This window comes from Nostoc sp. DSM 114160, assembly GCF_053470305.1.
In genome coordinates this window covers 979,527-1,440,899 of record NZ_JBPFGO010000002.1, presented here as the reverse complement: position 1 = coordinate 1,440,899, position 461,373 = coordinate 979,527, and the positions used below count along the sequence as shown (strand labels likewise).

The following is a 461,373-nucleotide window of genomic DNA, read 5'->3' as shown; positions in this document are numbered from 1 at the left end:
GGGTATCGCAGAGGGACATCAGGCGATCGCACTTCTCTACAATGCGTTTTTGTTCAGTGAGGGGTGGGAGAGGAATTACAAACATTCTGAGAAGATTAAGGTTTAACCCCTTGTATGCAATTCCTCTTAAATTCTGCATAGTCTTTATCTGAATAAAGGGGGATGAAATGACATCAAGTATATATAAGCTGGAAATATGACGGCTAATAGGAATCATTGCAACTTCTCTAGCAATATTGCATCCTTTGTATTCCTCTGTGGCTATAGCGCATCCCCCCAACGTTCCTCGAATATTCATTAAAAGTTCGCCACCTTGTATAATAGTCCTACTGTATTGCTCTGATAAATCTCTAGCTACGCTCCTTATATTTGAATTATTGATCCTTCGATAAAGAATATCGCTACATCTTAAAGTCTTTACTCCGTTTTCTGTTGGCTCTAAACCTAGTTTGATAATTCCGTAAGTAATATCTCTAGAAGGTTCTATAAGATTGCCAAGTCTTGCAAAAATCCATCCATTAGGCAAATCAAATGGAATTTCTTCAGAGCTAATCGGAGGAAATGATTTGCTTTGATCGCTCTTGATTTTATTAAGTAATTCTCGTGCTGGCTCATCATTTGGATCTTGACGCACAAGTTTACCTTGCACTGCTAATTGCAAAATCACCTGACGCAGTTTAGGAATCGTTTCAGGAACGCTGTAGAGTAGGTCAAAATTATTGCAAATGCGCTGCCAGTGTTGGCGAAATTCTTCGGGATTTTGAGAGGAGAGGAGTTGAGCGATCGCACTCTCATTCATCCTCAAAATGCTTTCTTGCCTTTGCTGCTGACGTTTTTCGATTTCGTCGCAGATAGAAAGCAGGCGATCGCACTTCTCTACAATGCGTTTTTGTTCTGCCAGTGGTGGAACTGGCATCAAAATCACCTTCAATTTTGCTGACTTTATACCTTGAGCAGTCATTCCCGTCGCTTTCTCATTGAGAATATTTTGTAGGAAAGGACTCATGAATGCTGTTAGCAAATATCGCCCGAATAAATCTGAAAAAGGCTGAAGGTCAATAATTCTCTGGGCTAAAGCAACCTTTTCTTCAGTTAGTAGTTGTGCAACATTCCCAAGAGGAGCTTCAGTTGTAAAAAGTATATCTCCATATTTTGGAAAACCTCGTGTCATCCATTCAAGATAAGTATCTTTTGATATGTACTCTTTTGGCTCATCTTGTAGGAATCCCATTCGTACATTTTTAGCAGTAATTAACCTAATTCCACTCTCTGTTTTTGGTGGTGTTTTTCCTCGGTAATCTATAAATCTTGCAAGATTACCAAGCCTTTCCCACTGCCATCCTTGAGGAAGTTCAAACAGAATTTCATTTTGATTAATTGATGGTAATTCAGTATCCCTAACAATTATTTTATTTAAAACTAATTGTTGTTTATGCGTTTTTACTCTTTGTAATAATTTTTGGCTACTTTCGTCACTTGGATTTTGACAAACTAGCTTTCCCTTTACAGCCAATTGCAAAATTATTTTTCGTAAATTGGCAACTGCATTTGGCGCATCAGTTAACAATTGAAAATTATCAAAAAAACTTTCAAGCTTCATTTCGTTCCAACGCTTCTATTAATTCAAACTTCAACTTACTCCGCACCTGACCCAACTCTGCCATGAGTTTTTGATGCTCCGCTAACATCTCATCTAAATCAGCGTGTTCTACATCAACTTTGTGAGGATTTTTAATATCTAGGTTGTAGTTATTCGCCTTCAAATCTGCAATGGAAACTTGCCAAGCGAATTCATTTTCCTCGCGGTTATCCCACCATTCTTGCTCTGGTGCAAACTCCTCAAAGCGAATCGGCTTAGTTTTCGAGTATGACTTATACCCTGCTGGATAAGGGTGTTCATAATACCAAATCGTTTCTGTTGGTTCGCCTTTGGTGAAAAATAGCAGATTAGTTTTAATACCTGTGTAGGGATTAAATACGCCATTTGGTAAACGAACAATTGTATGCAGATTGCAATCTTGCAGCAGCTTTTCTTTAATCCGCGTCTTTACACCTTCCCCAAACAGCGTACCATCTGGCAAAACTATTGCCCCTCTACCCCCTTCTTTAAGTAAATGAGCAATCAGCACCAGAAATAAATCTGCCGTTTCTCGTGTGCGGAAGGTAGTAGGAAAATTGTCCTCAATGCCATCTTCTTCCATCCCACCAAAAGGCGGATTAGTGATAATTACATCTACCCGTTCTTGAGGACTGTAATCGCGCAATGGTCGTGCCAAAGTGTTATCATGTTCAGCTTCAGGCACATCAATACCATGTAAAATCAAATTCGTCACACAAAGGTTATAAGGTAACGGCTTTTTCTCAGTCCCGCGAATCGCCCGTTGCAGAATTTCTGGAACATCAGCACTTTGAAAATGTTGGCGAATATAATCAATAGCTGCTGTTAAAAAGCCACCTGTACCGCAAGCAGGGTCAAATACTATTTCGCCTAATTGCGGCTTGATTCTATCTACAATAAACTTTGTCACCGCACGCGGAGTATAATATTCTCCGGCATTACCCGCACTCTGCAAATCTTTGAGAATCTTCTCGTAAATTTCGCTGAACTGCTTTTTCTGATCTTTTTTATTAAAATCAACTTCGTTGAGCTTATTAATTACTTGGCGGATGAGAGTGCCATTTTTCATATAGTTGTAGGCATCCTCAAACACCTTACCAATCATCTGCCCACGCGAATCAGTTGCGGTAGTTCTCAGTTCTTTGAGAGTTTTAAATAAAGCATTATCTACAAAATCTAGTAAACCATCTCCAGTAATCCCTTCTGCATCTGCTGCCCAGTTACGCCAACGCAACCCTTCAGGAATCGGAGATTTATAATTATCTTCTAACAGTTCATATTCTTCTTCACGGGCATCAAAAACCTTAAGGAATATCATCCAAACTAACTGGTTAATGCGTTGCGCGTCACCATCAACGCCCGCATCCTTCCGCATGATATCTTGAATAGTCTTAATTGTAGTGCTGATTGACATAATATGAGACTGCGATCGCCGATTGGCGCGATTAACTTAGAACAGAGATCATATCCTATTCAAGGATGTCAAGATACTCGATATAGTTCTGACTTGAGAACGGACAAAGCTTGTAAATAAGCTTGCTTACCACCGAAAATACTAATTATCTCTAGCGGAGTGCCTAAATCACTGATGGGTTTAACCTTTAACACATCCAGACTTTCAATATCTTCAATCCCCTCATCAGCATATTTATCCAACAAAGCATTTAAAACCGTTCTGGCTTGTTCGCCATACCTGCTAAAGTAGTTACGCTTACGGACATTGTTCGCCCTTTCTTTGCGAGTTAGTGGCGGTTGGTCAAAAACAACATGACAAATCAAGTCTAAGGGGTCAAAATCCTTACCAACCTCATTTTCCAAAGCTTCCAAAGGCACTCCCAACACTTGTAACTCTTGGATAATAGCCTGCTTCTGCTCTGTAGAGTGCCATTTCTTCAAGAAAGCATCTAACGAGGCATACTCCTGACTAACTGTTTTGCGAGTATAGTCCTTAACCGATTCCGTAATTAGCTTACCGTCTTTGCCGTAGTATTGCTCTCGGATAAAAGCAACAGACACCTCTTCGTCTGCAATTACATACCTATCCCGCGTTTGCTTGCGGCTAATCTCGCCATCATCTATAACTACTTCATCATCTCCAGGATCAGGTGGGACAATTGGATCAACTGGCTTAGGTTGATAAATTTGTACAGGATCGCCATCAAAGTCAGGGTCAGCAAATAACTCAGTCGCTTTTTTAAAATCCATAATTGTGAAGAACATTTTGCCATAGTCTTCATCAATGCGAGTCCCGCGACCAATAATTTGCTTAAATTTAGTCATTGACAGGATACGTTGATCCAAAACAATCAATTTACAGGTTTTAGCATCAACACCCGTCGTCAGCAATTCAGATGTAGTAACAATGGTGGGATATTTACTTTCCGGGTCAATGAAATTATCTAGTTCTGCCTTTCCTTGAGTATCATCTCCAGTAATTCGCATAACGTAGCGGCTATTCTCCGCCACCAAATCAGTATTTTCGTTCACCAATGCTACCCGCATCCGTTCTGCGTGGTCAGTAGTCTCACAAAAAATGATCGTTTTGGCAAAGCGATCGCTTGATTTGAGATAATCAGAAATAATCCGTGCAACTAACTCCGTGCGCTTCTCTAAAACCAGAGTTCTATCAAAATCTCGCTGATTAAATACTTGGTCAGGAATTTCTTTACCATATTTATCTCGTTGTCCTGGCTTCGGTTTCCATCCACTCAAGTCTTTATCTAAGTCAATGCGAATCACTTTGTAGGGAGCTAAAAAACCATCTTCAATCCCTTGTTTGAGCGAATAGGTAAAAACTGACTCACCAAAATAATTGATATTAGAAACTTCTTCTGTTTCCCTTGGGGTAGCTGTCAAGCCAATCTGCGTAGCATTTCTAAAATATTGTAAAATCTCTCGCCATGCCGAATCCTCAGCCGCGCTTCCCCGATGGCACTCATCTATAATAATTAGGTCAAAAAAATCTGGCGAGAATTGGCGATAAATGTTTTTCGCCTCTTCATTTCCCGTTACTGCCTGATACAGACATAGATAAATTTCGTAAGATTTATCTATCTGTCGCTGCTTAATTTTGGTCATTCTTGAGCCAAAGGGTTTAAAGTCATTGACTCTAGTTTGATCGACCAAAATATTCCGATCTGCCAAAAACAGGATACGCTTTTTCGCCCCCGACTTCCACAACCGCCAGATAATCTGAAAAGCTGTAAAAGTCTTACCTGTACCCGTCGCCATCACTAACAGGATGCGGTTTTCTCCTTTTGCGATCGCTTCAATTGTCCGGTTAATAGCAATCTGTTGATAATAGCGTGGCTGTTTTTTGTCAGGACTGGGATAGTAATCTTGAGCAACAATCGGCTGAATCTCCGAGTCAATTTCCTTCCAATCACAGTATTTTTGCCAAAGTTCCTGCGGTGTCGGGAACTTATCGAGGTGTATTTCTCGTTCTCGCTGTCCCTGAGTAATTGTGCGATCGCACATCATAAAAGCGTCGCCATTGGAGCTAAAGATGAATGGTACATCAATTAATTCACCAGTTGCGATCGCCTGTTGCATTCCCGCACTGACACTGTGATTATTATCTTTAGCTTCAATTACAGCCAGTGGTACACCGGGTTTGTGATACAGCACATAATCAGCGCGTTTCTGCTCACCTCGACTAGCAAGCTTACCCCTAACAATTACCCTACCTTTTGTCAGAGTCACTTCCTCACGAATCTGAGTGTTAATGTCCCATCCCCGATTAATCAGAGCAGGTGTAATGTATTTCGTACAAATGTCACGTTCACTCAGAGATTTCTTGTCAATTTCTTCTGGCATAAAAGGTCGGCTTGAGGTGGAGCATACGCAGTATAATTATAGACTCACTTTTATGAGTTGTTAAGTATGAGACTTGTGTTGCGCTATTTTGCGACCACCGAACTTATATATCCAACGTCAAATTAGCTACTAAAGCTTTTAAGATTGTCCCTTAATTGTTGATGCACGCGATCGCACCAAAAGGGAATCACAGTTTGTCCTTGACAAAGTGCTTCTAGGGCAGCTTGTTTATCAAACTCTGCCATTTGCAAAGGTTGTTCATGCGATCGCGTGGCTAATAACATTAGCCGCTTCATCTTGCAAGATTGAGCAACGCCTAACGGCATAAAGCCACGACTCACCTGGAGGAAAAACCCATAGATGATAAATATTAGCCTTTGAGCAACGCCTAACGGCATAAAGCCACGACTCACTTCTTCGCACTTCCAGTTGGCTGCAACCTTTACTTCTTGAGCAACGCCTAACGGCATAAAGCCACGACTCACAGCAAAGGCTAAAACCCTTGGGTGATGAAGGCTCACTCACAATTTTACAAGTACCCCTCAGCCGGAGATCCCAAAAAGACAAAACTTATCAATTTCTTGTATTTCTTCAACCTCTAAAACTCAATCCCTCTAACTCTTTCAAGGATTTGCAAGCACCTTTTTCTTTATCTAAATTGCTATATCCCTTAACCCTGTAATCCTTTCTGTCATTTTTTACCCTCAATTCCCCTCGCCAGCAGGGGTACTTGTCAAATTGAAGATTGAATCATCGTCCACGCTAAATCAGGAGGTGGTGAGCTTGGCATTTCCTCAATCCGATACCTCAAAAATCGGGTATTTCTTGACCCCACATGGTCAACCCAATAAGGTAAAGTTAACCTGCCTTGATTATCCCTAATTACCCACTGTCTCACCCCCTCTAGATAATCTTCCGAGACAAGTTTGATCGTTTTAATCAACTGGTCACTTTCTCCCAAAAATAAACAACCAAACCGTCTTACTAGCTCAGGATGGTCAAACGCTACCTGTATCCTCTCCCTTAAACTTGGTTGTATCTTCTCCCCGTCAGAACGAACCCAAATCAAACACTTCAGATGAGACAAAATTTCTTGATAACAGGGAATAACATTCTCTGGATGGCTAAAATCAGCATTCTTAAACCGTCTCATTTGACGCAAAATTCGTGACTTTTTGGGGCTAGATAACATCGCGATCGCCAATTCTACCCCACAGTGGCGATAGACATTCGTTTCCCCTACCAAAGACAACAACATTCCATACACTGTCGCTGGAGGAGGAACAGGATAGGTTTTTCCCATTTCCCTTGCATGGGACTCCCGAAAAGTTGCAAATGGAACATCCAAATAGAGAATTAATGGTGCAATCATTTTGATTCTCCTAAGCCCAAATCTCTTTTAATGACTGTTTTCAAAACTTCAATCAGTTCATTTCGATTACGATAAATATGCGCCTTATTAAAAGGGGAATTATCAAAATTCTCTAATTGCTGTACCTCCTTAACAATTGTTCCCCCAATCCACAATTGACTAGGGTCAATCTGTCCACATTCCACTTCATCTATAAACTCTTTTGTAAGTTTTGCTTCCTTACTCTTAGGATCGCAATATTCAAAACAATAAGAAATATAGGAAGCAAAATGATTTGTCCATTGAAATACCAAACTATCTGGACAGAAAGGATAATTAAAAATATTACTACTCCCTCCTACCTTGGGCAGGTTCATAATCCCATCTATCAGAGGTAAAATCCGCGAAAAATCTTTGAGATGAGTGGCATTAATTCCAAAATAATATTGATATCGAGTTGCATGATATTCTGTAAAGTGAAGCGATGTGCTATCCTTTTCTCTGCCACTTTTTGCCCCTAACTTGACTGCACCATCATAAGGCGTTAGCGACACAGCCATATTCATCCCTAAAGCACCCATTCGCTGATTAGGAGTACTAACTTTTGTTTGTTTCTTTTTTTTCGTTGTTGAAGCCTCCTCCTCTGTTTCAGCAGACTCTAATAAAGCAAACCCAAAAATATCATCATCATAAAATTGTTCTGGATCGAAATCTTCACTTGTTAACCGATTAATATTTTCGTCTTCATCCCAAACTCGATTAACCAAATAACCTTGCTTTTGAAGATAAAAACGTAACGCCCAACGAATTGCACTTGAACCTACAAAAGAATGAATCTTACCATCATTCCAATAACCTTTTTGCAGAGTAGTCTTATTTCCTCGTCTAATGTCATGATTTAAGGACGCTAAACCATAACGAGTGAGGACTGTTCCGTAAAGATAATAATTGGGGATATTATTGTCATTCTTCTTCTGAGTCATCATTCACTTCTTCTAGTTTTTGATTGTTTGGCAATGAACTATCATCCCTATTAGTGGCTTTATCTTTGGGTTTATAACTGGCGATCGCTAACAATGACCAAATTCTTATTTCTTGCCAAGGTGATTTTTTAATTAGTAGTGCAATCTCTTCCTGATGCTCATTAAAATACTTATTTAATCCCCCTCTTACTAAAAAGTCAGACAAATATTCCTTAAACGACAATTCATCATAACAATAGTTTAGCTCTGCCCTTAATCGTTCAACTTTCTTCTTAATTGGAGGATCTTTACCTTCCTCTGTTTTGGCATAAATTTTAGCAAAGTTGCCCTTCATAGCTTGCTGAAATACCTTAATAAAAATAAGATACTGCTTGTCTTCTTCACTATTCTCTGCCATTATGATGAATCCTTCTCGATTGGAAAATAACTGGTTAAATAAATATTCTTTTGAGTCCTCTATCACCAATTTTTCCCAAAAATTAGACCACCAATGGATTCCTTTCACTAAATTATCAGCAATTAGGGAGCGAATCGGATTGACCTTAATAAAAATTTGCTTATATTTAATTATCTGATAATTAGTTTTAAAGTATTTTTGCACTTGTTGATAAGTGATTAAAATATTCTTATCAATTTTAATTTCTTCTATACTCATCAATGTCCGTTGACGAGAAGCTTTATTTGTTTTTTCATATAACCAAACTTGACAAGCTTGATAGTAGGCCACTTCAGGCTGAATATCGTCTAAGCTGTAATAAAGTAATCCTGCTTCCCCAAGACTACTAACATGAAACTGTTTATTTTCTAATTGCTGTAATCGCCATCTCCTTTGAGAAGCGTCTTCAAAATCCTTTATTTCTGGAATTACCACCAAGTAGCGATGGGGTTTCCTTTCTTTTAAGTCTTCTGATGGTATATGAAGTAAGCAATAATGACAAACTACTGGTACAAATAATAGTGCTAAGGCGTATTCAGGTTTCTCTTCTAGTTTTGTAGTATTCTGCGTCCTAGCATGGCGAACAATTCCCCCTAAATATAACCAACTGGTTATTTGAACATAATCATGTCTAAGTTGTTGGGTATCTGCCTCCCATAACTTCTCTGCAAAGGTTTGATGTGCGTACCAAGTTAGGGATTTGTATTGATACTCGACTTTTTTTTCTTCAACCTCTAGTTCATTGTTAACTAGCTCTCCCGCTTGATAAAACTGATTATGACGTAGAAAAACAGCACACATTCCCTTATGAATGTGGACTTTCTGACTTAAATCTATTGTATTATTCTCTAATCCTGCTAAATGAATTAAACCTGTATCATCTAATTGAAAAGACTCATTAATTAACCAAGATAGGGCGACGAAATCACTTCCTTCCCAGAATAATTCAATAGTATCAGCAGTCAAAAACCATGATATATGTCCTCCCCGTTGACGAGATAAGGGATATTGCTTTTCTAACCGCTTTAAAGTCATGTAAAGCCCCGTCATTCCGACGCGGTGCATTATTGTCGTATCCGCAGCATCGAGAGATAGGGAAATTTTGGGTTGGGTAGCAACCATAATCAGGTTTCCTCTTCTTCCTTGCTGCGAGTCGCTGGGACAAATATTCCACACATCATCTTTCGTTTCCCGCCAATTCCCTGTTCTTGCAAGGTTAAGGAATCTTCTGGGTTGAGTTCGCTGATTTTTATGCCAAATCCTCTAACTTTAAACTGTTTTCCTTGTTTATTGATGGTTAATTGTCTTCGTTGAGGCATTCCATCTTGTCGGGTAAGAAGTTCAATTTTCCCTTGTATTCCTAAGTTATCCAGTTGCCGTTGCACAGCTTCAATAAAATTATTAGAGTCTTGGAACCCTTTAATTATCACTAATCTGGAATAGACACTTTCTGAAGAAATTAACGGTTTATAATCGGGAATATCTAGTTGATAAAAATTTTGAACTATATGAAAAGCTTGACCTGCTAAATAAGGATAAACTAAAGGAATTTGTTGATGATAAATCCGAATTTTTAGACGAGATTGAGCAGTGAGTTCAAGCAAATTGTTCCTGTTCGGTATTCCAGCAATCGGATGAATACCAATAGACTTTAGTTCGTGAAGGCTAGGACAAATCCTGGACAAAGCACTATAGATAGCATAACCATTATCAAGAGGAATCGGTGCGCCTCTCAGCTTAAACGTTAAGTCTACATATTCCTCACTATGAAGTAATATGGCTACCATAAATGGAAATTTCCAGAAAAATTTAAAATAAAAATATCAGAGTTTGTTTAATACATCAACATCCTCTTGTGCAAAATTGCCTTCATTGTCATAGCCAACTATTTTGGTTAGAGTGGCAGCTTAGGGTATTGTTCGCAATGTTCTTACTGATTAGGAGGAGCTTCTAATACTCCAGTAATTACTCAGAACAGAGGGATAGCCGAAAGTTTCTATCCCATACCAGCATGAACCGCTTCTGCTCTATTCTAGAAAAATTCGGTGCTTTCCTGCTTTCTATGCTTGATTGGACTCACGGCAAGCTTATCCTTCCAATTCGGACTAGCGGCAAAGTTATGGTTCCAAACCGTCAATTTCATCCAAAATTAGCTGACGCAAGAATGAGGGTTATAGTGTTGCTGACGGCAAAGTTATGGTTCCAGTAGCGGCAAAGTTATGGGTAAAGTCACATCTCTATTTGCTTTCTTAACCTGCTTCACAAAGGATGTTTGTCTTGCTAAAGACCTTGGATAATTTATTTCTTGATAATCTTTAACGTGACTTCGACTCCGATTCAACCTTGGCTTGATTCGCCAACTTTTTTGCTTTCGCCTGGGAATCAAACTTTAATTTATTATCCCACTGCTGCGCTTTGCCAAACTTATTAACAGCGCCATTAATATCATTATTTCGCGCTAAATTCTCACCTTGGATGAGTAACGCTTTCGCCCCTTGCACCAAACGCGATGGAGTTTGGCATGATTGCAACTCTTCTAACACTTCTGGATGGGCAATGAGGTAATTATTTAGCAAACTGCAACCACTGTGTAATAAATTGTCGAAATCCAAATCCCATAAAATTATTGTTTTGTCATAACTAGCAGAAGCTAACTGTTGTCCATTGGGGCTGTAGGCGACGCTAGTGACCACACTGCTATGACCAGTCAGGGATTTGAGGAGTTGGCCACTGCTGACATTCCAGATTTTGATCGTCTTGTCAGTACTAGCAGAAGCTAACTGTTGTCCATTGGGGCTGTAGGCGACGCTAGTGACCACACTGCTATGACCAGTCAGGGTTTTCAGGAGTTGACCACTGCTGACATCCCAGATTTTGAGCGTCTTGTCAGAACTTGCAGAAGCTAACTGTTGTCCATTGGGGCTATAGGCGACGCTATAAACATAACTGCTATGACCAGTCAGGGTTTTTAGGAGTTGACCACTGCTGACATCCCAGATTTTGATGGTGTTGTCACCACTTGCAGAAGCTAACTGTTGTCCATTGGGGCTGTAGGCGACGCTAATGACCTGACTGCCATGACCAGTCAGGGTTTTCAGGAGTTGACCACTGCTGACATCCCAGATTTTGAGCGTCTTGTCATAACTAGCAGAAGCTAACTGTTGTCCATTGGGGCTGTAGGCGATGCTATAAACATAACTGCTATGACCAGTCAGGGTTTTCAGGAGTTGACCACTGCTGACATCCCAGATTTTGAGCGTCTTGTCAACACTTGCAGAAGCTAACTGTTGTCCATTGGGGCTGTAGGCGACGCTAAAGACCGAATTGCTATGACCAGTCAGGGTTTTCAGGAGTTGACCACTGCTGACATCCCAGATTTTGATCGTCTTGTCATCACTTGCAGAAGCTAACTGTTGTCCATTGGGGCTGTAGGCGACGCTAAAAACATAACTGCTATGACCAGTCAGGGTTTTCAGGAGTTGACCACTGCTGACATCCCAGATTTTGATGGTGTTGTCACCATTAGCAGAAGTTAACTGTTGTCCATTGGGGCTGTAGGCGACGCTAATGATCCCATTGCTATGACCAGTCAGGGTTTTCAGGAGTTGACCACTGCTGACATCCCAGATTTTGAGCGTGTTGTCAAAACTAGCAGAAGCTAACTGTTGTCCATTGGGGCTGTAGGCGACGCTAATGATCCCATTGCTATGACCAGTCAGGGTTTTCAGGAGTTGACCACTGCTGACATCCCAGATTTTGAGCGTGTTGTCAAAACTAGCAGAAGCTAACTGTTGTCCATTGGGGCTGTAGGCGACGCTAGTGACCACATTGCTATGACCAGTCAGGGATTTGAGGAGTTGACCACTGCTGACATCCCAGATTTTGAGCGTGTTGTCAAAACTAGCAGAAGCTAACTGTTGTCCATTGGGGCTGTAGGCGACGCTAGTGACCACACTGCTATGACCAGTCAGGGATTTGAGGAGTTGGCCACTGCTGACATTCCAGATTTTGAGCGTCTTGTCAGTACTAGCAGAAGCTAACTGTTGTCCATTGGGGCTGTAAGCGACGCTAGTGACCTCTTTGCTATGACCAGTCAGGGTTTTCAGGAGTTGACCACTGCTGACATCCCAGATTTTGAGCGTCTTGTCAGAACTTGCAGAAGCTAACTGTTGTCCATTGGGGCTGTAGGCGACGCTAATGACCTCTTTGCTATGACCAGTCAGGGTTTTCAGGAGTTGACCACTGCTGACATCCCAGATTTTGATCGTCTTGTCACCACTAGCAGAAGCTAACTGTTGTCCATTGGGGCTGTAGGCGACGCTATTGACCGAATTGCTATGACCTTCTAAAGTATTCACCTCGATCGCACGGTTTTCTTTCTTCTCCTTTGGCTTTAAATAAACCGCTTGCTGTAAAGTTGCCACAGTTTGCATTAAGATATCGCTTCTGTGCTGCGCCCAAATTGTATGCTTGAGTTTGCTACCTGCTTTTAAGGCTGCTATTAAAGCATCTGGATGTTTTCCAGAGACAAGATAGGCTTCAGAAGAATTATTGATGGCGCTAATTTGATTAACATTTGCCTCTAGTGACCACTGGAATGTTGCTGCTGCTAAAGCAGCAAATCCTAAACCTGCGGCCACAGTACCAAAAAGGGCGCGTTTGAGAAAGCTATTTAGTTTCGCCTCACTCAGTTTTCTTTCTTTTCGTTCCTTTTCCAGTTCCGCCATCACCTGCTTTAACTTCGGTTCCTGTTGCTGGCGGATAAAAGCGGCGATGTAGTCATGTACCAGTTGATAACGGTCGGCGGGGTTTTCTGGTAACAAAACCACTAAGCCGGATTGGACAAAAATTTCTAACACTAAATCTAATTTACTGATTTCAGACGCTTGTTTTGCCCTAGCTTCCGATCCCCCCGCCTGCGGCGACCCCCCCTTAAAAAGGGGGTTGAAAGAATAAAGCCCCCCTTTTTAAGGGGGGTTGGGGGGAGCTCCGAGAAGTACGGCTCAAAATCTGCTTTCAATTCAGCGCGAGTCTTTAAAGGGCGCGTTCCTTTTTCATCCGTCAGCAAATACAGTAATATGTCTGCTGCTTGGTGATTTTCTTCACCACAATCATTAACAACTTCATGCAAATAACGTTTAACCAATTCGTCCTTAGTGCCACGCTGCCGATATTCTGCCAGAGTTGTAATATTCTCCGTTTGCAGTTGCGCCCCTACAACCTGCAACTCAATAGGACGAACTTCGCCCAATTCCCCAGCTAAATCTTGTACCAGTTGTTCAACTAAAGCAGGTTCTAAATGAAAACTAGTATTTTCAGTTAAACGCTGAATAATTGACTTGGTATCAGCAGGTGAAAAGTTCCCCAACTTGTAAAGCACATTATTACTGAGAATGTCATTGCCAATAATCTTCAGACTGGACAAATCATTGCACTCCAGCAAGTAATGAATGTAATCTACCCGCAGCGATAAGATAACTTTCACCGATAGAACATTCAGACACTCTCCCAGAAACTCAAAGAATTGCTTTCTTTGTGCAGGTTCGGTGTAAACAAAGAAAAATTCCTCAAATTGATCGAAAATTAGCACCGTCCGCAGGTTACGCTGTTCGTTTTTGCGTAGTTGAGTGATTAAGGACTTTGTAGAGACGCGATTCATCGCGTCTGCACTAGGGCGTGAAGAAGACGAGAGAAGTAAAGAGTGGGTATTTTGAATATCAAAGGTCGGAGTTCCGAGTTCAGAGGTCGGAGTTTCGAGTTCAGAGGTCGAAGTTTCGAGTTCAGAGGTCGGAGTTTCGAGTTCAGAGGTCGGAGTTTCGAGTTCAGAGGTCGGAGTTCCGAGTTCAGAGGTCGGAGTTCCGAGTTCAAAGGTCGGAGTTTCGAGTTCAAAGGTCGGAGTTTTGAGTTCAGAGGTCGAACGTTGAGGTTCTAACTCTCCCGACTCAGGATAGACGCGATTCATCGCGTCTCTACAAACTCCCCATTCTTCATCTTTCCCCAAAAGCTTCCCCAACTCTTCCATCCAGTTGGTGTAAACACGCATTACCACCGGCATATAATCTTGAACACCGATCGCTTTATCCTTTAAAGCCGGCACTAGTCCCGCATTCACCAGAGAACTTTTGCCTACACCTGATTGCCCATGAATTACTATCAACTTATAATCAGGGCGACCCATGCGTTCGATTAAACGTTCTACATCCAACAGACGACCAGATGCAGCAATTTCTGGGGCAATGTTTCCTTGAGGATAGTTTGAGCGCAATGTCTCTACAAATGCCTGCTTTGTCGCTTCTAACCTACCCGCACCAATAAAAGCCCGCAAGCCAAATTGCTGTTCAATGGAACGCTGTTGCTGTTTGATTTTGTATGCTTTGAGATATTCTTTCTGCTCAAAATAAAGCTGCTGCAAAAATCTGATAATATCCAAGTAAAGTCTGACATCTTCTAAAGGATTACCCACATTTATAGCAGTTTCTAAGCTGAGAGTTGCCTGTTGAAGTTGACCTAAATGGTATTGAGAACGACCTAAAATAAATCGATATAAACTCAAATCTTTTGATTTTAAATCTCTTTCGGAAATCTCAGATCCAACCCCTGATATACTCGCTAATTCCACATTGGGAATTGTAGTAAAAACTTTCAAGGCTTGCTTAACTAGGCGATTTGCTTCAACCCAATTTTCTTTAGCCAAAGCCACCTCAGCTAAAAAGCCGTAATCTTTGGCTAATTCACTTGGCTGGTTGTTAGTTTGATGTACTACTAAAGCTTTTTCTGTAAGACTCTGCAAAGTTTCCCACTTTTGCAAGTCTCGCAAGATATCGCCGAATTTAACTACTGCATTAGCAATTAAATCTGACTGAGAATATGGAAAACCTCTCTCCAAACCTCTCTCCTTGCAGGAGAGAGGCTTTGAATTCTCCCCATTCCCTAGTAGGGAAGGGGGACGGGGGGTTAGGTTTCGCGTTAACTTTTCTAGATTAGGTGAAAACTCAGTTAAATCTGGACTTCGGGACTGATTAATAAAATTTATATACTCTTGAAGATAATGCCAAGTCACTTGCCAATCGGGATGATTGATGTCTTGATGTTTAAAAGCTTTGAGATAATAACAAAAGCTAATTTCACCAAGGATTTTTATCTGAGGTTCTATATTATTACTTTGCTGCCATAGCTCAAAAGCTTTGTGATAATGCTGTAGCGCCAAATCTTTTTGATTATTTATTTGTTTTATAAAACCTAATAAAGATTCTAAATTAGCTTGAATTTCTAAATTATAAACATCTGGGTTTTTAAGTAATTCTTTTTGTGCTGCTTCTAACTCATCTTCCAATTTAAGATATACATTAACGCTAAAATTTAATTGATTGCTAAACCATTGATTAGCCGTTTGGATAACAAAATCTACTAATTGTTGTGTTGATATATCAAAATTTTTCGTAGTTGCCCAACTTTCCAAATCTGGCGCAAGCTGTATTAGTTGCTTGTAGATTTCATCGTCAATCCAGAATACTAAGGGAAAAGAAAAATTCTTGCGAAACTCTTCCCGCACCTGATTTGCAGAAGTTAACATTACAGACAAATTCTGCACTGATTCTAAACCCACAACCATTACACAGGCTGGTATTTGTTCGCCGAATTCTTCCTGAATCGCAGTATAAAGAGTCCTGTTAGATTGCTGTACTGTCAAGACACAAATTTCGACTTGACAAATCTCTCGCAGTCTGGAGATTAAGCGATCGCGCAAGCTAACATAATTACACCGGGCCAAAATCAGCTTAAACTGTCCCGCCGAGGACTCAATCGCCCAAGCTAATTGTTGCAGTCCCTTTTCATTTTCAGGTTGCTGTGAATCTGTCATACCAATTGGGAATTTGGGATTTTGGATTAAAAGAGCCAGGGCGAATAGTAGATGTGGGGTGTGTAACGCGAAGCATAACGTACCGAAAACCGGAGATGGTGCTTAGGGAAGCCGTAACACACCCTACCGTTAAGAAAGGTTCAACTCTCTGGCTTCTGCCAAAACGGGATTAACATCAAACCAAGACTCGCCACTATCGCGATATTCAAAGACAAACCGACTGCGGATCAGTTTTTGATATCCCTGGTCGTCACTCACCTTTTTCCTTTCCTTGACATGACGTAACAATTGCCACTCATCCTCAGAAATCGGCAACATGATCTCATTCCGCCGAGAACGAATAACTTGCTCTAAGGTTTCACGGGTTAGGGGAAGACTCATTTCTTCCATAATCCAAGTATTCAGCAGCCTCAGCACGTCGCGCACATGACCACCGCTCATTTGACATAAACGCTCTAAGCTAGCAGCACTATCAAAAATCTCAGTAACTTGATTTAAACGCTCCTCTGGTGCCAAATCAGGAAAAGCTCTCGCTAGTACCATCTGCTGCATGAGTGCCATTCCCTGCGGATGAACACTGCCATTCGACCATTGGATAGGAACCATTGGTAACACCTTGGGGTCTTCTGGGAAACGCTGAGTCAGCATTCCGTAATCATTGGAAAACTTCAGAGATAAGGGCATGGTGTAGATGAGATGACAATTCAGCTTCGTCAAAAACTCACCTTGATCGACAAATAAATATTCTTGCTGCGGACGACCCCAAGGTTTGGCACGATTATCTATGCGGTCAAGATTATCGACAATTACCACCAGACCATTTTTACCCTGCTGTTTGAGTTTAGCGATCGCAGGTTCCAATAATTCTTGATTAATCGCTTCCAGCAGTTTAGTTTTTTGCGGTGCTAAATACTGATTGAGTTTTTCTCGCAGTGCTGGGTCATTTTTCATCTTCGCGGTGATTTCACCAATACCCACAGACAGAGAAAACTTATCTTTATCTGCCGATAAACCGACATCACCAACCCCCGGAAGCTTAACTTTTCCCGCCGTCACCTCAGCGTTTAAGACCTTCCAAGCACCTTGCAGCAACTCATTAAACTTGTTGGGTGACTCCAGTATAATTTTATCCAAACTTTGACTTACACGCCGAGCGATCGCTAGCAGCACATCAGCAATATCGACATCAGTCATTTCCAAGTCATCACTAGACTCAAAATAAACCACATGGAAACCTAACTTTTCCAGTTCGGCCTGCAACCGTAATAGTTCCGTCGATTTTCCACAACCAATATGCCCAGTAAATAAAGTGCAGGTGGGTTCATTTGGCTTAAAAAAAGTAATCTTCTGCTTCAGCTTGCCAAGAATATCACCACCCCGGACTGAGGAAAAATCTATATAATACTTGCCATCAGAGCTATTGCTGACAAACAGAGTTCTGCTGGGATCGCTAGCCTGATAAAATTCCCGTAAATCTATGGGCATAATCTGGTAGTGCAATTATCTCGTATTGTCTTAACATATCCTTGTGAAAAAGGATAAAGTTATTTACATCTTTGCACCTCAATATTTCGGATTTACTGCGTCAAAAGTGATATCTTCTCTCTGACTCTGTGTTCTCTGCGCCTCTGCGGTTCGTTAAAAAAGAATAAAACCACAGAGGCACAAAGGGCACAGAGAAATAAGATGTAACTATATGAAGCAATCTGCAAAAATCCAGACTATTTTTTGATACTATTTAAGACCGGACTCTTTAAATACTGATTGACGTATGAGCAAAGGTACCCTGTTTGATAAAGTTTGGGACTTACACACCGTCGGTACACTTCCCTCAGGGCTGACGCAACTATTTATCGGGCTTCATTTAATTCATGAAGTCACCAGTCCCCAAGCCTTTGCTATGTTACGCGAGAGAAGTCTAAAAGTACTATTTCCAGAGCGTACCGTCGCCACAGTCGATCATATTGTGCCCACAGAAAACCAGGCGCGTCCCTTTGTGGATAGCTTGGCAGAAGAAATGATTCAGGCGCTCGAACAAAATTGTCAAGAAAATAACATAACTTTTTACAATATTGGTTCTGGTAGCCAGGGTATAGTTCATGTGATCGCTCCCGAACTCGGACTGACTCAACCCGGAATGACGATCGCTTGTGGAGATAGCCATACTTCCAGTCATGGTGCATTTGGTGCGATCGCATTTGGTATCGGTACTAGCCAAGTTCGGGATGTTCTCGCTTCCCAAACCCTCGCTCTCTCAAAACTGAAAGTCCGCAGAATCGAAGTTAACGGCACTCTCAACCCTGGTGTTTACGCCAAAGATGTAATTTTACATATTATCCGCACCCTTGGCGTGAAAGGTGGTGTGGGCTATGCCTACGAATTTGCAGGTACGACATTTGAGCAAATGAATATGGAAGAGAGGATGACTGTCTGCAATATGGCGATCGAAGGCGGTGCTAGATGCGGCTACGTCAATCCCGATCGAGTCACCTACGATTACCTCAAAGGCAGAGATTTTGCACCCAAAGATGCAGATTGGGATAAAGCAGTAGGTTGGTGGGATTCCATCAAGAGCGATGCTGATGCCCAGTACGATGATGTGGTGATATTCGACGCTGCCGAAATTCCCCCTACCGTCACCTGGGGGATTACTCCCGGTCAAGGTATCGGTGTCCACCAGTCAGTGCCTCAGCCAGAAGAACTGCTAGAAGAAGACCGATTTATTGCCGAAGAAGCTTACCGCTACATGGATTTATATCCCGGTCAACCGATCAAGGGTACTAAAATCGATGTCTGCTTTATTGGTAGTTGCACCAACGGCAGAATTAGCGATCTGCGAGAAGCGGCGAAAATTGCCAAAGGTCGCCACGTTGCAGAAGGAATTAAAGCCTTTGTTGTCCCTGGTTCGGAAAGGGTGAAAGAAGAGGCGGAAGCTGAAGGACTGGATAAAATCTTTCAAGAAGCCGGATTTGAGTGGCGCGAACCGGGATGTTCTATGTGCTTGGCGATGAACCCCGATAAGCTACAAGGAAGACAAATCAGTGCTTCTTCTTCCAACCGCAACTTTAAAGGCAGACAAGGTTCCTCCTCCGGTCGAACATTGTTAATGAGTCCGGCGATGGTCGCCACAGCTGCGATTAAAGGCGAAGTTTCTGATGTGCGCGAGTTGCTGTAATTTTGGGCATGGGGCATTGGGCATTGGGCATGGGGCATGGAGAAGAGACAAGGTAGACAAGGAAGAGGGGGAAGACTTGGGAGAGATTTATTTAATAATCCCCCTTGTCCCCTTGTCCCCCTTGTCCCCCTTGTCCCCCTTGTCCCCTTGTCCCCCTTGTCCCCCTTGTCCCCTTGTCCCCTTGTCCCCCTTGTCCCCTTGTCCCCTTGTCCCCTTGTCCCCTTGTCCCCTTGTCCCCTTGTCCCCTTGTCCCCTTGTCCCCAATCCCTTTGTCAAGTTTATGGTGAGTGAAGTTAAAACAGTTTCAGGGCGCGGTATACCTTTAGTAGGCAATGATATAGATACCGATCGCATCATTCCCGCGCGATATTTGAAAGCCGTTACCTTCGATGGATTAGGCGAAGGCGCATTTATCGATGACCGCACAGCACTCAAAGGCGAACATCCCTTTGACCAACCCCAATACAAAGGCGCAAATATTTTAATAGTCAACCGTAACTTTGGCTGTGGTTCATCACGAGAACATGCACCCCAAGCGATCGCAAAATGGGGAATCCAAGCTTTAATCGGTGAAAGCTTCGCAGAAATCTTTTTCGGTAACTGTGTGGCAATGGGCATACCTTGTCTGACAGCCGATGCTGCTGATGTTAAACAACTACAAGAGTTAGTTGCTGCCAATCCTCAAGCCGCCGTGACAGTGAATCTGGAAACCTTGCAAGTGGAAATTGGTGATTATATTGTTTCAGTTGCGATCGGTGAAGGTACAAGAAGCACATTTATTTCTGGGACTTGGGATGCTTGCGGTCAGTTAGTAGCTAACGCTGACCAAGTTCGAGCAACAGCTACAAAATTACCCTACGTCAGTTGGGGTAATTTAGCCGCGAGTTAGTATTTTCTCATTCCCTGACTGACAGGCAGGGAATGATATCATCTTCGATAAATTACTTGTGATTCCTGTGTAGATTCTAAATATTATTTGGTTAAGGCAAGAGACGCGATGAATCGCCTTCTCTACAATAATCAGTCGGTCTTTAACCAAATCGTATTGCGTGGACTTTCTCTTAGTAGGCTTACGGTGTACACACAAGTAATCTGATTACCCAAAAGTCCTAAGCCTCACCCTGTCCTATGGTACATCCCTCTGCTCAAGGAGAGGGACAGGCTTTGCCTAGCAAAACCAGGGTGAGGTTCTTTTATTATGGGCAATTTTGCGGACACGATATAAGCCGTCGAATTTACGTAAATCTAGAACCAAAATATTGAATCAGATTAAAGTATTACATTTTACTCACTGGATAAATAATTGTTTGAGAGTAAATGTAAAAAAAATGCTCAAACTTCAACAAAAATCGAGGTCGATCGCTAAATGAATTGATTTTTATTAGATACTTTAAAATCACTAATACCTACAAATATTTGAATAAAAACTTACCATGTTTTACATATCAACACCCACTTATTAATGCTAGCCACCGAATTAAGCAGTTGTCAGCAAAGTCACAATATGAATACGGATTAGTATTTAATCTTGTCATTTGTTCAACGTTACTTACATTTGTTTGAACTTTAGCGAAAATCGTTCAATCAGTTGAAAGCTAGTTTGCAAAAGGCATTCACGAGTTAATCTTTCTTTTTGAAATGACGTGAAAAGTCAGGATACAGTCAGGTATGTCTCTAAAATTCATAGTGAAGAAGTTTTACAAAAACTAATTTCTGCATAAAAGAAGAAAATATCTCTGATTAATACTTAGCAGCTAAAAACTATAAGTTTTCTAGTTCATAGAGAGAAACTAGTACTTCTATACTTTTCCTATAAATGAAGTATTAGTAACTCATTGTTCACTTAAATAAATTAAGAATTAGGAGTATTAATCATGGCAGTAACTTGGATTCCAGACCCAGGCCCGACTAATGGTGCAGATGTAGGTATTAGTAATGGCGCTTCTGATAACTTCAATGGTTTGGATGGAAATGACAGCCTTTTCGGAAATGCTGGTAATGACCTGTTACGAGGTGGGAATGGTATCGACTTTCTATCCGGTGGGAACGGGAATGATACCCTAATCGGAGATCGTGGTAACGACACCTTCATCGGTGGAAACGGCAACGATCGCCTGATCTGGAACAATGGTGACGGTAGCGATAGAATGAGCGGTAATACTGGCTTTGACGTGGTTGAGGTCAACGGCGCAGGTGTGGGAGACAACTTCCGCCTAGAACAAGATGCTCAAGGCAGAGCAATCTTCGATCGCCTGAACCTGGTTCCCTTCACTCTGACTGTAGACAGTGCAGAGAGGTTTGAAATTAATGGTGGGGGTGGTGATGACACCCTCGATGTCAACAACCTGTCAGGAACTTCTGTAAATGCAGTCTGGTTCACAGGCGGGGCTGGAAATGACTTGCTTGATGGTAGTGGTACAGCGACACCGTTAAGAGCCTTGGGTGGTGAGGATAATGACAGCCTGACAGGTGGTACTGGCAATGATAACCTCTATGGTGATACAGGTAATGACCTGTTACGAGGTGGGGATGGTATCGACTTTCTATCTGGTGGGGACGGCAACGATACTATACTCGGAAATCGTGGCAACGACACCTTTACTGGCGGAAACGGCAACGACAGGCTCATCTGGAACAATGGTGACGGTAGCGATAGAATCAGTGGCAATGCTGGCTTTGACGTGGTTGAGGTCAACGGCGCAGGTGTAGGAGACAACTTCCGCCTAGAACAAGATGCTCAAGGCAGAGCAATCTTCGATCGCCTGAACCTGGTTCCCTTCACTCTGACTGTAGACAGTGCAGAGAGGTTTGAAATCAATGGTGGTGGAGGTGATGACATCCTCGATGTCAACAACCTGTCAGGAACTTCTGTAAATGCAGTCTGGTTCACAGGCGGGGCTGGCAATGACTTCCTTGATGGTAGTGGCACAACGACACCGTTGAGAGCTTTCGGTGGTGAGGGGAATGACGTTCTTTATGGTGGTGCTGGCAATGACTTACTCTATGGAGATGCTGGTAATGATATTTTACGAGGTGGTAAAGGTAATGACATTCTGACTGGTGGTGCTGGTAGCGATCGCTTTGTATTCAACTCAGGTGCTGGGTACAATGGTGCCGATCTCGGTGTAGATAAAATTACTGACTTCAGCTACTTTAGCGATAAAATTGTCCTTGATAAGACAACTTTTACCGGACTCAATAATCTGTCCCAAATTAAGATAGTAGCTAATGATGCAGCAGCTGCAACTAGCTCTGGACTCATTACTTACAGTCTTGGAACTGGCAACTTGTTCTTCAACCAAAACTTGACATCACCAGGCTATGGGACAGGTAGTTTGTTTGCCAACATTGATAACGATAACAATCAATTCACAGCCCCACCATTATTATCAGCGACAAACTTTGAGATTGTTGCGTAAACATCTCTCAAAATCCATAGAAGCTAAGGTATGTCTGCAAGCTGACAGCGAAATTCTAATTAGCAACATTGATGATTGCTAATTAAAAATAATTGAATCCTCCTCATACTTCAAGGATGAGGAGGATTATACAGCAGTTTTCTTTGCATGAAGTACGAGGCTGCAAAGGCGTAGTCAGCCGTAGACATTAGACCTCTTGCAAAAATATGTTTTTGCACTTTTAGGGAAAAGGTTTTGGTTAAAGGGAAAGGATTTTGAGTTTCTTTACCCTTTTCCCCTTGCCCTTTATCCTGACAAATGCCAACCAAGAAGTCTATTGCTTTGGAAAATGAGGCAATTTTGGGCGATCTAAAATATTCCAAAAAAGTTCCTAATTTATGTATTGAAAGTTAGATTATAAATGGATATTCTTCAAAATACAGCTTTATTTATCTACATAAAAAGTTAATTCTAAGATAAAGTTTATTCAAATATCATCTTTGTAAATAAGTTAAAATTTGCTGTAACATAATAATAGGAAGATTTTGTAACCTAATAAATCGATTAATATGCGTTTACCTACCATCATCAGTGCAACCCTATTGCTTTCTTTAAGTATGAACCTACCAGCTATATCCGAAACTAGCGTAGAGAAAGCACAATATCAAACGCAAGCGAATAATAGCTTGAATTCAAGACGATTGAAATTTAATAAGCGTTTGTGGGAGCGGGCAAATATTTATAACTATAGTATTACGGTTAGCAACAGTTGCTTCTGCATACCAGATGCTAGAGGGCCAGTAGTTATTCGAGTACGTAATGGTCAACCAATTTCAGTCACTTCTGTAGCAACTGGTAAACCAGTTAATCCAGAATTCTTTCAAAAATACGATACAATTCCCGAACTCTTTAATGTGATTCAAGATGCTATCAACCGTAAGGCATTCAACCTGGATGTAGAATACAATGCTAAACTTGGCTATCCCACTAAAATTAATATCGATTACAATAGTCAAATAGCTGATGAAGAAATCTTTTTGACAATTGAGAATTTTCAAGAACTGAAAACTACACGCTAAACTGATTACTTGCGCTTAATGTCGACCGGAAATAGGGGTAAATTAGCAACTCCAAAGCGAGATTTAATACTTCAATTTACCCCAAAAAGCTGATAGCGATCCAATACACTTGAGTTAAAGGTCATTTGTGTAGATAATTGGTTTTTCAAGACGCGAGAAATCGCGTCTCTACATCTGGATTTTGTTGCTCATTCTGAACTGTATTGGATAGCTATTAGCTTTTCACAAAAATTAACACTTTGATTAAGTTATATTGATTTTGTGCGACTAATTCCCAATTATTCAACGAATTTATTGTGTTTGAGGGCTTGACTAAAAACAGTTACTTCTGCTAGTCTCAAATTACTCGATAAGATTAGGGTTTGCTGTAGGTTTATACACTAGTTGCGAACGAAGTAACTTTTTACTAATACCAGACTAGAATTTAACTTTTTACAGATGGCTTAAATTCGTACACCCATTTGTGAAAATCATCATTCATACTCATTTGCCGCTCTTGCGTCTGCCCAGTAGATGCCACGGTGTTAATGTCGTAGTACCGCATTTCACCCAAGGCACTACGAGCTTGAATGAGTTTTGTCCGCTCGATGCGACACTGTTCGTAGCTAGTCAGAGCTTCTTGCAGATTAGCTGAATCAGAAAAACACTCTCGTAGTTGGTATGCATCTTCAAAAGTGGTATTGGCTCCTTGTCCCATTGCAGGTGCCATTGGGTGAGCAGCATCGCCTAAGAGAGTGACTCTGCCTTGACTCCATTGAGTTAACGGTGGGCGATCGCAAATCGGCCCTTCCCAAATTTCCTCGGCGGGTGTCGCTTCTACCACTTCCCGGAAGGATTTATCCCAGTCGGCTAATTCATGGAGAATACGAGATTTCACTTCATCAGCGCTGTGCGAAAGGGAATACTCAGGCGAGAACTTGCGACTAATCCAACTGGTATAGCCGCCACCCACATTCAAAAGGTACATAAACTGTTGATTGCCTTTGGCAAAAACTAGGTCATAGTCATTAAATAGCTCGTGGCGATACTCAATGACAGCACGCCAACACATACTACCGATATAATTAGGCTTACCCTCGCCAAATAAAGTTTCTCTGATGACAGAGTTAACGCCATCAGCCCCAATCAGCAAATCTGCATCTACCGATTTTTTGCCATCAAAATGAATTTTCACACCGTTTGCATCTTGGTCAAAGCCGATGCAGCGATGATTGAGATGAATGATATCAGACGGCAATCTCGACGCTAAGACTTGCTGTAGACGATACCACCAAACAGTCAATAATGGTTGTCCGTATTGCTCTAAATATTTAGTGGCGCTAGTCCGAATTGTCTCAGACTGAATACTCTTTAAAACCGTGTGGTGAACTTCGCATCCCGAACTTTTGAGAGTTTCGACAATTCCCGGCGCGATCGCATCTAGAGAATTCAAGCCATTGGGAGCTAGTCCGAGTCCAGTTCCCGCCGGACGAAATTCTTGGGCTTTTTCGTATACTTGCACCTCTATCCCTTGGCTTCTCAGTGCGATCGCCGCAGCTAAACCGCCTGGGCCAGCACCGACAATAGCAACTTTCTCTACTATGGGTTTAGAGAATTTCTGAGTGTTTGTGTTCATATTATTAAGTCAGAATTCTGAATATTCCCGTGAATATATACACTTATTCCATGCCTGAAGGCAACTCTATCTTTCAGCTAGATCCACAGTTATTACTTTGACTCCTAAATAGTTTTTTAGTCAATCTTCCTTAAGAATCAACCTGAATTCGTATTCTAATGGATTGCGATCGATTTTGCGGTTGCTGGTAGTAACAAAAACTGCACGCTTCAGCATTTTTTCCTAATTAGACAAACGCAAATAAATACCATTACGCCGATTTGAGCGATAAATTCATTAAATTTGACGTAATAATTCAGCACCCAGGTAGTCGCCGAGCGTTGGTCATTGAATTTCGACTACGCTCAATTACCGCGTAGCCGAAATGAGCCGAAGTTAGTCAGAAGTCAGAATTTATCAGGAGTTTAGTATAACTAGAGGAATCCGGTTTTATTTCTGAAAAAAATCCGTACACTTATAATCCTCTTCTTCCCTATTGCCTATTGCCTATTGCCTGTTCCCTGTTCCCTGCCTCTACGAGTAATTTCAAAAATCAAATACTAGTCCTATAGGAGATTCATTTACCAAATCTGACTTTATGCCTTTTGCCATCCGTTATTGCCGTTACCTTGGATTCTAAATGTCAGGAAGTAACGCTAGAACCACCGCAGACTTTTATCGCTAGTATAGTAAATGATGTAATTATTATCTACATGAGATATGAAAGAAAATTCTTTAGCTTCAAGAACTTCAGACTCACTTACCCAGGAAGTGAAAATATTCGCTTCAGAAGAAGTAGAATTATCATTGAATGTTAATAATACATCTTACTCCTTGAAAATAGAACCTCGTGTTACATTACTAGATGCACTTCGAGAAAAGCTGGGTTTGATGGGCACTAAAAAAGCTTGCGATCGCGGTGAATGTGGTGCATGTACTGTATTAGTTAATCATCGGCGAATTAACTCTTGTATGACTTTGGCAATCATGCATATCGGTACTGAAATTACCACAATTGAAGGATTAGCACAAGATGGTCAACTCCATCCTATGCAAACAGCCTTTATTACCCATGATGCTTTTCAATGTGGCTACTGTACATCAGGTCAAATTATCTCAGCCGTAGGGATGATATTAGAAGAATTACCAAAATCTGAAGCAGAAATTCGAGAAAATATGAGTGGAAACCTTTGCCGTTGTGGAGCATATCCAAATATTATTGCGGCTATTCGGGATGTGCTAGAGGAAAAGCAAGATGCAGCCATTTAGTTATGCTAAAGTTACCTCAGAAGAAGTGGCGATCGCCACAGTTGAGCAAGACAAAACTGCTGCATTTATTGCTGGTGGCACAGATTTACTGGGGTTAATGAAGGATGGAGTCCAAACAGCGAATATATTAATTGATATTAATAGTTTGCCCTTAGCAGATATTGAATCTCAACCTCAGGGAATCCGCATTGGTGCGATTTCTCGAATGAGCGATGTGGCTTTTCATCCCCAAATTCAGGAATGTTATCCGGTAATTAGCCAAGCTTTATTACAAAGCGCTTCACCGCAACTGCGAAATATGGCAACAGTAGGCGGTAATTTACTGCAACGAGTCCGCTGCGCTTACTTTCGCGATCCGGTTTTTCCTTGTAATAAACGCACTCCCGGTATAGGTTGTTCGGCAATTACAGGTTACAATCGAATGCATTCCATTTTCGGAGCTAGCGAACATTGCATAGCCGTTCATCCTTCCGATTTAGCTGTAGCTTTGACGGCATTAGATGCAGTGATTTGCATCCAAGGAATAGAAACATCACGGCGAATTTCAATTCATGATTTTTATCTCTTACCAGGCGACACACCAGCAAAAGAAACTCTATTACAGCCTGGAGAATTAATTGTGGCGATTGAAGTTCCAGATTTTGCCTATAAATCCCATTATTTAAAAGTAAGAGATCGAGCTTCCTACGAATTTGCTCTCGTTTCCGTAGCTGTTGCTTTAGATATAGAACAAGACACGATCAAATCAGCACGTATCGCTTTTGGAGGAGTAGCACCCAAACCTTGGCGTGCAAGGGAAGCTGAGGAATTTCTCAAAGAAAAAGCAATTAACGAAGATATCTTTACAGCCGCAGCAGTAGCAGCCGTCAAAGCAGCAAAACCGCAAACGCACAATCAATTTAAAATTGAGTTAGTCAAACGCGCTTTGGTACGCGCACTTTCAGTTGTAGCAGAAGGGGAGTAGGGGACTAGGGGGACAAGGGGACAAGGGGACAAGGGGGACAAGGAGACAAGGGAGACAAGGGGGACTAGGGGGACTAGGGAGACAAGGGAGACAAGGAAGAGGAGTAATAATTAATTGATATGAATAAAATTATTGGGAAACCACTCGATCGCGTTGATGGTAAGCTGAAAGTAACGGGAGAAGCGCCTTACACAGCCGATGTGCCAATCGAGAATTTAACTTATGGAGTGATTTTTCAAAGCGCGATCGCCAGCGGTAAAATTATCCAAATAGACACATCCGCAGCCGCAGTCTCTCCTGGTGTACTAGATGTCGTTACTTACCAACAAACCCCATCTCTGGTAAAAATACCTTTCTTTGGGCCTCCACAACCTCAGTCAACTGAAAAAGACCATAATATCTACTACGATGGCCAACATCTGGGGGTTGTAATTGCCCAAACTTTAGAAGAAGCCGAAACTGCTGCCTCTATGATAAAAATTATCTACGAAGAAGCCATTCCGACAGTCACAATGGCACATACAGAGATATTTGAACCCGAATCAATATTTTTTGGCATGATGCCAGCTAAAACCACCAGAGGCGATATTGAATCGGGGAAAGCCCAAGCTGATGTCTTAGTAGAGCAAGTTTATACCACGCCAGTAGAACATCATAATCCCCTAGAACCTTCTGCAACGATCGCAATTTGGTCAGGGGATAACTTGACGCTGTATGAAACTACTCAAGGCGTTTCTGCAACCCAAGGCCGAATCGCATCTATTCTGAATATTCCCGAAGAAAATGTCCGCGTCATCTCCAAATATTTAGGCGGCGGATTTGGTTGTAAAGCGCTGCTGCGATCGCATACGATTTTAGCAGCGATCGCCGCTCGGCAAGTAAAACGCCCTGTAAAAATTGTGCTAACGCGATCGCAAATGTACACTGCTTGCGGCCACCGTTCTGAAACTCAGCAGCAGCTAACATTAGGTGCAACTAAAGAAGGTAAACTAACTGTAATCGAGCAAATTGGGACATCTTTAACTTCCACATTTGATGACTTTGCCGAACCAGTGGGTGCAGCAACAACCATGATGTACGCCTGTGCCAATTTAAAAATTAAATACCGTTTGGGACGGATCGACGCCGGCACACCAACCTTTATGCGGGGGCCAGGAGAAGCGCCGGGAATGTTTGCCTTAGAATCGGCAATGGATGAATTGGCACATACCTTAAATATTGACCCAATTGAACTAAGACTGAGAAATCATGCAGATATCGACCCGCACAAAGGATTACCTTGGTCAAGTAAATCCCTGAAAGAATGTTACCAGAAAGGAGCAGAAATTTTTGGATGGGCACAACGCCATCCAGTTCCTCGTTCCATGCGAGACAATCATTTCCTGATTGGTTGGGGAATGGCAAGTGCGACATTTCCCACCAATGCTAGAACTGCATCAGTCAAGGTAGAAATTTTTGCCACTGGAGAAGTGAAAGTACAAAGTGGTACTCAAGACATCGGTACTGGTACTTACACAGTGATGACGCAGGTAGCTGCTGAAGTCTTGGGATTACCAGTGCAGTTTGAATTAGGTGATACTAATCTTCCCAAAGCCCCGATTACAGGGAACTCAGTTACCGTTGCGAGTGTTTCGCCGGCGGTGCATCAAACTGCGATCGCCGCACGGGATAAGATAATTAAAATGGCGATCGCAGATGCAAATTCTTTGCTTTACGGTTCGCAACCAGAAGATATTGCCGTTGAGTCAGGGCAAATATTTTTAAAACAAGATCCATCGAAGCGAGACAGCTACACCGATATTCTGTGCCGTCATGGATTAGAAAGTTTAGAAGTTACAGAGGAATCGTCACTCAACCCAGAGAGCCAACAATATGCCAAACATTCTTTTGGGGCGATATTTGTGGAAGTTGCAGTTGATGAATTGTTAGGAGAAATCAAAGTTAGACGTTGCGTAGGCGTTTATGATGCAGGGCGAATTCTCAACTTCAAGACAGCACGCAGTCAAGTTATCGGCGGAATTACCTGGGGAATCGGTATGGCGCTGATGGAGAAAACTGTAATAGATGCTAATCAGGGCAGAATAGTTGGTGCTAACCTTTCCGATTACCTGATTCCGGTTCATGCAGATATCCCCAATATGGAAGTGCAATTTATTGAAGAACGCGATCCTTATGTGAATGCACTAGGAACCAAAAGCTTGGGGGAACTGCCGATTGTGGGGGTAGCGGCTGCCGTATCTAATGCAGTTTATCATGCCACAGGTAAGCGGATTCGCGATCTGCCAATTACACCAGATAAGTTGTTGTGAATGAATCGGTTGGTAATTACAGCAGAAATCATCTATTTGAACCACATCTGTTGTAGGGGTGCAAGCCCTTGCGCCCCTACCGCGCGGGTCTATTTAGCTGAAAATAGCTGTAATATCATGTCCGCCTAATTAGTTATGTTGCAATATTTCGTATTAATATCGTGATGTTTGTCAGGAATATTGCAATGTTTGCCAGGAATATTGCAATGTTTGCCAGAAATATTGCAATGTTTGCCAGGAATATTGCAATGTTTGCCAGGAATATTGCAATGTTTGTCATGAATATTGCAATGTTTGCCAGGAATATTCCAATGTTTCTTATTGATATTAACGTGAGTTCGATGAACCTCTCCCCAACCCCTCTCCGAGGCGGCTACCGTGTATACACAACTCCTAAAAACCTAGCTTGATAAGACTTTCCTCGTTCCCAGTCTTCGACTGGGAATGCATTTCATTGAGTCTCTGACTCAATGCTAAATTGGAGGCAGAGCCTCAACGAAGAGCATTCCCATGCAGAGCATGAGAACGAGACAAAACCCTAATTTTTTCGTTGTCAACTAAGAATATTTCTGCCCCTCTCCGCCTCGGAGCTACGGTGTATACACAAATCTGAAATAGCTGATAAATCACGGTTTTACCCCACCCTAACCCTCCTTTCAAGGGCAGGCTTTTAGGCTTTCGATAAATAGTTGAGAATGTTCTCAATTATTGAACGTAGTTTTAAGTTCTCAGACAATGGTTTTGGTTTTAAAATTCCAAAAATTTGTCTAATCAAAAAAACCTGCCCCAGAAAGCCCTAACCCTCCCCTTATAAAGGGGAGGGAACTAGATTTCTTTTTCCCCCCTTTATAAGGGGGGATTAAGCAGGGTGGTTTCATACAAAGAAAGAAAAAACTTTGTGTAGTTGATTGGATAAGGCACGTTGTGCTTGAGGAATAGTTCGGAAACCAAAAAATCTGGCGATCGTAATGAAAAAGGTGTGCAAAATTGCCCAATTGACAGGAGCATTGCCACCACGACGCAGTGGAAAATCTTCGGAAAATGTAACATCTTTGACCCAGTGTAGCCGATTTTCAATTCCCCAGTGTCCTTGAGTATCAGCAAGCAATTGTTGAGCTTCGAGATGTTGACTACAAATGTAAAACTGACATTCGTGAAATGGTTGGCGATCGCGTTCACCCTGACGCTCGACAACAACAAACGTTTTGAGTCCAGCCCATTGATTTTGAAGTGATTCTGGAACTGCAAATACTTGGCAAGTGCGTTTGACAATTCTTGAATGCCGCGAATCAATAGCTGTGGCACAACTGAGTGGAGATGATTGAAGGAATTGAGTTTGAGCCATTTTGTAGAGTTTAGGCTGGTTTTCCTTCAATCCAATCAAATAATTATTATCAGCATTGATAATCAACGATACTGTTTTTTTTGACAGTGCAGAGCATCAAGGGTAAACATGACGCTAGAAGCTGTAAACTCAGATATTAACTGTTGCACAACCGCGACTTCACTGACTTGTTTATTAGCAAATGCTTGCATTTGGACAACAACACCACGTTGGTGACTAAATACTGACACAACCGAGATAAAGTTCTGATATGACTGGCTATAATCTGTCAGTGTGCAACGAATGCTCTTAGCATCAACTGCCAATCGTTCCTCTGGTTTTGGTGAGGCGATCGCCAATGCCCAAGTAAAAAATTAAGTCTGTTAATGGCTGAAAATCGATGGTTTTTAGTACCCGTCGGAATGTCGAGTATGAAGGAAACTTGATATCAGGTGTCAGTTGTAACATTTGAATCAAGCTTTGCCGATGTACGTTAGTAAAGTCCTCCAGTGGTCGATAACCCCAGTATCCCGTCATTGCTCCTAGTAATATCAGCAACAAAACTAACCATAGTTCGTGTCTTCGTCCTCGGATATGCCGATAGTCTGGCACTTGTTGTAACTGCTCGATCAGATTCATACTTCGCCTGTTGTAAATGTTTCATTACCCCCTATAAATCATTATTATTTTTCTCTGTTTGTATGAAACCACCCTGCCTCTTTATAAGGGGGGATTAAGGGGGGTAATTTGACTTGTGTATACACGGTAGCCAATACATTAGGAGGATTAAGGGGGGTCTATTCGACTTATGCAAGAGGCTCCCAAGTTTGACAGAGTAACTTTGAAATTCGCTCCCCTTCTGCCAAAATTGGGAGAAGGGGTTGGGGGATGAGGGCAAATTTTACATTTGTGCAAGAAGTCTAATCAAGTTGAGTATTTACCATTAATTTCTATATAACCCTCTGAAAGATCGCAACCCCATACAGTTGCAGAGGCATCGCCAATATTAAGGCTAACATGAATATCTACTTTATCTTGAGACATAATTTGCCGTAACTGTTCTAGATTTTCTTCAGTTAAGCTACTAGGATAAACTTTTATCTTATCAAAACTAATCACAACTTTATCTTGATTTATCTGCTGTTCGTTTTCACATTTGCCTATAGCCATAGCAACTCTTCCCCAATTCGGATCTGCTCCATAAACAGCAGTTTTTACTAATGGGGAATTTACAATTGCCTTCGCTACTGTTTTAGCTTGTGCATAGTTAATCGCTGAATCTACAGTTACCTCAATTATCTTAGTAGCACCTTCTGCATCTCTTGCAATTTTCAGCACTAATTCCTGTGCAACTTCTTGCAATGCCCTAGCGAAATCTGGTTCTGAAACTTCACCAGCTATTCCATTAGCTAAAATCACGGCAGAGTCACTAGTAGAAGTATCCGTATCTACGCTCAAACAATTAAAAGTTTTATCTATAGTAGAACGAAAAATAGAACGAAGGCTATTTGCAGAAATTGCAGCGTCAGTAAAAAAGAAAGTTAAAAGGGTAGCCATATTCGGCTCAATCATGCCAACACCTTTGGCAATTCCTACTAGCTTGGCATTTCCTATTTGCCGTGTAGCTAGTTTCGCTACTGTATCGGTGGTCATAATACCACGAGCGGCGGCATGAAAATCAGCATCAGTCAATTTTTTGCCCAATCCCAATAAACCAGCCCGGATTTTTTCAATGGGGTAACGTCTGCCAATTACACCTGTAGAAGCGATCGCGATATTATGTGCAGCAATTCCAGTTTCAGTCGCGACTAATTGTAGAACTTCTTGGGCGTCAGCGATGCCAACAGAACCATTAGCTACATTTGCATTTTTAGATATAACGACAATTGCTTGTGCTTGTGAATCTTTTAAATTATCGCGGCTAATAGTAACACTTGGCCCAGCAAAAAGACTTTGAGTGAAAACTCCATCTGCAACACAAGGAACTGATGATTTAATCAATACAAAATCATCAGTTGTATCTCGTATTCCTAAATTCGTGATGAATGCACTAAAACCTTGAGGTGTAGAAGATATAGTTAATGACATTTTTCGATATTTAATAATTTGGTTTAATTATCTCATATCAAGTTCAGTCATTAGTCATTTGTCACTTGTACTGAGCGACTTGCCCTGACTTGTGCCGAGCGGAGTCGAGGTAGCGTAGTCGTAAAGCCTGCGGCATAGCTACGCTTCGGGCGCAGCCTCTCCAAGAGTTGGGAGTCGAAGTATTTGTCATTTGTCCTTTGTAATGACAAATGACCAAGGACAACCATAACAAAAATTTTCACAATCTCATTTAGGATTGTTATAGCAATTTCTGGATTATTGAGTACTATAAATCAATTAATGTAAGAGTGAATGTAGTCCATCCATTGCCGCTTTCTACTTGAATGTTTCCTTGCAATTGTTCCACTAATTTCTGGACTATAGATAAACCTAAACCCGAACCACCTTGATTCCAGATATCTGCATTGGGTATACGATAAAATTTATCAAATATCCGTGGTAACTCTATTATCGGAATTTCTGTTGAATTACTAACAGTAATAATTGTTTTTGCAGGTGTTTCCGAGGAATTGTGACTTACACTTAAGACAATTTCACCACCTGGCGGTGTGTATTTACAGGCATTATTGAGCAATTCTACTATAATGCGTTCCAAGCTAATGCTATCTGACAATAGCGGCGGGAGATTTGCAGGGAGATTCGTCTGTAGAGTTTGCTGATGTTGTTGAACACGAATTTGAAACGGCTCGATAACCCAAAGTAACCACTGTTGTAAGAGCAACGCATCAGGTGTAATAACTGGATAGGATGAGCTTTCTAGCCGTTGTAAGTCTAGTAGATCGTTAACTAATTCTAGTTCGCGATCGCACTCGCTTTCGATTAATTTTAGATAGCGTTGAGTATCCTCAGTACTATTAGATAGTTGTATCATTTGAATCATCATCTTGATATTACTCAGAGGCGATCGCAGTTCGTGAGAAACTAAATTCAAAAAGTCATTTTTGAGTTGATTTATCTCCTCCCATTGCACCACAAGTTGCTCTTGCTCGATTTGCTTTTGACGCGCCTCAATCGCTCGTTTGCGCTCAGTAATATCTCGAAACACTAATACAGCACCTGTAATATTATCTTTGTCATCTTTAATTGGTGCAGCGCTGTCATCAATTGGTATTTCGACACCATCTTTATTAATCAGAATTGTTTCTGGGGGGAGATGAAAGATAGTACGATCTTGAAGAACTTTTATAATCGGACTTTCAATAGAGTTATGAGTTTCGCCATTAGCAATATTAAATATCTCTGAGGAATTTCTGCCACAAGCTTCTTCTTGTTTCCATCCAGTCAGATTTTCCGCAACCGGATTCATAAAAGTGATTAAATCTTGTAAATCGCTAGCAATTACACCATCGCTGATACTTTTTAACAGTGCATCCAGCCATTTTTTATTAACTTTTAATTGCTTTTCTAAACCATGCTTAGTCAAAGTTATTTCAATATTTGTTTGTAGTTCTCTTTCTTTAAAAGGTTTCAAGAGGTAGGCAAACGGCTCAGTTATCTTAGCTCGTTCCAATGTGTTCTCATCTGCATAAGCAGTCAAATAAATTACTGGAATATCCAAACGCTTATAGATTTCTTCAGCAGCTTCTATCCCGTCAATTGAGCCTTTAAGCTTGATATCCATCAGTACTAAATCTGGAGATATTTCTATTGCTATATTAATCGCTTCTTCTCCTGAAGAAGCAATCGCAGGCACTGTGTATCCAAATTTTTTAAGCCGATATTGTAAGTCTTTAGCAACAATAGCTTCATCTTCGACAACTAAAATTTTTGCCTTTGTCATCTTTGATTAATTGTGTATTTATGGTAAAGGAAATGTCACCTGACACTCTACTCCAGTGGAGCCTGTAATATTTATATTTCCTGCTAACTGATGGGTTAAAGCATCTACCAACTCCCATCCTAATGATGCGAGTTTTTGAAAATCAAAGTTTGGTGGTAAGCCAATCCCATTATCACGAACTATGAGCATTAAATGATGATTAATTATTTTTTTTATTTCAATATCGATCGCACCACTCCTACCTTTGGTAAATGCGTATTTTAAAGAATTAGATACAAGTTCATGGATAATTAAGCTACAAGGAATTGCTGTATCTAAACCGAGAAAAATACAATCTTCCGTATTTATTGTCAAAGCGATCGCATCTTCATTGACTTCATAAGCAGTAAATAAACTTGTTACCAAATCTCGAATATATTCACCAAAATTAATCCTTGCTAAGTCTTGAGATTGATACAATTTTTCGTGAACGAGAGCCATTGATGCAATCCGCTGCTGGCTTTGTTGAAATATTGTCAAATCGTCTTTGTCTTTGATATAAGCAGATTGCAGGTTTAACAGACTAGAAATAACCTGTAAATTGTTTTTGACCCGATGGTAAATTTCTTTTAATAACACCTCTTTTTCTAATAGTGATGCTTGAATTTGCTCCTCCCACTGCTTGCGTTCGCGCTGCGCGGCTTTCCGTTCGTTAATGTCTTCGATTACAGAAATAAAATATTTTGGCTCCCCATTAGATTCGCGCATTAAAGACACACTGAGATTAACCCAAACTATGGAATTATCTTTGCGGAAATAGCGCTTTTCCATCGAGTAAGTTTGAATATTATCTGCTAAAATTTGCTCAACATATTTTAGGTTAGTGTTAAGATCGTCCGGGTGAGTAATATCTTGGAAAGTTAACAACTGTAGTTCTTCGAGTGTGTAACCAAGAATATCGCAAAGCTTCTGATTAACTAACAACCAGCTGCCATCGATTGCCACATGGGCAATGCCAACAGCAGCTTGATGGAATGCAGCCCGAAATCGCTGTTCGCTCTCTCGCAATGCTTCTTCTATTCGCTGGCGTTCAGTAATTTCTGTCTGTAGCGATTCGTTGATTTTTGTTAACTCTGCTGTCCTTTCCTCAACCTTGCTTTCTAATTGGTTAAGTAGGCTATTTAGTCTCTCCTCTGCTTGCTTGCGATCGGTAATGTCAGTATGTGAGCCTGCCATTCGTACTACATTACCATTTTCATCCCACTGTGCTTGCCCTCGATCTAAAATCCATTTATAAGTGCCGTCTTTACATAAAGCTCGATACTCGCTAATGTAAAACGGTGTTTTCTGAGCAAAGTGATCTTGAACTGCCTGTTTCACCCGCTCAATATCATTGGGATGCACTCGTGTCACGCATTCATCTAAATGGTTAGAAATTTCGTGGTTTTCGTAACCGAGCATTTCTTTCCAGCGAGCCGAGAAGAAAACTTCATTGGTTTTAACATTCCAGTCCCAAATTCCATCATTATTGCCTCGCAAAGCTAATTGCCAGCGTTGTTCGCTTTCCCTCAACACTTCCTCAGTCCGTATGCGTTCAGCAATTTCTTTTGCTAGTTGGTAGTTTGCAGCCTCTAGTTGGGCAGGACTCGGTAAAGCTAGCACCTGTGGCAGTAATGGCACAAGTTCTATAGCGGTTAATACGGATACAAAAGCAGTGATAGCTTTGATTAACCCTGATAGCCAATAGGTAGGATACCAAAGCGTCCATATATCCATTAAATGAGTTGTGCCACAAGCAACGATGAATGTGCCAAACATTAGGAATATCCAGCCGAAAGGCATATCTCGCCGTTTACGAACAAAATAAACCAACATCACTGGAATTGAATAATAAGCAAGTCCAGTTAATACATCTGAAATCAGATGCAACCACACCAATTCTGGTTTCCAGAGATAGCAATGTCCGTGGGGAATAAACTGGCTAGTAGAGAAAAAATTATTTAAAATTTCCATCATAAAAACCTACATATTGCACGAGTCTTCACCAAAGCCTGAAGTGCGAAAGAAGAGGTTTTTAGCCTCAGACCTTTTGTAGATGCGTATACACCTAGAGAGTGGTTCTCATATTCTCAAGGAGAACTACGTTTGGCATTTATCAAAGTTTTACCGTACTAATTTTATGCTATAATTGATTACTAGCTTGAGCTTCTACATTCTGTTTTCGTCATCTTTTCTGAGTTTTTTAATCTGAATAATATAAGATTTATTAAAATTAAAGTACCGCGATCGCTTTGGTTATCGTTACCGTATATCCTCTGAAACCAACCATTTACATATATAAAAACCTTCAAAAATTACAGTAATATTTCGGTTATATACTAATCTAATTTTAATCTAGCTGCATACGTGTATTTGCGGGTTAACTCAAATCAGTTTGAGTAGGTCAGCACTATTAATCTGTCATCTAGTGTCCAGTTAAAGATTTATCCTTAACACCGCACAGAACAATTGGAAAAGCTCACTCTCAAGGTTTGGAGACAGAGCAACTGGCATTAGATGAGGCTGAGGGAGCAAATCACAGACTCTGTGCTGTAAGTAAAAAGACTAAGAAATCAATGTTATTTTAGCTACAAAATTATCAACCCAAAAAGTATAAACCCACTTTAAAAAACGTTGATGGCTAGATTCTCTTCGATCGGGAAGAAGCCCATACATCAGCAGAACTGTTGGCATTGCTGATGGTGAGGGTATCTGGGCAAGTGTAAATCTGCGTTAACAATGATAGCAGGTGTGCGATTGACTGGCGGTGGTTAACTGAAATCACACTTTCAACCACTGTATTGATAAAACCGACTGCTACTATTACTCAGATGGCTTATTACTTATCTTGGAGTGAGACATTGGGTATTGGGCGCGATCGCTCCTACTACACACCCCACAATTCCCTACAGCGATCGAGGCACAAGGGACAGAGGGGCGATTTCACTTGAGTGCCAAAAAAACTTTGCTGATTGTTTCTACTTTTCCGAAAAAGAAGAATCGTAATGTGATTACCATTATAGAAAACTTCCAATGCTTATTTTATTAAATAAAAAGGATGCACTAACTATGAGTACAGAGAATGGAAAAAACTCTTTAGTCGAAACACAGTCTTTAGTTGAGGAAAGTAAACAACCATCAACTCTCAATGATTCAAAAGGTCAGCAAGGTGTACAACAAAATGCTGAGGCAGTAAATAATACTTTTAATCTGCCACAAACCTATATACAAACAGACCCCTGGATTTACCGCATAATTGTTGGTACACTTACCTCTACAGTATTAATTTGCCTTATAGGTGCAATTGGTCTACAAGCAAAGGACAACAAGCAACCAATTCCTGACCTTCTAACCGCTCTTGGAACCGGTTCTTTGGGTGCTTTATCAGGATTACTAGCACCATCCCCTATAAAAAAATAGTGTTTTTTTACAGCGACGAATTATTTGACCACAGCGACAAATAACTTATCAAGTTCTTCAAGCTTGTAAGCTTCGCTCTAAAGGAATCTGATTTGAGTGCGTTTCTGATCTAAAGCTATAGAAATTGCTTGAACATGCAAGAAGAATTTGGATTTTTGACAAAAAATCTGTCGTTTTGGTCAAATAATTTGTCCCTCTACACTGACTACCCCTGCTACAATAGCCTACATACCGCTTTGGGCGATCGCATAGGCAATTATTAAGTTTTGTGAGGATATAGAGAGTTTTGCATAAAACTTGTATTTTTTAAGCCGAGTCATAGGTAGAAGTTAGATTGAGTGTCATTAACTTCAAACAAAAATTAGACCAAAATAGGTGTAATTAGAGCATTGCTAAATTCAGGTATGAAAATGATTTTGCGTGATTTAAAAGCCTTTGTAGACAATAGTAATTGCTAGTCTCGGCACCTAGATTAAGACATTTAATCAGCAACTCAGATTTTAGTTGACTCAATGCAAAGTATAACTCAATCAAAAAGGAAGTCTCTAATGGTTAATACTTTGAATGCTCGTCAAATTAGAAAGACAACAAACCGTTTTGTTATTGCTACTGCTGCAATGGCTATTGCTTGCAGTAGCATTGCTTTAACTCCAGCTAATGCTGATGCCGTTATTCGTGACTATTCATGTAGTAAAGGAGGTTTTACAGGCACAATTAAAATCGATTACAATCAAGGCTTAGGAGGAAGAATAGGCTCAATAATTAGAATCAACTACAAAATTAACAAGGGAAGTAATCGCGGCGGTAATAAAGCAAATGTTACGTATGTTGACAACGGAAATCTACCCGCTACAGTATTTAAAACCGGAGATGCAGGCATCCAAGATAATAAATGGCGTTACTTGGGTGGCAGCTATTCACGAGGTGGTGGGAATATCTATGTTAAGTTCATTTTTGATAAAAGCTTCGCTGCCGATCCTAGCTGTAGAGTAGACATCTCCAAATATTAAATATGCATTATCCAGAACCTTTGTAGAAACGTAGCACTGTTACGTTTCTACATTTTTTTTCAGCAGATAATTAGTGAAAATTACATCATCAAGGAAAGATTGAAGTCATCGAAAAAATCTCTTGCATTTATGTAAATGTCACCCTAACAAAACCCAACGGATGCTCCCTTACCTGACGCATCAACTCTTAAGAAAATATAGAACGAAATATTGAGCGATGGCGTTTTGCCCAGCGTAGCTAATCGCAAGATTAATTGCTTTGTAGCAAACTGGAAGGGAAACTTAATTGCCTTTTGTATTTTGGCGCTTGTCCCTATGGGCTACTGAGAATGTAATTACTCATCTTGATTATCGTCGCCAAGGTGTAGGAAAGCGCCTGATACATCATGCGTTCCAATCTGCATGGAGTCATAATTGTTACAAAGTAATGCTCCGAAGTGGAAGGCAAACCAAGGAAGTACTCCAGTTTTACGAAAAAACTGGGTTTAAGAAGGGTATCAAAACTGGTTTTGTGGCTACACCAATATCTGACTGAGGTGGTATTAAGCTTTTTCGTAGCTAAATATATATAGTGCTTGACTTATGTTTTCACAAGATGTAATTTATCAATATTAGATAAAACATCGGTAACTTAATCGGTTTTTAGTATTTTGGGAAAAAATGAATATCTTTGTTATCAATTAGCCGAAGTTTAGAGCTAACAGTTTCTGCATAGGATCGAACATTGAAAATCTTCTGAAAATATGGATTTTTTCACCACAACTAATGCCATGCAAAAAATAGATTACTGATAACTACAACGAAAAGGGAATTTTTCATCTAAAACCAAAATGATATAAGTTTGAAGCAAAGTTGAATCTTATTGATGAACTACAGGCATTCAATTAGAACTAGCAAAATTGAGAATATTAGAGATGTAAAAAAATATTACTTTCTCACACTAATATTCATTCAAGGAATAGCGATCGCACTCTTATTCATTAATACAACCGCATTGGCAGCCACAGTCAATCACTGTCCCCAAGGTATGGCGATGATTTCAGGAGGAACGTTCAAAATGGGGTCTGATAATTCCGGTTTTGTGGAAGAGCGATCGCCTGGAGACGTAACGGTGACTAACTTCTGTATTGATAAATTTGAGGTAACAAATGCACAATTTGGTGAATTTGTCAAAGCTACAGGATATCTGACAATTGCAGAGCGTCCCTTATCTGAAGAACAGTTTCCCGATTTACCCGATGAGCAGCGATTACCGGGTTCTTTAGTGTTTGAGATGGCAAAACCGGGTGTCAAACAAGTTTCCTTTTTGAGTTGGTGGCATTGGACTACTGGCGCGAATTGGCAACATCCTTTTGGCCCAGACAGTGCGATTGCTAGCAAATCCAACTATCCAGTTGTTCACATAGCTTACGAAGATGCCCTAGCCTACGCCAAATGGTCAGGAAAATCCTTACCTACCGAAGCGCAATGGGAATATGCCGCCCGTGGTGGCTTGGATGGTGCAATTTATGCTTGGGGTAATGAATATTCTGAACATAGAGCCAACACTTGGCAAGGAATTTTTCCCTTTTTCAATACCAAAGCCGATGGGTCACTTGGGCATTGCTCCCGTGGGTTCTTTTGCGCCCAATGGTTATGGACTCTATGACATGACCGGCAATGTATGGGAATGGACTACTGATTTCTTTCAAGTTGGACGCGATGCCTACGGCGGGCTACGCCTACGCAAATCTCATCAAATTAATCTTATTGCCTTAAATCAAAGCTTTGATCCCAAAAAGCCCGATGAACCATTACACGTAATCAAGGGGGGATCGTATCTCTGCGCTCCCAATTACTGTAGCCGCTTCCGTCCGGCGGCGCGGGAGTCAGAATCACCCGATACGGGAGCTACTCATATCGGGTTTCGGCTAGTTAAAAACTTGCCTGACAGCACACTAGCCATAAATCCAAAATCGTTCGACTGAGCGTAGCCGAAGTCCCAAATCTAAAATCCAAAATTGTATGACTGATCCTCACAAAAGAGATCCTTTGTATAGACCTCTTGCAAAAGTAAGAGAGCGTAAGATAGGGAAAGAAAAAAGGTTAAAGCCTCTGGGTATTTCTTACCCTTTCCCCTTTCCCCTTTCCCCTTTCCCCCACTTCTGCAAGAAATCTTATGCATCTCTGAAGTTAACTTCTGGTGCGATCGCCTTTTTGAGTGCCCTAACGCTAATATTTTCCAGTCTCTTACCTCTACCTGCTTGGGCGGACTATGGCGACAAATTGCCATTACCCCAACCATCTTTTCAAGGCAAAATTGGCATTACTTATAAAGAATCCGAACCAGACTTCCCCAAACCCATTAAGGCTCCAGAAAATGCACCAAACGTATTGCTGGTGTTGCTTGATGATGTCGGTTTTGGACAACCCAGCACCTTTGGCGGCCCGATCGATACGCCTAATTTAGACCGTCTAGCAGCAAGGGGATTGCGTTATAACCAATTCCACACTACAGCACTCTGCTCTCCTACCAGAGCTGCATTGCTCACGGGACGCAATCACCATTCTGTGAATACAGGTGTAGTTGAGGAGTTAGCCACAGGCTATCCAGGTTATACTGCGATTTTACCTAGAAGTGCGGCAACGATCGCTGAAGTATTGCGAAATTATGGATATAACACCGCAGCCTTTGGCAAATGGCACAATACCCCAGACTATGAAACCAGTGCAGCCGGCCCATTCGATCGCTGGCCGACAGGTTTAGGTTTTGAGTACTTTTATGGATTTCTGGGCGGTGATACCAATCAATGGAGTCCAGCCTTGGTGGAAAATACCCAACATATTCAAAAACCAAATCGCCCTGATTATCACCTCACCCCCGATTTAGCAGATCATGCAATTAAGTGGATTCGTACTCAACAAGCGATCGCTCCTGATAAACCCTTCTTTACCTACTTTGCCACTGGCGCAACCCATGCCCCACACCATGCGCCCAAGGAATGGATCGATAAGTACAAGGGTAAATTCGATCGAGGTTGGGATAAATTACGCGAAGACATCTTTGCTCGTCAGCTAGCCTTGGGTGTAATTCCCGCCGATACTAAGCTCACTCCTCGCCCAGCGGAACTCCCGGCTTGGGATTCCCTCACTCCCACCGAGCAGAAAGTTTATGCGCGTCAGGCAGAAGTATTTGCAGGTTTCCTCAGCCATACCGATGCACAAATTGGTAGAGTCATTGATGCGATCGATCAACTGGGTGAATTGGATAATACCATTATCTTTTTCATCGCCGGCGATAATGGTGCGAGTGCTGAAGGCGGCTTAACAGGTAGTATCAATGAATTAAAAGTCTTTAATGGCGTAGCAGAAAGTCCTCAAGAAGTTCTCGCGGCTTTAGATGATTTAGGTGGGCCAAAAACCTTCAATCATTTTCATGCAGCTTGGGCTTGGGCAGTGGATAGCCCCTTCCAATGGACAAAACAAATTGCTTCTCACTTCGGCGGAACTCGCAATGGTTTAGTTGTGGCTTGGGGGGAACGCATCAAAAATCGTGGTGAACTGCGGAGCCAATTTCATCATGTAATTGATATTGCGCCTACAATTCTAGAAGCTGTGGGGATTGAAGAACCAGAGGTAGTCAACGGTGTAAAACAACAACCCATCGAAGGTACTAGCCTTGTTTATAGCTTTGACGATCCGGCTGTACCATCCCATCACAAAACCCAGTATTTTGAAATGTTGGGCAATCGTGGCATTTACGATCGAGGTTGGGTAGCAGCCGCCCGTCATGGACGCTTACCTTGGGAGCGTGTCTCCAAAACCACCTTCGATGAAGATAATTGGGAACTATACGATATTACCAAAGACTTCAGTGAAGCCAACGATTTAGCCAAGCAGAACCCTGACAAGTTAGCGCAACTACAAAATCTATTTCTGAAGGAAGCAAAGAAATATAAAGTTCTACCTTTGGACGATCGCTTACTTCAACGGTTTGATGTCAAAATCCGTTCCAACCTAATCACAGGACGCAATAGCTTTACTTATTACACATCTGTTGCAGGGATTCCCGAAGGTAGCGCTCCCAATATCAAGAATCGCTCCTTTAGCATCACTGCCGATGTGGATGCTGCCAAAGATGGTACTGAAGGCGTTTTAGTTACCCAAGGTGGACGTTTTGCAGGTTGGAGTTTCTTCTTGCAAGAAGGTAAACCCACCTTTGCTTACAACTTGTTCAATAGCGATCGCAGAATCATTCAATCTTCTCAACCAATTGCGATCGGTAAATCCCAAATCAAATTTGACTTTACTTATGATGGCGGCGCTCCGGGAGCAGGCGGTACTGGTAAGCTCTCAATCAACGATCGACAGGTTGCCGAAGGCCACATTGATAAAACTGTAGGCTACCGATTTGGTTTAGATGAAACCTTTGATGTTGGTCAAGATACTGGCACACCTGCGGTAGATACTTACCAAACACCCTTTGCATTCACCGGCAACTTACAGCAAGTCACCCTGGAATTGAAGTAATAGGAATTGGGCATGGAGAAGAGACAAGGTAGACAAGGAAGAGGGGGGAGACAAGGGAGAGACTTGTCCCCCTTGTCCCCCTTGTCCCCTTGTCCCCCCTGCGCCCCCGCTCCCCTGCCCCTCCGCCTTCTGCGTGAAAAAAAATCATGAACGAAATCTTGTCACTAATTGATAAACTCGCACTTTTCACATTTATCGTGTTCACCATGCTGGGTGCAGGGTTAAGTCTCACCGTACAACAGATTTGGGAACCACTTCGCAACCTTCGCTTAGTTATCTCATCGCTGCTAACAAATTTTGTGCTAGTGCCACTTTTTGTATATTTACTATTGCAAGTAGTACATTTAAGTGAACCACTCAGAGATGGCTTACTGATTATGGCAGTAGCATCAGGGCCTCCAGCATTACCAAAACTTGCCTACATAGTCAAAGGCAATATAGCTTTCTCAGTGGGATTAATGATGTTGCTAATGCTGGGCACAATTTTTTATATGCCGATTGTACTGCCCTTAGTAGTGGAAGGCGTGCAAATTAACTCCTGGGACATTGCCAAACCCTTATTGTTAATGATGGTTAGCCCATTGTTAGTTGGGTTATTCATCAAAGCAAAATTGAGTGCGATCGCCCCCATTATCCAGCCGATTTTGTTCAAATTATCTAATGCTGGATTGCTTTTAGGTTTAGTAGTCAGGCTGATAGTTCACACTAACGATATCATTGGCTTATTACAAACAGGTGCAATCTTAGTTTGTGCCGTTTTCATAGTCTTCTCTTTTAGCGTCGGTTATCTTTTGGGCGGCCCTGGTATCGATACCCAACGAGTGCTAGGAGTAGGAACCGCTCAACGTAATTTTGCCGCAGCATTATTAGTAGCTACAAGCAATTTTGAAGATCCCAGCGTCGTGAGCATCATCATGGTGACGAGTATTTTAATGATGATTGTAGTTCTGATCGGCGGGCCAAAGTTCATAGAACTAGACCAAGGAACGGGTGTAGAGATAGAGCAGGTAGAGGTTTGAAATTCTCCCTAAGAACTGTGCTTGGCAAATACGCTAAGTCAATAGCTTTACCGTATTATGTATTAGATACACAATTAGATCAGATAAAAAACTATATGTGAGGTAGCAGATGGTTCAATCACAAGCAAGCTATTTTGATGCAATTAGTCCAACAGCTTTGATGGTAGCTTATACTAGGCAGTTTACTGATATCCCTTATGGCAAGGAATTAGCTCAATTAGTTAATGCCGAAAGCTTCATGGAACAACTGCAACAAAAAAAATTAACTCAGCCTGCTGAAGTGTCTGTTCTTGTTGAGGCTCGTTACAAAGCTGTTAATCAAGTAATATCTCAACACTTGCAATTTGAAACTACGCAAATTATCGAGTTAGCATCTGGATTATTGCCTCGTGGTATAGCAATGTCTCAAAATAAAAATATCACTTTTGTTGAAAGTGATTTACCTGCAATGATTAGTCAGAAGCAGCAACTCGTAAAACGATTGATTGGAGAACGGCATAATTTGTATTTTGAAGCAATTGATGCTACTAATCAACCTAGTCAGTTTCCTTTGAACGTAAATTATTTACATCAAAAGCAACCTGTAGTTGTTTTATGCGAAGGATTGTTAACATACCTAACCTTAGCAGAAAAGCAAAAAGTGTTTGCTAATGTTCGTGAGATACTGCGAGTTTACGGCGGTGTATGGATTACACCTGACCTAACCACTTTTGATGGCTTGAATCAACTACGGCAAATTAGTCCTGGGTTGCAAAGACTCAATCAAACTGCAAGTAATGTCTCAGGTCGAGCTATTAATAATTATCACTTTGAAAACATCGACCATGTGAAACAGTTCGCTTATGAACAAGGGTTTGATATTAAAGAATATAGTATGCTCGAAGTGATGAATCAAATTACTTGTTTAAAGCCTTTAGGGATTGAGCCAAAGGTTGTTAAATCAATGTTGGCTATTGGCTCTACTTTTGTTTTAACCCTTTGCAATTCTTGATGTCTTTACAAGTTTTTTGTATGTACCCTCGAAAAGGGGGAATGTCCTAACTGCTTTTGAAGTATTTCGCGACCGTTTGGTCAAATTATGGTTCAAATCACAAGGGAGAACTTGAGGATATGGCAAATATTGCATTAATTGTTGGGGCTGGTAGTGGACTCAGTGCCTCATTAGCCCGTTTATTGGCAAAAGAAGGCTTTACTATTGCTTTAGCAGCAAGGCAAATTGATAAGCTCAAAGCATTATCTGATGAAATTGGAGCCGTCAGTTTTACTGCTGATGCTTCTCAACTAGATGAAGTTGAACAACTATTTACAGATGTCGAACAAAAACTAGGAGTACCAACATTAGTTGTGTATAATCCTAGCTGGCGCGTTCGGGGTTCTTTTGTGGAACTTGACCCAGCCGATGTTGCCAAAACACTAGAAATTACTGCCTATGGTGGCTTTTTAGTAGCACAAGCGGCGGCAAAACGTCAGTTAGCTGCGGGTGGAGGAGCGATCTTTTTTACAGGTGCTTCCGCCAGTGTTAAGGGTTATCCTCAGTCTGCACCGTTTGCAATGGGTAAATTTGCTTTACGGGGTTTGGCTCAAAGCATTGCCCGTGAATTGGCTCCTCAGAATATCCATGTGGCGCATTTCGTGATTGATGGAGCAATTCGTTCTGCCACCCGGATAGAACCAGATAATCAACCAGATAGTTTACTCGATCCAGATGCGATCGCTCAAACCTATCTCAGCATTCTCCGCCAACCTCGCAATGCTTGGACTTGGGAAGTTGAATTGCGACCTTGGGTAGAAAAAATTTTGATTTTCACTCTGCTCTAGATATACATAGCATAGTAATCATTGTAAATTTCTGTATTAGTCATGACTGTGAGTTCTATTTGTTTCTGTTCTTCATCTGTTGCCGAACTCGTAGCCTGGTCTAAGCTTTCTTGAGGAATAAAATCACCACAGTATTCATTCGCAGGTACAGCTGCATCCATCTTTTGGGGATAACTCAATTTGAGATTATTCATGATGGTAATGAATTGACTGCGGCTGCGATACTCGTTCCGAGTCGCTCCGCGAACGCTAAATCTGGGATTAAGCCGCTTTTCTTCGCCAATGGTGGAAACAGTACGCGCTTTATGTATAACTACTAGTTGCAGGGTCAAAAAATTGCCGAAATAGGAAAGTTGACTGCGGTATCTCTACACTGTCATCGCTGAACAAAGGCTTCGTCGGAATAGTCCGCACCCGCACTGGTAGCGACTGCAACAACGCCTTAGATAATTCCTGCGCCTGTCCCCGTAATTCTGGAACGGCGATAGTTTCCCACAAGTCACCCTTGCGCGGGGTTCCCAAGGTATAAAACAGCGTCGAAATGTTACCCTCTGCTGCATATAAAGCACCGTGGGTATCTGTATCTAATCCTAAACCGATGGTATTGGGGCGAATTAATTTCTGCGATCGCAAATCAGTAATCAGAGGATGAGGCGATCGCCCAAACTTGGCGTATGGGTGTATCTCCTGAAGAAATTCCTCATAATTATAACAAGTGATAAGGCTGGATCAGACATTAAACTAGTACATCTGTGAGAGCGATCGCTAATTAATAAATTGTCTAATTGCAATATGAAACTCAGAAATCGTTGAAGCTGCTAGAAATGCCGACTGCTTATAATTTTGTGAACTGGTTACATACAATATTGAATATCTGTCTTAATTCTATGAGGCTCCAAGAGAGTAATGATACTGAGAAGGTTAACCTTACTGAGTTTAGCCACAGTTTCCCCTGAGACAGATTATTCTTCAAAACGATACTGGCTTCCGATCAAGTATTCTTCGTTTAACTCAAAAGCTATCCATCGTCTCTGTAAATTTTCTGCAACAAACCCTGTTGTGTTTGAACCTGCAAACGGGTCTAGTACAAGATCATTCTCATCAGTTAAGAAATTAATAAAGAAATCGGCAAAAGATGCGGGAAAACGTGCCGGATGAGGTTTCATCCCTGTTTCTTTGCATTTACGCAGATAAGAACTGTTTGATTCTGTGTTAGCAGCCTCAATAAGATTAGGTGGAATTGCTCCTGAATTATCTTTTTGAAATTTTGTAGAAATATCGTGACCGCTAGGACGCAACTTAGCCTTATAGCCATTTTTGATTAACTGTTTCATGCTTTCACTGTAAGGCTTTAAGACTTTCCTATTGTCAGCTTTTGGATTTTCAATTTTTGACAACCACCAAACTACGTTAACTGAATCTTTAACTCGAATACGCCTAACAGTAACCCATTCTGCCGGAGTTGGCAGTCTTGCTGGATTGTAATGATAAAACTCTTGCGCTAAGAAAAAACCGACTTCTTTACAAAGGCGAACCAATAATTCGTATTGATATATGCTACGAACTGGATTACCAGGAAGATAAGCACCTCCTAAATCAATAACAAATGAACCATTTTGAGTAAGTATTCTTTTAAATTCGTATGCAAATGGAAGAAACCAGTTAACATATTTCTCTGCACTTTCGTTTCCATATTCCTTTTTACGGGTAAGTGCAAATGGAGGAGATGTCAAAATGAGATTTACACTACAATCTTTAATATTTTTTATAAGCTCAAGACTATCTCCTAAGTACGCTGCTCCATAAGTCTGAGTGTAATAGGGTTGAATGTTTACCTCTGATTGTCTAGTTATTTTTTGCTTCTGAAATAACCCTAATTGCTTGGAGCCTGCTTGAGCCATGCTTTTAAATAGTAATTATGTACTGTTATAATATCTCGATAGTAAAGATAGCACAACTTCAAACTCTTTTTTCATTTCTAACAGTCCAAAGGTAATCATGCAGAATAAGACTTGATTTTATGCAAACGTCTATGATAATCTTTCATTCATCCTTAAACTACAGTTATTTGATATACTAACCGTAGTTTTGAGTTTACAGTGTGCATCAAACAGGAATCACGCATTATGCCAAAAGATTGGTATGAATGGCACGACCTCTACGACACTGAGCCAAAATTGCAGCAGCGTCTAGAAATCGTGCAGGAATATATTGCTAGGACTTACGCACTGTACAAAATAACTATCTTATGTATCAACGTAAATACGTTGTTTCAGGCTTTTGTCAATCACCTTTGATTGGGTGCGATCGCTAAAATTTTATTGAAAAATCTAGCTATAAGCCTTGAAAAGTATACTTGTCATTTTGGCTTTTCTGTCAATGCGTAAGTCCTAATTGCTTACAGCTTGAATGCGTCGCCATCTGGAACTATCCGTGTCGTAAGTGTTTGCGCGGGTGATGGACGAGATTTACTAGGAACTTTAAAAAATCACCCTCGAAGAAATGACGTATATGCACGACTTGTTGAACTCAGCCCCCAGTTAGTTGAGCGTGGACGAGCAACTATAGAGTCTTTGGGTTTAGCCAAGCAAATTGAGATTATCAATGGTGATGCAACTCTTGCCACTAACTATGTAGGAGCAGTACCGGCAGATATCGTGATTGTGTGTGGTGTCTTTGGCAATCTTGAGGAAGCTGAACTCAATCGCTTACTAGATAACTTGAGTTTTCTGAGTAAACCGGATGCTTTTGTTATTTGGACTCGTGGACACTCCAACGGTATTACTTACTCTGACAATGTGCGGAAAATTTTAAGTGCATCTGGATTTGAAGAAGTAAACTTCAAGCTTACGGCTACAGGAGATATGGGTGTTGGTCTTCATCGATACCTTGGTGAGAATTTACCTCAACCCAAAGAACAACAGTTATTTGTGTTTTCCGGCGTTCCTAGTAAAGCGAGGTAAAAAATGTCAATTCAAAACACAGTGTCAACTTGGGAAGAAGTTTTAGAAACTGCTAGAAAAAATACCTCTGCGCGTAGGGTAAAGAGGACAGGGGACAATCTCCTTCTACTGCACCAATACCCAGCAGTTTACATAAACTTCCTCCAAATGCAGAACCGCCAGTCTTGCTTTATCGAGATACTAATTCCTGGTGTCCTTTCTGCGAGAGAGTTTGGTTTGCTCTGGAAGAAAAGGAAATTCCCTTTGCAACGGAGTTTATTGATTTAAGTAATAAACCCAAATGGTACACTGACTTAGTTCCCACAACTCTTGTCCCAGCAGCCAAAATTGAGGGAAAGTTAGTATATGAATCCAAGGATATTCTCTTAGCTTTAGAAGAAAGGTTTCCACATCCAGCATTATTGCCTGAGAATTCAGAGGAAAACGCTGTTGCTAGGCAGTTGGTTGAAGAAGCTGAGACTAACGGTTTTAGAGAGATTGCGTACAAATTCCTGAGAGAAACACTTGTAGATGCTGATGAATTGGCATTACAAGCAGCATTTGAGGCGAAGTTAGATGAACTTGAGCAAGCTTTAGCTAAATACCCCGGCCCCTACTTTGTCAGTACATTTAGCTTAGTAGACATTCTGTATAGCCCCCATCTAGATAGATTGGCGGCTAATTTACCTGTATATCGGGGATATCACCTCAAAGGAAATCCTCGCTTTCCTCGAATTAATGCTTGGTTTGACGCACTTAATCAGCGTCCTGCTTATCATAGAGTTAAATCGGATAATATTACCAATAATTTATTGTTGCGTCGCAGATGGGGTGTTGAACCGATTGGAAATCCTTTACCTCTGGATGTGGCAGATAGTGAGCAAATTCAATATCGAGCCGAAGCAGCTGAGAGATTGAGTGATAATCGGGAAGTTGCGATCGCAGATATTATCAAAAATTCTGGAGTCCAAGCAATAGCCGCAGACGGTGATTTTACCACAATTAAGGACGCTGTTGATTTTCACCTGCGACAACTAGCTGATTATCTCATTCATGGCAATGGTGCAACTTTACCGGGTGGAAGGACTGGTGGTAAAAATAGCAGCGTTGATCCCATCTTCGCTGCTGTGGGTGCTATTACTTTCGCATATTTGAGAAATCGCATCTGCGCTCCTCGTGATATGAGTGCAGGTGCAGCAACGGCGTTTCGCGCTGCGATCGATAAATTGTTGACTTCTGTTTATTAATTTTGTGGGCGTTGCTGAAGGCAAGATGCGATCGCGCTCACTTGCTCCTATAGCAATGAAATCGAACAGAGTTTGCAATTTTGATGAGTTAGCTATGACAGGAGCCGAAAACTGAATATCCTACTCAAGGGGTTTAAAATCTCATACACAACGGGTGTTTGTGTTGGGGTAACAGTCCCCCTTACAAAAGGTAACTGTTTAATCATATCTGCAAAATGATTTAGATCAGATTACAATCGGTGGGCTACGTATAAAGTAGTTAAGTAACCTTTAGTAATTTGACCATTGAACTTGGTATTAATTAATTCAGCGATCGCATCAAAAAAACGCGCTTTTGTAATGCGATCTAAATTTATATGACCGGAGTAAGTATTTAAGAGATTGAGATAACTTGCACTGTTGTATGTTGTATCCCATCGATAAGAGCGATAAATTACTTCACCAAACAAACCTGTTTGCTCAATCTCACCTGTTTTATTAGGGACTTTCTGCTCGCGCAAAGGAGGCTCATCGTCTTTAACCAGTTGAGGAGCTAAACTTTGATATAGCTCCTGTACTTCTTCAAAGAAGCCATTACTAGCATCACTATATACATGTTCATTCCAAAATAGCGCGATCGCTCCTTTAGATGTGAGGGCAAGATCCATTTTTTTGTAAGCAATACTTGGGTCAAGCCAGTGGAAAGCAATCGCCGAAATCACTAAATCAAAAGCATTTTCTTGGATCGCCCAATCCTCAAAAGCGATGTTACGCACTTCTACTTGCGGATAAGCAGCCAGATTTTTTTGGGCAACTGTAGCAAGATTCTCACCCAATTCAATGCAGAGTATACGATAACCCCGGCGGGCAAAGGGTACAGTTGCCTGACCAGTACCACAACCAATCTCTAATATCCTTCCGTTTGGAGTGATTTCTGAAAGAGACACCACATCGTCAAAAAGCGCTTCTGGATATCCTGGTCGAACTTGGTCATACAACAGTGCTACTCGATCGAAAGTGGTTCTTAACTGACTTCTTTCATCTGTCATCGAATTTTAGATTTTGATATTGATTCATAGTTTAGTAGGATGCGGTTATATAAATTAGCTCTAGACACCATTAAGATTTGCGGTGCATAACGAGAACAGCGATAATACACCCTACGAAACTGTTCCTCGTTCCCTTTTCCCCAATTACAAATTAGGGTAAATATTCCAGCCATCAAGAACATTAAAAAGTTGCGTTTTCTAGATACTGTTAGCATAATGTATTGTCAATTTTTTCTGGCTTAATGTTCACCAAGCCCCTTCGGGGCGGGAACAGGGAACAGGGAACAGAACAAGAATTAGCCCCGAAGGATATGGGTCTGAAGCCCCTAAATTTTAACGTGAGTTCGACAAGCCCTTTTTTGACCTCTCCCCCAACCCCTCTCCGACACGGAGAGGGGAGCCAAAACCCTAATCTTTCGTTGCTCCTCCCTTTGCCTGTGGGAGAGGGAGGTTGTCCGGGAGAAGTTCATCGAACTCACGTTAAATTTTATGAAAAGAGGTAAAAAAATTTTTTCGAGACACGTAGTGTAAGAAAAAATACGTTCTTATACAAATCCCTTTATTTTAATTATGGGGATTTCTCTGTTTCCTGTTCCCTTTTAATGCAAATGCTCAAGGTTTGATTTCTGCCGGGAGTATAGCAGCATATTCTTCAGGAGTAAGTGTTACATCCTTGACATTAATCTTTTTAGTGATGAATTTTTGCTTATAGAACAAATCAGATATCTCTTGCTGTCCTGCTATAACCTTATCGGTAATCGGTCTGATGCCAAAACCCCGACGCTTGACTATTGTTTCTAAGGTTGGTAAATCAAGCTTGGTATCACGCCCAACAATTTCGGCAACTTCTCGCGTATTTGCTTTAGACCATTGGCCTAATTTGTAGACTTCTTCAAGGACAATTTTTATTAGCTCAGGGTTCTCTTTTACGAAGCTACGTGCAGCTATCCAATAGCCTCCTTGGGTTGAAAGCCCTTTAGCATTACGAAGAATCCGAACTTTTTCCGTTCTCTGAAATATAGCCAGGTGGGGGTCACTTAGCACAGCTGCATCAATACTCTTACGCGATAATGCTGCACGAGTTTCTGGTGCTATCAGATTGAGATGTTTGACATCTTTTAGCTCTAGTCCTCCTTCTTGTAAAGCTTTAACCACAAAGTATTGACTAGCAGTAGCTCTTTGAAAGGCAATTCCCTTACCTTTTAAATCAGCTATAGTTTTGATGGGGGAGTCTTCCGGTACTACGATCGCCGAACCTTCACCAGTACCCGGTATAGTATTAGCAAGAAGAACAAAGGGAATACCAGTTGCTTGGGCAAATATGGGTGGAGTTTCACCAACAGCACCGACATCCAAACTGCCCACATTTATTGCTTCTAAAAGCTGTGGCCCAGCTGTAAATTGCGCCCACTGCACTTGAATACCCAAGGGATTCAAGCGTTTCTCTAAAACTTGTCTACTTTTGGTGATATCCGCAGCAGTAAAATAGCCAATTCTTAACACTTTTGTCTTAATGCCATTAGAAGCTGCAACTGCTGCCTTTTCTCGTGTATCTGGTGCTTTACAACTTACTAAAGTTGTGGATAGAGTAAAAACTCCAGCTACTAATAAAATTAGAAAGTTGCGTTTTCTAGATATTGCTACCATAATGTATTACCAATTTTCTGGGGTTTAAAATACAGGCTTTAATTAAAAAACTGATTTTGGAATGATGTATAAAGTTGAAGATGAAAATTTTTTATTTTGCGGTTAGACTCTGTTTGCTAACTCTCTTATATAAAAAATCTACTGTAAGTTTATCTACTTACAGTAGATTATGGTTGCACGAACTTTACCACAAGCTAATTTAAACAGGACTTACGCAACTGGCACAAAAAGGGGGTAAGGTGCAGCCCTAGCCAGCGACAATTCAACTCAAACCAAGCACATAAGAATACTTGGGCGTTTTAGTTGCTGAATTAAATAATTAGAAAGCAAATTATGCTTGATTTGATAAATAGTTTGACCAGTTTGATAGGCTAAATTCTTTAATCTAATCCAAACCAACATTGCACAAGCAATATGATTTCTTTGAAGCCTAGCTTTACGACATTGACAAGATTCAATGCCTGTTAGTTGTTTAATCTCTCGGTGAAACTCCTCGATTTTCCAACGAATTTTACACACCTCTTGTACAACATCCGTGGAGCTTTGAGATAAATCGTTAGTGGCGATATAATCCGTTCTGTTGGTAGAAACAGTAACCCGGAATAGTTTCACTTTTTTCTTAGCTGGGAACCCTTTAATTTTAATTATCTTACCACAGTCTAGTTCTTCAGGACTCCATTCTAATAATTCAATACGTTTATATTTGTCTTGTCCAAATGTATCATCAACTAACCGATTATTTTTTAAAGGGCAATAATATATTTTCTCGATTGCATCAATATAAAGCATTAAACTATGTACGGCATACCATGTGTCCATCAAAACAGTATCGAATGGTAAAAGCTTATGATATACAAGGTTTTGCAGCATGTCTTTCACATGGTCTATCTTGGTTTTACCATCGACATCAGGATTAAAAATGCGGTAATCGATTACCCAAAATTTTTGAAGAGTAGGGTTGACATACACACAGCTAACTACACCAATACCTTTGAGGACACCATGTTCATTACCACTATATTGTTTTCTGACTGTTTCTATTTCTTTAGAATACCTTTTATCTAAAACGCTATCATCAAATATTATGTAACCATTAGCATCAGGTTCAATTACCTCTTTCACGTTATCCCATAATAACCGAGGTGTTAATTTTTCTCTGTTTAAATAATAGTTAATTGCATCATGGCTAATACTTTCTAAATGCTCTGCCAAATTAGTCATTGTATAATTAATCTGACTACTTAATAAGTATTGGCAGTAATCAAGCTTAGTAAATTTCATTACCGTAAGCAACATTTATCTAATACAACCTCTACCTATTTTCTCATGAATCTTTCATGCTTTGCCTCCAATACACCTGCCTCTATTACGAATACAAGGCTTTCGGAATTAAATTCAAATAATACTCATGTACTAGCTAGCGGCGATCGCTCTGTGCCAGTTGCGTAAGTCCTGTTAAAAATCAAGCAGCGAGGATGACGGTGCTATTGATGCAAGTGGTAAAAAGAAAGAAACAATAGGTGTGATAGTAGCGATCGCAGCTTACACCAGACTAGTCTGGAAGAAGCGATTAGCAGGGCGCGCCAGACCGAGATTTTCGCGCAGGGTTGTACCCTCATACTCTTGACGAAAAATCCCACGGCGTTGGAGTTCTGGCACAACCTTATCTACAAAATCGTTCAACCCTTCAGGAAGATAAGGGAACATGATGTTGAAACCGTCAGAACCTTCCTCAAACAGCCATTTTTCCATCTCATCGGCGATGGTTTGGGGTGTGCCGACGAAAGCCAACCCGCCATAACTGCCAACGCGTTGCGCCAGTTGTCGAATAGTCAAATTCTCACGTTGCGCTAAGGCTATTACTCTTTCTCGTGAAGAGTGACCAGCGTTAGTCGGTGGGATTTCTGGCAAGGGGCCGTCTGGATCAAAACCTGAAACATCGTAGCCAAGCGCACTATTTAAGCTAGAAATTCCACTGTCATAATGTACGAGGCTATCTAAATAAACACGCTTGGCTTGTGCCTCGGCAACGGTTTCTCCTACAACGACTAAAGCACCTGGAAGGATTTTTATACTGTTTGGGTCGCGTCCAATTGCCCGCGCCCGTCCCTTAATATCTGCAAATAAAGCCTTGCCAGCCTCCAGATTACCAGCAGGTGCAAACACAGCCTCGGCGGTTTCGGCGGCTAATTGCCGTCCGGCTTCGGATGCGCCAGCCTGAACGATTACTGGCCAGCCTTGGACAGGTCTGGCGATGTTCAATGGCCCCCGCACCGAGAGATATTTTCCTTGATGATTCAGAACGTGAAGCTTGTCGGGGTCAAAATAAATCCCGGCTTCCACATCTCGAATAAAGGCATCGTCAGCAAAGGAATCCCAAAGACCCTGTGACCACATCATAAAATTCTCTAGCTCGTCGATAGCGTTCATCATGCTCTATCTCTTCTTCTAAACCAAAGTTGAGCGCTGCGTCTGGATTGGCTGTGGTGACGATGTTCCAGCCAGCGCGACCGCCACTAATATGGTCGAGAGACGCGAAGCGGCGAGCAATGTGGTAAGGCGCGTCATAAGTTGTGGAAGCAGTGGCTACTAGACCGATGTGTTCGGTGACGCTAGCGAGGGCAGAAAGCAGGGTAAAAGGTTCAAAGGATGTGACAGTATGGCTGCGCTTGAGTGCGTTGATTGGCATATTCAGCACCGCTAAGTGGTCAGCCATAAAGAATGCGTCAAACTTGCCTTGTTCTAATTTCTGGATGAATCGTTTCAGTGCTGGAAAGTTAAAATTAGCGTCAGGCAAAGCCCCAGGATAGCGCCAAGCGCCTGTATGTATGCTTACCGGGCGCATAAAAGCACCTAGTTTTAATTGCTTCGATTTACTCATTAGCCCTCCGGATGTGTAATTCGTAATTCGTAATGGGCTATACCCCGTTACGCTAACGTAATTCCTAATTAAAATGCGGGCGCGATCGCCCCTTTGTGATAGTTATTAATGTAGTCTTTCAACTTGGGATCGATAACCAACTGATTCAGTTTTTGGATATTAGGATCGTTTGCTTTTGATTGTACAGTTGCTAAACCGACCGCATAATTTTTGTTAGTTATGCCAATCTCATCTAACACAATGGGGTTTTGAGATACCTTTGCTTGCACAAGGAAGAATGCAGATGTCACAGCTAAATCTAGATCGTCTAAGGCTCTAACAATAGCGTGATTATCTAACTCCTTAATTTGGATATTTTTGAGATGCTGTAATACTCCCCTGGCTTTTCTTTTCAATTGATAAATTCGATGTGTTTCAGGTTAGGGTTTTGGCACTGATTTTGCCTTTTTACCTTTGTTTTCAAGATTATTTTTGATATTTAACTAAGAATTGGCATAACAGGTACTGAAGAACCTTTTTTAATACCTTCTAGGAAGTTGCGTAATTGATTGTTAACACGTCGGGATGAAACAGTAATAGCTTAATATTTGCAATCATCTCGATAGAGTTTGGGGTTCCTGCCATCTATTTTTGCACCTAGAATTAATGTACTGCAAGTCGGTAAATTTATAGTAGTATACTATGAGATTTGCATAGGTGAGGATAAAAAACAAGGTGTATCTTCCCCGTCCTTAAAAAAAGGAGGCAGTTACTAACCACCTCCTGACAAATTAAAGCTTGGATGGACTGAGAAATGCTTTGACAGCAGGCTAGAAACTCAGCTAGCTGCGGCTCAAAAACATAGTCAAGACCACTCCCAGGATAATCGATCCACCGCCAAGGATGAATGACCAGAAGCGATGGTAACTGTTGACGATAGTGCCATTTTCGCTCTGGAGTTGAATTAAATCCATCCAAGGCGCAACACCTCGACGGAACCAACCCACAGCTCCAACTTGTTCGCCTATCAAGCTTTGGACTCGCTTCATCCCAAACAGGAAATTGCCGATAGGGCCAAAGCGTGAGGCGTAATGCAGATAAAGCATTCCGCTACGATCTTGAATTTTTAAATCGGAACCAAATTTATAACCAGCGTCGCCACGACCAATAAGTTGACCTTCCAGTTTTGCCGGTTGTCCGCGTAACGGACTGGCATAAGGGTCTGACATCAGAGTGAGAATATCGGTTTCTGGTGCTTGCTTGTAGTCGGGGAACATCACCAAAGCTTTGATGAGAATTCCGATTCCTAAGCCAATTAGTGGCGCACCCAATACTAAACCTGTGTTTGGCGAACTTGACAACAAAATCACGCCTATTATCAAGCCAACTAAGAAACCAATTGTTTCAGCACCGTAGAGTATAACATCTAAAAAGAAGTTGCCGTAAAGTCTACTTTTATTAAGACTTTTACCTTCTCCAATAACTCGCCCCATATCAAACTCAGTCGGTAAACCCAATTGTTCCGCATAGGTACTTAATGCACGAACTCGTTTACCTGTCAAGGGATGAGTAGAATTTAACTCCATCCACCAGCCCCAAGGGTTAAACATATCCCACAGAAAGACGCGACCAATTTTTTGAGTATCGGATGCAATGCGGTAGGCGGTTCCTGTGGAAGCGGCGGCTTTATGGTCATATATACCCAAGGCGCGAGTTCCTTCAATTAAACGGCTGGGTTCTTGTGTGCGCGAACCTTCTTCTAAAATTCCGTAGGCAATCTTCACTAAAGCGCGAGACAGTCCATTGGGATTACCCGTACTTTCGGCTGCAAAGTGGTCGGCAAAATATTCTCGTGTGCGGGAGAGGTACAGCACTAGATAAGTACCGACGACATAAAACACGTAAGCAACTAGGGCAGCAGTTTGCATTGCATCTTTAATTTTGCTATCGCCACCACCGCGCCCAAATCTTCTGGCTGTGCTGTAAACCAAGTAACAAATTTGCACTAAGGTAGAAGCTACTGTCATCACTGCAAAGTCCCAGTGGACGATGTGCCCCAGTTCGTGAGCGTAAACGGTAGCAATTTCATCGTCATCGAGGTATGTGAAAAGTCCCTGACTGACGACTAAACGGGCACTGTTCGGCAATGAACCATAAGTAAAAGCCGTAGGGTTTTGGTCGTTAATGATTCCCAAACGCGGCGTTTTTAGCTTTTTCTGCTCGCAGACTTGGCGAATAAGTTTAGCTGTCTCTGGACTGAGGGTTGCAACTTCTGCTAACTCTACCCAACGAGTTTGGTAAAGCCAGCCTTGGGTTAAGTCCATGATGAATGGAGATATGAAAAAGGCGGCAATATTAAAAACTAGAGTAATACCAATAGCGATCGCTAATCCTTGGAGTGGATTATCGCTACCCAAAATAAATACTAAGCTTAAACCTAAAGCTAACACCATGCCAAACAGCAAGGTCATGGTGACACCAGAAGCTAACGCCAAACTACCACCCACTCCCCCCATCGCTAATTTCATCCCAGTCGTAGCGGCACGACCAGCTTTTTGGCTAACGTTAGATGGTGTTTGGCGGAAGGATTGATTGGCTTGTTCTGCCCAACTGCGAACCTGTGGGTTTTCGCTCATCATTAGCTTTTGACACAGAACCTTGGCTTTTTCGGTTTCGCCTGTGGCTTGATAAGCTTTCATCAGCCACATCTGTGCTGAAAGATAATCTGAGGAATTGTGTTCAGCGCAATCGCGGCAGAATTGTTCGAGTAATTCGACCGCTTCTTGATAACGTTTTTGGTTTAAGGCATTTAACGCAGATTGCAATGACATAGGATCTCCCTACTAAGGAGTGGTATTTGATCTATCAATACTCAATACATTCAGCGATCGTCACTGCAATTTCGTAAAAATTTAAATAATGAGAGTATAAAATATCTACTTAAGTAAAAGACTAGAGAAACATATATTACTATGTCTCTCTAGCCTGGGGAACGCATAAATCATGTTTAAGACTTTCAAATCAAACCTGTAATAATACTTATAATATTTTTGCTGCGGTAAACTTACTACCTCTTTGTCCGTGTTTGATATTTAGAGAATAAATGTTTTCAACCCAGCCTTGCTTCACCCGATTAGAGTAATTATTGATTACCCAAATGGTTCACCCGATTGGAGGAAGACGAATGATGAACAGAACCTAATACTTTTGGGTTAATGGGGAAAGTGGGGTCCCCTCTGGGGATAAGGGGCGAGGGGAAAGGGGAAAGGGAAAAGGTTTGAATTTATCTTTCCCCAGACTAAAAGAGAGATTATTGGGTTTATCCGACAACTATTGGAACATAACCTGAGATTGATAAGATGAGGAAAAGGTAAAGATTTGTACTATGACTATTTTTGATATTGCTTCTCCCCTAACTGCGATCGCCGGACAAACTCGCCAAGCTGCAAGTAAGCTAGCGATTCTCTCCACGGAGGCAAAAAATCAGGCACTTGTGGCGATCGCCCAAGCTTTAGAATCAGCTAAAGATGAAATTTTACAAGCAAATGTTGCTGATTGTAAAGCTGCTAGCGCCGAAGGAATTCCTCAACCACTTTATAAGCGCTTGCAGTTGGATGAACATAAATTAAGAGATGCGATCGCTGGGGTACGAGATGTTGGTAAGCTAGCCGATCCAATTGGTAAAGTGCAGATTCACCGCGAACTTGACACTGGCTTAATTCTCAAGCGCATCACCTGTCCTTTAGGTGTTTTGGGAATTATTTTTGAAGCCCGTCCAGAAGCAGCGATTCAAATTGTTTCTTTAGCAATCAAATCGGGAAATGGTGTAATTCTCAAATGTGGAAAGGAAGCAGTACGTTCTTGTGAAGCGATAGTGAAAGCTGTTAAACAAGGATTATCGCAAACTGCTGTTAATCCAGATGCGGTACAGTTGCTCACAACTAGAGAAGAAACTCTAGAACTTTTGAAATTAGATAAATATGTAGATTTAATTATTCCTAGAGGTTCTAATTCTTTTGTTAGATTTGTGCAGGAAAATACACGCATTCCGGTACTAGGTCACGCCGACGGAATTTGTCATCTTTATATAGATAAAGCCGCCGATATTTCTAAAGCAGTTCCGATTACCGTCGATGCTAAAGCACAATATCCTGCTGTTTGTAATGCAATTGAAACTTTGCTAGTTCACCAATCAATTGCTACAGAATTTTTACCAAAAGTTGCTGAGGCTTTGGAAGAACGCCATGTAGAATTAAGAGGCGATCGACACACCTTGAAAATTTTACCTAACATCGTACCTGCAACAGAAATAGACTGGGAAACAGAATACAGCGATTTTATTTTGTCGATCAAGATTGTAGACTCTATAGAAGATGCGATCGCACATATCAACAAATATGGTTCTCGTCATACCGATGCGATTATCTCTGAAGATTCAACATCTGTGGAAACTTTCTTTGGACTAGTCAATTCAGCCAATATATTCCACAATTGTTCTACCCGATTTGCTGATGGCTTCCGCTATGGTTTCGGTGCAGAAGTAGGAATTAGTACGCAACAAATGCCTCCCCGCGGCCCCGTTGGTTTAGAAGGATTAGTTACATATAAATATCAAATGACTGGCGATGGACATATTGTAGCTAGTTACACCGGGGCGAATGCTAAAGCTTTTACTCATCAGGATTTAGTATAAAATATCCTCAAAAGTATATGCTTTAGTAACGCTAGAAATACACCGATTTATCCGGTGTTTTTTTATGTTAATAGTTTATTTGATTTATCAAAAGTTTTAATTAGGACATGCCATTGATCGTCATTTAAAAAAACTCATGACTGAACCATTGCTTTTAGATTTTTCAATCGGATTACTGCTTTGTATAAGTTTATGCATATTTTACGAATTTACGATTATATTCTATGTAATGATGCATATTCACTTAATATTTTTAGCCTCTTTTATCAGGATATTTACTAATTTATGGGGAACAGTTAGTGAATTATTAATCAATCCTTGGTCTATTGTTGGTTATCTTATTCCTTTTATCGTACAAATTTCATTTGCAGCTATTTGCGTCATTCTCAGAGCTAATTTAAACAAAGTTACAGTTTTCCAGGATGTAATTATAGTTTGTGTTACTCCCACTGTAATTGTATCTTTAGGATTTGTTTTTCCAAATTTACAAAAATTAGTCTCATCAACAGCTAAGTTCAATGTTTATAACGGCTTTAATATTTTGGGGTTGATTAGTAATACATTTATTTTGATATTGGGTGGCTTACTTGGATTTTCTATACAGAATATGATGAGGCAATCGCATCAATGAGTCTCACTATAAATAGACTAGATAAATCGGTATATATTTTATGTTAATAGTTTATCTAATTTGTCAAAATTTTTAATTGGGAAGCTTTGGAATTGAAGTCAGATGACGACATTGATTATTCTGAATATTCCATTATTAAACGATGAGTTTTTGGAGAAAGTAATGTTGAGATTGCCAGCAATTCAAGCATATAACTTAATTCAGATTATTCCAGATATGATAGCTTGGTTTTAATTTCAGAGTGTCGAACACAAAACACTCATCAATTCTGTCTTGCGTCAAACATCGAAAATAGTAGTGACAAATGAGTAAAAATGTGGAAATTGCCCGACAATCTCCGCATTTTAGTTACTTTATTTAAACTAATGCTTTTAGTAATGCCTGAAGTTTCAGCTGCACCTCTGCAAATTCCCTATCAGGATCGGAACCAGCCACGATACCAGCACCAGCATACAATCTCGCGCGATCGCCATCAATCAATGCTGAACGAATTCCCACAATAAACTCACAGTTTCCCTGAGAATCTATCCAACCTAAAGGTGCAGCATATAAACCTCTCTCGAAGCTTTCATAACGACGAATTTCGGCACAAGCAACATCTCGTGCTGCACCTGCAACGGCTGGTGTAGGATGCAATTGTCCGACAATCTTTAATGGGTGTATGTCAGCAGGAACTATTGCACTGATTGGTGTCCATAAATGCTGGATATTCGATAATTGTCGCAGTCGAGGTGCTAATATTTGCGGTAATAAACCTAGTTGGCATAGTCGTTGTGTAATGAAATCAAGCACTAGTGAATGTTCATGCTTTTCTTTTTCACTATTTAGTAAGCTATTGGCATTAGCTGCATCTTCAGCAGGGGTTTTGCCTCGTGGTGCAGAACCAGCTAAAGCATCAGTAATTAACTGTTGATTATTAATACTAATTAATCTTTCTGGACTTGCGCCAATAAAATTTTGTCCTTTGCCATTACTTGTAGAAAAAATATAACAGTTAGGATGATTTTGTCTAAGATTATTTAATGATTTAACTAAGCTAAAGTGGTTGTTTGATTTTACATCTAATATATCTGCTAGCACAATCTTACTTAAATGAGTAGACCGAATTTTTTCCAAAACAGATACTACTGAACGTTTAAATTGGGCAGAATTTGTGACAGATTTTTTATATAATTTTGTAGGAAAATAATCAATATGAGCAGAGTAATTTTCTAAAGATTGGATAAATTCCATTTTATTTTGAATTTTCTCCAACAATCTTTCAATATTTACATTTGGATTGATAATTATATTTGTTACTAATATGCAACGTTGATTTTTTACAGCTACTTGCCAACGTGGAAGAAAAATGGTAGCGGATGGAAATGGATAATCTACTTGGGCGTTTTTATCAAAAAAGCTGAAATAGCAAAAAAAGTGAGGCCCAGAAAAAGGTTGGTTTGCGTTACCAAAATTAATTATATTTTTTAGACAAGATTTGATAAAATATTCTGCCTGACTAAAACGGTCTGAGCCATCGATCTGTAATTTTGCTACAGCATCAATTGCCGCGATCGCTTCTCCTTTACCTCTATCCTCAAAGTAAAAATTTATTTCATTTGCTTGTGTAAGTTTATCCAATACAAGTAAAGGGTCAACTAAATCAATTTCTTGGGAGACACTGACAATTTGTCTGCAATTATTTTTGACGCACTTTTCTTGCACTGCTACCAGAAATTGATATAAATCTTTGTGCTTTACAAAGAAGTTGCTACGACATGGTAAAACTGTCATGGATTTAACGATAGTAAATTTTTTTTAAGTTCACTTCCTAAAGTGTAATTAATCGTGGTCGTATTTTTACAGGTAACATATTAAGTTACTATTTCACCAGCGTAGAGTTTGCTTTATTTGTGGTGTTCTCAGACTATGATAAGACAGTTTCAGCCTAAGACTGCAACGTGAGGGTGAGTGTTAACAACACAAGGTTAAGAAGCCATAGTAAAAGTGACAGTTGTTTGTATATCACCCATATCTAGCGTCTCTTGAAATCATAAAATCTCAAGTGTGAGTAATATTCCGGTAATTTAATTAATCACAACTAATGACTACCAAGCAAATTTTATATCCCGACACTAAGTTATGGATGGCAGCGATTAAACCGCCAATGTATAGCGTTGCCATTATGCCCATTTGGGTGGGAACAGCAGTAGCATTTGCCGAAACGAAAATTTTCAATGGTGTAGTATTTTCTACTTTTGTAGCTGCGGCAATCTTAATTCTTGCTTGGGAAAATATCAGTAATGATGTGTTTGATTCCGAAACAGGTATCGATCAAAATAAACACCATTCTCTGGTGAATTTAACAGGCAATAAACCATTAATATTTTGGATAGGAAATTTGTGTTTAGGTTTGGGATTGCTGGGCATACTAGCGATCGCCTTTTGGCAACATGACCTAACTGTTATCGGTATAATACTGCTGTGCTGCGGTTTAGGCTACACCTACCAAGGGCCTCCCTTTCGCTTAGGATATCAGGGTTTAGGCGAGATTATTTGCTTTTTTGCCTTTGGTCCCTTAGCAGTGGAGGCAGCCTACTACAGCCAAACCCAAACTTGGTCAATGACAAGTTTAGCAGCTTCAGTAATTGTCGGAATTGCCACAACCTTAATTTTATTCTGCTCACACTTTCACCAAGTTAAGGATGACATAGCCGCAGGTAAGCGATCGCCTATCGTCCGTCTGGGAACCCAAAAAGGGGCCCAACTGCTTGTTTGGTTTACAGCTAGCATTTATCCCCTCACCTTGCTGTTTGTGCTACTGGGGATTTCTCCAGCTTGGGGACATTGCTGAGTTGGGTAAGTTTACCCTTTGCCGTCAAATTATGCCGCCACGTTCAAGAAAATCACAACCAGCCGGACAAAGTTAGTAACTGTAAATTCATCGCCGTAGCCGTGCATTTCTGGGCTTGCTTGCTTTTCGGCTTAGGATTTATGCTTTAGCAATTACTAATTGATGCGTTATCAATTTAAATTTCGTCCATATCAGCGAAGATTTTTGCGATCGCTTACCACTAATCATGGTAAGTGGGATATTCGTGAGGGAATTATCCTCCGTCTCACCGATGAATCACGTAAAGTCGGCTGGGGAGAAATTGCCCCCATTAACTGGTTCGGTTCTGAAACTTTAGAGGAAGCCTTAGATTTTTGTCGTCAACTCCCAGAAGAAATCACAGACGAGATAATTTTCTCGATTCCAGATGAGTTACCTGCTTGTCAATTTGGCTTTGAGTCAGCGTGGGAGATGGGGAGCAGGGGAGCAGGGGAGCAGGGGAGCAAGGGAGCAGAGCAGAAGAATTTAAATTCATCCTCGGCGCTTCACTCCTTTTCCTATAGCGGCTTATTACCATCTGGGGAAGCGGCTTTAAATCAATGGGAAATTTTATGGCAGCAGGGATATCGCACATTTAAGTGGAAAATTGGTGTGGATGCGATCGCTGATGAACTAAAAATTTTTGAATCGCTGATACACACCTTACCAGCCTTTACCAAACTGCGATTAGATGCCAACGGTGGACTCAGCTATGAAGAAGCTAACTTATGGCTGCGGACTTGCGATAATCTCAAAGCAAATCCAGAACTAGCCCTAGAAATTGAATTTATCGAACAACCGCTCCCCGTTGAACAATTTCAGCAGATGTTGGAATTGAGTACAAGTTATGAAACTGCGATCGCTTTAGATGAATCTGTCGCCACACTTGGACAACTCGCCGCTTGTCATCAACAAGGTTGGCGAGGAATTTTTGTTATCAAACCTGGGATCGTTGGATCGCCATCTCGTCTGAGAAAGTTTTGCCACCAGCATCAAATTGATACTGTATTTTCATCAGTATTTGAAACTGCGATCGCTAGACTTGCAGCACTCAAGCTAGCAGCCGAATTGTCCCCAAACAACAGAGCGATTGGTTTTGGCATCGACCATTTTTTTGAACAAGAAGAAACGTGGTTTCAAAGTTTATGGAACGACCTTTAGACTATCTTAATAAGCTAGCTCAAAATGATTGGCTAATCGGTTATGATCGCCATCAATTTAATCAAATAGCTCAACAATTATATTTAGAATTAACACAACTATCAGCATCTGGAACACCACCAAAAATCATCTTAGCTGAACGCGAACCAGTACGATTTTTAGCAAGTTTTATTGCCGCTTGTGCAGCTAATTGTCCAGTTTTTCTTTGTAACCCAGACTGGGGAACACAAGAATGGCAACAAGTCTTTGATTTAGTACAGCCAGATATTATTTGGGGAATGGGGCATGGGGCATGGAACATAGGGAATGAGAATAATATCCAATGCCCAATTCCCAATAGCATCATGATTCCTACGGGTGGTTCATCAGGACAAATTAAATTTGCCATCCACACTTGGGAAACTCTCACAGCATCGATACAAGGATTTACAGAATACTTTCAACTAAAGCAAGTCAATTCATTTTGTGTGTTACCGCTATATCACGTTAGCGGTTTAATGCAATTTATGCGTTCTTTTACCACAGGAGGTAAACTAAATATTCAACCATTTAAAGCTGTAGAATCTAGTCAAATATTAAATATTAAACAATCAGAATTTTTCATATCTTTAGTACCCACTCAATTACAACGCCTCCTGCAAAATCCAGAATTAACTAAATGGCTATCCCAATTTAATACAGTACTTTTGGGAGGTGCGCCAGCATGGAACGAACTATTAGAAAAAGCCAGATTTCATCGCATTCGGTTAGCACCTACTTATGGTATGACAGAAACCGCCTCTCAAATTGCTACCCTCAAACCAGATGATTTTCTCGACGGTAAAATTAGCAGTGGTCAAATTCTCCCCCATGCAAAAGTAACTATTCGCAATCAGCAAGGCGAAATTTTAGATTCCAATCAAATAGGAAATATCACTATTCATGCTCAATCTTTAGCCCTTGGTTACTATCCGATAACCAAAGAAAATCAAACTGATTTCCAAGTAGATGATTTAGGCTTTTTAGACGAACAAGGACATTTAAATATAGTCGGACGTAACAGCGATAAAATTATTACAGGTGGCGAAAATATTTACCCAGTAGAGATTGAATCAGCTATACAAGCCACTCAAATGGTTGCTGATATTTGTGTAATTGGCATTCCAGATAAACACTGGGGACAAGCCTTAACAGCGATTTACATTCCCAATAAATCAGATACCTCTGCCTTAAAAATCCAAACCCTACTCAAAGACAAACTGAGTAGATTTAAAATCCCTAAATATTGGATTCCCCAGCAAAACTTACCCCGTAACTCCCAAGGTAAAATTAACCGCCAACAATTACAACAAATAGCCACAGAATTCCTTCAAAATCCCATCACATAATCTCCCTCGACCTTCTTCTCTCTGCGTCCTCTGCGTCTCTACGGTTCGTCTCCAACCACTGAACTATCTCATCAGATAATTCCTGTTTACTTCTACTAGTGGCATCAATACAAACATGGCGAGTAATAGCTTTAGCAACTACCACCTCAGCCACAGTAATCTCGTAACTAATTTCAAATTTATCACTACCTATTTTTTGGGGAATTAAACTAATCAGTAACTTGTCCCCACCAAACATAGGACGCATAAAATCGACACTAGCATGAACGATGGGGAAAGCTACAGAAGGATTAGTAAAAAAATCTTTGAGATTAATACTTGATGCTTCTAGAGATTCTTCATAAGCTTCATGGCAAATACTCAAAACGTTAGCAAAATAAACTACCCCAGCAGCATCAGTATCTTGAAAGCGAACCGTGCGGTTATAAGTAAAAGGCATTTTTGATAATTAAATTACGAATTACGAATTATGTTGACTCCAACGGCGGAACCTCGAAGTCATTAAACGAGGAAACATTGTAAGACGAAGCCTCTAAAGCCTTCACCAGCTTACCGTCAAGAGTCAGCAAAGTAGCACCTACCTGCTGTGAAAGTGCGACATAAGAGCCATCGTAGGCGGAGATTCCATAATTTAATGCGATCGCCACTGCATCCGCCATCAAATCAGCCGTAGACACAACACGCAAAGGGAAAGCTTTGAGACTAGCTAAATTCCCTTGAATCAAAGAAACATTGTAACGACTTGCACGAGCATACTTCCACAAAACGTTTGCACACTCAATGTAAAACAGGTCAGGTACAAAGATTTCTGTCTGGGGATAGGTAAGGTGAGCAAATAATTGATTAACCTTGGCTGTTAACGGATCGGGAATAAATTGCTTAACCGACACACTCGCATCCACAAGGCATCTAAAAGAAATTGTCATCTGTCCCGATCTTCTCTAATCATGGCAGTGCTGTCAGGCCATTCGATATCAGTTGGTAGCTGTTCACGGCGAAGACGAATTTCCTCTAAAAGTTTTGGGACATTTTTTCGCTTTTCGTCTTCCGTTTGCTGTGTTTTTACCTGCAAGGCATTCTGCAAGATTGTAATAACTTGAGCATCAACTGAGCTATTTTCAGCTTTAGCTAACTGTTGCAGCCGTTCGTATAACTCATCGGGAATATCTAGCGCATGAAGGCTAGCCATTGATTGACCTCCCAAAAGAATTTATTGGTAATGGTAACATGACGGCAGTAGAGGGCGATCGCCTTTGCTTTGTGGGTGCGATCGCTTTATTATCTCTACTACCCACCTGTTTCTTCATCTTTGTCTTCTGATTCCTCTGACAGAGATTTTAGTGATGTTTTTCGTAAAACCCAATCAAGATAAAGTACAAGAATCTGCATTTTCAGAAAGTTGTTGGCACTTTTGATATTGGCATCACTTAGCACCCATTTACAAAACTTTTCCAGCAGTATTCCAACAACAACTTCAACAGACTTATTTACAACCAAAGGGATTAGTGTTTCTAGCATTGCGATCGCCTCAGTAGCTTGACTGAGTACAATGTCGCAATTTTCTTTTGTAGTTATTTATCTGACTTACCTTGACTTAGCCTGACTTAAACTGATTTAACTCAACATTTTGATAAAAACTTTGGCTACACTGGCTTATAAGTAATTGTGAGAGTGGTCAATGTCTATACCAGAGGACTTTCTTAAGCAACTGGAGCAATACAGTGAATTGTCGCACCGAGAGAAAGAAGTCTTTCTGGAAATATTTGGTCGTAGTAAGAATCGAGTCCAGGTAGCTCAAGAATTAAACATTTCTGAAAGTAACCTCAGCACTTGCCTCACAGGTATTTACAAAAAATTTTGTATCGCTGGTAATGGCCCTGTTAAAGAAAGTCGCTTACGGGAGTATCTGAGCAAAAGATACTCACAGCAAAAACCCTCTGGTCATTTAACTACAGATGATATAGATGATTCTATTGATACTTTAGTGCAAGAAATCCGTAAACAAATCAAACCCTACATCAAAGAAAAGTGCGGAACTATGCGGGTATTAGATATGCCTAAGCCGATTAAGTTAACAGGCAAACAAGGTATTTACACAAATGTCAATATTTTGGAGGAAATAACAGGACGAAAACGACTTAAAATTGCGGAACTAATACAAGACTGTGGCCATGATAACTTTGATCGGATTGGACTTAGCCGGGTAAAACAGGAGCGAGTATCGGGATTGGAGGCTGTGGAACGTCATAGTAAGCTAATGGTATTAGGTAAACCAGGAGCAGGAAAAAGCACCTTTTTAAAATATTTAGCAATGCAGTGCATTGAGGGGAAGTTTCAAGCAAGCAGATTTCCCTTATTTATCACCTTAAAAGATTTTGCAGAAGCACATACAAAACTAGATATTTTGGAATTTAATGCTCAACAATTATCAAGCTATGGGGTAACTCATACCAGCATGACACTAGAGAATCTATTTAGACAGGGTAAGGTATTGGTATTGCTAGATGGCTTAGATGAAGTACGAGAAGAAGATACAAAGCGTGTTTTACGAGAGATTCGGGAATTTTCTGAGCATTTTCATACCAATCAGTTTGTAATTACCTGTCGTATTGCCGCTAAAGAGTACACTTTTGAAAGTTTCACAGAAGTAGAAATGGCAGATTTTGACGAAAAACAAATAGCCATTTTTGCTCAAAACTGGTTTCAGCTAGCCGATCCAGTTAAATGTAAAAGATTCATTAAAAAACTAAAGGAGAATAAACCAATCCAAGAACTAGCAAGTAGTCCTTTACTTCTGACATTATTGTGTTTGGTGTTTGGAGATAGTGGAGATTTCCCAGCAAACCGTTCTGAACTTTATCAAGAAGGATTAGATGTATTACTGAAAAAATGGGATGCCAAACGCAACATTGAGAGAGAACAGGGTCTATAAAAACCTGTCTTTGCGGCGTAAGGAAGACTTGCTGAGTCAAATAGGCTTAACTACGTTTGAGCAGAAAGACTATTTCTTTAAACAAAAAACAACCGAAGTATATATTGCTGATTTTATCCGTAACTTACGTGATACTGATACAGATCCAGAAGTCTTGAAACTCGATAGCGAAGCCATTTTAAAATCTATTGAAGCACAGCATGGGTTATTAGTAGAAAGGGCAAAGGGTATCTATTCATTTTCTCACTTAACGTTTCACGAATATTTTGCTGCAAGAGAAATAGTTGCCAACTCTGCCTATGAAACTTTGGTTGAACATCTCACAGAGAAACGCTGGCGGGAAGTTTTTTTGCTTACAACAGGAATGATGCGAAATGCCGATGATTTGATGCAGTTAATCAAGTCTGAAATTGATGGACTAATCAGGATGGATGAACAGTTACAACATTTAGAGCTAATTTGTAAACTAGAGTAAAGTATTTGTCTGGTAAGGGTTTCAGGAATTTGAGTCAATTAAGGGTTAATTCTCTGAAAGTCATGCCCAGCAATAAATTGGGTATCCTTAAGATTTTCTTTACGAATCAGCTCTTAATGAGGTGGGTAGCTAAAAAATCTTCTTTAGCTAGAGTGCCATATCAGCCAGCAGAAGTTAGAGGTGTCTACTTACATTTGATGGATTATCTTATTCAGTGTAACTATTCAGACTTTGAAAGTCTTCCTCGTATTCTAGCCTTTGATCTAGCTCTTACTGGTGCTTCAGACGGCGATTTTTATAAAACTTGCGTTTCTGAAACTGGTGGAATAGGTACTCCTGGCTTGAGTTTTGAAGTTATTATATTTTTTGAATATAAAAAAATTTATGCAGTTAGACAAGGCTCAAATACCATCCTTCATAATCGCTTTGATTTAAATTTTGATCTTGCTCTAGAACGTAACCCAAGCCCTGAGTTACAAATTTTACTTGACAATCTCAAAAGCCAATTTCCACCTTCAAAAAACGACAGCGAAGCATTTAAGCACTGGTGGAAAACTGATGGTCAAGTTTGGAATGAACAGCTTAGAACTGTCATGATTGAGCATTGCAATATTGGACATGACTGGCAGATAAACGAAGCACAAAAAACACTACTTCAAGAGTATTTATATGCCAATAAGTTGCTAGTAGAGTGCCTAAATAGTGAATGTTATGTAAGCTGGGAAGTTAGGCAAGAAATTGAAAACACTTTGCTGTTACCAAATAAAAATTAAACATTTAATAGAAGTTGGATCAGACAGCTAAAAAAAGATAAATTAGCCAAAATATAGTTAAATTCAACCTGTGAAAAAAGATATTTGCGATCGCACTTTTACTTTTTCAGTTCGCATAGTCAAATTGTGCCAGTTTTTAGATGACAAACCAGGAGTAGCACGAACCCTTGCTCAACAGTTGTTAAGGTCAGGAACATCGATTGGAGCTAATGTAGAAGAAGCACAAGCTGCTCAAAGCAAAGCAGATTTTATCAGCAAGCTCATGATTGCACTAAAAGAATCCCGTGAAACTCGGTATTGGTTAAGGTTACTCATTGCTACCGAAATAGTACCTCAAGAAAGAATTAGTCAACTCCAAACCGAAGCCGAAGAACTAACCAAAATTCTTGGTGCCATAATTATCTCCACCAAAAGCACCACCTAACCTCATCCTCCTCAATTTTTAATTTTTAATTTTCAATTTTTAATTCCTCAACGGAGAGGGGGAGATTCGAACTCCCGGAGGTTTTAGCCTCATCCGATTTCAAGTCGGACGCAATCGACCACTCTGCCACCTCTCCAGTAAATCTGTCAAACTTGTGCTTATCCTAGTTTCAGACGCTATTCAGGCGCTTTTGTTGGTTAGCACTAAACTTGACAGATCATACTATACCCTATTCTCTACGCAGATTGCACTACTGGATGCGAATGTCTACGACACAATCCGCGATCGCTCGTACAAAATTTCCCCCTTAGCCACCTGAAAGTCATTCCCCACCCAAACTAGGGAAACTTGCGAAACCACACCTGCCTCTAGGGTGACAATGGAAAAATTACGCAACTTCTCGCCATCATTTTCCACAATCCTGGGGACACTAGCCGCATTTAAGTAAATTGTCCCCTCTGGACTTCTAAAGATGGGTTTGCGTTGCACCTTCTTGGTATGGCGTAAATCTCGGTGCATGTGACCAAATGTCACCAGAGGAATGGTTTTACCAGCAGTCAAGGCTTGAGAAATCGCCTCGCCCAAATCTGGATCGCCAAAATCGCCGCCAATTGGATGCCAGTCTTTGCCGCAGGGGTCTTCGGGGCGATCGCCTAACCCACTAGGCCCGTTGTGACCCAAAAATATAATTGTCTCGTAAGCGGCGCTTTTAACAGCTTTCACGATGCGATCGGCTGATTCTTCTAAACTCGTCACACCGTAACGTTCTTTACAGATTTCCGCGAATTTCCACTCCGGGCCACCCCAGGTAAAGGGACGACCCCCCCCACTACAGTTAAATTCCAAGCGGGAAAATCCAATTTACCGTAACCAACATGGGACGAGCCTAATAAATCGAGTTGTTCTTGTACCCAGTCTTCCTTAGAGCGGTCATAAGGAGCTTTTTTGCGTCCCCATTCGGTGGCGGTGTACCAGGCATCGTGGTTGCCCATAACGGCTGCTTTGGGAATATTGAGAGAAGCGATCGCTCTGACCACTTCCACCGATTCATTGCCAAAATCCCCAACAAACAACACTAAGTCAACACCCAAATGCTTGAGTGCAACGCCATCTTCCACTTCCCATTGGTCGTGAATATCTCCAACTACAGCAATTTTGAGGTTTATCGATTGAGTTTTTTGACTGGTCATGCCACTTTCCTTGCCGTCTATCTCCAGGATATGAAACTCAGCCCGATTTGGACACACCACTATTTTTGGTAAAAACTACTATAATTGAATCCACAGGACATACATTTGCAACATAAAGCACCCCTAAACTGTGTTTACCACTGCACTAGCTCAACGAAAAAACACCCAACTGGGTGAATTACCACTAGATTTGTTTGCCGCGATTCAGAGTCTCAAAAAAGAACTCAACGCCGTTATTCTGGCGCATTATTATCAAGAGCCAGATATTCAGGATATTGCCGACTTTATTGGGGATTCATTACAACTGGCAAGAGCCGCCGAAAAAACCAATGCAGATGCGATCGTCTTTGCTGGCGTTCACTTCATGGCAGAAACAGCAAAGATACTTAATCCCGATAAATTAGTACTTTTACCAGATTTGGATGCTGGTTGTTCTTTAGCAGATAGTTGTCCAGCAGATGAGTTTGCAGCTTTTAAAGCAGCGCATCCGAATCATTTGGTGGTGTCTTACATCAACTGTTCTGCTGATATTAAGGCGATGAGCGATATTATTTGTACTAGTTCCAACGCTGTGAAAATTGTGCAGCAGATACCAAAGGAACAGCCGATTATTTTTGCCCCCGATCGCAATTTGGGGCGCTATGTGATGCAACAGACCGGACGAGATTTGGTGCTATGGCAAGGTAGCTGTGTTGTCCATGAAACCTTCTCGGAAAAGAAAATTGTTCAGTTAAAAATTGCCCACCCAGAAGCAGAGGCGATCGCACACCCAGAATGTGAAAGTAGTGTATTGCGCCACGCCAGTTTTATTGGCTCCACAGCCGCCTTACTCAAGTATTGTCAAAACAGCCCCACCAAAGAATTTATCGTTGCGACAGAGCCGGGAATCATTCACCAAATGCAAAAATTAGCTCCTGACAAGCATTTTATTCCTGCACCGCCGATGAATAACTGTGCTTGTAACGAATGTCCGTTTATGCGGTTAAACACCCTAGAAAAGCTCTACTGGGCAATGAAAAATCGCACTCCCGAAATTACCATGTCAGAAGATATTCGCCTTGCTGCACTGCGACCAATGCAACGAATGCTGGAGATGAGCGTGTAACCAGTATTTTTTATCTAGATGGTAGAGACGCAGTTTTATTGCGATCTCTACCCACAAGTTATTTTTTCCAGTCACTTGCAATTTCTAAAACATAGTGCTAAGATTTTAAATCGTGAGACAAATCGGGTCGGTGTCCGAGTGGTTAATGGAGACGGACTGTAAATCCGTTGGCTAGCGCCTACGCTGGTTCAAATCCAGCCCGGCCCACCACTTACGAAGTTATAAGTTATAATGACTGGGTTAAGAGCAAAGCTCCCAGCATTGTAACTTAAAACTAAAAAACCCAAATTATATTTTGCCCGTGTGGCTCAGTGGTAGAGCACACCCTTGGTAAGGGTGAGGTCACGAGTTCAATCCTCGTCACGGGCTTTTTAAATTGATACGTCATGGATTGTTAACTCTCCTTCTACTTTTGCATAAGCTTTCTTCACCCAATACCCTCTAGGTGGCTTTTCTATCCCATAAGCCTTACACCACTTTTCTACAGCCTTATCAGACACGCCAAAATCTCTGCCAATTTGTGCAGTTGGCTTTTCCCAAACTAGTTTTTCTAGTTCTTCTTTTGATGGTCTTTCTACTTTTCTAGTATGAATTCTAGAATCTGGGTTAACCTTTCTAGTTGTTAAATCAACGCCAAACTCCTTGTAGGTTCGCTTAGATGCTAGTTCAGTTAAGTCTGTAAAATCCTCCCACCAGTAAAACGGTGTAGCTGAATTAGGTATCTGGGTACTTATATAGCAACCATTAAAGTTAATTGATGGATAAACAACTTTATCTATATCAGGCAGATAAACAGCATAAAAGTCAAAGTCATTTACTTTATACTTCTTCTGATGAGTCCCATTTTTATCTACCCAAATAGTTTTATTGACTACTCTATTATCTCCTGCGTATTTAGCTTGTATTTTGTAAAATTTACTGTCTTTGTAGGCAACAAAATCAAAAGGTAAATGTTCACAAACAAGTGGCGTGAGGACTAAATAACCTTTAAGGGTTAGATCGGCGATCGCTTTCGTCGCAGCAATATCGCCCTTATTCTTGGTATGATGCAGCAATAACGAACCCTCAAATGTGGAAATCATCATATCACTTCACGGTGCTTGAGGGTTCATATTGAGTTGAAACGAGCGCGGCAGGGTTCGAACCTGCGGCCGATTGCTTAGAAGGCAATTGCTCTATCCACTGAGCTACGCGCCCAAAACAAAATAATGGCTCCCGAAAGAGTCATCTTAACTATTATATCGTTTCGACGTAACAAGAAGCAATCGAAAATTGCAGATTTACCACTAGCAAGGCTAAGATGCTAGTCGCTAGTTAGTGCAATCTACACCGAAAACGAAACAGATGGGGTATTGGTTTAGATATATTGTGTTGTCAAGGGATTATTTGCCCGTTAGCGCTAACGTCCTCTGGGCGGCTACCTTCGGGAAGAATCTGGCGATCGCGAGGCTCATTCCTACAGTATGCTAGGTAATTTCAGCCTTGGCGATACTGCCAAATGCCATTATATATTCCATATTAAGAGTGCCCCTGTGAGGAGTTATTTGCTAGTGCCATGTTTATTCTCAAACGGCAGGATGTTGAAATATCAAGCATTCAGCACCCAAAAAAGGATCAGCAGGTGCCGATCCTCAGTTATCAAGGGCAGACTTTTCGCTTGATTAGCGTATTCAAAGCTAGTCAAGAGGAAGAAGCTAGAGCCTTATGGAGAGAATTAACGGATAACCGAGGTAAAGCCTGTGTTTTGCTGGAGGAACCGGAACGCTTTAGTGTTTGGGGTAAAATCCGTTTAGAGCAACTAGATAGTGACACAGGTAATCATGGCAAAACGGCGATTTTAATCCAAGCCGGTATTTTGCTGTTGCAGGGTGTTTCTATCGACATTGAAGAGTTTTTAGGTGCTAGACAAGCTGCATTATTTGAAAAAGATATTGCGGAGGTGTTCAAGCAAAAACAATTTCCCCAAGCATCTTCCTTAGAAGCAGTGAAATATCTGGTATCTACTAATCCTTTGCCAACAGCCAAAATACCTGATTGGCAAGAAAATCATGTAGTTATCCTGTTACAAGAACTGCATCGATTAGGAAAGGCCTATTTTGGCAATGCTAATTTTACCAAACAAGTAATTTATAAGCTAGAAGATATGCCAGAAGCCGAGCGATCGCTGTTTATCACTTGGCTAAATCAATCGCCACTGGGTAAACTATGGCAGTAGCATGGAAATTTTTTCACAAAAATCCTGCCACTGGCACTTGCTTTTGGTGTCCGATTGTGTATTACCTGATAGACACACTGCTAGATATACAGTCCTTTAACTCAAAATACTGCCAGAGTGCATCTACATAGTCAAGTCCTATGAGTAACTCTTACGAGAATTCGTTCCTTTCTAAATCAATTTTCACTACTCAGAACATTGTCTTAGCTAATATTGGCTGGGCCGTACTGGCACTGCTATACTTTTTGTTATTTAGTGCCAAAGTTCCTGGAGCCGATGGCATAGAAAGCCGAGCTGAGTGGTATGTGATTGGCACAAATATTTTTGAAGCTTTAGCTTATTTGGGTGCCAGTATCTTATGCTTGAGGAACTGGCTGAGTCCGCAAATCGTCAGTGGCCGGAATGTTTGGCTCTTAATTGGGCTAGGTATGCTTTCTTATTTCGTTGGAGGGATAATTTTCGGCTATACCGAAATAGTTTTAAAAGATGAACCGGATGTGTCTGTGGGCGATATATTTTTTGTACTGACTTATCTATTACTTGGCGCAGGCATGATTTTAGCTGTGGCTTCCAGGCGAATCAATCTGGAAAAATGGCAGTGGCTAATTGTATTAGCAATTGCAGTGTTCGGTAGTTTATTGGCATGGTGGATTTCTATGCAACAAGAAACACCCTCAGAACTGCTAGTCGCTATTTTGAATTGGTTTTACGTAGTTAGCGATGTAGTTTTGTTAATTATTGCTACCACTCTGCTACTAGCCTTTTGGGGGGGAAGAGTTTCCCAGTCTTGGCGAATGATTGCAGCGGCGGCCTTTTCGCTCTACATTGCAGATATGTGGTTTAAATATGCCCAAGGCCCCAATTATCAAAGTGGAGAAATATTAGAAGTGTTTTGGGTGTTTAGTGGAGTGTTATTTGGTATGGGCGCTGCCTTAGAATATGACGCATCACTAAGACGAACGCGGCGTACCAGCGGACGTAAACGAGCTTAGTAAGGATTTTTGGTATCTACCGTGAGAAAACTAACAGACTCTGACAAGCAAGAAATTCTGAAGTTATATCGAGAGACTGCTGAAACAACCTCAACTTTGGCAGACCGCTATGGTGTGAGTAATTCGACAATTAGTCGCCTGCTCAAAAGCACTTTGCCAGAAGATGAGTATGAATACTTAGTCTCCTTAAAGCGGGCTGCGAGAACTCCTGAAGGAAGGGCACAGGTTAGCTACGAGCAGTTACCACTGCTGAGTCAACCAGAACCAGAGCCGGAGATAGAAGTTCCAGCCAGCGAAAGCCAACCCTTGGAAGTGCCAAAGGTTGAGCCACTACCACGTAAGATAATTCGTGTAGAGGAGCAACTTAACTCAGAGGAAACGGCGGAGTCAATTGCTGCTAGCAGACGGGTGCGGCGACGCCCCTCGGCTGCGGAAAAACCGAAACTCCGAGTCACAGCAGATAAATTAGAAACTCCAGAGCCAAAGCCGCCGGAAATAGTCAGCATCCCCATCCCACCGCTAAAGAATGAACATCCAGGAGCGGCTGTTATCGCGCATATGCTGGGCGAAGATTTGCTCGACGAATCCGAAGACTTGGATGATTTAGATGATGATGATTTAGAGGATGACGACTTTGAGGAAGAAGACTTTGATGATGATGACCTGGATGAGCAAAGACCTTTAGTTACAAGAAGAAGACCAGGTGAAGCATCAGTTGAAGTTTTACCACTGTCGATAGCCAATTTGCCCAAAACTTGCTATTTGGTAATTGACCGTTCCTCAGAATTAATTACGCGACCTCTGAAGGACTTTGGTGATTTGGGACAAATTCCCAGCCTGGAAACCCAGCAAAGAACTCTGCCCGTGTTTGATAACCATCGCGTCGCCAAGCGTTTTTCTACTAAACGCGATCGCGTGATTAAAGTTCCTGATAGTAAAATGCTCCATAAGGCTCGGACTCATTTGCAAGCTAAGGGCATCACACGACTGCTGATTGATGGTCAGGTCTATTCTTTGTCTACGGTTTAGGAGTTAGGAGTTAGGAGTTAAGAGTTTCATAATTCTTAACTTTTAACTTTTAACTCCTAACTCTAACTGTAAACAGCCCTAGCAAAACGTTCTGCCAAGTAAATAATGTCCTGTCTGCGAGCAATTTGATTTATCCATTTTTGAGGAATATTTTCCACGCCGTAGTAAATTCCCGCTAACCCACCGGTGACGGCGGCAGTGGTATCGGTATCTCCGCCTAAATTCACAGCTTTCAATACTGCCTCAGAATAAGACGAGCTATTTAACAAACACCACAGGGATGACTCCAAGGTATCAATCACATAGCCACCAGAATTAATCTCTTCCACTGGTATCTTGGCAATCTCACCACTTAAAACTCTGCCAAAATGCGGCTTCTCTAATAAAAATTCTCGGACAGAATAAATTGTTTGGATATCTTGCAGTCCTTGTAAATAAGCTGTTTGCAGGTCAGCCCCTTCTAAAAGCGCCACTGCAATACTAATATAAATGCCGCAGGCCATTTGAGAACGGAGATGACCGTGGGTAATGGAAGAAACTTGATGCACCCGCGCAATCAATTCATCCAGAGTTAAACTTTTGTGACAATAAGCCATCGGCAAGATTCTCATCAACGAACCATTGCCATTACTATTTTCACTACTACCACCGGCTTTTAAGGGTGGAGTTCCTTGTTTCCAGTTGACAATTGCTAAAAATGTGGTGTTACCAATATCAAATACTTCGCCTTGAGGAGTCCAGTAACTTTCGTGATACCAGCGCCAGAAAGAATTAGCAATCGCATCGAGTGAAAATCCCTCACAAAGACATTCTGCCAAGCAAAACGTCAGCGAACTGTCATCTGACCAAGTACCAGCAGGAACATCCCAAGTTCCATAACCCAACATCGTTGTCACTGGAGATTTTACTCGTTCAGCACGGCTGGTGAACTCCACTGGCACACCCAATCCATCACCAACACATAAACCCATCAAACCAGACAACGTTTTTGCAGAAGTTAGCATTGTTCAACCAGCATGAAACTTTTCTACAACTGATTTTACTTGCGATAAGTTGCTGATTAAATAATTGGTATACTTTCTAATTCCAAACTAGCTGTACACAGCCCTAGCAAAACGCTCTGCCAAGTAAATAATGTCTTGTCTACGAACAATTTGGTTTATCCATTTTTGAGGAATATTTTCCACACCGTAGTAAATTCCCGCTAATCCACCAGTGACAGCAGCAGTAGTATCGGTATCTCCGCCTAAGTTGACAGCTTTCAGTACTGCTTCAGAATAAGACGAGCTATTTAACAAACACCATAAGGATGATTCTAAGGTATCAATCACATAGCCTCCAGAATTAATCTCTTCTACTGGTAGCTTGGCAATTTCACCACTGAAAACTCTGCCAAAATGCGGCTTCTCTAACAAAAACTCCCGCACAGAATAAATTGTCTGGATATCTTGTAGTCCTTGTAAATAAGCTGTTTGCAGGTCAGCCCCTTCTAAGAGCGCCACTGCAATACTAATATAAATGCCGCAGGCCATTTGCGATCGCGCATGAGCATGGGTAATTGCGGAAACATCATGCACTCGCGCCAGTAATTCCCCTAAAGTCAAACTTCTGTGACAATAAGCCATCGGCAAGATTCTCATCAACGAACCATTGCCATTACTATTTTCAACCTTACCGCCCGCTTGATGGGGAACAACTCCCTGCTTCAGGCGCATAATTGCTGTGTGGGTAGTTTGACCAATATCAAAGACATCGCCACGGGGAGTCCAATAAGCCTCCTTATACCAGCGCCAGAAGGAATTAGCTATTGCATCCAAAGAATACCCTCTACAAAGGCATTCTGCCAAGCAAAAGCTTAAGGAACTGTCATCTGACCAAGTTCCTGGTGGTTGATTCCATGTGCCATAACCCAACATCGTTGTCACTGGAGATTTTACTCGTTCAGCACGGCTAGTAAACTCCACTGGTACACCCAACGCATCACCGACACATAAACCCATCAAACCAGACAACGTTTTTGCAGCGGTTAGCATTATTCAATCTCCACGAAAATTGCTCAAAATTAACTTTATAGATTCCCTCTATAGCTTGTTGCAACAGATGTTACAGCCTACTTCATCATCTGTGAAAAGCTCGGCAAAAATTATTAATCGGGTATTTTATTTACCATACCCATACTTCATTTTAGTTCCAAATATTGTGACAGTTTTAAAAGCGTCTGTTGGGGGAACAAACAGCCTGAATGGAAAGACATTGAGATGTAATTATAACAGCTTATTTATCAATTTAAAGGATAGTTATTCTCTAAGCGTTATACATTAACAACAACAATTTTTTCATACAAGTTGGGAATCATTTGGAACATTATCACTTTATTTTCGACCTGGAATATACAAGTAAAAAATACAAAGTTTGGTAAAAATTATGAAACGCTTACTCAAGTCTTTCGTGACAATTTCTGCATTGTCTTCCTTAATAGTTGCTCCTTTTGTTCTATCAGCTGGTCAAGCTTCTGCTGAAACTAAAAAGGGTACTGATGCTAGCTATGTTGGTGCTGGTGTTGCAGCTGGCGTTACCAGTGGCGGACAAGGTATCAACGATGATGCCACATTTGGTGGTAATGTTACAGGTCGCGTGAAATTAGGAACTACGCCATTTTCTGCACGCGGTAATGTCCTCTGGAGTGATAAAACAAGTGCCATTATCCCAGAAGTTTCTGTGGATGTGCCTATCGCTAATAGAACTAATGCCTATTTAACTGGTGGTTATTCTTTTGTAGAGAAAGATGGCTCACCAACTCCTATAGGTAACAAAGATTCAGTAGTGGTAGGTGCTGGTGTTGAATCAGAAGTTGCTAATAACTTCCTCGTCTATACTAATGCCAAAGTAGGACTTGGTGCTTACCAAAATAGCGATGCTTCTGCTGTTAGCATCAATGGTGGTATTGGTTATCGTTTCAAATAAAAGATTATTGAGTCCTCAGTCAGTTTATACTTTACTTAGTACTTAGGACTCAGCACTTCTTCACTCACTACTCCAAAAAGCTGGTTTTGTTAAGTATTACATCACTGACAAAGCCAGCTTTTGCCGTGATAAAATTAAAATATTCCTCATTATTCCGGCCGGATTACCGGGGATAAACTAGCTGAAAGGTGCTGATTCGGCGTCTACTAATGCTTTATTGAGAATACTATACAAGTCTAATGGTTAAATCTGCTCCTTCCCCCATCGCAACCCGTAAGCCTTCCAAAGTAGAAGGGATCAAGGAAAATAGTAATTTTTTGCGCGAACCTGTAGCAACTGAGATTCTTCAAGACACTACCCATTTTACTGAAAATGCGGTACAGCTTTTGAAGTATCACGGTTCTTATCAGCAGGATAACCGCGACAACCGCACCAAGGGACAGGAAAAAGATTACCAGTTTATGCTGCGGACAAAAAATCCGGGTGGTTTAGTACCGCCGCAGCTGTATTTGGCTTTAGATAAAATAGCTGATGAGTATGGCAACCACACATTACGAGCAACTACCCGTCAAGGTTTCCAACTGCACGGAATTTTAAAGAAGAATCTTAAATCAGCAATTGCCACCATTGTCAACAACCTGGGTTCGACTTTGGGAGCTTGCGGCGACATCAACCGCAACGTGATGGCACCACCAGCGCCCTTCAAGAATCGCCCAGAGTACCAGTATGCTTGGGAGTATGCCCAGAATATTGCTGACTTGCTAACAGCACAGACAGGCGCTTATTACGAAATTTGGTTAGATGGGGAAAAAGCAATTAGTGCTGAAGAAGCTCCAGAGGTAAAGGCAGCCCGACAGCGCAATGGCAATGGCACAATTATCCATGACAACGAAGAACCGATTTATGGCACTTACTATATGCCCCGCAAGTTTAAAATTTGCGTGACAGTGCCAGGGGATAATTCGATTGATTTGTATTCTCAAGACCTGACGTTGGTAGTGATTACCAATAAGAAGAAGCAATTAGAAGGATTTAATATTTTTGCTGGTGGTGGTTTAGGTAGAACCCACGGTAAAGAAGAAACTTTCGCTAGGTTAGCAGACCCCCATCGGTTATGTGGCGAAGGATGATGTTTACGACATAGTAAAAGCGATTGTTGCGACCCAGAGAGATTATGGCGATCGCACCGACCGTCGTCATGCCAGATTAAAATATTTAATCAACGACTGGGGCCTAGATAAATTCCGCACTCAAGTTGAAGAATATTTCGGTAAATCAATTGAAGCCTTCAAACCACTGCCAGAGTTTAAATTTCACGACTTCCTCGGCTGGAATGAACAAGGTGATGGCAAGCTATTTTTAGGAATTTCCATTGACAATGGTCGAATCAAGGATGAAGGTTCGTTTCAACTAAAAACCGCTTTGCGAGAAATTGTCGAGCAGTTCAACTTACCCATCCGTCTTACACCCAACCACAATCTGATTTTTTACGATATCGAACCAGATAGCAAGCAAGCTATTCAAGACATTCTCAGCCGTCACGGTGTCGTAGACGACCCCAGTCAAATCGAACCTTTAGTGCGGTATGCAATGGCTTGTCCAGCTTTACCCACTTGCGGCTTGGCAATCACAGAATCAGAACGGGCAATACCGGGTATTTTGGAAAGAGTTCGCGCCCTTTTGGATAAAGTTGGTTTACAAAAAGAACATTTTGTGGTAAGGATGACAGGATGCCCCAATGGTTGCGCTCGTCCCTACTTAGCAGAATTGGGCTTTGTCGGTAGCGCTCCAGAATCTTACCAATTATGGTTGGGGGGTTCGCCAAATCAAACTCGACTGGCACAACCTTACATAGAAAAGCTGCACCATAATGACTTGGAAACCTTCTTAGAGCCGATTTTTGTTTACTTTAAGAAATCTCGGAAATCGAAGGAAAAATTTGGTGATTTTTGCGATCGCGTTGGTTTTGATGCCATCCGCGAATTTGCTGCTAGCTACGAACCGCAAACAGCTAATGGTGCAAACAAATCGCGCCATCGAGTCAATTTGAAAGAAGAGGTTTATGGCAAGCTGAAAGAAGTAGCAGAAAGTCAAGGTAAGCCGATGACTCAGTTAGTTACTGAAGCGCTAGAGGCTTACTTCCAGAATCTTTCGTAAGCTGAATAAATAATTAAACCATGAATGGACACAGATGGACTTATCTGTGTCCATATTTGATTTGATATTCTTAAAATTCCCAAATCTCATGTCTCAACTGCAAAGAATTGCGATCGCACCTTCTCAATTCCAACAAGGGCAAATTTTACTCACCAAAGAACAGCAGCATTATTTGGGGCGTGTGTTGCGCTTGCGTGAAGGCGATCGCTTTATTGCAATGGATGGTAAAGGAAAATGGTGGTTGGCGCAGCTAGCAGGGGAACAAGCAGAGGTTTTAGAATCGCTTTTGGTAGAAACAGAATTACCTGTATCAATTACGCTGATGGTGGCGTTGCCCAAAGGCAATGGATTTGATGAAGTGGTGCGGTGTTGTACAGAGTTGGGAGTAACTTGTATTGCACCAGTATTAAGCGATCGCACTTTACTTCATCCTAGTCCTCAAAAGCTCGAACGTTGGCGGCGCATCGCAGCCGAAGCCGCCGAACAATCAGAGCGCTCATTCGTGCCGACAATTTTAGAGCCTGTTGCTTTTAATACAGGTTTGTCATTAATCATCGATCGTCTGTCATTTGCAAACAGTCAGCAATATATCTGTGTGGCGCGTGGTGAGTTTCCCCATTTAAAAGATTGCTTACACCACAAAAGACAAATACTTCTCTACGAGAGGCTGCGCCAACGGCTTCGCTCAGTACAAGTGACAAATGACAATGGACAAATGACAAATGACACAGGACAAGAAACAATTGTTATTGCTACTGGCCCAGAAGGAGGATGGACAACACAAGAAATTGAAAATGCGATCGCAGTTGGATTTCAACCTGTTTCCCTTGGTCGCCGCATCCTGAGAGCAGTTACAGCTCCAGTAGTAGCATTATCCTTGATTACCGCAAGTTGTGAAGTATAAATGATTTATAGCTCACGTAAAATCTTTTTTGCGTGAGACATCACTCCAGCGTGTATTTAAAGTAAGTGATGATTGAGCAAGTTGCGATCGCCTTTGAGCATAAAGACTATCAGACAGCAGCTAAATTACTCAAACAGCTGCAAAAAGAATCACCCGAAAATCCTTGGGTACAATATTATCTCGGTCGGCTAAATGAAGTATCTCAAAAGCGCCAAGATGCAGAAAAAATTTATCGGCAACTGCTGCGAGATACAAGGAATGCCAAAATAGTAACGCTCGCACGTGAAGGTTTGCGACGGCTACAAGAAATTGAACTAGAACAAAGACAAAGAGCTATTTCCCAAGCAAAATCTGAACCAAATAACACTGAACTTGGCGTACTAGTTTTAGAGCCACTCAGTACCGAGATGAAAACAGAAGCATCTCGAAAATTTGCTCAGATTATGCAGCTAGACCCCTATACTGCAAGGCTGGTACTGCCAAGTCGTGGCTGGAGATTGTACCGCACTGGTCAAGTAGGAGAACTAAAATTTTATGGGAAACAGCTACAGCAGGCTGGTATTCCTTGCTTTTGGGCAACAATAGCGCAAATTCAGCAAATTCAAGTTTATCAAGTCAAACATTTCCAAACATCTACCCCACAAGCTACTGTTGTTTGCCGAAACGAAGTCAATCAACTTGGTTCTCTCACTTTTGACTGGTCAGAAGTCACAGCAAGAGTAGTAGGACTTTTGCCCATTTTTGAACAAGTTGTAGATGTTGATGCCCGCCGTAAACTGGAATGGAAAACTCAAACACAAGACTATGCTCAGTTTTGTGATTTACACATACCTGGTAGACGTTCCATTCTCCGACTTTATGATAACGGCTATGAATTTCAACAAGGGTTAAAAATTATTCCTCAAGCTAGCCAAAATACAATCAGAATTAATTGGAATACTTTATCAAGTTGGATTGACCAGCAACTACCTCAAGTCAAAATCTGGTCAGATTTCACGTCTTTTGCAGATACAACATTAGATCAAACAGAAATATTGAGTCATATCAAGTCTCACATCGAGCTGTTTCGTAGGGAACAGACTAATTGGGATTCAGCTTTTCATTTGTATAGTGGTCTGGTGTTTGTTAAATAATTAATTCATAATTCGTAACTCGTAATTCGTAATTAAGTTACTTATTACCTACTTTAAAAAGTAAGTTCACAAATCAAATAGGAGTGTTCTATGAATATAGTAAGTGCTAAAAACCAACAGCTAGGGGGTTTGTACGTTCAATCGCCTCAAGGAGAGCAACTAGTTTTTCCACTCAAGCATACAGAAGTTCTAGCAAAAATTGCAGGTAACTTGTCACGAGTTGATGTCATCCAAAGCTTTGAAAATCCCTTCACGCAGCCTTTAGAAGCAGTCTATATCTTTCCGTTACCTGATGAGGCAGCTGTGGATGACATGGAAATCAAAATAGGCGATCGCATTATCAAAGGTAATATTAAAAAACGTGAAGAAGCACAACAAATCTATGAAAAGGCCAAACAAGAAGGACGCACCGCCGGACTTTTAGAACAGGAACGAGACAACATTTTTACCCAATCTCTAGCTAACATCAAACCTGGCGAACAAATTGATGTCACAATTCGTTACACCGAAAGTTTAAAATTTGAGGCGGGAAACTACGAATTTGTTTTCCCGATGGTAGTAGGGCCAAGATATATTCCCGGAACGCCAATAGATGGTAGCGGGGACACAGACAGGGTTCCTGATGCTTCCCGCATTACACCGCCTGTAGTCTTAGAAGGAACGCGCTCGCGTCACAATATTAATGTCACAGTAGAAATTGATGCGGGTTTACCAATTTCTGAAGTACGTTCTCCTTCCCATCAATTAAAAATTGAACACTCAGGTCAAATTGTACGGATTCAATTAGCTGGAGAAGATACAATTCCCAACAAAGATTTAATTCTCCACTATCAAGTTTCTGGTAAAGAAACTCAATCTACAGTATTAACCCAAGCCGACGATCGCGGCGGACATTTCGCCATATATCTGATTCCAGCTTTGGAATATTCTACTGATGAGATTGTCCCCAAAGATGTCGTATTTTTGATGGATACTTCCGGTTCCCAATCTGGCGATCCGTTGCAAAAGTGTCAAGAGTTAATGCGGCGATTTATCAATGGGTTAAATCCCAACGATACTTTCACAATTATCGATTTTTCCGATAGAGTCAGGCAGTTATCGCCAACACCTCTGCCGAATACACCAGAAAATCGTGCCAAAGCGATCGCTTACATTAACAATTTACAAGCTGATGGCAGCACAGAAATGCTCAGTGGCATTCGTACAGCTATAAATTTCCCTACACCAGTCGGAAGATTACGCAGCGTTGTACTCTTAACAGATGGCTATATCGGTAACGAAAATGAGATTTTAGCAGAAGTACAACAGCATCTCCAACCAGCAAATCGCCTTTATAGTTTCGGTGCTGGTAGTTCAGTCAACCGTTTTTTACTAAATCGCATCGCCGAAATTGGCCGGGGAATATCTAGAATTATCCGTCATGATGAACCCACGGAAGAAGTTGCCGAAAAGTTTTACAGGCAAATTAACAATCCTGTACTCACGAATATTCAAATATTTTGGCAAGGTGACGCAGAATCGCCTGTGATTTATCCAAAGGTAGCGCCTGATTTATTTTGTGAACAACCATTAGTTTTGTTTGGTCGCAAACAAGATAGAAACAGTGGTAATCTGCAAATCTCCGGCATTGCTGCGGGCGGTAAGCATTATGAAAAAACGTTTAACCTCAAATTTGAGGAAACAGGAAATCTTGCTGTGGCGCAGTTGTGGGGACGCGCTCGGATCAAAGATTTGATGAATCAAATGGTGAGTTTTGAAACTAAAGCTAGTGTAGAAGCAGTTACAGAAACAGCCTTAACTTATCAACTGCTTTCTCAATACACCGCGTTTGTAGCTGTCAGCGATGACGTGCGGGTTGAACCAGGAAGCGAATACTTGTCTATGCAAGTACCAGTGGAAATGCCGGAAGCAGTTAGTTACGAAGGAGTGTTTGGCAATGCCCCGGCTGGTGGTTTTGCACCTCAAATGGAATTCTTAACCTTATCAGCACCAGCTCCAGATTTTCTTCGGCAAAAGCGATCGCTACAATCTCCAGCACCCAAAGAAGTCGAGATATCTTTGAGCTTTGATTTCGAGGAGATGGAACAAGATGAAATATTAGACGCAGCCATCAACCATCAGTTAGAGGTCATCAGCATCACTGGCTTGGATAATACAGAAATTACCGATCTAACCCGACACCTTCAGCAACTAAACTTTCCTTCAGGCTTCAGTGGTGAAATCGTCTTTGAGTTCACCGTCAATAAAGGTCGGGTAGAACGGGTAGTTTTGGATGAAGAAATCTCCACCCTAAAAGATCCAGTTGTAGTGGAGAAAATTAAGCGATCGCTCTTACTTTGGAGAGTTTCCTCATCTACAACTGGCAAAGTTATCTTAACCTTGCATCTTCACACTTAATCTATAGAGACCGTAAATTTACGGTCTCTATGAATTATTTAGGTGTTTTAATCTGACGTGCCATATCTAGATAAGCACTCATATTCGCTCCTGGACGACGACGACCATTAGAGCTAGTAGCCGAAGGAGCCAGATATTTTGGTGCAAAGGTTGTTTCTTTTGGCTCCTCTTTCAGAACTTTGGCTGCTGCAGCTTTTTCCTTTTTGCCCGGTTCAACTTTCAGACCCTCAGCAGTCTGAACTAGCGTAACATCAGCTGGTTTGGGATTTTTAGCTGATTTTTCCTTAGTCTTAGCCTTAGTCGCAGCAGTTTTTGTTCCATTCAATGAATCTGGTTTAGATGGAGTTGGTGCTTCTGATGAAATTGTCTCTGCTACTTTCTTAGCATTCGATGCAACTGTCGATGTAACTGTATCTGCTACTTTCTTCGCGTTCGATGCTACCTCTTTAGCAGCATCTTTGGCAGCATCTTTGGCTTCGTCCAATTCTAAGAAATAGCCGTTGCTTTTTTTCCCCGGTAACAATCCAGTAACAAAACCCAGAATCCCACCAAAAAAACCCTGAATACCCGAAATTAACTTTTTGATAAAATCCATTACAATTACTCCTGCCTTTTACCTTTTATATTTTGAACTCGACCGTAATTGTTAAAAATTACGACAAAATGTTACATTATCTATTTGGCATCACCCCGTTCTGGTGACAACCCTTATAGGTTTGTACTTAATTAACATTGTAGTAAAACCACAGGGCAAATGTTCTATTGCAAGCATTTGCAACCTGCACGCACCAAGAACTAATTATTAAATTTTACTGTAGCTAAGAGCAAGATTCTGAAAGCAAGCTTTACAATAATTAACATTTCTTTGTTTGGTAAATACCCAATTGAAGTTAAATAAGCAGTTTGCTCCACCCAGTCGAAAGAGTGTCATAGCCTATTGGCAAACGAACTGATTAATTTGTAAAACTTTATACAAATTCTCTTTGGAAGCATTTTAGTTTTGTTTGCCACAATAACTTTTAAAGAATCCGAAAAACAATAGCTTCAGTTTGTAGAGCAGTATGTGTCTACAAAAGTTAAATACACCCCTGAATCTTAGTTAGATTTTGTAAATGAACATTGAAAATCAACAACGCAATCCCGTTTTGTTAATACATGGCATTGACGACACAGAAGCAGTTTTCCATAAAATGGCGGCTCAATTAAGACTACAGGGCTGGTCTGTATATTCCCTGAATCTCTTACCTAGTAATGGTGATGTGGGTCTTGATGAATTGGCAAAACAAGTAGCAGATTATGTTACAACGACCTTTGCACCAGAACAACGCCTAGATTTAGTAGGCTTCAGTATGGGAGGAATTGTCAGCCGTTACTATGTTCAGCGATTGGGAGGAATTAACCGCGTGCAGCGGTTTATTACCATCTCTTCGCCCCATCATGGAACTGTGGTAGCTTATGGTTCTCGCCGTCCTGGTTGCCTACAAATGCGCCCCGACAGCATTTTTCTCAAAGATTTAAATTCTGATGCTGTAATGTTGGGGCAGCTAGATTTTACATCTATCTGGACACCTTATGATTTAATGATTGTCCCAGCAAATAGTTCACAAATGCCCGTAGGCAGCCAAGTAATAGTACCAGTTACTCTACACCCTTGGATGCTGACAGATCCCAGGAGTTTAAGAGTAGTCACAACAGCTTTAGCAAAGCCTATTCAGTTACCCTTGCTGAATAAAAAATCCAGTCAGTAGCTAGAATGCTTGTTCTACTTGCATCTCTTTGATTTTTAATTTTTAATTTTTAATTTTTAATTCCTAAGCCCTATCCCCAATTTGCGTATGTTCGTAACTCCCAAAAATCGCCTCTGGGTGACGATAATACTTGAACTCCATGAGATTATAAAAGGGATCTTCTAAAAAGAAAGTGCGATGCTCAAGAGGAGAACCCACAAAGCGATTTTTGGTTTCTTCACGAAAAAGCAGCTGTTGTTGTTGTGCCCTTTGTAGTAAGTCTTGCCAGTCACGTTCTTGGGTAAAAATTAACCCAAAATGTCTGGGATAGATAGTTTGTTGCGGTGCCAAAGGTTCTTTTGTGACATGAGCTACTAATTGATGACCGTAGAGATTGAGTATCAGGGCGTGGTGGTTTTCACGACCGGGAATGCAGCCCAAACCATCTACATAATATGCTTTTGTTTGGGCAATGTCAGTTACAGGGAAAGCTAGATGGAATAAAGTTTGGCTCATAACTTAATCTGAAAAATACTAGTAATTTCTGCTATCTACAATTTATGCTATTAAGTTTTGATTGTGGTTAACTTGGACACAGTTTTTATTGACATTAACTTATATTCTTTATCCTTATTACTAAGATTGGGGAATAAGTAATACTTTTGCCACTTTACTCTGCGGCTATGGAGAAGAGTCTACCTAACTCAAAAGAAGTTTTGCATTTTGTTTAATCATTGCAGCGTATATCTAAGACATCATTGATGGTTTGAGACTCAGCTTTCAGAATGATGCCTACGCAATTTAGTGAATAATACAAACATATTACTTTATCTAGAGAGGTTGCAAAAATAAAGTACTAAGCATCACAAATTCGTTATTCTGTTGATATTCAGACAAAATTACTCATGATTAATTGCTGATGTCATCCTCAATAGATTCTGTAAATCCCTGGTTAGTAGCAGTAGTATTAAACACAATTTTATTGGGTTTAGCTTGGATTGCTCCCAAAAAGCTACTTACCCCTGCTGGATTATTCCACGCCTGGTTCCTGGCCATCTTAATTTGGGTAACTCTAGGCTGGCAAGGATATGCAGTAGTAATGTTCTATTTTTTGGTTGGTTCTGGCGTTACCCGCATCGGGATGGCGCAGAAGGAAGCAGAAGGAATTGCCGAAAAGCGTTCTGGGGCAAGAGGCCCAGAAAATGTCTGGGGTTCGGCTTTGACTGGGGCGCTGTGTGCTTTGGGAGTAGGAATAATAAATTCAGGATTCCTCGTACCTACTACCCAGTCGGTAATCCCCAATCCCCTGTCTCTATTATTGCTAGCCTATGTAGCGAGTTTCAGTACCAAGCTAGCTGACACCACTGCCAGCGAAGTCGGTAAAGCTTATGGTAAAAGCACCTTTTTGATTACCACACTCCAACCAGTACCTCGCGGTACAGAAGGAGCGGTAAGCTTGGAGGGAACTTTAGCCGGGATTGTGGCTTCTGTGGCGATCGCACTTGTGGGTTGGGGAGTTGGCTTAATCGATCTATGGGGAGTCGCTTGGTGTGTGCTGGCAGCATTTATTGCTACTAACCTAGAAAGTGTGATTGGCGCAACACTGCAATCTAAGTATACCTGGCTGACCAATGAAGTAGTAAATATTTTTAATACATTAATCGGTGCGATCGCATCTGTGCTACTTGCTTGGACATGGATAACTTTCATTAACTAGACTGGCGAGAATAAACAATTACCATTACTCGTTTAAGTGGGGCATTGAGCAAAACAACTCTGTTAGCTGATAGCGGGGCATTTAGCCCGTTACCAGTCCCAGATTCCCCACTCAGCACTTTTGAAGAGCATTGGTAGAAAATAACTAATTTGCCTTGCTACTGCGCCACCACTAATATTTTCAATCCTGATTTTGTCCCCACTAGACTGTAAAAACGATCGTGGCAAATTATTTTATTTACTAGTTATATAATTTTTTGACCATTTAGATGTAATTAGTTCATGGAATCTTTATCATTTTTATCTATAAATGACTAGATGATTTCTATATGATTGAATTTAAAAGTACTATAAGTGTTTAACAATTTTCACATAATTAGTTCATGGAATCTTTATCATTTTTGACAATTAATGACCAAATAATTTCTATAGAGCAAGCAGTAAAATACTTGCAAGCTTCTGGAAAATTGGGACAATTCATTGGGGATATTCTCCGGCAGTACGTAATTGAGGAAGAAATCCGAACACGAGATGATATTGAAATTGGTACCGCAATAACTGAACAGGCAATTATTGACTTTCGGCTGAAAAATCAACTTACTGACCCCCAAAGTTTTCAAGAATGGTTAAAGACAAATAATACAGATTATGCTAATTTTCACACATCGGTTGCTTTTGGTTACAAGTTAGAAAAACTGAAAGCTGTAGTCACACAAACAAAACTCCCAGAATATTTTATTGAACGCAAGATTTTTTTGGATCGGGTGGTACTTTCCCGGATTGTTGTTGATAATCGAGAATTGGCAGACGAACTCCAAACCCAAATTGAAGAAGGAGGTAGTTTTGAGCAACTAGCTAAAGAGTATTCCCTTTCAGACGATCGAATTGTGAATGGCATGATGGGAATCGTCAGCCGAGGTAGTATGCCGGATATATTACGGGCAGCTATTGATGTGGCCAGTCCTGGACAATTGATCGGACCAATAGAAATCGTTGGCAAAGACTCTCCCCAAGGAGAAGGGCCTTATGGTTTGTTTCGAGTAGAACAATTTCTACCAGCGTCTTTAGAAGATACTCAACTACAGCAAGCACTACAAAATGAGTTGTTTGAAAAATGGCTAGCAGAGAAAATTCAAAAACTGACAGTCAAGTTACAAGTGAGTTAAAAATTCTGGATAATGAATCTTTACGATTAAAAGTGCTAGCTTCTTTGCCTTGGAATCAGCCACCGCTATCCTGGCTGACTCCCGAACAACAATCCCGATTGGAAAATGAGTGCCAAACCCGCCAGTATCGTCTTGGAGAAAAAATCTGGTCAAACGATGTCGGTGGCTATCAATTTTTAATTGTGGCTGGAAAAGTCCGCTTGCGAGAAGAGGGCGTTGGCAAACCAATAGCCGCCCTAGATGTAGGGGATTGGTTTGGCGACTTCCAAAAGCTGTCTGCGGATTTTAAAGCTGTAGCTGCTAGTAAAGAAGTGATAGTAGTTTATTGGGATACTGCGCTGTGGGCAGAATTTTCTCATCCACAAATTCAGGAATTTTGGCAAGCGTTACCAGTAGAGATGGAGGGACAAAGAGAGACATTTTCCTTCTCTAGCACTCCTTCAGTAACTTCAGGCTCAAACGGGACTTCCAGCCCCCACAGCCTCCAACCCCAAAAAGGACTCCCAGCCGCCAATTTAATCACTGCAATTTATCCGTTTGTTGCCAGTTGGAATACCGCTGCTGCGTGTTTAACAATGGTGGCGCAACAGTTAGAAAATTCTGTGCAACTGGAATGGGTGCAGCGTCAACTCAGAGGACAACGCCCAAAACAGGTTGTGGAAGCAGCAGAAAAGTTAGGGTTAGTGTTGCGGCGCTTACAAGTGAGTTGGAGTGAGTTGCGACAGTTGTCATTTCCAGCTTTATTGCTGTGGAATTCTGACTCACCCCAGAGTCCATCCTGGGTGGTGGCTTATGGAGTTAAAGGCGATCGCTTAATTATCGCTAATCCTCTAAATCCCGAACGGACTTGTGAAAGCTTGCCGCAGTCCATAGTTGAGGCGTCTTGGGATGGACAATTGTGGCAAGTAGAACTAATATCCCAGCAAGAAAAATTTAACCTTAGTTGGTTTACCCCAGCAGTTTGGAAGTATAAAGGATTGCTCACAGAAGTATTGTTAGCATCTTTTACCTTGCAGCTTTTGGGGTTAACAACACCGTTAATTACCCAAGTCGTCATTGATAAAGTGATGGTGCAGGGGAGTTTGCCAACTCTCGATGTGATGGCGCTGGCACTTTTATGCGTAGCCATATTTGAATCCGTACTGGGTATTCTGCGCCTATTCATCTTTACCCATACAGCTCGCCGTCTGGATTTGAGTTTATCAGCGCAGCTATTTCGCCATCTGATGCGTCTGCCATTAGCTTATTTTGAGTCGCGCCGCGTCGGAGACACAGTAGCAAGAGTCCAGGAACTCGAACAAATTCGTCAGTTTCTCACAGGTACAGCATTAACTGTAATTCTAGATAGCATCTTTGCTGTGGTCTACCTGGCATTGATGTTTTACTATAATATCCCACTTACCTTTGTTGCCTTAGCAGTACTGCCGTTGTTTGCTACATTGACGATAGTTGCAACACCAATTCTGCGTAACTGGCTCAACGAAACTTTTAACCGGAGTGCTGATAGTCAATCATTTCTAGTGGAGACAGTGACGGGGATTCACTCCGTTAAAGCCCATGCAGCCGAACCAGTAGCCCGCGATCGCTGGGAAGGCTTATTTGCCCGCTTCATTCGCACTGGCTTTAAAGCTTCTACCACCTCCAATATCAGCAGCAACATTGGTGACTTTCTCACGAATTTTTCCACGATGCTGATTCTTTGGTATGGAGCCAAGTTAGTCATCGAACAAAAACTCACAATTGGACAGCTTGTTGCATTTCAAATGCTGTCTGGTAGAGTTACAGGCCCGCTTTTGCGCTTAGTACAGTTGTGGCAAAACCTTCAACAAGTGCTACTTTCTGTAGATCGCATTGGTGATATTCTCAACGTTTCCCCCGAAGCTGAACTGGGAACTGGCTTAGTTTTGCCACCCCTGAAAGGACAAATCACCTTCGAGCAAGTATTTTTCCGCTACCGCCCGAACTTTGACGCAATTCTGCGGGGAATCTCTTTCAGTGCCGAACCAGGGCAGTTTGTTGGCATTGTCGGACGTAGCGGTTCTGGGAAAAGTACCCTGTCTAAACTATTACAACGCCTCTATCAAATTGAATCAGGACGCATCCTGATTGATGGTTTTGATATAAAAAGTGCCGATTTAGCCTCACTCAGGCAACAAGTTAGTGTAGTTCTCCAAGAAGACTTTTTATTTAACGGTTCTATTTTGGAAAATATCACTCTCGGTAGTCCTGACATTACCGCAGAGCAAGTAGTAGAAGCGGCAAGATTAGCCGTGGCACACGACTTCATTAGTCAATTACCATACGGTTACGAAACCAATGTTGGCGAACGCGGTACAGCTTTATCTGGTGGGACAGAGACAACGTATTGCTCTAGCAAGGCTATTTCTTTCCCAAGCGCCGATTTTAGTTTTGGATGAAGCTACTAGCGCCTTGGATAGTGAAACAGAACAACAAGTGCTGCAAAATCTGCAAAAAATTTCCACCAACCGTACCGTGTTTCTGATTGCTCACCGCTTTGCACCCCTTAAACGTGCTGACTTGATTTTGGTATTGGAGCAAGGCGTGATTGCCGAACGTGGTACTCACTCACAATTGTTGCAACAAAAGGGTTTGTACTGGTCACTATATCAACGACAGCAAGCAAATATCTAGTGATGCCAAGTCTAGATTTAACATTACCTTTAGTAGTTCAGCTTTTAAAACACTTCTTGGATAAGCAGCCAACCCATATTTAACCTCAATAATTCAACTAAAAGCGCTCTCAATCCTAGAGAGCGTTTTGCTGTTTGGTAATGGTCTGGCTTTCTTACTTTGCCCAAATCTTATACTATTGACAAAAATCTTTGCAAGACATGAATCGGTTATATGGGCGACATTTATACGCCCCTACTAGCTGTATTCTACACAATCGAAAACAGCTAATACTTAGTCAATTGCTACTTTTTTGTTATTATAATGATATCATTTTAATAGCAAGGAACAAATTACAGAAATAGATAATGAAGCAGCCAATCGAGGAATTTCCAGCGTTTAAAGTCAATGGCTTCATAGCTTTGAGCATAATCCTAGCTTTAGCAATTTTTGGCAGTTGGCAGGTTTGGACAACAATACAGGGATTAATAGAAGTATTAGGCAGAAGTCTTAAAATCGAAGACTTTGGCGATTTAGCAGAAATAGGTGCATGGTTGGGAGCGACACTGATCGTAGTAGTAATTCCTTCACTGTCGGGTTTGTTTACAGTTGAGCCGAATCAAGCAATAGTACTAGTCTTTTTAGGGAGTTATGTTGGTACTGTCAAAGAAGCAGGGTTTTGGTGGACTAACCCTTTAACCAATAAACGCCAGGTATCTTTACGGGTTCGCAACTTTAACAGCAAAATATTGAAAGTAAACGATGCTCAAGGCAGCCCGATAGAGATTGCAGCCGTGGTAGTGTGGCAAGTAGTAGAATCAGCCAAGTCTAGATTTGCGGTTGATGACTACGAGCAATTTGTTGCCATCCAGAGTGAAACAGCAATACGCGCCCTAGCAATCCGCTATCCTTATGACGCGCCTGATGAACAATCAATTCCTTCGTTACGTGCAGTACCTGATGAAATCGCGCTTTTCCTCCAAAAAGAATTGCAAGCGAGACTGGAAGTTGCAGGAGTTGAAGTATTAGAAGCGAAACTTTCTCATCTTGCGTATGCTCCAGAAATTGCTCAAATGATGTTGCGTCGTCAACAAGCCAAAGCAATGATTGATGCACGGCGGCAAATTGTTGATAGTGCAGTAGGAATGGTTGATGAAGCACTAAAACGGATCAGTGAACAACAAATGATTGACTTGGATGATGAACGTAAAGCCGCTATGATTAACAATCTGCTGGTTGTCCTAACCTCAGAACAGAACATCCAACCAGTGATTAACACTGGCAGCCTTTACGCCTAAGACATGAGCCAAAAAAAACGGTTTTTACTGCGTTTAGACCTTGAGTTATACGAAGTGCTGGAAAAATGGTCTTCTGACGAATTAAGGAGCGTTAATGCTCAAATTGAGTATCTCCTGACAGAAGCAGCACGCAAAACAGGAAGATGGAAACAAGATAAGCGCCAAAAAAATATTAAAAAGCACAAGCCGGATACACAGGCGCAAGACACATTAGATGATTAATCCTAAATCCAATACTCGTAAGGTGTGATGGGAATGGTGTGCTTTTAAATCAGGTATTTGTTGTCTTATACCAATTCATAATTCGTAATTCGTAATTAATAAAGTCAAATATGGCAAGGCTTTCGGGGTTTGAATGTGTTGCCTCATTTTAGAGAATTGGTATTATTGGCTCACTGGTAAGGGAACTAGAAACAATTCTTTTTAAGGTATAAAAATAGCTGTATTAACGGAGCGTAACGCACCGTACTGTCATGACACAGTTAAGGTAGTGCATTAAAAATACGTGAGTTCGATGAACCTCTGCCTCCCCCACGGGGAAAGGGAGGAGTAACGAGAAATTAGGGTTTTGGCTCTCCTCTCCGACACGGAGAGGGGTTGGGGGAGAGGTCAAAAAAGGGCTTGTCGAACTCACGTTAAAAATTTCTGGAAACTCTAATTTCAGAAATATAATGCAATTTTTATATTGCACCAATTTCGACTAGTTAACTAGCAATAATTTAAAATCGACTTGATTAATTAACTCTTAAGAAAACCCACTTTTTTTAAAATGTTTTTTGGTAGTAAATTTAGCAATTTGTTATGAAATTCCATAGTAATTTTTGACAATGGAGTTTTTTCACACATTAAAACCTTTTTTTGAAAGGTTTTAACGCTTCAATCTGTCAAAAAAAGATTGCTATCTTTGAGAAAAAAATTTATGAGCATTGATGATGTTAATAACAATGTGTTGTCAAATAAACGGCTCAATGTCACTTCAATCTCCTCATTAGATAGCTTTAATACGAAGGATGACTACAGCCTTAACTTCAGCAGACATAGTAGCTATAACTCAGCCGATGCTGATGTGCGGTTATTAAATAACGGTGACTCCGAAAATAGCAATAACGCTACTGCTAATACTTTTAACGCTCAAAATTATAACTCTACTAATGGCTATGGCTTGATTAATGGAGCAGCAGCAGTGGCTAGAGCTATTGGTCAAAATACCTTTGCTGATGTTCCCGATCTCGGTGGCAATAATTGGGGAGCAGACCTGGTTAAAGCACCGGAAGTTTGGGCACATGGATACACAGGTAAAGGCGTTGTTGTCGCTGTTGTAGATACTGGAGTTGACTACAATCACGAGGATTTAAAAAATAATATCTGGGGACGAATAGCAAGGAAATTGCGGGTAACGGTATAGATGATGATGGCAACGGCTATGTTGATGATACTTATGGCTGGAACTTTGCCGATCAAAACAACAACACCTTAGATGACAACGGTCATGGTACTCATGTTTCCGGCACGATCGCAGGAGAAAATAATAACTACGGTGTCACTGGTATTGCCTACGATGCCAAGATTATGCCTGTCAAAGCTTTAGATAGCTCTGGCTCTGGTTCCTATAGTTCCATATCTAAAGGTATTCGCTACGCTGTGGATAATGGAGCTAATGTGATTAACCTCAGTTTAGGAGGCTCATCTTCTAATCGCACTCTAGAGTCAGCCATTGACTATGCCAGCAGTAAAGGAGTGATTGTTGTCATGGCAGCAGGTAATGATGGTGGCTCATCACCAGAATATCCCGCCCGCTATGCATCCAAGTCGGGAATTGCCGTTGGGGCAGTAGATAAGAATAACAATTTGGCCGATTTCTCTAACCGCTCTGGAACAAATCCAATCGCTTACGTCACAGCTCCCGGAGTCAAGATTTATTCATCAGTTCCGAATAATCAGTATGCAACTTATAGCGGCACATCTATGGCTGCTCCCCACGTTGCTGGTATCGTTGCCCTGATGCTTAGTGCTAACCCTAACCTGACTGATGCCCAAGTACGTCAGATTGTCACAGAAACCGCAGAAAATAGTACACAAACTACAAGCTCTAGTTTTAATATTTCTCATGTCAGTTCTCTAGCAAGTCAAGTAATTGCAGAAACCGCAGGAAGTAACACACAAACGACAAACTCTAGTTTTAATATTTCTCATGTCAGTTCTCTAGCGAGTCAAGTGATTGCAGAAACCGCAGGAAATAACACACAAACGACAAACTCTAGTTTTAATAGTTCCAATTTTGGCTCTCTAATCGGTCAGGGAATTACAGAAACCACAAGATATCTAACACCAGAAAATATCGTTAGTTTTAATAATTCCAATTTTGGCTCTTTAATCGGTCAGGGAATTACAGAATACACAAGATATCTAACACCAGAAAATATCGCTAGTTGGAATAATTCTGATTTTAACCCTGTAATTGGTCAGGCAATTACAGAAACCACAAAATATCTGATATCAACCGAAGGTAATAACATATCAACAAATCCAGAATTATGGTCGCAATTTCAAAATTATGAGAATATTCTGGGCAGTATCAATGTAAATAGCAATCAGGATGAGAATAATCCAGATTTTGTCAAACTACTAGAGGGAATGCAAAAACAAATAGATCAGTATAGAAAATTTTTGGGTATAGCTTGAAAATTATAGCGATTTGCAGTTAAGTTCAATACTTCTCGGTTAAGAGAATTAACTTGCTCATCATTAGTGAATAAATGTAGGGTTTCATTGGTGTCAACTTAACGTGAAAGCCAGCCGAGAACAAGCTTTTAGATATTGTCTCGGTTGTCTCGTTCCCAGTCTCCGACTGGGGATGTTCGTCGTTGAGGCGGAGCCTCAAGACTTGCGGCAGAGCCGCTTTTGAGTTGCATTTCCAGCCAGAGGCTGGAAACGAGGTTATGAAAAGGAGTTTGAGCTTAAGTTGACACTACTGAACAATACTAAACCCTTACTTTTTGCTAATCTAACAGACTTTTCTACCTAACAGAAAATGCCTCGCTGAATCGCCGCGTCACAGGTTCAGTAATGAATGTCAAAATTGACTTTTTACGAGTAACAATTTCACCTGTAGCAGCCATCCCTGGTGTAAATTCTACTTCTTGACCCCGGACGTTTACTGAGTGTTTATTTAGCTTAATTCTCGTCGGAAAAACTAAACCTAATTCTTTATCAGCAATTGCATTTGGACTGACTTGCGTAACTTCACCATCCACAATCCCAAATTCTTGGAAGGGAAAAGTCGCCATTTTCACTTTTGCCTTCATTCCTTGACGAATAAACCCAATATCGCGGTTGAGAACTTTTACTTCTAGAAGCATTTCTTCCCCTTCCGGCAAAATTGACAGCAATTCTTCACCCGATTGTACTGGCCCCTTAGTGGCTTTGACTTTATAGATTGTACCGGCTACAGGAGCCTCAATCGTTTCTAAAGCTTGTTGCTTCCTTGCCTGCTCTAATTGACCTTGTACAGTTGTCAGTTCTTCTTTACGCTTATTAAACTGCGTCAAAATTTCGCTTTGGCGTTCTGATGCTACACGCTGGGCCTGACTGCGTGCAGCGTTGTAAGCTTGTTCTGCTTGGCGAATTTCCTGGACTTGAGCAGCAATATCTTTTTCTAATGATGTGACTTTATCTTGAGCCTCTGTGATTCTATTCTGGGCGTTGATGACTTCATCTTGCGATCTAGTGATTTCTGTCTTTGCACGAGTTAATCTTTCTTGGGCATCCAGGTAATCGACACGAGGCACAGCGCCAGGAGTAATTAGAGTACGTAGGCTTTTTTCCCTTTCTTGAGCAAGGGCTAAATTACTTTCAATTTTAATTCGGATGCTATCTGCATTGACAAGGTTGGTTTGAGCATTCGCAAAGCTGCTTTTAGCATTAACTAAGTTATCTTGTAACCTGCTCAAGCGGACTTTAGCTTGATCGATGAGTGCTATTTGGCGATTTGCTTCTGCTTCTGCTGCTGCTTGACGCGCTTGGAAGTCTTGCAGGCGGGAACTTAAAAGTTCATCTTGCAGTTTCGTCCCAGCAGTTTTGCCTCCAACGCGTTCTGCATCCAAACGTTGTAAATCGTCTTGAATCAATCTGCTAGATTTAGCTAGGCGGGAAACATCGGTTACTTGCAAGTCTGGATCTTTTTGAATCAGAACTTGACCTTTAGTGACGCGATCGCCTTCTTGCACTTTAACAGCAACAATCGAGCCTCCACCCAAAGATGTCACCGGTCTTACCTGTGTAGAAGCAATTAATTCCCCCGGTGCTGTTGCTACTTCATCTATTTGCGAGAAGTACGCCCAAGCGATCGCCCCAAATACGATGGCGCTCATCGTTCCTGCTAATAATCTCGTGTACAGGGGCGGTAATTCCTGTACCGCCTTCCCCAACTCATAAGTAAGTTGTTCCTCCGGTTGGGCGAATCGCTCTTTTGTCTGACGTGCTTGAGCAGCATTTACCATATATTTTTGTCCTTTATCATTTATCATCTGTCATTAGTCATTTGTCCTTTGTTATTCACTAATGACAAATGACTAATGACTAATGTTTAATTCAAACTGCTAAATAGCGCCGCAAAAAAGCTTCTAATGTTTCTAATTGGAAGTCAAAAATTGCCTCTAAATTGGCAATTTCATCTTTTGTACAGAAAAATTCATTTGCTAGCAATGTGCGATAAGTTCCCAAAGCTTTTTGGATTTTGGGATTAAATAAACCCAATGCACCCTGTAACCCATCAATGACAAATAGGGGTGAGTTAATTATTACTGGTTCTTTGGCGAAAATCCGACCAAAAATCCGAGGAATATCTTCTCGCAATAAAATCTCCGGCCCTCCGACGGGTAAAATTTGGTTACGAGCGCCTTCAACTGTCACAGAATCCACTACTATCTTTGCCAAATCATCAGTACTGACAATTGAGGTACGGTTTTTGCGATCGCCAACCAGCAGATACAATCCCGTTTCTCGAAATCTTTCTACTAGTGGCAGCAAGTTAGATGCTAATCCAGATGGGCGCAAAATAGTGTAATTTAAGCCACTAGCTGCCAAATATCGCTCTACTGCTCGTTTAGCTTTAAAAACGGGAGCGTTTTCATAACCGCGATCGGCTCCCAGAACAGAAATGAAGACAAAATGCTCTACGCCATTGGCTTTTGCCTGGTCGATCAGTTCAATATTGGCGCGGTAATCTAAAGATAGGGCATCGCTATCAGAACCGTGGGCGCTGATAATATACCGTACACCCTGACTAGCTTTCTGGATATATTTTTCCTCTAGCAAGTCACCAATGAAAATTTCTGCACCCCGATGTTCTAACTCGCTATAGCGCGAGGTAAGGCGGACAAATGCCCGCACAGACTGTTCTCGTTGTCGTAGGAGTCGCACAACTCTGCGACCAATTCCTCCGGTTGCCCCAGTTACTAGAAACATACAAATACCTAAATTGAATAGTTACAGCGTTTATAGTTGTCAAAATGCTCGATATATGGTCAAAATCCATTGAGCAATACTTAAATAGAGATATGAGCATATTTTTATACTTTGTTACCATGCTCAAGATATTCTCACGCCAATAAGTCACACCTTATTCATTTTAATACTCTGAAAATGATCCCCCATATTTTTGTAGATGTCGGGGATAGATGAATAAGACGATGCAACACGAAAAAGGGGGATGTCGGGGATGCAGAGGAGGCAAAATAATGAATAAAGAAGCAATTAAAGAAAGATCATACGTGCAATCCAAGAAGCATTAGATAAAGATAGAGAAAAGTAATCTTAAAGAAATAGTTGTCATAACTGTGAGAATTACTGGTATCAGTCAGCAATCAAGCATATTGCTTTCTTAATATGCTTGATTGCTTGCGGAAAACACCAAAATGAGAAAGCAAACTGGGGTTTGAATCAGTCAAACGTTATTTTGCTTGCGGAAAACACCAAAATGAGAAAGCAAACACAGCTTTTGAGTAAGTCAAACGTCATTTTGCTTGCGGAAAACACCAAAATGAGAAAGTAAATACAGCTTTTGAGTAAGCAAACTGGGGTTTGAGTAAGTCAAATGCCATTTTGCTTATTAAATTCGACTTTATATATTGTTTCGAGCAAGTAATTAGTTATTGTCAATCGTGACTTTTTCGGCTTATTCCCTGGCTTGGATGTAATCAATATTTATTGCATAACTTAACGTGAATTCGACGAGTACTATTTTGACCTCTCCCCCAGCCCCTCTCCTACCAGGAGACGGGAGCAAAAACCTGTAATCTCGTTACTCCTCCCTCTCCTGACCCAGACGCACTCGCGTTCGCCTTTTAGGAGAGGTCTGTCGAACTAACGTTAACTTAGCAGCGTCGATGCTTGAAACCCCTATTTTTAAATATGGGGTTCCCCTTTCCCACTTCCCCCTTCCCCTTTCCCCCTTCCCCTTCCTTTCTTCATCAGCGTATTCATTTGCAATAAACCTTTTTACTTGTCGCTTGTAGGACAAGGAACAGACTTTTCTCCTGACCAATCTGTAAGAGTATTTTCATCTTTATAATGCCGGGGAGTTTGCAGCAGCGAATTCCAAGCCTCCCCAGCATCCAATAAATTAAAGCGTTCAGAATGGTGAGTTTCTAACAAATCCCTAACTATAACATAATAGTCCGAGTTCATTCCTGGGAAAATATGATGTTCAGTGTGGTGAGAAAAATTTAAATGCAACAAGTCAAATATTTTGTAAACCCGGAGAGACATACTATTAATGAGTGGATCGTTAACGTTGGTCATCGGACAAAGTAAATGATTTGTATAGATATAAAAAATTACTCCAGCATAACCAATCGCAATCGGTAAAAAGTAAGCAAGTATGAGCTTTATAGGGTCAAATTGGAGATAGATGAGGATACTCAGATGAATCACGATCATCATCAATAATTCCCCTGTGATCGCTCGACGATCTTTAGGACTTACTGTAAATGCAGCAGGAACATAATCGACAGATTTATGATTGAAAAACAGCACAGATGTCAGATTGCGAAAAGTATGTACTCCCCAAGCAGAAGTCATTCCCACTATGAACCATACAGGATTGACTTCAGTTGAAGGCACAAATAAGTCCTGAATCCATTTTCCCCAGGTTGAAGATTGTTCATACAAGTAATTACGATCTGGGTCGCTTAAATCATTAGTGTGATTATGATGCACTCGATTATGAACTGCTTTCCATAATGTTGGTGGCATCCACAACATTGTTAGTCCTATAAAGCTAATTATATAGATTAATCGGGGATTTTTAATTACGCTACCATGCATCAAATCGTGGGTGCTAAATAGTAAGACAACGACGCTATTGCCCATAACTATGCTTAAAGGTATATAAAGCCATAAAAGGTATGGCGACCAAGAATCTAACCGCACTGCTATCATCCAACCCAGGATTAAAATTGCCAGATTAATGAACAAGATAATTAACTTATTTGGATCGGGAATGAATGCTTCATGTGGCATCAGGGAACGTAATTCTTTCGCATATATTTTCTGGTGAAGAAGTGTTTGATCTGTACTAACATTCATAAATAATTTTCCAGTTAGATAATTTCACTGAGTAAAGTTTTGCGGTAAATCGTAGCGTTTTTCAACTGGAATAATTAAATTCACAAGTAGGTAAGTATTTAAATCCTAACACAAAATATTTCTGCGGTAGACTTCTTGCATAATTTTGGCATTGCCTACACGTCTTCCTCAGAAGAATTTCTGTGGTTCAAAGTGAAAGTTATCTGAAGCTGACTAAAATTATTGTTTTACCCATATTACTAGCTAGAGGCTATTAGTATGTCAATTTTATCTTAATAAGTAATAATTGTTTTAGTAATAGCTTTAGTCTTGATTTTTTAATCACTAAAGTGCTTACTAAAAACCCTCGATACTAGCTTGAAAAATTATACCAATTGGAAAAAAGAATGCGATAAATAGACCATTTGTAGAGACGCGATTCATCGCGTCTTTACCCAAGAATGTGCTAAGAAAAGTAAATTAAAAGTTTTCCCAATTTTCAATCCCCCCACATCTTTATAGATGCAGGGGGAATAATAAAATAACCCACAATTTGGATTGTCGATCGATTTTTGGGCACTATTCACCGATTAATCCCACATACGGAAGGTGCGATTGCACTATTTATACTTTGTGCAAGCAGCCCATCTCAAAACTATTCAGACGCTTTGTTATTAGCTCTATTAGCACGCGCCTCAGCTGAAGCCATGACCTCATCGAAATTTTCTAGCACTTCACCAGGAAAGTTTTCCAAAACTCTGGTAGAAAGAGCAACCCGCCCTTTACCCTCATCCAAATCAATAATTACAGCTTTAATTGGCTGACCAACTTGAAATACTTTTTCTAAAGAATCAATAAATTTCTGGCTTACTTGCTTGATATGAAGTAAAGCGCTCATCCCATTTAAATCGACAAACACACCAAAAGGTTTGATGCCAGTAACTTTGCCTTCCACCAGTTGACCTAGTTCTAATAAGCTGAAGTTGCTAGAACGAGTTGCTAAACGCTGGGAAAGGATGAGTTTGTTGGTGCTTTTATTAATTTCCAAAAAGCCCACAGTCAGATTTTGACCTTTGAGTGCTTCTAAATTATCACGCTCTGCTAGGTGCGATCGCGGGATAAATCCCCGCAAAGAAAGAATATCGACAGTTACACCACCTTTATTGACACCCATAACTCGTACTTGCACAGTCTGAGCATTTTCCTGCATTTCGGTCAGTCGTTCCCAGATATGCTGAATTTCCAACTGCTTTCGAGAAAGGGTGACTTGACCTTCTGCATCCTGTTCTCGGATAATCAAAAACTGCATTTCCTCTTGCAATGGCAGCACCTCCGATAAATCGGTAACTGCTCTCAAAGAAGCCTCATCGCGCGGCAGAAAAGCTGACGACTTGCCACCAATATCAACGTATGCTCCATCATGGTCAAGTTGGAAAACTTTGCCATTTACAAGCTGTCCCTTTTGAAATTGATAGTCGTGTTTTTCTAATGCTTTGGCAAAATCGTCCATTGTAAAGGACGAATTGGCTGTTTGAGAAAGTTTCGATTCGGAATTCATGACTTTTGAAGATTGGTTGTTATTTGAGATGGTGCAACTGAAGTTTAGATTGTCATTTGTCATTTGTCATTTGTCCTTTGTTATTCACCAATGACCAATGACCAATGACAAACTTGGCTGCGTATGCTTCAGTTTAGTTGACCAAAGAGTTTTTTTACTTGCTCCCAAGCATCGGCCGCAGCTTTAGGATTATAACTGGCACGGTGGTTACAGAAAAATCCGTGATCAGCTCCATCGTAGCGAAACACACGATGAGGAATTTTATATTTTTCTAACTCTGTTGCAATTTCATCTACTTGTTCGGCTGGGATGCTAGCATCTTCTGTGCCAAAGAAGGCATAGAGAGTGCCTGATATTTCTCTGGTGCGGGTAACAGTGGGAGCGCCACCTCCCGGTGTGCGGGTAGTAATTCCAGCACCGTAGAAGGAAGCCGTGGCTTTAATATCTGGCAAGGTGGCTGCAAGATATGCGACATGACCGCCAAAGCAAAAGCCAATACAGCCAAAACTATCTTTTTTTACTTGAGGCAGATTTTTCAGGTAGTCAATTGCTAGTTGAATATCGCTCAATAACTCTGAGGCTTGAGTTTGCATGGCGTAACTTCTGCCTGTTTCAATATCTTCGGGTGTGTATCCAGTTTCAAAACCAGGAGCAGTACGTTGAAAAAGGGCAGGTGCGATCGCTACATACCCAAGTTGGGCAATCCGTTCTGTAACTTCCCGAATGTGAACGTTGACACCAAAAATCTCTTGTAATACTACAACTCCTGGGTAAGAGCCAGGTTCTTTTGGCTCTGCAAGATAAGCAGACACTTGAATATTATCTTGCAAAAGATTAACCGTTGTGGTACTTATTGCTTGCTCTGTCATAATAATTTTTACCAGTGCTATGTGATTAGCCGTGTGTTTATTTGATATAACTATGCCAGTATGCCTAGCTTTTTTCTAATTAAATTATCAATAACCAATAGTGAGCGCATTAGAAATTTGTATCAGAAAAACTTTATATGTAAATAAACGTATTTGAAATGTAGCAAATGTAGCTGGTCACAAAAGGAGGGCTGAGTAAAAAATGTTGAGTATAAAAGCAACACTTAATACTCAAAACTCAGCACTCAGCACTCAGAACTCAGCACTCATTAGCACTTAGTATTCAGGAGGTTTGCTGATGATTCAATTCCGTATTCAGCCAGACAGCGAAATTCCCGCATCAACCCAGCTGTTTAATCAAATCCGATTTGCGATCGCTTCTCGGCAATATCCCCCTGCTTACAAATTACCAAGCACACGCGCGCTGGCAATGCAAACAGGGTTACACCGTAATACCATTAGTAAAGTTTACCGTCAACTGGAGGAAGACGGATTTGTTGAAAGTATGGCTGGTTCGGGTATTTATGTTCGTGCCCAAGGTCATGAGGGCGGTAGTAGGCTGCAATCACCAATTCTCAAACAAAATCCTGATGCATATCAAGTTGTCCAGCAAGCACTTGATGAGTTGCTTTCTCAAGGATGTACGCTGAATCAAGCTAGAGAGCTATTTTTAGCGGAAATCGACTGGCGCTTGCGTTGTAGTGCGCGGGTACTGGTTGCAGTGCCATCTTATGATATGGGTGCTGGTGAGTTAATGGTGTATGAATTAGAGCGATCGCTAAAAATACCAGTCCAGTTGGTAGCAATGGAAGAATTAACCGCAGTGCTAGATAAAACCACCTCTGCGACAGTCGTCACAAGTCGATATTTTATCAGTAATGTGGAAGCGATCGCAGCTCCAAAAGCTGCACGGGTGATTCCTCTCGATATCTACGACTACAGCAAAGAACTCAGCCTATTGAAAACCCTACCAAAAGAAAACTGTGTTGGGATAGTTAGCCTCAGTTCCGGGATTGCGCGAGCCGCAGAAGTCATCCTCCACGGTTTGCGGGGCGATGAACTACTGGTAATGACTTCGCAACCAAAAGATGCCTATAAACTTCAGGCAATGGTTAAACGGGCTGAGGTCATCATCAGCGACCAAGCCAGTTTTGCAGCAGTGCAAGCAGCCGTGCAAGCCTCTGATGAAGATATTATTCGTCCACCAAAGCTGATTAAGGTGGAAAATTATATCGGCGCTAACTCGATTAACTTGCTAAAACGAGAACTGGGTTTAAGTTAATCTCAAGATAATTTTACCAACATCTTTGAGAGCAACCGATACAGGAGGGATAGGATAGTGCAGATTGTGATTGTGGGCGCAGGCCCAACAGGTGTAACCCTTGCCCTGCTTCTTGTAAAACGTGGTATTGCTGTAACGTTAATTGAAGCAGCAAAAGACTTTCATCGTGTATTTCGCGGTGAAGGATTAATGCCCAGTGGCTTAGATGCTCTAGAGCAAATGGGGTCTATTGGCGTTGTTAGAGGATATTCCCCATCGGCGACTCGACGCGTGGGAATTCATTATCGGGGACAAGCAGTTGTTTCGAGTTGATGAACCAATGGGAGCAACCCGACCCTGTACACTGGTTTCACAACCACCACTGCTCAAAGCACTGATTTCGTCAGCTCAAACCAATCATGGGTTTGAATTCATTCAGGGTGTTCCGGTCAAGGATTTACTATGGAGTAATCAACGTGTCGCAGGTGTAGTACTAAGCGATGGGAAAGAACTTACTGCTGACTTAGTGATTGGGGCAGATGGTCGAAATTCTCTTGTGCGACAACGTATAGGATTGGAATTGGTACGTCAGCCTAAAAATATTGATATTCTTTGGTTTAAACTTGCCGCCAGCCCTGAGTTTGCAGCCGATAATGTGTTTCGTACAATTGTAAATGGCGATCGCGTATTTACCATCTTTCACGGAGCAGAATCAGGAAAACTACATCTGGCTTGGGTGATGTCGGCAACCGAAAATACTGACTCCAAACAAGCCAACTGGGCAGAGATTTTTGCCTCACTATCACCCTCATGGCTAGCAGAGCATTTCCGTAATCATGCAGATACCATCGAATCCCCTATTCGGCTTTCTGTTATGGTTGGTTATTGTCGGCAATGGCACGCACCAGGGGTACTGCTTCTAGGTGACGCTGCACACCCAATGTCTCCCGTCCGTGCCCAAGGAATTAATCTAGCATTCCGTGATGTGATTGTCGCTGCTAATCATCTTGTGCCGTTATTGCAAAAAGAAGCTGGACACCAGGATATTGACATGGCACTATCGCACATTCAAGGGGAACGTGAGCCAGAAATTATCCGCGCCCAGCAACTCCAGTTAGCGGAAGCTAAACAAGGCGAACTACTGCGAAAAAATGCCCTGGTGCGATCGCTGCTAATTCAACTTGCTCCCTTGCTCCGTAAAATAATTAAAAAGTCTTGGTTAAAGCGCCAATATAAAATGCGTCAAGGTATCACGCAGGTACACTTAACTGTCTAAAAAACCGCCAGCAGTTATCCGACTTGTGGTTGTGGGGTGTTAATTTGCAAAAACTCTTGTACCTGTTGCATATAACTTGGCGCATCTTCCAACATTGGAAAATGGGCTGTGTTACGAATCATCACAAATTTCACTTTGTCACTCAACGCAGCAGCTTGACGCCCCATCTCGGCTGGAATAATTTTGTCATACTCCCCTGCTACAAGCAGAGTCGGCACTGTTAGCTTGGCAAACTCTTGCGGCATCACTTCAGATTGAGCCTTGCTGACTGAAGTAAAAATTGTTCCTAAAGCCGCATCGTAATCTGCTTCGAGAAAATCTTCTAAAAAAGCTTGCCGCTCAGAATGTGGTATGGAACTATGTAGAAATCTGGCCATAAACATCCGGTCAACAAATGGAATTTTGCTTAACCACTTGGGACGGAATTTCACTACATAGCCACCAAATTTATGAAAAGCACTAAAAGATTTTTCGTCGTACTCGAAAACGCCGCTACAGGTTAAAATTCCTCGTTCTACTCGTTCGGGATAGCGGTTAAAAAATAAAGTGGCAACAGAAGCGCCCATTGAATGAGCATTGATATAAACACGCTGAAGATGTAACCCATCTAGCAAACCTGCCAAATCATCAGCGTATTCCTCTAATTCATAGGTTAGCTCTCTGATTGCCTGTGATTCTTCCTGGGGGGAATCAGATTCGGCAACAGCTTCACTTGCTTGGGTGATGGTTGGCTTCCCACCAGAACGGCCAAATCCCCGCATATCGTAGAGTAAACAATCAAATTGTTCTGATAAAGCATCAGCAGTATTTTGCCAATATCTAGCCGAACCAGCCCAACCATGCATAAAAACCATCACTGGTTTTACCAAAGAACCGGATGGTTTTTTCACCCATTCGTAGTAATGCTCAACGCCACGAACATTAATATAAGGCATTAGTCATTTGTCCTTTGTCAGTTGTCATTAGTCCCTGGTATATGGTTATTATTCCTTATTTTTTGACCAATGACTAATGACCAATACAACTCTTTGAGAGGCTGCGCCAACGACTACGCGGTAGTTGAATCTCGACTTCGCTCGATTACCGCGCAGTCGAAACTCAGTACAAGTGACTAATGACTATTAAGCTGATTCTGGCTTCGGTAGTGAAGACGGATGTATTATCAGTTCAGCAGTCGATCGCTTCTCGACCATTTCCCTTGTAACTGTACAGCGTGTCACATCCTTACGGGATGGTAACTCATACATTACATCCAACATTAATTCTTCGACAATACCACGTAATGCTCTCGCACCAGTTTTACGGCGGTAAGCTTCTTGAGCGATCGCTCGTAAAGCATCTGCTTTAAAATCTAACTGAACATTATCCATCTTCAGCAGCTTTTGGTACTGCTTGACTAAGGCGCTGCGTGGTTGAGTAAGAATCGCCATCAGCGCTTCTTCATCTAGCGGATCTACTACTGCTACCATTGGCATCCGCCCAATAAATTCTGGAATCAGGCCAAATTTTACTAAATCATCCGGTTCTAGATGGCGAAGCGTGTCTGCTGCTCGTTTCTCCTTCGATTGCCCTTCACCGGGTTGTACAAAGCCGATTGCTTTTTTGCCAACTCTCTGATCTACAATTTTTTCTAAACCTACGAAGGCACCACCACAGACGAACAAAATATTACTTGTATCAATCTGGATGCAGTCTTGATAAGGATGCTTCCGCCCTCCTTGGGGTGGTACATTGGCGATCGTTCCCTCTAACATTTTCAGCAAGGCTTGCTGCACGCCTTCGCCAGAAACATCGCGGGTAATTGATGTGTTCTCGCTCTTACGAGCAATTTTGTCAATTTCGTCAATGTAAATAATTCCCCGTTGCGCTTCCTCTATATCCAAATCTGCCACCTGTAACAGTCGCAGCAAGATATTTTCTACATCTTCTCCCACATACCCTGCTTCCGTCAGCGTCGTCGCATCGGCTACGGCAAAGGGTACATCCAGGATTTTCGCTAGAGTTTGCGCTAAGAGAGTTTTGCCGCAACCTGTCGGGCCAATTAACAAGATGTTGGATTTTTGCAATTCTATGGCATCATCCGCCCCAGGTTTGCCACTGGCTTTAGACTGAATGACTGCCAGCCGCTTGTAGTGATTGTAAACAGCTACTGACAACACTTTCTTGGCTTCGTCTTGACCAATGACGTGTTCGTCTAGATACTTTTTAATCTCTCTTGGCTTGGGTATTTGATTAAACGAAATACTAGCAGAGTGGGTACGCCGTTTTTCAGGTGGCTCTGCTCTTGGTGCTGGTTGTGCTGCCGCACCATTAGTATCGAGTAACTCCTCGTCTAGTATTTCATTACACAAGTCAACGCATTCATCGCAGATGTAGACTCCCGGCCCTGCGATTAATTTACGCACCTGCTCTTGAGACTTGCCACAAAATGAACATTTCAAATGGGAGTCGTACTTAGACATACCAGCCTCTTATTTCAGAATGGTGACGTTTTCCCCTGCTACGGGAAGATTTTGCCTGGAAATGACTTGATCGATCAAACCGTAGTTTTTTGCCTCTTCTGCCGACATAAAAAAGTCGCGCTCAGTATCTGCTTCTATTCTTTCTAAGGGTTGACCAGTATGGTGAGCCATTAACTGATTCAACTTAGCCTTAACGTAAAGAATTTCTCTGGCTTGAATTTCAATGTCAATGGCTTGACCCTTGAGCGCCACCAAGTGGTTGGTGAATCATAATCCGGGAGTCGGGCAGAGACATTCGCTTACCGGCAGCCCCTGCTGTCAACAAAAATGCCCCCATGCTCGCGGCTAATCCAAAACAGATGGTAACAACATCAGGGCGAATTTGCTGTATTGTATCATAGATTGCCATCCCTGCGTAGACGGAGCCGCCAGGAGAATTAACATACAATTGGATGTCTTTTTCTGAGTCTTCGGAATCTAGGAATAACAACTGAGCCACAATTGAGTTGGCTACGGCATCGTCTATTGGCGTTCCTAAAAAGATAATCCGCTCTCGCAGCAGGCGGGAGTAGATGTCGAAGGCCCTTTCTCCCATACCTGATTGTTCTACCACCATCGGCACGATGTTGCTAGGGCTGCTCAACTGGGAGTTAATGTTTATTCGACTTAAGTTGCTGATTGGGGAATTTCCCGACTGCGATTCAAGCATACAAGCTTTCTTTGACGATTATTTAGGACAAATGCTTCAGCAGCGGATGCTGAGTGTTCAACGAATGGAATTTTTATAAGCTACGTGTTAACCATTATGCCTCATATAATTTCCTCTCGTGTAACACAGTATCAAGCTCAAGTGATAACAGGTGTCACTATTTGCCGAAAATTCATTAATTCTTTAATTATTTTGACTTCATTTCTGAGTCATTGGGCATTGGGCATTAGGAGTGCTGTTAGCGTCAGCGGGGCGTTGAGCCAGTACTGAGTGCTGAGTTAAGAGTTAAGAGTTTTGTTTACCCCTTGTCCCTTTATCTCCCTCTAATTTCTCATCTCCCTTAGCTTACCCATTTCACCAGAACTTTAACTCAGAACTGGTGAACTCATGGTTGTGGGATTTTTTATTATCCTTCTGTAACTTCTGTAGAAGCTTCGCTGTTTGCTTCCTCTATCTGAGGTGCATCAGCATCAGCGTCTAATTCTGCGTCTTCCGTTTCCTTTGCAGGACTCAATGAACCTTCCGGTACAAGTTCAACTGATGAGTGTTCTAAGAGCCAATCGATGATTTTTTCGGTTAATAGTTCGTTTTCCACGATTGACCGCAGTTTATCTTCATCAACGTCTTGTTCCTCTCGGTACTGTTCCAAAAGTTCTGTGACTCTGGCTGCGATTTCTTCTGGTGTTACCTCGATAGATTCGCGTTTGCCGATTTCTCGTAAGGATAAGGAGCGTTTGATACGTTCAATTGCTTCAGTACGCGATCGCTCCCGCAATTGCGGAATAATATCTTGAGTAAACAGCTTTCTTACATCCAATCCCTGCTGAGACAGCCGGATTGCTGTTTGCGTTAGCATTGCATCCACTTCTTGCTCAATCAAGGTTGCTGGTAAGTCAACTTCTACGTGCTTGAGCAGTTCTGTTAACAAGGCTTCCTGCTTATTGGTTTTTGTTTTGTCGTCCGCCTCTTTTTGATATTGCTCTACCAAAGAAGCGCGTAACTCCTCTAAGGTTTCAAAATCACTGACTTCTTGAGCGAAATCGTCATTTACTTCTGGTAGCTCCTTTTCCTTTAATTCTTTGAGCGTCACGGTAAAAGTTGCCGCTTTTCCAGCTAAATCTTCATTAGCATACGGGTCTGGGAACTGCGCCGCAATTTCTTTCGTTTCTTCCGGATTCATCCCCACTATTCCCGAAATAAAGCCTGGAATAAACTTATCTTCCTGCAACTCAACTTGAAAATCAGTTGCTTCGGCTCCGGGAATCGGTTCTAGTTCAGCTGTTTCGTCTTCGCCCTCAACTCTGGCGAATGAACCTTTAAAATCGACTACAGCAATATCGCCGATTTGGGCTGCACGCCCTTCCACAGGAATCAATGTTGCCAATTCTTGACGTTGCCTATCCAGCGTATTCTCTACTCGTTCTGGATCGAACTTGACTTCTTCGGCTTGGAAAAGCAAATCAGTGTACTGAACTAAATTCACTTCTGGTTCTACATCCACAGCAGCCGAAATGGTTAGGGGTTTTCCAGGTTCATAGTTATTAATCAAATCCTCAAAGGAGGAGCGTAACTGCGGCTGACCGATTGCTGGGATGGCTTCTTGTTTGACTGCTTGCTCAATGCCATCTTGAATTAGTTCTTCTAGGGCCGCTGCCTTGATTCGAGTTGTACCCAGCCGTTGTAGTAATATCGGCCGAGGCACCTTGCCTTTACGAAACCCAGGAATATTGGCAGTACTCGCTAAGTTCTTAATGACCTGTTCGTAAGTTTGCTTGGTAATTTCCGGCGTAATCTCTATTTCCAGGCCAATTTGGCTGGCGGGAAGTTTTTCCTGGGTAACTTTCATGCTTCGTCTCTAGTTTTCTGGTATTTTATACTCCGAGTACATACAAGACGCAATAAAATAATTGTTTGCGTTTATGGCTTGATGTCTCTTAGGGGTAATGGGAGTTTGCCCAAAGGTCTTGTGACATCCAAGGAAGGATGTTTGTCCTGGGGCAAAGATCCAGTTTACTGCCAATGACCAAGGACTTGACATTTTACCTTCATAACAATTTGGTTAATAGGGCATTGGGATTAGGGGGAAGTTCACGAAGAGGGGTAAAGGGGAAGGGGGAAGGGGGAAAGGGAAGAAATTATTGGAAGAGGATTGTGACCCCTCCCAATAATTAACCCCCTTTTAGGGGCGCTTCAAACCCTTATAAGGTGAAAGAAAAGAAAAAAGTTTATGCGTGTTGCGAATAACTTGTTAACCTTTCCCCTTTCCCCCTCCCAGATAGGTGACAGGTGGTAGGTGCTAGAGAATAAATCTGTACCCTGTAACCTGTAGCCTATTCCCTTCTTCACTTCCCTCTCACTCTAAAACTTGGGAATTAATTATTCAGTGGGCTAACGCCGTGATATCCTGGTCTCAAAGAGTGGTTAGTACTCCAATTTAAAGTTATAGTATTGAGTCTAGCTATTATCTAGCTATTATTAAGTTATGTGTTGGTACAACAGTGCATCTGTTACTTAACCGCATAGCTCAGTTTTGAGTTGTGCTGGCTTTTTGCTTTTAGATTCTAATATATTCATCATCTTGGTAAGCAAGTTTGTAGCCAATACATTTGTTTCTTTACAAGAAGGATGCTTGTTAAACCCCTAAATGCAGATATCTCCCTTTTTCTGAGAAATAGCGGTTTATTGTATAATATATAGTTATAGTTAAAATCAATGAAAAAATCGCCGTTATTTTAAAATGCAACATCACTTAACTTATTAAAAAAATGTATTATTAAATATATTAAAGAGATATTAAATTAAATAAAAATCTCAAGCTATTAAAAATCTATTTCCAGACTGCGATCGCTATTTAAATATAACTAAATTGTCAATTGTTCCAAGAAATTGCAGATAAGTCTCTTAAAGGAGGAAACAAGTTTGTCGAAATCCTATCGTTTAGCTATTTTAGGAGCTACTGGTGCAGTAGGCACAGAGTTGCTGGAATTATTAGAAAGTCGTAATTTTCCGGTTGCTGACTTGAAGTTATTGGCATCAGAGCGGAGCGTAGGGCGATCGCTGCGGTTTAAAGGTGAGAATATACCAATAGAAGCAGTGAGCGATCGCGCTTTTGAAAATGTCGATATAGTACTAGCTAGTGCAGGCGGTTCCACATCCAAAACTTGGGCAGCAGTTGCCGTGGAAAAGGGTGCAGTGGTAATTGACAACTCCAGTGCCTTTCGGATGAACCCGGAAGTTCCGTTAGTAGTTCCGGAGGTGAATCCCCAAGCCGCGGCGCATCACCAAGGCATTATCGCTAACCCCAACTGCACAACGATTTTAATGGCTGTGGCAGTTTGGCCGTTGCATAAAGTTAAACCAGTGCAACGCATTGTCGCTGCAACCTACCAATCTGCTAGTGGTGCTGGAGCCAGGGCAATGGCAGAAGTCAAAACCCAAACAAGCGCTATACTACAAGGACAGCCACCAGTTGCCGAAATATTGCCTTACCCATTGGCATTTAATTTATTCCCGCATAACTCCCCATTAAACGATTTGGGTTACTGTGAGGAAGAAATGAAAATGGTCAACGAAACCCGAAAAATATTTGGCACGCAACAAATCAGAATCACTGCGACTTGTATACGGGTTCCCGTACTTCGCGCCCACTCAGAAGCGATTAATTTAGAATTTGAGACTCCCTTTAGTGTGAAGGAAGCCAGAGAAATTTTAAATTCCTCCCCCGGAGTAAAATTGATAGAAGATTGGGGAACGAATCATTTTCCAATGCCCATTGAAGCAACAGGTCGAGATGAAGTTCTAGTGGGAAGAATTCGTCAGGATATTTCCCATCCTTGTGGCTTGGAATTATGGTTGTGTGGCGACCAAATCCGCAAAGGCGCGGCATTAAATGCAGTACAAATCGCTGAATTGTTGGTAGAGAAAAATCTATTAAAACCATTAGCTATTAGTCATTAGTCATTAGTCATTAGTCATTGGGATGACTAATGACTAATGACTAATGACAAAGTAAAAATGACACTTGAAAGCAATTTGCAGATAGGTTATTACAATAGAGAACCACCAAGATATAAAAACATGGGTAATCAGGAGTGAAAAAAGGGTGGGAGATTTTGGCAATGTTTTAACCGCTATGATTACGCCATTTAAAGCAGATGGTAGTGTCAACTATGATGTAGCGGCAGAACTGGCGGCGCATCTAGCTAACAACGGTACAGATACATTAGTGATGTGCGGCACAACCGGAGAATCCCCAACACTAAGTTGGGATGAGGAATACCAGTTGTTTGTCGAGGTATTGCAGTCCGTGTCCGGAAAAGCCAAGGTAATCGCGGGTTGTGGATCGAATTCCACCAAAGAAGCGATCGCAGCTACCCAAAAAGCGTCTAAAATAGGAGTACATGGTTCCTTACAAGTTGTTCCTTATTACAACAAACCGCCGCAAGCGGGATTGGAAGCGCACTTTCAGGCAATAGCACAAGCCTGTCCCGACTTACCGTTGTTGTTATATAATGTCCCCGGTCGTACCGGACAAAACCTTCAGCCAGAAACAGTTGCCCGGTTAGCTGAAGTTAGCAATATTGTCGGGATTAAAGAATCCACTGGTAATATAGATCAGGCAAGCGAAATTCGTCGCTTGACACCAAAAGAATTTCACATCTATTCTGGTGATGATTACATGACTTTGCCCTTGTTAGCGATCGGGGCAAAGGGTGTGGTAAGTGTGGCTTCTCATCTGGTAGGAAACCAACTACAGCAGATGATTCAAGCTTTTAGTGCGGGAAAAATTGAGGTAGCAAGCGACATTCATCTCAAACTGTTCCCGTTGTTTAAAGCTTTATTTCTTACTTCAAATCCCATTCCAGTGAAAAAAGCACTGCAACTTCAAGGTTGGGAGGTGGGTTCAACTCGTCCGCCGCTATGTGAAGCTGATTTAGAAGTAAGTCAAAAGTTAGAAGCGGTTCTGAAAGAACTTAGTTTAATTTAACCACCAACTTATTTAAATGCTGGTAGTCTCCTCCTTGCCAAAGATACATATAAACAACGATGTAATTGTTCATAAATTGCAATTTAAAAATCTGTGCTAGGACTGATAGATATACTATGAATCCTTGAGTTTTACAGTTGATTTTATTGAATAAAAAATTGAAATCTTCAATTAAAACTTGATTGCTTTGGACTGACTTAAGAGACAGATGATGTTGTCTTAAATACAAGGAAAGTTAACTATCAACTTAATTAACCACAAGTAACAATCTAAGGAGAAAATGGCTAAAAACGAAGCTAATAATTCCGCCTTGAAAATTATTCCTTTGGGCGGTTTGCATGAAATTGGTAAAAATACCTGTCTTTTTGAGTATGACGATGAAATTATCCTGTTAGATGCAGGATTAGCTTTTCCCACAGAAATGATGCATGGAGTCAATATTGTTTTACCAGATATGACCTATCTGCGGGAAAATCGGCACAAAATTAAAGGGATGATCGTTACTCACGGTCATGAAGACCATATCGGCGGGATTGCCTTTCATCTCAAGCAATTTGATATCCCGGTGATTTATGGCCCCAGACTAGCAATGGCAATGCTAGAGGGTAAATTAGAAGAAGCAGGAGTCCGCGATCGCACAGAAATCAGAACAGTTCTACCACGTGATGTAGTGCGGATTGGCAAAAACTTTTTAGTTGAATATATCCGTAATACCCACTCCATTGCTGATAGTTTCACTGTTGCTATTCATACTCCCCTGGGTGTTGTCATTCACACAGGGGATTTTAAAATTGACCATACCCCAGTGGATGGTGAAAAGTTTGACTTGCAACGCCTAGCAGAACATGGGGAAAAAGGCGTTCTTTGTTTACTGAGTGATTCCACTAACGCGGAGGTGCCAGGATTTACACCTTCAGAACGGTCAGTTTATCCCAATCTGGAGAGAGTATTTAGTCAAGCACCTGGGCGATTATTTGTCACTACCTTTGCTTCTAGTGTCCATCGCATCAACATGATTTTGGATATTGCCAAGAAGCAGAATCGTGTAGTGACAGTTGTCGGGCGTTCCATGTTGAACTTGATTGCTCATGCCCGCAATTTAGGTTACATCAAGTGTGAAGATAATCTGCTGCAACCATTGCACGCCGTCCGCAATCTACCCGATGAAAGAGTACTGATCTTAACTACAGGTTCTCAAGGAGAATTGATGGCAGCAATGACCCGCATTGCTAACAAAGAACATCCTCACATTAAAATCCGCCAAGGAGATACGGTAGTATTCTCTGCTAACCCAATTCCTGGAAATACGATCGCTGTAGTCAACACCATTGATAAATTGATGATTCAAGGTGCAAAAGTGGTCTATGGACGGGATAAAGGAATTCACGTCTCCGGTCACGGCTGTCAAGAAGAACAAAAACTGATGATTGCCTTAACTCGACCGAAGTTCTTTGTGCCATTTCACGGCGAACATCGGATGCTAGTGAAGCACGCAGAAACGGCTCAGAGTATGGGCATTCCCGCAGAAAATATGATCGTTATTCAGAATGGTGATATTGTCGAACTGACTGAAGATGCAATTCGCGTCGCGGGGAAAGTGCCGTCTGGTATCGAATTGGTGGATACTACTAGTTCGGGTATGGTAAGTGCCAAAGTGCTGCAAGAACGGCAACGTATGGCTTCAGAAGGGATTATCACGATCGCAGCTGCCATTGATTGGAATGGTAAACTGCTAGCAAAACCAGAAATCCACCTCCGGGGTGTAGTAACAAGTGTAGAGCGATCGCTGCTACAAACCTGGGTAAAACAACGCATTGAAGAAATCCTCACCGTGCGCTGGACAGAATTTGCTCCTGAGCAAGGTGAAGCAGCAGATATAGACTGGGGTGGATTGCAAGGAACTTTAGAACGAGAATTGCAACGTTCTATCCGTCGGGAATTGCAATGTCAACCATCTGTGACTTTGTTGATGCAAATTCCTGATGAACCACCTGTAAAAGTTGCTGATGGGAGAAGACGGCGGACTCGGACTGCTGCTCAGGTAGCATCATAGAGAATTTTAGGTAAAAATCTCAGGCAGAAGCGCAAAGACGCAGAGTTTTTCTGAACGTCTTTGCGCTTTGGCGTGAAATACAGTTTTTGAGTATAAGTATAGAAGTCGCAGCAGCTTGTATTTGCTTATAGTTATAGTTATTGGAGGCGATCGCTATGACTAAAACACCAATAAAAATTAGTACTCTTGAGGAATACATCAATTTTGATGATGGTACCGACAAGCGCTATGAAATTGAGGATGAGGTGCTGGTAGAAATGCCTCCTGGTACTGGCAAACATGAGGCGATTATCACCCTACTGTTAGTTCGCTTTTTTTTAGAAATTCAAAAAATGGGACTGCCTTTACAACCGCGCCCTAACGGTACAGAAATACTGACCAATAAACAACTTAGAAGACCTGATGTTTGTGTAATTACCAATGAACAGGCAAAAAGTATTGAGACTACCTCGGCTATCCTCAAAACTGCTCCACCCCTTTTAGTTGAAGTGGTAAGCCTTGAATCTATTGACAGAGACTATAACCAAAAAACCTTTGAGTATGCGGCGATGGGTGTGATCGAGTATTGGATTGTCGATCCTCTGGAAAATAAAATAACTGTGTGTTTGTTAAATCAGAGTAGTTACAAGCAAACTACGTTTATCGAAGACCAACGGATTATTTCTCAAACGTTCCCAGAATTAACCTTGACAGCCCAGCAAGTATTTTCAGCTTAAGTGAAATCAAAAAAATACTGATTGCCTTCGTCGTTCGCGTAGCGTCTCGTAGAAAAGATGTTGCCGTTGGCGTTCGCGTTAGCGTCTCTGGAAGAGAAGCCTCTCGAAGAGAAGGCATCACCTCAATTTTGCAATGTTCAACACGGCATAGGGATCTAACTTGTTAGGTTGCTGTCGCCTCAAGCAACTGCAACCAATATCTCCTCATTTTTTTCGGCTGCTGAAAGATACAAATCTCTCCACCCCTCGAAGTCTTCAAAACACCATTCATTTCTTGCAAACAGTGTTTCAGGATCGATCTGTCGAAAAATGCAGGCTCCTTCACTGACTAGCTCACGAGATATAAGTGCCAATGACTCCTCTGTTGATAACATTGGAGCAAGAATTCGATCTCCAAACATCAGCTTTTCAACAATCTCATCAGCATTCGCAAACTTTCTTCTCGATAGCTCCTGCGACAAACGTTTCTCGATCTCAACAGATGTTTTTTCTAGTGATGCTCTTCTATCTTCAATCCCTGGATAGGCTTGGCGAGTAAGCCTTAACTCAGATTGCAATTGAGCGATTACCCGATCTGCTTCTAGCTTAAATCCAAAAGTCTCTTGGTGTGCTTCGATAACATCTTCAAGGATTTCATTAATCTCTTCAGCCTCAATCTCAAAAAAGCGGAAAATGCCGCAACCATAAGGGAAAAGAGAAACTACAAGGACGCTGAGTGCCTTTTGAGCCTGAAGGCGCGCGTACAGCGTACTGTCAGGAGGAATTGCGCTGTAGAGTACGGAAACACCCATAAGCAAGCTCATCTGAATTTTAACGCTTCAGACTGTATCATTTTCAAATTGCCACTGCTAACCTAAGTTTTGTGAAATGCGATCGATTCTACTTAATCAAAAATCACTACTTCTACGGTATTCAGCCAGCGATGAAAAGGATGCACTTACGTGAGAAAGTGGGAACACGGAGAGGAAAAATGCCTTCTAGAGTATTACTGATGTTTATACTTAGCAAAAATTCTTTTAGAAAGACCTTATATTAAGTTCTGTAAATGTTACACTAAAACCTATCCAATGATGGATGTCTTTATTAAAATTTAAACTGTGTCAAGTTATGAACAAGATCGTAATATTACACTACCGATCCTCAGAAATTTGCGATTAACTTGACGTAGTAATAAATTAGGTTCTGACTTAAGTGGCTAATCAGGTATTACATTATATCGCAGTCAGAACGCGATTTTTCCGGGAAAGTTCGTTGCCACGTTGTATATATTCATCAAAAAGATGAATAGCCTCAATAACACAGAGGGTTAACCATGAAGGTATTCGACAATACCACAAAAAAGATTTTTCTGGCTAGCTGGGTATCAATCAATCAAGCAGAGACTACTGACCATAAAGTAACCCAGTTAAACCATTCTCCTTCCAAGCCTTACTGGGATATTCTCCAACCCTTACGGCAGCGAGTAGAAAACATTCAAGTCCGCGATCGCCAACTAGCTCACCGTTTGTGCAAACTGATTCCATCTCAATGCCCCTTTGAGCGCGATGTCAAATTATTAGGCAAGACCTTGTTTCACATCCCGCCGATGTGCAAGCTCAACCCCTTATATGAGGAAGTGGTTGGTTTACGTTTCCGAGCGATGTGCTATCTAGCCGATGAATGCGGCGAAGATATATCTCAGTACTGTTGAGGGAAAAGTTAGGAGTGAGGAATAACGACTCAGGGATCAATAATATAACTTCTAATTCCTAACTCCTAACCATTTTTTATTATTTTTTTACTATTTCTTTTGCCATTTTTGGATGGCATCTTGAGCATCTTCGTAAGCGCCTGTCTCCTCTGGCACTAAAGCTGCGGTGGCAATTGCGGCGTTACGTTCTCCTTCGGTGGCGCGACGCTTGGCCAGGTCTAAAATTTTCTCACTCCATTTATCGATCGATTTTTGGGCAGCATCGAAGCCTGGTTGTCCGGGTGGTACTTTCTTGGCAACTTCGATCGCCCGATTGTAGGTAGATGCCTGTTCGGGCTTAATTAAGGCATTAGCTGCATCTAAAAGAGTTTTGTTACTCACATACTGCTTACCCTCTAAGCGCCACAGGTTAATTGCTGCTTGTGCCTTCGCGTAGGGGGCTTCATCTTTGGTAATTAATCGAGCCGCAGCAATAGCGCTGGCATACTGTCTTTGTTTAGCACGACCCTCTGCTAAATCTAAAATCATCTGGCTCCAAATCTTAATATTCTCTTGAGCTTGTTCGTACAGTGGTTCGCCGGGTTGAATTTTTCGGGCCGTAGCGATCGCCATGCTCAAATCGCTCGCCTGAGTTTGTCTGAGCGACATTTTCGCCAGGTCTAATACTGCTTGATTTCGCTTTTTTGACTGGGAACTAGAGGTTATTTGAGCGCTAGATTGGTTATTAGGTCTAATTAGTGGAGTGCGCTCGCTTGGTAAATTTTCGACAACCTGGCGATCGCTAACAGTAGCATTGGGTAATGCACTTGATATTTGCTTAATTCTAAAAGTTTCTTGATTACGCAGAAAAACTACGGCGATTAAACCTGCTACCAGCAAGCTGCCTCCGCCCCACAAGATAAACTGTTTCCAAAAAGGGATGCTTGGCTGATTCGCTGGCAATCGAGAGACGTAACCTTTAGAGGAATTGGGGATAAATCTTCCTTTGGTATTCACTCCCAAGGAAGTTTCCGGCATTGGCTGGGCAACTAATCTGCTACCTGACTCTTGGACTTTTTGACCTTTCGCCTGTTGGGAAGAGTTCACACTAGCTTCTCCCCGTCTGCCCTGAGTTGCTGAAGTTTTAGAGGAATCGTCAAGGGGAGGGGCTGCAAGGGCAACAGCAAAAGATTCTTCCGGATAAATTCTCGGTTCCGGCTGAAAATCACTTTCCATTGCCAATTTTGGCAAGATTACTTGCTGCCTTGATGGAATAATAGTGGCAGGATTTTGGATAGGACGCCAGTGGTGGTGACATAACTTTGGCACGATCAGGCTGAGGTAGCTTTCTAAATCTGCCAAGTTGCTGCCATTACCAGAACGTAAAGCTTCTAATAAAGCTGCTGTAAAAAATCCGTGACCTAGTTCGCTACTCTCATGGGAAAATTGCTCTGGTTGGCAAGAAAGAATTGTCGCCAGTTGTAGTTCTTGGGCTAGTTCTATTGTTTCTTCACCAACGGGAGCATCCGCTTGAGTGCCAAAGGCGCGGTTGATATCCAGTAGAAGCAATACATTCAAGTTAGCAAGTTGCAGACTTTGCATTAGCGATCGCAATTCTATGCCAGTCTCTTGCACGAGTTCCGGGTTGCCCTCTGCTGGCATTAAGTAATCTTTCCCCTTGTAGTTGACTCCATAACCGCTAAAAAATAACCACAAATAATCTTCCGGCTGCCAACTTGTTGCTGCCAAATCCTCAAGCAGCAGCAAAATATTTTCCTTCGTCGGGTAAGTCGGTCTATCCCCAATCGGCGGCGAAGTATCTGTCATCACCAGACAGTGCTTGGGGAGAAAACCTGCCTCTGTCACCAAAATATCTTCTAGTGCCTCAGCATCAGCTTGGGCACAACTTAAAGGTTGAAATAACTGATATTGATTGATACCAATCGCGATCGCCCAGTAATTTGCCATCCCGCTCTTTGTCAGTTATTGTTGTTTGCTGGTCTTAAAATTGCGGTTGGCTTTGCCAAAAAAACAAAGCTAACCTATGTCTTATAGTCTAGGTGATTCCGATCGAATCTTAAGTTAGAATGTAATTTTTATTACGTTAATTAGCCGGAAAAATACCTTTACCTAATTTCAATAACAGATCGTTACTAAGGAGATAGAAGGTCATGAGCAAAATTTCTGCTCACCTACCATCATCGCTCGCTCCCTTTTCAGTTATTAGCCAAATTGCCAGAAGAATCCGGATAATTCCTTTAGTAGTTTTGCTCATATCTACTGTTCCTGCGTGGTTTTTGATGGAAGCGATCGCACCGCAGCTTGTGCGAGCTTACACCGCTAGAGTCGATCTAGCTATTGACCGCCTGCCGGAAGAAAACTATGAAACCGTTCTCAGGAGGGCGGAAGCGGTCGCTAGAGCAGCTGCTCAAAGGAGCTTCGACCAAGATATCTTGGTGACAGATGTTTCCATCATTGTGTCCGTACAAAATTATGGAGCGATCGCACCAGTCCTGACATTAGATGTCAGTCGTCCTCAATGGCGATCGCGTCCTGATGCTCAAAACTGGGCCACTTACTTCAAAACTGCGCGATCTTTACTTTTCTTTGAAAATAACTCTAATCAAGTTCCAGCAGCTAGCGCTGTGTCAACGCCAAAATGACGGATTGAACTAGAAGTCCGAGCCAAAGCTTTTTTGGCTCGGAACCTTGCGTCCTTGCGTCAGTCTTAACCCAACTTACTTATTCCTGACTCAACTGTTGTCTTTGGCGTCAGTGGATGGCCTAGAATAAGAAGGTTGTCAAGAATCGCGATATCTGCTGACATGGCTGTTCCTAAGAAGAAAACTTCCAAATCAAAACGAGATAAACGTCGAGCTACCTGGAGGCATAAAGCCGTCGTTGAAGCTCAGAAAGCCCTATCTCTGGGCAAGTCAATTTTGAGTGGACGTTCTACATTTGTTTATCCAGCTGCTGAAGAAGAGGAAGAAGAATCATAATTTCTCAGTCAGGAAAAGCACGAACAGCACCGATAGATTTGATTGCCAAACTCAACAATCAAACTTCCGATCGCTAGATAAATGCTTTTTCTTAGCTTTCCTGATTGCATTATGAATCATAGACACTCTACATCAGCTCATTAGATCGAAAAAAATTGGTAGTGAGTAATTGGAAATATCCATTACCCATTACCTATCATTCAAGAGTTCATATAAAGAGTAAAACATCTGATACTGTTGGCAACTCAGCAAAAAAGCTTGTAAACATTTTGAGAAAACTTATTTTTCTCTAACTATGCTAGGAAAATTTTTTCAGAAACCAGGCAAAGAAGAAAGCGATCGCGTTCCTCCTGGTCAACACTTAGCTAAAGGTTTTCCCGTATTAACTTACGGTGAAACTCCCCAAGTTAGCACTGAGGAATGGGAGTTTCGAGTTTGGGGTTTAGCAAAATCTGCTACCTTTTGTTGGTCAGATTTTATGGCGCTACCTCAACACGAATTCACAGCAGACTTTCACTGTGTAACGCGCTGGTCTAAACTTGATGTCAAATGGACTGGCATTAAAGTTACAGATTTCATGAGTCTGATTGAATTAGACCCGAAAGTAGCCCACGTTATGGAACACTGCTATGGCGGCTACACCACCAATATTTCTGTAGAAGATTTTCTGCGCGAAGAAAACTTCTTTGCTTTTAAAGTCTTTGGTGAAGACCCTTCCATCTGAACACGGTGGGCCGATGCGGCTAGTTGTACCCCACCTCTACGCTTGGAAAAGTGCTAAGTGGATTAATGGTTTGGAATTTTTAGCTGTTGAAGAACTTGGTTTTTGGGAGCGCAATGGCTACCATCGCCGTGGTGAACCTTGGGCTGAGGAGCGTTACAGCAACGCTTTTGGGTTCTAATAATTAATAGTTAAGAGTTAGAAGTTAGGAGTTAGGAATTTAGAGTTAAAAATTCATTACTCATAACTCCTAACTTTTTTTAACCCAGAAGTTTCTTGATTAGCGGCAATTTGCCCTGATATGGAGCATATCGCCATTTTAAATCGAGCCAGAAGGAGTTTTGCAATACACTTTTCTTATGGGAAAAGGTGTCAAAGCTAGCTTTGCCGTGATAGTTGCCAATACCGCTATCTCCCACTCCACCAAATGGTAAAGACGAGACACCAACCTGCATAACTGTGTCGTTAATACAGACTCCACCAGAGGAAGTTTCCTGCAAAACTCGCTTTTGTAGGTTTTTATCTTGAGAAAATAAGTATAACGCCAAGGGTTTGGGTCTAGAGTTAATCAAGGCGATCGCTTCTGTAATGTCAGTATATTCAATGATCGGTAGAATAGGCCCAAAAATTTCTTCTTGCATTACAGAATCTTCTAGCGAGACATTATCAATCAGTGTTGGGGCAATATAACGCTCCGAAGGTTGATTTTCTCCACCGATAACAACTTCACCGTCTTTGAGAAAACTAACCAATCTCTCAAAGTGTTTTTCACTGATAATCCGGGCATAATCAGGACTGCTTGCTGGATTCTCGCCATAAAATTCTTTTAAAGATTTTTCCAGACCATCTATTAAATCTTTTTTGATTTTTTTATTCACTAAAAGATAGTCGGGGGCGATACAAGTTTGTCCAGCATTAATAAATTTGCCCCAAGTAATCCGTCTGACAGTGTGTTCAAGATTAATGTCAGTATCTACAATACAAGGACTTTTACCACCCAATTCTAAAGTTACTGGTGTGAGATATTTTGCTGCTGCTGCCATAATGATTTTGCCGACGGCTGTACCACCAGTAAAAAAGATATGGTCAAACTTTTCTGCAAGTAGTTTTTGACTTACTTCCACGCCTCCTTCAACCACTGCAAGATAAGCAGGGTCAAAATGTTTGGCAATAATCTTAGCAATAACATCAGACGTGTGAGAAGCAATTTCTGAAGGTTTGATAATTGCACAATTCCCGGCTGCGATCGCACCTATTAACGGTGAGATAATTAACTGAAATGGATAGTTCCAAGGGCCGATGATTAAGACAACCCCTAATGGTTCTGGATAAATTTTCGCTGAGTAGGAAAAAAAATCCCAGGAAACCGCTGCTTTTTGGGGTTTAGTCCAGTTTTGAAGATGTTTGATGGCGTAATCAATATCCTTAATTACGCTGATTTCTGTAAGATAAGTTTCTACTTCTGGTTTATGTAAATCCGCTTTTAATGCCTCAACTATTGACTGTTCATGCTCAATGATTGCTTGCTTAAGATTTTTCAGTTGTTCAATGCGAAAATTTACATCTTTAGTTTTGCCCGTTTGAAAAAACTCTCGCTGACTCTGGATAATATTGCCAATGTTAGATAATTCAGTAGTAATCATTGTTTTCTCCTATCAAAAACTATTTAATCCTAATACTATTATCTCAGCATCTTTAATTATTCAATTGTTAGCGTTTGATTTTCTAAGTTAGTTTTTTTAGGTTAAATTATCTTTAGTTAGTAGTAAATTTATAAATCATGAATTACTAGGATAAAAAACTCTATAATTCATAATTTATAATTACTAGTTTTTTCCTGCTTTGGTGGGTAGAAGTACACTAAATATACTACCTTTGCCCAACTCGGAATTAAGCAGAATAATACCTTGATGTGCCTCGACAATTCGACGAGAAAGATACAATCCTAAGCCACTACCAGAACTTTTATGACTGCCTTGGCGAAATCGTTCAAATATAGTGGCTTGTTCTTCAGGGGGAATACCTGGGCCAGTATCCGCTATCTCAATTCTAATGTAGTCAACGGAATTGGATGTTTGAGAGAACTGAGATTGATTACTTTTGTTGAACTGGCGTTGAGAAGTAAAACGAATAGTAATAGACCCGGAGTCGGTAAATTTGATCGCATTTCCGATAAGATTGGTAAATAGACGATGCAGTTCCAAGCGATCGCCCATCACTGTGTTTGTGCTTGATTCTTCAGTAACGTCCAAATTTAGAGAGAGTTTTTTATCTTGAGCTAAGGGTGCCAATTCTCCAGTCACTTCATCTAGCAGTTGTCTTAGATTAACCGGTTGAAACGCCAAACTTTTACGACCCGCTTCAAAACGATAAACTTCCAATAAGGTATTGACCATAGAAAGCAGGTTGATATTGCTACGGGCCATGATGGCGATTACTTCCTGCATTTGCGTTGATAATGTTCCCAACGCGCCTTGCTGAAATAGCATCAACATGCGATCGGCAGCTACTAAGGGAGTGCGTAAGTCGTGGGTGAGGCGGGAGACAAAATCTTCTCGCTGACGAGCAATTTCATCACGTTCATCCATACTATGCTTCAAACGTAGGAGCGATCGCACTCGTGCCAGCAATTCGTCTACTGTTACAGGTTTGCGGATAAAATCATCAGCACCCAAGTCTAGTCCGTGGGCGACGTTGGGCGCATCGTGGGCAGTTATTAACAATATGGGGATGTATTGCGGCAATTTCATCTCTCCACGAATGTGCTTAGTGACTTCGTACCCGTCCATACCTGGCATCATCAGATCCAGCAGAACTAAATCACAAGGAGAAGCTTTCAATTCTGCCAAGGCCGAAATTCCATTTTCAGCGGTGCTAATGGTGTAACCTTCTTCCTCCAAAATAGTTTTAATCAAAAACACGTTATCAGGAGAGTCATCAACAACCAGAATTTTGTCAGAGCGAGAAGATTGTGAAGTCATATAGATGCAAGGTACGGGGTAAAAGTAAATTTTTGATAAGGCTAGCTGTATTTGTAACAATTTGTCTAGCTATATGTGTGTGAATCGTTCTCTTTTGTTGGCTCAGGCAGAGACTTTAGAGATGTTTTGAGCAAAATCCAATCAAGATAGAGTATAAGAATCTGCATTTTCAGAAAGTGGTTGAGACATTGGAAGCTTTCATCCCTCAGCAGCCATGCCCAGATTTTTTTCAGCAATAGCACTAGGATAACTTCAATAGATTTCTTGAGAATCAGAGTAATTAATATTTCTAACATTGCGATCGCCTCAGTTGCTTGACTGAGTTAAATGTCGCAATTTTGTTTTGTAGTTATTTATTTGACTTGTAGTGATTTACATTGACTTGTCTTGACATCTCGTGACTTACCGCAAATCTCTGCAAATGCGAGCTAGACTGAACTTTAAGGCGATTTCACACTAGGTATATGTCGTTACCAAAAGACTTCCTAACACAACTAGAGCAATACAGCGAATTGTCAAACCGAGAAAAGGCAGTCTTTTTGGAAATCTTCAGTAGTGGCAAGAGTCGAGTTCAAGTTACACAAACGTTCAACATCTCTGATAGCAATCTCAGCAGTTGTCTAACGGGGATTTACAAGAAATTCTGTATCAATGGCAGTGGGCCTGTGAAAGAAACCCGCTTGCTGGAGTATCTCCAAAAGCGATATTTGCAGCACAAACCTTCGGGTAGCTCAACTATTGATATTGCAGAGGATGACGTTGATGTTCTAGTTCAAGAAATCCGCGAAAAGGTTAAACCCAGCATTAAAGAAAAATGTGGAACCATGCGCGTGCTGGATATGCCCCAGCCAATTGAATTAACTGGAGAGCGAGGCATCTATACCAACGTCAACATTCTGGAGAAAATCACAGGGGACGCAGGCGACTGGATATTCCTGAACTGTTGCAAAACTGCGATCCAGAACACTTTGATCGCTTTGGACTCAGGCGAATAAAAGAGAAGCGAGTATCGGGACTAGAAGTGGTGCAACGCTACAGTAAGCTGATGGTTTTAGGAAAACCTGGAGCAGGGAAGACCACGTTTTTGAAGTATTTGGCGATGCAGTGCATTGAAGGGCAGTTTTTAACAAACCGAGTTCCTTTATTTATCACCCTCAAGGACTTTGCAGAAGCGCTCAAACAGCCAGATGTATTGAAATATATTGCTCAACAATTATCAAGTTGTGGAGTATTCAATGCCAGCGTTAAGGCAAACCAGCTTTTGAGACAGGGTAAGGTATTGGTTTTATTAGATGGCTTGGATGAAGTCCGAGAAGAAGATACGAAGCGTGTCTTAAGGCAAATTAGAGATATTTCCGATCAGTTTTATACTAATCAGTTTGTCATTACCTGTCGGATAGCTGCCAAAGAATACACCTTTGAAAGGTTTACAGAGGTGGAAGTGGCAGATTTTGACGAGGAGCAAATCGCCATTTTTGCTCAAAACTGGTTCCAGTTAAGCGATCCAGTAAAAGCTGAAAGATTTATGTACAAACTTGAGGATAACGAGCCAATTAAAGAACTGGCTAGCAGTCCATTATTATTGACTTTGCTTTGTTTGGTATTGGGCGAAAGCGCAGATTTCCCAGCAAATCGTTCTGAACCTTATAAAGAAGGTTTAGACATATTGCTGAAAAAATGGGATGCTAAACGCAACATTGAGCGCGATCAAGTTTATAAAAACCTTTCTTTGCAACGTAAGGAAGATTTGCTGAGTCAAATCGCCTTGACTACTTTTGAGCAGAAAGACTATTTCTTTAAGCAAAAAACGGTTGAGATATATATAGCTAACTTTATTAAAGGCTTAGATGAGACTTCTAATGAGCCAAAGAAATTAGAACAAGATAGTCAAGCGGTTTTGAAGTCTATTGCAGCCCAGCATGGGCTACTGGTAGAAAGGGCACAAGGTATCTATGGTTTTTCTAGCAGGACACTTCAGGCATATTTTGCAGCAAGAGAAATTGTTACTAATTCTGCCTTTGAAAAGCTATTACGCTATATCAATGATAAAGATTGGCGTGAAATATTTTTACTTACTATAGGTATGATGAGAAAAGCTGATGAACTATTGTTACTCATGAAGCAGAAAATCAGTTTAATGAAACCGGATGATAATGATATAAAGAATTTTCTGTCTTGGGTAAGTCAAAAATCTTCTACTATTTCTTCTTTTGAACCATTTGCTGTTTGGACTTTCTATCTTACTTTAGATTACGATCTGTTTTCTGTTCTTGTAGTCTCGCAAGGTCATACTGATAGCCTAGATCAGGGAATTTATCATGGCTGTAATCTTGCCACCAATGCAAGCCTTATTTCTGCTTTTCATACTTCTCTTGCAATAAATAAATATCATAATTTTATTTCTATAATTTCTGAATCTAAGGAACTTGCTCTCGATCGTTATCTTGTTTTAGCGTTAAATTTAGCATGTAATCTTGACCGCACTTTTAATCTTGAATTTATACGGCATCGTAGCTCTAATAATATTAATTTATCTTTATCTACAAAATATATAACAACCTTGAATGAAGAACTACTTCAAATTCTTGAATATGCCTATACTTACGCCAAAGATAAGAATTTAAAAAACTCAATCTATCAGCTTAAAAAACAAATATATCAAATATTTGAAAATAGACAAAAAAATCATCTAAACCTAAAAAATAAGAGGCAATCTTGGATTGATAAGTTAAGAAAATTAATGATTGAGTATCGCAATATTGGTCATAATTGGCAATTCAACGATGCACAAATAAAGCTTTTGCAAAGTTATTATGATGCTAATAAGCTGCTTATAGATTGCCTGAATAGCGATTGTTATGTAAGCCGTGAAGTAAAACAGGAAATTGAGAATACTTTGTTATTACTTGTTACCAATGAGTGAATTAGAACAAAAAGTACCTCTGCGCCATTGGTAAAACTGTCGCAGGTTCACAAATCAGCAACTCACCATCTGCCCTGACTTCATAGGTTTCTGGATCAACTTCAATGTGTGGTAGTGCATCATTTAGCTTCATATCCTGCTTACTCAATTGGCGTGTTCCAGAAACTGCAACTGCTGACTTTTTTAAACCTAGCTGATTAGGAATTTCTTTCTCTAAAGCTGCTTGGGAAACAAAAGTTAACGATGTAGCATGACGCGCCCCTGCAAAACTACCAAACATCGATCGCATATACACTGGTTGCGGTGTGGGAATACTGGCGTTAGCATCGCCCATTTGCGCCCATGCAATCATTCCCCCTTTAATCACTATTTCTGGCTTGACGCCAAAAAATGCCGGACGCCACAAACATAAATCTGCTAATTTTCCCTCTTCCACTGAACCGACATATTCAGCAATTCCGTGAGCGATCGCTGGGTTAATCGTATACTTAGCAACATATCTTTTGGCTCTAAAGTTGTCTGCTTGTTGCTCACTTCCTTGTGGGTTAAGAGTTCCCCGTTGCACCTTCATTTTGTGAGATGTTTGCCAGGTGCGAATTATCACTTCGCCCACTCTTCCCATCGCCTGGGAGTCGGAAGAAATCATGCTAAATGCGCCTAAGTCGTGCAAAATGTCTTCAGCAGCAATGGTTTCCCGACGGATGCGAGATTCGGCAAAAGCAACATCTTCAGCGATCGCAGGATCGAGGTGATGGCATACCATCAACATATCCAGATGTTCGTCTAAGGTGTTGAGGGTGTAAGGGCGTGTGGGATTGGTAGAAGATGGCAGAACATTGGCATGGCTGCAAACTTTGATGATATCTGGTGCGTGTCCGCCACCTGCGCCTTCGGTGTGGTAGGTGTGGATGGTACGATTCTTGAAAGCGGCGATCGTATCTTCAACAAATCCGGCTTCGTTCAGGGTATCAGTATGAATAGCTACTTGCACATCATATTCATCGGCAACGCTGAGGCAAGTATCAATTGCCGCGGGTGTAGTTCCCCAGTCTTCATGAAGTTTTAATCCCATTGCACCGGCGGCTACTTGTTCTACAAGTCCTTGGGGTTGACTGGCGTTACCTTTACCCAAAAATCCTAAGTTGACGGGAAAAGCATCAGCAGCTTGCAACATTCGGTAAATATTCCAAGGGCCGGGGGTGCAGGTAGTGGCATTTGTACCCGTAGCCGGGCCAGTACCACCGCCGATCATGGTGGTAATTCCAGAAGCGATCGCAACTTCAATTTGTTGGGGACAAATAAAATGAATATGGGCATCGATACCACCAGCAGTGAGAATCATTCCTTCCCCTGCTAAGGCTTCGGTTCCGGGGCCGATAATAATATCTATATTATTTTGAATATAAGGATTCCCGGCTTTACCAATTTTGAAAATCTTGCCATCTTTAATGCCAATATCTGCTTTGACAATACCCCACCAATCGAGAATTAAGGCATTAGTAATTACTAAATCTACAGCACCATCGGCATTAGAAATGGGGGATTGTCCCCATCCCATCGCGGATGACTTTACCGCCGCCAAATTTCACTTCATCGCCGTAGGTGGTGAAATCTTGTTCAACTTCAATAAATAATTCTGTATCTGCAAGTCGGATGCGATCGCCTATTGTTGGGCCGTAGGTTTCGGCGTAGGCGCGGCGATCCATTCTGTAAGGCATATAAAATCCTTTTTTTTTAACGCAAAGGGACGCAAAGGGAAGCCCAGAGGTACGCAGAGGGTTTTTAGAGGTTTCCGTTAATTTTGGCGTTGAAGCCGTAGACTTGGCGAGTACCAACGAGGGGGATTAGAGTTATTTGTTTTTCGTCGCCTGGTTCAAAGCGAACTGCGGTTCCTGCGGGGATATCGAGGCGCATTCCTCGCGCTTGTTCTCTGTCAAAGTTTAAGGCGGTGTTGACTTCATAAAAGTGATAGTGGGAACCAACTTGTATGGGGCGATCGCCTGTATTTGAAACTTGCAATTTTATAGTTGGACGACCAACATTTAGTTCAATTTCACCTGCTGGTGTGATAATTTCTCCAGGAATCATAATAAATTAAAATTTACAAAATTAACGAATTGGATTATGTACTGTCACTAACTTTGTTCCATCAGGAAAAGTAGCTTCTACTTGCACTTCATGTACCATTTCTGATATTCCTTCTATGACATCATCCCGCGTCAATAGAGTTGTACCATAACTCATCAATTCAGCTACAGTTTGCCCATCCCTTGCACCTTCTAAAATGGCAGCAGAAATATAAGCAACTGCTTCAGGATAATTCAGTTTTAAACCCCTTGCTTTACGTCTTTCTGCTAATAAAGCAGCAGTAAAAATTAATAGCTTATCTTTTTCCTGCGGCGTAAGTTGCATTCTTGCCTTTTCCTTCGCGTCCTTCGCGCCTTCGTGGTTCGTTCAAAGCTGCCACACTCTTGGTATATAATTACCACGATTCAAAAAAGAAACTCGCAGCAATTGCCAAACATCAATAAACCAGTTTCTCACCTCAGATGTAGAAGCACCGCGATATCGACACAATAATCCATGTTGTAATCGACTAACACCCGCTTCACCTTCCCCGCCCCATAAATTTCGCGTTTTTTCGACAATCTCTGCTGAAACTGCACCACCAACCCAAACTAGACTACCTACTATTGGTTTTCCAGCCAAGCCGTGGGGACTGTGAAAAGTTTCTTCACTACCCCATAACCATTGCCGATCGATCCATAAGGGAATACCTTGTTGCCATATTTCCGTGTGCGATCGCCATTCTCCTTGCAAGAATTTTTCTCCTCTAGCACTGCGACCAAATCGGGTAATTTCCCAGCCTAAAAAGCTAGCCCCGGTTGCTAATTCTACCCGTAAATCTTGCCGATAAATCGCGTCGTTAAATAAAATTGTCTCTTGCGGCAACCACTCCAAACAAGCACCAGCATCAACTTCCATTTGGATGATTTGTCTGGCTTGTAAGCCATTGCTGCGATATATCTTGCTTGCAGCAGCTGTAGTGATTAGGGTTTGGGCTTGGGTTTGGAGGTGGATGTTAGAGGATAAGCGATCGCCTCCCACCATTCCCCCAGCTGTGTGTAAAATGACGCTATGACAAACTTTTCCCCCTTCTGGGTAAAATGGGCGCTGTACCTTTAGGGGTGCTTGATGGCGATCGTAAATTAACTGGGTTGTGTCCTGGCGATCGGCATAGACTAAATTAAGTTTGCCATGCCAACCTTCTGCTATTTGTGAGTTGCAGGTCATTTATAAATTCAAGGTTCAAGTTCAGATATCTTATATTTTTTTAATGCATTCTTTACTCTTTACTTGCAATTTATTATGACTTTTCCGCCAAAATTATATAATCATCTAATGTATAGTGTAACTGATGCTTTTGACCCAAATACTTTTTGAGTATTGGACTCATATACAGTTGTTTTGGTAACTTTTCTCGAGCAAATTTACCAAATTCAGCAATGGACAAAGGTGTTCTTAAACCTGTTGAGGTTAGATATCTATACCACACAAACTCTAATCCCAATTCTGCCAGAAATTTATTCACTACGTTTTTTTCTTGCTCTTGGTTTTCAACTTGGTGAACATCGTAAATTTTAAATAACTTTTTATCTTGCACAATTAGTAGAATATAACCTGAACTTTTTAAGCTTGTGGCAAATATTTGCTTGTACGTATTATTAGCCTCAACCCTCTTAGCTGGATCTATAAAGAAGCAGTGGGAAATTACTATAAAGTCGAAAAAGTCTTTGGGTAGATTATTAGATTGAGTTTTCCAATTAAAAATATCAGTAGTAACAAAACGGAAATAAGCATTTACTGCGGTTAGGCGCGACTCTATATATCGTCGCCAAAACTGAAGTCCCCGAAACTGGAAAGCATCTTGTTTTTCTAAAGAGTAGTAAGATATGTGCATTTGTGGTATATCAAAAAAACCACTACTACTTTGAAGAAATAAAGCTAAACCATAAGCAACTGTTCCTGGGCCTGCTGCAATATCAAGGATATTAACCTTACTTAGTAGTAAAGCATCTTGGTAAATGAGAAACCAAGCTAAATATATACAATATACATTTTCTAAAAAATACTTCATAAAGTAGACATGAGGAGTTAGACTAAAACGATAGTCTGGATCTTGTCCATTTTTTAAGTTATTAATATCCTCAAGAGCGTCTTCTAACTTAATAAATAACTGTTTATCAGGAATTTTACTAAATTCTTCTTTGAGATATTCAACTAGCCTTGATTCAAAATCATCAAATATCCGTTCATCAATAGCAGTAGATTGCAGTTTATATTCATCATGCTGAATTAAATTAAAAACTTTATGGATATATTTAACAAATTCTTCATCTGGCATTAAGATGAAATTATCTTTTTGCTGAGACGTTTCTGTTAGTTGTTTAGTTAAAGTTTCTGTTTGTAATTTGTACTCTTGGGAATAACGTTCAAGTTGAAGTTTATCCCTAAATAGTTTTTCTAACCATGAGAATCTTGCACCTGATTTTTGAATCTCTTGTAAGAGTTTGACTGCACGTCGGACATCTCCACGTTTTAAAGATAATTTGAACTGTTGACTTCGCCACCAATTGACGATAGGATTATTCATAACCAAATCCCTGTTTACCTTCCATAATTTCTACACCTTGAAGCTGAGAAACTAACTTTTCCTTAAATTTCATATAGCTTAATTTCTCATTTTCATACCACCAAGCGTATTTTTGCTTAATTTCTTCAGCTTCTTTACGAGTTGAGGCGATGAGAGAACGGCGATCGCTAGAATGAAAAGCTTGAATTACAATCCTATCGGCGATGGCTAGTTTATCAATAAAAGCAGCTTCATCTGTTGGTAAAGTAGGAAGTAGAGGGGTAATTGTGATAGAAATTTTAGGAAGAAAACCTTTATAATAATCAATACTTTGTTTAATTTTAGTGATAGCATTTAGTCTAGCTTTAATACTAGGCGATCGCAATTCAAAATCTTTCCTCACTAATTCGCTACCAGTGAGAATGCTCATATTAATTCGCAATCGTTTAAATCGTTGTAAATAATCAATATCTCTAGTAATAATTGGGCTACGAGTTTGAATCACCAAAGTTGGAGTAGGATAACCGTCAATCCCCACATCAAGCATTACTTCTAACAATCGACGAGTCAATTGATGTTTAGACTCAAGTGGTTGATAAGGATCGGTAACGCTACTCATGTATATACTAGGAGGATTTTGGGGATTTTTTTCATACCACTTTTTTAATTCTTTCGCTAAAACTTCAGCAGAATTTTCCTTAAAAATTACCCATTTACCCCAATCTTCGCGCATTTGAGCATTAGGGGTAAATGCAGCAGCATAGCAATAGCTACAACCGTATTGACATCCCCTGTAAGGATTTAGAGTAAAATCATAATTACCAATAAAACCAGTAGCTTTTGTTAAGAGCGATTTCGCATTTTGTGCAAAAACATTAACATCTCCAAACTTTTCTTTGACTAATTTGGTAGGAATGCATTCACAATAACCTTCATATTTTGGTTGTGCCATATGAATCCTGATATTTATTGAGAGTGAATTAACGCACCCTACTTATTATGATTCCCATTTTTATTTTGAAATTACTTCACCAAGGTGTACGCTAGTACGATAGACCATATAGATAAAACCATCTCGATCGCGAAAGCGCTGATATAATTCTTGAAAATTATCAATAAGCTGTTCATATCCCAAGCCTTCACGCGGAAGGTAAGAAACACTCATTGCTCGGCCAATAAGTCCAGTTAAATCTAACTGTTGTCTATAAGTAAAATTATATTCACGGATGTTAATAAAATAGGGAGTTACTAACAATGGCTCTACCGACTGCATTCGAGATTCTGCTGGATGATTATTAGATGCTTCGCGGACTATTCGGCTATATTCTGTAGTTAATGCATCTTCTTTATCGCGATTATTCCACACCACAGCCAAGCGTGCTGATGGTTTTAAAATGCGGTGGAATTCCAATAAAGTTGGTTCGGGATTGAACCAGTGGAAAGCTTGAAAACAAGTAACTAAATCAACTGAATTATCAGGTAGTTGGGTAAATTCTGCTGTTCCATCACGGAACTCAATCAAAGAATGTGGTTTAGCAGCTTCTCGCATCGCCGCGTTTGGTTCTATGGCGATGACATTAACCCCCCGTTCAGCTAACAATCTTGAAGCAATTCCTGTACCTGCACCAATATCTGCTGCTATGAGTTGTGAATTTTCACCTAATCCTTTCAAGATAATATCAATTGCATCTGCGGGATAGTTTGGTCGATATTTTACATAATCCTCTGCTCTGTCAGAAAATCGATTGAGTGGGTTTAACGTATGTAAGGGGGTTGTTTCAGGATTAATTTGGCTCATAGGTTTTGATGTAAAAGTAAAAATGAACCTGTTAGTTGGGCATATTTTCAGGGAAGCATAGAACTGTAGCTCATAAAATGCGTCAATCTACCAGAAATTATGACAGCTAAAGTGATAAGTATTTGTAACCTCAAGGGTGGAGTTGGCAAAACTACCATCGTCATGGCATTAGCGGAATATTTAGCAGGCGATACAATGTATGGTAAGCGAGTGCTGGTTATTGACCTTGATCCTCAGTGTAATTTAACGAATATTTTAATGTCAGAAGATGTATGGTTTAGCCAATTTGAAAGGAATAAGTTGACTTTACCTTATTTATTTAAACAACCTAAAGATTATTTAGAGAATTTGGATAACGAGAACTTTATAGCTAAACGAGATATTTCTAATATAAAAGCTAAATTTAAATCTTTGCACCTTATACCTAGCAGTCCTATATTATTTGAAATTCAAGAAGAATTACCTGAAGGATTTTATTATAATCTAGGATTAAAACCGATTGATTTACTAAAAGAACTTCTAAAAATTCTATCCAAAAATTATGATTATGTTTTGATTGATTGCCCACCAACAATTAACAAAACAATTAAAAGTGCATTTTTAGCCAGCAATTTTTGTATTTTGCCTTGTACCCCTAACCGTATGTCAATTGGTGGATTAAGATTAATCCTAAGACATATTAAAAAGTTTAATAATGAAAATGGACATAATTTAAAATCTTTAGGAACTTTAATATCTAGATTTAATGTATCTAGAGCTAATGAAAATCAATTGGTTGAGTTGATTATGAATAACTCTGATTTTCCATCAGTATTTAAAACTAAAATTGCTGAAAGAGCGCAATTAGCTAAAAATTTGGATTTTGGAGAGAAGTTGACATATAAGCAAAAATATGGTGATTTGTATGACTCTCTAAAAGATTTCGCTCAAGAAGTGATTCAGAGAGTTAAGTAAACAAATGGACACATCACAAATTAAAAATTTATTAAGGGTGATCGTACAAGTTATAAAATATGCGGCTTTATAAGTAAATTGTTTTTATTAATTTTTCTATTGCTGCTCTAACCAAGCTATCAAATCAGCAATTTCAGAAAAATCAAGCAGTTCCTCTCCCAACTCCTCTAACTGTTCAGCAGATAAATTCCGAACCTGCTCAACTAATGATCCATCAATATCACCAAAGCGCCGTTTAAGTAGACGACTAATCAATTTCAACGCTTCTTTTTGAACAATATCTTGATAAATTACAGACTCTTTCATAATATCCTCCCGCAAAAATTGCCGAACCAAATCCTTATCAAACCGCAAACCCGCCAGAATTTCTATACAACCCGCGATATTTTGTCGCTCCTCTCTATCTGGAATTGTAGCGATTTGTTCAGCTACTTGTGCCAGTAAAGTTTGCGGTGAGTCAGTTCGTGCCAAACTTGCTAATGGTAACAGCGCCGAATTAACTAAAAATAGTGTTGAATCTTGCTCCCAAAGACGAACAACCTGATATTGGTGAATCGTTGTGTTGTCCCGATATTCTTCAGTAAAAGCCATTTCGTTAGTAGTTTCCTGCAAAAAGATTAGCACTTGCACTACAGAACAACGGTATTGACGCTTCAATCTCACAGAATAATCAAGCATTCGGAAATTAAGCGCCGGATTAGATTTTGCCAAAGTTTGAAATTCAATGTGCAAAATTTGGTTAGCCGCCTACAAAAATGTCACCGAATCGGCGCGAATTGGCTCAAGCGTGAGCTCCGTTTTTAAGACTTCAATTTGTTGCACCTCTATCCCAAGCAACCAACGCACAAACTCGGCTGGGTACTGTTCAGCTAAATATTTACAAACGTTGTCGTAACTCACCATCTTCCTCTTCTCTTGACACAAAAAAACAGCCGCCTCCACAAGGGAAGCAGCCGTTTTAACAAATTATCTAACTACGTATTAGTAATCGAAGTCGCCACCACCAGCGCCAGCGCCAGCAGGAGCGGCATCTTTAGGCTCAGGCTTGTCAACGATAATACATTCGGTTGTCAACACCATACCAGCGATGGAAGCAGCGTTTTGCAGAGCAGAACGAGTCACCTTAGCAGGGTCAACAATACCAGCAGCTAACAAATCAACAAACTCGTTGGTTGCAGCGTTGTAGCCAATGCTGAAATCCTTCTCTTTGACGCGTTCAGCAATCACAGCACCATTCTGACCAGCGTTTTCAGCAATCCGCTTCAGAGGTGCGGGTAAGGCGCGAACCACAATCAAAGCACCAATCAACTCTTCATCCTTAAGGTTGCTCTTTGCCCAGTCTTCCAAGTCGGGAGCCAAGTGAGCCAGAGTTGTACCACCACCAGGAACGATACCTTCTTCTACAGCAGCTTTGGTGGCGTTGATAGCGTCTTCTAGGCGCAGTTTCTTGTCTTTCATTTCGGTTTCGGTCGCTGCACCCACTTTCACTACAGCGACACCACCAGAGAGTTTAGCAAGACGCTCTTGCAGTTTCTCTTTGTCGTAAGAAGATTCGGTTTCTTCGATTTGACGACGAATCTGTTCGACACGAGCCTTAACAGCAGCTTCGTTACCTTCAGCAACAATTGTGGTGTTGTCCTTGGTGATGGTGATCCGGCGAGCTTTACCCAGGCTATCCAGCTTGGTGTTATCTAGCTTCAAACCAGCATCTTCGGTAACTAGTTGACCGCCAGTTAAAACAGCGATGTCTTCTAGCATAGCTTTGCGGCGATCGCCAAAGCCAGGAGCCTTAACAGCAGCCACGTTAAGTACACCGCGTAAACGATTTACTACCAAGGTTGCCAAAGCTTCTTTTTCAATATCTTCGGCGATAATTACCAAAGGACGACCAGCACGAGCTACTTGCTCTAACACTGGTACAAGGTCTTGTACCAAAGCGATTTTCTTATCAGTTAGCAGTAGGAAAGGTTCATCAAAAACCGCTTCCATCCGTTCAGCATCGGTAGCGAAATAAGGAGAGATGTAGCCTTTATCAAAGCGCATCCCTTCAGTGATTTCCAACTCGGTGAACATAGATTTCCCTTCTTCTAGGGAAATTACGCCTTCCTTGCCCACCTTGTCCATTGCTTGGGCAATCATCTGACCAACTTCTTCGTCGTTACCAGCCGAGATCGCACCAACTTGGGCAATGGCTTTGGAATCTTCCACTGGACGGGCGTGTTGAGCAATTTTGTCTACAAGGAAGCCAGTAGCTTTGTCAATACCACGCTTGAGGGAAATTGCGTTAGCACCAGCTGCAACGTTCCGCAAGCCTTCTTTGACGATCGCATGAGCTAAAACGGTAGCGGTGGTAGTACCATCGCCCGCTGCATCATTGGTCTTAGAAGCAGCTTGACGAATCAGAGCTACACCAGTGTTTTCAATGTGGTCTTCTAATTCGATTTCTTTGGCGATCGTTACACCATCATTGACGATTTGCGGTGCGCCAAATTTCTTTTCTAAGACTACGTTACGACCTTTAGGGCCAAGGGTAACAGCTACAGACTCAGCCAGGATGTCAATGCCTCGCTCTAGGGCGCGACGGGCGTTTTCGTTGTAGATAATGCGCTTTGCCATATTATTTGTCCTTTGTCATTTGTCCTTTGTCCTTTGTCCTTTGTCTTTTGTCCTTTGTCATTGGCTAATGACTAATGACCAGTGACTAATGACAATTAGATCACAACTGCTAAAATATCTTTTTCAGAAAGCAGTACATATTCTTCAGTGCCGAGCTTGATGTCAGTGCCAGCGTACTTAGAGTACAGCACCTTATCGCCAACTTTAATTTCCAATTCCTGACGGTTTCCATCGTCATTGCGCTTGCCAGGGCCAAGAGCCACTACTTCCCCTACTTGGGGCTTTTCCTTGGCGGTATCGGGCAAATACAGACCACCTGCGGTCTTTTCCTCAGAGGCGCTCACTTTTATAAAAACGCGATCGCCTAAAGGTTTAACTGTAGAAACGCTTAGAGATAAAGCTGCCATAATTATTTTCTCCTCTCCAGAGTTTAGCACTCTCAACTCCTGAGTGCTAATTTACCGAAAACTGGCGTTCAATGGCAAGAATGCCTTGAGTACGGGTTCCCGAACTAGAAGGTCATAGATGTACTTAAGTATAAATGCTTAATTATTTATACCTTGCGGGTTTTGTTCTGTAAGTTACGAAGAGAGTAGGGGGTGGGAAGTTAAGAGTAGAGACGCGATTAATCGCGTCTGTACAAAAGTTAAGAGTTAGGAGTTATAAGAATTTTTCCCCATTCCCCACTCCCCTTCTCAGTCAACTTTATTTGCAAAGCTTGCAAATTGTTATAGAACTGTAATCAGGGAGCCGCTCGATGAGTAACAATACAGTGACAGCGATCCAGTCCAACCATCAAATTCCTAAAAAAACTCAATCTTTAGAACATAAGACCCTAAGTAATTGTGTAGAAAGTTTAGGACTTGCAAAAATTCAGCGAGACATTTTTATTTGCGCTGACCAGGCAATTGCTGCTCAAAACGAGCTAGTCTGGAATTCTGGAATTACTTAAAAAAGCGACTTAAAGATTTAAAACTCGATGAGCCGTACTAAAGTTATTCTATTTGCGTCTATAAAACTAAAGCCAACTGCTTGCGTGTTTCTGGTTCTAGATCCATAATGGTGATTTACCCTGATGGTGTCTGGTATCGCCAAGCAAACCCGGAAGTTACTCTGCGGATCGTCCGAGAACACTGAATAGGTAATAAGGTGGTAGAAGAATATGCGTTTTCAATCCATCTTTTGCCTGAAACTTCCTTAGTTTCTTGTGAACACCTCATAGAGGCTTAACAACGAAAGGATATGGTATAGCAGTAGGCTTTAAGAAAGTGCGGGTTGGTTTTGAGGTAGGGTCATCTTTAAGCCAATACTTACTTGTGAGTCCGAAAGATTATTATTTAATCAGTGTTTTTTACCCCGCCCCTTTCAAAGCGATATATAATAGCGCATTATAGATACTACTGCTATACGTATCCTTGCTGGACTTTTGCTATCGAGCTACTAGTCTATTGAAAGTGCTCGGCATTTTTGAGACTTCGAGACAGCAAAGGCAAGTTAAGTAGGAAAAAGGACAACATCTCGAATAACCCACCATACGAGGATAAATATTCAAGACTTTGATGGACCGAAGCGCGACAAGTGCCACTGCTATGAAAGAGCCCAGCATGAAAGATCACAAACGACTTCTATTGATTGATGATGACCCTAACCTCATCTTGCTGGTGAAGGATTACTTAGAATTCCGGGGATATGAAGTCATCACCGCTGAAAATGGACGTGAAGCTCTGGAAATTTTAGAGCAAGATGTTCCAGACATGATCATCTGCGATGTGATGATGCCGGAAATGGACGGATATACTTTTGTGGAACAAGTCCGGCAAAACGAACGCACCAGCTGGATTCCGGTTCTTTTCCTTTCAGCTAAGGGACAAAGTGCAGACCGAGTTAAAGGTCTGAACAAAGGTGCTGATGTTTATATGGTCAAGCCCTTTGAACCAGAAGAACTCGTAGCGCAAGTTGAGTCCTCGCTGAAACAAACTATCCGTTGGAAAGAACACCAAGCAAAAGGAGGCGAAAACGGTTCCCGCATCCAGGTTCCCTTCGATGTGCAATTAACCCCAACCGAACTGAAAGTAGTTCAGTTTGTTGCTAGGGGTTTAGCTAACCGTGAAATTGCTGAAGAACTCAATGTTAGTCAGCGCACGGTTGAAAGCCATGTGTCCAATATGTTGGGCAAAACCAATCTCCACAATCGCACTGAACTAGCGCGGTGGGCGATTGAAAATCAAATGGCTTAAACAAAGTTAAAAGTTAGGAGTTATAAGTTATTAATTTTTTAACTCCTAACTCCTAACTAAATCTACCAACCATCTTCTTCAGGGCTGGATTGGTACAGAACTTCTAAATCCAGTTCATCCAGGTAAGTCAAGGCACTTTCAATCTGGGAAACAGTGCCCCGTAGTTCCAGCTCAAAGCAGCTATATTGTGGCACGTTTGCGCTTATCTCCGCAGTAGCAATAATGACTGTGATACCATAGTGAGAAACCAGTCGTGAAATGACTGGTTCCTCATGCAAATCTTTAGGAATACGAACCTGGATGCGAGTTTGGGTGCGTCTATTATCTAAAATATCAGTATTAGATTTTACTTGTTTATTTGGAATTGCCATTCTAGCTTCCTATTCGACTTCTGGGATGAGGGTTTGGCTTTGGACGACTTCTTTTAACACTAGCGTTACTCATCCTATGCAGGCAAACGGTAACAAATGATTCATAATTCATCATCAAGATTCGATGAGATGAATTATGGATTACTATAAAAAAGTGCGATCGCGTTTAAGTGAATTATAAACTTACTAACTTATAAGTTAACTTTGTTGAAAAATCAATAAACACCTTGGAGAATAATTCTCCGGTGAAATCTTAATTCAAGTGTTGCTTTTATAATTAACAGGTAATGCTATTGGAATTTCGATCGTAAATTCCGTTCCACGAGCAAGTTCAGACTTTAGCTGGATATTTCCCTGATGTTTCTCAATAATTTGATGGCTAATTGCTAAACCTAGTCCCGTTCCTTTGTTAATAGGTTTAGTTGTAAAAAAAGGATCGAATATCTTGCTTTGAATCTCGGAATCTATTCCATTACCGTTATCTCTAAATGTAATTATGACTGTTTCTAATTTAGTTACTTCAGTTTGAATTACAATTTGTTTTTGCATCTGATTATCCAGATCTAGTAACGCATCAATGCCATTACTAAGGATATTCATGAATACTTGATTTAGTTGTGCTGGATAACATTGAACTGGTGGGAGATTTCCATATTTTTTAATAATCTCAATTTTCGGTTGTAGCCGATGATTTAAAAGTAATAAAGTACTTTCAATTCCTTCATGAATATTAACAGCTTTTTTATCTGACTGGTCGAGTCTAGAAAAGTTTTTTAGGGACAGCACAATATCACGAATCCGGTCGGTTCCTATCCTCATAGATGAAAGAATTTTTGGTAAATCATCGCTGATGAAATCAATATTAAAGTCGCCAAATTTTTCTTCAAATAAAGAATAGGAATCTGGATGTTCTTGTTGATATAGTTGGATTAAATTTAAAAGACAGTTTACATGGTTATTCAGATGATTAAAATTACCGTGAATAAAATTAACAGGATTATTAATTTCGTGGGCTACACCTGCAACCATCCGACCCAAGCTAGACATTTTCTCTGTCTGGATCAATTGAACTTGGGTAGTTTGTAATTCTCGTAAGGTATTTTCTAACTGTTGTGCTTGAAGTTGGGCAGTAGCAGTTGCAGTAGTGAGTGCTTTGAGGTTACTGTAAGCTTTGGAATGATAACGAATGCGGGCAATTAACTCAACTGGATCTGGTAATTTGATTAAATAGTCATTAGCGCCTTCAGTAAAAGCTTCTGCTTTGAGCTTTGCTTCTTCTTTACTGGATAACATGACTATTGGTACATCACGAGTTACTGGATGAGAGCGAAACCAACGCAGCAACATTAATCCATCGATATCTGGCATGATCATATCCAAGAAGATTACCGTTGGTTCTATGGCGATCGCATCTTGAATCGCTTTAGCTGGATTGCTTGTGTAGTGAAGGGAAATATCTGTTTCTGTCGCAACTATCCGACGGAAGGCTTCGCTGATAATTACTTGATCGTCAATTAGCAAAAGCCTGACTGTGGATATTTTAGTATCCAGAATAAATGGCGCAGCTTGTGGAGTTTGTGGTTGACTCCAGTTTGGTGATAATCTTGCTGTCTTTGGAGATATTTCTAAGAGTGCTGTTTCTTGCAGGTTCATTTAGCACCTCTAAATAGGTCTTTGTTTTCAATACTACAAACTACTAAGTTAAATATACTAGTTTGCAATTGTCGCAATTATATCTCAGTAATTAAAAAGGTTGGTATTTTGCAATACTTCGTAAAGGTGTTTTAAGTATCTGCTTTCATATACACATTTTTATAGAAGTATAATAAAGTACTAATTAATTCAGCATTTTGCCGTAAATTTGATGCAGACTGATGCGATCGCCTCAATTGGCAAAACCTCTACCGCAGCTTTTAATTCCACTGCTACTTTCGGCATACCATAAACAACGCAAGTTTTGCAGTCTTGAGCAATAGTATGCCAACCTGCTTCGCGCAATTGTTTTAAGCCTTGAGCGCCATCTCCACCCATCCCCGTCAGCAACGCCCCAATTCCCTTTCCAGTCCAATTTTTAGCCACACTCTTGAAGAAAACATCAATTGATGGACGATAGAAAAAATGTAGTGGTTCTTTGTCATAGCCAAAGGTGAGGGTCGGGACGCATCACTAAATGAAGATTTGTGCCAGCAAGCAGAACTTTACCAGGCTGTGGTGTAGAACCTGCGATCGCTAGTTGCATAGGCAGAGGAATTTGCTCATTCAACCAGGCGGCAAAACCTTGGACAAATTGGGCATCTATATGTTGAACAATAACCACAGCCGCAGGAAAGTCTTGGGGAAATTGGCAGAGAATAGTTTTCAATGCCTGGGGACCACCCGTGGAAGCCCCGATAACGATTAGAGGTGGAAGTGATTTTGAGTGATGGACAGGCGGCGATCGCCGATATGAAGATTTACCAATTAAGCGGGCGATCGTGGCAATTTTATTTAGTAGCCCATCATCACCTAAAATAGGCGTATTGATGGCATCCAAGGCTCCATAGCCCATTGCTTCAAAAATCTTGGCTGCATAGCGATTAACACTAGCAGTTACCATCACAATCGCGCAGGGAGATTGCCTCATAATGTGCCGTGTAGCTTCTACTCCATCCATACTGGGCATCAGCACATCCATCAAAATCAAGTCAGGAGTATCAGCCGCACATTTACTCACAGCTTCCGCACCATCGTAAGCAACCCACGCCAGCTTGTAACCTGGGATTTTTACCACAGCTCGCCGCAGTACCTCTACAGCCATGAACATATCGTTAGCGATCGCAATTCTCACAAATTATGGCATTTCTCCAAAATAACGCGACAAATACAACAGATAGAAACCCAGATTAAATCTAGGATCGGCCCTTTCAAGGTGGTGAAATTTAAAACGAAAATTGCTAATTTCAACATTCAAAAAGCCCAAAATCTGAGCGGAGGATTCAAAATGGTAGCACTGAAACAACGTATCTTTGTTCGTCACCTTGAAAGGGCTAGTCTTATATAATTTAGATGCCTTTGCCATATAGTCTAAACTCCAGTTTATAAAGCATAAAGAGTAACCAATGAAGCACTTTACCCTATTTACTTTTCTGTATCTAGCAGCGGGAGCTTGCCTAACAGCGATCTTCTTTGGAAATTCTGACATCGCTCCAAACCTTAAAACAATTCTGCTAATTAATGCTGGACTGTTATACCTTACCTCTGTCCTAAGTACTTTTCCATTTTGGCGTAATCGCGTACTACGAAGCGAAGCCAGACTGCGCGATCAACCTGCTTGGGATCGGAATATTGTGATGATTCTACCAATATTCATCATTGCATTGATGCTTGTTATAACCATCCCCGACCTGGTGAATCACAACTGGGCAGCTCCGGCAATCGCCAGAGCATCTGTAGGGCTACTAATCATCCTACTTAATGCAGAACAACTTTTTATCAGAAACCAAATTCGGCAAGAATCCTGATTACTAGACAGACAGTACAGGGAGATGGATGAAATTTTTTGTCAATGCCTAAGTCCTAGATTCAGCCCTTTCAAGGTGGTGAAATTTAAAACGAAAATTGCTAATTTCAACATTCAAAAAGCCCAAAATCTGAGCGGAGGATTCAAAATGGCAGCACTGAAACAACGTATCTTCGTTCGTCATCTTGAAAGTGCTAGTCCTAAAATCTTACTTTCTTAATTACGAATTACAAATTATTATCAAGCCTCTCCAATTAAATCAATCACCGCCTTTAATAGAGTGTCATCATGAAAGCTGCTCTTAGTTAAATAGTAGTCTGCACCTGCTTCTAACCCTTGCAGTCGGTCTTCTTCTCGGTCTTTGTAAGAAACGATAATCACAGGTGTTTGCTTCAACTTGGCATGAGTTTTGATCTGGCTAGTGAGTTCAAAGCCGTTCATTCGGGGCATATCAATATCTGTCACTACCAAGTCATAATCGCCGCTGCGGATTGCATTCCAACCATCAATGCCATTAACCGCCACTTCAGCTTTGTAACCATTGTTTTCCAAAAGTTTGCGCTCCATTTCGCGCACAGTGATCGAATCATCTACTACTAAGACTCGCTTGTAAGTTTTGGTAATTGCCTGATGAGCAGACTGATTTACCTGAGAAAGTTGTCCGCTAGAAAACACCTTAGCAATGGAACGTACCAAATCTTCAACATCGACAATCAACACCGGGGAACCATCATCCATCAAGGCGGCGGCACTAATGTTGGCGACTTTACCAAGGCGGGGATCTAGGGGGCGGACAACCAAATTGCACTCACCCAAAAACCGATCTACAACTAATCCATAACGGTTGAGGCGATCGCTAATCACAATCACTGATAACGATTCTATATTTACCGCAGGCGAGGCTAACTCTAAAACTTGACTTGCTAAAATCAACTCTACAGGTTGATTATTGCTCGTGAAAAATGGGCGATTTTCCGATACAGCAATCTTAGACTTCGGTAATATTAACACCTGTTCAATGCGTGTCAGTCCAAAAGCATAGGGTTCGCCAGCAATTTCCACCAACAGAGTGCGAATCACAGATAATGTCAACGGTAACTGCAAGTGAAAGGTCATACCTCTTCCCAACACAGAAACCGCCCGCAGCGTGCCGCCAACTTCCCGTACTGTGCTATGGGCGATATCCAGCCCCACACCTCTACCCGAAATTTCAGTGACAGTTTGGGTTGTGGAGAAACCAGGTAAAAATAAGAATTCCATCAACTCAACTTCAGTAAGTTGGGCTGCCATTTCCGGGTTTGTCAGTTGTTTGCCGATGACAACTTGGCGCAAAAACTCGATATCGATTCCCCGTCCATCATCTGCAACCGTGATAAACAGCATTCCGGCGCGATGGGTAACTTCAATCCGAATAATTCCTTCTTCTGGCTTTCCTGCTACTAGACGTTCCTGGGGCAATTCAATGCCATGATCGATCGCATTCCGCAGGATATGAGTCAAGGGAGCTTCCAGACGTTCTAGAATATCTCGATCTACCAAAGTAGACTTACCAACGATTTCCAGTTTCACCCGTTTACTCAATTGTCTAGCTAAGTCACGCACCATCCGCGGAAATCCCTGTCCCCCATCTGCAAAGGAACACATTCGAGTAGCAATAACTTCCTGATATAAGCGCTGGGCAAGATTAGCAGAACGCTGAGAAAATTGTTCTAGTTCGTTTTGGCGATCGCTTATCATCTGGTAACATTCGTGAGCTTTTTGATGAGTTGCACTCAAGGTTTCTTTAATTTGCCCATTCAGATGATAGTTGCCCAATAACTCTTGTAACTTCTCCAGTAGATTGGACAATTCCCCTTGATTGCTTCTCAGTTTCAGCAAAGAGTTAGCAAATGGTTCTAATAAATTCGCCTCAACTAAAGACTCTCCTGCTAAACCCATTAAGCGATTCAAATTTTCAGTACTCATTCGCACCGCCCGATTTTGGGTGATGCCCAGTTCTTCTAATGGGGATGGGGAAATAAGGGTTGTCTGTTGGTTGTCTTCTAACTGTGCTGTTGTTATTAGGGGATGAATTTCTTTTGAGGTTGCCTCTAGAGTTAGGATATTAGCGATCGCACTCACCAACGATTGAATGCCCAAATCTTCTAACATCTGCAAATTTGGGTTGGCTGTAACCCTTTGAGCGATACGCAAGAGCATATCTACCCCTTGCAGCAACACATCAATGCGATCGGCAGTTAAGGTAACTTTTCCCTCTTGAGCCGCCACAAAGCAGTCTTCCATGATGTGAGCAAGGTTGACAGCCGGATCGATTTGAACAATTCGCGCAGCGCCTTTGATGCAATGGGCTGCCCGCATTAAAGCTGCCAGTTCTGGTTGGGGATCGGGCTTCGTCTCCAGTGCCAACAGGCAATCGTTCAATACCACAACTTGAGCTTTGACTTCCATGTTGAATAAATCAAGCAAGGAAAGATTGCTGACATCAAATTCTTCTAACATTACTACACCTTCCTAGAACACCGATTCATTAATCTTGGAAGAACCTTTCCCCCAACCCATCTCCTACGAGGCTACGGTGTACACACAAGTCTCTCGATCTGCACCTTTGATGCATCGCCCTGCACGTTTGTTGTATCGACTTGCACCTTTGATGCATCGCCCTGCACGTTTGTTGTATTGACTCGCACCTTTGTTGCATCGCCCCACACGTTTGTTGTATCGACTCGCACCTTTGTTGCATCGCCCTGCACGTTTGTTGTATCGACTCGCACCTTTGTTGCATCGACCTACAAAAATTAACCCACCCTACGTTCCGCAGCAACTTTAAAAGACTTGTGTGTACACCGTAGCTTCCCTACAAGGGAAGGGGTTGGGGGATTAGGTCTTTAGACTTCTTGCAGAAGTCGGGAAAAGGGGAAGGGGAAAGGGGGAAAGGTTTGGTATTTTCCCTTTCCCCTTTAACCTTTTCCCTTTTCCCACAAGAGTGCAAAAAGCACTTTTGCAAGAGGTCTTTGATTACAGCACCTTCCTAGCTAAGGTGGTGAATAACAATTCATCATCTAAATAACTGACACTGTGCGTTAGCGAAGCGCTGCCGCCAGAGGCAGATCGCTCCATTGGTGACACGCTAGGTTGCCAGTGAAATAATCCTTTAGTATAAGTTTGAGTCAGACTCTTGGGCGGATCTTGTAACTCATCCCGGTGAAATCGGTGTACTCCATAAAGTTCATCGACACCAAACACCCAAGTTTTATCTGTCTTTTCCAACACCACCATGCGCGAATACACCACTGGACTGAGGGTTTGTACTGCTGTATCGGCAGTTTCCAGATTCAATAGATCGCTCAAAGAAATACACAATAGTAATTCGCCTCGGATACTTACCAATCCCCGCAAGATTTGATTGCTGCGATGCGGTATGGTATGAACCACACTCGCAGGAGAAATTTCTTTGAAGATTTGGGCAGAAAGCGCCAGCCATTCCCGTTGCAGACGAAAAATCACAACCGTGATTTGAGTGGTGGCTAAAGTATGGGATATCTGGGAATTTTCATCAGTTCTAGATTTAGCCAGTAACTCAGTCCACTGATGGCGATAATCTTCAGGTATGGAGCGCTCTAGCAAATAGCGTCCAGCAGTAGAGTAAACGGGGCAATTGCGGCAATGGGTATAAGTGGCTAATTGCGGACAGGAGCGATCGCCCTCAATACCGATAAAATTCCAACAACGTTCAATATTTAATGGTGTAGCGGGGTTCATAAGGGCTGCTCAAGAGAATTGGTGCAGGGGTATAACGTCTTCTGCTTCCACCTGAAAGCGGGCAATCTCTTGACGCAATCCCTGCGCCACCTGGTTAAGTTGGGCTATGGCATGATTAATTTCTCGCAAAGAATCCGTACTTTGCACTGAAGTACTGCTCAACTGCACCATCGTCTCACTAATTTGTTGCGCTCCCACTGATTGGGTTTCCATACCCTGGTTAACAAACTCAAATCGCGGATTCAGGTCTTGCACTTGCTGGATAATTTGCCCAACCTGTGTACTAATACTGGCAACATCTTCTATATTTCGCCCAACTTCTGCGGCAAACTTGTCCATCTCCATCACACCTGTAGAGACTGACGATTGCATCTGCTTCACCATCTGCTCAATATCGAGGGTAGCAACGGCGGTTTGATCTGCTAGTCGCCGAATTTCTCTAGCAACCACAGCAAAGCCCAAGCCATACTCTCCAGCTTTTTCGGCTTCGATCGCCGCATTTAATGACAGCAGATTCGTTTGGGTCTGCCACCTTGGTAATTGTGACGACGATAGTATTAATGCTATTTGCCTTTTCGCTAATTACTCCCAATCGAGCAGCGATCGCATTAGTGGCTTCTGCTAACTGCCGCATAGTGGTTTCCATCCGCACTATATCTTTTTGGCTATCATTGGCTGCTGTCGTTGTGATTTGGGAAATGGTTGCAACTTGTTCCATTGCACTTACTAATTCTCTAGAGGTGGCAGAAATTTGTTTGGTAGCGGCAGCTACCTCATTAGTAGAAGCTACTTGCTCAACCAGCGTCCCTTCTAATTGTTTACCTGAAGCTGCTATTTGAGTAGCTGAAGAAGTAACCTGTATGCCTGAATGCTGTACCTGACGAATCAGAGTGTTCAGATTCTGAGTCATGGTTTGGAAAGCTGTTAAGAGTCTATTCATTTCATCTTTGTTGTTCGAGTCAGCTGCAATTTTAGTTGTTAAGTTTCCCAGAGAAATTTGCTCTGCAACTCTAATAACACTAAAAATCTGAGAAGTAATTTGTCGAGCGATTACAAACCCAAGAGTAATCGCAGTTATGGGGCCAATGGCAATTCCTACAGAAATCCAGAAAATACTGCGACCCACATTCTGTTCGACTTCTTTTTGTGTATCTGATATAAAATTTTCATTGAATTTTACAACTTTGTTTGCTTGTTGTATAGTTGTTTTAAATAATGCTTCTTCCTGCTTTTTTATCTCAGAATCAATTTTATTGCGTAACTCCAACCTCTTTTGAATATTAGCTGGAATAGTTTCTGGTTGTCCTTGAAGAATTAATTCAAGCTGTTTTTTCCAAGGGTTCTTAATTCCATCTTGATTTATTTTTTGTTCAACTTCTAATAATTTTTTATGGACTTTTTCCCAGTCTCCCAAGTTTTCTTTAAGTAAGTTATACTCTTTTAATTCTTCTTCAGTGGATGGAGTTGCGTCGTACTGTGCAATACCTTCGTTAATCTGTTTCCAAGCGTTCTGGATTTCAGCGATCGCACTCTCTCTTTCACTAACAGTAATTTCAGGATTAAATAATAATCGTTGTGCGGATTGAATTTGTATCTGTCCTTCCTTAATCTTCCATACCCCAGACAAGCTGGGGATGTCATTCAAGGTTAGTGAGTTAATTGACTGATTTAACTCGTTGGTAACAAACCATGCCACCAAGGCCATTACGAATACAATCAGTCCTATGAATAAAAATGAACCGATCAACCGTGTTTGCAAGGTGATGTTCTTGAACATTGAATATCCTACTGTTCCTCTGCTGCTGGAAAATGTATTCGTCTCTTAGAATTCCCAAATCACAAACAAGATGAACAGTTTGTATTTTTATTTTTAAACAAATTATTAAGTAGGCAGTTTAGTTCAGATACTAGATTTTACTGATGATGTAAAAGTCTTGAAATATTTCCTTAATTGTTGATTAGATTTATTGCTGACGAGTTAAATCGGAATATTCTGTTTTCACTTGAAAGCGGGCAATCTCTTGACGTAATCCAAGAGCCACTTGATTGAGTTGAGCTATGGCATGATTAATTTCTCGTAGAGAATCGGCTGTTTGCACTGATGTGCTACTCAACTGCACCATCGCATCACTAATTTGTTGCGCTCCCACCGACTGGATTTCTGTACCTTGATTTACTGCTTCAAAACGTGGTGCTAAATATTGTACTTGGTCGATAATTTGACCAACTTGAGTACTAATATTGGCAACGTCTTCTACACTCCGTCCAACTTCCGCAGCAAACTTATCCATTTCCATCACGCCTGTAGAAACGGAGGATTGCATCTGCTTTACCATCTGCTCAATATCTAAGGTAGCGACGGCAGTTTGGTCTGCTAGTCGGCGAATTTCTCTAGCTACTACAGCAAAACCCAAGCCATATTCTCCAGCTTTTTCCGCTTCAATCGCAGCATTTAAAGACAACAAATTAGTTTGGTCTGCCACTTTCGTAATTGTGACAACAATATTGTTAATATTGTTAGCTTTTTCACTAATTACCCCAAGTCTGACAGCTATAGAATTGGTGGCTTCTACTAGTTGGCGCATGGTAGCTTCCATCCGTAGTAAATCTTTTTGACTATCACTAGCTGCTCTAGTTGTGGCTTGTGACATTCCTGCCACTTCTTCCATCGTTTTCACCAGTTCTTTAGAAGTCACAAAAATTTCCTTAGCAGCTGCTGTAACTTCATTAGTAGAAGCTAATTGCTCAGTAATTGTAGCTTCCAATTGTTTGCCTGATGCTGCTATTTGAGTTGCTGAAGAAGTTACTTGTATGCCAGAGTGTTGTACTTGACGGATCAGTTTATTCAAGCTCTGGATCATATTTTGAAAGGCTTTGAGAAGTTGACCAATCTCATCTTTAGTATTAGTCGTATCTTCAATAACTGTTTGTGTTAAATCACCAACAGAAATTTTGTTTGCTACTTCTACAGCTTTCCCAATTTTTTTACCCAAAACTTGGGCAATGAAAAAAGTAGCGGACAACCCAATTGCTAATGATAATAGTGATGCAATTACAGTTAATGAACTCAGAAAGAACAAAGCATATTTAGTTGAGCTTATACTTTGTTCCATAATTTGATTTTCATTCACTTCAAATTCATTACTGATTTTTTCAAATTCCTCAAGAATCGTCTTAGTTTTTTGTAAGAAAGCTTGTTAAATGACATTATTTTTATCTATTATGGCTTGCGGTTCGTTAACAAAATCATCTTTAAGTTTATTGTAATCAATATAAAATTGGTACATATTTTTTAGTCTTTCTTTTTGTTTGAGGTTCTCTATAGTTTTATTTACTAACTCGAATGCCTCTTGAAAGTCACGTTCATCTTTGTTATATAGTTCTAAAGCATCCTTATTTATTTGAGAGTCAAGTGCATATCTGCGAATTCTGCGATCCATATTGATCAGATCGATATACATCCGACTTTTCCCAGTGAGAGCAGTTTGTGAAATACCTACTTGTCTAAATGTCAGTGATATTTGATTAGAAGTTGTATACACCATGACACTAAAACCAATCATTAAAACTGTTGGAATAGAAAAACCAAGCAAAGTTAGGTCTTTGATTTTCCAATTAGTAAACATCTTATCTTTCCTTAATTGTTGATTAGATTGATTGCTGAGGAGTTAAAGTAGAATATTCTGTTTTCACCTGAAAGCGGGCAATCTCTTGACGTAATCCAAGAGCCACTTGATTGAGTTGAGCTATGGCATGATTAATTTCTCGTAGAGAATCGGCTGTTTGCACTGAAGTGCTACTCAACTGCACCATCGCATCACTAATTTGTTGCGCTCCCACCGACTGGATTTCCATACCTTGGTTCACAGACTCAAAGTGAGGGGCCATGTCTTGCACTTGCTGGATAATTTGCCCAACTTGAGAACTAATGCTGGCAACATCTTCTACACTTCGTCCAACTTCAGCAGCAAATTTGTCCATCTCCATCACACCTGTAGAGACTGACGATTGCATCTGTTTTACCATCTGTTCAATGTCGAGAGTAGCAACAGCAGTTTGATCTGCCAGTCGGCGGATTTCTCTAGCAACAACCGCAAAACCCAAACCATATTCTCCAGCTTTTTCAGCTTCGATCGCTGCATTTAACGACAGCAGATTTGTCTGATCTGCCACTTTCGTAATTGTGACAACAATGTTGTTAATGTTATTTGCCTTTTCGCTAATTACTCCCAGTCGAGCAGCAATGGCATTGGTAGCTTCTACCAACTGCCGCATAGTGGCTTCCATGCGAACCAAATCTTTTTGGCTAGTGCTAGCGGCCGTCGTCGTGATTTGTGAGGTAGTCGCAACTTGTTCCATAGTATTTAGCAGTTCCCTGGAAGTTGCAGCAATTTCTTTAGCAGTAGCAGTTACCTCATTCGTAGAGGCTACTTGTTCAGAAATTGTCGCTTCTAATTGTTTACCCGAAGCCGCTATTTGAGTAGCCGAAGTAGTTACCTGAATCCCTGAATTCTGCACCTGACGCACGAGGGTATTGAGGTTAGCAATCATGTTTTTCAATGCAGCCATTAACTTGCCAATTTCATCATCTGAGGTAACTTCAACCTGGGTTGTCAAATCACCGGCAGAAACCTGCTCTGCTAGACTAAATGCTGACTGCAAAGAGCGACTCAAGGAAAGACTGAGAATGCGGACAATAATCACTGATACAATAAATGCAACAATCATAATACAGAAGAAAGTAGCTAAATTAACGGAGTTTGCAAATGCCTGAAATTGACTTGCTTGCTTTTGCCTCTCATCTAAAAGCTGCTCTTCGGTTTGCAGCATCTCATTAAGCTTTTGTCTGATTGCATCCATAATATTTTTACCTTTATCTGAAAGAATCAGAGCTACTAGTTCTTGCTCTTTACCAGCTTTTTTCAGAGAAATTGTTGTTTCTAGCTCACTCATCTTTTGTTGGGATAATTCCTCAAACTTATCTAAGTTCTGGACTTGTGTTGGATTATCTAAAATCTTCTGTCTTAAATCTTTGAATTTATCTTTTAGATTATTTTTAGCAATTTCATAAGGTTCTAAGTATTGTGGTTTGTTTGTAATAACAAATCCTCTTTGTCCAGTTTCAGCATCAACCAAGATTTTTTCAAGTTCTTTTAAATCCAATTTAACTGAATAGGTGTGCGTTATTAAAGTAGCGGAATTAGCTAGAGAATCGTTGGCTGATTTGGCGACAAAACTAGCAATGCCTGTTAATATTACAATAATTCCAAATCCACCCATGACAAATTGATTAATTCTGATTCCTTGTTGCATATAATTTTTAGATTTGAATTTTTCCAAATAGGTATATTAGAGAAAATGCAGTAGCCAGCTTTTTAAATTAGATGGACTCCACCTTCCCCTTTTCCCTAAAACCAGACAAGTATTGGAGTTATATGGGTAGGCTCATACAGATATACGCCTTTATGAGTGATTCATTTGTCGTAAAGATGTAAGAATTCAGTCCTTCTGAATTTGGAAGGACTGAATAGTTAAAGGATCGAAAGAACATTTGATGAATAAATATACCAATTATTCTAGATTCCTGAAAAATTCTGGCTTCTGACTCCTGAATGCTGAATTCTTACGTAAAGATTTTTGAACATGATGTCAAAAGTCTTTTGAAACACTTGCAATTCCTAGAGTTCCCAGATCGGAAACGAGATTAACAGTTTACATATTCAATTTTGAAACAAATTATTAAGCAATATTCTGATTTCACTTCTTCTTTAGTCGGTGAATTCGCTGCCAAAGGATATTTGCGCTAGCAGTATTTCCTTGATGTTCTTTGAGTAATGCCAAATGAATAAGTGCCTCTTCATGAGTAGGTTGCAGGTAGATCGCTTTTTGAAAAGATTGTTCCGCCTGCTCATTTTGTGACATTGCTTGCTGTACCTGACCAAGTAGAAGATACGCTTCAATACTGACCTGATTTTGGTTCAGATAGTCGTTGCATAATTTAGCAGCCTCATTCAACTGACCTTGATTAGCTAAGTTTCTGGCTGTTTCTAACAAATTTTCCTTCAGGTCTTTTGGTAATATAAGGTTTTGAGAAGGAAGATTCAATCTCGCTTGTGCGGCAAACTTGGAATGGTTTTTGTTCGGTAGTTGTCGCTTGTTGAGAACATCGATATTTTTGCTTGTAAAGTCTTGTTTCCGAAGATTGGGACAATGATTTTTGCGAATATTCTCGCACGTTGGGGACTTTCGATGAGTAACTACTGAATCTTGACGAACTGAAACAAATTCAGTTTTCGATAGTAACCAAGCTTCAGCATGTCCAACAAATAGCAAACCTTGCGGGTTTACCAACCTTTTTAGAACTCTAATAGTATGTATTTTGGTGGCACTATCAAAGTAAATCAGCAGGTTACGGCAAAAGACAATATCATAGGGCGGCGTACCCAATAAAAAATCAGTATCTACTAAGTTACTGTTCAGAAAATTTACCATACATCTTACCCGTTCGCACAGGCGATATCCTGCCTCAGTTGCCTGAAAATAGCGCTCTTGAAACGATTGGCTATTGCCGCGAAACGAGTATTGATGGTAGATTGCTCGTTGAGCTTTTAGTAGGCATTGTTTGCTAATATCTACAGCATCGATGTGAATGTTTGTTGAATTTAATCCTGCTTCCAAAAGAGCGATCGCAATGGAATATGGTTCTTCACCCGTTGCACAGGGTACACTCAAAACCCGCAGTACACTTTGGGGATTTTTTGGCAACCATTCAGATAATACGTAATGCTTCAGAAATGCAAAAGACTCTGGTTCTCGAAAAAACCAAGTTTCTGGAACAATTACACTGTCAATCAGTGCTTCCCATTCCTGGGTAGATACCTGTAACTTCCCCAGATAGTGAGCAATATCCGTGATGCTGCAATCTGCCATACGTTGATAAATTGCACTAGCGATCGCATCAGCACCAATAGAATTTGCATCCAAACCAATCTTGCTTTTTAGTAAAGCTTCAATAACAGATTGTGCCATTTATAGAGTCTTCAGACCAATCTAAAATCTAGTATTGTGATGACTTTCTGGCAAGAGATTGACTTGCTGTGCTTCTGACAACAAGTACTCAATGCGAAGACACTGAATCATCCCTTGGTCATCTACAATCATTTTGCCCAAATATGGCGCTGTATCTATCTGGATATTGGGATCAACAAATTCAGACTCAGACTGGTGTAATGTTTCTACAACTTGTTCTGTCATCAAACCCAAAATATGGGGAGCCTGAAGTTCTGTATTATTACTCCCCCAATAATTGACTAATACAATTCTAGTACTCAGGTACTCACTGGAAGGTTTACCACGCATCAACTGGCATAAATCGATTACTGGTACAATGCGTCCCCGATAGTTAAAAACACCAGCGATATGCTCAGGCTGGTGGGGCAAAGTTTTGAGTAAAACAAATGGTATTACTTCTACAACCTGTCGGCTTGCTATGGCATATCGCTCATTTCCAATGTTGAGAAGTAACATTAGCATTAATTTACATATCCAATACTAACTTTTGTATTACTTGTAGGCTATGCAAGACGACTGTCCTACGATAACGAGAAATTTATTGCAGGTACATTCTAAAAACTATATGCTACTTTGTCAAAGTTTTAGGGAACTCTATTAATAGAACCTTAGATGTGAATAAAAATCGATTCTTTAGGATATTTACTTCTGTGTAATGACCTATTGCATAAATCCCCATTGTCCAAAACCTGTTGACCCCAGTGAATGCAAATAACCTTATTTGCCGTAACTGTGGGTCAGAAATACTGTTGCAAGGTCGCTATCGGGTACTCAAACAACTAGGACAAGGTGGCTTTGGTAATACTTTTGAAGTTGACGAGTGTGGGAAAACTAAAGTTTTAAAAGTGCTGACTGAGAATAACCCCAAAGCCATTGAACTGTTTCAGCAGGAAGCAAAGGTTTTGAGTCAGCTAAACAGTGGGGGTATTCCCAAGGTAGAACCAGATGGTTATTTTACTGTTTTACCTAAAAATAGCTCTGTACCATTGCACTGTTTAGCAATGGAGAAAATTGAAGGCGTAAATTTAGAGCAGTGGATGGAATTTCGTAATTATCAACGTCTTTCTGAAGCTCAAGCTCTCAATTGGCTTAAACAACTTGTAGAAATTCTCGCTTTAGTACACGCTCATAAATATTTTCACCGTGATATTAAACCTCAGAATATCATGCTGCGACCAAGTGGGCAGCTTGTCTTAATTGATTTTGGTGCAGTTCGACAAGTCACGACAACCATTGTGGCGGGAAATTCCCATACCAGAATTTTTTCACAAGGCTATTCACCGCCAGAGCAACAAAACGGTTATTCAGTACAGCAGTCAGACTTTTTTGCATTGGGACGGACTTTTATTTTTCTGCTCACAGGTAAAGAACCCCAGGATAAAGAAATTTATGACCCTCTGAGTAACGAGTTGCACTGGCGAAAATCTGCACTCAATCTTTCTCCACTTTTGGCAGATTTTATCGACCATTTGATGGCTCCTACTGCAAATCATCGTCCTCAAAATACGCAAGTGATTTTGCAGAAGTTGAACGAAATTGAAAAAGCGTTACAAATGCCTAAAATACTGTGGCAACAAACGACAATTCAATCAAACAATGGGTCTAAATCTGCTGCGTCATCTAGTTCTGTAGCTACTGTATCAGTCGGTGGAGCTAAATCAGTCAATGCTTCTTCTAAGCAAACTCAGACAAGCAAAAAATTTTGGCAAGTTTTTATCGGCTTAGGAGTAGGATGTTTTGCTGTTTTTACTGCTGCCCTTAACCTACCAAACAGTAAAAATCCGGTTTCTGTTTCTCCTGAAGAAAATGTCCCAGTGGCTATTCCTAGTTCAGTTCCCTCACCAATTACCAAAGTTTATGAAACCCCAACAAATGCTCAACCTCAACCCACAATAAGCCCTCTAACTTTGCCTATATCTGACAAACTAGAAACCGAACAAGCTCAAATAGAAGAGGTAGAAAAGCAAAAAATTAAGGCTGCTTTAAAAGCAGAGCAAGAGAGACAAGCAGCTATTAAAAAAGAGGCTGCTGTTAGGAGAGAAAGAGAACAGTTAGAAGCTGTGATAAGGGAAAGAAGAGAGATGAGGGAAAAAAGAGAGCAATTAAATCCTGATATAAGGGAAAGGGAACGTCAAGATGCTTTAGTAACACAAAAAAAGCAACAAGATTATAAACAGCAACAGACAAAAATTAGCCTTGAAAAAGCTAAACAAGTTTACTTGCAAACTAAGCAGCAACCAAAAACAACTGTAACAATCTCAAATCAACGGCAATTACCACCTAAGCAACAAGTTATAACAGAACGACCAGAGAATACAGTAAATACAAATAATGATGGGACTAATATTCCTAATCCTTGGGAATCTACATATCCCACACCTAAAGCTTCCGATGAATTAGAACAAGTAATAAGAGAGGGAAATCAATGAGAAATTTCACAGTTAGAAGTTTAATCACTTTGGTGATAACTAGCTCGGCTTTGTTGTTAACACCAATGAGAAGTGATGCACAAATAAATATAAACAGACTAACTCAGGTGGCAAAAAGCTGCCAAGAAGATATGCCTTCTTTTAACTATTACAAGCGAATGGGATTTAATAATACATATATTATTAATGAATATATTAAAAATTCCTATAACCAAGAACTAGCAATCAGAAATTGCATTTCTTATAGATATCATTACTCCTTAGTTTTGACTAAATATCCTTGGCTTGAGTCAACAGGAGAAATACTGCCTGGATATCCTGGTTCTGTTGTTGTTGCATCTTTAGCAGCGGTATTTGGTAGTTCTAATAAAACTTCTATTTTAGACTGTATTGCCAATCAAGATGTATCGAGTCAAGAATGCTCTCCAACAAGGTCTATACTTGGGAGCGGAGTTCCTTTTATACAGAGGGTACAAGACTGGTATACAAGTTATAAAGTTAACGTTTGTCCTTCTTGTGTTCTTGCCCATGATGAGGTGTCTGGTTCACAAAAAGAAATTTTAAAAGCTTTTATCAAATGGTTTTTTACACTTGAAAAAACACAAAGAAGAGAATTGATTTCTCTTTTAGGAGATGGCGATGAAGCTCGTGAATTGAGATTAGTAATAGCGGGTGAATCTAGTGCAGCCTTAAAAAAATATTTGGAAGTACGCCAAGCAGTTCAGGAGCAGGAACAGGAGCGGCGTAGACAAGAAGTCCTTGGCAATTAGATGGTGTTTAAAAGAGCGATGTAGTAAGATTAAATTGGGTTGATGCAAGAAATAAAATCTAACAGCAACAAACTTAATTTTTATCGACAATACCTGATACCATTACTTTCAGGCTGCCATGTATGACAATATCTGTAAATTCATTGCTGAAAACTTCAAAGATGATTTAGCAACTTGGTTACTAGGTTCGCAGATTAAATTAACAGAACTTAGCCCTACTGAATTATCAAGCGAACCAATCCGCGCTGACTCATTAATCTTATTACAATCTGATAATTTAGTTCTACACGCTGAGTTTCAAACCAACCCTGATGAAGATATTCCCTTTCGGATGTTAGATTATCGAGTTAGGGTTTATCGCCGCTTTCCTAACAAAGAAATGCGTCAAATAGTAATCTATTTGAGAAAAACTAGTTCAGAATTAGTCAGTGAAAACAGTTTTAGATTAAACAACACTTACCATCAGTTTGAGGTAATACGCCTGTGGGAACAACCGACAGACAGGTTTATGAGCATTCCAGGTCTATTACTCTTTGCTGTGCTAAGTCAGACAAACGATCCTACAATGGTATTAACGCAAGTAGCCAAAGCAGTTGAAGCAATTAGCGATCGCCAGCTACAGAGAAATATAGCTGCTGCCAGTGGCATTCTAGCAGGTCTAGTATTAAAGAAAGATGTAATTAAGAAGATTTTCAGGAGTGAGATTATGCGCGAATCAGTCATTTATCAAGAAATCCTAGAAGAAGGCGAAGCCAAAGGTGAAGCTAAAGGTAAAGCAGAAACAACAAGAAAATTGGCTTTAAATTTGTTGCGAATTGGCATGAGTTTAGAACAAATTGCTCAAGTTACTGAATTATCTATTGAGCAAGTTCAAGTTTTACAACAGGAGATTCAAAATCCTTAATTTTAATTAATCGCTTTAGAAAATACGTGCCTATACAAGCAAAACCCGCGAATGCGGGTTTTGGAGTTTTTATGAGTCAGTGCAGACGCAATACGGTTGATGAGGGCTTTTTGATTAAAATTATAAATCACAAAGACGCGATAAATCGGCGTCTCTACAATAATCAATCCTTCGTCTTGACGGCGATTTATCGCGTCTCTTGGTTTAACCGAACCGTATTGAGCGCAGACGGACTTGGTTTTTGTAGACGCGATTTTTAATCCCCTTATTTAATCAAACTAAAACTCAGCACTTTGTGGTGTACGCGGGAACGGAATCACATCACGAATATTTCCCATACCTGTTATAAATTGCACGAGTCTTTCAAAACCCAACCCAAAACCAGCGTGAGGGACAGTACCATAACGACGCAAATCAAGATACCACCACAAGTCTTCTGGCTTTAACCCCTGCGCTAACACACGGCGTTCTAAAACTTCTAAACGTTCTTCCCGTTGAGAACCGCCGACAATCTCGCCAATTTTGGGTGCAACAATATCCATTGCCCGAACGGTTTTTTCATCGTCATTCAAGCGCATATAAAAGGCTTTGATTTGCGCTGGGTAATCTGTGACAATTACTGGCTTTTTAAACTGTTGTTCAGCTAAGTAGCGTTCGTGTTCTGATTGTAAATCTAAACCCCAACTTACTGGATATTCAAATTTAACATCAGCTTTTTCTAAAAGTGCGATCGCTTCTGTATAAGTTAACCGTTCAAACTGATTATTAATAATATTTTCGGCTGTTGCCAACACAGATTTATCAATGCGTTCATTGAAAAATTCCATATCTTCTGGGCACGTTTCCAATACATATTTAAAAATGTGTTTGAGAAACGCCTCAGCTAAATCCATATCGCCTTCTAAATCGCAAAAAGCCATTTCTGGCTCAACCATCCAAAATTCTGCTAAGTGGCGGGAGGTGTTGGAATTTTCTGCACGGAAGGTAGGGCCAAAGGTATAGACGTTAGAAAACGCCATCGCCATAACTTCCGCTTCTAACTGGCCGCTAACTGTTAAATATGTGGGTTTAGCAAAAAAGTCTTGGCTGTAATCTACTGCTTGATTATCTGTGCGGGGAATATTCTTTAAATCTAAACTAGTAACGCTAAAAAGTTCGCCCGCGCCTTCGCAATCGCTAGCAGTGATTATGGGTGTGTGTACCCACAAAAAGCCCCTTTCTTGGAAGAATTGATGAATTGCTGTCGAACAAGCATTCCTGACGCGAAAAACTGCACCAAAGGAATTGGTACGCGATCGCAAATGTCCAATGGTTCGCAGAAACTCAAAGGAATGGCGTTTCTTTTGCAGGGGATATGTATCGGGATCGGCTTCTCCGTAAACTTTCACGGACTCAGCTTTCAACTCAATTCGCTGTCCTTTACCAAGAGAAGCCACTAGTAACCCTGTGGCTTCAACAGCAGCACCCGTATTCAGTTTTTTTAATATAGCTTCGTAATCTGGCAAATCCTGATTAATGACGACTTGCAAATTAGCTAGTGATGAGCCGTCATTGACTTCAATAAAAGCAAACCCTTTGGACTCGCGCTTTGTTCGCACCCAGCCTTGCACTTGGAGGGGGGGACTCATCAGGTTGGCCACTTCGCAATATTTCTGCAATCCGTCGATTTACCATATTTACCCAGCATAAGACTTTAATATCCAGCCTATGATAACGCCCATTCCACCAAAGCGGACGACTTGCCAGAAAGGTTTTTTGAGGCTACGCCAAGAAAATAACTGGCTTTCTAAGTTCACTTCTAGCATTTCCAACTGCTGTTGAATGTGCCGTAACTCTGCTTTGATTTCTGGTGTTTGAGATTTATTATGCTTTAGTTGATCCCGGCGCTGTTGCCATTGTGCCTGTTGTTGGCGATCGCGTTGCACTTGATCGTAACGTTCTTTTAAGGATAGGAGCGATCGCTCTACTTCCTCTAGTTCTTGTTCAAAATCTGGTTCTGGATTTTCTGCTGACGGCTGTGATTGTTTTGGCGGCTTCATTTACAAGTAGTAAAGTAGAAGTAAATGCAAATGTGCCAATAGTTATGTCCCAATCTACCCAGCTGCCGAAAACCAGTCAACTGAATGAACTTAGTACTCTGGAACTAGCTCAAGCCCTCATGGAAAGACTAAGCATTTCCCCTAACGATTGGCATCGCCTCAAGTCTAACCGCAATTCTCGCGCTAATGAACAAGTGGCAGCAGCGATTGTGTATCTTTTAAAGAATCAGCCACAAGAAGCTCAAGCTAGATTAGAACAGGCAATTGGTTGGTTAGATCGCTCCATTTCTGCCCCTCCCTGTCCAACTCACGGAAAAAGTTAGAAGTGATGAGTAAAATTAGGAGTGATAAGTGATGAGTTAAAAGTTTTAAATTATTAACTCCTAACTCCTAACTCCTAACTACCCTACCGCCGCAAAGATAATCCCCGGCGATTTTCCATTTGTTTACAAAGCCTTAATTCTGTGCCTTTACGGTTCCACTCTACCCGATCAAAAATTTGATGCAGAAGACATAAACCACGACCATTTTCCGATTCATCTGGTGGAAGATAGTCTGTTGGTTCTTCATTACTAGTAGATGAAGGAGTAAAGCCACTACCTTGGTCTGATATTATCCACCAATATTGATTATCGATTACGGAAAAACGAACTACAACTGTTTTACTCGGATCGAGATTATTACCATGTTTAGCTGCGTTTACTAGGGCTTCTTGAAGTCCTAGCCGCAGTTCTGCTTGTAATCTTGCTGGAATTTCTGCCAACAATAAGTCTAAGATGGGACAAAGGTAGAGGGTTGAGGCAAAACTAATAGTGCCCCAATAACGTCCAACTGGACGGAGTGAAATAGTAATCACAAGAGAAACCCCATAGCTTTCAGTTAGCTAGACATCAGTTTGCTATTACAGTCACCCTGATAAAACTTGAGGTGGTCATGCTGCCTTCAAACTTGCGTCTTTAAAACTAAATTTTGAAAATGCTAGGGAGCATTGGCTCTATAGTTCTGAATTGGGATTGTTTCGGTATATATCGGCTGGAATAAATTTGATAATGAACTCAGCAAATTAAAAATATGCTGTTAATTTTAGAGAGTATTGGCATACTCTAATTAGTTGCCGATTTATAATTCACACAATCTTCTTCATGTTTTTCAGAACCTATGCTACTTGAATTTATTTAAACAAAATGGATTTTTATTTTTCGCTTAATTCAATTTTAGCATCTTTAGTATGCACTACACTAAAAATTTCAAATTTCAGTTTTTTGAAGGAATTACTAACCTTGTCAACAATGTGATAGCACAAGAAAGGCGGCAGCTTCAACATGAGCAGTTTGAGGAAAAAAATCAGCAGGTTGCACCCGTGTGATGGTATATTGCCCATCTTGACAAAGCAATTTCAGGTCGCGGGCGAGGGTAGCTACTTTACAGCTGACGTAAACGATCCGAGATGGTTTCAATTGCCGTAAAGTATCTATGACTGCACGATCGCACCCCTTACGTGGCGGATCGAGTATTACTACTTCTGGTATTGTGCCCATTTGGGGAAGCAATTTCTCTACTGCCCCGACAAGGAAAGTCACATTATCAATTCCGTTGCGGTGGGCATTCAAAATTGCTTGTTCTACTGCTGCTGGTTGCACTTCTAATCCTGTAGCAATACGTACTTTTTTGGCAAGGGGTAAAGTTAAAGTCCCAATACCACAGTAGGCATCAACTAGGAACTCATGCCCTTGAAGATTGAGTTCTGATTGAATTACCTGCAATAGTGCCTCTGCCGTTTCTGTATACACTTGGAAAAATGTATCTGGGCGTACTTGAAATTCCAGTCCAGCAAAATATTCATGCAGGTGGGGGACTCCAGCAATGCAACGGGTTTCTGATCCAAAGATAGCATTTGTGCGATCGCCATTGCGATTGAGCGACACTCCCACTAAGTGCGGATAGCGCTTTAACCATTCCTGGGCTTGAGTTTCAATTCCTGATAAATTCCAGTCCTTTACCACCAAAGTCAGCAACATTTCCCCTGTGTGTCGGCCAATGCGTAAACCGAGATGGCGAATTTTTCCTTGGTGGCGGTGTTCGTCGTAAATTTGCCAACCTTGCTGTTGAATATCCTGCTTAACTTCGGCAAGTAAGGGATTTAATCGCGCATCTTGGACTGGACATTGATTTAAATTAATTAATTGGTGGCTACCTTTTTGATAGTAACCAGCTTGTACTTGTCCTGTTGCCGATAGCGAGAGAGGATATGTAGATTTATTACGGTAGCCGAAAGCAGAAGGGGCAGCAAGTACCGGATCTACCGGTGGTTGGATAAAACCACCAATGCGCTCCAAAGCTTGAATAACTTGATTTTGCTTGGCTACTAGCTGGTAATCATAATTAATATGCTGCCACTGGCAACCACCGCACTTATCCGCCACAATACAACTGGGCCGAACACGGTGGGGGGATGGTGACAATAGCTGTTGCAGCTTACCGTGGGCGTATTTTGGTTTAACGTGTACTAAACGGACAATAGCGCGATCGCCTGGGACAGTATCTGGGACAAACACTACACGCTCATCAGCACGTCCCACACCATCGCCTGTATCACTTAGGTTAGCGATCGTCACTTCGATTAATTCACCCTGTTGCCAAATTATTTTTGTCATTGGTCATTAGTCATTAGTCATTGGTCATTGGGATTAGAGGAGAGGTAATAGGTGACAGGTGACAGGGAATAATCTATACCCTGTAACCTGTCACCTATTCCTTTCTTCACTCTCCACTCTCCTGAAATAGATAAATTCAATACATAAGTAGCTCCTATCCCTTCACTTGTGTACCTCCAACTCGCTAAACTAACAGATAATATTTCAGGTGATTTCAATAATCATGACTGTAATTAGCCAAGTTATTCTCAAAGCCGACGACGAACTGCGTTATCCCAGCAGTGGCGAACTTAAAAATATCAAAGACTTTTTGCAAACCGGCGTACAACGGACGCGGATTGCGGCTACCTTAGCCGAAAACGAAAAGAAGATAGTTCAAGAAGCAACTAAACAACTGTGGCAGAAGCGTCCTGACTTTATCTCCCCTGGAGGTAATGCTTACGGTGAACGCCAACGCTCTCTATGTATCCGTGATTTTGGCTGGTACTTACGCCTAATTACTTATGGTGTACTTGCCGGTGATAAAGAGCCAATCGAAAAAATCGGTTTGATTGGTGTGCGGGAAATGTACAATTCATTGGGCGTTCCCGTGCCTGGAATGGTAGAAGCGATTAATTCCCTCAAAACAGCCTCTATTAGCTTACTGAGTGCGGAAGACGCAGCCGAAGCAGCACCTTACTTTGATTACATCATTCAAGCGATGTCTTAAGACAAAGTGTGTGCTGGTTCTAGGAATATACTTTCGGTCTACTAGAGTGAGTGCGAGGTATTAGCACTCGATAGGCATAAAATACCCAATTTGATCGTACCTTCCCCACATTTGGTAGTGGCTGTGGCAAAATCTCTGTCAAGTTACCAACCAGTTGTGGGGAAATTTTATAGGTATGGGGCAAAACAGTTCCGTTAGAGGTAGCGGAGCATTTAGCCCGTTCCGAGTTCCGAGTTGAAATTCTCCCTACTCAGCACTCAGCACTCAGCACTCATTACTCAGAACTCTTGAGGGGCATTGCTCAAAAGACAAGGACAATAATTATAGATACAAAAAACCGACAGTCCTTGATTAAGGCTGTCGGCTATTAAGTGTGTTCCCTATTAATGACTCGGCTAGAGTTCAGTTGTCATTAATTATGCCTAGTTACCAATCGCTGGGAGACGATCCTAATCATCAATATGTGTGATTCTCGTCACTTGATTGTTACATCTAAACTGCATATACCCGAATAATCTCTGAGTGAGACTAGACTCACGTAAGTAAAGGAGCTAGAAATTTCACTAAGATTAAAAAATAAAGTTATCTTTACAGACTAAAGCATTTTGTGTGCTAGTGATCTTAAATTTTGTCTATCTTATGGTCGGAATAATCCTGTTGAGTGCATTCTGAGGTTTTACTACCCTTGCATCCAAGAAACAAGTTTGCTTGTAATCAAGGCTGTATAAGCATCTACTGCCAATATTTACCAAGATGGAAATACAAGTATTTAGTTAGAGTTTAAATTAAAGAGCGATCGCGCTTCAATCTACAGGAAGTAAAAGTGCGTAGCTTGCTGCCGTAGGCATTGTGTTTTGCAACATAATGAGTAAATCACAATAGGGCGATAAGCTAGAGTTAGCAAGAAAACTGATTCATAACTGGCAACGAACCTAGCTTGGGGTAATGATGGCAACAGAACAAAAGCACAGCACTTATTTATCAGAAGCCGAAAGCCGTTTGCGTCAACTTTCTATTGAAAAGTTGCGATTAGCAGTTGCGTTTCTGGCTTATTTGCAAGAAACAGAAGAAAACGAAGTTACTGAAAAAGTATTATTAAATATTCCTGATTTTGCTCAATCTTTCCGCGAGATTGAACAAAATGAAGACAAGTTAGAAAATACTGCTTCAAATCGGGTTGCCTCAGATGAAGAAGTATGGCAGGCTTACTTAGCAGTTGAAAAAAAATGGGAAGAGGTATTCCTTCAGCTTGCAGACTCCTAAATTTCTCACTATTTCTCAAGTCTTAAATATTCACCAACGCCAAATTCAAAGATTTGGTGGAACATCAGGTGTTAGAGACGAAGGTTTGCTAGATTCAGCACTGGCACAATCTCAAGCTACTTTTGGCGGTGAACTTCTCCATCCAACAATTCACGAGCAAGCAGCAGCGTTCCTCTACCATTTAGCAATGAACCATCCGTTTATTGATGGCAATAAGCGTACCGCTTTCGCTGTTATGCTTACTTTTTTGAGCTTAAATGGCTACACTCTCAACCTATCTCAAGAGCAAGCTTACAACTTGGTGATTCAAGTAGTTCAGAAAGAAATATCCAAAGAAGAATTATCTGCATTTCTGGAACTGCACTTACAGCGCAAGTAAATCGATAGAATAATGCTCTGTCCCCCAGAGTGCATTACTTCCATGACTGCAACCTCAAAACCAGCCTTTTCCCCCCAAGAAATTGCTGCTGAAGGTCTTAAACCAGAAGAATACGCAGAAATTGTCCGTCGGCTAGGCCGTCATCCCAACAAAGCTGAACTAGGAATGTTTGGCGTGATGTGGTCTGAGCATTGTTGTTACAAAAATTCTCGACCTCTACTCAAACAATTTCCCACCGATGGCCCCCGCATCCTCGTGGGGCCTGGTGAAAATGCTGGTGTTGTAGACTTGGGTGACGGACTCCAACTAGCTTTTAAAATTGAATCCCACAACCACCCCTCAGCGGTCGAACCCTTTCAAGGAGCAGCAACGGGAGTTGGAGGTATTCTCAGAGATATTTTCACAATGGGTGCGCGTCCCATTGCCCTATTAAACTCGTTACGCTTTGGTTCCTTAGAAGATCCCAAAACCCAACGGCTATTCACTGGTGTGGTGGCAGGAATCTCTCATTATGGTAACTGTGTGGGAGTACCGACCGTTGGCGGCGAAGTTTACTTTGACTCTGCTTACTCTGGAAATCCTCTAGTGAACGTTATGGCACTAGGGTTGATGGAAACATCAGAAATCGTCAAATCTGGAGCATCTGGCTTAGACAACCCCGTGCTGTATGTTGGTTCCACCACTGGGCGCGACGGTATGGGAGGTGCGAGTTTTGCTAGTGCAGAATTGAGCGATCAATCCATAGACGATCGCCCTGCTGTACAAGTGGGCGATCCCTTTTTGGAAAAATCGTTGATTGAAGCTTGTCTGGAGGCGTTTAAGACGGGTGCAGTTGTCGCCGCTCAAGATATGGGAGCTGCGGGAATCACCTGTTCTACTTCAGAGATGGCGGCAAAAGGCGGTGTGGGAATTGAACTAGATTTAGATAAGATTCCCGTCAGAGAAATAGGGATGGTTCCTTATGAATATCTGCTTTCGGAATCTCAAGAACGAATGCTGTTTGTTGCTCATCAAGGGCGCGAACAAGAATTAATTGACATTTTCCATCGGTGGGGACTTCAAGCCGTTGTTGCTGGTACAGTCATCGCCGATCCGATTGTGCGAATTCTTTTTCAGGGTGAAGTAGCAGCAGAAATTCCTGCTGAAGCTTTGGCAGAAAATACCCCACTGTATAACCGGGAGTTATTGGCAGAACCACCAGAATATGCGCGTCAAGCTTGGGAATGGACTGCTGATTCCCTACCTCCTTCTACAACTGCTGGAATAGAACTTCCAGGAGGACTGCAAAATTGGAATGATATTCTCTTAACTTTGCTCGATACACCCACGATCGCTTCTAAAAATTGGGTATATCGTCAGTATGACCATCAGGTACAAAATAATACAATAATACTTCCAGGTGGTGCAGATGCAGCTGTTATCCGCTTGCGCCCCTTGGAAGAGGACAAGGGGACAAGGGGACAAAGAGGACAAGGAGACAAGGAAACCCTCAATGCCCAAAGTGGTGTGGCGGCCACTGTAGATTGCAATCCTCGTTATGTATATCTTGACCCCTACGAGGGAGCTAAGGCAGTGGTGGCAGAAGCTACACGCAATCTTAGCTGTGTGGGTGCAGAACCTCTGGCAGTGACGGATAACCTCAATTTTGGCTCTCCAGAAAAACCCATTGGTTACTGGCAATTGGCAGAAGCTTGTCGCGGTTTGGCGGAAGGTTGCCGAGAATTGGCAACACCAGTTACGGGTGGAAATGTCTCTTTGTACAATGAAACTCTTGATTCTCAAGGCATCCCCCAACCGATTTATCCCACTCCTGTTGTCGGAATGGTGGGCTTAATTCCTGATATCACCAAAATTTGTGGTCAAGGTTGGCAAGCATCCGGTGATGTGATTTATCTTCTGGGATTGCCTTTAGCATCCCAAATCAGTTTGGGAGCATCTGAGTATTTAGCCACCATCCACAATACTGTTGCCGGAAAACCACCACGGGTTGATTTTGACTTGGAACGCCGCGTCCAGAAAGTTTGTCGTGAAGGAATTCGTAATGGTTGGGTACGTTCAGCTCACGATTCTGCTGAGGGGGGAGTGGCGATCGCACTAGCCGAATGTTGTCTTGCTGGCAACCTTGGTGCTGAAATCAATTTAGAAATAGCACCTACACAGTTAAACCGCTTGGATGAGGTGTTGTTTGCCGAAGGTGGTGCCAGAATTTTAGTTTCTGTAGCATCAGCACAACAAGAAATTTGGGAATCATATTTACAGGAACATCTAAGTCAAGAATGGCAAAAACTGGGTGTAGTTGGTAATTTTGAGACGGGTTTGGGGGTTTTCACCACTGATAACCAAACCTTAATCAAAGTTAGTATCGAAGATATGAACGATCGCTATTTCCATGCGATCGCCAAACGTCTCGCCATCCATACCACTACCCCTGAAGAAGTTAGGAGTTGAAAGTGAGGAGTTAGGAATAAAATGCATAACTCCTAACCCCTCACTCCTAATTCCTCACTCTTTTATTAGCGTCTCTGAGCAAAATTAGGGTACTGTTTTAATGGATGGTTAAAGATTTGTTAAGAACTCCCCAGCCATCTATATAATCCCAGTGACTGACTACCAATTTGAGATTTTGAATTTTAGATTTTGGATTAGGGGCGTTGCTTCTAGTTCATATCTTGCTCTTACTGGGCAAAAAATCTGAAATAGCCATTCTTAAATCCCAAGCCGCATCTTTACTACGGTGCGATCGATCCAAAAAACGCTCTCTACAAGACGCTGCGCGTAGCTTGCAACTCTTACAGAGTACGCGGACTCGCTCTAAGCGAAGCCATGCCGTTGGCGCAGCCTCTCGCAGAGAAGGCTTTACGCTCCGCTATCGTCAATCGTTCGACTGAGCGTAGCTGAAGTCTCAAATCCAAAATTGATTGACCCCCCCCATCAGGAGCAAAGCTAGCATGATTTCTATTCATTCTGTCACTTCGGATGAATACCCCGACCAGACCAACAACCCAATCAATAGTCATGAAAATCAGTCTGACAAGCCAGAAGAAGCTTGCGGTGTTTTTGGGATCTACGCCCCAGGAGAAAACGTTGCTAAACTGACCTACTTTGGATTGTATGCCCTCCAGCATCGGGGTCAAGAATCAGCTGGTATTGCCACCTTTGAGGGAACTCAAGTACATCTCCACAAAGATATGGGCTTGGTGTCTCAAGTTTTCAATGAATCTGTTTTGGATCAATTGCCCGGTAGTCTTGCTGTTGGGTCACACTCGTTATTCCACCACAGGTTCTAGCCGCAAAGTTAATGCCCAACCCGCAGTACTAGAAACCCGTTTAGGTTCAATAGCGCTAGCACACAATGGTAATTTAGTCAATACCATGCAACTACGTCAAGAGTTGCTTGAAAATAAATGTAACTTAGTCACCACAACAGACTCAGAAATGATCGCTTTTGCGATCGCCGAAGCCATAGATACGGGCGCTGATTGGCTAGAAGGTTCAATTCAGGCATTTCGACGTTGCCAAGGAGCCTTTAGTTTAGTTATTGGCACTCCCGTCGGCGTTATGGGTGTCCGCGACCCTAATGGAATCCGCCCCTTAGTAATCGGCACTTTGGCTGGTAATCCAGTCCGTTACGTTTTGGCTTCCGAGACTTGTGGTTTAGACATCATTGGAGCCGAATACCTACGAGACGTAGAACCAGGTGAATTAGTTTGGATTACAGAAGAAGGTTTAGCTTCTTATCATTGGAGTCAACTGTCCGAGCGGAAATTGTGTATCTTTGAAATGATTTACTTTGCTCGCCCTGATAGCGTCATGCACAACGAGAGTTTGTACAGCTATCGAATGCGATTAGGACACCAGCTAGCTAAAGAATCTTTTGTAGATGCCGATATTGTCTTTGGTGTTCCTGATTCTGGTATACCTGCTGCCATTGGATTTTCCCAAGCGTCTGGTGTCGCTTACGGCGAAGGACTGATTAAAAATCGCTATGTTGGGCGAACCTTCATTCAACCAACCCAAACCATGCGGGAATCGGGGTCTGCGGATGAAACTCAACCCTCTCAAAGATGTGCTGGTAGGTAAACGAGTAATTATTGTAGATGATTCGATTGTACGGGGTACTACCAGCCGTAAACTAGTCAAAACTTTGCGTGAAGCAGGTGCAGTAGAGGTACACATGCGAATTTCGTCTCCGCCTGTAACTCATCCCTGCTTCTATGGCATCGATACCGATTCTCAGGATCAGCTAATTGCTGCTACCAAATCAGTAGCAGAAATTGCCAAGCAACTGGAAGTAGACAGCCTTGCTTATCTGAGTTGGGAGGGAATGCTAGAAGCGACACGAGAAGATACTAATAGTTTCTGTTCTGCCTGCTTTACCGGAGATTATCCCGTAACGATTCCTGAGCAAGTGAAACGTTCTAAGCTGATTTTAGAAAAGGTAGTGGTGTAACACAACCCCGCCAAAGCTACGGTGTACACACAAGTCTTTCTCACCCCCTCTAACTCCCCCTTGGTAAGGGGGAGAACCGGATTTCCCCCCTTTGCAAGGGGGGATTAAGGGGGGGGGTAAATCCAAGGTTTGGGCTTAATTGACAGGATGTGTGTACACTGTAGCCCCGCAAGCGAGGAGGGGATTAAGGAATGGGGTGTAAGATTAGGATTCTTCTGGGGATGATTCTGATTTTTCTGGCTTGAGTAAGGGGAAGGCGATCGCATCCCGAATACTGGCACAATCGGTTAATAACATCACCAAGCGATCGATCCCAATCCCTAAACCACCTGTAGGCGGCATACCGTATTCCAAAGCTGTCAGAAAGTCTTCATCTACACCTTGGGCTTCTAAGTCACCAGCAGCTTTCCGCGCCGCTTGTGCTTCTAAACGTTCTCTTTGATCGATAGGATCGGTAAGTTCTGAGAAGCTGTTCGCTGTTTCTCGCCCGACTATAAATAACTCAAATCTTTCCACCAAACCAGGTACAGAACGGTGGGGTTTTGCTAAGGGCGAAATTTCTACAGGGTAATCAATTACAAAGGTAGGTTGAATTAAATTAGCTTCTACTTTCTCTTCAAAGGCTAAATTTAATAACTTACCAATTGATTGAGCTTCATCTATACCAGGGATAGCAGCATTTTTACTTGCTGTTTTTGCTTCTTCCAAACTTTGGAACGAATTAAAATCCAAGCCTGTAAATTCTTTAACTAAATCGTGCATTGTCACCCGTCGCCAAGGTGGTGTTAAATCTATCGGTTCCCCTTGGTAGGTGATTTGCAATGTGCCGAGTACATCTTGTGCAACAGTAGTAATAATCCCTTCTGTCAGCGCCATCATATCGTTGTAGTCGGCGTAGGCTTGGTAAACTTCAATCGTCGTAAATTCGGGATTGTGTCGAGTCGAAATTCCCTCATTGCGGAAAATCCGTCCCAATTCAAACACCTTTTCAAAACCACCTACAATCAACCGTTTGAGATGGAGTTCTGTGGCAATTCGCAGATACAATTCCATTTCTAAAGTGTTGTGGTGGGTGATAAATGGACGTGCATCTGCACCCCCAGCTTCACTTTGCAAAACGGGCGTTTCAATTTCTAGAAAATCTCGTTCTTCTAAATAACGGCGAATCCCAGCAGTAATTTGAGCGCGACGGCGAAAAGTTTGCCGCACTTCTGGGTTTACAATCAAGTCAACGTAGCGCTGACGGTAGCGCTTGGCAACATCCGTTAATCCATGCCACTTGTCGGGTAGAGGCAACAGGGATTTAGTAAGGATAGTATATTGTTTAACGTAGACAGATAACTCGCCCTTTTCAGTCCGTTTAATAGTACCTTTAACTCCTAGGATATCGCCTGCATCTGTGAGTTGTTTTAAATGATTGAAGGCATCAGCATCAATATCTGCCATACCTTCTTGGATGCGATTTTTATCCAAATAAAGCTGAATCGTACCGGTTTCATCTTGCAAGGTGAAAAAAGCCAATTTACCAAAAACGCGACGCGCCATAATGCGTCCCCGGCTATGGCAACTTCCAAATCGACTTCTTCACCACTCGATAAATTGGCAAACTTTTCTTGCAACTGCGTTGCATGATGGGTGGATTCCCAACGATAGGCATAAGGGTTAGTCCCTAGCTGCTTGAGCTGTTCTACTTTCTCCAGCCTTGCGGCTCGGATATCTTCTTCCGACATGGTAACGAACTAAATAGGGCAAGATTAATTATAGATGCTGCCAAAGTTGAGAGTAAAAGATAATCGCCTAAAAGTGATGTGCGTAGGCGTAGCCCACTGTAGGTATCGCTAAAGGAAATACAATGACACAAACTAGAGTGCGCCTGTGGACTGTAAACGAATATCACCGGATGTTTGAAACGGGTATTATTACAGACGATGAACGGGTAGAACTGATTAATGGGCAAGTTATCCCGATGAGCGCCAAAAATCCTCCCCATACAGCGACAACGCTGTGTGCATCTGATTATCTCAAGCGACTGCTAGCAAAAGTTGCCCTAGTTCGGGTAAAAGATCCCATTCAGTTGAGCGAATACTCGGAACCTGAGCCAGATATTGCTGTTGTTCAGATTGATGCGCGAAAGTATATCGATCGTCATCCTGCACCGAATGAAATCTTTTTATTAATTGAGGTAGCGGATACAACACTAGAAGCAGACCGTAAACACAAAGCGCCTCTTTATGCGAAAGCAGGAATTAATGATTACTGGATTTTAGATGTGAATCAGCGTCAGGTTTATGTTTTTCGCGAACCAAGCTTGAAAGGTTACAATCTTGAATTTATTTTGCAGGAGGACGCAACATTATCCTTGATTGCATTTCCAGAAATTGAAGTTATGATTAATCAACTATTTCCATAAGTCTCTCAGACTGTGGGGTATAGGAATAATAAAAGTGGGATTCTAAAAATAAGTTGTACATCGCATTAATAATTAAAATTATTAGGCGATCGCGTCTTTTAAGCCTTTAATTATGTCCTGTTTTTAGCAAATGCCTAGATGAAATAGCCTTCATTTTCAAGTTAGTAAATTGCACGATCGCCTTTACTAAATCTTGCTGTTCTGGTTGCAAATTCAGCTTTTCTAGGGCTTGCTTAATATTATTACCAGCCCGGAGATTGTGATTAAGTTGGGCACGTTGCGATCTACTTAAGACTGCCTCAATTTCCCTGTTTCTTCGCTGACGCACAGCCTGGAGTTCTTGGCGTTGTAAGGGAGTCAGGTTAATCTTTGATGAGTTAGAGTAGCTTGCAGTTTTGGTAGTTTGGGCAAAAATGACACCAGAAATAGTATGGAGTTGAACGGGTGCAGCTAAGGCAATTCCCGGCATGGAAAGGACAAGAGCTAGAATAGCAGCGAACACAGAAAGCCGTTTTGTCAAGTGAATTGCCATATTGAGAAATGCCTATTACACAGTGGCGGATGTTTGCCTACCTTTAACAAGTTGCTCAAGCAACTGGTTTGGTTAATTAACCTCCAAAACCAGGAATTAAACGCTTTAGGGCGCGACCAGCAACATCGCCATAGCGCAGTTCTCCACACATAATCTTACCCATAATTTTGGCACCAGAGGGGCGCTTAACACCAACTTTGTAGCCAATGCTAGGAAAGCGATAAAATGCCCCACCTAATTTTTGTGCCCAAGCCATTTCAGTACCCCATTCTTCATTAATGGCTTCGCTATATTTTTCTAAAGCATTGATATCACCAGAAAGAGCCTCATTTATGGCTCCTGCTGCAATCAAACCGCTAAAAATTGACGGACGAATGCCTTCTGCTGTCATGGGATCGACTACACAAGCAGCTTCCCCAGCTAAAACTGCATTTTGAGTATGCAACTTTTGGTTGCCATCCCACAAGCAAAGAGGATAACCATATTGTTTGCCAGTTTTGATATCTACATTAAACGATCGCGCGTACTCATCTAAAATTTTCTTAAAATCCTGGGGTTTGCCGCCGACAAATGTACCGACACCAATGGAATAACCGTCCGCCTTCGGGAAGTTCCAAATGTAGCCGTTTTTGACCAAGCCAAACTCGAAGTGAATTGTAGATTTATCCTTGACCTCCGCGGCCACTTCTGCTTCCAAAGCTCCTGCTAAACGGCGTTTACGGTCTTTGAAGCCTAGCCATTTTGCCATTGGCCCTTTGACACCATCAGCCGCGATTAAGTAGCGACCTGTAACTGAGCCATTAGTTGTGTTAACTTGCCAATAGTCACTTTGAAACTCAATACCCGTTACTTCCGTATTATCTCGTAGTTCAGCCCCTTGCTTTTGCCCTTGCTGCACTAGGAAATGGTCAAAAATATCTCGTCGTACCATCCAGACTGGTTCTTTGGTGGCGATTTTTGCTTCTACGGGGTCGCCCAAATTCCAGGTAAAGCGAAGGGAGTCGGCTTTTACAGAAATTACTGGGCTAAAATCAAAATCGAACCATTGAGCGATCGCTGGAGATACACCACCACCACAAGGTTTATATCTTGGCAGAGATTCTTTTTCCAACACTAATACTGAGCGACCTTGTTTGGCTAAATGATATGCAGCTGTTCCACCAGCTGGCCCTGCGCCGACGATGATGCAGTCGTACATATTGAATTTTTGCTCCAGAATTAGTTTATTTTCTATTGAGTAGGGGCAATTTATGAATTGTTCCTACTTTAATTATTCATGTCTACTTACTTACTCGATCAATTTTTCTAGGATTTATGCAATAACTTAAGAAATGATAAAGGCTGAAGAATTTATCCATTATCCTTCAGCCTTTATGCTTAAGACTTGAGACTTTAAACAGTCGTGATGTCTTTTTCTTTTTCTGCCAACAACGAGTCTATTTTGGCAGTGTACTCATTTGTCAGTTTTTGCAAGCTGTCTTGCTGGTCTTTTGATTCATCTTTGGAGATTTCAGAGGCTTTCTCCTGTTTGCGAATGGCGTCTATGGCATCGCGGCGAATGTTGCGAATAGCAACACGACCCTCTTCGGCATACTTGGATGCCATTTTGACGAATTCTTTACGGCGTTCGCTCGTTAAGGGCGGAATATTCAACCGGATTACAGAACCGTCGTTACTGGGTGTTAAACCCACATCTGAGAGGGAAATAGCCTTCTCAATGATGTTTAGGGTGTTGCGCTCGTAGGGTTGAATTAAGATCGTCGTAGCATCTGGCGTGCTAATATTTGCCAGTGATTTTAAGGAAGTAGGCGAACCGTAATAGTCCACCAAGACCTTATCTAATAGACTCGCATTGGCGCGACCAGTGCGAATCGAGTTAAAAGCTCGTTGAGTTGCCTCAACGGTTTTTTGCATCGTACTTTCAGCTTCAGCTAATTTCACAAGAACCTCCCACAAGGGTGCCGATGGATTCTCCCAAGACTGCTCGGTGGATATTTCCTCGCACCGTTAGGTCAAATACCAGAATTGGGATATTATTTTCTTTACACAAGGCGATCGCAGTACTATCCATCACCCGCAAATCTTGGGCTAAAACGTGCGCGTAGGTTAAGCTATTGTAACGCTTGGCGTCAGGATAAATATGAGGATCGGCATCATATACTCCATCTACTTTGGTGGCTTTAAAAATCACCTCAGCATCGATTTCTGCTGCTCTTAATGCCGCAGTCGTATCTGTAGTAAAAAAGGGATTTCCAGAACCAGCACCAAAAATTACCACCCGTCCTTTTTCAAGATGACGGATGGCACGACGACGGATATATGGTTCTGCTAATTCTTGCATAGCGATCGCGGTTTGCACCCGCGTCTGTACTCCTATGTGTTCTAGCGAATCTTGCAGCGTCATGGCATTCATTACCGTGGCAATCATCCCGATATAGTCAGCTGTTGCCCTGTCCATCCCCGCCGACGCTGCTTTGACGCCACGAAAAATATTGCCGCCGCCAACAACTATGGCGATTTGAGTACCAGTGGCTATCACTTCTGCTAATTCTTGTGCTATTCCTTTGACCACTTCTGGATCAATACCATAGCCCATGTTTCCCATTAAGGCTTCACCGCTCAGTTTGAGTAAAACCCGTCGGTAATTCGTTCCCATGAAGTTACGCTTTATCAAAAAAGTTGCAATTGCCTCCAATTTAAGATAACAGTTACAGGGACTATCTATGTCTAGTTACGCCAAATCAATGTAGTCCCAACTGGTTCTGTTTGTGGTATGGCTATTTCTTCACCTTTAAACAGAGAAGCGATCGCAGTTCTCAAATAATCTTCTCCCACTGATAATGGATCTTGGGGATGATTATCAATTTTTCCTTTGTAACGGACTATACCATTAGTATCTATGAGAAAGGCTGTTGGTGTTTTTGTTGCACCGAAACTACCGGTCACATCTTGGGTTGAGTCCCACAGGTAGGGGAAGTTCAACTGGTGACGTCGGGCAAAAGCTTTCATATTTTCAAAGCTTGACCTAGTGTCGTAGTCAACATTACTACCATTCAGTCCAATTAGTGTGAAGCCTTTTGGGGCAAATTCGGCTTGAATGTTTTTTAGTCTGCCTAAATACCGATCGACATAAGGGCAGTGGTTACACATAGAAATAACGCCGACTGCTCGGAACTTCTCAAGATAGCGCCTGAGATGGTGTACTTGACCATCAATTCCTGGCAATTCAAAATCTGGTGCGTAGCTCCCAACGGGAGTATCAATTGTTTCTAGTAGATTCATGATTTCTGGCTCGCAGAACTAGGAACAAGAAAAATATTGTTAAATTCAGCGTCAGTTTCCAGTTGCAAACCACCCCTTAGCCGATGCCTCATATTCGCCAATCTTATAGACCAAATTTGCGATCGTAAATTGTGAAACTACTGAATCTAGCACTGATGCTAATTCACTCACATCTAAAAAATAGCCCAAATATTACTCATATTAGAAACGTTATGATTTTTAATACTGACATAATCTCAGTTATGAGTAAATTACCTCTATCAATAAGATGAAAACTCTTTAGACTGGATAAAACTATTAGCTTAGAAGCTTTTGTGGTATATGTATAAGCTATCACTAGAGCCAAGGATTTATTTTGAAAATCTGATAAATTTTCTGCAAATTCAAAACAATTTTATTTGTACCTTGCTACTAAAAAGCTTTTAGGATTCTTTACGTAAAATTTACCATGACAACCTCAAGTTCAAAAACAGCACTTAACTTTACAAAAACCTGGATTTGGCAAGATTTTCCGATATGTTACCAAACCCAAGGAACTACTGGACCAGCTGTTGTCCTGGTTCATGGATTTGGTGCTTCTTGGTGGCATTGGCGAAAAAATATTCCCGTATTAGCGGAAAATTGCCGAGTTTTTGCTATTGATTTGATTGGTTTTGGTGGTTCCGCAAAACCTCAACCTGGTGAAAAAATTACCTACACATTAGAAACTTGGGGACAGCAAGTAGCAGATTTTTGCCGTGAAGTTGTCGGTGAGCCAGCTTTTTTAGTCGGAAATTCCATTGGCTGTATTGTCGCCATGCAAGCAGCAGCCAGCAACCCAGATATTGCCTTAGGAGTTGCTTTGCTCAACTGTTCTTTACGGCTGTTGCACGATCGCAAACGGGTAACTTTACCTTTATCTCGTCGTTATGGAGCGCCTTTACTGCAACGCCTGTTATCTATCAAACCAGTTGGCAATTTCTTTTTCAATCAACTCGCCAAACCAAAAACAGTACGGAAGATTCTCTTACAGGCATACTCGAATCCTGAGATGGTGACAGATGAGTTGGTGGATATTCTCATGTCACCAGCAAGCGATCCGGGGGCTGGAGCTGTGTTCCTTGCCTTTACTTCTTATTCTACAGGGCCTCTACCTGAAGACCTTTTACCACTATTACAATGTCCAGCGATTATCTTATGGGGAACAGCCGATCCGTGGGAACCAATTAAGTTAGGGAGAGAATTAGCTGACTTTCCACAGGTAGAAAAGTTTATTCCTTTAGAGGGAGTTGGGCATTGTCCGCAGGATGAAGCGCCGGAGTTAGTCAATCCGATTTTACTCGATTGGATTTTGGAGCGATCGCGGTAATCATCTGTGAGAGGTTAGAATAGTGTAAATTTTGTCAATCACAGGACTTACGCAACTGGCACAGAGCGATCGCCGCTAGCTAGTACATGAGTATTATTTGAATTTAATTCCGAAAGCCTTGTATTCGTAATAGAGGCAGGTGTATTGGAGGCAAAGCATGAAAGATTCATGAGAAAATAGGTAGAGGTTGTATTAGATAAATGTTGCTTACGGTAATGAAATTTACTAAGCTTGATTACTGCCAATACTTATTAAGTAGTCAGATTAATTATACAATGACTAATTTGGCAGAGCATTTAGAAAGTATTAGCCATGATGCAATTAACTATTATTTAAACAGAGAAAAATTAACACCTCGGTTATTATGGGATAACGTGAAAGAGGTAATTGAACCTGATGCTAATGGTTACATAATATTTGATGATAGCGTTTTAGATAAAAGGTATTCTAAAGAAATAGAAACAGTCAGAAAACAATATAGTGGTAATGAACATGGTGTCCTCAAAGGTATTGGTGTAGTTAGCTGTGTGTATGTCAACCCTACTCTTCAAAAATTTTGGGTAATCGATTACCGCATTTTTAATCCTGATGTCGATGGTAAAACCAAGATAGACCATGTGAAAGACATGCTGCAAAACCTTGTATATCATAAGCTTTTACCATTCGATACTGTTTTGATGGACACATGGTATGCCGTACATAGTTTAATGCTTTATATTGATGCAATCGAGAAAATATATTATTGCCCTTTAAAAAATAATCGGTTAGTTGATGATACATTTGGACAAGACAAATATAAACGTATTGAATTATTAGAATGGAGTCCTGAAGAACTAGACTGTGGTAAGATAATTAAAATTAAAGGGTTCCCAGCTAAGAAAAAAGTGAAACTATTCCGGGTTACTGTTTCTACCAACAGAACGGATTATATCGCCACTAACGATTTATCTCAAAGCTCCACGGATGTTGTACAAGAGGTGTGTAAAATTCGTTGGAAAATCGAGGAGTTTCACCGAGAGATTAAACAACTAACAGGCATTGAATCTTGTCAATGTCGTAAAGCTAGGCTTCAAAGAAATCATATTGCTTGTGCAATGTTGGTTTGGATTAGATTAAAGAATTTAGCCTATCAAACTGGTCAAACTATTTATCAAATCAAGCATAATTTGCTTTCTAATTATTTAATTCAGCAACTAAAACGCCCAAGTATTCTTATGTGCTTGGTTTGAGTTGAATTGTCGCTGGCTAGGGCTGCACCTTACCCCCTTTTTGTGCCAGTTGCGTAAGTCCTGAATCAGCTAAAAAACACTTGCATACTGACTGTAAACAATAAAGACGACAATTCCAACGAAAATAAAGAGGACTAAAGTAGCTATTAAACCACGATGTCGAGAGACAACATCAAGAAGTACTAGTAGCCAGAATAAGGCAATTTCAACTGCGCTAGCAATGAACACAAGTCTGAAATTTAGTTCAATTTTTGGAGCCTGTAAACCGAATAAATAAAGCCTTGCTAAAGATAAAGAACTGCCTTCACGAGCGGACGATATTATTAGCTGCGACTGTATCAAGTTAACTAATAACCAAATAATTACTATGCCTCCCATTACTGTCAATACAACAGCTAGTCCTTTAAATAATCGATTTATAAGCATCATTTTTTGCTCCTAGAAGAAAATTTTGACATAATGATAAGTATTGTTAAGTTCAAAGATATCGTCCAATTTCCTTTCTAAATCTAAAATATAGTCCGATATCTTCGGTGCGTTAGGACTGTTAGCTTGTCCGGCTATTATCTTCTGGGGAACAGCCGATCCGTGGGAACTAATTAAATTAGGGAGAGAATTAGCTAACTTTGGGCAAGTAGAAAAGTTTATTCCTTTAGAGGGAGTGGGGCATTGTCCGCAGGATGAAGCGCCGGAGTTAGTCAATCCGATTTTACTCGATTGGATTTTGGAGCGATCGCGGTAATAGACTCGGCTCAATTTTCACCTGATGGGCGGTATCGAATATATTCAAAAAGATTTATTTTTTGTTGATTGAGCCGATATGAAAAATTAACTTTCTACCACTTTTTTTATACCGATATGATTTCTTCGCTAATATTCCTACGGAAATTCAGGAAGAAATTGAAGGAATATCTATTGAGTGGATTATAGAAAAACTCAATGCTATCAAGCCTTTTATTCAACCTGCTCTTTTACCTGCTGATGGATTTCCATTCTCCAAAGTAGGGGCCACTTTCGCGAGTGCCATCAAACATAATAGTTTTATAAATAAAATTCATACCCCTACAGATCAAGTCGTGGAGCGCGGGGGTAGCGCCTCGGAAATCAGCCTCAATCAAAACGGCATGTTCAAAAGGAGTAAGTTTAGCTCCACGGAATACAGCACCAATAGCATTCATATAATCCAAAGCAGTTCCAGTCAAATCGGCATTAGTCAAATTACACAAACGCAAATTAACACACTGCAAGTTAGCATCCCTAATAATTGCACCATCCAACCGAGCTTCTATCAAGGAAGCACTAAAGAGATCGGCTTCACTCAAATCGGCTCCTCTCAAATCAGCAAAACTCAAATCTGCTCCACGCAAGTTGATGTTCCGCAAGACAGCACCTTCGAGATCAATGAACTCTCGCCCATATCCTCTTTCTCTAATTACCACAGCCCCAGCGAAGTTTCGCTTACCAGAAGTGTATTTCTTCAACAACTCTTCAGTGGTAATTTCCCAAGCCATAATTTAACATCCAATTTCTTTTCTAAATAGTGCTACTCCTTCTCTAAGATATTGTTTGAAATAGCACTTAAGGCAATTACTAACTCAAGACTAACTGACTTAAAAAGAAGGCAAGGGCTGCACTACCCAAAGGAACTGTCAAATTATCAATACCTAAAAATGAAACAGCTTCTAAAGCCGTAGCCATAACTGCCACCACAAGTGATACTGCCCAAGTTTGCCAACTATTTCCTTGAGTTCCGACTAAAATCAAACTACTGACAAGATAGCTAACGAGCATCATAGTTAGGGAGCCTTCCCAACTTTTTTCTATCCCAAAAACTTTATACTTCTGTGTACCAAAACGTTGCCCAATTAAAGCTGCTAGTCCATCTCCCCAAGTCATCACCAAAATTCCAAGTGCTGCGTACTGGGGTTGTTGTAAATACCAGAACCAGGCAACTAAAATACCGAAACTGACAGAGTAAAAAAATGTCCCTAAGCTTTGCCGTCCAACGCTATTAATACCAGGAAGAATTGGTAATCGGTAGGATAATAAGGTGATTGCACTCGCTAAAATAGAAGCTGTAATCCCTACGCTAGCAGGAATATTTAGCCACCAAGCGATTAAAATCACATTACCAGTGCCAATATGAACTATCTTCCGCACGATTTCTGGCTCATCGGCGAAGCGGTTTACCACCCATGCAATCAGGAGGATGAGTAAAACCCAAATTGCAGCCGACGCAATTTGCAGCCAGAAAATCGGAATTGAGGTGAAGTCAGAAAATGTAATTAACAAAGATACGACAAATGAAAAGTTTTACCCTTGTTACTAATTTATAAGATTTGGGTAGCTGCAATGAAATTATTATTTATTTGGCTGATTCGGGGCTACCGAATGTTTATCTCGCCGTTGTTTCTCCCGACTTGTCGCTTTCAACCAACTTGTTCGATGTATGCTATTGAAGCTATTGAACGATTCGGAGTATTACGTGGTAGCTGGATGGCAACTCGGCGGATTTTGCGCTGTCATCCGTTTCATCCAGGCGGTTACGATCCAGTGCCAGAGGTGGTAGAAAAGGTGAAGGAGGAGTAGTTTGAGGATTAGAGTTTAAACGCAAAGGGGCGCAAAGGGAAGCGCAGAGGGACGCAGAGAATGAAAGGAGCGGTAAATTATTAAAGGATGTGTTCGTGGGTATAGATAGCTATTTGGGGAGATGTCAACAGATGAGGTTGTCATCTAGCGTGGGAAGGTTGAATAATTTAATTTAGATTTACGATGATTAATCTTACTGCGATTTCTATACCTGAACCACAAATTCCTACTCCTGGGCCGAGTCCACTACCTAGTCCCAATCCTGAGCCGAATCCGCTACCTAGCCCCGAACCTGTACCGGGGCCAGCGATACCCCAACCCTTACCGGGGCCTGTACCAGAACCAGTACCTGCTCCCATTCCTCAGACGGTTCCAGGGACAATTCCCCAAACCATACCGGAACCTGTTTAGATTACCTTGGTAATGTAATCCAAAATCTCAAATCTAAAATCCAAAATGCTAAGAGCCGGAATTGTCGGACTTCCCAACGTCGGAAAATCTACTTTATTTAATGCTGTAGTTGCTAATGCTAAAGCAGAAGCGGCTAACTTCCCTTTTTGCACGATTGAACCGAATGTCGGCGTTGTCGCAGTACCGGATGAACGGTTAAATGTTCTTGCTAAAATTGCCAGTTCGGCACAAATCATCCCGGCGCGGGTTGAATTTGTGGATATTGCCGGTTTAGTTAAAGGTGCTAGTCAGGGTGAGGGACTAGGAAATCAATTCCTGTCCCACATCCGGGAAGTTGATGCGATCGTCCATGTGGTACGTTGTTTTGAAAATGATGATATTATTCACGTTGCTGGTTCTGTCGATCCAGCGCGAGATATTGAAATCATTAATATAGAGTTGGGTTTATCAGATTTAGCACAAATTGAGCGGCGAATTGACCGTACTCGTAAACTAGCTCGTACCAGCAAAGATGCACAGTTTGAAATCACAGTTTTAGAAAAATTAGCTGCGGCTTTAAATGAAGGTAAATCGGTGCGTCAGGTAAGCTTGAATGAAGAGGAAGAAGTAATTATTAAAGGGCTAGATTTGCTCACTTATAAACCGATTATCTACGCCGCGAATGTATCTGAGGATGAGTTGGCAACTGGTAATCATTTTGTGGAAACAGTACGGCAAATTGCAGCAACAGAAAATGCCCAAGTTGTGATAGTTTCGGCTCAAGTTGAAGCTGAATTAGTGGAATTACCAGAAGAAGATAAAGCTGATTTTCTCGCGTCTTTAGGTGTGGAAGAAGGCGGTTTGAAATCGTTGATTCGAGCAACTTACACGCTTTTAGGTTTGCGGACATATTTTACTTGCGGTCCCAAAGAAACCCGCGCTTGGACAATTAATGCGGGAATGTCTGCACCTCAAGCTGCTGGTGTAATTCACAGTGATTTTGAGCGGGGATTTATTCGCGCCGAAACTGTTGCTTATAAAGATTTGGTAACAACTGGTTCGATGAATGCTGCGAAGGAAAAAGGGTTGGTTCGCAGTGAAGGGAAAGAGTATGTTGTGCAGGAAGGGGATGTAATGCTGTTTCGATTTAATGTGTAGATGTAATTAATAAGTGGCCGTTATCGATAAGATAATGGTCAACTTACACCAAGTTGCGTAGGCTTTGCCCGCACTTCGACAAAGCTCAGTGACCACCGTAGGCATCGCGATAAATAAATTGACAAATATTCTCTAATGTGCGTAAAAATATGCAAGGCGATCGCAAATAAACCAGCAATCCTCAAAATCTAGTAGCTACTTCCACCCACAATACAGCCAAGCTGTGAGTATTTTGTTGTAATCCAAAATACTAGTATACTTACGTAAGTATTTGATTCATGATAGTACTTTCTGCAAAGAAAGCAATAATTCATTGACAGTATAGGGCTTTGACAAAAACGTATTGACACCAATAGCTGCTACTGCACTGAGCTTCTTGTCGGACATAAGTCCACTGCTGGCAATAATTTTGACTTGGGGGTTGATTTTTTGCAAGGTACGTATGGCTGTTAAACCATCCAGTGAGGGCAGCATAATATCCATGAGGACGGCACTAATTTTGTCTCTATTTTGAGCATATAGCGCGATCGCCTCAATGCCATCACTGGCAACTAAGATTTTGTAGTTGTGAGCTTCTAGTGATGTTATCGTAATCTCTTGAATAGCGGCTTCATCATCCACAACTAAAATCAATTCTCCATGTCCTGTCTGTGGTGGCAAATTTTCGGGGCTGCGTGTTTCTATTCCCCCCACTGCTGGTAAGTAAACCTGAAAGCTAGTGCCAGTTTCCGGTTCACTATACACGTTCACAAAACCTCCGTGACTTTTAACGATCCCCAATACTGTGGAAAGCCCTAAACCAGTGCCTTGTCCGACATCTTTTGTAGTAAAGAATGGCTCGAAAATTCTATCTAGCATTTGTTTTGGAATCCCAATTCCAGTATCGGAGACAGTAATCACTATGTAAGGCCCCTCTTTAGCTTCTAGGTTCATGCGGGCATAATTTGCGTCAATCAACATATTTTCAGCAGAGATACTCAAAGTACCACCGTTGGACATAGCATCGCGGGCGTTAACGCAGAGGTTCATCAGCACTTGATGCAGTTGAGTACTATCTCCAGAAACCATCCACAAATCTTGCGGTACATTAGTGCTGATTTCTATCGATTTGGGAAAGGTCTCTTTCAGAATCTTGGCAATTTCTACAATTATATGTTTGAGTTGCAAAGTTATGTGCTTCCCTTCTACACCCCGCGCAAAGGATAGTACCTGTTTGACTAAATCAGCACCGCGTCTAGCGTTAATTTCTAAAATTTCTAGAAGATGACGAGTCCGCTCATCTACATTGGGAAATTTCAGCGGTAGCAGTTGCGCTCCTGCCAAAATCGGTGTCAGGATGTTGTTGAGGTCGTGAGCGATACCACTAGCTAAAGTGCCAATACTTTCCAAGCGTTGAGCGCGAAATAATTGGGCTTCTAGATGCTTTTTCTCGGTAATATCTGTGTCAACGGTGAGAATTGATTTTGGTTTTCCTTGTTCATCGCATACCAGAGTCCAGCGACTAGCCACAAGGACTTCTTTGTTCATTTTAGTAAGTTTTGTTAACTCTCCCTGCCACTTACCTTGACTAATAGCTTGCAATAGAGCCGCTTCAATTTCCGGTGAAGGTTCGTCATCCAAAAGTTCACTAGCATTTTTACCGCAAGCCTCTGTAGCTTGCCAGCCGTAAAGTGTTTCTGCGCCTTTGTTCCAGAAGATAATTTGATTGTTTAAATCTCGGACGCAAATGGCATCTGTGGTGACATCTAGTAAGGCTGCTTGTTCGCGAATTTTTTCTTCTGCTAGCTTGCGATCGCGTAGCGCAGCTTGTCGTTCGCTAATATCTATACTGGCGCATGTCACCCCGATAATTTCTTGGGTTTGATTCCGTAGTGGCTCGACAGTTAAATCGTAATATCGCGTTGTATCTTTGATGGTAATTGATACTTCCTCTCGCGTTCCGATGCCTGTAGTCAGCACTCTACGTTTAATTGCGATCAGATGTTGAGCATCTTCTACTGGGATGATATCTAAGTCTTGCTTGCCCAATATTTTCTCAACTGTCAATCCAGATGGGGGATTGTAAACCCAGGTGTACCGTAAATCTTTATCCTGGTTGTAGACAAAAATTGGAGAGTTTTTGAGAGCAACCCGAAATCGCTCCTCACTCTGCCGTAGTGCGTTGTCTGCCCGTTGACGTTCAATGGCATAACGCATAGATCGCACCAGCAAGTCACCAGTTACTTGTCCTTTCACTAAATAATCTTGCGCTCCTTGTTGCATTGCGCTAGTTGCTAGGGTTTCATCATTTATACCCGTCAGCACAATGATTGGAGTTGCTTTTGCCTGATTGTGAGCAATGACAAAGGTTTGTAATCCCTGGCTATCTGGCAGCGAGAGGTCTAATAAAATCACATCAAAAGTTTCGTTTGTTAGGTAGTTGACTGCTTCATAAAGCCGTTCAACGGGCATCAACTCAACTACAACTGCGATTACTTCCTTAAATAACTCTTGTAACAATAAGACATCACCAGGGTTGTCTTCTACTAACAAGACTTTAATAATATTTTCACCTGCCATTTCCACTACTCCGGTGGCAGTTTTACGATCGCAAACCAAAAATTTTCTATTGATTGGACAATTTTAACGAACCGATCGAAATCTACTGGCTTGGTTATATAACAGTTAGCAAAAAGGTTATAGGCTTTGAGGATATCTTCTTCAGCTTGGGAAGTAGTCAAAACTACTACAGGAATTCGTTTGAGGTTTTCATCTCCTTTTATTTCTGCTAATACCTCTCGTCCATCTTTTTTCGGAAGGTTAAAATCGAGCAGTACAATATCTGGATGAGGTAATTTAGCATATTTTCCCTGTTTTCGCAAGTATGCCATTGCCTCTACACCATCCTCGACTACGTTTAAGTGAATTGAGATTTTACTATCTTCTAGGGCGATGCGTGTAAGTTGGACATCGCCAGGATTATCCTCTACTAACAAAACCTCAATAGGCATAATCGCTGTTATGGTGTTTACCATTGCTTACCTGCTCTATCTGGAATTGTGAAGTAGAAAGTCGAGCCTTGACCCGGTTGCGACTCAACCCAAATCTGGCCCCCGTGGCGTTGGATAATTTTCTTACAAATTGCCAGACCAATTCCAGTACCTGGATACTTGTCTCTTGCGTGCAAGCGCTGAAAGATTATAAAAATACGTTCAGTATATTGGGATTCCAAACCAATTCCATTATCACGCACCCAGAACAACCATTCATCCTCCGAGGGGGTAAAATTTAAATTTTTTCCATTTGATATATCTGCATCTCTCTTACTTACTCCAATGTGAATTAATGGCTGTTGACGATCGCAAAATTTGATCGCGTTGGCAATCAGGTTTTGAAATACTTGTGTCAATTGGGTAGCATCAGCCATCACTTGAGGTAGAGTATCGTAGGTGACTACTGCCTTTCGATCTGCGATCGCCACTTGAAGATTAGCAAGCACCTGTTCTAAGACAACACTACAATCAACTGGCACAAAAGGCTGTCCACGGGTGCTGACGCGGGAATAGTTTAACAAATCATTGATTAGGGTTTGCATCCGGCTGGCCCCATCTACTGCATAGGCAATAAACTGATCCGCATTGATATCCAGTTGGTTTTTGTATCTCCGCTCCAGCAGTTGTAAATAACTAGTTACCATCCGCAACGGCTCTTGCAAATCATGGGAAGCTACGTAGGCAAACTGTTCTAATTCTGCATTAGAACGAGTAAGTTCCTGACTTTGCTGGGTTTCTTTTTCTAATAGTTGTGCCTGAGATAAAGCAATCCCAATTTGGTTCGCTAATTGCTGTAACAAATCCATCTCAAACTGATTCCACTGTCGAGGTGCGCTACACTGATGAGCTAGCAATAAGCCCCAAATATCGTCCCTGACAAGAATCGGCACTACCAGATTAGCCTTAACAGCAAACTGCTGAAGAAATTCTCGATGGCATGGTTGGATATGAGCAGCTTCAATGTCTTCAATGGCACTTACTCTTCCCTGGCGATATCTCTCTATATATTCTTCTTTAAAGCAGGGGTCAAAAATATTTTCTCCTAGAATTACCGGCCAACCAGGCAGAACTGCTTCTTGTACAACTGTTCCCGAACCGTCTGGTTCCAGTCGAAAAATCAACACTCGGTCGGCTTGCAGTAGTTTTTGTACCTCTGTGACAGTGGTTTGAAGAATTTCATCTATTTGTAAAGATTCTCGAATTTTCAGGGTGATTTCGGCAAATAATTGCGATCGCAGATTTTGCCGCTTTAATTCTTCATCTGCCCGCTTCCGATCTGTGATATCAGTATAAGAACCAACCATCCGTACTATATCACCCAATGCGTCCCAAAGTGCCTGTCCTCGATCTAGAATCCATTTATAGCTGCCGTCTTGGCATTGGACTCGATATTCACAGACGTAAAACGGTGTTTTCTTGGCAAAGTGGTCTTGGAAAGCCTGAATTACCCAATCTTGCTCATCGGGATGGATTCGTCTTATCCATTCATCCCAATGGTTGGAAACTTCGTAGTCTTTATAGCCGAGCATTTCCTTCCATCGAGTTGAGAAGAACACTTCATTAGTCTTGAGGTTCCAATCCCAAATACCATCATTATTACCATGTAATGCTAATTGCCAACGTTCTTCACTTTCTCGTAGTGCTTCTGCTGTTTTGCGTCGTTCAGTAACATCTTGAAAATAAACAGACAAGCCGTCTTTTGCTGGATAGGCGTGGACTTTAAGCCACTGCTGTGGCAAATACAATTCCTCAAATTCGACACTAACCTGTTCTAAGATTGCCCTGCGATATTCACAATCAAATGTTGTGCCGATAATTTCTGGAAACACCTCCCAGATGTTTTTACCCAAAAGCTCATTGTGAGTTTTTTGCAACAGCCGTTCTGCTTGACTATTAATATAGGTGAATTGCCATTTTTGATCCAAGGCAAAAAAACCATCAGTGATACTTTCGAGAAGATTAGTGATGCGGGTTTTGGCGGCTTCAGATTGGGCGCGGGCTGCTTGCTCGTGTGCCACTAATTTCTCAGTAACTTTAGATACCTCACTTACATGACGCCTGAGTTCGAGTTGGTCAATTACCAGGCGACTCAAACCCACAAATGCCTCCACTTGTTTTTGGCTTAGTTGTCGTGGAACTTGGTCAATCGCGCACAGAGTTCCCAGCATATCTCCCTGCGGAGTAATTAAGGGTACACCTGCATAAAACCGTATATATGGATAGCCAGTTACTACCGGATTACTTGCCAACTTCTCATCAACAAGGGTGTCAGGAATCACCACAACATGACGCTGCTCTTGGCAAAGATAAGATAACCCAACACTACGGGGCATTTCTGATACATCTAAACCTATTTTTGCCTTAAACCATTGACGGTTTTCATCAATAAAATTTACCAAGGATATGGGTGTGCCACAAATAAAGGCCGCTAACTGAGCAAGATTGTCATAGGCTTCTTCGGGTTCTGTGTCAAGAATTTGATACTGGCGGAGGGCTTCTAACCTCGCTACTTCTGTATCAATCTGTCTAGGTTTCATTAACTTTTTGTAATAAATCTAAATGTGATATCGAGTCATCAGTGTGATTATCTGAAAAAGAGCTTAACGTTTTTTAATAATTGTTAGCCCTTTCCTCACCTTTGGCTGTTCAGGAAAGTCTGTTAAAAGCGATTCTTAAAGGATGTTTGAAAAGTATTTTTCATCGCATCTAAGCCTTAGAAACTTAACTCTCTCAGCTCTCTTCCCCTACAAGAGAATGACTGTTTCAAAGCCTCTGTCCGTTTCAGGGAGAAGTTTGAATAAGGGTTTTGAGTATACTTTACAACTTTTTCAACAAACTATTATCAGCCACTGCCTGTTTACGCCGCAAAGTTATTGTCTAGGGTCTAGCCCGCACTTCGAGTGAGCTTCAGTGACCATCGTAGACATCGCCATAATCCTAGTGTAGACAAGTTTAGGACTGAGATTATTTACTATGCATGATTAGATTTAGTTATTAGACATAGGAGATTTAGTGATTTGACCAGAGTAATTTACTAGTCGGACTAAACCATTCTAGGTCGATGCGATCGTCTTCTACTGTGTCGAAATTCTCAGGGAAACTGGCTTTTACATTAATGCGAAATTTATCTACATCAGCATCAATGCACGGCGGCTGATTGTGAGATATGGCTCTAGTATTTCCAATACATGGCTAAAGGTATCATCGATTAGCTCAATCAGTTTACTCCGGATGTATAAATAAACTCTACTAAAAAGCAGCAAATGTACTAGATTTGCTGACGAGAGCAAGTAGCCTGAAGTATATTTTTACTCCATTTTTTAATTTATTAAGCTTTGCTTACGTATTTATACGGCTAAATAATCGCTCAATTTTTGAGTTGTGGTGATTTTGCTGAGGTTGAATTTTTGCTCAAGAATTACACTCTTGTTGCAGTAAATCTGCTTAATCCTATTTTATTATTTGCCGACAGGATAAGAAAGAAAACTTTTTTGACTATCTATATTTACTGCAACACTGTTGAATCCATCAAATCAAATAAATCCAAAGACTAAGTATGAAATAATGGTTAATTTTCGACATTAGCCAATGCTCAAAAGTTTGAATAGCCAAAAAAATTATTTTGAAAACATTGAAAAATTCAAATCGAAGAACTATCAATATCTCCCTAATGAGATTCAGAAAAAGTATCAAGATTCTTGGTATCTGTTTGTTATTTTCAACAATTTTATACAAAATTGTATTTATTAAATTATCTGCGATCGCTCTAAGCATAGACAGGAATAATATTGATTTAATCGCTCATCATAACAAGTCATTAATAAATTCCGCTCGAAAAATAAATAACTTGCAAAACCAAGAACTGTTAAAACAGGCTTTAAGAAAGTCTAACTCTAACTTAGAGAAACCAAAACAGTTACGCAAATTCACCATTGCTGATGTTATCCCAATTGAAGAATACAAAGAAAAGCCTCCTCAGCTACCTGAAGAAGATCGAGAAAAGCCTCAACCAAATACAATTCAACCATCAAATTCAAATCCGTCCAAACCATACACACCCCAACAACAAATACTAATCGAAAAACTACGCCGAACAAAAAAGCAACCACAAGCAATCCAAAAGACAATAATTCTTGATGCCCTAACATTTAGTGCCAACAAGTATCCTTGGATTGTTAATCCTACAGATAACCTTACTTTTTCCACAGAATTATTTAAGCCAAATAAAAATGAAAATTATATAGATACGGATCTAAGAGTAAGATTTTCTGGAGAAAATCAGATTATTGATAAGTTTACTTATGCAAAATTTCCCAAGACTGACCAGTTTTACTGGGTTCTCGATGGCAATAGAATAGTAGTTGAAACCAAAGGCTCCCAAGCCGGTATCATCTATCAAGGAAGACAAACTCATACTTATATTACCCAAAATGTTACTTCACAACAGGCATTTTGGGGATTGCAAACTCTGTTCGCTATACCTACAGATTTTCAGAATTTATTTGGAGACGTTGATACTCAAAACTTTTCCATAACCTCAATAGCTGGACAATTGGTAAATCCTGAAGGGATACCTGCTGGCAGAGTTACCATTAATAGTGGAATTGACTCAAACAATCCTAATGTCACAGTTCTAAGAAATCCTGTTCCAGCTATTGGTAGTGGTTCTACTTTGAGTATCAATGGTGGACAAGTTTTGTTTCAAGCTTTAGATGCTGTCAATGCCCCCAAAATTTTGCAAGGCTTTCCAACGACTAATATACAGCCTTTACTAGATGATGGAAATGTCAAACTCAAGATAGGCGAAATCATTCCTAATAGTGCCTTAGAAGCCACTGGTATCTCCTGGGGAAATATCTTGACAGGAGAAGGTTTTGGTTTTAATGCTCCTATCTCTTCCTTACCAGGTATTAAAGTTGCTCAACTTGGCAAATTTGATAACTATGATTTATTAAATGTAGCAGTCAATCCTTTTCTTTCTCAATCGGAGAAAGACTTTCATTATTTTAACTCTTTAATGTGGTTATCTTTAGGGAGAAGACAACCTGTATTTCAGACGCTATCTCAAACTCAAGAAAGTTCAGATTGGCATAGGCTATATGTTAGCCGTCCTCATAATCGCAGTTTAATTCAATACGACCCAGTTGCAATTAAGGCTACTTATTCTAATATTTTTTCTGCTCCAGGATTATCTCTAACAGCTAAATTCAGCGATACTAGTCTTGATGCTATTCAATCAGTAAATTCTACATTAGGTTTATTATTAGGTGAAGTTTTTGAAGCTATTAAAATTGATAATATTCAACAAGGTCTACAAGAAGCCAGACAAAAATTTAAGGATGGAGAAAGCTTTACTTCTTTACATACAACTGCTACATCTCAACAAAGAAGACAAATCAATAACAGGCTGAATCGCACTTTATCTTATGCTAATGCATCTAGTGGACTAGAGCAGGTATCTGGAACTTACACATTTCCTAGTCAAGTCACTCCTCAGAACTCTAGTATTTTGCAAATAAGAACGGGAAACCACAAACGAGCAGTTCAATTTCTTGGAAGAGATATTTCTATTTTAAAGGAAGGTAATACATTCTTTTCTGATTTAAGGCTCTCTAATAAAACTTTTGGCCCTCTGACTTACATTGGTATTCCAGTTCCTTTAAATGATACTTCTATCGATCCTATTAACCAATCATCTGCTGCCGAAGTAATTTTAACAAGTCCCCAAGGACAACAATTTGTACAAAAATTTAATTCCTCCGATTTGACAATAGTACCAATTGAAGCGCGAGCAGCCGATTTAGCATTTGATTATATGGAACTCACTAGAGTTGACAAAATTGGTGTTAGCTTTAATAACTTTAACGGTTATCTATCATTGCCGACAGTTGAATTATTAGCAGCAGGTTCTTCTGGAAATTTTAATTATAGTGCTAATGTAGGAACATGGTTTAATATAGATGCTAACTCAGCCCCAGGCGTTTCTAATAATAATTTAGGAATAGAAGAACCAACATTAGGTTTCTATACTAATATACTTCTTAATTATATTAAAACTGATGTGCGGTTAAATTCAGCCAAAAGGCCTGTAGCTATTAACACTCACGTACCATACTTGAGAGTTGACTGGAATAGTGCTTCTAATAAAAATAATCCTTTTTCTACTTATTTAAGTTATTTATATCAGCATCAAGAAAGAAATTTTGGTTTTTCTTTAGCTCCTGGTATTGCTTTTGTTGAGAATAATAGCAATGGTGAGTTTCTAGGTCTTTTTAATGGAGAGTTTAGTACTAGTTATGGTTTGAACCTCAAGACTAATTTGGAGATGGGTAAAGAGTTTTTCTTTCAATTTCAGGGTTTACACAAAGTTAGCAAAAATATTTCTGCCGGCATTTATTTTAAAAACTATGCTATTAATAATATAGGTTTGAGCAACCGAGTTTCTGGCTTCAATTATGGAGTTATTCTCAGACATAATTTTCCAGATAATAGTGTGTTTATAGAAACTCAAATTGGTACAGGCGAGAATGGATTTGACCTACAGCTTCAAGGTGGTTATCGATTTTGATGGTATCGTAAAATATCCCCGACTTCTTTGACAAGTCGGGGATATAAGGTTTTTAATTTGTCAATTATGTTTAATCTAAACCATTTAAGCCATTATTACCACCGACCGCTCGGATTACAGTTGTTAAATCTTCAACAGAAGTAGTATTTTTTAATAAGTTTGCTGTTGTATCAATAAATGAGTTTGGGTTAGAGAGTGTAGTAGTTTGAACTAATCCTGGGCTTATAGTCAGACTAGTTATTGTTTCGTCATTTCCACCTGCGATACCTCCATAAGTAGGAGAAATTGTTACACCTCCGTTAAAGTAAGAGCCAGAAGGTAAAGTTACCTCGCCACTGACACTGAGAAAAGTGCCAGAAGGTCTAATAAGAGTAACAGCACCACCAGCAGTAGCTTGTTGTGCGTTTGCTGGTGCGGCTAAAAAGTTTCCTACACTTATTAAGCCTAATAGACAGATACTTCTCCGAAGACTTATAGATAATTTTTGGGATAAGCTATTCATGTTTTATAAACTCCTCATATTCTTCGCCTTAGCTTGTTTCCAGATTTTGCTTGGCAATGCAAAATTAACCTCGACTAGCAAAAGTAGAGGCAGAACCCTTTGTTATTGGGCCTTTATTCTTTCAGTGTATAAAAATATAAAACCCTTGTTGGGAGCGTTTTGTGAAAAATGGACAATTTTGAGGCTTCGTATTTTTACGCAAGCTCTCTATTCGATATTCAGTGAGAGTTTCAGGGTTTATATTGATATCACTAAAGCTATGTAAAGGATTGATGAGGAGTTAGATGGCAATTCAATAAAGGACTAAAATCCTAGTTTTCAATAGGGGCAATTCCTGAATTGCCTTTACTGAGTTTAAACGTAAAACCTTTTAAAACCTCGCTTCCAGTCTCTAGCTGGAAACGCTTGTCATTGCGGCTCTACCTCAAGACTTGAGGTGGAGAAAATATGCCTTTCCAGTCAAGAGACTAGGAACGGAGATAATGTCTCAAAGCATTCTTGCTTACCAGCTTTCACGTTTAGTTGACACCAATGACTCTAGCTATGTGTCTCTATGAAAGACCCCAGACAACAAAATTCCCGACTTTTTGAAAAAGTTGGGAATCTGAGCCACAAAATAAATATAGGGAACAGATATAGCATTGCTATTTCTCCTCCCTATGATCTATTAATTTATTGAACTGTTTTGTCAGTTGTTAAAAATTTTGTAAGTACTTACGAGGCAAAAATTCAATCTACTCTAGACCGCCACCAGCACCAGCTGCTCTAACAAGGGCTGCTAAATCTTCAACAGCTGTAGGAGCATTGGCTGCAATAGCTGCTGCAATAGCTGATGAAATTGTGGTCGGAGGTGTGACTGAAGATGTCCCAGTAGTTGGAGTTAATGTGATACCTGTAACCACTTCAGCGTCTGTACCTACCGAACCACTACCATTAACTACAACATCTAGTGCAGTAAAGTCTGTACCTGGAGCTGCAACCAATTCACCACTAACGCTGATAGAAGAACCTGATGGTCTAACTACTGTAACAGCACCGCGGGCTGCTGCTTGACCTGCATTTGCTGGTGCAGCCAGGATATTACCAACGCCAACCAAACCTAACAGACAAATGCTTCCTTTAACGATCGCAGAAATTTTCATGATTAACAAACTCCCCGTGTTGTTTTTCTTTACGTTATCAATATAACCATTGTCTGCCAGAAACATCTCAGAGATTGTACTGAAGTTTTAAAAAATTGCAGAGGTCATAAATTAAAAAAACTAATAGATGGAAGTATTGGTGTAGCTCTGAATAAAAGCTTCAAATACCTCATAAAAATGGAGTTGCAGTAAGGCTTATGCCTACTAAATGCCTGTATAATGATTGTAGTAATGATTACTCAATTTTGGGTTTGATAAAACCAAATCCATCAAGTCTTGGAGGTAAGCCTTTAGACTGCTTCCAATGTCCCAATACCCTGTAAACACTGCTTAATAATTCGTTAAAACTTGTTAGATATGACATAGCCATATCTTTGCTAAATCTTAAGTGCATCTTTATAGGTAATATGCTGTGGGCAACGATTTGAATCCCAGTCCGATCGCAGTTATTGTATGGATGCAATATTTTGAAAGGGCAGATAACTATACGCCAACACCATATTCCATAAAATTGAAAATGGCTATAAAATCTAGTTATAGGTTGGGTGGCTAGGGTGATTATCTGGAAGATAGCCAAGGCGATATCTACGACGGGCTATGCCTACGCGCAAAGCACCCAAAAATTTCTTAGGAATGTTGGCTTTCGTGCCTACACAAGTTAATTTTTGAGTCTTTGACTACAGTTATTTAAATACAAATAGATTTTTAAAATTCTGATGTCTGTCTTTTACCAGTAGTGAGCTAGATAATAAGCACAGCAAAAAATTGCCTCAGCGTTTTGCTCAAGCACCATTTAACCTACTATATTTATTGTCCCCCAGTTGAATGGGCTACATCTGCCTGGCATTAGGTCATTATGGCAAAATCTAAGAAAAGCGCTACCCCCATCAATCTCAGCGATCCACAATATTATCTTAACCGAGAGTTAAGCTGGTTAGAATTTAATGCCAGGGTATTACATGAAGCTTGTGACGATCGCACCCCACTTCTGGAACGTCTTAAGTTTTTGGGAATATTTAACTCTAATTTAGATGAGTTTTTTATGGTGCGCGTTGCTGGCTTAAAGCAACAAGTAGAGGCAAAAGTTAGCCTGTTAACTCCCGATGGTCGCACACCACAACAACAGCTAGACGATATTAGGTCTACCCTCATTCCCCATGTCAACAAACAGCACCAACATTTTGAGCAAGTGCTTCGTCCTCTACTAGTAAATCATGGCATTCATATTCTGAATTACATAGATTTAAATCAAAAGCAGCGGACTCATCTCAACAGCTATTTTGAAGAACAAATCTTTCCAGTTTTGACTCCTCTGGCTGTCGATCCTAGTCATCCCTTTCCGTTTATTTCTAATCTCAGTTTAAATCTGGCTGTTGTGGTCAAGAACCCAGACACCGAAGAAGAATTTTTTGCCAGAATCAAAGTCCCTAGTGTTCTACCACGATTTTTACCGATACCGCCTGAGTTGGGAGATCAAAATAGCGAAAAACCTGCCCACTGGACTGGAGTACCTTTAGAACAGGCGATCGCTCATAACTTGGAATCACTATTTCCAGGGATGAACATTCAAGAATATCATCCGTTCCGCATTACCCGTGATGCCGATTTGGTCTTAGAAGAAGATGAAGCAGATGATTTGTTGTTAGCGATCGAACAGGAATTGCGAAAACGGCGCCTGGGTGGTAGTCCAGTCCGGCTAGAAATTCAATCCCAGACTCCGGAAATAGTGCGATCGCGATTATTACATGATTTGGAATTAGCAGAAAGTGATGTTTACGAGGTAGATGGTCTTTTGGGGGGGGACTGCGGGATTTAATGTACTTTATGTCCTTACCATTGCCGGAACTCAAAGATCCACCACGCCAATCTGTTGTACCATTACGCCTGCAAAGGCTGAGAGAACCGAGTTTAGACCCAGATGCGCTGGAGACGGACGAAGGAAAAGACTTTTTTGCTGTAATTCGGGAAAAGGATTTACTAGTACACCATCCCTATCAATCTTTTTCGGCTACAGTAGTGCGCTTTATTACCCATGCTGCCTACGATTCAAATGTGTTAGCCATCAAGATGACCCTTTACCGGACTTCTGGTGACTCGCCCATCGTCAACGCCTTGATTGCTGCTGCTGAAAATGGCAAGCAGGTATCTGTGCTGGTGGAATTAAAGGCACGATTTGATGAGGAGAATAATATTTACTGGGCAAAACGACTAGAAAGAGTTGGAGTTCATGTTGTCTATGGTTTAGTCGGGCTAAAAACCCATAGTAAAACCGTCATGGTGGTACGGCGCGAAAAAGACCGGATACGTCGCTACGTGCATATTGGGACTGGTAACTATAACCCTAAAACAGCACGGCTGTATACAGATTTAGGATTGTTTAGTTGCCGTGAAGAGTTGGGTGCTGACATTACAGATTTATTTAATTTCTTAACCGGATACTCTCTGCAAAAATCTTATCGAGAGTTGCTGGTTGCGCCTGTGAATATGCGCGATCGCTTTTTGGCATTAATTCACCGCGAAATCGAAAATGTTCAAAATGGATTTTCTGGACGGATTGTCGCCAAAATGAATTCCCTAGTAGATCCAGAAATTATCGCCACTTTATATGAAGCTTCCCGCGCCGGAGTGCAAATCGACTTAATTGTTAGGGGTGTTTGTTGTTTACGCCCAGGAATCAAAGACATTAGTGAAAATATTCGCATTATCAGTATTGTCGGTCGCTTTTTAGAGCACTCTCGGATTTATTATTTTCATAACAATACACAGGAGGAAATCTATATCGGCAGTGCTGACTGGATGCGCCGCAACTTGGATCGCCGAGTCGAAGTAATTACCCCAGTCAAAGACCCAGATATTGCTAAAGATTTGCAAGAAATTATGGGAATTATGCTCGCAGATAATCGCCAAGCTTGGGAATTACAAGCTGATGGTAGTTACATTCAACGGCGTCCTTATGATGATTCTCCAGAAGCTAATTCACAAAAAATTCTCATAAACATGGCATTACGCTCAACTGGTGTAGTCCCAACCTGATTGATAAAAAAATAAGTTACTTATACCTTGACAACTAGCTCAACTTAGTTTTTTTGGGAAAAATTGAATTTTTTGAGCAGTTGTCTAAGTTGTTTATCATAGGTTCACACAAGTTATTCAACCATAGGATAGAGTCAGTGCTGGCACTTGTTCTCATAAACTGGAGAGGTTATTCTGAATAAACTTGTCTTTCCCCTCAATGTTAATGTTATCCTGCGATCTGTCTACCTTGCGTGTTTTAGTAGTTGACGATCACGAACTGACTCGTTTAACCTTACAATTGGTTTTTTCTTGCCAGGAAAATATTCAAGTAGTAGGTTTAGCCAGTAATGGTGAAGAAGCTATAGAAATGGTTAAACGTTGCCATCCTGACGTAATTGTTCTAGATTTACAGATGCCAGTCATGGATGGCTGGAGTGCGTCCAGTCAAATTAAAGCTATATCTCCAAACACCCAGATACTTGCTTACTCCTCAGTGGAAGACGTAAATTTTCATGGGCAAAAGGCAATGTCTAGCTTTGATAACGTTTGCAAGAAAGATGTACCTACAAGCGAACTTATTGCCTTGGTTAGGCAGTTAGGTCAGCGTGTAGGAGATTGATTATTGCTTCGCCAACTCAAGCATAGTTCAATTTTGGGGATTTGAAGACATGATACTACTGAAAAACGTCGGTCTAGCCGGAAATTGAGGTTAAACCGACGTAAATTTTAATAAATTTTACTCTACCGGAATGGTGCGTGTAAATTCATCAATTAATTCATCCAGTTCTTCCAAAGCCTGATTTACATCTATTCTCAAAGTTCCCAGGTTTGGTTGCTCCAGTAAGCTTAATAGGTAATCGCGTTTATTTTGAACTGCGACAATTCGTTCTTTTATAGTCTGTAGGTCCATTATTTTTTTCCTATCTTTAACTACCTTTAAATTTAAAGTTAACTCAAAATCTAATATTCTGGGACACTATACACCTTATTAGTCAACTTAGTGCCACTTGCCTTCTGTGCGTGATGCTGCGCGAATATAGACTAAGGATAAATTGAGTGTTTGAAAACCACAAAGACGAAGGTGGGTAAAGTCTCGTTTAAACGAAGCCAGTGTTTTGAGCGACAATGCCTGATTTATTCGCTCTTGGTATGTTCCCTTCCCATTCATGAGCAACTGGCGTGCGGTTTCTAACCATCTTAATATGGCAATTTGGGGTTAGTTGAATACTAGCACCTGGAGACAATGTTTTTTCCTAATTTGTTGCTCATAGCCGATGATAATAAAACTAAGGTATTCAGACTTTATCCTAATTTAAGCTCATGCTACGCCAAATCTCTTTGGGAACACTCGGTCTAACTATCGGCAGCATATTAACCATCATTGGCTTTGTCGCCTATGCTGATAATAATGCCACACTCAATCTTGTCGGATTTTTTTACGGAATTCCTCTACTATTGGGAGGACTGGCACTAAAAGCGAATGAACTTAAGCCAGTACCATTTACCCAAACTACGTCACCATCAGCATTGAAACTGCGCCAGCAGCAAGCAACTGAGACGCAAAATAAAATTCGCAAAGACATCACCCGATATTGCTACGGTCAAGATGCTCATCTAGATACAACACTTTCTTTTCTGGGTTTGAGTCCCACTGACCAAGAACGGCCAACAGTGACAGGGTTACGAGAAACGGAAGTTAATGGGAGCTATGCCCTAATTTTAGAATTTGATTCACCGCTAATACCGATTGATGTGTGGCAAAAAAAGCATGAAAAAATGACCAATTATTTTGGCCCTGGTTTGGAAATTCAAATAACGCAGCCATCTGAAAATACAATTGAGCTAGCGCTAATCAATACTCAAAAAGAATCACTAGTCAGTAGTCAATAGTCAAGAGTAAAAATTATCGTTACCCAAATTTCATCCCTTTATGACTTGTTGTTACCCATATTTTGGCAACAGTCAAAATAATTAATAGTTCATAATTATAATTAGTGGTATCTGTAGGCTCCATGCTCTTATTAACTACCAAATTTTTGATGAGCAGTGTGGATTAGTATACAGTGTCTTGAACTATGAATTATGAATTAGTAATTATCCTTTTTGGAGAATTCCCTTGACCAAGATTTAACTCCCCAACTTTTTGAAAAAGTCGGGGAGGTAGTCAGAAATTTTTTGTTAAGATTTTTTTGGGATTCTCTTAAGCATTTACCAAAAAGTTACTTTTCTAAACGAACTGCGTACCACTGTAAATATTTTCCCGGACCAATATCTAATTCGCAACTAGTGTCAATTAGATATTGGGCTTGAGTTTCCACAGTATTAAACTTTTGCAAGTCAGGCGGTAAATCTTGAATTATGAGTTGTTGAAGAGTTATTTTGAGCTTTTCTAATAGCTCTGATGATGTCATAAATTGTTCTGGTTGATTTGTTTCTAGAACAACAAAATTATCCTGTTGGTACATTAATGAGTCTGGCATTTTAAAGATTTAACAAATGTCAATAGATTTGAATGGTTTTTGGAATAACTTTTGCTTGTTTGTGTAGTCAACTTTAATTTTGGACGGTTTATGGCTAGAACGAAATGGTTATGAATTTTACTTGAAGATAAAGTTTTGCACTAAATTTTATCTCAATCTTATGTAATTATACTAAACCTCAGCAAACCTTGTCGGATAGACTAAATAAATTTCAGTCAGGTGATATTAGTATTTAGTATTAGCTATCTTCTGAGGGGACTTTGGCGATTGCTTTTCCTTGTCTCACTGGGTTTATAAACTAACAACATAACTAAATAATTAGGGTGTGTATTTGTAATTATCAAAAAAATTGTAATTTAACTTTAACAATAGGGAAATATAAAAGTAACGTTTTCTCCCATAACCATCGCTGAACAAAAAGGCAGCAATTGCCTTCGTGTTCAAATTACAGATTGTCTATGCAACTTATTTATCTACCGCTTGCTTGGCCCGACAACATTGGGCAGTCCATTGTCAAAAAACAGTTGATTGTGAAGCCAGACACGCCTTTGCCGCAAATCCTGGCATTGATGAAAATAGCGATCGCCTCCATGCGATTGAGTTGCACAGTCTTTTTCAGGATAGTCCTGCAAGTGGAAGGCAACTCATGTCAGGCATAAGCCCATTTTCTGTTTCTAAGCAACCACCACTGATTCTAGTGGCTGATGATGACAAGACCATCCGGGTATTGTTGCGTAAAGCAATGGAACAAGAAGGTTATCGAGTGGTCGAGGTTAATGATGGTAAGCAATGTTTAGATGCTTACGAGACTATCAAACCGGATATAGTTTTGCTAGATGCTGTAATGCCTGTGATGGATGGCTTTACCTGCTGTAAGCACTTGCTCCAGATGGCTAGGAATAATTTAATCTCAGCCCTTGCCACCTTTGATACTGACTCGACTCTTAACAATACGGTCATGTCTAAGATATGGGAACGCACTCCCATCTTGATGATTACATGCTTGGACGATGAGGAATCTGTAAACCGTGCTTTTGAAGCGGGAGCGACTGATTATGTCACTAAGCCAATTCACTGGCCTGTATTACGCCAGCGGTTGCGTCGACTGCTACAGCAAGCACAAGTATACAAACAGTTAGAGGCGGCAAACGAAGCTTTGTATCACCTTGCCAATGTAGATGGCTTAACTGAGTTAGCTAATCGTCGCCGCTTTGACGATTATCTCAATACTCAATGGATAAATCTCGCACAAGAGGGATTTCCTTTGTCAATGATTTTGTGTGATATCGACTTTTTTAAATTTTATAATGATAAATATGGCCATCCAGCAGGGGATGTATGTTTACAAAAGGTGGGTGCTGTTTTAAGCCTTAAGGCACAAAAACATCAGGATTTAGTAGCGCGTTATGGTGGCGAAGAATTTGCTGTGATTATGCCATACACTCCTGCATCTGGCGCACTTCACGTAGCCGCCGCAATTCGAGCGGGAATCAAAGATTTGCAAATTGTTCATGACGGTTCTGCGGTGAGTCAGCACGTCACTCTCAGCATGGGGGTGGCAACTGTTGTCCCGACTTGGGAATCTTCACCTTCAGAGTTGATCGTGCTGGCAGATAAAGCACTCTATCAAGCAAAGGCTGGGGGACGCGATCGCTTTGTCTCAAGTTCTTAATTGTCATTTGTCATTAGTCATTGGTTATTTGTCAATACCCATTACCTAAGAAGGATAAACTGGCAGTGTGAAGTGAAACCATGCTCCATTATTGGGGGCAGAGTCTACCCAAATTTGGCCATAGTGTGCCAGAACAATGCGTTGGCATAGACAAAGACCAATGCCGTAACCTTCTGTACCTTCATCCCGTTGCAGGCGGAAGTGGTTTTCAAAGATGCGATCGCGATTCTCCACAGGAATACCAGGCCCAGTATCGCCAATACTAAACTGAACTTTTTGGGTAGTGCGGTGTAATCCGGCGATGCTAATTTTGCCACCTTCTGGGGTGTATTTGATCGCATTATCCAACAGATTCACTAGCACTTGCCGGATGCGTTCTGGGTCAGCATATACATAAGGTAAGTCGTTGGGAATATCTGTTTCGACCTCTTGGGATTTAGCGGTGTAGCGATCGCACAATTCTTCTAGTACATCTAAGCACAGTTTACCTAGCTGTAATTTTTGTGGTAAAATCGGAAACTCAGTATCTTTCCCCCGACCTACCTGCAAAAGGTCGGCAATCATCCGATCGATGATCTTAGTTTGATTACGGGCTTGTTTTAATAGATGCGCCGTTAAGGATGGTTTAAGGCGCTGAAATTGGCCTGTTTCTAAATTGTAGTTAGATTGGAGAGTTTCGATGGCGATCGCGGCGGCAGTTAGGGGATTGCGGAGATCGTGTGCCAGCATCGAAATCACCCGATCTTTAAACTGTAGCTGCTCTTGGAGGTTATCTTTTTCCTGTTTTAAGCGAAAAATTTCGTCTGAGAGTCGGATCAGTTCGGCAGAAACAGCAACTGAACGAATAGTGGATTTGGGTAATGTCACCCTAGCATTATCGTCTATCCGTTCTTGTAAGTCTTCCTGTAATTTCAAATAGGCGTCTACAGCGGCTTGCCAGCGAGGCCACCAGTTTTTCAATTGCGCGATGATATTACTTCCAGCCAAAACCTGCCGTGGTTCCGGGTGAATTTTAATTAAAGCTGGCGTTGCTACCAATTTAAAGTGTTCTGCTAAGTAAGGTTGTTGACCAACATCAATAGTTTGAAGTTCAAAACTATACTCAACCTGCAACTCTTTTAAGTAAGCACGTATTCGCTGCACCTGTTGACGGGACTTGGGACGTCCATCGACAAACAGTAACAGCTGGAGTGGAGCCTCAGAATAAATAGGCTGATCCTGGGAAACTTGCATGTAATCGTGTTTCAGCACTGGTAACAACCCGGTGACGCTTTACAGAAAGTAAAAAGGACTGACGGTTGTCGATGGTCGTTGTTTTTTCTTCTTAATATCTATTTTAGATTTTCATACTCCTATCCGATCTGCGTTTTTGACATCAAACGTGTCTTTTTCAGCCTTTTGCTCCCTTTTGGTGAACTTCATCTCCAATAAACACCTAAGCCCCTTGAATATAAGTCTTAATTTGCCCAGAATCAAAAATTTTCGTCAGAGCCAGCAGGTGAAAGGTTTAATACTATGTCAAATTGGCTAGTCCAGCACCATGTCAATTTGAATATTTGCTTTGAGCAAGCGATGTCTACGACGGGCTACGCCTACGCCCAAGAAAACACAGATGCTAATTGTATCTAATCTATCAGGAAGGTGTTAACTGTTCAGACCAAGTTTGTAGAGGTTTTTTCAACCACCAGTGCATTTGATGAAGTGTCTTTTTCGCCTCAAGCCAATCATTAACTAGGATTGGGAAAAACAGCCAAAGCCAACTATGTACTATTTCTATAACTTGCGAAGCGCACCTTCCAGCTTTCCTAAAAGAAGCACAGCCCTATCCAAGAATAACAGGGGATGGGTTGATTGAGGGAAAGTTTTGGATAACATAAAGGCGATGCCCTTCTCTACGAGACGCTCCGCGTAGCTTGCTTCCACGAAGTGGTACGACAGGCTCAGGGTAAGACCTACGGCGGTAAACTACGCACTTTTAGAGAAAGCACTCACTGCTTTCTAGGCTGTCAATAATTTCTTGACTACAGCACAAGTAGCACTTTCTCCAGAAAATCAATTTAGAGATACTAAGGAAACTGCTGCGACACTTGACTGCTTTACTGATAACCCCAATCGTCAAGAATAACGAACTTACGCTAAGTTACTGGAATTGTTTAACACTGGCATTTTTCAGCTATTGCCCGACTCACATTATCATCGTCAGATGAATAATTTTCAGAATCGATTGTTAGCCAGTGTTAGTGAACTCGCTCTATTCCCCTCTTTGGGTGAAGCTAAGGGGAGCTTTATTCTAAGTCTATCACTTCAGTTGCTTGGCGTAGGCATCGCGTTACAACTAGTGCATCTGGAAGTAGATTCAAGCTTTTGCTGGCTAAAATGTTTTTTGACCAGTTATCAATCAGTTATCTGCCCTACAACTTGGATGTTTAGATAACTCTCTAAAAGCTTGGTTCACAATCTAGTATCGCTCGGTTTGTAGTTGGTGACTCTCATCATAAATACTAAAGTCCTGACTACGAACTCTGAAATTATAAAACTCTTATCTAGCAATGATTTCAGGTTTATTTATATTTTTTTCCAAAAATGTTAGTTTTCCAGAATTTTAGGGAACTCTATAAATAAGCATAGGAATTATCAAAACCTAATGGCTGTAAAACGAAGACAATACGGTAGCTTTTGCTACCGTTTACTCATTTTTAGAGATATCATCACCAAAATAGACATTTACGAAGAAGACGTAGTGAGTCGGTAGTGTTTTTGGGTGATATAGAGAGTCAGAAAAGAGCAGGGGAATAAAGGAGAATAACCATGTCCCATGCCTTATTCCCATTTAATGGACAGTCTGCGCTAGGGTAGGAATTGAAACTCAATTTGTGATTTCCTGTGCTTCCCTGTAAACGTCCAGCTGTATTTCTCATTTGTGCTGTTATACTCACTTCGTTAACAGCTTGTGCTAATAGTCCAGTCGCCAAAAATCTTGAGGAATCTTTGGCGGCAGATCCACAACTGCAAAGCAATCCAGTTGTTTTTGGAGAATCTCAGAGTAACCAACCGCAAGCACAGCAAAACGAATCAACTGTTCAGTTACCAGTTGATTTTCCTAAAGATATCCCACTATATTCCAATGCCAAGCTACAGGAAGTTACCCCTGCTAGCGGCTCAGAAAACAAAATCTCAACTCGTTGGTTAAGTTCTGACCCCAGTAATTTTATTGCTAGTTTTTATCGCAGCCAGTTTCAAACAAATAACTGGCAGATTTTACAACAGCCAACAGATGATGCCGGAGGGGCTTTTGAGGCACGTCGCAACGATTTGCTGTTGAAGGTTTCCATTCAGCCCAAATCAGTTACTAACGCCACACCCAATCAACCCCAAACAGCGACTGAATTACTGATTGATTACGTACCGAATAGTACTGCAACAGCACAACCTACTTCAACTACAAATCCTAACGAAACTGCTAACGCTGTTCCTCAACCGGGAAATTCACAGTTCATTGGGCCAATACCACCGACAAACTCGGCAGCACAGCCACCAAGCACAGCTAATAACCAAACAATCCCTACAACCACCTCTAAATCTCAGGTATTCAACGATTTGAATAAGGCACCACAAGAATGGCAGCAACATATCCAGGACTTGGCTGCATTAGGTGTTTTATCTATAGAAACAAAGACAACTAAGAGCAATACTACTACAACTAATCAGTTTGAACCCAGTAAAATCGTTACACATCGAGAATATGCCCGTTGGCTGATTGCTGCTAACAATGCTGTATATACGAACAATCCAGCTAAACAGATTCGTTTGGCATCAGAAAGTACTCAACCAGCTTTTAGTGATGTGTCAGCAAAAGACCCTGATTTTCCTGCAATTCAGGGATTAGCTGAAGCTGGCTTAATTCCTAGTCCTTTGTCTGGAGATTCTACAGTAGTTTTATTTCGTCCTGATGCACCTCTAACGCGGGAACAATTGCTGCTGTGGAAATTACCCTTAGATACTCGCCAAGCTTTACCCTCTGCTAACTTAGATGCGGTTAAACAAACCTGGGGTTTCCAAGACGTAGCGAAAATTGACTCTAAGGCTTTAAGAGCAGTGTTGGCTGATTATCAGAATGGCGAACAATCGAATATTCGCCGGGTGTTTGGTTATACGACTCTGTTTCAACCCAAAAAACCAGTAACTCGTGCTGAGGCTGCTACGGCTTTGTGGTATTTCGGCAGTCAAGGTGAGGGTGTATCGGCTACTGAGGCTTTGAAATTAAAGCAAGGTTAAAGCTATGTCTACGACGGTCTACCTAATTTAGTTGCGGTTAGTCCAGCATCAGCATAAAAGTGAGCAATTCTGCCCTTTAGGATATAAATTTTGTTATTTCTTTGTAATATACCTATTTTTCATCAAGAAAATGTAAATCTAAGTGTTTTAAGCGTTTTTACCTGTGTTTCATAAATTTTTGAGGCATAGTTAAGTAAAACAACGTAAATTAACTCAATAGACGTACTTAGTTTTGAAGTATCTCAAAAGAGTAAGTTGTCAAACTATCGCCCTTTCATTGTTTTTAAACAAATTAAAAAGACCACAGGTAAAACAAATATGAAAAAACAAGCTGTAGCAGCAGGATTTGTTCTTCTATCTTTCATGTTGCCGACCAAAGCCTCGGCTGTGAGTTTCGATCGACTTTATGTATTTGGCGATAGTCTTTCCGATACAGGCAATATATACAATGCTACTGGGAAAACATTCCCTCAAAGCCCACCTTACTTTGAAGGACGTTTTTCCGATGGGCCGCTCTGGGTAGATTATCTCGGAGATCGGCTAGGGTTAAAGCCTACTTTATTCACTACTCTTCCTTCCACACCTGCTACTCAAGGGATAAACTTCGCTTTCGGTGGTGCTAGCTCTGGTTCAGGTAACGCTGTCGTTCCTAATCCAAATTTACCGGGAGTACTCAAACAAGTCCTTGGTTTTGCTGGAACTCTGCAAGCAAATAATCAAACTGCTGACCCAAATGCACTTTATACATTGTGGGGAGGTGGGAATGATTTCCTTTTTCTTAACCCCGAAGACTCTACCACGCCAATCAGTAATATATCCCTGGCGTTGAATACTCTGGTAGGAGTCGGCGCGAAAAATATTTTGGTGTTTAACTTGTCAGATTTGGGAAAGATCCCAGCAGCTACAATTGACGATCGCAACCCTGCAACCCTTAGTAAATCGACGAGTGAGTTTAACTTGGGTTTAGCAAAAACTGTGAGCGCTTTGAGTCAAAACCCAAATCTCAACATCATCTCTGTTGATACTTATTCTTTATTCAATCAGACAAGTGCATTAGGTTTTACGAATGTAACCGAGTCTTGTTTATCTAGGCTAGATATATGTAATCCAGGTAACAACAAGTTTCTCTTCTGGGACGATTTTCACCCAACGACTGCTGCTCATAAGTTAGTAGCAGACGCTGCACTAGCGGCGATTGATGCTAAGTCTGTTCCTGAACCTGCGACCGACTTGGGGATTTTAGCTCTTGGTGCTTTTGGTGCGGTAGGAGTGTTGAAGCGTCAACAAAAAAGGTCAGCAGGTCGGGTTTTTGATGCACAATTGTCTCATACAACAGTTGAAAACTAAACTAACTGTATTGATGTGGGATTACGATCGCTTATTTGAAATTATTGAAGAATTGGTTATGCACCATTCTCCGAGTGGTGCAGAAGCTGAGATTAACCAGTTGTTGATGAAACGATTTGCGGCGCTGGGTGTGGAAGTCTGGTGCGATCGCGCCGATAATATTATTGCCAAGATTCCAGGAAAAAATCAAGACCGAGCGATGTCTAACGACAAGCCGCTTCCCGTCTACGCCATCACAGCACATAAAGACGAAATTGGTGCAATTGTCAAGAGTCTCGGTGATGAAGGTCGTGTGGAAGTCCGCAAACTCGGCGGTTCTTTCCCGTGGGTTTACGGTGAAGGCGTTGTCGATTTACTCGGAGATAACGAAACCATTCACGGTATTCTCAGCTTTGGTTCCCGCCACGTTTCTCATGAATCGCCGCAAAAAGTCCAGCAGGAAGATACTACTGTGAAGTGGGAAAATGCCTGGATTGAAACGAAGCTGACATCTGCTGAATTAGAAGCAGCTGGTATTCGACCTGGAACTAGAATGGTAATCGGCAAACATCGCAAGTGTCCAATTCGGTTAAAGGATCATATTGCTGGTTACACTTTGGATAACAAAGCTTCTGTGGCGATTTTGCTAGCTTTGGCTGAAAACCTGAAACAGCCAGCAGTTGATGTTTATTTAGTAGCGTCGGCGAAAGAAGAAGTGGGAGCAATTGGGGCACTATTTTTCACTCAAAATCAGCGTTTGGATGCCTTGATTGCTTTAGAAATTTGTCCCTTATCTGAGGAATATCCTGTTAAAGATGGTAAAAGTCCTGTACTTTTATCTCAAGATGCCTATGGAATATATGATGAGGGACTAAATGGCCAATTGCGCCATAGTGCCAAGCAACTCGATATGCCGATACAATTTACAACTCTAAGTGGATTTGGTAGCGATGCTTCAATTGCGATGAAATTTGGTCATGTTGGGCGTGCTGCTTGTTTGGCGTTTCCTACCCAAAATACCCACGGTTATGAAATTGCTCATTTAGGAGCGATCGCTAATTGTATCGATTTGTTAAAAGCTTTTTGCGAAACGGAGTTTGAGTGATATGTAGAGGCTTTAATTTGAAGGAGCGATGTCTACGACGGGCTACGCCTACGCATATCAACCCAAAATAGCCAGAAAAAGGTTTTGCAAAGTCTGAAGGTCTGGTTCCTCAAGTCGTCCTAACTTTTTAATTACTAGCCCTTTATCTATGGTAGTCAAAACTGGTTTAATAATTGAAGGCTTGAGAAGACCAGCTACTCGCCATCCAGCAATTGTGATTTCACCAAAGGAAGTTGCTGGATTTGCTTGACTAGTAATGGCTATTAATATTAAATCCGAACGCTCACGTTGATAGCTATTAGAACTCACAACTACTGCTGGACGTTTTTTAGTTGTAGTCTGGTCAGTAAAGGGAAACGGGACTAAAATAACATCACCAAATTCATAGTGTGTCATATTCTGCATCATCAGGGTTATCCCAGATTTTGAGCAGAACTGGTTCAGAAAGTTTTGCTGCTGCAAAGGTAAGGCTATGATCTGTACCTTGCTGATCCAAAGAATCAATAAAATCTTCAACTAGCAAAACTTGTTCGGGAGGTAACTGGCGAATTTTTTGAAGTAACCTTTGCTTTGAAATGCTATCAGCCTGCATTGTTTAGATTCTCCTAATCTTGCCTATCTATGATTGGTTGCTTTATGCATTCATTATAGTTTTTGGTTGTCTCTAGCGATGAAGGCGATCGCTAATTGTATCGATTTGTTAAAAACTGATAACTGCTTAAAAGTTGTTTATCTAGGGTATTTGAAGAAATTTAAATTAGCTTTCATTTACAGAAAAGGCGTAGTTACCATCTGGAAATCGGATAACTGGAACCCAGAAAGGCACTCCATCCCAACCACCTTGAGGATCAACCTCACCTTTTAATCTAGTCATTAATAATGCGGGATAGTTGCGGTCAACTCCATAAGGTATTGTTCCCGCATCACCAGGTAAAACACTGCTAAGCTGAGTATAGTTTCTACTAGCGCTTTTCTTGAGATTAGAATCTAAATTGACAATTACTAATGTAGCCGTATTTTGGTATATCGGCTGATCTTTCAGGGCATTAACAGCTTGCAGTATCAAATCATCTTTCCACGCACCACTTGCTCCGGGTGTCCCATACTGAAAACTAACAATCTCCAAAAGATCATCAATTGTTATTGTGTATGGTTGTTTTAAATTTGGATACTTGGTATTAGACAGCAAATTATTAAGCTCTTGGGTTTGATTTCCCAAAATATAAGGACAAGAAATCTTTGATGTTGAAGGTAAAAATACACCGTCCGTTATCTGTGGCTTTCAGCAATTGCATTTCATCGCTAGCATCTTCTGGCATCCATTCATTGGGAGTGCGAGTCACATCATGACCACGAGCAACTAGAGCCGTATGCAATGCTTTAATGGAGGTGTCTGCATCTAAATGCAGCAGGAGTTTAGACACCAGCAGTTTCAATCGCTTGTTCTGTAGCGATCGCTTCATCAATCTCGGTACGATGGGCAGTGTAAAAACCCAGTGCATCATTGATCTGAGCTTTAGTAATACCATACTGTTGGACAATTTGCTCGCAAGACCAGCCCCACTGATGAGCAGCAATCGCTAGAGTTTGCACTCGAATTCCTGTACCACTAACAAGGGGAACTTTTTGGCCACTGCTTCCAATGCGATAGCTAATCAAGGGAAAGGAGGGGTCGTTCAGTTGATGGCGAAGGGAGGCAACTTTTTCTGTTACTGCCCACAAAATAAATTGATCGAGGGAAATTCCTTGGCTAGTTGCCCATTGCTCTATCTCTTGCTGTAGTTGAACAGGTAAATTGACCAAGTACGAAGGCATTTGCTGAAGCTCAATGAATTTACTTTTCATTACTTGCTTTATTCTAAGCGATCGCCCCGTAGCAGTTTCAATTTATCGTTTGTGATTTTGGCGATGCCTGGGTTGGGCTACTCCAACGCATTTATCGATTTGGAGTACGCAATTGCTATTTCGGAGTACGCAATTGCTATTTCGGAGTACGCAATTGCTATTTCGGAGTACCCAATTGCTATTTCGGAGTACCCAATTGCTATTTCGGAGTACCCAATTGCTATTTCGGAGTACGCAATTGCTATTTCGGAGTATCCAATTGCTATTTCGGAGTACCCAATTGCTATTTCGGAGTACCCAATTGCTATTTCGGAGTACCCAATTGCTAATTGTACTTATTCTCAAACAAGAAATTGATATAAAAAATGAGTAAAAACACAGGGAAACTCGTAATTATTTCGTTTAACTTGTAATGAAATAAATCCACAAAACTACCCATCTCAGGCAAAAGGATACTCCACTATGTTGAGAAAGGAGTTATTAAAAAAGGATGTGTTATGTCTTTAAAAACTCGTGGATCTGCTGCTATTGACAAAGCCCAACTTCGTCTCGCCTTACTTAAATCTATTGATGAGAATCTGGATTTAGGACATGGGTTAACCATTGAAGCTTACAGTCAGTTAATCAACTCTACCCGTGCGATGCTAGAAGCTAATAATACACTGGTTTCCAATCTGGAAGAATCGCGTAAAACAGTAACCCAGATGGATAAAGCCCTTTCCGAAATGTCTGAACGAATGCTAAGTGGAGTTGCAAGTGTCTACGGCAGAAACAGTATAGAGTATTCCAAGGCTGGCGGCTCTAATCGAAGACGAAGTAAACAATCTAGTTCAAAAGTTACTCCACTTATAGCGGTTCTTACTACTCAACCTACTGAAGCTGCAATTGCCAATGCCTCAACTAACGGTAATGGCACAACTTCTTTGCTGCAATAATTACATATCCAGTAGCAGCGATCGCCAGCATTGCTATAAAATCTACCAATGGCAGTAGTTTGTCACAACGAGATCGATGTGTCACCGACGACAGATAATTAATCACTGTACATGATTTATGTCAAACTCTAAATATTGAGGAATACTTTCATCAAAGCCGATGATGGGATTTGAACCCACGGCCTGCTGATTACGAATCAGCTGCTCTACCACTGAGCCACATCGGCGTACACAATCTAAAAGTATAACACGATTTAATCATGGTAGATCAAAATCCCAAAAATCGTCTTAATCCTGAACAGTATGCCAGTCTGAAAGCAGAAATAGCTGCTCCCTATCGCGGCTTCCGACAATTTTTTTACATTGCTTTCGGCGCTTCTGGCTTACTCGGTGCATTCGTCTTTTTCTTCCAAGTGCTTGCCGGACGCAATGTTGAGAGTGCAATACCAAGTTTAGCTCTCCAAGTCGGAATAGTTGCTTTAATGGTTTTCCTCTGGCGTTGGGAACAGCGTCAGCAACAACGCCCCAATTCGGGTAAAAATCCTAATTCTTAAAGGGGGAAATCTGAGCTAGTTAATTTTTGACTACTTTCTTTTGATATATCTTTTCTTCAAATTTATTCATGCTTTTATGAAGATTAAAATATCCAGAAAGAAAAAATAAAAAAATTATTAGGAAATCCCAAAAAGCAAAAATTTCTGTGAAAATAGAAATGATTGAAACGGGGTCAGCCAATATAAAGACCCTGACCATAAACCCAATCACATTCAAATGGGGTCAGCTATATTTAAAGACCCCAAATTTTATGATTCAAAAACCCTAAAATTAAAAAACCACTATATTGAAAGCGCCAGACTGATAATTTATTAGTCTGGCGCTTCCAATTTGCTAACTAGACATTTACTGAACTGTTACCAAATAAGATGAAGGAATTGGTTGGGCACGTCCAGCATTGACAAGTGCCTGATAAACAAAAGCAGCAACTTCGGCTCTAGTCGCTTCACGATTAGGATTGAGTTGCTTGGCTGTAGGATAGTTGATTACTAGTTGTCGTGCAGTTGCGGCGGCAACTGGTGCGATCGCATAATTAGGAATCTGAGCAGCATCGGTGTAAAAGGAAACGACATTTTGATTACTTGCAGTTAAGCCCAAACCATTAGCTAAAGAGACTAACGCCTGCACTCTGGGAATTTGCTGCTGTGGCTTAAAAGTGCCATCGGGATAACCAGAAACAAATTGACTCTGGTAAGCAGATTGAATGGCAGCGTAAGCCCAGAAATTGCTTGCTACATCCTTAAATTTAATTGCTGGGCGTTTAACTGCTGGCGTTAAAGCTTTAGTGACAATAGTGGCGAATTGAGCGCGAGTTACAGGTTCATTGGGTTTAAAGCTGCCATCAGGAAAGCCCGCAATAATATTTTGGGAGGCTAGAGCTTCGATGTAGCTTTTTGCCCAGTAATTTGCTGGTACATCTTTAAAGGCAACAGCTCCTCCAGGCGGTACATCAACACTGGCGGCAACAAAATCTACAGAGCCAAAAATCTTTTTCTGATCGATATCGTTGCCAACAGCGACAATTTTACTGGTTTTAGTGGCGTTGTTCACATCATAACGAGTGTTATTGCGAATAAGATTGCCACCAGGATTTTCGTTGGTGCCAAGGGTCGGGTGAAGCGTTGACAGTTGCTACTACTCCATCCCGCTTATTATTTTGAATGACATTTTTACGCAATACGGGCTTCGCTGACTCTGAGATAAAAAGACCGTCTTGGTTTTCGATAATTTGGTTTTCTACAACTAGAGGTGTGGAAGTGCCACCGATCGCCAGACCAAAACCAGTATCCTGAAATAAGTTACTCCGAATTTCTCCTTGAGCAGCTTTAGCAATTGAAATCCCATTGCCTTTGTTTTGTACAAAGAGGTTACTTTCAATTTTGGGATTGCCTGTACCCGTGACAAAAACACCTTCTCTGACACTGTTAGTAAAAGTACTGTTTTTGATAGTCGGATTAGTTGACTCCACCCACACAGCCGTACCCCGGCTATTTGGGTTGGTGACGGTGACACCAGCGATCGTGGTATCTTGCTCGGCCAGGATGGTAATGTCTTGTCTGGCAAAAGTGCGACTAGTGTAGAAGCCTCCACCTGTAATCAATATCGCCTGACCTTTAGTAGCTTCATCACCCCGCAGTGTCACCCCTGGTTTAAGTAAAAGCGGGAAGGTTTCACCACTTTCTTGGTTATAGTTACCAGGTGCTAATTGAATAACTGCACCTGCTTGGGCTTGACTGAGAGCAAAACTTATGCTTTTGTAGGGTGCTGCCGAGGTGGCACCAGCACCAGCCCTATCTGCACCAGTTGCTGGATTAACGTAAATCGCTGCGGCAGTTGCAGGAGCTTGGGCTGTGCGAGTTGGGGCGATATTTTCTGGATGAGTCGCACCAGCATTAACCTCACTAGATAGTAGTATCGATCCACTAGAAACAACAAGTATTGCCGTTAGTCCGGCTCCTACGCGCAAAGTGTATCTCAGATGACTGCTGGAAAGAAGGCGAAAATTTTTCGCAAAAGTAATGTAAGAACCCCGATATTTCATTTTTTGAGTCTGTGATGTGCTGAATTACGGTATGTCGAACAAGGTTAAAGATAACAACGTTGTAGCTGCTCTAAAACCCATGCAAAACTATACTGGATGATTAGCACTGATTCAGCTAAATCTACTAGAGAGGTTACAGAACTTATACATTAGTTATATTGGGTTATTCAGAACATTTTCTGAGGGGCACTATGAAGATGAGGCGATTTTTAGTATTCTCTAAAGCTAGATGCTGCAACTAATTCTGCTGGAATATCATCACAAAAAAAGCAAACTTATTGGAAATCGAGAGAAATGCATTTTAATTTTTTATGGCTGCATCGCGTCTTAGTTTTAGTAAGCATTATCTGTCTTCTGTTTTTGTCCACTCCTGCTGCCTTTGCGGCAGAACGAGTAGTGCTGAAGTATGGTATTTTCCGTGAATCACTTTCTGTAGAGGAAATATCCACCTTTGCCCAAACAGGTGAACTCTCAGGTTTACTAAAAGTTAATGTAGCTTTGGCGCGACAAGACCCCCAAAGCCATTCGTCAGTATTTAACACAGCCAATAAAGGTAAACTCTGAATTTTTAGATAAAGTGCTCAATAGCCAGATTGGTAATATTATTTTGGATCGAGTTAGTCAAGTTATTTCTACACCGTCTCAAAGAGCAAATCGGCAAGCTTTACGAGCCGCTTTGGTACTTGCTGCGAATCAAGACGGGCAAGTGTCGCTGATTGAAATTATTAAGAATTATCCCACAAATGAAGTGGAAGTTGATGGCGATCGCCTGCAGGGTGCATACCGTCAACTCCGTCGTTTGCAAACAAACCTACAAGATTTATTTGGTCTTTAGTAAGCTAAAGTTTCTAAAGTTTCTCTTAAATACCGTTGTACCTGATGTTCTAAGCGAATTCCCTCTAATTGAGCATCGCGTTCTAGTTGCCAGCGTTGAAAACCGGAACTAGTGGAGATCGCACATTTGAGGCTATACCAAATTTCAGTATCGGCAGAAAATTGGCGATCGCTAGAAGCTGGAATTTGAGCCATAGTTCCTCATTCCTTTGTTTTTCTTCAACGGTAACTGGATATTGGTAATGGGGCAAACAGGGCTTAGGAGTGCTGTTAGCGTCAGATCGGCGTTGAGCCAGTGCTGAGTTAAGAGTTAGTAGAGACGCGATTAATCGCGTCTGTACAAGAGTTAGGAGTTTTGTTTATCTCCTTGCCCCCTCACTCCCTCATCTCCCCGCTCCTCGTTCACTGAGCGTAGCCGTACCCCTCCGGGGAAGCAAGCTACGCGCAGCATCTCGTAGAGAAGTGCTGCACCCCTGCATCTTCTGATTCTTCTGATACTTATTTGTAGCCCTTTAAAGTTAAATAATATACTTTACGGGCTGCTACGAATCTGTATTTATCTTAAACAAGGATTGTAATAATCGAGGCACGATTTGATTAACTCGCACCCCTAAAATTGTGAAATCTTGCTTAATCTTTTCTAAAGATAATGGTTCTATGCCAGCAAATTCTGTGTCATTCGTCACCAAAACTCGCATTACACTCACAGGTACTTGTAAAAATAGATTGCCACCCAAAAATGCTAATCCCGCCAGCACTAGTGCAAGACTGCGCCATTGTGGGAGAAATTTAGCTGAATCTGCTACTAATGGGGCAATTTGGTAAAGATACCACAGTATCAAAACCGACAAGGCTGCTGCCACCAATGCCAGAATCCGATTTACCTTTGTATTAATTAAACAGAGAATTTTTCGCTGCCGCTCAGTCAGATTTTCTGGTTTTTGGGCTATTCCTAAAAGAGCAAATATATAAAAGGGGCGACGCAACTGCATCCATAGCAGGGGGAGAACACCAATAGCGGCAACTAAGAATAGCTCCATCCAAACTGGTAAAAATGGCTCGCCTACAGACAAGAACAATAAGCAGAGTACTAAAAAAACAGGCAACGTCGCTAATCCAGCGACGTGAATCCACAAAATAGGTTCAGAGCGAAATGAATGCATATTTTAAAAAGTTATGAGTTAAGAGTTAGGAGTTGGGAATTAGCAGTCTTTAACTCCTAACTCTTAATTTATTACTCCTAACTTCTAACCATTTTACCCTGAACACTATCTCGTTAAGGTAAGAGTGCGGCGCTTCGTAACCATCTGATAGGCTTCGATGATATCACCATCAACCCAATCATTGAATTTATCGATACCAACACCGCATTCATAACCGGCGTTGACCTCACGAGCATCTTCTTTCATCCGTTTTAGGGAGTCAAGAACGCCTTCATAGATCACCTTACCGCCGCGTCGCACCCTGACTTTGCAGTTACGAACTAGCTTGCCAGATTGAACGTAGCAACCGGCAACCGCACCACGACCGACTGGGAAGACGGCACGGACTTCGGTTTGACCCAAGGGTTCTTCCACCAACTCTGGCTCCAAAAGACCTTCCAAGGCATCTTGGATATCTTCTAGGAGTTTGTAAATTACGTTATATTCCCGGACATCGACACCTGCTTCATCGGCGGCTTGTCTAGCACCACTGGCAAAGGTGGTGTTGAAGCCGATAATTACAGCGTTACTAGCAGCTGCTAAGTCGATATCTGTTTCGGTGATTTCCCCAGCAGTAGCCAACAACATCCGAATTTGGACTTCGTTTTGCGGGATTTGCTTGAGCGCTCCCACAATGGCTTCTACCGAACCTTGTACGTCTCCTTTCAAGATCAAGTTGAGTTCTTTCAACTCGCCTTCTTGTGCTTGAGCCGAGAGCGTTGTCAGGGTAACACGACCCCTGTAACAAACGGGATAGGCGTTGTCTGTCGGCGCGATCGCTAGCAAGCGTTCTGGCTTCTTTTTCGTTCTCGAAGACCTCGAACTCGTCGCCGGCTGCTGGCACATCACTTAAACCTAGTACCTCGACGGCAAATGAAGGAGAAGCAATCTCTACTCTCTTGCCTCTGTCATCTACCATTGCCCGAACTTTACCGAAAGCCGAGCCAGCTACCAAGATATCTCCCACATGCAGGGTACCATTCTGAATTAGCAATGTAGCAACTGCTCCCTTAGCTTTATCCAGATGTGCTTCAATCACAGTTCCTTTGGCGGTACGATCTGGGTTGGCAGATAGTTCTGCAACCTCTGCTACTAAGAGAATCATCTCTAAGAGCGTATCCAGGTTTTCACCTCTGATGGCGCTCACGGGAACCATGATCGTATCACCACCCCAGTCTTCTGAGGTCAGACCATACTGAGTAAGTTCTTGTTTAACGCGTTCTGGCTGTGCCCCTTCTTTGTCAATTTTGTTAATTGCAACAACAATTGGCACTCCCGCAGCTTGGGCGTGGCTAATGGCTTCAATGGTTTGAGGACGGACACCATCATCGGCAGCTACTACCAACACGGCAATGTCTGTTACCCGCGCTCCTCTGGCCCGCATTGCTGTAAAGGCTTCGTGACCAGGAGTATCCAGGAAGACTATCTGCTGTGGTTTGCCCTCATGTACTACATCCACATGGTATGCACCAATGTGTTGAGTGATCCCACCAGCTTCGCCAGCAGCCACTTTGGTTTTGCGAATTGAGTCGAGCAGGGTTGTTTTTCCGTGGTCTACGTGACCCATGATTGTCACGACAGGCGGACGGCGGTGGAGATGTTCTAGGTCTTCTGCACCGACCATTTCCGTAATTTTCCGAGCTTCTGCTTCTCGTTCGGCGGTTTCGACTTCTATTTCTAGTTCTTTTCCTACCAGGGTAATTGTCGGAATATCCAGATTTTGAGTGATACTCACCGCCATACCTTTAAGGAACAGGATTTTCACAATCTCTGTATCGGGAACGGCTAATACGTCAGCCAGTTCTTGCACAGTCAACGGCCCTGTGATCGTCACTTTTTCGGGGCGTTCGCGCTTTGTCTCGCCTTCTTGGCGACGGTTTTGGTGATTGTCGCGTCCAGAACCAGACTTGGAACCAGACCTAGAACCAGACTTTTTGGCTCTTGCAGTTGGGGCGCTAGCAAGGGTTGCACCTGGTATCTGTACAGGTCGAGTCGCTTTCGGTTTGGGAGGACGAGCGATAGAAAGGCTGACTTGGACTGTGGCTGGTGAGTCGATATCGTCATCATCCAGCAAATCTTCTTCAAACTCATCATCCAGTATCGGCTTGATTCGCTTACCTTTGACGCCAGCTTTTGACTTCTCTTTAACTTCGTCAATTATTTCCTCTTCTACCCACTTTTTGCCGCCTTTGGTCGGTCGAGGTGGACTTGGGCGTTTCAAATCGAGGAGATCGGGTGTGACTGGTTCATCACCCAATCCTTGAGATTTGCTCGCTATGCCTGACATCTGCCTGGGGGGAGTAGCGATCGGCATTGCGGCTGCTACTGCTTCACTTGGACGTGCCGGTCTGGGTCGTTGCCCCTCTCCCAGTTGTGATGGAGCAGATGGTCTATTAGCTCTCTGCTCTGGTCTGCTGGGTGCAGGGGTGGGACGACTTGCCCTTTGTGGCGCACTTGGTGGAGACTGGTCTGTTGGCAGTTTAGCGACTCTCGGCTTAATTTGTTCGCGATCGCCTTCTGTGGGTCGTTGCCGTTGGTCGCGCTTGAGGATCGGTTTATCTGCCTGAGATACTGGCGGCTCATCTACCACCTGGGCTTCTTCTGCCGCAGGTCTGGCTGGAGGAGCAACTAGTTGTGGTTTGATCGGTTTTTCCGATTTTGGTCTAGGTGGAACTATTTTTTCCGGTTTTTGGGATGCTATTTTTTCCGGTGCCGGACTTGGATTAGGCGTTTGTTCCAAGTTAGCGATCGAAGGTTGCTCTTGAGTCTCAGATTGAGTCCGGGGCACAGGTCGAGTTGGTGCTGCCGGTTTTTGGGGTGAGACTGGTGTAGCGAAAGGCCGTGGCGGAGAGGGAGGATTAGCTTCAGACAAGGCAGCTTGGGTATTGTTAGCAAGTGACGCCTCTGGGGCGTTGGGAGTAGTATTTCTCAATATTTTGGGTTTGCGTATTTCCAAAATTTGCTGTTTGTGGGGTGCAGCAGGTCGGTTACGTCCGCCGTTGGGTGGTGAATTTGGTTTATGGCTGGTTGTACCTAGTTCCTTTTTGGCTGACACATTCGTGGCTGCTAGCTTTTCTGCTGCCGCCCGGATGCTTTCTGCCTCGGATTCTGAAATCGTGCTGCTATGACTTTTGACCGCAATATCGAGCTGGTCGCAAATTGCTAGTAGCTCTTTGTTATCCAAATTCAATTCCTTTGATAATTCATAAATTCTAACTTTGCCGTTGTTCATCCACTCTTCCCCTTTAATTTACAGTTTTAGCGGATGGTTGCCTGGTTTGCGACATCTCCATCCTTGGATTACTGTTTTTAGACTGCCGTTCAGTTTTTGCCGGTGCCTCCAATCAGGAAAGAGAGATGTTTCGGTTTAATAATGGCATCCCCACCAGGAATGATGGTTGAGGGATACCCATAAAAATTTCTTAAATAAAAGATTTTTATAGGAATCCTTGACGCCGAACTGCGCCTGAGCGCTACCAGGTTGCCATTTTGTAGTTTCTTGTTTTGTTGATTCTGAGTCTTCCACAACACAATCGATTACATTTTATTCTGGGAATGTTGCCTCGCCCCTCGTTATTGGAGAGCCGAATGCCTTTTACACCCATTTACTATTTTGGCACTAACCTTAACGATCTATAGGGAGTGTGATGAAAGCGCGACTTCGGCTTTTGACACAATTCCTTTAATGATTACGTCACAAAGTTGTTCCAATTAAATTTGGTTTTGGGTATTACTGCGCGCTAGACGTTGCGACAAGCTTTGGTACAGTGCTTCTGGCACTGATGCATGTAGCGATCGCCCTAGTCGATTTTTTTTTTGAGCCGCTTGTAAGCAACTCGTTTCTGGACAAATATAGGCAGAACGCCCCATGCCCTGATCCAATTGTACCTTTCCCGATGGAAAGACGCGGACAATCCGCCAAAACTGATCTTTTGAGCTTACTTTCCGGCAGCTAATACAGCGCCGATAATTTGGTTTCATCGGTTCTTTGCCATCTCAGTCCAGGATAATGGAAGTAAAAATAAGTTTATTATTACTATTTTTTACTTATACCAAGTAGCTTTTGAGACTAAGACTACAATCTTACACTATCAAAACTTTACAAAATTAATCAATTATTCATCATCGTTATTGTCAAAACTATCTTCCTCTTCTAATTCGTTCTGATTTTCATCCTCGAATTCTTCTTCAAAGTCCGGGTCGTCTTCTGATTCCTCTGATTGATATTTTGTTCTGACGGCTGCAAATTTGGTATCCTCTGCTGCATAGTCATACTTAGCTTTGTCTTTAATGTCTATTTTCCAACCAGTCAGACGGGCTGCCAAACGGACGTTTTGTCCTTCTTTCCCAATAGCCAAACTCAATTGATCTTCAGCTACAAGTACGTGAGTTTGCCGTGATTCTGGGTCCATTAAGCGTACTTCATCTACCCGTGCTGGACTTAAGGCATTAGCAATGTATGTTGCTGGGTCTGGCGACCAGCGAATTACATCTATTTTTTCACCGCGTAATTCGTTGACTACCACTTGAATTCGCGATCCCCTAGCTCCAATACAAGCGCCTACTGGGTCTACATCGCGATCGAGAGTATCTACTGCTATTTTAGTCCGGGGGCCGACATAACGGGAAGGGGGGTTTGCCTCCCTAGCTACGGCAACAATCCGTACTACTTCATCTTCAATTTCTGGGACTTCGTTGGCGAAAAGATAAACTACCAAACCAGCATCAGCACGAGACACAAGCAATTGTGGCCCTCGTTGCTGACCTTGGGAGACTTTTTTCAGATATACCTTGAAGGTGGCATTTGCCCGATAATTATCGTTAGGCAACTGTTCCCGCTTCGGTAATTCGGCTTCTACTTCTGGTTGACCAAAGCCGCTGCTAACTGCTAGAACCACTGATTGCCGTTCAAACCGCAGGACTCTTGCTTGGAGAACAGTTCCTTCTAAATCTTGGAACTCTTCTTGCACCATCTGGCGCTGTTGATCCCGTAATTTTTGCGCCAATACTTGCTTAGTTTGCATTGCCGCCATCCGACCAAATTCTCCTTGGTCGGGGGTAACATCCAGCACTACAGAGTCCCCTAACTGCGCTTCGGGAGCGACTTGTTGAACTTCGTCTAGAGAAATTTGGTGATCTGTATTATCTACTTCTTCAACAATGGTTTTGGTAGAAAGAACGCGAAATCCTTCTCCTTCAATATCGAGTTCTACTTCAAAATTTTCAAAATAATCTTCGTCAAACTGTTTGCGCTCTAAATTTTGGGCGCGGCGATAACGTTCATAGCCTTTAAGTAGTGCTTCTCTTATAGCTGATTGAACCGCAAGCCGGGGTAAATTCCGTTCGCGACTTATACTTTCAATTAATTCTTTTAATCCAGATAAAGTAACCATTGACATAAGCAATCTCCTTTAAAAATTAGGAACTAGAGACTGGGCATTGGCATTGGGCATAGGGAAGAGGACAAGGGGACAAGGAGAATTAGGGACAAGGGGAAAAACTTGTTGCAAGTTCTCACCTCTTGTCACCTTGTCACCTTGTCTCCCTTGCTTCTCGGCTCCTCTGCCCCTCCAATACCTAGTCCCTAGCCTCTAGCCTTAGTAACTTGTTTATCGGCGCTCCTCTAACTGCACCTTAGTAATTAGGGAGCGGGGAATTTCGACTACACGACCTTTTTGATTTAAATAAAGTGCTGTCTCATCCCGACGAATCAACTGACCAATCCACTCTTGTTGTCCGTCGTAGGGTGGCGTTGTGGAGATAATAACAGGAAATCCTTTAAAGGAAATAAACTCCCTGTCTGTTACCAATTGCCGCGAAATACCAGGACTAGACACTTCCAAGACGTATGTATCTGGAACGATTTCCGCAGCATCTAAGGAGGCTTCTAAAGCACGGCTCATCCTCTCACAATCGTTCAACCCAGTGTCTTGCTCAGGATTGCGAATGTCTACCCGCAACACTGGTGGACTTTGGTTAGTATGAAAAACCACGCCAACCACTTCCAATCCCAGTTCTTCTGCAACTGGTGTCGCCAAATCAATAATTTGTGGAACTAAAGGATGAGCCATGAGAGAATTCAATAAAAAAAGTGGGCATCGACCCACTTCCTGCGATAGGTATATCTTCCAAGAAGTCTTGTGACGAACCAAATTATGATTCGCCTAATTCGAGTTTAGCGCATTTCTTTTATAGTCGTGTATTGGGGATTGGGCATTAGACCTCTTGCAAAAGTAACTTTTGCACTCTTGCGGGAAAAGGGGAAAGGTTTTTTATTCCTTTTCCCTTTTCCCTACTTCTGCAAGAAGTCTATTAGAAAAGAGGAGGCAGAAGGCAGAAGGCAGAAGTTCTTGAATTTTGAATGCGTGAATTTTGAATTGATTTCTCCCCTGCCCCTCTGCCTTTCTGGGGCAGGTTTTTTTGATTAGACAAATTTTTGGGATTTTAAAACCAAAACCATTGTCTGAGAACTTAAAACTACGTTCAATAATTGAGAACATTCTCAACTATTTATCGAAAGCCTAAAAGCCTGCCCTTGAAAGTGCCCCTCTGCTCTCCCTACCCTTCCCGTATTTTTGGGAGAGTAGCACCTTTATCCACTACCACCGGAACTGATACTTGTGTTCTTAGCTGCCGGGTTTGCTCGATAATTTGGTCTATGTCTTCTTGGGATAAACGCTGGACGTAGTTGAGTTTGATTTCCTCTAAGAAGTCAAAAAGTAAACTCTGAATTTCTGAGAGTACATGTTTTTCCTTGATTTGAGATTCTAAGACCTTGGTGAAGCTTTCTAGTAATTGACTGGTGAGTTGTGCTCCTACAGGGTCTTCAACAGCGCTAACTAAAGTTTTGTAAAGATTAGTTGTGATTTGAGTCGCCAGTTGTTCGCTTAACTGGTTTTGAGCCTGTCCCACGCCAGGGAAGTTCTGGAGGTTGCGGTAGACAGGGACTTGATGGAAAACGGTTTCGATGTTGTGGCGCAGAATGGCAACGATCGCAGGTTGGATATCAGGTAGCACTTGGTAGACAATTGTTTTTACCAAAAGACCTGCGATCGCTTCCACTTCATTCACATTATTAATATCTATGTAGGGACGTAAATTTTCTTGTTGCGAGAGCCAGTTTGTTAACTCACCCCGCTGAATTGAACCCTGAACCTGATTAATCACCCTCACCACGACAATTTCTGTCAGTTCTTCGGCAAAATTGGCAACAATCCCCTGATTAAGTTGCTTTCGCACTGGATGCAGATTCAATAACTGCGCTTGATCGAGGCGAATTAATACAGGTATGATTCGCAACCCTCGCCAAAATGGCAGTAGTAAAAATAAATCGTACCAACGCCACAATAGTGCTTCTAACCAGCTAAAACCGGGATGTTGGCGTCTGAGCCAGAAGGTGCGCCCCAGCAATTCTACGCCAAATAAAATCAGAAAAGGTAAGTCAATAAGCCAGAATTTATCAATAAAATCGCCATTTTCCCCGATTTGGCGGTAGTAGTTACTGGCGATCAAAGGGCGAATGCTTTTGTTAAAAAAATTAATTTCTTCAAGCCAGTCATTTTGTGATAAGTATGGCTGACTCCAAAAAGTAGCAAAGGATTGTTTTGCAGATTCTTTACCGATGTGCGATCGCATCCTTTGTTTGATTTTCTCCAGCGTCCCACTCTTATTCGCTCCTGCAAACGGATTACTGTCAATCATCTCGCTACTAAGACGACTTATTTGTATTAACCTGCTATTTACCTGAGGCGACTGTAACCCTGTTTGCCTAACTTGTTCCTCTAATGCGTCTACTGTTTCTAGATAACTTTTTGTGTCTCGATGACTTTCAATACCTTTAATTGGGTCATAAATCTTAGTAATTTGAGGAAGTTTTCGCAAGTAGATATCTCGCCAAGGTACGTAACTTAAATCAAACAACACTAAACCTAAATTTACTGTCGCAGCAATTGCCATAAATCTTTCAAACCAAAGATTACGCTGCTTATAAGATTTTATATTTTTCATTTCTTGTAATATATGATACTTGTTGAGGTATTTAAAACATAAATTTTTTCATTTATTAATTTTTTGCTCTTTCTAACCAATTACAGCAATTTCCAGTCGAGTAGACCCCCAGTAGAAGTACACATCTGTCATGGGTATCAACTTCAGCCCAAAACAAAACTCCTTTAAAACCTCTTTTCCAGTCATAGGCTGAAAATCCTCCTCATTGCAGCACAGCCACAGGTAAAGAGACTAGACTTCTTGGCATTTGTGGGGAATTGGGTTTGGGGTAAAGGGGAAGGGGACTTTTGCAGAACCTTTTCCCCTTCCCCTCGCCCCTTATCCCCTTCTTGGGGCCCCACTTTCCTCTTTTCCCGACAAATGCCAAGAAGTCTAATGCACAGATGTGATTTTCTAACGCAGTTTTGGGTTAAAAGGGTGGGTATATTCGCTTCAAATGATAACCACTGTATCTTTGCTAATACAAGATACTTCTTTTGATGGATGACAGAAATTGTTGTTTAAACATCTAGCTAAATTTAACAAAAAAAAATCACAATTTGTTCAAAATTCATTAAATAATCGTGAAAAAAGTTATTAAACAAACTTAAAATGCAGCTGTTAACGTTTATGATCCTGCTGATTTGACCCAAAGGAGTTTTTAAGTATGTGGTGTGGGTTTGGAAAATCAAGCGCAACCTTTGCTGTTACTTGCCTGATGACTGCTAGTTTGGTAATTGCAGACACAGGTTTTGCAGCCCCTCAAAAAAGTTATACGCCCCAGCAATTCCGTGAAGTATTGCGGGGATTAGGCTATAACGTCAAGGTAACAAACACCGCTTTGACAGACGAGGAAACTAAAAAGGCAATTCGAGAATTTCAGACTGGTTATAAGCTAAAACCAGTTGATGGCATCGCAGGGCCAAAAACCCAAAATTTCGCTGCTAACATCGTTCAAATTTTGCACATAAATTTAAATGCAGTGGTGAAGCCAAATCCTCCCCTACCGCGCGATCATTTTTATGGTTCCCGCACGGAAGAAGTGGTGAAGGAGTATCAGAAGAAATATCAGTTGCAAGAAACTGGAATTGCTAATTTAGCACTCCGCCAAAAGCTGAATGAAGAAGCAAAGACACTCTTCAGCCAGCCGACAACTAAACCAACAACTAAACCGACAACTAAACCAACACCGAGAGCAACACCGAGAGCAACACCGACAGCGACACCAACGGCTACGCCAACGGCTACGCCAACGGCTACGCCAACAGCGACACCGACAGCGACACCGACAGCGACACCGACAGCTACGCCAACAGCTACACCAACAGCTACACCAACAGCGACACCCTAGTTGCCAGAAAAAACTCCTACCCCAAAGCCGCTCAAGCGATCTGATTTGGTTCTTCTAAGGGTCTGCCCTTTGGTGTAGGTAGAATTGGACGGCGGTCATTGTAAGGCATAGGAATATACTGCACGCTGGGTCGTCCTCCTTGTGGCTGTGGGTACAGATCCATGAGATCATAAATAGAATGGGGCAGTCCGACGGTTACGGGCAGCCCCATTTCTGTTGCTTCTTCAATAGTGATGGGATAGTCATGGGTGACGCGTCCAGTTGTCAAGGCTTCAATAATCGGTTCGATATTTTCTGGCAAAACTTTTTGCTTAGGTATACTGTCTTTTAGCAAAGTTCGTACAAACCGCTGTACCTGCCCAATTGCTTTGCGTGATAGGTCGGCCATAATTAGGGTTTGGTCATCAATCTCACTGATGGGTTTATCTTCAACCACTTTCAGGATACTGGCTGCGGGGTAATTACCCAATTGGGGATCAACTGGCCCCAAGACAGCGTTAGCATCCATAATAATTTCATCAGAGGCGAGGGCAAGCATTGTACCGCCACTCATAGCATAGTGAGGTACAAAAACTGTGACTTTTGCTTGGTGGCGAATTAATGCTCTGGCGATTTGTTCCGTAGCCAAAACTAAACCACCAGGAGTGTGCAAAATTAAGTCAATCGGCACTTCTGGGGGTGTGAGGCGAATTGCTCGCAATATTTGTTCTGAGTCTTCGATAGTAATGTAGCGAGATAGGGGAATTCCCAAAAAGCTAATGGACTCTTGACGGTGAATCAGTAAAATCACCCGACTTTTGCGTTCCTGCTGAAATTCTTGCAAAGCACGCAAGCGCCGATATTCAATTTGACGTTTTTGCCAAAGGGGTTGCAAAGAAGTCAGAAGGAGAAAGATCCAGAATAAATCACCAATACCAAAGCCCATATAATTTATTTTTGTTCAAAAATAACGGTTGCCGTCATTATTGTCACAAATTTGGGGCGATCGCAGTTCTATCTGTAGATTTATAGAAAAATTACGAATTATTTACTACCCCTTCGCCAAATTTTAATCGTATCGTCATCACTACCGCTAACTAGGGTTTGGCCATCGGGACTGAAGGCGACACATCTAACATAGTTAGAATGCCCTGTAAGTGTGCTGATTTCTCTGCCACTGTGTATGTGCCACAGTTTGATTGTGTTATCCCAACTGCCACTAGCCAGAAATTGTCCATCCTGGCTAAAGGCGACTGACCAAACTGAATCAGAATGACCAATGAGAGTACGAATTTCTCTGCCTGTATTTATATGCCACAGTTTAATCGTGTTGTCACCACTGCCACTGGCGATAATTTCCCCATTTTTGCTGAAGGCAATACAGTTGACAAAGAAAGAATGGCCTGTGAATGTGTAAATGTTTCTGCCTGTATATACTTGCCACAATTTAATCGTGTAATCATTACTGCCACTAGCCACCAGTTGTCTATCCTGGCTATTGGTTGTAAACGTTCTCGGAGAGTAGGCGACTGACGAAACTGGGTCGGAATGACCTGTGAAAGTTTGGATTTCTATGCCTGTGTTTACCTGCCACAGTTTGATTGTGCAGTCAGCGCTGCCACTAGCCAAAAACTTGCCATCTGGACTAAAAGTAACGGAATTTACCCAATTAGCATGACCAGTGAGAGTACGAATTTCTTTACCCGTGTTGACATCCCACAATTTGATTGTATTATCCCAACTCCCGCTAGCTAAAATTCCCCGATTTAGGTCTGCAACTCCCGCAGATTTGCCGGATTCGCCTTGATAAGAAAGGTTTGAAGAGATTGGGATTGGGCTAAAGGCGACGGAATGAACCATACTGGAATGACTAGAATACCAACGACCCAGTTGACGCACTAGCTTGCCAGTGTTCACTTGCCAAAGTTTGATGGTCTTGTCATTACTGCCACTAGCAATAAATTGTCCGTCTGGGCTAATGGCGATCGCATGAACCATACTAGAATGACCTTTGAGGGTCTGTACGCATTTCCAGTTCTGCCGATCTAATACAATAGGTACAGGTAGTTGCTGCTTAGGGCTTATCACTAGAGTAGATGATGTTTTTGTTACATACCCCTCTGTCTCAGAGCCTAATAAATCCAACCACTCTTGCACAGATTGGGGACGATACGTTGACTCCAGATCCATGCCGCACATAATAGCTTGATTTACCCTGTTGCTGATGTTGGGATTAAAATATTGTGGTGGTTCTAAATTGATATTGTGTCGTCTATCATCTGCACTAGTTGGTACAACTGCGGTAAGCAAGTTATACAAAGTAGCAGCTAGGGCGTAAATATCAATGTATTCTCCTCGCGGCGCTTCTGATTCATACTGTTCAGGTGGAGCAAAACCAGGAGTACGATACACTGTATGCCTTTGAATCGTATTAGGAATAAATTCTCTAGCGATGCCAAAGTCTATCAGCACTGCTTCTAATTTATCAATGCGGATCATGATGTTGCGTGGTTTGAGATCCCGATGCAACAGTCCTTTAGAATGGATTAGGGTCAAAGCATCGCCAATTTGCCGGATGTAAAGTAGTGCTTCTGCTTCTGATAGCACCCCTGTTCGCCTTAAGCGCTGTGCTAAGTCTTCCCCTTCGATGTAATCCATCACCATGCAGGGCAAATTCCCTTCATCAAAGATGGTTTCTATCTGTACTATATGAGGGTGGTGGCACACAGCCAGCCGAACTGCTTCATCACGAAAGTCTTGCCTTAACTTGTTTCGGTGGAGTATCCAGGCGGGGTGATTCAGGATTTCTTCTTTGAGGGTTTTAATCACTCGCTGTTGATTTCGTTGATTTCTGGCAAGATAAGTAATGCCAATTCCGCCTTCACCTAGTTGGCTTTCAATAATGTAGCGTCCCCCGAATAAAGACTTTCCTGCATTCCACACCATTAGTAATATTTGACAATTGCTGGTATTTATTTTGGCACGGTATCAGAACAGCCAACACGAATTTTTAGGAATTCCATTTGAATTGCTGTTGTAGCTTTTGAGAACTTAGTTACTTAGATAACATTTTGATTAACCTCAATAATTACTAATAGTATAAAGTTTGAATATACCCTCATAGTTTTGCCTAAACTATGCCCTTATACGAAAATATGAAACTTGATTGCTCATGCTAGAGTAAACAGTAACTTTAGATATTAGATATATTTGTTCATAATAATTTGACTTGTAGGTAATCTAAAATTATGCTAAAGAATTTAAATTTGAAACAAAAATTTACAATTCTGCTACTAGTAATTTTGACATTTGGTTTGAGCTTGAGTGGATTTACTCTTTCTTCTCTACTGAGGGAGAATGCTAAACAAGATATTAGCTCCACTGGTCTCATGCTCATTCAAACAATGAGTTCTGTTCGTAAATATACCAGTACTCAAGTAAATCCAGAGCTAGTTGATAAATTGGCTACTGAATTTTTGCCGCAAACCGTTCCTGGATACTCAGCACGAGAAGTGTTTGAAATTTTACGGAAAACAACAGACTACCGTGATTTCTTTTATAAAGAAGCAACTCTCAATCCCACAAATCTTCGGGATAAGGCTGACGGTTTTGAGACGGAAATTGTAGAACAGTTCAGAAATAAATCAGACCTTAAAGAAGTTAGTGGATTTCGCTCAATTCCTGGTGGGGATATCTTTTATATTGCTCGTCCCTTAGCAGTGTCTGAACAAAGCTGTCTGGCCTGTCATAGCGTACCTGAAGCTGCACCTCAAAGTATGATTAGTCTTTATGGTGCTGCTAATGGATTTGGGTGGAAACTTAATGAAATTGTTGGCGCTCAGATTATATCAGTACCCGCCAAGAATGTCATTAATAAAGCAAATCAGTCTTCTTTACTAATTATCTTGATTGTATCAGCTATATTTATAGCGACTATCCTATTAGTCAACTTGTTCTTGAATCGACAAGTTGTAATTCCTCTCAAACGCATGACTCGTATAGCCGAAGAAGTTAGTACGGGACATATGGAAGTTGAATTTGAGCAGATGTCTAATGATGAAATCGGTAATTTAGCTAGAGCCTTTAAACGGATGCAGTTAAGTTTAGAAATGGCAATGAAAAGAATCAAACGTACTCAAGGAGGTACAGGCGATTACAATAATTCATAATGATGCTCTCTACGAGAGGCTACATTTAGCTTGCTTCTTTGCAAAGGTACGTGAACTATCTACTGCTACGCTAATGCAATGACTTCTGTAGAAGACCTTGCGTGTAGCTTTGCTAAAAAACCTTGTTACTTTTATGAAATATCTTGACTTAAACTTATACCAATTCAATTAATTATTGCAACACATCCTTGGGTAAAGACGCGATGAATCGCGTCTCTACAAATGCTCTATTTGTCGCATTCTTTTTTAAAAATGGTATTACTTTCATGATTTCTATATTTCTATGAAAATAAGCTTTTTTTGAATTCAAAAGCTGCTTGAAAGTTAGGAATTTCCTTAGTTACAAGTTCAATGAATTGGTCAGCTGAAATATAAGGATTGTGAGCTAGTATTTCTTCTATAATCAGATTTGCCATTGGTCCGATGTGATAGGCTAATTCTTGCTGGCAATGTTTGATAAATGCTGGTTGGAGTAAAGATTGTTGCTGTTGTTCAATTTTTCGCCCATTTTGTGGACTAGTAGGTGAATTAAAAATTGTTTCTTCAGGTTGGTTATATGACTGCGATATGGCTGACATAGCCTGAAATTCAGGGTTAAATACTGTAGCCGGCAAATCATCAACCATGAATGCAGAAGATATTGCTATTTCTGGTTCTCCAATACGTTCTAAATCTCTAAGAACTTCGCTGGCTGTTTGGTATCGCTTGTTAGGTCTATCTTCCAACATACAATCAAGCACTTGAGCAAACTCATCAGTAACATAGGTATAATCACGCCAGTTCCATTCAAGTGAGTATTGATCCATTAATAAAGATGGATCTCTAGCTGTGAGTAATACAATAGCAGTTACACCCAAAGCATAAAGGTCACTGGAGGGTGAACATAAACCCAAACTAATCTGTTCGCGGGGAGCATATCCAACTTTGCCGACAAGGGACATTTTGCCAACAAACGTTACCTGGTGGTTGGAACTTCTTCCTTCGTTAATATCAGCAATTTGCTTGCCTACCCCGAAATCAATCAGCACTGGCAGATCCTTGCCATCGGGTAACATGATGTTGTCTGGAGAAATATCTCGATGGATAATGTTGTGCTGGTGAACATATTCCAAAACAGGCAGCAGATTCTTTAGCCACTGGATAACTTCGTCTTCAGAAAAATTTCTTCCTTGACGTTGCAGTTCTCCTAGCAGTCTTGAATATGTTTTACCATCAACATACTCTTGTACTAGGAATAGCCGACCATCTCCTTCAAAGCAAGCCAAAAACTTAGGAATTTGAGGATGTTGCAATTGATGAAGAATTTTTGCCTCTCTTTTAAATAAGTTCCGATATTGTTCCAGTCCACTTTCGCCTGTGCCAATGGGTGCAAATTCTTTGAGAACACAGGCTTCATTAAACCGACGAGTGTCAAATGCTAAGTAAGTTCGTCCCAATCCTCCCTGTCCTAGAAGTTTTTGGATTATATAGCGGTTATCGATTAGAGTTCCAGCAGCTATTTCTGGTCTTGTCATAGGGGACTGTGACATCATCATCGCACTCCTAGCGATTTTGTTATTGATAAATTATCTAATTTGCTGAAAGTCAGAAACTCTAGCAGATAAGGGCTGATAACATCCTTTAAATTGAGGTTAGCACCACTATCAAGCCAAGGAAATACACTTTTCTACAATTTTCTGATGGTCTTGTGTTACCAAATAGACGATTTTAACTTGAGTAATTCGATCGTAATACTAATACTTAAGTATTTTAGACGCTGCAACATAATCAGTGTCTGCGGTAATATCTGCAAATGTTCAGGGCATCGCCTTTGAGATTTGCTGCTGAACCTTATCCCCATAGTTACCCAATTGAAACTGGGTTGAGGAACAGTAAGGATATAGCGTGACATCATGGTTTTTCATAAAAAATGAGGTTGCTATAGACTTGCTGAAAGAAATATTATATGTATTTCAAGTGCTAAATATGCGATCGCTCTCAAAAATTAATCTTTCTGAGAGCTAATATCATTATCAGATAGCGGCTTCGGTATCAGCTATCAAAGTTTTCATTACAAGTGATTCCTCAAAAGCAGAAAATGATGCTGCGTATCAGAAAAGACTCCTGAAGCTACAATAATTCATTTAGTTCATCAGGATTCACGCCTAACTGGCGCAAACGTTCTGCTAATTGTTCAGCTTTTCGTTTGGCTTGAGCAGCTTCTTGTTTCGCTTCTGTAGCTTCTTGTCTAGCTTCTGTAGCTTCTTGTTCAGCAATTATAGCTCGTTCAGTTGCAGCAGCAGCTTCCTCTGTGGGTGCAGGAATTAATTCTCCCGTTAAAGTGAACCACCTTAACCACAATTTTTCAATATCTCGAAATGAACCTTGCCATAAGCCTAAACTTAAATTTATCTCTGGCATTAGTAAGCGCCCTTCCGTCAAATTCATCGGTTCATAGTGACCGCCGACTAACTGAAAAGCCCGAAGTTCATTAGTGTAGCGACTAAAAACAATATAGTAGGGAATCCGCAAAATTCGCTCATAAACTTCCCATTTGCTAGGAGGTTTATCTGCTGCACTTTCTCTTCTTGTGCCTAAATCTTCGTCTTCCGTACCTGGAGATAATAACTCAACAACCACGAAGGGATTTGCTGGTTCTTGCCAAGTGACATAACTTAACCGCAAGTCTTGCCCTTTATACCCTTTATATAATTTTCCTACACCTACTACACCAAACCAATCTGGGCGCTTATACCACAAAGGATGCTGTAAATCATAATAGAGATTAAGGTCAGCCGCACTGTAAACTAGTTCGGGATTCCAGTTCATGGGCTGGAAAGTTAAGTATAAAAGTAAGGGTTGTAAAAAGTGGAAATCGTCTGGCAAGCCTGGTTCCTCTGGGTTGTCACTTGGTAAATCATACATTGTTGGTAGGGTTTCCCAAGGAGGAAGCGGCGGGTCAGATTGAGGGATGTAATGGGGAGAAGAAGTCATATTAACAATTCAAAATTCAAAACTTGTACTGAGCGTAGCCGAAGTATTCACGCATTCAAAATTAATGTTATTCCACAACTAGCTGCGAAGTGTTCATGCACCGCTCTGCTAACGCCAAATTTGAAGATTACCTTTGCTACTATTATCTCTAAATGTTCGGCTTCCTTGGGTAAAATGCCACTCAATACTTTTCGGATAAGCCTAACAATCTCTCTTTTGGTCTGGGAAAAGGTTAAAGGGCAAAGGGGAAAAGGTAAATTCAAACCCTTTCCCTTTCCCCTTTCCCCCAAAACCCGAAAAGTATTGAAATGCCACTGAACTCTAATCGTGAAACTTGCTCAAGGTTGGTAATTAGCAAGATATCACTTATTTAAAGGTAAAAAAAATTTTCTTAATTGCTTATAAATAACTATTACTTTCTAAATTACTTGGGGAATACTGGAATTTAGTCCCATTAAAGGTGTATGAAAAATGGCAGATAATAAAGTCAGTGCAAAACTTTCTTCCGCAGACAGGGAAGCCGTGATGCAAGCTATTACTACTATCCGCGAAAAGTTACCGTTCTTGATTGATTTGACAACCGAGGAACGTAAAGCTTTACCCAAGCTGGGCGATAAGAGTCGGGCGTTTGTGAGTAAAGCTTTGGAAATCGCCACACAAAACCCTGACTTTTTACCGCGTTCTTTTGACTTGAATGAAATGCGTCAGGATATCGAACTATTTGAAGCCCTGTACCCCATTATGCTGTCGTTGACGCAACTGCAAGGACTGGTGGATGATACATCTGTGGCTGTTGGTAGCGAAGCTTATGCGGCGGGTTTGATGGTATATAACTATGCCAAAGTTAGTGGTAAAGGCGCGGGTTTAGAGTCAATGGTTGATGATTTAGGGCGAAGATTTGCGCGGAAAGCTAAAAAAGCGCAACCACAAACTTCATAAGTCGAGAAATTAACTCGACGCTTGTACCTAAAAACATAAAACTTGTTGCTCTGAGCTTGGGTGTTTCAGTTTCAAGTGAGACACTCCAAGTTCAGAGCATTAATATTTTAGTTTCAAGTGAGAACGTTTTTGTTGGAAACGAGAATATTCCGGTTTGAAGTGAGAATGTTTTGGGTTGAAACGAGAAATTTTCGGTTTGAAGTGAGAATGTTTTGGGTTGAAACGAGAAATTTTTGGTTTGAAGTGAGAACGTTTTGGTTTAAAACGAGAACATTGTGGTTTGAAGTGAGAACGTTTTGGTTTAAAACGAGAACATTGTGGTTTGAAGTGAGAACGTTTTGGTTTGAAACGAGAACATTGTGGTTTGAAGTGAGAATGTTCTGGTTTAAAATTAAAAATTTGTGTTTGCTCAACAGCTTTGATGGCTATCTTAGGTATTCTTGAATGATGAAAACTTGTCTGCTGGATTTAGGTTGGTTCTGCTTTTTGACGCGAATCAGGCGATTTTGTAGTGCGATCGCCCAAGTAAGACTTTGTGACTTAATATCTTCTAAGTAGGCGTGGAGAGTTTGAGTTTGTCCTAAATAGTCTCTATCAGTTTTGCAGATAATGATGCCGTTGTGAGAAATGCCGCTATTATGTAAGGCAATGAAGTCGTCACGGTTAAGAGTGATGACGATTCGCTGGTTTTGTGTGGCAAAAATTAGAACTTCCTTATCAGGGATACCTTGATTTGCTTGTCCTGCTTCGTAGGAAGTTAGGACATCATAGCCTAACTGGTGCAGTTCTCTGACTATATCCATAGGAAAATTCTCATTAGAGTAAAGCTTAACCATCATCATCCTCAGTGAACGTGATGATTGCTCGATCTAATTGTTCTTGGTGCTGTTCGTAATAAATCCAGGCAGCTTTTAGATCGTCATGGGTTAGGGTAGGGTAGTTTCGCAGTAACTCTTCCTCATTTGCTCCCTGTTGGCGAAAAGCCACCAGCGTCCCCACACAGGGATGCGCGTATTGCGAATGCGTGGCTGTCCCCCGCAGACACCGACTGTCACTTGAATTGGCTGGCTGCTTAGTCGCTGTTGCAGAAAAATGCGTTCTTCTGGGGTGAGGGATTCGATGATTTGTACCAGCGAATCGACTAATCGCGTATTCATTTCCGTTTTCTAAAATTATCCGTCCACAAGTGTTGCTCGTCTTGCATTGCTTAAACGGTATCTATGTTACTCTGCTACAGTATTTAAAATACGAGCGTAGAGATCGTCAGCAACTCTAAACTCCGCGTTAGCAATTAGCTCATCAAGTAGAGGTTTAACAGCTAAAATAAATCCCTTTTGTTTGGCTTCGATGAGAACACCTAACAACCCTGTAATCCGCAATCCTAAGCTATCAGCTTTTGCTCTACCTCGACTTCATCAATAAGTAGCAATTCTGCTTTGAGTTCAATCGCAAGTGTAATTGCTTCGCATTCACCTTCATCCAATTGCTGTCCTAAAAGGGTTGTGACTAGGGAGCGATTTGTTACTTGGCGCATCTCAATTCATTTCAACGTTTGCACTTCAATTGCACTAGGTACATCTGTAGCTGTTAGTTCTTGATAAACAGCTTGCGGAATCAGGATTGTATTATATAGTTGCCTAAGTAAGTCTAATTGATCTATTGCAGCTAGGTTGATGATTGGCGAGGTATCACTAATTACAATCACAACCTGCCTAACTCTCGCAAGTTTTTTAAATCGAGTTCAAAATCTTCTATATCATAAGAGTAAAGCGGAATTTTGCGCTCTTTGAGCAGCTGTCGAAACTGTACTTTATCCATTTCTGCTAACTTGCTGGCGTGTCCTAAAGGCAATTTACCAGACTCAAACAATAGCAATGCAATTTCATGCTTAAATTCGGCTGCGGTCATCCCACAGGCATTTAAGGTTTCATCGGATATAATGACGCTCATATATACAGCAGATTTGATGTTTATGAGGTACAGCAATTGAATCAAATTCAAAGTTTAAAAAGCATCCCTAAAATTGGTGTACCTCACTTATCTCAAAAGTGCTGTATTAATTGTTTGCAAGTTCCACTTACTATTTTATTGCGTTGAAAAAAAGTTAGGATTTGACGCAGCTTCACAAAGAAACAGTATCAAACAGATTCTATCAAGGAAAATTTCTATAAATATCTTTACGATGTGCGACTCTTTGACAAATTAATGTTTGTGTCTCTTTGTCAAGACTAATACCTATTCTGTAATCACCTACGCGAATTTTATATTTATCATCATAGCCTTTCATTTTTTGCAAATAGCCTAAATCAAAGGGGTTTTATGATTCGAGTTCTTGAAAGACGATTGGTTCAATCCTAGCTTGCATATCTTGTGGTAAATCTGCTAATTCTTTTAAGAACTTTTTAGTATATTCAACTTTCCACATTATTTTGTTTTAATGATTGGTAATATTTCCAGGCTTCATCTTTAGCGAGACGTTCATCGTCTTCTGAATCTGCCATTAGCTGGATTAAGCCATAATTTTCTAAGATTTCTTCAATTTTCTCAAAGTCAGCTATGGGAATTTGTACAGCAATAGGTTGCTGATTTTCGTCCATGACGTAATTTTTGGTTATTTCTAGCATTTTTATGAGTTCAGATTAATAATTTTGCATTGCTTAAATCGTGTCGTAGATAGCATCATCTTCGTCGCTGTAGCCTTTTAATAATTGTTCTGCTGCAAGACGATGCCAAGCTGCTTTTTTTTGTTCTTCTTCTGTGGGTTCATTGACAAGAATAATTACTTTTACCTGCTGTTTATTTACTAACTGTTGCAAAATCACATCCGGTAATTCTATTTTGCCTTCGGTAGTGACATTCGCTGGAAATTCGTATGCTTTCATGTTGTTGCGATCGCCTGCTAGTTCTAATATTATTGTGACGCTGTTATTCTACAACTAGCTGCGTTGCCAAATTTTGATATTTCCGCTACTATCTCCGGCCGCCAGCCAATTGCGATCGGGGGCCTATGCCACCTTCGCCTAATTTTCTCTCAATTATGTAGCGTCCACCAAACAACTGCTGCCCCAAATTCCACACCATTGGTCAAAACCGTAGTTTCACTGATATTTTATTTTGGCACATCATAAATATCAGTTTTTGCCAAGGTTAATGTATAAACTTTGTATGCAATATATCTACATTTAGCTCTTTACTCAACTTTGCTCATAGGCTGTTAAGAATTCATCCCGCGAGATAGCTACTTGAGTGCAAATCGATCTTAATGTCCCTGATTTAATTTGGGATTGATTAGGCATTACTAATGGTATCTGCGGCACCATAACAATATGTTGGCGTTCCCGAACAATGCGAAACCCTAATAACTCAAATGCTTTGATAACTCTTTTCTTTGGAGCATCTACAGGAAACTTGGGCATTAAATAGCCACCTCTGCTTCTGTCAGAAAAGCTTCGATTACTGGTGAGTCATCTTCAAGCATTTCTTTGCCAAATATCTCGATATAGCAGCGAATAGCTGACTTGACATCGGCTAAGGCTTCTTCATAAGTGTTTCCTTGACCAACTACAGCCCCTTTTATACCAATAAGGATAAGCAACATAACCGTCAGAATGTTTTTCAACGATAATTTTGATTTGTCTCATTCCTGGTGTTTAACAAGGTAGACTTTAAGCAATGTCGATGGAGCCTACAATAAGCAGTGTATTCAATTGTAATAAACTTATGGCGATCGCAGTAGCTAAACCTTCATCCTGGCTAGAGAATGGTATTCAACTTCAAAAAGTCAATAAACTTTATCTGTTTAAAATTACAGATGAAATGTCAGATCGAATGCAAGAACTTGTTGATAAAAAAACTGCTGATTCTGAAACACCAGAAGAAGCTGCTGAACTGGAAGCAATTGGAGAATTAGCGATAATTGTTAGCTACATCAATGGCATGATTGCTAATGAAGCACAAAAATCTAATGAAACAGGCAACCAGGAAGAAGGATTGGATAGGAACTAATCAGAATTCAGAATTCAGGATTCAGAAAAATTAGAGACGTTGCATTGCAACGTCTCTACATTTGGGTTATTGGATCGGGATTTGCCGGATTAGAATACTCATTACTTCATCTGGACTTCCCGTTGGTACCAGTGGACTCCAATCTCCTACGCTAGCGTAGCCAATTATTTGCAAATGGTGAATGGTACTGGTAACGGTTTCAAGAGAACCTATCAATATATGCTTGATAGGTTTTCTTTTGGGAAATGGGCTTTGAGTAAATTCTTTGGGAGCAGGTGTATTTAAATATTCACCTAAGAACTGTTCTAATTTTGACTGGGCGGAATCTTCTGGTTGTGCCATGATTGTATTTATCTCCTGATAAGGGGGCCGATAAGGGCGATCGCATTCATCTTTTGCGGGATTGGGCGATCGCCTTTATCATGGTCTCATGTTAATGTATAAAATTATACATGTCAACTATAAATTCAAAAATTTCTATCAATAATTCCCAAGTTTTAGCATCAATAAATTAGGCTAAATTTGAGTTATTTAAAATTTCATTGCTATAAAAAAAAGCTAGATTTAGCAAATTTTTAACTAAACCTAGCAATCTTTAATTATTTACAAGAAGTCTAATCTTCAGGTTCAATTCCCGCAGCCCGCAACTGTGCTGCTAATCGTTCGGCGCGTTGGCGTTCTTGTTCGGCTAATTCTGTTCCCCAAGGTAGAAGGTTTCCTTGTTCATCCCACCACCGCAACCATTTCGCTGTGCGATTTTCACGAGTACTTGCCACACCCCAAGATAAAGATTCATTTCTGCTATCCAGTAGCGTTGATTTTCATCAGGCTCTTGCAAAATGTATTGTTCTGTATTCTGCAAGCGATACATCTCAAAACTGCCGCTGTCTGGCTCAAAAATAATGTAGTTTGGTACTTTTAAGATGCGCTCGTAGAAAAACCATTTTCCTGGGGGATATGTCGCTTTGATAGAATATTCTGTCTCCTGTGTATCAGAAACAAATTCCATTACAATTACGAGAATGTCACCTTGTAATTGAGGTGTGTAACTGCGTATTACTTCTTCTCTACTAACATTAATTTTGGCAATGAAAGCCCAATCAGGAGCTTTAATGACTATTTTGTTGTTTAGAGTGGCACAAATGCCGTAATTAGTTGTTGTTAGGGCGTTAGCTGGAATTTTTCTGGCTAATAGTAGGCTTTATGTGAGTGCAGCAGCTAAGGCTGGTTGGTTGATGTTATCCACTGGATCGTCGGGGAGTTTGTAATCATCGGGTAGTTTTTCCCAAGTGATTTTGTAGTCTTGAGTGAGGGTTGCCATGATGGGTTTTTCTTTGGTGTGTAAAAGTGACTGTTGAGTTAGGAGTTATTCTCCTTGTCTGGTTGTCCCCTCATCTCCCCCATCTCCCTCATCTCCCGCGTTATCTTTATTAATCTTCATCGGGTTCTAAATCGTCGGCTGTCAATTCTTGATGCGGGATGGCGGCAATAATCGCATCTATTACCTTGGCAACGGGTAAAATCTCGATATCAAGATCGGGGAATTTTTGTCCTTTAGGGACGATCGCTCTTTTAAATCCCAACTTAGCAGCTTCTTTCAACCGCAGTTCCATTTGGGAAACCGATCGCACTTGTCCGCCTAACCCAACTTCACCGATTAATACTGTACCGGGATCGACGATGCGATCGCGGAAACTAGCGACAATTGCGATCGCAATTCCTAAATCTACCGCCGGTTCTTCCACATTCAACCCACCCGCAGAAGCAACGTAGGAATCCAACTTGGGGACATGGGAATTCCCACCCGTTTTTCTAAAACGGCGAGAATTTGCACCAAGCGGTTGTAATCTACGCCAGTTCCAGCACGACGGGGTGAGGGGTAGCTAGTGGGACTCACCAAAGCTTGCAATTCTACAACGATCGGGCGAGTGCCTTCACAAGCAACCACAATCGCAGTACCGGGTGCGGGATCGTCACGGTTGCCTAAAAATAGCTCTGAGGGGTTGGAGACTTCTCGCAATCCATCTGTCACCATTTCAAAGATGCCGATTTCGTGAGTTGCGCCGAAGCGGTTTTTGACTGTCCGTAATAACCGATGGGAAGCAAAGCGATCGCCTTCAAAATACAATACTGTATCGACTAAATGTTCTAAAACTTTTGGCCCAGCGATCGCTCCTTCTTTGGTGACGTGTCCCACAATCAGCATGGTGATATCTTCGTGCTTCGCCACTTTCATCAGTGCTGCGGTACATTCTCGTACCTGAGCTACTGAACCTGGTGCAGAAGTTAGCGCTGGAAAAAACACTGTTTGGATACTATCAATTACCGCCACATTTGGTTTGAGAGAGTCTATTTCTCGTAAAATTTCTTCTAAATCTGTTTCTGGCAGTACATATAAATCTGCACCTATACTGTCAGGGTCTATAGAAATCGTAGTATCTACTACTACTGTTACCTTCTCCTCATTTACCATACTTAGGGGTTTTGATACTCCCAACCGAGAAGCTCGTAATTTTACCTGCTGTCCTGATTCTTCACCAGTTACGTAAAGGATGCGATATTTCTGTGCTAATTGATTAGAGACTTGCAACAATAAAGTCGATTTACCAATACCTGGATCGCCACCAATCAGCACCATCGAGCCAGGGACAACCCCACCTCCAAGTACTCGATCTAATTCTCCATAACCAGACTCCCAGCGAGCGATTTGGCGATCGGTAATTTGGTTAAATGTTAAGGAGGCTCGCGCTTTAGCTGGTTTAGCGTGAGATTTGCCATTGCCTTGAGTTGATTGCCAACCACTCACTCCTCCCCGACTGGGTACATCTACTGAGGATTGAATCGAAATTTGTTCTTCTAGAGAGTTGTAAGTACCGCAAGCTGGACACTTACCAAACCATTGGGGCGATTCTGCTCCACATTCATTACAAACAAAAAAGGTTTTTGGCTTTGCCATTCTTAAATCTTATTAAATAATCTTAATATTTACTTAATTCTTGAAAAAAACTAAAAACTAATAATATGTGGTATTTAGAGCTTTTTCCAAATCAATTCATGGAATGATATCTTAATATTATGGTATTAAAAATTAATCATGTAAATTTTTAGTCAAGGAGCCTAGAGAAACTTGGAAAGCCATAAAGAAAAAATCTTGGTGGTAGACGACGAAGCCAGCATTCGCCGGATTTTGGAAACACGCCTTTCCATGATTGGCTACGATGTAGTGACCGCTGGCGACGGGGAAGAAGCTTTGGATACTTTTCGCAAAACTGAGCCTGACCTGGTAGTTTTGGATGTAATGATGCCAAAGCTAGACGGGTATGGTGTATGTCAAGAATTACGAAAAGAATCAGATGTCCCCATTATTATGCTAACAGCTTTGGGTGATGTCGCCGATCGCATCACCGGGTTAGAATTGGGTGCTGATGACTATGTAGTTAAACCATTTTCCCCCAAGGAACTAGAAGCCCGGATTCGCTCGGTGCTGCGGCGAGTAGATAAAAACGGTGCTTCTGGTATTCCCAGCTCTGGGGTAATTCATGTCGCGAATATTAAAATTGATACGAATAAGCGACAAGTCTACAAAGGCGATGAGCGGATTCGATTGACGGGTATGGAGTTCAGCTTGTTAGAGTTGTTAGTCAGTCGCTCTGGAGAAGCTTTTTCTCGTTCGGAAATTTTGCAGGAAGTATGGGGTTATACACCAGAACGTCATGTAGATACCCGCGTAGTAGATGTGCATATATCGCGTTTGCGGGCAAAATTAGAAGACGATCCTAGCAACCCAGAATTGATTCTCACCGCGCGGGGTACTGGTTATCTTTTCCAGCGGATTATTGAACCAGGAGAGGAGTGAGGAGATGAGGCAGGGGGCAGGGAGCAGGGGAGCAGGGAGACAAGGGGGACAAGAGGCAGGGGTGCAGGGAGCAGGGAGACAAGGGGGACAAGGGGGAATTATTGAACAAATCTCTCCCAAGTCTTCCCCCTCTTCCTTGTCTACCTTGTCTCTTTTCCATGCCCCATGCCCAATGACAAATGACAAATGACAAATGACAAATGACTAAACCCGATCCTAATCGAGTTTTGCGGCGTCTGCCCATTGTTGTGGGTGGGCTAGGCGCTGTACTTTTATTGATTAACCGTTTATTAACACCGGAATTAACCCAGTCTCAATCGCGTGGTGATGTAGTGGGCGTGATTTTGAGTGCGGTGTTAATTTTGACAGGTTTAATTTGGCAGCAAGTTCAGCCGCGATCGCCTGATACTGTAGAACTAATTGGAGAAGAAGGTTTTGTACTCGCACCAGATTTACCCGAAACCGTGAAAACAGAGCTAGCCTGGGCATCTCATTTATTGTTGACTAATACAGTAACGCGATCGCTTGTGGTTTTTTATCAAGGTAAAGTTTTGTTGCGTCGCGGGATTCTGGGTACTAAATCTGAAGTTGTGCCAGGAGTAATCTTAAAACAGGTACTCGAAAAACAAAAACCGATTTATCTAGTTGCTCTAAAAATATATCCAGGTAGGCTTGAATTTGATTATTTACCAGAAAATACTCAAGGTGTAATTTGTCAACCTATTGGCAACCAAGGTGCATTAATTTTGGGAGCGAATGCTCCTCGAAGTTACACCAAACAAGATGAAAACTGGATTGCAGGAATTGCTGATAAGTTAGCCGTTACTCTTAGTTCGATTTGATCCAACCAAGTAACCTAACCTAGAATTGGGCCGATCGTCTGTCAGAATAACTCGTAATTTGTAATTATTAACTCAAATTAACTTACTTCTATCTATAGTTAATTACGAATTACGAACTTGTACTGAGCGTCTTGCCCTGAGCGAAGTCGTTGGCACAGCCTCTCGTAGAGAAGGGAGCCGAAGTATTACGAATTATTAACTCACCAAGAAGTCAAAAAATTCCACCCTTCCTTTTCTTCTAGTGTCTTTGCTTCTTTTTCTTCTAGTTCTGCCGCTGTCTTTAAATTTGTCTGTTGAATTAAATTATCATAAGCTCCTGAATCAACCCATTTTAATAATTCGCCAGCCCGCATAACTATCCAAGAAAGCCCAGGCTCTGTATAGCTTAATATTTTAGTGACTTTATCCACGCTATCAAAGTTATTGGATGCAAACTCACGGGCTTGAACGAGGAAATCTTCAATTACAGCACTAGTCAAGTACTCATCTGGTAAACCCGCAAGTTTCATCAGTGTAGTAGTTGCTACGTCAATATCCTGACAAGCTAGCATTGCAGCCCGATCGGCAGTGAACCTAGCCATCATCCGCCAATTATACAAACCTAATTCCATTCCACCAGCTACCAAGCCACCAACTCCCAGTGTGGTACTGCTCAACAAATTTTTCAAAGTTGGCATAACAATTGCCATTTGGTGATAAACCATATGCTGACTCTTGATTCGAGCAACTTCGTGTCCGAAAACATAAAGCAATTCATCTACGCCAAGCCACTCCATTGCATCTAAATTGATACCGACAATGGGTTTTTCCACGCCAACAATGTAGCTTTGAATGTGACCTGTGCCTCGAAATAGATACAATTCAGGAAGTGGAGCAACATCAAGAATTTGGCAGGTTTCTACAAATGCTTGATGTAATTCGGGAAAATTACGGGGCGAAATTCTGATTTCACTACCAAGACTTTGCAATCTAAGTAGGCGATCGATACCGTATTCGTTAATTTTTTTGAGTAGTAGTGAGACACCGGGCATATTTTGTAAAGAAGCCAAGGCTTTGCGATCAAAGGGGTGTTCGTAGGCTTCCGAACTTAGTCCAGTTAATATTTTTCTCGTCATAGGTTTTGAGCTTTTTAATAGCAGTTTAGAAGCATTAGGCAAACTTACACCACAGTGTACTAGGCATTTTTCGCTATCTTACCCAGATAGAATAAACAGTAGGGGCGCACGGACGTGCGTCTTTATGAGAAAATTTGGAAATTTACAATTAATCTATGCAAATTATTTATTGGCTATTAGTTGCTGTAATGCTTGTGGGTATTATTGGTGCTGTAGTTCCAGCCATTCCTGGTAGCAGCTTAATTTTAATTGCAATTATTGTCTGGGGCATTGTTAGTAGTTCCTTTGCAGCTATCAAGATTCCACTAATTGTGACAATTATAGTTTTACTGCTCAGTGTCGGAGTAGATTTTTTAGCTAGCTATGTAGGAGCAAAACAAGCTGGAGCTAGCAAGTGGGGGCAAATTGGCGCAATTGTTGGTTTGGTGGTAGGATTTTTGGGATTATTGCCAACTTTACCTTTTGGGGGGCCATTGTTAGGAATTTTACTAGGCCCGCTTTTGGGAGCAATTATTGGTGAGTACCTTTACCGACGTGAATTTGGATTGGCGATTAAAGCAGGTATAGGAATTGTAGTTGCGTCTTTGGTTGGAAATTTGATTCAAGGGTTGTTAGCGATCGCCGCAGTTGTAGTTTTTGTTATAACAACCTGGCCACAGGTATATGGGGTCTTAGCATTTAAAAAATCTGACAGATTTGAGAACAGAGATAATAGCTAGCAACTAGCTGTTTGTTACAAAGATTCAAAAAGACTATTTATAGTAAACAAATACAGCGGTTCCTCCCATTTCTTCTATGAGAGGAACCGTTTCACTAAATATTTAGTAACTAGAAAGATTATAAATACACTTCATACTCCATTTATCTAAAATAGAGTTTAGCCGCTAATAGTATTTTTATATATTATTATAAGTATATTTACGTAAATACTTTTTCTTGAAGCTGGAGCTATTGCCAATAATTTCAACCCTAGAGAGTAAGAGATATACGAAGCGCAGATATGTAAGAAATTAAAATTTTATGAAGACTATTTGTTAATTGAAGATGTGATGAAGACCACTCAGTAAATATTGCAGGTTCTAAGTCTATGTGATTTTATGGAGATAAGAAATACATCACGCAAGTTTAGCTTTCACTGACAGTATTTTAAATAGATTACTGATAGTAAAAGTCAAGCAATTAATTTCTCTGTTCCAGGTTATTATTAGGACTCTCAAACACTCATGATTAATTTTAAATCTAAATTAGTAAACGCGACTTTGGCTGCTAGTTTTGCAATCCCCTTGACTACCGCTGGGATTTTCACATCTGCTAGTTCGGCTCAAGCTGTAACCCTGAACGGGAGTATTGGTCTTAATGGTACATCTATCGTTCCTAGTGATGGAATCAATCCAGCTAAGACTACCATTAAATTTGTCGATGTTGATGGTGTTGACACTGATGGTGATTTTAAATTCTTCTCACCAAATTTAAACCCAGGCGCAGGTATTACCATTAACCCTCTAACTTTAACCAAGATAGCTAATCTACCATCAAGCGGAACAACCACAAAAGCTACATACTCTACAGGGGTTTACACTCCATTCATTAATTTCGGATCGCGAACCCTGGGTTCTACTACTGCACTTCTTACCTTTGATCTAGATGATTCTGTAGTTACCAGAATTCGGAAATCGGCTACTGACATTAATGACGTAATATTGGATGGGATTACAGGGAACTTTAATTTCAATGGAAAAACTATTGCGAGTGGCAATTTGGGTGCTTCTCTTTCTGGAGCTACAAGCACTTACCACTTAACTCTCGAAGCAGTTAGCGTTCCTGAGCCAACCACAATGCTAGGTTTAGGTTTAGTTGGTGCTGGCATGATTATGTCTCGTCGTCGCAAAAGTGTCATTCAATAGTCCTATCCTAAATATAAAAAAGTTACTTTTAATTGCTAAAAGTAACTCTAATTAATCTATTTCGATCTGGCTGGAATGCAAAATTCTCCCAACCAGGTCGAATTTTTTATACTGCCAGATAAATCTATATGAATGCTGAATTTTCTTAACCTTATACCAATTCAATTAATGATTGCAACACATTCTTGGATAAAGACACGATTCATCGCATCTCTACAAATGGTCTATTTGTCGCATTCTTTTTTCAAATTGGTATTAGATAGACTTAAACAGACTGCAAAGATTGTTTCGCTTCGCTTGCGATCGCTTCTACTTCATCATTAGCCAGAGTTTCTAATATAGATTTGGCTTCTGGATTACCCAAACGAGCCAAAGCTTGTACAAGTCTGTAACGAATTTGCCAATCTGGGTTGGTAGCATAGGGAGCCAAGAGAGGAATTGCTTGTACATCTCCCAAGTCACCCAAAGAACTAATAGCAGCAGTTTGGACTAACTCGTTTTCTGATGAGAGTGCCTCTTTGAGTAGTTCAAAGGCTCGCGGATCGCCCAACTCTCCTAATGTAGCAACTATACTGAATTGTATTAGCCATTCACTGGTTGTATGATAAAGCTGCTGTAAATCTTCAAAAGCTTCGCTTAACTTGAGAGCGCCCAAACAGTCTGCTGCTGCTGCTTGTACATCTACTTCGGAGTCATGAAGCAAGCGATCGCGCAAGATATCCAAGGATATCTGCAAATCTTGGGTTCCGAGTGTATCCATTTGACTCACTGCTGAGTAACGAACACGGGAATTGCGATCGCCAATAGCACTTTGAATTAATTCAAAGCCAACCGCAGGTTCCAATTCGCGGATTTGATTTACAGCACGTAAGCGATCGCCTAAATCCTCAGAACTGAGCAATTGCTTAACAGACTCCGGAGTAATACTCATTTAGTTATCCTTGATTTTCAAATGTATAAAAAAGACAGACGCGATTCATCGCGTCTCTACTTTTGGATTTTGTACAGACGCGATTCATCGCGTCTCTATTATTGGCTAATCTTGACTAGCAGCCATAGCCCGAATAACATCACCACGAGTCAGGATACCAATTACTTGACCTGTACTATCAAGTACTGGCAAGCGGTGAACGCTGCGATCGTGCATGATTGTAGCTGCTTCTTTTAAAGTTTTATCAGGGGAAATAGCGATCGGGTTTTTACTCATCACCTCCCCGACGGTTTGCCCTAGAGCCTTATGCAAATCACGGTCATACGTAGCAGGATTTTTTAAATAGATAACACTATCAAGAAACATAATGTACGCAGGTGGAGTAACACCAGTTTCTTGCCACATCAAATCTGTTTCCGAGATAATGCCTACCAATTTACCGAGATCGTCCACAACAGGTAGTCCGCTGATATGGCGTTCTGCGAGAATTTGGATAGCTTCCTTGAGTGGAGTTTCCTCCCGGACAACAATAGGATCGCGGCTCATCACATCGGCAACGGTTTTAGGCATTTATTTGCTGACACCTTAAATCAAAGTCCCTGCGCCTATTGTAGAAAATTGCGGGACTCAACCTGATGCAATTAATAGATTGTTACGGGATTGGTTATTTGTTATTTGTCATTTGTCATTTGTCACTTGTACTGAGCGAAGCCGTTGGCGTGGTCACTGAGCGTAGTCGTACCCCTCCGGGGAAGCAAGCTACGCGCAGCGTCTCGTAGAGAAGTGCAGCCTCTCCAAGAGTTGTATTTGTCATTTGTCATTGGGCACTTGTACTGAGCGTATCGCTAAAGCGAAAGCTCTGCTAACGCGTAGCGTCTTGTAGAGAAGCGTTGGCGTGGTCACTGAGCGTAGTCGTACCCCTCCGGGGAACAAGCTACGCGCAGCGTCTCGTAGAGAAGTGCAGCCTCTCCAAGAGTTGTATTGGGCATTGGTTATTGATTATTCTCCTCTGCTCCCCTGTTACTGAGCGCAGTCGTTGGCGTAGCCTCTCGTAGAGAAGTATGCTCCTCTGCTTCTTTCCTAGCCCTCAGTCCCTTTTAATGCAGCAATAATTTGAGTATTTGCTTTCGGAAAAGTAAAATGCTCCAGTTCTTCCAAACTTACCCAGCGAATTTCATCGGATTCTAAAGGTTGGGGGACACCTGTAAGATGGCGGCAATGATGTACTGTGAGGGTAACGCGCAAGTTTGTATAACTGTGGTCAATAGTAATCAGATGCTTTCCCACTTCAATTACTATTCCCAGTTCTTCGGAAATTTCCCGTTGAATACATTCTTGGATGGTTTCACCAGGCTCTATTTTACCACCAGGAAATTCCCACAAACCACCCATTGCTCCTTCTGGACGACGGCGGTCAATTAAAATTTGGTTTTGGTCATTCCAAATTACTGCAACACCAATGATTTTATGGGGTGGGAAAGAACTGATTTCACTCATAGTTGAATAGGGAGATAAGAGATACTAACTTCTAATAACAAAACTCGGCAGATTAGTTGTAACTCTGCCGAGTTTAGATTTATTGCAAAGGTCATTTGGCACTATTCCTTTATCCACAAATGTGCATTAATCATTTATAAATAAGCCTTTATCTAATATCGTGTCCGGTTAAAGACTTATTATTCAGACCGCAGAGACTTAGGGGGCAGGAATTTTTATGCTTTCTGCATAGGTTCGCAAGTTCTAACTAACTAGCCTGACATCATATAATTGATTGAATTAATCAAAAAATTACAGGAGTTCACAGAGAAGCGAAATCAAAGACTCCGCGTTCCTCTGCGTTGAAATTTCAACCTGAATTCGTCACTATTTGGATATTTTCAAAAAACTTAGCTGATGCATGATTGAGAATTAGCGGCAAAGATTTCGCAGAGACTTATTTTCAATTCGTATTGCCGTAACTATGACTAGCTCTTGACTAGCTATCAACCCAACAATATTGAATTTATTTTACATTTCTAGTCAATTTCGCTGTTGTCAGTTTCAGATCCTTGTAAAGCCATTTCAAAGTTCATTCTCTGTTCGGCATTACGTAAGAAATAACCACTAATCATCGCAGAAGCAAGAAGCCTACCTAGATTTTCCCGATTTGTGGTGACAGTAACACCAAAATGTTCTGAAGGTAGATTACCTAATAGTCCTGTAATATTCCGTTCCATCACCTGAAAGACTTCGGCAGACGTGGGTTTGGATAGCTGGGTAACTGTCTCTGGACTTAAGGATTTAACGTACTGCCATAGTAAATCGTTAGTTTCTGCTTCGCTATTAAAAAATTCTGAGACACGATTGGATGGGTTACTCATTTTTTAGCTCCTTAACTACCACTATTAGCTGCGGTGCTTGTGATTTGAATATTAAATGTTTGTTTTGGATTTGACTTAGTTATTTTGTCTTCCTGTCAACTAATGTAACAGCCTAGCGTCAGAGTGGAAGTAGGTGTAACCGTACCAAAGTCAGCGTATTTTCTCACCAATTGGTCAGTAGTCATTGGTCTTTAGTCTTTTGTTAATAACTAATGACAAATGACTAATGACAAATGACTAACTTGCCAAGTATTCATCCATGTTGGCTTTAGACTTGCGAAGTTTGCTTAAGGCTTCCCGTTCAATTTGTCGGACTCGTTCTCGACTGATGTTCAATATTTCACCAATTCTAGCCAGAGTCAGAGCTTGCCCATCAGTTAAGCCAAAGCGCAGTGTGATTACTTCCCTCTGTTGTGGCGTGAGATCGCCCATCAGACGATCTAAGTCATAAGATAGAGAAGATTGCATAACAAACTCTTCGGGAGAAGCGCCTGGATCTTCCAGCATTTCTCCGAGTTCGGTGTCGTAGTTATCACCCAGCCGCAAATCCAAGGAAAGAGGCAAACGCGCCTTTTCTAAATACTCTCGCACTTGTTTGGGCGTCAATTCTAATTCTTGAGCTAGCTCCCCAGCCGTAGGAGCGCGTCCCAACTTTTGAGACAATTGGCGCTGTGCCTTTTTAATCTTATTTAATTTTTCGGTAATATGGATCGGCAACCGAATGGTACGAGCTTTTTCAGCTATAGCACGAGTAATAGCTTGTCGAATCCACCAATAGGCATAAGTAGAAAATCTGTACCCTTTGGTGGGGTCAAACTTTTCTACGCCCCGTTGCATACCAATGCTACCTTCTTGGATCAAGTCCAATAAATCGACGTTGCGTTTGATGTATTTTTTGGCAACGGAGACTACCAGCCGCAAATTGGCTTCTACCATCTTACGCTTGGCAATCTCACCATCAGCGATCGCTTCGTTTAACTCTGCTGGTTCTAGGTTTGTTGCTTTGGCCCACTCTTCTAGAGTCGGTTGATAACCTAGCTGGGTGGCAAGAGATTCTCTTGATTCGTGCAAAGCGCAGGAACGTTGCACTTGTTTACCATAGAAAATCTCTTCCTCGTGGGTTAAAAGTGGCACGCGGCCAATCTCACGCAGGTAAGTCCGCACGAGGTCTGTGGCTGTCTGAGCGGTCTTCATGGCGCTACTCTTTGGTAATGATGGGGTTGGCGGTAGGGTCATTAAGGGATAGATGCTTTCTTTATTTATTAGGGTGCTACCCAGTCAGACTGGGAACCTGTGCTATGGTTTGCAACTTACGCGCCTGAGAAACTCGGCTGCTCATAATAATCAAATTTAGGCTTCTTAACTGCTAAAACTACAGTTATTTTCTATTTTTCACAAGTATCTACAGTTAGATAAAAAGTTGCTTTTTAAACATTTTTTATGAAACTCCTATTAACAATTGTAACATTTATGAGAAGATTTTGGCTAGATGGCGACATGAAATTTCCTGGTTATTCCAGTTCATCGAATGTTGGCCTCTATCTTAAGGCTGACTAAAAGTTAATTTAAGAAAATATCTAATTCAAATAATTTTCCTCATATTTGTTAAAGTATCTCAATGAGAACTATATTCATTATCTTCTAACAATTGTTTAATTTTTCTGGGAATTGTAAATCGGGAATTGGGTATGGGGCATTGGGAGTGCTGAGTGCTGAGTGCTGTTAGCGGAAGCGGGGCGTTTAGCCCGTGCTGAGTTAGGAGTTAGGAGTAGAGACGCGATTAATCGCGTCTGTACAAGAGTTAGAAGTTAGGAGTTTTGTTTATCTCCTTGTCCGCTCACTCCCTCACTCCCTCACTCCCTCATCTCCCTGCTCCCCTGCTCCCTGCCCCCTGCCCCCCTACTTCTTAGAGAGGGCAATACTCTTGAATAGTTTTTACATCCAAAGTCGTATTTTGTAAGGAACGGATGGCGGCGACGGTAGCTTTTGCGCCGGCGATGGTAGTAATGATGGGAATTTTGTAAGCTAAAGCTGTGCGGCGGATTAACCTAGCATCAGTCTGGGCTTCTTCCCCGGAAGGTGTGTTGATAATAAGTTGGATTTTCTGGTTTTTGATCGCATCTAGGACGTGGGGACGACCTTCATGAAGTTTTAACACTAATTCAACATTTAACCCATGTTCCAGAAGAACTCGACGTGTACCAAGGGTAGCCATCACTGTAAAGCCCAAATCGATAAATTCTTTCACCACACCACTTGCAGCAGCTTTATCGCGATCGCTCATTGATACAAATACAGTTCCCGTTAGCGGTAAACGCTCCCCAGCACCCATCTCCGCTTTGGCAAAGGCACGGCCAAAGTCGCTATCAATCCCCATCACCTCACCAGTGGATCTCATTTCTGGGCCCAATATTGTATCAGTTCCTGGGAATTTATTAAAGGGCAATACAGCTTCTTTTACAGCAATATGTATAGGAATGACTTCCTCTGTAAAATTTAGCTCCTCTAAGGTTTTACCCGACATAATTAAGGATGCTAGTTTCGCTAGCTGTACGCCCGTAGCTTTAGATACAAATGGCACTGTGCGAGAAGCACGGGGATTGGCTTCTAAAATGTAAACTTGGGGAGAATAGCTGCTTGCACCGACAACGGCAAATTGAATATTCATCAACCCTACAACTGACAATGCTTGTGCTAGCTGTATCGTCCAAGTACGAATTTGATTGAGAACTGCTGGTGATAGGGAAATGGAAGGTAAGGAACAAGCAGAATCTCCTGAGTGAATTCCAGCTTGCTCAATGTGTTCCATAATACCACCAATTACCACTCTTCCTGTATGGTCGGCGATCGCATCGACATCGACTTCAATCGCGTTTTCCAAAAACTTATCAATTAAAATCGGATGTTCTGGTTCTACTAGTACCGCAAAGGTCATATAGCGTTCCAACTCAGCATCGGAATAAACGATTTCCATCGCCCGTCCCCCCAACACATAGCTGGGACGCACTACCACTGGATAACCAATGCGTTTAGCAACAATCAGCGCATCTTCGTAACTCCGCGCGATACCATTGGGCGGTTGGGAAATATTCAACTGTTGGAGAATCTTTTCAAACCGCTCCCGGTTTTCTGCCATATCGATGGAATCTGGCGATGTCCCCCAAATTTGAGTGCTGAGTCCTGAGTCTTGAGTGCTGAGAAACTGCTGGAGTGGGATAGCTAACTTTAGGGGGGTTTGTCCGCCAAACTGGATAATTACCCCGACTGGATTTTCAGTTTCGATGATGTTAAGAACATCTTCTTTTGTTAACGGCTCAAAGTAAAGGCGATCGCTGGTATCGTAATCTGTCGAAACTGTCTCTGGGTTAGAGTTAACCATAATCGTCTCATAGCCTGCATCCTTCAAAGCATAAGCGGCATGACAACAACAATAGTCAAACTCAATTCCTTGTCCAATGCGATTGGGACCACCACCCAAAATCAACACTTTTGGCTTGGTTGCAGGCATTACCTCTGTTTCTTCTTCGTAGGTAGAATAGTAGTAGGGGGTAAAGGCTTCAAACTCAGCCGCGCAGGTATCTACGGTTTTATAAACTGGGATAATTCCTAGTGACTTGCGGTAGGCGCGAACTTCATCTTCAGTGGTTTTGGTGGCATAGGCAATCTGGCGATCGCTATATCCGTCTCGCTTCACCTCATAAAGTTGCTCTTTTGTCAATTGCTGTAAAGTTGTCCGCTTCAGGAATTTTTCGATATCTAGGAGTTGCTGAAATTTATCTAGGAACCACGGGTCAATACCAGTCAGTTCATATATTTCCTCAGCACTAATTCCTAGTTGCAAGGCATGGCGCACGGAGAAAATGCGATCGGGGTTAGGTGTCCGCAGTTGGGCGCGAATTTGTTCGCCACTGGGTAATTTTTCGGCTCCATCGCAACCCCAACCAGCGCGTCCGGTTTCGAGCGATCGCAGTGCCTTTTGAAAGGATTCGTTGAATGTCCGCCCAATTGCCATCGCTTCCCCAACTGATTTCATTTGGGTTGTCAGCACTGGGTCGGAACCGGGGAATTTTTCAAAGGCGAAGCGGGGGATTTTTGTCACCACATAATCAATTGTCGGCTCAAAAGACGCGGGAGTTTTCTTGGTGATGTCATTTTTAATTTCATCCAAGGTGTAGCCCACAGCCAATTTTGCAGCCATTTTGGCGATGGGGAAACCCGTGGCTTTGGAAGACAAAGCTGAACTGCGGGAAACGCGCGGGTTCATCTCAATTACAACCACATCGCCATTCAGCGGATTGATGGCAAATTGAATATTAGAACCACCAGTTTCCACACCGATTTCGCGGATGATTTTAATTGCCATATCCCGCAGCCTTTGATATTCTTTATCAGTGAGGGTTTGCGCGGGAGCGACGGTAATTGAGTCTCCGGTGTGAATGCCCATCGGGTCAAGGTTTTCGATGGAGCAGATAATCACCACGTTATCTGCCAAGTCACGCATCACTTCGAGTTCATATTCTTTCCAGCCGAGTAAAGACTGGTCAATGAGAATTTGCGAAACAGGACTGGCATCTATACCTACTTGTGCCATTTCTTCAAATTCTTCTTGGTTGTAGGCAATGCCGCCGCCACTTCCACCCATTGTGAAAGCTGGACGAATAATTAGGGGATAACTACCAATTTGGCGAGCAACAGCTTTGGCTTCTTCTAAAGATTCGGCTGTGTCGCTAGGACACACAGCTACTCCGATCTTTGCCATTGCTTCACCAAACAGCTTTCGATCTTCAGCTTTTTCGATCGCTGGGAGTTTAGCGCCGATTAATTCAACGCTGTACTTTTCCAACACCCCATTTTTGGCTAAAGCAACAGCGATGTTGAGGGCGGTTTGTCCTCCCATCGTTGGTAAAAGAGCATCAGGGCGTTCTTTTTCGATGACTTTTTCGACCAATTCCGGTGTCAACGGCTCAATGTAAGTGCGATCGGCCGTTTCCGGATCGGTCATAATCGTTGCAGGGTTGGAGTTGACCAAAACCACTTCATAGCCTTCTTCTCGGAGCGCTTTGCAGGCTTGAGTGCCAGAGTAGTCAAACTCACAGGCTTGTCCGATCACAATTGGACCAGAACCTAACAGCAGAATCTTCTGGAGGTCGTCACGGCGGGGCATAGTCGTTGCCTTGGAATACGAAAATAGAAATCCTGATCATTTTAAGGGTCTTTACCCCCTCTGGTGCTTTTTATTATTAAGTTTTCTAAGTTTGATGACAGGAAGGAGGCAGAGGGGCAGGGGAGCAGCACTTCGGCTACGCTCAGTGAACGAGGGGCAGGTGGTCACTGAGCGTAGCCGAAGTGGGAGCAGGGGAGAAAAGAGACACGGGGACAAGGGGACAAGGAGATAAACAAAACTCTTAACTCCTAACTCAGCACGGGCTAAACGCCGCGCTTCCGCTAACAGCACTCAGCACTCTTAACTCCTAACTCCTAACTCAGCACTCTTAACGCCCAATTATTATTTTGTATTTTTAATTTTATTTAATTATGATGCTCAAATTTCTAAAGATTTTGCGAATCTTTATTATTTAATCTGATGAATTTTGTGATAAACGATCGTTTATTTTGGTATATATCTGTCTGCTTATTTATGCACAAATAGATTATTTAGATAAAAATTTATTTTAACTAGCTAATTGCTAAATATTTTCAACGTTAAATATTATATAAATATGTTTACTTAAATTAAAAATGGCAGAGAATAGGGATACTATTCTCTGCCATTTTTTATCTTATTTTAATAGTTGGTGCTGCCAAGTTTTTTTTCAGTCTAGGTAGACAAATCTAGATTATGAGAATTTTAGCTTTGAGCTGCTTGGACAAACCCTAAAGTTAAGCTGTCTTTGGCAAGGAAGTGAGATAAATGATAGGCACGTTCCTCAGTTTTCAACAAAATCTTTTCGTACAGATAGCGTGTGCCCCGATCGCCTAAACTCTCTGCCTGAGCAGCTTGGCGGCGAATTACGCCAATGATTGCTTGTTCGGCAGCTAGATCGTTTTCCACCATTTGGCGAGAGGAATATACGCCTTCAGATTCTTGCTCAAAACAGGTTAATTCTGCTAGTTTGCTGAAGGTAGCTACTGGTACACCACCCAGTCCATCTAAACGTTCTCCAATTTCATGAACGTGGTCTTGTACTTCGTTGTAGCTTTCGTTAAAAAACTCATGCAGAGAGTAAAATTCTGAGCCTTCAACTACAAAATGATGCTTTTGGTACTGCAAGTACAGTGCCTGGAAACTAGCTAATATAACGTTAAATCCTTCTGTAACTGGAGCAGTTACACTGCGATCCAGCAATACAGGATTGTCATATACATGACCAAAATTCCGTAACAAAGTTTGCGTTTCAGACATTGTTCTCCTCGCTATTTAGCAATTATAGATTTTAACTGCTTATTCTTTACATATTAACATTTTCACAATCAGAGCAAGCCAATTTGCCATTACAAGATTTTGTATTTTTGTTTACTAAAATTCTTAAGTTTATTGTTTGCTGGATTATGGCACGCTCATCGAGTTGTGTATCTTTCTCATTACTATTGACATGAACAGTTAAGTGTGTATACCTCCTGAGGGGAGTGAGGGGAGATAAAGGAGTAAATGCCTTCTCGTCCTAATACTCCTTGTCATTTACCGGATCTCTCTCATGGGATGATTGCAAGAATTTTATTTTTTTTGCAAAATTAATGAGAATTGTTTGCACTTAAGGTATGCTGGTTTTAAGAGGCTAGATTACTAAGATTTTCAAAACGCAGGAAGTTAAATGGCCGTAGTTACTACAAGTTTGTTGCACTTTGAGGGCAATTCTCTTGAAATCGTATAGTTCAGAAATAGAAATAAACCACCTTGTAGAGGTGAATTGGGTAGACCGCTGGCAAGTCTATCAACGCTTAGAGGAGTTAGACATTCCTTGTATTTGTGCGGCTAACCAGCCATTAAAAGTTGAAATTAGCAATCCGACTGCGGCTGTTCAACTTTGGAGTGTAGTACGGCGATTTACAGCCTCTCGTCAAGACCAAATTTGGACTCTTGAGTGTTGCTGGAAAAGTCGTTATCAACAGTTCTAATTTTTTGCTACTGCTGAGAATATCTCGCTTGACAGCTTGTATTAGTTAAAAGGAGGTTAAAAAATGGGTGCATCTCACAATCTGGAAGTATCAAAATTTTGCCTTGAGGGCAGATTTATAGATTTTGTTATAAAAGACGGCTATAAGCTGAAAGGTTTACTGCTAAGTACTCATGAGGGTGAATGCTACGTTAAACTCGCTAAACACTTACGGGCTGCTTTTGATTTGCGGCTACCAGCAGGTACTTGGCTACAAGTTGTTGGTTATAAAGAATACGATATAAAAAAAGACAAAGTTACACTCAAAGCTGAACGTGTGATGGCGGCGCGTTCTGAAACGGCAACAATTCAAACGATCGCACCAATCCAAGAACCCCCATCTATTGATAATGTCAAGGTAAAACCAGCTAAGACTAAGGCCACGATTTTGGTGTGTCAAAAGTCTGATTGTATGAAACGCGGTGGTAAAGCAGTTTGTCAGGCGTTGGAGGCAGCTTTAAGCGATCGCGGTTTAGAAGACCAAGTTACAATCAAGGGCACTGGTTGTATGAAGAACTGTAAAGCCGGGCCGAATTTAGTAATGCCAGATAAAACCCGCCATAGCCGAATTCAAGCTGCACAGGTTCCAGCCTTGATGAATCAGCATTTTGGCGACAAAAATTTATCAGCACAGCCTGAGAATTTAAGGGAAGTAGCGATATCTAATGGCAAACTTTGGGGAAGTAGTTCATAAAATCTTGACATTTCGATGAGAAAGCTTAATAATATCTTCTCAAGTGTGTTCCGTTAATACTCGGCCGTAAAGCCCGCTAGAAGTTTGCAATCAAATCAAAAAACTGGCTTTAATTAAGGCCAGTTTTTTGAATGAAAAGGATTTTTATTAAGCAATTTTTGACTGGGATGCTTCGATAATTTAAAAAGATTCAAGGGAATGTGGTTGATTGATGAATACGTAGACGCACTGAGGCTTGTTGTTAGACATCGCTTACAGTGGAAGCGTCAATCATCAATGACTTAAAAGCAAATGCCACACACCCCGCAGTGGATATACATCGTTTTTTTCCCACTTAGCACGATAGTCATGATTTTTGTATTCCGTCATGACTGGAATCGCCTTGCTAAACTCTACAGCACCCAAGAAGCGCCGCCACAAAACTTCTCTCGAATGCAAAGCGGTTCTGTGGGTTTGGCGTATTACAAAGGAACTTTAAACGTTGGTACGAATTCTCAAGGGATTTATTTGAGTATTTTCCCGTTGTTTAGCTTTGGACTTACGCCGTTGTTGATTCCCTGGAGTGCCATTAGGAAAATTGAACCTGCTAACGAACTATTTATTGAGCGTTTTCGTTTGTATGTTAGTTCGCCAAAAGTCAAACTGATTTTAAGTAAAGATATTTTGGAACCAGCTAAAGAATTTTTAGCCACACAGGGATTTGAGTGGATTTAGACAAATCGCGTTTTTAGGGAACTCCAAAAAATAAATTGTCCAATTTTTGGAATCAAAACAACTTTTCCTCCCCCTGCCCCCTGCCCCCTGCCCCCTGCCCCCTCTGCCCTAAAAGCGATGGAATATTTTTTTATTTGGAAATCCCTTAGCTGGCTGATATCATTTTGAATTTTAAATTTTGGATTGTGTTTCTTACGGTGAAGCAAGCTATGCGTAGTGTCTCATTTAGATACAGAATTAGATTGAGCGATCGCAACACTTTTTCATGAGAAAGGAAAAACCGCTTCATATTTTTGTGTAATTGCGTTCAGCCGCCAGTCTCTCGAATGCAACTTAGCTGAGATATTGCGCTTACCCGTTTCTGTGCCAGAGGTGGAAATCCCAGGCTCATAATGCAAGTCCACTCAAATGGACTTGCATTATGAGAGAGGAAATTGATTAGCAGTTTGTTGTTGGGATTTGTGGGTTTCCTGGAGAGTAGGTTGCAAATTACATGACTTAGTTAGACAAAACAGCAACATCTGTCGGATGGATGTAGCTTGCAGATGGTCAGGGAAGAGAATTAAAAAGTTATTGAGGTCTTGGATAGCTTTACCAATAGATTCTGAAGAAGCACCCTCTGATAAGGCATGGCGATATAAGCGGTTTGCTTGTTGAGTGTATTGAGCAGCCAAATAGTAAAGGGCTAAATTAAAGGTATTACTCCAGTCTTTGGGATCTTTTTGACAATGCTCTGTAGCAAGCTTGATAACAGGCACTATCACAGCCCGTGCTTTGTCTGATTGTTTAAGAGCTAAGTAGACTAAAGCACGATTATACACAGCATCTTCATAACGTTTTTCCTCATAAGCTTTTAACCCATTTGCTAATTGCTTACCCCAACGTTGAACTTCAGCAGAATCCGCATCTTTACCAGCCTGAAGCATGATTTTTGCATATTGTTGAGCAAAAGTGGGTTGATTTTTGACCAGAGCAAGAAATTCATTAAGAGCTAGAAGTAAATTCTTTTGCGGTGACTGACATAATTTATGGTAGAAAATATTTAATGTGTGACTTTGCCAGCTAGGATCGCGCTGTTTCTGATCTTCCTCCAATTGCAAATCGTTTCGCAGGCTGTCATAATATTGAGCCAACTTACCATGTATATCAGCCCAACTCTGCGGTGATGAAAGGCGTTTGTGGCATAACATTTGGGCTTTGACGACATCATGATAAACCCAGCCGTTGCTACGTTCGTTGATAAAAGATGTTTCTTTCAGCCAAGTAAATAGCTCATCAGCTTCTTCTTCTGTTCTTAACTTGGCTATAACATCCCGGTTCAAGCACCGAGGAATGGCAGCATCAAGCACCACTTGTCGCCGTTTGGGATCGTCAATCCATCTTAAAAAGCTTTTTACAGCACTGCTGCTAGGCTCAATTATCTGGTTGGGGTGATTGGGATGAGCATCTGCTAACATTTCCATTAGCAGGGGTAAGTTTCCAGAAACGTTTAAAATTACTTCAACAATCCGACTGTCCGTAATGCCTTTGTGAGTTAGATATTGTTTGGCTTCTTCTTCTGTAAACGGTTCTAGAGGCAAACGAGCTATTAATCCTTCGTAGGATGCCCAGTCATTTTTATCTAATTCTTGCCGACTGGCAACAATCATTAATATATTGGCAGATACTTTACCGTGTTGATTCTCAAAAATTTCCCGTAGCCAGTTCTCTAGGAATTCTGCGGTGCGTTCTGAGGTATCGAAAAACAGGATAACAGTAGTTTTATCAGCAATTTTAGAAATATCTTGCAAAAATAGCGGGGTGAGAACTTCTTTAGGTTCTTTAACTAAATGCACCTCATCTTTATTGGTTATTTTCTTAGCAACATAAGATGCCCATTCTCCGGCTTGGGTGGCTAAAGCATCTTCATCTACAAAGTCAAATACAGCGCCGCCAACGGGAACTTGACGCGCCAGATGCACACCAGTTTTTACCATAGTTTTCCCAACAAAAGCGGAAAAACCTTGAGGAGCATCTGGATCTGTTTCTAATTCTTGGCACTTTTGGCAGTAGACTTTGTAGCGATCGCTAAACTGCGTTAGTTTGTAACCTTGCTGTTCTAACTCCTCAGCTATATGACCCATAACCTCTGGTATAGTTTTTTCAGCTTCATCAATGCAAGCCGAAATCATTTTTGCTTCATCAGCAATTTTCCGAAACTGCCGCAGCAAGGTAGTTTTACCAACTCCGCCTTGACCACAAACGTTAAACAGAAAACAATGGCGATCGTCTTCTAGGGGTAATGTTAAATTTTGGCGAAATCGGTTTATTTGGTCTTCACGACCGACAAAATTTGATTGTTGACGTTGCTTAACAATATCTTGTAAACTCTTGGGCTTGTCTTGGGTATTCATAACAAGGTTTAATTTTGAGGCGCTAATTTTTCTAAAAAGAACTACCAAATATAAAAAATGTATTTCGGAATTTCCCAAGCTTTTTTGAGGTAATTTTTAGGCATTGACCTTCTGAGGCTCAACTTTGACCTTCTGAGGCTCAATGTTGACCTTCTGAGGCTCAATGTTGACCTTCTGAGGCTCAATGTTGACCTTCTGAGGCTCAATGTTGACCTTCTGAGGCTCGACGTTGACCTTCTGAGGCTCGACGTTGACCTTCTGAGGCTCAATGTTGACCTTCTGAGGCTCGACGTTGACCTTCTGAGGCTCAATGTTGACCTTCTGAGGCTCAAAAATGCCTTGGCGACTTAGCGCTGATCGGTGGAGTTTAATACAGACCTAACCCCCAGCCCCTTCCCTACAAGGGAAGGGGAGTAAGATTCAAAGCCTCTCCCCTTGTAGGGGAGAGGTTTGGAGAGAGGTCAAAGTGTATTTTAAGGTGAGTTCGATGAACCTCTCCCCAACCCCTCTTGGAGGCGGAGAGGGGCAGAAATATTCTTAGTTGACAACGAAAAAATTAGGGTTTCAAAGCCTCTCGAAGAGTGAGGGAGAGGAATGGAAGTGGGGTTTTTAGAGCCGTCGAACTCACGTTATTTTAGATAAACGAGATGCGCTATATAAATTCCGGCTAGACAGACAAAACCCGCACTTCGACACCTTTCGGCTTCGCGGTAGTTGAGCGCAGTCGAAACTCAAGGCAAGAAGCTCAGTGACCCACCTGCGCGGGTTTCAAAAATCTTTAGATATAAAACGCAAAAAGGGCATAACATTGTTATGCCCCTATAAATGACGTGTATTTTATCAAATTGATAACTGGTATAATTGCCTGCTTCAAGTTTTAGCTAACTGGGACTTCGGATTGCTTCTTCTTAGAACGGCGGTTAAACCTGCGTCCCATCTCATCAATTACTGCATCTAAACCTGCGACATCACCGCTAGCTTTGGCATAGCTATAAACTGCTAATGCTGCTGCGTATGCTTCACTAGCAGCAGCTATACAGGTATCATCCACCAATTCTTGCAGTTGCGTTAGAGACAACAGCACCGGATACAAGTCCTCATATATTTCCAAGTCCCGGCGCATTTCTTCTAAATCAAAGTAACGAGGCAAAAAGTTAGGGTTTTGTGTCGCCACTTGTAAGGCTTTGCTGACAAAAGCCCGACTTTTATCTCCCATCTTCAGCATTGTTCGCCGGTCTTCAGGGGTCAAATCTACCAAAAACGGTAACTTTTCTCTAATTGTAGCGATCGCCTGCATGACTGCTTCTTTGTCTGCTGGGTCTAGGCTGGCACTGATACGATTTTCTGCCATTTTTAATACTCCTTTAGGGTACTTAATTTCAGTATTCCCAAAGTTGTAAAGGCGATCGCATTCATCAGAAGGGAAGACTCAAAAATACTTACAATTGTCAATTGTTCTATTTTTCTTAACCGCCAATCACAGCGATCGCATCAATCTCTACCAAAACATCTTTAGGTAAGCGCGATACCTGCACACAAGCCCGCGCCGGGGCTGTATTTTCTGGGAAATACTTAGCATAAACGGCATTCACCGCCGCGAAATCATTCATATCAGCTAAAAATACAGTGGTTTTCACCACATCTTCAAAAGTCGCACCTGCTGCTGTGAGGATGGCTTCAAGATTAGCTAATACCTGCTCAGTTTGTTTTTTGACATCATCAGTGTAGACGACATCACCAAGGCGGGGATCGATGGCAATTTGTCCAGCGATGAAGACAAATTGACCTGAAGCTGCGATCGCTTGATTATAAGGGCCGACTGGTGCGGGTGCGTTATCAGTATTAATTACTTTTTTACTCATCTTTACAACTCCTAACTCCTAACTCCTAACTTCCTACCCCAACCTCGGACGTATCCCATAATGCCGATATCGCCAATAATCGCGCAGAATGCGATCGTGGTCAAAACATAAATCACCAGGCACACGCCAATACTCAAAAACGCCTATACCCTTAGCATCATCTCCAGCCACCGGTTCCCCCGTAGCTGTCGCCAAAAACACAATGCTAATAGTATGCTGACGCGGATCGCGATTTGGGTCAGAATATACCAGTAATTGTTCAACTAATTCCACCTGTAAACCCGTCTCTTCCTGAGCTTCGCGCCGGGCCGCCACTTCCACCGCTTCGCCATAATCTACAAAACCACCAGGAATAGCCCAACCTAAAGGTAGATTATGTCTCTCAATTAACACTATTGGCCGATGAGGTCGATCTACTAGTTCAATAATGATATCAACTGTCGGTGTAGGATTTCGGTAAGTCATACAATTTTGGATTTTAGATTTTGGATTTTGGATTAATTAGGTGAGCATTGGGCATTAACCAAGAACAAATGACAAATGACAAATGACAAATGACTTTCCCCTGCAAATACCGTTCCGTGATAAATTCGATGCGATCGCCTAGCGTTTCCATCAGACAATTGCTCCCTCTCATAATTCTCATAATTCAGGTTACTTATGCCTTTTCCTAGATCCAGTGGCATTTTGCTGCATCCTACCTCCTTTCCCAGTCGATTTGGCATTGGGGATTTAGGCTTAGAAGCCTATCGCTTCATTGATTTTCTTAAAGAGAGCCATCAACAATATTGGCAAGTTTTACCACTGGGCCCCACTGGATACGGCAATTCTCCGTATATGTGCTACTCAGCAATGGCAGGAAATCCTCTGTTAGTTAGCCCAGAAAAGCTTTTAGAAGAAGGTTTATTATCTGAGGAAGACTTTGCTAATTTACCAGAATTCCCGGTAGAAAAGGTCGATTTCGAGCAGGTTGTGCCGATTAAGATTGCGCTACTCAAAAAAGCCTGTGACAACTTTAGAGCCAATGCTACGCCCATTCAGCAAAAAGAGTTTGCAGGTTTTTGCGACAGTAAAGCTTATTGGCTAGATAATTACGCCTTATTTATGGCCCTGAAAGATGCCAACGATAATGCAAACTGGCACTCATGGAAACCAGAATTTGTCAAGCGCGATCCACAAGCATTGGAGCAAGTACAGCATCGGCTCAACGGAGAGATTTATTATTACAAATTCGTCCAATTTGAGTTTTTCCGCCAGTGGTCAGAACTAAAAAGTTACGCTAATATGCGCGGCATTAGTATTATTGGCGATATCCCCATCTACGTATCTCATGATAGTGCCGACGTGTGGGCGCATCCCAACATGTTTTGCTTAGATCCAGAGACAGGAGCTGCTGCCCTAATGGCAGGAGTTCCACCAGATTACTTTAGCGCCACCGGTCAGTTGTGGGGCAACCCGGTTTATAACTGGGAGGAATTGCAAAAACAAGACTTTAAGTGGTGGGTACAGCGCTTTGAGGCAATGCTGGATTATGTAGATATAATTCGTATTGACCACTTCCGCGGCTTCGAGGCTTATTGGGCTGTGCCGCAAGGTGAAAAAACTGCCATAAATGGTAAATGGGTGGAAGCGCCTGGAGATGCTTTCTTTGAAGTGATTCGGCAAAAGTTGGGCAAGCTACCCGTCTTAGCAGAAGATTTAGGAGTAATTACACCAGGGGTAGAAGCACTGCGAGACAAGTATGAATTTCCGGGGATGAAAATTTTGCAATTTGCCTTTAGTGCTGATTCCGCTAATCCATTTTTACCATTCAATTATCCGCACAATGCTGTAGTTTATACCGGAACTCACGATAATGATACGACTATAGGCTGGTTCAATACAGCTGAAGATGAGGAAAAGCAAAACTTGTTGCTTTATTTAGGTTCTATCAGCCCTGATGGCATTCACTGGGATTTAATTCGCCTAGCTTTAAGTTCTGTAGCCAATCAAGCGATTATTCCTTTGCAAGATATTTTGGGATTAGGAAACGAAGCGCGGATGAATTTTCCCAGTGTTGCTGAGGGGAACTGGGAGTGGCGCTATCGAGCAGGAGCGATAACAGACGAATTGCGCGATCGCTTGAAAGCTCTTACTAAACTCAATGGACGCGCTCCGGAAGATCAAGTTCAGTAAGGAGTGGGGCTGAGTGAGCAGGGGACAAGGGGGACAAGGGGGACAAGGGGGATTATTAAATAAATCTCTCCCTTGTCTCCCCCATCTTCCTTGTCTACCTTGTCTCTTCTCCATGCCCCATAACCCATATTTCAAAACTTAGGCTTGGCAGCAATCCTAACTTCTTCCTCTTTCCCTGGCTCTCCCATTTCCTTGGCTTTCTCTTGATTGACGCTCACCAACACCCCACCAGCATTATCAGTTTTCACTGTCAGTTGCTCTTGGGCTTTCCAAACTCGGTGAGTTCCCTCTGGCAGAATACCCTCAAACTCGGTTTTGCCATCGGCTACTATACGAATCCAAGATGAGGCTTTCAAAGTTACACCAACCTGTACAACCTGTCTCTTTTGGACACCGCTCAGGGTATCGCTGACAGGTTGTACCTGTGTTGACTCTTTTAGTTGAGCTATTTCTGGTTTAACAACAGACTTTTGTTTTGGATATTGCTGGTTTGGGCTATTACTTGCTTGTAGTAAGGCGTTATTTAATAACTGAGATAACCCATTTACAGAGCATACTATTAGGAATATGTAAAGAAAGTAAAGATGAATCGGACGTAGTTGAGCTAGGGGTGAAGTATTCCCCCTACTTAGAGGACTAACTTGTGCAGAACTGATCGGAAAAGTGCCAGAAAATTCTACTCCATTCAAGCCTAGTGCATCGGCAAATTGTCTGATCAAACCCTGAATATAGACTGGTTCTGGTAGATCGTTTAAATTACCTTCTTCGATCGCCTGCAATAATCGTCGAGGAATCCTGGTCAATGCAACCACTTGCTCTAGAGATAGACCCTGTTCTTGACGTAATGCCCAAAGTTGAGCGCCTAATTCTGCCAACTTTTCGGCTCGTTGTTCCTCTAATGAAAGTGATGGCTGGTGCTTATTCTTCTTTCTTAGCCATTTCATGCCTACTGACACTCCTTAACTCCACTGAATCAATAATTAGGTTGCGCGATCTGATCTTGCAAAAAGTGAATTTCATAATCTTTGAGGGAACGATATTTACCCTCTGACAAAAAGGGTTTTTTTGGAGTTTGTAATTGAATTGGGCCGATAGCAGTCCGATGCAGCTTGATTACTGGGTATCCTAACTGTTGAGCTATCCGGCGAATTTGACGATTTCTTCCCTCCTGCAATACTATTTCTAAAACGCTTTCCTCGGTACGACGTTTTATGAGGCATACCTTAGCGGCTCTGGTTTTTCTACCCTCCAACATCACACCTTGACGCCACATCTGTAGTACCGTTTCTGGAGGATGTCCTTTGACCAAAACATGATATGTCTTGGAAATACTGTGACGTGGATGGGTTAGTCCAAATGTCAGTTCTCCGTCATTAGTCAGGATTAATGCTCCTGTAGAGTCTGCATCTAGACGACCAACTGGGTGAATACCTGAACCCTCCCGTAATTCTTTCGGTAGTAGATCCAGGACTGTTGGTCTGCGATGAGGGGTCGTAGCAAGTAGAAACCACTCCCGCAGGTTTGTGCAGCAATAGATATATTAAAGCCGGACGCTGCTTTTGGGATACAGGCTGACCATCAACTGCGATCGCATCTTTTTCGGGATCGACTTTTTGACCTAAATGTGCCAATACCCCATTAATCCGCACCCGTGATTGCCTAATCATTTCTTCGGCTTCACGACGTGAGGCGATACCCCATTGAGCAAGAATTTTTTGTAACCGTACCTCCATGTGGAAATTGCTTATTTATTGTTATCAATTAAATGATATTTGCATTTTGTAGCGAGTAGGCATAAATGTTACATTTAAAGCTTATTTAATTTCGGTTCGGTTGTTGAGCAAATACTCTTAAACAAATTGGTTAAATGCCAGAGCAAAATTCCCAAACAACAAGTGGAAATAAAATCCGCATAATTACGCAGGTACTCACAACAGCAGTCAAGCTCTGGTTGAGATCGCAGACCAGCCAAATCTCTGAACTAGAAGTGGAGATTAAAGCTAGCGATCGCCAACTTTTCTCTGGACGCATTCCTTCGGTATCTGTTTTTGCTACTCATGCAGTTTATCAAGGTCTCCTAATTACCCAAATTCAATTAATAGCAGAAAATATTCGGATCAATCTCGGCTCCGTACTCAAGGGAAAACCCCTGCGATTGTTAGAGACAGTACCAGTGGTTGGCGATTTGATTGTAGATGAGAAGGATCTTAATGCTTCTCTCTCATCAGACTTATTATCGACTGCATTGAGCGATCTATTGGTTAAGGTTTTACCAACAAATTACCCTGAGTCACAACCAATCAAGTGGCAAGAAATTATCCTTGGGAACAACCAAATTATACTGCGAGGTTTGAGAGTCACCAATAGTGAAACAACGCCTCTAGAGATTTGTTTGGGCTTACAATTACTTAGTGGACATGAGTTGCAACTAGTACATATCCCAATCAAGCCAGACCAAGGAGATATATTAAAAAATAATTATGAGTACAATCTCGATCTTGGCTCAGATGTCGATATCCAAGAATTAACGCTGATCCCAGGAAAGCTGGTGTGTCGTGGGCAAATTAACGTTAACCCTTGACGGATCTCACAAATTAAAAAATATTAATACCGTATTTTAACGTGAGTTGGACAAGTATTATTTGACCTCTCCCCCAACCCCTCTTGGACACGGAGAGGGGAGCAAAAGTTGAATTTTTCATTGCTCCTGTCTTTGGGTTTCAAAGAGGAAGGCTGGGAAGGAGAGGTTTGTCGAACTCACGTTATTTTAAACGATCTGGCCCAATACAACTCTTAGAGAAGCTGCACTTCAACTACGCTCAGTGACCACGCCAACGACTTGGCGGTAGTTGAATCTCGACTTACTTCGACTACGCGGTAGTTGAGCGCAGTCGAAACTCAGTACAAGTCGCTCGATTACCGCGCAGCGATGCACTGAGCGCAGTCGAAGTGTCGAAACTCAGTACAAGTCGCTCGATTACCGCGCAGCGATGCACTGAGTGCAGTCGAAGTGTCGAAACTCAGTACAAGCCGCTCGATTACCGCGCAGCGATGCACTGAGCGCAGTCGAAGTGTCGAAACTCAGTATAAGTGCCCAATGACGGCAGTTGACGGCAGTTGCTCCACTTAGGGAGACCCCATCGCCCTTGGCGTCTCCCCTTGGCAGAAGACCGCACTGCCTCCTCCACTTGGGGAGACCCCAGACGCTTGTACCTCGCTTGCCACCGGCGCTATGCGCTAAAGCGTCTCCCCTTCTCCCATTCGTGAGAGGCTAGCGCCAAGGAAGAAGACCGCACTGCCTCCCCAATGCCCAACTTACCTATTTACTAAGTAGTGGCAAAAGTAATGTCACAAAATAGTAAACCAAAGGTGCTGTGAAAATATAACTATCGGTACGGTCTAAAATACCACCATGACCGGGAATTAATTGCCCAGAATCTTTAACTCCAGCATCCCGTTTGAGCATAGATTCAGTAAGATCCCCTAAAAGACTAGCAATGCCAATCAGCAAACCCAATGCTAAACCTGTGAAAGGAGATTTGGGCAAGTGGAGATAATAGGCTCCTGCTATGGCTACGGCAACACTTGAAGTAATACCAAAGACAGCGCCTTCAACAGTTTTTTTCGGGCTAATGTCAGATAGACGCGTTTTCCCAAAGAATTTGCCAATGGTGTACGCACCGATATCAGCTGCCCAAATACACAAAAAAGTTAGTAATGTGGCTGTAAAACCTTGTGCTAAAGAAGCGGAATTTGCTTTTTCCCAGAAATCTGTCCAGGTTGTGGGCCAGTAACCTCCCAAAGGGAGATTGCTAAAAGCAGCGCTATCAATTGCTCGTAACCTCACCCAGTAACTTGGTAAATAACCGACGTAAAATAGCCCCATAATAGAAGCGGAAACATCAGCGATCGTCGCAAATTTGGGTTGAAACAGCAGGTAAAAACAAATAAGAGTGCCAGCTATTGGCATCACAGCGTCAGCTAAACTGCCATCAAGGGTGCAAATCACCAGCAATACTTGGCTGACAGCCATAGTGGTTTTAGCGGCAGGAGCGATGCCTCTAGCTCGCACCAAATTAAAATATTCCTGTTGACCCAAAAAGATGATAACCGCAAAGATGATGGTAAAGTACCAACCCCCAAAAAGGGTTGCCCAAAGAGCAAGAGCGATCGCAACAATTCCACTAATAATCCGAGACCAAGGCATAGAAGTATTAAATATTGGGAATGGGGCATTAGGCATTGAGCATGGGGGATGGGGCATGGGGGATGGGGCATGGGGGATGGGGCAGAGAGGTAGAGAGGTAGAAGTTCTAAAATTTTTGAATGCGTGAATTTTGAATGCGTGAATTTTGAATTCATTTCTCCCCTGCTCCCCTGCTCCCCGGTCACTGAGCGTAGTCGTTCGCGCAGCGTCTCGTAGAGAAGGGCTGCTCCCCCTACTTCCTCATCTTTGTTTTCCTCCTTCCCTTGCCGCCTCTTTCAATGCCCTATGACGCCACTTGACGGCAGTTGACGGCAGTTGCTCCACTTGGGGAGACCCCATCGCCCTTGGCGTCTCCCCTTGGGAGAAGACCGCACTGCCTCCTCCACTTGGGGAGACCCCAGACGCTTGCGGACTCGCTTGCCGCCGACGCTATGCGCTAAAGCGTCTCCCCTTCTCCCATTCGTGAGAGGCTAGCGCCAAGGGAGAAGACCGCAGTGGCTCCCCTATGCCCCATTTCCTAATCCAGTTTCTCACCACTGAGGATAAAAATGGGATCGACGGCGGTAAAGGTTTGAGAAAAGCCGCGTGTCTCTAGGCGGTTAACCGCAGATTGGACGACTTCGATATTTCTAGCCCTTAATAGGGAAAAGCTTTGGGAAATAGCATACAGACTTTCTAGATTAGCAGCTGTGGCTACAACCCGACCGGATGGCGGCAAATAATGCCAAGCTGCTTGCAGTATTTCCTGAATGGGGCGACCTCCCTCAATACAAACGCGATGAGGGGTAATTTTCAGGTCATGTAAACATTCTGGGGCGCTGCCTTCAACAACTTCGACATTTTTCACATCAAAGCGATCGCAGTTACGCTTGATCAGACTAGCTACTTCTTCATCCCTTTCGATAGCGATAATCTGTCCGCCTGGACACAATAGCCCCACCTCTACCGGAATTGTACCCGTCCCTGCACCAATATCCCACAACACGGAATCTGATTTCAGCCGCAGTTGGGCAATCAATAGTAGTCGGACTTCTCGCTGGCTCAGAGGAATTCCTGGCAAATGCTCGAATAATTCATCGGGAATACCGGGGGTAATATAAGGCCAAAGTTGGGAGGGCATAGAATTACGCAATTATACTAAAGATATCGATTTGCCAAATTGAAAAGCTATCAGCTATACAACTTTTCAACGGTAGCATTATAAGAAAACATAATGATTGGTGAAATATTAGGCGAACGCTACGAAGTTCAGCAGCTATTAGGAAAAAAAGCAGGGCGACGGACGCTATTAGCTCGTGATTTGCAAACTCAAAAATTAGTTGTCATTAAATTACTCTCTTTTAGTAGTGACTTTGAGTGGGATTCACTCAAGTTGTTTGAGCGAGAAGCTGAAACTTTAAAAAACCTAGCACATCCCTCAATTCCTGGCTATTTAAACTATTTTGAGGTAAATTTACCAACCATCAAAGGATTTGCTCTAGTCCAAACTTATATTCCTGCACAAACATTAGAGCAATACTTACAAAGTGGGCGGATTTTTACCGAAGCTGAAGTCAAACAGATAGCCAAAGCACTTTTAGAGATTCTTGTTTACCTACATGAACTACATCCGCCTATAATTCATCGTGATATTAAGCCTAGCAATATTTTATTGGGGGAGCGTTCTGGAAATAGTGTCGGTCAAGTTTATTTGGTAGATTTTGGCTCAGTGCAAACAATCCTGGCTAGCGAAACCGGGACAAGAACTGTGGTGGGAACCTATGGCTATATGCCACCAGAGCAATTTGGCGGACGCACTGTTGCAGCATCAGACCTTTATAGTTTAGGTGCAACTTTAATTTACTTGGTGACAGGTACTCACCCAGCCGATTTACCCCAAAAAGATTTTCGCATTCAGTTTGAGGTAGCGGCTAAGCTCAGTCCCAGCTTTAGCAATTGGTTAAAGTGGATGATTGAGCCTAATTTAGAACGGCGTTTGAGTTCTGCTGACCAAGCGATCGCAGCTTTAGAGAAACCACAACCAATAAACTTGCCGACTTTGGTTGTTGGCAAACCAGATGGGAGTAATATTCAACTAACCAAAAATGGGGATTCTCTAGAAATTATCGTTCCACCATCTGGTTTTGATTCATCAATAATATTTACAGGTTTGTTTGCGATCGTCTGGAATTCATTTATTCTCTTTTGGACAATTGGCGCACTTTCAGCACCTTTTCCTGTCAACATCCCTTTTGCATTGTTTTCACTTCCATTTTGGGGTGCTGGCTTGATGATGGTGTATAAATTTTTCTTTCATTTTTTTGGACGCATCTGCTTACGCCTGAATTCCAAACAAATTTCCCTAAGCTGGGAGTTGTTTTCTGGAAAATTTTCTCGTCATCGTGCATCGCCAAGACAAAGTATTAATAAGTTAGTTTATATTCCCAAACATTTTACTAAAGATTCTGAAGGCACGAGAATTGCCGTCCCCGCACAATTGGATATTTGGGTAGGAGTAAAAAAATATCAACTTGGTGGTAGTGATGGTGCAATTAAATCGGAAGCGGAACTGGAATGGCTAGCTCAAGAATTAAGTGATTGGTTACGTATGGATATTACCAAGTAGTATTTTATGTAATAGTTTTAAATATAATTAGCTAGATTGCAGTGCTGATTATGATTGGTCAAATATTCAGCGATCGCTACGAAGTTCAGCAGCTATTAGGTAAAAAAGCTGGGCGTAGAACTTTCCTAGCTCGTGACTTAAAAACTCAGGAATTAGTCGTCATCAAGTTACTCTCTTTTGGTAGTGATTCTGAATGGGACGATTTCAAGCTGTTTGAGCGGGAAGCCAAAATTTTAAAAAACCTAGCACATCCCTGTATACCTCGCTATTTAGACTATTTTGAGGTAAATTCACCAACCATCAAAGGATTTGCCTTAGTACAAACTTATATTCCAGCACAAACTTTAGAGCAATACTTACAAAGTGGGCGGACTTTTACCGAAGCTGAAATCAAACAGATAGCCAAAGCGCTTTTAGAAATTCTGATTTATTTACATGGGCTATATCCGCCTGTAATCCATCGTGATATTAAGCCTAGCAATATTTTATTGGGCGATCGCTCTGGTAATAGTGTCGGTGAAGTTTATCTGATTGATTTTGGTTCGGTGCAAACTGTCCTGGCCACAGAAACCGGGACTAGGACTGTGGTAGGAACTTATGGCTATATGCCACAGGAGCAATTTGGCGGGCGTACCGTTCCCGCTTCTGATCTTTATAGTTTAGGTGCAACTTTAATTTATTTGGTGACGGGTACACACCCAGCCGATTTACCCCAAAAAGATTTTCGCATTCAGTTTGAGGTAGCGGCTAATCTTAGTCCCAGCTTTAGCAATTGGTTAAAGTGGATGGTTGAACCCAGTTTAGAACGGCGTTTGAGTTCTGCTGCTGTTGCGATCGCAGCTTTAGAAAAACCACAATCAATAAATTTACCTACCTTAGTAGTTGCCAAACCAGATAGCAGTAAGATTCAATTAACCAAAAATCAGGATTCTCTAGAAATTATCGTTCCACCAGCTGGTTTTAATCTATCAACAATATTCATGGGTTTATTGGCGATCGCCTACAATTCATTCTGGCTTTTTTGGATAATTTGCTCACTCTTGTTTTCTTCTAAGTGGTTAGCCTTGTTTTTTCTTCTCTTTTTGGGTCTTGGCTGTTGGTTGATATATGACGTTCTTCTCTTTAAGTTGTTTGGACGCACCTGTTTACGCCTGAATTCAGAACAAATTACCTTAACCTGGGAATTTTTTATTTGGAAATTTTATTGGCCGCGTCCGTCATCGAGACAAAGTATCAATAAGCTGATTTACATTCCAAAATACTTTCCTAAAGACTATCTAAGTAATAGAATTGCCGTTCCAGCACTATATATTTGGTCAGGAGGACAAAAATATCAGGTTGGTGCGAACGATGGCGGTATTAAATCTGAAGCAGAACTTGAATGGTTAGCTCATGAATTAAGTGAGTGGTTAGGTTTGCCAATTACTAATCCAATGGGAAGTTAGTTGCGCTGATTATTGACGAATTGATATCAATTCGATATCAGTTGTCTGTTGGAGCGATCGCCCTTATACCCTGTTTTTACAAAAGGGTCGAGCACTTATCAGTGGCGAACTTATCGGATTTGAGCCATCAATGTCTATATTTAATTACAGATGCCTTAGAGGAAATTTATATGTTTGGACTGGGATGGCCAGAAATAGCTGTAATTAGCATAGTCGCTATTCTAATTTTCGGCCCAAAAAAAATTCCCGAACTGGGGACTGCACTGGGCAAAACCCTACGAGGTTTTAAGGAGGAAATGAAAACTCCTAGCGAAGAAACCAATCAGGAAGAAGAAAAACAGTAATTAAAGGAGTCAGGAGAAGCCAGCGCCCTGCTTCCTCCTGATTCCTGACTACAGCAAGGTATTAACAACAGAAGAAGGTATGATTCCATTTTGGGAATCGATAACAGTTGTGCCGGGATTTTGTTGGTGTGTCTCTTCCTTGGCTAAACCACGCAGCTTAATTAACTTAATAGCCCTACTAACACTTTCTGGCAAAATGACCACTAGGCTGTTATCAGGAGCCATATCTAAGCCTTTATTGATTGCTTGGGTTTCATCCAGAATTGATTCATAGCGGCTATCAGGCTTAACTTCTGTGATGCCTTGAATAATCAACTGGGCGGCTGAACCCCGTAGGCGTCCGCGTGTATCATCGTCTTCTTTGATAATGATGTAATCAAAAATTTGCGCTGCTAATTTACCCAAAGTAACAAAATCTTCGTCGCGGCGATCGCCTGGTCCACCAATTACGCCAATTCGTTGTCCTGTAGTCCAGTTCCGCACAAAGGAACCTACCGCTTCGTAACTGGCTGCGTTGTGGGCATAGTCTACTAAAGCATGGTAGTTGCCCAAATTAAATAGATTCATTCGTCCTGGTGTTTGGCTAACTGAAGCTCGGAAGGTCTTCAAACCAGCACGAATCTGCTCAATTGTGACGTTTTGCACAAACGCTGCCAAACTTGCTGCTAAAGCGTTGGCAATCATAAACGGCGCACGTCCGCCCATTGTTAAAGGTATATTTTCTGCTCTTTCTATGCGGTGTGTCCAATCACCTTTAACAATTGACAAATAGCCATTTTCATATACTGCTGCTACTCCACCCTTTTGGATATGCTTCCGCACTAATTCCGAATCGGGGTTCATGGTGAAGTAAGCAATATTAGCTTTAGTTTTTTCTGACATGGCGGCGACGCGGCGATCGTCGGCATTGAGTACTGCATAGCCATCAGGGAATACAGCTTCTGCCACTACACTTTTGAGGTTAGCTAACTGCTCAATGGTATCTATATCGCCTATTCCTAAGTGGTCGGCCGCTACATTCAATACTACCCCTACATTTGCGGCTTCAAAGCCCAATCCAGAGCGGAGAATGCCACCGCGAGCCGTTTCTAGTACTGCTACTTCTACCGTAGGATCTTGGAGGATGACATAGGCACTTTGAGGACCTGTATTATCGCCAGCTTCTACTAAGTAATCACCGATATATGTTCCGTCGGTAGTAGTATAACCTACTACTTTACCAGTCTGTTTATAAATATGTGCTAGTAGTCGAGTAGTGGTGGTTTTGCCATTAGTACCCGTGATGCTGAGGATGGGAATTTGGCTAGATTGCTCGTTAGGAAACAGCATATCTATCACTGCACCAGCGACATTGCGGGGAATACCTACGCTTGGGGCAACGTGCATCCGAAAACCGGGAGCAGCGTTAACTTCGACAATCACGCCATCCACTTCCCGCAGAGGACGGCTAATATCTGTGGTGACGATATCGAGTCCGGCGATATCCAAACCGATGATCTTGACTACTCGTTGTGCCAACCACAGATTTTCTGGGTGAATTTCATCGGTACGATCGACGGCACTACCACCTGTACTCAAGTTGGCTGTTGCCCTGAGATAACAAATAGTGCCCTTGGGTGGCACGCTATTTAAGGTGTAACCTTGCCTTTCTAGCAGCTGGTAGCTGGTGCGGTCTAGTTCAATCTTGGTCAGGACGTTATCATGTCCTTCACCGCGATTTGGATCGAGGTTTGTTTCTTCAATCAGTTCGGCAATGGTGGATCTGCCGTTGCCAATGACATGAGCTGGGACACGTTCGGCTACTGCTACTACTTTGCCATTTACCACCAATACCCTGTGGTCGCGCCCAACGTAATATCTTTCGACAATAATTGACCGAGAAACCTGTCTAGCAGCTTCATAAGCAGCCTCTGCCTCTTCCCAACTTCTGATATCAATGGTGATCCCACGTCCGTGATTGCCATCTAAGGGCTTGATGACGATGGGATAGCCGCCAACGAATTCAATGGCTTGTTCCAAATCGTCTAAGAAGTTGATTACTGTACCTCTGGGTACTGGCGCACCAGCAGCAGCAAGGATACGTTTAGTGGCTTCTTTATCGCAAGCTAGTTCTACGCCCAGAATGCTGGTGTTGTCCGTCATTGTCGCCTGCATCCGCTTCTGGTTCACGCCATAGCCTAGCTGAATCAAAAAGCGGGCTTCCAGCGCCATCCAGGGAATACCTCTTTTTTCTGCTTCTTTGACGATCGCTTCCGTAGAAGGTCCCAAGGAAGCATCACGGGAAAAATCTTTCAGGTCTTGGATATCTTGCTCGAGTTCTGCCTTGGGATAACGGCCTCGATCGACGATACTCTGGCACAGCCGTACTGCGGCTCGTCCAGCGTAGCGTCCCGCTTCCTCATTCAGGTACTCGATTACTACTTGGTAAATTCCGGGTGTGGCAGTTTCGCGGGTGCGACCAAAGCCGACATGCATCCCAGCTAATTCTTGGAGTTCTAAGGCTACGTGTTCCACTATGTGGCCCATCATAGTGCCTTCTTTGACTCGCATCAGAAAACCACCACGACAGCCAGGCGAACAATAGTGGCCCTCCAGACTTGGCAGCGCCTCAACTAATCCTTCATAAAAGCCAGGGATTTCATTCGAGGGCGTCTCGCCAAGGTTTTCTAAATCGAGGCGCATGACGATCAGTTTGTGGCGTCGAATGCTCCAATAGTTTGGGCCGCGTAATGTCTGGATCTTGAGGATTCTCATGGGAATAGGTAGATGGAGATTCGGAACCAAAATTCTAGTTTCTTACTGGAATTGACCGCTAAACTGTTCACTAAAAACAGTTTTTTCTTTTTACATGGTATTCTTATCATTTTTCTACGGTAAGAAATAATAAATGTGCGGTCAACTCAGTGTAACCTCAGATACTCTATCCCGTCAGCTGGAGATTCGGTGTACAGCAGGCAATACAGTCCGCTGGTACAAGTGGAAGCGATCGCCTAAGCTGAGGATATGGAGACGTAAATTATGTACGGTTAAAGGTTCATTAGCACCGACATGGGGTTCGTTAGTATGGGTCAGTTCGGTGGGATCGACAATGGTGACACTGCCTTTGCCCATAACTTGTAGCCAACCATCACGTTCAAACACTGCACAAGTATCTTCGTCAATGCCAATACCTAAGCGATCGGGATGAGCTGAGATCGCACTAATCAGTCGCCCCATCCGATTCCGGTTGTGAAAGTGTTGGTCAACGATTACTTCGGGAATAAATCCCAAACCCGTTGCCATATCCACTAGGGAACGATTGGGCGTCTCTCCACTCCCGCCGCCAGCAATCATGTGATGCCCCATCACCGCCGCTCCTGCACTGGTGCCTGCTAACGTCAGTTGCCCCGCCCTCACCCGCTGACGAATAATTTCCATCGCTGGCGTATCTGCCAATACACCACAAAGACGTAGTTGGGTCTCCTCCTGTCAAAAATACCCCACTACAGGCTTCTAAGGATGCTTTGATCTGGGAGGCTTCACACTGTTCTCGTTCGCGGATGTCTAAAATCTCTACCTTCTGGGCACCCATTTCTTCAAAAATGCGAATATACCGACCACCGATGATGGCAGGTTCGCGAGAGGCAGATGGAATAATTGTAATATAAGCCTTACTAGCACCGGCGCGTCCAAAAAAAGTTCGTAGGATTTCGCGCCCATGAACTTTATCTTCTGCACCTCCGATAACCAGAACGGCGGTTTTAGTTGCTTGGGGTGTCCTCATTTCTAGCGATTTAGCTTGTAATTGCGGCATTTTGGTTCTCCTGTCAACAACTTCAGGAGCCATCGCCTTGGTGTTCGCATAGCGTCTCCGTCAGGAGAGGCAGTCGCTCAGAGGGGGTTTCCCCCATGAACGACTGCCGTGCATGGTTCCCCGGCTTGTGGCGAATGGCGTGTGAATTCAACAAGGTTCAGTTGCTGATAATTTTTGCGCTTTGCAACTTTTGAGAGGACACTTTTTGGAAGTTTGGAACTGGGGAAAGCCACTCTCCAAATTCTCGCTTCACGCTCGCATTGCCTCAGTCTAAACGTGTTTGTTCCCATTCCTCTCTGGCAAGCGCCTTGTTTTTCACCTGTCCACTTGCAGCAGGGCAAAATAGTCTTTGAGTAGCTAGATTCCCCCTTTAGAGTTGGGGAAAAGCAGTTAAGACTACGCTTTTTTCTGAGGCTGGCTCGATGCATCCTGGAAGTTGTTAACTTGATATGATTATTAATTTAAATGTAGTTGTGACAACATTTAAACATAAATTAAGTAATTAGAAAAACTTTTGATCCCATCTAAAATCCAGGAGGTCTGGTAGTTTTAGATACTATTGATAAAGTTTAACTGGAGTTGAACCCGACCTTGGCTTGCTGGTGTTTGCTAGACATTCACTCTTTAGATTAGTGTCCTCGAATACGAATAACTGTGCGCTTTGATATAGTTACGCTTTTTCCTGACTGTTTTAACTCTGTTCTCAATTCTGGGCTGCTAGGTAAAGCCTTAGCCAAACAGATTGCCGAAGTGCATCTGATTAATCCACGGGACTTTACCACTGATAAACACCGAAAGGTAGACGATGAACCCTACGGCGGCGGCGTTGGGATGCTAATGAAGCCAGAACCTATTTTTACCGCTGTGGAGTCGCTGCCGATTCTACCCCGAAGAGAAGTAATTTTGATGAGTCCACAGGGTCAAACAATTAATCAACCTCTTTTGAAAGAATTGGCGACAAATTATGACCAGTTAGTAGTTATTTGCGGGCATTACGAAGGAGTGGATGAGAGAGTGCTGCATTTGGTAACTCGTGAAGTATCTTTAGGCGATTTTATTCTGACCGGTGGAGAAATTCCAGCTATGGCCTTAATTAATGGTGTAGTGCGGCTAATACCAGGGACTGTGGCCAAAACGGAGTCCCTGACAGCAGAAAGTTTTGAAGAGGGGTTATTGGATTATCCCCAATATACTCGTCCTGCGAATTTTCGCGGTTTGAAAGTGCCAGATGTCTTGCTCAGTGGAAATCACGCCGCGATCGCTCGATGGCGTTACGAACAACAAATTCAAAGAACCCGCGATCGTCGCCCCGATCTCCTAGAGAAATTGCAGGAAGGGGAGCAGGGGGGCAGGGAAGCAAGGGAGTAGAGGAGTAGGGAAGCAGAGGAGCAGGGGAGTGAGAGAGTGAGGGAGTGAGGAGACAAGGGGACAAGGGGACAAGCAGATAAACAAAACTCCTAACTCCTAACTCAGCACGGGCTAAACGCCCCGCTTCCGCTAACAGCACTCAGCACTCCCAATGCCCAATGACAAATGACAAATGACAAATCACAAATCACAACTGAACAAATGACTAAAATTCGTATTGGTAATGGCTACGATATTCATCAACTAGTGAGCGATCGCCCTTTGATTTTAGGTGGAATTCAAATTCCTCATGAACTGGGTTTATTGGGACACAGTGATGCTGATGTGTTAACGCACGCGATTATGGATGCCATGCTTGGGGCATTATCCTTGGGGGATATTGGTTATTATTTTCCGCCTAGCGATCCCCAATGGGCGGGAGCAAATAGTTTAGTACTATTAACTCAAGTACATCAATTGATTCGCGATCGAGGTTGGCAAATCGGAAATATTGACTCGGTGGTAGTAGCAGAACGTCCAAAATTAAAACCACATATTCACAACATACGCGACAAACTAGCGGCAGTTTTAGAATTAGAACCAAATCAAATTGGCATTAAAGCTACTACTAACGAAAAATTAGGCCCTGTTGGACGTGAAGAAGGTATATGTGCTTATGCTGTCGTCTTGCTAGGTGCTTCAGAATAACTTTCTTTTAGCCTTTAATAAAGATATTCAAGACTGATTAGGATGGAAATAGATTAGTAATTATGAACTTTTTTAGAAAAATATTTTTGGCAATTAAACATTTATGGTTGCCAATAATTTTTACTTCAGCCATAACACTTACAGTTACTGCCTGCAACCCAGCTAATTTCAAAAGCCCTGCGGCTCAAGTACCACAATTGGTCAGTAGTATTCTCAGCGATCCTAAAACTTTTAACTACCCTTTGAGTCAAGAGTTTCCCAATGTTTTTCCTCTAATTTACGAGGGGTTAATCACCCAAAATCCAATCACTGCAAAAATCGAACCAGCATTAGCTGAATCCTGGCAAATTTCTGATGATAAATTAAAGATTGTTTTTACTCTACGCGAAAGCTTGAAATGGTCTGATGGTCAGCCACTAACAGTAGATGATGTAGTGTTTACCTACAATGATATTTACTTAAACGAAGCAATTCCTACTGATGTGAGAGATGGTTTGAGAATTGGTGAGAGTAGGAAGCTACCTACTGTGCGAAAAGTGGATGAACGTCGGGTTGAGTTTATCGTACCGGAACCCTTTAGACCTTTTCTACTAAGTACAGGTTCGCCAATTTTGCCCGCACACATATTGCAACAATCGGTAAAAACCAAAGACCAAAATGGGAGGCCGATTTTTCTGACAAAATGGGGTGTTGATACTCCTCCGAACGAAATTATTGTCAACGGCCCTTACAAAATAGAGCGCTATGACACGAGCCAGCGTGTGGTCTTCCGGCGCAATCCCTACTACTGGCGCAAGGATGCTCAAGGTAATTCCCAGCCTTATATTGAACGGGTAATTTGGCAAATTGTGGAATCAACAGATACTTCCTTGTTGCAATTTCGTTCTGGTGGGTTAGATACTGTAGGAGTGTCGCCAGATTATTTTTCTTTGCTAAAAGTGCAAGAAAAGCAGGGTAATTTCACAATTTATAATGGTGGACCAACATCGAGTACATCGTTTGTTTGGTTCAATCTTAACAAAGGTAAAAGGGACGGAAAACCACTAGTAGATCCAGTTAAATCTCGGTGGTTCAATAATGTAGAATTCCGGCAAGCTATAGCTTATGCAATTGACCGCCAAACGATGATTAATAACACTTTTCGCGGCTTAGGCGTGCCACAAGATTCACCGATTTCTGTACAAAGCCCCTATTATCTTTCCCCGAAAGAGGGGTTAAAAGTTTACGATTACAATCAGCAAAAAGCGAAGGAATTACTGCTAAAAGCAGGATTTAAGTACAACAACAATCAATTAGTCGATTCTGAAGGAAATCGTGTCCGTTTCTCTTTGCTTACCAATGCTGGAAATAAAATCCGTGAGGCAATGGGATCGCAGATTAAACAAGACTTGAGCAAAATCGGTATTCAAGTTGATTTCACTCCATTGGCATGGAATACTTTTACTGATAAAACTTCTAACTCTTTAGATTGGGAAGCTTCTTTGATGGGTTTGACTGGTGGATTAGAACCGAATGACGGTGCTAATGTCTGGGCACCTGAAGGCGGATTGCACATGTTTAATCAGAAACCTCAAGCAGGACAAAAGCCGATTCAGGGTTGGGAGATTGCTCCTTGGGAAGCAGAAATAGGGAATCTTTACATTCAAGCTGCACGAGAATTGGACGAAGCTAAAGTTAAAGCGATTTATGCCGAAACACAGCGGATTACTCAGGAAAATTTACCTTTTATTTACCTGGTTAATCCTTATTCAATGTCAGCGGTGCGTAATCGTTTTGAAGGAATTAAATTCTCTGCTCTTGGTGGCGCATTCTGGAATATTGAACAAATTAAAGTAACAGATTAGTCATTAGTCATTAGTCAATAGTCATTAGTTCGTAATTAGTGGCATCTAACAACTGACAACTGACAACTGACAACTGACAACTGATAAGTAACAAAGGACAAATGACCAATGACAAATGACAAAACTTTGCGATCGCTACTCGTTGCGGTTGCCAATGGTAAAGTTACGCCAGATACGGCATTAGACTCACTCAAAGACTTAACTTATGAATCTGTAGGTGAGTTTGCCAAAATTGACCATCATCGCCAACTCAGAACTGGTTTCCCAGAGGTGATTTGGGGGCCCTGGTAAAACTCCCGATCAAATTGCTCAAATTATAGAAGTGATGCGCCTCCGCAACTCGGTGGTGATGGCAACCCGCATTGAACCAGCAGTTTATACCACACTGCAATCAAAAGTTAGCGGTTTGCGATATTATGAATCGGCGCGAATTTGTGCGATCGCTCCTCCTACCATCGAACCACAATTTCAGGGTGAAATTGGCATTCTTTCTGCTGGTACTGCCGATTTACCCGTTGCTGAAGAAGCGGCTGTCACCGCTGAACTTTCTGGTTTTCGCGTCCAGCGCCTCTGGGATGTCGGCGTTGCTGGGATTCACCGCTTATTAAGTAACCGCCACTTGATTGAATCAGCATCGGTGTTGATTGTCGTGGCGGGGATGGAAGGCGCTTTACCCAGCGTTGTTGCTGGTTTAGCGAGTTGTCCGGTGATTGCCGTACCCACCAGCATTGGTTATGGCGCAAGTTTTGGCGGTTTAGCACCTTTATTGACAATGCTTAACTCTTGTGCGGCGGGAGTAGGCGTAGTAAATATCGATAATGGTTTTGGTGCAGCAGTGTTGGCGGGACAGATTTTGCGGACTGCCGAGAAATTGCGGTTGGCATCGGCTGCATCTTGAGTTAAGACATTGAAGTTACATCCAATATTTCAGTAAATATCAGTAATTAATATGAAGAAGGGGAAAGGGGAAAGGTGAAAGGGGAAAGGGAACCCCATACTTCAAAGCAGGGGTTTTAAATAAAGACGCTGATTTTTCTCTCTAAGAGAAGCCAAGGGCAACGCACTACGTGTCTCAAAATCTTCTTTTTTTGTTCAACCTATTTAAAAATAGGGGCTTTGTACCTTGTGGGGAAAAGTTCTTTATTCCTGCCCTTTCCCCCTTTCCCTTTCCCCTTTTCCCCTTCTTGGTAAATAATAAACTGATGCTGAAATTTGCCACCCCTAACTTCTTAATCACCAAAGATGAGCAATTACAGCGATTTGACATCTCAGTTACTTTGGCATTTGCCTGTAAATTTGACAGCATTAGCACAAACAATCACCGATCCAAACGTTATGGGGTCAGATGCAAAAAGCTTGGAGCCACTTTATACAAACAGGTCAAGTCTGGGCATTGTTGATTGGTTTAGTCATTGGCTATATGATTCGGAATCTAACTAGCTACGGTTAAAGTAATTTTAGATTTTAGATTTTGGATTTTAGATTGATGATTAATCTAAAATCCAAAATTGATGCCCACTTCCCTCATATTTATGACCAAAGAAGAAACTTGGAGCCAGCGGTTTGAATCAGCGTTGCATCCAGCGATCGCTCGTTTTAATGCCAGTATAAGTTTTGATATTGAATTAATCGAATATGACCTCACTGGTTCTCAAGCTCATGCCCAAATGCTTGCTCACACGGGCATTATCTCCCCAGAAGAAGGAGAGCAACTGGTTGCCGGTTTAGAACAAATTCGCCAAGAGTACCGCCAGGGAAAATTTCAGCCTGGTATCGATGCTGAAGATGTACATTTTGCAGTTGAACGCCGACTGACAGAAATTGTTGGCGATGTAGGTAAGAAGGTGCATACAGCGCGATCGCGTAATGACCAAGTTGGTACTGATACCAGACTCTACCTCCGCGACCAAATCCAACAAATCAAAAGCGAATTGCGAGAATTTCAAGGTGTTTTGCTGGATATAGCCGAAAAGCACGTTGAAACCCTGATTCCTGGTTATACCCACCTCCAACGTGCCCAACCCGTGAGTTTAGCTCATCACCTCTTGGCATACTTTCAAATGGCCCAACGTGACTGGGAACGTTTAGGAGATGTTTCTCGCCGCGTGAATATTTCACCTTTGGGATGTGGTGCTTTAGCGGGAACAACTTTCCCCATTGACCGCCACTACACAGCCAAACTCTTGAATTTTGACGATATTTATGCTAATAGCCTCGATGGAGTGAGCGATCGCGATTTTGCGATCGAATTTTTGTGTGCTGCTAGCTTGATTATGGTTCACCTCAGCCGCCTTGCAGAAGAAGTCATTCTTTGGTCATCTGAAGAATTTCGCTTTGTCACCCTCAAAGATAGCTGTGCTACGGGTTCCAGCATCATGCCCCAAAAGAAAAACCCCGATGTCCCAGAATTGGTGCGGGGGAAAACAGGACGTGTATTCGGTCATCTCCAGGCGATGTTAGTGATTATGAAGGGGCTACCCCTGGCATATAACAAAGACTTACAAGAAGATAAAGAAGGTTTATTTGATAGCGTTAACACAGTCAAAGCCTCTCTAGAAGCAATGACGATTTTGCTCAGGGAAGGCTTAGAATTTCGTACCCAGCGGTTAGCATCAGCTGTGGCGGAGGATTTTTCTAATGCCACCGATGTAGCAGATTATTTGGCAGCACGGGGCGTTCCTTTTCGGGAAGCTTATAACCTTGTGGGTAAGGTGGTAAAAACTAGTATTGCCGCAGGCAAACTCCTAAAAGATTTGAAATTGGAAGAGTGGCAACAACTACACCCAGCATTTGCAGCAGATATTTATGAGGCTATTTCCCCCCGTCAAGTTGTTGCTGCGCGTAACAGTTACGGTGGCACTGGTTTTGCACAGGTAAACAAAGCACTCACAGCCGCCCGTGCTCAAATTGCTCAATAGAGGCATTGGGGAAGGTGAGGGTCTCCTCTGGGGATAAGGGGTAATGGGGACTGGAAAGCAGGGGAGCAGGGGAGCAAGGGAAAATTATTGAACAAGTCTCTCCCTTGTCTCTTTTCCATGCCCAATGCCCAATGCCCAGTGCCCCATGCCCAATGCCCAATGCACAAAAATAAATAAGGGCGTACAAATAAATGTGCGCCCTAAAAGGTAAATAACCCAAACAATAAGGATTTAGGCAGGCAACTTATTCAGTGTCAGCTGCTGCTGCGCCTTCTTCTTCCTCACTCTTTGGTGGTCTTTGTTGGAACCTTCTCTGCATTCTTCCTGTCGTAGTCCGTTTACGAAACTTTCTGGCATACGCCTGGTTACGTAGCGCCTTTTCTTTTTTCGGGTTACGGCGCTTGGCCATGTTCACCTCTATTAATAAACAACAAAAAAGTAGCAACTAGGCATCACGTAGGCAATATTAGCTACCAATGTTATTGATATAATTTTAGCCTAGTGCAGCAATGAATACGCTTTAAACAGTGTACTAGTCTATCGCATTATATCTAAGTTTGTCAATAAAATTCTGAATTATCCTCGCCAGTAAGATGAAAAATATCTTTTCTGAGATTTCAATCTGTCAACTGATTGTAAATTAGCTCATTAGTTGTTGTTTTTGAAACTAACCAATATTATCAAAAAATAATTCAGGAGTGGGTTATAAAAACTCAAGAAGCATAGGTAAATTTAAGCATAGAGTATAATTTTTGATTTAGTGGTCTTTAATTAATTGTAGGTTTTAAATCCTACTTAAGTGCCTATTATAAATTCAGAATTCCGAATTTGGAATTTTGACTTATTATTTATATTATTTTTTTGTTTCAGCAATACTAATGCTATAGCAGTCCTAAATCAATTGTGAAAACTTCTCTTTCTTTTCTTGGCGCTCTTGGCGTCTTCTCTACGAGACGCTTTGAGTTGGCAAAAGCCTATCGTAGAGAAAGCGGTTCGTTAATTTTCACAACTCAAATAGGATTGCTATAGCTATAAACTGCAAATTTACCTGCTTCAAGAAATATCATGTATATATAAATACAGTGCTTCTCATTAAACTTGATGTTAGAATTGATAATATTCTACGTAAATCGTGAGAATAAAATCTCAATCCACAAACATTTTTGTATAAAACAAAACTCAATAAAATTTTTATTAGTTGAGCTTATGTAAGTGGTAGGGAACTATAGAATACAACACAAAACTTTGAAGATTGAACGTTATTGCTTTTTTTCCGGCAGCTGTAGAGTCCACACGTAGCTTATGGCGTCTTGGACAAACAGTATTGGGTATAATATTTCGTCATCCCATTACTGGCACTAGTATCATCCCAATTTTACCCGATGGTCGGATTGTACTGATCCGACGGCGCGACAATGGTCTTTGGTCATTGCCTGGAGGGATTGTAGATTGGGGAGAAGATATTCCCAATACAGTGCGCCGGGAATTAATGGAGGAAACCGGGCTAGAATTGGTGAAAATTAACCGTTTAGTAGGAGTTTACTCTGCACCAGACCGCGATCCCAGAATTCATTCAATTTGTATTGTGGTTGAAGCCGAGGTGCATGGGACAATGGAGATTCAAGACACTTTAGAAGTTATGGAAATCCAAGCTTTCTCTCCCAGTTTACTACCTTCAGGAAAGATGTCTCACGACCATACTCGGCAGTTGCAAGACTACTTGAATGGCTTGACAACACTGGCTTAATAATATTTTGTCATTAGTCATTAGTCATTAGTCATTAGTCATTTGTCATTTGTCATTGGTTATTTGCCACCAAAGTTATATTTAAGGAATCCTTTCTTCTCTACGAGAGGCTTCCCCAAGGAGACGCTAAACGAATCGCACCACACCTTTGTGTTTGTAATTTAACTAATGACTAATGACTAATGACTAATCACTATTTATTATGATGCTAAAAGTTAACTACTAAATAAAATGGATACACTATTCCGTAACTCCCGGAGAAAGCTCTCTCAAGGGCTATTATTCTGGCGTGAAGTCGGTGAAAAAACTCCTATAATTTTTTTACATGGTGCTTGGAATGAGAGCAGTCAATGGTTATCTGTGATGGAATCTCTTGCACAAGATTTTCATTGTTTTGCACTCGATTTATTAGGATTTGGTGAATCAGAAAATCCTAATATCCATCATTCGATAGATTTACAAGTTGAGTGTTTAGCTGAATTTTTGCAAGCTGTGAAGCTAGAAAAAGTATATTTAGTGGGGCATTCTCTTGGGGGTTGGATTGCTGCTAGCTATGCTTTAAAGTATCCAGAGAAAGTTGATGGTGTGGTACTGCTAGCACCAGAGGGCGTAGAGATAGCAGGGCAAGAAGAGTATTGCCAGAAGATGCGGCGATTATTGAATTATCCACCACTAATAGTTAAATTTTTGCGATCGCTAACTCCCTTGACTAAAATCCTGGGTTGGCATGAAAAAATTGCACAAGACTTGCAGTTGCGTCAATCGCTATTGCCGTATCCTATAGGTTGCCAGTTACTTTTCAAACGGCGACAAGTAGAAATTGAGGCGGAATTACTGCAAAAGCAGCTTTATATGATCGATGTCCCAGCTTTGATTTTACAAGGTGGGCAAGATACACCAGATGCTTTAGCCAGAAGCCGTGTTTATGCTCAACTGATACCGAAAGTCGAGTTGAAAATGATTGCTCATGCCGGAAATGACTTGCCAGAAGCTTGTGCTGAGGTTGTGGCAAGCGAAATTCGGGAGTTTATTCAAGGTATTTTAAAAAGTCATAATTTCAATGAATTAAACTAGCTCATTCTGTGCTATCACCCATTACTATTTCGCGCATTCCCCAAAAAATCAAATTTGCTTCCACAACTAAACGTTCTACAATTTCAGGACATAAAGCTTGCAAATAGTTAATTAATAAAGTGCGATCGCCCCCTTTAATCGCAATCTTCCCATCAGCAAATAAATCCCACCACGCCTCCATAAAATCTTTGATTCCAGCTAAGAATGTGTAAATTACTCCGCTTTGGATCGCTTCTTGAGTATTGAGAGCAAAACGTGCTGGTAGAGATGAAAAGTTTTGCATTTCTACTAATGGTAATTGTCCTGTTTGTTGACCGAGAGTTGCAAATTGCAAGCCTAATCCCGGCAAAATTGCACCTCCAACTAGATACTCATTAGTATCCACAGCCGTGAAAGTTAACGCTGTCCCAGCATCAATTACCAACATCGGAAAACCCCAAGTTTTCGCCGCACCCCATAAAGCTAAAGCGCGGTCAATTCCCAATGTGGGATACACGCCTTTGAGTGGTATTTGCTCTAAGGTAATAACGCGAACGTTTGGGTAAGTTTGCCAAATAGCAGTTTGGCTGGGAACTACCGAGGCAAGGAGAAGAGGGCACGGAGGCAGAGAGACAAAAGCGCAAAGGGGTGGAGTATTTGTGAGAAAATTACTTTGTTGATGGCTTGGAGAAATTGCCGATAATAAATCATTTAGGGTTTGACATTCAGCTAGATGTCGGATGACAGACTCAGAAAAATAGTCGGTATCCCAAGCTGAGTAAAGTGTCTCGCCAATAAACAATGCCCAATGCAGCCGCGAATTACCAATTTCTAAGGCTAGCCAAATTTCCTCTCTGTGGCTCTGTGGTTTCACACTTTTAACTTTTTTAAGTCAACTATAGATTTTTTAATAAAAATTAACATTAAAGCCGTGTAACAATAAAAGAAGAGGAAGAAATACTCATTGTGTCAAGGAGGGAGTTATGGTAGCACTCACCGAAAAAACTGAAAAACGGCTCACCATACAGACTGTAGAGATTGCTCAAGAGACTACGGCTATTCGCTCTTTGGATTGGGATCGCGATCGCTTCGATATTGAGTTTGGTCTGCAAAACGGTACTACTTATAACTCGTTTCTCATTCGCGGGGAGCAGACTGCCTTAGTTGATACCTCCCATGAAAAGTTTCGTCAACTATACTTTGATACGCTTACTGGACTAATTAATCCAACAGAGATTGATTATTTAATTATCAGCCACACGGAGCCAGACCATAGCGGTTTAGTTAAAGATTTGCTGCAAATGGCTCCAGAAATAACCGTTGTTGGTTCTAAAGTGGCGATTCAGTTTCTTGAGGATTTGGTACATCAGCCATTTAAACGGCGGATAGTGAAAAATGGCGATCGCTTAGATTTGGGCAATGGGCATGAATTTGAATTCGTGATTGCTCCAAATTTACACTGGCCCGATACCATTTTCAGCTTCGACCACAAAACCAAAACTCTCTACACTTGCGATGCTTTTGGGCTGCACTATTGCTCAGATAGCACCTTTGATGAAAACTTAGCAGCGATCGAAGAAGACTTTCATTACTACTACGATTGCTTGATGGGGCCGAATGCCCGATCGGTTCTATCTGCTCTGAAGCGGATGGCGGAACTGAAAACCATCAACACGATTGCTACAGGGCACGGGCCATTATTATCTCACAATGTTGAAGAACTAGTTGGACGTTACCGCACTTGGAGCCAAAGCCAAACCAAGGCGGAAACAACAATTGGGATATTTTACGTTTCTGAATACGGATATAGCGATCGCCTCGCGCAAGCAATTGCCAACGGTATCAGTAAAACTGGTGTCGCCGTGGAAATTGTCGATTTGGGATCTGAAGTCGATTTACAAGAACTGCGAGAACTAGTTAGCCGTTGTGCTGGACTAATCGTTGGATTACCTCCGGCTTCCGGTGCTGCAAATATCCAAGCTGCACTCAGCACAGTTTTAGGATCTGTCAAAGAAAAGCAAGCTATCGGCGTATTTGAAACAGGTGGTGGCGATGATGAGCCGATAGATCCTTTGGTGAGTAAATTCCGCAATTTGGGTTTGACAACAGTTTTTCCACCAATTCGGATTAAACAAACGCCCACAGAAAATACTTACAAGTTGTGTGAAGAAGCAGGTACAGACTTAGCTCAATGGGTAACACGCGATCGCAACATCAAAGCGATGAAATCCCTTGGTGCTGACTTAGATAAAGCACTAGGTAGACTTAGCGGTGGGTTATATATTATTACTGCGAAAAAAGGCGATGTATCCAGTGCCATGCTAGCCTCTTGGGTTGCTCAAGCTAGCTTCAAACCATTGGGATTCTCCATTGCAGTAGCCAAAGATCGGGCAATTGAATCACTCATGCAAGTAGGCGATCGCTTTGTTCTCAACGTTTTAGAAGAAGGCAATTTCCAACCATTAATGAAACACTTTTTGAAACGGTTCGCCCCTGGCGCAGATCGTTTTGAAGGTGTGAGAACTCAGCCAGCCGAAAATGGTGCGCCTATCCTCAACGATGCCCTCGCCTACATGGAGTGCGAAGTCATCAGCAGAATGGACTGCGGGGACCATTGGGCAGTATACAGCACAGTCTACGCCGGAGGGGTTTCTAAGCCAGATGCTTTGACTGCTGTGCATCACCGTAAAGTTGGCAACCACTATTAATTTTGGATTTTGGATTTTGGAATTTAGATTAATAATCCAAAATCCATAACCACTCAATAAAGCATTTGTTTAGTATACCCATGCCTACTTAATATCCAGAATTTGGATCTTTAATTAACAATCCAAAATCTAAAATCTAAAATCTAAAATTGTTTTACCTATGTCAAAAAATAAACCCCGTGACGTTCAAGTTTTTCCCATTGCTACAGATACAAGAGTACTGCGATCGCGCAGTTGGTCAAGGCTGAGATTTGAAATTGAATATGCTCTTGCTAAGGGTACAACTGCTAATTCTTATTTAATCGAAAGTGAGAAAACCGCGATAATCGATCCTCCAGGGGAAACCTTTACGCAAATTTATTTAGAAGCTTTGCAGCAACGTTTCCATCTTGAAGATTTAGATTATGTAATTTTGGGACACGTAAATCCTAACCGTGTTGCAACTTTAAAAGCTTTGTTAGAAATTGCCCCGCAAATCACCTTTGTGTGTTCTAATCCAGGAGCGAGAAATTTACGTGCGGCGCTGGAAAATTCAGATTTGCAAATTCTTGTGATGCGCGGCGAAGAAACTCTAGATTTGGGTAATGGGCATAATTTACAATTTATTCCCACTCCTAATCCTCGCTATGCAGATCAACTTTGTACCTACGACCCGCAAACAGAAATTCTCTACACAAATAAGTTATTTGGGGCGCACGTTTGTGGAGATCAGGTATTTGATGAAGGTTGGGAAGTATATAACGAGGATCGGCGCTATTATTTTGATTGCCTGATGGCTCCCCACGCTCGTCAAGTTGAAACAGCGCTGGAGAAATTAGCTGATTTCCCCGTGCGAATGTATGCCACTGGACACGGCCCTCTGGTACGCTATGGCTTAATCGACCTGACCAAAGCTTATCGAGAATGGAGTCAACAGCAAACTTCTGCTGACTTGACAGTAGCGTTGATTTATGCATCAGCTTATGGAAATACAGCCACATTAGCCCAAGCGATCGCTCGTGGCATTACAAAAGCTGGCGTTGCCGTAGAATCGATTAACTGCGAGTTTACTGAACCAGAAGAAATCCGGGCGGCTGTGGAAAAAGCCGGTGGTTTCATCATCGGTTCTCCTACTCTCGGTGGTCATGCACCGACACCTGTACAAACAGCTTTAGGAATTGTCCTATCCACCGCCACTAACAATAAACTCGCTGGTGCTTTTGGTTCCTTTGGCTGGAGTGGAGAAGCGGTTGATTTAATTGAAAGTAAATTAAAAGATGCTGGCTATCGATTTGGTTTTGATACAATCCGCGTCAAATTCAAACCCGACGATGCTACCTTACAATTGTGTGAAGAAGCTGGAACCGACTTTGCCCAAGCACTCAAAAAAGCTAGAAAAGTGCGATCGCCAAGTCAACCTGCAACAAATGTAGAACAAGCAGTTGGTCGGATTGTCGGTTCTCTTTGCGTTCTCACAGCCAAAGAAGGCGATCGCTCCAGTGCCATGTTAGCTTCTTGGGTGTCTCAAGCTAGCTTTAGTCCACCTGGTTTAACCATCGCCGTCGCCAAAGACCGCGCAGTAGAAACACTGACCCATACAGGAAACAAATTTGTCCTGAATATTCTTAAAGAAGGGAATCACTTGGGATTGATGAAGCACTTCCTCAAACCTTTTGGCCCAGGACAAGACCGATTTACTGATGTCGCCGCCGAAGAAGCTGAAAGCGGTTCTCCCATACTTACGGATGCTCTAGCATATCTCGAATGTTCCGTACAAAACCGAATGGAATCTGGCGACCACTGGCTAGTTTATGCGACAGTTGAGAGTGGCAAATTGCTAGATACAGATGGCGTTACAGCTGTGCATCATCGCAAGTCAGCAACTCATTATTAATTCAGCGTTTTGGATTTTGGATGAATTGATGAATTATTTAAAATCTAAAATCCAAAACAGTAATTTTAATCTCGCAAAATTACTGTTTGTAATAAATAAGAGATTGTTTTATTTGTTGCATCTTTTTGATAACTTTTGAATTGCCATTAGCCATGACTATAATCTCCCAATTGTGCTGAATGTTGAGTTTCTTTTTTAAAATTGTTGTTAGCTCTAAATCAGCATCACTAGACTCTAGTCGAAGGAAGCTTGAGTGGCGAACAATTCCCAGAACAAAAAAAGGTATATTCGAGAAGTGATTCATAACTTTTTGCACTAAGAAAGCTTTTTTAACTTGAGGACATTGGGATATCAAAGTGCAAATTTTGCGTATTTCAGTTTTTTCTAATCCGTGCTGACAGAAAGTGTCTTGATGACTCACAGCAGAACGTTCCTTCTTAGCTTTGCTCAATTGCTCATTAAAAGCATCTAGCCTATCCCGATAATAGTTATATTTTTTTACTTCACCACGTTGCCAAAACAATTCACACAGAATTTGTAGACAATGATTTGTTAAACTAACATCTTGGCTTAAAGCCGTTTCTAGGTGCTGTACTCCATCCAAATTATCTTGTTTGAGCAAAATCTGTCCTAGCAAGTAATGTACGCTCACATTATCCGAATCCACGATCAATAACTGATATAGCCTTTGCATAGCTAATTCTTCTTTGTTTACTTCTAAATTCAAATTAGCTAACTTCCAGATATCTTCTAAACTTAAATTATCCTGAGTTTCCTTTTCTTCCAAGATTTTGATTTCTTGCAAAACTTCTTGTACAACTGCATAACGTTGTCTCCAGTAACTCTCTATTTGCTGTTTCCAAACCTTATCTAAATCAAGGGTAAATTCTTGCAATGCCTGTTTACCCAATAGCACTTCTGCGGCATTTTCTTGAAGCACAAAACACTGTGAAAGAAGTTTCTGAGAAACTGAAGTAAAACCTAGTATTTTCAAACGTTCATTCAGACAAGGATGGGTATCTATATTATTGGTTTTGCGAGCTAAAGCTTGTTTAAGAAACTTATAACTTTCCTGTAAGTTATTGGGTTGGAATAAAGCTGTTAGTAGTTTGGTGTATGCATCAGCAGGTGGTTGTGGTTTATGTTCTACCTGCTGGTATAGATTAGGCCAAAAAGTATGCAATGCAAATCCACCTGTTAACTGCATTTTAATAAGTGACACAGCACAAGTTTTAGATCCTGCTAACTTAAGAGCGCACTTGTCAGCATCATACTCATTAATTCGAGCAAGTACAAACGAATAAGCATTAAAAAACGGAATGTACCATTTAACAAAAGGTGTAATGAAGATAGAGGGATGTCCTTCATTGACTTGCTGCATGTGTTTAACAGTATCTGCTAAAGTTTGTCGCAACAAATAAATCCATTTATCAAATTGAGAATGATTTCCTGACAAATGTGCTAATTCATGAATCAAAACAGCCTTTAATTCATCGCACGATAGAGATGCCATTAAAGGAAGCCCCAAAATAAGATAATTATCATACCAACCAAATATCCCTAGTCTAGGAGATTGTATAACAGAAGCATTAAATTCCGCCGTCAGTAAAACTTTCTTTAAGGAAGTAACTTTGACTTTGATTTGTAATTCATCAATCAAGCTAAATAGTTTTGGAAACTGGGAGCGACTTAGACATTTTCCATAAATTGGCGAACTATTTCTCAACAGAGCTGGTAGAGTTCCTATAGCAAACTGAACTCCAGGAAAACTAATAATAATTACATAAAACCATGCCCAAATATTGAAAGGCTGCTTGAGTATCACCAACCCAAGTACTAAAATTGCTGGTGATAGTAAAAAGACAAGCATAAACAGTAGATATCCATAACCCAGAAGGGCGAACAGAGCTACTTGTAATCTATATAAATTGGGATGCTTTCGAGCAAATATCTCTGTACGCTCAATCAAACTATCGAACTGAGCTGTATTCCAAAGCATTTTAGACGACTCCCTGTTAAACAAATTTCTTTGTTTAGAATTCCCTAAATCGGATACGATCTGGTCATGGAGTTCGAGTGGGATAAATCAAAAGTAGTCGCAAATTTGAAGAAGCACGGTATCAGCCTTGAAGAAGCCGAAACTGTATTTCAGCAATTCTCTGGCAGTCATCTTTGATGATGAAGTACACTCTATAAATTATTATTGGCTAACAACCCCGTTGCATCAAGCGATCGCAAGCGGCGCATTTTTTGATGTAGTTTGTCACGAAAAATATGACATGAGCGCCTAATGCACCGCTAGATAATATAATCTGTGGCTATTTGCTAAAGCTGTAAATTTGTTGCGTCTCCAAGCGATCGCTAATCGATGAAGGCAGTGTACCATCCGCGAATGTCTGCCGATCTAGTTGGACTTGTAAATTACTCAAAGGATCGCAACCAGAAGAAATTAGAAATTCTAGTTTCTGGATGTAAGGCACGGTTGCTAGGTTATCCAGAATTTGGAAGATTGCCTGTATGTAAGGATGACCACTCTGCTGATACCAATCACAGCTAGCAACTTTTGCCTGATCGAAACCCAAGTGTACTGTTAAAGATGGCTCGTCAAATATAGCGATCGCCAAGGGACGCGCTTCTTCCTGTAACAATAGATCGTTACTTCTGGCTAAGTGTCGCAGTTTTTCTAAGCGTTCATAACGTTCCGTCACAGCTTCCGGGTCATCTTGCCAGTGGATTGCCACTGTCACCAGATAAGTTTGTAACAGCATGTGACCCAGCTTTTTCGCCTTTGTCGCCAGATAATAGGAATTGTAGTCGTTTGCCTCAATTAACAATGGCACGCGATCGACTACTTCCAGCCCATAACCCTTGACACCTGCAATTTTGCGGGGATTATTGGTGATCAGACGAATCTTTTTAATGCCCAAATCCATGAGCATTTGTGCCCCCATACCGTAGTCTCGCAAGTCAGCAGGAAATCCCAAACGCTCATTTGCTTCTACTGTATCTAGTCCCATATCCTGCAAAGAGTAGGCTTTGAGTTTGTTAATCAAGCCGATTCCCCGCCCTTCTTGACGCAGGTATACAACTACACCTTGACCAGCAGACTCAATCATTTTCAGTGCAGCTACAAGCTGCATCCGACAGTCGCAGCGTAAAGAACCCAAAGCGTCACCAGTTAAACATTCTGAGTGCATCCGCACCATCACTGGCTCATCTTTGAAATTAGCTGGATCGCCCTTGACAATTGCAACGTGTTCTGTATTATCCAGAGTATGGCGATAGGCGTAAATTTCAAACTGACCGAATTGACTAGGCAGTTTGGTAATTACCTCACGATACACTAGGCGATCGTGCTGTAGGCGATAGCTGATTAAATCCGCAATGCTAATAATTTTTAAATTGTGACGTTTTGCGTATTCAACTAACTGCTGCAACCGCGCCATTGAACCATCGGAGTTTTGAATTTCACAAATTACACCCGCCGGGTATAGCCCTGCTAATCTCGCTAAGTCAACAGCCGCTTCCGTATGTCCTGCGCGTTTGAGTACGCCTCCAGCTTTAGCCCGAATCGGAAAAATATGACCAGGACGACGCAAATCGGTAGGTTTTGTGGCTGGATTGAGAGTAACCTGGATAGTGCGGGCGCGGTCTTCTGCTGAAATGCCTGTAGTGACACCTAATTCTGGCCCGGCATCAATACTGACAGTAAAAGCAGTTTGGTTAGTATCTGTAATGTTGCTTACCATCAAGGGTAAGTCTAGCTCGTCTAAGCGATCGCCTGTCATTGCCAAACAAATGAGTCCTCTTGCTTCCACCGCCATAAAATTAATCATGTCGGGTGTAGCAAATTGGGCAGCACAAATTAAGTCGCCTTCATTTTCTCTATTTTCATCATCTACCACTACAATGACGCGACCAGCTTTTAGGTCTGCTAAAGCGGCATCAATCGAATCAAATTTAAAAGCTTGGGTAGGATTAGGCTGTGACACAGAAGATTTCCAGCTATAAACGTAAATTTTTTTAACAATTTCTTCTTTTAGATTGTAGCTCCTTTATAAGGCAGAGAAGTAGACTAGCAATGATTTGATAACGGGGCAAAAATTTTTGCCATTAAAAATGGCGATAAAGTGCAGCGACAGTAAAGTACGAAGGAGATGAGGAAGCATAATAATCATTTGTTTGCTCCCCCATCTTCTAAAGAACAAAGTAGAGGGGTTTAAGACCTTTTGTGCGCTGCGCGTCTGGTCGCTGATATTGTTGATAGCTGAGAACGAATTAACCATTCATGGGATAAGGATTTGGGATCATGGGCAAATTTAGACGCGTACCCGTTGGGATTGTTGGCGCGTCGGGCTATGGTGGAGTGCAGTTAGTACGACTACTGATGGATCACCCAGAAGTCGAAATGGTTTATTTAGGAGGTGAGACTAGTATTGGGAAATCCTTTGGGGATCTCTACCCGCATCTGGCTCATGCAACTAACCTGCTAATAGAGGCAGTAGAACCAGAAATAATTGCTCACCGCTGTGAAGTAGTTTTCCTGTCTTTACCAAATGGTCTGGCTTGCCAAATCGCACCCAAACTTTTGGAAAAAGGATGTAAAGTACTAGATTTGAGTGCAGACTATCGGTTTAGTGATTTGACAACTTATACCAATTGGTATGGTACAGAGAGAAGCGATCGCACAATCGCAGCCACAGCAGTTTATGGATTACCAGAACTTTATCGCGATCGCATTGCCGAAGCTCAACTTATTGGCTGTCCCGGTTCCTATGCCACTGCTAGTCTTCTTGCACTTTCGCCACTTTTAAAGCAAGGCTTAATCAGACCAGAAACAGCTATTATCGATGCCAAGTCTGGCACATCTAGCAGCGGACGGCAGGCTCAAACCAACTTATTACTAGCTGAAGCCGACAACTCCATAACAGCTTTTAATGTTGCTCGTCACCGTCATACCCCAGAAATTGAGCAAATTTGCAGTGACTTAGCTGGTCACGAACTTATGATTCAATTTACACCGCACCTTATCCCAATGGTACGCGGTATTTTGGCAACAGTATATGCCACAATGAGCGACCCTGGTCTAGTACGAGATGATTTAATCACAATTTTCTCAGCCTTCTACCGCAACTCTCCTTGGGTAAAAGTCTGCGGTAGCGGCGTTTACCCTCAAACCAAGTGGGCTAACGGCAGCAATCTTTGTTACATCGGTGTAGAAGTTGACCCACGCACGGGTCGCGTAATTGTCATGTCAGCAATTGACAATCTAATTAAAGGACAGGCGGGCCAAGCTATTCAGTGTCTGAACCTGATGATGGGCTGGGATGAAACCTTGGGGTTGCCCAAGTTGGGGTTTTATCCTTGATTAGGGGAAAGGGGAAAGGGAAAAGGGGACAGGGGACAGGGGACAGGGGACAGAAAATACCTATTCCCTGTAACCTGTAACCTATTCCCTATTCCCTACTTCGGCCCTAACCCCACAGCACCAGCATAAACGGCGCGATCGCCTAGTTCATCTTCAATTCGCAGCAAGCGGTTATATTTTGCTACTCGTTCGCTGCGACACAGAGAACCTGTTTTGATTTGACCGGCACGGGTTGCTACAGCTAAATCAGCGATCGTTGTATCTTCAGTTTCACCGGAACGATGGCTAATTACTGAACGGATACTGTTGCGAGTTGCCAAATCAATTGTTTCCAAGGTTTCGGTGAGAGAACCAATTTGATTGAGTTTAATCAAAATGGCATTAGCGGCTTTTTCTTGGATGCCTCTTTGCAAGCGCGTAGCATTCGTTACAAACAAGTCATCCCCTACCAACTGCACCCGCGAACCTAACTTCTGGGTCAGTAATTGCCAACTTTGCCAATCTTCTTCGTGTAAGCCATCCTCAATTGACACAATTGGGTATTGGTCAACTAGTTGTCCTAAATAATCAATAAATTCAGCCGGGGCGTGAGGTTTACCATCGTAAACATACTGACCATTCTTGTAAAACTCGCTAGCCGCCACATCCAGCGCCAAAGCAACTTGTTCGCCTGGCTTGTAACCAGCTTTCTGAATGGCAGCAACCAGCAATTCCAAAGCCACCTGATTAGATTCTAGGTTAGGAGCAAAGCCACCTTCATCACCCACACCAGTAAGCAAACCTTTTTCATCTAATACTTGACTGAGAGTAGCAAACACCTCTGCACCCCAGCGCAATGCTTCTCGGAAGGAAGTTGCACCAATTGGGACAATCATAAACTCTTGAAAATCCACGTTGTTTGATGCGTGTGCGCCACCGTTAATCACGTTCATCAACGGTACTGGGAGCAAATTCGCTAAAGGGCCACCCAAATAGCGATATAGAGGAATTTCTAGAGACTCAGCACCAGCTTTAGCAGCTGCTAAGGAAACCCCCAAAATTGCATTAGCCCCCAAATTGGATTTGTTAGTAGAACCATCGATCGCAATCATTGTGCGGTCTAGCAGTTCTTGATTTAGGACATCCAAGCCTAACAATTGTGGTGCAAATGCTTCTTTGACGTTTTGTACTGCCTTGAGTACGCCTTTGCCCCCATAACGGCTTTTATCGCCATCACGCAGTTCGTGAGCCTCAAAACTGCCAGTAGAAGCACCACTAGGAACTTGCGCCAATCCGACAACACCGTTAGCTAAATGCACTTCGGCTTCAATTGTCGGTCTACCGCGTGAATCAAGAATTTCACGAGCTGCGATCGCCTCAATGGCAGTATCTAGAAATTTACTCATCTGTACTTTATCCTTTATTCGAGTGTGTTACGCATCCAGTCCAGTTGCCTAACCCAATCGCTAGCATAGGTGGTTAAGAGACTTTCTCGGCTGAGATTAAAGAAGATTTCCATTATAGGGATAGGGAGCAATGCCCAGAATGGGTAATTGTTTATTCTGTCCTCTCGGCTTTTAATTCTTTCTGTGACAGCATTTTTACCTTAAGACTTTGAGCTAGGTAAAATGTTTGCAGAGAATAACACTAAATCAATTACAGAGAAAAGGTCAATATGCGATTACTACACACAATGCTGCGGGTGGGCAACCTTGAAGAATCTTTAAAGTTCTACTGTGAAATTCTCAAAATGAAACTGCTGCGCCGAAAAGATTATCCAGGTGGAGAATTTACCTTGGCTTTTGTTGGCTATGGTGACGAAAGCGACAACTCGGTAATCGAACTAACCTACAACTGGGGTGTGGAAAAGTACGAATTAGGTAATGCTTACGGTCACATTGCCCTTGGCGTTGATGATATTTACGCTACGTGTGAAGAAATTCGCACTCAGGGCGGTAAAGTCGTGCGCGAACCAGGAGCAATGAAACATGGTTCGACGGTAATTGCTTTTGTGGAAGATCCTGATGGGTATAAAATTGAACTGATTCAATTGGGAACTCAAGGTTCGGCAGTCAAACAGGAATCACAAGAGCAACTTGTGAGTCAATAATTCGATCGGGGATTTCCAAAAAATTAATTATCCAGTAGGGTGGAATGTCATTTATCTAAGCTGGATTCAGATTCCCGACTTCTTTAAGGAGTCGGGAATCTGGGCAGTAATTTGTGCTTAAGAGCCATAGGAAAATCCACAGTGATGCCTTAAAAAGTTGAGCTAGAGAGAGATTGATTTTTCCTGCACACTGTCGTCTCGTGTCAGTAAACCCAGATGCACGAGACTTTTCCCTTTTTAGGCGGGTTAGGGGATCTCCTCTACGTAAATCCTATTAGTATTACCCCAATACTGCCCTTGATGAGCAACACTAATAGCGAAGCGTAAAGCCTTCGGCATGGCTTCGCTTAGAGCGAGTCCGCGTACTCTGTAAGAGTTGCAAGCTAGCAAGAGCGTCTCGTAGAGAGCGTCATAGCCCGTAGTAGACATCGCTCCAATAACACCATCGGGGAAAGTCTGCTCATAACAGTATTTTCGTTTTAAATTAGGAAATAGGCAATGGATTAAACTATCATCAATTGCCAATCCCAAATTGCCACCGGAGATACACGCGGATATCCGCCCAGAATGTTTGGATAATTATCTGGGTATTAAGGAGTAGGGTTACAACCACTCCCCACTCCCTACTCCCTTTAATAATCCCCAATCCTTAAACTAAAAATCCAAATTCTAAAATTCTAAAGATGCAACCTACAGATCCAAATAAATTTACTGATAAAGCCTGGGAAGCAATTGTTAAATCTCAGGATATAGTCCGTGCTTATCAACAACAGCAACTAGATGTTGAACATTTAATTATTGCCCTATTAGAAGAACCCACTAGTCTAGCAATACGTATCCTAGCTCGATCTGAGGTCGATCCAATCCGCTTGCAACAGCAGCTAGAAGCCTTTACCCAACGCCAGCCGAAAGTTGGTAAAAGCGATCAGCTTTACCTTAGCCGCAGTTTAGATATTTTACTAGACCGAGCCGAGGAAGCTAGAGCTAGGATGAAAGATTCCTACATTTCTGTGGAACACATACTTTTGGCCTTTGCTGAAGACGATCGCATTGGACGAAAAATACTCAAAGGCTTTAATGCGGATGCACCTAAACTCGAAGCTACGATCAAAACTATTCGCGGTAGCCAAAAAGTCACAGATCAAACCCCAGAATCCCGCTATGACGCCTTACAAAAATTTGGCAGAGATTTGACAGAACAGGCAAAAGCGGGAAAACTCGACCCAGTAATTGGGCGAGATGACGAAATTCGACGGGTAATTCAAGTATTGTCTCGTCGTAGCAAAAATAACCCCGTACTCATTGGCGAACCTGGGGTAGGTAAAACAGCGATCGCCGAAGCATTAGCACAACGGATGGTAAACGGTGATGTTCCAGAATCTCTGAAAAACCGCCAACTCATTTCTTTAGATATCGGTAGTTTAATTGCTGGGGCAAAATTGCGAGGAGAATTTGAAGAACGCCTAAAAGCTGTCCTCAAAGAAGTTACGGAATCTAACGGTCAAATTGTCTTGTTTATTGACGAACTACATACCGTAGTCGGTACAGGTTCTAGCCAACAAGGGGCAATGGATGCCGGAAATTTGCTCAAACCAATGCTGGCGCGGGGAGAATTGCGTTGTATTGGCGCAACTACCCTCGATGAGTTCCGCAAACACATTGAGAAAGATGCTGCCCTAGAACGCCGCTTTCAACAAGTATTTGTCGATCAGCCAAGTGTGGAAAATACTATTTCCATTCTGCGGGGGTTGAAAGAACGCTATGAAGTGCATCACAACGTCAAAATTTCTGATTCGGCGTTGGTAGCAGCAGCAACCTTGTCAGCACGTTATATTAGCGATCGCTTTTTACCAGATAAAGCTATTGACTTAGTAGATGAAGCAGCAGCACAGTTGAAAATGGAGATTACCTCCAAACCAGCTGAATTGGAAACCATCGATCGCCGCCTCATGCAGTTAGAAATGGAAAAGCTGTCATTAGCTGGCGAAGAAAAGGGTACTCCCCAAACGAAAGAACGTTTGCAGCGCATTGAACAAGAAATCGCCAATTTAACGGAAAAACAGCAAATATTTAATGAGCAATGGCAAGGCGAAAAGCAGCTATTGGAGGCGATAAGCGCCTTAAAGAAAGAAGAAGATGCACTGCGAGTGCAAATTGAACAGGCGGAACGCGCCTACGATCTAAATAAAGCTGCCCAACTAAAGTATGGCAAATTGGAGGGAGTGCAGCACGAGCGTGAAGCTAAAGAAACGAGTCTTTTAGAAATTCAAAACCAAGGTTCCACGTTACTCAGAGAACAAGTTACCGAAGCCGATATTGCCGAAATCGTCGCTAAGTGGACAGGAATTCCCGTCAATCGCCTGTTGGAATCGGAACGACAAAAATTACTGCAATTAGAAAGTCATTTGCATCAACGAGTCATTGGGCAAGAAGAGGCTGTAGAAGCAGTAGCAGCCGCAATTCGCCGCGCCCGTGCGGGGATGAAAGATCCCTCTCGTCCCATTGGTTCATTTTTATTCATGGGCCCCACAGGTGTGGGTAAAACCGAACTCGCCCGTGCTTTAGCTCAGTTTCTCTTTGATTCTGATGATGCCTTGGTGCGCTTGGATATGTCTGAGTATATGGAAAAACACTCAGTTTCTCGCTTAGTGGGTGCGCCTCCAGGATATATAGGATATGAAGAAGGCGGTCAACTTTCCGAGGCGATTCGCCGCCGTCCTTATTCAGTGGTGCTGTTGGATGAAGTGGAAAAGGCGCACCCCGATGTGTTCAACATTTTATTGCAGGTGTTGGATGATGGGAGAGTTACTGACTCTCAAGGAAGGACGGTAGATTTTCGTAACACCGTCATTGTGATGACCAGTAACATTGGTAGCGAACATATTTTGGATATATCTGGTGATGATTCCAAGTATGAAACGATGCAAAAGCGGGTAATGGATGCTTTGCGATCGCATTTCCGCCCAGAATTTCTCACCCGCCTTGATGATATCATTCTCTTCCATGCCCTCAGTCGCACTGAAATGAGGCAGATCATCCGCATTCAACTCAAACGGGTAGAAAATCTCTTGCGCGAGCAAAAAATCTTCTTTGAGATATCCCAATCAGCTTGCGATCACCTTGTCGAATCAGGTTATGACCCAGTTTACGGTGCCCGTCCCACTCAAACGAGCAATTCAGCGAGAAGTAGAAAACCCCCTCGCCACCAAATTATTGGAAAATACTTTTATCTCTGGAGACACGATTATCATCGACAAAAATGAAAACGGTCTGTCTTTTAGCAAAAAAATGCTGGTGAAGGTATCAGTACCACAAATTGCTACATAGCACCTAGTGTCTCCCCTTCACTCAACGGGACGTACCCAAAAGCTGTAGGGAGAAGACCAAACTGGCTTGGATACACAAACAAAATCTAAGAATAATTGAGGGTTTGAAACCCAGGGATGTGAGTAAACCCCGTATAGTTGCGGTTTCTAACCATCTTTTTAAGATTAATGTAACTGCGTGTTGCATCTATGATGCCTAGTAGCTTCTGCCACAAGGTACTAATTTTATGTGAGTTCGACAAGCCCTCTCCGACACGGAGAGGGGAGCCAAAACCCTAATTTCTCGTTGCTCCTCCCTTGATCCGTGGGAGAGGGAGGTTGTCCGCGAGAGGTTCATTGAACTCACGTTAATTTTGCCTACCTTGTGGCAGAAGCTTGCTTGTCTTTAAAGGTGGTAGTAGGATTTACGCCAAGGTGTACTAATGAGTAATTAGTAATTAATCAAAGCAATCTGAACAACAAGATTCCCGACTTTTTAATTAAAGAAGTCGGGAATCTAAGCTGCACATCCGATCATTTTGCCCCTAATTGATATCTTTCCTTTAACAGATGGGTATTATAAGCCTACTCTGCTGACAACATCTTCATAAATTTGTCTTCAAATAAAACACATTTACGCAAATCTACTGTGAACTAATGCTCTTATTATTTATCAGACTTTAACTAAATAATTCTGAAAAAATCAGTATTTACCGGATAAAATGAACCATTCATAAATGATATAACTTTAATAAATTATCTGGCTTTTTATAGCTACTTTAGTTTGGAAGTTAGTAAAGCAAAATGTAATCGTTAGATAAATCTCGTGTCATGTAATGCCTGTAAAAATACTTGATAGGCATGAGTGAGAACTTTGAAAAAATAGAAAATTCGCATAATCCACTCGATTGGGAAGCAGATATGTCTATAAAACGTCGGCTATTCAAGGTAATTCAAAAAACCTTCAGAAAAATTAGCAAGCAGCTTTTATCTGCAATTAATAAGCAAATTATTTGGCTTTTACGAACTATCTCTGGTACTCAAAGAAGACGCGGTTCGGTTAATTCTGGCTTTGTATTGCCAACAGTAGCGATGGTAGTTTTGGTAGTCGTACTGTTAACAACTGCAATTTTATTTCGGTCTTTTGAGCGTTCCAAAAATGCTAGTAATGTCCGCGTGAATGAAGCGACAATGCAAGCCGCTACCCCTGCTTTAGACAGGGCTAAAGCCAAAATAAGTGCACTGTTTGCTGACCCGACTCTACCACGTTCTGTCCCATCAAATCTAACCCTATACAATACCTTAGTTAATAAACTTTCTATCTATACATTTGGTGATGAAACTCCTATAACTCTGGCTTATAACCTTAATAAAAATACTACAATTGAAGCAAGTAGTAGTATGGCTTTAGAAAATCAAGAAAGCATACAAACAGCCTGGAAATTTCCTGCCGATACAGATAATAACGGTAAATTTGATAGCTTTATTCTCTATGGTATCTACTTCCGTACTCCCCCCCAAACTGGTACACTCCGAAGTAGAAGTCCACTAGATGCTAGAACCCCTCCGATGCTACCAGCTAAGGCAGGTGGAGCTTGTGACGTAGCTGGTGATACTAGTGCCAGCTTAGTAGGAAGTTCGGGTTGGTATAAACTACCAACTGGCGAATTGAAAAAAAGCTTTTTCGTATATGCAGTCACGGTTCCCATTAGTGATATTGCTCAAGCTACTTCTCTTGATACAACCAAATATGAGAAGTATCGAGGTAATAAGGGCTTCTCGGCATTAGAAATGCAACAAGATCGTAGTCAAGTTTCTATTACTAATAATGCCGTTGTTTATGAAGATGACTTAGATATTACACCAGGGCCTCGATTCCGTCTCAATGGACGTATCTTTACCAACAGTAACTTATTTACTGCTAAAACTAGTGAAAATATAACTCTATTTCAGGTCAGTAGTAGGTATTCATGTTACTACGAACGAGAAAATAGCAAGATAGTTGTTGGCGGCAATATTGCAACTAGTAGTCCAATCAGTACAAGTAATACAGGTGGAACATACGTAGATTTATTTGTAGAAAATGGTGCGCCTACTACAAATAAAACTTTAGCGCCTACTAATAAAACTACCTCAAATAACTCAAATGACATTGCCTATAACACTCAGGCTTATGCTCAACGCATAGACTTATTAGTAAAGGCACAACTTAACAATGCTGCTACTACAGATCCTCAAGACATCAGAACTAATATAACTAACCGGATTCTAAACGATCCAAGCTTAGATTCCACTAAAGTACGTAAGGAAGAATTAGAAAACTGGTTCCGTAAGCGTACTAGGCGTGTACCATTTAAAGAAGTTCCTTATGGTACTTCTGCTATTATAAAAACTGGCACTACTGATTACGACTATATAACAGATGCAGCAACCTTTATGAAAGGTTCTGTTAATACGCTACGTCCAATGGATGCCTGGATTTATCCAACAGATACCAATACAACACTAACACTAAATACAGCGCAACTACCTACCAGAGATCCAGACGTTGTAGATAATACTCCTGTAATAGAAACAGAATTAGGCGATCGCATCGTAGTAGGCAACAATTTGCCTGAACTTATATGGGACAACACAAAAGGAGACTTTGTAGGAGATGATGAACCTCAAGCCATCACTCCTGCTGTGAAGTGGACAAGTAGCACTACCAAAGATCGAACTCGTACCACTCGCGTCAGACAGTTATCAGATTTAGGGGTAACAGGACGTGATGGTTTTTGGGAAATTTCAGCCGCTTCACCCCGATCTAATCCCCTTGATGTGGTCGGTGGATTGAGGGTGATTACAGGTGCAGGAGTATATACACCTACAGGTTCTGGACTAAGAGCACTCGTCCAACCTACTCTTCCAACACGAGGAGGAAAGCCCGAACTGGTTGACGATCCAAGCACGTCGGGAATCAACGAAAGTTATGGCACTGTAGTCTGGCCTGATACTATGCCTATGGTTGTATCCGATCCGACCGATCCACTGAATGCGAGTAAACAAAAACGTGGTGATTTGGTAATGCGTGCCACGGTAGTGTATCACTACAAGTTTGATTCCTATAGTCCTCAGGCGAGTACACCAGACGATTATCAAACACCCATGGCCTGTGTAAGTAGCTACTACAACCCTACTAATCAGACAACAGCAACTACAAACACCTATAATCCCCTTGATTCGACAACAGCAGCAGCATCTAACAATGGGCTTGTTTATGCTGCTCCCGCTACTGCATCTGATGGTATAACTAGAGGACAAACAGTAGATGCCAATGGTTTTTTTACACCTGCGGCTAATGCTGATGATGTGACTAACACTGGTGTAACTTTGCTAAATCGCTTGAAATATCAAGCTAACTTGGTATTTCCCAATGGTCGCCTTGTGAATCCTCTACTACGGCAAGCACTGGCAAAAGCAACTACCAGTAAACTCACTCTCTCTGAGCAATCAGCAATTGACTCTACTATCTGTGCAATACAGATTGCTGATGGCACTCTGAGTCGGAGTACTACCTACATTCCTGATGGCGCAATCAAAGAAACTGCATTTCTTGATGCCCGACAAATTAAAGCTATAGATAAAGGCGGTACATTAACTGGAAACTACAATTTAGAAGTTGAACAGCGTCAGCCTCTCGAAATTCGTGCCACTACCATAAATTTAGGTCAGCTTCGCACACAAGCAATCGGCGCTGCATCGGATAATGAATATCTATTGCCCAATAGCGGCATTATCTATGCCTCTCGTGATGATGCTCAAAAAGATCGCAGTAACCCAACTAGTGAAAATATCAGCGCTAGTGACTACAATCTCGATCCAGAACGGCGACCCCCTAACGCCATTATGTTGATTAATGGCAGTAACTTGAGTCGCCAAACTAATTACAGAGCAGAAGAAAAAGGCTTAATTTTAGCAACTGAGCTACCAGTGTATGTTAAAGGCGATTTTAATCTGCACACTAAACAAGAATTCAAAACCCCGGATCTTTTACCTGCTCCCAGCGTTGCTACCTACGATACTAAATTTTACACTCGTGCTGCGGCAAATCGCGATCCTGACTTTGCTTGTCGGCCTAGTGACCCTAGACTACCCAATTGCACAACAGGCGAAACTTGGCGACCAGCATCAGTAATTGCCGATGCTGTTACCTTGCTATCTGGTAACTTCCGTGAAGGTTTCCGCAATGAGGGTGATTACGACTTGCGAAATAACCAAGGCAGCGATCCTAACGTCGTACTCAGCCGACTGAAGGTAGGTTTCTGGAATAACAACTTTCTCACTTCATCTAAATTCTTGACTGACTCTGGTGGTGATGCCTACTACACAGGTACTCCCACTTCTACTGACTCAGCAAACAATAACAGTTCTTACGTGAACAACTTCGTCACGCCCATTCAGCGTCGAGGAAGTTTCCCAGAGTATGTAATGGAGATGTGCTTCAAGATACCAGTTTCAGAGTGTCAACCGGGTGACTGGTATGTGGGTTTAGATAGTGATAGTAATACAGGCAATGCTTTAGATAAAGACACAGAAATCCTCAAAAGGTCTAGTGAAGTAGTAGGTGTAACCGATCTTACCAGACTCTTAGCTGGTACAACTGCGCGATCGCCAAGGGCTGGTTTTGAAGGATTTGCTCGTAGGGTTGCGTTCAAACGCAAATATAATGTAGCAACGACTAATGCTGATTTTGCCAAGCTTGTTGATATTAGTAATAATGCCATAATTTTTACTAATGCTACTCCCATTCCACTAGGTATTAAATTAGGTATAGTAGCAGAATTGCCGCTAATTATCATAGGCACTGGAGCAAGTGCAGTAGTCAGCCCACTTAGTATACCTGACTTAAATTCTAATGCTCTATGGTTTGCAACCACAATAAATACTTCTACTAGCCCACCACCGTCCCCCATAAACGAGATCAAATACAACAATACTAATCGTGTATTCTACAGATACCCCAAACTACCGGCTTCTGGTTCGCTTAGGGATTTTCCTGGAGCCACAGACGCGTCACTATTCAACCCTGCTTCACCCGCCAGAGATGCGTCATACCAGCCGCTATTTGAACCTGTATTGCAATTACAGGTAACAACCGCAGCACCATCTGATACTCAAAATTACGCCTCTTTAGCAGGATCATCTAGTGTCGTTAAAAACACTAGATGGTTGTCTCAGGCAAGTGCAACCAATTTTAATCTAGTAGTTGCGGGTGGTGATACTCCGGCTCGTGTGAGTTCAAGTACCTACGAAATCAATGGGGGTTTGCATAACTTTGTGCGCTTCTTAGAAAACTGGGATGGCATTGATGCCAATATCAACGGTTCATTCATCCAATTTAAACGCAGTATCTATGCTACTGCACCATTCCAAGCTCTTGTTAGACCAGGACCAACAACTCCTGCTGCAACCACTTCTGACCCTAATAATACTGATGCTGCTAGCCTTGCCAAGAATAACAGTATCTTTTTCAGAGTTTTGTATTCTGATAGACCTGGTTACACATCAGATAGTACTTACATTACTAATCCTAGTGGTGAAGCGCCTTATTATATGCCTCCTAATCGTAACTGGGGTTTTGATGTGGCGTTATTGGCGCAAAACCCCGACTTGTTTGCCCAGCGCTTTGTAACTCCAGCAGCAGATCCCCCGAATGAATACTTCAGAGAAGTAGGTCGCGATGACCTTTGGGTGAAAACTTTGTTGTGTGGTGTACAAACTCAAACATCGGATGGGTTTGATACTGCGGACACTACTTACTTTGGCAGTGGTTTTAAATTTGCACTACCAGCAACTGAACGTCCTACTAACTGCCAACTCCAACCATCCTAAAGTGTTTGAATGAGAGTTTTGACAGCACTTTTTGGGTGAATAAACCACGTTAACAGACCTAACCCCCTAGCCCCCTTCCCTAATAGGGAAAGGGGAAAATTCAAAGCCTCTCCTCTACAAGGGGAGAGGAATGGAAGTGAGGTTACGAATATATTACACCCGATCGCAAATTACTTTAAAACATAGCCTTATTAAGAAATAGAGTATGAACCCACGCCAACTACAAGAATTATCTGCTCAGTCCAACGATTCTGGTTTTACGATCATTGAGTCGCTTGTGGCGATCCTCGTAGTTGCCATTTTGCTGGTAGCGATCGCACCTGTCTTAGTAATGTCAACAGCAACTCGCGTGCAAGCTAAACGAGTCGAATTGGCAACAGGAGCGGCTAAAGCCTTCATTGATGCTATTAAGTCTAAAACAATCTCAGAAGCTCAAGTATCAAATACTACTTCACTTAGTGCTGCAACTGCTGCTGCACCTAGAACAGTATCTAGCTCAACTACCAGTGGCGACTATTTAATTAGTAGTGCGGCTGTTCCCGCAGACGCAACTAGTTTGTATTGCTTTCACAATGATGGCAAAATAAATCTACCAAGCGACTGTACAACCTACAAAACAACCAGTCCAGTTCAGTTTTACATCCAGGCTTTTGGCAATGCAGTTGGAACTATCAGCACAAGTAGCGCTCAAATTGATAGCGGTCAAAGCTATCGTTTGGGAGTTCGGGTATACCGTTCAGATGCCTTCATCGGTACTGGTAGCTTGAAAAAAAGTAGTGATAGCAATGGAAAAACAGCAGCAACATTCACCGGGGGACTAGGCGATCGCAAAGCACCCCTAGTAGAAATGACAACTGAAATTGTTAGGGGTCAAAGCTCCTATAACGCTTTATGCGATCGCCTTGGTGGTTGTCAACCTCCACCATAAAATTAACCCGATAAACATAAATAATTTCATGACTCAGTATTAGTCACAAAGGAGAATCTGTAGCAAAATGAATATATTGAGGTGGCTGTTAAGTACTCAGCTAAAACCCTCTCACAAGCAAAATAAAAATAGTGGTTTTACCCTGATTGAATTATTGGTGGCTATGCTGATTGCATTTTTAGTAATTACGCCGTTACTAAGTTTTATGATTAGTATTTTAAACACTGATGGTCAGGAACAAGCCAAAGCAAACTCTGAGCAAGAAATTAAAGCTGCACTAGATTATATTACTCGCGATCTCCAACAAGCAATATATATATATGATGCTACTGGAATTGCTTGTCTAAGCGGTACTGTTGATGCTAGTACCGATAACACTTGCCCAAATGCAGGTACAACTGGGAATCAACTACCTAACGGAACAGATAAAGTTCCTGTGCTTGTCTTTTGGAAACGAGAGTTACTTAGTCAAAAAATTACAATTACAAGTACTCAAAAAGATGATACTTTTGTTTACTCATTAGTTGCCTACTATTTAATTAAAGATACTAATACTACTTGGTCTAACGCTGCACGCATCGCTAGATGGGAAATTAAAGATGGCGTTCCAAATACTGCTGCTACAGAGACTTGCGCTGGATTTGCTGCAACCGACAAATATCTCCCATGTCCAGATAAAGGTTTTAAACCATTTGACTTGTCACAAAAAGGCATAACATTACAAGCAAAAATGAATAGTTGGGCAGGAGGAGGGAGTTACGATCAAGTTCCTGTGGTGTTGGTTGATTTTATAGATCAAACAACAACAGCACAGGAAACCCCAACAGCTACAGCAACAGTGACTTGTTCTACTGGCTTTAGTCAAGTTCCAGCAGTCGCAAACCTTGCTAGAAGAGGCTTTTATGCTTGTGTAGATTCAGTTAGCGCAGATAATAGGAGTGCTGCGGAAGTTTATTTAAGGGGTAATGCACAAGCTCGTTTAATACAAGATGAAACTAAAGCACGTTACGCACAGAGTAAATCTAGTTATTTTCCGAGTGCAAACATTAAGGTTCAAGGAAGTAGCTTTATCTTTACCAAATAGCTTCTATCTTTGACAAAGATTACTAAAAGCAGGATAGTATGGCAAATATTCTTAGTTTCAGACTATTAAATTATTTCCAGTCGCACAGCCGAAAAACAAAGCTAAAGCAGCAATATTTAGCAAATAGACCCTCTACTAATGGCTACAAGCAACAAGATGCTGGATTTAGTCTTATAGAGTTAATAGTAGTACTGCTGCTAGTAGGAATTTTAGCAGCGATCGCAGCTCCTGGTTGGGCTGCCTTTGTAAATCGGCAACGGATAAATAAGTTTAACGACGCCGTTTTCGCCGCACTTCAAGAAGCACAGCGCGAAGCTAAAAACAAAAAACTTAGCTACAGTGTCAGTTTTCGGAAAAATAGCACAACCCAAGAGGTTGCTATTTATCGTACCGATATTGGAATCAGCACATGGAAGCCTTTAGGAACGGATGTAGGGGTTAGCTCTGATAAATTTTTGCTAGGTACAAATCTAAATAGCACTACTGAAAACACTGCCGATTCTACTGTATCCTATTCTTTAAATGCATCAGCAAAAATTACTTTTGACTATATGGGAACTTTACCCAATGCAAGCCTTGGAACATCTGGGTTACAAATAGTGGTAGCTGTACCAAGCTCTGCAAATCCTACATCGCCTAGTAGCGTAAAGCGATGTGTCATTGTGAAAACTCTCTTAGGCTCAATGGTGACAGCAAAAGATAATAATTGCAGTTAAGTAATTTAAATACCAAGATTTGTTTAAAAATACGTAATATTGCTGAACATAAAACTGCACGTTGATAGCAAAATTGAAACATCATGTGCAGTTTTAATATTTGATAGAGTTATTTAAGAGCCATTGCCTGAACATAATAAAAAGCGTCATCATCAAAATATACTTTTCGGAAAATGACTGAGAACCTTGACTTTACTGTAGCTATCCCAACTTATAACGGTGAAAGTCGTTTGCCTGAACTACTAGAACGACTAAAAAACCAACTTCACACCGAAAATTTATCTTGGGAAATTATAGTTGTAGACAATAACAGCACTGATAATACAGCTAAAGTTGTTCAAACCTATCAAAAAGATTGGCGATGTCCTTATCCTTTAAAGTATTGCTTTGAAGCAAAACAAGGCGCAGCTTATGCTCGAAAAAAGGCAGTTGCAGAAGCTAAAGGGAAATTCATAGGTTTTCTAGATGATGACAACTACCCAGTATCAAATTGGGTAGTCGCAGCTTATGCTTTTGGTGAAAAATATCCTAAAGCTGGAGCTTATGGCAGCCAAATTCATCCAGACTGGGAAGTAGAACCACCGGAAAACTTTAAGCGAATTGCTCCATTCTTAGCAATTACAGAGCGGGGAAATCTACCGCTATTATATGAAGCATCTAAAAAATTACTACCTCCTTCTGCCGGACTTGTTGTCCGTAAACAAGCATGGTTAGAAAGTGTACCAGATAAGTCGATTTTAACTGGTAGAGTTAAAGGCAATATGCTTACCAGTGAAGATTTAGAAATGTTGTCTTACATCCAAAAATCAGGATGGGAAATCTGGTACAACCCAGAAATGGAAATATCACACAAAATACCAAAATTGCGTTTGCAAAAAGATTATTTGATTCCATTTTTTCGAGGAATTGGACTTAGCCGTTGTGTAACGAGAATGGTAAATATTAAACAAATATATAGACCATTTGCTCTTTTATCTTATATGCTAAATGACTTACGTAAAATTACGTTGCACTTACTAAAATATCGAACTCATCTAAAAGATGATTTGGTAGCTGCTTGCGAAATGGAACTTTTTTTAAGTAGTTTCATTAGTCCTTTTTATCTTTGGAAAAATGGATACTTTAAAAAATAAATTATTAAAACATTAGACATTATGACTGAATTAACAGATGAAAATTTAGATATTAGCGTAGCCATTCCTGCATACAATGGGGCAACCCGTTTACCTAAAATTTTGGATAAGCTATTAACCCAGACAGGAGTAGAGCAACTTAACTGGGAAATTATTATTGTGGATAATAATAGTTCTGATAATACATTTGAAATTATTCAGAATTACCAAAAAATATATAATGGAAACTGTAATTTAAGATATTTTTTAGAAACCGAACAGGGAGCAGCTTTTGCGAGATTGCGAGCAGTACGTGAAGCTAAAGGGCAGTTAATCGCATTTTTAGATGATGATAATCTACCTGCACCTGATTGGTTATCAGAAGCATATACCTTTGGATTAGAGCATCCTCAAGCAGGTGCTTGGAGTGGACAGATTCATGGTGATTTTGAAGTAAATCCACCAGAAAATTTTGAAAGAATTCAAGCTTTTTTAGCTATCAGAGAACATGGTTCAAATCCATATTTATTTGACGCAGATAATTTAAGACTTCCTCCTGGTGCGGCACTTGTTGTTCGGAAACAGGTATGGTGTGAAAATGTACCACAGCGACCTAATTTAAGTGGGAAGCTGCCTGGTATTTTGGTACAGGGTGATGACTATGAACCATTGCTTTATATACATTATGCAGGCTGGCAGATTTGGTATAATCCTGCCATGCATACTTATCATCAAATACCACGCTGGCGACTTGAGAAAGATTATCTCTTAACTCTGGCACGCGGTTGTGGCTTGTGTATTTTCCAGTTAAGCTTGATAAATACTCAAAATTGGCAAAAACCAATAGTGTTTATAAAAACTATTTTAGGAAATTTACGCCGAGTATTAAAGCACCGTATTCGGTATAGAGGAGAATTGAAAAGTAATTTAATTGCACTTTTTGAAATGGAATTTTACTTGGCTAGTATGATGAGTCCTTTTTACTACTTAAAATCTAATTTGCGCAAAGGATTAAAAAATAAATTAGCTCTGTAATAATGATTAACTATAGTCAACATTTACCGAAAGTTTCTGTAATTATACCCGCTTATAATAGTGAAAATACTATTCATCATACAATTAAATCTGTTCTAAATCAAACTTTGAGCGATCTAGAATTAATTGTAATTAATGATGGTTCAGAAGACTCAACTTTAGAAGTTGTTACACAAATTCAAGATTCCCGAATAAAAATATTTTCCTATACCAATGCTGGCGGAAACGTTAGTCGTAACCGAGGCTTACAGCTTGCAGTAGGAGAATTTGTCAGTTTCTTAGATGCGGACGATCTTTGGACATCTGATAAGCTTCAGTCTCAGTTAAAGGCTTTACAAGAAAACGCTACTGCGACAGTTGCTTACAGTTGGACTGATTATATCGATGAAAATGGGGAAATAGTACTCTCTGGTACACACGTTACAGCCAATGGAGACGTTTATGAAAAGTTATTGCTGACAAACTTTTTAGAGAATGGCTCCAATCCTTTAATTCGTAGAGAAGCTTTGATCAAATTAGGTGGATTTGATGAATTTCTAAGTGCTGCTCAAGATTGGGATATGTGGTTGCGATTAGCTTGCCAGTTTGATTTTGTATGCGTACCATCTGTACAAATATTGTACAGAATAAGTGCTAATTCTGTTTCTTCTAATCTGATAAGGCAAGAAAAAGCTTGCTTGCAAGTGCTTGAGAAAGCATATAAGGAAAGACCTTTAGCACTTAAGACTACTTGGAATCTAAGTCTGACAAATTTATATAAATACCTGACATGCAAAGCTCTACAAAAGCCGTTTAATCGACAAAAAGCTTTAACTGCTGCTAAATTTTTATGGAATTATGTTCTGAATAATTCTTCAAGACTTCAACGGATAAATTTTACTTTAAAATTATTCTTAAAAATTCTCATAATCATTTTGATGCCTACGTTGCTGGACAATATGACTAACCAGCGCGAAGTAAAAAGCTAAAAAACTGAAAATCGTTTAACGGCTAGATAGCTGAAAAACTCTCATAATAAAAAATGGATAGCCTGGTGCATCTACCGTCTTTAGTTTATGCAAAAAATCTCTTGAAGAATAATCATTCCAACAGTGGTTTTACCTTACCAGAGATGTTAGTAGTTATTGTATTAATTGGTATATTAGCTACGGTCGGAATATCCAATTGGCTGGCTTTTGTGGAGACTCGTCGTCTCAACACTACTCAAAATGAGGTTTATTATGCTATACGCCAAGCGCAAAGCCAAGCCACTAAAGATAAATTAACCAGGCAAACCAGTTTTCGCATACAAAATGGTGTCGTGCAATGGGCAGTTCATCAGGCAGAAGCAGGACAATTTATTTCTGATACTGTTAAAAATAATGGCACCCTATGGCATAATCTTGAGCCAAACATTCGCATTGATGAAGAGGAAAACGATAAAGGAAAAAAGGAGACAACTTTACAAAAACATACTTCACAGCAAATGTGGCGAGTTTTATTTAATTATCACGGTTGTCCTATCTCTGAAATTGGAAATCAGTGTACAGTAGGCGGATTAGGACAGATAACCTTTTACAGCTTGAATGGTGGTAAAGCTAGACGTTGTGTCTATGTTTCTACAATTTTGGGGGCTATGCGGACGGGAAAAGATCATGCAAGAGCCAACGAAAACGACAAGTATTGCTATTAAGATATTTTTAGCTGATTCAAATAAGGTATTTTGTGCTGAATTTACCAGCAAGCCCAAAACAGCACCTGATTATTTTCACCCGTTATCCAGAACCAGGTAGGACAAAAACCCGATTGATACCTGCTTTGGGAAATGTTGGTGCTGCCAATCTTCAACGGGAAATGACTGAGCATACAATATTTCAGGTTCAAGAATTGCGAAAAGCCATTGACATTTCTGTGGAAGTACGGTTTGCAGGTGGCGATTCGCAACTCATGCAAGACTGGCTGGGGTTGGATTTGGTTTACCAATCTCAAGGTGAAGGGGATCTAGGTTTGCGGATGGCGCGATCGCTTTTTGATGCTTTTCAATCTGGTGCAGAAAAAGTGATTATCATTGGTACAGATTGTCCTGGAGTGAATGCCCAGATTTTAGCAACAGCCTTTGAGAAGTTACACGCTTTTGACCTCGTACTTGGCCCTGCTATCGATGGTGGATATTACTTAATTGGTTTGCGCCAACCCATTTCGGAGCTATTCGTTAACATCGAGTGGGGAACTGCTCAAGTATTCCAGACAACCGTGGATATTGCCCAGAAACTTCATTTATCATACGTAGACTTGTTGCCCTTAGCTGATGTTGACCGACCGGAGGATCTGCCAATTTGGCAACAAGCCCTTGCAGGAAAGATAGAGCGATCGCTTTAAGGAGCAAAATCAAGGGGCGCATTGAAAAAGTGCGTAGGTAGAGCCATAGAAATCACTTTTCCATAAAATCCTGTGAAATATCAGCACTGCTGAAATAACTCCTTAAAGCTTTTTGAGGCTGCTTCAGGTTTGGCAATAATTTCGACAATTTTATTGCGTGCATCTGCTTCAAACAGCGCCTCAACAGCAACTTGGGCAACTTTCTGTCTGGGGATACTACCATCAAACAGCGTATCTGCACTCTGCATCACGATGCGATCGGAGTTGTCTTCATTCTTCAATCCACCAGGCCGGACAATCGTATAAGTAAGACCACTTTTCTGAATATACTCTTCAGCTTGTTTTTTCCACAACAAAATTAACCAAAACAAGTTCAGCGGATGGAAAAGCCGGGAAGTACATAAAGAAGAAACTAAGATGAGATGCTCAATTCCCTTTGCCTTAGCAACATCTACTAAATTTTTAGTCCCTTCAAAATCTACTTTATAGGGGCCAGTGGGGTCAAAGCTAGGTTTTGCCCCAGTCGCAATCAATAGAACTGTGCTATCTCCCAACGCAGCAGTTAAAGTTTCTGGTTGTAACACATCGCCTACGACTAATTCGGCTTCAGGAGACAGAATACCCCTAGCTTTCTCTATATCCCGCACCAAGGCTCGGACGGGAATATTCCGTGCGATCAATTCTTGCACAATCCGGCGACCTGTTTCACCTGTTGCCCCTGCTACAAATGCTTTCATGATAAATGCTATCCTGGGAAACTATTGTGTGCTTGTTCAGTTCTTTATTTTAGTAATTCTATGGAGTTACTCGCAGATTAATGAGGTTTCGGTCAAAATGGGATCTGAATGCGAAATGACCCAGGTGTGTGGGGAATCATTAATATAGACCAACGCCAAAATATAGAGTAATGCATTTATGCTTTCAAGAAAAGGCGAATATAAATCCTGGGAAATAACGGAAGCTGTTTTACCTGTAGTGTCCACCCAAGAAGCCGAGGACACATTAGCAGAACCAAATGTAGCGACGCTGACAAAATTTTACGGTCGTTATCAAGATTGTATGGAAATGGCTGCCCCAGTAGAGAAGGTTGCTGAGTATCTCAATTCTCACGCCTCATGGTTTTCGCGCTGCGCTGAACCCATGAAGGTAGAATCACTTGGGGAAAATGGCTATGCTTTAACAATTGGTCGTTTTGGTTCTTTCGGTTATGAAGTAGAACCGAAAATAGGTTTGGAATTGTTGCCCCCAGACGAGGGTATTTACCGCATCCGTACAATTCCCATTCCTGACTACCAACCGCCTGGTTATGACGTAGACTATCACGCATCTCTAGAGTTAAAAGAAGCCGATGTTTCCACTAGCATTGGTAAGATTACAAGAGTTGAATGGGAATTGGATTTGATAGTTTATCTTCACTTTCCCCGGTTTATTCAGCGATTACCCAAATCTATAATTCAATCTACAGGCGATCGCTTACTTAATCAAATTGTCCGCCAAGTCTCCCGCCGCTTAACTCGCAAAGTTCAGGAAGATTTTCATAAATCTTTGGGAATACCGTTTACTGCTAATTTTAAGCAAAAGCGTTGATAGGGATTTCTAAAAAATCAATAATTCTAAATTATTTGTACGTTTGTAGGGTAGCACAGCTGTGCTACCCTACTTTGCTAACTATGCTTGAGTGAGAATTTTTTGGACAATTTGCACGCCAGTAACAGCCTGCCAAGCAAAAAGTCCCAAAAGGGTGAAATTTATTAAAATATGAGTTGCACGTGCCCAATTTGCCCCTTTTTGCATATAAGGGGACAAGGCAGCAGAAAATGCAATCAAACCTGTCATACCCAGTCCTGCTAATAAGTGAGGCCCGACAAATAACTTTTGGTTATTAATGTAAGTGACAGCCATCCCACCAATCGCACCTGCTACCATCAAAGCTAGGAGTATAGACCCGATTTGGTAATGTCTGACGTTATATCTACCTTTAATCAATTCTTTTTTTTCTTCCCCCTGAGCATTTCTAGTACGCTGCAATTGCAGTCCTAAATAGGCAGCATAAATTGAGAGTACTAATAGCGCCCACATGAGCACCGGATGGAAGAAGTTTAGCCAATATTTCACCGACGTAGAAAGTTCCAGACTCATCGTGTTCTCGCCTAATAATTAAATCTTCATAAAAATTAGCATAACTCTATTTTCTGTGCTTAAATTTGCACAAATTAAAAGAGACTCCCCCGACTATTTTCCTTTACCCTCTTGCCAAAGTGGATAAACAATCTCAGACTAAATTTTGAGGGTAGACGAACAAAACCCCCTGTGTGGGATCTCATCCATGACTGAAAACAACGATACTTTGCTGCTCAAAGCTGCTAAAAGTGGTGATATTAAGGGTCTGTGTACGCTATTGGCTGCTGGTGCAAGGGTGGACGCGTGCGATCGCCAAGGTACCACGGCGTTAATGTTTGCCGCCAATTTAGGTTACACCGAAATTGTGCGATCGCTGCTTGATGCCGGGGCAAATATCAACTTGCCCAGAAAACTCTATGGTTTGACGGCTTTGATGTTGGCGGCTAGTGCCAAACAGCTTGACATTTTGCAACTTTTATTATCTAAAGGTGCAGATGTCAATGCCACTAATGAAGATGGCAGTACAGCATTAATGGCAGCAGTCCTCAAAGGTTATATTGATGTAGTGCGAGTTTTATTGGCTGCTGGTGCCCAAGTTAATATTGCTGATAAAGATAATGATACGGCGTTGAAACTTGCCGTTAAGCAGGGAAAAATAGAAGTTTTACAAGCAATTCTCCAAACTGGTGTCGATGTCAATATCCCAGATGAGGAGGGTGAGACACTTTTAATGCTAGCGGCAGATTTGAGACATCTGGAGATTGTGGAAGCACTGCTAGCAGCAGGGGCTGATGTGAATGTGAAAAACGCTGATGGTGGAACCGCCCTATCGGCAGCAGCAGCGGCTGGACAGAGTGCGATCGTAGCAGCTTTACTAGATGGAGGTGCCGAGATTAATCTTCAAGATCGAGATGGTGAAACTGCCTTACACCTTGCCGTTGTGGAAGGCTACATTGATGTCGTGCAAATCTTACTTAACAAGGGTGCAGATGTCCAAATTAGCAACCACCTGGGCGATACACCACTGCTTGTAGCATCATTGCAGGGACATAGCCAAATTGTCGAGGCACTGGTACGTTCTGGCGGAGATATAAATGGGAAAAGTCTTGGTGAAGTACCTTTGACGTTGGCTGCATCACAAGGACACACCCAAACGGTGCAAGTGTTGTTAGATTATGGTGCTGATGTGAATATTCCAGGGGATGATGGCAAAACTGCTTTGATCAAGGCAACCGAACGCCAACACAAAGAGATCGTACATTTGCTGCTAGCAAAGGGGGCAGATGTGAATTTTCAAGACTCAGCAAGGGCCACATCATTGATGTGGGCTGCTTCAGCAGGTTATGGTGAAATTGTGCAGTTATTACTCCAAGCTGGGGCAGATGTGAATTTGAAAAACCGGGGCGGTTATACTGCTTTGATGATTGCAGAATTTAATGGTTATAAAAATGTGGTGCGGAGTCTACAAAAAGCTGGGGCGCAAGAATAGCAATCTCAATTCTTCATCTAAAAATATTTTCAGAAATATCTTGACAAATCATTAAAGGAAGTTTAAAAAAACCAAATCTGGGACGAAGAAACTAAGAAAGCAAAACTCCGTCGTAGCTGTTGTGAACTTGCTACGGCGGAGAAAGGAAAAATTAAAACGCCAAAAGGGAGCAGACCAAATGCTTGCGTCACAAGGATAGAAAGAAAGCAAAAATGAAGAAGTAAATTTACCTTTTACTTTTTACCTTGTACATTTTACCTTTTACCTGCTCTCCCCCTTGGCGTTTCCTACTGTGCTAGATGTGCAAAATATATAGTTTTTAATTGAACAGAAAAGTATTCTAAGGATCATTTTTTATGTATTATCCTAAAGGCTAAATACAAACAAGTTATCAAAAAAGGTTGATGTGCAACCATTTGGGCGATCGCTACGAAAATTAAAAGAAAAATAAATAAAAAATTAAATTTAGTGTAATCACTGTGGTAAATCCTCTCTCACCATAAACGCAAGCATTGATCAATGGACTCGATCGAGTATAAATAGCCAATGATTATAAGATTTGCAGAACAACTAGTGTCATATCATCAGTGTTTTGTTTATCAGCACCGATGAATTGCTGAACTTGGTCAAATAGGTAATCTACAATCTCCTCTGGCCCATTGCAGTATTTACAAGCAGTATTGAAGCCAGTAACAAAATTATCTTCATCGAAGCGATCGCCACCAGCAGCAGCGGCATCAGTTAAGCCATCTGTATAGTAAATAATTGTATCTCCAGGCTCTAACTGTGCCTGGGCATCTTCATATTGGCTATTAGCATCCAAACCGATTAACATTCCCAAAGTATCTAAACGGGTAACAGTTTTTGTCGCTGCGTGCCACCATAAAGGAGGATTGTGTGCCGCATTGCTATAAGACAGAATTCGGCTGTGGGGGTTATATTCTGAGTAAAATAGTGTTACAAAGCGATGGGAATTTTCCAAATCCGCATACATAACTCTATTTAAGTTTTGTAGAATTCCAGCTGGAGAATTACCATGTAGCACTTCTCCCCGTAGCATTCCCCGCATCATCGTCATAATCAGCCCAGCAGGGACACCTTTGCCCATGACATCTCCAATAACCAAACCCCAGCGACTAGTTTCGCTGCCACCTTTAATCTTGGGCTGAATCTTATTATGATTGGTAGCAATAAAGTCGTAGTAGTCTCCGCCGACGCGATTGGCAGGTTTACAGCGTGCAGCCAGAACTGCACCGGGAATTGTAGGGCATTGACGTGGTAGAAGTCGCCGTTGAATTTCTGCACCAATTTCTAATTCTTGGTCTAAGCGTTCTTTTTTTCTTAGTTCTACAGCTAGTTCATCGTTTTCGATCGCTACTGCTGTTTGGGTCTGCCACTAACCTAACTAACTTTTGCCTGGTTTCTGTCCAACTATATTCTGGATCGCGGCTCAAGACATAGAGCCATCCCCGTTCTGTATGCTTTACCAGAATCGCCGTACCAAAGATTTGCACATCTGGCCCCAAATAACGATGCATCTGGTCATCTAAAATCCCCGTGGCATTCGCTAGGGGGGCAGTATTGGGTAAAAGCGTGATTTGACTACTGGCTATTTCTAGCGCTTTGCGGATATTCTTGCGCTGGCCACTATCTTGCCAATGTAACTGTTCTAACCTGACTTGACCATTAGGTTTGTAGAGAAACAGGGCGCTACCGTCTGCATCTGTCACTCTTGTTGCCATCAGCGGAATCAGTTCTAAAAACTGATTCAAATTATTGAAACTTCTCAGGGCAAATCCTAAAGAACTTAGCAAATCTTGAATTTTGTTCTGTTCCCGGTGCAACCTTGCCACGAGTTCTTTGAGTGCCACGACTGGTGTGACATCCGTCGCGGCACTACTACTATTATCAGTGGGTTGAGAGGGCAGTTGAGACACAGGCACGGGTATTATTGCACTTTATATTGGCAGATTTTAGATTATTTATAAATCTTTTGGCTTTGGCATTGCTAAACCATATTTAGACAAGACTTGCCATTTTAGCAAGAGTATAAAGACGTAACAGGCAAAATTTATAAGTATTTTATTTGCTTATTGTATTTTTGATGGACTATTAGTAATTTCAAATCATGTATTTTTAGTCCAAATTCTACCCGTAAAAATGACTAGTTTTGCTGATATATTAGAAAGTTTTTCATTTTTTCATAACTTAATTACCAAAGCATATCTCTAAAGTTAGAAAAATACTTTATTCAAAGAATAATTTCTAACGCTCTCAGAGGTACTGTTTGGGCAGAAGCAACTAGAACACTAGTAGTTTTTTGAGTAAAAACCTCTATAAGCGCTCAAATCGAGCTTGATTTGCTCAAAAACAGAACTACACTAGTTCCCAAACCTGAGAATATGTTAATAAGTTTCAAATACTTAATTTGTATGCCATAAATGCTTGGATAATCGCCAAGATTGAGCTTTTCCATTTTTAATTTCTCGTTTTGTGAATTTTGAGTTGCTGAATACGCAAAATTTAAATCCATCAAAACTGGATAAAAGTGAAGTAACTCTACCTTCTTAGTCAGAGGTAACAGAGTTAAACCATTAGCCTGTAATTTATTCTAGGGGTGAGTCATTTGGTAAGTGTAAGATATGAATAGAAGAGATGACACTAAAAATAGAAGAAATATCTTCTAAGAGCTGATTCGTAAAGAAAATCTGAAGGATACTCAAGTCGTTACTAGGTCTGAGTTTCAGCGAATAAGTATTTTTTTGACTCAAATTCCTGAAATCCTTGCAAGACAAGTACTTTACTTGAGTTTACAAATTAGCTCTAAGAACTTTAAGTCAAAAGTCAGAAAGAGTCTTTTCATTTAACCATCAGAGTTTCAACCTTTCGATAGACGTTGCACGAGTAAGTCGCCATAGGCAACAGCAAACACCTACGGAGGAATAAACCTCCCGCAGCGCTGAAATCACTCGCGCTAGTTCCCCAACGTACTGCTCACCATTGGGACTGCTGTATCCCACAATAGAGCTGTATTTGTGGGGATGAGCGTCTCGATTGCCTTTTCAATTGCTGCAAGATGAAAATCTAGGGGATTTTGTATGTCGCAACTAAATACCGTGCTGCTACATTTAAAAAGCCCATTTCAGACCTCAAAAAGGGCATTAGCTAGAAATTTTAGCAAAAGTCACCTATTTATTGTGACAAATTCATAATTTTAGGACTTGAACTGTTTCTAGTTAGTTCAAGTGATAATACCAGATCGGTCATCCCTAAATTTATCAGTTTTAAGACTTACGCAAAAATAACTAAAAAGCTTAATTTATTGAACCTCCTTCTCTGTCAGAGACTGACGCCAACGCGCAGTGTCTCCCAGAGAATAATACAATATTGCGTAAGTCCTAAGTTTGGTAAGAAAAATTTTTAACTCGAAATTTTTCAATTAACCACTCAAAAGAGCTTCGACAAACTCATAGCTCGAAAAGGGGCGTAGGTCTTCAATTCCTTCGCCAGCACCAATAAAGCGAATGGGTAAACCTAGCTGCTGTACAACGGCAAGGGCAACGCCGCCTTTAGCAGTGCCATCTAGCTTGGTTAAGACAACACCACTGAGTTGGGCAGCTTGGGAAAAAACTTCAGCTTGCCGCAGTCCATTTTGACCTAAAGTTGCATCTAGAACCAAAAGAGATTCTACTTTGGCATCTGGGGCTTTTTTGTCGATAATTCGCCGGATTTTACCGAGTTCGTCCATTAAATTTTTTTTGTTTTGCAGTCGCCCAGCTGTATCTACCAGAAGTAATTCGGTTTGACGCGCTTGGGCGGCTGCGATCGCATCAAATACAACTGCTGCCGGATCTGTATTTTTTCCCGGATTGGCAATTACATCCACGCCACTTCTACTACCCCAAACCTTTACTTGTTCCACAGCGGCGGCGCGGAAGGTGTCTGCTGCGCCAATCAAGCATTTATAGCCAGATTTTTGTCCCAGATGGGCGATTTTGCCAATAGTTGTAGTTTTACCAGCACCATTCACCCCAGTAATTAACCAAATATTTAAGGTTTCTTTTTCTGGGGTAAAGGTAGTTTTTTGTGATGTTTTGCTTGGTGCATCCAGCATATCCCGGAGGATTTTTTTCAGGAAAGCGATCGCTTCTTCGGGTGCGGTAACTTCTTCTCGCAGTTTTGTCTGTAGGGCATTGATAATAAAGTCTGTCGCCTCTACACCAACATCAGCTTGTAAAAGCAATGCCTCAATTTCTGTCACAGCAGCAGAGTTTAACGGCCCTTGACCAACGATCGCCTTCAGTTGGTTAAGAATACTACGGCGAGTTTTGTCTAACCCTTGCCGGAGCTTTTTCAGCCAGGTAATTTCTTCAATAGAAACGTCTTCTGCACTTCTACCTTGAGCTGCTAGAACTTTCGCTGACCAGACAAATCCATCATCAAATACCAATCCAGGAATTTCCTCTTTTGTTTCTGAGGTTGTCGCTACTGGCTGTACTACCTCCGGTTCTGGAACTTCAATGGCGGTGGCTATTAGTTGTTCTAGCTTGGCTTGCCGTTCTGCCGCCGCCCGTTCTAAAAAGGATAAGTTAGCTGGTGCTGTTGGCTGTGTTGCCTCTGGCGTAGCCAGTGGTTCGGTGGGTGTTGGTTCAACTTCGCTTGCCGTGAGTTCTGGGCTGGAAACATCTGGCTGTTCAGCAATTGCTGCCACTGAAGAATCTTCTGTAATTTCTTCCTCACTAGCAGCTTGGATAACTTCTGGCTGTGCTGTTTCTAGGGTTGTATTAGTAGCTTCTGGTTCGGTTATTTCCGCAGTTACCGTTTCTGCGGTTTCAGGTTGTATTGATGGTGCTAAGGTATCTGCTGAATCAGGTGGGGTTTCTACTACCTCGACTTGCTGTTTTTGCTGAATATTTTTGTAGGCAGCTTTTGCAAATGCCAATAAGTCTGCCGTTGTGCCTGGTGTAGTTTCAGCAGTTGGTGTTGAGGTTTCGGCTGGCTCTGGTTGGGGTTCTTTTGCAGGAGGAGTTTCTTCCTGTTGTTTATCAGAGGGAGTGTTAGAGGAATCGTTATGTTGACGACGGAACCAATTAAAAACCATTGCAGCAGTATTAGTTATATGAGTTATTAAGTTATAAATTATGAGTTTAATTTAACTTTGTACTTTTTCTTGGGGTGAAAACTTCCAGGTTATCCTCACCTTTCAACGCCAGTTGAAACAAAATCGTTATAATAAGAGGTTTCTTCTGTTTGCGCAGCATCTCCCTTTGGAAGAGGTTCCGCTTGGAGGAAGCCGCAGAAGAGGCTACAGACTTTTTTCCACGGCAGTAAAGAAATTATTAATTCCGCGGCAGTACTACGCAGTTTTTTTCTGCTCAGTGACTCGGCGCAAAACACCATTAATAAACCGATGACCATCGTCTCCACTGTAGCGTTTGGCTAGCTCCACAGCTTCGTTGATGGCGATACTGTCTGGAACTCCTAAGAACTTCATTTCTGCCACGGCGATTTGCAAGATATCGCGGTCAATTTGGGCCAGACGATTTACTTGCCAATCTACTAAGGCAGCAGAAATGAGTTCATCTATAATGTGTCGATTTTCGTTGACGGTGATTACAAGCTCTTTAGCGTAATTCCGAACTCCCTTGTCCTGATTCGCTAACTGAATCAATACTGGGAAATCAACTGCTGTACCCAACTGATTGATTGCTGTCTGGGTGCAGGCGATCGCTTCTTGAAGCATTGTTCTGGCAGTATTGAGGTCGGAGGCCCGAGTTTGGCTGCTTAAGAGGCGATCGTTACTGCGTTGCAGCTCACCTGCGGCATTATCGAGGGTATCTTGTACCTCTGATGTCAGAGTGCGTACTGCACCTAATACCAACTTGGATACTAGTTGATCGTCTTCCAATTTCTCTAATTTCTTGGGGTTGACTGGCAATTGGCTAAGGCTTAAAAGCGCCAATTCACGAGCAATTTGCTGGGGTTTACGAGGTTGCATAAAACTGAGGGGTGATTGTGCAAGAACTGAATTAACTAGGCAAGACAAACTTACAAGCCTATCAATTTTGGCACAGTTAAACAACATTACGCATTTGCTTGTGACTACTATGCCAGATTGATTCCAGAGAGGCAGAAGGCAGAAGGCAGGAGAAATAAGCTGTTACATATTTAAAGTTGCACATCAACTGGTGAGATTGTCATTAGTCATTTGTCCTTGGTAAACACAAATGACAAATGACTAATGACTAATATTGAACCTCCTGCCTTCTTCACGTTTCTTCAACGGGAATAACCTGCTGCTTAATCTCTTTGTGTTTCACTTCCAATGTGGACTCTTTGGGGAAAACCAAAGGCGTATTGGAGGCGACAATGCCACCTGATACAACTATTTTAAAGGCGTCTTCAATCGACATGGAGAGATTCACCACCTCGTCTTCAGGAACGACTGCGTACCATCCGGTAGTCGGATTTGGAGTGGTGGGGATAAAAACACTTAGTACAGGGCGAGACATCTGGGCTTGGATATCACTGCTGATTGCACCAGTAACAAAAGCGATCGCCCAAATTCCTCGGCGAGGATACTCCACCAAAATTACCCGGCGAAACTTGCCATTAGAATCTTTCAGTATTGTTTCTAAAAGCTGTTTGAGAGTTTTGTATACCTGTCCTGCTAAAGGAATTGCTTGTAATAATCGCTCACCAAAATCTAACAACCACCGCCCAGCTATATTTCGAGCCATCAAGCCCATCAGCAATATACTTAGTAGTGGTACGGCTAAACCTACTAATAAATTAAGTATATTTACCAAAAATGGGTTTAACCCATCAAAGGGATTTAATTGTTTGGGAATTTGGGTGAGAAAGTTGATTACCCAACTTGCAATGGTAATTGTCAGCCAGATAGTGGTTGCTAGGGGAATGATTACCAACAAACCAGCAATTAGGTCGTTTTTTAAGTCCTGTTTTAGGCGATCGATTACCAAGCCCCGATTCTCCTGTTTTAAGCTAGAGGAACTTTTGTTATTCGTATCCATACCAGCAGATTCGTCAAATTCCGAAGGCTTTAACTTTGGCAGATTCTGCCGCAAGTAACTGTCTACAACGCTAGCAAGTTGCCTGCTGCTGGAAATCAGCTATTTTCCTATAAGCATACACATAGACATTAACCAATCCGATGGCGACTGGTTATTCTTAGAGGATGTTACTTTTATTTATAAGATTTATAAAAATTTGTTGCAAATTCTTAGGTATTATTAATCTATCGGGCTTAATCAAAAACTGCTCATGATTGTGAAAGTACTACAGGATAAACTAATAAATTATTTTATCTGGTCAGTCACTCACATTTGAGTAAGGGTGGCTTTTATGAAAATATTCTGTTACAAATATTAATTTATTAGGGATTCTCAAGAAATAAATTATCCATCTTGTGGGGTGAGTATTCTCCCCACCCTGAATATAGAAGAGATGGGGACACCCGTCCCACAAAAGAATTTGGGATGTTTTTTATTTAAAAGTCTCTTTTATCTAGTCTTGAATTATGAAAAACAAGATCCCCGACAACTTTTACGAAGTCAGGGATTTGTGTAGCACATCTGTATGCCCTATGATTTTGCGTAGTTTACCGCCGTAGGCATCGCCATACAAGAAATCCTTCTAATCTCCAGCCCTGTTCACGCCACATCAACCTGTGTAGTTTCAGAATCCGCGCCCTGCAATTGTTGCGTACTCTCTTGTACCAAAATTGCTGTTGTATCTAAATTAGGTTTTGGCAGATACTTCATTTCCCAGACTTTGAGCAAAATCAGGTATTCGTAGAATGCCTGTAATGTACACCAAGCCACTCCGGCGCGTCCATCTAAACATCCGCCTAAAATAAAATACATATATATAAACCGTAGCAACGGTCTGGCGGGCAAACGTAAAGATAAATCTTTCAGGGCACGCCGTCTTTCGACTTCCGATTTGCCAAAGAATAAATCTTGCCAGTTCACCTTTCCCTGTTCTAACTGATACAATGTTTCTTGAGCTTCATCCGTAGAATAACGGTTGTGCTTGTCAATCCAGCGGCTCAAACCTTTGCTGCAAGTGTAGTGTGGGTATGTTTCTTTTAAAAAACTAGTTGCACCCTCACAAACTTCCCGCTCAGTATGGCCGTAATCTGTAAACCACACTTTCCCGTGGCGGAAAAGTCGCATTTGGTAACGGGGATACTGTGTGCTGTAGCGAATCCAACGATTCATGAACATGACGCGTTCAGCCACGTAGTAACCGATGTAGTCTGGATTCTGACTTGCCTTTTCGCATTCCGCAAACAGTTCTGGTGTCATACGCTCGTCAGCTTCAAGGATATAAACCCATTGATGCTTTGGGGGGATAGACTCTAACATCCAGGTACGTTGGCGTCCGTGGCTTTCAAAAGCGTGTTGGACAACGCGGATGGGATAGCGACTGGCGATTTCCACAGTGCGATCGCTACTGCATGAATCCACAACAATGATGTCATCTGATAACATCGCCGATTCGATACAAGCAGCAATATCTAGTTCTTCGTTATATGTCAGTATGTAAATTGAGAACATTACTCAAGTTTTATAGCGATTTTACTCAGTGATAATTGTCTTGTTATTAGTTATTAGCTATTAGGCGCATGGCAGTATCAGCCGTCAATAATTTTTGGATACTTCTTACTGCCATGCCAATAGTGGATTAGCGTGCAGCAGTTCTAGGTTTACCACCTTGTACACCACCACTACCTCTTAGGCTTGTCCAGCCGATGATAATGTAACCAATGGACAATAGCAAACTGCTAATACCAATCCGCAGCCCAGATTTCCAAGCAGTATCTTTAGCTTGTTGCAGTGCTTCGTCTCGGCGCTGGCGAACTTGGCTCAGTTGTTGAGTTTGCAGCGTTTGAACATCTGTTTGTTGTTCGATAGCTTTGTCAAGTACTTGGGGATTTGTTTTAGCCTTCTTCAGTAACTCTTTGATATTTGCGGGAATTTGAGGGCTTTCAATTGCTTGCTTATATTTTTGGTCATCTTTGAGGATTTCACTAAACTGAGCTTTGGTTTGGTTTCGCAGCTGTTCTAATTGCGCTTTTCCTTGGTCAGTATTCAGTTGTGCTTGCAATTGCGATAACCGAGTGTTTAGTTGAGTTTCTGCTTGGGTCTGCTTCTTGGGTAATTCGGTTGAGTGTTTGAGTCTTGGCTTGATTGACGTTATTTAAGTGCAGGGGAAAAATCAGCAAGAACATCAACCCTAAAATACTGGAGATAATTGCGGCGGGAAATCTTAAATCGATACCTTGGGGGCGATCGCTTGCTGCATCAGCATTCTCAATCCAATAGGCAGCAAACAGAAGCCCCAAACCGACTAGAGGAACAATTCCGCGATCGACGAGCGCTGTTCCCAAATTGATTTGCCATACCCGATCGGTGGGTTGAAAGGGTAACAACAGAATCAAAAAGTCAACGAAAAACGACAAAATGCAGATTATTCCAACTACCTTAAGTGTGAGAGCAGTACTCACGGAAGTAAAACGGTTAACCATAATTTTTCAAACTGGTGGTGAATATGAGTGATTTTCATATTTCAAGCTACTTGAATATTGTGCCCATGACTATGACTATTGTGTAAAAACACAAAGCAGATTCAATATTGCTAAAGGCTATCTGCCTCTTGGTTTTCAACTAGCCCACAGTAACATTTGTTATCTACAGTGTCTTCAGGAAAATCCTGGTATTTTAAGATACGAAGTTGATGCGGGCTAGAGAAACAGACTGATTAATTACCCAATCTCCCTGATTGCAGTTCTCAATCGGTCTTAATACAGACCTTTTATAAGGGTTCACAGATGTGAATCGGTGTCAACTTAAATCTAAACCTTTGTCATCAGGTTGTATCGACTTATCGCCCAATTTGAGCAAGGAAGCAATTATTACCGAGAGTAGATGCTACTAAAAGTGATTGAGCTTATACAGGGTCGGGATTTTTGGGAGTATCTCGCTTGCTATACTTACAGTAGTTTTCTTTTGCATAAAGTAGAAAGCTACGGGTTTTGAGGCAGGAAGTAGAAACTCTTTATATCTGATGCGTTCCTGCATTTTGTATCTCAGTTACTTGCAAACTCCTGTATTTATACTCTTTTTTGCTAATTCCTAAAAAAATGAGCAAATCGGAAATAATAACTAACAATCAGGTGTGAACTTTACTGGAATCAGTTCGTCGGTGATTTTTGTTAGCAAAAAGAGTGAATTTGAAGGAGTTAGACTCTGAAAGGCTTTGAATTCAAAGGTGTTGAAAAACTTATCGGTCCAATAGCCGCGCTTCTCGGCTTTGTGTATTTGTTGCAATGGTATATTGGAGACTTGCGATCGCCTTCCGATCCCATCTTTGAAAATAAACAGCCGCCTTTGGTGATGAAAGAGGGCGACCCTTATATCCGCGCTTTAATGCGAACTATCTCGGCAAGTGAGGCTAGTGGAAACCGTCCCTATTCGCTGTTATATGGTGGACAGCAAGTCAACGACCTGAGCCGACATCCTGAGATATGCGTCACAATTGTCACAGGCCCCAATACAGGAAATTGTTCTACCGCTGCTGGCAGATATCAAATTATCAACATTACTTGGTATCGTTTAGCTCCTCTTTATCACCCAAAGCCGATGCGAATGATGTTTTGGACTACTTATAGTTTTGAACCAGAATATCAAGATGTAGTAGTTTACCGTTGGTTAAATGATTCTAAAGTTTGGGGAACTAATATTTCGCAACTGTTGCGTCAGGGAAAGTTAAATGATGTTTTGCGGCGGCTCTCTCCCACTTGGACAAGTTTGGGATATGGTATAGAAACTAATTCTGTTAGTAACTCTTTACCGAAAGTTTATCAGAAAATGTTGCAAGAAGAATTAACCGCAGCTAAACAACCAACACTCCCAAATTTGCCACCATCCCCAACTCCTTCTAGCAAGGCAGTAAAAAAGTAGTAAGATTATCCTAATTTTTAACTTGCTGCGGATAAAAAACTTTTGATATTTTCCACAAATGCCAAAGTATTTTCAAAGTGGATATTGTGTCCGGCATTCCTAATTATTTTTATCTGAGCAAATTCACACATTTTAGCCATTTCTGTATTAATAGATATAAATTTTCGATCGTATTCACCAACTAGTAAAAGCATGGGGATTGTATTGTATTGTAGATTTTCCCATAAAGGAGGTTGACATCCAGTACCCATAAAGCGCAGTGATTTATCTAATTCCTGTGGATTGTTCTGCAATCGGCTTTCAATCATGCGATTGTATTCTGGATGATTTTTTATATCGCCAAAAATCGGCTGATTGTACCAATTTGAGAGAAAAGCAGCAAAATCGCTTTTTTCAAAGGCTCCTGTTAATTTTGTACCTATTTGTGTATCAAGTTTAATCCGTTCTAATCGTTCTGTTGCTGTTGGTAAACCTGGGGAAGCTGACTCTAGCACAACTTTATAAAAACGTTCTGGAAAATTCAAGGCTAGGTATAAAGCCAATCTTCCACCCATTGAATAACCAACTAAAAAGCATTTGGCAATTTTTAACTCATCCAGTAAGTTGATTAAAGCATGAGCTATGTTTGCCATTGTATAGTATTCATCCTCACCCAAAACTTGAGTTTTGCCATGTCCGGGGAGATCAATTTTTAAATAGGAAAATTCTTTTAATAGTAGTTTTATAGCTTCATCAAATTCATGAATGTTACCCATGAAGCCATGCAAAAAAAGAATTAGTGGTTTATTTAGAGTGCTATTTAAATAATAATGAAATTGATAATTTTTGAGAATCATAGTCTAGGTAAAAATTATCATTGCACAGCATATTATCTGATGTCATAAGTTTTTCCCTCGTTGTCTCTTAGAAAAAGTGAACAAAGGAAAGTCTATAAAAATAGCTGATCTACCAGTTGGCAATATGATGTCGCTGGAGTGAAGTCACGATGCACTATTAAATTTTGATATATCGCTGCTAGCGATCGCTAATTTGGCGAATGCATTTTAGATTATTTTTCTCATTCTTAAGGTAAAAATCGATCTAAAGCAGCTTTTAACTGTTTAATTTCAACGTCAATATTACCCTCTTGTGCGGCTCTAGCAATACACTCAGTTAAATGTTCATCCAAAACAATTCGCGCTACCCGATCCAATGCGCCCCGCACTGCGGCAATTTGCAGTAGAACATCAGGACAAGGGCTATTTTGCTCGACCATTGCCTTAATACCACGAACATGTCCTTCTATACGCGATAATCGATTGACAATTCGCCGTAAAGACTCTTCGCTATGGATATGGGGATGAGCCAACTCTCCAGTCCCATGAGTATCATCTGTATGCTCGTGGTCTGTATCGTGATAGTGGGAATGTTCTGCTTGCTGGGATGTTGGCAAGGATTTTTTACCTAATCGATTTGATCCATTCATGGGCTATCAAAAGGCTTGTATTACTAAGATCCTAGTCTAGTACTCGACCAACCCAAAACTTACGAGTGAAAGCAGGCCCCATTCACCCTAACTTTACTGCTGACGATTGGCTCTTTCTTGGGGAATAATCTCCGTTACTACCCTACCGCTAGAACTGCCACCTTTGACAACAATATTTTCTGTTTGCAGATTACCAACTGCTGTTTCACCCACAAAATTTAATGGTGGGTCAATTTGTCGGTAAACAACATTTCCCTGAGCTTCAACTAACTTATTGTCTAAATACCAAGTTAATGTATTGGATCTGAGAGACTGGCGACGCTGACCAACGGCGTTGACGTTACCTTTTAAGTAAACGGTTTTTTGCGGTATTTTCATTTCACCTTGATTGGCTGTCACTGTGACATTTTCAGCACGCTGGAACATTCGCGTAGGTGAGTTTGTAGTTACAGTTTCTGCGTTCATGTTCCAGGTCATAGAGTTACTAGCTATTTGCATTGGTGGGTCTAGTAATTCTAGTTGAGCATTCTTTTGGACAGTGGCAATTTTTGTTTTTAAGTTGACTTCGGCAGAATTACCCTTACCGCGATCGCTAATTTTATTATCTTTGTAGCGGTCAATTTCTAGGGGGCGATCGCCAATCAGTTTTTCTTCTTTAATATTCCAGATTAAATGTTCAGTTCTCAGTTGCATCTGGGGATCGATAGAATTTGCTACTACTCCTCCAGAAAATTCCATCCGTTGTTCGCGAGTTTTAACTCGCACTTCCTGCGCTACTGCTTGTAGTTGTTTATGAGTGCCGTTAATCTGGTTACGAACAATCAACAAATCTTCTTTGGGACGCCATTCTAATTCATTACCTTGCAACACAATCCCATTACTAGGATCTGTGGCAAATATCTTACCTTTCAAAAACAATTGCTTTCCATCTTGTTCAATGTCTGCTACATCTGCCTTGATTTGGTAAACAATTTTGCCATCTTGATATAATTCACCATAAGGACTTTCAGCCTGACCAATTTGTTTTTCTTTGGTGTATTTTGCGGTTTTAGCCCTGACTGTCCAAATTGGTCTTCCCACTTCATCTGCTTGTTCTAGGGTGACATCAAAAAAAGTTAAATTGCTATCTTTGTTAGATGAATCCGCAGTATTTTGTTGCGAAGTTGTAGGGGATTTGCCTCCACAGCCAACTAAACCAAATACCAAGAAAAAAGTCAAAGGTAAAATAAGAAAGGAGGGAGTGGGGGAGAAATTTTTAATTTTTCTCTTTCCCCATCTCCCTCTTTTATGAAATTGATACGCCATTATTCTTGAATTTCTAGGTGTCCATCACTAGTTCTGGGGTCTTCCAAAAAACCGATCCCAGATAACGGTCGGTATGGATAGCTTTGGCGAGGAGTTTTTTGAATATCTTCTTTGATGGCTTCTAAATCAATGTAGCGATCGCTTACATTAATTAAGCTGTCACTGGTCATGGAACGCAAGCTCACAACTTCTACCCGCACACCACGATAGCTGACTGAATTAACCGCATAAGCTAAATCTCCATCACCGCTAACTAAAACTGCGGTATCATAAGAATCTACTAACGCCATCATGTCTACTGCTATTTCTACATCTAGGTTAGCTTTTTTAGAGCCATCTGGTAGCTGGACTAAATCTTTAGCAATGACTCGATAGCCATTGCGACGCATCCACAGCAAAAACCCCTGTTGCTTCTCGTTTGTCCGATCTACACCTGTGTAGAAAAAAGAACGCAGTAATCTAGAACCTCCTGTTAATCGACATAATAGCTTCGTGTAATCGATTTCAATCCCTAATTGTAATGCAGCGTAAAATAAATTTGAGCCATCAATAAATATGGCGACCCTACCCCGATTCTCCAAAACTTGTTCTGGCGTAAATATTGAATCGTTTTCCAAATTATTCAACATCGTTGTGATACCTCAATTTTTATCCCTGTTATTTTTGATACAAATTACCAACTTTTAGATGCTAGTCACAGCGGCTTATGATAATGTTCCGCGGCTAATTTAAATTGAGCCACGATAAATTTTGTGAGAAAATAAAAAAATTGAACAAAATCAGAGTTTGATAAGGACTAATCGTTTTTCGGAGGTTCTATTCGCTGAAAAACAGGTTGGTGTTTACCCAACTGTTGTTTGCTCGATAGTAGCCCCCATTTAGCATGGATGGCAAAAGGAGCCGTAACTGAACTTTGTTTTTGATCGTTAAAATTTATTCTGAAGCCTAGCTGCTGATAAATATCGCTACTAATGTTCGGAATAATTGGGGATAGCAGATAAGCTGCTAGTCTAACTGATTCTAGAACTGCGTAGAGAACCTTTTCCACCGACTCCTGCTGTCCCTGTTTATATAATGACCAAGGAGCTTGTTCATCAATAAATTTATTACTGGCTTGCGCCAGTGAAAGGATAGCCTCACAAGCTTGACTGAAAGCTAGCTCTTGGTATGCTTGTTTCACCTGTTCCCCTAGACGTAAACCAATTGCTTTCAAAGGATTTTCGTCAGGAATCCCTTCATTGCCGATTGATGGGACATTATTCTCAGCACAGTACTTTTTCACCATGCTCAAGGTGCGATTGAGCAAATTACCTAAATCATTTGCCAAATCTGCATTCAGAACATTAATGAACCTAACTTCATTAAAATCTCCATCCTTGCCAAATTCGATTTCCTTAAGGAAGTAATAACGAACGGCATCACTACCATAGCTTTTAACTAATGCCACAGGATCGAGGGTGTTACCCAGACTTTTGCCCATCTTTTGCCCGTCTTTAGTCAAAAAGCCATGCCCAAATACTTTCTCTGGCAAGGGTAAGCCAGCCGACAACAGCATTGCTGGCCAGTAAACTGCATGAAAGCGCAGAATATCTTTACCAATTAGATGCAAGTTGATTGGCCACCATGTTTGTAACGCATTTGCTAAACTTGGTTCTGCATCTGGTTCTAGTAATGCTGTGACATAACCTAGCAGCGCATCAAACCAGACATAGAGAGTGTGCTTGGGATCGACTGGCACGGGAAAGCCCCAATCTAAATTCACTCGTGAAATGGAAAAGTCTTGCAGTCCTTGATTGACAAAGCTGAGGACTTCGTTGCGCCGACTTTCTGGTTGAATAAAATCCGGTTTAGATTGATAAAATTCTGTCAGCTTAGTTTGATATTTTGATAAGCGGAAAAAATAGTTTTGTTCGTCTCGCCACTCCACTTCTTTGTTAGTATGAATTGGGCAACGGTGTCCTTCTAGCAGATCCCGTTCTTCTTTGAATTCTTCGCAGGATACACAGTACCAGCCTTGTTGCTGTCCTTGGTAAATATCACCAGATTCCCAGACTCGTTCAAAGAATTCTTTAACGATCGCTTGATGATGAGGCGCAGTAGTCCGACTAAAGCGATCGTATTGAATATCTAATAATTGCCATAAACTCACGAAACTAGGGACAATTTCATCACAAAATTCTTGTGGCGCTTTCCCTAAACTTTCTGCCGATCGCTGAATTTTTTGCCCATGTTCATCTGTACCTGTAATTAGTAATACTTGATGTCCCAGTAATCTCTGAAATCGCGCCACTACATCGGCTGCGATCGTCGTGTAAGCACTGCCTATATGAGGGATATCGTTTACATAATATAGGGGTGTAGTCAGTGCAAATGTAAATTCTTTTTTATTCATCTTTTTTTCACTAGATTCATACAAAATAAAAATTAACTTATTAAAACGTTTTACATCTTACCTTTTATCAGCAAAACCAGGCAATTATACAACATTATTACCATTTTTTCCAATCACATCTTCATACTAGCGAGTCGATCGAGTCCAGAATTGTTTTTTAATACGCATCAATTAAACTCATTTTTACCTAAAAAATGGAAACTAACTAATCATAATTTTTTTGAATAGTTTATATTAGATATTATTGTGATCGAGAATACATAATCGAGAATACAGAAAATCTAATTACTCTTGTAGATTAGATATTTCTATCTTAAGACGGTCATGGCAATAGTAAAGAAATGTAAAAATCAAATTCAGACAAATTGCCATATTTACCGGAAAATATATTGATTAAGTATGAGTGGAAATAGCCCCCTAGAGATTTCTCGCGCTTTGGTGGCGGCATTCTCAACGCAAATGTTCCGCTATTACGAAGACCGCATTCCCCAGGATGCGAGCGTTTTGGTAGTCAGCAATCACCGCAGCTTTATGGATGCACTGATTTTAATGGCGGCGTTATCGAGTCCGATTCGCTTTGCTTGCCATCACTACATGGGACAAGTTCCAGTCATGCGGGAGATTGTCACCGGTCAATTGGGGTGTTTTCCCTTGGAAGAAACTCAAAACCGCCAGCAAAGCTTTTTTTCGCAGTCACAGGTGCTATTGCAGTCCAAGCAGATGGTAGGAGTATTTCCAGAAGGGACTGCACCAATGGTGAAATTTACTCAGCCAAGCCAGGTGGGTGAGTTTCAACGGGGATTTGCCCATTTGGCATTACGAGCGAATGTGCAGGATTTAGCTATTTTGCCGATCGCGATCGCTTCCTTAGAAGAAGTAAACACCAATGGCTTCCCATTAAGACTTTTGAGTGTATTCGACCCTTCAGAACCTTTATTTAAGCAAAATGGTTGGCATCCCTTGGTAATTTATCGTCGAGTTGCGGTGTTAATCGGTCGTCCTTATTGGATTACGCCCCAACATCATAAAAAATATCATGGTAAACACGCCAGAACTGTTGTGACTGAACTGACAGAACACTGTCAGGGCGAAATTAGCAATTTACTACGTCAAGGTTGCTATTAGAGCCATTTGATTTTGGACTTTCCTGCGGAACGCTACGCGAACGGCTTTGCTCAGTCAAACAATTTTGGATTGTTCTTATGACTTTCAATGTCTTGCTCTAAAAGGACATTTGTTTTAGGTAATGTTTTAGGTAAGAACCACCGAACTTTACTTGAAAGCAACAATCAACAGCACAAAAATTTTATACCATTGACCAATACTTCGACTACGCGGTAGTTGAGCGCAGTCGAAACTCAGTACAAGTCGCTCGATTACCGCGCAGCGATGCACTGAGCGCAGTCGAAGTGTCGAAACTCAGTACAAGTGACCAATGACCAATGACTAATGACCAATGACTATCACAGAAGTTAAGCTAAACCCTTGTTTCCTAACTCCCAAACGAGTACAGCCAGAGTATCCACTTTTGGTATATTTGCCAGGAATGGATGGAACTGGTCAACTATTGCGATCGCAAACCGCTGGATTAGAAGCTGGCTTCGATGTCCGTTGTTTGGCGCTACCCCGGAAAGACCTTAACACTTGGAATGTCCTAACTAAGAGTGTATTGGACTTGATCGATGCCGAATTAGAAAAAAGTTCTCAAAGACCAGTTTACCTGTGCGGTGAGTCCTTTGGTGGTTGCTTGGCAATGAAAGTGGCAATCCAAGCACCCGATTTATTTAAGCGAATTATCCTAATTAACCCAGCTTCGTCCTTTCGTCTTCGCCCTTGGCTAAGTTGGGCATCCCAATTAACTTACCTAGTGCCATCAGAATTGTATGATATTGGCGCACTAGGCTTGTTGCCATTTTTAGCATCTTTGTCACGCATTTCTCGGAGCGATCGCCACGATTTGCTAAAAACGATGCGTTCTGTACCGGCAGAAACCGTTCTTTGGCGGTTGTCTTTACTGCGAGAGTTTGATGTTGATGAGGAAAAGTTAAAGCGTTTAACTCAACCAGTTTTGTTGATTGCTGGTGCTAGCGATCGCCTTTTGCCTTCTGTAAGCGAAGTCAACCGAATAGGGAAAATCTTACCAAATAACAAGATTGTAGTGTTGCCCCATTGTGGACACGCTTGCTTGCTAGAGCAAGATACTAATCTCTATGAAATTCTTAAGGATAACGACTTTTTAGAAAATCAAGCTGATAAAGGTAGAGTTAATAAGTAAAAAGTTTGATACACCTAAATTCAGAGAGTTCACAACCTTGATTTTGCTTTTTTTGGTAAGAAGGAAAAGTTAGGAATCCGATTTGATTAATGAACATATTTGCGTAGGGAGGTAACAGGGAACGGGGAACAGGAAAAAATTGATTTAGGAGTGTACTGAGTTTTTTCAGAAATCAAATATGAGTCCTATATTAATTCAAAGTGGTGAAGGTGGATTAGAACGGGATTCAGTTGCTCTTTGCCACCAATTGCGGGTAATTGATAAAACAAGATTGCAAATAAAACTGGGCATTTTGACTCTAGAAATACTCACTATTTTAGAAGCCAAAGTGTTGTTGACATTAGGTTATCAGTGGTAAAATTATAACCTTTGTCATCCATCTTATGTCTATAGTTAAAGCTCAGAATAATTCCTATTTACTCTGACAAATTGTACTTATCGAGAGATGTCAAAGCCACTCAGACTTCGCTACAACCAAAAGAAAGTGGCTTTACAAGATGGTGTCGAGCAATGGCAGACAAACTCCAAGACATAGAGGTGAATAAATTAGTTAATTCATCTAGAGAAACTTCAGAAGTAGCAATTCAGCCTAAATCATCAATAGACAATGAACCTTCTGTATTAGAGTCTTTTGTTAAAACTATTGCTGAGACTAGTCAAGCAGTTTTAGATACAGCAATAGGGGTAGGAGAAGCGACGGCAAAAGAAACACACAAGTTTATTGAGCAAACAACTCAAAACAGCGGTCAGCTTGTAAATCGCCTCAGCGAAAATTGGCTGATTAGAAAACTATCTGGAGTCTTAAATCTCAATTGGCTCATTAACGATACTAACCTTATTAATTTAGAACAAGCAGAAGCAGCGGTAAACAAGCTGAAGAAACAGTATCCAAATGAATCACCCAGCCAGCTTGCTCACCGAATCATGGTGGAAAAATCAACTAAAGCAGCCACAGTTGGACTAACCACTAGTATTTTGCCAGGAATAGCAGTGGCATTGTTGGCAATTAATTTAACAGCCACAACAAAATTACAGTCAGAAATGCTTTATCAAATTGCATCTGTCTACGGGCTAGATTTAAAAGATCCTGCTCGGAAAGGTGAAATTTTAGCAATTTTTGGGTTGGCTTTGGGTGGAGAGCGTTTGTTGAAAGCTGCGGGATTAGGCTTGCTGCGAAATGTGCCCTTGGCGGGTGCAGTGATTGGAGCTAGTTCAAATGCGACGATGATCTATTCATTGGGCTATGCTGCTTGTCGATTTTACGAAGCCAAGCTGGATGAATCCACTTCCTTAGCATCGCCACAGACATTAGCAATATTAAAAGCCGAAAGTGAAAAGTATCTAGAAAGTGCGATCGCTCAAGAAGCCGTCATGGATCAAATCTTAGTTCACATGATCCTAGCTAGTCATCCAGATAAGACTTTGGAAGAAATTTTGCCAGAATTACAAGCTGTAAAACTCAGTCCTACCTCGTTGGATGCCATTGCCCAAAATATCAAATCACCCAAGCCTTTGGATATACTGCTCAATCAGCTGGATCGTGATTTTGCTATACCTTTGCTCGTTCAGTGTAAAAAAATTGCCCAGCTTGACAATCAGATTACAGCAGTTGAACAAATAATAATAGAAGCGATCGCCAGCAAATTTGATATTGACACAAATAAAATTGGGGCATAGGGCATAGGGCATGGGGGAGGAGGTAAAACAGTAAAGTTCATAGCTTCATTAACGAGGATCAAAGACTCGTTAACGGAGTTCTGAGGTGGATTAACGAGGATCAAAGACTCATTAACGGAGTTCCGAGGTGGATTAACGAGGATCAAAGACTCGTTAATGGAGTTCTGAGGTGGATTAACGAGGATCAAAGACTCGTTAATGGAGTTCTGAGGTGGATTAACGAGGATCAAAGACTCGTTAATGGAGTTCTGAGGTGGATTAACGAGGATCAAAGACTCGTTAACGGAGTTCCGAGGTGGATTAACGAGGATCAAAGACTCGTTAACGGAGTTCCGAGGTGGATTAACGAGGATCAAAGACTCGTTAATGAGTGCTATTTATACTAATTCGTTAATTTATACTTACTGATCCCTGCTCCCCCATGCCCAATGCCCAATTCCCCATGCCCAATACCCACTTCCCTTAGCATGAAACAAGAATTTTGAGCAATACTGGTACAAGAAGGAATATTTACAGAAAATCCCAAAATGACAATTCAACCTAGTGATAAGCCTTTACTAGAGTGGGCAGGCGATAGTTTGGCAATTGGATTATTTGAAGATGCAGTAGAGTTAACCGGAGAACTAGCTACTTTAGATCAAAAGTTTTCTGGGGTATTAAAAGAACTGATTACTGAAGAAGAATTTAAAGGTAAAGCCAACAGTACAATCTTCACCCGTGTAAATGCTGGTAGCCCAGTGCGGAAATTGATTTTAGTAGGTTTAGGCAAACCAGAAGCGTTAAAACTAGATACTCTGCGTCGTGCTGCTGCGGCTGTAGCTAAGGTGGCAAAAAAGCAAAAAAGCAAAATTTTGGGATTTAGTTTTCCATTGTGGAATAACGATCCAGCAGCGAGTGCCCAAGCGATCGCAGAAGGTGTGGAGTTAGCACTTTACCAAGATATTCGCTTTAAATCCGAACCAGAAGATAAAGGTTCACAAATAGAAAGTATAGATTTACTGGGTTTCGGTGGACAAGAAGCCGCCATTACCCGCGCCAATCAAATTGTTTCTGGGGTAAATTTGGCACGGCAATTAGTGGCAGCACCAGCCAACGCAGTCACACCAATTACTTTAGCCGAAACTGCTCAAGCGATCGCCAAAGATTATGGTTTACAACTAGAAATTTTAGAACGAGAAGACTGTGAAAAGTTAGGCATGGGTGCATTTTTGGGAGTAGCCCAAGCTTCCGATTTGCCACCGAAATTTATTCACCTAACTTACAAGCCAGAAGGTACACCCAAAAAGAAATTAGCAATTATTGGCAAAGGTTTAACCTTCGACTCCGGCGGACTCAACATTAAAGGTGCTGGTAGCGGCATCGAAACCATGAAAATTGACATGGGCGGTGCAGCTGCCACCTTGGGTGCAGCCAAAGCAATTGCTCAAATTAAGCCAGATTCGGAAGTTCACTTCATCTCAGCAGCAACCGAAAACATGATTAGCGGTCACGCCATGCACCCTGGAGACATTCTCACAGCATCAAATGGCAAAACAATTGAAGTGAACAACACCGACGCTGAAGGACGTTTAACCTTAGCAGATGCCTTAGTGTATGCCGACAAATTAGGCTTAGATGCGATCGTTGATTTAGCTACCCTGACTGGTGCTAACGTCATTGCCTTGGGTGACGATATTGCTGGTTTGTACACTCCTGATGATGCTGTAGCCTCCCAGCTTGAAAAAGCTGCCCAAACTTCAGGAGAAAAGATTTGGCGGATGCCAATGGAAGAAAAATATTTTGAAGGGTTAAAGTCTGGTATTGCGGACATGAAAAATACAGGGCCGCGTCCAGGTGGTGCAATCACCGCCGCCCTTTTCCTCAAGCAATTCGTCAAACAAACCCCTTGGGCGCACCTAGATATTGCTGGCCCAGTATGGACAGATAAAGAAAATGGCTACAACAGCTCAGGGGCAACTGGCTACGGCGTTCGGACGCTAGTTGATTGGGTACTAGGAAGCGGGGAATAGGGAGTAGAGGAGACAAGGGGGACAAGGGGGACAAGGGGGACAAGGGGGACAAGGGGGATTATTAAATAAATCTCTCCCTTGTCTCCCCCCTCTTCCTTGTCTACCTTGTCTCTTCTCCATGCCCCATGCCCTGTTTGGCCAATGCCCAATACTTAACAATTCGTGCTATCTTGAGCTTGCCAGTAAAAATTGTTGCAATAGTAACAGAATTAATTTGGCGCTCAGAAAATTAAGCTTTTTCGGGCATTGCCATCTGGTAAAATTTGTAAGGTTTCTAGAAGCTGTGAGCAATGGGATCGACTCGTGTACGGATCGCAATTGACGCAATGGGAGGGGATCATGCACCCGGTGAAATCGTTGCTGGCGCATTGCGAGCAAGAGAAGAATTGGGTGTAGATGTATTGTTAGTTGGCGATCCCCAACAAATAGAAGCTGCCTTGCCATCAAAAACAAGTTTAGGGCAGGTAGAGATCGTGACTGCTGAAGAAGCGATCGCTATGGATGAGGAGCCTTTAAATGCAGTTAGACGCAAACGCAAGGCTTCTATTAATGTAGCGATGGATTTAGTCAAGCAACAAAAGGCAGATGCCGTATTTTCGGCTGGGTCACTCTGGGGCAGCGATGGCATCAGCTTTGCTCCGCTTAGGACGATTGCCAGGAATCGATCGCCCAGCGATCGGGACAGTTTTCCCCACGATTATTGCTGGGAAGCCAGTGCTAGTACTTGATGTCGGCGCAAATGTAGATTGCCGTCCCAAGTTTTTAGAGCAGTTTGGCGTTATGGGATCGGCTTACAGTAAGTATGTCTTGGGTACAGATGAACCGAAAGTGGGTTTGCTGAACATCGGTGAAGAAGACTCTAAAGGCAATGATGCAGCCGTCCGCGCTCACCAACTGCTACGCGAAAATTCCCAAATTAATTTTATTGGCAATGCTGAAGGGCGTGATGTGCTTTCCGGTCGCTTTGATGTAATTGTCTGCGATGGCTTTGTCGGCAATGTACTGTTAAAATTTGCCGAAGCCGTTGGAGAAGTGATTCTGCAAATTCTGCGGGAAGAATTACCCCAAGGATTACACGGTCAAATTGGTTCAGCACTCTTAAAACCCAACTTGAAGCGGATTAAGCAGCGAATGGATCACGCAGAACATGGTGGTGCTTTACTGCTAGGCGTGGCAGGAGTCTGTTTTATCGGTCACGGTAGCTCCCAAGCACCTTCAATTTTTAATGCAATTCGCATGGCAAAAGAAGCCGTTGACAACGAGGTGATACAAAGAATTCAGTCCCAATATATCCTAGAGCGCGAGAGCGGTTAGTCATTGGTCATTGGTCATTAGTCATTAGTTATTGGTCATTCGTCATTCGTCATTTGCAAAGGACAACTGACAAAGGACAACTGACAACTGACAACTGACAAAGGACAACTGACAAAGGACAAAAGACAAAAAGCTGATAGCTTGGGAGATTAAGAGTGCAAAACTTAGGCGTAGCAATCACCGGAAGCGGCTCGGCAGTACCAGCAACTTCCCTACACAACGAGACATTGAGCGAACTAGTTGAAACATCAGATGAGTGGATCGCGACAAGAACGGGAATTCGCGAGCGTCGATTAGCTCTGCCATCTGAGTCCTTGAGTGCACTCGCTACTGCCGCCAGCAGTCAGGCGATCGCCGCTTCAGGAATTAAAGCAGAAGACATAGACCTGATTCTGCTAGCGACTTCCACCGCTGATGATTTGTTTGGTAGTGCTTGTCAAGTACAGGCGCAATTGGGAGCTACTAACGCAGTCGCCTTTGACTTGACCGCTGCCTGCTCTGGCTTTGTGTTTGGTTTGGTTACAGCAGCCCAATACATCAGAACTGGTGTATATAGAAACGTACTTTTGATCGGGGCAGATATCCTCTCTCGCTGGGTAGATTGGGAAGATCGGCGGACTTGTGTATTGTTTGGTGATGGTGCCGGGGCAGTGGTGTTACAAGCTGCCAAAAGCGATCGCTTATTAGGATTTGCACTTAAAAGTGATGGTACTCAAAACCATTACCTCAACCTTGCTTATGCAGGTACTTCCCAAGAACTGCTGACTGATGTAAATATCACCAAAGGTACTTACCAACCGATTACGATGAACGGCAAAGAAGTCTACCGCTTTGCTGTCCAAAAAGTGCCAGAAATAATTGATAAAGCTTTGTTTCAAGCCAACCTTAGCGTTGACCAAATAGATTGGCTGATATTGCATCAAGCCAATCAGCGGATTATCGATGCCGTTGCCCAACGCCTGAACATCCCAGAACATAAAGTTATTAGTAATCTCGCCCATTACGGCAATACCTCAGCTGCTTCCATCCCCTTAGCTTTAGATGAAGCAGTACAACAAGGTAAAATTCAAACCAATGACATCGTTGCTACATCGGGCTTTGGTGCCGGTCTTACCTGGGGCGCGGCAATCTTTCAATGGGGAAGGTGAAGAATTAGGAGTTAAGAGTTATGAGTTAAGAGTTATGAGTTTTAACTCCTCACTCCTAACTCCTCGCTCCTAACTCCTCACTCCTAACTTTTCACTTTTCTGACTATTGACAAATGACAAAAACTGCATGGGTGTTTCCCGGACAAGGTTCCCAAACGCTAGGAATGGGAATGGATTTACTAGATATACCGTCCGCTAAAGACAAGCTTGCCAAAGCTGAGGATATTTTGGGCTGGTCTGTAACTGAAATTTGTCAAACTCAAGAAGAGAAGTTATCACAGACGCTATATACTCAACCAAGTTTGTATGTGGTAGAAAGCATTCTTGCTGACCTGCTTCGAGAACGAGGACACCAGCCAGATTTAGTGGCTGGTCACAGTTTGGGAGAATATACTGCTCTTTATATAGCAGGTGTTTTTGAGTGGTCGGCTGGTTTATATCTGGTGAAGCGTCGTGCAGAACTTATGGATAGTTCCATCGATGGGATGATGGCAGCTTTGATGAACTTTGACCGCGAACAGTTAGAAAAAGTCATTGCTCAAATGCCTGATGTGGTGATAGCAAATGATAATAGTTCGGCTCAGGTGGTAATTTCAGGCACGACTGAGGCTGTACAAGCGGTGATGACTCAAGTTAAAGCAAAGCGTGCGGTTCCCCTAAAAGTTTCTGGAGCATTTCATTCACATTTAATAGCACCAGCAGCGGCGGAATTCCAAGACATTTTAGAATCTGTGGAATTTCAACCCGCATTTGTGCCAGTGCTGTCTAATGTCGAACCAATTCCGTCTATTGATGCTGAGATTTTAAAGCAACGCCTGAACGAACAAATGACTGGTTCTGTAAGATGGCGAGAAATTTGTCTGCAATTACCAGCCAACGGTATCGAGCGAGTAATGGAAATTGGCCCTGGTAAAGTATTAACTGGCTTGATTAAACGTAATAGCCCTGATTTGATTTTACAAAATATCCAGAAAGTTAGTGATTTACCTGTTTAATTTTTTTAGCTTTTAAAGGTAGGGTGACGACAAATTCTGCGCTCTTTCCTAATGTGAAATTATAATCATCAAGTTTACCTTATACCAATTCTTTATGAAGCTGCGCTAAATAAGGCTTCAAGGATAAAATTGTAAGAAGTAAGAGAGGCAATCATGGAAGGTGTAATTTCTTTGAGGGCATCAGTTAACTTTTGCTGTAGTTGTGAGAGTGTTTTACAGTTTTCCCATTGGAGTTGAGATTTGAGAAATTCCCAAAACCGCTCAATCGGGTTGAGTTCAGGAGAGTGAGGAGGCTGAAAGAGCGGGATAATGTTATCTGGAAAATCGAGAGTTTTCGCTTTGTGAAAAGAACCTCGGTCGAACTGAATTACGGCACTATCATCACCAAGATCAGCAGACAACAACTCTAAGAAGTTTTGAAAACTGCTTCCCCATTAAGGTAAGGGAATTCGTAGAAAAAGCTGTATCCGCTTAGAGGTTGTACAACTCCATATAAATAAAAATTTTCGCGTTGCCATTGACTTAAACCTACAGGTTTAACTCCCTTAGCTGTAATTAAACGTCCGGTAATTGTCTTTAATCCTAAACGTGTTTCATCCTGACATAAATACCTCAATCTTTTCCCTTCGCCAAATTCCTCCTGCAAGAATTTGAGTGCTAGAGGCAGTTTTTTTGAAAGTGAGATAGACTGTCTGGATGTTGTTTGGTGCTTTGAGGACGCGGAACTTTCAGCTTGGCACCAAGTTGATATCTCACTAATTGGTATACCGTTTTATAAGCAACATTTAGTCCTAATTCCGCCATTAACCATTGTTGAATCTGACTGTAACTTTGAAATCCTTGTGGTTCGGATAATCTTTTTTTTAAACGTTCTAAATTCTCGCCACTGACAATTGGCTGTTTTCCTGGTGCCTGTTTCACCTCTAGTAAGCCTTTGTATCCTAATTCCTTGTATTTTTTTAGCCAACGAGTTACTGTTGCCTCATCTCTCCCTAACAACGCTGCCAGCGATCGCCTACTTGTAACCTGTCCTGTTTTTAGCCAGTTGAGCATTTGTAATCTCTCTTTGCTACTAGCTTCTAGCGCATATTTCACTGCTTTTTGTAATTCTTCTTGGCTCTCTTTAATTTCAACTATCAATCTCCGACCCATTACACTTTTACCAAATACACCCTTTTCCACAATTTAGCGCAGCTTCATACAGAATTGGTATTAGACTTCTTGGTATTTGTAGGGAAAAGGGTAAAGGGGAAGGGGAAAAGGTTCTGCAAAAGTCCCTTTCCCCTTTAACCAAAACCTTTTCCCCAAGAGTGCAAAAAGCACTTTTGCCAAGAGGTCTCTTGATGTAGTTCAGTCACAATTTTGTAGCTGATAGATAAATCTAATCCAGATCCTTTACCTACATCTTTAGTTGTGAAAAAAGTCAAATAACCTTGTTAGAGTAATTCGTTAATCTTGTATCCAAGAATACTGACTGTAGTGAGAAACATACTGCTAAATTCCAAAGATTTCTAGATTTAGTGTTCACAGAAGAGTGAAGCAATTCATATCTATAGCTTTTTTGCGTTTGATCTGGGTGTTGCGATCGCTTATGCTAAATTCAGTTTGATTTGCATTATCTTCTGTGGACAAAAACCGCGAACCGTTGATCAGTCTGGCACTTTACCACGCCTTTAAATGGTCAGTCGTCAGCCCCATGCTTCACGCTTATTTTCGGGGCCATATTTATGGTGCGGAAAATGTCCCCCAATCAGGGCCTCTATTAGTAGCAAGTAATCACGCTAGTTACTTCGACCCGCCCATTGTCTCTAATTGTGTACGTCGTCCCAGTGGCGTATATGGCGAAAGAAGAGTTATTTAATATCCCCGTTTTGGCGCAAGCGATTAAATTGTATGGTGCTTACCCAGTCAGCCGGGGAAATGCCGATCGCAATGCCATCCGTTCCGCCCTAGAATATCTCAATAAAGGTTGGGCTGTCGGTGTTTTCTTGCAAGGTACTCGCACCCCAGATGGTCGAATTACAGACCCCAAAAGAGGCGCATTGCTGTTAGCGGCGAAAGCAAAAGCCCCAATATTGCCGGTGAGTGTCTGGGGTACTGAAGGGATTTTACAAAAAGGAGCGTCCCTACCTCGCGCAGTTCCTATCACAGTCAGAATTGGTAACTTGATTGATGCTCCCAGTTCCAGTAACAAAGAGGAATTAGAAGCGTTGACACAAAAGTGTGCCACAGTCATAAATGAAATGCATGATTTAGGAAGATAAGTTAGACACGCAAGAGATGTATGCTTTAGGGAGGTAGCGATCGCGATTAAATTACTCTAATCTTAAACTCTATTCCTCTAGCAATAAAGTAAAGGGCTTCCAACAAATAACTCTCAATCTTACAGGGCGGCTAACTTAATTGCGCTAAACAACTAGCGTTTTTATGGCTTAATTACGACGAATTACGAATTATGAATTATTATGAGCGGCTTTGAAGCCAAGAGTTTTTGGGAGCGATTAAATAATCTGGCATTAGTTCGCTTTTTGCTTTTAGTTGCTTCTGGCTGGGCAATTGTACAACTTTTAGCTTATTTTGAATCGGTCATTGTTATTTTTACATTTGCAGCAATTTTAGCTTTTTTACTCAGTTATCCTGTACAAGGTCTGCGGCGTTTTTTGCCCCACGGTATAGCTGTTGGTGTCGTTTTCTTACTCAGTATTGTGATTATAGGCGGTCTGATAATTACTGTGAGCTTAACAGTTTTATCTCAAGGACAACAATTAATTAATAGTATCACTGCATTTTTAAATTCTTTAGTACCTTTATTAGAGGGACTAGAAGGATTTTTGCAAAACCGTAATTTACAGATAGATTTAAGTTTTATTGAAGAACAATTGCGGAATCAAGCTGTATCAACTCTTGTGACTAGTTTAGCTATTCTCCAAGGGTTTATGACCAACTTTGTAACTTTTATACTGATTGCAGTTGTGGCTTTTTTCATGCTATTAGATGGAGATAAACTGTGGAATTTTATTTTAAAAGTAGTACCAAAACAACGTCGTAATCGATTTACAAATATAATCAGAAAGTCTTTTTTAGGATTTTTTAGAGGTCAGTTGCTATTAAGTGGATTTTTAACAATTTCGACGTTCCTAATTTTTGTAATATTAAAAGTGCCTTTTGCTTTGATATTGTCAATAATAATCGGAATTGTTGATATAATTCCTGGCATAGGTGCGACATTAGGAGTAAGCACAGTGACTCTATGTTGTGTTGTCTCAAGGTATTTGGTTAGCAGTCAAAGTGTTAATAGCTTGTATTGTGCTCCAGCAGATACAAGACAACTTGATTGCGCCCAGAATTATGCAAGGCGCGCTGAATCTTAATCCGGTAGTGGTGTTTTTTGCTTTACTAGTAGGTGCTAGAGTAGCAGGATTATTAGGTGTTTTTATATCTATTCCCATAGCTGGAGTAATTGTGTCTTTATTTGAAATAGATGAAATGAAATCTGAAGTTTAGTTATTGGTCATTTGTCATTTATCATTTGTCAGGAACTCGGAACTAGTGAATAATGTAAAAATAGCCATTTACAAATAAACATTGGTAAGTAATGTCGGATTTAAGAGCGGAATTAACAGAAATTTTGGATGAGGCAGAGTGGGAATGGTTAATTCCTCATGTACAAAGAGATGCAGTAATTTTGGTAGCGCTTGAGCTAGACTTGGTGGATGTTGGAGTAGCGATCGCCAGTGATAACATTCCATCAGTGGAACAGTGGATTGATAAACAATTAATAACCAAACCCACAACAGTACAAGTGGGAGAATGGAATGGCGATCGCACTAAACGATTTAATACTCTCATCGTTCAACCTTACGTTCTAGTCCAAGAAATAGTTGCTGCCTAATTTGTTTCGATGTTGTTTTCGATGGCAGTTAATATTGCGGTATTTTCTCAAAAAAGCTAGTCTAATGTGTCAGTTATTACTTAGCTATTGCCACGGACTATCTGGCTGATTGAATTAAAGCAAAATTTTCTCCTTTAAGATTTATCCATCTAGGAGCTAGAATTGTTACCATAATTTCAGATTAGATGTTGAAACCTTGATCCAATCTGAAACCTTAGAATTATTAGAATGGCATCGCCTGTGCCAGCACCTTGCCACCTTTGCCGCAACTAAGCTGGGGGCGACAGCTGCGCGTCATCTGAAAATACCTGATTCTCAGACCCAAAGCGAACAGTTATTAGAGCAAACCAAAGAAATCTACCAACTGGAAAGTCGCCTGACCACGGGACTATCATTTGAAGGAATTCAAGATATTGGCGATTCTCTAGAACGAGCAGAACGCAGTGGAGTTTTGGCAGGGGAAGAACTGTTAGCGATCGCCACCACCTTAGCTGGTGCCAGAAATTTGCGCCGTGTCATCGACAATCAAGAAGATTTGCCGATATTGACTGATTTGGTTGCCGATTTGCGGACTTATCCAGAACTAGAACAGGAAATTCACCGCTGTATTGATGAACGGGCCCAGGTAACTGACCGCGCGAGTCAAAAACTGGGAGAAATTCGCACAGACTTGCGGCGAGTACGCAGCCAAATTACCCAAAAGCTGCAAAATATCTTACAGGCAAAATCTGGCGCAGTTCAAGAACAGCTGATTACGCAACGGGGCGATCGCTTTGTTATCCCCGTAAAAGCACCCCAAAAAGATGCTATTCCCGGTATAGTCCACGATACCTCTACCAGCGGGGCCACCCTGTATGTGGAACCGAATTCAGTAGTACCTCTAGGCAACCAACTGCGGCAAATTATCAGAAGAGAGCAAGCCGAAGAAGAAACGATTCGCCGCATTTTGACTGAACAAGTAGCCGCAGTTAAACCAGATTTAGAGAGATTGTTAGCGATCGCCACCACTTTGGATTTGGCAACCGCTAGATCGCGATATAGTTTCTGGCTAGGAGCGAATCCCCCGCGATTTATCCAGCGGGAAGACAGGGAAATGATTACCTTGCGGAACTTGCGGCATCCTCTGTTAGTGTGGCAGCAACAGCACGAACAAGGGCAACCAGTAGTTCCTGTAGATTTGCTGATCGGTCCGCAAATTCGGGTGGTGACAATTACGGGGCCTAATACTGGTGGTAAAACTGTAACTTTAAAAACTTTGGGGTTAGCAGCATTAATGGCCAAAGTGGGTTTATTTGTCCCCGCCCGCGAACCAGTAGAAATACCTTGGTTTGATAAAGTGCTGGCAGATATTGGCGATGAACAATCCTTACAGCAGAGTTTATCCACATTCTCTGGACACATCCGCCGGATTAGTAGGATTTTGGAAGCATTGGGAAATGAGGAAGTAGAGGAGCAGGGGAGCAGCACTTCTCTACGAGACGCTGCGCGAACGACTACGCTCAGTGACCGAGGAGCAGGGGAGCAGGAGACTGGAGTTATTTCTCCATCACTCAGCACTCAGCACTCAGCACTCGTTTTACTTGATGAAGTCGGCGCAGGAACCGATCCAGTGGAAGGTAGTGCCTTAGCGATCGCTTTGTTGCAATATCTTGCCAACCATGCCCAGTTAACGATCGCCACTACTCACTTCGGCGAACTAAAAGCCCTGAAATACGAAGACGAGCGGTTTGAAAATGCCTCTGTAGAATTTGACGAAAGTACTCTGTCACCTACTTATCGTCTGCTGTGGGGCATCCCCGGACGTTCTAACGCCCTGACAATTGCCCTGCGCTTGGGATTAAAACCAGAAGTTGTACAACAGGCGAAAACCCAAGTTGGAGAAGCCACAGATGAAGTTAACCAGGTGATTGCTGGCTTAGAAGCGCAACGCCGCCGCCAAGAAACCAAAGCTGCGGAAGCCCAAGTTTTGTTGCAGCAAGCGGAACGTTTATACAAAGAAGTATCTGCAAAAGCCGCAAGTTTGGAGGAAAGGGAAAGCAGTTTGCGGGTTTCACAGGAAGTAGCAGTCCAACAAGCGATCGCTCAAGCAAAAGGTGAAATTGCCCAAGTAATCCGCCGTTTGCAGAAAGGTACGCCCACAGCCCAAGAAGCCCAGCAAGCCACCAATGCTTTGAATCAAATTGGCCAGCAATATCAGCCAGTAACACCAGCAAAGCCAAAAGTTGGGTTTATGCCCAAAGTCGGCGATCGCGTCCGCATTCCAAAATTGGGACAGATCGCGGATGTGATTACCGCCCTCGATGAAGATGGCGAGTTAAGTGTTCGCTTTGGGCTAATGAAGATGACTGTGAAGTTGCAAGACATAGAATCTCTAGATGGTCAAAAACCCGAACCAGTTGTTAAAGCCAAACCAGCCCCAGCAGCAGTAACCCCCCCACCACCAGTTGTCCCAGAAATTCGGACTTCCAAAAATACCATTGATTTGCGTGGTAAACGAGTAGCTGATGCCGAATACATTTTAGATAAAGCTATTTCGGAAGCTACAGGCCCAATCTGGATTATTCACGGCTATGGCACTGGTAAGTTACGACAAGGAGTTCACGCCTTTTTGCAACAGCATTCCAGAGTGAACAACTACGAACCAGCAGAACAAGCAGATGGCGGTAGTGGTGTTACCGTTGCTCACATCAAATAAAGCTGCGACGGCAGTCACTCATGGGGGAAACCCCTGTCCCCGCCCTGCCTTCCCTTTGCGCTTAAAATTTAACCCTCAACTCGCCACAATTTTCCCCTCTCTCATAGAATAATTGCGAGATGCCGAAAATAACACCTCGCAAACCCCTAAGAAAGATTAAAAAACCACAAAATTGTTGTTAGTTAGTGACAATCCGGCAGATAATTGTGCAAATTGTACCTGAGTAAAGCCAGATCCACTACCATCTTGGTCAAAGAACAATTTACCTGTAGGAGCAAAATTTTCCAGGATGATTTTGTAACCAGCTTTTGCTCCAAAGGTGATTTCCAGATTGCTGCCATTCTGAGTGAGTACCATATTTTGGGGAGTGAAATCACTATTGCCTTGGAAATTTAGAGTGTCCACTTCGGCAATGGCTGCTGCTGTTGGGTTTGTTCCTTTACCTACGCCAGTAAAATCGGTGATGATACTGTAGTCGTTGTAGTAGTAACCTTGAACAACAAATTGATCTTTACCACCGCCACCAGTCAGGGTATCGTTGCCCGAATAACCTGTAATTGTATCGTTTCCTGCTTTACCATTAATCGTGTCAGAGTTGCCACCAATGCTGAATGGGTCGTCAGTACCGAATAGGGAATCGTTACCGTTGGTTCCAATGATGTTTGTCATAACTTTTAAGTATCTCAATCTAACTTTTCAGTAACTATTTCTAGAAGATTCATCCAGAGAAGGGCTATGACAAATAAGAAATGACTAAAATAAAAAAGGATACAAGCCCCTAAATTATTTTAGGGACAAGAAACAAGATTTATTTCGAGATACGTAGAAGATAAAATAATTAATTGTTGGGCGCAATTATTTTTATACCCTTTAAATTTCAAAACTTAAAACCGCAAATAAATTAGGAGGTATTCTAAATAACTTACTTAGCGATAATTAGCGGTTAGCATTCTTAACATTTATTACTTATGACAATTTTTTGTGAAGCTGCACAAAATAGACCTTGGTAAGACAAGAGGCTTAAGCCCCTTGTTCTATACAAGCTCACAGATTATTGGTATTAGGCACGACACGCTTTGGGCGTAATTGATGAATTGTCACTACCTAATAATCAGGGTTTTCGCTATTATTTGGCTAAATCGTAACATAGTTTATTTATACTCTTGTACGGAATTAGCACTGAAAGCCGAGTAAACCTTAATTAGAATTGATACTTTTCTACTTTGTCCTACTCTAGATTTTCATCTAGAGTAGGACAAAGATACATGCTGTTTACCAGATAGAAAAGCTAGCTGAAGCCTCCGGCTCATAGCTATCTATGGGAAACCAAGCTTGATTCTTAAGAGTCTGGTTTCAAAATGGGTAACAGCAACATCCCCTATCAGCTCGATCACCTATGCTAAAAGTTATGCACTCGGCCGCCAACTCAGCCACTCCAAATTCCCAGTGGGAGGATTTAATCAAGCTTCCAGCCCCAAACACAGTTCAATGGGACAATATCAAAACCCAATTAGACTTGGTGCTGTTAGCGCTAGAAACCTTAACTGGGATTGGTTCAGAGGCAATGCTTTCGGCGGCAACCGATCTGAATTTAGAGTCAAGAGTGCCAGACCGCGTAGCTTTATGGCGATTGCGCCAATCAAATCCTCTACGCAAAGGTCAAGGAGGGCGAAAAAAGCTAGATGTCGAAGAAGCGCGATCGCTTGTTTTGATCGTCTGCTACCTAGCCAAACAGCACCAGGAATTGATTCGCCGTGCTGTCGGGTCTGTTAGAACAAATGGCAGAAAATAACCGGGAACCTCACCAGGCTGCTTTACTTGGAGACTATATTGATGCTTTTTGCAACACCTACCAAGAGCGGATGGAAGAGGACGAGCAAATCTCAACGGATTTACTAACTAACCTGGCCTTAAAACTGCTTGTAGATTTACTTTTTTACAGCGCTCCTGGTGGGCATCGCCGTCTCTGGCTAGCACTTATAGACCGTTCATCAAAATTTTAAATTTTAGATTTGAAATTCCTCAACCAAAATTCGTTTTCAAAAGTTTGCTAGGTAAGGATTCCTTTTTGATGGTCATTAGTTCTTGAGCGATGCACTATCAACAATGCTTCCTCCTTGCACGCCAGTTTGCATAACAGAAGGAACCTGACAAATTTCTGAGTGGAAGAATCCACCGTTCCAACTTTTCTTTGCAAGCAACTGGCTCAATTTTTGCAAAATCCCAATATAGTCTTCTTCGTAGTTCCTGTCATGCCTCTATCAAATTCAGTTATTCGTTGCTACACACCACCGACTTGCACGCTAGAAGTATTCGCGCAAAGCTCACCTCTGTCTCGTTGGATGGGGAAAACTGTCCTCAAACATCTGAGTTTTGAGCTACGTTTTGACGATCCTCGACTCCCAGAAGAACAAAGAGTTCCAATTCGGGGCGATCGCGAGCAACTCGAAGCTTTATGTGATGCTGTCACCAACTATGTACAGCAATTCCTCCAACAGTCTCCAGAAAGCTTTTGGGTCAGTTTCTCCAGTACTCAACAGTCAAGCACAGCACTGGACGATCCGGAATTAAAGTCTTCAACAACAACATTAAATGCTTTTAGAAACCAGATTCCAGGGGCAAATATCCACTTAGAACCAAGCAGCTATTTAACTCACAACCTATTTCTTGGTTCTCTGGCCAACCATTCATCTGGCCCCGTAATTCAACTTAGTTTGCTGCAACTATTCGATTTGGCAAGTGCTTTAGATGAATACTCAACTGATGTCATGGCACTTCCAACTTTCAACAGCACAGGTTCGACTCTGAGGTTTCCTGCTTGGGCGCCTGTTGCCGCAGTATTAGTATTAGGTGTAGGTTTTTTACCAGTTACTTGGCAATATGCTAACAATATTAGAGAAAAGCAACAGCAGACAGCCAAAACATCAAATTCAGAAGCAGTAAAGACTGCTCTAGAACCTTCATCCTCACTAAACTTTCCCACCCCTGAACCTGGGCTAACCCCTCCATCAAATAATTTGCTAGGTTCTACCCCTCCACTTTCCACATCCACTTTACCCCAAGCACCTCTAACAGCCCCTAGTTCTAGTAGTTTCTCTGCACCGGCACCAAATACATTGACAATACCTCAAGGGACGACTGCAAACATTCCTAGTAATCGAGCGATGCCTTCACCATCCAGCAAAATTCCAGGCCAGGAAATTGCCATATTACCAAATCTGGCACAGAATCCAACTGGGTCAAGTCCCCAAGCTGGTGCTGGTGCTATCCCTCAACTGCGGAATTTGCCACCCAGACTATCTTCTAACGCCAATAGCTTACCAACTAATATCTCACCAGTCCTCCCTCCATCTCTTGACACCATACCCAATAAAAATCGTGTCAATACCCCAGCCCAACCCTCCCCACTAACTTCACAACAGCTAGACGAAACAATCAGTTCTTTACAGCAATCTTCTGCTGGAGTGAAACCTACTTCACAACTTCCCTCCTCTAGAACTGCTGCTAATAATCCATTTATCGATCAATTAGGGGACGCAAGTAAAAACCCCACATCTAGAGAAGTAGCTACTGGCACATTATTTGATACACCGCAAGTAGCAGAAGCTAGACAATACCTAACGAAGCGTTGGCAACCACCTACTGGATTGGGACAAACATTAGAGTACAGTTTGATAGTTGGTGTTGACGGCACAATTGAACGAATTTTTCCCCTTAATAAGGCAGCAAGAGAATTCGTTGATAACGCTGGGATGCCTGAAGTTGGTAAACCTTTTGTTTCCCCTAATAAAAATGGACAAAATGTCAGAATTCGAGTTGTTCTCAGTCCTGATGGCAAGGTACAGACTTTTCCAGATGAATAACTAAACTCATCCTTTTAATGCCACTTGTAAAACTGGTACAAATTTTGTGCCAGTTTTTACTGACTACCTGTGTTTCTAAATTCCAGGAAAAGAGTTGCAGCTTTGGCAATGGTTATGGGCTTGTGCTTACTGGTTTATAGCTTGGGGTCAGAGAACATTGCGTCAATCCTTAAAGCAAGCATCCCAAACCATCCAAAATCAGTTAGGTAAGCCAACTGCCACTCCTACTTTGCGCCCTTGTGTTTCAATGTTTCATGTCAATTCATTTATTAGCGACCGCTGACTTAAGAGCTAATTTGTAAACTCAAGTAAAGTACTTGTCTTGCAAGGATTTCAGGAATTTGAGTCAAAAAAATACTTATTCGCTGAAACTCAGACCTAGTAACGAGTTGAGTATCCTTCAGATTTTCTTTACGAATCAGCTCTAAAACAGATTTCCAACCTCACCGAGGAGAGATGTTGGATTCTAAATTTCTTTGATGCTCCTTGTCGTAAATATTATCTCCTTTGCTAATTAACCTGCGGAATGTGGGTTCAAATGAAGAGAGTTAGCTCTTATACCGTTTCACTTTAAAAATGATACAGATGGGCAAGCAGAGGAAGTGATTTGTATCAGTAATTTCGTGAATTGGTATTACAGGGAATTCAAAATTATCCTTACATCAAAAATTAACTACATAACGAAAAACAAAAGGACTGGATATTCCAGTCCTTTATTATATTGATTTAACGTTTTTATCTTAATAACGGGATTTTTTGGTTTTTGACTTTTGCTTTTTACGCCGACGTTGGCTAGCAGCAACTGCCTCTTCTACAGGATAACCTATTAAAGGAATTACCTGATATTTGCGTTCTTCTTCTAACTTTTTCAGTTCAGTGTAATCAACCCAGTGAATGCAATCAACCGGACAAGTGTCAATTGCTTCTTGGATAATTTCCTCAGCGTCCCCATCTTGCCGAACCACGCGCGATCGCCCATAATCTGGTTCAATATAAAAGGTGTTACGCGCAACATGAGCGCAATGCTTGCAACCAATACAGGTGATTTCGTCAACGTAAACACCATTTTGGCGCAGTACACCACCTAATTCCGGTTCCAAACCCGAACGTTCTGGGGCATCCCGTAAAAAACCCCCTAATTCTGGTTCCAAACCGGAACGGTTATCTTCTTGTTCTTCCGGCGACGGCAGAAAATCAGCCATTACGCACTCCAGCGCTGTACTACCAGGCGAATTGAACCATCTTCATTTTTTTGTTGTTCAGAAACTTGAAAACCAACACGAGCGGTTTCTTTCAAAACTGTTTGATAAGCATAGCGCTGTGTTACTTGGCGCAAAAATCCATCTACAGACAAATCTTGCTGCCAATATTGCAAATCAGCCACCAATTCATATTCCTTGCCATTCCATCTAAAGCCGATGTCATAGCCATTTTCCTGCTCAATACTAACTTCCGCAGGATGGGTTTGACCGCGATAGCCACGAACTTCGCGCGGGCCGGGTTTCCAGTTTACGCCCAATTCAGTCAAAGCATCTTTCAAAGAATCAAGGTTACGGATTTGAGTCTTAATTTGGCTAAAGTGTGACATGGTGGTTGTGAATTAATAACACTAAACTACTGTGAAAACTTACCAATCGCTGTAAGTGGTGTGTGTATTCGCCACATTAGGTTGCTGCACCTTAGCAGCGAAATATTCTGAGGTTGGCTCATGATTAAGTACTTGCCCCAGCTGCGCCTCTATTGCTGCTGTAACTTCAGCGCAAGAATTACCCACAATGCCAGTGACTTTCTCTTGTACCCGACCGTCTGGATAAATTATGAACTCTAATGTCTCCATTCTTTTGGCCAACCAGGATAAGTACGCTTAAATTCTACTGCCTTAGCAGAAGGCTACAAATATAGCCGTAGGAACATTTTTACTAGTTACTAGATATAAACTTGCCATTTGTTAACTAATGTTCCATCTTTCAACATATATTTCTCATAATCTTTACAAAACTTATTAATATTATAAGCACACACGTCAGTATTTAGTTAGTTTCTCTTAACCTCATTGATTAGTCAAGGTAACAACTGAAGCTTGCTAAGTAAGCTGCAAAAGTCCTAAAAACAAGCATTAGACGTAGTATAGCCAGCAAAGCAATTCACAAAAATATAAAATTTATTGAAAAACTTTATTCTTAGCAATCGTTCTACCTTATTATTCTCCAGGTAGATTTAGATGCAGTGCAGTATAACTCTAAAGTAATATAGTGTGTATACGTAGGTATTGTATTAGGCCTTTAAATATCAGTTACTTTAGCTGGCATCGGCTGTAGAAAGATTTTTAAACTGCGTTTGCTATTTTCTGCCATTGGTAAGATTTATCAACCTCGACTCTAGACATTTAAATTATGTACAAATTTGCCCCAGCTTGGGAGAAGGAGCAAATAGTCTTTGGTGCTGCGCGACCTGGATATTCTGATAAGAACGTTCAGGATTGGATAGAATTCATGAAGCGCCAAAATATCAAGCGTGTTTGCTGTCTTCTTGATGAACAACAGCTAGCTTTTTACTCTAATCTTCTAAACACATACAAACAAAAATTTGGGAATCAACTAGTTTGTTGGGCACCAATCGCAGATTTCCATTTAGCTGATTTAGAAAATCTCACACAGAAAATACTTCCTTTCTTAATAGAAGCTGATAAACAAAATGAGAAAGTTATTGTACACTGTTCTGGTGGAATTGGACGTACTGGACATGTATTAGCGGCATGGCTAGTTAGTGTCCGAGGATTATCAAATCAAGCTGCAATAAATGCTGTCAAAAAAACAGGTAGAAATCCTTATGAAGCTGCGATCGCAGCTGTATTTAGAGGTAGAAATCCCTTGACAGTTGTAAAAGAACTTAACGTGCTTCTGAATGATTGCCGTCTCATAATGAATAAAACATTTTGAGTTTACTATTATCTTGTTTAATCAGTCCTTTGCGAGGAAAATTATATGGCAATGGTTCTAGATAAAGTAGTTCCTTTTGGGAGGTCAATGGATGAATATATAAAAATATTCAATTTAACAAATGTAGATTTAAATAAAAGAATCATTGGGGTTGGGGATGGGCCAGCAAGCTTTAATGCAGAAATGACAGGTCAGGGTAAAAGTGTAGTTTCTGTCGATCCACTGTACCAATTCTCCAGTAATGAAATCTTGCAAAGATTTAATGAAGTAGTAGATGATATTATTAATCAAGTTAAGGCTACATCAAATAATTGGGTATGGAGCTATCATAAATCACCGGATGATTTGCGACATAATAGAGTGAAAGTTATTCAAGAATTTCTGTCTGATTATGAAATTGGCAAAAATAGCAACAGGTATGCAGTCGGTGAATTGCCGAAATTAGCTTATGATAATCAAGAGTTTGATATAGCTCTTTGTTCGCATTTATTATTTTTATATTCAGACCATCTCGATTATGAGTTTCACCTATATTCTGTAGGTGAGATGTTGCGTATTGCTAAAGAAGTCCGAATATTCCCCCTCATAACTTTAATGTGGAAACATTCACAACATTTAGATGAAATCGTCAAATATTACGCTTCAAAGGGTTACAAAATAGATATTGAAAAGGTTGAATACGAACTACAGCCTGGTGGAAATAAAATGTTGAAGATAACCAGAGATTTTATATAATTCGTATTCATAGAAAATTGGTATAACCATTACGCTGGAATCTAATAACCATCCGGTGTATAAAATTATTAGGCATATTATTATGCAAACATTTCAGTTATGCGATCGCTTTGCTAGTATATGTCTAATATGCTCAAACGTACCTCCGTGCGGTTACTAGTCTTTAGATCGTCTCAGAGTCATCCAGTGATTCACCAAGGGTCTGCTGTGCAGCGTGACGGATATGAAGAATACGCATTAGTCACGCAGTTTACGAATATCAACGACTGCATTTTCTGCATTTGGGATTAGATTGGCTAAACTAGAGCCTTCCATATTTTCAAGAGTGATTTAATGCGATCGTTTTATAGTTTATGTATTATAATTTCATGTTTTTGCCTCACTGCTAGACCAAGCTTATTTACGACCAAAATCTGCTGGAATCTCGCCCCAATAGACAGTATTCCATTTGAGGATAGGATTGGTATACTCATTATTTTCCAACCACGTCAATGCTCTATCTACTAAATTAAATATTTCTTCATTGTGCATACTTCGGGTTAATTTGGTTTTGGGTTTCTTATTTGTTACCCAAATAATAGCTGTCTCTGAATCAGAATAAATAGGTATATTCATACTTTGTTTATTGAGGTATGCAAGAGCATGAACAATAGCCAAAAACTCCCCAAGATTATTCGTTCCGTTTGGCATTGGACTTTTATGGAAAATCATTTTCCGTGTTCCTGTATAAATACCTCTATATTCAACGTACCCCGGATTACCTAAACATGAAGCGTCAACACAAACGCTGTCTAGAATTAACTCTTTTGCCGGAAAAATCTTTGTTTTTGTTTCCTGCTGCTTTACTTCTTTATGCTCAGTTTTAATAATAAAACTCTGTTCTGCAAGCTCCAACGCTCCTTCTGCTTCTTCCCTAGTCTTAAAAGATTTGTACAACGCACCACTAAAACCTGTGATATGTTCTTCACATTCCTCCCAGCTTGTGAATATACCTGTCTTTCGACCTTTAAAAACAGCGTAGTATTTCTTGGATGCCATAATTATTTATTTCAAATGGGATGATGTCATACTTCCTCTCAACACCTTTGTAATTACCCGATCAATAAACTTGCCACGGTATTACCACGGATACCCTTTTGCTGAAGTAAAAATCACTAACCAAGAATTTATGGTAGAAAAAACAGCTCTGGCAACAGAAGAACTCAGGATAATGAATGAAGCAGGAAATTGCAGTGATGCTTTTTCAAAAAGAAAAGTTAACTTCTGCTCAAGCTAGCCGATTTGCAAGAATGAATCGCATAGCATTTCAGCATCTACCCGCAAGTCGTCAAATTTCAGCGCATTACGGGGCCGAGGATTTTGAAAAAGATATAAAAAACTTGTAAACGATGGGTAGGCTGCGATCGCACTCAGTAATACTTCACCCATCGATAACCTCACCGCCACTCTATGATTCAAATTTATGCCATTCGTCTATTGACTTCTGGTAAATCTATTGAGAAGCTAATAGTTAGATTTACTAATTAATAGAAGTGCATCAAACTTGTGACAATACTGACAAACAAAATAAATCGATCGCAACCTCAAGAAGAACCAAAACCGTTGATTTTGGAAACTCAGGGACTCACACGCCGTTTTGGTAAGTTCACCGCAGTTAATAACCTAAGCATATCTGTGGAACAAGGCGAAGTATTTGGTCTGCTTGGTCCCAATGGCGCAAGGAAAAGTACAGTTATTAAAATGTTGACAACCTTGTTGCCTATCAGTGCAGGGAAAGCAACCTTAGCTGGCTATGACGTGGCTGGTCAATCTAATCCTGTGAGACGGGCTATCGGCTATGTTCCCCAGGCGCTATCTGCTGATGGGAGTCTCACGGGGTACGAAAATCTCTTAATCTTCGCCAAGCTGTATGGAATACCTGCCAAAGGACGCGATCGCCGCATCTATGAAATTCTAGAATACATGGGTTTGCAAGATGCAGCAAAGCGCTTGGTACGAAACTACTCTGGTGGGATGATCCGTAAGCTGGAAATTGGCATATCAGTTCTACATCAACCCCAAATTTTGTTTCTTGATGAGCCGACTGTCGGACTAGATCCCATCGCTCGAACTCAAGTATGGCAACTTGTACTACAACTCTGTGCTGATTACGGCACAACCATATTTTTAACAACCCACTTTTTAGAAGAAGCGGACAGCTTATGTAACCGAGTGGCGATTATGCAGCAAGGTGAAGTTGTTACCACAGGTTCACCGAGTGACTTAAAAGCTTCTTTAGATAACCCAAATGCAACTTTGGATGATGTCTTTATTCACTATACAGGCGACCAGTTAACATCAGGAGTGAACTACCGTGACACAGCAAGAACCAGACGTACTGCTCAACGGTTGGGTTAAATCACCACCCACTGTCCGAGGAAATTCGATCTCTGCAATTAAAGAGCTAGTTACGAAAACCCTGGCGATCGCTGAATTGGAAATCCGTAAACTCCGCCACGATCCCACTGATTTAATAGTTCGAGCTGTGCAACCAGCCTTATGGCTGCTAATCTTTGGACAAGTTTTCGCCCGGACTCGCGCGATTCCTACAGGGAACCTACCCTATTTGGACTTCATTTCTGCTGGGATTTTGGCTCAAAGTATTTTGTTTGTGGCAATTTTTAGCGGTGGGATGACCCTAATCTGGGAGCGAGATTTAGGCATTGTACATAAATTTTTAGCTAGTCCTACACCCCGTGTAGCGATGGTGTTGGGCAAAGGTTTAGCATGTGGGGTACGGTGCTTATCTCAGGTAATATTCATTTACGGATTGTCATTTTTATTAGGTGTCAAACTAAATCTTCATCCCCTAGCTATTCTCCAAGTACTGCTGCTAGTCATAATGGGGGCGGGAACATTTTGTATTTTTTCATTAATTATTGGCTGTTTGGTGAAAAGTCGAGAAAGGATGACGGGTATTGGACAATTGTTAACCATGCCGTTATTTTTTGCGAGTAATGCCATCTATCCGATTTCTTTGATGCCCAGTTGGTTAAAGTTCATTTCCCATTTAAATCCGTTGACCCTATCTGGTTGACGGGTTACGTAGCACCATGCTGTTGAATGGCACTAGCATCTATGGCTTTGGTCTGGATTGTACAATTCTCTTATTCACATTAATAATTTTGGCCATTCTTGGTGGAAAACTTTATCCACGGGTGGCTATGTAACTAGGAGAACAACAAGCCCATGACCTTGGATAAACCTAATCAAGGTGCAACTTCCGAAGAATGTGCCGCTAGAGTAATGGAAACAGTTCCATTAGTGATGCGGTTTATCCGAGCGGATATGCGTGCCCATAGTGCCGCTTTTTTATCTATACCTCAATTGCGATCGCTAGCATTTATCAACCGGAATCCTGGTGCTTCATTATCTGACTTAGCAGAGCATTTAGGTGTCACCTCTGCCACGGCATCAGCAACCATAGAACGCTTGGTACAACGCGACTTCGTGAAACGGATTGCTCATCCTCAAGAGCGGCGGCGGGTGCTGCTCAATTTAACTGAAGATGGAAAACATCATCTCAAGCAATCCCAAGATCAAACTCGCGCTCATATTACTGACTTGCTGAAAGGTCTTTCAGAAGACCAAATTTCCAATATTGAAGAAGGCTTAACTCTACTAAAAAATGTCTTCGAGAAAACAGAACTCAAAGCCCCATAACTTTGAGGTTGCACAACACGATCCCTTTGCAGCCTTTAAGTTTCGAGACTATCGGCTATTTACCATCGGACGGCTAGTACTGTTCGTGGGGTCGCAAATGCAAACTGTAGCGATTGGCTGGGAACTCTATGAGCGGACGAACTCAGCGATCGCTTTAGGTGGTGTAGGACTGGCGCAAGTCCTACCAATGATTATTCTCACCTTAATTGCCGGAGATGTTGCCGATCGCCGCGATCGCAAAGTGACCATGTTACTCTCGGTAATGTTGCTAGCCCTCTGCTCCCTAGCTTTAGGGGTACTTTCCTATACTCAGGGTGCAATTTTTCTAATTTACGCCTGCTTAGTATTAACAGGTGTCGCTAGGGCATTCCTTAAACCTGCCAGTGATGCTCTGATGTGGCAATTAATACCTGTCAGTGCTTTTACCAATGCAGCTACTTGGAATAGTAGTAGCTTTCAGTTAGCCGCAGTTATCGGCCCAGCCTTGGGGGGATTCGGCATCGCTTGGCTAGGAAGTGCTACAGGAGTTTATGTATTAGCAGCGATCGCAGCTTTACTGTGTTTTATTTTAACGCTGGCGATCAAACAGCAAAAAGTCACCCGCAAAACTGAGCCAATCTCACTCCAAGCGCTTGCTGCTGGCGCTAAATTTGTTTGGCAGAATCAGTTGATTTTAGCAGCGATTACATTGGATATGTTTGCTGTATTGTTGGGTGGTGCGATCGCCTTGCTACCCATCTTTGCCAAAGATATTTTACATGTGGGACCAGTGGAATTAGGATACCTACAAGCAGCCCATTCCATCGGTGCTTTGACTATGGCTATCACCCTGGCATATTTACCACCGTTACGCAAAGCAGGCCCAGCCTTATTATGGTCAGTGGTTGGCTTTGGGGTTATAACAATTATCTTTGGACTTTCTCGTTCCTTTTGGCTGTCTATGTTGATGCTGATCCTTGGTGGCGCACTAGATAGTATTAGCGTTGTGATCCGCCATACATTAGTTCAAATCAGAACACCGGATCATTTGCGTGGTCGAGTTGCTGCTATTAATAGCGTGTTTATCAGTGCCTCGAATGAATTAGGAGGCTTTGAATCAGGCTTGACTGCTGCTTTATTTGGCCCGGTGATTTCCGTTGTGGGTGGTGGAATTGGCACAATTGTAGTGGTTATTGCTACGGCAATGATTTGGCCGGGAATTCGCAAGTTAGGAGCTTTGCAAGAGTATAAATAAATTTAAAATGGCAGTATTAGATGATGGAGTTATATCCACTACTAAGTCTTCCATAGATAATAAAAACCCCACCTACGCAAAAGCTACAAAATTGTAATTGTTATCTCTTGCTAGGATGGGATTTTTGTTTAATGGAAGTTGCATATCGCTTAATTAAGAGGTAGACAAACCCAGAGTTTTAGGATGATGTCTAACTTAAATTTACCAATTGCCACACTAAGCAGTTGGGCTACTACCAATATTTGGTATACTGCCTCCGGTTGGAATACCATACTTAGAAGGGTCGAAGCTATCAGCCGTTGGGATACCATACTTAGAAGGGTCGAAGCTATCAGCCGTTGGGATGCCAGAGCTACCTAAACTAAAGCTGCCTTCTTTTGGAATACCATACTTAGCAGGATCGAAGCTGTCAGCCGTTGGAATGCCATATTTAGCAGGATCGAAGCTGCCTTCTTTGGGAATTCCATACTTATCAAAATCAAAGCTGTCAGCCGTTGGGATGCCATATTTAGCAGGATCGAAACTGCCTTCTTTGGGAATTCCATACTTATCAAAATCGAAGCTGTCAGCCGTTGGGATACCAAAAGCGCCTCCAGGTTTGAAAGGATCGCTGGGGTTGCTAGCCTGACCACCACTATTAACGGTATTACCAAAAACAGAATTTGAATCTGATGCCATTAGAGTTAATTCTCCTATTAGGACATAAATTTTGCTTCATTAATAAATATCAAAAAGCACAATTAAGCTTCATATATAGCTTTTTTGTTATTTTTTTAATCGCTAATCTTGAGCTTTTTAAACTAAATTACAGAGTGTTTTTATGAAATTTACTAACTTTAAAAAAACTTGTAGTTAATGCTATTTATCTAAAAAATATATAAAACCTCACCGATCTATACAATGAAAAATCTTTAGATGCTTATGTCAAATCTTTAGATACTTTTTCTCTTGCAATTTGCAGGATAAACTCATTTAAATTTGTATAGATCGGACTTGACAAATGGGCTTCATGAGTAAAAAGGCTGTAATGCTGTATTTGAAAATTTCAAATAACAGATTGCTCGTATACCAATACTACTCGCTTTGTGCATTTTGAACTCAGAATTTGGTTTGGGGAAAAGGTTACTGGGGTTGGGTTAAAGGTTTTTTCTTTCCCTTTTCCCCTTCCCCTTTTCCCTTTAACCGACAAGTATTGGCTCGTATACTTGAAAAATTACCTAGAGTGGGAGGGCAACAATGCTATTCCTTGCTTGCTAGGTGCAGTGTCTCGCTCAGAAGAATACAAAGAGACAAGCTTACGTAGCTTTCATCGGGAATAAAAGGAAGAGATAAGTTAAGAATTATTCGGCGCAAGTTTAGAGACAGTTAGTATTATTAGTTACTATAATTACCTGACGGGTGTTTGAGATTAGCTCAAAGTATTTGAGTATAATAGTAGATATAAACCCTGTTTCGCAGCTTTAATTTTGAATAAATACTATAGATTGTTTTGATAGGTGAGTATTATGAACAATAACCTTCCATTAGATCCTAGAAAAGGTTTTAACTTAGCCAAAACTTCAATGAATCAGGAGTCGCCTTTTGTAGAAAATGATGGATTGCTATTGTATAAAGATGGGTGCAAGACTCCAGAATTTCTAGATTCATCTTTTTGCATACATCTCTTTGGTGAACGAGTTATCGTAGATCACTATGTACTGTTGTTTCCTGATTCAAAAGCTCTTACAGACTATGCTAAAGCTCTGATTAACTATAATGCCAAAATTACTGAAGGGCCAGGAAAATGGCCTGATGATTTTTGTCCTGAGCAAAATCTATTGCCTGAAGATGCTAGTATGTACTTTCTCTCAGCCTTAATGCCGTCAGGCATGATTTTGGTACTGCTTGCGCCTAACGCACCAGATGAACAGATTGCCAGCTTATTCCAACAGCAAGGTTTTAATACTGTCCATCACGTTGCTATTCTTGTTGATGATATCTATACAGCAGCAGAAGTATGGCAGAAGAAAGGTTTTATTCCTCTGTCTCTAACTCCTCAAGAAGATGATTCCTTGTGCCAATGGTTTTTCCGCAATTGGGCAGGGCAAATTATAGAGCTAATTTGTCGGCGATGTATGGGCAAAGAGACTTTTTCCTGCGAGAATATTGCTGGTTTACGGCTTTCAGAATTGGCAGCCTAAATTTATAATTCGTAATTCGTAATACTTCGGCTACGCTCAGTGCAAGTTCGTAATTCGTAATTCGTAATTATTTGGTCAAGTATGCTTCGCGCGACGGTGGTTAGCAGCTTGTAATAATAGAGATTCTGCAAAAGCGATCGCATCAGTTGCAGATTTACCACCAGCTAACTGCGCTAATTCTTCCCGGCGGGTGTTTAAATTATCCAAAGTAGTAACTCTGACAACGGTACGCTGTTCAGCATTATCATTGTTAGCTTTTTTACCTTTGCCTTGATTGATAGTTTGCTTATCTACACGAAAATGCCGATCGGCCATTGCCGCAACTAAAGGTTGATGGGTAACACATAAGACCTGATTGCGTTGACTTAGCTGGTATAATTTTTCCGCGATCGCTTGGGCGACTCTTCCCGAAACCCCGACATCAATTTCATCAAATACCAATGTCCCGGCTACATCAACCTGAGAAAAACAAGCTTTCAACGCTAGTAAAAAGCGGCTCATTTCGCCACCAGAGGCAACTTCTGTTAAAGGTTGCAGTGGTTCTCCGGGATTAGAACTAAATGTAAAGGTAATTTTATCTGCTCCCATCGCAGTTGGGAAAGCTGGTAATATTTCAACCAGAAATTTCACCTTTTCCATCGCTAGGGGCTTGAGTTCAGCTATCAAACGCGATTCTAAATTAGCAGCCGCCTGACTCCGCAATTGAGTTAACTGATTACTTGCTTGGGTAAGTTTCTCAAAACACGTCTTTTCTTGTTGTTCTAACTTTTCGATAGATTGTTCGCTATCGTTAAGTTGGGCTAATTCTGCTTGGATACTTTGGTAGTAAGCGATCGCTTCTGTTAATGTCGGCCCATACTTGCGGCAAATTTGCTTTAACTCCTGAATTCGTTCTTCCACCTCTTCCAATCGGTGCGGATCTGCTTCCAATCCATCCCCATAAGCATTAATCTGCCTTCCCACTTCCATTACCGCAGCTTGCGCGTCCCTCACTAATTCTAATAGGGGTTGTAGTTGGGTATCGTATTCTACCATGTCATTTAAGATCGCCTCACTGTCTCCCAATAAATCACCTGCGGCGGGAGTTTCGTGATCGTTTTGATACAAAGCCTGATAAACCTTGTAACTCATTTGTTGCAAATCGACGACATGATTCAGGCGTTCCCGTTCTTGTCCCCCAACTGTTCCAATTCATTAGGTTCGCTGAGATTGGCTGCTCCCAATTCCTGCACTTGATAAGTAAGCAAGTCGAGTTGTTGCAACCGTTCCCGTTCTGATGTCCGGCGTTTTTCTAGAGCTAAGTGCGCCTGTTGGTAACTACTAAAGCTTGTGCCGACTTTATGACGTTGCTGCATTAGAGAGTCGCCGCCATATAAATCCAACCAATCGCGGACTTGAGCAGATTGTCCCACTTGTACAGTTTGACCTTGGGCGGTGATTTCCACCAAGCGATCGCGCATTCCTGCCATGATCTGCCGATTTACCAACACACCATTCACCCGCGATCGACTGCGGACATTACTCGTAGTGGCTGTGATTTCTCGGCTAATGACTACAGAATTTTCATCGAGTAAATCTATTTCTTGTTCGGTCAACCAAGCGGCTAGGGGAGCGTTTGAGGTGAAAGTAGCTTCTACCATCGCCCGACTTGTCCCCGTGCGAATGACTCTACTAGAGACTTTACCGCCCAAAGCAGCATCAATGGCATCTAAGATAATCGATTTTCCAGCGCCGGTTTCACCTGTTAACACATTTAGTCCCGCGCCAAATTCTAATTCCAATTGGTCAATTAGGGCAAAGTTTTCAATTCGCAGGCAAAGCAACATCAAGCCAAATTCTCCATGAGGGCAGATGCCGGATACTTCTAATTTACAGGATAATAAGTCTCATCTTTGAGCAACTAGCAATACCTAATACTATTGAACTAGTATGCCCGTTTAAGTGTAGCAGACAGTGGGGAGTAGGGGAAAAGGTTAAAGGTTAAAGGGAAAAGGAATAAATTTAATCTTTCCCCTTTTACCCTTACCCCTTTCCCTTTCCCCATGCCCAATGCCTCATTCCCAATTCCCAATTTCTAAACATATTGTTACAATACTTAATGTGATCGTTCTGACTGGTGGCCTTCTTCATGATTGTTAAGACACTTCCCCCTAGTTCCCGACCGATTCAGGAGGACAGTCGCAACGGCACAAATCGCCGAGGCGACGAACCGGACGTTATTGATGTAGTGCCAAAAGATGGTACATCAAGCTTAGTTGTACGCTCGCCAAGACTCTTAGCAGCCCAAAAGGTGAGAATAGCAGCCCAACCTGAGACGCTTTACGATCCCGTGGGCATAGCGGCGCATTATCAAAATAGAAAAGTGCAAGTTTTACGGCGGATTTTTGCCGTGTTGAGGCCAACTCTATCCTTTGTGTTTGGATTGTGGTCGGATAGTAAACGGGGAATTGTCGTCAAAAATGACCGCCGCCGAGCCACTCAGCTACGAGTATTGCTGACCCAATTAGGTCCTGCTTACATCAAAATTGGACAAGCTTTATCCACCAGACCGGATCTAGTTCCTCCCGTATACCTAGAAGAATTAACTAAATTACAAGACCAATTACCGCCTTTTCCCAACGAAATTGCTTACCAGTTTATTAAAGAAGAATTAGGCGCACCTCCAGAAGAGGTTTACGCCGAACTCTCGGCGCAGCCAATTGCTGCGGCTTCATTGGGGCAAGTGTATAAAGGTAAGCTAAAAACTGGTGAAGAAGTTGCTGTTAAAGTTCAACGCCCCGACTTAAGAGAAGGAATCACCATTGACTTGTATATTTTGCGTAACCTCGCCGCTTGGGTGCAGAAAAAAGTCAAACGGGTAAGAAGTGACTTAGTTGGTATTCTTGATGAATTAGGCGATCGCATTTTTGAAGAGATGGATTACATCCATGAAGGCGAAAATGCCGAGCGATTTTTCGAGTTATACGGTCATATAAAAGACGTATACGTACCGAAAATTTACTGGGAATATACCAATCGCCGCGTCTTGACGATGGAGTGGATTAACGGTACCAAATTAACCCAGACAGAAGAAATTAGTGCCCAAGGGATAGATGCTCGTTATCTCATTGAAGTGGGTGTGCAGTGTTCCCTGCGCCAGCTGCTAGAACATGGATTTTTCCATGCAGATCCCCACCCTGGTAATTTGTTAGCGACAACCGATGGCAAATTAGCTTATCTCGACTTTGGGATGATGAGCGAGATTAAGCCACCACAGCGTTATGGTTTGATAGAAGCGATCGTCCACGTCGTCAACCGCGACTTTGAAGGATTAGCAAAAGACTACGTGAAGTTAGATTTCTTATCACCAGAAACCGATTTAACACCAATTATCCCAGCTTTTGCCAGAGTTTTTGCTGACGCTCAAGGAGCCAGCGTTGCCGAACTCAACATTAAAAGCATCACTGATGAACTATCAGCCTTGATGTATGAGTATCCTTTCCGCGTACCGCCCTACTACGCCTTAATTATTCGCTCCTTGGTGACGCTTGAAGGTATTGCAATATATATAGATCCAAACTTTAAAGTTCTCAGCGAAGCTTATCCCTACGTTTCTAAACGTCTGTTAACAGATCCAGCACCGCAATTAAGAGCATCATTGCAAGATTTGCTATTTAAAGATGGCAGATTTCGCTGGAATCGCTTAGAAAACTTGTTAAAAAATGCGCGTAATAGTCAAGACTACGACTTTAATTTAGTGCTAAATCAGGGGATAGAATTTCTATCATCTGAACGCGGTGCTTTTATTCGTGACAAGTTAGTAGATGAATCTGTTAACGGACTCGATGCTTTCGGTAAAAATGTTTTGCATAACTTTACCTCCTTGTTACGAGAACGGGTAGGATTGACAGCAGTTAATAAAACTCCAGCAGCGACAGTTGAGCAACAACAAACCTTGGAGCATATCAAACGTATATTAGGTATTCTCCGAGAAACAAGAGGCTTTGACCCAGTGCAAATTACATCCCAAATTGCTCAGTTATTGGTAAATTCAGATGTACAACGTTTAGGTCAACAAATTGCCAACCGCTTCACGCAGAAAGCTGTGGCCAGGTTAATTCGGCAATTATTGGCATCTTAATAAAAGTTATGAGTTAAAAACTTTATTTAACTCATAAATCATTCATTCTAGCAACTATATAACTCAACATAACCCAACTCTTCTAGCTTTTCTAAGACCTTAGTTGCACTTTGAGCAACGCTTTCCTGGTTAGTTTTACATTCGACTTCAGGGCAGAGTGGTATTTCATAAGGATCGTCAATACCAGTAAAGTGTTTAATTTCTCCTGCTCTTGCTTTTTTATATAACCCTTTTACGTCTCGCTGTTCACAAACTGCCAATGATGCGTTGACGTAAACTTCAATGAAAAATGGAGTCATTTGGCGCACTTCTTCCCGAATTTCGCGGTATGGTGAAATTGCCGAAACCAATACAATGACATTATTTCTGGCAAGAAGTTGAGCTACAAAGCCAATGCGCCGAATATTCTCTTTTCGATCCTCTTTACTGAAACCCAATCCTTTGCATAGGTTTTGACGTACCGCATCACCGTCGAGAACTTCAACTCTATATCCCTGTATCCGCAGTTCCTTCTCCACGAATTGACAGATAGTAGTTTTACCTGCACCGCTCAAACCAGTGAACCATACTGTCACACCACACTCTTGTTGTCTCATCCTACTTTCGTCGTAAATTTTAAATGGCACACTAAAAAAGCTTTTTTAGATAATTGTGAGTCAAATAGTAATTTTATTTTTATAATCCTTTTTTAGCAGGAATTTCAGCAATTGCAAGGCAAAGTATGTAAAATTTGCTACTTCCACCGCTACTGGTTTCGAGTGAAAAATCGCATGGTTTATACGTATTTAGGCTAAATATTTAATACGAAGGATGGCGATGTATACGACGGGTGGTTCCTGAGCGCAGTCGTACCACTTCGTGGAAGCAAGCTACGCGCAGCGTCTCCGACAGGAGAAGGGCTACATCTACGCATTTTCTCTACCCTAACAACACAATTTGCCGTTAAAGTAACAAAACTTGCCGAGCAAGTTTTTAAATTATTGAAGTTTTAACTAATTTTTACATTCAGTATATATACAGTTTATTTTTAAATAAAAAAGTCTTTATTATAACAGTAGATTATCAAACAATATTTACCGCTAGGACATTATAAAAAACTAAGTTCAAAATATCTGCAAAGTTAGATCCAGTGCAGCTTTATGGCGGCGCGACCTATTTTCTGGGGTCGATTCCTTTAGATACTGTTTCTGGTACAAGCTTGTTTATTGACAATGATGGCACGCTTAGTGGTCTGTGTCATCAATTTTGAGAGTTTCGTAGTGAACGATTTCTCAGTCAATTTCAAGGGTTTTAGCCCTGACTACAAACTTTCACAACTCATCAAAACTAATGGCATCAATCACTAGTACACTTTGGCATAAATTTGTTCACCTTTAATCAGTTGCTTTGAGCAACTTGTCTGCTTAATTGAGGTGATAGCTGGATTTACGCCATGCTGTACTAGTGCTTTGTGCCAGTAATTTTCGAGGTTCGTAGTTGGTAATTAACCGCTCAATTTTAAGGGTTAGAGTTACTGAGTATATTTTGTATTTAACTAAGTCTAAAGTTCTTCAACAAAATTTGAAATTTAATTCAACTGATTTATGTTGTCCACTTTTCCTACTACTGCGCCAGAAGAGAATAACTTAATTCAATGTGATGCCGATGGGGGATTTATTTCCTGGCTAAGTCAAGCCGGAGGTTCAATTGCCATCACCACCTACCAAGCTGGAAAACTGGCACTAGTAGGCTGGAATGGGGAACAGATAACCATGCTGTTACGCCAATTTTCTAAACCAATGGGATTGGCAGTGAATGGTTCACGACTGGCACTGGCTACCCATCACGAAGTCTGTTTATTAGCAAATGCCCCCACCTTAGCTTATGAGTTTTTAGAAGATCAGCCCGGACGCTACGATGCCCTTTATCTGCCACGGATGACATATTTTACAGGCGATTTGAACATTCACGACCTGGAATTTGGCAGAGAAGGGCTGTGGATTGTCAACACCCGCTTTTCGTGTCTTTCTGCTTTGAGTCCAGACTTTAGCTTTGTACCGCGCTGGCATCCGAAATTTATTTCTGAAGTAGTGCCAGAAGACCGATGTCACCTGAATGGATTAGCGATGGTGGATGGCAAACCCAAGTATGTGACTGCCCTCGGTGCGACAGATACCGTTGGAGGATGGCGTCCGGGTAAAGCCAATGGTGGAGTTGTAGTGGAAGTAGAGAGCAATGAAATTATTCTAAATGGATTATCAATGCCCCATTCCCCAATTTGGCATGACGGGTTTTTGTGGTTACTCAACTCTGGCGCAGGGGAAATATGGCGCATTCATCTAGAATCAGGAGACCAACAAGTAGTTTGTGTACTCCCCGGATTTCTGCGGGGGTTGTGCTGCGTCGGGTATTACGCCCTAGTCGGACTATGCCAGATTCGGGAACGGCATATTTTCGGAGGGTTGCCCATAACCCAACGGTTTGAGAAGTTGCTCTGTGGTGTGGCAGTAGTGGATTTACGAAATGGGCAACAGGTGGGAATGCTGAAGTTCACCGCAGGCTGTCAAGAACTTTATGATGTACAGTTTCTTGCTGGTGTACAGCGTCCGATGGTTTTGAATCAGGAACGAAAAGAAATCCGCCAAGCATTTACAGCACCAGAGTTGAACTACTGGCTGCGACCGAGTGCAGTGATTCCTAATGACTAAGAAATCTGTTTAATCAGGCCGTAATTGTTGAAATCAAATTTTTAGTTTTTTCAGAGGTTTTTTCATGAATGAATTCAAAGTCAATACTTACACCAACAATGATCAAATTAATCCCGCAGTCGCAATGGATGCTGATGGAGACTTCATCATTTCTTGGACTAGCAATGGTCAGGATGGGTCTGGCTATGGGGTGTATGCTCAACGTTACAACAGTACTGGCGTGGCTGTTGGCGCCGAATTCAAAGTCAATACCAACACCAGCGGCTATCAACTTAACTCTACAGTAGCGATCGATGCCGATGGTGACTTTGTTATTTCCTGGGAAAGCCCAGATGGGTCTGGCTTTGGGATATATGCCCAACGCTACAACAGTACTGGAATGGCTGTTGGGGGCGAATTTCAGGTCAATAGCTCCACTAACAACAATCAAGTTAACCCCACAATAGCGATAGATACCAATGGGAACTTTGTCATTTCTTGGACTAGCAGTGGTCAGGACGGGTCTAGCTATGGAGTATATGCCCAACGCTACACCAGTGCTGGGTTAGCCATTGGGGGTGAATTTCAGGTAAATACCCACACCGAAAGCTCTCAATATAACCCCACAATAGCTATGGATGCCAATGGTGACTTTGTTATTTCCTGGCAAAGCTATTATCAAGATGGGTCTTACTTGGGCATATATGCCCAACGCTATAACAGTGCCGGGTCAGCTATTGGAAACGAATTTCAGGTTAATACCTACACTCAAGGCAATCAATTTAACCCCACAGTAGCAATGGATGCCACTGGGGACTTTGTAATTTCTTGGCAAAGCTATGGTCAGGACGGATCTGGGGATGGCATATATGCCCAACGCTACACCAGTGCTGGGGCAGCTATTGGCGCCGAATTCAAAGTCAATACCCACACCGAGGGCAATCAATTTAACCCCACAGTAGCAATGGATGCAGATGGGGACTTTATCATTTCCTGGACTAGCAATAGTCAGGACGGCTCTGGCTCTGGCATATATGCCCAACGTTACAACAGTGCTGGGGTAGCTATTGGGGGTGAATTTCTGGTCAATACCTACACCAACAACGATCAAGCTAACCCCGCAGTAGCAATGGATGCTACTGGAGATTTTGTAATTTCCTGGCAAAGCGATGGTCAGGACGGATCTGGCCATGGAATATATGCTCAACTAAACAACAACAGTGGGGCTCCCCCAACAATCACCCCTAGCTCTGCTTCTGCCCTGACATACACTGAAAACGCCACTACAACTATCGACTCAGGCATCACCGTCAGCGACACAGACTCCCCCAACCTGGCTAGTGCCACCGTCCGGATTACCAGTGGTTTTGTCTCTGCTCAAGATACTCTCGCCTTCACCAACCAAAATGGAATTACCGGCAGCTACAACAGCAGCACAGGTGTTTTAACCTTAATCGGCAGTGCCACCGTTGCTAACTATCAAGCTGCACTACGTTCTATTACTTATACCAACAGCAGCGACAACCCCAGTACTACACCTCGTACCATCAGCTTTATAGTTAATGATGGGACTGCTAATAGTACTGCCGTTACCCGCAATATTAATATTACGGCAGTGAATGATGCACCTGTTGCTACTGCCACCAACTCTGCCCTGGCATACACTGAGAACGCCACTACAGTCATTGACTCAGGTATCACCGTTAGCGACTTAGACTCTCCTTACCTAGCTAGTGCCACCATCAGTATTACCAGTGGTTTTGTCTCTGCTCAAGATACTCTCGCCTTCACCAACCAAAATGGGATTACGGGCAGCTACAACAGCAGCACAGGTGTTTTAACCTTAACTGGTAGTTCCACCGTTGCTAACTATCAAGCTGCACTACGTTCTATTACTTATACCAACAGCAGTGATAACCCCAGTACTACACCTCGTACCGTTAGCTTTATAGTTAATGATGGGACTGCTAATAGTACTGCCGTTACTCGCAATATTAATATTACGGCAGTGAATGATGCACCTGTTGCTACTGCCACCAACTCTGCCCTGGCATACACTGAGAACGCCACTACAGTCATTGACTCAGGTATCACCGTTAGCGACTTAGACTCCACCAACCTAGCTAGTGCCACCGTCAGCATTACCAGTGGTTTTGTCTCTGCTCAAGACATCCTCGCCTTCACCAACCAAAATGGGATTACGGGCAGCTACAACAGCAGCACAGGTGTTTTAACCTTAATCGGCAGTGCCACCGTTGCGAACTATCAAGCCGCACTACGTTCTATTACTTATACCAACAGCAGCGACAACCCCAGTACTACACCTCGTACCGTTAGCTTTGTCGTCAATGATGGGACTGTTAATAGTGCCACAGTTACCCGCAATATTAATATTACGGCGGTGAATGATGCTCCTGTTGCTGTTAACGACAAAATCACCACAAACAAAAACACACCCGTTATCATTAGCGCTACTAGTCTGTTAAGCAATGATACAGATGTTGATATTAGTGACGTATTGAGCATTACTGGCTTCACCCAACCTAGCCAAGGAAGCTTAGTTAACAACAACAACGGTACTTACACTTATACGCCTGATCAAAACTATTATGGCTCTGACAGCTTTACTTACACCATAGGTGATGGACATGGAGGCAGTAGCACTGCTACTGTCAACTTGACCATTAGTGAAATCACCCCTCCGATTAATGGCACTTCAGGTGCAGATAACCTGACTGGTACAGTGAACGCCGATAGCATCTCAGGATTGCTAGGCAATGACACGCTCCAAGGATTAGGTGATAGTGACACACTTGATGGCGGTGATGGCAATGATTCCTTAGATGGTGGTACAGGAACTGATAGCCTCATCGGTGGTAAAGGCAATGATACTTATATTGTGGACAGCATCGGCGACACCATTACTGAAGGCTTAAATGCGGGCACAGATTTAGTCAAGTCTTCGATAAGTTGGGTGTTGGGAGTTAACCTGGAAAACTTGACTCTGACTGGAACCGACGCTATTGATGGTACTGGTAACAGCCTTAATAATATTCTGACCGGAAATACTGGTGCTAACATCTTGAGCGGAGAAGTTGGCAATGACACTTTGTTGGGTGGTGCAGGCAATGACACATTATTAGGCGGTGCAGGTAATGACACCTTGGATGGAGGTACAGGAGCTGATAGTCTTAATGGTGGAGTCGGCAATGACACTTATATCATAGACAACCTCGGTGATACGATTACTGAAGGCTTAAATGCAGGCACAGATTTAGTTAAGTCTTCCGTGAATTTTGTGTTAGCAGATAACGTGGAGAACTTGACCCTGACTGGAACCGACGCTATCGATGGTACTGGTAACAGCCTTAATAACATCCTGATTGGAAATACTGGTGCTAATAAGTTGAGCGGAGGAGATGGTAACGATAGTCTCTTTGGTAGCTCAGGCAATGACACATTATTGGGCGGTGCAGGTAATGACACCTTGGATGGAGGTACAGGAGCTGATAGTCTTAATGGTGGAGCCGGCAATGACATTTATACTGTAGATAACCTGAACGATTCTGTTACTGAAGGCTTAAATGCAGGCATAGATTTAGTTAAGTCTTCCGTGAGTTTCGTGTTGACAGATAACGTGGAAAACTTGACCCTGACTGGAACCGGAGCAATCGATGGTAATGGTAACAGCCTTAATAACATCCTGATTGGAAATACTGGTGCTAATAAGTTGAGCGGAGGAGATGGTAACGATAGCCTCTTTGGTAGTTCAGGTAATGACAGTTTGTTAGGCGGTGCAGGCGATGATACTTTGGATGGAGGTGCAGGGATTGATACTCTCAATGGTGGAGCCGGTAATGACATCTACACTGTAGACAATGTTAGCGATATTATTACCGAAGGCTTAAATTCAGGCACAGATTTAGTCAAGTCTGCTGTGAATTGGGTATTAGGAGAGAACTTTGAGAACTTGACCCTGACTGGAAGCGCGATAATTGGTACTGGTAACAGCCTTGATAACATCCTGGTCGGAAATGCTGCTGCGAACACTTTGACCGGAGGAGATGGTAACGATAGCCTTTTTGGTAGCTCAGGCAATGACACCTTGTTGGGTGGTACAGGCGATGACACCTTAGATGGAGGTACAGGAATTGATAGTCTCAATGGTGGAATCGGCAATAACACTTATATCGTAGACAATGTTAGCGATATTATTGTTGAAGGCTTAAATGCAGGCACAGATTTAGTTAACTCTTCAGTAAATTGGGTCTTGGGAGATAACCTAGAGAATTTGACCCTGATTGGAACTGGGGCAATCACTGCTACTGGTAACAGTCTTAATAACATCCTGATTGGAAATACTGGTGCTAATACGTTATCAGGAGGAGATGGTAATGATAACCTCTTTGGTGGTTCAGGTAATGACAGCTTATTAGGCGGTGTCGGAAACGATAGCCTCTTTGGTGGAATTGGTAAAGATACGCTGACTGGTGGAGCTGGACAAGATAGCTTATATCTGACTGATACCCGCACTGGAGGTTATGATACTATTACTGATTTTACTGTTGGAGATGATACTATCTTCATTTCTAAGGCGGAATTCGGGCTGACCCAATCTCAGGATACGACACTCGATTCGGGCTTATTCCGACTTGGTACGATCGCTACAGCTGCAAGCGATCGCTTCATCTACAATCAAAGTACGGGTAATCTATTCTTTGATAAAGATGGATTGGGTGGTACAGCGCAAGTTCAAATAGCCCAGTTATCGAATCATGCACAGCTTAGTAGTGCAAATATTACTGTGATTGCCTAACTTTACTAAGACAATTAACCTAGCATAAACTTATGTAGAGACGTGGAATTTCGCGTCTCTATACGCCTTTGGAGTGCTGCGGCTTTATAAGCAACACAATTAGCTTTTAACTTTCCTCTTGAGAATAACCGTTTTTTTCGCGTTTAAGGCTTTCTTCTAAGGCTTGAATTTGTTCGCGACGAGCTTCCAATTCTAAAGAACGCCGCGCTAAGTCTTGATTTTGTAATGTCAGAGATTGTCGCCAATGTTCTGCTCTTTCGGCTTCATGCTGCAAAAATTCCGGGGTAATGCCGATGGTGAGGTAGTTTTGTACCAGGTGGAGTACCCAGTTGGTGGCATCTTCTAGTCTTTCAATGTCGCCTGTAGGGGAAAGTTCTACTAGAACAAGCAAGTTCTCACTCATGATCTTTCCCTTTCCCAGCAGAATGAAAGCTTCTTCGGGAATTATCGCCCACAAGTTATCAGCTTCTTGACGCGCCAATAAGCGTAACTGGTGCTGGTCTAAAAAATCGTTTTTACGCACCTGGGCTAGATATAGCATGAGGGGTCGCTTCGCTCCAATTCAAAATTCAAAATTCAAAATTCAAAATAATTTAATAAAAAAATAAGTGCCAGAATGGATATTTGGATCTTGTTAATTGGTAATGGGTAATTGGGAATTATTAACACTTCCATTACCCATTACAGTTATCCTAAGCCACGCAGACTATGCCTACGATAACCCCTGGAGGCGATCGCGCAAAATTTCAGCTTGCTTTTGTGCTTCTGCTAATGCATCCCGCGCCCCTTGTACCACGTCAGGTCTAGCTCTATCTACGAAACTAGGATTGTTTAATCTGGTACTCAGGGATTGAACTTCGGCTTCAGCTTTACTCAAGCTTTTTTCTAGCTTGGCACGCACAACTTCAATATCTACCACACCGCTTAGAGGAATTAGCACCTGTATTGTACCAATTACACCTGCGATCGCATTTTCTGGTTCTTGTGGTTGTTCTAATTCTTTCTGCGGAAACAACTGTCTCCATAACTTTTGTCTAGCTTGAGCAGTGAGGAAATTTTGGCTAACAAACCACGCTGTGTAACCAAAACCAACTAGTTCAAAGAAAGTTCCGACGATGGGAATGTCATCAATGGCATTTCCCACAGCTAAACCTAATCTACCAAAGACAATGGCCACAATAATTAAGCCAATTGTCTTCAAACCCCTCTGAGGTTTTTTAGCAGTAACAGTTTGGTTTTTTTGCTTGTCAGTGATGGTTAAAGTCTCAACCTTCGCCAAATCTTTAATATAAGACTGTCCAGCAGTGAGAATTTCCCGCTCTTTCTGGCTTTGAGTTTGCAAATTCGCTGTCACTTTTATGCCTGGTTTAATATCCGCTTCCGCCCGCAAATTCCGAATTGTGCGGATAGTAGCAATTAGTAATTCAAACTGTTCTTCTAAAGCTGAATCAATCAAGTTTGCATCTATCTGAGGATAGGTTTGCAGGGGTAAAGTTTGCGGTGAATTTGCTGGTTGTTGAGTGAGAGTCTGCCAAATTTCTTCGGTAATATGAGGCATGAAGGGATGAAGCAGTTTCATAATCCCTTCTAATATGTAGCCAAGGGTTTGTTGTGCTACCCGCCGCGATACTGGATCGGCATCTGCTTGCAATCTGGATTTCACTAGTTCAATATATTGATCGCAGAAATCACCCCAAATAAACTCGTAGAGTCCTTTTGCAGCTTCCCCTAAACCGTAATTATCAATGTAATTGGTGGTTTCTTTGACAACTTGATGATACCGCGAGATAATCCAGCGATCGCTCAATTCGGTAGCGACTGGATTCCCCAATTGTTGCGGTGTCTGTCCATCCAAATTCATCATCACGAACCGGGCAGCATTCCACAACTTGTTTGCAAAATTGCGGGATGCCTCTACAGAAGCTGATTCATCCTTTTTGCGATCGTATTCTAAGCGGATATCTTGACCAGCACCAGCTACTTCTCTAATTAAGGTATACCGCAGGGCATCAGTACCATATTTGTCAATTAATAACAATGGGTCAATGCCATTACCTTTGGTCTTTGACATCTTCTGACCTTTTTCATCCAGCACTAAGCCGTGGATGTAAACCGTTTGGAAAGGCATTTGCTGTGTAAAATGCCCAGCCATCATGGTCATTCTGGCTACCCAGAAAAAGATGATGTCAAAGCCTGTCACCAAAGTAGTAGTCGGGTAATAAGTTGCTAAATCCTGAGTTTGTTCCGGCCAGCCCAAAGTCGAAAATGGCCACAGTCCAGAAGAAAACCAAGTATCCAGCACATCTGGATCTTGTTCTAACTTGACATTTTCGCCAAATTGTGATTTAGCTTTTTCCCAAGCTTCAGTTTCCGATTTTGCCACGACAAAGGGCGTATTATCGGTAATTTGTCCATCCGTTTCACTGATAGCGTACCAAGCCGGAATTTGGTGTCCCCACCATAATTGGCGAGAAATACACCAATCAGTGAGTTTTACTAGCCAATCACGATAGACCTTTGTCCAGCGTTGGGGGACAAACTCTGGAGAAGTTTGCTGGTCGAGGAATTCGAGAGTGTTGTCAGCTAGGGGACGAATTTTGACGAACCATTGAGTCGAGAGGAGGGGTTCAATAGGTACTTTACCGCGATCGCTGTAGGGAACGGTATGCTTATAATCTTCGATCTTCACCAAAAAGCCATCTGCTTCTAGGCGAGAAACGACATTCTTTCTAGCAACAAAGCGGTCTTGTCCTTGAAACTCCCCAGCATTGGCATTGAGAGTGCCGTCTTTGTTCATAATGTTGATAAACGGCAGATTGTGACGCTTACCCATGTCAAAATCGTTCGGGTCATGGGCGGGAGTTATCTTCACGCAGCCTGTGCCGAAAGTCGGATCAACATATTCATCGCCAACGATCGGAATTTCTCGTTGTAAAATTGGCAGAGTTACAGTTTTACCAATGAGATGTTTGTAGCGATCGTCATTGGGATTAACCGCTACAGCCGTATCACCCAGCATCGTTTCTGGTCGAGTTGTCGCCACCTCTACAAAACCGGAACCATCGGTGAGGGGATAGCGGAAGTGCCAGAGATTTCCATTAACCTCTTGATTTTCAACTTCCACGTCAGACACAGCGGACTGAGAAGCTGGACACCAGTTAACTAAATATTCACCACGATAAATTAAGCCTTCCTCGTAAAGGCGAGTAAATGCCTCCACAACAGCCTTAGATAAACCCTCATCCAGGGTAAACCTTTCCCGTGACCAGTCCACCGAGACACCCAAGCGTCGTAGCTGATTCAGAATCGTTCCCTCAGACTCCGCCTTCCATTGCCAAGCGCGTTCTAGGAATTTCTCGCGCCCCAATTCGTAGCGAGTCTTACCCTCTGTCTTGAGTTGCTTTTCCAGCATAGTATGCACAGCAATGCTGGCGTGGTCAGTTCCGGGTAGCCATAGGGTATTGCGTCCCTGCATCCGGTGGTAGCGCACGAGGGTATCAATCAAGGAACTTTCAAATGCGTGACCCATGTGCAAGCTGCCAGTGACATTGGGGGGGGGAATGACGATGCAGTAGGGTTCGCCGCCTTTGTTGGGGTCAGCTTTGTAAACTTGGTTGTCTTCCCAGAATTTTTGCCACTTGGCTTCAGTGGAAAAGGGGTCGTAGAGACTGGGGAGATTGGGAATAGTTGCGGTCATGCGGGGCAAACTAACTATGGAAGGACTCTAATAAATTTTGCCACAGGGTTGGAGAGGGTTTGTTTAGCAATTCTCGAAATCGTGGATATACCCTTAAAAAATCTATCTGGAAATGGGAAATCTATTTTTGACCCTTGTAGTTATCTTGCATAAATTCCGTAGCTGATATCTGTGTATTCATCCAGAAAGACTTATGAAATTGAAACCAGGTTTATTTCAACTCATAGTGTTCGTTATGACTGTATCGCTACTTGCTTCTTGTGCGACAACCCCAGAAGCAAGACAGTCAGATTGCAGCTCCACAACGTCGCCGAACGCTAAACAACAACCCAATAACTGTTCACCCTCATCTAATGGTAGCGGCAGATCGAGTGGTTACTCTGGTGGAAGTAGCATTAGAAGCTCCGGTTTTGGTGATTCATCGGAGGCCGGGACTTCCAGAGGTTCTGCCAAGGGTCGTAGTGGTTTTGGTAGTTTTGGTCGCGGTGGTCATGCGGGTGGATAAAAGAGTTATGAATATTTTCAACAGTCCTCAACGAAAGCGTCTATTTCAGTCGATGAAAATGGGTTGGTACAACTTTGCTCCTATTGAAGAAGGAACAGGTATACCTCTAACTGACCAAGAAACACCTTACGCTCTTTATTATTGCCATCAAGTTTTACCGCAGACGATCCAAGAAATCCAGCAAGCGTCGGAATTAGTCGGTAGTGTTTTAACCCAAGCGTGGGAAATTATTCGCACTCTTGATGAGGATACACTACTTTACTATGGATTTCCGGAAGCTACCATCAAGTTAGTTAAATATGACTTCCTCGCACCATTTTGTATGCGTCTTGACTGGTGCTGGAATCCAGAAACGGGGATAAAGAAAGTAGTAGAAACTAATCCCCAAACTCCTAGTTTTTGGTTTGAGTGTACGGATGGCAATAATAAAGTTGCTAGACATTTTGGATTGCAAGAACCAGATTTAGATGCTCAAAAAATCTTAAAAATAACACTTAATCAGCATGTAAATAGAGCCGCATTAAATTTGGGTAAACCAGTTACAGACTGTTGCGTAGCATTTACAGCTTTGAATAATGCCGAAGATTTAGGTACTATGCGATGGTTAAGCAAGTACTTGGAGTCCAAAAGTACCATTTTACCCTTAGAATATCTTGGCATCAAAGATGGTGAGTATCTATTTGACCAGAGAACAAAAAAACCAATAGATATACTCTTTATGTGGTATCCAGTGGAATGGCTAATCCATGATACTGATGAAAAAGGTGAAAGATTATGGCCGGCTCTAGAGCAATTAATTTTTGAGAATAAAATTGTGATTGTCAACTTTGGTTCTGCCTTTGCACTGCAACCAAAAAGTATATTTGCTCTAATTACAGATTTAGGATATGACTTTTTTTCTGGCAAAGATGCTGGAACAGTCTGGGAATATTTTCCTAAAACATCACTGAGTGCAACAGCAATAGGTAATTCATACTTTGCCAAACCTATTTTAGGAAGAGAAGGCGAAGGAGGATTTGCAGTTAATTCAGGAAATATCTCTGTGCGTAGTAGTAACAATGACCCTTGGTATACACAACAGAATTATGTCTATCAAGAGTTATTAGAATTTCCTAAATTAGAAATTGATGGCAAGTCAATGACTCAGGTTTGGGGAGCTTGGCTATATAACAATGGTAATGATAAATTTATATCTGGAGGTGTAGGAATCCGCCTTTCTGAAGGGGAAATTACAGATAACTTATCCTATTGGTGTCCTATTGGATGCTAATTTTAATAACACGATAATTAGAGGCAAACATGAAACCTCAAACCACCACCCCTTCTCCGTGGACATATATACCCACCCTCTACTTTACCTCTGGCATACCTTACATCATCATCAACACAGTTTCCGTAATCTTTTATAAAAAGCTCGGAATAGATAATACTCAAATTACCTTGTGGACAAGTTTTCTCTATCTACCTTGGGTCATCAAAATGTTTTGGGGCCCAATTGTCGATATTTATTCTACCAAACGTCAATGGATACTATATACCCAATTTGCTATGTTCGCTTGTTTGGGTTTAATAGCCTTCTCCTTGCAACTACCAAATTTCTTTTTCATCTCCCTTGCAACATTAACAATAGGAGCATTTATTTCTGCAACTTATGACATTGCTACCGATGGCTTTTATCTATTGGCTTTATCTCCAGAACAACAAGCCTTATTTGTTGGCATTCGCTCACTATTTTATCGAATGGCTGTCATTTTTGGCTCTGGAATATTAGTAGTCTTAGCAGGTCAGCTTGAAGTTTATCTGAATAATATTCCTTTAAGCTGGACTATAACTATTGGTTTCTCCGCTTTAATTTTAGCAATCCTGTTTATTTTCCATCGCCTAATTTTACCTTTACCTGAATCAGATAACCAACGACAAATAGAAGCTAGGGAAAATATACCTTTTTGGTCAATCATTAGCTCATATTTTGCTCAAGATAAAATTATAAATATTTTAGCATTTATCTTGCTTTACAGACTTGGCGAAGCAATGCTTGTGAAGATAGCCTCTTTATTTTTATTGGACAAACCGGAAATAGGAGGCTTAGGGTTATCAACATCAGATGTTGGGCTAGTCTACGGGACATTTGGGGTAATATCCCTAATATGTGGAGGAATTTTAGGAGGGTTGCTAATTTCTAAATATGGATTAAAAAAATGTTTATTCCCTATGGCTTTAGCATTGAATTTACCTGATATTTTTTATGTATATATGGCTTACACTAAGCCTTCACTAACATTAGTGTATCCCTTGGTTTCTTTGGAGCAATTTGGCTATGGTTTTGGATTTACAGCTTTTAGTGTTTATTTAATGTATATTTGCCAAGGCGAATATAAAACTTCTCATTTTGCTATATCTACTGGCATTATGGCTTTAGGAATGATGTTACCAGGCTTAGTTAGTGGTTATTTACAGGAAGTACTTGGCTATCCATTATTTTTTGTCTTGGTCTGTTTGCTGACTATTCCTGGGATGATTGCTCTGTTTTTTATTCCTTTAAAAGAAGAACCGAAGCATCAAAATAATTAAGATTATTGCAATCCATGAGTTATGTTTTAGGAATAGATGGCGGCGGTAGTAAGACTGTTTGTGTCTTAATGGATGATTTGCATCTAGTGCTAGGTCGTGGTGAAGCAGGGCCATCTAATTATCAGAGTATAGGTATCGAAGCAACTTTACAATCTATTCAAACAGCAATTCACAATGCGGTTCAGGCAGCAATAATTACAAATTCCGTGAATATTGACGCGATATGTTTGGGTTTAGCTGGTGTAGGCCGTGTAGCAGATATCGAAGTAGTGAAAGGTTTAGTCAAAGAGTTACAGAATAATAAATTGCCTATTACTTGGGCATTACAGCCAGCCAATATTGTAATTTGTAACGATGCTTTGATTGCTTTAGTTGGTGGAATTGGTCAACCTGTAGGAATTGTGGTTGCAGCCGGTACTGGTTCGATAGTTTTCGGACGAAATCATGAAGGACATACTAAGCGAGTCGGCGGCTGGGGGTATATTTTAGGAGATGAAGGTAGCGCTTATAAAATTGCGATCGCAGGCATGAATGCAGCATTAAAATCTTATGATGGACGAGGGATTTCAACCAGTTTGATAGAGGGTTTCAAACAGCATCTTGATTTGGAAAGTATAGAAGATTTAATAGAAGTAGTATATCGCCGAGAATGGGGAGTTAAACAGATAGCTGCTTTAGCACCAGTTGTAGATTTTGCAGCAGCGTCAGGTGATATAGTAGCGAATATGATAATTGATGATGCTGTAAAAGAGTTAGTAAAATCCACATCTACAGTAATGGATGCAATTTTTAGTACTGACTCAGTTTTAGAAGTAGTCACAACGGGAAGTGTCTGGCGCGGTAGATGCAAGATACATGAAAGATTTACAACATCTCTTGTTAAAAAATTTCCTAATGTAAAGGTGATTTTTCCGAGGTATGAACCTGCTTATGGTGCTGGATTATTAGCGTTGCAGACTACTCAAAATTGACGCGAAGAAAGCAATAATAAGAGGTTTCAATCTGCAAATATGCGCCCTAAGAAAGTTATTATTTCAGACCAAGCTGCGGTGGTAGCACTAGAATCATAACGATAACCGTCGTCGCGCATGAATGTATGTTCTGCTTCATACAAGAAAACTTGGTGAGGTATGTTAGCATTCTCAATTGCTTTTATTATGGTTTGGCGATCGCTCTCTGGTATATGAGGATCAAGAGTACCAAATACTATTAGCATCTCGCCTTGAATTTCATTTACCCTCTGGATTGTATCGGCTACCTCTTTACCCAGTTTGCCACTGGGAATGCCAGTAGGGTAACAGCAGACACAAGCCCGAATTTCGCTTTGAAATGCTGCGCGGAATGCTAAATGTCCACCAATACAAAAGCCGAGAGTGCCTATTTGATTTGGAGAAACCGCACTCTCTGTTTTTAGAAATTCAATCACAGCAAGGCAATCGGCATCATAATCAGCTACGGCGGTTCGACGAGCATCGTCATTTCCGCGCATCCGTCCCCCAGATCGTCTGGCTCAATTACTAAACCAACTGGCTCAATTCGGTGAAAAATTTCTGGTGCTGCTACTACATAGCCGTATCCTGCTAAGTAGTTAGCTAGACGAATCATTGCATCACCTAACTGATAAATATCACTATAGAAGACAATACCAGGGTATTTTCCTGCTGCTTTGGGAGCCGCTACATAAACACGCATTAAGCTGCCATCTACTCTTAACTCAACGTTGCGTTTAGTGATTTGCACTTTTTTGTCTCCGTGTTACGCTTGCTGTCATTAGCTTCTACACTGTAGCGCGGCAGCATCCGGTTACTTTCAACCCACAATTTGGCGTTCTTTTTCCAGTGAAAGTTTGTTGCGATCGCTTTAATACCCTGTATGTACACCCTAGCCTTTTAGGAGAGAGATTTTCCAAATACGGTGAGAAGTCAGGTTGAGCCTTTGGCAATTCTATAAAAGGCGATTATTACGAAAATTATGGTTTTGTTGATGAAAAGGGTGTATCATCCAAGACGGTTTAGTTAAGGGGAGAGACGCGATGATGGTTCGGTTAAGGGAAGAGACGCGATGATGGTTAGGTTAAGGGAAGAGACGCGATAAATCGGCGTCTCTACAAAGGGGTGATTCTTAACTAAACTGTTCAATAATTCCGCCACCTAACACTTTCTCGCCGTCATACCACACCGCCGCTTGTCCGGGGGTGATGCTGATTTGGGGTTCATCAAACACCAAACGCACACGGGAGTTTTCCAACGGAATTACTGTCACTGGTGTAGCCGTTGAACGATAACGAATTTGCACTTCGGCATGAATTGGGGTGGATGGTTCGGCAATGGAAACCCAATTTACCCGATTTATAGTGCATTCTGGCTGAGTTACCTTAGTGCGATCGCCTACTACTACTTTATTATTTGCTGCATCTAATTCAATCACATATAACGGTTCGGCAGCAGCAATCCCTAAACCTTTGCGCTGACCAATGGTGTAGTGATGGACACCATCATGCTGTCCCAAAACTTTGCCTGTCACATCGACAATATCGCCTGTTTTGGGAGCTAAATATTTATCCAAAAATGCCCGCATTGAACCGTTACTTTCCACTAAGCATAAGTCTTGACTTTCTGGTTTATCAGCAGTTTTCAATCCGTATTCAGTTGCAATCCGGCGCGTATCAGTTTTTTCCAGTTCGCCCAGAGGAAATATCGTTGCTGCAAGTAAATCTTGAGACAAATCATAGAGGAAGTATGACTGATCTTTATTGCGGTCAATAGCCCTTAATAACTGGTAACGTCCAGTTGCTTCCTCATAGCTAATTCGGGCATAATGACCGGTGGCAATGCGATCGCACCCCAATTCTGCACGAGCATACTGCACCATTGGCCCAAACTTCACCGTTTTATTGCACTGGGAGCAAGGCAAAGGTGTAATCCCAGCACTGTAACCAGTCACCAGGTAATCGACAATATGCGTCTGAAAGACATCCCGAATATCGACAATCTGATGGGGAACGCCGAGTTGTTCGCAGAGTTCAGCCGCGTCGATCATACCTTCAGAGCAACATTGACCTTTGCCTTTCATTAGCCAAAGAGTCAAACCAATCACTTCATAGCCCTGATGGTGCAGGATAGCTGCGGCGGTGGAACTGTCAACGCCACCAGAAAGACCAACGACGACTTTTTTCATACAAAGCACGACAAGCTGCGTGGTTGTCCAATTGTAGCATACACTCTTTCATTGCCTTGCTACTAAAGCGCTTCAGTTTTAAAGGCAGGAGGCAGAAGGGAAGAGGATTTGACTCTTCCATCCATAACGGAAGCAAGCGTGTCTGTAAACAGCTTTCATCTAAGATTAATTACAGATGTATTTTTTGCCACGCAGATGAGGTAACTTTACGTTAACGCTATATAGTTGCTACAACGGTGAACTAATTAGTTCTTGATGGAAATTACCTAAAAATACTTTGACTACTTTCTAATTATTATGTCGAGAGGAATATCAAGTAAATTTATCCCATTTCAGATGTTGCGCCGAGGTTTTGAGGGTTGGAAGCCCACTATTAGACTTCTGTTTTTGTTAGTGGGAGGATGGTTAGTACTGATTCCCGACTCTACCCCAGCACAAGCACAAATCTCCAACAGCAACGTGCTATTGGCTCAAGAAACTGGTGAGATTTTACCGCCACCGCCAATTCCCTTTGGTCAACAGCCATCACCGCAGTTACAACCAAGTCAAGCACAGGATTTCAATCAATCGGAAGTTAACTTTCAACCTACCCAAACAGTACAAGACACTCAATTTGAGCAAAATTTTCAGCCTTCCCAACCATTACCGAACAATCAATTTGAGCAAAATTTTCAGCCCTCTCAACCCCCACAGTTTAGTCAATATAACCAGAACTTTGAGCGCTATTTAGTTTATGTTGATGGTAGTGATTTTCAGACATTACAAGCAATACGTCAGATAGAACCTAGTGCTTACATTCGCCAGTTCCAAGGCCGAACTGTAATTCAGTCAGGAGTTTTTAACAGAGTCGGCAACGCCCAACAACGGGTAAATGAGTTACAGTCACGAGGCATATATAACGCCCGAATTATTAGCTTTGGTAACGGACAGGAAATAAATGCAGATAATGGCAACTATAACTATAGAGACGATCGCAATAATGTAAATGCTAATAGGCGAGTCTCTAGATATTATGTCGCCATTCCCACCACTTCCGAACAGTTAAGAGCGATCGCAGCACAAGTTAGGCAGAATTTAGGCGTATTTACGCAAGAATTAGGACGATCTGGCGGAGTCCTCGAAAGGACGCAACCACGGGGTCCACACGTAGCAGTAGGGCCTTTTCAAAATCGATTTCAAGCTGAGGAATGGAACAGGTATATGCGAAGAATCGGATACGGTAATGCCAGAGTTTACTACGGAAAGTGAATTAGTGGGGAGTTAGGAGTGAGGTAAGTACACCAACGGCAAGCCCTCCAATGTAAGTATCATAGAATTTTAGGCAAATCAGTTGTAAATCATGCTACAGCTATAAGCCAAAATTTTTATAGATACTCACACAAGTACAGTCAAAATGGATATAAAGAATGGCTTCCTTGGCGCTGTTGGCAATACCCCTTTAATTCGTTTAAACAGTTTTAGCGAAGAAACAGGGTGTGAAATCCTTGCGAAAGCAGAATTTCTCAATCCTGGGGGTTCCGTCAAAGACCGCGCCGCACTTTACATCATCGAAGATGCAGAAAAGAAAGGTTTACTTAAACCTGGTGGTACTGTTGTAGAAGGGACCGCTGGTAATACTGGCATTGGACTAGCACATATTTGCAACGCCAAAGGCTACAAATGCCTAATTATTATTCCTGATACCCAGTCACAAGAAAAGATAGACGCGCTGACAGCATTAGGAGCAGAAGTTCGTCCCGTCCCCGCCGTACCTTACAAAGACCCCAACAACTACGTTAAGCTATCGGGCAGAGTAGCTGCTGAGTTGGAAAATGCCATTTGGGCAAATCAGTTTGATAATTTAGCCAACCGCCTCGCCCACTACGAAACCACAGGGCCGGAAATTTGGACGCAGACAGATGGTAAAATAGATGCATGGACAACTGCAACTGGTACTGGTGGTACTTATGCTGGTGTAGCATTGTATTTAAAAGAAAAAAATCCAGCAATTAAATGTGTTGTAGCCGATCCGCTGGGTAGTGGACTTTATAGCTATGTCAAAACTGGCGAAATCAAGATAGAAGGAAATTCCATCACTGAAGGCATCGGTAACGGTAGGGTCACAGCCAATATGGAAGGCGCACCTGCTGATGATGCCATCCAAATCGATGACCAAGAAGCTTTGCGAGTAGTTTACCAACTGCTGAGGAAAGATGGATTGTTAATGGGCGGCTCAACGGGTATTAATGTTGGAGCAGCTGTTGCCTTAGCGAAGCAATTGGGGCCAGGACATACCATTGTCACCATCTTGTGTGATAGTGGTTCTCGGTATCAGTCGCGGATATTCAACCCTGAATGGCTAGCCTCAAAGGGACTTTCAATAGATTAGTTATTAGTCATTAGTCATTGGTCATTAGTCACTTGTACTTAGCGTAGTCGTAAAGCTTGCTGCATAGCTACGCTTAGGGCGCAACCTCTCCAAGAGTTTATTGGTCATTAACTTTCGACTTTTGACAAAGGACAAATACTTCTCTACGAGAGGCTGCGCCAACGGCTTCGCTCAGTACAAGTGACAAATGACAAATGACAAAGAACAAATGACAACTCAACCATCAGACTTGCCAATAATAGATCGAGATTCTCCTAAATGTGTGCGGGTTTGTCAAAATCGTACTTGTAAAAAGCAAGGTGCAGCCAAGGTTTTAGCAGCTTTTACAGCTTTGCCAATCCCTGGTGTAACTGTAACTGCTAGCAGCTGTTTAGGACAATGTGGCAATGGCCCAATGGTGCTGATATTACCCGATATGGTCTGGTATAGCGGCGTTCACCCTGATGAAGTATCTCTACTGATAGAAAATCATTTGCTAGGTGGTGAAAGAGTCAAACAGATGCTCTATTATCGGTTTCATCCCCAGAAATAAAGCTATAGCCGTAGTCACACAGGTTAGGACATTTGGAAAGAGTGAATGCTAGAGTTAGCAATAGTTTTACCTCCTGCCCTCTGCCTCCTGCCTCCTGCTATAAATTTTCAATATCAAAGTCTGCAATCTTGTTGACTGAAGTGAGGCATCCAATGAATATCCAGCAGCTGCGTCAATCCTTAAAACAAAAGTGGCTTTTTTACTACAAGCAAAATATTTCCTGGCTGGTTAAAATGCGAATTTGGGCCACTTACGATGGTCTGCGCCGTCCTTTGTCCGGTTTTATTTTGGCAACACTGTCTGTTTTGGAACCCCAGTTTGATGAAATACTTTCTTTTATGGTGGAGTTGAATAACGATCCAGATAAAATAGTCGCTGCTTTAGGTCTTAACTTCAATCCCGATCAAGAGTTATGTTTAATAAAATCAGAACATTCAGTTATAAGCCAAGTTGAAAGCGAGTTGCCAGATGAAAAGTATTTTGAGGATAAACATCTGTCATCGGTTGCAACTGCCAGCAAGATTGCCTCTCATTCTCTTGCCAATACTCTAGATTCCAACTTGTCACGCACAGATGAACTTGTGCCATCGATTACAGCTACTACTGAAGTAGCTCGCATACGCAAACCGGAGTTGGTAGTAGCTGCAACTAAAATTGCTCCAGACACTCCGGCAAAAACGCCATCCTCCGATTTGCCAAGGGAATATCAACCAGTACGCTGGCACTCTGGTCAGTTACCTTCACGAGGATCGGCGACAATGACTAGTGAGGTTAACAACAAAGCCAAAACTATGCCATCTGTGGCATTAGCTACTGAGGTTAAAAGCAACGCACCACCTGTCCGAATCCCTGTGGGCGCATCATTGGCAATTACCACTGAGATTAATAGTAATGGCAAAGCAGTGCGATCGCTAGCAATTACTACTGAGGTTAAAAGTAACGGCAAACAACCGAATATTCAACCACAAGAGGATAAGAGCAAAATAATACCAACTACAAATGCCCGTAGTATAGCTTCTTGGGTAGATGAATTTTGTTACGGTGCTAGGGAGAAAGAGAAAGATATCTTGATTTGAATTACTTACGGATATTCGTGAGAAACAAACGGGATTTCTATGACTTCACCCTCAGTTTCTCCCACTTTGACTTTTAAACCTACACCACCAGCTTTGGTGCGAATGTAACCTAGTCCAAAGTAACCATCAGCGGTTTGGGTGTAACTAGTAAGTTTGCCAACCTTTTCATCTGCAACTGCGATCGCACTTCCAACTTCCACAGGGGCATTGAGACGGATACCTAAAAGGTGTTGTTTTACACCTTTATATGTATTTAACCGAGCAATAGTTTCTTGCCCAATATAGCAACCTTTAGTAAAAGAAATTGTTTGCCACAAACCCACTTCTAGAGGATTGTAATCATCTGTGAGTTCCGCATCTGGGGCGGGGCGGCCTTGTAAAATTCGCAAGGCATCCCAAGCGCGATCGCTCATCTCTACCGCTCCTGCTTCTAATAATTTGTTCCACACTGTTTCTTTGTCAGTATAGGGGAAAGTGAAGGTGTATCCTGGCGCAGCTAACCCGCTACCTACAGCAATTCGCACGCCCTCAGCCGGAGCGATGGTGTATACTTGGTGACTACCGTAAGGTTGGCCGATGAGTTCGCCAATACCCAACTTTTCTAAAACAGCGTCGCTTCCTGGGCCAATCAGGCTGAAGGTGTTGGTATATTGGGTAATATCAGATAATTCCACCTTATCTGCATAGAAAATATATTTATCCAGCCATTCCATCAAAAACTGGCGGCGGTTAGGTGAAACCAGCAAGATTACCGCATCTTCTCTAACGTAGGCGGTTACTAAATCAATTGTTCTGGCTGTGGAAGTAACAAAAACTGTATCACAACCTTGTCCTGGCTTGAGTATTTGGAAATTGTTAGTACTTTGGTTGTGTAAGAAATTGAGGCGATCGTCGCCAGCTACTTTAATCCGTCCCCAAGCGGTGCGATCGCAGATTGCAACCCCAACTCTGGCGGCTTGGATAGCTGCTGCGTCTTTATCGTCAAGTGTAGATGTTGGCATAGCGATCAGAAGTTGCCCTGTTTGAATGTTGTCGCACTGGAAATCTTAGCAAATAAGCGTTTGCGGCTTCAATGCACCTCCTGTTTTTTCTAGCGTATAATCAAATCAACAGAAAGTGCCAAACAATAAAAACTTATGAAACGAACTTTTACTGCAAGTGTATGGCAGGAAGGTAACTGGTTTGTGGCACAGTGCTTGGAGATTGATATTGCCAGCCAGGGTCAGACTGAAACTGAAACATTGGCTAATCTTGAGGAAGCTTTGTCACTGCATTTTGAACCACCAGTAGCTACTATTATTCCTCAAATTAAAACACTTCAGGTAGAAATAGGTGCCGCTTAAACCATTACCTTATCGTGAGGTTAAGCGTAGATTAGAGGCAGCAGGTTTTGAGGAAGTTAGCCAAAAGGGTAGTCACGTAAAGTTTATCAAATTTACCGAAGAAGGAATCCGTACTGCGATCGTGCCTCGTCATCGAGAAATTACTATCGGTACGCTGGGCAGTATTTTACGACAAGCTGGGATAAGTGTAGAAGAGTTTGAGGTTTTGTAAGGGCACGTAGGGGTGAAAAGGGCGAAGTTATCGCTCTTTTTCAAAATTACATTATTTAATTATGAAATTAGCGATCGCTATAATGGTATCGTGCCTGAATAAACTCGATTCGGTTATCACTTACTACGTAAACAATCCGGTCAGTTTGAGTAATTCGGCGCGACCATACATTTGCATCAGAGTATCTCAATCTTTCAGGATTACCTGTACCTTCAAAGGGATTCCGCCTAATTTCTTCAACTAAAGATAAGACGCGGAGTGCAGTTTTTCTATTTGTCTCTACCCAGTAGGTAAGGTCTTCCAGAAATCTCCGGTCAAAAACGAGGTTGCGTTCTAAATTATCTTCTTGAGAAACTTCAGATTGGGGAAGTGCATCTGGTTGTAAGTTATCCGACATTGAATTTATTTACTCTTCTTCGTAGAGCGAGAACTCCTTACGCAACTCGTCTATAGTTTGGGGCATATTAGTCTTAGCTTTAACACGTTGTAAAGCATCTAAAAGACGTACTGCATTCTCAGGTGATTGGAACAAATATGCTGTCTCTATGATGCTGTTAAGTTCCGCAGTAGGTATGACAGATACGCTTTCTGCACCTTCACGATTAACAACTACAGGTTCACGAGTGCTAATTGCCTCTTCGTAAATTTTTTCAAAATTATTGCAAGCTTCGGTGTAGTTTGTTTTATTAGACATTTTTTGTTCTTCAATTTATCTGTTAATTTTTGCTGGCTGTTAACTAAAGAGTTGCTTCATTGAATTTCTTGAATGATGGTTAAAATTTCCTCTTTCGATTCAATGTGTCTTGCTAAAACTTCAGCGGTTTATTCCAGTACCTACTCAGATCATAACTTGGCTAAATCTTGCCGCAAACTCTGCCCAATATAAAATTTGAGTAATGCATCAAGTGTCATATCTCAATGATCTGCAACTTTTTTGAGCGATCGCAATGCATCTGTTGGTATCTTTAATTGATACTGTTACTGTAGTACGGGATCTTAAATGTAATTCTAGTTCTTCTTCAGGCTTGTTCATATAGCTTTCTTTCAATGCGAGTAGTGTGATGATTGATTGATTAGGATGGGGTGCGATCGCCTTTAATATGACAGTGCAATCACTGAGGCAAGTATTTTCATTAGTAATTTAAGCTGTACGTGCTTAAGCTAAACTTTCCCTCACATAATTAATTATGTCCTCTGAACAGTTTCAAGCAGCACACGACAGCATATACAACACTGGCACACGCCTTTTACAGTACCTTCAGGAAATTCGCCAAGGGTCGCCTCAGTGAAGGAGACGATACCAAAGGTTTGCAGAGTGTCGAGGATGAGATCAACAAAGCTCTACACGCATTGAAAGAGCAAAAGTATCAAGTAGCTGTGATTGCAGCCATGAAAGCTGGTAAAAGTACCTTTTTGAATGCCGTGATTGGCGCTGATGTTCTGGCAAGTGAATCAGAAGCCTGTACAGTCTGCCGTACTGATATCCGACCAATTGACGCTAGTGCTACACCAAGACTGTTGGAGTATCGACAGGGGCAAAAGAAACCTGTTGTTATTGCCGAGGGTGACTCTAGTGTGATTCGGCAAAAATTTCTAGATCGCACTCACAAGCTTCGAGCTACAGCTAATCATGACAATACCATACGCTTTGAACTAGAGCATCCCATAGAAGCGATCAGCAAACTGTCATCACTAACTGGTTTTACCTTAGTTGACACTCCAGGCCCCAACGAGTGGGAATCCGCAGGCTTTAGCACAGTTACACTCAAGCAAACAGCTTTGGAAGCGCTGCGAACATCTGATGCTATTTTGTTTGTTTTAGATTACTCATCCTTCAAAGACAATACTAATTCAGAGTTGCTTCAAGACTTGATAGCGCAGCGTGGAGAATTTCTTGCAAATAACACAGGGAAAATCTACTTCATTCTCAACAAAGTTGATCGAAAAGCAGAAGGAGATCGAGCCATTAATGATGTAATAGCAGATTTGAAGCAGGCTTTGATAGGATTTGGCATTCCAGATCCCATAATATATCCTACAAGTGCATGGCAAGGACTTTTAGCTAAATTAATCCAACAAGGTATAGCCAGTGATAGCCATTTAAAGAATTTCAAAAGATTCTTTAGTGCTAAATATGCGATAGAGAATGAAGAAGGCGACTCTGTAACCCCTGCTCCAAAGAAAATTGCACCACAGGCTTTAAAAGATAGTTTTATTCCGACTATTGAAGAATCAGTAATTCAAACTGTAGTCCAAAACTCTGGGTGGAATCTTCTAAGTGATGTTTTGGCAAGTCTTATTAAGGCAGGTAAGTCCATTGAAGATACTCTGAACACACGGTTCATCGGTTGGGAGATGGAGATTGAAAGCCTTAAACAAAAAGTAGAAGAGTACAGAAAACGTGCTATTTCGGCTAAAAGAAAGGTTGAAGATGTCAAGAACTCTGTAGAACAACAAAAACAGAAGTTAATGAAGGGCTTTAGCAAAGGAATTAATATATTTGCTGAGGGTGCTAAAACTAACATACAAGATGAAATTGATCAGATTGCTCACTCTAGGTCTGCTAAATCTCAAACAACAAAAATTCAAAATAACCCTCAAAAGATGGAAATACAAGAATCTAATACAGATAATTTGGGAGGAATTATAGAGGATTTTACTGAAGGTATACTTGAATTTTTTCCTGGTTTAAGAGGTTTAAGTAAAATATTTAGAGTAGGTGTTAAAGTAGGAGAATCCTTATTAAACTCTCTTACAAAATCTTTTCCAGAATATTTGGATAGCAAAGATTCCTTTGTAGAGATAGATCAAACAAAAATTGCCGACCCATACAAAATTAGAGTTAAGTCTAAAAAAGATGCTGAAACGATTAAATTAACGATTAATCAATTTTGCGCTCCGCATATTCAGAACTTATGGTTAGAAACGCAAGATAGATTGGTTAGAGACGGAACAAAATTCCGAGAAGAATTAGTGCAAATAATCCAAAATGATATTCAAATAATATCAAATGATTTATCTGATTATCTTGGACAAACTTTAGAAATTGAGTTTAATATTAATAAAATTCAATTTCCAAAATTTAAATTTAAAGGTATTGACGCAGTAATTCAACATCAACAAGATGTCATTATTGGAAATAAATCAAAAAAGATAAGCGGGACTTACTGTCAACCAGATTATTATGTTGATATTCCAATTCAAGGAAACGTTTACGACATTGACTTAAAAGAAACAGCAAGGTTAATTCAGCAAAAGATAGATGAGCAAGTTTCGAGAAACCAACACCTACTAGAGCGAGTTATTGATAAACAGGTATCGAAAGACTTCAGAGATGCAGAACAGCAAATTAATGACTACATGAACAAGTTTCAAGAACAGTTTGACAGCGTGTTGAGAGAACGCGAAACTAGAGAGGCCGAAAAGGAGCAAATTCTTGTGACTGTTGAAACTCAGAAAGTAAAACTTAATGAATATTTGAGCGAATTGGCTCCTATTCAAGCATCTTTAGATAATTGGAAGCCAGTATAAACTGATTAGATAGGCGGCTAAGACAGGCTTAAAAAGCTCATTAACCTACCCACGCAGCTGGGTTTCGTTTGTATAGCCCCAGAATTCCATTCTGAGGGTATTTTATTTGTTAATCTTCTGGCAATTTAGCAAACGCCTGCTCAACTAACTCCTTTGACTTAGCATCTAAACGCAGCCAATCCACTTCACCGAATTCATCGATTAAACTAGTATCAATATCAGCAACTTCCAACTCTGGGCTGTATTCAAGAAAACACACCTGATAACACAGTTCCCACAAATCGATACTCGCTTCTTGCTGTTGACGCTGTAAACGTAGATGATATCCTGGATGGGGCATCGGCAGACGAGCCAGAGTTCCTCTGATTTCATCTGCTTCTTGGGGCGTTGCAGTTTCGATTGCTTGCAATAGCTCACTCACCAATGCTTTGATTTCATCAGTGGTGCTAGGCGGCCAAATCAGGACATCATGGTAAGTTCCCGTCCAGGAAGATTCATCAAGCTGCTTGCGGATATTGTCGATAACGCGAATGAAAGCAGGTTGCATGAGGATTTCAGCCTGCTGCCATGCAACTGGATTGGTTATTTTAGGTGGCATTGGTAATAAACAGGGGCACTAAAAGAAAAATAAATAGTCTGCGTTTATTAAAAAGCTGCGTTTTTAATCTAAATCTTTTCTCAAGATAGCGGATTTCAATGAAGAAAATTTGGAGATATTTATTACCAGCTGGAAAATTAGGTAATAACTCTGGGGAGGGAATATGATCGGCAAGCTACTAGACCATCGTTACCAAGTAATTAGAGTCCTCGCGATGGGAGGATTTGGTCAAACATACATTGCCCAAGATACTAGGCGACCAGGCAATCCTATCTGCGTTGTCAAGCATCTCAAACCCGGAACTGACCCCAGAGTTTTTGATACTGCTAAACGCTTGTTCAGCAGTGAAGCTGAAACTTTAGAAAAACTGGGCAACCATGACCAAATACCGAGGTTGCTGGCGTACTTTGACGAAAACCAAGAATTCTATCTAGTACAAGAATATATTGAAGGACATACCCTAGCTGAGGAACTTATACCTGGTAAGCGCTGGAGTGAAAACCAAGTAATTCAACTGTTGCAAGAAGTTCTAGAAATTCTGGAATTTGTCCATCGCCAAGGCGTGATTCACCGCGACATCAAACCGGATAATATCATTCGCCGTGCCTCAGATAATAAGTTAGTTTTAGTTGATTTTGGAGCAGTGAAACAACTGCGTACACAACTGGTAACAGTGGGCGGACAAGCATCTGCCACAGTAGTTATCGGTACTCCTGGCTATATGCCTACAGAACAAGGCCAAGGTAAACCCCGTCCCAACAGCGATATCTATTCCCTTGGCATCATCGCCATTCAAGCATTAACAGGATTACAGCCAACAGAATTGCAAGAAGACCCGGAAACGGGGGAAGTTATCTGGCAGCATTCAGTAACCGTGAACCATCGATTGGCGGCAGTATTGTCCAAGATGGTGCATTATCACTTCAAAGACCGCTATCAAAACGCTACGGAAGCACTGCAAGCGTGTAAAGACGCGATTAATCCAGTACCTGCACTTTCCACACCTGAAGAAGCCGCCAACAATTCCAGTTACCAAGCAACCAAATTTCAGCCCCAAGTATCTCGGCTGCAAACTATTGCAGTTGCACCAGCAAATCCTATCCCTGCCAAACCTGAGCGTAAAGACTCTAGTAAATCCGACCCCTGGCCGATATTAATTGGCATATTACTGGCGGGTGGTGCGGCTGCCTTGGTAGCAAATGTATATCCAAATGTGAAAAATTTTGCTTTAAATCTTACAGGTAAGGATACGGCTTTAGCAAACAAATGCTCGGCTGTTGTTGTCGGAAATTCTAATATCCGTTCTGAACCTAGTTCGATAAATTCTAATAATATTGTGCAAACTATTGCTAATAACACCAATTTCGAGGTGACTGGCAAGCGGACAAAACGAGGTTGGATAGAAGTTAAGCTTAAATCTGGTCGTTTGGCTTGGGCACACTCGGATGTGATAACTAATAATCAGGAATGGGGTTCTTGCCTACGCGAAAAGGGCATTGCAACTAAGATTGTAGATGATAGTAGCTTGATTGCGACTCGAACTATTCCCCAGCCAAAACCAAAATCTAAGGATGTGGTAACTCCATTACCAGAAAAGCCGAAGGGGTCAACTGACGATGCTGAGAAATCACAACGATCGCAGCCTAATGATAACAGTGCCAATATTGTAGAACAAGCAAAAAATAAGTATGATTCAGGGGATATAATTGGAGCGATCGCACTTTTAAGATCGGTTCCCGCAAATGCTGCTTCTGGTATCCAAGAGACGAGCAAAATGATTGCCCAGTGGCAGTCAGATTGGGCAAAGGCGGAGGCATTATCTAACGAGATTAATAAAGCAATAGATGATGGTAAATGGGATAAAGTTTTAGATTATAGAAACCATCCAGAAAAGTTGCCTAATACTAAATACTGGCGAAATAGAATCGAACCATTATTTAAACAAGCAGCCGAAAATTTGGCAAAACAGGCACTAACTCAGCTAGAAAATCAAGGTAATCAAAAAAATACCCAACAGCAACTTCCCGATACTAAGCAACCTGCCACTAAAGAGAGTCCTAATGCTACAGAAACTCCTAAAGGCGGTTTGTGAAATCAAAGTTTGTTAATTATAATGTTTCAGCATATATTGGTAATAAGTAATAGATAATCTTATTACCTTTACCTATTGATGTTGAACTAATTTATTTTTTATTGATGTATATTTTCTGCAATTTGAAGTGCTTGTGCTAACAATTGTTCGCTTTTATCTTTTTGTTTTAATTGTGCGTACCCAATAGCGATCGCAGTTATCACCTTAACTTTCTTATCACGGCTTTTAGTAGTTTGAGCAACTTCAAGTGCTTGGGATAATACCTGCTCTGCTTTAACAGATGGTTCTACTTGAGTAGCTTGCTCAACAATTTTGGGCAAAGCTGAGACTTTGACATATTCAGAATCATAAAAAAGCAACTCTTTGATAGAGTCAGACTCTGACGAAAGCAAGGCTTTTTTATAGTCAGACTCAGCATCCTCTTTAAGTAGTTGAAAAGCCTGCTCGTATTGACTCTTTTTTGCGTACTCAACAGCAAGTACACTCAATGCTTCCCTTTTATTGTTAGAGTACTTTGTTTCCTCGATCGCTTGCAGGGCTTGCTCATATTGCTCTACTACTGCACACGTCATAGCAATTTCAGCAAACACATCTGAAGAATCACCAAGAATTAAACCATCATGAGTGATATAAGCGTCTTTAAATGCTTCATAATCAGGGTAATCCTTTATTGATTTGGCAATCACAATAGATTGGTTGCATTGCCCCAGTTCTGCATAATCAACAGCAATATCAGCTAAATAAAAATTTTTTATGCTATCATATTTTTCCTTTTTAATACTTTGAAGGGCTTGGGCTAACAGCTGTTCTCCCTTAGCCTGTTGTCCTACTTGTGCATACTTAACAGCCACTTTAGCCACTTTGGCCACTTCAGCGTTATTATCTGGATATTGTGCATTTTGTGGGGCTTGCGCTAGCAGTTGCAATGCCTTTGCTTTTTGTCCAACTTGTGCATATTTGAGTGCAATTTCAACCATCTCATCACTGGTTTTAGCTTTTTGAAGTGCTTGTACTAATATCTGTTCTGCTTGAGCCTTTTGCCCAGTTTGTGCATACTTAAGTGCAACTTCAGACATTACTATAGATTGAGAAATAATGTAATCTTTTCCATTTAAAAACCCCTTTGTCACATTTATTGATATTAATTTGGCAACTTGAAGGGCTTTTTCGTATTGCCCCACTTGTATTAGGCAAGTAGTAATATGTTTCAACCCAATATCACTGTATTTTGGCTCGTATACTTGAAGAGATTTTGCTACTTGAAGTGCTTTGTCGTATTGTCCCATTTCTACATAAATAATTCCCAATTGCTCCAATAATTTGAGTCTAATGTAAAAAGACTCACTTGTTTTGATAGACTCATTTATTTTGATAGTTTGAATAGCTGGGGCTAATAACCTTGAGGCTTTATCCTGTTGTCCTAATTTTGCATATCCGACAGCAATTTTAGCTAAAAGTTCTGCTTGGAGTGGTTGCTTACCATTATTTTTCTCGTAAATGGCAACCTTATCCACAGGTTGACAAGCTACACTAAATATGATTAATAATACTGCATGAGCGCAGGTGGTCGTACTCCTACGGAAAAGCAAGCTACGCGTAGCGTTTCGCAGAGAAGACATCGCCAGTTTTTTGAGTTTCATCCGCTTTTTGAGCTTGATTAATCACTCATGTACAAAAAAAGCATCTAGGCAGTATTTTAACAGTGTTACCCTGTATATCTCTTACCTAGATGCTTTGTGCGATATTTTTTATTGTTACTGCATTTCGTCGTATTCTGGGGCTTCAACTCGTCTTGCTTCCATCCGCGAAGCAGGCAGAAACTCAGCACGACGGACTGGAACCAAGGGTGGCGTATTTCCTTGGTAAGGGTGAATCACTTGTACAGTACGGGCTGGACGCTGCCGTGGTGAGAACAAAGCCAATACTCCAGCGACAACAACACCACCACCAATAGTGAGAGTTGCCCCTCCCACAGCCCAAAGCACAGGTGAAGACCACCAATTATTTTGCGGCTGGAATGTTGCTGCTGATTTTTGTTGGTTATTTTGCTGGGCTAATTGCCACTGCTGCTGAGTATTGAAATTTTGAACTTGGCCTTGGAGTTGTTGATTTTGCAACTTTAGCTGTTCATTGTCGTTTTTTAAACGCTCCAGTTGCATCTGCGTGTTCAGCTTCTCCATCTCTAAGCGCTGGTCATTATTAGTACCAGTCGGTGGTTGAACCTGATTGGGATACATTGGTTGCCCATAAGGCCCGTAAGGATACATTTGTGGTTGCATTCCTTGAGGCGCGACTACACCTGGGATTTGTGGAGTAACAGCAAAGTTAGGTTGTAGAGGGGTATTTGTTCCTTTGAGCAATACGAGAGCCGCCAGCCCAGCTACGGCAACCCCACCGATAAACGCCATACTCTCACTCATCGCCTTTGCTCCTCGATTGCGACGTAACTATAATCATTTGTGACCGACTCACTCTCACACTCATAAATTATGCCTAGTTAATTTCACATAATACTCAAACTATAAGCAACTCTATCAGCTAGTTTTTTTACATCATCATATCTGATGTTAATATTCAAGACCATAATGGTCAAATTGTCTATCAAATAAGGAGAGAAAAACTACACTGTTATACTTTTTTAATCTACTTTCTGGGTCTAATCAAGAGGAGTATTTGTGCTGGTGTTGGTCGGTTTGATGGCTGCTTTGAGACTTTGGCAAAATTCGGCGATCGCCGAAAGTCCCTGCTCTGGTGTGCCTTGGGCTAACCGTTTGACAACAGCGCTACCCACGATCGCACCATCTGCACCCCATTCCCTTACCTGACGGGCTTGTTCAGCTTCAGATATGCCAAAGCCGACTGCGATCGGTTTATCAGTAACACTACGAATTTGTTTGAGTAAATCGGACACGCGGTTTTCCAGTTGCGATCGCACCCCTGTTACTCCAGTGACGCTGACTAAATAAATAAATCCTTGGGAAGAACGAGCGATCGCTTCGATCCGTTGGGCAGAACTGGTGGGAGCTACCAACAAGATTACGTCAATTCCCATCTCACTCGCTGCTTGCAACAATCCTGCTGCTTCCTCCAAGGGCAAATCAGGTATTATTAATCCTGCTACCCCAGCAGCAGCAATTTGCTCAAGAAATTTTTCAATTCCCCGGTGCAAAATTGAGTTGTAATAGAGCAACAGAACAATCGGCGATCGCAATTTGGGAGTAATCCCTTGCAGCATTTCTAGCACCTGCTCCAATTTCGTACCCCTTTGTAAGGCGCGAGTAGCAGCAGCTTGAATGACTGGCCCATCAGCCAGAGGATCGGAATAGGGTATACCCACTTCTATAATGTCGGCTCCACTACGATCTAGAACCTCCAAGGCTTTTGCTGTTGTTTCTAAATCTGGATCGCCAGCAGTCACAAACGGAATCAGAGCGCATTCACGATTGTGCTCAAGAGTTTTAAAGCAATCAGAAATCGCAGTCATTGGTCATTGGTCATTGGTCATTGGTCATTAGACCTCTTGGCATTTGTGCTTTTTGCACTCTTGGGGAAAAGGGTAAAGGTTAAAGGGAAAAGGGACTTATGCAGAACCTTTTTCCCCTTCCCCTCGCCCCTTATCCCCTTCTTGGAACCCCACTTTCTCCTTTTCCCAACAAATGCCAAGAAGTCTATTGGTCATTGGTCATTGGTCATTGGTCATTGGTCATTAGTAAAGGACAAATGACTAATGACAAAGGACAAATCACAACTGACCAATGATAACTTTACACCTGAGATTGCTTTTCTTGTTCTATTTCGGCTTGAATTCGTGCTAGTTCTTCGGGAGTAAGCTCGTCTAGCCGCTTTTGCAGAAAGTCTTGCTCATACTGTTCCCGCTGTTGGTGGTAGGTCATTTTTTGTCCCACCGCACGGAAAAAATAGGTGGCTAACCAGCCAACTAAGGCACTGACTAGCAAGACTTGGCTCCATATACCAGCTTTTTGATTATCCAAACCAACTAGCTGTAATCCTAAGTATGCCAAACCGCCGGCAATAAAAACACCTAAGCCAATTCCAATCGCGTCAATCCGTCGCATGAGAGTTATGACCTACCAATCTCGTTAAACTTGAATTTGTCGCCGTTGGGGTCGAAAATTTGCAAACGGCGATAGAACCAATAGACCCCGGAAAGAAGAAAAACACCAAAAAGTACATAAAGACACGCTCAATGGAGCCACCCACATACCAACGCTGCTTCAGATACAGCAAAACAGCAACGGGGATTACTAGAAGGTAAGCTCCAGCCAAAATCAGATATAGCAGGGCGACAATCATAACTTTCAAGTCTTAAGCATCTGTTTTCCATCATAGGCTGAAGAGACAGACAAGAGAGAAGTTTAGTCATAATGCTTTCAACATAACTGCGCCAAAATTCCTCGAAACCGCAGCTTTGGCGGGCTGGAGTACTTTTACTGGGACGATTCAACGGATTTCATTACAAAAGCTAATATCATGCTATTATGGTGAATCCACTAGCAAAAAAATGCTCTAGTCAGACAAAATCGAAAACCTCTCTGAAGCGATCGCCCAATCTGGAAAAAATATTTTCAATCTAGTTGGACAAAAGACACAATTGATGGTGGAATAGATAAGGAGGTATTTGCTACCTCTAAAAAATAACTAGTTACACTAGTTGCCAAACACCTTTGGGGGTGTGGCGGAATGGTAGACGCTACGGACTTAAATAATTGAGCCTTGAAGGAGAAATCCCTCAAGTGGAAGCTCTCAAACTCAGGGAAACCTAAATCTGGTGACAGACATGGCAATCCTGAGCCAAGCCCAAAAATTTTAGATTTGGGATTTTAGATTTCCGATTAATCTTCAATCCAAAATTCAAAATCTAAAATCCAAAATTGAGGGAAGGTGCAGAGACCCGACGGGAGCTACCCTAACGTTAAGTCGAGGGTAAAGGGAGAGTCCAATTCTCAAAATCTGAGCAGGCTATTGTTATCAGGTAGCAGTGAAAACTGCGGGAGAATGAAAATCCGTTGACCGTAAAAGGTCGTGTGGGTTCAAGTCCCTCCACCCCCACTAAAAATTTAAAATACCTAAAGGCTTCGGTAGAAGGTATGAGCGGGTTGTATCTAAATGTATAGATCGACTCGCTCATATCTATTTATGTATGATATTTTCTGGTTATAAATAAGTAATTTTACTGAACTATTTGATGAAGAACTAAACAATTTATCTTTAATACTTTATTTATAACCCTAGTTAATCAAATTTATGTAAAAAGATGACTGAATTTCTGAAGAAGAGATTGATGCTCCTGTTCGCCAAGGTTAAGCTAGTAATAATATGAACAGGAAGCCTTTTTGTCCTGATAACTGAAATGACCGCTAATCGTTTATCAATTAGTCAGGAAAATTCCCATTATGTTACGTCTAATACTAGACAATTAGATGTGCAAACTGCCCAAGAAGAGGTTTATAGCTTCTTTGTGGAAATTGTCAATAAATTGCCACCAGAAGATGTTTTACGAGAATTCAAAACTTTATTTATAGACGGTCTTGATTGCGAATATTCCGATTATATACCTGGAATATATAGTGTGTTTTTAGATGATAACGAAGAAGAATTATACAATACACTGAAGCGGTGTTGCTATATCATAATTAATAATTGGAAAACTAACCGAAAAGACAAATATATCCAAGATTTAGTTAATTTATTTGTTCATGAAAATCTGAAAATCAAAGACAATAATCCTCCAGTAGTAAAAACTTGTAAAATCTGGCTAGAAAAGTTTGCCAACAGCAAAGATTACAAGGATCTGAAATTATTTGTTACTAAATATGAAGAATCATCTAAAGGTCATTGGGCTAATCGCTATACTTCCTATTTATTGATCGATCAATCTGTTAATAATAAGAACCCTAAAGAGCAACAAGAAGCTGCTAGAAGGCTTTCTAAACAGATGAAAGACAAATTTAAGTTTGAACTAGCAATGTATATTGCTCGTTCTCAATCTGCTGTCTCAAGCACAACACGCTATAAAAATCCCAGTATTTTGGGAGATCAAGCTCTGCGTTTAATAAAAGCAATTGTCTTAAAGAAAGGCGTATTTAGCCATGATAATATCGCCCATATATTTATCAAACAAACGAAAAATCAAACTCTGAAAGAATTTAAAAAAAGCCTAGAAAAATACTTATTTTTTCCTGTAGAAAATCAAGAATCAGTCGAAAATTGGCGGCGACAGTTTGCACATAGTTTATCGTTATGGAAGACAGATTATAATCAAGAAATTATCACTAAAGAATTGTTTTTGAGAACCTGTAATCGAGTGATTGATTACTTGACAACCGAAAACTCTAAAGAACCTTCGCAATTATTTATTTTATTAATTGGTCAAGGTCATGCTCTGACCCTGGTAATTATATTATTAAAGATTATTTTGATTTGTAGAAATTCTCGAAGACATTTAGAAACTCGGATTGCTCATTTGATTCGTTTTTACGAAAAATATTCCGAAGATGAATGCAAAGGGGTAATAAATTTTATCGAAATTTTTAATATTACGTTCGCCATTTATGCAGAAAATGTAGAATATAACTTAATTAAGATGGAAGAAGAACAAAGCAGTAATCAGCAATTAAATCTGGATAGCTATCGTGTGTTTTCACAAATGAAAGTAGATAGATAAAAATGAGTTTTGCTTGATTCAGGATTTCGCAAGGCGTTCATCTAACCAAGCTAAGGCAGCACCCGCAGTTTCAGCTAAAATACTAATGAGACGATATAGAGCGATCGCACTAAATACTAAGGCAGATGGAAAGTGGTGTCGTAAAAGTTCATACGCAGTCGCTTCAAACACACCTAACCCACCAGGCGCACCAGGTATAATAAACCCCAACAACCAAGCGCAACTAAAAGCCCCGAATAACAAAGGAATTTGATTCCCATTCAACGAACCTAAGGCGAACATAGTTAGTATAAACCCAGTGGCGCGTAGTCCCATAAAGCCCACTTCTCCTAACAAAGGGCGCAAAGGGTAGCTTTTAACACTGAAGGGAACAGTTGATTGAGTGGTAGCAGCAGACTTTTTTGCTTTTAATTTATACAAAAAACGAATTACGGGGTTCAAAAACCACGGATGAATCGCACCAAGAACTACAGCTAAACTCAGAAATTGTAGTATTTGGATAACAAGGGTAATATTCGCTGCTGCAAATTGGCTACTACATAAGACAATGATGATTAAAGCAGCCGCTAGCATGAGTAGCGGTTCCAACAAAACGCTTAAGGTGGCTGCACCTGTCGGAATATTGGCATTTTTAGCGGCGACAATTCGCCCGTAGTGATGCCAGATATTACCTGGTAAATACTTTGCGATGTTCGTTTTTAGGTAAACTTGGATGAATTGGATAGATGATACAGGTTGATTTAACTCTTGCAGAATCCAAGTCCAGATCCAGCCTGCCCAAGTATGAGCTAGTAAAGTTACCCCACAAGCGATCGCCATAATTGCCCATCCTACATCATCAATGCGGATAGCTGTCACCTCAATCCAATTATCCTTCAGAGCTTTTCCTAAAAAAAACAGCGTTCCCCCCAAAATTATCCAGCGTAAAAATTGCTTCATAAATTTAGTCATTTAACGTTGAGAGCAACAAGGGCTGAATACCTCAAATTTTATGATGTATCAGCTATATATCAAAAGCTTTTGAAGTATCAAACAACAATATGTAGTTCTGTTTACGAAAAGAAAAGTATATTACTTTATTTTATATCTCTCTAGAGTTAGATAAAGATATTGTTTTTGTACTCATTAAAATGTAGCCTGCGCTAGAGGTAAATAGCATTTTATTATTCATATCCTGAATAAAGGTTAATCAAAAGTGAGCGAACCAAAACAAGCACAATAACTTGCTGACCAATCCAATGATTCAGCAAATTCTTAGTTTATTAATATTTTGGTAAGGAGGACTACGTGAACGCTGTAAGAGTATTCTTGAAACAAATAAGATTGCGCCAGATATTAACTATCTTTTTAGCTGGACTATTGTTGATAGTTAGCACTGCTTGTAGTGGGGCAAATGCTCAAGGTGCAAATCCACAAAATCCTGCTGTACAAGCCGGTGGAGCAAACAACCCTTATAAAAATGGTGGAGACAACTATAGCAACTACAGAATGTCTACCGATCCGAAAATAGCAAACCCAAAAGCCAATCAGGGACGTGACCAAGCTAGCTTACAACCAAGTTCGCAATTGTTGATTGCTACAAATACAGAATCTGAGATCCTTTATCCTGGTGGCGAGACACCAGCAGGTCGAGTCCAGAAAGAAGCAGAATTGCCATTCATCACAGATAAAGACTTCCGCCAGCCTGAACCCGGTGGTTTGATTCAGAATGAATCAAATGTAGGAGAGCGGGTTAAAGATCGGCTTGAGACTGTAAAAGAAGCTGTTGAAGAAGCTTCCGGCTTTTTGAAGAATAAGGCAGATGAAGCTAAAGCAAGACCTGAATTACAGCCAAATCCAGCAGTAAACAGATAAAAATCTTGTTTTTTCTGGATGCTTTGGATGTAAGATTAATTCCAAATGCCATCTTGGTTGAAGTTTAACTTAGTCACGAAAATGCAAGGACTTAGAACTATGAAAAAAGCAATGAATTGGCTGAAAAATATTCGTCCCTTGAAAGTTGTAACTGTTTTTTTAGCAGGAATCTTTCTATTTATGGCACAGGCTTGTGGTGCTCCAGGAATAGCAACACAGCCACCACAACCTGGCGATCAAGCACCTAATATTGAACGATATGATGCCACAAAAGATTATCCTCTGAATTCTCCTACTGGTGGAATGAATAACTTTAGTGATGTAGATCCCAGAGCGCAAGATGAAAAGGCAGCTAATGACAGAGCTAAGGCCCTAGTAAAAAATGCTCAAAAGAATATCGATCAGAAGGGAATTGATAGCCCAGAGCAATATGGCGAAAATTACAAACAAGGGACATCCCTTGGTGGAAGAGTCAAGAACCTGGGTGAAGATATAGGTAGTTCAGCTGAAGAACTTGGCAAAGGTCTTGTTAAGGGAACTCAGCGAGGAATTGAAAATATCAAGGGTAATACCCAGAATGCTGCCGAAGACGTGACAAAAAATGTTCAGCGTGGGGCTGAGGATGCTGGTAAAAATGTTAAGCGCACAGCTGAGGATGCAGGCAAAGCAGTTAAGAACACAATCGATTGAAATTAAGCTGATGCGCTTCTAGATTGTACATTTTGACGTTAAGACTGTCCTAAGTCAATTGGTCATCTGTCCTTTAAAAACAAATAACCAATGACAAGGATCGCTCCTTTAATATACAACTTGAATGCGTAACAGCTTAGTCATTGAATCTCTTGTAAAAATATAAAAGCACCCACAGATTAAAGTCTGGGGCTACTAAAATAAAGCCTGCATATGCAGGCTTTATTTTAGTTTTATGTGGACAGGATTTAATATCATGTGAGTTTGACGAGTGCTATTTTGACCTCTCCCCCAGCCCCTCTCCTAACAAGAGAGGGGAGCAAAACTGTATTAAGAAACTGCGTAAGCATAGCCCGTCATAAACATCGCTCATTCATCAGCACATTACAAATACTTCTGCAACAATAACCCTAACTTTTCCTTCGTCGCTGCTGGTGCTTTGTCCAATTGAGTCAAAATTGCATACTGCAACGCCGAATGCGCCTCACTGGTTGGCGGATTTTCACTCAAGCGCCGCACAGTTTCTTGAATCACTTTTTGAGCATTCACAGCATTCCGCAGCAAATTTCCAATCACCATCTCCACCGTCACACTGTCATGGTCTGGATGCCAACAATCATAGTCTGTCACCAGCGCTAAGGTTGCATAAGCAATTTCCGCTTCTCTTGCCAACTTTGCCTCTGGTAAATTCGTCATCCCAATGATTGTTGCACCCCAACTGCGGTAAAGATTCGATTCTGCCTTAGTGGAAAAAGCTGGCCCTTCCATGCACACATAAGTACCGCCGCGATGGAGAGTAACTTCTGGTAAATTGAGAGATGCGATCGCATCTGCCAACACAGCAGCCAAGTTCTTACAAATCGGATCGGCAAAGGCAATGTGAGCCACAATTCCCTCACCGAAAAACGTTGAAATCCGATTTTTCGTTCTGTCAATAAACTGATCTGGCACTACCATATCCAGTGGTTTCGCCTCTGACTTCAAGGAACCCACAGCACTAGCTGAAATTAAATACTTCACACCCAATTGCTTCATCGCATAGATATTAGCGCGAAACGGTAACTCAGAGGGTAAAAACGTGTGATTGCGGCCATGACGCGCTAAAAAAGCTACCCGTGTACCATCCAAAGTCCCCAGAATCAAAGCATCAGATGGTGAACCAAAAGGAGTCTCGATTTGCACTTCTTCGACATCTTTAAGTGCATCCATTTTGTAAAGACCGCTACCACCTATAATCCCAATACTAGCTTGAGCCATGATTCTGAACCTATTTTTTACCGATCTGCTCAGTTATTTTATCGAAAAGGGAAGTAGCAGAAAACAAAGCGATGTCTATGATGAGCTAGGCGCTCGCATTTCGTGCTACTAACACTATTGAATTATTATCTATTCATTTCATTATTTATTCAGGTACAAATAGCAGCGATCGCCCAGTTATTCAAGGCTTAATTAATAATTTTTAGCAATCAAATTTACGATAATTTTTAGAAATTAAATGCTTATGATTAACCCTGAAGTCAATTGTCACCATAGTGTATAGTCAATGCTTAATGTATATAAATATTAAGTATACGCACTCCTACGCAGGGAAACAAAGCAAGCGTTATACTTTTGGGAAAAGGCTTATTTTAACCTCTGCTTTTAACATTTTCATAAATCAATGACTCTCAATTTTCGCTTTGCGGTAGTCAGCGACTTACACCTGGCACTTCCTCACACAATCTGGGATCACCCTAGCCGGTTTCATCTGGTAGAAGTAAGTATCTCAGCATTTAAAAGTGTACTAGAACATTTAACACAACTAGATTTAGATTTCTTGTTGTTGCCAGGAGATTTAACCCAGCACGGCGAACCAGAGAACCACACTTGGTTACAACAATGTTTAGCCCAGCTACCTTTTCCCGTCTATGTTGTTCCTGGTAATCATGACGTTCCTGTGTTGTTAGGCGATCGGCAATCGATTGCTTTTGCCGATTTTCCCTACTATTACACAAAGTTTGGCTACGAAGATCCGCAGCAGATTTACTACATTCGTCAGTTATTGCCTGGAGTTAAGCTGATTGGACTGAATTCTAACTCCTTTAACGATCGGGGAGAGCAAGTGGGGTATTTGGATGCCAAACAGCTACGGTGGTTAGAAGAGGTGCTAGCGGCATCTGGTGATGATTTAGTTTTGGTGATGGTGCATCATAATGTAGTGGAACATTTGCCCAATCAATCGAACCATCCACTGGCAAATCGCTATATGTTGTCCAATTCAGCAGAACTATTGCAGCTGCTGAGGCGCTACGGAGTCAAGTTAGTATTTACAGGGCATTTGCACGTTCAGGATATTGCTTACTCAGATGGGGTATATGATATTACCACTGGTTCTTTAGTTAGCTATCCTCACCCTTATCGAGTGCTAGAATTTCATCGAGATAACCAAGGTAAAGAATCGTTGCAAATTTTATCCCATCGCGTAGAGTCACTGCCTGAGTTCCCCGACTTGCAACAGTCATCAAGGCAGTGGATGGGCGATCGCTCTTTCCCTTTCTTAATTAAGCTACTAACTCACTCTCCATTAAACTTACCATTATCACAGGCAAAAGAATTAGCTCCTGGTTTGCGCGACTTCTGGGCAACTATTGCCGATGGGGATGCGGTGTTAGATTACCCTCATTTTCCTCCAGAAGTGCGGCGCTACATTCAGACATATAGTGCATTACAACCCCATCCAGGCATAGCCACTGCTGGAAATTTGACGATGATTGATAATAACAGCACACTTGTACTGAATAAGAGTTAAAAGTTAGGAGTTAGGAGTTAGGAGTTAAGAGTTAGGAGTTAAGAGTTAGAGGATGATTCAACACTCAGCACTCCTGAATAGCATTGGGCACTTGTACTGAGCGAAGCCGTTGGCGCAGCCTCTCCAAGAGTTGTATTGGGCATTGGGCATGGGGAGATGAGGGAGACAAGAAGATAAACAAAACTTCTAACTCCTAACTCCTAACTCCTAACTCCTAACTTCTAACTCCTAACTCAGCACTCATCACTCATCACTGAGCACTGATTACTGATTTTGGCGACAAATTCCAAATGCTGAGGTGTAGGCGTGTAAAAAGGTTCTGCCACCAACAGGGCCGATTTCACCGCCACAGAAAAAGCCACTTATAGGAATGTCGTTAAGGTAGCGCTGAAATAATTCAGAATCGAAGTTAGGTTTACCATAAAGTCCTTCACCTCGTCCCAGACAAGAAAACATCAAAGCAGCTACAGCCGAAGGTTCAGATTCTCGTTGGTGTTGATAACTTTGGAGGAGTAATTCGAGGTCTTCAGCAGAGGCTTGGGCATCGCGGAGGTGGAATTGCAGCCTTTGACCAGGACGGACGCGATCGCCAATTGCGATCGCCCCAGCATTTGGATCGACCCCAAGAATACCACGTATTAAAAAGTCTCCTTGCTGCAAAGTCAGCTTAAATTCATCCATTGCCACACCAACAAACAGAGAATGCTGTGCTAAAATCCGTTCTTGTTCGCTGAGACTAGCAATCAAATCTCGCAACACCACTAGAGGCACTTGCTCGTCTAACTCTAGAATGATATTGCGATCGGCTTTTGTAACTTGCAATGGCTTGCCAATCGGTCGGCATCCTTGAGCGACAATCGTTTCCAAAACAATATTGCCAGTCAAAGCTATACCAACAGTGCCCTCACGATACAAGTTTTGCTGTTCCTCACCGTTAGTATCGTTACAAAAAAGGGCAACACGACCACCCATACCTCCACCACTAGCCTGTCCCCCGACGATCGTCGATCCTGGATAAGCAAAATCCAGCCCCTGCAACAAATCGTTGATTCCAGAGGCGAAAGAACTAGACAACAATATGAACTGCGGTGTCGGTGATGCAGGTACACCGATCAAATCAAGCCAAGCATCTGGCGAACTGTCTAAGTCAGGTAATTCTTCAGCAACAACATGAAAAACTTGAATCTTCACCCCTGGAAGGTGTGCTAAAGTCAAGCTAATAGCTGGTTCAGCTTCTAATTCTTGGGTTTCTCCGCTAACTGTCCTCCCAATTACACCACCACCACTACAGCCAATTAGCACAGGCACAGAAAGTTTTTCAGCTAACAAGGGTAACAGTCGGGAATACTCACTCGTAAAAGCAGACGAAATGAATACCAGTCCTAAATCTGCAGGTGCTGTTAACGATGAAACAGCTCGTTCTACCACATCTGTAACAGCGGCTTCCAGAGAATGACGGGTTGATAGGGCATTGGCCCACTGCATTTGGTCTGCCATGAGTTTTGAGCTTCTTTCTCTATTTTAGGCTAGTAGATTTTGACTTTTTATTTTGGGAAGAATTGCATCTGACAATAATTGATGCCAACCCTTTGTCTCCTCCATCCCAAGAAGCTGGAGTTGTCATTCCCTAATATAGGCATCTAAATATATTGTATGATTATTTATCTATGCTACTAATTCCACAAAATCTTAAAAAATAAAGGTAAATGCATTATAGATAGAGTAGCTTGCTGTATTGGTTATAAATCAATGGCTAAAAAACTAACTTCCCATCAGCTAAATGGTTAGAATGGTTATTAATCAAGCGAAAAACTGCCATTTTCTATACTAGTATTAACAACACACAACGAGATTAAAGCAATGACCAACATCCAAGAAACAGCAAAAAGCAATATCCAAGAGCAAATCCAACAAGAAGTGGAACAAGCGCGTACTGTCTGCGATCTTAACGGTAGTAACTCACCAGAGTGTGCTGCGGCTTGGGATGCAGTAGAAGAATTGCAAGCCGAAGCTTCCCACAAGCGCCAAAACAAGCCCAAAAATTCTCTAGAACAGTATTGTGATGACAACCCAGAAGCAATTGAATGCCGGGTTTACGACGACTAGAAATTGAGATAACTGGATTTTCTGTTGTTTGGTGAGCAAATAACCAGTATTGACTAAAAAAGACGCCTAGAGTGGAGGACGTGGAAACTCACCAATGTCCTCCACTCGCAAGCGTTTTTGGAGCTACTGATTTGAGTCGGGGAAACAAAAAATAAATTTCTTATTTGAATCAATAGGTTTCTTCCAAAGGGATAAGTTGCGATTTTCATCAATTAAACAACCAATTAATTGGCACTAGGGGCGTACATGTGTACGCCCCTATAAATTTTTTGTAATACTCGTGACTTCTAGTCATACGAGGTTGAATAAACTATTATCAAGAAGAATTCAGGATGAATTGGAGTCCGACTGACTCCTGAATAAAAGGGTTTAATACCCCTGCCTTATTTAGTAGTCTACAATCAGGTATTAGTATAAAATCGAACTTGATTTATTCAGACTCCTGACTTCTTCTTTATCTATTGTTTGAGAAAAAATATGGACTATGATATTTGGTTTCGACCTTTCGTCTGGATTGATTACCGACTGGCAGTATTATTCCTGGTAATTATTCCGCTAATTCTTCTAATTTGGGCATTTGTACAAAAAGCGGAAGGCATACAACGCTTATTGGCTATATACTGGCGAGTATCAAGCTTGGTGGCAATCACGGTTTACTTAATGATTGCCCAGTATCCAGTTAGCTTTATCTCTGGGTTGATAGCTCAGATTTTGATCCCGATTTCGTTGTGGTTCTGGGTGGATATCAACGACGAAATTGAGTATCAAACCAGTGGTTCTTTGAAATTGATTTTTACTTCTTGGCGCTGGGCGACAACTGTTTATTGTTTTTTGGGCGCACTAGCATTTATACCTTTTTTGGGTTGTGCTTTTTCTGGCAATATGCTGAAGACTCCCTATTGTCGTGTCTGGTTCGAGGCTCCGTTGCTATTCAAAGAATATTTTCATGCTAACAGCAAGGCTGAGTTTTTAGGTTTTCTTGGCATAACTAGTTTAGTAATTTATGTGCTTTACTTGAGCTATTTTGTTTTGATTAAGCTGGGCAAACAAGGACGTTCAGCCACACCACAGTAACCGTCGTTGCGCCACCATACCCCTACTCTAAAAAAAATGAATTCCATTGGTAAGCGACTGGAACAATACACCGCTAAACGCACCAAAGAAGTCCTACTTGTAACGGTGGAAATTGCCGATGAGCAAGATACGATTGCTGTTTTCAAAGGCTTTTCCAGTTCTTTGATGCGTCCAACGGCATTTGATGCAGATGTACCTGTTCTACCAGATGGGGCAAACATCCTCAACATTGACCGAGTAGCCAGTCCTTATAATCCTGAAGCACCCCGTTATATTCAACAAGGAATTTCTTGGGAAGCTATGGAAGTTCTATTATCAGAAGTAGGTGTTTAACTAATTCGTAATACTTCGGCTCCCAACTCTTGGAGAGGCTGCACTTCGACTACGCTCAGTGACCACGCCAACGACTTCGCTCAGGGCAAGACGCTCAGTACAAGTTCGTAATTCGTAATTCGTAATTTTGCCAAAAGGCCTACTCTATTCTGTCATTATTTTAGTTCAGTGACGATCGCCAGTTGCAAAAAATGCTTCCGCTATCACCTATTGCTGAATTGAATTCCGTTGTAACCGACGGAAACATTGTTGCATTCAATGTTGGTTTCGATGAAATGGTTTATGTCGTGCTTGCTGTTCAACCACTCGATTACCGGACTGAACAGCCAGGATGGGCAAGCTTTGCAAAAACGACTCCAGATACTCCGCAGAGTTACCGCATAATCGCTTTTCAAGAAGATAGGCTAACACTCGACATTGATATTGCAGAAGAACAATTTAACATTCACGATATTCAACCTCTTCCTGCAAAAGAGATACTGCTTGTATGTGCCCGTTGTCATTACAAAAGTCCGAATGATTTTGAAAGAAACGGTCGTATTTATAGCCTTGGTGGAAAATTTAGTCGAGAAATCCTGCTTGGCGATGGCATCCAATCCGTTCAAACAACTTCAAACGGAACCATTTGGACTAGTTTTTTTGATGAAGGAGTTTTCGGGAATTTTGGTTGGGATGAGCCAATTGGATCGTCTGGGCTTGTTGCATGGGATTCAACGGGAAATAAAATATACGATTTTCAGCCAACGGATGGCTTAGATTCCATTTGTGATTGTTATGCATTAAATGTGGAATCTGATACAGATGTCTGGTTGTACTATTACACAGAATTCCCACTCGTTCATTTACATCATAAGAAAATTCAGTCGGTGTGGAATATGCCTATTTCGGGCAGTGATGGTTTTGCTGTTTCTGGTAGTCGAGCCTTATTTCGTGGAGGATATGATGATCGAGATACGTATCATTTGTTTTCTCTGAACAACAATGGCAAGGTCAAACTACTCAAACAACTCAAGTTTACAGATAAGGCAGGACAAACAATTATTGCAGAAAGTGTTGTAGGTAGAGGAGGCTCTCTATATATTCTCAGTAATGGATTAGTGTATCGGGTATTTGTATGGGCAGTTTAACGATGTGCTTTCAGCAGACCAAGGTTTGCTACTATCAAAGCAATGAATTGGAAGGCGTTCATGACACTATCGATTATGCCTGAACTTGCTCCTCTAAAATCGAATGAGGATGGTGTAGTTCTCGTCAGTAAAACCCGCGTCACATTAGACACTGTGGTTGCTGTCTTTAAGCAAGGCGCGACAGCTGAGGAAATTGTTTATCGCTATCCGTCGCTCAATTTGGCTGACATTTACGCTACGATCGCCTTCTACCTCAATCATCAACTGGAAGTAGAAGCCTACTTGCAACAGCGACGCCAGCAATCACAAGAGATTCGGGCAATAAATCAAGCGAATTTTGACCCACAAGGCTTACGCGATCGCTTGCTTGCCCGCAAAGCAGCACAGGAAGCATGTTAAAATTCCTTGCGGATGAAAATTTCGATAATACGGTTGTTAGAGGATTGTTCCGCCGTAGCCCGAAAATCGACATCGTTCGTGTACAAGATGTTGGACTATCAGGCAAAGACGATCCAACTATCCTGGATTGGGCAGCCCAAGAAGGATGTATCCTGCTTACCCATGACGTTTCTACAATTACTCGCTATGCATACGATCGAGTTAGGCAAGGTCAGACCATGCCAGGAGTTATCGAAGTCAGCCTAGATGCACCCGTCGGGCGCGTCATTGAAGATATTCTTGTACTTGTAGAGTGTAGCCAGGAGGGAGAACTAGAAGGTCAAGTTCAGTATCTACCCTGGTAAAGCGGTCTAACAAAGCGATGAAGCGGACACCAAAAGCCGTTGGCGTGGATGCAAAGAATATCTGCTGCCGATCGTCTTAGCCGTTATCCTGAAGAAAGCAAGCTATCTGAAACTGTCTTTAATTTTGAACAATTCTTTTGACTGTTGAATTTACAAAATGTCCCGTTCTGGATACACACTACCAGTATTTGCCTGCGCTGCTGCTGTCGCTGCTTTACATTGGTTACACGATCGCAAATCCCTAACTTTTGCCTCTATAGATTTGATTGAACCGGCTCAAATAGCCGAAATCCCGATCGAACAGGTAGCAGGACTGTCTAATAATACAGCTTTGGCGATCGCTCGCAGCGATCCCGGTGATAATCTCGATTTAACTAAAGATACACCCATTTGGGCATTGGTGGAATGGCGAGAACAGGGTGATGATGCTGTCATTATTAAAGGTGGGGAAGGAATTGGCAAACAGGCGAATGCTGATGATAAGCCGGCTATTTATGCTTATGCTCAAAGGCTCTTAAAAGAGAATTTGCAACGAATGCTAGCACCGGGAGAAAAAATCACGGTGACGATTATTCTACCCGAAGGGCGATCGCTTGCTGTGCGAACTTCAAATTCTGCCTTTGGTGTGGTTGAAGGACTTTCCCTTTTAGGCACAACTGGTATTTCTCAACCGTTAAGTACACCAGATCAGCTTGCGGTTTTTCGAGCGGAATTACAAAATAAAGCCAGTCGTTTTGAGACTTTAGTATTTTGTATTGGCGAGAATGGCCTAGATTTGGCGCGTAAACTAGGGATTAACCCCGAACAATTGGTCAAAACTGCTAACTGGCTGGGCCCAATGTTAGTAGAAGCTGATCTGCTGGGTGTAAAAGAAATTTTATTATTTGGCTATCACGGTAAGCTGATGAAGCTGGCTGGTGGGATTTTTCATACCCATCACTACTTAGCTGATGGACGACGGGAAATTTTGGCAGCCCACTGTGCGATCGCTGGTTTAAAATCACCAGATATCCAAGCTGTATTTAACAGTGCAACTGCTGAAGCAGCACTAACACACCTAAAATCCTTAGATACTGCAACTGGTAGTGATTGGGTAAATAAAGTTTACAGTGCGATCGCCGAAACTATCGATGTTCGTGCCCAAGAATACATTCAAAGTCATAGCGAAAGCGGCAAAAAAGTAACAGTTTGTGGCTCTATTCTCTTCGATCGCGATCGCAAAATTATCGTGAAGAGTAAAACTGCTCGTCTGTTAATGGGAAAATTATGTTAATTTATTATGAATAATCGTAAACAATCCAAATAAATAATCCTTTAAGTAACCACTCTAGGGTAAGTTATCGTTTTAATACCATCTCCGACTCAGGGAATAGACAAACGCACATAAACTCGCGTTTGTAAAGGCTCTCTATACCATTATTAGCCTACCCAGGCTAAATAATAGCATCATCATAGACCACAAAGCATCTACCCTTTACAGACATAACACTCCCGTCATGAATACAGCGGTGATACCAACAGAACAAGCGCCCCAAACATTGGAAACTTTTGGGCGGCTCGATCGCCAATTGATTGTAATTCTGGATTTTGGCTCTCAATATTCTGAACTGATTGCCCGTCGCATCCGCGAAACTCAAGTATACTCGGAAGTTTTATCCTATCGCACTACTTCTGAACATTTGCGCCAACTCAATCCCAAGGGAATAATTCTCTCAGGTGGCCCAAGTTCAGTTTATGGTGATAACGCTCCCCATTGTGACCCAGAAATCTGGAATTTGGGAATACCCATTTTGGGTGTTTGCTATGGGATGCAATTGATGGTAAATCAGCTTGGTGGAGAAGTGGCAAAAGCCGATCGAGGTGAATACGGCAAAGCTTCATTATATATTGACGATCCCACAGATTTGCTTACTAATGTTGAAGATGGCACTACCATGTGGATGAGTCATGGAGACTCAGTTATCCAAATGCCATCAGGGTTTGAATTGTTAGCACATACAGAAAATACTCCCTGTGCTGCTATTGCTGACCACGAAAAGAAACTTTACGGCGTTCAGTTCCATCCAGAGGTAGTGCATTCAGTTGGTGGTATAGCATTAATCCGTAATTTTGTCTACCATATCTGCGATTGCGAACCCACTTGGACAACAGCGGCTTTTGTTGAAGAAGCAATTCGAGAAATTCGCGCCAGAGTTGGTGAAAAGCGAGTGCTATTAGCGCTGTCTGGTGGAGTGGATTCTTCTACTCTGGCTTTCTTGCTATACAAAGCGATTGGCGAGCAACTGACTTGCGTGTTTATCGATCAAGGCTTTATGCGAAAATATGAGCCAGAGCGATTGGTAAAGCTATTTCGAGAACAGTTTCACATTCCTGTTGAATATGTTAACGCCCGCGATCGCTTTTTGGCTAAAGTTGCTGGAATCACCGATCCTGAAGAAAAACGCCGCCGCATCGGACACGAATTTATCAGTGTATTTGAGGAAACATCCAAGCGCCTCGGTCACTTTGACTATCTAGCTCAAGGAACTCTTTATCCAGATGTGATCGAATCTGCGGACACCAACGTCGATCCCCAAACTGGTGAGCGGGTAGCGGTGAAAATTAAGAGTCATCACAATGTTGGCGGTTTGCCTAAAGACCCTAAGATTTAAATTGGTCGAACCACTGCGGAAACTGTTTAAAGATGAAGTCCGCAAACTTGGACGTTCCATTGGTTTACCAGAAGAAATTGTTCAACGGCAACCTTTTCCTGGGCCTGGTTTAGCAATTCGGATTCTGGGGGAAGTTACATCTGAGCGGTTAAATATTTTGCGCGATGCTGATTTGATTGTGCGGCAAGAAATTAACCAACGCGGTATGTATCATGATTTCTGGCAAGCATTTGCTGTATTGCTACCGATTCGTAGTGTTGGCGTTATGGGAGATCAACGTACTTACGCTTACCCCATTGTTTTGCGGATTGTTACCAGTGAAGATGGCATGACTGCTGATTGGGCAAGAGTGCCTTATGATGTCCTGGAAGTGATTTCTACTCGAATTGTGAATGAGGTAAAAGGGGTGAATCGCGTGGTTTATGACATCACCTCTAAGCCACCTGGAACCATTGAATGGGAGTAATCAAGTTTTGAGTTGACTTAACTAAAAGCTGATTACTTTTTACTACGGTTCAGATTACTTGCAGGAGTTGAGATTCACATACAGCAGTTTGCAAGTTAATAGTTAGGTGCATTACTTCTGACTCTTAATTACTAACTGAATCTGGAGCCTCTGCTGCTTCATTTCAATAAGCTTAAGGTTTATTGATGTAGATAATTGGTCTTTAAAGATGCGAGAAATTGCGTCTCTACATCTAGGTTTTGAGCCGATCTGAACTGTATTGATTTAAAAATGACAATGCCAACTTGACTAGTTTTAAGATTCGGCATTGTCTATTTTTTTGACTTTTTTCAAGCTCCATCAAAATCCAAACCCAATACTTTTCGGGTTTTGGGGAAGAGAAAGGGAAAGGGTTTGAATTTACCTTTACCCCTTTGCCCTTTTACCTTACCCCAGACCAAAAAAGAGATTATTGGGTTTATCCGAAAAGTATTGAATTCAAACCTGTTAGTAATAAAGCAGTCAGTAATTAGCAAGATTATTTTTAAAATTTAACGAATAGTTAAAGTTATTTTTTAATGTAAAGGAATTTAAACAATAACATAATTTTATCCAGTCAATAATTATAAATACCAGTGAATAATTAAGCATCAATTGGATGGTGACTAGACAAATTGAGTTATTTTTTAGGAAAATAGGCGCGATCGCAGTAAAATTACCAATGGTATGGTGATAGAGATAAAAAATAAATAGCTTATTAGAAATACATTTCATTCGATCAACATTAATGGAGATGTTATGGAACCTGCCCTTCCCCTTGCTGGCTTAAACATCCTCGTAGTTGATGATGATGATGATAGCCGCTTTTACATTACTACTGTGTTGGAAGCTGATGGAGCCACCATTATGGCAGTTGCATCGGCAGCGGTAGCATTGAAAGTATTACCTGAGCTGCAACCAGATGTCTTGATTTGTGATATTGCAATGCCTGATGAAGATGGCTACACCCTTATCCGCAAGATCCGGGCACTAAAGCCTGATATTTATGGAAAACTTCCAGCGATCGCTTTAACTGCTTATGGTGATAGCGAATATCGTAGCCGTGCTTTGGAAGCGGGTTTTCAGACTCACGTGGCTAAACCTGTCGATCCCGGAGAACTAGTTGCGATCGTCGCAGATTTGGTTGCTTCTTATAAGAGTTAATACAAAGATGCAGTCATTTGTCGGTTTTTATTTGTTATTTACCTTATCTGCCCCATGTTCCTCATCTAAAAGTGAATTGGTTATTTGAGAGTTACCGATTTTTTTGGGTGTAAACCCGATGTACTTAGATGGAAGTTTTCTCATCTACCTACACACCAACTAAAATTCACCTTTGATTAAAAATAAATAAACAATTATCTACTTAAGTCTGTTAGTTTATTTATCTGGATACTCTCTCATTTTTTTATCTGTTCGATTTGAAGCGATGTTATGTTTGCTAAAGATTCTAGACTAAAAATGAGTTTTCTTTTTCTTTGTTTATGAGCGATCGCTACTTATAAGGTTTGCGAGCATTATAAAAAGCCGTGATTTTCAATTTCCTAAACTATTTAAATCCAGTTTCAAAACTAATTTGCTCAGATTTATATGCTGGTGGCTCGACGTGAATTAAAATTCTCACTGGACGAAATCGTTCTTCTAATCGGCTTTCTACTTCTTCAGCGATCTGGTGGGCAGTTTCTACGTCTGATGCATCCACTATTAAATGCATTTCAATGAACACTTGACGACCAAGAAGGCCGCGAGAAGCGATCGCGTGACAGTTAAGGGACTTACAGAAAATAAATTATCCCATTTCACCCCTATCAATACGACTTTCTCTCCCCCTGCTCCCTGCTCCCTGCCCCCTGCCTTCTAAGCGACGGAATATTTTTTTAATTGGAAGTCCCTAATTACACCTGGAACAGAAGTTGCGATCGCGTGTATTGCTTCTGGTGCGAGATAAGGATAAGAAAGCTCATAGTTTATTCAGAAAATGGTCAAAATTTGAGCAGCGAAATCTGACAGTTTCCACCTTAAATGTCCATACAATATCAAATAGGTGTTATATGTAGCCTATTGAGGCCATGCTTGCAACGCTGTCTCCACAACCTGCAGGAGTTCCGTTCGGGTAGCTCCGGTTGCCGCCAGAACTGATATTCCACAATTGACTGTCACGACAAAGCGAGCGAGAGCCGCTGGATCGGAATCAGCCGACAAGTCCCCCTCCAAAATCGCCTGCTCGAAACGCTTACGCACAGAAGCTTCACTCGATTCTCGGCGTGCAGACAATTCCTGCCGGATCGGATCGGCTGGATCTCCGCATGAAAGCGTGCCATGAACCCAGAGACATCCGGGTGGATTGTGCGGATCGGTTCCTAAGTCAACGACCCCGTGCATCATCCGCTCGGCGACCCTGGCGCGCAGTTGGCTCTTTGAGAGCCTCACGAAGATAGGCTGATGGCCCGTCGGCATAACGAGCCAGCACTTTGCGAAATAGAGATTCTTTGTTCCCAAAGGCAGCGTAAAGGCTAGGACGATTAATGCCCATAGCCTCGGTCAGATCCGAGAGGGATGTGCCTAGATAGCCTTTGCGCCAGAACACATACATTGCACGATTGAGCGCGTCATCGGTATCGAACTCGCGGGGTCGGCCTATGGCCGCAGTGATTTTTTCCTGTTTCATACTCATCAGTATAATATTTTCTTGACAGGCTTACCCCCATGCTTTATATCTATACCAGACGATACAAAACTTTAATCACAAAAGAATCCTATGAGCAACAAAAAACTTAATGGGAAGGTGGCATTGGTAACAGGTGGCTCACGCGGTTTGGGGGCAGCGATCGCTAATGAAGTTTGCTCCCGGCGTAACCGCCCGCCTTGTTGGGATGCCTGCGGCGGTAAACTACGCTATGGTTGACTCCAGACAGTGCAAAAATGTACGGGTTGTCCAAAAAAATTTTAGGTAGGAAAAGCTTACTCGTTCATGAAATACTTTCCTTGAGACGAGCAAGCAAACATCATAAATACTACTGTGACACTACGAGTACAAATCCTCAAGGATAAATTTAGCCAAAGTTTGGGACTACCGTTTAAAGAACTATTGCCAGAGTCTGTGATAAGACTTGCAATCTCGGAGCTAAAAATTAAATACAAAAAACGGTTGTTTGACCCATTCGTAACTTTATGGGCATTTTTATCTCAAGTATTAGATACAGACAAAACTTGTAATAATGCTGTGAGTAAAATAATTGCACATTTGGCTGAGTCAGAAGTAGAAGTTCCCTCAACAGATACGAGTGCTTACTGCCAAGCACGGGCAAGATTACCAGAAAAATTGTTAGAAAAAGTTTTCAATTATTCAGCACAAAAACTGGAAGAGAAAGTAACCCAAGAACATCTATGGTGTGGTCGAAATATTTTGGTGATAGACGGCTCGACGGTCTCTATGCCTGACACTGTAGAAAACCAAAAAGAATACCCACAACCCAGTAGTCAAAAGCCGGAATGTGGATTCCCAATTGCCAAAATTGGTGTGATATTCAGTTTATTAACGGGAGCTGCCGTTGCCTTGTGCATAGATGTTCTGAACACTCATGATATTAAATTAGCAAGAATTCTGTACAGTTTTCTCAAACCTAATGATGTGCTTGTAGGGGATAGAGCTTTTTGTGCTTACGCCGATATGTTTAGTATCAAAAAGTTTAATTGTGATGCCGTGTTTCGTAAACATCAATCTCGCACAACAACTATGCGAAAAGGTAAAATTGTTGGAGATTGCGACAAATTAGTTACTTGGTATAAGCCGAAAACTTGCCCAAAAGGATTGGATAAAGATGAATTTAATGCTTTACCTCCTTCCATAACTGTGCGAGAGATTTACTATTATATTGTTATTCCTGGTTTTCGGACTCAACAAGTTAGCTTAATTACCACTCTTTTAGATGGATCTTCTTATTCTACTCTGGCAATTGTTGGGCTTTACGGACAACGCTGGGATGTTGAACTAAATTTAAGACATCTCAAAACTACCTTGGGTATGGATATTCTGCGATGTAAAACACCTTCGATGATCCGCAAAGAAATTTACGTTTATTTGCTGGCTTACAATCTACTTCGTAGCTTAATGTGGTCGGCTGGAACTACTTATACTACCTCTCCAAATCGCCTATCACTGCAAGGTACTCGCCACCATTTAGAGCTGATTCGTAAAGAAAATCTGAAGGATACTCAACTCGTTACTAGGTCTGAGTTTCAGCGAATAAGTATTTTTTTGACTCAAATTCCTGAAATCCTTGCAAGACAAGTACTTTACTTGAGTTTACAAATTAGCTCTTAATTAACTTTATTCCCTCTCTTATAGCAGCAACTTCTCAAAAACGGCACCAAATTTATCGCACTTTACTCAAAGTTATTGCTCACAAGGCTGTTCCTGACCGCCCAGCTAGAAATGAACCACGAGTCCGTAAACGTCGCCCCAAAGCCTACCCCTTAATGACCAAACCCCGGCATGAATTACGCAAACAGTTGCAAACTGCTTAATTGATAAGCGTTTCCGCTTTTCTTAGTGCCATTCGATTCAGACCCCTTCTTCCGGTAATATAAATACTTATCAAGAAGTTTTAATAAAAAAAATATGTCTTCAATTCCTCTAACATTGAATTTAATTGAGGGTTCAGTCTCTTTCAGTTTTTCAGCCCAAGCAGCACGAGAATTAAAGGCAGCAACGGATCAACTGATGGAACGCCTAAAAGCGATCGCCGCTAAACCTACTCCTGGCGGTGGTAGAGTCACTCCCCAGCCTCCCCTGGAATATCGTTATACGGGTGAAGTATTTTTAGAAGTTTTTTGTAATCCTAATATCTGGCCAACACCCTTCGCAGCCAAAGTTTTGCTGACTGTCCGCAATGTCAACATTCGCTTGACTACTGAGGCTGAACTTACTCGCATCATTGAAGACATTAATCAATATTTAGAGCAAGTAGGATAATAATCAAGTGAAGGAGGCAGGAGGCAGGAGAGGGAGGCAATACTGCACGCTTTGTGGATTTTTAATTCAGAATTGGGTTTTGGGAAAAGGTTAAGGGGTAAAGGTTAAAGGTTTTTTCTTTCCCCTTTCCCCTTCCCGCAAAAATGTCAAGATGATTTTTTATGCTTTGCAAGATTTTTCCTGAAAAAATACTATAAAAATAAAAATTTTGAATTTTGCGAAAGTTGAGCCAGTTGCTTGCGGAGGTTTCCTGTATTATCGCAACTGCTGACGGTTAGCCTTTACTTAGCAAACTTTTCAAGGCTGATTTTGGCTTTTAACAGCAAGCAGACAATCGCTTCCTTTAAGTCAGGGATGCAATAAATTGCGAGTCAAAAGCGAAGTTCCTACACTTCTATCGGATCGATGTAGGAACTTCGCAGAATCTATATACTAAACTCAAGCTGTGACACCAGATGTACAGAACAAATGGTTTTGATGCCTTCTTTAACTTGAAAAGTTGTATAAGTTCAGACTCAAATGCTTCTGTATTAATCAAAAACGCAAGATTCTGTATAGGGCAATGCTCATTCAAAACTAGAGATTATCCGCCAGATTGAGTGTTGAATCTTTGATGGCGACATCCACACATCAAAAACAAACTCCCAATCCCAAACCGGAAATCCAACATTGATTAGTCGTTGTCCCACTGTTCGCGACCAATTAGGTCGCCAATGCGATCGCGTAACAAAAAGTCACATTTCTCTAATTCACATTCAACGCAAACCCACTCTCTCGCTGGAATGTATTGGCAGAGGCTATATATTGGCTGTTGTCGGCTAACCATTCCCTTTTGCACCAGTCGGCGTGCTTCGTCTTGAATCACATCTAGAGAGTAGTAATTGATAGAAGGCACCGTATTCACACTCATGGTTTTTACTCACAAATTAACACTTACGATAGTGTTCCCGTTAAAAATTAGGAACAAACATTACAGAAATTAGACTTGTGGCTAACATTTTGTAGTTTGCTATACGGAACTATTTTTATTTTGACGCTACATCTCCTGAAATTATCTCAAGAAATGTTAAGAAAGTCAACGAATCCTGACATTTGTCGAAAATCCGCTTTACAAAAAAAATTCCAAGTAGTTAACTTAACCTGCTTATGTAACTGTATGGTTTTGATGCCACAAGTCTGAAAGTCTTGCCATTAGTGTATTTAGGCAAGATTTGGTGGGTGGAAAGGGTTTATATCGTTATCGCTTACATATCAAATAATCACCTTAAAAGTTGGATCTATAACTGCGGGTATTCATCTAAGGTAAGCAACACAATAATATTTGTCAGTTATTAGGGTATAAATTGTTGCAAAACATAACGGACAAAGTATACTACGAAGGCTTGAACCATAGCATCTGCTAAGAATTTCTTAAGTAAGCCTGTAATTTATTAGTTAATTTCAGCACTAACACCATCCAATTTTCTTTTGAAAAACATCTGTAAAAGGGTCGAGTAATACTCTAATTCATAATCAGGACACACATAAACAGGAGTCAGAATTTCAGAATTAGTGAATATTCCACCGATCGAGGAATGGAGTTTTAGCAAGGAAGAATACACATCTTGCCAAAGTAGCTTTTGCTTTCCGGTTGGAGAAAGGTTAAAGGTTACTGGGTTTGAGAAAATTCCATACCTTTGCCCTTTAACCCTTCCCCTTTTTCCCGACAAATGCCAAGAAGTGTTTTGCTGAATTAGGTTATGTTCACATTAAAACAGACGCGATCTAGTCACGTCTGTAAACTGTTTGGCGGATTTGCTGAGATTAATTGTTCTGAAGTTACATTGTTGTTTTAGTTACTTATTCGGAGAATTCTTCATCATTTTGAACAGCGCTGTCTTCTACTGCTACCAGATTTTCTGACGGGCGATCGTGGTTAAGTTGGTTTAGTAGTGCCAATACTTTATTACCGCGTTCTATAGAGCGATCTTCGAGAAATATTACCTCTGGTGTACGACGTAGCCGTATCCGCGCCCCTAGTTCGCTGCGGACATAACCTGTCGCCGACTTTAAACCGGCCATTGTTTCTACCTTAGCTTCATCCGTACCATAGATGCTGACGTAGATTTTGGCGTGTTGGAGATCGCCGGAAACATCAACATCAGTAACACTGACCATTCCAGTACCCACACGGTCATCCTTAATTCCGTTAAGCAGCATTTGGCTAACTTCCCGTTTGATCAGTTCAGCAACGCGGGAAACCCGACGATTTGTAGCCATAAAAATTTCGCCTCATCACAGAGGTTGTACGACAAAATATAAATGCAAGTTGGGTTGACAGTACTTAGCGAGAGCAACCGTCTATGGGGCACAGCCCCTATATAACCCTAGTCTAGATTGGACTCAAGCCCAGCATTGCCCGTAGGGTAAAAGTAAGGAAGACTAGGCCGCTCACAAATAAACCCAAGATAGCGATCGAGGTGACTGGGCGTTTCAACAATGGCACTAATGGCGCAAAGGTGTTCAGAAACAAGCCTAAGACGATCGTAATTAAGTATCGGGGGTAGCGAAAAACGTTATCCCAAAATCCGTCAAACATCTGAATGTAAACTGCCTTGTTATATACTTACGTTTGTTTTGATATGCTTTATCTACTTAATTGTAATATATGCGGCTAGAAAATTAGCCAGTTAATCTAAAATTTGGCTTGTCGGTTATATTGGCTTTATTTAGTCATGATTATTTTCAGTTAAATTGTAAGTAAATGGTTATTCAAGTCTCAAAGGAAACTAGCCCGCGTCCATTTTTGAAGTGGGCAGGGGGTAAAAGTCGGTTGATACAGCAATATATTCCTTATTTTCCCAAGAGTTATAAAAATTACTATGAGCCATTTTTAGGTGGGGGTGCTGTTTTTTTCTATCTCCAACCAAGTGCAGCTATTTTAACTGATATTAATGCCGAATTAATTAACACTTATTGTTGTGTTAGAGATCGGGTTGAGGAATTAATTTCTCTATTAAAACAGCATAAAATCCGACATAATAAAGATTATTACTATAGTATTAGAAATAATTCTAGTGGTACTGATATAGAAAAAGCTGCTCGTCTAATTTATCTTAATAAGACTTGTTTTAATGGTCTGTATCGAGTCAACTCACAAGGTAAATTCAATGTGCCATTAGGCAGATATGAAAATCCCAATATTTGTGCTGAAGTTTTACTAAAAGCAGCCTCAGAAGCACTTTCCCATGCAGAAATTAAACAAGCAGATTTTACAGAAGTCCTAAATCATGCGACTAGCAGTGATGACTTTGTATTTTTCGATCCGCCCTACCATCCTATTAGTGATACTAGCTATTTCACTGCTTATAGTCAAAATTGTTTTAGTCAAAAAGACCAAGAACTTTTAAGAGATACTTGTGCAGAGTTAGCAAGTCGTGGTGTCAAAGTTATGGTATGCAATTCTGATAGCGAATTTATTAACAAAATTTATGCTGAGATCAATTTTGAAACCTATAAAATTAAAGCAGCACGTTCAATTAACTCGAGCATCAAAAATAGAGGACTGATTAACGAACTATTAATTACATCTTTTAAAGATTTTTATTTGCCCAAGCAATGAATCTATCTAAGCTATAAACTGCTAATAAATTATGGTTATCATCAACTCTTGCTTTCAGCCATTTACTTGCGCCTTCTCGCATACCTTCACCGCCTAAAATTACGATAGTTGGTGCTGGGTAATAGTGCTGAATATTCATGTTCAAGTAAGGAAATTTTTCATCAACTGAACCAGGGCTTTCTTGCCATTTGCACTCAAAAATTAAACCAGATGGCATTACAGATGAGCCAATAACATAAAAATCGACCTTCAGATAGGTATGATAAATTCCAGTTCCAATATAAACTTCTTTGCCATAACGTTTTGGCAATAAAGTAGCATTTAGTATAAATTCTTTTTGGACATAGTTCCCTACTTGGAAATAATTATGCCCATGCAAGATTGCTTCTACATTTGCTTCTAAAATATTCCCAGATTTATTTGCCCGTCCGCCTTGAGTCAGAGCCATCCTAAATTCCTCTGCCAAAAGTCCTGCTTATTATAGGATTTCACAGAAGCAGGAAAAAAGGGGCAGTTGCTTAATATGAATTTTTGATTTTGACGTAAACAAGGTTGGATTAATGGGTGCAAAATCGGAAACCATTGGTATTTTTGTACTAAATAAATACAAATGTATTAATAATTTGGATGAGGAAGGAGTTAGTAATTTAGATAAATTCAGATAAGAGTTATTTGTGGAAGATTCCGGCGAATTGAGGGGTGAAATTTAAACGCAGAGAGGCGCAGAGGGAAGCGCAGAGGTACGCAAAGAATTCGCTACGAATTAATGAAATTTTCTCCTTTGTCTATAAGCTAAATTCGTGCTCCTCGTCCCAGTCATAAGCTTTGATAATGATTTTTAGTTATTTCACTTTGGCTTCAACCTGTTTGTGCTTCAGTATGACCGTTGCGGATAGACCATGCTAGTTCTAAAAGTTGAGTCCAGCGTTTTTGTAGCTGTTTGGGGGTGCATTTGATAGCTTTGGCGATCGCAACGTCGTTTTCTCGTGCAGTTTTTAACTGTAATAATTGCTGTTGCTGTTCTGTGAGTTGATTTACAAAGATTTCCCACTGCTGGGAAGATAAACCCAACTTTTGCTCTAAACCCGCGCCTAACCATTGATGTACTAATTGCCAATGGTGTTGTTTGGCAAACTTTTCTACGTGGTATTTAAAGCGCTGTTGCAGATAATCGCGCTGACGGCTGGTTAAACCGAGAATTTGGTCAATTTCTGGGGCTGAAAGGTCTTGAAGTTTCAAGCTGAGGTAGTTCATACAATCAGATTGGCCTTGAGACTCCAGATATTTCATCAATTCAGTGATGACGCGATCGCGTTCTGATTCTTCAGATGGATCGAAGTTAGTTTGGGCGATCATTTGCGATCGCAGCTGTTGCACCGCCGAGTTACGCTGGTAAGATTCTGCTTCTTCACCCTTAGCAGACTCTACCGCCATTTCAATATCCACGGTGGTTTCTTGGGGCTGACGACGAGCAAAACCTTGGGCGCGCAAGATAATCAATTGCTGATTTGCACCACCAGGTAAATTGATCCGGCGTTTAGCATACTGTTCTGTAAAAGCCATATATTCAGCTAATTGCAGCTGAGTACGCGGCGTGTGATTCTCTGGTAGTTCGTTTTCTCTACGGAAAGCTTTGATGGCTTCGATATAAAATGCTTGTAAAAAATCTTCAATCAGGCTGTAACGAGCATCAAAGCCCAACTCCGAACCAGATACAGTGACATGGCGGTAAACCATAGCACCCAAATTGCTATGTAATTCCACCCGCCCTTGTTTGGAACCTAGTTGGTAGTAACGTAAGCATTTTTGCATCCGATGCCTTCCCAACGTCATCTGCCAGGACTTGATTTCCCCAGATGTTTGAATGCGGGAGCTTTTATCGCAAATGCGTTCTACTTCTACAGCTATGCGCTTTGCTAAAGCTTCTACACACTTGGGTGTTGCTTTCACTTGCGCTTGCATTTCCTCAGACAGCAATTGAATCAAGCGATCGCTGCTATCTGAAGATTCTTCATTTGAAACGTGGTTCTCAAAAATGGGTGTAGAGTTTGGTAGACTGACGACGTTAGCTTTCATGACTTTTCCAGTAGTATTGCACCGTAATTACAACGCAGACACAGCAATCAAGACCGTCCAAGGCTTGTGAATCTTTAAGCATTCATCCATCAAGACTTGCCGTATATAATGCTCACATCTAAAGCTCATATATCAAAACTATAGGAAATACGAAAGAGTTACAGTTATGGCAATGTGTCGCTTTTCTTCACAAGCCACCATCTCAACGCTGGCACACGAGTACCCGCCATTTTCTGAAAGTTGTCAAATACCTTACTGTGCCAAGTTTTGCCACCATCCTCTTATATCCACTGCCTCACACAACAGCCGATCGTAGACATCGCTTTTAAATATGACAATTTTAAAACTGGAGTTATTTCGATCGCAATTTCCGAAACCGAGAGGTGCGCCTGTGAAATGGAATTCTTATACCCATGCTGCTGCTGTTTCCCAACCTAAACCCCTCCGTATAATTGCTGCTTCGTCTCCGGTCATATCTAAGATGGTAGATACTTCAAATGTAGGTTCCTCGCCAGTGTCTACAATTATGTCTACCAACTTGTCCAAACGATCGAATAGCTCTACCCGCGACTGAATCGTTTCAGGATCTATCCGAATCATGCCATTATCTGCTTCATCTGCTGGCAGATGTGCTGAAGTTGAAATAATCGGATTGCCCAAGGCTGCCAGCAACTCCAAACACACAGTATGGTTTGGTACTCTAATTCCAGTAGTTTTCCGCTTGGGGCTTTGCACCAATCGCGGTACTAACTTCGTAGCTGGGAGTAAAAACGTGTATGGTCCTGGAATCAGGCGTTTCATAATCCGATAGGCTGTGTCACTTACGAAGGCATAAGTTGCCACATTTGAAAGCGAGGGACATAAAAATGTCAATGGTTTATCGTTTGCTAGCTGTTTAATTTGCCGCACTCGTTCTACCGCCGACTTGGCATTCAAATCACAACCGATCGCATAGACTGTATCAGTAGGGTAAAGCATGACTGCGCCACTAGAGAGCGCCGACTTTATTTCCTCTATTCGGCGAATTTGAGGATTATCCGGATGAACTGGGAAAATTTTTGCCATAACTCGGTGAGTGGGATTGGGGAGGGGGAGCAGAGGGGCAGGGGAGCAGGGGAGCAGGGGAGCAGAGGAGCAAGGGAGACAAGGGGACAAGGGGACAAGAGGACAAGAGGACAAGTTTCTCCTTTTCTCCCCCCTCTTCCTTGTCTACCTTGTCTCTTCTCCATGCCCAATGCCCTATGACTAATGACAAATAACTAATGACTAATGACAAATTTATTATGAATAAAATCGCTTATCTTCAATGTCCGACAGGAATTTCTGGTGATATGTGCCTGGGTGCTTTGGTAAGTTTGGGTGTTCCTGTGGAGTATTTAATTGAAAAACTTAATGGGTTGGGTATTGAACAGGAATATCAGTTAAGGGCGGAACTTGTCCAACGGAATGGTCAACAGGCAACTAAAGTCCATGTGGATTTAGTACGCGATCGCCATCACCACCATCACCACGATGGCGAACACAGTCACCATCACACACGCCACTTGCCAGAAATAGAGCAGATGATTTTCAAAGCTCAGTTGCCATCAAGGGCAGAAGCTTGGAGTTTAGCGGTATTCCGACAGCTAGCGGTGGCAGAAGGGGCGGTGCATGGCATTGCACCTGAAAAAGTTCATTTTCATGAAGTTGGTGCTATAGATGCGATCGTAGATATTGTGGGTACTTGCCTGGGGTTGGATTGGTTGGGAATTGCGAGCAATGATGAAGGATTGCCCCTACTTTACTGCTCGGCGTTCCCGACTGGTGGCGGCACTGTTCGGGCTGCACATGGTCAGATGGCAGTACCAGTCCCAGCGGTATTAAAGCTGTGGGAAATGCGGGGTTGTCCAGTTTATAGCAATGGCATTGACAGAGAGCTAGTAACGCCAACAGGAGCCGCGATCGCCACTACTTTGGCAAGAGATTTTGGTTCACCACCTGCGATCGCTATCAGGCAGATAGGACTGGGAGCAGGAACCATAAATTTACCTATTTCTAATATTTTACGCCTCTGGTTGGGTGAAAGCGCAAGTTTGCAGTCAAATTTCAGTGATTCTGAAGAAACTAGCTCAAATTTGGAAACCATCTCGGTATTAGAAACTCAAATTGATGATTTGAATCCACAAGCGATCGGCTATACGTTTGAGGCGTTGTTTGCGGCTGGTGCGCTGGATGTTTTTACCCAAGCGATCGGTATGAAAAAGTCCCGTCCGGGAATTTTGCTAACTGTGATTTGTCAGCCAGAAAATTTACTCAGTTGTGAAGCTGTTATCTTCCGCGAAACTACAACTTTAGGTATTCGGCGAACAACTCAGCAACGCGCCATTTTACAACGGGAAATTCAACAAGTGGAAACGGAATATGGCAAAGTGCGTGTCAAGATAGCATGGAAAGGGCGATCGCCAGAAAAAGTTATTGCAAATGTGCAGCCCGAATATGAAGATTGTGCAGACTTAGCCCGAAAACATAATATTCCCTGGCGCGAAATTCAGCGGTTGGCTCTACAGCGTTGGTATTCAGTCAACAGTTAATTCCTCGTTCCCAGTCTCCGACTGGGAATGCCCTCCTCAAGGCTCTGCCTTCTCTCACACATCAATCAACTCTACCTGTAATAAACCTATTTGCCCCATATAATTGCGGCAACTAGAATACCTCCAATGCACGGGATCATCCACATAACCACGCCTGACTGGATTGTTGTGAATATAATCTAACTTTTGTCTAAACATTTCCTCATCTAGAATCACCTGCGGATGAAAACCTTCTTGCCAAAGCTGATATTCTTGTTTTGTCTTATGTTTTAGTTTATAAAGCTTAAGCTGATTAAGTATGTAGTTAGAATTATTTTTCTCAAGTAAATCAATAATAGAGTGAGCCGTAAACGATTTAAAATTTCCTATTTCCTTGGATAAATTGGCAGCAGAGGCGATTAGATGGAGATGATTTTCCATAATTACGTAACCGTATAAGGTTAAACGCTGCTGACGTTGCAGAAAATTGAGGGAATTTAAAATAATTTCTGTAAATTCAATTTTGCCGAATAGTGGTATCCAATTTATAACTGTGCAGGTGAGAAAGTGTGGCTGGGTTCCTAGTACGTGGTAGCGGCTACGTCCCATGATGTTATTTGAATTAGAGGCGGAGCCTCTAGGATGGCATTCCCAGTCGGAGACTGGGAACGAGGAATTTGACTAAATTACAGCCTTCATCAAATATTGTGTCAATGTAAACGCATCTACACCTAATTCGGTACGCTCTTGGGCGGCTATTATACCTGCTTGGGAATGCCACCATGCAGCAGTTGCCACAATATCTTCTACGGGAATCTGTTTAGTTGCTGCTTGCGCTAACAGTCCACCCAGTAACCCAGTTAACACGTCGCCGCTACCGCCACGGGCTAAGGCGGGTGTACTTTCAGGAACAATCCAAACAGCACCTTGAGGGTTGGCGATCGCAGTTCTTACTCCTTTCAACAACACTATCGCCTCACTTTGGGCGGCAGCTTCTTGTACGGCTTTCACTCTGTCATGTTTGGCATCGGCGACATCAGGAAACAATCGTTCAAATTCGCCAGTGTGGGGAGTGAGTACGGTTACTGCTTGGCGTTTTTTTAATGTGGCGATCGCTCCCATTTGTGCCAAGATATTTAAACCATCGGCATCGAGAAGCAAAGGGCGTTCGCCCTTGGCGTTGGCAAAGCCATCGCTTTCTATGACTTCTTGCACAATAGGCGTAGCATCTCGTGTTAAACCGGGGCCACAAGCGATCGCATTAAAGGAACTTAAATCGGTTTTTTCTGGTAATTTTAATTGGGCTATGGCTCCACTTTCCGTCTCTGGACAACCGACAATTAGCGCTTCTGGCAAATGTGACACTAAAAGAGATTTCAGGGATTCGGGTACGGCAATCGAAAGCATCCCCACACCACTAGCCCTAGCACCCAAACCAGTTAAAATCGCCCCACCTGCATAGCGCCGCGAACCGCAAATCAGCAGTAAATGTCCTTCTTTATATTTGTGAGTAACTGCTGGCCGGGGTAAAGGTAAAGTAGCAAGTGCTTTTGCTCGTGTAATCCGTTTAATTTTAGGTACATCTTTGAGAACAGCTTCTACATCAGCTAAAGGAATATCGAAATCGATTAATTCAGCTTTACCAAGATATTCCAACGCTCGATCTTGGAAAAAAGCGAGTTTCCATAAACCTAAGCAAAATGTGTGAGTGGCGCGAATGGCAGTTCCTAAAACTTCGCCTGTGTCAGTGTGTAAACCTGAAGGTAAATCGATACTATAAATTGGTATAGATAATTCATTTAGCTGATTAATTACAGAGGCGATGGGATCGCTCAGGTTTCTTTCTAAACCAAGCCCAAACAAGCCATCAATCAACAAATCGGAATCTGGCAGTTGCTCAATTGTTTGATAAATTGGAATACCCAAACTCTGGGCATATTGCAAGTGCTGCGAAGTTAATTCTTTAAGCTGAGAAAAAGGAGAATAAATCCAAATTTCACACCCGCGAAAGTATAATTCACGGGCTACGACTAAAGCATCGCCACCATTATGACCGGGGCCGACAAGAATTCCTACACGAGACCCCCTTAACAAAGGGGTATTTCCAGGAATCTCTGGAATGCGACGAGCAATTAGTCCCGCCACCTTTTCCATCAAAGCAACTACAGGCATTCCCACTGCAAAGATCCGCTTTTCAATATCGCGCATCTGCCCAGCAGTCACTACCACTTGCGAAATTTGTTCTTGCCTATCTTGCATCAGTCCTGAGTGGTGAGTTATGAGTTTCAGGGTAACTGAAAGTTTAGCAAAATTGACTCATATTCCACTCAAAAAAGTTACAAACCGATTTCCACATCTTCAAGGATGCCAAGTGCATCGGGGATGAGGACAGCTGCACAGTAGTAGGCGGTGACGAGATAGGAGATAATGGCCTTTTCGCTGATGCCCATGAATCGGACGGACAAACCAGGTTGGTATTCGTCCGGGATACCAGTTTGATGTAAGCCAATCACGCCCTGGTCTTTCTCACCAGTGCGGAGTATAAGGATAGAACTGGTCTGGTTCTTGGTAATCGGGATTTTGTTACAAGGCAGAATCGGTACATTGCGCCACGTGATGATTTTGCTCCCATCCATATCGATGGTGTCTGGATAGATGCCTCGCCGGTTGCACTGGCGACCGAAGGCTGCAATAGTGCGGGGATGAGCTAGGAAGAACCTCGACTTCCGCCGACGAGTGACTAATTCATCAAGGTCATCGGGAGTGGGGGGACCACTGCGGCTGTAAATGCGCTGTTTGAGGTCGGCGTTGTGCAACAATCCAAATTCGCGGTTGTTGATCAACTCGTATTCTTGACGTTCCCGCAATGCCTCAATCGTCAGCCGCAATTGTTCTTCCGTCTGGTTGTATGGTTGATTGTACAGATCCGCAACGCGAGTATTTACTCGCAACACAGTCTGAGCAATGCTTAACTGATATTCGCGGGGTGAAAGTTCGTAGTCAACAAATGTTCCCGGTAATGTCGTCTCTGTGCTATGACTGGTTGACAACGCGATCGCAGCTTCCCCATACTTGTTTTGTGGAAGTTCAGCGCGAGTCCTAAACTGCTCAAGTTGAGCCTGCAACGCCTGCGACTGGTTGAGCAGTTCCTGAAATGCCTGTTGTGGTAGCGCCAATACTGTGCATCGGGTCACAGCCTTGACCGTGAACTTCCAATTGCTTTCTGATTCCAACAACACGCGATCGCCAAAATAATCACCGTCAGCTAGCGTATCCAACAAAGGCTGCTCGTCATACTTACCAATACCAATCTTGTTCGCTTTGCCATGTGCGATCAAGAAAAGCTGATTGGCTGGCTGACCTGACTGGACTATGATATCACCAGGTGCAAACTCCTGCTGAACAAACTGACTTGCCAACGCCCTCAGCACCTCGGTATCGTCAAATCCTCGCAGCAAGGGCAACTCACCAAGTTCTTGAGGAATCACCTGCACCTCAGCTCCGGTGTTAGAGAAACTTAACCGTCCATCACCCACGGTATAGGTCAACCGACGGTTCAGCCGATAAGTCCCACCCTTCGTTTGCACCCACGGCAACATCTTCAACAACCACCGCGAGGTAATTTCCTGTGTCTGTGGTGCAGATTTGGTGGTCGTGGACAAATTACGCGCAGCATCTTTACTCAAACTCAGTTGAGGTTGTCCACTCTCAATATTTGAATTTGATTCAATAAAATCCGTCATCAACCGATCCTCTAGTTACTAATAAAAGTGCCATTCAGTACTGAGTGCTGAGTTCCATTAGCGGATAGCTAACAGCACTCAACACTCCTGATAGAATGGCACGCTTGTTAAGATACAGCCCTTATCCTGACTGGTTTACAGCTTCCAGGCTGGGAACTCATTCTGGGAGGCTCCGCCTCCATAGCTTGACAAGAGGTAGAACCTCTTTTGAATACATTCCCAGCCCGGAGGCTGGGAACGAGGCTACACAAGCTTTTGGGCTTTACAAGCGTGCCATTCACTCCTGATATTTAGCGCCCGATCTCAACATCTTCGAGGATGCCAAGTGCGTCAGGAGTGAGGACGGCTGCGGAGTAATAAGCAGTCACGAGGTAGGAGATGATTGCCTTTTCGCTGATGCCCATGAATCGAACAGACAAGCTGGGTTGGTATTCATCGGGGATACCAGTTTGATGTAAGCCGATTACCCCTTGTTTTTCTACACCAGTGCGGAGCAAAAGAATAGAACTGGTGCGGTTATTGGTGATGGGGATCTTGTTGGAAGGAAAGATCGGTACGCCACGCCAAGATGTGACCTGAACGCCGTTCACATCTACGCTTTGTGGATAGAGACCCAGGCGGTTGGCCTCACGACCGAAGGCAGCGATCGTGCGGGGATGAGCCAGGAAGAATCCCGGCTCCTTCCATACTGTCGCCAACAGTTCGTCAAGGTCGTCGGGGGTAGGTGCGCCGCTACTGCTGTAGATACGCTGTTTGAGGTCGGCGTTGTGCAGCAACCCGAATTCGCGGTTGTTGAGCAACTCGTATTCTTGACGTTCCCGCAATGCTTCAATAGTCAGCCGCAGTTGTTCTTCTGTCTGGTTGTATGGTTCATTGTATAGATCGGCTACCCGCGTACTTACTCGCAAGACCGTTTGAGCAATGCTCAACTCATATTCCCTGGGTGTGAGTTCGTAATCGGCGAAGGTTCCTGGCAACTCAGCCTCTTGGGGATGATCGGCTGCCAGCTCAATAGCAGCTTCACCTTGGGGAGTCTGTGGCTGGTTTAGGCGAAGGCGGAACTGTTCAACATGAGCTTGCAATGCCTCAGACTGAGCGATCGCCCTCTCAAACGCCGCTTGGGGCAGCGACAAAACGATGGTTCTGGTAATCGCCTTTAGGGTGTACTGCCAAGTATCCTCGGATTGCACCACAGTTTCATCGCCGAAATGGTCGCCGTCAGCTAGCACATCGAACACGATCTGCTCGCCATACTTGCCAATACCAATTTTGTTTACCTTGCCACGAGCAATCAGAATCACGCGATCGGCAGGTTGGCCAAGTTCAACAATTACATCATCTGGGGCGTACTCCTGCTGCTCAAACTGGTTTGCCAAGGCGGTCAATACGTCAAGGTTGTTAAACCCCCGCAGCAAGGGCAACTCAGTAAGTTCCAGGGGAATCACCTGCACCGCAGCTCCAGTGTTGGTGAAAGTCACCCGCCCATCACCTACGGAATAGCTCAACCGACGGTTAACTCGATAGGCGCCACCTTTTGTCTGCACCCACGGCAACAACTTCAACAACCACCGGGATGTAATTTCCTGGGTCTGCGGTGCAGATTTGGCCGTTGTCGCCAAATTACGCGCTGCGGCTGTACTTAAAGTTAACAGGGGCTGCCGATCTTCTTCGTTCAAATTGGGATCGTTAGAATACGTCACAACTTAATCCTCCACTTTTTAGTTACTAAAAAAATTGATCTCACGCGATCGCACACTCACCTTGAATTAACCAATACGGTTCAATTAAGTGCTACTGGCAAGAATTTTGGGTTTTGGAGACGCGATAAATCGCCGTCTCTACAGGTGTTTTGTTGCTCATTCTGAAGTGTATTGTTGAACTAACTCACCGACACTTCATTGACCGCGTAATGACCTTAAACTCCCCTCACCGAACCAATACGCCTAGCTGAAGTACCCAGCCCTCTGGGCCCGCTAAGTAGCCGCCCTGCTAAGGAATTACGCAATTCAAATTCCTTATAGCGGTCTACCGCTATATGCCACTTGAGTACGCCGCACATCCACTGCTCTAGTTTCTTGACGTATCCGAGCAGTTTTTCGCGGGTACTTGCATCTAGGTTGAAATCATCGAAAAGAACTGGCAGTTCGGTAGCGACGATCAGTTGAAACTGGAGCGCTCTAGAGGTCATTAGATTGTTGACAACTTCAACAGCCTGTGCCTTACCGCAATTGAGGAAATTCTGAACGACCAGCACACAGTTATGGATTTCGCCCTCGAATTCGATTTCTTTCTGATAGGAGAAGATATCGTTGGTAAAACAGGCGAAGTCGGCGGCGGAATTATCCAGCGATCGCATCGTTCGGGTGCGGTAAATCTCCTGTGGGATCTCGTTACCCTGAGCTAGTCGCGACAGACTCATGGTTAGATCCGAGCCAAAGGTCTTACGGCGCATCTCAATATAATCTATCGGGTCGGGAATCCGATTTTGGATTTGGTTGGCGAGTTCCCACACCCAGCTGTCAGTCATATCCTGAATCGCCCGGCGGAACTGAGTCCGCGCGTTTAGGGACATAGGGCCAGCTGTGCGAGACCAAATATCTGCCAAGCCGGCTTCTACCGGATTGGTCGGAACCTCGCTGGGGGTGGAGTCATCCAGAGGCATAAACGCTGATAGTCGGGCATTGAAGACTTTCGCACCAGCTATGTTGCGGTTATTGCCGTAGAGTGCCGGAAAGTAATCATCGGCATAGGTTCCCCAAACCAGCCAGCAGGCGGTCAAATTCAGCTCGTGACCAGATCCATTCGGATGGATCAACGCACCGCATAGGGCTACATCGGCAACATCAAACTTGTGGTCATCCCAGATGACGGCATCAGGAATCCCAGGTAGCGATTCCAGCATTCCCATCTGGCGCGCCCATTCCTTGGAATGCTTCCGCGCAGCATCCAGATGGGGATTCAAGCTTGTAGTGAAGGGCATGTAAAACTTCGGCAGTGTTACTGGCCCGACAGCCTGGTATGGAACGTGAGTAAAGCTCTTGAACCTTCCTAAACCCAAGGCGGCATATAGCGATTCAATCCGCGCAGCCGATGTGCCTAGCCCTGTAGGGCCTCCTAGAAGTGTGGATGTCGAAGAATTGTTTCCTCCCTTATTCATGTAACGGCTCGATCGCATGTGCCACTCGTGACCGCCCGATTGCCAGTCTTGGAGTCCTTTGATGTAAAGGAGAACATTCACACGAGCCACTGGATCTAGTCCGTACTCCTCAAACAGGGGAGGTAACTCAGTAACGGCAGTGTTATCAAACTGGTATAACCGCGAAGTTAACAGTTCGTTGGTAAGGTTAGCCGCCTCCTGAGTACTGACATTTAAAAAGCGCTCCAACACCAGCACGCAGTTGGCGTTTTCACCTTCATCCTCCACTTCTCTCTGGTAGGAAAATAAGTCGTTGCGAAGATGCACTCCATCGGCAAATGTGTCTTTGAGGATACGCATTGGCCGAGTTGAGGCGATTTGGGGCGGAATTTCTATAAATACGGCGTGTTCGACGAGATCCGCTGACCACGGAGCGCCACCAACTTTGCGGCGCATCTCAATGTATTCGATGGGGTTGGCGACCCGATCTTGGTTGATATTGGCGAGTTCCCACAGAGACTCTTCTAAGAGGTTCTTGGTACTCTCGAAGAATCGAAGTCGCCAGTCCACAGATTTAGTAAAAGCAGTGCGAGACCACAGGTCAGCCAAACCGCGCTCTACTGGGTTGGTCGGAACGGAAGGGGTATCAGTGGGATGCACTGGCATAAACGCTGGCAGCCGATCGAGATACTCCTTTGCCCCAGCCATGTCTTGGGTGCGCTTATAGATTTCCAGGAAGTGATCGTCGAAGAAGAACACCCAAACATACCAGTCGGTTACTAAGTCAAGCTCCGTTCCTGGTGCATCTGGATGGGTATACGAGCAAAGCAAGGCATAGTCGTGAGCATCGAATGTGCGCTCGTCCCAGATAACCGAGCTTTCCGCTTCCTCTTCTGAGCCAAGTATCCCCATCTCGTAAGCCCACGCTTTGGAATGGACTCGTGCCGCTTCCAGGTTTGGGTTCAGCCGTGCGGGCCAAGGCGTGTAAAATTCTGGCAGTTCAAAGGGTTGCATGATCTGCGCTAAACCTCCTCTGGAGTCTTCTTCTATCTTTATTTCGTGGCCGATCTGAGCATTGTTGCAATTTACAAGTATGAATGGCACGCTTGTAAAGCTATAAGCTTTGCCCTAACTGGTTAAGAGCCTGGAGGCTCTTAATCCATTCTCGGAGGCTCCGCCTCCAGTGGCTTGACCAGAGGCAGCAGCCCTCTTGAAATACATTCCCAGTCTTCAGACTGGGAACGAGGTGACACAAGCCTTTCGCCTTTTCGTTAGTGCCATTCTCACAAGTATCATCACTACCCAGCTAGATCCCCACATTTGGTTTGCTCGTGGTGGCTCGTTTCAAGGCGATAGTATTAAGATGCTCATAATCTAAATAACGAGCTATGTACGTTTTATTTGAAGTTTTTGGCAAATCAATTTTTAATACTGAATCTTGGTGCTCTCATAATTTTTCATAGTTGTAAATAAAAAGCAATCCGTAGATTCAAGCCGTTAAGCAAATAGTTCAATCAAAAATTGAAGAATTAGAAGACAGTTAAGACAGTTAAACAAATAGTTCAATCAAAAATTAAAGAATTAAAAGACAGTTAAGACAGTTAAGCAGATAGTTAAAAGATTTAAGATAGTTATTAAAGAAAAAATACTAATTGTTAATTCTTTGCAACTAATGTTTATTAAGGCATTACCATTCCAAAACCGAAAAAGCGATCGCACACACTGAATTACAACCCAGTGTTAGTCAAACTATGGTGCGATTTCGCAGCAATGTGACTAATATGCCTGTAATCATCGAAAAATCCCAAAAGGGCTGAAAAAGTCTTCTCCTACTCCTCACTTACTTTTTCAAGCTAGTGGTAAAAAAATATTGCTGTCACTTTGGCTGAAAGCTAGATACCATTAGATTCGGCGTGTTTACTGTTCGGGAGTGCCAAAATGTCTAAACAGCTGGGTCAAAAAATTGCACCAACACCTATATCAAATGATATCAGTGTGGTGGATTTGATCGATCGATACTTCACCGCTTACAACTCAGCGCGGTTGCGGGAAATCTGCCAACTACTGAGTCGCGATGTCCTAACAGAAGGTGTCACGGTGGGAGTTAGCCTTTCCGGTGCGATGACGCCAGCAGGATTTGGGGTTTCAGCGCTTGCACCTTTGATTCGCAACGGCTTTATTGACTGGATGATTAGCACTGGTGCAAATCTTTACCACGATATGCATTATGGTTTGGGTTTTGAACTCTTTGCTGGTAATCCGTTTTTGGATGATGTGAAACTGCGTCAAGAAGGCACGATCCGCATTTATGACATTATCTTTGGTTATGATGTGCTGCTAGAAACTGATGCGTTCATCCGCAAGATTCTCCAAGGAGAAGCGTTTCAGAAGCGGATGGGAACGGCTGAGTTTCACCATTTACTAGGTAAATATGTCCGAGAAGTAGAAAAACAATTGGGTGTGCAGCATTCCTGCTTGCTAGCTACAGCTTATGAATATGGCGTACCGATTTATACGTCTTCTCCAGGAGATAGCTCAATTGGGATGAACGTAGCGGCTTTAGCATTGGAAGGTTCGCAGTTGGTAATAGATCCATCAATTGACGTGAATGAGACAGCAGCGATCGCATATAATGCCCGTGAATCAGGAGGTAAAAGTGCGGCGGTAATTCTTGGTGGCGGTAGTCCTAAAAACTTTTTGCTACAAACTCAACCGCAACTTCACGAAGTTTTAGGGTTGGAAGAACGAGGACACGATTATTTTGTGCAGTTTACCGATGCACGTCCAGATACAGGCGGTTTATCTGGGGCGACCCCATCGGAAGCTGTCAGCTGGGGTAAAATTGACCCGGATGAGTTACCTAACACAATCGTTTGTTATACCGATAGCACGATCGCTTTACCACTGGTGAGTGCGTATGTGTTAAACAAATGCCAGCCTCGTCCCCTGAAGCGTATATACGACAGGCGAGAAGCCATTTTAGATAAACTGCAAAAAGATTATCTAGCAGCCAAAACCCAACCATCAGATCGGGTTCCAGCAGCAGTTGCTGAAAGTGCTTCACAGCCAACAGCAACTTATCCCTGTGGACGACTGATTCCGAATACTCACTAAGGGAATAGGTAGAAGGGCAGGGGGGCAGGGGAGACAAGGGGACAAGGGGGAATTATAGAACAAGTTTCTCCCTTGTCTACCTTGTCTCTTCTCATGCCTAATGCCCTCATCCCTTGCGTCCCAATCAACAAATAAGTTGTCATCTTCCCTTTGCCTTTAACTTCAATTTCGCCTCGTTTTTCAAATACAAATTCATCACACAAGCACTTATAAGTATTTTCTGTAACTTGGATTTTACCAGCAATACCTTGGGATTCCATAGAGCGAGCGATGTTTACTGTGTCTTTATATTCATAAGTAAACTTATTCAGATCGATGACTTCCCCAACTACCGAACCGCTATGGATGCCGATACGGGTACTGAAATTTTGGTTATTCTCAGTATTAAATAGAGCGATCGCAGTTTGCATATCCAGTGCCATCAGAGCGATCGCTTGAGCAGGATCTTGGCGGCGTGTAGGTAAACCACCAACCACCACATAAGCATCATTAATGGTTCTAATTCTCTCTAAACTATATCGTTCGGTGAGGCGATCGAAAACTGAGAAAATTGGGTTGAGTAGGTTCAGCAGTTGAATTGCACTCATAGAAGTAGCAATTTCGCTGAAGCCAATGATATCTGCAAATAAAACTGTGACATCAGCAAAATCTTCGGCAATTTTAGCTGGTTGTTCTTTCACTTCTCTAGAAATTGCGACTGGCAAAATATTCAGCAATAAACGTTCGGTTTCTTTCTGCTGATAGCGAAGTGCTTCTTCTGCTGCTACTCGCTGGCTGACATTGCGAAAAATGCCGCGAATCGCAACTGGATGACCTTCAACAAATTTACAATTAATATTACCTTCTAAAAAGATTGTTTGACCGTCTTTAGTAACGAATATAGCTGTTACTTGCCCAAGGTTTTCTCCTGATAGTACGCGATAAAATCTTTGCAAACAGCTTTGTTTAAACTCTGGATGTATAATATCGAAAATACTCATATTCGCGATTTCCGCTTCGCTATATCCCAAAGTTTCTCGCCATGCACGATTGACATACAAAAAACGACCAGATGGATTGACACATTGAATCAAGTCATTAGCATTTTCAAATAAATCTCGATATCGCTCTTCACTTTCTACAAGAGCGTCTTCTGCTTGTTTGCGTTTGATAAATTGGGCAATTTGGCTACCAATAGAACCCATCATTTGCAGTAGGTCTTTATCTTTTGGTAGTAACTCCCGACTAAAGAAAACCATCACTCCTAAGATTTCACTATCGTCTAAAATGGGAAAGCCAAAAGCTGCGTGCAATCCAGCCTCCGCAGCCAGTAGCGATCGCCTTTGATCTCCATCTACTGTGATATCTTTAATCCATAAAGGCAAACGCCCGATCCAAATTCGACCAGGTAAGCCAACCCCAGGTGTATAAGTAGTTTGCCAAGTGATTGCTTTAAACTCTCGGACAGAAACTAATCGACTTGACCAAATTTCTACACACCTTAATACTGCATTAAGACTATCTCCTTGTAAGGAAGTGCCAATATATTGGCTTGGTGTCCAAAGTTCGCCTAAATCCCATCCCAAGTTTTGACAAATCGACTGCAAAATTTGGGGAATCCCCTGTTTTATGCTTTGTGATTCTGATAATATGCGAGTAATAGAATACTGGGCACTTGTACGCTGTTCTCGGCGTTGCCAAGCAGTAATATCCCGACCAATATAGACAATATCTTCTAGTCCTTCTGTTTTTTTGGGAATCACTGAACAAGAAAAAGCAATCAACAGTTTCTCTCTAGTTTTGGTTCGACAAACCACTTCTAGATTTTGGGCATTACGCTTTAAATAAGAATGTTGACAAATAGCTTTAATTAAAAATTGATCTTCGTCAATAATTAATGATATTGGTTGATTTATTAATTCTTCTTCCTGAAAACCAAATAATTCTTGAGCAGCATGATTTACTTTTTTTATTTTTCCTGAATTACTGGTTACTAACAAAGCATCTGCCATTGAAGTAATGACTTGTTCCATGTAATTAATGTTTGATTAATATACAAGCCTGTTTTTCCAAAAATTATAGAAAGCTTGATTAATATTTTGAATATACTTCTTTTGGATGATTGACAATTTAATATAATATTGCTGTTTGAGTAGCTTATTGTTAACAGTTGCCTTCATGTTTCATTTTAATCCTATGTGGTATTTTCCAAAACGGCGAATTAGATAAGTATTTCAACCAAATATTGCTGTAAACACCTTTCATTAGTTTTGCTATCTTGAAAGTTGATTTTTCAAGATAGCGCGTAGGCGTAGCCCGTCGTAGACATCGCCAGCATTTAGGAAATTTGCAACTCGTCACTTGATAAGAGAGTGGCGATTCTGTAGCTAGGTTCCCGCTACTTTCTTATTCTTCAATTCCATCAATGAAGTTTATGATTGTGCGCTGGCGACAATTTGATTCCAGGCTTTGACTGCTGTCTGTAAATTCTTTGGCAGGTTATTTTGAGAAATATCGTTGTACTGAACCGTACCTTCTTGGCTGGTGAGGGTGTAGGTGATATAATCAGCAGCACCACTGGGGGCTGGGTAACTCAAATTCCGAAATTTACTAAACTGAGAACGTTCTAGCGATCGCACAAATTGTTGTACCTGTTGGACAGAAACGCGGCGAACACTACGTTCAGAATCATTAGCATCACCAATCCGCACGCGAATCAGTCGTCCATCTTTGAGTAAAACAGTCTCATAGGTTCTGCCAGCAAAACCCCCACTGGAGATTTGGCGAAATACTATATCTCGATCTAACGGTGGTGGTAACTCGCTGGCTGGAATTTGCACAGGATTCAGTGTACTTTCATTAGCCTTTTGATTTAGTCTGACTGCGGAACCTGTTTGATTGGTATGATAAATCCAGTTTTCTTTGCCATTAGATACCACAATCCGCCAACCAGGAACTAAGGCTTGGGTACAGAATTCATCAGCTTGAGGCAGTTCCAAGCAACCATTGCGCCAAGTCTGTTGATTGTAGTTAATAATTTGCAGTTGTCTAGTAGAAATTCCCTGCCTGCGGGCTAAATCGCGCAGTACCGCATTAGCTACTGGACGTGGCAAACGGTTTGGTTTAATATTGTCTTTGATAATTTCATTGCTTGTTTCTAGCGATAAATTAAGAGAAGCCCCCGCCGCACCTTTTACAAGTGTTAAACTGCTAGCAACAGACAAAATTCCAGTCAAAATCAAAGCAGTGAAAATTCGCCCTTGATTGTTGTTAAAGTAGTTTTTCAGCATGATTTTCATAGTAAAATAGAACTAAAAAATAATATCCAGCCACTAATGGACAATAAAGTATATAATTCCAGAACTTCACCAGTTGGAATTACTTTAGTAGCTGTGTTCTGAAACAGATATAGAGACAGACGCTGATATACTGATTGTTTGTTCCTGATACAAATTCTGGATGAAAATGCACTCAATCAAAATGCCCTATACTCTTACGGTAATCAACTAAGAACTCAAAAGTTTAGGCTTCATTAATATCAGGTTTAGTTAAACACTTATGATATTTGTAGGTTGGGTTGAGGAACAAAACCCAACATGAACAAGGATAGATTTTATTATAAGTAATCAAGCAGACATCATATATAGCGGTTCTCGTTTACGTGAAGTACACCCGTAAGGGCACGGTACTGCCGTGCCCCTACACCTGTTGATGTAATGTTGTACCGCATCTGAATGGGAACCGCTATAAGTAGGTGGATTGTCCAACTCACCAACTTACGATCGCTCGACCTGTACAATAATCAACTCAGCAGTCTGCCATTGAAATTTGGACAACTCACCAACCGGCTAAAAGACATGAACACGCTGACTCCTGATATTCACAGCGAATCAGACTTTGAGGAATTGTTGAATACGATCGCACACCTAAATTATTATCTCATTCAGGATTACAGCAAATAATTTGGCGATCGCTATTGACCAATTCTCAAAACAAACAAAGCCATGTCTCCAAGCATACAAGACTATCAGCGATCGCATCGTCAACAACAGGCGATGTCTACGACGAGCTACGCTAACGCACATCGTTTAGATGAATAAGATTGAGAATATTTTACCCACCAAATAAACACCCTCAAAAACCCTTCTTCTCATTCCGAGAAATCTCTAAGTTGTCACGAAACAGAGTGTTACTAGGATCGAGGCGAACAGCTATTTCTAGTTCTGCGATCGCTTCTGACAACTTCCCTTGATCGTACAGCGCTAACCCCAGGTTATTGTGAGCGGCTGCATCGTTTGGGTCGATTTGCAGAGCTTGTTGGTAGGCGGCGATCGCTTCTGACAACTTCCCTTGATCGGACAGCGCACTCCCGAGGTTATTGTGAGCGTTTGCATAGTTTGGGTCGATTTGCAGAGCTTGTTGGTAGGCGGCGATCGCTTCTGACAACTTCCCTTGATTGTACAGCGCTAACCCCAGGTTATAGTGAGCGGCTGCATCGTTTGGGTCGATTTGCAGAGCTTGTTGGTAGGCGGCGATCGCTTCTGACAACTTCCCTTGATTTTTCAGCGCTAACCCCAGGTTATAGTGAGCGATTGCAAAGTTTGGGTCGATTTGCAGAGCTTGTTGGTAGGCGGCGATCGCTTCTGACAACTTCCCTTGCTCGTACAGCGCATTCCCCAGATTATTGTGAGCGGCTGCATTGTTTGGGTCGATTTGCAGAGCTTGTTGGTAGGCGGCGATCGCTTCTGACAACTTCCCTTGATTGGACAGCGCATTCCCCAGATTATTGTGAGCGGCTGCATTGTTTGGGTCGATTTGCAGAGCTTGTTGGTAGGCGGCGATCGCTTCTGACAACTTCCCTTGATTGGACAGCGCATTCCCCAGATTATTGTGAGCGGTTGCAAAGTTTGGGTCGATTTGCAGAGCTTGTTGGTAGGCGGCGATCGCTTCTGACAACTTCCCTTGCTTGTACAGCGCAATCCCCAGATTATTGTGAGCGAATACAGAATTTGGGTCAAGACGGAGGGCTGCTTTGTATTTGAGGGCTGCTTCCTCGAACTTTTTATCTTCCCTTAAACGATCTGCTTCATTTATTAGGCTTGTGACTTTATCTTGGCGCTTTTCTTGCTCTTGTGCAGTGACTTGCTCCTGAAGCAGGGTTACATCCTCATCCCTGAGTTTTAGCATCTGCTGATAATTCTTTAATCCTTCACGGCTGTGGTCACTAAGTGGATACTCCCATTGAAGGACTTTGATTAATTCTTGCTCATATCGTCGCAACTTTTGCTGATAGTCCTCCAGCGATACCTCTACCTTTTGAACACTGACAGCCTTTAGATACAAATCTCCCCTTTGATTGGTTATCGGGTTAAGTTTACCTTTACCTCGAATCCGCAACTTCTTACCAGGACTAAAACCAGATGGAACAGTCACAGTAATTGAGCCATCCTCCAGCGCAATCTTCTTTTCTGTACCGTAGGTCAACTCAGCAATACTAAGAGGGAGTTCTAGCGTCAGGCCAGTTTCAACTTGATTGCCAGGTTGAGATGGAGCATTATCTGCTGCGGGTTTCAGAGCCAGTGGCTCTTGGTTTGCTGAACCTTCTTTGGGGGGCGAGTAATTCGAGCTAGAAACTAATCGCGCCACCTCTTGCCGAATTCCCTTGACCACTTCTAAGAATGCTTCATCTCGGTCAGTCCAGCTTTTTATCGGTTTGCGATTACTAGGCAGAGGTGACAATTTATCAATGGGAGGATTGTCCCAATCTGCATAGCGTAGCAATACCGGGATCACACGAGCCTTACCTGCTGCATTTTGTTCTAAGGCTCGTGTAACTTCAACTGTCCAGTGATAGTCTGAAGCAATAAAATCTGGACTCACCAACAGTAAAATTAGCCCAGCCCGTTTGAGATGCTTATTAATTTCATCCTGAAACTCTTGCCCAGCGATGATTTCGCGCTTTTGCCAACTGGTAATAGTTTGTTCCCGCAGCAAAGTTGCTAGATGCCTCTCTAACTCTTCGCGCAGTTCTTCATCTTTTTGGTGATAAGAAATAAAAACTTCAATAGACTTCATTGGGAGTATGGCGATACTGTCGCTGTTTTAAAATATAACTACAAAAGTTTTTGCTCGATTTCTTCAAGCTGCCGATCTAATCTATTTTGTTCTGTTTGGGCTTCCTGAATTTGCACTTCTAGCTTCAACTTTGTAGATACATCGGTTTCAATGGGGTAAGCTTGGCGCAGCCGACTTAATTTTGTGCTAACCAGGTCATACTGTTGTTGCAGTGAATCCCGTTCTTGCTCTAATCTACGACGCTGGCGCTCAGTTAAACCCCCACTCGTTGCAGGAAGGCTGGAAGTCGCAGGTGTAGTAGTTCCAGAAGCGGCTGAGGAGGAGGGTTTTGTTTTCGCCATTTCCTCAACTACTCTGCGAATCCCTTGAGCGACATTTAAAAAAGCCTCATCTTGGTCTTGCCAGCTTGTGACAGGTTTAGCATTTTTGGGTAATGCTTGCAGTTTCCCAAAAGGCGCACCATTCCAGTCTGACGGCTTAAGAATAATCGGAATTACACGAGCTTCCCGCGTTTCGTGTCGCTCCATTGCCCGTGTCATTTCTTTGTCATAGCAGTAATCTGAAGCCAGAAAGTTAGCACTCACTAGCAGCAGAATGATATCTGCAACTTCAAGATTGTCATCAATGGCATTTGCCCATTCACTCCCAGCACTGATTTCGCGATCGTGCCAAGCTTCAATCACTCCCTGACGTTTCATCATGCTCAGATGAGTTGCCAACTCGTCACGTAACGCTTCATCTTTGTGGGAGTAGGAAAAAAATACTTTAACTGGATTAGACATATTCTTGAATCTACTTAATTAAATAGCTGTATGGGAGTATGTAAGTTAATTTTCCTAAAATAAAAGCCCAAATGGAGAATATTTATTTATTCTCTGCGATCGCACTGCGGTTCGTTACTGAGATAAATCCATCAAATTCACCAGCTTGCAAACAAGCCGCGCACCTAGATTGTTATCCCATTCAGGATTACTAACTTTACAGATATTAAAGGAAATTATTTTGCGATCGCTATTAGCCAATTCCCAAAAAAGACAAAGCGATGTCTTTGATAGGCTACGCCTACGCTTTTTTACTCAACAACTTAAATTCCAAACTGCAACTTCCGGCTTCTGAACTCAACAGTTCGAGCAAAAAGGCGCAACTTCCAACTTCTGAACTCGACAGTCCGAGCAAAAAGGTGCAACTTCCAACTTCTGAACTCCAACCATCAGGCTTTTACAGCTATTTTCAGGTAAATAGACCACGCGGAAGGGGCGCAAGGCCTTGCGCCCCTTCGACAGGTATGGTTCAAATACCTGAAAATAGCTAGAACTCGACAATTCGTGTTCTAACTACGAATTACGAATTGGTCTTAGCCACTCAAAAACCTGCTCAACTGTCAAATCCAGTGTTAAAAACTTTGATGTGGCAAGGCGTAGGTTTCTGGCAGTTTGAGGAATTCTTCGAGGGTCAGAGACGGGATTTGCTGTTGTCATCGCCTTGAGTTCAGTATCATTGCCACTCTGCCAAAATTTTATCGTTTATATTTTCTGCTGAGATAAATCCATCAAATTTGCCAGCTTGTAAACTACCCGCGCCCCAACATTACCATCCCACTCACCATCCCCGACTTCGCAGATATCAAAGCCAATAATTTTTCTCCCACTATTAACCAATTCCCGGAACAGACAAAATGTTTGCTCTAATTCCAACCCACCTGGAACAGGAGTACCTGTACTCGGACAGAGTTTTGGATCTAAACCATCTGCATCAAAGCTAATGTAAACATGCTCCGGTAAATGATTGATAATTTCTCGGCATAAATCAAGCCAAGTTGTTCCAGAGTAAAGCTTTTGCTTAATAGCTGGGTCGTAATAAGCAATAATGCGACTATCAGATTCGTCAATCATTTGCACTTCATCATGACTAATATCACGCAAACCTACCTGCACTAACTTAGTAATTTGCGGTATTTTCATCGCATTAAACATAATCGACGCATGGGAAAACTCAAATCCCTCATAAGCATCGCGTAAATCTGCGTGAGCATCAATGTGCAAAATGCCATAGTTTGGATATTTAGCTGCTAATGCTTGGAAATAACCTAAAGGCGAACTGTGATCTCCACCTATGACTGCAACTCGCTTTCCATTATTAATTGCTGCCTGACAATTTTCAAACAGCCATTGATTAACCTGTTGACCAGCCTGATTAATTTCTGTGAGGACAGATGTTAAATCTGGTGTATCTGAAAGTTGTTTACCTTCGGCTAATCGCCCGATAATTTTTGCTGCCAAAGCGCGGTAGTATGTGTTTTTCTCTAAAATATCTTGGGGAATTTCTTCCATAAAAATTCCCTGCTTCCAACCATCAGGGTGATCGAAATCGAACAAATCTAATTGAGTTGAAGCATCTAGAATTCGCTGTGGGCCATTAGCAGTACCTGCACCATAGGAAACAGTGACTTCCCACGGCACACCAAAAACAATCAAGTTTGCAGACTCATAATCGCAGGGCAAACCTAAGAGGTTGCCATTTATTTCACCTACGCCGCTGGGATTGTAGTCTTTTAATTGATTACTCATTGAGTATCTTCTGGATTTACGTGGATAGACAGCACGCCGCCTAGTTGACATCTGCATTGTAATCAAAATTTTTCACAGTCGGTATAGCGGTCTGTCAAGTTGAAATTGATGGGTAAACAAGCTCGTAGTAAGGACTTTAGTCCTTATTTTTAAGCACTTCGTGCTTACTACAAACCCTTTTACACAGCTTAGACATTACACTAGGATATTTATTTGTATTTAACCAATGAGCGATCGACAAGCGATAGTTGAATCTCGACTTACTTCGACTACGCGGTAGTTGAATCTCGACTTCGCTCGATTACCGCGCAGTCGAAACTCAGTACAAGTCGCTCGATTACCGTGCAGTCGAAACTCAGTACAAGTGACCAATGACTAACTATTTACTCAACCCGCTTCACTTCAAATCCCTGTAACCCTTCCGGTTCCTCATATTCAACTACAACATCTTTAACTACAGCAGCAGGTGGCCCGGAGTGACACCAGCGAACCATGTTCTCTACAACCTCTCGCACCCCTTCAAAAACTGCCTCTACTCGATTATCGGGGAGATTCCGCACCCAACCGGTTAATCCCAATTGCCTAGCTGTATCGACAGTGGAATAGCGATAACCCACTCCTTGGACTCGCCCAGAAATGAATACATGGGCGCGGATAATCTTTGGCAGTGCTGTAGAATTCTGCATAGACTGGTCTAATCTTTACGATATCCAGTCTACCTACTTTGTGTATACACAATCTGTTTTTAACTCCAACTCGCGAAATTAATTCCAGTCTTTCTTAATACCTACTAGTTTTTGTATATTTCCAGCGCTTTTCAAGTAATTAAACTACTCTACTCCTAATTTAAGTCCTAGTCTAAATACCTGAAAACTGCTGTAATTTAAACAGTAGTCAGTTATTCCACTTGGAATTTTGAATTGTTTATGTCTAACCTGCCACCACTTAATACAGAAACAATTTGGGCAATTCTTGACGATAAACTTGATGATGCCACAGTCAATCAGTTGCTATGGCATTATTTAGGTTATCGCTATGACTCCTCAATTGCACAATGGGATACTAACCAAGTTGCACCAGAATGGCATAATGAGTACCCACAACCACCAGATTTCATTGCATCTCGCCCCGCAACTGTCAAGTTGACTCGTTCCATTCCTGCTGAAAATAAACAAATGCTAAAAGACAAACTGGGTTTCAAAGGTTACAAAATTGGAGAATTTGGGCCTAGGCAAACTCGTAGGGCAACGGCAGCAAATTGGTTATTAAGTTATCTACAACAAGTCAACAAAAAAGAGTAGTTTTACAGGATATATTTGGTAAAAAACATCCTAATTTTTACCAAATATATCTGCTATGTTTCAATCTCAAAAAACAATTGGTTTTATTTAATGATTTTTTTATAGTTACAGTAATTTGTAAGTCAAGAAGGTACAAAACGTAGAATGATAAATCAGATATAAACAGTTTCTACCTCTACCTTCTGTCTTCAAATCCGTAACTTGTACTACATTCATCCAAAAGAAAACTGCTGTATATATAATAGTGTTAAAAACATATTATGTTTATAAACGAGATTTACTACATAGTAAATCTGTATTTTAGCCAAGGAATAAATACTGTAAACAGCCAAAAATGAAAAACATATTGTTAATTTTTATAAATAATTCATAAATTATTCCTGAAGATAGAAGCACTGCCGAGCTAATTATTTCTCTAGAACGATTTGTAAATTAAATTAGTATCAGAAAATACTTCTATTACCCCTTGATATTACAAACACTTCTATGGCAAAGCCAATTGAATTTAGTTTATTTGCACCTTATAACAAAGGAGCAGCATTAATTGGTTCTTTTTCTGATTGGCAAGAAATTCCAATGGAAAAAGGTGATGATGGTTATTTTCGTACAAGTGTTGAGCTAGAAGACGGCGTTTATAAATATAAATTCCGCGTTCAATCAAATTCATGGTTTTTTGAACCAGAGCAATGGGTTGATGTTACAGATCCTTATGCAACTGATATAGATGAACAAAGTGGAAAAGATGATGGTATTGTCCGGATAAAAGATGGGCAAAGGATTACCGATACTTATGTTTGGCAACATGATGATAAACCTTTACCTGCTGACCACGAATTAGTAATTTATGAATTGCATGTCGGTGACTTTTCTGGTGGCGAGGACGACCCTTATGCACGAGGCAAGTACAAACACGTAGTTGAAAAGTTAGACTATTTATGTGAACTGGGAATCAACGCTATTGAGTTGATGCCACTGAAAGAATATCCTGGTGATTATAGTTGGGGTTATAATCCCCGTCACTTCTTTGCAACAGAATCAAGTTATGGTTCTACTGCTGAGTTAAAAAATTTGATTGATGAGTGTCATGGTAGAGGCATTCGTGTAATTATTGACGGAATTTACAATCACTCAGAAGCATCTGCTCCTTTAACACAAATTGACCACGATTACTGGTATCATCACGAGCCTCGTGACCCTGACAATAATTGGGGGCCTGAGTTTAATTACGAACATTATGATGAAAAATTAGATATTAAACCAGCCTGGAAATTTATTGGTGATACAATTCGTTTTTGGATTGGAGAATATCATCTTGATGGTATTCGCTATGATGCGGCGCGGCAAATTGCTAACTACGACTTCATGCACTGGATTGTTCAGGAAGCCAAAAAAACTGCTAGCATGAAGCCTTTTTATAATGTTGCCGAACACATTCCTGAAACTACTAGCATTACCAATGTAGATGGGCCAATGGATGGCTGCTGGCATGATAGTTTTTATCACTGCATTCTAGAACACATTTGCGGTGATACATTTGATTTAGAGCGTCTCAAAGATGTGATTGACTGCAAGCGCCAAGGCTTTTTGGGTGCTACCAATGTAGTAAATTATCTCACCAACCACGACCATAATCATGTCATGGTTGAACTGGGGAACCGTGAGATTTTTGACGAAGAAGCATTTCGGCGGGTCAAATTAGGAGTAGCCATCCTAATGACTGCTGTTGGTGTGCCTTTGATTTGGATGGGAGAAGAATTTGGCGAGTATAAACCTAAACAACCTGAATCATCCAAAATTGATTGGACGCTGTTAGGTAACGATCTAAATCGTAGTTTATTTGAATCATACAAAGGCTTAACCAACCTGCGGAAAAGCAATCACGCTCTCTACACAGAAAATATCGATTTTATCCACGAAAATCCTGAAGCAAAAGTATTAGCTTATACTCGTTGGAATGATGAAGGTTCTCGTGTAGTCGTAATTGCAAATTTCTCAGAAAACTTCTTAGCTGACTATCACGTTCCTAACTTTCCTAGTGCTGGTACATGGCACGAGTGGACAGGCAATTATGATGTCGAAGCTGGTGATGATGGTATCATAACTGACTTGGGGCCATACGAAGCTAAGGTGTTTGTATGGCAGTAACGATCTACATTACTGCTTAGTCGGTAGTCTAATAGCAAACAAAAGGGGGAAAATATTTCCCCTTTTTCACTTAGAATTTTACTCATCTACAGTTTAATTAGAAATTTGTCAAGCAGAAAATAAGCTATTTTAAAATTTCACCAGTTTATGTTACACTTTTGAGTTGAAGTGCGTCTATAGAATTGCCAAAGCATCCCCCATGCACAACAAATTATTTAATAGTAATATCGATAACGCTAATATTGAGAACGATCGCATTTTATTAACTCCCAATGAAGTCAAGTCAAAATTACCTTTAACCCAATTAGCCGAACAAAGAGTTTTAGCATATAGACAAGAAATAGAAGATATCCTCGATTTTAAGGATCGCCGGAAATTTATAGTAGTTGGGCCATGCTCAATCCACGACCCAAAAGCAGCGCTCGAATATTCTGAGAGATTGAAAATATTGGCCGAGCAAGTCAAAGATAACTTGCTACTAATTATGCGAGTGTATTTTGAAAAACCAAGAACAACTGTAGGCTGGAAAGGGTTAATTAACGATCCAGATATGGATGATTCTTTCCATGTAGAGAAAGGTTTATTAATTGCACGGGAGCTACTATTAAAAATTACAGAGTTGGGATTACCTGCTGGTACAGAAGCGCTAGATCCAATTATCCCTCAATATATCAGCGAACTGATTACATGGTCTGCCATTGGCGCACGCACAACTGAATCACAAACTCACCGCGAAATGGCCAGTGGACTTTCGATGCCTGTAGGTTTTAAAAACGGTACTGACGGCAATATTCAAGTAGCTTTGAATGCCCTACAATCTGCTGGAAACCCGCATAATTTTCTGGGAATTAATCAAAACGGTCAAGTCAGCGTCTTTCAAACTAAAGGTAATCGCTACGGTCACGTAATTTTAAGGGGTGGTAGTCAACCCAACTTCGATCCAGCAAATGTCAAACTGGTAGAAGAGAAATTAAAACAGGCAAATTTACCACCGAGAATTGTTATCGACTGTAGCCACGGTAATACCAATAAAGATTACAAATTACAAGGTGCTGTCTTAGAAAATATTATTCAGCAAATAGTGGACGGTAATACATCAATTGTTGGCATGATGCTGGAATCGCATTTGTATGAAGGTAGTCAACCGATTACTGGTAAACAAGAAGAATTAAAATATGGTGTTTCTGTAACTGACAAATGTATTAGCTGGGAAGAAACCGAAAAAATTATTTTGGCTGCTCACGAAAAACTTAAATGAGAAGTCAGAAGTCAAAATTCAGAATGCGATCGATGGGGAATTTAGAGAATATTTGTTAAGTATTAATGTATACTAATAAACTTCGCTCCATTTATCTTACTGTTTCGGCAACGGTGTACGCGCAAATTTCAAAACCTGCTCTACATTAGCTTTAATTTGCTAGGGTGCGTTAAAACTAAAGTCCATAACGCACGACAATTCCTGACGGTGCGTTAGACTGAGGCGATAACACACCCGACAAAACTGGAAAATACACAAGTGGTGGCGACGTAATTTATCTATCGAGAGAAGAGTTTCAGATTTGCACTGTCGTGTCAACTTCTTGTAGGGTAAGGGAATTCAGTCGTACCAAATTAGTAGAAGTCGAATCCCCAACTAAGGGCTACCTCCTACCATCTTTAAGATATACCCAAGATAGATGTAATAGGATTTAATATGTGCTAATTACTCAATACTACCAACTGAAAGATTGAAAATGAGTATTTTTCTACATAAAATAAAAAATCTAAAATTAAAAATTGGTAACACTGATGGTTAGGAGTGTTAGAGTTTCAAGAAATTCACCGAAACTTTTCAGCGGGTATTCATGCTGAAGAAACTACAGAAAAAGCAAATTTCGATAATTGCGGGTGCGGCACTGTTTGCCTTTTTAGCTGGGGCAATGGTATCAGCACCTCAGATTGGCAAGTCTCTGGGGAAATGGCTCAAACTGAGTCAGAATCAAGCAGAGCAAAGATCGGACGGTAGTGTTGCCCAATCAGCCGTTTTTGGGCTGATATCGCAATCGCTGCCAGAACGGGCGGCAAAACTAGCAGCGATCGCTGCCGAATCGCGATCGCCAGATCGGAATCGCGCTCGTTATCTTTTGGCGAGTGATTATATTGAAAGAACCCAAGGGCAAAAAGCTCTAGTTTTACTCCAAGGACTAGAGAAAGACTATCCGCTCCTCGCGCCCTACATTTTGCTCAAACAAGCCCAGGCAGAGGATATGCTGGGCGAGGACGGTAAAGCCTCGGATCTCAGGCAAAGGGTGATAAAAGAGTATCCCAAAGAACCAGCCGCAGTCAAAGCGCTATATCTAATTGCCCAACCGAAGCAACAAGAAACTGCGATCGCTCAATTTCCTTCCAATCCGCTAACTTGGGAAATTATCCGCAAACGCTTACAAGAAAATCCCAATCAGCCACAATTACAATTGATTTTGGCTAAGTATGCCTACGATCAACCAGGTATAGTGGGCGTTTTGGATCAGTTAGCAAAACAGACTACCCTCAAACCCGAAGATTGGGAACTCATTGGTACTAGCTATTGGGAAAATAGTCAATTTTTGAAAGCGGCTAATGCTTACGCCAAAGCACCCAAAACATCGCGCAACCTCTACCGTACTGCACGCGGCTTACAGGTGGGAGGCAAAGATAAAGAAAAAGCGATCGCCACCTATAAACAATTAGTGCAGCAATTTCCCAATAGTGAGGAAACTGGGACGGCACTACTGAGATTAGCAGAAACCGCAAAAACACCTAAAGACGGCTTACCCTATCTTGACCAGGCAATTAATAAATTTCCCAAACAAGCTGCTACTGCACTGGCACAAAAAGCCAAAATCCAAACTCTCAAGGATCAAAAGTCAGCTAGCGCGGCGTGGCAATTACTCATAAGTAAATACGGTAACTCTGACGAAGCCGCAGAATACCGTTGGAAAATCGCCCAAGATAAAGCCGAAGCCAAAGATTACGTCGGTGCTTGGCAATGGGCAGAACCAATTGTCACTAATAACCCCAATAGCATTTTGGCTCCAAGAGCAGGCTTTTGGGTAGGTAAATGGGCGGCTGCACTGGGGAAACAGCAAGAATCTAAAACTGCTTATGAATATGTGGTTAGCCAGTTTCCCTACTCTTACTATGCGTGGCGAGCCGCGACAATGTTGGGGCTAAATGTCGGCAACTTTGACAACGTGCGCGTCATGAACCCGGAAGTAATCGCACCCCAGCGTCCATTACCGCCTGCTGGTTCTGAAACTTTCAAAGAATTGTATCTGCTAGGTCAAGACCGCGATGCCTGGTTACAATGGCAAACAGAATTTCAGAACAAAATTCAGCCAACAGTAGCAGAGCAATTTACTGAAGGGTTGGTGCGGCAGGCAAGGGGAGAAAATCTTATCGGAATTGATGAAATTTCTAAATTAGAAGACCGAGAAATACCAGCCGAACTTGCCCAATATCAGACTCTAAGTAAACAAATCACCTACTGGCAAGCGCGTTATCCATTTCCCTATCAGCGAGAGATTGAAAAGTGGTCTATTGACCGTAAACTTAATCCTTTGCTAGTAACTGCTTTGATGCGTCAAGAGTCACGGTTTGAACCAAAAATCAAATCTGTCGCTGATGCTACTGGTTTAATGCAACTGTTGCCGAGTACGGCTAAATGGATCGCCCCACAAATCAAAGTGGATTTCAAAACAATCAACTTAGAAAATCCCAACGATAACATCATGCTGGGTACATGGTATTTGGGTCATACTCACGATCAATATAACAATAACTCCTTGCTGGCGATCGCTAGTTACAATGCTGGCCCCGGCAATGTCTCTAAATGGTTGCAAACTCTAACTACAAAAGATCCAGATGAGTTTGTTGAAGAAATTCCCTTTGATGAAACTAAAAACTATGTGCGGCAAGTATTTGGTAACTACTGGAATTATCTAAGGCTTTACAACCCGGAAATTTCTGGCGTAGTGACAAAGTACTCGACCACACACCCACAACTACCAACGCGATAATCTTAGAAAGTTATGAGTTGTGAGTGTTGAGTTCAAGCAATTTTTTAATTCAAAATTCACAACTCATACGGGAATCCGGTTTGATTCGGAGAATTTACTTGTGTAGGCAGGGAATAGGGAACAGGAAAGAAAGCTTTTTAAGATGTACTGAGTTTTTTCACCCAATCAAATATGAGTCTTATAGTGATATCTGTTTAGCTAATTACTAATAGGTATTACTTTCAATACTAACTACAATACTGTTATTACAACCATAAATGCTGGTACATTAAAGCTGGACATAGGTAATAGCAAAGCCTGGTCAAAAGCATCACTTTTACCCAGGTTGACAATGTGCTATTAGTGACAGTTGAAGATAGTCAATAACTTGTCATCTGCTGGAAATGGGGTTAGGAAACACAATTTTTGGAGAGGCGATCGCTAATAGCTTGAGTTGATTACACCTGTGGCGTTAATATATCTTAATGTATTCAGTATTGCTTTTTTAGCGCCCCAATGGAGTTAACCTCAAAAGAATTTAAGTCAGAACTGATATTAGAAGTCCAAGCCTGCCTGCTATTAGCAGTTCCTTTGGTAATTACTCAAATATTAGAAGCAGGCATTCCTTTATTGGATGGGGTGATGATGGGCTTACTTAACAGCCAAGCTTTAGCTGCGGGTGCTTTAGGTGCTGTTACCTTTTCTACCCT

The 461,373-nt window shown here is 41.6% G+C and carries 380 protein-coding genes, 5 tRNA genes and 40 pseudogenes (2 of these 425 running past the window's edge); 206 read left to right on the top strand and 219 right to left on the bottom strand.

The genetic code is table 11. The features are described from left to right. The 11 genes from NSTCB13_RS23360 to NSTCB13_RS23310 form a co-directional block, all read right to left on the bottom strand. Nucleotides 1–1,600: the 5' portion of a restriction endonuclease subunit S gene (locus NSTCB13_RS23360; protein WP_448273966.1), read on the bottom strand. It extends 80 nt beyond the left edge of the window; only the first 1,600 of its 1,680 coding nucleotides appear in the window; the start codon lies at nucleotides 1,598–1,600; its stop codon lies beyond the left edge, outside the window. Next, nucleotides 1,590–3,032 carry an N-6 DNA methylase gene (locus NSTCB13_RS23355; RefSeq protein ID WP_448273965.1) on the bottom strand — a complete coding sequence of 481 codons (1,443 nt, stop codon included), beginning with the start codon at nucleotides 3,030–3,032 and terminating at the stop codon, nucleotides 1,590–1,592. The genes NSTCB13_RS23360 and NSTCB13_RS23355 overlap by 11 nt, the downstream gene beginning before the upstream one ends. A gap of 68 nt (nucleotides 3,033–3,100) precedes the next feature. Further along, nucleotides 3,101–5,434, bottom strand: a complete 2,334-nt coding sequence (gene hsdR / locus NSTCB13_RS23350; RefSeq protein ID WP_448273964.1) for an EcoAI/FtnUII family type I restriction enzme subunit R — start codon at nucleotides 5,432–5,434, stop codon at nucleotides 3,101–3,103. A 122-nt stretch (nucleotides 5,435–5,556) separates the two neighbouring features. Further along, nucleotides 5,557–5,955 carry a hypothetical protein gene (locus NSTCB13_RS23345; protein ID WP_448273963.1) on the bottom strand — a complete coding sequence of 133 codons (399 nt, stop codon included), beginning with the start codon at nucleotides 5,953–5,955 and terminating at the stop codon, nucleotides 5,557–5,559. Between the two features lie 212 nt (nucleotides 5,956–6,167). After that, on the bottom strand, nucleotides 6,168–6,806 hold the full coding sequence (gene cas5, locus NSTCB13_RS23340) for a type I-MYXAN CRISPR-associated protein Cas5/Cmx5/DevS (protein ID WP_448273962.1): 639 nt from the start codon (nucleotides 6,804–6,806) through the stop codon (nucleotides 6,168–6,170). Beyond that, nucleotides 6,803–7,771 carry a CRISPR-associated protein gene (locus tag NSTCB13_RS23335; protein ID WP_448273961.1) on the bottom strand — a complete coding sequence of 323 codons (969 nt, stop codon included), beginning with the start codon at nucleotides 7,769–7,771 and terminating at the stop codon, nucleotides 6,803–6,805. Before NSTCB13_RS23335 ends, cas5 begins: the two co-directional genes overlap by 4 nt. After that, nucleotides 7,749–9,326: a type I-MYXAN CRISPR-associated Cas8a1/Cmx1 gene (cas8a1, locus tag NSTCB13_RS23330; RefSeq protein WP_448273960.1), complete on the bottom strand. Its 1,578-nt coding sequence runs from the start codon at nucleotides 9,324–9,326 to the stop codon at nucleotides 7,749–7,751. Before cas8a1 ends, NSTCB13_RS23335 begins: the two co-directional genes overlap by 23 nt. A gap of 2 nt (nucleotides 9,327–9,328) precedes the next feature. After that, complete coding sequence (gene cas6, locus NSTCB13_RS23325) at nucleotides 9,329–9,991, bottom strand: type I-MYXAN CRISPR-associated protein Cas6/Cmx6 (RefSeq protein WP_448273959.1); 663 nt, start codon at nucleotides 9,989–9,991, stop codon at nucleotides 9,329–9,331. Between the two features lie 528 nt (nucleotides 9,992–10,519). After that, nucleotides 10,520–13,063 (bottom strand): WD40 repeat domain-containing protein, encoded by a 2,544-nt coding sequence (locus NSTCB13_RS23320; RefSeq protein ID WP_448273958.1) that lies wholly within the window; start codon nucleotides 13,061–13,063, stop codon nucleotides 10,520–10,522. A gap of 5 nt (nucleotides 13,064–13,068) precedes the next feature. Beyond that, nucleotides 13,069–16,065, bottom strand: a complete 2,997-nt coding sequence (locus tag NSTCB13_RS23315) for an nSTAND1 domain-containing NTPase (protein ID WP_448273957.1) — start codon at nucleotides 16,063–16,065, stop codon at nucleotides 13,069–13,071. 129 nt (nucleotides 16,066–16,194) lie between these two features. Further along, nucleotides 16,195–17,550 carry an ATP-binding protein gene (locus NSTCB13_RS23310; protein ID WP_448273956.1) on the bottom strand — a complete coding sequence of 452 codons (1,356 nt, stop codon included), beginning with the start codon at nucleotides 17,548–17,550 and terminating at the stop codon, nucleotides 16,195–16,197. A 286-nt stretch (nucleotides 17,551–17,836) separates the two neighbouring features. Here NSTCB13_RS23310 and leuC point away from each other — a divergent pair, with 286 nt between their 5' ends. From leuC to NSTCB13_RS23290, 4 genes are all read left to right on the top strand, one after another. Next, nucleotides 17,837–19,240 (top strand): 3-isopropylmalate dehydratase large subunit, encoded by a 1,404-nt coding sequence (gene leuC, locus NSTCB13_RS23305; protein WP_448273955.1) that lies wholly within the window; start codon nucleotides 17,837–17,839, stop codon nucleotides 19,238–19,240. Between the two features lie 280 nt (nucleotides 19,241–19,520). Next, nucleotides 19,521–20,129, top strand: coding sequence for a 3-isopropylmalate dehydratase small subunit (leuD, locus tag NSTCB13_RS23300; protein ID WP_448273954.1), 609 nt, complete (start codon nucleotides 19,521–19,523; stop codon nucleotides 20,127–20,129). Between the two features lie 985 nt (nucleotides 20,130–21,114). Next, the gene (locus NSTCB13_RS23295; RefSeq protein ID WP_448273953.1) at nucleotides 21,115–22,659 is read left to right on the top strand and encodes a calcium-binding protein; all 1,545 of its coding nucleotides are present in this window, start codon (nucleotides 21,115–21,117) and stop codon (nucleotides 22,657–22,659) included. Nucleotides 22,660–23,207: 548 nt separating this feature from the next. After that, nucleotides 23,208–23,717, top strand: a complete 510-nt coding sequence (locus NSTCB13_RS23290; RefSeq protein ID WP_445630579.1) for a DUF6174 domain-containing protein — start codon at nucleotides 23,208–23,210, stop codon at nucleotides 23,715–23,717. Between the two features lie 424 nt (nucleotides 23,718–24,141). Here the strand turns inward: NSTCB13_RS23290 and NSTCB13_RS23285 are convergent, their stop codons facing one another. Beyond that, nucleotides 24,142–25,332, bottom strand: a complete 1,191-nt coding sequence (locus NSTCB13_RS23285) for an FAD-dependent oxidoreductase (protein WP_448273952.1) — start codon at nucleotides 25,330–25,332, stop codon at nucleotides 24,142–24,144. A 699-nt stretch (nucleotides 25,333–26,031) separates the two neighbouring features. Here NSTCB13_RS23285 and NSTCB13_RS23280 point away from each other — a divergent pair. The 4 genes from NSTCB13_RS23280 to NSTCB13_RS23265 all read left to right on the top strand — a co-directional run bounded on the left by NSTCB13_RS23280 (nucleotide 26,032) and on the right by NSTCB13_RS23265 (nucleotide 30,263). Then, on the top strand, nucleotides 26,032–26,580 hold the full coding sequence (locus tag NSTCB13_RS23280; RefSeq protein WP_448273951.1) for a (2Fe-2S)-binding protein: 549 nt from the start codon (nucleotides 26,032–26,034) through the stop codon (nucleotides 26,578–26,580). Beyond that, a complete protein-coding gene (locus NSTCB13_RS23275; protein ID WP_445630582.1) occupies nucleotides 26,567–27,544 on the top strand; it encodes an FAD binding domain-containing protein in 978 nt (325 codons plus the stop codon). Before NSTCB13_RS23280 ends, NSTCB13_RS23275 begins: the two co-directional genes overlap by 14 nt. Before the next feature lie 119 nt (nucleotides 27,545–27,663). Continuing rightward, complete coding sequence (locus NSTCB13_RS23270) at nucleotides 27,664–29,853, top strand: xanthine dehydrogenase family protein molybdopterin-binding subunit (RefSeq protein WP_448273950.1); 2,190 nt, start codon at nucleotides 27,664–27,666, stop codon at nucleotides 29,851–29,853. Between the two features lie 161 nt (nucleotides 29,854–30,014). Continuing rightward, entirely contained in the window at nucleotides 30,015–30,263 is a 249-nt protein-coding gene (locus NSTCB13_RS23265) for a hypothetical protein (RefSeq protein WP_448273949.1), read from the top strand. Nucleotides 30,264–30,727: 464 nt separating this feature from the next. Here NSTCB13_RS23265 and NSTCB13_RS23260 read toward each other — a convergent pair whose 3' ends face one another. From NSTCB13_RS23260 to NSTCB13_RS23230, 7 genes are all read right to left on the bottom strand, one after another. Then, nucleotides 30,728–31,264, bottom strand: coding sequence for an ISAs1 family transposase (locus NSTCB13_RS23260; RefSeq protein ID WP_448273948.1), 537 nt, complete (start codon nucleotides 31,262–31,264; stop codon nucleotides 30,728–30,730). Then, nucleotides 31,261–31,503 carry a hypothetical protein gene (locus tag NSTCB13_RS23255; RefSeq protein WP_445630403.1) on the bottom strand — a complete coding sequence of 81 codons (243 nt, stop codon included), beginning with the start codon at nucleotides 31,501–31,503 and terminating at the stop codon, nucleotides 31,261–31,263. Before NSTCB13_RS23255 ends, NSTCB13_RS23260 begins: the two co-directional genes overlap by 4 nt. Continuing rightward, complete coding sequence (locus NSTCB13_RS23250; protein ID WP_445630402.1) at nucleotides 31,493–31,816, bottom strand: transposase family protein; 324 nt, start codon at nucleotides 31,814–31,816, stop codon at nucleotides 31,493–31,495. Before NSTCB13_RS23250 ends, NSTCB13_RS23255 begins: the two co-directional genes overlap by 11 nt. Before the next feature lie 285 nt (nucleotides 31,817–32,101). Continuing rightward, nucleotides 32,102–33,265 carry a bifunctional glutamate N-acetyltransferase/amino-acid acetyltransferase ArgJ gene (argJ, locus tag NSTCB13_RS23245; RefSeq protein ID WP_448273947.1) on the bottom strand — a complete coding sequence of 388 codons (1,164 nt, stop codon included), beginning with the start codon at nucleotides 33,263–33,265 and terminating at the stop codon, nucleotides 32,102–32,104. A 286-nt stretch (nucleotides 33,266–33,551) separates the two neighbouring features. Next, nucleotides 33,552–35,066, bottom strand: a complete 1,515-nt coding sequence (locus NSTCB13_RS23240) for an ATP-binding protein (RefSeq protein WP_448273946.1) — start codon at nucleotides 35,064–35,066, stop codon at nucleotides 33,552–33,554. A gap of 18 nt (nucleotides 35,067–35,084) precedes the next feature. Continuing rightward, the gene (locus NSTCB13_RS23235) at nucleotides 35,085–37,061 is read right to left on the bottom strand and encodes a PAS domain-containing sensor histidine kinase (protein ID WP_448273945.1); all 1,977 of its coding nucleotides are present in this window, start codon (nucleotides 37,059–37,061) and stop codon (nucleotides 35,085–35,087) included. Nucleotides 37,062–37,725: 664 nt separating this feature from the next. After that, a complete protein-coding gene (locus NSTCB13_RS23230) occupies nucleotides 37,726–37,881 on the bottom strand; it encodes a hypothetical protein (RefSeq protein ID WP_448273944.1) in 156 nt (51 codons plus the stop codon). A 4-nt stretch (nucleotides 37,882–37,885) separates the two neighbouring features. On the opposite strand from NSTCB13_RS23230, the gene NSTCB13_RS23225 reads away from it, so the two are divergent. From NSTCB13_RS23225 to NSTCB13_RS23185, 9 genes and pseudogenes are all read left to right on the top strand, one after another. Further along, entirely contained in the window at nucleotides 37,886–38,035 is a 150-nt protein-coding gene (locus NSTCB13_RS23225) for a hypothetical protein (RefSeq protein WP_448273943.1), read from the top strand. Nucleotides 38,036–38,117: 82 nt separating this feature from the next. Then, a complete protein-coding gene (locus tag NSTCB13_RS23220; RefSeq protein WP_448273942.1) occupies nucleotides 38,118–38,504 on the top strand; it encodes a hypothetical protein in 387 nt (128 codons plus the stop codon). Between the two features lie 548 nt (nucleotides 38,505–39,052). Beyond that, nucleotides 39,053–39,514, top strand: a complete 462-nt coding sequence (locus NSTCB13_RS23215; RefSeq protein WP_448273941.1) for a hypothetical protein — start codon at nucleotides 39,053–39,055, stop codon at nucleotides 39,512–39,514. Between the two features lie 286 nt (nucleotides 39,515–39,800). Further along, nucleotides 39,801–40,049 carry a GNAT family N-acetyltransferase gene (locus NSTCB13_RS23210; protein ID WP_448273940.1) on the top strand — a complete coding sequence of 83 codons (249 nt, stop codon included), beginning with the start codon at nucleotides 39,801–39,803 and terminating at the stop codon, nucleotides 40,047–40,049. A 492-nt stretch (nucleotides 40,050–40,541) separates the two neighbouring features. Further along, nucleotides 40,542–41,481, top strand: a pseudogene (locus NSTCB13_RS23205) (formylglycine-generating enzyme family protein). Nucleotides 41,482–41,518: 37 nt separating this feature from the next. Further along, the gene (locus NSTCB13_RS23200) at nucleotides 41,519–44,023 is read left to right on the top strand and encodes an arylsulfatase (RefSeq protein ID WP_448273939.1); all 2,505 of its coding nucleotides are present in this window, start codon (nucleotides 41,519–41,521) and stop codon (nucleotides 44,021–44,023) included. A 146-nt stretch (nucleotides 44,024–44,169) separates the two neighbouring features. Further along, nucleotides 44,170–45,042 (top strand): bile acid:sodium symporter family protein, encoded by an 873-nt coding sequence (locus NSTCB13_RS23195; protein WP_448273938.1) that lies wholly within the window; start codon nucleotides 44,170–44,172, stop codon nucleotides 45,040–45,042. A gap of 109 nt (nucleotides 45,043–45,151) precedes the next feature. After that, complete coding sequence (locus NSTCB13_RS23190; RefSeq protein ID WP_448267929.1) at nucleotides 45,152–46,033, top strand: class I SAM-dependent methyltransferase; 882 nt, start codon at nucleotides 45,152–45,154, stop codon at nucleotides 46,031–46,033. A 119-nt stretch (nucleotides 46,034–46,152) separates the two neighbouring features. Beyond that, entirely contained in the window at nucleotides 46,153–46,860 is a 708-nt protein-coding gene (locus tag NSTCB13_RS23185; protein ID WP_448273937.1) for an SDR family NAD(P)-dependent oxidoreductase, read from the top strand. Here NSTCB13_RS23185 and NSTCB13_RS23180 read toward each other — a convergent pair. The 3 genes from NSTCB13_RS23180 to NSTCB13_RS23170 form a co-directional block, all read right to left on the bottom strand. Then, complete coding sequence (locus NSTCB13_RS23180) at nucleotides 46,857–47,192, bottom strand: hypothetical protein (RefSeq protein ID WP_448273936.1); 336 nt, start codon at nucleotides 47,190–47,192, stop codon at nucleotides 46,857–46,859. The two genes, NSTCB13_RS23185 and NSTCB13_RS23180, sit on opposite strands and share 4 nt — an antisense overlap. Beyond that, nucleotides 47,164–47,493: a hypothetical protein gene (locus NSTCB13_RS23175; protein ID WP_448273935.1), complete on the bottom strand. Its 330-nt coding sequence runs from the start codon at nucleotides 47,491–47,493 to the stop codon at nucleotides 47,164–47,166. Before NSTCB13_RS23175 ends, NSTCB13_RS23180 begins: the two co-directional genes overlap by 29 nt. A 329-nt stretch (nucleotides 47,494–47,822) precedes the next feature. Continuing rightward, a complete protein-coding gene (locus tag NSTCB13_RS23170) occupies nucleotides 47,823–48,761 on the bottom strand; it encodes a DNA-methyltransferase (protein ID WP_448273934.1) in 939 nt (312 codons plus the stop codon). 225 nt (nucleotides 48,762–48,986) lie between these two features. Here NSTCB13_RS23170 and NSTCB13_RS23165 point away from each other — a divergent pair, with 225 nt between their 5' ends. From NSTCB13_RS23165 to NSTCB13_RS23155, 3 genes and pseudogenes are all read left to right on the top strand, one after another. Continuing rightward, complete coding sequence (locus tag NSTCB13_RS23165; RefSeq protein ID WP_448273933.1) at nucleotides 48,987–49,157, top strand: hypothetical protein; 171 nt, start codon at nucleotides 48,987–48,989, stop codon at nucleotides 49,155–49,157. A gap of 108 nt (nucleotides 49,158–49,265) precedes the next feature. Further along, on the top strand, nucleotides 49,266–49,823 hold the full coding sequence (locus NSTCB13_RS23160; RefSeq protein ID WP_448273932.1) for a class I SAM-dependent methyltransferase family protein: 558 nt from the start codon (nucleotides 49,266–49,268) through the stop codon (nucleotides 49,821–49,823). A 3-nt stretch (nucleotides 49,824–49,826) separates the two neighbouring features. Continuing rightward, nucleotides 49,827–51,049: pseudogene (locus tag NSTCB13_RS23155) on the top strand (glutathione S-transferase family protein). Nucleotides 51,050–51,279: 230 nt separating this feature from the next. Here NSTCB13_RS23155 and NSTCB13_RS23150 read toward each other — a convergent pair. From NSTCB13_RS23150 to NSTCB13_RS23140, 3 genes are all read right to left on the bottom strand, one after another. Next, complete coding sequence (locus NSTCB13_RS23150; RefSeq protein ID WP_448273931.1) at nucleotides 51,280–52,077, bottom strand: class I SAM-dependent methyltransferase; 798 nt, start codon at nucleotides 52,075–52,077, stop codon at nucleotides 51,280–51,282. Nucleotides 52,078–52,689: 612 nt separating this feature from the next. Next, nucleotides 52,690–53,724, bottom strand: coding sequence for an aliphatic sulfonate ABC transporter substrate-binding protein (locus NSTCB13_RS23145; RefSeq protein ID WP_448273930.1), 1,035 nt, complete (start codon nucleotides 53,722–53,724; stop codon nucleotides 52,690–52,692). Nucleotides 53,725–53,991: 267 nt separating this feature from the next. Then, a complete protein-coding gene (locus tag NSTCB13_RS23140) occupies nucleotides 53,992–55,005 on the bottom strand; it encodes an IS701 family transposase (protein ID WP_448271396.1) in 1,014 nt (337 codons plus the stop codon). Here NSTCB13_RS23140 and NSTCB13_RS23135 point away from each other — a divergent pair. Further along, on the top strand, nucleotides 54,976–55,173 hold the full coding sequence (locus NSTCB13_RS23135) for a hypothetical protein (protein WP_448273232.1): 198 nt from the start codon (nucleotides 54,976–54,978) through the stop codon (nucleotides 55,171–55,173). The two genes, NSTCB13_RS23140 and NSTCB13_RS23135, sit on opposite strands and share 30 nt — an antisense overlap. A 93-nt stretch (nucleotides 55,174–55,266) precedes the next feature. On the opposite strand, the pseudogene NSTCB13_RS23130 reads toward NSTCB13_RS23135, so the two are convergent. The 3 genes and pseudogenes from NSTCB13_RS23130 to NSTCB13_RS23120 all read right to left on the bottom strand — a co-directional run bounded on the left by NSTCB13_RS23130 (nucleotide 55,267) and on the right by NSTCB13_RS23120 (nucleotide 59,415). Further along, a pseudogene (locus NSTCB13_RS23130) lies at nucleotides 55,267–56,605 on the bottom strand (LLM class flavin-dependent oxidoreductase). A gap of 68 nt (nucleotides 56,606–56,673) precedes the next feature. Then, nucleotides 56,674–57,000, bottom strand: a complete 327-nt coding sequence (locus NSTCB13_RS23125; protein ID WP_448273929.1) for a MetQ/NlpA family ABC transporter substrate-binding protein — start codon at nucleotides 56,998–57,000, stop codon at nucleotides 56,674–56,676. A gap of 426 nt (nucleotides 57,001–57,426) precedes the next feature. Then, nucleotides 57,427–59,415, bottom strand: coding sequence for a M48 family metalloprotease (locus NSTCB13_RS23120; RefSeq protein WP_448273928.1), 1,989 nt, complete (start codon nucleotides 59,413–59,415; stop codon nucleotides 57,427–57,429). Nucleotides 59,416–59,969: 554 nt separating this feature from the next. Between NSTCB13_RS23120 and NSTCB13_RS23115 the strand changes: the two genes are divergently transcribed. The 3 genes from NSTCB13_RS23115 (at nucleotide 59,970) to NSTCB13_RS23105 (ending at nucleotide 62,142) form a co-directional block, all read left to right on the top strand. After that, nucleotides 59,970–61,277 carry a glutamate-5-semialdehyde dehydrogenase gene (locus NSTCB13_RS23115; protein ID WP_448273927.1) on the top strand — a complete coding sequence of 436 codons (1,308 nt, stop codon included), beginning with the start codon at nucleotides 59,970–59,972 and terminating at the stop codon, nucleotides 61,275–61,277. Nucleotides 61,278–61,413: 136 nt separating this feature from the next. Further along, complete coding sequence (locus tag NSTCB13_RS23110; RefSeq protein WP_448273926.1) at nucleotides 61,414–61,908, top strand: hypothetical protein; 495 nt, start codon at nucleotides 61,414–61,416, stop codon at nucleotides 61,906–61,908. Between the two features lie 102 nt (nucleotides 61,909–62,010). Beyond that, the gene (locus NSTCB13_RS23105) at nucleotides 62,011–62,142 is read left to right on the top strand and encodes a hypothetical protein (protein ID WP_448273925.1); all 132 of its coding nucleotides are present in this window, start codon (nucleotides 62,011–62,013) and stop codon (nucleotides 62,140–62,142) included. A 123-nt stretch (nucleotides 62,143–62,265) separates the two neighbouring features. Here NSTCB13_RS23105 and NSTCB13_RS23100 read toward each other — a convergent pair whose 3' ends face one another. After that, complete coding sequence (locus tag NSTCB13_RS23100; protein ID WP_448273924.1) at nucleotides 62,266–63,681, bottom strand: isochorismate synthase; 1,416 nt, start codon at nucleotides 63,679–63,681, stop codon at nucleotides 62,266–62,268. 310 nt (nucleotides 63,682–63,991) lie between these two features. On the opposite strand from NSTCB13_RS23100, the pseudogene menA reads away from it, so the two are divergent. The 3 genes and pseudogenes from menA to NSTCB13_RS23085 all read left to right on the top strand — a co-directional run bounded on the left by menA (nucleotide 63,992) and on the right by NSTCB13_RS23085 (nucleotide 67,287). After that, a pseudogene (menA, locus tag NSTCB13_RS23095) lies at nucleotides 63,992–64,890 on the top strand (2-carboxy-1,4-naphthoquinone phytyltransferase). Between the two features lie 13 nt (nucleotides 64,891–64,903). Next, nucleotides 64,904–65,920 (top strand): o-succinylbenzoate synthase, encoded by a 1,017-nt coding sequence (locus NSTCB13_RS23090; protein WP_448273923.1) that lies wholly within the window; start codon nucleotides 64,904–64,906, stop codon nucleotides 65,918–65,920. Further along, on the top strand, nucleotides 65,905–67,287 hold the full coding sequence (locus NSTCB13_RS23085) for a 2-succinylbenzoate--CoA ligase (protein WP_448273922.1): 1,383 nt from the start codon (nucleotides 65,905–65,907) through the stop codon (nucleotides 67,285–67,287). Before NSTCB13_RS23090 ends, NSTCB13_RS23085 begins: the two co-directional genes overlap by 16 nt. Here NSTCB13_RS23085 and NSTCB13_RS23080 read toward each other — a convergent pair. From NSTCB13_RS23080 to NSTCB13_RS23070, 3 genes are read right to left on the bottom strand one after another with little or no spacing between them, the layout of a single operon-like run. Further along, a complete protein-coding gene (locus NSTCB13_RS23080) occupies nucleotides 67,280–67,726 on the bottom strand; it encodes an acyl-CoA thioesterase (protein WP_445630611.1) in 447 nt (148 codons plus the stop codon). The genes NSTCB13_RS23085 and NSTCB13_RS23080 overlap by 8 nt on opposite strands. A gap of 28 nt (nucleotides 67,727–67,754) precedes the next feature. Then, nucleotides 67,755–68,213: a type II toxin-antitoxin system VapC family toxin gene (locus tag NSTCB13_RS23075; protein WP_448267911.1), complete on the bottom strand. Its 459-nt coding sequence runs from the start codon at nucleotides 68,211–68,213 to the stop codon at nucleotides 67,755–67,757. Beyond that, nucleotides 68,210–68,476 carry a hypothetical protein gene (locus NSTCB13_RS23070; protein ID WP_445630613.1) on the bottom strand — a complete coding sequence of 89 codons (267 nt, stop codon included), beginning with the start codon at nucleotides 68,474–68,476 and terminating at the stop codon, nucleotides 68,210–68,212. Before NSTCB13_RS23070 ends, NSTCB13_RS23075 begins: the two co-directional genes overlap by 4 nt. Between NSTCB13_RS23070 and NSTCB13_RS23065 the strand changes: the two genes are divergently transcribed. Continuing rightward, entirely contained in the window at nucleotides 68,476–68,607 is a 132-nt protein-coding gene (locus NSTCB13_RS23065) for a hypothetical protein (protein WP_448273921.1), read from the top strand. The genes NSTCB13_RS23070 and NSTCB13_RS23065 overlap by 1 nt on opposite strands. On the opposite strand, the gene NSTCB13_RS23060 is transcribed toward NSTCB13_RS23065, so the two are convergent. Next, nucleotides 68,575–68,805, bottom strand: a complete 231-nt coding sequence (locus tag NSTCB13_RS23060) for a hypothetical protein (protein WP_445630615.1) — start codon at nucleotides 68,803–68,805, stop codon at nucleotides 68,575–68,577. The genes NSTCB13_RS23065 and NSTCB13_RS23060 overlap by 33 nt on opposite strands. A 160-nt stretch (nucleotides 68,806–68,965) precedes the next feature. Here NSTCB13_RS23060 and NSTCB13_RS23055 point away from each other — a divergent pair, with 160 nt between their 5' ends. The 4 genes from NSTCB13_RS23055 (at nucleotide 68,966) to NSTCB13_RS23040 (ending at nucleotide 71,891) form a co-directional block, all read left to right on the top strand. Continuing rightward, nucleotides 68,966–70,219 carry an NACHT domain-containing protein gene (locus NSTCB13_RS23055; RefSeq protein WP_448273920.1) on the top strand — a complete coding sequence of 418 codons (1,254 nt, stop codon included), beginning with the start codon at nucleotides 68,966–68,968 and terminating at the stop codon, nucleotides 70,217–70,219. Continuing rightward, the gene (locus tag NSTCB13_RS23050; RefSeq protein ID WP_448273919.1) at nucleotides 70,182–70,694 is read left to right on the top strand and encodes an NACHT domain-containing protein; all 513 of its coding nucleotides are present in this window, start codon (nucleotides 70,182–70,184) and stop codon (nucleotides 70,692–70,694) included. Before NSTCB13_RS23055 ends, NSTCB13_RS23050 begins: the two co-directional genes overlap by 38 nt. Before the next feature lie 62 nt (nucleotides 70,695–70,756). After that, nucleotides 70,757–71,467 carry an NACHT C-terminal helical domain 2-containing protein gene (locus NSTCB13_RS23045; protein WP_448273918.1) on the top strand — a complete coding sequence of 237 codons (711 nt, stop codon included), beginning with the start codon at nucleotides 70,757–70,759 and terminating at the stop codon, nucleotides 71,465–71,467. Nucleotides 71,468–71,537: 70 nt separating this feature from the next. Continuing rightward, the gene (locus tag NSTCB13_RS23040; RefSeq protein WP_445630617.1) at nucleotides 71,538–71,891 is read left to right on the top strand and encodes a four helix bundle protein; all 354 of its coding nucleotides are present in this window, start codon (nucleotides 71,538–71,540) and stop codon (nucleotides 71,889–71,891) included. Between the two features lie 51 nt (nucleotides 71,892–71,942). Here NSTCB13_RS23040 and NSTCB13_RS23035 read toward each other — a convergent pair. Beyond that, nucleotides 71,943–72,027: transfer RNA gene (locus tag NSTCB13_RS23035), tRNA-Ser, on the bottom strand. A 131-nt stretch (nucleotides 72,028–72,158) separates the two neighbouring features. Further along, nucleotides 72,159–73,081 (bottom strand): annotated as a pseudogene (locus NSTCB13_RS23030) (TIGR04168 family protein). A gap of 130 nt (nucleotides 73,082–73,211) precedes the next feature. Here NSTCB13_RS23030 and nadA point away from each other — a divergent pair. From nadA to NSTCB13_RS23015, 3 genes are all read left to right on the top strand, one after another. After that, nucleotides 73,212–74,186 carry a quinolinate synthase NadA gene (gene nadA, locus NSTCB13_RS23025; RefSeq protein WP_448273917.1) on the top strand — a complete coding sequence of 325 codons (975 nt, stop codon included), beginning with the start codon at nucleotides 73,212–73,214 and terminating at the stop codon, nucleotides 74,184–74,186. 124 nt (nucleotides 74,187–74,310) lie between these two features. Beyond that, nucleotides 74,311–74,396, top strand: a tRNA-Tyr gene (locus NSTCB13_RS23020). An 87-nt stretch (nucleotides 74,397–74,483) separates the two neighbouring features. Beyond that, nucleotides 74,484–74,555: transfer RNA gene (locus tag NSTCB13_RS23015), tRNA-Thr, on the top strand. Nucleotides 74,556–74,557: 2 nt separating this feature from the next. On the opposite strand, the gene NSTCB13_RS23010 is transcribed toward NSTCB13_RS23015, so the two are convergent. Both NSTCB13_RS23010 and NSTCB13_RS23005 read right to left on the bottom strand, forming a co-directional pair. Beyond that, on the bottom strand, nucleotides 74,558–75,268 hold the full coding sequence (locus tag NSTCB13_RS23010) for a group I intron-associated PD-(D/E)XK endonuclease (protein WP_448274209.1): 711 nt from the start codon (nucleotides 75,266–75,268) through the stop codon (nucleotides 74,558–74,560). A 42-nt stretch (nucleotides 75,269–75,310) separates the two neighbouring features. Then, nucleotides 75,311–75,383 (bottom strand) — tRNA-Arg (locus NSTCB13_RS23005). A gap of 358 nt (nucleotides 75,384–75,741) precedes the next feature. On the opposite strand from NSTCB13_RS23005, the gene NSTCB13_RS23000 reads away from it, so the two are divergent. The 3 genes from NSTCB13_RS23000 to NSTCB13_RS22990 all read left to right on the top strand — a co-directional run bounded on the left by NSTCB13_RS23000 (nucleotide 75,742) and on the right by NSTCB13_RS22990 (nucleotide 78,422). Beyond that, nucleotides 75,742–76,401, top strand: coding sequence for an Npun_F0813 family protein (locus tag NSTCB13_RS23000; protein ID WP_322669652.1), 660 nt, complete (start codon nucleotides 75,742–75,744; stop codon nucleotides 76,399–76,401). 140 nt (nucleotides 76,402–76,541) lie between these two features. Further along, entirely contained in the window at nucleotides 76,542–77,393 is an 852-nt protein-coding gene (locus NSTCB13_RS22995; RefSeq protein ID WP_322669653.1) for a hypothetical protein, read from the top strand. Nucleotides 77,394–77,414: 21 nt separating this feature from the next. Continuing rightward, the gene (locus tag NSTCB13_RS22990; protein WP_448273916.1) at nucleotides 77,415–78,422 is read left to right on the top strand and encodes a transposase; all 1,008 of its coding nucleotides are present in this window, start codon (nucleotides 77,415–77,417) and stop codon (nucleotides 78,420–78,422) included. Nucleotides 78,423–78,484: 62 nt separating this feature from the next. Here NSTCB13_RS22990 and NSTCB13_RS22985 read toward each other — a convergent pair whose 3' ends face one another. Both NSTCB13_RS22985 and NSTCB13_RS22980 read right to left on the bottom strand, forming a co-directional pair. Continuing rightward, nucleotides 78,485–79,426, bottom strand: a complete 942-nt coding sequence (locus NSTCB13_RS22985) for an ADP-ribosylglycohydrolase family protein (protein ID WP_448273915.1) — start codon at nucleotides 79,424–79,426, stop codon at nucleotides 78,485–78,487. Between the two features lie 87 nt (nucleotides 79,427–79,513). Continuing rightward, on the bottom strand, nucleotides 79,514–80,455 hold the full coding sequence (locus NSTCB13_RS22980; protein ID WP_448267903.1) for an ADP-ribosylglycohydrolase family protein: 942 nt from the start codon (nucleotides 80,453–80,455) through the stop codon (nucleotides 79,514–79,516). Nucleotides 80,456–80,846: 391 nt separating this feature from the next. Between NSTCB13_RS22980 and NSTCB13_RS22975 the strand changes: the two genes are divergently transcribed. From NSTCB13_RS22975 to NSTCB13_RS22955, 5 genes and pseudogenes are all read left to right on the top strand, one after another. Beyond that, nucleotides 80,847–81,386, top strand: a complete 540-nt coding sequence (locus NSTCB13_RS22975; RefSeq protein WP_445630624.1) for a hypothetical protein — start codon at nucleotides 80,847–80,849, stop codon at nucleotides 81,384–81,386. A gap of 239 nt (nucleotides 81,387–81,625) precedes the next feature. Beyond that, a pseudogene (gene sir / locus NSTCB13_RS22970) lies at nucleotides 81,626–83,543 on the top strand (sulfite reductase, ferredoxin dependent). Between the two features lie 88 nt (nucleotides 83,544–83,631). Continuing rightward, entirely contained in the window at nucleotides 83,632–84,447 is an 816-nt protein-coding gene (locus NSTCB13_RS22965) for a 16S rRNA (uracil(1498)-N(3))-methyltransferase (RefSeq protein ID WP_445630626.1), read from the top strand. Nucleotides 84,448–84,515: 68 nt separating this feature from the next. Next, complete coding sequence (locus tag NSTCB13_RS22960) at nucleotides 84,516–85,580, top strand: tetratricopeptide repeat protein (RefSeq protein ID WP_445630627.1); 1,065 nt, start codon at nucleotides 84,516–84,518, stop codon at nucleotides 85,578–85,580. A gap of 90 nt (nucleotides 85,581–85,670) precedes the next feature. Then, nucleotides 85,671–87,977, top strand: coding sequence for a VIT domain-containing protein (locus NSTCB13_RS22955; RefSeq protein ID WP_448273914.1), 2,307 nt, complete (start codon nucleotides 85,671–85,673; stop codon nucleotides 87,975–87,977). A gap of 34 nt (nucleotides 87,978–88,011) precedes the next feature. Here NSTCB13_RS22955 and NSTCB13_RS22950 read toward each other — a convergent pair whose 3' ends face one another. Next, a complete protein-coding gene (locus tag NSTCB13_RS22950; protein ID WP_448273913.1) occupies nucleotides 88,012–88,572 on the bottom strand; it encodes a hypothetical protein in 561 nt (186 codons plus the stop codon). Nucleotides 88,573–89,089: 517 nt separating this feature from the next. Here NSTCB13_RS22950 and NSTCB13_RS22945 point away from each other — a divergent pair. Then, entirely contained in the window at nucleotides 89,090–89,725 is a 636-nt protein-coding gene (locus NSTCB13_RS22945) for an esterase/lipase family protein (protein ID WP_448273912.1), read from the top strand. A gap of 63 nt (nucleotides 89,726–89,788) precedes the next feature. Here NSTCB13_RS22945 and NSTCB13_RS22940 read toward each other — a convergent pair whose 3' ends face one another. Further along, the gene (locus NSTCB13_RS22940; protein WP_445630631.1) at nucleotides 89,789–90,220 is read right to left on the bottom strand and encodes a VOC family protein; all 432 of its coding nucleotides are present in this window, start codon (nucleotides 90,218–90,220) and stop codon (nucleotides 89,789–89,791) included. Nucleotides 90,221–90,623: 403 nt separating this feature from the next. On the opposite strand from NSTCB13_RS22940, the gene NSTCB13_RS22935 reads away from it, so the two are divergent. The 7 genes and pseudogenes from NSTCB13_RS22935 to NSTCB13_RS22905 all read left to right on the top strand — a co-directional run. After that, complete coding sequence (locus NSTCB13_RS22935; protein WP_448273911.1) at nucleotides 90,624–91,421, top strand: TIGR00297 family protein; 798 nt, start codon at nucleotides 90,624–90,626, stop codon at nucleotides 91,419–91,421. 382 nt (nucleotides 91,422–91,803) lie between these two features. Further along, nucleotides 91,804–92,586: a peptidylprolyl isomerase gene (locus NSTCB13_RS22930; protein ID WP_445630633.1), complete on the top strand. Its 783-nt coding sequence runs from the start codon at nucleotides 91,804–91,806 to the stop codon at nucleotides 92,584–92,586. Further along, a complete protein-coding gene (locus tag NSTCB13_RS22925) occupies nucleotides 92,535–95,003 on the top strand; it encodes an ABC transporter transmembrane domain-containing protein (RefSeq protein WP_448273910.1) in 2,469 nt (822 codons plus the stop codon). The genes NSTCB13_RS22930 and NSTCB13_RS22925 overlap by 52 nt, the downstream gene beginning before the upstream one ends. Next, the gene (locus NSTCB13_RS22920; RefSeq protein ID WP_448273909.1) at nucleotides 94,903–95,238 is read left to right on the top strand and encodes an ATP-binding cassette domain-containing protein; all 336 of its coding nucleotides are present in this window, start codon (nucleotides 94,903–94,905) and stop codon (nucleotides 95,236–95,238) included. Before NSTCB13_RS22925 ends, NSTCB13_RS22920 begins: the two co-directional genes overlap by 101 nt. A gap of 347 nt (nucleotides 95,239–95,585) precedes the next feature. Next, nucleotides 95,586–96,515: an SPFH domain-containing protein gene (locus tag NSTCB13_RS22915; protein WP_445630635.1), complete on the top strand. Its 930-nt coding sequence runs from the start codon at nucleotides 95,586–95,588 to the stop codon at nucleotides 96,513–96,515. A gap of 3 nt (nucleotides 96,516–96,518) precedes the next feature. Then, nucleotides 96,519–96,737 carry a hypothetical protein gene (locus NSTCB13_RS22910; protein ID WP_445630636.1) on the top strand — a complete coding sequence of 73 codons (219 nt, stop codon included), beginning with the start codon at nucleotides 96,519–96,521 and terminating at the stop codon, nucleotides 96,735–96,737. 697 nt (nucleotides 96,738–97,434) lie between these two features. Then, a pseudogene (locus tag NSTCB13_RS22905) lies at nucleotides 97,435–98,597 on the top strand (S8 family peptidase); the annotation flags it as partial. 935 nt (nucleotides 98,598–99,532) lie between these two features. Here the strand turns inward: NSTCB13_RS22905 and NSTCB13_RS22900 are convergent. The 5 genes from NSTCB13_RS22900 to NSTCB13_RS22880 all read right to left on the bottom strand — a co-directional run bounded on the left by NSTCB13_RS22900 (nucleotide 99,533) and on the right by NSTCB13_RS22880 (nucleotide 106,508). After that, the gene (locus NSTCB13_RS22900; RefSeq protein WP_445630638.1) at nucleotides 99,533–101,041 is read right to left on the bottom strand and encodes an HlyD family efflux transporter periplasmic adaptor subunit; all 1,509 of its coding nucleotides are present in this window, start codon (nucleotides 101,039–101,041) and stop codon (nucleotides 99,533–99,535) included. Between the two features lie 64 nt (nucleotides 101,042–101,105). Next, a complete protein-coding gene (locus NSTCB13_RS22895) occupies nucleotides 101,106–101,981 on the bottom strand; it encodes an SDR family oxidoreductase (protein ID WP_448273908.1) in 876 nt (291 codons plus the stop codon). Between the two features lie 1,032 nt (nucleotides 101,982–103,013). Beyond that, the gene (locus NSTCB13_RS22890; protein WP_448273907.1) at nucleotides 103,014–104,102 is read right to left on the bottom strand and encodes a fatty acid desaturase family protein; all 1,089 of its coding nucleotides are present in this window, start codon (nucleotides 104,100–104,102) and stop codon (nucleotides 103,014–103,016) included. A gap of 634 nt (nucleotides 104,103–104,736) precedes the next feature. Further along, nucleotides 104,737–105,639 carry a S1 RNA-binding domain-containing protein gene (locus NSTCB13_RS22885; protein WP_445632052.1) on the bottom strand — a complete coding sequence of 301 codons (903 nt, stop codon included), beginning with the start codon at nucleotides 105,637–105,639 and terminating at the stop codon, nucleotides 104,737–104,739. A gap of 128 nt (nucleotides 105,640–105,767) precedes the next feature. After that, nucleotides 105,768–106,508 (bottom strand): dienelactone hydrolase family protein, encoded by a 741-nt coding sequence (locus tag NSTCB13_RS22880; RefSeq protein WP_448273906.1) that lies wholly within the window; start codon nucleotides 106,506–106,508, stop codon nucleotides 105,768–105,770. A gap of 298 nt (nucleotides 106,509–106,806) precedes the next feature. Here NSTCB13_RS22880 and NSTCB13_RS22875 point away from each other — a divergent pair, with 298 nt between their 5' ends. The 3 genes from NSTCB13_RS22875 to NSTCB13_RS22865 are packed head-to-tail and all read left to right on the top strand — an operon-like array spanning nucleotide 106,807 to nucleotide 109,045. Continuing rightward, nucleotides 106,807–107,790: a GntR family transcriptional regulator gene (locus NSTCB13_RS22875; protein WP_322677438.1), complete on the top strand. Its 984-nt coding sequence runs from the start codon at nucleotides 106,807–106,809 to the stop codon at nucleotides 107,788–107,790. Between the two features lie 57 nt (nucleotides 107,791–107,847). Beyond that, nucleotides 107,848–108,102 (top strand): FAD-dependent oxidoreductase, encoded by a 255-nt coding sequence (locus tag NSTCB13_RS22870; protein WP_448273905.1) that lies wholly within the window; start codon nucleotides 107,848–107,850, stop codon nucleotides 108,100–108,102. Nucleotides 108,103–108,109: 7 nt separating this feature from the next. Then, nucleotides 108,110–109,045 carry an FAD-dependent monooxygenase gene (locus NSTCB13_RS22865; protein WP_448273904.1) on the top strand — a complete coding sequence of 312 codons (936 nt, stop codon included), beginning with the start codon at nucleotides 108,110–108,112 and terminating at the stop codon, nucleotides 109,043–109,045. A 14-nt stretch (nucleotides 109,046–109,059) separates the two neighbouring features. Here NSTCB13_RS22865 and NSTCB13_RS22860 read toward each other — a convergent pair whose 3' ends face one another. From NSTCB13_RS22860 to tig, 4 genes and pseudogenes are all read right to left on the bottom strand, one after another. Further along, complete coding sequence (locus NSTCB13_RS22860) at nucleotides 109,060–109,980, bottom strand: alpha/beta fold hydrolase (RefSeq protein WP_448273903.1); 921 nt, start codon at nucleotides 109,978–109,980, stop codon at nucleotides 109,060–109,062. Nucleotides 109,981–110,166: 186 nt separating this feature from the next. Next, the gene (gene clpX / locus NSTCB13_RS22855; RefSeq protein WP_292775233.1) at nucleotides 110,167–111,507 is read right to left on the bottom strand and encodes an ATP-dependent protease ATP-binding subunit ClpX; all 1,341 of its coding nucleotides are present in this window, start codon (nucleotides 111,505–111,507) and stop codon (nucleotides 110,167–110,169) included. Between the two features lie 9 nt (nucleotides 111,508–111,516). Continuing rightward, nucleotides 111,517–112,216 (bottom strand): annotated as a pseudogene (gene clpP / locus NSTCB13_RS22850) (ATP-dependent Clp endopeptidase proteolytic subunit ClpP). Nucleotides 112,217–112,622: 406 nt separating this feature from the next. Continuing rightward, nucleotides 112,623–114,062: a trigger factor gene (gene tig, locus NSTCB13_RS22845; protein ID WP_448273902.1), complete on the bottom strand. Its 1,440-nt coding sequence runs from the start codon at nucleotides 114,060–114,062 to the stop codon at nucleotides 112,623–112,625. Between the two features lie 1,073 nt (nucleotides 114,063–115,135). On the opposite strand from tig, the gene NSTCB13_RS22840 reads away from it, so the two are divergent. From NSTCB13_RS22840 to NSTCB13_RS22825, 4 genes are all read left to right on the top strand, one after another. Then, nucleotides 115,136–116,173, top strand: a complete 1,038-nt coding sequence (locus NSTCB13_RS22840; protein ID WP_448267889.1) for an aspartate-semialdehyde dehydrogenase — start codon at nucleotides 115,136–115,138, stop codon at nucleotides 116,171–116,173. Nucleotides 116,174–116,318: 145 nt separating this feature from the next. After that, entirely contained in the window at nucleotides 116,319–117,203 is an 885-nt protein-coding gene (gene dapA, locus NSTCB13_RS22835; protein WP_448273901.1) for a 4-hydroxy-tetrahydrodipicolinate synthase, read from the top strand. A gap of 280 nt (nucleotides 117,204–117,483) precedes the next feature. Further along, nucleotides 117,484–119,256 carry a ribonuclease J gene (locus NSTCB13_RS22830; RefSeq protein ID WP_448273900.1) on the top strand — a complete coding sequence of 591 codons (1,773 nt, stop codon included), beginning with the start codon at nucleotides 117,484–117,486 and terminating at the stop codon, nucleotides 119,254–119,256. 155 nt (nucleotides 119,257–119,411) lie between these two features. Further along, nucleotides 119,412–119,972, top strand: a complete 561-nt coding sequence (locus tag NSTCB13_RS22825) for a Uma2 family endonuclease (protein WP_448273899.1) — start codon at nucleotides 119,412–119,414, stop codon at nucleotides 119,970–119,972. Between the two features lie 179 nt (nucleotides 119,973–120,151). On the opposite strand, the gene NSTCB13_RS22820 is transcribed toward NSTCB13_RS22825, so the two are convergent. After that, nucleotides 120,152–120,763 carry a hypothetical protein gene (locus NSTCB13_RS22820; protein ID WP_448273898.1) on the bottom strand — a complete coding sequence of 204 codons (612 nt, stop codon included), beginning with the start codon at nucleotides 120,761–120,763 and terminating at the stop codon, nucleotides 120,152–120,154. A 521-nt stretch (nucleotides 120,764–121,284) separates the two neighbouring features. Here NSTCB13_RS22820 and NSTCB13_RS22815 point away from each other — a divergent pair. Next, nucleotides 121,285–121,662 carry a Mo-dependent nitrogenase C-terminal domain-containing protein gene (locus tag NSTCB13_RS22815; protein WP_448273897.1) on the top strand — a complete coding sequence of 126 codons (378 nt, stop codon included), beginning with the start codon at nucleotides 121,285–121,287 and terminating at the stop codon, nucleotides 121,660–121,662. 90 nt (nucleotides 121,663–121,752) lie between these two features. On the opposite strand, the gene NSTCB13_RS22810 is transcribed toward NSTCB13_RS22815, so the two are convergent. Next, on the bottom strand, nucleotides 121,753–123,609 hold the full coding sequence (locus tag NSTCB13_RS22810) for a caspase family protein (protein WP_448273896.1): 1,857 nt from the start codon (nucleotides 123,607–123,609) through the stop codon (nucleotides 121,753–121,755). A gap of 203 nt (nucleotides 123,610–123,812) precedes the next feature. Between NSTCB13_RS22810 and NSTCB13_RS22805 the strand changes: the two genes are divergently transcribed. The 3 genes and pseudogenes from NSTCB13_RS22805 (at nucleotide 123,813) to NSTCB13_RS22795 (ending at nucleotide 125,542) form a co-directional block, all read left to right on the top strand. Then, nucleotides 123,813–124,304, top strand: coding sequence for a hypothetical protein (locus NSTCB13_RS22805; protein ID WP_094348614.1), 492 nt, complete (start codon nucleotides 123,813–123,815; stop codon nucleotides 124,302–124,304). A gap of 162 nt (nucleotides 124,305–124,466) precedes the next feature. Then, complete coding sequence (gene rpmF / locus NSTCB13_RS22800) at nucleotides 124,467–124,640, top strand: 50S ribosomal protein L32 (RefSeq protein WP_445630650.1); 174 nt, start codon at nucleotides 124,467–124,469, stop codon at nucleotides 124,638–124,640. A gap of 295 nt (nucleotides 124,641–124,935) precedes the next feature. After that, nucleotides 124,936–125,542 (top strand): annotated as a pseudogene (locus tag NSTCB13_RS22795) (sulfite oxidase-like oxidoreductase). Nucleotides 125,543–125,621: 79 nt separating this feature from the next. Here NSTCB13_RS22795 and NSTCB13_RS22790 read toward each other — a convergent pair. Beyond that, nucleotides 125,622–127,004 carry an aldehyde dehydrogenase gene (locus NSTCB13_RS22790; protein WP_448273895.1) on the bottom strand — a complete coding sequence of 461 codons (1,383 nt, stop codon included), beginning with the start codon at nucleotides 127,002–127,004 and terminating at the stop codon, nucleotides 125,622–125,624. Between the two features lie 183 nt (nucleotides 127,005–127,187). Continuing rightward, nucleotides 127,188–128,342, bottom strand: coding sequence for an ATP-binding response regulator (locus NSTCB13_RS22785; protein ID WP_448273894.1), 1,155 nt, complete (start codon nucleotides 128,340–128,342; stop codon nucleotides 127,188–127,190). 464 nt (nucleotides 128,343–128,806) lie between these two features. Between NSTCB13_RS22785 and NSTCB13_RS22780 the strand changes: the two genes are divergently transcribed. Together NSTCB13_RS22780 and NSTCB13_RS22775 are read left to right on the top strand one after the other, a co-directional pair. Further along, a complete protein-coding gene (locus NSTCB13_RS22780; RefSeq protein WP_448273893.1) occupies nucleotides 128,807–129,337 on the top strand; it encodes a hypothetical protein in 531 nt (176 codons plus the stop codon). After that, on the top strand, nucleotides 129,286–131,265 hold the full coding sequence (locus NSTCB13_RS22775; protein ID WP_448273892.1) for an NACHT domain-containing protein: 1,980 nt from the start codon (nucleotides 129,286–129,288) through the stop codon (nucleotides 131,263–131,265). Before NSTCB13_RS22780 ends, NSTCB13_RS22775 begins: the two co-directional genes overlap by 52 nt. A 1-nt stretch (nucleotide 131,266) precedes the next feature. On the opposite strand, the pseudogene ureC reads toward NSTCB13_RS22775, so the two are convergent. From ureC to NSTCB13_RS22740, 7 genes and pseudogenes are all read right to left on the bottom strand, one after another. Beyond that, nucleotides 131,267–132,983, bottom strand: a pseudogene (gene ureC / locus NSTCB13_RS22770) (urease subunit alpha). 64 nt (nucleotides 132,984–133,047) lie between these two features. Next, nucleotides 133,048–133,353, bottom strand: a complete 306-nt coding sequence (locus tag NSTCB13_RS22765; protein ID WP_448273891.1) for an urease subunit beta — start codon at nucleotides 133,351–133,353, stop codon at nucleotides 133,048–133,050. Between the two features lie 21 nt (nucleotides 133,354–133,374). After that, nucleotides 133,375–133,677 carry an urease subunit gamma gene (ureA, locus tag NSTCB13_RS22760; RefSeq protein WP_448273890.1) on the bottom strand — a complete coding sequence of 101 codons (303 nt, stop codon included), beginning with the start codon at nucleotides 133,675–133,677 and terminating at the stop codon, nucleotides 133,375–133,377. Between the two features lie 42 nt (nucleotides 133,678–133,719). Further along, entirely contained in the window at nucleotides 133,720–134,559 is an 840-nt protein-coding gene (locus NSTCB13_RS22755; RefSeq protein WP_448273889.1) for an urease accessory protein UreD, read from the bottom strand. A 73-nt stretch (nucleotides 134,560–134,632) separates the two neighbouring features. Next, nucleotides 134,633–135,919: a photosystem II assembly protein gene (locus NSTCB13_RS22750; RefSeq protein ID WP_448273888.1), complete on the bottom strand. Its 1,287-nt coding sequence runs from the start codon at nucleotides 135,917–135,919 to the stop codon at nucleotides 134,633–134,635. Beyond that, nucleotides 135,912–136,850 carry a radical SAM protein gene (locus NSTCB13_RS22745; RefSeq protein ID WP_448273887.1) on the bottom strand — a complete coding sequence of 313 codons (939 nt, stop codon included), beginning with the start codon at nucleotides 136,848–136,850 and terminating at the stop codon, nucleotides 135,912–135,914. The genes NSTCB13_RS22750 and NSTCB13_RS22745 overlap by 8 nt, the downstream gene beginning before the upstream one ends. Before the next feature lie 60 nt (nucleotides 136,851–136,910). Further along, nucleotides 136,911–137,696 carry a methyltransferase domain-containing protein gene (locus tag NSTCB13_RS22740; protein WP_448273886.1) on the bottom strand — a complete coding sequence of 262 codons (786 nt, stop codon included), beginning with the start codon at nucleotides 137,694–137,696 and terminating at the stop codon, nucleotides 136,911–136,913. Between the two features lie 99 nt (nucleotides 137,697–137,795). Between NSTCB13_RS22740 and NSTCB13_RS22735 the strand changes: the two genes are divergently transcribed. Next, nucleotides 137,796–138,650, top strand: coding sequence for a ParA family protein (locus tag NSTCB13_RS22735; RefSeq protein ID WP_448273885.1), 855 nt, complete (start codon nucleotides 137,796–137,798; stop codon nucleotides 138,648–138,650). Between the two features lie 96 nt (nucleotides 138,651–138,746). On the opposite strand, the pseudogene NSTCB13_RS22730 reads toward NSTCB13_RS22735, so the two are convergent. The 3 genes and pseudogenes from NSTCB13_RS22730 to groES form a co-directional block, all read right to left on the bottom strand. Then, a pseudogene (locus tag NSTCB13_RS22730) lies at nucleotides 138,747–139,550 on the bottom strand (Rpn family recombination-promoting nuclease/putative transposase). 81 nt (nucleotides 139,551–139,631) lie between these two features. Beyond that, nucleotides 139,632–141,266, bottom strand: a complete 1,635-nt coding sequence (groL, locus tag NSTCB13_RS22725; protein WP_448273884.1) for a chaperonin GroEL — start codon at nucleotides 141,264–141,266, stop codon at nucleotides 139,632–139,634. A gap of 95 nt (nucleotides 141,267–141,361) precedes the next feature. Beyond that, on the bottom strand, nucleotides 141,362–141,673 hold the full coding sequence (gene groES, locus NSTCB13_RS22720) for a co-chaperone GroES (RefSeq protein WP_335185436.1): 312 nt from the start codon (nucleotides 141,671–141,673) through the stop codon (nucleotides 141,362–141,364). Between the two features lie 350 nt (nucleotides 141,674–142,023). Here groES and NSTCB13_RS22715 point away from each other — a divergent pair, with 350 nt between their 5' ends. Together NSTCB13_RS22715 and NSTCB13_RS22710 are read left to right on the top strand one after the other, a co-directional pair. Beyond that, entirely contained in the window at nucleotides 142,024–142,218 is a 195-nt protein-coding gene (locus tag NSTCB13_RS22715) for a hypothetical protein (protein WP_322697804.1), read from the top strand. Nucleotides 142,219–142,825: 607 nt separating this feature from the next. Beyond that, on the top strand, nucleotides 142,826–143,503 hold the full coding sequence (locus NSTCB13_RS22710; protein ID WP_012407592.1) for a response regulator transcription factor: 678 nt from the start codon (nucleotides 142,826–142,828) through the stop codon (nucleotides 143,501–143,503). A gap of 62 nt (nucleotides 143,504–143,565) precedes the next feature. Here the strand turns inward: NSTCB13_RS22710 and NSTCB13_RS22705 are convergent, their stop codons facing one another. From NSTCB13_RS22705 to NSTCB13_RS22690, 4 genes are all read right to left on the bottom strand, one after another. Further along, the gene (locus NSTCB13_RS22705) at nucleotides 143,566–143,874 is read right to left on the bottom strand and encodes an NIL domain-containing protein (RefSeq protein WP_445630666.1); all 309 of its coding nucleotides are present in this window, start codon (nucleotides 143,872–143,874) and stop codon (nucleotides 143,566–143,568) included. 258 nt (nucleotides 143,875–144,132) lie between these two features. Then, nucleotides 144,133–145,527: an ATP-binding protein gene (locus tag NSTCB13_RS22700; protein WP_448273882.1), complete on the bottom strand. Its 1,395-nt coding sequence runs from the start codon at nucleotides 145,525–145,527 to the stop codon at nucleotides 144,133–144,135. Nucleotides 145,528–145,716: 189 nt separating this feature from the next. Continuing rightward, on the bottom strand, nucleotides 145,717–145,953 hold the full coding sequence (locus tag NSTCB13_RS22695; protein WP_448273880.1) for a chemotaxis protein CheB: 237 nt from the start codon (nucleotides 145,951–145,953) through the stop codon (nucleotides 145,717–145,719). Nucleotides 145,954–146,008: 55 nt separating this feature from the next. After that, nucleotides 146,009–146,701, bottom strand: a complete 693-nt coding sequence (locus NSTCB13_RS22690) for a chemotaxis protein CheB (RefSeq protein ID WP_448273878.1) — start codon at nucleotides 146,699–146,701, stop codon at nucleotides 146,009–146,011. A 271-nt stretch (nucleotides 146,702–146,972) separates the two neighbouring features. Between NSTCB13_RS22690 and NSTCB13_RS22685 the strand changes: the two genes are divergently transcribed. Then, a complete protein-coding gene (locus NSTCB13_RS22685) occupies nucleotides 146,973–147,374 on the top strand; it encodes a hypothetical protein (RefSeq protein ID WP_448273877.1) in 402 nt (133 codons plus the stop codon). A gap of 239 nt (nucleotides 147,375–147,613) precedes the next feature. Here NSTCB13_RS22685 and NSTCB13_RS22680 read toward each other — a convergent pair whose 3' ends face one another. Next, nucleotides 147,614–149,872: a hybrid sensor histidine kinase/response regulator gene (locus NSTCB13_RS22680; RefSeq protein ID WP_448273875.1), complete on the bottom strand. Its 2,259-nt coding sequence runs from the start codon at nucleotides 149,870–149,872 to the stop codon at nucleotides 147,614–147,616. Nucleotides 149,873–149,906: 34 nt separating this feature from the next. Here NSTCB13_RS22680 and NSTCB13_RS22675 point away from each other — a divergent pair, with 34 nt between their 5' ends. After that, complete coding sequence (locus tag NSTCB13_RS22675; RefSeq protein WP_448273873.1) at nucleotides 149,907–150,053, top strand: hypothetical protein; 147 nt, start codon at nucleotides 149,907–149,909, stop codon at nucleotides 150,051–150,053. Nucleotides 150,054–150,388: 335 nt separating this feature from the next. Here the strand turns inward: NSTCB13_RS22675 and NSTCB13_RS22670 are convergent, their stop codons facing one another. From NSTCB13_RS22670 to NSTCB13_RS22635, 8 genes and pseudogenes are all read right to left on the bottom strand, one after another. After that, nucleotides 150,389–151,132 carry a chemotaxis protein CheW gene (locus tag NSTCB13_RS22670; RefSeq protein ID WP_448267866.1) on the bottom strand — a complete coding sequence of 248 codons (744 nt, stop codon included), beginning with the start codon at nucleotides 151,130–151,132 and terminating at the stop codon, nucleotides 150,389–150,391. Between the two features lie 9 nt (nucleotides 151,133–151,141). Continuing rightward, nucleotides 151,142–151,624 (bottom strand): methyl-accepting chemotaxis protein, encoded by a 483-nt coding sequence (locus NSTCB13_RS22665; protein ID WP_448274208.1) that lies wholly within the window; start codon nucleotides 151,622–151,624, stop codon nucleotides 151,142–151,144. Continuing rightward, on the bottom strand, nucleotides 151,572–152,909 hold the full coding sequence (locus NSTCB13_RS22660; protein WP_448273872.1) for a HAMP domain-containing methyl-accepting chemotaxis protein: 1,338 nt from the start codon (nucleotides 152,907–152,909) through the stop codon (nucleotides 151,572–151,574). The genes NSTCB13_RS22665 and NSTCB13_RS22660 overlap by 53 nt, the downstream gene beginning before the upstream one ends. A 187-nt stretch (nucleotides 152,910–153,096) precedes the next feature. Beyond that, nucleotides 153,097–154,200 (bottom strand): annotated as a pseudogene (locus NSTCB13_RS22655) (methyl-accepting chemotaxis protein); the annotation flags it as partial. Nucleotides 154,201–154,329: 129 nt separating this feature from the next. Then, nucleotides 154,330–154,758 (bottom strand): CHASE3 domain-containing protein, encoded by a 429-nt coding sequence (locus tag NSTCB13_RS22650; RefSeq protein WP_448273870.1) that lies wholly within the window; start codon nucleotides 154,756–154,758, stop codon nucleotides 154,330–154,332. Between the two features lie 22 nt (nucleotides 154,759–154,780). After that, entirely contained in the window at nucleotides 154,781–156,445 is a 1,665-nt protein-coding gene (locus NSTCB13_RS22645) for a methyl-accepting chemotaxis protein (RefSeq protein ID WP_445630674.1), read from the bottom strand. 444 nt (nucleotides 156,446–156,889) lie between these two features. Next, nucleotides 156,890–158,161 (bottom strand): CheR family methyltransferase, encoded by a 1,272-nt coding sequence (locus NSTCB13_RS22640; RefSeq protein WP_448273868.1) that lies wholly within the window; start codon nucleotides 158,159–158,161, stop codon nucleotides 156,890–156,892. Nucleotides 158,162–158,182: 21 nt separating this feature from the next. Next, nucleotides 158,183–158,665, bottom strand: coding sequence for a chemotaxis protein CheW (locus NSTCB13_RS22635; RefSeq protein WP_448273866.1), 483 nt, complete (start codon nucleotides 158,663–158,665; stop codon nucleotides 158,183–158,185). Between the two features lie 239 nt (nucleotides 158,666–158,904). Here NSTCB13_RS22635 and NSTCB13_RS22630 point away from each other — a divergent pair, with 239 nt between their 5' ends. From NSTCB13_RS22630 to NSTCB13_RS22620, 3 genes are all read left to right on the top strand, one after another. Continuing rightward, complete coding sequence (locus NSTCB13_RS22630) at nucleotides 158,905–160,632, top strand: serine/threonine protein kinase (RefSeq protein WP_448273865.1); 1,728 nt, start codon at nucleotides 158,905–158,907, stop codon at nucleotides 160,630–160,632. After that, the gene (locus tag NSTCB13_RS22625; protein ID WP_448273863.1) at nucleotides 160,629–161,402 is read left to right on the top strand and encodes a hypothetical protein; all 774 of its coding nucleotides are present in this window, start codon (nucleotides 160,629–160,631) and stop codon (nucleotides 161,400–161,402) included. Before NSTCB13_RS22630 ends, NSTCB13_RS22625 begins: the two co-directional genes overlap by 4 nt. 118 nt (nucleotides 161,403–161,520) lie before the next feature. Then, a complete protein-coding gene (locus tag NSTCB13_RS22620) occupies nucleotides 161,521–162,306 on the top strand; it encodes an Rpn family recombination-promoting nuclease/putative transposase (RefSeq protein ID WP_448273862.1) in 786 nt (261 codons plus the stop codon). A gap of 278 nt (nucleotides 162,307–162,584) precedes the next feature. On the opposite strand, the pseudogene asnS reads toward NSTCB13_RS22620, so the two are convergent. Beyond that, nucleotides 162,585–163,980, bottom strand: a pseudogene (gene asnS / locus NSTCB13_RS22615) (asparagine--tRNA ligase). A gap of 2 nt (nucleotides 163,981–163,982) precedes the next feature. Next, nucleotides 163,983–164,345: a hypothetical protein gene (locus NSTCB13_RS22610; protein ID WP_190729982.1), complete on the bottom strand. Its 363-nt coding sequence runs from the start codon at nucleotides 164,343–164,345 to the stop codon at nucleotides 163,983–163,985. Between the two features lie 44 nt (nucleotides 164,346–164,389). Here NSTCB13_RS22610 and NSTCB13_RS22605 point away from each other — a divergent pair, with 44 nt between their 5' ends. Then, nucleotides 164,390–164,668, top strand: a complete 279-nt coding sequence (locus NSTCB13_RS22605) for a DUF6439 family protein (protein ID WP_094328229.1) — start codon at nucleotides 164,390–164,392, stop codon at nucleotides 164,666–164,668. Between the two features lie 83 nt (nucleotides 164,669–164,751). On the opposite strand, the gene NSTCB13_RS22600 is transcribed toward NSTCB13_RS22605, so the two are convergent. After that, the gene (locus NSTCB13_RS22600; protein ID WP_322669713.1) at nucleotides 164,752–165,201 is read right to left on the bottom strand and encodes an ATP-binding protein; all 450 of its coding nucleotides are present in this window, start codon (nucleotides 165,199–165,201) and stop codon (nucleotides 164,752–164,754) included. A 427-nt stretch (nucleotides 165,202–165,628) separates the two neighbouring features. Next, on the bottom strand, nucleotides 165,629–166,999 hold the full coding sequence (gene rlmD, locus NSTCB13_RS22595) for a 23S rRNA (uracil(1939)-C(5))-methyltransferase RlmD (protein WP_445630681.1): 1,371 nt from the start codon (nucleotides 166,997–166,999) through the stop codon (nucleotides 165,629–165,631). 223 nt (nucleotides 167,000–167,222) lie between these two features. On the opposite strand from rlmD, the gene NSTCB13_RS22590 reads away from it, so the two are divergent. From NSTCB13_RS22590 to purF, 5 genes and pseudogenes are all read left to right on the top strand, one after another. Then, the gene (locus NSTCB13_RS22590) at nucleotides 167,223–167,708 is read left to right on the top strand and encodes an allophycocyanin (RefSeq protein WP_445630682.1); all 486 of its coding nucleotides are present in this window, start codon (nucleotides 167,223–167,225) and stop codon (nucleotides 167,706–167,708) included. A 945-nt stretch (nucleotides 167,709–168,653) separates the two neighbouring features. After that, nucleotides 168,654–168,971: a hypothetical protein gene (locus NSTCB13_RS22585; RefSeq protein WP_448273861.1), complete on the top strand. Its 318-nt coding sequence runs from the start codon at nucleotides 168,654–168,656 to the stop codon at nucleotides 168,969–168,971. Further along, nucleotides 168,958–169,350 (top strand): type II toxin-antitoxin system death-on-curing family toxin, encoded by a 393-nt coding sequence (locus NSTCB13_RS22580; RefSeq protein WP_448273860.1) that lies wholly within the window; start codon nucleotides 168,958–168,960, stop codon nucleotides 169,348–169,350. Before NSTCB13_RS22585 ends, NSTCB13_RS22580 begins: the two co-directional genes overlap by 14 nt. Nucleotides 169,351–169,392: 42 nt before the next feature. Then, nucleotides 169,393–171,798: a phosphoribosylformylglycinamidine synthase subunit PurL gene (purL, locus tag NSTCB13_RS22575; protein ID WP_448273858.1), complete on the top strand. Its 2,406-nt coding sequence runs from the start codon at nucleotides 169,393–169,395 to the stop codon at nucleotides 171,796–171,798. Between the two features lie 500 nt (nucleotides 171,799–172,298). Continuing rightward, nucleotides 172,299–173,800 (top strand): annotated as a pseudogene (gene purF / locus NSTCB13_RS22570) (amidophosphoribosyltransferase). A 204-nt stretch (nucleotides 173,801–174,004) separates the two neighbouring features. Here purF and lysS read toward each other — a convergent pair. Further along, nucleotides 174,005–175,530 (bottom strand): annotated as a pseudogene (gene lysS, locus NSTCB13_RS22565) (lysine--tRNA ligase). 122 nt (nucleotides 175,531–175,652) lie between these two features. Here lysS and NSTCB13_RS22560 point away from each other — a divergent pair. Beyond that, the gene (locus NSTCB13_RS22560; protein WP_448273857.1) at nucleotides 175,653–176,210 is read left to right on the top strand and encodes a Uma2 family endonuclease; all 558 of its coding nucleotides are present in this window, start codon (nucleotides 175,653–175,655) and stop codon (nucleotides 176,208–176,210) included. 106 nt (nucleotides 176,211–176,316) lie between these two features. On the opposite strand, the gene NSTCB13_RS22555 is transcribed toward NSTCB13_RS22560, so the two are convergent. From NSTCB13_RS22555 to NSTCB13_RS22535, 5 genes are all read right to left on the bottom strand, one after another. Beyond that, entirely contained in the window at nucleotides 176,317–176,742 is a 426-nt protein-coding gene (locus tag NSTCB13_RS22555) for a hypothetical protein (protein WP_448273855.1), read from the bottom strand. A gap of 76 nt (nucleotides 176,743–176,818) precedes the next feature. Next, nucleotides 176,819–177,940 (bottom strand): geranylgeranyl reductase family protein, encoded by a 1,122-nt coding sequence (locus tag NSTCB13_RS22550; protein ID WP_448273853.1) that lies wholly within the window; start codon nucleotides 177,938–177,940, stop codon nucleotides 176,819–176,821. A gap of 194 nt (nucleotides 177,941–178,134) precedes the next feature. Continuing rightward, complete coding sequence (gene frr, locus NSTCB13_RS22545; RefSeq protein ID WP_445630691.1) at nucleotides 178,135–178,683, bottom strand: ribosome recycling factor; 549 nt, start codon at nucleotides 178,681–178,683, stop codon at nucleotides 178,135–178,137. Then, nucleotides 178,670–179,398 carry a UMP kinase gene (gene pyrH, locus NSTCB13_RS22540; protein ID WP_322669722.1) on the bottom strand — a complete coding sequence of 243 codons (729 nt, stop codon included), beginning with the start codon at nucleotides 179,396–179,398 and terminating at the stop codon, nucleotides 178,670–178,672. The genes frr and pyrH overlap by 14 nt, the downstream gene beginning before the upstream one ends. 71 nt (nucleotides 179,399–179,469) lie before the next feature. Next, nucleotides 179,470–180,024, bottom strand: a complete 555-nt coding sequence (locus NSTCB13_RS22535; protein ID WP_448273851.1) for a thioredoxin family protein — start codon at nucleotides 180,022–180,024, stop codon at nucleotides 179,470–179,472. 448 nt (nucleotides 180,025–180,472) lie between these two features. Between NSTCB13_RS22535 and NSTCB13_RS22530 the strand changes: the two genes are divergently transcribed. Then, nucleotides 180,473–181,372 (top strand): alpha/beta fold hydrolase, encoded by a 900-nt coding sequence (locus NSTCB13_RS22530; protein WP_448267853.1) that lies wholly within the window; start codon nucleotides 180,473–180,475, stop codon nucleotides 181,370–181,372. Between the two features lie 47 nt (nucleotides 181,373–181,419). Here NSTCB13_RS22530 and NSTCB13_RS22525 read toward each other — a convergent pair whose 3' ends face one another. Further along, nucleotides 181,420–181,617 (bottom strand): hypothetical protein, encoded by a 198-nt coding sequence (locus tag NSTCB13_RS22525; RefSeq protein ID WP_448273232.1) that lies wholly within the window; start codon nucleotides 181,615–181,617, stop codon nucleotides 181,420–181,422. Between NSTCB13_RS22525 and NSTCB13_RS22520 the strand changes: the two genes are divergently transcribed. Further along, a complete protein-coding gene (locus tag NSTCB13_RS22520) occupies nucleotides 181,588–182,601 on the top strand; it encodes an IS701 family transposase (RefSeq protein ID WP_448271396.1) in 1,014 nt (337 codons plus the stop codon). The two genes, NSTCB13_RS22525 and NSTCB13_RS22520, sit on opposite strands and share 30 nt — an antisense overlap. Nucleotides 182,602–182,670: 69 nt before the next feature. Here the strand turns inward: NSTCB13_RS22520 and NSTCB13_RS22515 are convergent, their stop codons facing one another. Next, the gene (locus NSTCB13_RS22515; RefSeq protein ID WP_448273849.1) at nucleotides 182,671–183,027 is read right to left on the bottom strand and encodes a hypothetical protein; all 357 of its coding nucleotides are present in this window, start codon (nucleotides 183,025–183,027) and stop codon (nucleotides 182,671–182,673) included. 121 nt (nucleotides 183,028–183,148) lie between these two features. Here NSTCB13_RS22515 and NSTCB13_RS22510 point away from each other — a divergent pair. Next, a pseudogene (locus tag NSTCB13_RS22510) lies at nucleotides 183,149–183,343 on the top strand (alpha/beta fold hydrolase); the annotation flags it as partial. 229 nt (nucleotides 183,344–183,572) lie between these two features. Here NSTCB13_RS22510 and NSTCB13_RS22505 read toward each other — a convergent pair. Next, the gene (locus NSTCB13_RS22505; RefSeq protein ID WP_448273847.1) at nucleotides 183,573–184,112 is read right to left on the bottom strand and encodes a pentapeptide repeat-containing protein; all 540 of its coding nucleotides are present in this window, start codon (nucleotides 184,110–184,112) and stop codon (nucleotides 183,573–183,575) included. A 79-nt stretch (nucleotides 184,113–184,191) separates the two neighbouring features. After that, on the bottom strand, nucleotides 184,192–184,893 hold the full coding sequence (locus tag NSTCB13_RS22500) for a diacylglycerol/polyprenol kinase family protein (protein WP_448273845.1): 702 nt from the start codon (nucleotides 184,891–184,893) through the stop codon (nucleotides 184,192–184,194). A gap of 60 nt (nucleotides 184,894–184,953) precedes the next feature. Here NSTCB13_RS22500 and yidD point away from each other — a divergent pair, with 60 nt between their 5' ends. The 3 genes from yidD (at nucleotide 184,954) to ychF (ending at nucleotide 186,738) form a co-directional block, all read left to right on the top strand. Then, on the top strand, nucleotides 184,954–185,190 hold the full coding sequence (gene yidD, locus NSTCB13_RS22495; RefSeq protein ID WP_012412579.1) for a membrane protein insertion efficiency factor YidD: 237 nt from the start codon (nucleotides 184,954–184,956) through the stop codon (nucleotides 185,188–185,190). Nucleotides 185,191–185,373: 183 nt separating this feature from the next. Next, complete coding sequence (locus NSTCB13_RS22490) at nucleotides 185,374–185,601, top strand: hypothetical protein (protein ID WP_322698237.1); 228 nt, start codon at nucleotides 185,374–185,376, stop codon at nucleotides 185,599–185,601. 45 nt (nucleotides 185,602–185,646) lie between these two features. Further along, nucleotides 185,647–186,738, top strand: a complete 1,092-nt coding sequence (ychF, locus tag NSTCB13_RS22485; protein WP_448267849.1) for a redox-regulated ATPase YchF — start codon at nucleotides 185,647–185,649, stop codon at nucleotides 186,736–186,738. 276 nt (nucleotides 186,739–187,014) lie between these two features. Here ychF and NSTCB13_RS22480 read toward each other — a convergent pair whose 3' ends face one another. Genes NSTCB13_RS22480 through NSTCB13_RS22470 form a run of 3 tightly spaced genes read right to left on the bottom strand, consistent with a single transcriptional unit; the run spans nucleotide 187,015 to nucleotide 192,307 of the window. Next, nucleotides 187,015–189,297 (bottom strand): response regulator, encoded by a 2,283-nt coding sequence (locus NSTCB13_RS22480; RefSeq protein ID WP_448274207.1) that lies wholly within the window; start codon nucleotides 189,295–189,297, stop codon nucleotides 187,015–187,017. A 5-nt stretch (nucleotides 189,298–189,302) separates the two neighbouring features. After that, nucleotides 189,303–189,752, bottom strand: a complete 450-nt coding sequence (locus tag NSTCB13_RS22475) for a response regulator (RefSeq protein ID WP_445630698.1) — start codon at nucleotides 189,750–189,752, stop codon at nucleotides 189,303–189,305. Further along, nucleotides 189,746–192,307 (bottom strand): GAF domain-containing protein, encoded by a 2,562-nt coding sequence (locus NSTCB13_RS22470; RefSeq protein WP_448273844.1) that lies wholly within the window; start codon nucleotides 192,305–192,307, stop codon nucleotides 189,746–189,748. Before NSTCB13_RS22470 ends, NSTCB13_RS22475 begins: the two co-directional genes overlap by 7 nt. 1,172 nt (nucleotides 192,308–193,479) lie before the next feature. On the opposite strand from NSTCB13_RS22470, the gene NSTCB13_RS22465 reads away from it, so the two are divergent. Continuing rightward, nucleotides 193,480–196,338, top strand: coding sequence for a hypothetical protein (locus tag NSTCB13_RS22465; RefSeq protein WP_448273842.1), 2,859 nt, complete (start codon nucleotides 193,480–193,482; stop codon nucleotides 196,336–196,338). A 70-nt stretch (nucleotides 196,339–196,408) separates the two neighbouring features. On the opposite strand, the gene NSTCB13_RS22460 is transcribed toward NSTCB13_RS22465, so the two are convergent. Further along, nucleotides 196,409–196,840 (bottom strand): hypothetical protein, encoded by a 432-nt coding sequence (locus NSTCB13_RS22460; RefSeq protein ID WP_445630701.1) that lies wholly within the window; start codon nucleotides 196,838–196,840, stop codon nucleotides 196,409–196,411. Between the two features lie 734 nt (nucleotides 196,841–197,574). Next, entirely contained in the window at nucleotides 197,575–197,982 is a 408-nt protein-coding gene (locus NSTCB13_RS22455) for a hypothetical protein (RefSeq protein ID WP_448273840.1), read from the bottom strand. An 856-nt stretch (nucleotides 197,983–198,838) separates the two neighbouring features. On the opposite strand from NSTCB13_RS22455, the pseudogene ppk1 reads away from it, so the two are divergent. Both ppk1 and NSTCB13_RS22445 read left to right on the top strand, forming a co-directional pair. Continuing rightward, nucleotides 198,839–201,053 (top strand): annotated as a pseudogene (ppk1, locus tag NSTCB13_RS22450) (polyphosphate kinase 1). Between the two features lie 161 nt (nucleotides 201,054–201,214). Then, nucleotides 201,215–201,616, top strand: a complete 402-nt coding sequence (locus NSTCB13_RS22445) for a response regulator (RefSeq protein WP_448273839.1) — start codon at nucleotides 201,215–201,217, stop codon at nucleotides 201,614–201,616. Between the two features lie 117 nt (nucleotides 201,617–201,733). Here the strand turns inward: NSTCB13_RS22445 and NSTCB13_RS22440 are convergent, their stop codons facing one another. Beyond that, nucleotides 201,734–201,907 (bottom strand): hypothetical protein, encoded by a 174-nt coding sequence (locus NSTCB13_RS22440; RefSeq protein WP_292732096.1) that lies wholly within the window; start codon nucleotides 201,905–201,907, stop codon nucleotides 201,734–201,736. Between the two features lie 187 nt (nucleotides 201,908–202,094). Next, the gene (locus tag NSTCB13_RS22435; protein WP_448273837.1) at nucleotides 202,095–202,241 is read right to left on the bottom strand and encodes a hypothetical protein; all 147 of its coding nucleotides are present in this window, start codon (nucleotides 202,239–202,241) and stop codon (nucleotides 202,095–202,097) included. A gap of 76 nt (nucleotides 202,242–202,317) precedes the next feature. On the opposite strand from NSTCB13_RS22435, the gene NSTCB13_RS22430 reads away from it, so the two are divergent. After that, nucleotides 202,318–202,887 carry a DUF2854 domain-containing protein gene (locus tag NSTCB13_RS22430; RefSeq protein ID WP_445630704.1) on the top strand — a complete coding sequence of 190 codons (570 nt, stop codon included), beginning with the start codon at nucleotides 202,318–202,320 and terminating at the stop codon, nucleotides 202,885–202,887. A gap of 329 nt (nucleotides 202,888–203,216) precedes the next feature. Here NSTCB13_RS22430 and NSTCB13_RS22425 read toward each other — a convergent pair whose 3' ends face one another. Then, nucleotides 203,217–203,477 carry a chlororespiratory reduction protein 7 gene (locus NSTCB13_RS22425; RefSeq protein ID WP_322669736.1) on the bottom strand — a complete coding sequence of 87 codons (261 nt, stop codon included), beginning with the start codon at nucleotides 203,475–203,477 and terminating at the stop codon, nucleotides 203,217–203,219. Between the two features lie 646 nt (nucleotides 203,478–204,123). On the opposite strand from NSTCB13_RS22425, the gene NSTCB13_RS22420 reads away from it, so the two are divergent. Then, on the top strand, nucleotides 204,124–205,149 hold the full coding sequence (locus NSTCB13_RS22420; protein ID WP_448270278.1) for a diguanylate cyclase domain-containing protein: 1,026 nt from the start codon (nucleotides 204,124–204,126) through the stop codon (nucleotides 205,147–205,149). A gap of 45 nt (nucleotides 205,150–205,194) precedes the next feature. Here the strand turns inward: NSTCB13_RS22420 and NSTCB13_RS22415 are convergent, their stop codons facing one another. Further along, nucleotides 205,195–206,400: a histidine kinase gene (locus tag NSTCB13_RS22415; RefSeq protein ID WP_322669737.1), complete on the bottom strand. Its 1,206-nt coding sequence runs from the start codon at nucleotides 206,398–206,400 to the stop codon at nucleotides 205,195–205,197. A gap of 1,632 nt (nucleotides 206,401–208,032) precedes the next feature. On the opposite strand from NSTCB13_RS22415, the gene NSTCB13_RS22410 reads away from it, so the two are divergent. The 3 genes from NSTCB13_RS22410 (at nucleotide 208,033) to NSTCB13_RS22400 (ending at nucleotide 211,855) form a co-directional block, all read left to right on the top strand. After that, nucleotides 208,033–209,424: an S-layer homology domain-containing protein gene (locus NSTCB13_RS22410; protein ID WP_448267838.1), complete on the top strand. Its 1,392-nt coding sequence runs from the start codon at nucleotides 208,033–208,035 to the stop codon at nucleotides 209,422–209,424. A 318-nt stretch (nucleotides 209,425–209,742) separates the two neighbouring features. Then, nucleotides 209,743–210,771, top strand: coding sequence for an SGNH/GDSL hydrolase family protein (locus NSTCB13_RS22405; protein WP_448267837.1), 1,029 nt, complete (start codon nucleotides 209,743–209,745; stop codon nucleotides 210,769–210,771). Nucleotides 210,772–210,784: 13 nt separating this feature from the next. Next, a complete protein-coding gene (locus NSTCB13_RS22400; RefSeq protein WP_448270276.1) occupies nucleotides 210,785–211,855 on the top strand; it encodes a M42 family metallopeptidase in 1,071 nt (356 codons plus the stop codon). A 57-nt stretch (nucleotides 211,856–211,912) separates the two neighbouring features. Here NSTCB13_RS22400 and NSTCB13_RS22395 read toward each other — a convergent pair whose 3' ends face one another. From NSTCB13_RS22395 to NSTCB13_RS22375, 5 genes are all read right to left on the bottom strand, one after another. Beyond that, nucleotides 211,913–212,263 carry a type II toxin-antitoxin system PemK/MazF family toxin gene (locus tag NSTCB13_RS22395; RefSeq protein WP_448267836.1) on the bottom strand — a complete coding sequence of 117 codons (351 nt, stop codon included), beginning with the start codon at nucleotides 212,261–212,263 and terminating at the stop codon, nucleotides 211,913–211,915. Next, the gene (locus tag NSTCB13_RS22390; protein ID WP_448267835.1) at nucleotides 212,238–212,447 is read right to left on the bottom strand and encodes a toxin-antitoxin system, antitoxin component, Xre family protein; all 210 of its coding nucleotides are present in this window, start codon (nucleotides 212,445–212,447) and stop codon (nucleotides 212,238–212,240) included. The genes NSTCB13_RS22395 and NSTCB13_RS22390 overlap by 26 nt, the downstream gene beginning before the upstream one ends. A gap of 165 nt (nucleotides 212,448–212,612) precedes the next feature. Beyond that, a complete protein-coding gene (locus NSTCB13_RS22385; RefSeq protein ID WP_448273836.1) occupies nucleotides 212,613–213,044 on the bottom strand; it encodes a hypothetical protein in 432 nt (143 codons plus the stop codon). Between the two features lie 4 nt (nucleotides 213,045–213,048). Further along, nucleotides 213,049–213,279, bottom strand: coding sequence for a DUF5615 family PIN-like protein (locus NSTCB13_RS22380; protein WP_448267833.1), 231 nt, complete (start codon nucleotides 213,277–213,279; stop codon nucleotides 213,049–213,051). Next, nucleotides 213,272–213,670 (bottom strand): DUF433 domain-containing protein, encoded by a 399-nt coding sequence (locus tag NSTCB13_RS22375; RefSeq protein ID WP_448273834.1) that lies wholly within the window; start codon nucleotides 213,668–213,670, stop codon nucleotides 213,272–213,274. Before NSTCB13_RS22375 ends, NSTCB13_RS22380 begins: the two co-directional genes overlap by 8 nt. Before the next feature lie 81 nt (nucleotides 213,671–213,751). On the opposite strand from NSTCB13_RS22375, the gene NSTCB13_RS22370 reads away from it, so the two are divergent. Next, entirely contained in the window at nucleotides 213,752–214,057 is a 306-nt protein-coding gene (locus NSTCB13_RS22370) for a hypothetical protein (RefSeq protein ID WP_448273833.1), read from the top strand. A gap of 140 nt (nucleotides 214,058–214,197) precedes the next feature. After that, a complete protein-coding gene (locus NSTCB13_RS22365) occupies nucleotides 214,198–214,635 on the top strand; it encodes a hypothetical protein (RefSeq protein WP_448273832.1) in 438 nt (145 codons plus the stop codon). A 155-nt stretch (nucleotides 214,636–214,790) separates the two neighbouring features. Here NSTCB13_RS22365 and NSTCB13_RS22360 read toward each other — a convergent pair. Next, nucleotides 214,791–214,862 (bottom strand) — tRNA-Thr (locus tag NSTCB13_RS22360). A gap of 33 nt (nucleotides 214,863–214,895) precedes the next feature. Here NSTCB13_RS22360 and NSTCB13_RS22355 point away from each other — a divergent pair. Then, nucleotides 214,896–215,189 (top strand): DUF3493 domain-containing protein, encoded by a 294-nt coding sequence (locus tag NSTCB13_RS22355; RefSeq protein ID WP_445630710.1) that lies wholly within the window; start codon nucleotides 214,896–214,898, stop codon nucleotides 215,187–215,189. 346 nt (nucleotides 215,190–215,535) lie between these two features. Here the strand turns inward: NSTCB13_RS22355 and NSTCB13_RS22350 are convergent. Next, nucleotides 215,536–217,231, bottom strand: a pseudogene (locus NSTCB13_RS22350) (DUF1565 domain-containing protein). A 294-nt stretch (nucleotides 217,232–217,525) separates the two neighbouring features. Here NSTCB13_RS22350 and NSTCB13_RS22345 point away from each other — a divergent pair. Both NSTCB13_RS22345 and NSTCB13_RS22340 read left to right on the top strand, forming a co-directional pair. Further along, complete coding sequence (locus NSTCB13_RS22345; protein WP_448273830.1) at nucleotides 217,526–217,795, top strand: alpha/beta hydrolase; 270 nt, start codon at nucleotides 217,526–217,528, stop codon at nucleotides 217,793–217,795. Between the two features lie 13 nt (nucleotides 217,796–217,808). Continuing rightward, nucleotides 217,809–218,066, top strand: a complete 258-nt coding sequence (locus tag NSTCB13_RS22340) for an alpha/beta hydrolase (RefSeq protein WP_448273829.1) — start codon at nucleotides 217,809–217,811, stop codon at nucleotides 218,064–218,066. Here NSTCB13_RS22340 and NSTCB13_RS22335 read toward each other — a convergent pair. The 7 genes and pseudogenes from NSTCB13_RS22335 to NSTCB13_RS22305 all read right to left on the bottom strand — a co-directional run bounded on the left by NSTCB13_RS22335 (nucleotide 218,063) and on the right by NSTCB13_RS22305 (nucleotide 227,274). Further along, entirely contained in the window at nucleotides 218,063–218,260 is a 198-nt protein-coding gene (locus tag NSTCB13_RS22335; RefSeq protein WP_322660560.1) for a hypothetical protein, read from the bottom strand. The genes NSTCB13_RS22340 and NSTCB13_RS22335 overlap by 4 nt on opposite strands. Nucleotides 218,261–218,607: 347 nt before the next feature. After that, nucleotides 218,608–219,228, bottom strand: coding sequence for a low-complexity tail membrane protein (locus NSTCB13_RS22330; RefSeq protein WP_445630713.1), 621 nt, complete (start codon nucleotides 219,226–219,228; stop codon nucleotides 218,608–218,610). A gap of 105 nt (nucleotides 219,229–219,333) precedes the next feature. Continuing rightward, a pseudogene (gene infB / locus NSTCB13_RS22325) lies at nucleotides 219,334–222,499 on the bottom strand (translation initiation factor IF-2). Between the two features lie 479 nt (nucleotides 222,500–222,978). Further along, nucleotides 222,979–223,248, bottom strand: coding sequence for a YlxR family protein (locus NSTCB13_RS22320; protein ID WP_322669753.1), 270 nt, complete (start codon nucleotides 223,246–223,248; stop codon nucleotides 222,979–222,981). 134 nt (nucleotides 223,249–223,382) lie between these two features. After that, nucleotides 223,383–224,666 (bottom strand): transcription termination factor NusA, encoded by a 1,284-nt coding sequence (gene nusA, locus NSTCB13_RS22315; protein ID WP_445630715.1) that lies wholly within the window; start codon nucleotides 224,664–224,666, stop codon nucleotides 223,383–223,385. A gap of 210 nt (nucleotides 224,667–224,876) precedes the next feature. Next, on the bottom strand, nucleotides 224,877–225,338 hold the full coding sequence (gene rimP / locus NSTCB13_RS22310) for a ribosome maturation factor RimP (RefSeq protein WP_322697628.1): 462 nt from the start codon (nucleotides 225,336–225,338) through the stop codon (nucleotides 224,877–224,879). 487 nt (nucleotides 225,339–225,825) lie between these two features. Next, nucleotides 225,826–227,274 (bottom strand): hypothetical protein, encoded by a 1,449-nt coding sequence (locus NSTCB13_RS22305; protein WP_448273827.1) that lies wholly within the window; start codon nucleotides 227,272–227,274, stop codon nucleotides 225,826–225,828. Between the two features lie 646 nt (nucleotides 227,275–227,920). On the opposite strand from NSTCB13_RS22305, the gene NSTCB13_RS22300 reads away from it, so the two are divergent. Beyond that, complete coding sequence (locus tag NSTCB13_RS22300) at nucleotides 227,921–228,604, top strand: peptidoglycan-binding domain-containing protein (protein WP_448273825.1); 684 nt, start codon at nucleotides 227,921–227,923, stop codon at nucleotides 228,602–228,604. A 31-nt stretch (nucleotides 228,605–228,635) separates the two neighbouring features. On the opposite strand, the gene NSTCB13_RS22295 is transcribed toward NSTCB13_RS22300, so the two are convergent. Together NSTCB13_RS22295 and NSTCB13_RS22290 are read right to left on the bottom strand one after the other, a co-directional pair. Continuing rightward, entirely contained in the window at nucleotides 228,636–229,529 is an 894-nt protein-coding gene (locus tag NSTCB13_RS22295; protein WP_445630718.1) for an SDH family Clp fold serine proteinase, read from the bottom strand. A gap of 98 nt (nucleotides 229,530–229,627) precedes the next feature. After that, the gene (locus tag NSTCB13_RS22290) at nucleotides 229,628–231,529 is read right to left on the bottom strand and encodes a protein kinase domain-containing protein (RefSeq protein ID WP_445630719.1); all 1,902 of its coding nucleotides are present in this window, start codon (nucleotides 231,527–231,529) and stop codon (nucleotides 229,628–229,630) included. 302 nt (nucleotides 231,530–231,831) lie between these two features. Here NSTCB13_RS22290 and NSTCB13_RS22285 point away from each other — a divergent pair, with 302 nt between their 5' ends. After that, nucleotides 231,832–232,752, top strand: a complete 921-nt coding sequence (locus NSTCB13_RS22285) for a c-type heme family protein (RefSeq protein WP_445630720.1) — start codon at nucleotides 231,832–231,834, stop codon at nucleotides 232,750–232,752. A 281-nt stretch (nucleotides 232,753–233,033) separates the two neighbouring features. On the opposite strand, the gene NSTCB13_RS22280 is transcribed toward NSTCB13_RS22285, so the two are convergent. Both NSTCB13_RS22280 and NSTCB13_RS22275 read right to left on the bottom strand, forming a co-directional pair. Next, nucleotides 233,034–234,281, bottom strand: coding sequence for a protein kinase domain-containing protein (locus NSTCB13_RS22280; RefSeq protein WP_445630721.1), 1,248 nt, complete (start codon nucleotides 234,279–234,281; stop codon nucleotides 233,034–233,036). 580 nt (nucleotides 234,282–234,861) lie between these two features. After that, complete coding sequence (locus NSTCB13_RS22275) at nucleotides 234,862–235,725, bottom strand: Uma2 family endonuclease (RefSeq protein WP_448273824.1); 864 nt, start codon at nucleotides 235,723–235,725, stop codon at nucleotides 234,862–234,864. A gap of 471 nt (nucleotides 235,726–236,196) precedes the next feature. On the opposite strand from NSTCB13_RS22275, the gene NSTCB13_RS22270 reads away from it, so the two are divergent. Continuing rightward, on the top strand, nucleotides 236,197–236,664 hold the full coding sequence (locus NSTCB13_RS22270) for a hypothetical protein (RefSeq protein ID WP_445630723.1): 468 nt from the start codon (nucleotides 236,197–236,199) through the stop codon (nucleotides 236,662–236,664). 425 nt (nucleotides 236,665–237,089) lie between these two features. Here the strand turns inward: NSTCB13_RS22270 and NSTCB13_RS22265 are convergent, their stop codons facing one another. The 12 genes from NSTCB13_RS22265 to NSTCB13_RS22210 all read right to left on the bottom strand — a co-directional run bounded on the left by NSTCB13_RS22265 (nucleotide 237,090) and on the right by NSTCB13_RS22210 (nucleotide 240,262). After that, nucleotides 237,090–237,500 (bottom strand): DUF5615 family PIN-like protein, encoded by a 411-nt coding sequence (locus NSTCB13_RS22265; protein WP_448273822.1) that lies wholly within the window; start codon nucleotides 237,498–237,500, stop codon nucleotides 237,090–237,092. Further along, nucleotides 237,493–237,651, bottom strand: a complete 159-nt coding sequence (locus NSTCB13_RS22260) for a DUF433 domain-containing protein (protein WP_448273821.1) — start codon at nucleotides 237,649–237,651, stop codon at nucleotides 237,493–237,495. The genes NSTCB13_RS22265 and NSTCB13_RS22260 overlap by 8 nt, the downstream gene beginning before the upstream one ends. Continuing rightward, entirely contained in the window at nucleotides 237,591–237,821 is a 231-nt protein-coding gene (locus NSTCB13_RS22255) for a DUF433 domain-containing protein (RefSeq protein WP_448273819.1), read from the bottom strand. Before NSTCB13_RS22255 ends, NSTCB13_RS22260 begins: the two co-directional genes overlap by 61 nt. Before the next feature lie 66 nt (nucleotides 237,822–237,887). Beyond that, nucleotides 237,888–238,043: a DUF3368 domain-containing protein gene (locus tag NSTCB13_RS22250; RefSeq protein ID WP_448273818.1), complete on the bottom strand. Its 156-nt coding sequence runs from the start codon at nucleotides 238,041–238,043 to the stop codon at nucleotides 237,888–237,890. Nucleotides 238,044–238,045: 2 nt separating this feature from the next. Then, a complete protein-coding gene (locus NSTCB13_RS22245) occupies nucleotides 238,046–238,198 on the bottom strand; it encodes a hypothetical protein (protein ID WP_448273817.1) in 153 nt (50 codons plus the stop codon). 6 nt (nucleotides 238,199–238,204) lie between these two features. Next, nucleotides 238,205–238,369 carry a hypothetical protein gene (locus NSTCB13_RS22240; RefSeq protein WP_448273816.1) on the bottom strand — a complete coding sequence of 55 codons (165 nt, stop codon included), beginning with the start codon at nucleotides 238,367–238,369 and terminating at the stop codon, nucleotides 238,205–238,207. Beyond that, on the bottom strand, nucleotides 238,366–238,614 hold the full coding sequence (locus tag NSTCB13_RS22235) for a UPF0175 family protein (protein ID WP_448273814.1): 249 nt from the start codon (nucleotides 238,612–238,614) through the stop codon (nucleotides 238,366–238,368). Before NSTCB13_RS22235 ends, NSTCB13_RS22240 begins: the two co-directional genes overlap by 4 nt. Nucleotides 238,615–238,981: 367 nt before the next feature. After that, a complete protein-coding gene (locus NSTCB13_RS22230) occupies nucleotides 238,982–239,089 on the bottom strand; it encodes a type II toxin-antitoxin system RelE family toxin (protein ID WP_448273812.1) in 108 nt (35 codons plus the stop codon). Continuing rightward, complete coding sequence (locus NSTCB13_RS22225; RefSeq protein ID WP_448273811.1) at nucleotides 239,076–239,288, bottom strand: hypothetical protein; 213 nt, start codon at nucleotides 239,286–239,288, stop codon at nucleotides 239,076–239,078. The genes NSTCB13_RS22230 and NSTCB13_RS22225 overlap by 14 nt, the downstream gene beginning before the upstream one ends. A 33-nt stretch (nucleotides 239,289–239,321) precedes the next feature. Then, entirely contained in the window at nucleotides 239,322–239,546 is a 225-nt protein-coding gene (locus NSTCB13_RS22220) for a hypothetical protein (RefSeq protein WP_448273809.1), read from the bottom strand. Nucleotides 239,547–239,858: 312 nt separating this feature from the next. Then, nucleotides 239,859–240,080 (bottom strand): type II toxin-antitoxin system HicA family toxin, encoded by a 222-nt coding sequence (locus NSTCB13_RS22215; protein WP_448273808.1) that lies wholly within the window; start codon nucleotides 240,078–240,080, stop codon nucleotides 239,859–239,861. After that, a complete protein-coding gene (locus NSTCB13_RS22210) occupies nucleotides 240,080–240,262 on the bottom strand; it encodes a hypothetical protein (protein WP_448273807.1) in 183 nt (60 codons plus the stop codon). The genes NSTCB13_RS22215 and NSTCB13_RS22210 overlap by 1 nt, the downstream gene beginning before the upstream one ends. Nucleotides 240,263–240,384: 122 nt before the next feature. Here NSTCB13_RS22210 and NSTCB13_RS22205 point away from each other — a divergent pair, with 122 nt between their 5' ends. Continuing rightward, nucleotides 240,385–240,669, top strand: a complete 285-nt coding sequence (locus tag NSTCB13_RS22205; protein WP_448273805.1) for a hypothetical protein — start codon at nucleotides 240,385–240,387, stop codon at nucleotides 240,667–240,669. Between the two features lie 66 nt (nucleotides 240,670–240,735). Here the strand turns inward: NSTCB13_RS22205 and NSTCB13_RS22200 are convergent, their stop codons facing one another. From NSTCB13_RS22200 to radA, 3 genes and pseudogenes are all read right to left on the bottom strand, one after another. Next, entirely contained in the window at nucleotides 240,736–241,011 is a 276-nt protein-coding gene (locus NSTCB13_RS22200) for a hypothetical protein (protein ID WP_448273804.1), read from the bottom strand. Nucleotides 241,012–241,283: 272 nt separating this feature from the next. Beyond that, nucleotides 241,284–241,990 (bottom strand): annotated as a pseudogene (locus NSTCB13_RS22195) (Uma2 family endonuclease). A gap of 109 nt (nucleotides 241,991–242,099) precedes the next feature. Next, nucleotides 242,100–243,625: pseudogene (gene radA / locus NSTCB13_RS22190) on the bottom strand (DNA repair protein RadA). A gap of 171 nt (nucleotides 243,626–243,796) precedes the next feature. Between radA and rpaB the strand changes: the two are divergent. Then, complete coding sequence (gene rpaB, locus NSTCB13_RS22185) at nucleotides 243,797–244,525, top strand: response regulator transcription factor RpaB (RefSeq protein WP_292866575.1); 729 nt, start codon at nucleotides 243,797–243,799, stop codon at nucleotides 244,523–244,525. 200 nt (nucleotides 244,526–244,725) lie between these two features. Beyond that, nucleotides 244,726–245,367 carry a cofactor assembly of complex C subunit B gene (locus tag NSTCB13_RS22180; protein WP_445630735.1) on the top strand — a complete coding sequence of 214 codons (642 nt, stop codon included), beginning with the start codon at nucleotides 244,726–244,728 and terminating at the stop codon, nucleotides 245,365–245,367. Between the two features lie 200 nt (nucleotides 245,368–245,567). Here the strand turns inward: NSTCB13_RS22180 and NSTCB13_RS22175 are convergent, their stop codons facing one another. Next, on the bottom strand, nucleotides 245,568–246,482 hold the full coding sequence (locus tag NSTCB13_RS22175) for a M48 family metallopeptidase (protein WP_448267805.1): 915 nt from the start codon (nucleotides 246,480–246,482) through the stop codon (nucleotides 245,568–245,570). Between the two features lie 155 nt (nucleotides 246,483–246,637). Between NSTCB13_RS22175 and NSTCB13_RS22170 the strand changes: the two genes are divergently transcribed. Then, on the top strand, nucleotides 246,638–247,201 hold the full coding sequence (locus tag NSTCB13_RS22170; protein ID WP_448273803.1) for a DUF456 domain-containing protein: 564 nt from the start codon (nucleotides 246,638–246,640) through the stop codon (nucleotides 247,199–247,201). A 504-nt stretch (nucleotides 247,202–247,705) separates the two neighbouring features. Continuing rightward, nucleotides 247,706–248,386: a PEP-CTERM sorting domain-containing protein gene (locus tag NSTCB13_RS22165; RefSeq protein WP_445630738.1), complete on the top strand. Its 681-nt coding sequence runs from the start codon at nucleotides 247,706–247,708 to the stop codon at nucleotides 248,384–248,386. A 265-nt stretch (nucleotides 248,387–248,651) separates the two neighbouring features. Here NSTCB13_RS22165 and nblB read toward each other — a convergent pair whose 3' ends face one another. The 7 genes from nblB to dpsA form a co-directional block, all read right to left on the bottom strand. Beyond that, a complete protein-coding gene (gene nblB, locus NSTCB13_RS22160; protein ID WP_445630739.1) occupies nucleotides 248,652–249,317 on the bottom strand; it encodes a phycobilisome degradation protein NblB in 666 nt (221 codons plus the stop codon). Nucleotides 249,318–249,422: 105 nt separating this feature from the next. Next, the gene (locus NSTCB13_RS22155; RefSeq protein WP_322669771.1) at nucleotides 249,423–249,887 is read right to left on the bottom strand and encodes a CBS domain-containing protein; all 465 of its coding nucleotides are present in this window, start codon (nucleotides 249,885–249,887) and stop codon (nucleotides 249,423–249,425) included. A gap of 510 nt (nucleotides 249,888–250,397) precedes the next feature. Further along, entirely contained in the window at nucleotides 250,398–250,814 is a 417-nt protein-coding gene (mutT, locus tag NSTCB13_RS22150) for an 8-oxo-dGTP diphosphatase MutT (RefSeq protein WP_445630740.1), read from the bottom strand. 518 nt (nucleotides 250,815–251,332) lie between these two features. Further along, nucleotides 251,333–251,677: a DUF760 domain-containing protein gene (locus tag NSTCB13_RS22145; RefSeq protein ID WP_322698271.1), complete on the bottom strand. Its 345-nt coding sequence runs from the start codon at nucleotides 251,675–251,677 to the stop codon at nucleotides 251,333–251,335. A 237-nt stretch (nucleotides 251,678–251,914) separates the two neighbouring features. Further along, nucleotides 251,915–252,871 carry an RNA polymerase sigma factor, RpoD/SigA family gene (locus NSTCB13_RS22140; protein WP_322686662.1) on the bottom strand — a complete coding sequence of 319 codons (957 nt, stop codon included), beginning with the start codon at nucleotides 252,869–252,871 and terminating at the stop codon, nucleotides 251,915–251,917. 712 nt (nucleotides 252,872–253,583) lie between these two features. After that, nucleotides 253,584–256,841, bottom strand: coding sequence for a carbamoyl-phosphate synthase large subunit (gene carB, locus NSTCB13_RS22135; protein ID WP_445630741.1), 3,258 nt, complete (start codon nucleotides 256,839–256,841; stop codon nucleotides 253,584–253,586). A gap of 684 nt (nucleotides 256,842–257,525) precedes the next feature. Next, nucleotides 257,526–258,080: a DNA starvation/stress protection protein DpsA gene (gene dpsA / locus NSTCB13_RS22130; protein WP_445630742.1), complete on the bottom strand. Its 555-nt coding sequence runs from the start codon at nucleotides 258,078–258,080 to the stop codon at nucleotides 257,526–257,528. Between the two features lie 455 nt (nucleotides 258,081–258,535). Between dpsA and NSTCB13_RS22125 the strand changes: the two genes are divergently transcribed. The 3 genes from NSTCB13_RS22125 to NSTCB13_RS22115 all read left to right on the top strand — a co-directional run bounded on the left by NSTCB13_RS22125 (nucleotide 258,536) and on the right by NSTCB13_RS22115 (nucleotide 260,239). Next, complete coding sequence (locus NSTCB13_RS22125) at nucleotides 258,536–258,793, top strand: Asr1405/Asl0597 family protein (protein ID WP_445630743.1); 258 nt, start codon at nucleotides 258,536–258,538, stop codon at nucleotides 258,791–258,793. 63 nt (nucleotides 258,794–258,856) lie between these two features. After that, nucleotides 258,857–259,525, top strand: a complete 669-nt coding sequence (locus NSTCB13_RS22120) for a (2Fe-2S) ferredoxin domain-containing protein (RefSeq protein ID WP_445630744.1) — start codon at nucleotides 258,857–258,859, stop codon at nucleotides 259,523–259,525. 348 nt (nucleotides 259,526–259,873) lie between these two features. Then, nucleotides 259,874–260,239 (top strand): hypothetical protein, encoded by a 366-nt coding sequence (locus NSTCB13_RS22115; protein ID WP_445630745.1) that lies wholly within the window; start codon nucleotides 259,874–259,876, stop codon nucleotides 260,237–260,239. A gap of 419 nt (nucleotides 260,240–260,658) precedes the next feature. Here the strand turns inward: NSTCB13_RS22115 and NSTCB13_RS22110 are convergent, their stop codons facing one another. The 5 genes and pseudogenes from NSTCB13_RS22110 to NSTCB13_RS22090 all read right to left on the bottom strand — a co-directional run bounded on the left by NSTCB13_RS22110 (nucleotide 260,659) and on the right by NSTCB13_RS22090 (nucleotide 265,140). Continuing rightward, nucleotides 260,659–262,632, bottom strand: coding sequence for a hypothetical protein (locus NSTCB13_RS22110; RefSeq protein ID WP_448273802.1), 1,974 nt, complete (start codon nucleotides 262,630–262,632; stop codon nucleotides 260,659–260,661). A gap of 877 nt (nucleotides 262,633–263,509) precedes the next feature. Further along, nucleotides 263,510–263,983, bottom strand: coding sequence for a hypothetical protein (locus tag NSTCB13_RS22105; RefSeq protein WP_448273801.1), 474 nt, complete (start codon nucleotides 263,981–263,983; stop codon nucleotides 263,510–263,512). A gap of 115 nt (nucleotides 263,984–264,098) precedes the next feature. Then, nucleotides 264,099–264,488: pseudogene (locus NSTCB13_RS22100) on the bottom strand (RidA family protein); the annotation flags it as partial. A gap of 39 nt (nucleotides 264,489–264,527) precedes the next feature. Next, complete coding sequence (locus tag NSTCB13_RS22095; protein WP_448273800.1) at nucleotides 264,528–264,959, bottom strand: NUDIX domain-containing protein; 432 nt, start codon at nucleotides 264,957–264,959, stop codon at nucleotides 264,528–264,530. 13 nt (nucleotides 264,960–264,972) lie between these two features. Beyond that, the gene (locus NSTCB13_RS22090) at nucleotides 264,973–265,140 is read right to left on the bottom strand and encodes a hypothetical protein (protein WP_448273798.1); all 168 of its coding nucleotides are present in this window, start codon (nucleotides 265,138–265,140) and stop codon (nucleotides 264,973–264,975) included. Between the two features lie 14 nt (nucleotides 265,141–265,154). On the opposite strand from NSTCB13_RS22090, the gene malQ reads away from it, so the two are divergent. After that, nucleotides 265,155–266,669 carry a 4-alpha-glucanotransferase gene (gene malQ, locus NSTCB13_RS22085; protein ID WP_448267793.1) on the top strand — a complete coding sequence of 505 codons (1,515 nt, stop codon included), beginning with the start codon at nucleotides 265,155–265,157 and terminating at the stop codon, nucleotides 266,667–266,669. A gap of 131 nt (nucleotides 266,670–266,800) precedes the next feature. On the opposite strand, the gene NSTCB13_RS22080 is transcribed toward malQ, so the two are convergent. Together NSTCB13_RS22080 and NSTCB13_RS22075 are read right to left on the bottom strand one after the other, a co-directional pair. Beyond that, nucleotides 266,801–267,613 carry a helix-turn-helix domain-containing protein gene (locus tag NSTCB13_RS22080; protein WP_445630752.1) on the bottom strand — a complete coding sequence of 271 codons (813 nt, stop codon included), beginning with the start codon at nucleotides 267,611–267,613 and terminating at the stop codon, nucleotides 266,801–266,803. Further along, nucleotides 267,588–268,402, bottom strand: a pseudogene (locus NSTCB13_RS22075) (pseudouridine synthase). The gene NSTCB13_RS22080 and the pseudogene NSTCB13_RS22075 overlap by 26 nt, the downstream one beginning before the upstream one ends. Before the next feature lie 134 nt (nucleotides 268,403–268,536). Between NSTCB13_RS22075 and NSTCB13_RS22070 the strand changes: the two are divergent. Then, the gene (locus NSTCB13_RS22070; RefSeq protein WP_448273797.1) at nucleotides 268,537–269,250 is read left to right on the top strand and encodes an LmeA family phospholipid-binding protein; all 714 of its coding nucleotides are present in this window, start codon (nucleotides 268,537–268,539) and stop codon (nucleotides 269,248–269,250) included. A gap of 738 nt (nucleotides 269,251–269,988) precedes the next feature. Here the strand turns inward: NSTCB13_RS22070 and NSTCB13_RS22065 are convergent. Both NSTCB13_RS22065 and cbiT read right to left on the bottom strand, forming a co-directional pair. Then, nucleotides 269,989–270,876, bottom strand: coding sequence for a phosphatidate cytidylyltransferase (locus NSTCB13_RS22065; RefSeq protein ID WP_445630755.1), 888 nt, complete (start codon nucleotides 270,874–270,876; stop codon nucleotides 269,989–269,991). A 517-nt stretch (nucleotides 270,877–271,393) separates the two neighbouring features. Next, complete coding sequence (gene cbiT / locus NSTCB13_RS22060) at nucleotides 271,394–271,996, bottom strand: precorrin-6Y C5,15-methyltransferase subunit CbiT (protein WP_322669798.1); 603 nt, start codon at nucleotides 271,994–271,996, stop codon at nucleotides 271,394–271,396. A 93-nt stretch (nucleotides 271,997–272,089) separates the two neighbouring features. Here cbiT and NSTCB13_RS22055 point away from each other — a divergent pair, with 93 nt between their 5' ends. From NSTCB13_RS22055 to tatA, 3 genes are all read left to right on the top strand, one after another. Beyond that, on the top strand, nucleotides 272,090–273,481 hold the full coding sequence (locus NSTCB13_RS22055) for a serine/threonine protein kinase (protein ID WP_448273796.1): 1,392 nt from the start codon (nucleotides 272,090–272,092) through the stop codon (nucleotides 273,479–273,481). 50 nt (nucleotides 273,482–273,531) lie between these two features. Then, nucleotides 273,532–274,926: a serine/threonine protein kinase gene (locus NSTCB13_RS22050; RefSeq protein ID WP_448273795.1), complete on the top strand. Its 1,395-nt coding sequence runs from the start codon at nucleotides 273,532–273,534 to the stop codon at nucleotides 274,924–274,926. 170 nt (nucleotides 274,927–275,096) lie between these two features. Then, the gene (gene tatA / locus NSTCB13_RS22045) at nucleotides 275,097–275,270 is read left to right on the top strand and encodes a twin-arginine translocase TatA/TatE family subunit (protein ID WP_094348761.1); all 174 of its coding nucleotides are present in this window, start codon (nucleotides 275,097–275,099) and stop codon (nucleotides 275,268–275,270) included. A 48-nt stretch (nucleotides 275,271–275,318) separates the two neighbouring features. Here the strand turns inward: tatA and cphA are convergent, their stop codons facing one another. Beyond that, the gene (gene cphA, locus NSTCB13_RS22040) at nucleotides 275,319–278,024 is read right to left on the bottom strand and encodes a cyanophycin synthetase (protein WP_445632059.1); all 2,706 of its coding nucleotides are present in this window, start codon (nucleotides 278,022–278,024) and stop codon (nucleotides 275,319–275,321) included. Nucleotides 278,025–278,198: 174 nt separating this feature from the next. Further along, nucleotides 278,199–279,063, bottom strand: a pseudogene (locus NSTCB13_RS22035) (cyanophycinase). Between the two features lie 654 nt (nucleotides 279,064–279,717). On the opposite strand from NSTCB13_RS22035, the gene trmD reads away from it, so the two are divergent. The 6 genes and pseudogenes from trmD (at nucleotide 279,718) to argH (ending at nucleotide 285,880) form a co-directional block, all read left to right on the top strand. Continuing rightward, a complete protein-coding gene (trmD, locus tag NSTCB13_RS22030; protein WP_448267788.1) occupies nucleotides 279,718–280,431 on the top strand; it encodes a tRNA (guanosine(37)-N1)-methyltransferase TrmD in 714 nt (237 codons plus the stop codon). Nucleotides 280,432–280,632: 201 nt separating this feature from the next. Further along, a complete protein-coding gene (gene ispF / locus NSTCB13_RS22025) occupies nucleotides 280,633–281,118 on the top strand; it encodes a 2-C-methyl-D-erythritol 2,4-cyclodiphosphate synthase (RefSeq protein WP_448274206.1) in 486 nt (161 codons plus the stop codon). 62 nt (nucleotides 281,119–281,180) lie between these two features. Continuing rightward, on the top strand, nucleotides 281,181–282,962 hold the full coding sequence (locus NSTCB13_RS22020; protein ID WP_445630757.1) for an ABC transporter substrate-binding protein: 1,782 nt from the start codon (nucleotides 281,181–281,183) through the stop codon (nucleotides 282,960–282,962). A gap of 108 nt (nucleotides 282,963–283,070) precedes the next feature. Beyond that, nucleotides 283,071–283,860: pseudogene (larB, locus tag NSTCB13_RS22015) on the top strand (nickel pincer cofactor biosynthesis protein LarB). Between the two features lie 344 nt (nucleotides 283,861–284,204). Continuing rightward, nucleotides 284,205–284,412, top strand: a pseudogene (locus NSTCB13_RS22010) (hypothetical protein). A gap of 82 nt (nucleotides 284,413–284,494) precedes the next feature. After that, on the top strand, nucleotides 284,495–285,880 hold the full coding sequence (gene argH, locus NSTCB13_RS22005; RefSeq protein ID WP_445632061.1) for an argininosuccinate lyase: 1,386 nt from the start codon (nucleotides 284,495–284,497) through the stop codon (nucleotides 285,878–285,880). A gap of 244 nt (nucleotides 285,881–286,124) precedes the next feature. Here argH and NSTCB13_RS22000 read toward each other — a convergent pair whose 3' ends face one another. Beyond that, the gene (locus NSTCB13_RS22000; RefSeq protein ID WP_167407613.1) at nucleotides 286,125–286,289 is read right to left on the bottom strand and encodes a hypothetical protein; all 165 of its coding nucleotides are present in this window, start codon (nucleotides 286,287–286,289) and stop codon (nucleotides 286,125–286,127) included. An 843-nt stretch (nucleotides 286,290–287,132) separates the two neighbouring features. Here NSTCB13_RS22000 and NSTCB13_RS21995 point away from each other — a divergent pair. Together NSTCB13_RS21995 and NSTCB13_RS21990 are read left to right on the top strand one after the other, a co-directional pair. Next, nucleotides 287,133–287,627: an NUDIX hydrolase gene (locus NSTCB13_RS21995; protein WP_335004540.1), complete on the top strand. Its 495-nt coding sequence runs from the start codon at nucleotides 287,133–287,135 to the stop codon at nucleotides 287,625–287,627. 231 nt (nucleotides 287,628–287,858) lie between these two features. Further along, a complete protein-coding gene (locus NSTCB13_RS21990) occupies nucleotides 287,859–288,701 on the top strand; it encodes an alpha/beta fold hydrolase (RefSeq protein WP_445630759.1) in 843 nt (280 codons plus the stop codon). A gap of 1 nt (nucleotide 288,702) precedes the next feature. On the opposite strand, the gene NSTCB13_RS21985 is transcribed toward NSTCB13_RS21990, so the two are convergent. Then, nucleotides 288,703–289,554, bottom strand: a complete 852-nt coding sequence (locus tag NSTCB13_RS21985; RefSeq protein ID WP_445630760.1) for a pantothenate kinase — start codon at nucleotides 289,552–289,554, stop codon at nucleotides 288,703–288,705. 109 nt (nucleotides 289,555–289,663) lie between these two features. On the opposite strand from NSTCB13_RS21985, the gene NSTCB13_RS21980 reads away from it, so the two are divergent. Together NSTCB13_RS21980 and NSTCB13_RS21975 are read left to right on the top strand one after the other, a co-directional pair. Then, entirely contained in the window at nucleotides 289,664–291,388 is a 1,725-nt protein-coding gene (locus NSTCB13_RS21980; RefSeq protein ID WP_445630761.1) for a diflavin flavoprotein, read from the top strand. Nucleotides 291,389–291,548: 160 nt separating this feature from the next. After that, entirely contained in the window at nucleotides 291,549–293,261 is a 1,713-nt protein-coding gene (locus NSTCB13_RS21975) for a diflavin flavoprotein (RefSeq protein ID WP_448267778.1), read from the top strand. Nucleotides 293,262–293,340: 79 nt separating this feature from the next. On the opposite strand, the gene NSTCB13_RS21970 is transcribed toward NSTCB13_RS21975, so the two are convergent. Next, a complete protein-coding gene (locus tag NSTCB13_RS21970; protein ID WP_448273793.1) occupies nucleotides 293,341–295,260 on the bottom strand; it encodes a M48 family metalloprotease in 1,920 nt (639 codons plus the stop codon). A 127-nt stretch (nucleotides 295,261–295,387) separates the two neighbouring features. Between NSTCB13_RS21970 and NSTCB13_RS21965 the strand changes: the two genes are divergently transcribed. Beyond that, on the top strand, nucleotides 295,388–295,552 hold the full coding sequence (locus NSTCB13_RS21965; protein WP_448267776.1) for a hypothetical protein: 165 nt from the start codon (nucleotides 295,388–295,390) through the stop codon (nucleotides 295,550–295,552). A 27-nt stretch (nucleotides 295,553–295,579) separates the two neighbouring features. Here NSTCB13_RS21965 and ribBA read toward each other — a convergent pair whose 3' ends face one another. Next, nucleotides 295,580–297,253 (bottom strand): bifunctional 3,4-dihydroxy-2-butanone-4-phosphate synthase/GTP cyclohydrolase II, encoded by a 1,674-nt coding sequence (gene ribBA, locus NSTCB13_RS21960; RefSeq protein ID WP_445630770.1) that lies wholly within the window; start codon nucleotides 297,251–297,253, stop codon nucleotides 295,580–295,582. 317 nt (nucleotides 297,254–297,570) lie between these two features. On the opposite strand from ribBA, the gene argC reads away from it, so the two are divergent. Further along, nucleotides 297,571–298,629, top strand: a complete 1,059-nt coding sequence (gene argC / locus NSTCB13_RS21955) for an N-acetyl-gamma-glutamyl-phosphate reductase (RefSeq protein WP_445630771.1) — start codon at nucleotides 297,571–297,573, stop codon at nucleotides 298,627–298,629. 95 nt (nucleotides 298,630–298,724) lie between these two features. On the opposite strand, the gene eno is transcribed toward argC, so the two are convergent. Beyond that, the gene (eno, locus tag NSTCB13_RS21950) at nucleotides 298,725–300,014 is read right to left on the bottom strand and encodes a phosphopyruvate hydratase (protein ID WP_445630772.1); all 1,290 of its coding nucleotides are present in this window, start codon (nucleotides 300,012–300,014) and stop codon (nucleotides 298,725–298,727) included. Nucleotides 300,015–300,283: 269 nt separating this feature from the next. Here eno and gloA point away from each other — a divergent pair, with 269 nt between their 5' ends. Next, a complete protein-coding gene (gene gloA, locus NSTCB13_RS21945) occupies nucleotides 300,284–300,718 on the top strand; it encodes a lactoylglutathione lyase (protein ID WP_322669818.1) in 435 nt (144 codons plus the stop codon). Between the two features lie 246 nt (nucleotides 300,719–300,964). Here the strand turns inward: gloA and NSTCB13_RS21940 are convergent, their stop codons facing one another. Then, nucleotides 300,965–301,243, bottom strand: a complete 279-nt coding sequence (locus tag NSTCB13_RS21940; RefSeq protein ID WP_448273792.1) for a hypothetical protein — start codon at nucleotides 301,241–301,243, stop codon at nucleotides 300,965–300,967. Between the two features lie 158 nt (nucleotides 301,244–301,401). Between NSTCB13_RS21940 and clpB the strand changes: the two genes are divergently transcribed. The 11 genes and pseudogenes from clpB (at nucleotide 301,402) to NSTCB13_RS21885 (ending at nucleotide 317,130) form a co-directional block, all read left to right on the top strand. Beyond that, nucleotides 301,402–303,981 carry an ATP-dependent chaperone ClpB gene (gene clpB / locus NSTCB13_RS21935; RefSeq protein WP_448273791.1) on the top strand — a complete coding sequence of 860 codons (2,580 nt, stop codon included), beginning with the start codon at nucleotides 301,402–301,404 and terminating at the stop codon, nucleotides 303,979–303,981. After that, nucleotides 303,923–304,045, top strand: a pseudogene (locus NSTCB13_RS21930) (hypothetical protein); the annotation flags it as partial. The gene clpB and the pseudogene NSTCB13_RS21930, both read left to right, overlap by 59 nt. Before the next feature lie 839 nt (nucleotides 304,046–304,884). Continuing rightward, nucleotides 304,885–309,897 (top strand): hormogonium polysaccharide biosynthesis protein HpsA, encoded by a 5,013-nt coding sequence (gene hpsA / locus NSTCB13_RS21925; protein ID WP_448273790.1) that lies wholly within the window; start codon nucleotides 304,885–304,887, stop codon nucleotides 309,895–309,897. A gap of 205 nt (nucleotides 309,898–310,102) precedes the next feature. Continuing rightward, entirely contained in the window at nucleotides 310,103–310,825 is a 723-nt protein-coding gene (gene hpsB / locus NSTCB13_RS21920; protein WP_448273789.1) for a hormogonium polysaccharide secretion pseudopilin HpsB, read from the top strand. Between the two features lie 67 nt (nucleotides 310,826–310,892). Further along, on the top strand, nucleotides 310,893–311,909 hold the full coding sequence (gene hpsC, locus NSTCB13_RS21915) for a hormogonium polysaccharide secretion pseudopilin HpsC (protein ID WP_445630778.1): 1,017 nt from the start codon (nucleotides 310,893–310,895) through the stop codon (nucleotides 311,907–311,909). 38 nt (nucleotides 311,910–311,947) lie between these two features. Next, complete coding sequence (locus tag NSTCB13_RS21910; protein WP_445630779.1) at nucleotides 311,948–312,625, top strand: prepilin-type N-terminal cleavage/methylation domain-containing protein; 678 nt, start codon at nucleotides 311,948–311,950, stop codon at nucleotides 312,623–312,625. A gap of 173 nt (nucleotides 312,626–312,798) precedes the next feature. Then, a complete protein-coding gene (hpsE, locus tag NSTCB13_RS21905) occupies nucleotides 312,799–313,758 on the top strand; it encodes a hormogonium polysaccharide biosynthesis glycosyltransferase HpsE (protein ID WP_445630780.1) in 960 nt (319 codons plus the stop codon). A 21-nt stretch (nucleotides 313,759–313,779) separates the two neighbouring features. Then, nucleotides 313,780–314,772: a hormogonium polysaccharide biosynthesis glycosyltransferase HpsE gene (hpsE, locus tag NSTCB13_RS21900; protein ID WP_448273788.1), complete on the top strand. Its 993-nt coding sequence runs from the start codon at nucleotides 313,780–313,782 to the stop codon at nucleotides 314,770–314,772. A gap of 2 nt (nucleotides 314,773–314,774) precedes the next feature. Continuing rightward, nucleotides 314,775–315,740, top strand: a complete 966-nt coding sequence (locus tag NSTCB13_RS21895) for a glycosyltransferase (protein WP_448273787.1) — start codon at nucleotides 314,775–314,777, stop codon at nucleotides 315,738–315,740. A 53-nt stretch (nucleotides 315,741–315,793) separates the two neighbouring features. Then, nucleotides 315,794–316,444, top strand: coding sequence for a pilus assembly FimT family protein (locus NSTCB13_RS21890; protein ID WP_448273786.1), 651 nt, complete (start codon nucleotides 315,794–315,796; stop codon nucleotides 316,442–316,444). Nucleotides 316,445–316,476: 32 nt separating this feature from the next. Then, nucleotides 316,477–317,130 (top strand): TIGR04282 family arsenosugar biosynthesis glycosyltransferase, encoded by a 654-nt coding sequence (locus NSTCB13_RS21885; RefSeq protein WP_448273785.1) that lies wholly within the window; start codon nucleotides 316,477–316,479, stop codon nucleotides 317,128–317,130. A gap of 80 nt (nucleotides 317,131–317,210) precedes the next feature. Here NSTCB13_RS21885 and NSTCB13_RS21880 read toward each other — a convergent pair whose 3' ends face one another. Next, a complete protein-coding gene (locus tag NSTCB13_RS21880; RefSeq protein ID WP_445630785.1) occupies nucleotides 317,211–317,867 on the bottom strand; it encodes an NAD(P)H-binding protein in 657 nt (218 codons plus the stop codon). A 178-nt stretch (nucleotides 317,868–318,045) separates the two neighbouring features. Between NSTCB13_RS21880 and NSTCB13_RS21875 the strand changes: the two genes are divergently transcribed. Then, nucleotides 318,046–318,717: a DUF1997 domain-containing protein gene (locus NSTCB13_RS21875; protein ID WP_448273784.1), complete on the top strand. Its 672-nt coding sequence runs from the start codon at nucleotides 318,046–318,048 to the stop codon at nucleotides 318,715–318,717. Nucleotides 318,718–318,798: 81 nt separating this feature from the next. Here the strand turns inward: NSTCB13_RS21875 and NSTCB13_RS21870 are convergent, their stop codons facing one another. Then, complete coding sequence (locus NSTCB13_RS21870) at nucleotides 318,799–319,269, bottom strand: DUF4079 domain-containing protein (protein WP_099099590.1); 471 nt, start codon at nucleotides 319,267–319,269, stop codon at nucleotides 318,799–318,801. A gap of 187 nt (nucleotides 319,270–319,456) precedes the next feature. On the opposite strand from NSTCB13_RS21870, the gene NSTCB13_RS21865 reads away from it, so the two are divergent. Further along, nucleotides 319,457–320,740 (top strand): ankyrin repeat domain-containing protein, encoded by a 1,284-nt coding sequence (locus NSTCB13_RS21865; protein WP_445630787.1) that lies wholly within the window; start codon nucleotides 319,457–319,459, stop codon nucleotides 320,738–320,740. A gap of 550 nt (nucleotides 320,741–321,290) precedes the next feature. Here NSTCB13_RS21865 and NSTCB13_RS21860 read toward each other — a convergent pair. From NSTCB13_RS21860 to hpsJ-B, 6 genes and pseudogenes are all read right to left on the bottom strand, one after another. Beyond that, nucleotides 321,291–322,683, bottom strand: a pseudogene (locus tag NSTCB13_RS21860) (PP2C family protein-serine/threonine phosphatase). Nucleotides 322,684–324,179: 1,496 nt separating this feature from the next. Further along, nucleotides 324,180–325,841 (bottom strand): signal recognition particle-docking protein FtsY, encoded by a 1,662-nt coding sequence (gene ftsY / locus NSTCB13_RS21855; protein WP_448273783.1) that lies wholly within the window; start codon nucleotides 325,839–325,841, stop codon nucleotides 324,180–324,182. 255 nt (nucleotides 325,842–326,096) lie between these two features. Continuing rightward, nucleotides 326,097–326,738, bottom strand: a complete 642-nt coding sequence (gene nusB / locus NSTCB13_RS21850) for a transcription antitermination factor NusB (protein ID WP_448273782.1) — start codon at nucleotides 326,736–326,738, stop codon at nucleotides 326,097–326,099. A 271-nt stretch (nucleotides 326,739–327,009) separates the two neighbouring features. Further along, a complete protein-coding gene (locus NSTCB13_RS21845) occupies nucleotides 327,010–327,774 on the bottom strand; it encodes a DUF502 domain-containing protein (protein ID WP_448273781.1) in 765 nt (254 codons plus the stop codon). A gap of 639 nt (nucleotides 327,775–328,413) precedes the next feature. Beyond that, nucleotides 328,414–329,322 carry a glycosyltransferase family 2 protein gene (locus tag NSTCB13_RS21840; RefSeq protein ID WP_448267756.1) on the bottom strand — a complete coding sequence of 303 codons (909 nt, stop codon included), beginning with the start codon at nucleotides 329,320–329,322 and terminating at the stop codon, nucleotides 328,414–328,416. Between the two features lie 127 nt (nucleotides 329,323–329,449). Beyond that, nucleotides 329,450–330,293 (bottom strand): annotated as a pseudogene (gene hpsJ-B / locus NSTCB13_RS21835) (hormogonium polysaccharide biosynthesis protein HpsJ). Between the two features lie 787 nt (nucleotides 330,294–331,080). Between hpsJ-B and NSTCB13_RS21830 the strand changes: the two are divergent. Continuing rightward, complete coding sequence (locus NSTCB13_RS21830) at nucleotides 331,081–331,728, top strand: glycoside hydrolase family 24 protein (RefSeq protein ID WP_448273780.1); 648 nt, start codon at nucleotides 331,081–331,083, stop codon at nucleotides 331,726–331,728. Nucleotides 331,729–331,745: 17 nt separating this feature from the next. Here the strand turns inward: NSTCB13_RS21830 and menH are convergent, their stop codons facing one another. The 5 genes from menH to metG all read right to left on the bottom strand — a co-directional run bounded on the left by menH (nucleotide 331,746) and on the right by metG (nucleotide 336,914). Further along, nucleotides 331,746–332,564 carry a 2-succinyl-6-hydroxy-2,4-cyclohexadiene-1-carboxylate synthase gene (gene menH, locus NSTCB13_RS21825; RefSeq protein ID WP_448273779.1) on the bottom strand — a complete coding sequence of 273 codons (819 nt, stop codon included), beginning with the start codon at nucleotides 332,562–332,564 and terminating at the stop codon, nucleotides 331,746–331,748. Between the two features lie 227 nt (nucleotides 332,565–332,791). Continuing rightward, a complete protein-coding gene (locus NSTCB13_RS21820) occupies nucleotides 332,792–333,193 on the bottom strand; it encodes a metal-sensing transcriptional repressor (RefSeq protein WP_448267751.1) in 402 nt (133 codons plus the stop codon). A 93-nt stretch (nucleotides 333,194–333,286) separates the two neighbouring features. Then, nucleotides 333,287–334,498, bottom strand: coding sequence for an LPS export ABC transporter periplasmic protein LptC (gene lptC, locus NSTCB13_RS21815; RefSeq protein ID WP_448273778.1), 1,212 nt, complete (start codon nucleotides 334,496–334,498; stop codon nucleotides 333,287–333,289). Next, the gene (locus NSTCB13_RS21810; protein ID WP_094348455.1) at nucleotides 334,498–335,127 is read right to left on the bottom strand and encodes a LabA-like NYN domain-containing protein; all 630 of its coding nucleotides are present in this window, start codon (nucleotides 335,125–335,127) and stop codon (nucleotides 334,498–334,500) included. Before NSTCB13_RS21810 ends, lptC begins: the two co-directional genes overlap by 1 nt. A 167-nt stretch (nucleotides 335,128–335,294) precedes the next feature. Then, nucleotides 335,295–336,914, bottom strand: a complete 1,620-nt coding sequence (gene metG, locus NSTCB13_RS21805; RefSeq protein WP_445630798.1) for a methionine--tRNA ligase — start codon at nucleotides 336,912–336,914, stop codon at nucleotides 335,295–335,297. A 375-nt stretch (nucleotides 336,915–337,289) separates the two neighbouring features. On the opposite strand from metG, the gene NSTCB13_RS21800 reads away from it, so the two are divergent. The 8 genes and pseudogenes from NSTCB13_RS21800 to fabD all read left to right on the top strand — a co-directional run bounded on the left by NSTCB13_RS21800 (nucleotide 337,290) and on the right by fabD (nucleotide 346,308). After that, nucleotides 337,290–338,015, top strand: coding sequence for a lysophospholipid acyltransferase family protein (locus NSTCB13_RS21800; protein WP_445630799.1), 726 nt, complete (start codon nucleotides 337,290–337,292; stop codon nucleotides 338,013–338,015). A gap of 331 nt (nucleotides 338,016–338,346) precedes the next feature. Continuing rightward, the gene (locus NSTCB13_RS21795; protein WP_448273777.1) at nucleotides 338,347–339,165 is read left to right on the top strand and encodes an alpha/beta fold hydrolase; all 819 of its coding nucleotides are present in this window, start codon (nucleotides 338,347–338,349) and stop codon (nucleotides 339,163–339,165) included. A 178-nt stretch (nucleotides 339,166–339,343) separates the two neighbouring features. Beyond that, nucleotides 339,344–339,523 carry a type II toxin-antitoxin system PemK/MazF family toxin gene (locus NSTCB13_RS21790; RefSeq protein ID WP_448273776.1) on the top strand — a complete coding sequence of 60 codons (180 nt, stop codon included), beginning with the start codon at nucleotides 339,344–339,346 and terminating at the stop codon, nucleotides 339,521–339,523. Nucleotides 339,524–339,675: 152 nt separating this feature from the next. Continuing rightward, nucleotides 339,676–340,842: an EcsC family protein gene (locus NSTCB13_RS21785; protein WP_445632062.1), complete on the top strand. Its 1,167-nt coding sequence runs from the start codon at nucleotides 339,676–339,678 to the stop codon at nucleotides 340,840–340,842. Nucleotides 340,843–341,369: 527 nt separating this feature from the next. Beyond that, the gene (locus NSTCB13_RS21780) at nucleotides 341,370–342,851 is read left to right on the top strand and encodes a leucyl aminopeptidase (RefSeq protein ID WP_448273775.1); all 1,482 of its coding nucleotides are present in this window, start codon (nucleotides 341,370–341,372) and stop codon (nucleotides 342,849–342,851) included. A 290-nt stretch (nucleotides 342,852–343,141) separates the two neighbouring features. Beyond that, nucleotides 343,142–344,165: pseudogene (gene plsX, locus NSTCB13_RS21775) on the top strand (phosphate acyltransferase PlsX). Between the two features lie 155 nt (nucleotides 344,166–344,320). After that, nucleotides 344,321–345,313: a beta-ketoacyl-ACP synthase III gene (locus tag NSTCB13_RS21770; protein ID WP_448273774.1), complete on the top strand. Its 993-nt coding sequence runs from the start codon at nucleotides 344,321–344,323 to the stop codon at nucleotides 345,311–345,313. A gap of 113 nt (nucleotides 345,314–345,426) precedes the next feature. Continuing rightward, a complete protein-coding gene (fabD, locus tag NSTCB13_RS21765; RefSeq protein ID WP_448273773.1) occupies nucleotides 345,427–346,308 on the top strand; it encodes an ACP S-malonyltransferase in 882 nt (293 codons plus the stop codon). A gap of 92 nt (nucleotides 346,309–346,400) precedes the next feature. Here fabD and NSTCB13_RS21760 read toward each other — a convergent pair whose 3' ends face one another. From NSTCB13_RS21760 to NSTCB13_RS21750, 3 genes are read right to left on the bottom strand one after another with little or no spacing between them, the layout of a single operon-like run. Continuing rightward, a complete protein-coding gene (locus NSTCB13_RS21760) occupies nucleotides 346,401–346,709 on the bottom strand; it encodes a transposase (RefSeq protein ID WP_445627957.1) in 309 nt (102 codons plus the stop codon). Nucleotides 346,710–346,714: 5 nt separating this feature from the next. Next, nucleotides 346,715–346,924, bottom strand: coding sequence for a hypothetical protein (locus NSTCB13_RS21755; protein WP_448272657.1), 210 nt, complete (start codon nucleotides 346,922–346,924; stop codon nucleotides 346,715–346,717). A gap of 41 nt (nucleotides 346,925–346,965) precedes the next feature. Beyond that, nucleotides 346,966–347,460, bottom strand: a complete 495-nt coding sequence (locus tag NSTCB13_RS21750) for a helix-turn-helix domain-containing protein (RefSeq protein WP_448272656.1) — start codon at nucleotides 347,458–347,460, stop codon at nucleotides 346,966–346,968. Between the two features lie 472 nt (nucleotides 347,461–347,932). On the opposite strand from NSTCB13_RS21750, the pseudogene NSTCB13_RS21745 reads away from it, so the two are divergent. The 4 genes and pseudogenes from NSTCB13_RS21745 to NSTCB13_RS21730 all read left to right on the top strand — a co-directional run bounded on the left by NSTCB13_RS21745 (nucleotide 347,933) and on the right by NSTCB13_RS21730 (nucleotide 352,895). Next, nucleotides 347,933–348,572, top strand: a pseudogene (locus tag NSTCB13_RS21745) (lysophospholipid acyltransferase family protein). 201 nt (nucleotides 348,573–348,773) lie between these two features. Next, nucleotides 348,774–349,812: pseudogene (locus NSTCB13_RS21740) on the top strand (AI-2E family transporter). Between the two features lie 91 nt (nucleotides 349,813–349,903). Continuing rightward, nucleotides 349,904–350,200, top strand: a complete 297-nt coding sequence (locus NSTCB13_RS21735) for a DUF2288 domain-containing protein (protein WP_445630808.1) — start codon at nucleotides 349,904–349,906, stop codon at nucleotides 350,198–350,200. Between the two features lie 196 nt (nucleotides 350,201–350,396). Continuing rightward, nucleotides 350,397–352,895, top strand: coding sequence for an endonuclease MutS2 (locus NSTCB13_RS21730; RefSeq protein ID WP_448273772.1), 2,499 nt, complete (start codon nucleotides 350,397–350,399; stop codon nucleotides 352,893–352,895). Between the two features lie 156 nt (nucleotides 352,896–353,051). Here the strand turns inward: NSTCB13_RS21730 and NSTCB13_RS21725 are convergent, their stop codons facing one another. Then, complete coding sequence (locus NSTCB13_RS21725) at nucleotides 353,052–353,564, bottom strand: hypothetical protein (protein ID WP_448273771.1); 513 nt, start codon at nucleotides 353,562–353,564, stop codon at nucleotides 353,052–353,054. 727 nt (nucleotides 353,565–354,291) lie between these two features. Between NSTCB13_RS21725 and NSTCB13_RS21720 the strand changes: the two are divergent. The 3 genes and pseudogenes from NSTCB13_RS21720 to NSTCB13_RS21710 all read left to right on the top strand — a co-directional run. Beyond that, nucleotides 354,292–354,898 (top strand): annotated as a pseudogene (locus NSTCB13_RS21720) (DUF3038 domain-containing protein). 249 nt (nucleotides 354,899–355,147) lie between these two features. Then, entirely contained in the window at nucleotides 355,148–356,758 is a 1,611-nt protein-coding gene (locus tag NSTCB13_RS21715) for a DUF4335 domain-containing protein (RefSeq protein ID WP_448274205.1), read from the top strand. A 69-nt stretch (nucleotides 356,759–356,827) separates the two neighbouring features. Then, nucleotides 356,828–357,030 (top strand): annotated as a pseudogene (locus NSTCB13_RS21710) (IS1634 family transposase); the annotation flags it as partial. 468 nt (nucleotides 357,031–357,498) lie between these two features. Here the strand turns inward: NSTCB13_RS21710 and NSTCB13_RS21705 are convergent. The 3 genes from NSTCB13_RS21705 to NSTCB13_RS21695 are packed head-to-tail and all read right to left on the bottom strand — an operon-like array spanning nucleotide 357,499 to nucleotide 358,595. Beyond that, nucleotides 357,499–357,960 carry a ferredoxin gene (locus tag NSTCB13_RS21705; RefSeq protein WP_322695179.1) on the bottom strand — a complete coding sequence of 154 codons (462 nt, stop codon included), beginning with the start codon at nucleotides 357,958–357,960 and terminating at the stop codon, nucleotides 357,499–357,501. Next, nucleotides 357,960–358,346 (bottom strand): DUF1257 domain-containing protein, encoded by a 387-nt coding sequence (locus NSTCB13_RS21700; protein WP_445630813.1) that lies wholly within the window; start codon nucleotides 358,344–358,346, stop codon nucleotides 357,960–357,962. The genes NSTCB13_RS21705 and NSTCB13_RS21700 overlap by 1 nt, the downstream gene beginning before the upstream one ends. A 39-nt stretch (nucleotides 358,347–358,385) precedes the next feature. Then, the gene (locus tag NSTCB13_RS21695) at nucleotides 358,386–358,595 is read right to left on the bottom strand and encodes a DUF2997 domain-containing protein (RefSeq protein WP_322673334.1); all 210 of its coding nucleotides are present in this window, start codon (nucleotides 358,593–358,595) and stop codon (nucleotides 358,386–358,388) included. Nucleotides 358,596–359,151: 556 nt separating this feature from the next. Here NSTCB13_RS21695 and NSTCB13_RS21690 point away from each other — a divergent pair. Further along, nucleotides 359,152–359,697 carry a protein-tyrosine phosphatase family protein gene (locus NSTCB13_RS21690; RefSeq protein WP_445630814.1) on the top strand — a complete coding sequence of 182 codons (546 nt, stop codon included), beginning with the start codon at nucleotides 359,152–359,154 and terminating at the stop codon, nucleotides 359,695–359,697. A gap of 45 nt (nucleotides 359,698–359,742) precedes the next feature. After that, on the top strand, nucleotides 359,743–360,432 hold the full coding sequence (locus tag NSTCB13_RS21685) for an SAM-dependent methyltransferase (RefSeq protein ID WP_445630815.1): 690 nt from the start codon (nucleotides 359,743–359,745) through the stop codon (nucleotides 360,430–360,432). 396 nt (nucleotides 360,433–360,828) lie between these two features. Here the strand turns inward: NSTCB13_RS21685 and NSTCB13_RS21680 are convergent, their stop codons facing one another. Next, complete coding sequence (locus tag NSTCB13_RS21680) at nucleotides 360,829–361,470, bottom strand: ribonuclease H1 domain-containing protein (RefSeq protein ID WP_445630816.1); 642 nt, start codon at nucleotides 361,468–361,470, stop codon at nucleotides 360,829–360,831. A 176-nt stretch (nucleotides 361,471–361,646) separates the two neighbouring features. Between NSTCB13_RS21680 and NSTCB13_RS21675 the strand changes: the two genes are divergently transcribed. From NSTCB13_RS21675 to NSTCB13_RS21655, 5 genes and pseudogenes are all read left to right on the top strand, one after another. Then, nucleotides 361,647–361,817, top strand: a complete 171-nt coding sequence (locus NSTCB13_RS21675; protein ID WP_448273770.1) for a UPF0175 family protein — start codon at nucleotides 361,647–361,649, stop codon at nucleotides 361,815–361,817. Between the two features lie 160 nt (nucleotides 361,818–361,977). Further along, nucleotides 361,978–362,829: an ABC transporter ATP-binding protein gene (locus tag NSTCB13_RS21670; protein ID WP_448273769.1), complete on the top strand. Its 852-nt coding sequence runs from the start codon at nucleotides 361,978–361,980 to the stop codon at nucleotides 362,827–362,829. Further along, nucleotides 362,786–363,641, top strand: a pseudogene (locus NSTCB13_RS21665) (ABC transporter permease). The gene NSTCB13_RS21670 and the pseudogene NSTCB13_RS21665 overlap by 44 nt, the downstream one beginning before the upstream one ends. Nucleotides 363,642–363,660: 19 nt before the next feature. Further along, the gene (locus tag NSTCB13_RS21660; RefSeq protein ID WP_012410989.1) at nucleotides 363,661–364,134 is read left to right on the top strand and encodes a MarR family winged helix-turn-helix transcriptional regulator; all 474 of its coding nucleotides are present in this window, start codon (nucleotides 363,661–363,663) and stop codon (nucleotides 364,132–364,134) included. After that, nucleotides 364,100–365,368, top strand: a complete 1,269-nt coding sequence (locus NSTCB13_RS21655) for an MFS transporter (RefSeq protein WP_448273768.1) — start codon at nucleotides 364,100–364,102, stop codon at nucleotides 365,366–365,368. The genes NSTCB13_RS21660 and NSTCB13_RS21655 overlap by 35 nt, the downstream gene beginning before the upstream one ends. 216 nt (nucleotides 365,369–365,584) lie before the next feature. Here the strand turns inward: NSTCB13_RS21655 and NSTCB13_RS21650 are convergent, their stop codons facing one another. Further along, entirely contained in the window at nucleotides 365,585–366,046 is a 462-nt protein-coding gene (locus NSTCB13_RS21650; protein WP_448273767.1) for a hypothetical protein, read from the bottom strand. A gap of 827 nt (nucleotides 366,047–366,873) precedes the next feature. Between NSTCB13_RS21650 and NSTCB13_RS21645 the strand changes: the two genes are divergently transcribed. Continuing rightward, on the top strand, nucleotides 366,874–367,548 hold the full coding sequence (locus NSTCB13_RS21645; protein ID WP_448273766.1) for a hypothetical protein: 675 nt from the start codon (nucleotides 366,874–366,876) through the stop codon (nucleotides 367,546–367,548). A gap of 75 nt (nucleotides 367,549–367,623) precedes the next feature. Here NSTCB13_RS21645 and recN read toward each other — a convergent pair. Next, nucleotides 367,624–369,374 (bottom strand): annotated as a pseudogene (recN, locus tag NSTCB13_RS21640) (DNA repair protein RecN). 302 nt (nucleotides 369,375–369,676) lie between these two features. Here recN and NSTCB13_RS21635 point away from each other — a divergent pair. Next, entirely contained in the window at nucleotides 369,677–371,668 is a 1,992-nt protein-coding gene (locus NSTCB13_RS21635; RefSeq protein ID WP_448267732.1) for an ABC1 kinase family protein, read from the top strand. A 47-nt stretch (nucleotides 371,669–371,715) separates the two neighbouring features. On the opposite strand, the gene cysC is transcribed toward NSTCB13_RS21635, so the two are convergent. Further along, on the bottom strand, nucleotides 371,716–372,282 hold the full coding sequence (gene cysC / locus NSTCB13_RS21630) for an adenylyl-sulfate kinase (protein WP_448270271.1): 567 nt from the start codon (nucleotides 372,280–372,282) through the stop codon (nucleotides 371,716–371,718). Between the two features lie 969 nt (nucleotides 372,283–373,251). Between cysC and NSTCB13_RS21625 the strand changes: the two genes are divergently transcribed. Both NSTCB13_RS21625 and NSTCB13_RS21620 read left to right on the top strand, forming a co-directional pair. Beyond that, nucleotides 373,252–374,355 (top strand): TIGR03032 family protein, encoded by a 1,104-nt coding sequence (locus NSTCB13_RS21625; RefSeq protein ID WP_448273765.1) that lies wholly within the window; start codon nucleotides 373,252–373,254, stop codon nucleotides 374,353–374,355. A gap of 64 nt (nucleotides 374,356–374,419) precedes the next feature. Continuing rightward, nucleotides 374,420–379,150, top strand: coding sequence for a beta strand repeat-containing protein (locus NSTCB13_RS21620; RefSeq protein WP_448273764.1), 4,731 nt, complete (start codon nucleotides 374,420–374,422; stop codon nucleotides 379,148–379,150). Between the two features lie 106 nt (nucleotides 379,151–379,256). On the opposite strand, the gene NSTCB13_RS21615 is transcribed toward NSTCB13_RS21620, so the two are convergent. Beyond that, a complete protein-coding gene (locus NSTCB13_RS21615) occupies nucleotides 379,257–379,691 on the bottom strand; it encodes a hypothetical protein (protein ID WP_094348415.1) in 435 nt (144 codons plus the stop codon). Nucleotides 379,692–379,862: 171 nt separating this feature from the next. Then, the gene (locus NSTCB13_RS21610; protein ID WP_448273763.1) at nucleotides 379,863–382,847 is read right to left on the bottom strand and encodes a valine--tRNA ligase; all 2,985 of its coding nucleotides are present in this window, start codon (nucleotides 382,845–382,847) and stop codon (nucleotides 379,863–379,865) included. Nucleotides 382,848–383,040: 193 nt separating this feature from the next. On the opposite strand from NSTCB13_RS21610, the gene NSTCB13_RS21605 reads away from it, so the two are divergent. The 4 genes from NSTCB13_RS21605 to NSTCB13_RS21590 are packed head-to-tail and all read left to right on the top strand — an operon-like array spanning nucleotide 383,041 to nucleotide 386,894. Beyond that, nucleotides 383,041–383,352, top strand: a complete 312-nt coding sequence (locus NSTCB13_RS21605; protein WP_445630827.1) for a hypothetical protein — start codon at nucleotides 383,041–383,043, stop codon at nucleotides 383,350–383,352. 7 nt (nucleotides 383,353–383,359) lie between these two features. Then, nucleotides 383,360–384,622, top strand: a complete 1,263-nt coding sequence (locus NSTCB13_RS21600) for a glutathionylspermidine synthase family protein (protein ID WP_445630828.1) — start codon at nucleotides 383,360–383,362, stop codon at nucleotides 384,620–384,622. A gap of 29 nt (nucleotides 384,623–384,651) precedes the next feature. Continuing rightward, complete coding sequence (locus NSTCB13_RS21595) at nucleotides 384,652–385,923, top strand: AmpG family muropeptide MFS transporter (RefSeq protein ID WP_445630829.1); 1,272 nt, start codon at nucleotides 384,652–384,654, stop codon at nucleotides 385,921–385,923. A 14-nt stretch (nucleotides 385,924–385,937) separates the two neighbouring features. Continuing rightward, on the top strand, nucleotides 385,938–386,894 hold the full coding sequence (locus tag NSTCB13_RS21590; RefSeq protein WP_445630830.1) for an N-acetylglucosamine kinase: 957 nt from the start codon (nucleotides 385,938–385,940) through the stop codon (nucleotides 386,892–386,894). A 26-nt stretch (nucleotides 386,895–386,920) separates the two neighbouring features. Here the strand turns inward: NSTCB13_RS21590 and NSTCB13_RS21585 are convergent. Together NSTCB13_RS21585 and mnmA are read right to left on the bottom strand one after the other, a co-directional pair. After that, nucleotides 386,921–387,663: pseudogene (locus NSTCB13_RS21585) on the bottom strand (dienelactone hydrolase family protein). Between the two features lie 381 nt (nucleotides 387,664–388,044). Beyond that, nucleotides 388,045–389,100, bottom strand: a complete 1,056-nt coding sequence (gene mnmA / locus NSTCB13_RS21580; RefSeq protein WP_448273762.1) for a tRNA 2-thiouridine(34) synthase MnmA — start codon at nucleotides 389,098–389,100, stop codon at nucleotides 388,045–388,047. A gap of 297 nt (nucleotides 389,101–389,397) precedes the next feature. Here mnmA and NSTCB13_RS21575 point away from each other — a divergent pair, with 297 nt between their 5' ends. The 4 genes from NSTCB13_RS21575 (at nucleotide 389,398) to NSTCB13_RS21560 (ending at nucleotide 393,076) form a co-directional block, all read left to right on the top strand. Further along, entirely contained in the window at nucleotides 389,398–390,348 is a 951-nt protein-coding gene (locus NSTCB13_RS21575; protein ID WP_448273761.1) for a hypothetical protein, read from the top strand. A 145-nt stretch (nucleotides 390,349–390,493) separates the two neighbouring features. Further along, nucleotides 390,494–391,468, top strand: coding sequence for a cysteine synthase A (locus NSTCB13_RS21570; RefSeq protein ID WP_445632065.1), 975 nt, complete (start codon nucleotides 390,494–390,496; stop codon nucleotides 391,466–391,468). Nucleotides 391,469–391,676: 208 nt separating this feature from the next. After that, nucleotides 391,677–392,000 carry a (2Fe-2S) ferredoxin domain-containing protein gene (locus NSTCB13_RS21565; RefSeq protein ID WP_445632066.1) on the top strand — a complete coding sequence of 108 codons (324 nt, stop codon included), beginning with the start codon at nucleotides 391,677–391,679 and terminating at the stop codon, nucleotides 391,998–392,000. A gap of 152 nt (nucleotides 392,001–392,152) precedes the next feature. Beyond that, nucleotides 392,153–393,076 (top strand): DUF5331 domain-containing protein, encoded by a 924-nt coding sequence (locus NSTCB13_RS21560; protein ID WP_448273760.1) that lies wholly within the window; start codon nucleotides 392,153–392,155, stop codon nucleotides 393,074–393,076. 5 nt (nucleotides 393,077–393,081) lie between these two features. Here the strand turns inward: NSTCB13_RS21560 and ygfZ are convergent, their stop codons facing one another. Beyond that, nucleotides 393,082–394,077 carry a CAF17-like 4Fe-4S cluster assembly/insertion protein YgfZ gene (ygfZ, locus tag NSTCB13_RS21555; RefSeq protein WP_448273759.1) on the bottom strand — a complete coding sequence of 332 codons (996 nt, stop codon included), beginning with the start codon at nucleotides 394,075–394,077 and terminating at the stop codon, nucleotides 393,082–393,084. A gap of 135 nt (nucleotides 394,078–394,212) precedes the next feature. Between ygfZ and NSTCB13_RS21550 the strand changes: the two genes are divergently transcribed. Both NSTCB13_RS21550 and NSTCB13_RS21545 read left to right on the top strand, forming a co-directional pair. After that, nucleotides 394,213–394,419, top strand: coding sequence for a type II toxin-antitoxin system HicB family antitoxin (locus NSTCB13_RS21550; protein WP_292771677.1), 207 nt, complete (start codon nucleotides 394,213–394,215; stop codon nucleotides 394,417–394,419). Next, entirely contained in the window at nucleotides 394,409–394,630 is a 222-nt protein-coding gene (locus tag NSTCB13_RS21545) for a type II toxin-antitoxin system HicA family toxin (RefSeq protein WP_448273758.1), read from the top strand. Before NSTCB13_RS21550 ends, NSTCB13_RS21545 begins: the two co-directional genes overlap by 11 nt. A gap of 67 nt (nucleotides 394,631–394,697) precedes the next feature. Here NSTCB13_RS21545 and NSTCB13_RS21540 read toward each other — a convergent pair whose 3' ends face one another. Both NSTCB13_RS21540 and NSTCB13_RS21535 read right to left on the bottom strand, forming a co-directional pair. After that, nucleotides 394,698–395,027, bottom strand: a complete 330-nt coding sequence (locus NSTCB13_RS21540) for a Txe/YoeB family addiction module toxin (RefSeq protein ID WP_445630838.1) — start codon at nucleotides 395,025–395,027, stop codon at nucleotides 394,698–394,700. A gap of 9 nt (nucleotides 395,028–395,036) precedes the next feature. Next, nucleotides 395,037–395,324 (bottom strand): type II toxin-antitoxin system Phd/YefM family antitoxin, encoded by a 288-nt coding sequence (locus tag NSTCB13_RS21535; RefSeq protein WP_445630839.1) that lies wholly within the window; start codon nucleotides 395,322–395,324, stop codon nucleotides 395,037–395,039. Between the two features lie 656 nt (nucleotides 395,325–395,980). Here NSTCB13_RS21535 and NSTCB13_RS21530 point away from each other — a divergent pair. Beyond that, nucleotides 395,981–398,161 (top strand): dynamin family protein, encoded by a 2,181-nt coding sequence (locus NSTCB13_RS21530; RefSeq protein ID WP_448273757.1) that lies wholly within the window; start codon nucleotides 395,981–395,983, stop codon nucleotides 398,159–398,161. Nucleotides 398,162–398,270: 109 nt separating this feature from the next. Here the strand turns inward: NSTCB13_RS21530 and NSTCB13_RS21525 are convergent, their stop codons facing one another. Continuing rightward, nucleotides 398,271–398,759, bottom strand: a complete 489-nt coding sequence (locus NSTCB13_RS21525) for a hypothetical protein (protein WP_448273756.1) — start codon at nucleotides 398,757–398,759, stop codon at nucleotides 398,271–398,273. 163 nt (nucleotides 398,760–398,922) lie between these two features. Between NSTCB13_RS21525 and NSTCB13_RS21520 the strand changes: the two genes are divergently transcribed. Then, the gene (locus NSTCB13_RS21520) at nucleotides 398,923–400,851 is read left to right on the top strand and encodes a protein kinase domain-containing protein (RefSeq protein WP_448273755.1); all 1,929 of its coding nucleotides are present in this window, start codon (nucleotides 398,923–398,925) and stop codon (nucleotides 400,849–400,851) included. Nucleotides 400,852–400,949: 98 nt separating this feature from the next. Here the strand turns inward: NSTCB13_RS21520 and NSTCB13_RS21515 are convergent, their stop codons facing one another. From NSTCB13_RS21515 to ndhL, 5 genes and pseudogenes are all read right to left on the bottom strand, one after another. Then, nucleotides 400,950–402,491, bottom strand: a complete 1,542-nt coding sequence (locus NSTCB13_RS21515; RefSeq protein WP_445630843.1) for a tetratricopeptide repeat protein — start codon at nucleotides 402,489–402,491, stop codon at nucleotides 400,950–400,952. Nucleotides 402,492–402,605: 114 nt separating this feature from the next. Continuing rightward, nucleotides 402,606–403,271: a heterocyst differentiation related protein gene (locus NSTCB13_RS21510; protein WP_445630844.1), complete on the bottom strand. Its 666-nt coding sequence runs from the start codon at nucleotides 403,269–403,271 to the stop codon at nucleotides 402,606–402,608. Between the two features lie 236 nt (nucleotides 403,272–403,507). After that, entirely contained in the window at nucleotides 403,508–404,335 is an 828-nt protein-coding gene (gene trpA, locus NSTCB13_RS21505) for a tryptophan synthase subunit alpha (RefSeq protein WP_448273754.1), read from the bottom strand. A 280-nt stretch (nucleotides 404,336–404,615) separates the two neighbouring features. Then, nucleotides 404,616–404,927, bottom strand: a complete 312-nt coding sequence (locus tag NSTCB13_RS21500) for a DUF3007 family protein (protein WP_322695024.1) — start codon at nucleotides 404,925–404,927, stop codon at nucleotides 404,616–404,618. A 24-nt stretch (nucleotides 404,928–404,951) separates the two neighbouring features. Continuing rightward, nucleotides 404,952–405,165 (bottom strand): annotated as a pseudogene (gene ndhL, locus NSTCB13_RS21495) (NAD(P)H-quinone oxidoreductase subunit L). Between the two features lie 1,057 nt (nucleotides 405,166–406,222). Here ndhL and NSTCB13_RS21490 point away from each other — a divergent pair. Next, nucleotides 406,223–407,536, top strand: a complete 1,314-nt coding sequence (locus NSTCB13_RS21490) for a hypothetical protein (RefSeq protein WP_448267708.1) — start codon at nucleotides 406,223–406,225, stop codon at nucleotides 407,534–407,536. 18 nt (nucleotides 407,537–407,554) lie between these two features. Here NSTCB13_RS21490 and NSTCB13_RS21485 read toward each other — a convergent pair whose 3' ends face one another. After that, complete coding sequence (locus NSTCB13_RS21485; protein WP_448267707.1) at nucleotides 407,555–408,475, bottom strand: lysylphosphatidylglycerol synthase domain-containing protein; 921 nt, start codon at nucleotides 408,473–408,475, stop codon at nucleotides 407,555–407,557. A gap of 348 nt (nucleotides 408,476–408,823) precedes the next feature. Between NSTCB13_RS21485 and NSTCB13_RS21480 the strand changes: the two genes are divergently transcribed. Further along, entirely contained in the window at nucleotides 408,824–409,390 is a 567-nt protein-coding gene (locus NSTCB13_RS21480; protein WP_448273753.1) for a DUF6658 family protein, read from the top strand. Between the two features lie 99 nt (nucleotides 409,391–409,489). Continuing rightward, the gene (locus NSTCB13_RS21475; protein ID WP_445630850.1) at nucleotides 409,490–410,080 is read left to right on the top strand and encodes a hypothetical protein; all 591 of its coding nucleotides are present in this window, start codon (nucleotides 409,490–409,492) and stop codon (nucleotides 410,078–410,080) included. 384 nt (nucleotides 410,081–410,464) lie between these two features. Here the strand turns inward: NSTCB13_RS21475 and NSTCB13_RS21470 are convergent, their stop codons facing one another. Beyond that, a complete protein-coding gene (locus NSTCB13_RS21470; RefSeq protein ID WP_448273752.1) occupies nucleotides 410,465–411,337 on the bottom strand; it encodes an S-methyl-5'-thioadenosine phosphorylase in 873 nt (290 codons plus the stop codon). Between the two features lie 403 nt (nucleotides 411,338–411,740). Between NSTCB13_RS21470 and NSTCB13_RS21465 the strand changes: the two genes are divergently transcribed. Further along, nucleotides 411,741–412,868 (top strand): metallophosphoesterase family protein, encoded by a 1,128-nt coding sequence (locus tag NSTCB13_RS21465; RefSeq protein ID WP_445630852.1) that lies wholly within the window; start codon nucleotides 411,741–411,743, stop codon nucleotides 412,866–412,868. Between the two features lie 264 nt (nucleotides 412,869–413,132). On the opposite strand, the gene NSTCB13_RS21460 is transcribed toward NSTCB13_RS21465, so the two are convergent. After that, the gene (locus NSTCB13_RS21460) at nucleotides 413,133–414,365 is read right to left on the bottom strand and encodes an FIST signal transduction protein (protein ID WP_448273751.1); all 1,233 of its coding nucleotides are present in this window, start codon (nucleotides 414,363–414,365) and stop codon (nucleotides 413,133–413,135) included. A gap of 363 nt (nucleotides 414,366–414,728) precedes the next feature. Here NSTCB13_RS21460 and NSTCB13_RS21455 point away from each other — a divergent pair, with 363 nt between their 5' ends. From NSTCB13_RS21455 to NSTCB13_RS21415, 9 genes and pseudogenes are all read left to right on the top strand, one after another. Next, on the top strand, nucleotides 414,729–414,974 hold the full coding sequence (locus NSTCB13_RS21455; protein WP_445630854.1) for a Calvin cycle protein CP12: 246 nt from the start codon (nucleotides 414,729–414,731) through the stop codon (nucleotides 414,972–414,974). 477 nt (nucleotides 414,975–415,451) lie between these two features. After that, a complete protein-coding gene (locus NSTCB13_RS21450; protein ID WP_322673383.1) occupies nucleotides 415,452–416,048 on the top strand; it encodes a DUF3177 family protein in 597 nt (198 codons plus the stop codon). 36 nt (nucleotides 416,049–416,084) lie between these two features. Then, on the top strand, nucleotides 416,085–416,381 hold the full coding sequence (locus NSTCB13_RS21445) for a DUF7734 family protein (protein WP_448267703.1): 297 nt from the start codon (nucleotides 416,085–416,087) through the stop codon (nucleotides 416,379–416,381). Nucleotides 416,382–416,563: 182 nt separating this feature from the next. After that, nucleotides 416,564–417,508 (top strand): hypothetical protein, encoded by a 945-nt coding sequence (locus tag NSTCB13_RS21440; RefSeq protein WP_448273750.1) that lies wholly within the window; start codon nucleotides 416,564–416,566, stop codon nucleotides 417,506–417,508. A gap of 60 nt (nucleotides 417,509–417,568) precedes the next feature. Continuing rightward, a complete protein-coding gene (locus NSTCB13_RS21435) occupies nucleotides 417,569–417,907 on the top strand; it encodes a DUF433 domain-containing protein (protein ID WP_448273749.1) in 339 nt (112 codons plus the stop codon). Next, the gene (locus NSTCB13_RS21430) at nucleotides 417,901–418,251 is read left to right on the top strand and encodes a DUF5615 family PIN-like protein (protein WP_448267699.1); all 351 of its coding nucleotides are present in this window, start codon (nucleotides 417,901–417,903) and stop codon (nucleotides 418,249–418,251) included. Before NSTCB13_RS21435 ends, NSTCB13_RS21430 begins: the two co-directional genes overlap by 7 nt. Before the next feature lie 157 nt (nucleotides 418,252–418,408). Next, on the top strand, nucleotides 418,409–419,524 hold the full coding sequence (gene cbiD / locus NSTCB13_RS21425) for a cobalt-precorrin-5B (C(1))-methyltransferase CbiD (protein ID WP_448273748.1): 1,116 nt from the start codon (nucleotides 418,409–418,411) through the stop codon (nucleotides 419,522–419,524). 223 nt (nucleotides 419,525–419,747) lie between these two features. Continuing rightward, nucleotides 419,748–421,368 (top strand): annotated as a pseudogene (gene guaA / locus NSTCB13_RS21420) (glutamine-hydrolyzing GMP synthase). Nucleotides 421,369–422,145: 777 nt separating this feature from the next. Then, nucleotides 422,146–422,550: a response regulator gene (locus tag NSTCB13_RS21415; protein WP_448273747.1), complete on the top strand. Its 405-nt coding sequence runs from the start codon at nucleotides 422,146–422,148 to the stop codon at nucleotides 422,548–422,550. 385 nt (nucleotides 422,551–422,935) lie between these two features. Here the strand turns inward: NSTCB13_RS21415 and NSTCB13_RS21410 are convergent. The 3 genes and pseudogenes from NSTCB13_RS21410 to NSTCB13_RS21400 all read right to left on the bottom strand — a co-directional run. Beyond that, nucleotides 422,936–423,157 (bottom strand): annotated as a pseudogene (locus NSTCB13_RS21410) (cation transporter dimerization domain-containing protein); the annotation flags it as partial. 287 nt (nucleotides 423,158–423,444) lie between these two features. Next, the gene (locus NSTCB13_RS21405; RefSeq protein ID WP_445632067.1) at nucleotides 423,445–423,768 is read right to left on the bottom strand and encodes a TetR family transcriptional regulator C-terminal domain-containing protein; all 324 of its coding nucleotides are present in this window, start codon (nucleotides 423,766–423,768) and stop codon (nucleotides 423,445–423,447) included. Beyond that, the gene (locus NSTCB13_RS21400) at nucleotides 423,752–423,979 is read right to left on the bottom strand and encodes a TetR/AcrR family transcriptional regulator (RefSeq protein WP_448273746.1); all 228 of its coding nucleotides are present in this window, start codon (nucleotides 423,977–423,979) and stop codon (nucleotides 423,752–423,754) included. The genes NSTCB13_RS21405 and NSTCB13_RS21400 overlap by 17 nt, the downstream gene beginning before the upstream one ends. 165 nt (nucleotides 423,980–424,144) lie before the next feature. On the opposite strand from NSTCB13_RS21400, the gene NSTCB13_RS21395 reads away from it, so the two are divergent. From NSTCB13_RS21395 to NSTCB13_RS21385, 3 genes are all read left to right on the top strand, one after another. After that, nucleotides 424,145–424,291, top strand: a complete 147-nt coding sequence (locus NSTCB13_RS21395) for a hypothetical protein (protein WP_448273745.1) — start codon at nucleotides 424,145–424,147, stop codon at nucleotides 424,289–424,291. A gap of 114 nt (nucleotides 424,292–424,405) precedes the next feature. After that, a complete protein-coding gene (locus NSTCB13_RS21390; protein ID WP_448273744.1) occupies nucleotides 424,406–425,710 on the top strand; it encodes an IS4 family transposase in 1,305 nt (434 codons plus the stop codon). 297 nt (nucleotides 425,711–426,007) lie between these two features. Further along, complete coding sequence (locus NSTCB13_RS21385; RefSeq protein ID WP_322682320.1) at nucleotides 426,008–426,361, top strand: hypothetical protein; 354 nt, start codon at nucleotides 426,008–426,010, stop codon at nucleotides 426,359–426,361. Nucleotides 426,362–427,034: 673 nt separating this feature from the next. On the opposite strand, the gene NSTCB13_RS21380 is transcribed toward NSTCB13_RS21385, so the two are convergent. From NSTCB13_RS21380 to NSTCB13_RS21370, 3 genes are all read right to left on the bottom strand, one after another. Continuing rightward, on the bottom strand, nucleotides 427,035–427,271 hold the full coding sequence (locus NSTCB13_RS21380; RefSeq protein ID WP_094347157.1) for a DUF4327 family protein: 237 nt from the start codon (nucleotides 427,269–427,271) through the stop codon (nucleotides 427,035–427,037). Nucleotides 427,272–428,200: 929 nt separating this feature from the next. Continuing rightward, complete coding sequence (gene rbfA, locus NSTCB13_RS21375) at nucleotides 428,201–428,620, bottom strand: 30S ribosome-binding factor RbfA (protein WP_445630866.1); 420 nt, start codon at nucleotides 428,618–428,620, stop codon at nucleotides 428,201–428,203. Nucleotides 428,621–428,732: 112 nt separating this feature from the next. After that, on the bottom strand, nucleotides 428,733–428,939 hold the full coding sequence (locus NSTCB13_RS21370) for a DUF751 family protein (protein ID WP_335001152.1): 207 nt from the start codon (nucleotides 428,937–428,939) through the stop codon (nucleotides 428,733–428,735). A 165-nt stretch (nucleotides 428,940–429,104) separates the two neighbouring features. On the opposite strand from NSTCB13_RS21370, the gene NSTCB13_RS21365 reads away from it, so the two are divergent. Beyond that, entirely contained in the window at nucleotides 429,105–429,962 is an 858-nt protein-coding gene (locus tag NSTCB13_RS21365) for a DNA adenine methylase (RefSeq protein WP_448267693.1), read from the top strand. Here the strand turns inward: NSTCB13_RS21365 and NSTCB13_RS21360 are convergent. From NSTCB13_RS21360 to NSTCB13_RS21350, 3 genes are all read right to left on the bottom strand, one after another. Continuing rightward, a complete protein-coding gene (locus NSTCB13_RS21360; RefSeq protein ID WP_445630868.1) occupies nucleotides 429,934–430,410 on the bottom strand; it encodes a PD-(D/E)XK nuclease superfamily protein in 477 nt (158 codons plus the stop codon). The genes NSTCB13_RS21365 and NSTCB13_RS21360 overlap by 29 nt on opposite strands. A 410-nt stretch (nucleotides 430,411–430,820) precedes the next feature. Further along, nucleotides 430,821–432,038, bottom strand: coding sequence for a HetZ-related protein (locus tag NSTCB13_RS21355; RefSeq protein ID WP_448273743.1), 1,218 nt, complete (start codon nucleotides 432,036–432,038; stop codon nucleotides 430,821–430,823). Between the two features lie 405 nt (nucleotides 432,039–432,443). Beyond that, complete coding sequence (locus NSTCB13_RS21350; protein WP_448273742.1) at nucleotides 432,444–433,103, bottom strand: L-threonylcarbamoyladenylate synthase; 660 nt, start codon at nucleotides 433,101–433,103, stop codon at nucleotides 432,444–432,446. Nucleotides 433,104–433,321: 218 nt separating this feature from the next. On the opposite strand from NSTCB13_RS21350, the gene larC reads away from it, so the two are divergent. Further along, complete coding sequence (gene larC / locus NSTCB13_RS21345) at nucleotides 433,322–434,608, top strand: nickel pincer cofactor biosynthesis protein LarC (RefSeq protein WP_448274204.1); 1,287 nt, start codon at nucleotides 433,322–433,324, stop codon at nucleotides 434,606–434,608. A 54-nt stretch (nucleotides 434,609–434,662) separates the two neighbouring features. Here larC and NSTCB13_RS21340 read toward each other — a convergent pair whose 3' ends face one another. The 5 genes from NSTCB13_RS21340 to NSTCB13_RS21320 all read right to left on the bottom strand — a co-directional run bounded on the left by NSTCB13_RS21340 (nucleotide 434,663) and on the right by NSTCB13_RS21320 (nucleotide 442,570). Beyond that, nucleotides 434,663–435,196 carry an REP-associated tyrosine transposase gene (locus tag NSTCB13_RS21340; RefSeq protein WP_448267692.1) on the bottom strand — a complete coding sequence of 178 codons (534 nt, stop codon included), beginning with the start codon at nucleotides 435,194–435,196 and terminating at the stop codon, nucleotides 434,663–434,665. A 72-nt stretch (nucleotides 435,197–435,268) separates the two neighbouring features. Continuing rightward, nucleotides 435,269–436,846, bottom strand: a complete 1,578-nt coding sequence (locus tag NSTCB13_RS21335) for an NAD(P)H-hydrate dehydratase (protein WP_448273741.1) — start codon at nucleotides 436,844–436,846, stop codon at nucleotides 435,269–435,271. A gap of 77 nt (nucleotides 436,847–436,923) precedes the next feature. Then, nucleotides 436,924–438,330 carry a family 2B encapsulin nanocompartment shell protein gene (locus tag NSTCB13_RS21330; protein WP_448273740.1) on the bottom strand — a complete coding sequence of 469 codons (1,407 nt, stop codon included), beginning with the start codon at nucleotides 438,328–438,330 and terminating at the stop codon, nucleotides 436,924–436,926. A gap of 290 nt (nucleotides 438,331–438,620) precedes the next feature. Next, nucleotides 438,621–440,030: a family 2B encapsulin nanocompartment shell protein gene (locus tag NSTCB13_RS21325; RefSeq protein WP_448273739.1), complete on the bottom strand. Its 1,410-nt coding sequence runs from the start codon at nucleotides 440,028–440,030 to the stop codon at nucleotides 438,621–438,623. A gap of 215 nt (nucleotides 440,031–440,245) precedes the next feature. Beyond that, the gene (locus NSTCB13_RS21320; protein ID WP_448273738.1) at nucleotides 440,246–442,570 is read right to left on the bottom strand and encodes a family 2 encapsulin nanocompartment cargo protein terpene cyclase; all 2,325 of its coding nucleotides are present in this window, start codon (nucleotides 442,568–442,570) and stop codon (nucleotides 440,246–440,248) included. Nucleotides 442,571–442,676: 106 nt separating this feature from the next. Here NSTCB13_RS21320 and NSTCB13_RS21315 point away from each other — a divergent pair, with 106 nt between their 5' ends. Continuing rightward, on the top strand, nucleotides 442,677–442,844 hold the full coding sequence (locus NSTCB13_RS21315) for a hypothetical protein (RefSeq protein ID WP_445630875.1): 168 nt from the start codon (nucleotides 442,677–442,679) through the stop codon (nucleotides 442,842–442,844). 560 nt (nucleotides 442,845–443,404) lie between these two features. Further along, nucleotides 443,405–444,580, top strand: coding sequence for a homospermidine biosynthesis protein (locus NSTCB13_RS21310; RefSeq protein ID WP_322682330.1), 1,176 nt, complete (start codon nucleotides 443,405–443,407; stop codon nucleotides 444,578–444,580). Here NSTCB13_RS21310 and NSTCB13_RS21305 read toward each other — a convergent pair. Both NSTCB13_RS21305 and NSTCB13_RS21300 read right to left on the bottom strand, forming a co-directional pair. Next, nucleotides 444,577–446,592 (bottom strand): adenylate/guanylate cyclase domain-containing protein, encoded by a 2,016-nt coding sequence (locus NSTCB13_RS21305; RefSeq protein WP_448273737.1) that lies wholly within the window; start codon nucleotides 446,590–446,592, stop codon nucleotides 444,577–444,579. The two genes, NSTCB13_RS21310 and NSTCB13_RS21305, sit on opposite strands and share 4 nt — an antisense overlap. A gap of 399 nt (nucleotides 446,593–446,991) precedes the next feature. Next, nucleotides 446,992–447,858, bottom strand: a complete 867-nt coding sequence (locus NSTCB13_RS21300) for a hypothetical protein (protein WP_448273736.1) — start codon at nucleotides 447,856–447,858, stop codon at nucleotides 446,992–446,994. Between the two features lie 435 nt (nucleotides 447,859–448,293). On the opposite strand from NSTCB13_RS21300, the gene NSTCB13_RS21295 reads away from it, so the two are divergent. After that, a complete protein-coding gene (locus tag NSTCB13_RS21295) occupies nucleotides 448,294–448,521 on the top strand; it encodes a hypothetical protein (protein ID WP_448273735.1) in 228 nt (75 codons plus the stop codon). Nucleotides 448,522–448,693: 172 nt separating this feature from the next. Here NSTCB13_RS21295 and NSTCB13_RS21290 read toward each other — a convergent pair whose 3' ends face one another. Both NSTCB13_RS21290 and NSTCB13_RS21285 read right to left on the bottom strand, forming a co-directional pair. Continuing rightward, complete coding sequence (locus NSTCB13_RS21290) at nucleotides 448,694–450,634, bottom strand: tetratricopeptide repeat protein (protein ID WP_448273734.1); 1,941 nt, start codon at nucleotides 450,632–450,634, stop codon at nucleotides 448,694–448,696. A gap of 38 nt (nucleotides 450,635–450,672) precedes the next feature. Beyond that, entirely contained in the window at nucleotides 450,673–451,416 is a 744-nt protein-coding gene (locus NSTCB13_RS21285) for a toll/interleukin-1 receptor domain-containing protein (protein WP_448273733.1), read from the bottom strand. Nucleotides 451,417–451,561: 145 nt separating this feature from the next. Between NSTCB13_RS21285 and NSTCB13_RS21280 the strand changes: the two genes are divergently transcribed. After that, nucleotides 451,562–451,750, top strand: coding sequence for a hypothetical protein (locus NSTCB13_RS21280; RefSeq protein WP_448273732.1), 189 nt, complete (start codon nucleotides 451,562–451,564; stop codon nucleotides 451,748–451,750). A 218-nt stretch (nucleotides 451,751–451,968) separates the two neighbouring features. Here NSTCB13_RS21280 and NSTCB13_RS21275 read toward each other — a convergent pair whose 3' ends face one another. The 3 genes from NSTCB13_RS21275 to NSTCB13_RS21265 form a co-directional block, all read right to left on the bottom strand. Further along, a complete protein-coding gene (locus NSTCB13_RS21275; protein WP_448273731.1) occupies nucleotides 451,969–452,112 on the bottom strand; it encodes a hypothetical protein in 144 nt (47 codons plus the stop codon). 45 nt (nucleotides 452,113–452,157) lie between these two features. Then, nucleotides 452,158–453,201: an agmatinase SpeB gene (gene speB, locus NSTCB13_RS21270; RefSeq protein WP_445630883.1), complete on the bottom strand. Its 1,044-nt coding sequence runs from the start codon at nucleotides 453,199–453,201 to the stop codon at nucleotides 452,158–452,160. 383 nt (nucleotides 453,202–453,584) lie between these two features. Next, nucleotides 453,585–453,887: an acylphosphatase gene (locus tag NSTCB13_RS21265; protein WP_445630884.1), complete on the bottom strand. Its 303-nt coding sequence runs from the start codon at nucleotides 453,885–453,887 to the stop codon at nucleotides 453,585–453,587. Nucleotides 453,888–454,127: 240 nt separating this feature from the next. On the opposite strand from NSTCB13_RS21265, the gene NSTCB13_RS21260 reads away from it, so the two are divergent. From NSTCB13_RS21260 to NSTCB13_RS21240, 5 genes are all read left to right on the top strand, one after another. Next, on the top strand, nucleotides 454,128–454,502 hold the full coding sequence (locus tag NSTCB13_RS21260) for a DUF1823 family protein (RefSeq protein WP_448273730.1): 375 nt from the start codon (nucleotides 454,128–454,130) through the stop codon (nucleotides 454,500–454,502). A 486-nt stretch (nucleotides 454,503–454,988) separates the two neighbouring features. Then, the gene (locus tag NSTCB13_RS21255) at nucleotides 454,989–456,647 is read left to right on the top strand and encodes an alpha-amylase family glycosyl hydrolase (RefSeq protein ID WP_448273729.1); all 1,659 of its coding nucleotides are present in this window, start codon (nucleotides 454,989–454,991) and stop codon (nucleotides 456,645–456,647) included. A gap of 199 nt (nucleotides 456,648–456,846) precedes the next feature. After that, nucleotides 456,847–457,905 carry a 3-deoxy-7-phosphoheptulonate synthase gene (locus tag NSTCB13_RS21250; RefSeq protein ID WP_445630887.1) on the top strand — a complete coding sequence of 353 codons (1,059 nt, stop codon included), beginning with the start codon at nucleotides 456,847–456,849 and terminating at the stop codon, nucleotides 457,903–457,905. A gap of 586 nt (nucleotides 457,906–458,491) precedes the next feature. Continuing rightward, entirely contained in the window at nucleotides 458,492–460,684 is a 2,193-nt protein-coding gene (locus NSTCB13_RS21245) for a transglycosylase SLT domain-containing protein (protein ID WP_445630888.1), read from the top strand. 495 nt (nucleotides 460,685–461,179) lie between these two features. Further along, nucleotides 461,180–461,373, top strand: partial view of an MATE family efflux transporter gene (locus tag NSTCB13_RS21240; protein ID WP_448273728.1) — the beginning only. 1,183 nt of this gene lie beyond the right edge of the window; the window shows 194 of its 1,377 coding nt (coding positions 1–194); the start codon lies at nucleotides 461,180–461,182; its stop codon lies off the right edge, out of view.

Coding starts and splice junctions, on each gene's coding strand:
- NSTCB13_RS22245 (WP_448273817.1), bottom strand. CDS start 238,198: ATGCGCCAAGTAACAAATCGCTCCCTAGTCACAACCCTTTTAGGACAG.
- NSTCB13_RS22235 (WP_448273814.1), bottom strand. CDS start 238,614: ATGAGCGTCATTATATCCGATGAAACCTTAAATGCCTGTGGGATGACC.
- leuC (WP_448273955.1), top strand. CDS start 17,837: ATGAGCAAAGGTACCCTGTTTGATAAAGTTTGGGACTTACACACCGTC.
- NSTCB13_RS21910 (WP_445630779.1), top strand. CDS start 311,948: ATGGCAAATATTCTTAGTTTCAGACTATTAAATTATTTCCAGTCGCAC.
- NSTCB13_RS21365 (WP_448267693.1), top strand. CDS start 429,105: ATGGTTATTCAAGTCTCAAAGGAAACTAGCCCGCGTCCATTTTTGAAG.
- NSTCB13_RS21415 (WP_448273747.1), top strand. CDS start 422,146: ATGGAACCTGCCCTTCCCCTTGCTGGCTTAAACATCCTCGTAGTTGAT.
- NSTCB13_RS21395 (WP_448273745.1), top strand. CDS start 424,145: ATGAGCAACAAAAAACTTAATGGGAAGGTGGCATTGGTAACAGGTGGC.
- NSTCB13_RS22270 (WP_445630723.1), top strand. CDS start 236,197: ATGGCAGATAATAAAGTCAGTGCAAAACTTTCTTCCGCAGACAGGGAA.
- NSTCB13_RS21980 (WP_445630761.1), top strand. CDS start 289,664: ATGGTAGCACTCACCGAAAAAACTGAAAAACGGCTCACCATACAGACT.
- NSTCB13_RS23220 (WP_448273942.1), top strand. CDS start 38,118: ATGCTTATTTTATTAAATAAAAAGGATGCACTAACTATGAGTACAGAG.
- NSTCB13_RS23275 (WP_445630582.1), top strand. CDS start 26,567: ATGCAGCCATTTAGTTATGCTAAAGTTACCTCAGAAGAAGTGGCGATC.
- NSTCB13_RS23280 (WP_448273951.1), top strand. CDS start 26,032: ATGAAAGAAAATTCTTTAGCTTCAAGAACTTCAGACTCACTTACCCAG.
- NSTCB13_RS22820 (WP_448273898.1), bottom strand. CDS start 120,763: ATGGGTGTTTCCGTACTCTACAGCGCAATTCCTCCTGACAGTACGCTG.
- NSTCB13_RS21600 (WP_445630828.1), top strand. CDS start 383,360: ATGAATATTTTCAACAGTCCTCAACGAAAGCGTCTATTTCAGTCGATG.
- NSTCB13_RS21305 (WP_448273737.1), bottom strand. CDS start 446,592: ATGGAACAAGTCATTACTTCAATGGCAGATGCTTTGTTAGTAACCAGT.
- NSTCB13_RS22070 (WP_448273797.1), top strand. CDS start 268,537: ATGCCAGAGCAAAATTCCCAAACAACAAGTGGAAATAAAATCCGCATA.
- NSTCB13_RS21790 (WP_448273776.1), top strand. CDS start 339,344: ATGAGTCCTATATTAATTCAAAGTGGTGAAGGTGGATTAGAACGGGAT.
- NSTCB13_RS23120 (WP_448273928.1), bottom strand. CDS start 59,415: ATGTCATTGCAATCTGCGTTAAATGCCTTAAACCAAAAACGTTATCAA.
- NSTCB13_RS22400 (WP_448270276.1), top strand. CDS start 210,785: ATGTGGGATTACGATCGCTTATTTGAAATTATTGAAGAATTGGTTATG.
- NSTCB13_RS22095 (WP_448273800.1), bottom strand. CDS start 264,959: ATGACTTACCGAAATCCTACACCGACAGTTGATATCATTATTGAACTA.
- malQ (WP_448267793.1), top strand. CDS start 265,155: ATGCCTTTTCCTAGATCCAGTGGCATTTTGCTGCATCCTACCTCCTTT.
- NSTCB13_RS22295 (WP_445630718.1), bottom strand. CDS start 229,529: ATGGGCTTTGGTATTGGTGATTTATTCTGGATCTTTCTCCTTCTGACT.
- NSTCB13_RS23310 (WP_448273956.1), bottom strand. CDS start 17,550: ATGCCCATAGATTTACGGGAATTTTATCAGGCTAGCGATCCCAGCAGA.
- NSTCB13_RS21735 (WP_445630808.1), top strand. CDS start 349,904: ATGTCGGATTTAAGAGCGGAATTAACAGAAATTTTGGATGAGGCAGAG.
- NSTCB13_RS22910 (WP_445630636.1), top strand. CDS start 96,519: ATGAGCCAAAAAAAACGGTTTTTACTGCGTTTAGACCTTGAGTTATAC.
- nusB (WP_448273782.1), bottom strand. CDS start 326,738: ATGCAACCTCGTAAACCCCAGCAAATTGCTCGTGAATTGGCGCTTTTA.
- ychF (WP_448267849.1), top strand. CDS start 185,647: ATGCTAAGAGCCGGAATTGTCGGACTTCCCAACGTCGGAAAATCTACT.
- hpsC (WP_445630778.1), top strand. CDS start 310,893: ATGAATATATTGAGGTGGCTGTTAAGTACTCAGCTAAAACCCTCTCAC.
- NSTCB13_RS23295 (WP_448273953.1), top strand. CDS start 21,115: ATGGCAGTAACTTGGATTCCAGACCCAGGCCCGACTAATGGTGCAGAT.
- NSTCB13_RS22650 (WP_448273870.1), bottom strand. CDS start 154,758: ATGTTTACTAATTGGAAAATCAAAGACCTAACTTTGCTTGGTTTTTCT.
- NSTCB13_RS21430 (WP_448267699.1), top strand. CDS start 417,901: ATGTTAAAATTCCTTGCGGATGAAAATTTCGATAATACGGTTGTTAGA.
- NSTCB13_RS22550 (WP_448273853.1), bottom strand. CDS start 177,940: ATGTACGACTGCATCATCGTCGGCGCAGGGCCAGCTGGTGGAACAGCT.
- NSTCB13_RS22605 (WP_094328229.1), top strand. CDS start 164,390: ATGTCCCAATCTACCCAGCTGCCGAAAACCAGTCAACTGAATGAACTT.
- NSTCB13_RS23185 (WP_448273937.1), top strand. CDS start 46,153: ATGGCAAATATTGCATTAATTGTTGGGGCTGGTAGTGGACTCAGTGCC.
- NSTCB13_RS22635 (WP_448273866.1), bottom strand. CDS start 158,665: ATGCTAATGTTACTTCTCAACATTGGAAATGAGCGATATGCCATAGCA.
- NSTCB13_RS21655 (WP_448273768.1), top strand. CDS start 364,100: ATGTCTTCGAGAAAACAGAACTCAAAGCCCCATAACTTTGAGGTTGCA.
- NSTCB13_RS22700 (WP_448273882.1), bottom strand. CDS start 145,527: ATGAACCTGCAAGAAACAGCACTCTTAGAAATATCTCCAAAGACAGCA.
- NSTCB13_RS22320 (WP_322669753.1), bottom strand. CDS start 223,248: ATGAAACCAAATTATCGGCGCTGTATTAGCTGCCGGAAAGTAAGCTCA.
- NSTCB13_RS22200 (WP_448273804.1), bottom strand. CDS start 241,011: ATGGCACAACCAGAAGATTCCGCCCAGTCAAAATTAGAACAGTTCTTA.
- NSTCB13_RS21865 (WP_445630787.1), top strand. CDS start 319,457: ATGACTGAAAACAACGATACTTTGCTGCTCAAAGCTGCTAAAAGTGGT.
- mnmA (WP_448273762.1), bottom strand. CDS start 389,100: ATGAAAAAAGTCGTCGTTGGTCTTTCTGGTGGCGTTGACAGTTCCACC.
- NSTCB13_RS21535 (WP_445630839.1), bottom strand. CDS start 395,324: ATGTCTAATAAAACAAACTACACCGAAGCTTGCAATAATTTTGAAAAA.
- NSTCB13_RS22940 (WP_445630631.1), bottom strand. CDS start 90,220: ATGAGCCAAACTTTATTCCATCTAGCTTTCCCTGTAACTGACATTGCC.
- NSTCB13_RS21245 (WP_445630888.1), top strand. CDS start 458,492: ATGCTGAAGAAACTACAGAAAAAGCAAATTTCGATAATTGCGGGTGCG.
- NSTCB13_RS21595 (WP_445630829.1), top strand. CDS start 384,652: ATGAAACCTCAAACCACCACCCCTTCTCCGTGGACATATATACCCACC.
- NSTCB13_RS22915 (WP_445630635.1), top strand. CDS start 95,586: ATGAAGCAGCCAATCGAGGAATTTCCAGCGTTTAAAGTCAATGGCTTC.
- NSTCB13_RS22790 (WP_448273895.1), bottom strand. CDS start 127,004: ATGATTACTACTGAATTATCTAACATTGGCAATATTATCCAGAGTCAG.
- NSTCB13_RS21690 (WP_445630814.1), top strand. CDS start 359,152: ATGTACAAATTTGCCCCAGCTTGGGAGAAGGAGCAAATAGTCTTTGGT.
- NSTCB13_RS22925 (WP_448273910.1), top strand. CDS start 92,535: ATGGCTAGCAGAGAAAATTCAAAAACTGACAGTCAAGTTACAAGTGAG.
- NSTCB13_RS22965 (WP_445630626.1), top strand. CDS start 83,632: ATGTCTCAACTGCAAAGAATTGCGATCGCACCTTCTCAATTCCAACAA.
- NSTCB13_RS23140 (WP_448271396.1), bottom strand. CDS start 55,005: ATGAAATTTACTAAGCTTGATTACTGCCAATACTTATTAAGTAGTCAG.
- cphA (WP_445632059.1), bottom strand. CDS start 278,024: ATGAGAATCCTCAAGATCCAGACATTACGCGGCCCAAACTATTGGAGC.
- NSTCB13_RS23235 (WP_448273945.1), bottom strand. CDS start 37,061: ATGATGGAAATTTTAAATAATTTTTTCTCTACTAGCCAGTTTATTCCC.
- NSTCB13_RS21570 (WP_445632065.1), top strand. CDS start 390,494: ATGGATATAAAGAATGGCTTCCTTGGCGCTGTTGGCAATACCCCTTTA.
- NSTCB13_RS22050 (WP_448273795.1), top strand. CDS start 273,532: ATGATTGGTCAAATATTCAGCGATCGCTACGAAGTTCAGCAGCTATTA.
- NSTCB13_RS21725 (WP_448273771.1), bottom strand. CDS start 353,564: ATGACAAACATCATTGGAACCAACGGTAACGATTCCCTATTCGGTACT.
- NSTCB13_RS22175 (WP_448267805.1), bottom strand. CDS start 246,482: ATGACGAGAAAAATATTAACTGGACTAAGTTCGGAAGCCTACGAACAC.
- NSTCB13_RS21340 (WP_448267692.1), bottom strand. CDS start 435,196: ATGGGACGTAGCCGCTACCACGTACTAGGAACCCAGCCACACTTTCTC.
- NSTCB13_RS22405 (WP_448267837.1), top strand. CDS start 209,743: ATGAAAAAACAAGCTGTAGCAGCAGGATTTGTTCTTCTATCTTTCATG.
- NSTCB13_RS21465 (WP_445630852.1), top strand. CDS start 411,741: ATGACTCTCAATTTTCGCTTTGCGGTAGTCAGCGACTTACACCTGGCA.
- NSTCB13_RS21810 (WP_094348455.1), bottom strand. CDS start 335,127: ATGTTGAATAATTTGGAAAACGATTCAATATTTACGCCAGAACAAGTT.
- NSTCB13_RS22055 (WP_448273796.1), top strand. CDS start 272,090: ATGATTGGTGAAATATTAGGCGAACGCTACGAAGTTCAGCAGCTATTA.
- rbfA (WP_445630866.1), bottom strand. CDS start 428,620: ATGGCTACAAATCGTCGGGTTTCCCGCGTTGCTGAACTGATCAAACGG.
- hsdR (WP_448273964.1), bottom strand. CDS start 5,434: ATGCCAGAAGAAATTGACAAGAAATCTCTGAGTGAACGTGACATTTGT.
- NSTCB13_RS23060 (WP_445630615.1), bottom strand. CDS start 68,805: ATGCTAGAAACACTAATCCCTTTGGTTGTAAATAAGTCTGTTGAAGTT.
- NSTCB13_RS22215 (WP_448273808.1), bottom strand. CDS start 240,080: ATGCCCAAGTTTCCTGTAGATGCTCCAAAGAAAAGAGTTATCAAAGCA.
- NSTCB13_RS21800 (WP_445630799.1), top strand. CDS start 337,290: ATGAGTGGAAATAGCCCCCTAGAGATTTCTCGCGCTTTGGTGGCGGCA.
- NSTCB13_RS22220 (WP_448273809.1), bottom strand. CDS start 239,546: ATGAAAGCATACGAATTTCCAGCGAATGTCACTACCGAAGGCAAAATA.
- lptC (WP_448273778.1), bottom strand. CDS start 334,498: ATGGCGTATCAATTTCATAAAAGAGGGAGATGGGGAAAGAGAAAAATT.
- NSTCB13_RS22375 (WP_448273834.1), bottom strand. CDS start 213,670: ATGCCTTCGTACTTGGTCAATTTACCTGTTCAACTACAGCAAGAGATA.
- carB (WP_445630741.1), bottom strand. CDS start 256,841: ATGCCCCGCCGTGACGACCTCCAGAAGATTCTGCTGTTAGGTTCTGGT.
- NSTCB13_RS21590 (WP_445630830.1), top strand. CDS start 385,938: ATGAGTTATGTTTTAGGAATAGATGGCGGCGGTAGTAAGACTGTTTGT.
- NSTCB13_RS21975 (WP_448267778.1), top strand. CDS start 291,549: ATGTCAAAAAATAAACCCCGTGACGTTCAAGTTTTTCCCATTGCTACA.
- nusA (WP_445630715.1), bottom strand. CDS start 224,666: ATGTCAATGGTTACTTTATCTGGATTAAAAGAATTAATTGAAAGTATA.
- NSTCB13_RS22625 (WP_448273863.1), top strand. CDS start 160,629: ATGAGAAATTTCACAGTTAGAAGTTTAATCACTTTGGTGATAACTAGC.
- NSTCB13_RS21840 (WP_448267756.1), bottom strand. CDS start 329,322: ATGTTCTCAATTTACATACTGACATATAACGAAGAACTAGATATTGCT.
- NSTCB13_RS22290 (WP_445630719.1), bottom strand. CDS start 231,529: ATGGTGTGGAATGCAGGAAAGTCTTTATTCGGGGGACGCTACATTATT.
- NSTCB13_RS21890 (WP_448273786.1), top strand. CDS start 315,794: ATGGATAGCCTGGTGCATCTACCGTCTTTAGTTTATGCAAAAAATCTC.
- NSTCB13_RS21705 (WP_322695179.1), bottom strand. CDS start 357,960: ATGGCTGATTTTCTGCCGTCGCCGGAAGAACAAGAAGATAACCGTTCC.
- NSTCB13_RS22685 (WP_448273877.1), top strand. CDS start 146,973: ATGAAGCACTTTACCCTATTTACTTTTCTGTATCTAGCAGCGGGAGCT.
- mutT (WP_445630740.1), bottom strand. CDS start 250,814: ATGAGTGAAATCAGTTCTTTCCCACCCCATAAAATCATTGGTGTTGCA.
- NSTCB13_RS21680 (WP_445630816.1), bottom strand. CDS start 361,470: ATGGCATCCAAGAAATACTACGCTGTTTTTAAAGGTCGAAAGACAGGT.
- argJ (WP_448273947.1), bottom strand. CDS start 33,265: ATGTCATTAACTATATCTTCTACACCTCAAGGTTTTAGTGCATTCATC.
- ygfZ (WP_448273759.1), bottom strand. CDS start 394,077: ATGCCAACATCTACACTTGACGATAAAGACGCAGCAGCTATCCAAGCC.
- NSTCB13_RS22080 (WP_445630752.1), bottom strand. CDS start 267,613: ATGAAATGGCTAAGAAAGAAGAATAAGCACCAGCCATCACTTTCATTA.
- NSTCB13_RS22265 (WP_448273822.1), bottom strand. CDS start 237,500: ATGGTTAAGCTTTACTCTAATGAGAATTTTCCTATGGATATAGTCAGA.
- NSTCB13_RS22930 (WP_445630633.1), top strand. CDS start 91,804: ATGGAATCTTTATCATTTTTGACAATTAATGACCAAATAATTTCTATA.
- NSTCB13_RS21575 (WP_448273761.1), top strand. CDS start 389,398: ATGTCGAGAGGAATATCAAGTAAATTTATCCCATTTCAGATGTTGCGC.
- NSTCB13_RS21660 (WP_012410989.1), top strand. CDS start 363,661: ATGACCTTGGATAAACCTAATCAAGGTGCAACTTCCGAAGAATGTGCC.
- cbiT (WP_322669798.1), bottom strand. CDS start 271,996: ATGCCCTCCCAACTTTGGCCTTATATTACCCCCGGTATTCCCGATGAA.
- NSTCB13_RS23105 (WP_448273925.1), top strand. CDS start 62,011: ATGACGACATTGATTATTCTGAATATTCCATTATTAAACGATGAGTTT.
- NSTCB13_RS22165 (WP_445630738.1), top strand. CDS start 247,706: ATGATTAATTTTAAATCTAAATTAGTAAACGCGACTTTGGCTGCTAGT.
- NSTCB13_RS22555 (WP_448273855.1), bottom strand. CDS start 176,742: ATGGCAATTCACTTGACAAAACGGCTTTCTGTGTTCGCTGCTATTCTA.
- NSTCB13_RS23285 (WP_448273952.1), bottom strand. CDS start 25,332: ATGAACACAAACACTCAGAAATTCTCTAAACCCATAGTAGAGAAAGTT.
- NSTCB13_RS21475 (WP_445630850.1), top strand. CDS start 409,490: ATGAAAAAAGCAATGAATTGGCTGAAAAATATTCGTCCCTTGAAAGTT.
- yidD (WP_012412579.1), top strand. CDS start 184,954: ATGAAATTATTATTTATTTGGCTGATTCGGGGCTACCGAATGTTTATC.
- argH (WP_445632061.1), top strand. CDS start 284,495: ATGACCAAAGAAGAAACTTGGAGCCAGCGGTTTGAATCAGCGTTGCAT.
- NSTCB13_RS23215 (WP_448273941.1), top strand. CDS start 39,053: ATGGTTAATACTTTGAATGCTCGTCAAATTAGAAAGACAACAAACCGT.
- NSTCB13_RS22670 (WP_448267866.1), bottom strand. CDS start 151,132: ATGAACCCCGCTACACCATTAAATATTGAACGTTGTTGGAATTTTATC.
- NSTCB13_RS21875 (WP_448273784.1), top strand. CDS start 318,046: ATGCTTTCAAGAAAAGGCGAATATAAATCCTGGGAAATAACGGAAGCT.
- NSTCB13_RS21470 (WP_448273752.1), bottom strand. CDS start 411,337: ATGGCTCAAGCTAGTATTGGGATTATAGGTGGTAGCGGTCTTTACAAA.
- NSTCB13_RS22475 (WP_445630698.1), bottom strand. CDS start 189,752: ATGGTAAACACCATAACAGCGATTATGCCTATTGAGGTTTTGTTAGTA.
- tatA (WP_094348761.1), top strand. CDS start 275,097: ATGTTTGGACTGGGATGGCCAGAAATAGCTGTAATTAGCATAGTCGCT.
- NSTCB13_RS22680 (WP_448273875.1), bottom strand. CDS start 149,872: ATGTTAGAAGAATTTGATGTCAGCAATCTTTCCTTGCTTGATTTATTC.
- NSTCB13_RS22985 (WP_448273915.1), bottom strand. CDS start 79,426: ATGCTAACTTCTGCAAAAACGTTGTCTGGTTTGATGGGTTTATGTGTT.
- NSTCB13_RS21485 (WP_448267707.1), bottom strand. CDS start 408,475: ATGAAGCAATTTTTACGCTGGATAATTTTGGGGGGAACGCTGTTTTTT.
- NSTCB13_RS22950 (WP_448273913.1), bottom strand. CDS start 88,572: ATGGATTTTATCAAAAAGTTAATTTCGGGTATTCAGGGTTTTTTTGGT.
- NSTCB13_RS21500 (WP_322695024.1), bottom strand. CDS start 404,927: ATGCGACGGATTGACGCGATTGGAATTGGCTTAGGTGTTTTTATTGCC.
- NSTCB13_RS22430 (WP_445630704.1), top strand. CDS start 202,318: ATGCTACGCCAAATCTCTTTGGGAACACTCGGTCTAACTATCGGCAGC.
- cas5 (WP_448273962.1), bottom strand. CDS start 6,806: ATGATTGCACCATTAATTCTCTATTTGGATGTTCCATTTGCAACTTTT.
- NSTCB13_RS23145 (WP_448273930.1), bottom strand. CDS start 53,724: ATGGTAGCAATATCTAGAAAACGCAACTTTCTAATTTTATTAGTAGCT.
- NSTCB13_RS23050 (WP_448273919.1), top strand. CDS start 70,182: ATGCCAAACGCAACATTGAGAGAGAACAGGGTCTATAAAAACCTGTCT.
- NSTCB13_RS22275 (WP_448273824.1), bottom strand. CDS start 235,725: ATGACTTCTTCTCCCCATTACATCCCTCAATCTGACCCGCCGCTTCCT.
- NSTCB13_RS21265 (WP_445630884.1), bottom strand. CDS start 453,887: ATGCAGAATTCTACAGCACTGCCAAAGATTATCCGCGCCCATGTATTC.
- NSTCB13_RS22105 (WP_448273801.1), bottom strand. CDS start 263,983: ATGGCAGAAAATCGTATCAGTGCCAGCCTAGACCCAGCAGACAAAGAA.
- NSTCB13_RS22090 (WP_448273798.1), bottom strand. CDS start 265,140: ATGAGAATTATGAGAGGGAGCAATTGTCTGATGGAAACGCTAGGCGAT.
- NSTCB13_RS23080 (WP_445630611.1), bottom strand. CDS start 67,726: ATGCCTTTTACTTATAACCGCACGGTTCGCTTTCAAGATACTGATGCT.
- NSTCB13_RS21695 (WP_322673334.1), bottom strand. CDS start 358,595: ATGGAGACATTAGAGTTCATAATTTATCCAGACGGTCGGGTACAAGAG.
- pyrH (WP_322669722.1), bottom strand. CDS start 179,398: ATGGGAACGAATTACCGACGGGTTTTACTCAAACTGAGCGGTGAAGCC.
- NSTCB13_RS22945 (WP_448273912.1), top strand. CDS start 89,090: ATGAACATTGAAAATCAACAACGCAATCCCGTTTTGTTAATACATGGC.
- NSTCB13_RS22920 (WP_448273909.1), top strand. CDS start 94,903: ATGTTGGCGAACGCGGTACAGCTTTATCTGGTGGGACAGAGACAACGT.
- dpsA (WP_445630742.1), bottom strand. CDS start 258,080: ATGTCTGAAACGCAAACTTTGTTACGGAATTTTGGTCATGTATATGAC.
- NSTCB13_RS23240 (WP_448273946.1), bottom strand. CDS start 35,066: ATGACAAAGGCAAAAATTTTAGTTGTCGAAGATGAAGCTATTGTTGCT.
- NSTCB13_RS22765 (WP_448273891.1), bottom strand. CDS start 133,353: ATGATTCCTGGAGAAATTATCACACCAGCAGGTGAAATTGAACTAAAT.
- NSTCB13_RS21845 (WP_448273781.1), bottom strand. CDS start 327,774: ATGGATACGAATAACAAAAGTTCCTCTAGCTTAAAACAGGAGAATCGG.
- NSTCB13_RS21615 (WP_094348415.1), bottom strand. CDS start 379,691: ATGCTATATCTAGCCCAGGTGCGTAAAAACGATTTTTTAGACCAGCAC.
- NSTCB13_RS22460 (WP_445630701.1), bottom strand. CDS start 196,840: ATGAATAGCTTATCCCAAAAATTATCTATAAGTCTTCGGAGAAGTATC.
- NSTCB13_RS22120 (WP_445630744.1), top strand. CDS start 258,857: ATGGGTGCATCTCACAATCTGGAAGTATCAAAATTTTGCCTTGAGGGC.
- NSTCB13_RS21360 (WP_445630868.1), bottom strand. CDS start 430,410: ATGGCTCTGACTCAAGGCGGACGGGCAAATAAATCTGGGAATATTTTA.
- NSTCB13_RS21335 (WP_448273741.1), bottom strand. CDS start 436,846: ATGCAAGATAGGCAAGAACAAATTTCGCAAGTGGTAGTGACTGCTGGG.
- cas6 (WP_448273959.1), bottom strand. CDS start 9,991: ATGGTAGCCATATTACTTCATAGTGAGGAATATGTAGACTTAACGTTT.
- NSTCB13_RS21515 (WP_445630843.1), bottom strand. CDS start 402,491: ATGAAACTCAAAAAACTGGCGATGTCTTCTCTGCGAAACGCTACGCGT.
- NSTCB13_RS22515 (WP_448273849.1), bottom strand. CDS start 183,027: ATGCTTATAAATCGATTATTTAAAGGACTAGCTGTTGTATTGACAGTA.
- groES (WP_335185436.1), bottom strand. CDS start 141,673: ATGGCAGCTTTATCTCTAAGCGTTTCTACAGTTAAACCTTTAGGCGAT.
- NSTCB13_RS22145 (WP_322698271.1), bottom strand. CDS start 251,677: ATGAGTAACCCATCCAATCGTGTCTCAGAATTTTTTAATAGCGAAGCA.
- NSTCB13_RS21715 (WP_448274205.1), top strand. CDS start 355,148: ATGCCTCTATCAAATTCAGTTATTCGTTGCTACACACCACCGACTTGC.
- NSTCB13_RS22395 (WP_448267836.1), bottom strand. CDS start 212,263: ATGATGCAGAATATGACACACTATGAATTTGGTGATGTTATTTTAGTC.
- NSTCB13_RS22335 (WP_322660560.1), bottom strand. CDS start 218,260: ATGGCTCAAATTCCAGCTTCTAGCGATCGCCAATTTTCTGCCGATACT.
- NSTCB13_RS22880 (WP_448273906.1), bottom strand. CDS start 106,508: ATGACAGAGCAAGCAATAAGTACCACAACGGTTAATCTTTTGCAAGAT.
- NSTCB13_RS21460 (WP_448273751.1), bottom strand. CDS start 414,365: ATGGCAGACCAAATGCAGTGGGCCAATGCCCTATCAACCCGTCATTCT.
- NSTCB13_RS21250 (WP_445630887.1), top strand. CDS start 456,847: ATGCACAACAAATTATTTAATAGTAATATCGATAACGCTAATATTGAG.
- NSTCB13_RS22830 (WP_448273900.1), top strand. CDS start 117,484: ATGGCTAAAAACGAAGCTAATAATTCCGCCTTGAAAATTATTCCTTTG.
- NSTCB13_RS22230 (WP_448273812.1), bottom strand. CDS start 239,089: ATGTGGAAAGTTGAATATACTAAAAAGTTCTTAAAAGAATTAGCAGAT.
- ureA (WP_448273890.1), bottom strand. CDS start 133,677: ATGCAACTTACGCCGCAGGAAAAAGATAAGCTATTAATTTTTACTGCT.
- NSTCB13_RS22445 (WP_448273839.1), top strand. CDS start 201,215: ATGTTAATGTTATCCTGCGATCTGTCTACCTTGCGTGTTTTAGTAGTT.
- NSTCB13_RS22440 (WP_292732096.1), bottom strand. CDS start 201,907: ATGGACCTACAGACTATAAAAGAACGAATTGTCGCAGTTCAAAATAAA.
- NSTCB13_RS21620 (WP_448273764.1), top strand. CDS start 374,420: ATGAATGAATTCAAAGTCAATACTTACACCAACAATGATCAAATTAAT.
- NSTCB13_RS21520 (WP_448273755.1), top strand. CDS start 398,923: ATGATCGGCAAGCTACTAGACCATCGTTACCAAGTAATTAGAGTCCTC.
- NSTCB13_RS21795 (WP_448273777.1), top strand. CDS start 338,347: ATGACTATCACAGAAGTTAAGCTAAACCCTTGTTTCCTAACTCCCAAA.
- NSTCB13_RS22995 (WP_322669653.1), top strand. CDS start 76,542: ATGAGTAACTCTTACGAGAATTCGTTCCTTTCTAAATCAATTTTCACT.
- NSTCB13_RS23170 (WP_448273934.1), bottom strand. CDS start 48,761: ATGGCTCAAGCAGGCTCCAAGCAATTAGGGTTATTTCAGAAGCAAAAA.
- NSTCB13_RS22865 (WP_448273904.1), top strand. CDS start 108,110: ATGGGAGCAACCCGACCCTGTACACTGGTTTCACAACCACCACTGCTC.
- NSTCB13_RS22505 (WP_448273847.1), bottom strand. CDS start 184,112: ATGGCTTGGGAAATTACCACTGAAGAGTTGTTGAAGAAATACACTTCT.
- NSTCB13_RS22620 (WP_448273862.1), top strand. CDS start 161,521: ATGTATGACAATATCTGTAAATTCATTGCTGAAAACTTCAAAGATGAT.
- ispF (WP_448274206.1), top strand. CDS start 280,633: ATGACTAAAATTCGTATTGGTAATGGCTACGATATTCATCAACTAGTG.
- NSTCB13_RS22585 (WP_448273861.1), top strand. CDS start 168,654: ATGATGGCAACAGAACAAAAGCACAGCACTTATTTATCAGAAGCCGAA.
- NSTCB13_RS21255 (WP_448273729.1), top strand. CDS start 454,989: ATGGCAAAGCCAATTGAATTTAGTTTATTTGCACCTTATAACAAAGGA.
- NSTCB13_RS22710 (WP_012407592.1), top strand. CDS start 142,826: ATGGACCGAAGCGCGACAAGTGCCACTGCTATGAAAGAGCCCAGCATG.
- NSTCB13_RS23150 (WP_448273931.1), bottom strand. CDS start 52,077: ATGACAGATGAAAGAAGTCAGTTAAGAACCACTTTCGATCGAGTAGCA.
- NSTCB13_RS21820 (WP_448267751.1), bottom strand. CDS start 333,193: ATGAATGGATCAAATCGATTAGGTAAAAAATCCTTGCCAACATCCCAG.
- rimP (WP_322697628.1), bottom strand. CDS start 225,338: ATGGCTCATCCTTTAGTTCCACAAATTATTGATTTGGCGACACCAGTT.
- NSTCB13_RS21330 (WP_448273740.1), bottom strand. CDS start 438,330: ATGACGGATTTTATTGAATCAAATTCAAATATTGAGAGTGGACAACCT.
- NSTCB13_RS21350 (WP_448273742.1), bottom strand. CDS start 433,103: ATGGCAAAAATTTTCCCAGTTCATCCGGATAATCCTCAAATTCGCCGA.
- NSTCB13_RS22810 (WP_448273896.1), bottom strand. CDS start 123,609: ATGGCAAATTACTGGGCGATCGCGATTGGTATCAATCAATATCAGTTA.
- NSTCB13_RS22170 (WP_448273803.1), top strand. CDS start 246,638: ATGCAAATTATTTATTGGCTATTAGTTGCTGTAATGCTTGTGGGTATT.
- NSTCB13_RS22745 (WP_448273887.1), bottom strand. CDS start 136,850: ATGGCACAACCAAAATATGAAGGTTATTGTGAATGCATTCCTACCAAA.
- NSTCB13_RS22280 (WP_445630721.1), bottom strand. CDS start 234,281: ATGTCACAGTCCCCTATGACAAGACCAGAAATAGCTGCTGGAACTCTA.
- NSTCB13_RS23315 (WP_448273957.1), bottom strand. CDS start 16,065: ATGACAGATTCACAGCAACCTGAAAATGAAAAGGGACTGCAACAATTA.
- NSTCB13_RS21310 (WP_322682330.1), top strand. CDS start 443,405: ATGTCTAAACAGCTGGGTCAAAAAATTGCACCAACACCTATATCAAAT.
- NSTCB13_RS22715 (WP_322697804.1), top strand. CDS start 142,024: ATGAGTAACAATACAGTGACAGCGATCCAGTCCAACCATCAAATTCCT.
- NSTCB13_RS22960 (WP_445630627.1), top strand. CDS start 84,516: ATGATTGAGCAAGTTGCGATCGCCTTTGAGCATAAAGACTATCAGACA.
- NSTCB13_RS22110 (WP_448273802.1), bottom strand. CDS start 262,632: ATGAATACCCAAGACAAGCCCAAGAGTTTACAAGATATTGTTAAGCAA.
- NSTCB13_RS21510 (WP_445630844.1), bottom strand. CDS start 403,271: ATGAGTGAGAGTATGGCGTTTATCGGTGGGGTTGCCGTAGCTGGGCTG.
- NSTCB13_RS22640 (WP_448273868.1), bottom strand. CDS start 158,161: ATGGCACAATCTGTTATTGAAGCTTTACTAAAAAGCAAGATTGGTTTG.
- NSTCB13_RS23055 (WP_448273920.1), top strand. CDS start 68,966: ATGTCTATACCAGAGGACTTTCTTAAGCAACTGGAGCAATACAGTGAA.
- NSTCB13_RS23355 (WP_448273965.1), bottom strand. CDS start 3,032: ATGTCAATCAGCACTACAATTAAGACTATTCAAGATATCATGCGGAAG.
- NSTCB13_RS22935 (WP_448273911.1), top strand. CDS start 90,624: ATGTCATCCTCAATAGATTCTGTAAATCCCTGGTTAGTAGCAGTAGTA.
- NSTCB13_RS22155 (WP_322669771.1), bottom strand. CDS start 249,887: ATGCCTAAAACCGTTGCCGATGTGATGAGCCGCGATCCTATTGTTGTC.
- NSTCB13_RS22520 (WP_448271396.1), top strand. CDS start 181,588: ATGAAATTTACTAAGCTTGATTACTGCCAATACTTATTAAGTAGTCAG.
- NSTCB13_RS21275 (WP_448273731.1), bottom strand. CDS start 452,112: ATGACAACAGCAAATCCCGTCTCTGACCCTCGAAGAATTCCTCAAACT.
- NSTCB13_RS22535 (WP_448273851.1), bottom strand. CDS start 180,024: ATGAATCTACTAGAAACAATTGATACTCCCGTTGGGAGCTACGCACCA.
- NSTCB13_RS23110 (WP_448273926.1), top strand. CDS start 61,414: ATGACTGAACCATTGCTTTTAGATTTTTCAATCGGATTACTGCTTTGT.
- NSTCB13_RS22705 (WP_445630666.1), bottom strand. CDS start 143,874: ATGGCAATTCCAAATAAACAAGTAAAATCTAATACTGATATTTTAGAT.
- NSTCB13_RS22890 (WP_448273907.1), bottom strand. CDS start 104,102: ATGAATGTTAGTACAGATCAAACACTTCTTCACCAGAAAATATATGCG.
- NSTCB13_RS21650 (WP_448273767.1), bottom strand. CDS start 366,046: ATGGCATCAGATTCAAATTCTGTTTTTGGTAATACCGTTAATAGTGGT.
- NSTCB13_RS21700 (WP_445630813.1), bottom strand. CDS start 358,346: ATGTCACACTTTAGCCAAATTAAGACTCAAATCCGTAACCTTGATTCT.
- NSTCB13_RS22785 (WP_448273894.1), bottom strand. CDS start 128,342: ATGACTTCACAATCTTCTCGCTCTGACAAAATTCTGGTTGTTGATGAC.
- ftsY (WP_448273783.1), bottom strand. CDS start 325,841: ATGGTTTTTAATTGGTTCCGTCGTCAACATAACGATTCCTCTAACACT.
- menH (WP_448273779.1), bottom strand. CDS start 332,564: ATGATTCTCAAAAATTATCAATTTCATTATTATTTAAATAGCACTCTA.
- NSTCB13_RS22000 (WP_167407613.1), bottom strand. CDS start 286,289: ATGGCCAAGCGCCGTAACCCGAAAAAAGAAAAGGCGCTACGTAACCAG.
- NSTCB13_RS21300 (WP_448273736.1), bottom strand. CDS start 447,858: ATGAAAATCATGCTGAAAAACTACTTTAACAACAATCAAGGGCGAATT.
- NSTCB13_RS21435 (WP_448273749.1), top strand. CDS start 417,569: ATGACACTATCGATTATGCCTGAACTTGCTCCTCTAAAATCGAATGAG.
- NSTCB13_RS21785 (WP_445632062.1), top strand. CDS start 339,676: ATGGCAGACAAACTCCAAGACATAGAGGTGAATAAATTAGTTAATTCA.
- NSTCB13_RS21880 (WP_445630785.1), bottom strand. CDS start 317,867: ATGAAAGCATTTGTAGCAGGGGCAACAGGTGAAACAGGTCGCCGGATT.
- NSTCB13_RS23290 (WP_445630579.1), top strand. CDS start 23,208: ATGCGTTTACCTACCATCATCAGTGCAACCCTATTGCTTTCTTTAAGT.
- NSTCB13_RS21380 (WP_094347157.1), bottom strand. CDS start 427,271: ATGAGTGTGAATACGGTGCCTTCTATCAATTACTACTCTCTAGATGTG.
- NSTCB13_RS21990 (WP_445630759.1), top strand. CDS start 287,859: ATGGATACACTATTCCGTAACTCCCGGAGAAAGCTCTCTCAAGGGCTA.
- NSTCB13_RS22225 (WP_448273811.1), bottom strand. CDS start 239,288: ATGCTAGAAATAACCAAAAATTACGTCATGGACGAAAATCAGCAACCT.
- NSTCB13_RS23000 (WP_322669652.1), top strand. CDS start 75,742: ATGTTTATTCTCAAACGGCAGGATGTTGAAATATCAAGCATTCAGCAC.
- NSTCB13_RS22560 (WP_448273857.1), top strand. CDS start 175,653: ATGACACAAACTAGAGTGCGCCTGTGGACTGTAAACGAATATCACCGG.
- NSTCB13_RS22860 (WP_448273903.1), bottom strand. CDS start 109,980: ATGCCTTATATTAATGTTCGTGGCGTTGAGCATTACTACGAATGGGTG.
- NSTCB13_RS21285 (WP_448273733.1), bottom strand. CDS start 451,416: ATGTCTAATCCAGTTAAAGTATTTTTTTCCTACTCCCACAAAGATGAA.
- NSTCB13_RS23270 (WP_448273950.1), top strand. CDS start 27,664: ATGAATAAAATTATTGGGAAACCACTCGATCGCGTTGATGGTAAGCTG.
- hpsE (WP_445630780.1), top strand. CDS start 312,799: ATGACTGAGAACCTTGACTTTACTGTAGCTATCCCAACTTATAACGGT.
- leuD (WP_448273954.1), top strand. CDS start 19,521: ATGGTGAGTGAAGTTAAAACAGTTTCAGGGCGCGGTATACCTTTAGTA.
- speB (WP_445630883.1), bottom strand. CDS start 453,201: ATGAGTAATCAATTAAAAGACTACAATCCCAGCGGCGTAGGTGAAATA.
- NSTCB13_RS22610 (WP_190729982.1), bottom strand. CDS start 164,345: ATGAAGCCGCCAAAACAATCACAGCCGTCAGCAGAAAATCCAGAACCA.
- NSTCB13_RS21685 (WP_445630815.1), top strand. CDS start 359,743: ATGGCAATGGTTCTAGATAAAGTAGTTCCTTTTGGGAGGTCAATGGAT.
- NSTCB13_RS21525 (WP_448273756.1), bottom strand. CDS start 398,759: ATGCCACCTAAAATAACCAATCCAGTTGCATGGCAGCAGGCTGAAATC.
- clpX (WP_292775233.1), bottom strand. CDS start 111,507: ATGTCTAAGTACGACTCCCATTTGAAATGTTCATTTTGTGGCAAGTCT.
- NSTCB13_RS22065 (WP_445630755.1), bottom strand. CDS start 270,876: ATGCCTTGGTCTCGGATTATTAGTGGAATTGTTGCGATCGCTCTTGCT.
- NSTCB13_RS23200 (WP_448273939.1), top strand. CDS start 41,519: ATGACTGATCCTCACAAAAGAGATCCTTTGTATAGACCTCTTGCAAAA.
- NSTCB13_RS22805 (WP_094348614.1), top strand. CDS start 123,813: ATGAGCAAAATTTCTGCTCACCTACCATCATCGCTCGCTCCCTTTTCA.
- NSTCB13_RS21780 (WP_448273775.1), top strand. CDS start 341,370: ATGACAATTCAACCTAGTGATAAGCCTTTACTAGAGTGGGCAGGCGAT.
- NSTCB13_RS22205 (WP_448273805.1), top strand. CDS start 240,385: ATGGCGATCGCAGTAGCTAAACCTTCATCCTGGCTAGAGAATGGTATT.
- hpsB (WP_448273789.1), top strand. CDS start 310,103: ATGAACCCACGCCAACTACAAGAATTATCTGCTCAGTCCAACGATTCT.
- NSTCB13_RS21405 (WP_445632067.1), bottom strand. CDS start 423,768: ATGCACGGGGTCGTTGACTTAGGAACCGATCCGCACAATCCACCCGGA.
- NSTCB13_RS21645 (WP_448273766.1), top strand. CDS start 366,874: ATGAACAATAACCTTCCATTAGATCCTAGAAAAGGTTTTAACTTAGCC.
- NSTCB13_RS22420 (WP_448270278.1), top strand. CDS start 204,124: ATGTCAGGCATAAGCCCATTTTCTGTTTCTAAGCAACCACCACTGATT.
- trpA (WP_448273754.1), bottom strand. CDS start 404,335: ATGACTGCGATTTCTGATTGCTTTAAAACTCTTGAGCACAATCGTGAA.
- NSTCB13_RS22895 (WP_448273908.1), bottom strand. CDS start 101,981: ATGTTTCTAGTAACTGGGGCAACCGGAGGAATTGGTCGCAGAGTTGTG.
- NSTCB13_RS22815 (WP_448273897.1), top strand. CDS start 121,285: ATGAAGGTATTCGACAATACCACAAAAAAGATTTTTCTGGCTAGCTGG.
- NSTCB13_RS21635 (WP_448267732.1), top strand. CDS start 369,677: ATGATTGTTAAGACACTTCCCCCTAGTTCCCGACCGATTCAGGAGGAC.
- NSTCB13_RS23070 (WP_445630613.1), bottom strand. CDS start 68,476: ATGGCTAGCCTTCATGCGCTAGATATTCCCGATGAGTTATACGAACGG.
- NSTCB13_RS22590 (WP_445630682.1), top strand. CDS start 167,223: ATGACTGTAATTAGCCAAGTTATTCTCAAAGCCGACGACGAACTGCGT.
- NSTCB13_RS22900 (WP_445630638.1), bottom strand. CDS start 101,041: ATGATAAATGATAAAGGACAAAAATATATGGTAAATGCTGCTCAAGCA.
- NSTCB13_RS22345 (WP_448273830.1), top strand. CDS start 217,526: ATGCATTTTAATTTTTTATGGCTGCATCGCGTCTTAGTTTTAGTAAGC.
- NSTCB13_RS22455 (WP_448273840.1), bottom strand. CDS start 197,982: ATGAAAATTTCTGCGATCGTTAAAGGAAGCATTTGTCTGTTAGGTTTG.
- NSTCB13_RS23195 (WP_448273938.1), top strand. CDS start 44,170: ATGAACGAAATCTTGTCACTAATTGATAAACTCGCACTTTTCACATTT.
- fabD (WP_448273773.1), top strand. CDS start 345,427: ATGACAAAAACTGCATGGGTGTTTCCCGGACAAGGTTCCCAAACGCTA.
- NSTCB13_RS22470 (WP_448273844.1), bottom strand. CDS start 192,307: ATGAAACCTAGACAGATTGATACAGAAGTAGCGAGGTTAGAAGCCCTC.
- NSTCB13_RS22955 (WP_448273914.1), top strand. CDS start 85,671: ATGAATATAGTAAGTGCTAAAAACCAACAGCTAGGGGGTTTGTACGTT.
- NSTCB13_RS22825 (WP_448273899.1), top strand. CDS start 119,412: ATGACTAAAACACCAATAAAAATTAGTACTCTTGAGGAATACATCAAT.
- NSTCB13_RS22660 (WP_448273872.1), bottom strand. CDS start 152,909: ATGTTCAAGAACATCACCTTGCAAACACGGTTGATCGGTTCATTTTTA.
- NSTCB13_RS23250 (WP_445630402.1), bottom strand. CDS start 31,816: ATGAATCTGATCGAGCAGTTACAACAAGTGCCAGACTATCGGCATATC.
- NSTCB13_RS21445 (WP_448267703.1), top strand. CDS start 416,085: ATGAATTCCATTGGTAAGCGACTGGAACAATACACCGCTAAACGCACC.
- NSTCB13_RS22365 (WP_448273832.1), top strand. CDS start 214,198: ATGTCTTTAAAAACTCGTGGATCTGCTGCTATTGACAAAGCCCAACTT.
- NSTCB13_RS21370 (WP_335001152.1), bottom strand. CDS start 428,939: ATGTTTGACGGATTTTGGGATAACGTTTTTCGCTACCCCCGATACTTA.
- larC (WP_448274204.1), top strand. CDS start 433,322: ATGAATAAAATCGCTTATCTTCAATGTCCGACAGGAATTTCTGGTGAT.
- clpB (WP_448273791.1), top strand. CDS start 301,402: ATGCAACCTACAGATCCAAATAAATTTACTGATAAAGCCTGGGAAGCA.
- NSTCB13_RS22355 (WP_445630710.1), top strand. CDS start 214,896: ATGGTAGATCAAAATCCCAAAAATCGTCTTAATCCTGAACAGTATGCC.
- NSTCB13_RS21565 (WP_445632066.1), top strand. CDS start 391,677: ATGACAACTCAACCATCAGACTTGCCAATAATAGATCGAGATTCTCCT.
- NSTCB13_RS22020 (WP_445630757.1), top strand. CDS start 281,181: ATGAACTTTTTTAGAAAAATATTTTTGGCAATTAAACATTTATGGTTG.
- hpsA (WP_448273790.1), top strand. CDS start 304,885: ATGAGTGAGAACTTTGAAAAAATAGAAAATTCGCATAATCCACTCGAT.
- hpsE (WP_448273788.1), top strand. CDS start 313,780: ATGACTGAATTAACAGATGAAAATTTAGATATTAGCGTAGCCATTCCT.
- NSTCB13_RS21260 (WP_448273730.1), top strand. CDS start 454,128: ATGTCTAACCTGCCACCACTTAATACAGAAACAATTTGGGCAATTCTT.
- NSTCB13_RS22180 (WP_445630735.1), top strand. CDS start 244,726: ATGACTAAACCCGATCCTAATCGAGTTTTGCGGCGTCTGCCCATTGTT.
- NSTCB13_RS22305 (WP_448273827.1), bottom strand. CDS start 227,274: ATGAAAAATATAAAATCTTATAAGCAGCGTAATCTTTGGTTTGAAAGA.
- gloA (WP_322669818.1), top strand. CDS start 300,284: ATGCGATTACTACACACAATGCTGCGGGTGGGCAACCTTGAAGAATCT.
- rpmF (WP_445630650.1), top strand. CDS start 124,467: ATGGCTGTTCCTAAGAAGAAAACTTCCAAATCAAAACGAGATAAACGT.
- NSTCB13_RS21400 (WP_448273746.1), bottom strand. CDS start 423,979: ATGTATGTGTTCTGGCGCAAAGGCTATCTAGGCACATCCCTCTCGGAT.
- NSTCB13_RS23190 (WP_448267929.1), top strand. CDS start 45,152: ATGGTTCAATCACAAGCAAGCTATTTTGATGCAATTAGTCCAACAGCT.
- nblB (WP_445630739.1), bottom strand. CDS start 249,317: ATGAGTATTACTCCGGAGTCTGTTAAGCAATTGCTCAGTTCTGAGGAT.
- NSTCB13_RS22885 (WP_445632052.1), bottom strand. CDS start 105,639: ATGAATTCCGAATCGAAACTTTCTCAAACAGCCAATTCGTCCTTTACA.
- NSTCB13_RS21295 (WP_448273735.1), top strand. CDS start 448,294: ATGGGAACCGCTATAAGTAGGTGGATTGTCCAACTCACCAACTTACGA.
- NSTCB13_RS22755 (WP_448273889.1), bottom strand. CDS start 134,559: ATGACCTGCAACTCACAAATAGCAGAAGGTTGGCATGGCAAACTTAAT.
- NSTCB13_RS21675 (WP_448273770.1), top strand. CDS start 361,647: ATGAAGCAGGAAATTGCAGTGATGCTTTTTCAAAAAGAAAAGTTAACT.
- NSTCB13_RS23335 (WP_448273961.1), bottom strand. CDS start 7,771: ATGATGACTCAGAAGAAGAATGACAATAATATCCCCAATTATTATCTT.
- NSTCB13_RS21385 (WP_322682320.1), top strand. CDS start 426,008: ATGTCTTCAATTCCTCTAACATTGAATTTAATTGAGGGTTCAGTCTCT.
- NSTCB13_RS21750 (WP_448272656.1), bottom strand. CDS start 347,460: ATGGGTCGGAGATTGATAGTTGAAATTAAAGAGAGCCAAGAAGAATTA.
- NSTCB13_RS22975 (WP_445630624.1), top strand. CDS start 80,847: ATGAAACGCTTACTCAAGTCTTTCGTGACAATTTCTGCATTGTCTTCC.
- purL (WP_448273858.1), top strand. CDS start 169,393: ATGACTGCAACCTCAAAACCAGCCTTTTCCCCCCAAGAAATTGCTGCT.
- NSTCB13_RS22300 (WP_448273825.1), top strand. CDS start 227,921: ATGTGGTGTGGGTTTGGAAAATCAAGCGCAACCTTTGCTGTTACTTGC.
- NSTCB13_RS21540 (WP_445630838.1), bottom strand. CDS start 395,027: ATGTCGGATAACTTACAACCAGATGCACTTCCCCAATCTGAAGTTTCT.
- rlmD (WP_445630681.1), bottom strand. CDS start 166,999: ATGACAAAAATAATTTGGCAACAGGGTGAATTAATCGAAGTGACGATC.
- NSTCB13_RS21455 (WP_445630854.1), top strand. CDS start 414,729: ATGACCAACATCCAAGAAACAGCAAAAAGCAATATCCAAGAGCAAATC.
- NSTCB13_RS21605 (WP_445630827.1), top strand. CDS start 383,041: ATGAAATTGAAACCAGGTTTATTTCAACTCATAGTGTTCGTTATGACT.
- NSTCB13_RS22390 (WP_448267835.1), bottom strand. CDS start 212,447: ATGCAGGCTGATAGCATTTCAAAGCAAAGGTTACTTCAAAAAATTCGC.
- NSTCB13_RS22140 (WP_322686662.1), bottom strand. CDS start 252,871: ATGAAGACCGCTCAGACAGCCACAGACCTCGTGCGGACTTACCTGCGT.
- NSTCB13_RS22255 (WP_448273819.1), bottom strand. CDS start 237,821: ATGAATACGCGATTAGTCGATTCGCTGGTACAAATCATCGAATCCCTC.
- NSTCB13_RS22740 (WP_448273886.1), bottom strand. CDS start 137,696: ATGAGCCAAATTAATCCTGAAACAACCCCCTTACATACGTTAAACCCA.
- tig (WP_448273902.1), bottom strand. CDS start 114,062: ATGAAAGTTACCCAGGAAAAACTTCCCGCCAGCCAAATTGGCCTGGAA.
- NSTCB13_RS22735 (WP_448273885.1), top strand. CDS start 137,796: ATGACAGCTAAAGTGATAAGTATTTGTAACCTCAAGGGTGGAGTTGGC.
- NSTCB13_RS21625 (WP_448273765.1), top strand. CDS start 373,252: ATGTTGTCCACTTTTCCTACTACTGCGCCAGAAGAGAATAACTTAATT.
- NSTCB13_RS22425 (WP_322669736.1), bottom strand. CDS start 203,477: ATGCCAGACTCATTAATGTACCAACAGGATAATTTTGTTGTTCTAGAA.
- NSTCB13_RS22875 (WP_322677438.1), top strand. CDS start 106,807: ATGATTCAATTCCGTATTCAGCCAGACAGCGAAATTCCCGCATCAACC.
- NSTCB13_RS22750 (WP_448273888.1), bottom strand. CDS start 135,919: ATGAATAATCCTATCGTCAATTGGTGGCGAAGTCAACAGTTCAAATTA.
- NSTCB13_RS23010 (WP_448274209.1), bottom strand. CDS start 75,268: ATGATTTCCACATTTGAGGGTTCGTTATTGCTGCATCATACCAAGAAT.
- NSTCB13_RS21490 (WP_448267708.1), top strand. CDS start 406,223: ATGACCGCTAATCGTTTATCAATTAGTCAGGAAAATTCCCATTATGTT.
- NSTCB13_RS21610 (WP_448273763.1), bottom strand. CDS start 382,847: ATGACCGCAACTATTCCCAATCTCCCCAGTCTCTACGACCCCTTTTCC.
- NSTCB13_RS22530 (WP_448267853.1), top strand. CDS start 180,473: ATGACAACCTCAAGTTCAAAAACAGCACTTAACTTTACAAAAACCTGG.
- NSTCB13_RS21355 (WP_448273743.1), bottom strand. CDS start 432,038: ATGAAAGCTAACGTCGTCAGTCTACCAAACTCTACACCCATTTTTGAG.
- NSTCB13_RS21870 (WP_099099590.1), bottom strand. CDS start 319,269: ATGAGTCTGGAACTTTCTACGTCGGTGAAATATTGGCTAAACTTCTTC.
- NSTCB13_RS21550 (WP_292771677.1), top strand. CDS start 394,213: ATGAAACGAACTTTTACTGCAAGTGTATGGCAGGAAGGTAACTGGTTT.
- NSTCB13_RS21970 (WP_448273793.1), bottom strand. CDS start 295,260: ATGCTTTGGAATACAGCTCAGTTCGATAGTTTGATTGAGCGTACAGAG.
- NSTCB13_RS23045 (WP_448273918.1), top strand. CDS start 70,757: ATGCCCAGCAATAAATTGGGTATCCTTAAGATTTTCTTTACGAATCAG.
- NSTCB13_RS22980 (WP_448267903.1), bottom strand. CDS start 80,455: ATGCTAACCGCTGCAAAAACGTTGTCTGGTTTGATGGGTTTATGTGTC.
- argC (WP_445630771.1), top strand. CDS start 297,571: ATGGGCAAATTTAGACGCGTACCCGTTGGGATTGTTGGCGCGTCGGGC.
- NSTCB13_RS21560 (WP_448273760.1), top strand. CDS start 392,153: ATGAATATCCAGCAGCTGCGTCAATCCTTAAAACAAAAGTGGCTTTTT.
- NSTCB13_RS23115 (WP_448273927.1), top strand. CDS start 59,970: ATGACTATTTTTGATATTGCTTCTCCCCTAACTGCGATCGCCGGACAA.
- NSTCB13_RS22330 (WP_445630713.1), bottom strand. CDS start 219,228: ATGCATTCATTTCGCTCTGAACCTATTTTGTGGATTCACGTCGCTGGA.
- NSTCB13_RS21450 (WP_322673383.1), top strand. CDS start 415,452: ATGGACTATGATATTTGGTTTCGACCTTTCGTCTGGATTGATTACCGA.
- NSTCB13_RS22115 (WP_445630745.1), top strand. CDS start 259,874: ATGATTTTTGTATTCCGTCATGACTGGAATCGCCTTGCTAAACTCTAC.
- NSTCB13_RS23090 (WP_448273923.1), top strand. CDS start 64,904: ATGCGTTATCAATTTAAATTTCGTCCATATCAGCGAAGATTTTTGCGA.
- NSTCB13_RS23075 (WP_448267911.1), bottom strand. CDS start 68,213: ATGACAATTTCTTTTAGATGCCTTGTGGATGCGAGTGTGTCGGTTAAG.
- NSTCB13_RS22490 (WP_322698237.1), top strand. CDS start 185,374: ATGATTAATCTTACTGCGATTTCTATACCTGAACCACAAATTCCTACT.
- NSTCB13_RS22285 (WP_445630720.1), top strand. CDS start 231,832: ATGCTAAAGAATTTAAATTTGAAACAAAAATTTACAATTCTGCTACTA.
- NSTCB13_RS21290 (WP_448273734.1), bottom strand. CDS start 450,634: ATGAAGTCTATTGAAGTTTTTATTTCTTATCACCAAAAAGATGAAGAA.
- NSTCB13_RS23100 (WP_448273924.1), bottom strand. CDS start 63,681: ATGACAGTTTTACCATGTCGTAGCAACTTCTTTGTAAAGCACAAAGAT.
- NSTCB13_RS23165 (WP_448273933.1), top strand. CDS start 48,987: ATGCCAAAAGATTGGTATGAATGGCACGACCTCTACGACACTGAGCCA.
- cbiD (WP_448273748.1), top strand. CDS start 418,409: ATGTCCCGTTCTGGATACACACTACCAGTATTTGCCTGCGCTGCTGCT.
- groL (WP_448273884.1), bottom strand. CDS start 141,266: ATGGCAAAGCGCATTATCTACAACGAAAACGCCCGTCGCGCCCTAGAG.
- eno (WP_445630772.1), bottom strand. CDS start 300,014: ATGAGTAAATTTCTAGATACTGCCATTGAGGCGATCGCAGCTCGTGAA.
- NSTCB13_RS22480 (WP_448274207.1), bottom strand. CDS start 189,297: ATGGCAGGTGAAAATATTATTAAAGTCTTGTTAGTAGAAGACAACCCT.
- NSTCB13_RS22645 (WP_445630674.1), bottom strand. CDS start 156,445: ATGCAACAAGGAATCAGAATTAATCAATTTGTCATGGGTGGATTTGGA.
- NSTCB13_RS22210 (WP_448273807.1), bottom strand. CDS start 240,262: ATGTTGCTTATCCTTATTGGTATAAAAGGGGCTGTAGTTGGTCAAGGA.
- NSTCB13_RS21895 (WP_448273787.1), top strand. CDS start 314,775: ATGATTAACTATAGTCAACATTTACCGAAAGTTTCTGTAATTATACCC.
- cas8a1 (WP_448273960.1), bottom strand. CDS start 9,326: ATGGTTGCTACCCAACCCAAAATTTCCCTATCTCTCGATGCTGCGGAT.
- NSTCB13_RS23085 (WP_448273922.1), top strand. CDS start 65,905: ATGGAACGACCTTTAGACTATCTTAATAAGCTAGCTCAAAATGATTGG.
- NSTCB13_RS22780 (WP_448273893.1), top strand. CDS start 128,807: ATGTCGTTACCAAAAGACTTCCTAACACAACTAGAGCAATACAGCGAA.